This is a genomic window from Mucilaginibacter sp. P1_D10 (genome assembly GCF_056406215.1).
Map to the genome: position 1 here is coordinate 1 of NZ_JBFUAP010000004.1, position 461373 is coordinate 461373.

397 protein-coding genes, 4 tRNA genes, 1 other RNA gene, 1 pseudogene and 1 riboswitch (1 of these 404 only partly in view) are annotated in these 461373 nt (G+C 46.0%); of the genes and pseudogenes, 207 read left to right on the forward strand and 196 right to left on the reverse strand.

Features of this window, described 5'->3' with window-relative positions; genetic code table 11:
* Positions 1–370 precede the first annotated feature (370 nt).
* A complete protein-coding gene (locus tag AC1DYT_RS06750) occupies positions 371–790 on the forward strand; it encodes a VOC family protein (protein WP_477468872.1) in 420 nt (139 codons plus the stop codon).
* Positions 791–855: 65 nt separating this feature from the next.
* Here the strand turns inward: AC1DYT_RS06750 and AC1DYT_RS06755 are convergent, their stop codons facing one another.
* The 4 genes from AC1DYT_RS06755 to AC1DYT_RS06770 all read right to left on the reverse strand — a co-directional run bounded on the left by AC1DYT_RS06755 (position 856) and on the right by AC1DYT_RS06770 (position 3680).
* The gene (locus AC1DYT_RS06755; protein ID WP_477468873.1) at positions 856–1383 is read right to left on the reverse strand and encodes a 5' nucleotidase, NT5C type; all 528 of its coding nucleotides are present in this window, start codon (positions 1381–1383) and stop codon (positions 856–858) included.
* Between the two features lie 67 nt (positions 1384–1450).
* The gene (locus AC1DYT_RS06760) at positions 1451–2158 is read right to left on the reverse strand and encodes a hypothetical protein (RefSeq protein ID WP_477468874.1); all 708 of its coding nucleotides are present in this window, start codon (positions 2156–2158) and stop codon (positions 1451–1453) included.
* A gap of 32 nt (positions 2159–2190) precedes the next feature.
* On the reverse strand, positions 2191–2943 hold the full coding sequence (locus AC1DYT_RS06765) for a hypothetical protein (protein WP_477468875.1): 753 nt from the start codon (positions 2941–2943) through the stop codon (positions 2191–2193).
* A 164-nt stretch (positions 2944–3107) separates the two neighbouring features.
* A complete protein-coding gene (locus AC1DYT_RS06770) occupies positions 3108–3680 on the reverse strand; it encodes a hypothetical protein (protein WP_477468876.1) in 573 nt (190 codons plus the stop codon).
* 42 nt (positions 3681–3722) lie between these two features.
* Between AC1DYT_RS06770 and AC1DYT_RS06775 the strand changes: the two genes are divergently transcribed.
* Together AC1DYT_RS06775 and AC1DYT_RS06780 are read left to right on the forward strand one after the other, a co-directional pair.
* On the forward strand, positions 3723–4727 hold the full coding sequence (locus tag AC1DYT_RS06775; RefSeq protein WP_477468877.1) for a threonine aldolase family protein: 1005 nt from the start codon (positions 3723–3725) through the stop codon (positions 4725–4727).
* 123 nt (positions 4728–4850) lie between these two features.
* On the forward strand, positions 4851–5936 hold the full coding sequence (locus AC1DYT_RS06780; RefSeq protein WP_477468878.1) for a DNA topoisomerase IB: 1086 nt from the start codon (positions 4851–4853) through the stop codon (positions 5934–5936).
* A 366-nt stretch (positions 5937–6302) separates the two neighbouring features.
* Here AC1DYT_RS06780 and ctlX read toward each other — a convergent pair whose 3' ends face one another.
* The 4 genes from ctlX to AC1DYT_RS06800 form a co-directional block, all read right to left on the reverse strand.
* Positions 6303–7217: a citrulline utilization hydrolase CtlX gene (gene ctlX / locus AC1DYT_RS06785; RefSeq protein ID WP_477468879.1), complete on the reverse strand. Its 915-nt coding sequence runs from the start codon at positions 7215–7217 to the stop codon at positions 6303–6305.
* A gap of 115 nt (positions 7218–7332) precedes the next feature.
* A complete protein-coding gene (locus AC1DYT_RS06790; RefSeq protein ID WP_294944429.1) occupies positions 7333–7539 on the reverse strand; it encodes a helix-turn-helix domain-containing protein in 207 nt (68 codons plus the stop codon).
* The gene (locus AC1DYT_RS06795; protein WP_477468880.1) at positions 7539–8156 is read right to left on the reverse strand and encodes a DUF2975 domain-containing protein; all 618 of its coding nucleotides are present in this window, start codon (positions 8154–8156) and stop codon (positions 7539–7541) included. Before AC1DYT_RS06795 ends, AC1DYT_RS06790 begins: the two co-directional genes overlap by 1 nt.
* A 198-nt stretch (positions 8157–8354) precedes the next feature.
* Positions 8355–9800 carry an arginine deiminase family protein gene (locus AC1DYT_RS06800; protein ID WP_477468881.1) on the reverse strand — a complete coding sequence of 482 codons (1446 nt, stop codon included), beginning with the start codon at positions 9798–9800 and terminating at the stop codon, positions 8355–8357.
* Between the two features lie 341 nt (positions 9801–10141).
* On the opposite strand from AC1DYT_RS06800, the gene argS reads away from it, so the two are divergent.
* Positions 10142–11911: an arginine--tRNA ligase gene (gene argS, locus AC1DYT_RS06805; protein WP_477468882.1), complete on the forward strand. Its 1770-nt coding sequence runs from the start codon at positions 10142–10144 to the stop codon at positions 11909–11911.
* A gap of 138 nt (positions 11912–12049) precedes the next feature.
* Here the strand turns inward: argS and AC1DYT_RS06810 are convergent, their stop codons facing one another.
* Positions 12050–12343 (reverse strand): hypothetical protein, encoded by a 294-nt coding sequence (locus AC1DYT_RS06810; protein WP_477468883.1) that lies wholly within the window; start codon positions 12341–12343, stop codon positions 12050–12052.
* Between the two features lie 209 nt (positions 12344–12552).
* On the reverse strand, positions 12553–13443 hold the full coding sequence (locus AC1DYT_RS06815; protein ID WP_477468884.1) for a 3-hydroxybutyryl-CoA dehydrogenase: 891 nt from the start codon (positions 13441–13443) through the stop codon (positions 12553–12555).
* A gap of 127 nt (positions 13444–13570) precedes the next feature.
* On the opposite strand from AC1DYT_RS06815, the gene AC1DYT_RS06820 reads away from it, so the two are divergent.
* The 4 genes from AC1DYT_RS06820 (at position 13571) to AC1DYT_RS06835 (ending at position 16549) form a co-directional block, all read left to right on the forward strand.
* The gene (locus AC1DYT_RS06820; RefSeq protein ID WP_477468885.1) at positions 13571–14236 is read left to right on the forward strand and encodes a hypothetical protein; all 666 of its coding nucleotides are present in this window, start codon (positions 13571–13573) and stop codon (positions 14234–14236) included.
* 143 nt (positions 14237–14379) lie between these two features.
* Positions 14380–15057 (forward strand): hypothetical protein, encoded by a 678-nt coding sequence (locus tag AC1DYT_RS06825; RefSeq protein ID WP_477468886.1) that lies wholly within the window; start codon positions 14380–14382, stop codon positions 15055–15057.
* 17 nt (positions 15058–15074) lie between these two features.
* Positions 15075–15668, forward strand: a complete 594-nt coding sequence (locus tag AC1DYT_RS06830) for a Crp/Fnr family transcriptional regulator (protein WP_477468887.1) — start codon at positions 15075–15077, stop codon at positions 15666–15668.
* Between the two features lie 62 nt (positions 15669–15730).
* Entirely contained in the window at positions 15731–16549 is an 819-nt protein-coding gene (locus AC1DYT_RS06835) for a sterol desaturase family protein (protein WP_477468888.1), read from the forward strand.
* A gap of 57 nt (positions 16550–16606) precedes the next feature.
* Here the strand turns inward: AC1DYT_RS06835 and bioD are convergent, their stop codons facing one another.
* The 3 genes from bioD to AC1DYT_RS06850 form a co-directional block, all read right to left on the reverse strand.
* Complete coding sequence (gene bioD, locus AC1DYT_RS06840; protein WP_477468889.1) at positions 16607–17221, reverse strand: dethiobiotin synthase; 615 nt, start codon at positions 17219–17221, stop codon at positions 16607–16609.
* Positions 17211–18314 carry an aminotransferase class I/II-fold pyridoxal phosphate-dependent enzyme gene (locus AC1DYT_RS06845; RefSeq protein WP_477468890.1) on the reverse strand — a complete coding sequence of 368 codons (1104 nt, stop codon included), beginning with the start codon at positions 18312–18314 and terminating at the stop codon, positions 17211–17213. The genes bioD and AC1DYT_RS06845 overlap by 11 nt, the downstream gene beginning before the upstream one ends.
* A gap of 99 nt (positions 18315–18413) precedes the next feature.
* Positions 18414–18773: a Spy/CpxP family protein refolding chaperone gene (locus tag AC1DYT_RS06850; RefSeq protein ID WP_477468891.1), complete on the reverse strand. Its 360-nt coding sequence runs from the start codon at positions 18771–18773 to the stop codon at positions 18414–18416.
* A 300-nt stretch (positions 18774–19073) separates the two neighbouring features.
* Between AC1DYT_RS06850 and AC1DYT_RS06855 the strand changes: the two genes are divergently transcribed.
* From AC1DYT_RS06855 to AC1DYT_RS06870, 4 genes are read left to right on the forward strand one after another with little or no spacing between them, the layout of a single operon-like run.
* Positions 19074–21122, forward strand: coding sequence for a BatA domain-containing protein (locus tag AC1DYT_RS06855; RefSeq protein ID WP_477468892.1), 2049 nt, complete (start codon positions 19074–19076; stop codon positions 21120–21122).
* Positions 21123–21149: 27 nt separating this feature from the next.
* Positions 21150–22409, forward strand: coding sequence for a dihydroorotase (locus tag AC1DYT_RS06860; RefSeq protein ID WP_477468893.1), 1260 nt, complete (start codon positions 21150–21152; stop codon positions 22407–22409).
* Positions 22410–22411: 2 nt separating this feature from the next.
* Positions 22412–23083 carry a hypothetical protein gene (locus AC1DYT_RS06865; RefSeq protein WP_477468894.1) on the forward strand — a complete coding sequence of 224 codons (672 nt, stop codon included), beginning with the start codon at positions 22412–22414 and terminating at the stop codon, positions 23081–23083.
* A 22-nt stretch (positions 23084–23105) separates the two neighbouring features.
* Positions 23106–23717: a DUF4199 domain-containing protein gene (locus tag AC1DYT_RS06870; RefSeq protein WP_477468895.1), complete on the forward strand. Its 612-nt coding sequence runs from the start codon at positions 23106–23108 to the stop codon at positions 23715–23717.
* A gap of 103 nt (positions 23718–23820) precedes the next feature.
* Here the strand turns inward: AC1DYT_RS06870 and AC1DYT_RS06875 are convergent, their stop codons facing one another.
* The 12 genes from AC1DYT_RS06875 to AC1DYT_RS06930 form a co-directional block, all read right to left on the reverse strand.
* Entirely contained in the window at positions 23821–24159 is a 339-nt protein-coding gene (locus AC1DYT_RS06875) for a hypothetical protein (protein ID WP_477468896.1), read from the reverse strand.
* Between the two features lie 199 nt (positions 24160–24358).
* Positions 24359–26572, reverse strand: coding sequence for a M56 family metallopeptidase (locus AC1DYT_RS06880; protein WP_477468897.1), 2214 nt, complete (start codon positions 26570–26572; stop codon positions 24359–24361).
* An 11-nt stretch (positions 26573–26583) separates the two neighbouring features.
* Complete coding sequence (locus AC1DYT_RS06885) at positions 26584–26940, reverse strand: BlaI/MecI/CopY family transcriptional regulator (protein WP_477468898.1); 357 nt, start codon at positions 26938–26940, stop codon at positions 26584–26586.
* Positions 26941–27126: 186 nt separating this feature from the next.
* Positions 27127–27654, reverse strand: coding sequence for a DinB family protein (locus AC1DYT_RS06890; protein ID WP_477468899.1), 528 nt, complete (start codon positions 27652–27654; stop codon positions 27127–27129).
* A 237-nt stretch (positions 27655–27891) separates the two neighbouring features.
* A complete protein-coding gene (locus AC1DYT_RS06895) occupies positions 27892–29193 on the reverse strand; it encodes a DEAD/DEAH box helicase (protein WP_477468900.1) in 1302 nt (433 codons plus the stop codon).
* A 354-nt stretch (positions 29194–29547) separates the two neighbouring features.
* The gene (locus AC1DYT_RS06900; protein WP_477468901.1) at positions 29548–29964 is read right to left on the reverse strand and encodes an L-rhamnose mutarotase; all 417 of its coding nucleotides are present in this window, start codon (positions 29962–29964) and stop codon (positions 29548–29550) included.
* 7 nt (positions 29965–29971) lie between these two features.
* Positions 29972–31336 (reverse strand): alpha-L-fucosidase, encoded by a 1365-nt coding sequence (locus AC1DYT_RS06905; protein WP_477468902.1) that lies wholly within the window; start codon positions 31334–31336, stop codon positions 29972–29974.
* 35 nt (positions 31337–31371) lie between these two features.
* Positions 31372–32715, reverse strand: coding sequence for a BamA/TamA family outer membrane protein (locus AC1DYT_RS06910; RefSeq protein WP_477468903.1), 1344 nt, complete (start codon positions 32713–32715; stop codon positions 31372–31374).
* A gap of 229 nt (positions 32716–32944) precedes the next feature.
* Positions 32945–34612 carry a T9SS type B sorting domain-containing protein gene (locus AC1DYT_RS06915; protein ID WP_477468904.1) on the reverse strand — a complete coding sequence of 556 codons (1668 nt, stop codon included), beginning with the start codon at positions 34610–34612 and terminating at the stop codon, positions 32945–32947.
* A 96-nt stretch (positions 34613–34708) separates the two neighbouring features.
* Positions 34709–35374 carry a Type 1 glutamine amidotransferase-like domain-containing protein gene (locus tag AC1DYT_RS06920; protein WP_477468905.1) on the reverse strand — a complete coding sequence of 222 codons (666 nt, stop codon included), beginning with the start codon at positions 35372–35374 and terminating at the stop codon, positions 34709–34711.
* Positions 35375–35479: 105 nt separating this feature from the next.
* Positions 35480–37006 (reverse strand): ATP-binding protein, encoded by a 1527-nt coding sequence (locus AC1DYT_RS06925; protein WP_477468906.1) that lies wholly within the window; start codon positions 37004–37006, stop codon positions 35480–35482.
* A gap of 16 nt (positions 37007–37022) precedes the next feature.
* A complete protein-coding gene (locus tag AC1DYT_RS06930) occupies positions 37023–38150 on the reverse strand; it encodes an FIST signal transduction protein (protein WP_477468907.1) in 1128 nt (375 codons plus the stop codon).
* A gap of 204 nt (positions 38151–38354) precedes the next feature.
* Between AC1DYT_RS06930 and AC1DYT_RS06935 the strand changes: the two genes are divergently transcribed.
* On the forward strand, positions 38355–38891 hold the full coding sequence (locus AC1DYT_RS06935) for a glycosyl-4,4'-diaponeurosporenoate acyltransferase CrtO family protein (protein WP_477468908.1): 537 nt from the start codon (positions 38355–38357) through the stop codon (positions 38889–38891).
* A 73-nt stretch (positions 38892–38964) separates the two neighbouring features.
* On the opposite strand, the gene AC1DYT_RS06940 is transcribed toward AC1DYT_RS06935, so the two are convergent.
* On the reverse strand, positions 38965–40560 hold the full coding sequence (locus AC1DYT_RS06940) for a hypothetical protein (protein WP_477468909.1): 1596 nt from the start codon (positions 40558–40560) through the stop codon (positions 38965–38967).
* A 177-nt stretch (positions 40561–40737) separates the two neighbouring features.
* Between AC1DYT_RS06940 and AC1DYT_RS06945 the strand changes: the two genes are divergently transcribed.
* The 4 genes from AC1DYT_RS06945 (at position 40738) to AC1DYT_RS06960 (ending at position 44414) form a co-directional block, all read left to right on the forward strand.
* A complete protein-coding gene (locus AC1DYT_RS06945) occupies positions 40738–41328 on the forward strand; it encodes a Crp/Fnr family transcriptional regulator (RefSeq protein WP_477468910.1) in 591 nt (196 codons plus the stop codon).
* Between the two features lie 169 nt (positions 41329–41497).
* A complete protein-coding gene (locus AC1DYT_RS06950; RefSeq protein ID WP_477468911.1) occupies positions 41498–42076 on the forward strand; it encodes a YceI family protein in 579 nt (192 codons plus the stop codon).
* Between the two features lie 112 nt (positions 42077–42188).
* Entirely contained in the window at positions 42189–42647 is a 459-nt protein-coding gene (locus AC1DYT_RS06955; protein ID WP_477468912.1) for a nuclear transport factor 2 family protein, read from the forward strand.
* 78 nt (positions 42648–42725) lie between these two features.
* A complete protein-coding gene (locus AC1DYT_RS06960; protein ID WP_477468913.1) occupies positions 42726–44414 on the forward strand; it encodes a carboxylesterase/lipase family protein in 1689 nt (562 codons plus the stop codon).
* Positions 44415–44460: 46 nt separating this feature from the next.
* Here the strand turns inward: AC1DYT_RS06960 and AC1DYT_RS06965 are convergent, their stop codons facing one another.
* Together AC1DYT_RS06965 and AC1DYT_RS06970 are read right to left on the reverse strand one after the other, a co-directional pair.
* On the reverse strand, positions 44461–44760 hold the full coding sequence (locus tag AC1DYT_RS06965; protein ID WP_477468914.1) for a hypothetical protein: 300 nt from the start codon (positions 44758–44760) through the stop codon (positions 44461–44463).
* 155 nt (positions 44761–44915) lie between these two features.
* Positions 44916–45953: a ligand-binding sensor domain-containing protein gene (locus tag AC1DYT_RS06970; RefSeq protein ID WP_477468915.1), complete on the reverse strand. Its 1038-nt coding sequence runs from the start codon at positions 45951–45953 to the stop codon at positions 44916–44918.
* 199 nt (positions 45954–46152) lie between these two features.
* Here AC1DYT_RS06970 and AC1DYT_RS06975 point away from each other — a divergent pair, with 199 nt between their 5' ends.
* From AC1DYT_RS06975 to AC1DYT_RS07000, 6 genes are all read left to right on the forward strand, one after another.
* Positions 46153–46965: a winged helix-turn-helix domain-containing protein gene (locus tag AC1DYT_RS06975; RefSeq protein WP_477468916.1), complete on the forward strand. Its 813-nt coding sequence runs from the start codon at positions 46153–46155 to the stop codon at positions 46963–46965.
* A 232-nt stretch (positions 46966–47197) separates the two neighbouring features.
* Positions 47198–47779 (forward strand): Crp/Fnr family transcriptional regulator, encoded by a 582-nt coding sequence (locus AC1DYT_RS06980; RefSeq protein WP_477468917.1) that lies wholly within the window; start codon positions 47198–47200, stop codon positions 47777–47779.
* A 132-nt stretch (positions 47780–47911) separates the two neighbouring features.
* Positions 47912–48751: an MBL fold metallo-hydrolase gene (locus AC1DYT_RS06985; RefSeq protein ID WP_477468918.1), complete on the forward strand. Its 840-nt coding sequence runs from the start codon at positions 47912–47914 to the stop codon at positions 48749–48751.
* 68 nt (positions 48752–48819) lie between these two features.
* Positions 48820–49218 (forward strand): nuclear transport factor 2 family protein, encoded by a 399-nt coding sequence (locus AC1DYT_RS06990; protein WP_477468919.1) that lies wholly within the window; start codon positions 48820–48822, stop codon positions 49216–49218.
* 117 nt (positions 49219–49335) lie between these two features.
* On the forward strand, positions 49336–50685 hold the full coding sequence (locus tag AC1DYT_RS06995) for a PhoH family protein (protein ID WP_477468920.1): 1350 nt from the start codon (positions 49336–49338) through the stop codon (positions 50683–50685).
* 214 nt (positions 50686–50899) lie between these two features.
* A complete protein-coding gene (locus tag AC1DYT_RS07000) occupies positions 50900–51136 on the forward strand; it encodes a hypothetical protein (RefSeq protein ID WP_477468921.1) in 237 nt (78 codons plus the stop codon).
* Positions 51137–51176: 40 nt separating this feature from the next.
* On the opposite strand, the gene AC1DYT_RS07005 is transcribed toward AC1DYT_RS07000, so the two are convergent.
* From AC1DYT_RS07005 to hscA, 10 genes are all read right to left on the reverse strand, one after another.
* Positions 51177–52235, reverse strand: coding sequence for a hypothetical protein (locus AC1DYT_RS07005; RefSeq protein ID WP_477468922.1), 1059 nt, complete (start codon positions 52233–52235; stop codon positions 51177–51179).
* A gap of 139 nt (positions 52236–52374) precedes the next feature.
* Positions 52375–53070, reverse strand: coding sequence for an adenylate/guanylate cyclase domain-containing protein (locus AC1DYT_RS07010; RefSeq protein WP_477468923.1), 696 nt, complete (start codon positions 53068–53070; stop codon positions 52375–52377).
* Between the two features lie 194 nt (positions 53071–53264).
* The gene (locus tag AC1DYT_RS07015) at positions 53265–54515 is read right to left on the reverse strand and encodes a sulfate adenylyltransferase subunit 1 (RefSeq protein WP_477468924.1); all 1251 of its coding nucleotides are present in this window, start codon (positions 54513–54515) and stop codon (positions 53265–53267) included.
* Positions 54516–54717: 202 nt separating this feature from the next.
* The gene (gene cysD / locus AC1DYT_RS07020; RefSeq protein WP_477468925.1) at positions 54718–55623 is read right to left on the reverse strand and encodes a sulfate adenylyltransferase subunit CysD; all 906 of its coding nucleotides are present in this window, start codon (positions 55621–55623) and stop codon (positions 54718–54720) included.
* Positions 55620–56339, reverse strand: a complete 720-nt coding sequence (locus tag AC1DYT_RS07025) for a phosphoadenylyl-sulfate reductase (RefSeq protein ID WP_477468926.1) — start codon at positions 56337–56339, stop codon at positions 55620–55622. The genes cysD and AC1DYT_RS07025 overlap by 4 nt, the downstream gene beginning before the upstream one ends.
* Positions 56340–57851, reverse strand: coding sequence for a TSUP family transporter (locus AC1DYT_RS07030; protein WP_477468927.1), 1512 nt, complete (start codon positions 57849–57851; stop codon positions 56340–56342).
* A complete protein-coding gene (gene cobA, locus AC1DYT_RS07035) occupies positions 57829–58620 on the reverse strand; it encodes a uroporphyrinogen-III C-methyltransferase (protein WP_477468928.1) in 792 nt (263 codons plus the stop codon). The genes AC1DYT_RS07030 and cobA overlap by 23 nt, the downstream gene beginning before the upstream one ends.
* Positions 58617–60710, reverse strand: coding sequence for a nitrite reductase (locus AC1DYT_RS07040; RefSeq protein ID WP_477468929.1), 2094 nt, complete (start codon positions 60708–60710; stop codon positions 58617–58619). Before AC1DYT_RS07040 ends, cobA begins: the two co-directional genes overlap by 4 nt.
* 691 nt (positions 60711–61401) lie before the next feature.
* Entirely contained in the window at positions 61402–62403 is a 1002-nt protein-coding gene (locus AC1DYT_RS07045; protein WP_477468930.1) for a hypothetical protein, read from the reverse strand.
* A gap of 397 nt (positions 62404–62800) precedes the next feature.
* Positions 62801–64657, reverse strand: coding sequence for a Fe-S protein assembly chaperone HscA (gene hscA, locus AC1DYT_RS07050; protein ID WP_477468931.1), 1857 nt, complete (start codon positions 64655–64657; stop codon positions 62801–62803).
* Positions 64658–64932: 275 nt separating this feature from the next.
* Between hscA and AC1DYT_RS07055 the strand changes: the two genes are divergently transcribed.
* Positions 64933–67758, forward strand: a complete 2826-nt coding sequence (locus AC1DYT_RS07055) for a TolB family protein (RefSeq protein WP_477468932.1) — start codon at positions 64933–64935, stop codon at positions 67756–67758.
* A gap of 153 nt (positions 67759–67911) precedes the next feature.
* Here AC1DYT_RS07055 and AC1DYT_RS07060 read toward each other — a convergent pair whose 3' ends face one another.
* The 5 genes from AC1DYT_RS07060 to AC1DYT_RS07080 all read right to left on the reverse strand — a co-directional run bounded on the left by AC1DYT_RS07060 (position 67912) and on the right by AC1DYT_RS07080 (position 72241).
* The gene (locus AC1DYT_RS07060; RefSeq protein ID WP_477468933.1) at positions 67912–69123 is read right to left on the reverse strand and encodes a serine hydrolase domain-containing protein; all 1212 of its coding nucleotides are present in this window, start codon (positions 69121–69123) and stop codon (positions 67912–67914) included.
* A gap of 128 nt (positions 69124–69251) precedes the next feature.
* A complete protein-coding gene (locus tag AC1DYT_RS07065; RefSeq protein ID WP_477468934.1) occupies positions 69252–69701 on the reverse strand; it encodes a hypothetical protein in 450 nt (149 codons plus the stop codon).
* A 7-nt stretch (positions 69702–69708) separates the two neighbouring features.
* Positions 69709–70452, reverse strand: a complete 744-nt coding sequence (locus AC1DYT_RS07070; RefSeq protein WP_477468935.1) for a copper homeostasis protein CutC — start codon at positions 70450–70452, stop codon at positions 69709–69711.
* 114 nt (positions 70453–70566) lie between these two features.
* Complete coding sequence (locus AC1DYT_RS07075; protein ID WP_477468936.1) at positions 70567–71601, reverse strand: glycosylasparaginase; 1035 nt, start codon at positions 71599–71601, stop codon at positions 70567–70569.
* A 397-nt stretch (positions 71602–71998) separates the two neighbouring features.
* Entirely contained in the window at positions 71999–72241 is a 243-nt protein-coding gene (locus tag AC1DYT_RS07080; protein WP_477468937.1) for a putative signal transducing protein, read from the reverse strand.
* Between the two features lie 53 nt (positions 72242–72294).
* Between AC1DYT_RS07080 and AC1DYT_RS07085 the strand changes: the two genes are divergently transcribed.
* From AC1DYT_RS07085 to AC1DYT_RS07115, 7 genes are all read left to right on the forward strand, one after another.
* Entirely contained in the window at positions 72295–73236 is a 942-nt protein-coding gene (locus tag AC1DYT_RS07085) for a helix-turn-helix transcriptional regulator (RefSeq protein ID WP_477468938.1), read from the forward strand.
* A gap of 258 nt (positions 73237–73494) precedes the next feature.
* Positions 73495–73956: a GyrI-like domain-containing protein gene (locus AC1DYT_RS07090; RefSeq protein WP_477468939.1), complete on the forward strand. Its 462-nt coding sequence runs from the start codon at positions 73495–73497 to the stop codon at positions 73954–73956.
* A gap of 239 nt (positions 73957–74195) precedes the next feature.
* A complete protein-coding gene (locus AC1DYT_RS07095; RefSeq protein ID WP_477468940.1) occupies positions 74196–76514 on the forward strand; it encodes a PSD1 and planctomycete cytochrome C domain-containing protein in 2319 nt (772 codons plus the stop codon).
* Between the two features lies 1 nt (position 76515).
* Positions 76516–77973, forward strand: coding sequence for a DUF1501 domain-containing protein (locus AC1DYT_RS07100; protein ID WP_477468941.1), 1458 nt, complete (start codon positions 76516–76518; stop codon positions 77971–77973).
* Positions 77974–78142: 169 nt separating this feature from the next.
* Positions 78143–79168, forward strand: coding sequence for an NHL repeat-containing protein (locus AC1DYT_RS07105; protein ID WP_477468942.1), 1026 nt, complete (start codon positions 78143–78145; stop codon positions 79166–79168).
* 25 nt (positions 79169–79193) lie between these two features.
* A complete protein-coding gene (locus tag AC1DYT_RS07110; protein ID WP_477468943.1) occupies positions 79194–81350 on the forward strand; it encodes a c-type cytochrome domain-containing protein in 2157 nt (718 codons plus the stop codon).
* A gap of 4 nt (positions 81351–81354) precedes the next feature.
* Complete coding sequence (locus tag AC1DYT_RS07115) at positions 81355–81549, forward strand: hypothetical protein (protein WP_477468944.1); 195 nt, start codon at positions 81355–81357, stop codon at positions 81547–81549.
* A gap of 173 nt (positions 81550–81722) precedes the next feature.
* Here the strand turns inward: AC1DYT_RS07115 and AC1DYT_RS07120 are convergent, their stop codons facing one another.
* Together AC1DYT_RS07120 and AC1DYT_RS07125 are read right to left on the reverse strand one after the other, a co-directional pair.
* On the reverse strand, positions 81723–83057 hold the full coding sequence (locus tag AC1DYT_RS07120; RefSeq protein ID WP_477468945.1) for a dihydroorotase: 1335 nt from the start codon (positions 83055–83057) through the stop codon (positions 81723–81725).
* A gap of 137 nt (positions 83058–83194) precedes the next feature.
* Complete coding sequence (locus AC1DYT_RS07125) at positions 83195–83833, reverse strand: hypothetical protein (protein ID WP_477468946.1); 639 nt, start codon at positions 83831–83833, stop codon at positions 83195–83197.
* A gap of 165 nt (positions 83834–83998) precedes the next feature.
* Between AC1DYT_RS07125 and AC1DYT_RS07130 the strand changes: the two genes are divergently transcribed.
* The 8 genes from AC1DYT_RS07130 to AC1DYT_RS07165 all read left to right on the forward strand — a co-directional run bounded on the left by AC1DYT_RS07130 (position 83999) and on the right by AC1DYT_RS07165 (position 93320).
* Positions 83999–85360, forward strand: a complete 1362-nt coding sequence (locus tag AC1DYT_RS07130) for a DEAD/DEAH box helicase (protein ID WP_477468947.1) — start codon at positions 83999–84001, stop codon at positions 85358–85360.
* Positions 85326–85634, forward strand: a complete 309-nt coding sequence (locus tag AC1DYT_RS07135) for a hypothetical protein (RefSeq protein ID WP_477468948.1) — start codon at positions 85326–85328, stop codon at positions 85632–85634. Before AC1DYT_RS07130 ends, AC1DYT_RS07135 begins: the two co-directional genes overlap by 35 nt.
* Before the next feature lie 6 nt (positions 85635–85640).
* Entirely contained in the window at positions 85641–85970 is a 330-nt protein-coding gene (gene gldC, locus AC1DYT_RS07140; protein ID WP_477462102.1) for a gliding motility protein GldC, read from the forward strand.
* A gap of 9 nt (positions 85971–85979) precedes the next feature.
* A complete protein-coding gene (locus AC1DYT_RS07145) occupies positions 85980–86402 on the forward strand; it encodes a hypothetical protein (RefSeq protein ID WP_477468949.1) in 423 nt (140 codons plus the stop codon).
* 100 nt (positions 86403–86502) lie between these two features.
* Positions 86503–89943, forward strand: coding sequence for a response regulator (locus AC1DYT_RS07150; protein ID WP_477468950.1), 3441 nt, complete (start codon positions 86503–86505; stop codon positions 89941–89943).
* Position 89944: 1 nt separating this feature from the next.
* The gene (locus AC1DYT_RS07155) at positions 89945–90787 is read left to right on the forward strand and encodes a CheR family methyltransferase (RefSeq protein ID WP_477468951.1); all 843 of its coding nucleotides are present in this window, start codon (positions 89945–89947) and stop codon (positions 90785–90787) included.
* Positions 90777–91370, forward strand: a complete 594-nt coding sequence (locus AC1DYT_RS07160) for a chemotaxis protein CheB (RefSeq protein ID WP_477468952.1) — start codon at positions 90777–90779, stop codon at positions 91368–91370. Before AC1DYT_RS07155 ends, AC1DYT_RS07160 begins: the two co-directional genes overlap by 11 nt.
* A gap of 15 nt (positions 91371–91385) precedes the next feature.
* Positions 91386–93320 carry a response regulator gene (locus AC1DYT_RS07165; RefSeq protein ID WP_477468953.1) on the forward strand — a complete coding sequence of 645 codons (1935 nt, stop codon included), beginning with the start codon at positions 91386–91388 and terminating at the stop codon, positions 93318–93320.
* On the opposite strand, the gene AC1DYT_RS07170 is transcribed toward AC1DYT_RS07165, so the two are convergent.
* Positions 93304–93789 (reverse strand): methylated-DNA--[protein]-cysteine S-methyltransferase, encoded by a 486-nt coding sequence (locus tag AC1DYT_RS07170; protein WP_477468954.1) that lies wholly within the window; start codon positions 93787–93789, stop codon positions 93304–93306. The genes AC1DYT_RS07165 and AC1DYT_RS07170 overlap by 17 nt on opposite strands.
* A 4-nt stretch (positions 93790–93793) precedes the next feature.
* Positions 93794–94603 (reverse strand): SDR family NAD(P)-dependent oxidoreductase, encoded by an 810-nt coding sequence (locus tag AC1DYT_RS07175; RefSeq protein WP_477468955.1) that lies wholly within the window; start codon positions 94601–94603, stop codon positions 93794–93796.
* Positions 94604–94822: 219 nt separating this feature from the next.
* Here AC1DYT_RS07175 and AC1DYT_RS07180 point away from each other — a divergent pair, with 219 nt between their 5' ends.
* From AC1DYT_RS07180 to AC1DYT_RS07200, 5 genes are all read left to right on the forward strand, one after another.
* Entirely contained in the window at positions 94823–95800 is a 978-nt protein-coding gene (locus AC1DYT_RS07180) for a cation diffusion facilitator family transporter (RefSeq protein ID WP_477468956.1), read from the forward strand.
* Positions 95790–96239 carry an NUDIX domain-containing protein gene (locus AC1DYT_RS07185; protein ID WP_477468957.1) on the forward strand — a complete coding sequence of 150 codons (450 nt, stop codon included), beginning with the start codon at positions 95790–95792 and terminating at the stop codon, positions 96237–96239. The genes AC1DYT_RS07180 and AC1DYT_RS07185 overlap by 11 nt, the downstream gene beginning before the upstream one ends.
* On the forward strand, positions 96236–97501 hold the full coding sequence (bioA, locus tag AC1DYT_RS07190; RefSeq protein WP_477468958.1) for an adenosylmethionine--8-amino-7-oxononanoate transaminase: 1266 nt from the start codon (positions 96236–96238) through the stop codon (positions 97499–97501). Before AC1DYT_RS07185 ends, bioA begins: the two co-directional genes overlap by 4 nt.
* Before the next feature lie 3 nt (positions 97502–97504).
* A complete protein-coding gene (locus tag AC1DYT_RS07195; RefSeq protein WP_477468959.1) occupies positions 97505–98110 on the forward strand; it encodes a hypothetical protein in 606 nt (201 codons plus the stop codon).
* A gap of 113 nt (positions 98111–98223) precedes the next feature.
* Positions 98224–99213 carry a 3-keto-disaccharide hydrolase gene (locus tag AC1DYT_RS07200; protein ID WP_477468960.1) on the forward strand — a complete coding sequence of 330 codons (990 nt, stop codon included), beginning with the start codon at positions 98224–98226 and terminating at the stop codon, positions 99211–99213.
* A gap of 196 nt (positions 99214–99409) precedes the next feature.
* On the opposite strand, the gene ung is transcribed toward AC1DYT_RS07200, so the two are convergent.
* Positions 99410–100090 (reverse strand): uracil-DNA glycosylase, encoded by a 681-nt coding sequence (gene ung / locus AC1DYT_RS07205; protein ID WP_477468961.1) that lies wholly within the window; start codon positions 100088–100090, stop codon positions 99410–99412.
* Positions 100091–100161: 71 nt separating this feature from the next.
* On the opposite strand from ung, the gene AC1DYT_RS07210 reads away from it, so the two are divergent.
* A complete protein-coding gene (locus tag AC1DYT_RS07210; RefSeq protein WP_477468962.1) occupies positions 100162–100719 on the forward strand; it encodes a DUF2892 domain-containing protein in 558 nt (185 codons plus the stop codon).
* A gap of 34 nt (positions 100720–100753) precedes the next feature.
* On the opposite strand, the gene AC1DYT_RS07215 is transcribed toward AC1DYT_RS07210, so the two are convergent.
* Complete coding sequence (locus AC1DYT_RS07215) at positions 100754–100969, reverse strand: hypothetical protein (protein WP_477462087.1); 216 nt, start codon at positions 100967–100969, stop codon at positions 100754–100756.
* Between the two features lie 99 nt (positions 100970–101068).
* Between AC1DYT_RS07215 and AC1DYT_RS07220 the strand changes: the two genes are divergently transcribed.
* Positions 101069–103138 (forward strand): sialate O-acetylesterase, encoded by a 2070-nt coding sequence (locus AC1DYT_RS07220; RefSeq protein ID WP_477468963.1) that lies wholly within the window; start codon positions 101069–101071, stop codon positions 103136–103138.
* A gap of 58 nt (positions 103139–103196) precedes the next feature.
* Here the strand turns inward: AC1DYT_RS07220 and lysS are convergent, their stop codons facing one another.
* Positions 103197–104918 (reverse strand): lysine--tRNA ligase, encoded by a 1722-nt coding sequence (gene lysS, locus AC1DYT_RS07225; RefSeq protein ID WP_477468964.1) that lies wholly within the window; start codon positions 104916–104918, stop codon positions 103197–103199.
* 162 nt (positions 104919–105080) lie between these two features.
* On the opposite strand from lysS, the gene AC1DYT_RS07230 reads away from it, so the two are divergent.
* The 3 genes from AC1DYT_RS07230 to AC1DYT_RS07240 all read left to right on the forward strand — a co-directional run bounded on the left by AC1DYT_RS07230 (position 105081) and on the right by AC1DYT_RS07240 (position 107683).
* A complete protein-coding gene (locus tag AC1DYT_RS07230) occupies positions 105081–105764 on the forward strand; it encodes an HAD family hydrolase (RefSeq protein WP_477468965.1) in 684 nt (227 codons plus the stop codon).
* 1 nt (position 105765) lies between these two features.
* On the forward strand, positions 105766–106389 hold the full coding sequence (locus AC1DYT_RS07235; RefSeq protein ID WP_477468966.1) for a CatA-like O-acetyltransferase: 624 nt from the start codon (positions 105766–105768) through the stop codon (positions 106387–106389).
* A gap of 283 nt (positions 106390–106672) precedes the next feature.
* Positions 106673–107683: a Kelch repeat-containing protein gene (locus AC1DYT_RS07240; protein ID WP_477468967.1), complete on the forward strand. Its 1011-nt coding sequence runs from the start codon at positions 106673–106675 to the stop codon at positions 107681–107683.
* Between the two features lie 9 nt (positions 107684–107692).
* Here the strand turns inward: AC1DYT_RS07240 and AC1DYT_RS07245 are convergent, their stop codons facing one another.
* The 3 genes from AC1DYT_RS07245 to AC1DYT_RS07255 form a co-directional block, all read right to left on the reverse strand.
* Positions 107693–107950: a Txe/YoeB family addiction module toxin gene (locus AC1DYT_RS07245; protein WP_477468968.1), complete on the reverse strand. Its 258-nt coding sequence runs from the start codon at positions 107948–107950 to the stop codon at positions 107693–107695.
* Positions 107941–108168 (reverse strand): DUF2683 family protein, encoded by a 228-nt coding sequence (locus AC1DYT_RS07250; protein ID WP_477468969.1) that lies wholly within the window; start codon positions 108166–108168, stop codon positions 107941–107943. Before AC1DYT_RS07250 ends, AC1DYT_RS07245 begins: the two co-directional genes overlap by 10 nt.
* A 70-nt stretch (positions 108169–108238) precedes the next feature.
* The gene (locus AC1DYT_RS07255; protein ID WP_477468970.1) at positions 108239–110152 is read right to left on the reverse strand and encodes an AMP-dependent synthetase/ligase; all 1914 of its coding nucleotides are present in this window, start codon (positions 110150–110152) and stop codon (positions 108239–108241) included.
* Between the two features lie 152 nt (positions 110153–110304).
* Here AC1DYT_RS07255 and AC1DYT_RS07260 point away from each other — a divergent pair, with 152 nt between their 5' ends.
* Positions 110305–111990 carry a GH39 family glycosyl hydrolase gene (locus tag AC1DYT_RS07260; RefSeq protein WP_477468971.1) on the forward strand — a complete coding sequence of 562 codons (1686 nt, stop codon included), beginning with the start codon at positions 110305–110307 and terminating at the stop codon, positions 111988–111990.
* Positions 111991–112044: 54 nt separating this feature from the next.
* Here AC1DYT_RS07260 and AC1DYT_RS07265 read toward each other — a convergent pair whose 3' ends face one another.
* The 5 genes from AC1DYT_RS07265 to AC1DYT_RS07285 all read right to left on the reverse strand — a co-directional run bounded on the left by AC1DYT_RS07265 (position 112045) and on the right by AC1DYT_RS07285 (position 118683).
* Positions 112045–112665 carry a DUF2625 family protein gene (locus AC1DYT_RS07265; RefSeq protein WP_477468972.1) on the reverse strand — a complete coding sequence of 207 codons (621 nt, stop codon included), beginning with the start codon at positions 112663–112665 and terminating at the stop codon, positions 112045–112047.
* A gap of 206 nt (positions 112666–112871) precedes the next feature.
* On the reverse strand, positions 112872–116225 hold the full coding sequence (locus tag AC1DYT_RS07270; protein WP_477468973.1) for a S41 family peptidase: 3354 nt from the start codon (positions 116223–116225) through the stop codon (positions 112872–112874).
* Between the two features lie 308 nt (positions 116226–116533).
* Positions 116534–116860 carry a HesB/IscA family protein gene (locus AC1DYT_RS07275; protein WP_067059244.1) on the reverse strand — a complete coding sequence of 109 codons (327 nt, stop codon included), beginning with the start codon at positions 116858–116860 and terminating at the stop codon, positions 116534–116536.
* An 88-nt stretch (positions 116861–116948) separates the two neighbouring features.
* A complete protein-coding gene (iscU, locus tag AC1DYT_RS07280; RefSeq protein ID WP_128533183.1) occupies positions 116949–117362 on the reverse strand; it encodes a Fe-S cluster assembly scaffold IscU in 414 nt (137 codons plus the stop codon).
* A 109-nt stretch (positions 117363–117471) separates the two neighbouring features.
* Positions 117472–118683, reverse strand: a complete 1212-nt coding sequence (locus AC1DYT_RS07285) for an IscS subfamily cysteine desulfurase (protein WP_477468974.1) — start codon at positions 118681–118683, stop codon at positions 117472–117474.
* Positions 118684–118783: 100 nt separating this feature from the next.
* Between AC1DYT_RS07285 and mce the strand changes: the two genes are divergently transcribed.
* The 9 genes from mce (at position 118784) to AC1DYT_RS07330 (ending at position 126996) form a co-directional block, all read left to right on the forward strand.
* Entirely contained in the window at positions 118784–119218 is a 435-nt protein-coding gene (mce, locus tag AC1DYT_RS07290; protein WP_477468975.1) for a methylmalonyl-CoA epimerase, read from the forward strand.
* Between the two features lie 34 nt (positions 119219–119252).
* Complete coding sequence (locus AC1DYT_RS07295) at positions 119253–119627, forward strand: hypothetical protein (protein WP_477468976.1); 375 nt, start codon at positions 119253–119255, stop codon at positions 119625–119627.
* Between the two features lie 424 nt (positions 119628–120051).
* A complete protein-coding gene (locus tag AC1DYT_RS07300; protein ID WP_477468977.1) occupies positions 120052–121437 on the forward strand; it encodes a right-handed parallel beta-helix repeat-containing protein in 1386 nt (461 codons plus the stop codon).
* A 298-nt stretch (positions 121438–121735) separates the two neighbouring features.
* Complete coding sequence (locus tag AC1DYT_RS07305) at positions 121736–123118, forward strand: right-handed parallel beta-helix repeat-containing protein (RefSeq protein ID WP_477468978.1); 1383 nt, start codon at positions 121736–121738, stop codon at positions 123116–123118.
* A 107-nt stretch (positions 123119–123225) separates the two neighbouring features.
* A complete protein-coding gene (locus tag AC1DYT_RS07310; RefSeq protein ID WP_133236702.1) occupies positions 123226–123474 on the forward strand; it encodes a type B 50S ribosomal protein L31 in 249 nt (82 codons plus the stop codon).
* A gap of 65 nt (positions 123475–123539) precedes the next feature.
* Entirely contained in the window at positions 123540–124724 is a 1185-nt protein-coding gene (locus AC1DYT_RS07315) for a GlmU family protein (RefSeq protein WP_477468979.1), read from the forward strand.
* Positions 124725–124822: 98 nt separating this feature from the next.
* Positions 124823–125587, forward strand: a complete 765-nt coding sequence (gene tpiA / locus AC1DYT_RS07320) for a triose-phosphate isomerase (protein WP_477468980.1) — start codon at positions 124823–124825, stop codon at positions 125585–125587.
* A gap of 85 nt (positions 125588–125672) precedes the next feature.
* On the forward strand, positions 125673–126509 hold the full coding sequence (prmA, locus tag AC1DYT_RS07325) for a 50S ribosomal protein L11 methyltransferase (protein ID WP_477468981.1): 837 nt from the start codon (positions 125673–125675) through the stop codon (positions 126507–126509).
* A gap of 148 nt (positions 126510–126657) precedes the next feature.
* Positions 126658–126996, forward strand: coding sequence for a hypothetical protein (locus AC1DYT_RS07330; protein WP_477468982.1), 339 nt, complete (start codon positions 126658–126660; stop codon positions 126994–126996).
* Here AC1DYT_RS07330 and AC1DYT_RS07335 read toward each other — a convergent pair.
* Together AC1DYT_RS07335 and AC1DYT_RS07340 are read right to left on the reverse strand one after the other, a co-directional pair.
* Positions 126993–127631 carry an NAD(P)-dependent oxidoreductase gene (locus AC1DYT_RS07335; RefSeq protein WP_477468983.1) on the reverse strand — a complete coding sequence of 213 codons (639 nt, stop codon included), beginning with the start codon at positions 127629–127631 and terminating at the stop codon, positions 126993–126995. The two genes, AC1DYT_RS07330 and AC1DYT_RS07335, sit on opposite strands and share 4 nt — an antisense overlap.
* A 56-nt stretch (positions 127632–127687) precedes the next feature.
* A complete protein-coding gene (locus AC1DYT_RS07340) occupies positions 127688–128095 on the reverse strand; it encodes an Rrf2 family transcriptional regulator (protein ID WP_477468984.1) in 408 nt (135 codons plus the stop codon).
* Between the two features lie 179 nt (positions 128096–128274).
* Here AC1DYT_RS07340 and AC1DYT_RS07345 point away from each other — a divergent pair, with 179 nt between their 5' ends.
* Positions 128275–129129, forward strand: coding sequence for a universal stress protein (locus AC1DYT_RS07345; RefSeq protein WP_477468985.1), 855 nt, complete (start codon positions 128275–128277; stop codon positions 129127–129129).
* A 299-nt stretch (positions 129130–129428) separates the two neighbouring features.
* Here the strand turns inward: AC1DYT_RS07345 and AC1DYT_RS07350 are convergent, their stop codons facing one another.
* Complete coding sequence (locus tag AC1DYT_RS07350) at positions 129429–129980, reverse strand: GNAT family N-acetyltransferase (protein WP_477468986.1); 552 nt, start codon at positions 129978–129980, stop codon at positions 129429–129431.
* A gap of 9 nt (positions 129981–129989) precedes the next feature.
* Positions 129990–130226, reverse strand: coding sequence for a hypothetical protein (locus AC1DYT_RS07355; protein WP_477468987.1), 237 nt, complete (start codon positions 130224–130226; stop codon positions 129990–129992).
* A gap of 176 nt (positions 130227–130402) precedes the next feature.
* On the opposite strand from AC1DYT_RS07355, the gene AC1DYT_RS07360 reads away from it, so the two are divergent.
* The 3 genes from AC1DYT_RS07360 to AC1DYT_RS07370 all read left to right on the forward strand — a co-directional run bounded on the left by AC1DYT_RS07360 (position 130403) and on the right by AC1DYT_RS07370 (position 133122).
* Positions 130403–131770, forward strand: coding sequence for a hypothetical protein (locus AC1DYT_RS07360; RefSeq protein ID WP_477468988.1), 1368 nt, complete (start codon positions 130403–130405; stop codon positions 131768–131770).
* Positions 131771–132254: 484 nt separating this feature from the next.
* Positions 132255–132617 (forward strand): hypothetical protein, encoded by a 363-nt coding sequence (locus AC1DYT_RS07365; RefSeq protein WP_477468989.1) that lies wholly within the window; start codon positions 132255–132257, stop codon positions 132615–132617.
* Positions 132618–132780: 163 nt separating this feature from the next.
* Positions 132781–133122 carry a helix-turn-helix domain-containing protein gene (locus AC1DYT_RS07370; RefSeq protein ID WP_477461070.1) on the forward strand — a complete coding sequence of 114 codons (342 nt, stop codon included), beginning with the start codon at positions 132781–132783 and terminating at the stop codon, positions 133120–133122.
* A gap of 32 nt (positions 133123–133154) precedes the next feature.
* Here AC1DYT_RS07370 and AC1DYT_RS07375 read toward each other — a convergent pair whose 3' ends face one another.
* From AC1DYT_RS07375 to mqnC, 5 genes are all read right to left on the reverse strand, one after another.
* Positions 133155–134273, reverse strand: a complete 1119-nt coding sequence (locus AC1DYT_RS07375; protein ID WP_477468990.1) for a GNAT family N-acetyltransferase — start codon at positions 134271–134273, stop codon at positions 133155–133157.
* Positions 134274–134353: 80 nt separating this feature from the next.
* On the reverse strand, positions 134354–134542 hold the full coding sequence (locus tag AC1DYT_RS07380; RefSeq protein ID WP_477468991.1) for a hypothetical protein: 189 nt from the start codon (positions 134540–134542) through the stop codon (positions 134354–134356).
* Positions 134543–134678: 136 nt separating this feature from the next.
* On the reverse strand, positions 134679–135239 hold the full coding sequence (scpB, locus tag AC1DYT_RS07385) for an SMC-Scp complex subunit ScpB (protein ID WP_477468992.1): 561 nt from the start codon (positions 135237–135239) through the stop codon (positions 134679–134681).
* A gap of 264 nt (positions 135240–135503) precedes the next feature.
* Positions 135504–135743, reverse strand: coding sequence for a hypothetical protein (locus tag AC1DYT_RS07390; RefSeq protein WP_477468993.1), 240 nt, complete (start codon positions 135741–135743; stop codon positions 135504–135506).
* Positions 135744–135923: 180 nt separating this feature from the next.
* On the reverse strand, positions 135924–137048 hold the full coding sequence (gene mqnC / locus AC1DYT_RS07395) for a cyclic dehypoxanthinyl futalosine synthase (RefSeq protein WP_477468994.1): 1125 nt from the start codon (positions 137046–137048) through the stop codon (positions 135924–135926).
* A 265-nt stretch (positions 137049–137313) separates the two neighbouring features.
* On the opposite strand from mqnC, the gene AC1DYT_RS07400 reads away from it, so the two are divergent.
* Together AC1DYT_RS07400 and AC1DYT_RS07405 are read left to right on the forward strand one after the other, a co-directional pair.
* Positions 137314–137856 (forward strand): hypothetical protein, encoded by a 543-nt coding sequence (locus AC1DYT_RS07400; protein ID WP_477468995.1) that lies wholly within the window; start codon positions 137314–137316, stop codon positions 137854–137856.
* 67 nt (positions 137857–137923) lie between these two features.
* Positions 137924–138451, forward strand: coding sequence for a hypothetical protein (locus tag AC1DYT_RS07405; RefSeq protein WP_477468996.1), 528 nt, complete (start codon positions 137924–137926; stop codon positions 138449–138451).
* Positions 138452–138488: 37 nt separating this feature from the next.
* Here the strand turns inward: AC1DYT_RS07405 and AC1DYT_RS07410 are convergent, their stop codons facing one another.
* Positions 138489–138881 carry an energy transducer TonB gene (locus AC1DYT_RS07410; protein ID WP_477468997.1) on the reverse strand — a complete coding sequence of 131 codons (393 nt, stop codon included), beginning with the start codon at positions 138879–138881 and terminating at the stop codon, positions 138489–138491.
* 159 nt (positions 138882–139040) lie between these two features.
* On the opposite strand from AC1DYT_RS07410, the gene AC1DYT_RS07415 reads away from it, so the two are divergent.
* The gene (locus AC1DYT_RS07415; protein WP_477468998.1) at positions 139041–139697 is read left to right on the forward strand and encodes a hypothetical protein; all 657 of its coding nucleotides are present in this window, start codon (positions 139041–139043) and stop codon (positions 139695–139697) included.
* On the opposite strand, the gene AC1DYT_RS07420 is transcribed toward AC1DYT_RS07415, so the two are convergent.
* The gene (locus AC1DYT_RS07420) at positions 139694–141181 is read right to left on the reverse strand and encodes an ATP-binding cassette domain-containing protein (RefSeq protein ID WP_477468999.1); all 1488 of its coding nucleotides are present in this window, start codon (positions 141179–141181) and stop codon (positions 139694–139696) included. The genes AC1DYT_RS07415 and AC1DYT_RS07420 overlap by 4 nt on opposite strands.
* A gap of 475 nt (positions 141182–141656) precedes the next feature.
* On the opposite strand from AC1DYT_RS07420, the gene AC1DYT_RS07425 reads away from it, so the two are divergent.
* Together AC1DYT_RS07425 and AC1DYT_RS07430 are read left to right on the forward strand one after the other, a co-directional pair.
* Positions 141657–141827: a phosphatidate cytidylyltransferase gene (locus AC1DYT_RS07425; RefSeq protein ID WP_477469000.1), complete on the forward strand. Its 171-nt coding sequence runs from the start codon at positions 141657–141659 to the stop codon at positions 141825–141827.
* Positions 141828–141916: 89 nt separating this feature from the next.
* Positions 141917–142372, forward strand: a complete 456-nt coding sequence (locus AC1DYT_RS07430; protein WP_477469001.1) for a ferritin-like domain-containing protein — start codon at positions 141917–141919, stop codon at positions 142370–142372.
* Between the two features lie 100 nt (positions 142373–142472).
* On the opposite strand, the gene AC1DYT_RS07435 is transcribed toward AC1DYT_RS07430, so the two are convergent.
* Positions 142473–142709: a hypothetical protein gene (locus tag AC1DYT_RS07435; RefSeq protein ID WP_477461084.1), complete on the reverse strand. Its 237-nt coding sequence runs from the start codon at positions 142707–142709 to the stop codon at positions 142473–142475.
* A 108-nt stretch (positions 142710–142817) separates the two neighbouring features.
* Complete coding sequence (locus tag AC1DYT_RS07440) at positions 142818–143003, reverse strand: hypothetical protein (protein ID WP_477469002.1); 186 nt, start codon at positions 143001–143003, stop codon at positions 142818–142820.
* A 501-nt stretch (positions 143004–143504) separates the two neighbouring features.
* Here AC1DYT_RS07440 and AC1DYT_RS07445 point away from each other — a divergent pair.
* From AC1DYT_RS07445 to trxB, 5 genes are all read left to right on the forward strand, one after another.
* Positions 143505–144074 carry an RNA polymerase sigma factor gene (locus AC1DYT_RS07445; RefSeq protein WP_477469003.1) on the forward strand — a complete coding sequence of 190 codons (570 nt, stop codon included), beginning with the start codon at positions 143505–143507 and terminating at the stop codon, positions 144072–144074.
* 15 nt (positions 144075–144089) lie between these two features.
* Positions 144090–145193, forward strand: a complete 1104-nt coding sequence (locus tag AC1DYT_RS07450) for a S1C family serine protease (protein ID WP_477469004.1) — start codon at positions 144090–144092, stop codon at positions 145191–145193.
* A 130-nt stretch (positions 145194–145323) separates the two neighbouring features.
* Positions 145324–146499 carry a dipeptidase gene (locus AC1DYT_RS07455; RefSeq protein ID WP_477469005.1) on the forward strand — a complete coding sequence of 392 codons (1176 nt, stop codon included), beginning with the start codon at positions 145324–145326 and terminating at the stop codon, positions 146497–146499.
* 4 nt (positions 146500–146503) lie between these two features.
* The gene (locus tag AC1DYT_RS07460) at positions 146504–147394 is read left to right on the forward strand and encodes a toxin-antitoxin system YwqK family antitoxin (RefSeq protein WP_477469006.1); all 891 of its coding nucleotides are present in this window, start codon (positions 146504–146506) and stop codon (positions 147392–147394) included.
* Positions 147395–147497: 103 nt separating this feature from the next.
* The gene (gene trxB, locus AC1DYT_RS07465) at positions 147498–148454 is read left to right on the forward strand and encodes a thioredoxin-disulfide reductase (RefSeq protein ID WP_477469007.1); all 957 of its coding nucleotides are present in this window, start codon (positions 147498–147500) and stop codon (positions 148452–148454) included.
* A gap of 243 nt (positions 148455–148697) precedes the next feature.
* Here the strand turns inward: trxB and purE are convergent, their stop codons facing one another.
* The 5 genes from purE to AC1DYT_RS07490 all read right to left on the reverse strand — a co-directional run bounded on the left by purE (position 148698) and on the right by AC1DYT_RS07490 (position 152564).
* Positions 148698–149189 (reverse strand): 5-(carboxyamino)imidazole ribonucleotide mutase, encoded by a 492-nt coding sequence (purE, locus tag AC1DYT_RS07470; RefSeq protein ID WP_477469008.1) that lies wholly within the window; start codon positions 149187–149189, stop codon positions 148698–148700.
* A gap of 50 nt (positions 149190–149239) precedes the next feature.
* A complete protein-coding gene (locus AC1DYT_RS07475; protein ID WP_477469009.1) occupies positions 149240–150079 on the reverse strand; it encodes a redoxin family protein in 840 nt (279 codons plus the stop codon).
* A 141-nt stretch (positions 150080–150220) separates the two neighbouring features.
* Positions 150221–150760 (reverse strand): hypothetical protein, encoded by a 540-nt coding sequence (locus tag AC1DYT_RS07480; protein WP_477469010.1) that lies wholly within the window; start codon positions 150758–150760, stop codon positions 150221–150223.
* Between the two features lie 22 nt (positions 150761–150782).
* Positions 150783–151922 carry a 5-(carboxyamino)imidazole ribonucleotide synthase gene (locus tag AC1DYT_RS07485; RefSeq protein WP_477469011.1) on the reverse strand — a complete coding sequence of 380 codons (1140 nt, stop codon included), beginning with the start codon at positions 151920–151922 and terminating at the stop codon, positions 150783–150785.
* 150 nt (positions 151923–152072) lie between these two features.
* Entirely contained in the window at positions 152073–152564 is a 492-nt protein-coding gene (locus AC1DYT_RS07490) for a hypothetical protein (protein WP_477469012.1), read from the reverse strand.
* A 138-nt stretch (positions 152565–152702) separates the two neighbouring features.
* On the opposite strand from AC1DYT_RS07490, the gene AC1DYT_RS07495 reads away from it, so the two are divergent.
* Entirely contained in the window at positions 152703–153422 is a 720-nt protein-coding gene (locus AC1DYT_RS07495; protein ID WP_477461098.1) for an RluA family pseudouridine synthase, read from the forward strand.
* A gap of 985 nt (positions 153423–154407) precedes the next feature.
* Positions 154408–155865, forward strand: coding sequence for a tetratricopeptide repeat protein (locus AC1DYT_RS07500; protein ID WP_477469013.1), 1458 nt, complete (start codon positions 154408–154410; stop codon positions 155863–155865).
* A gap of 147 nt (positions 155866–156012) precedes the next feature.
* On the opposite strand, the gene AC1DYT_RS07505 is transcribed toward AC1DYT_RS07500, so the two are convergent.
* From AC1DYT_RS07505 to AC1DYT_RS07515, 3 genes are all read right to left on the reverse strand, one after another.
* Positions 156013–156450: an RrF2 family transcriptional regulator gene (locus AC1DYT_RS07505; RefSeq protein WP_477469014.1), complete on the reverse strand. Its 438-nt coding sequence runs from the start codon at positions 156448–156450 to the stop codon at positions 156013–156015.
* Positions 156451–156520: 70 nt separating this feature from the next.
* Entirely contained in the window at positions 156521–156799 is a 279-nt protein-coding gene (locus tag AC1DYT_RS07510; protein ID WP_477461102.1) for an Rdx family protein, read from the reverse strand.
* Positions 156800–156818: 19 nt separating this feature from the next.
* Positions 156819–157547 (reverse strand): NUDIX hydrolase, encoded by a 729-nt coding sequence (locus tag AC1DYT_RS07515; protein WP_477469015.1) that lies wholly within the window; start codon positions 157545–157547, stop codon positions 156819–156821.
* A 139-nt stretch (positions 157548–157686) separates the two neighbouring features.
* Here AC1DYT_RS07515 and AC1DYT_RS07520 point away from each other — a divergent pair, with 139 nt between their 5' ends.
* Complete coding sequence (locus tag AC1DYT_RS07520) at positions 157687–159321, forward strand: carboxylesterase/lipase family protein (RefSeq protein ID WP_477469016.1); 1635 nt, start codon at positions 157687–157689, stop codon at positions 159319–159321.
* 132 nt (positions 159322–159453) lie between these two features.
* On the opposite strand, the gene lpdA is transcribed toward AC1DYT_RS07520, so the two are convergent.
* Positions 159454–160842, reverse strand: coding sequence for a dihydrolipoyl dehydrogenase (gene lpdA / locus AC1DYT_RS07525; protein WP_477469017.1), 1389 nt, complete (start codon positions 160840–160842; stop codon positions 159454–159456).
* Between the two features lie 322 nt (positions 160843–161164).
* Here lpdA and AC1DYT_RS07530 point away from each other — a divergent pair, with 322 nt between their 5' ends.
* Both AC1DYT_RS07530 and AC1DYT_RS07535 read left to right on the forward strand, forming a co-directional pair.
* Complete coding sequence (locus AC1DYT_RS07530; RefSeq protein WP_477469018.1) at positions 161165–164494, forward strand: TonB-dependent receptor; 3330 nt, start codon at positions 161165–161167, stop codon at positions 164492–164494.
* A gap of 110 nt (positions 164495–164604) precedes the next feature.
* On the forward strand, positions 164605–165120 hold the full coding sequence (locus tag AC1DYT_RS07535) for a GNAT family N-acetyltransferase (protein ID WP_477469019.1): 516 nt from the start codon (positions 164605–164607) through the stop codon (positions 165118–165120).
* An 18-nt stretch (positions 165121–165138) separates the two neighbouring features.
* Here AC1DYT_RS07535 and AC1DYT_RS07540 read toward each other — a convergent pair whose 3' ends face one another.
* The 4 genes from AC1DYT_RS07540 to AC1DYT_RS07555 form a co-directional block, all read right to left on the reverse strand.
* Positions 165139–165828 carry a sterol desaturase family protein gene (locus AC1DYT_RS07540; protein WP_477469020.1) on the reverse strand — a complete coding sequence of 230 codons (690 nt, stop codon included), beginning with the start codon at positions 165826–165828 and terminating at the stop codon, positions 165139–165141.
* Between the two features lie 127 nt (positions 165829–165955).
* The gene (locus AC1DYT_RS07545) at positions 165956–166279 is read right to left on the reverse strand and encodes an ArsR/SmtB family transcription factor (protein ID WP_477469021.1); all 324 of its coding nucleotides are present in this window, start codon (positions 166277–166279) and stop codon (positions 165956–165958) included.
* Entirely contained in the window at positions 166260–166712 is a 453-nt protein-coding gene (locus tag AC1DYT_RS07550) for an SRPBCC family protein (protein WP_477469022.1), read from the reverse strand. The genes AC1DYT_RS07545 and AC1DYT_RS07550 overlap by 20 nt, the downstream gene beginning before the upstream one ends.
* A gap of 180 nt (positions 166713–166892) precedes the next feature.
* The gene (locus AC1DYT_RS07555) at positions 166893–168074 is read right to left on the reverse strand and encodes an AIR synthase related protein (protein WP_477469023.1); all 1182 of its coding nucleotides are present in this window, start codon (positions 168072–168074) and stop codon (positions 166893–166895) included.
* 67 nt (positions 168075–168141) lie between these two features.
* Here AC1DYT_RS07555 and AC1DYT_RS07560 point away from each other — a divergent pair, with 67 nt between their 5' ends.
* Both AC1DYT_RS07560 and AC1DYT_RS07565 read left to right on the forward strand, forming a co-directional pair.
* Positions 168142–169923: a chloride channel protein gene (locus AC1DYT_RS07560; protein ID WP_477469024.1), complete on the forward strand. Its 1782-nt coding sequence runs from the start codon at positions 168142–168144 to the stop codon at positions 169921–169923.
* Positions 169924–170019: 96 nt separating this feature from the next.
* Positions 170020–170415 (forward strand): hypothetical protein, encoded by a 396-nt coding sequence (locus AC1DYT_RS07565; protein ID WP_477469025.1) that lies wholly within the window; start codon positions 170020–170022, stop codon positions 170413–170415.
* Between the two features lie 213 nt (positions 170416–170628).
* Here the strand turns inward: AC1DYT_RS07565 and AC1DYT_RS07570 are convergent, their stop codons facing one another.
* Complete coding sequence (locus AC1DYT_RS07570) at positions 170629–172803, reverse strand: glutamine synthetase III family protein (protein WP_477469026.1); 2175 nt, start codon at positions 172801–172803, stop codon at positions 170629–170631.
* 527 nt (positions 172804–173330) lie between these two features.
* On the opposite strand from AC1DYT_RS07570, the gene AC1DYT_RS07575 reads away from it, so the two are divergent.
* The 6 genes from AC1DYT_RS07575 to gloA2 all read left to right on the forward strand — a co-directional run bounded on the left by AC1DYT_RS07575 (position 173331) and on the right by gloA2 (position 180926).
* Positions 173331–174932, forward strand: a complete 1602-nt coding sequence (locus tag AC1DYT_RS07575; RefSeq protein ID WP_477469027.1) for an ammonium transporter — start codon at positions 173331–173333, stop codon at positions 174930–174932.
* Positions 174933–175156: 224 nt separating this feature from the next.
* Positions 175157–176185 (forward strand): porin, encoded by a 1029-nt coding sequence (locus AC1DYT_RS07580; protein WP_477469028.1) that lies wholly within the window; start codon positions 175157–175159, stop codon positions 176183–176185.
* Between the two features lie 69 nt (positions 176186–176254).
* Positions 176255–176830 (forward strand): DUF4468 domain-containing protein, encoded by a 576-nt coding sequence (locus AC1DYT_RS07585; protein WP_477461118.1) that lies wholly within the window; start codon positions 176255–176257, stop codon positions 176828–176830.
* A gap of 164 nt (positions 176831–176994) precedes the next feature.
* Positions 176995–177825 carry an energy transducer TonB gene (locus tag AC1DYT_RS07590; RefSeq protein ID WP_477469029.1) on the forward strand — a complete coding sequence of 277 codons (831 nt, stop codon included), beginning with the start codon at positions 176995–176997 and terminating at the stop codon, positions 177823–177825.
* Positions 177826–178308: 483 nt separating this feature from the next.
* Positions 178309–180537: a phosphoribosylformylglycinamidine synthase subunit PurL gene (gene purL / locus AC1DYT_RS07595; protein WP_477469030.1), complete on the forward strand. Its 2229-nt coding sequence runs from the start codon at positions 178309–178311 to the stop codon at positions 180535–180537.
* Positions 180537–180926: an SMU1112c/YaeR family gloxylase I-like metalloprotein gene (gene gloA2, locus AC1DYT_RS07600; RefSeq protein WP_477469031.1), complete on the forward strand. Its 390-nt coding sequence runs from the start codon at positions 180537–180539 to the stop codon at positions 180924–180926. Before purL ends, gloA2 begins: the two co-directional genes overlap by 1 nt.
* A 291-nt stretch (positions 180927–181217) precedes the next feature.
* On the opposite strand, the gene AC1DYT_RS07605 is transcribed toward gloA2, so the two are convergent.
* From AC1DYT_RS07605 to pdxH, 5 genes are all read right to left on the reverse strand, one after another.
* A complete protein-coding gene (locus tag AC1DYT_RS07605; protein ID WP_477469032.1) occupies positions 181218–183245 on the reverse strand; it encodes a tetratricopeptide repeat protein in 2028 nt (675 codons plus the stop codon).
* A 279-nt stretch (positions 183246–183524) separates the two neighbouring features.
* Positions 183525–185111, reverse strand: coding sequence for a M20/M25/M40 family metallo-hydrolase (locus tag AC1DYT_RS07610; protein WP_477469033.1), 1587 nt, complete (start codon positions 185109–185111; stop codon positions 183525–183527).
* Between the two features lie 195 nt (positions 185112–185306).
* On the reverse strand, positions 185307–186434 hold the full coding sequence (locus AC1DYT_RS07615) for an NADH-quinone oxidoreductase subunit D (protein WP_477469245.1): 1128 nt from the start codon (positions 186432–186434) through the stop codon (positions 185307–185309).
* Between the two features lie 226 nt (positions 186435–186660).
* The gene (locus tag AC1DYT_RS07620) at positions 186661–187158 is read right to left on the reverse strand and encodes an NADH-quinone oxidoreductase subunit C (protein ID WP_477469034.1); all 498 of its coding nucleotides are present in this window, start codon (positions 187156–187158) and stop codon (positions 186661–186663) included.
* Positions 187155–187802 (reverse strand): pyridoxamine 5'-phosphate oxidase, encoded by a 648-nt coding sequence (gene pdxH, locus AC1DYT_RS07625; protein ID WP_477469035.1) that lies wholly within the window; start codon positions 187800–187802, stop codon positions 187155–187157. The genes AC1DYT_RS07620 and pdxH overlap by 4 nt, the downstream gene beginning before the upstream one ends.
* 163 nt (positions 187803–187965) lie before the next feature.
* On the opposite strand from pdxH, the gene AC1DYT_RS07630 reads away from it, so the two are divergent.
* The 3 genes from AC1DYT_RS07630 to AC1DYT_RS07640 all read left to right on the forward strand — a co-directional run bounded on the left by AC1DYT_RS07630 (position 187966) and on the right by AC1DYT_RS07640 (position 191818).
* A complete protein-coding gene (locus tag AC1DYT_RS07630; protein ID WP_477469036.1) occupies positions 187966–188475 on the forward strand; it encodes a YqgE/AlgH family protein in 510 nt (169 codons plus the stop codon).
* Between the two features lie 279 nt (positions 188476–188754).
* Positions 188755–191070: a family 20 glycosylhydrolase gene (locus tag AC1DYT_RS07635; protein WP_477469037.1), complete on the forward strand. Its 2316-nt coding sequence runs from the start codon at positions 188755–188757 to the stop codon at positions 191068–191070.
* A gap of 16 nt (positions 191071–191086) precedes the next feature.
* Complete coding sequence (locus AC1DYT_RS07640; protein WP_477469038.1) at positions 191087–191818, forward strand: hypothetical protein; 732 nt, start codon at positions 191087–191089, stop codon at positions 191816–191818.
* Positions 191819–191920: 102 nt separating this feature from the next.
* Here AC1DYT_RS07640 and AC1DYT_RS07645 read toward each other — a convergent pair whose 3' ends face one another.
* Positions 191921–193480 carry a M20/M25/M40 family metallo-hydrolase gene (locus AC1DYT_RS07645; protein WP_477469039.1) on the reverse strand — a complete coding sequence of 520 codons (1560 nt, stop codon included), beginning with the start codon at positions 193478–193480 and terminating at the stop codon, positions 191921–191923.
* Positions 193481–193794: 314 nt separating this feature from the next.
* On the opposite strand from AC1DYT_RS07645, the gene AC1DYT_RS07650 reads away from it, so the two are divergent.
* From AC1DYT_RS07650 to AC1DYT_RS07660, 3 genes are read left to right on the forward strand one after another with little or no spacing between them, the layout of a single operon-like run.
* Positions 193795–194205, forward strand: a complete 411-nt coding sequence (locus AC1DYT_RS07650; protein WP_477469040.1) for a cytochrome c maturation protein CcmE domain-containing protein — start codon at positions 193795–193797, stop codon at positions 194203–194205.
* Between the two features lie 9 nt (positions 194206–194214).
* A complete protein-coding gene (ccsA, locus tag AC1DYT_RS07655) occupies positions 194215–196701 on the forward strand; it encodes a cytochrome c biogenesis protein CcsA (protein WP_477469041.1) in 2487 nt (828 codons plus the stop codon).
* Positions 196702–196709: 8 nt separating this feature from the next.
* A complete protein-coding gene (locus AC1DYT_RS07660) occupies positions 196710–197426 on the forward strand; it encodes a phytanoyl-CoA dioxygenase family protein (RefSeq protein ID WP_477469042.1) in 717 nt (238 codons plus the stop codon).
* A gap of 5 nt (positions 197427–197431) precedes the next feature.
* On the opposite strand, the gene yidD is transcribed toward AC1DYT_RS07660, so the two are convergent.
* Together yidD and AC1DYT_RS07670 are read right to left on the reverse strand one after the other, a co-directional pair.
* The gene (gene yidD, locus AC1DYT_RS07665) at positions 197432–197689 is read right to left on the reverse strand and encodes a membrane protein insertion efficiency factor YidD (RefSeq protein ID WP_477469043.1); all 258 of its coding nucleotides are present in this window, start codon (positions 197687–197689) and stop codon (positions 197432–197434) included.
* A 1-nt stretch (position 197690) separates the two neighbouring features.
* Entirely contained in the window at positions 197691–197924 is a 234-nt protein-coding gene (locus AC1DYT_RS07670) for a hypothetical protein (RefSeq protein WP_477469044.1), read from the reverse strand.
* A gap of 361 nt (positions 197925–198285) precedes the next feature.
* On the opposite strand from AC1DYT_RS07670, the gene AC1DYT_RS07675 reads away from it, so the two are divergent.
* Together AC1DYT_RS07675 and AC1DYT_RS07680 are read left to right on the forward strand one after the other, a co-directional pair.
* Positions 198286–199704, forward strand: a complete 1419-nt coding sequence (locus tag AC1DYT_RS07675; protein WP_477469045.1) for a PAS domain S-box protein — start codon at positions 198286–198288, stop codon at positions 199702–199704.
* Positions 199705–199789: 85 nt separating this feature from the next.
* Positions 199790–201028, forward strand: a complete 1239-nt coding sequence (locus AC1DYT_RS07680; protein ID WP_477469046.1) for a cation:proton antiporter — start codon at positions 199790–199792, stop codon at positions 201026–201028.
* A 2-nt stretch (positions 201029–201030) separates the two neighbouring features.
* Here the strand turns inward: AC1DYT_RS07680 and AC1DYT_RS07685 are convergent, their stop codons facing one another.
* Positions 201031–202104: a winged helix DNA-binding domain-containing protein gene (locus AC1DYT_RS07685; RefSeq protein ID WP_477469047.1), complete on the reverse strand. Its 1074-nt coding sequence runs from the start codon at positions 202102–202104 to the stop codon at positions 201031–201033.
* Between the two features lie 421 nt (positions 202105–202525).
* Between AC1DYT_RS07685 and mutS the strand changes: the two genes are divergently transcribed.
* Entirely contained in the window at positions 202526–205102 is a 2577-nt protein-coding gene (gene mutS / locus AC1DYT_RS07690; protein ID WP_477469246.1) for a DNA mismatch repair protein MutS, read from the forward strand.
* A gap of 215 nt (positions 205103–205317) precedes the next feature.
* Complete coding sequence (locus tag AC1DYT_RS07695; protein ID WP_477469048.1) at positions 205318–205905, forward strand: C40 family peptidase; 588 nt, start codon at positions 205318–205320, stop codon at positions 205903–205905.
* Between the two features lie 9 nt (positions 205906–205914).
* Here AC1DYT_RS07695 and AC1DYT_RS07700 read toward each other — a convergent pair whose 3' ends face one another.
* The gene (locus AC1DYT_RS07700; RefSeq protein WP_477469049.1) at positions 205915–206658 is read right to left on the reverse strand and encodes a TMEM175 family protein; all 744 of its coding nucleotides are present in this window, start codon (positions 206656–206658) and stop codon (positions 205915–205917) included.
* 33 nt (positions 206659–206691) lie between these two features.
* Here AC1DYT_RS07700 and AC1DYT_RS07705 point away from each other — a divergent pair, with 33 nt between their 5' ends.
* A complete protein-coding gene (locus tag AC1DYT_RS07705; RefSeq protein WP_477469050.1) occupies positions 206692–206814 on the forward strand; it encodes a hypothetical protein in 123 nt (40 codons plus the stop codon).
* Here the strand turns inward: AC1DYT_RS07705 and AC1DYT_RS07710 are convergent, their stop codons facing one another.
* Together AC1DYT_RS07710 and AC1DYT_RS07715 are read right to left on the reverse strand one after the other, a co-directional pair.
* On the reverse strand, positions 206815–208731 hold the full coding sequence (locus AC1DYT_RS07710; RefSeq protein ID WP_477469051.1) for a DUF3857 domain-containing protein: 1917 nt from the start codon (positions 208729–208731) through the stop codon (positions 206815–206817).
* Complete coding sequence (locus tag AC1DYT_RS07715; RefSeq protein ID WP_477469052.1) at positions 208732–210702, reverse strand: DUF3857 domain-containing protein; 1971 nt, start codon at positions 210700–210702, stop codon at positions 208732–208734.
* 122 nt (positions 210703–210824) lie between these two features.
* Between AC1DYT_RS07715 and AC1DYT_RS07720 the strand changes: the two genes are divergently transcribed.
* Positions 210825–211862 (forward strand): exonuclease domain-containing protein, encoded by a 1038-nt coding sequence (locus tag AC1DYT_RS07720; protein ID WP_477469053.1) that lies wholly within the window; start codon positions 210825–210827, stop codon positions 211860–211862.
* Between the two features lie 82 nt (positions 211863–211944).
* Here AC1DYT_RS07720 and queG read toward each other — a convergent pair whose 3' ends face one another.
* A complete protein-coding gene (gene queG, locus AC1DYT_RS07725) occupies positions 211945–212856 on the reverse strand; it encodes a tRNA epoxyqueuosine(34) reductase QueG (protein WP_477469054.1) in 912 nt (303 codons plus the stop codon).
* 170 nt (positions 212857–213026) lie between these two features.
* On the opposite strand from queG, the gene AC1DYT_RS07730 reads away from it, so the two are divergent.
* Positions 213027–213260, forward strand: coding sequence for a hypothetical protein (locus AC1DYT_RS07730; RefSeq protein ID WP_477469055.1), 234 nt, complete (start codon positions 213027–213029; stop codon positions 213258–213260).
* Between the two features lie 41 nt (positions 213261–213301).
* Here AC1DYT_RS07730 and AC1DYT_RS07735 read toward each other — a convergent pair whose 3' ends face one another.
* The 8 genes from AC1DYT_RS07735 to AC1DYT_RS07770 form a co-directional block, all read right to left on the reverse strand.
* Entirely contained in the window at positions 213302–213781 is a 480-nt protein-coding gene (locus tag AC1DYT_RS07735; protein WP_477469056.1) for a nuclear transport factor 2-like protein, read from the reverse strand.
* A gap of 34 nt (positions 213782–213815) precedes the next feature.
* The gene (locus tag AC1DYT_RS07740) at positions 213816–214724 is read right to left on the reverse strand and encodes a polysaccharide deacetylase family protein (protein ID WP_477469057.1); all 909 of its coding nucleotides are present in this window, start codon (positions 214722–214724) and stop codon (positions 213816–213818) included.
* An 88-nt stretch (positions 214725–214812) separates the two neighbouring features.
* Positions 214813–215967 carry a Gfo/Idh/MocA family protein gene (locus AC1DYT_RS07745; RefSeq protein ID WP_477469058.1) on the reverse strand — a complete coding sequence of 385 codons (1155 nt, stop codon included), beginning with the start codon at positions 215965–215967 and terminating at the stop codon, positions 214813–214815.
* Positions 215968–215985: 18 nt separating this feature from the next.
* On the reverse strand, positions 215986–218268 hold the full coding sequence (locus tag AC1DYT_RS07750) for a GH92 family glycosyl hydrolase (RefSeq protein ID WP_477469059.1): 2283 nt from the start codon (positions 218266–218268) through the stop codon (positions 215986–215988).
* 86 nt (positions 218269–218354) lie between these two features.
* The gene (locus AC1DYT_RS07755) at positions 218355–219854 is read right to left on the reverse strand and encodes a RagB/SusD family nutrient uptake outer membrane protein (RefSeq protein ID WP_477469060.1); all 1500 of its coding nucleotides are present in this window, start codon (positions 219852–219854) and stop codon (positions 218355–218357) included.
* 26 nt (positions 219855–219880) lie between these two features.
* Complete coding sequence (locus AC1DYT_RS07760) at positions 219881–223225, reverse strand: TonB-dependent receptor (protein WP_477469061.1); 3345 nt, start codon at positions 223223–223225, stop codon at positions 219881–219883.
* 316 nt (positions 223226–223541) lie between these two features.
* Complete coding sequence (locus AC1DYT_RS07765) at positions 223542–224735, reverse strand: FecR family protein (RefSeq protein ID WP_477469062.1); 1194 nt, start codon at positions 224733–224735, stop codon at positions 223542–223544.
* A gap of 87 nt (positions 224736–224822) precedes the next feature.
* Entirely contained in the window at positions 224823–225419 is a 597-nt protein-coding gene (locus AC1DYT_RS07770; RefSeq protein ID WP_477469063.1) for an RNA polymerase sigma factor, read from the reverse strand.
* 488 nt (positions 225420–225907) lie between these two features.
* Here AC1DYT_RS07770 and AC1DYT_RS07775 point away from each other — a divergent pair, with 488 nt between their 5' ends.
* The 4 genes from AC1DYT_RS07775 to AC1DYT_RS07790 all read left to right on the forward strand — a co-directional run bounded on the left by AC1DYT_RS07775 (position 225908) and on the right by AC1DYT_RS07790 (position 231789).
* A complete protein-coding gene (locus AC1DYT_RS07775) occupies positions 225908–227758 on the forward strand; it encodes a CocE/NonD family hydrolase (RefSeq protein WP_477469064.1) in 1851 nt (616 codons plus the stop codon).
* Between the two features lie 252 nt (positions 227759–228010).
* On the forward strand, positions 228011–229948 hold the full coding sequence (locus AC1DYT_RS07780; RefSeq protein ID WP_477469065.1) for an LTA synthase family protein: 1938 nt from the start codon (positions 228011–228013) through the stop codon (positions 229946–229948).
* A 106-nt stretch (positions 229949–230054) separates the two neighbouring features.
* Complete coding sequence (locus AC1DYT_RS07785; protein ID WP_477469066.1) at positions 230055–230558, forward strand: cupin domain-containing protein; 504 nt, start codon at positions 230055–230057, stop codon at positions 230556–230558.
* A 445-nt stretch (positions 230559–231003) separates the two neighbouring features.
* Entirely contained in the window at positions 231004–231789 is a 786-nt protein-coding gene (locus tag AC1DYT_RS07790; RefSeq protein ID WP_477469067.1) for a hypothetical protein, read from the forward strand.
* A gap of 268 nt (positions 231790–232057) precedes the next feature.
* Here the strand turns inward: AC1DYT_RS07790 and AC1DYT_RS07795 are convergent, their stop codons facing one another.
* Positions 232058–233062, reverse strand: coding sequence for an LLM class flavin-dependent oxidoreductase (locus AC1DYT_RS07795; protein ID WP_477469068.1), 1005 nt, complete (start codon positions 233060–233062; stop codon positions 232058–232060).
* Between the two features lie 342 nt (positions 233063–233404).
* On the opposite strand from AC1DYT_RS07795, the gene AC1DYT_RS07800 reads away from it, so the two are divergent.
* A complete protein-coding gene (locus tag AC1DYT_RS07800) occupies positions 233405–234262 on the forward strand; it encodes a sigma-70 family RNA polymerase sigma factor (protein ID WP_133227321.1) in 858 nt (285 codons plus the stop codon).
* Between the two features lie 370 nt (positions 234263–234632).
* The gene (locus tag AC1DYT_RS07805; RefSeq protein ID WP_477469069.1) at positions 234633–235067 is read left to right on the forward strand and encodes a CBS domain-containing protein; all 435 of its coding nucleotides are present in this window, start codon (positions 234633–234635) and stop codon (positions 235065–235067) included.
* Between the two features lie 11 nt (positions 235068–235078).
* Here AC1DYT_RS07805 and AC1DYT_RS07810 read toward each other — a convergent pair whose 3' ends face one another.
* Complete coding sequence (locus AC1DYT_RS07810) at positions 235079–237322, reverse strand: PAS domain-containing sensor histidine kinase (RefSeq protein ID WP_477469070.1); 2244 nt, start codon at positions 237320–237322, stop codon at positions 235079–235081.
* A gap of 288 nt (positions 237323–237610) precedes the next feature.
* On the opposite strand from AC1DYT_RS07810, the gene AC1DYT_RS07815 reads away from it, so the two are divergent.
* The 6 genes from AC1DYT_RS07815 to AC1DYT_RS07840 all read left to right on the forward strand — a co-directional run bounded on the left by AC1DYT_RS07815 (position 237611) and on the right by AC1DYT_RS07840 (position 241384).
* Complete coding sequence (locus tag AC1DYT_RS07815) at positions 237611–238018, forward strand: DoxX family membrane protein (protein ID WP_477469071.1); 408 nt, start codon at positions 237611–237613, stop codon at positions 238016–238018.
* A 91-nt stretch (positions 238019–238109) separates the two neighbouring features.
* Entirely contained in the window at positions 238110–238469 is a 360-nt protein-coding gene (locus AC1DYT_RS07820) for a hypothetical protein (RefSeq protein ID WP_477469072.1), read from the forward strand.
* A gap of 187 nt (positions 238470–238656) precedes the next feature.
* Complete coding sequence (locus tag AC1DYT_RS07825) at positions 238657–239436, forward strand: hypothetical protein (RefSeq protein ID WP_477469073.1); 780 nt, start codon at positions 238657–238659, stop codon at positions 239434–239436.
* 188 nt (positions 239437–239624) lie between these two features.
* Positions 239625–239951 (forward strand): hypothetical protein, encoded by a 327-nt coding sequence (locus AC1DYT_RS07830; RefSeq protein ID WP_477469074.1) that lies wholly within the window; start codon positions 239625–239627, stop codon positions 239949–239951.
* Between the two features lie 185 nt (positions 239952–240136).
* Positions 240137–240595 carry a cold-shock protein gene (locus AC1DYT_RS07835; RefSeq protein WP_477461161.1) on the forward strand — a complete coding sequence of 153 codons (459 nt, stop codon included), beginning with the start codon at positions 240137–240139 and terminating at the stop codon, positions 240593–240595.
* A gap of 87 nt (positions 240596–240682) precedes the next feature.
* On the forward strand, positions 240683–241384 hold the full coding sequence (locus AC1DYT_RS07840) for an RNA ligase family protein (protein WP_477469075.1): 702 nt from the start codon (positions 240683–240685) through the stop codon (positions 241382–241384).
* Positions 241385–241394: 10 nt separating this feature from the next.
* Here the strand turns inward: AC1DYT_RS07840 and AC1DYT_RS07845 are convergent, their stop codons facing one another.
* Together AC1DYT_RS07845 and AC1DYT_RS07850 are read right to left on the reverse strand one after the other, a co-directional pair.
* The gene (locus tag AC1DYT_RS07845) at positions 241395–241904 is read right to left on the reverse strand and encodes a hypothetical protein (protein WP_477469076.1); all 510 of its coding nucleotides are present in this window, start codon (positions 241902–241904) and stop codon (positions 241395–241397) included.
* A 105-nt stretch (positions 241905–242009) separates the two neighbouring features.
* Positions 242010–242423: a hypothetical protein gene (locus AC1DYT_RS07850; protein ID WP_477469077.1), complete on the reverse strand. Its 414-nt coding sequence runs from the start codon at positions 242421–242423 to the stop codon at positions 242010–242012.
* A gap of 176 nt (positions 242424–242599) precedes the next feature.
* On the opposite strand from AC1DYT_RS07850, the gene AC1DYT_RS07855 reads away from it, so the two are divergent.
* Positions 242600–243376, forward strand: coding sequence for a LuxR C-terminal-related transcriptional regulator (locus AC1DYT_RS07855; RefSeq protein ID WP_477469078.1), 777 nt, complete (start codon positions 242600–242602; stop codon positions 243374–243376).
* A gap of 92 nt (positions 243377–243468) precedes the next feature.
* Positions 243469–245244 (forward strand): hypothetical protein, encoded by a 1776-nt coding sequence (locus tag AC1DYT_RS07860; protein WP_477469079.1) that lies wholly within the window; start codon positions 243469–243471, stop codon positions 245242–245244.
* Between the two features lie 357 nt (positions 245245–245601).
* Here AC1DYT_RS07860 and AC1DYT_RS07865 read toward each other — a convergent pair whose 3' ends face one another.
* The 4 genes from AC1DYT_RS07865 to AC1DYT_RS07880 form a co-directional block, all read right to left on the reverse strand.
* Complete coding sequence (locus AC1DYT_RS07865; RefSeq protein WP_477469080.1) at positions 245602–246744, reverse strand: PAS domain S-box protein; 1143 nt, start codon at positions 246742–246744, stop codon at positions 245602–245604.
* 104 nt (positions 246745–246848) lie between these two features.
* Complete coding sequence (locus AC1DYT_RS07870; protein ID WP_477469081.1) at positions 246849–247445, reverse strand: DUF6436 domain-containing protein; 597 nt, start codon at positions 247443–247445, stop codon at positions 246849–246851.
* A 584-nt stretch (positions 247446–248029) separates the two neighbouring features.
* Positions 248030–248557, reverse strand: a complete 528-nt coding sequence (locus AC1DYT_RS07875; protein WP_477469082.1) for a dihydrofolate reductase family protein — start codon at positions 248555–248557, stop codon at positions 248030–248032.
* Between the two features lie 272 nt (positions 248558–248829).
* Positions 248830–249264, reverse strand: a complete 435-nt coding sequence (locus tag AC1DYT_RS07880; protein WP_477469083.1) for a hypothetical protein — start codon at positions 249262–249264, stop codon at positions 248830–248832.
* A 249-nt stretch (positions 249265–249513) separates the two neighbouring features.
* Between AC1DYT_RS07880 and AC1DYT_RS07885 the strand changes: the two genes are divergently transcribed.
* The 3 genes from AC1DYT_RS07885 to AC1DYT_RS07895 all read left to right on the forward strand — a co-directional run bounded on the left by AC1DYT_RS07885 (position 249514) and on the right by AC1DYT_RS07895 (position 251114).
* Complete coding sequence (locus AC1DYT_RS07885; RefSeq protein WP_477469084.1) at positions 249514–249828, forward strand: hypothetical protein; 315 nt, start codon at positions 249514–249516, stop codon at positions 249826–249828.
* 109 nt (positions 249829–249937) lie between these two features.
* Positions 249938–250597, forward strand: a complete 660-nt coding sequence (locus AC1DYT_RS07890) for a hypothetical protein (RefSeq protein WP_477469085.1) — start codon at positions 249938–249940, stop codon at positions 250595–250597.
* A 28-nt stretch (positions 250598–250625) separates the two neighbouring features.
* Complete coding sequence (locus AC1DYT_RS07895; protein ID WP_477469086.1) at positions 250626–251114, forward strand: hypothetical protein; 489 nt, start codon at positions 250626–250628, stop codon at positions 251112–251114.
* A 592-nt stretch (positions 251115–251706) separates the two neighbouring features.
* Here AC1DYT_RS07895 and AC1DYT_RS07900 read toward each other — a convergent pair.
* From AC1DYT_RS07900 to AC1DYT_RS07910, 3 genes are all read right to left on the reverse strand, one after another.
* Positions 251707–253236 carry a hypothetical protein gene (locus AC1DYT_RS07900; protein WP_477469087.1) on the reverse strand — a complete coding sequence of 510 codons (1530 nt, stop codon included), beginning with the start codon at positions 253234–253236 and terminating at the stop codon, positions 251707–251709.
* Positions 253237–253457: 221 nt separating this feature from the next.
* The gene (locus AC1DYT_RS07905; RefSeq protein WP_477469088.1) at positions 253458–255227 is read right to left on the reverse strand and encodes a hypothetical protein; all 1770 of its coding nucleotides are present in this window, start codon (positions 255225–255227) and stop codon (positions 253458–253460) included.
* Positions 255228–255299: 72 nt separating this feature from the next.
* Positions 255300–255536 carry a helix-turn-helix domain-containing protein gene (locus AC1DYT_RS07910; RefSeq protein WP_477469089.1) on the reverse strand — a complete coding sequence of 79 codons (237 nt, stop codon included), beginning with the start codon at positions 255534–255536 and terminating at the stop codon, positions 255300–255302.
* A gap of 497 nt (positions 255537–256033) precedes the next feature.
* Here AC1DYT_RS07910 and AC1DYT_RS07915 point away from each other — a divergent pair, with 497 nt between their 5' ends.
* From AC1DYT_RS07915 to AC1DYT_RS07955, 9 genes are all read left to right on the forward strand, one after another.
* Positions 256034–259390, forward strand: coding sequence for a VCBS repeat-containing protein (locus AC1DYT_RS07915; RefSeq protein ID WP_477469090.1), 3357 nt, complete (start codon positions 256034–256036; stop codon positions 259388–259390).
* On the forward strand, positions 259387–260787 hold the full coding sequence (locus AC1DYT_RS07920; RefSeq protein WP_477469091.1) for a vanadium-dependent haloperoxidase: 1401 nt from the start codon (positions 259387–259389) through the stop codon (positions 260785–260787). The genes AC1DYT_RS07915 and AC1DYT_RS07920 overlap by 4 nt, the downstream gene beginning before the upstream one ends.
* 224 nt (positions 260788–261011) lie before the next feature.
* Positions 261012–265181: a hybrid sensor histidine kinase/response regulator transcription factor gene (locus AC1DYT_RS07925; RefSeq protein WP_477469092.1), complete on the forward strand. Its 4170-nt coding sequence runs from the start codon at positions 261012–261014 to the stop codon at positions 265179–265181.
* 281 nt (positions 265182–265462) lie between these two features.
* The gene (locus AC1DYT_RS07930) at positions 265463–268636 is read left to right on the forward strand and encodes a SusC/RagA family TonB-linked outer membrane protein (protein ID WP_477469093.1); all 3174 of its coding nucleotides are present in this window, start codon (positions 265463–265465) and stop codon (positions 268634–268636) included.
* A gap of 11 nt (positions 268637–268647) precedes the next feature.
* A complete protein-coding gene (locus AC1DYT_RS07935) occupies positions 268648–270351 on the forward strand; it encodes a RagB/SusD family nutrient uptake outer membrane protein (RefSeq protein ID WP_477469094.1) in 1704 nt (567 codons plus the stop codon).
* A 69-nt stretch (positions 270352–270420) separates the two neighbouring features.
* Entirely contained in the window at positions 270421–271926 is a 1506-nt protein-coding gene (locus AC1DYT_RS07940) for an RICIN domain-containing protein (protein WP_477469095.1), read from the forward strand.
* A gap of 51 nt (positions 271927–271977) precedes the next feature.
* Positions 271978–273501 carry a glycoside hydrolase gene (locus AC1DYT_RS07945; RefSeq protein WP_477469096.1) on the forward strand — a complete coding sequence of 508 codons (1524 nt, stop codon included), beginning with the start codon at positions 271978–271980 and terminating at the stop codon, positions 273499–273501.
* Positions 273502–273510: 9 nt separating this feature from the next.
* The gene (locus tag AC1DYT_RS07950) at positions 273511–275940 is read left to right on the forward strand and encodes a glycoside hydrolase family 2 TIM barrel-domain containing protein (protein ID WP_477469097.1); all 2430 of its coding nucleotides are present in this window, start codon (positions 273511–273513) and stop codon (positions 275938–275940) included.
* 37 nt (positions 275941–275977) lie between these two features.
* Positions 275978–277807: a glycoside hydrolase family 35 protein gene (locus AC1DYT_RS07955; protein ID WP_477469098.1), complete on the forward strand. Its 1830-nt coding sequence runs from the start codon at positions 275978–275980 to the stop codon at positions 277805–277807.
* A 71-nt stretch (positions 277808–277878) separates the two neighbouring features.
* Here AC1DYT_RS07955 and AC1DYT_RS07960 read toward each other — a convergent pair whose 3' ends face one another.
* The 3 genes from AC1DYT_RS07960 to AC1DYT_RS07970 form a co-directional block, all read right to left on the reverse strand.
* A complete protein-coding gene (locus AC1DYT_RS07960) occupies positions 277879–278472 on the reverse strand; it encodes a dihydrofolate reductase family protein (RefSeq protein ID WP_477469099.1) in 594 nt (197 codons plus the stop codon).
* Between the two features lie 163 nt (positions 278473–278635).
* A complete protein-coding gene (locus tag AC1DYT_RS07965; RefSeq protein WP_477469100.1) occupies positions 278636–279820 on the reverse strand; it encodes a carboxypeptidase-like regulatory domain-containing protein in 1185 nt (394 codons plus the stop codon).
* A gap of 246 nt (positions 279821–280066) precedes the next feature.
* Positions 280067–280840, reverse strand: a complete 774-nt coding sequence (locus tag AC1DYT_RS07970; RefSeq protein WP_477469101.1) for an XRE family transcriptional regulator — start codon at positions 280838–280840, stop codon at positions 280067–280069.
* A gap of 84 nt (positions 280841–280924) precedes the next feature.
* On the opposite strand from AC1DYT_RS07970, the gene AC1DYT_RS07975 reads away from it, so the two are divergent.
* Complete coding sequence (locus AC1DYT_RS07975; RefSeq protein WP_477458932.1) at positions 280925–281290, forward strand: GIY-YIG nuclease family protein; 366 nt, start codon at positions 280925–280927, stop codon at positions 281288–281290.
* Here the strand turns inward: AC1DYT_RS07975 and msrB are convergent.
* From msrB to AC1DYT_RS07995, 4 genes are all read right to left on the reverse strand, one after another.
* Positions 281280–281768, reverse strand: coding sequence for a peptide-methionine (R)-S-oxide reductase MsrB (gene msrB / locus AC1DYT_RS07980; RefSeq protein WP_477469102.1), 489 nt, complete (start codon positions 281766–281768; stop codon positions 281280–281282). The genes AC1DYT_RS07975 and msrB overlap by 11 nt on opposite strands.
* A gap of 181 nt (positions 281769–281949) precedes the next feature.
* A complete protein-coding gene (locus AC1DYT_RS07985) occupies positions 281950–284661 on the reverse strand; it encodes a DEAD/DEAH box helicase family protein (RefSeq protein WP_477469103.1) in 2712 nt (903 codons plus the stop codon).
* A gap of 142 nt (positions 284662–284803) precedes the next feature.
* Positions 284804–287971, reverse strand: a complete 3168-nt coding sequence (locus tag AC1DYT_RS07990; RefSeq protein ID WP_477469104.1) for a DPP IV N-terminal domain-containing protein — start codon at positions 287969–287971, stop codon at positions 284804–284806.
* Positions 287972–288041: 70 nt separating this feature from the next.
* Positions 288042–290252: a penicillin-binding protein 1A gene (locus tag AC1DYT_RS07995; RefSeq protein ID WP_477469105.1), complete on the reverse strand. Its 2211-nt coding sequence runs from the start codon at positions 290250–290252 to the stop codon at positions 288042–288044.
* A gap of 9 nt (positions 290253–290261) precedes the next feature.
* Here AC1DYT_RS07995 and AC1DYT_RS08000 point away from each other — a divergent pair, with 9 nt between their 5' ends.
* Complete coding sequence (locus AC1DYT_RS08000; RefSeq protein WP_477469106.1) at positions 290262–290420, forward strand: hypothetical protein; 159 nt, start codon at positions 290262–290264, stop codon at positions 290418–290420.
* Positions 290421–290505: 85 nt separating this feature from the next.
* On the opposite strand, the gene AC1DYT_RS08005 is transcribed toward AC1DYT_RS08000, so the two are convergent.
* On the reverse strand, positions 290506–291054 hold the full coding sequence (locus AC1DYT_RS08005) for a dual specificity protein phosphatase family protein (RefSeq protein ID WP_477469107.1): 549 nt from the start codon (positions 291052–291054) through the stop codon (positions 290506–290508).
* A 3-nt stretch (positions 291055–291057) separates the two neighbouring features.
* A complete protein-coding gene (locus AC1DYT_RS08010) occupies positions 291058–291945 on the reverse strand; it encodes a diacylglycerol/lipid kinase family protein (RefSeq protein ID WP_477469108.1) in 888 nt (295 codons plus the stop codon).
* 168 nt (positions 291946–292113) lie between these two features.
* Between AC1DYT_RS08010 and AC1DYT_RS08015 the strand changes: the two genes are divergently transcribed.
* From AC1DYT_RS08015 to AC1DYT_RS08030, 4 genes are read left to right on the forward strand one after another with little or no spacing between them, the layout of a single operon-like run.
* On the forward strand, positions 292114–292503 hold the full coding sequence (locus tag AC1DYT_RS08015) for a hypothetical protein (RefSeq protein ID WP_477469109.1): 390 nt from the start codon (positions 292114–292116) through the stop codon (positions 292501–292503).
* Between the two features lie 9 nt (positions 292504–292512).
* Positions 292513–293325, forward strand: a complete 813-nt coding sequence (locus tag AC1DYT_RS08020; protein ID WP_477469110.1) for a DCC1-like thiol-disulfide oxidoreductase family protein — start codon at positions 292513–292515, stop codon at positions 293323–293325.
* A gap of 7 nt (positions 293326–293332) precedes the next feature.
* Positions 293333–294259, forward strand: a complete 927-nt coding sequence (locus AC1DYT_RS08025; RefSeq protein ID WP_477469111.1) for a TIGR01777 family oxidoreductase — start codon at positions 293333–293335, stop codon at positions 294257–294259.
* A 3-nt stretch (positions 294260–294262) separates the two neighbouring features.
* On the forward strand, positions 294263–294742 hold the full coding sequence (locus AC1DYT_RS08030; protein ID WP_477469112.1) for an SRPBCC family protein: 480 nt from the start codon (positions 294263–294265) through the stop codon (positions 294740–294742).
* On the opposite strand, the gene AC1DYT_RS08035 is transcribed toward AC1DYT_RS08030, so the two are convergent.
* Positions 294717–295616, reverse strand: a complete 900-nt coding sequence (locus AC1DYT_RS08035; RefSeq protein ID WP_477469113.1) for an MOSC domain-containing protein — start codon at positions 295614–295616, stop codon at positions 294717–294719. The two genes, AC1DYT_RS08030 and AC1DYT_RS08035, sit on opposite strands and share 26 nt — an antisense overlap.
* 478 nt (positions 295617–296094) lie before the next feature.
* Between AC1DYT_RS08035 and AC1DYT_RS08040 the strand changes: the two genes are divergently transcribed.
* Positions 296095–297804 (forward strand): GMC oxidoreductase, encoded by a 1710-nt coding sequence (locus tag AC1DYT_RS08040; RefSeq protein ID WP_477469114.1) that lies wholly within the window; start codon positions 296095–296097, stop codon positions 297802–297804.
* 101 nt (positions 297805–297905) lie between these two features.
* Here the strand turns inward: AC1DYT_RS08040 and AC1DYT_RS08045 are convergent.
* From AC1DYT_RS08045 to AC1DYT_RS08075, 7 genes are all read right to left on the reverse strand, one after another.
* A tRNA-Gly gene (locus AC1DYT_RS08045) sits at positions 297906–297977 on the reverse strand.
* A 156-nt stretch (positions 297978–298133) separates the two neighbouring features.
* Entirely contained in the window at positions 298134–298790 is a 657-nt protein-coding gene (locus tag AC1DYT_RS08050; protein WP_477469115.1) for a DUF2306 domain-containing protein, read from the reverse strand.
* 74 nt (positions 298791–298864) lie between these two features.
* On the reverse strand, positions 298865–300013 hold the full coding sequence (locus AC1DYT_RS08055) for a helix-turn-helix domain-containing protein (protein WP_477469116.1): 1149 nt from the start codon (positions 300011–300013) through the stop codon (positions 298865–298867).
* Positions 300014–300186: 173 nt separating this feature from the next.
* A tRNA-Gly gene (locus AC1DYT_RS08060) sits at positions 300187–300259 on the reverse strand.
* A 52-nt stretch (positions 300260–300311) separates the two neighbouring features.
* Positions 300312–300396: transfer RNA gene (locus AC1DYT_RS08065), tRNA-Leu, on the reverse strand.
* A gap of 69 nt (positions 300397–300465) precedes the next feature.
* Positions 300466–300538 (reverse strand) — tRNA-Gly (locus tag AC1DYT_RS08070).
* A gap of 122 nt (positions 300539–300660) precedes the next feature.
* Positions 300661–301143, reverse strand: a complete 483-nt coding sequence (locus AC1DYT_RS08075) for a regulatory protein RecX (protein ID WP_477469117.1) — start codon at positions 301141–301143, stop codon at positions 300661–300663.
* A gap of 57 nt (positions 301144–301200) precedes the next feature.
* On the opposite strand from AC1DYT_RS08075, the gene AC1DYT_RS08080 reads away from it, so the two are divergent.
* Both AC1DYT_RS08080 and AC1DYT_RS08085 read left to right on the forward strand, forming a co-directional pair.
* A complete protein-coding gene (locus AC1DYT_RS08080) occupies positions 301201–303666 on the forward strand; it encodes a bifunctional UDP-N-acetylmuramoyl-tripeptide:D-alanyl-D-alanine ligase/alanine racemase (protein ID WP_477469118.1) in 2466 nt (821 codons plus the stop codon).
* A gap of 14 nt (positions 303667–303680) precedes the next feature.
* Positions 303681–304274 carry a DUF502 domain-containing protein gene (locus AC1DYT_RS08085; RefSeq protein WP_477469119.1) on the forward strand — a complete coding sequence of 198 codons (594 nt, stop codon included), beginning with the start codon at positions 303681–303683 and terminating at the stop codon, positions 304272–304274.
* Here AC1DYT_RS08085 and AC1DYT_RS08090 read toward each other — a convergent pair.
* The 4 genes from AC1DYT_RS08090 to AC1DYT_RS08105 all read right to left on the reverse strand — a co-directional run bounded on the left by AC1DYT_RS08090 (position 304258) and on the right by AC1DYT_RS08105 (position 309403).
* The gene (locus AC1DYT_RS08090; RefSeq protein ID WP_477469120.1) at positions 304258–305529 is read right to left on the reverse strand and encodes a TCR/Tet family MFS transporter; all 1272 of its coding nucleotides are present in this window, start codon (positions 305527–305529) and stop codon (positions 304258–304260) included. The genes AC1DYT_RS08085 and AC1DYT_RS08090 overlap by 17 nt on opposite strands.
* A 54-nt stretch (positions 305530–305583) precedes the next feature.
* The gene (locus AC1DYT_RS08095) at positions 305584–306846 is read right to left on the reverse strand and encodes a TCR/Tet family MFS transporter (RefSeq protein WP_477469121.1); all 1263 of its coding nucleotides are present in this window, start codon (positions 306844–306846) and stop codon (positions 305584–305586) included.
* Between the two features lie 221 nt (positions 306847–307067).
* Positions 307068–307775, reverse strand: a complete 708-nt coding sequence (locus AC1DYT_RS08100; RefSeq protein ID WP_477458913.1) for an LOG family protein — start codon at positions 307773–307775, stop codon at positions 307068–307070.
* A gap of 128 nt (positions 307776–307903) precedes the next feature.
* The gene (locus AC1DYT_RS08105) at positions 307904–309403 is read right to left on the reverse strand and encodes a sodium:solute symporter (protein WP_477469122.1); all 1500 of its coding nucleotides are present in this window, start codon (positions 309401–309403) and stop codon (positions 307904–307906) included.
* A 287-nt stretch (positions 309404–309690) separates the two neighbouring features.
* Here AC1DYT_RS08105 and AC1DYT_RS08110 point away from each other — a divergent pair, with 287 nt between their 5' ends.
* The 3 genes from AC1DYT_RS08110 (at position 309691) to AC1DYT_RS08120 (ending at position 312567) form a co-directional block, all read left to right on the forward strand.
* Complete coding sequence (locus AC1DYT_RS08110) at positions 309691–310161, forward strand: hypothetical protein (RefSeq protein WP_477469123.1); 471 nt, start codon at positions 309691–309693, stop codon at positions 310159–310161.
* A gap of 85 nt (positions 310162–310246) precedes the next feature.
* Complete coding sequence (locus AC1DYT_RS08115) at positions 310247–310675, forward strand: DUF1801 domain-containing protein (RefSeq protein ID WP_477469124.1); 429 nt, start codon at positions 310247–310249, stop codon at positions 310673–310675.
* A 98-nt stretch (positions 310676–310773) separates the two neighbouring features.
* Positions 310774–312567, forward strand: a complete 1794-nt coding sequence (locus tag AC1DYT_RS08120) for a 7TM diverse intracellular signaling domain-containing protein (protein ID WP_477469125.1) — start codon at positions 310774–310776, stop codon at positions 312565–312567.
* A gap of 52 nt (positions 312568–312619) precedes the next feature.
* Here the strand turns inward: AC1DYT_RS08120 and AC1DYT_RS08125 are convergent, their stop codons facing one another.
* The gene (locus tag AC1DYT_RS08125) at positions 312620–313096 is read right to left on the reverse strand and encodes a hypothetical protein (RefSeq protein WP_477469126.1); all 477 of its coding nucleotides are present in this window, start codon (positions 313094–313096) and stop codon (positions 312620–312622) included.
* A 248-nt stretch (positions 313097–313344) separates the two neighbouring features.
* Here AC1DYT_RS08125 and AC1DYT_RS08130 point away from each other — a divergent pair, with 248 nt between their 5' ends.
* From AC1DYT_RS08130 to AC1DYT_RS08160, 7 genes are all read left to right on the forward strand, one after another.
* Positions 313345–313776 carry an OsmC family protein gene (locus AC1DYT_RS08130; protein ID WP_477469127.1) on the forward strand — a complete coding sequence of 144 codons (432 nt, stop codon included), beginning with the start codon at positions 313345–313347 and terminating at the stop codon, positions 313774–313776.
* A gap of 18 nt (positions 313777–313794) precedes the next feature.
* Positions 313795–314976, forward strand: coding sequence for a trans-sulfuration enzyme family protein (locus tag AC1DYT_RS08135; RefSeq protein WP_477469128.1), 1182 nt, complete (start codon positions 313795–313797; stop codon positions 314974–314976).
* Positions 314977–314983: 7 nt separating this feature from the next.
* Positions 314984–315823, forward strand: a complete 840-nt coding sequence (locus AC1DYT_RS08140) for a maleylpyruvate isomerase N-terminal domain-containing protein (protein WP_477469129.1) — start codon at positions 314984–314986, stop codon at positions 315821–315823.
* A 57-nt stretch (positions 315824–315880) separates the two neighbouring features.
* Positions 315881–316978 (forward strand): toxin-antitoxin system YwqK family antitoxin, encoded by a 1098-nt coding sequence (locus tag AC1DYT_RS08145; RefSeq protein WP_477469130.1) that lies wholly within the window; start codon positions 315881–315883, stop codon positions 316976–316978.
* Positions 316979–317237: 259 nt separating this feature from the next.
* Positions 317238–318605: an OmpA family protein gene (locus tag AC1DYT_RS08150; RefSeq protein WP_477469131.1), complete on the forward strand. Its 1368-nt coding sequence runs from the start codon at positions 317238–317240 to the stop codon at positions 318603–318605.
* A gap of 189 nt (positions 318606–318794) precedes the next feature.
* Positions 318795–318974 carry a hypothetical protein gene (locus tag AC1DYT_RS08155; RefSeq protein ID WP_477469132.1) on the forward strand — a complete coding sequence of 60 codons (180 nt, stop codon included), beginning with the start codon at positions 318795–318797 and terminating at the stop codon, positions 318972–318974.
* A gap of 33 nt (positions 318975–319007) precedes the next feature.
* Complete coding sequence (locus tag AC1DYT_RS08160) at positions 319008–319547, forward strand: PRC-barrel domain-containing protein (RefSeq protein ID WP_477469133.1); 540 nt, start codon at positions 319008–319010, stop codon at positions 319545–319547.
* Positions 319548–319602: 55 nt separating this feature from the next.
* On the opposite strand, the gene AC1DYT_RS08165 is transcribed toward AC1DYT_RS08160, so the two are convergent.
* Together AC1DYT_RS08165 and AC1DYT_RS08170 are read right to left on the reverse strand one after the other, a co-directional pair.
* Complete coding sequence (locus tag AC1DYT_RS08165; protein WP_477469134.1) at positions 319603–319926, reverse strand: hypothetical protein; 324 nt, start codon at positions 319924–319926, stop codon at positions 319603–319605.
* Between the two features lie 5 nt (positions 319927–319931).
* Entirely contained in the window at positions 319932–320060 is a 129-nt protein-coding gene (locus tag AC1DYT_RS08170) for a hypothetical protein (protein ID WP_262710286.1), read from the reverse strand.
* 210 nt (positions 320061–320270) lie between these two features.
* Between AC1DYT_RS08170 and AC1DYT_RS08175 the strand changes: the two genes are divergently transcribed.
* From AC1DYT_RS08175 to AC1DYT_RS08220, 10 genes are all read left to right on the forward strand, one after another.
* Positions 320271–320465, forward strand: a complete 195-nt coding sequence (locus tag AC1DYT_RS08175; RefSeq protein WP_067193409.1) for a cold-shock protein — start codon at positions 320271–320273, stop codon at positions 320463–320465.
* A 91-nt stretch (positions 320466–320556) separates the two neighbouring features.
* A complete protein-coding gene (locus AC1DYT_RS08180) occupies positions 320557–320694 on the forward strand; it encodes a hypothetical protein (protein WP_477469135.1) in 138 nt (45 codons plus the stop codon).
* 228 nt (positions 320695–320922) lie between these two features.
* Positions 320923–322278: a magnesium transporter gene (mgtE, locus tag AC1DYT_RS08185; RefSeq protein ID WP_477469136.1), complete on the forward strand. Its 1356-nt coding sequence runs from the start codon at positions 320923–320925 to the stop codon at positions 322276–322278.
* A gap of 86 nt (positions 322279–322364) precedes the next feature.
* A complete protein-coding gene (locus AC1DYT_RS08190; RefSeq protein WP_477469137.1) occupies positions 322365–322754 on the forward strand; it encodes a GxxExxY protein in 390 nt (129 codons plus the stop codon).
* A gap of 158 nt (positions 322755–322912) precedes the next feature.
* On the forward strand, positions 322913–323929 hold the full coding sequence (gene bioB, locus AC1DYT_RS08195) for a biotin synthase BioB (RefSeq protein ID WP_477458991.1): 1017 nt from the start codon (positions 322913–322915) through the stop codon (positions 323927–323929).
* 4 nt (positions 323930–323933) lie between these two features.
* Positions 323934–324620 (forward strand): DUF6624 domain-containing protein, encoded by a 687-nt coding sequence (locus AC1DYT_RS08200; RefSeq protein WP_477469138.1) that lies wholly within the window; start codon positions 323934–323936, stop codon positions 324618–324620.
* A 60-nt stretch (positions 324621–324680) separates the two neighbouring features.
* Positions 324681–324995, forward strand: a complete 315-nt coding sequence (locus tag AC1DYT_RS08205; protein ID WP_128533661.1) for a ferritin family protein — start codon at positions 324681–324683, stop codon at positions 324993–324995.
* 127 nt (positions 324996–325122) lie between these two features.
* On the forward strand, positions 325123–325698 hold the full coding sequence (locus tag AC1DYT_RS08210; RefSeq protein ID WP_477469139.1) for a hypothetical protein: 576 nt from the start codon (positions 325123–325125) through the stop codon (positions 325696–325698).
* Complete coding sequence (locus AC1DYT_RS08215; protein WP_477469140.1) at positions 325679–326584, forward strand: SAM hydrolase/SAM-dependent halogenase family protein; 906 nt, start codon at positions 325679–325681, stop codon at positions 326582–326584. Before AC1DYT_RS08210 ends, AC1DYT_RS08215 begins: the two co-directional genes overlap by 20 nt.
* 98 nt (positions 326585–326682) lie before the next feature.
* Positions 326683–326880, forward strand: coding sequence for a hypothetical protein (locus AC1DYT_RS08220; RefSeq protein ID WP_477469141.1), 198 nt, complete (start codon positions 326683–326685; stop codon positions 326878–326880).
* Positions 326881–326909: 29 nt separating this feature from the next.
* On the opposite strand, the gene AC1DYT_RS08225 is transcribed toward AC1DYT_RS08220, so the two are convergent.
* The 3 genes from AC1DYT_RS08225 to argB all read right to left on the reverse strand — a co-directional run bounded on the left by AC1DYT_RS08225 (position 326910) and on the right by argB (position 329870).
* On the reverse strand, positions 326910–328109 hold the full coding sequence (locus AC1DYT_RS08225) for an MFS transporter (RefSeq protein WP_477469142.1): 1200 nt from the start codon (positions 328107–328109) through the stop codon (positions 326910–326912).
* Positions 328110–328261: 152 nt separating this feature from the next.
* Positions 328262–329077, reverse strand: coding sequence for a pyrroline-5-carboxylate reductase (proC, locus tag AC1DYT_RS08230; protein WP_477469143.1), 816 nt, complete (start codon positions 329075–329077; stop codon positions 328262–328264).
* 1 nt (position 329078) lies between these two features.
* A complete protein-coding gene (argB, locus tag AC1DYT_RS08235) occupies positions 329079–329870 on the reverse strand; it encodes an acetylglutamate kinase (protein ID WP_477469144.1) in 792 nt (263 codons plus the stop codon).
* Between the two features lie 419 nt (positions 329871–330289).
* On the opposite strand from argB, the gene AC1DYT_RS08240 reads away from it, so the two are divergent.
* The 4 genes from AC1DYT_RS08240 to AC1DYT_RS08255 all read left to right on the forward strand — a co-directional run bounded on the left by AC1DYT_RS08240 (position 330290) and on the right by AC1DYT_RS08255 (position 335614).
* Positions 330290–330658, forward strand: coding sequence for a BlaI/MecI/CopY family transcriptional regulator (locus AC1DYT_RS08240; protein ID WP_477469145.1), 369 nt, complete (start codon positions 330290–330292; stop codon positions 330656–330658).
* Positions 330655–332841: a M56 family metallopeptidase gene (locus AC1DYT_RS08245; RefSeq protein WP_477469146.1), complete on the forward strand. Its 2187-nt coding sequence runs from the start codon at positions 330655–330657 to the stop codon at positions 332839–332841. The genes AC1DYT_RS08240 and AC1DYT_RS08245 overlap by 4 nt, the downstream gene beginning before the upstream one ends.
* A gap of 188 nt (positions 332842–333029) precedes the next feature.
* Entirely contained in the window at positions 333030–334328 is a 1299-nt protein-coding gene (locus AC1DYT_RS08250) for an NAD(P)/FAD-dependent oxidoreductase (RefSeq protein ID WP_477469147.1), read from the forward strand.
* Between the two features lie 44 nt (positions 334329–334372).
* Positions 334373–335614 carry a cation:proton antiporter gene (locus AC1DYT_RS08255; RefSeq protein WP_477469148.1) on the forward strand — a complete coding sequence of 414 codons (1242 nt, stop codon included), beginning with the start codon at positions 334373–334375 and terminating at the stop codon, positions 335612–335614.
* Positions 335615–335789: 175 nt separating this feature from the next.
* Here AC1DYT_RS08255 and AC1DYT_RS08260 read toward each other — a convergent pair whose 3' ends face one another.
* From AC1DYT_RS08260 to ffs, 10 genes are all read right to left on the reverse strand, one after another.
* On the reverse strand, positions 335790–336401 hold the full coding sequence (locus AC1DYT_RS08260; RefSeq protein ID WP_477469149.1) for an FMN-binding negative transcriptional regulator: 612 nt from the start codon (positions 336399–336401) through the stop codon (positions 335790–335792).
* A gap of 60 nt (positions 336402–336461) precedes the next feature.
* Positions 336462–337409 carry a Rossmann-fold NAD(P)-binding domain-containing protein gene (locus tag AC1DYT_RS08265; RefSeq protein ID WP_477469150.1) on the reverse strand — a complete coding sequence of 316 codons (948 nt, stop codon included), beginning with the start codon at positions 337407–337409 and terminating at the stop codon, positions 336462–336464.
* A gap of 113 nt (positions 337410–337522) precedes the next feature.
* Positions 337523–338653 carry an aspartate aminotransferase family protein gene (locus AC1DYT_RS08270; RefSeq protein ID WP_477469151.1) on the reverse strand — a complete coding sequence of 377 codons (1131 nt, stop codon included), beginning with the start codon at positions 338651–338653 and terminating at the stop codon, positions 337523–337525.
* A 71-nt stretch (positions 338654–338724) separates the two neighbouring features.
* Positions 338725–339765 carry an N-acetyl-gamma-glutamyl-phosphate reductase gene (gene argC, locus AC1DYT_RS08275; protein WP_477469152.1) on the reverse strand — a complete coding sequence of 347 codons (1041 nt, stop codon included), beginning with the start codon at positions 339763–339765 and terminating at the stop codon, positions 338725–338727.
* Between the two features lie 45 nt (positions 339766–339810).
* On the reverse strand, positions 339811–340161 hold the full coding sequence (locus AC1DYT_RS08280) for a cupin domain-containing protein (protein WP_477469153.1): 351 nt from the start codon (positions 340159–340161) through the stop codon (positions 339811–339813).
* On the reverse strand, positions 340154–341353 hold the full coding sequence (gene argG / locus AC1DYT_RS08285) for an argininosuccinate synthase (protein ID WP_477469154.1): 1200 nt from the start codon (positions 341351–341353) through the stop codon (positions 340154–340156). The genes AC1DYT_RS08280 and argG overlap by 8 nt, the downstream gene beginning before the upstream one ends.
* Before the next feature lie 89 nt (positions 341354–341442).
* On the reverse strand, positions 341443–342096 hold the full coding sequence (locus AC1DYT_RS08290; RefSeq protein ID WP_477458974.1) for a GNAT family N-acetyltransferase: 654 nt from the start codon (positions 342094–342096) through the stop codon (positions 341443–341445).
* A gap of 444 nt (positions 342097–342540) precedes the next feature.
* Positions 342541–343497 carry a YpdA family putative bacillithiol disulfide reductase gene (locus tag AC1DYT_RS08295; RefSeq protein WP_477469155.1) on the reverse strand — a complete coding sequence of 319 codons (957 nt, stop codon included), beginning with the start codon at positions 343495–343497 and terminating at the stop codon, positions 342541–342543.
* Positions 343498–343721: 224 nt separating this feature from the next.
* Entirely contained in the window at positions 343722–344690 is a 969-nt protein-coding gene (locus AC1DYT_RS08300; RefSeq protein ID WP_477469156.1) for a hypothetical protein, read from the reverse strand.
* A 38-nt stretch (positions 344691–344728) separates the two neighbouring features.
* Positions 344729–344827: signal recognition particle sRNA small type (ffs, locus tag AC1DYT_RS08305), an RNA gene on the reverse strand.
* 353 nt (positions 344828–345180) lie between these two features.
* Between ffs and AC1DYT_RS08310 the strand changes: the two genes are divergently transcribed.
* Entirely contained in the window at positions 345181–347148 is a 1968-nt protein-coding gene (locus AC1DYT_RS08310; protein WP_477469157.1) for a glycoside hydrolase, read from the forward strand.
* Between the two features lie 110 nt (positions 347149–347258).
* On the opposite strand, the gene AC1DYT_RS08315 is transcribed toward AC1DYT_RS08310, so the two are convergent.
* The 4 genes from AC1DYT_RS08315 to AC1DYT_RS08330 all read right to left on the reverse strand — a co-directional run bounded on the left by AC1DYT_RS08315 (position 347259) and on the right by AC1DYT_RS08330 (position 349878).
* Positions 347259–348326, reverse strand: a complete 1068-nt coding sequence (locus AC1DYT_RS08315; RefSeq protein WP_477469158.1) for a serine hydrolase domain-containing protein — start codon at positions 348324–348326, stop codon at positions 347259–347261.
* Between the two features lie 116 nt (positions 348327–348442).
* Positions 348443–348853, reverse strand: coding sequence for a hypothetical protein (locus AC1DYT_RS08320; RefSeq protein ID WP_477469159.1), 411 nt, complete (start codon positions 348851–348853; stop codon positions 348443–348445).
* A gap of 17 nt (positions 348854–348870) precedes the next feature.
* Positions 348871–349614 (reverse strand): hypothetical protein, encoded by a 744-nt coding sequence (locus AC1DYT_RS08325; RefSeq protein WP_477469160.1) that lies wholly within the window; start codon positions 349612–349614, stop codon positions 348871–348873.
* 39 nt (positions 349615–349653) lie between these two features.
* Positions 349654–349878 (reverse strand): hypothetical protein, encoded by a 225-nt coding sequence (locus tag AC1DYT_RS08330; protein ID WP_477469161.1) that lies wholly within the window; start codon positions 349876–349878, stop codon positions 349654–349656.
* Positions 349879–350052: 174 nt separating this feature from the next.
* On the opposite strand from AC1DYT_RS08330, the gene AC1DYT_RS08335 reads away from it, so the two are divergent.
* Positions 350053–350418 carry a DUF4130 domain-containing protein gene (locus tag AC1DYT_RS08335; RefSeq protein WP_477469162.1) on the forward strand — a complete coding sequence of 122 codons (366 nt, stop codon included), beginning with the start codon at positions 350053–350055 and terminating at the stop codon, positions 350416–350418.
* A 1225-nt stretch (positions 350419–351643) separates the two neighbouring features.
* On the opposite strand, the gene AC1DYT_RS08340 is transcribed toward AC1DYT_RS08335, so the two are convergent.
* Positions 351644–355960 (reverse strand): hybrid sensor histidine kinase/response regulator, encoded by a 4317-nt coding sequence (locus AC1DYT_RS08340; protein ID WP_477469247.1) that lies wholly within the window; start codon positions 355958–355960, stop codon positions 351644–351646.
* Between the two features lie 217 nt (positions 355961–356177).
* Between AC1DYT_RS08340 and AC1DYT_RS08345 the strand changes: the two genes are divergently transcribed.
* A complete protein-coding gene (locus AC1DYT_RS08345) occupies positions 356178–356363 on the forward strand; it encodes a hypothetical protein (protein WP_477469163.1) in 186 nt (61 codons plus the stop codon).
* Positions 356364–356571: 208 nt separating this feature from the next.
* Here the strand turns inward: AC1DYT_RS08345 and AC1DYT_RS08350 are convergent, their stop codons facing one another.
* Together AC1DYT_RS08350 and AC1DYT_RS08355 are read right to left on the reverse strand one after the other, a co-directional pair.
* Complete coding sequence (locus AC1DYT_RS08350) at positions 356572–357012, reverse strand: SRPBCC family protein (protein ID WP_477469164.1); 441 nt, start codon at positions 357010–357012, stop codon at positions 356572–356574.
* A gap of 42 nt (positions 357013–357054) precedes the next feature.
* Complete coding sequence (locus tag AC1DYT_RS08355) at positions 357055–357735, reverse strand: DinB family protein (protein ID WP_477469165.1); 681 nt, start codon at positions 357733–357735, stop codon at positions 357055–357057.
* 142 nt (positions 357736–357877) lie between these two features.
* Between AC1DYT_RS08355 and AC1DYT_RS08360 the strand changes: the two genes are divergently transcribed.
* Entirely contained in the window at positions 357878–358861 is a 984-nt protein-coding gene (locus tag AC1DYT_RS08360; protein ID WP_477469166.1) for a GlxA family transcriptional regulator, read from the forward strand.
* 103 nt (positions 358862–358964) lie between these two features.
* Here the strand turns inward: AC1DYT_RS08360 and AC1DYT_RS08365 are convergent, their stop codons facing one another.
* The 6 genes from AC1DYT_RS08365 to rnr all read right to left on the reverse strand — a co-directional run bounded on the left by AC1DYT_RS08365 (position 358965) and on the right by rnr (position 366028).
* Positions 358965–359897 (reverse strand): NAD-dependent epimerase/dehydratase family protein, encoded by a 933-nt coding sequence (locus AC1DYT_RS08365; RefSeq protein WP_477469167.1) that lies wholly within the window; start codon positions 359895–359897, stop codon positions 358965–358967.
* 209 nt (positions 359898–360106) lie between these two features.
* Entirely contained in the window at positions 360107–361720 is a 1614-nt protein-coding gene (locus AC1DYT_RS08370; protein ID WP_477469168.1) for a M1 family metallopeptidase, read from the reverse strand.
* On the reverse strand, positions 361713–362132 hold the full coding sequence (locus AC1DYT_RS08375; protein WP_477469169.1) for an energy transducer TonB: 420 nt from the start codon (positions 362130–362132) through the stop codon (positions 361713–361715). Before AC1DYT_RS08375 ends, AC1DYT_RS08370 begins: the two co-directional genes overlap by 8 nt.
* Positions 362133–362414: 282 nt before the next feature.
* Positions 362415–362744, reverse strand: a complete 330-nt coding sequence (locus tag AC1DYT_RS08380) for an energy transducer TonB (protein ID WP_477469170.1) — start codon at positions 362742–362744, stop codon at positions 362415–362417.
* A 99-nt stretch (positions 362745–362843) separates the two neighbouring features.
* Positions 362844–363818, reverse strand: coding sequence for a polyprenyl synthetase family protein (locus tag AC1DYT_RS08385; RefSeq protein WP_477469171.1), 975 nt, complete (start codon positions 363816–363818; stop codon positions 362844–362846).
* A 68-nt stretch (positions 363819–363886) separates the two neighbouring features.
* Positions 363887–366028: a ribonuclease R gene (gene rnr, locus AC1DYT_RS08390; protein WP_477469172.1), complete on the reverse strand. Its 2142-nt coding sequence runs from the start codon at positions 366026–366028 to the stop codon at positions 363887–363889.
* Positions 366029–366333: 305 nt separating this feature from the next.
* Between rnr and AC1DYT_RS08395 the strand changes: the two genes are divergently transcribed.
* Positions 366334–367722, forward strand: a complete 1389-nt coding sequence (locus AC1DYT_RS08395; protein WP_477469173.1) for a tetratricopeptide repeat protein — start codon at positions 366334–366336, stop codon at positions 367720–367722.
* Between the two features lie 102 nt (positions 367723–367824).
* Here AC1DYT_RS08395 and AC1DYT_RS08400 read toward each other — a convergent pair whose 3' ends face one another.
* A complete protein-coding gene (locus AC1DYT_RS08400) occupies positions 367825–369282 on the reverse strand; it encodes a PAS domain-containing protein (protein ID WP_477469174.1) in 1458 nt (485 codons plus the stop codon).
* A gap of 264 nt (positions 369283–369546) precedes the next feature.
* Between AC1DYT_RS08400 and AC1DYT_RS08405 the strand changes: the two genes are divergently transcribed.
* Positions 369547–370242, forward strand: coding sequence for a DUF92 domain-containing protein (locus AC1DYT_RS08405; protein ID WP_477469175.1), 696 nt, complete (start codon positions 369547–369549; stop codon positions 370240–370242).
* On the opposite strand, the gene AC1DYT_RS08410 is transcribed toward AC1DYT_RS08405, so the two are convergent.
* From AC1DYT_RS08410 to AC1DYT_RS08425, 4 genes are all read right to left on the reverse strand, one after another.
* A complete protein-coding gene (locus tag AC1DYT_RS08410) occupies positions 370235–371491 on the reverse strand; it encodes an aspartate kinase (RefSeq protein WP_477469176.1) in 1257 nt (418 codons plus the stop codon). The genes AC1DYT_RS08405 and AC1DYT_RS08410 overlap by 8 nt on opposite strands.
* Positions 371478–372308: a DUF3298 and DUF4163 domain-containing protein gene (locus tag AC1DYT_RS08415; RefSeq protein ID WP_477469177.1), complete on the reverse strand. Its 831-nt coding sequence runs from the start codon at positions 372306–372308 to the stop codon at positions 371478–371480. The genes AC1DYT_RS08410 and AC1DYT_RS08415 overlap by 14 nt, the downstream gene beginning before the upstream one ends.
* A gap of 4 nt (positions 372309–372312) precedes the next feature.
* Positions 372313–372855, reverse strand: coding sequence for an N-acetyltransferase family protein (locus AC1DYT_RS08420; RefSeq protein WP_477469178.1), 543 nt, complete (start codon positions 372853–372855; stop codon positions 372313–372315).
* Positions 372856–372944: 89 nt separating this feature from the next.
* Positions 372945–373640 (reverse strand): YggS family pyridoxal phosphate-dependent enzyme, encoded by a 696-nt coding sequence (locus AC1DYT_RS08425; protein ID WP_477469179.1) that lies wholly within the window; start codon positions 373638–373640, stop codon positions 372945–372947.
* Between the two features lie 42 nt (positions 373641–373682).
* Between AC1DYT_RS08425 and AC1DYT_RS08430 the strand changes: the two genes are divergently transcribed.
* The 3 genes from AC1DYT_RS08430 to AC1DYT_RS08440 all read left to right on the forward strand — a co-directional run bounded on the left by AC1DYT_RS08430 (position 373683) and on the right by AC1DYT_RS08440 (position 377581).
* The gene (locus tag AC1DYT_RS08430; RefSeq protein ID WP_477469180.1) at positions 373683–374075 is read left to right on the forward strand and encodes a DUF4296 domain-containing protein; all 393 of its coding nucleotides are present in this window, start codon (positions 373683–373685) and stop codon (positions 374073–374075) included.
* Positions 374056–376419 carry an endonuclease MutS2 gene (locus AC1DYT_RS08435; protein WP_477469181.1) on the forward strand — a complete coding sequence of 788 codons (2364 nt, stop codon included), beginning with the start codon at positions 374056–374058 and terminating at the stop codon, positions 376417–376419. The genes AC1DYT_RS08430 and AC1DYT_RS08435 overlap by 20 nt, the downstream gene beginning before the upstream one ends.
* Before the next feature lie 79 nt (positions 376420–376498).
* A complete protein-coding gene (locus AC1DYT_RS08440) occupies positions 376499–377581 on the forward strand; it encodes an SGNH/GDSL hydrolase family protein (RefSeq protein ID WP_477469182.1) in 1083 nt (360 codons plus the stop codon).
* 128 nt (positions 377582–377709) lie between these two features.
* Here the strand turns inward: AC1DYT_RS08440 and prmC are convergent, their stop codons facing one another.
* Positions 377710–378588, reverse strand: coding sequence for a peptide chain release factor N(5)-glutamine methyltransferase (gene prmC, locus AC1DYT_RS08445; protein WP_477469183.1), 879 nt, complete (start codon positions 378586–378588; stop codon positions 377710–377712).
* Between the two features lie 33 nt (positions 378589–378621).
* Between prmC and ribD the strand changes: the two genes are divergently transcribed.
* Genes ribD through AC1DYT_RS08460 form a run of 3 tightly spaced genes read left to right on the forward strand, consistent with a single transcriptional unit; the run spans position 378622 to position 381161 of the window.
* The gene (gene ribD / locus AC1DYT_RS08450) at positions 378622–379677 is read left to right on the forward strand and encodes a bifunctional diaminohydroxyphosphoribosylaminopyrimidine deaminase/5-amino-6-(5-phosphoribosylamino)uracil reductase RibD (protein ID WP_477469184.1); all 1056 of its coding nucleotides are present in this window, start codon (positions 378622–378624) and stop codon (positions 379675–379677) included.
* Complete coding sequence (locus tag AC1DYT_RS08455; protein ID WP_477469185.1) at positions 379677–380546, forward strand: EamA/RhaT family transporter; 870 nt, start codon at positions 379677–379679, stop codon at positions 380544–380546. Before ribD ends, AC1DYT_RS08455 begins: the two co-directional genes overlap by 1 nt.
* Positions 380547–381161 carry an IMPACT family protein gene (locus AC1DYT_RS08460; RefSeq protein ID WP_477469186.1) on the forward strand — a complete coding sequence of 205 codons (615 nt, stop codon included), beginning with the start codon at positions 380547–380549 and terminating at the stop codon, positions 381159–381161.
* Positions 381162–381177: 16 nt separating this feature from the next.
* Here the strand turns inward: AC1DYT_RS08460 and AC1DYT_RS08465 are convergent, their stop codons facing one another.
* Both AC1DYT_RS08465 and AC1DYT_RS08470 read right to left on the reverse strand, forming a co-directional pair.
* Positions 381178–381498, reverse strand: a complete 321-nt coding sequence (locus AC1DYT_RS08465; RefSeq protein WP_477469187.1) for a hypothetical protein — start codon at positions 381496–381498, stop codon at positions 381178–381180.
* Between the two features lie 165 nt (positions 381499–381663).
* A complete protein-coding gene (locus tag AC1DYT_RS08470) occupies positions 381664–382509 on the reverse strand; it encodes a helix-turn-helix transcriptional regulator (protein ID WP_477469188.1) in 846 nt (281 codons plus the stop codon).
* Between the two features lie 127 nt (positions 382510–382636).
* On the opposite strand from AC1DYT_RS08470, the gene AC1DYT_RS08475 reads away from it, so the two are divergent.
* Positions 382637–383620 (forward strand): phytanoyl-CoA dioxygenase family protein, encoded by a 984-nt coding sequence (locus AC1DYT_RS08475; protein WP_477469189.1) that lies wholly within the window; start codon positions 382637–382639, stop codon positions 383618–383620.
* Positions 383621–383830: 210 nt separating this feature from the next.
* Here AC1DYT_RS08475 and fbp read toward each other — a convergent pair whose 3' ends face one another.
* Positions 383831–384856, reverse strand: coding sequence for a class 1 fructose-bisphosphatase (fbp, locus tag AC1DYT_RS08480; RefSeq protein WP_477469190.1), 1026 nt, complete (start codon positions 384854–384856; stop codon positions 383831–383833).
* A 511-nt stretch (positions 384857–385367) separates the two neighbouring features.
* Between fbp and AC1DYT_RS08485 the strand changes: the two genes are divergently transcribed.
* The 21 genes from AC1DYT_RS08485 (at position 385368) to AC1DYT_RS08585 (ending at position 418415) form a co-directional block, all read left to right on the forward strand.
* A complete protein-coding gene (locus AC1DYT_RS08485) occupies positions 385368–386795 on the forward strand; it encodes an alpha-L-fucosidase (RefSeq protein ID WP_477469191.1) in 1428 nt (475 codons plus the stop codon).
* A gap of 35 nt (positions 386796–386830) precedes the next feature.
* Entirely contained in the window at positions 386831–387721 is an 891-nt protein-coding gene (locus tag AC1DYT_RS08490; protein ID WP_477469192.1) for an AraC family transcriptional regulator, read from the forward strand.
* Complete coding sequence (locus AC1DYT_RS08495; protein WP_477469193.1) at positions 387714–389897, forward strand: alpha-galactosidase; 2184 nt, start codon at positions 387714–387716, stop codon at positions 389895–389897. Before AC1DYT_RS08490 ends, AC1DYT_RS08495 begins: the two co-directional genes overlap by 8 nt.
* Positions 389898–389957: 60 nt before the next feature.
* Positions 389958–390710 (forward strand): DUF4350 domain-containing protein, encoded by a 753-nt coding sequence (locus AC1DYT_RS08500; RefSeq protein ID WP_477469194.1) that lies wholly within the window; start codon positions 389958–389960, stop codon positions 390708–390710.
* A 407-nt stretch (positions 390711–391117) separates the two neighbouring features.
* The gene (locus AC1DYT_RS08505; protein ID WP_477469195.1) at positions 391118–391681 is read left to right on the forward strand and encodes an RNA polymerase sigma factor; all 564 of its coding nucleotides are present in this window, start codon (positions 391118–391120) and stop codon (positions 391679–391681) included.
* Between the two features lie 97 nt (positions 391682–391778).
* Positions 391779–392666 carry a FecR family protein gene (locus AC1DYT_RS08510; protein ID WP_477469196.1) on the forward strand — a complete coding sequence of 296 codons (888 nt, stop codon included), beginning with the start codon at positions 391779–391781 and terminating at the stop codon, positions 392664–392666.
* A gap of 166 nt (positions 392667–392832) precedes the next feature.
* Positions 392833–396198 (forward strand): SusC/RagA family TonB-linked outer membrane protein, encoded by a 3366-nt coding sequence (locus tag AC1DYT_RS08515; RefSeq protein ID WP_477469197.1) that lies wholly within the window; start codon positions 392833–392835, stop codon positions 396196–396198.
* Between the two features lie 11 nt (positions 396199–396209).
* On the forward strand, positions 396210–397919 hold the full coding sequence (locus tag AC1DYT_RS08520; RefSeq protein WP_477469198.1) for a RagB/SusD family nutrient uptake outer membrane protein: 1710 nt from the start codon (positions 396210–396212) through the stop codon (positions 397917–397919).
* A gap of 62 nt (positions 397920–397981) precedes the next feature.
* Positions 397982–399538: a rhamnogalacturonidase gene (locus tag AC1DYT_RS08525; RefSeq protein ID WP_477469199.1), complete on the forward strand. Its 1557-nt coding sequence runs from the start codon at positions 397982–397984 to the stop codon at positions 399536–399538.
* 16 nt (positions 399539–399554) lie between these two features.
* Entirely contained in the window at positions 399555–400838 is a 1284-nt protein-coding gene (locus tag AC1DYT_RS08530; RefSeq protein ID WP_477469200.1) for a PQQ-dependent sugar dehydrogenase, read from the forward strand.
* Positions 400839–400846: 8 nt separating this feature from the next.
* Entirely contained in the window at positions 400847–401281 is a 435-nt protein-coding gene (locus AC1DYT_RS08535; protein ID WP_477469201.1) for a c-type cytochrome, read from the forward strand.
* A 27-nt stretch (positions 401282–401308) separates the two neighbouring features.
* Entirely contained in the window at positions 401309–402529 is a 1221-nt protein-coding gene (locus AC1DYT_RS08540; protein WP_477469202.1) for a glycoside hydrolase family 88/105 protein, read from the forward strand.
* Between the two features lie 2 nt (positions 402530–402531).
* Positions 402532–404133 carry a glycoside hydrolase family 28 protein gene (locus tag AC1DYT_RS08545; RefSeq protein WP_477469203.1) on the forward strand — a complete coding sequence of 534 codons (1602 nt, stop codon included), beginning with the start codon at positions 402532–402534 and terminating at the stop codon, positions 404131–404133.
* Between the two features lie 26 nt (positions 404134–404159).
* A complete protein-coding gene (locus tag AC1DYT_RS08550) occupies positions 404160–406214 on the forward strand; it encodes a glucosidase family protein (RefSeq protein WP_477469204.1) in 2055 nt (684 codons plus the stop codon).
* A 28-nt stretch (positions 406215–406242) separates the two neighbouring features.
* Positions 406243–407088: an SMP-30/gluconolactonase/LRE family protein gene (locus AC1DYT_RS08555; RefSeq protein WP_477469205.1), complete on the forward strand. Its 846-nt coding sequence runs from the start codon at positions 406243–406245 to the stop codon at positions 407086–407088.
* A 1-nt stretch (position 407089) separates the two neighbouring features.
* Positions 407090–409669, forward strand: coding sequence for a glycoside hydrolase family 95 protein (locus AC1DYT_RS08560; RefSeq protein WP_477469206.1), 2580 nt, complete (start codon positions 407090–407092; stop codon positions 409667–409669).
* 1 nt (position 409670) lies between these two features.
* Positions 409671–411824: a glycoside hydrolase family 31 protein gene (locus AC1DYT_RS08565; RefSeq protein WP_477469207.1), complete on the forward strand. Its 2154-nt coding sequence runs from the start codon at positions 409671–409673 to the stop codon at positions 411822–411824.
* 112 nt (positions 411825–411936) lie between these two features.
* Positions 411937–412068: a hypothetical protein gene (locus tag AC1DYT_RS08570; RefSeq protein ID WP_477469208.1), complete on the forward strand. Its 132-nt coding sequence runs from the start codon at positions 411937–411939 to the stop codon at positions 412066–412068.
* A gap of 242 nt (positions 412069–412310) precedes the next feature.
* Positions 412311–414701 carry an ABC transporter permease gene (locus AC1DYT_RS08575; RefSeq protein WP_477469209.1) on the forward strand — a complete coding sequence of 797 codons (2391 nt, stop codon included), beginning with the start codon at positions 412311–412313 and terminating at the stop codon, positions 414699–414701.
* A gap of 169 nt (positions 414702–414870) precedes the next feature.
* Positions 414871–415890 (forward strand): DUF4097 family beta strand repeat-containing protein, encoded by a 1020-nt coding sequence (locus tag AC1DYT_RS08580; protein WP_477469210.1) that lies wholly within the window; start codon positions 414871–414873, stop codon positions 415888–415890.
* Between the two features lie 155 nt (positions 415891–416045).
* Positions 416046–418415, forward strand: coding sequence for an ABC transporter permease (locus AC1DYT_RS08585; protein ID WP_477469211.1), 2370 nt, complete (start codon positions 416046–416048; stop codon positions 418413–418415).
* 77 nt (positions 418416–418492) lie between these two features.
* On the opposite strand, the pseudogene AC1DYT_RS08590 reads toward AC1DYT_RS08585, so the two are convergent.
* Both AC1DYT_RS08590 and AC1DYT_RS08595 read right to left on the reverse strand, forming a co-directional pair.
* Positions 418493–418747 (reverse strand): annotated as a pseudogene (locus tag AC1DYT_RS08590) (type II toxin-antitoxin system RelE/ParE family toxin); the annotation flags it as partial.
* Positions 418748–418776: 29 nt separating this feature from the next.
* Positions 418777–418992 carry a hypothetical protein gene (locus AC1DYT_RS08595; protein ID WP_477469212.1) on the reverse strand — a complete coding sequence of 72 codons (216 nt, stop codon included), beginning with the start codon at positions 418990–418992 and terminating at the stop codon, positions 418777–418779.
* Between the two features lie 247 nt (positions 418993–419239).
* Between AC1DYT_RS08595 and AC1DYT_RS08600 the strand changes: the two genes are divergently transcribed.
* The 10 genes from AC1DYT_RS08600 (at position 419240) to AC1DYT_RS08645 (ending at position 438801) form a co-directional block, all read left to right on the forward strand.
* A complete protein-coding gene (locus AC1DYT_RS08600) occupies positions 419240–421657 on the forward strand; it encodes an ABC transporter permease (protein ID WP_477469213.1) in 2418 nt (805 codons plus the stop codon).
* Positions 421658–421834: 177 nt separating this feature from the next.
* Positions 421835–424258 carry an ABC transporter permease gene (locus AC1DYT_RS08605; RefSeq protein ID WP_477469214.1) on the forward strand — a complete coding sequence of 808 codons (2424 nt, stop codon included), beginning with the start codon at positions 421835–421837 and terminating at the stop codon, positions 424256–424258.
* A gap of 291 nt (positions 424259–424549) precedes the next feature.
* Entirely contained in the window at positions 424550–426919 is a 2370-nt protein-coding gene (locus AC1DYT_RS08610) for an ABC transporter permease (protein ID WP_477469215.1), read from the forward strand.
* 113 nt (positions 426920–427032) lie between these two features.
* On the forward strand, positions 427033–429507 hold the full coding sequence (locus AC1DYT_RS08615; protein ID WP_477469216.1) for an ABC transporter permease: 2475 nt from the start codon (positions 427033–427035) through the stop codon (positions 429505–429507).
* A gap of 133 nt (positions 429508–429640) precedes the next feature.
* Complete coding sequence (locus AC1DYT_RS08620) at positions 429641–432142, forward strand: ABC transporter permease (protein ID WP_477469217.1); 2502 nt, start codon at positions 429641–429643, stop codon at positions 432140–432142.
* Positions 432143–432299: 157 nt separating this feature from the next.
* Positions 432300–434705: an ABC transporter permease gene (locus AC1DYT_RS08625; RefSeq protein ID WP_477469218.1), complete on the forward strand. Its 2406-nt coding sequence runs from the start codon at positions 432300–432302 to the stop codon at positions 434703–434705.
* A 551-nt stretch (positions 434706–435256) separates the two neighbouring features.
* On the forward strand, positions 435257–436543 hold the full coding sequence (gene kynU / locus AC1DYT_RS08630; protein ID WP_477469219.1) for a kynureninase: 1287 nt from the start codon (positions 435257–435259) through the stop codon (positions 436541–436543).
* A gap of 6 nt (positions 436544–436549) precedes the next feature.
* On the forward strand, positions 436550–437404 hold the full coding sequence (locus AC1DYT_RS08635) for a bestrophin family protein (protein WP_477469220.1): 855 nt from the start codon (positions 436550–436552) through the stop codon (positions 437402–437404).
* Between the two features lie 8 nt (positions 437405–437412).
* Positions 437413–438315 (forward strand): histone deacetylase family protein, encoded by a 903-nt coding sequence (locus AC1DYT_RS08640; RefSeq protein ID WP_477469221.1) that lies wholly within the window; start codon positions 437413–437415, stop codon positions 438313–438315.
* A 105-nt stretch (positions 438316–438420) separates the two neighbouring features.
* Entirely contained in the window at positions 438421–438801 is a 381-nt protein-coding gene (locus AC1DYT_RS08645; RefSeq protein WP_477469222.1) for a GxxExxY protein, read from the forward strand.
* Between the two features lie 94 nt (positions 438802–438895).
* Here the strand turns inward: AC1DYT_RS08645 and AC1DYT_RS08650 are convergent, their stop codons facing one another.
* The 4 genes from AC1DYT_RS08650 to AC1DYT_RS08665 all read right to left on the reverse strand — a co-directional run bounded on the left by AC1DYT_RS08650 (position 438896) and on the right by AC1DYT_RS08665 (position 442039).
* Entirely contained in the window at positions 438896–440263 is a 1368-nt protein-coding gene (locus tag AC1DYT_RS08650; protein ID WP_477469223.1) for an MATE family efflux transporter, read from the reverse strand.
* Positions 440264–440469: 206 nt separating this feature from the next.
* A complete protein-coding gene (locus tag AC1DYT_RS08655; protein ID WP_477469224.1) occupies positions 440470–441093 on the reverse strand; it encodes an AlbA family DNA-binding domain-containing protein in 624 nt (207 codons plus the stop codon).
* An 11-nt stretch (positions 441094–441104) separates the two neighbouring features.
* Complete coding sequence (locus tag AC1DYT_RS08660; protein ID WP_477469225.1) at positions 441105–441557, reverse strand: GNAT family N-acetyltransferase; 453 nt, start codon at positions 441555–441557, stop codon at positions 441105–441107.
* A gap of 2 nt (positions 441558–441559) precedes the next feature.
* Positions 441560–442039 (reverse strand): PaaI family thioesterase, encoded by a 480-nt coding sequence (locus tag AC1DYT_RS08665; RefSeq protein WP_477469226.1) that lies wholly within the window; start codon positions 442037–442039, stop codon positions 441560–441562.
* Positions 442040–442212: 173 nt separating this feature from the next.
* Here AC1DYT_RS08665 and AC1DYT_RS08670 point away from each other — a divergent pair, with 173 nt between their 5' ends.
* Positions 442213–442419: a hypothetical protein gene (locus AC1DYT_RS08670; RefSeq protein WP_477469227.1), complete on the forward strand. Its 207-nt coding sequence runs from the start codon at positions 442213–442215 to the stop codon at positions 442417–442419.
* A 77-nt stretch (positions 442420–442496) separates the two neighbouring features.
* On the opposite strand, the gene AC1DYT_RS08675 is transcribed toward AC1DYT_RS08670, so the two are convergent.
* The 14 genes from AC1DYT_RS08675 to AC1DYT_RS08740 form a co-directional block, all read right to left on the reverse strand.
* A complete protein-coding gene (locus AC1DYT_RS08675) occupies positions 442497–443291 on the reverse strand; it encodes an SDR family NAD(P)-dependent oxidoreductase (RefSeq protein WP_477469228.1) in 795 nt (264 codons plus the stop codon).
* A gap of 280 nt (positions 443292–443571) precedes the next feature.
* A complete protein-coding gene (locus AC1DYT_RS08680) occupies positions 443572–444822 on the reverse strand; it encodes a tetratricopeptide repeat protein (protein ID WP_477458901.1) in 1251 nt (416 codons plus the stop codon).
* A 62-nt stretch (positions 444823–444884) separates the two neighbouring features.
* On the reverse strand, positions 444885–445997 hold the full coding sequence (locus AC1DYT_RS08685) for a tetratricopeptide repeat protein (RefSeq protein WP_477469229.1): 1113 nt from the start codon (positions 445995–445997) through the stop codon (positions 444885–444887).
* Between the two features lie 5 nt (positions 445998–446002).
* Positions 446003–448627: a DNA gyrase subunit A gene (gyrA, locus tag AC1DYT_RS08690; protein ID WP_477469230.1), complete on the reverse strand. Its 2625-nt coding sequence runs from the start codon at positions 448625–448627 to the stop codon at positions 446003–446005.
* 173 nt (positions 448628–448800) lie between these two features.
* Positions 448801–449208, reverse strand: a complete 408-nt coding sequence (locus AC1DYT_RS08695) for a hypothetical protein (RefSeq protein ID WP_477469231.1) — start codon at positions 449206–449208, stop codon at positions 448801–448803.
* 2 nt (positions 449209–449210) lie between these two features.
* Complete coding sequence (hemF, locus tag AC1DYT_RS08700; RefSeq protein ID WP_477469232.1) at positions 449211–450119, reverse strand: oxygen-dependent coproporphyrinogen oxidase; 909 nt, start codon at positions 450117–450119, stop codon at positions 449211–449213.
* Between the two features lie 131 nt (positions 450120–450250).
* A complete protein-coding gene (locus AC1DYT_RS08705) occupies positions 450251–451522 on the reverse strand; it encodes an MFS transporter (RefSeq protein WP_477469233.1) in 1272 nt (423 codons plus the stop codon).
* 123 nt (positions 451523–451645) lie between these two features.
* Entirely contained in the window at positions 451646–451843 is a 198-nt protein-coding gene (locus AC1DYT_RS08710) for a cold-shock protein (RefSeq protein ID WP_477458895.1), read from the reverse strand.
* Between the two features lie 239 nt (positions 451844–452082).
* Positions 452083–452562 carry a hypothetical protein gene (locus AC1DYT_RS08715; protein WP_477469234.1) on the reverse strand — a complete coding sequence of 160 codons (480 nt, stop codon included), beginning with the start codon at positions 452560–452562 and terminating at the stop codon, positions 452083–452085.
* Between the two features lie 291 nt (positions 452563–452853).
* Positions 452854–453663 (reverse strand): SDR family oxidoreductase, encoded by an 810-nt coding sequence (locus AC1DYT_RS08720; RefSeq protein WP_477469235.1) that lies wholly within the window; start codon positions 453661–453663, stop codon positions 452854–452856.
* Between the two features lie 152 nt (positions 453664–453815).
* The gene (locus tag AC1DYT_RS08725; RefSeq protein WP_477469236.1) at positions 453816–454559 is read right to left on the reverse strand and encodes a menaquinone biosynthetic enzyme MqnA/MqnD family protein; all 744 of its coding nucleotides are present in this window, start codon (positions 454557–454559) and stop codon (positions 453816–453818) included.
* On the reverse strand, positions 454552–455184 hold the full coding sequence (locus AC1DYT_RS08730; protein WP_477469237.1) for a histidine phosphatase family protein: 633 nt from the start codon (positions 455182–455184) through the stop codon (positions 454552–454554). Before AC1DYT_RS08730 ends, AC1DYT_RS08725 begins: the two co-directional genes overlap by 8 nt.
* An 81-nt stretch (positions 455185–455265) precedes the next feature.
* On the reverse strand, positions 455266–456459 hold the full coding sequence (mqnE, locus tag AC1DYT_RS08735; RefSeq protein ID WP_477469238.1) for an aminofutalosine synthase MqnE: 1194 nt from the start codon (positions 456457–456459) through the stop codon (positions 455266–455268).
* Between the two features lie 127 nt (positions 456460–456586).
* On the reverse strand, positions 456587–457111 hold the full coding sequence (locus AC1DYT_RS08740) for a hypothetical protein (protein WP_477469239.1): 525 nt from the start codon (positions 457109–457111) through the stop codon (positions 456587–456589).
* 100 nt (positions 457112–457211) lie between these two features.
* Between AC1DYT_RS08740 and AC1DYT_RS08745 the strand changes: the two genes are divergently transcribed.
* From AC1DYT_RS08745 to AC1DYT_RS08760, 4 genes are all read left to right on the forward strand, one after another.
* Positions 457212–458327 (forward strand): trans-sulfuration enzyme family protein, encoded by a 1116-nt coding sequence (locus AC1DYT_RS08745; RefSeq protein WP_477469240.1) that lies wholly within the window; start codon positions 457212–457214, stop codon positions 458325–458327.
* Between the two features lie 280 nt (positions 458328–458607).
* Entirely contained in the window at positions 458608–459069 is a 462-nt protein-coding gene (tnpA, locus tag AC1DYT_RS08750; protein ID WP_477469241.1) for an IS200/IS605 family transposase, read from the forward strand.
* Positions 459070–459349: 280 nt separating this feature from the next.
* Positions 459350–459460: riboswitch (SAM riboswitch) on the forward strand.
* 234 nt (positions 459461–459694) lie between these two features.
* Complete coding sequence (locus AC1DYT_RS08755) at positions 459695–461008, forward strand: O-acetylhomoserine aminocarboxypropyltransferase/cysteine synthase family protein (RefSeq protein WP_477469242.1); 1314 nt, start codon at positions 459695–459697, stop codon at positions 461006–461008.
* Positions 461009–461093: 85 nt separating this feature from the next.
* On the forward strand, positions 461094–461373 hold the 5' end (the start) of the coding sequence (locus AC1DYT_RS08760; RefSeq protein WP_477469243.1) for a homoserine O-acetyltransferase family protein. Its footprint extends 776 nt past the window's final position; 280 of the gene's 1056 nt are visible here — the first part of the coding sequence; its start codon is at positions 461094–461096; its stop codon lies beyond the right edge, outside the window.

The following is a 461373-nucleotide window of genomic DNA, read 5'->3' on the forward strand; positions in this document are numbered from 1 at the left end:
AGAAGCAAAAAAAGAAAAACGTGTTAGGATGTGGACGTGTTAGGATGTGGACAACGCTCCGCGTTCCCCACATCCTAACACGGCAAACAAACAATAATAGTTTTATCTTTATAAAATACTGTCAACCTTTCTTAGGACAAGACAAACTCGAATTTTAAGGAATTAAAAGAATTTATAGAATTTAACCCGATAACGTTCGGTTTTGCAAATATTCTGTCCATTCAAATAATTCCTTAAAACGGCGTAGCCCTCTTGAGTGCCATTTTAAATCAATTAAACACGAAAAATTCGAGTTCAGACAAATTCCGCAATTTTCGATAACCCAATCTCGTCGTCTAACCGCATCTTTATCCCATAAACTAAAAACGACATGATTACCAAACTTAACCACGTGAGCATCTTCGTGCTCGACCAGGATAGCGCCTACGATTTTTATGTAAACAAACTGGGTTTTAAGGTACATACCGATGCCAGCATGGGTCCCGGCATGCGCTGGCTCACCGTTTGCCCGCCCGATCAACCCGATCTGGAAATTACCCTGATGGCCATAAGCGAGAGCATGATGTTCAAACAAGAGGCTGCTGCCCAAATGCGCGATCTGGTGAGCAAAGGCACCTTCGGTTTCGGCGTATTCGAATGCAACGATTTGCTGGCCACCTACGAAGAACTAAAAGCCAAAGGCGTGGAATTCACCAAAGTGCCCACCAAAGAGTTTTACGGATTTGAGGCGTTGTTTAAAGATGATTCGGGGAATTGGTTTTCGTTGGGGGAGAAAGCAAAACACGATTAAGGGATTTAAAGATTTAACACGATTTTGATTTGGGCCACAACAAATCCTGCTTAATCGCTAAATCCTTAAATCGTGTTAAGTATCGCCAGCACCTCATCCCAGTTATTCACCCGTTCGTGGTGGTTATAACTCACGTTGTGGAAGGCGTGAAACATGAGGGTTTTGCCTTTGAAGTTATCGAGGTTTTTGAGGTGGTCATCAATCATGTAATCGGTGTTGATGATGCTTTTATCGCCGCAGAAGATAATATTGCGCCAGCTGATGAAGGGGAAGTTGAGCCGTAGCCATTCGTGCTTTTCGGTAAGGCTCAGCGGAAACTCCATCGCCGCCGAAACGATATACACCTCGTAGGTATCCATCAGCTTTTGAACGGCTTCAACAGCGCCTTCCATTACAGGGGCGGTTAAAAAGAAACCCGGCGTAAAGGCAAATCTGCGTGCAGCACCAGCCTCGGGGAACAGGGTATCCTCGGTTTTGCCGGCGATATCATCTTTGGTGAAAAGCACGCCGTATTCGCGATGGTACAGGTTTAGAAAATGCTGGTCAACATCGGCAATAACGCCGTCCATATCTATCGCTATCGATTTTTTCATATTAGGTGGGGTAAGATTTGTCAACTTTTTAAAAGTTGACAAATCTGGTTGATCTATTCACCACTCACTACCTGTGGCTCGCCTTTACTTTGTTAAAATAATCAACCAGTTTGTCGATGTTGCGCAGCCCGAAATGCCCTGCGCGCAGCTGCTCCACCACCTCCGGCTCGTCGCCCATCACCTCGCTCATCACGTCTACAAAATTCTCTTCGGTAAGGTGCCGCATGTTGGCCGTATTAGTGCCGTAATAATAGCTTAGCTGCGATTTATCGCCTTTGCCGCCACCACCACCACCGCCAAGATTTATGCCCAGGCCGCCACCCAGGCCACCGCCGTAACCGCCGCCGCCCGTGCTAAGGCCCACGGTTGGCGAAAATGATACTTTTTTACCCGTACCGCTACCGCTGCCCGCGCCACGCGTGGCGTATATCCTGGTTTCTTCGTTCACCAATACGCGTACGAAATCAAGCTCCTTTTTTGCCCAGGTTTCGTTGCCGGGGGCGTGGGCCACCACGAAGCTATCCTTGCCCACCACGTAGGCCTGCAGATCGCTGGTGCTTAGTTTGTAGGGGGTAGATTTATCGGCATCCTTAAACTCTATGAAGCCCTCATTCTTGATGGGGCCGGTACCGGCAGGATTGGGGATGATGAATCCATCGTACCGAACGCCTTTTACATCTATAAAATAGCCGGGCTGCCATTTTTGGGCAAAAGCACTAAGGTTTGTTAAAAGAATAACTGCCGCGAGGGAAATATATTTTTTTAAAGAATACATTGTTAATTTTCTTGTTTTCCTAAAAAGCCGGGTTATAATTTCCCCTCGGCTTTTGTTTTGTAAAAATACGCAATAAGCTGTTCAATATTGTCCAGCCCGAAAGGATTGGCTTTAATATATTCAACAAGCTTCGGCTGTGCCTGCATTACAACTCTTATCATTTCTTGGAAATTCTCGTCGGTTACGTACTGCATTTCGTTTGGGCTGTTGCCGTAGTAATACCATTTGTTGTAACTGCTGCCACGGTTTGATGGGCCCGAAGATATAACCGCCGGATATACCGGTAACGTATAATTAGCTGCGCCTTTATATAAGCCATCTTTAGTAACCGTTGGGTTTTGGGCAATCGCGCTGTTCCTGTCGGCGGAGAGCCCTCCAATAATCAACCTTTCAGCAGTAGTGGTTTTGCGGGTATGGCCACTGCCTTTGTAGGTTGCAGGCTTGCCATCGGCCACTCGCAGGGCGTAAACTTTAACCTCTTCGTTCATTACCACGCGTACAAAATCGGTTGGGTTGCTGCTCCACTTGCCTTTGGCCGGTTGTTTAGCTACCACGAAACTATCCTTGCCGGCTACATACCACTGCACATCACGGGTGGTTAAAGGCATAACCTCTCCCTTTTCTGAGTCTTTAAATTCGATGTAACCCTCGCCCGGAAATGGGCCCTTACCTCCGGGGCATGGGCGGATGATGCCGTAATATTTAACACCGCTTACATCGGTATAATAACCGGGTTGCCATATTTGGGCATATAAGCTATTACACGATACAAGAAAAATCGCCAATGTTAATTTATATATTTTATTATTGCGCATTTCTTAGAAGTTGTTAATTTAAATTTCTCTATTTCAGCTAATTCCGGTAAATAAATCAGGTCGCCCACTATATAAGGTTATTAAAGTTAGTTGCGCTTTCACTACACTGTATCACGAATAAAGAAAGCAGATAATTATTTGGCATTGTTTAATAATCCTCTTTGCTTAGCCGTATCGTAAGCCAATAAAAGCTCCCCCATGAAATCATAACTATATCGTCCATCCTTAATTGCTTCCACGAAGAATTCGTTGCCAGCCAATATTTGGGTCATTACTTCGATAAAGTTTTTCCTGCTTATCTTCTTTATATCGTTTGGATTAGAGCCGTAAAAATAGCGTGGGGCGTATCCCGAGCTATAGCCGCCAAAGCCCGACGCGGATGTAACTTCTATTAAATTTATGTATAATTTAAGAGGGGTATTTATTGTAACCATTAACACCGGATATTTGCGCAAATCAGGGTTATGTGATATTACAAAGCTATCTGCTTTAATTACAAATGCTTTTAAATCTGTTGTCTTAATCTTTACTTTCCCTGCTGTATCAGTAGTCTTAAATTGGATATTATCGCCTTCGTTCCATTTAATAATGCCGCAAACTTTGCTGCTGTCTAAAAGATAATAACAACCGGGAGTCCATTTCCCTATTTGAGCATAGACCGAAAACGACAAACTTGAAATAAACAATAAGAGTAAAATTCTTCGCATAAGATTTAGATATTTGAACCAAATATAATGGATTTTTAACTTATGATGACTGTTGATTTACGCAGCGATACCGTAACCAAACCTACCCCAGGTATGCTCGAAGCGATGTGGAGCGCCAAAGTGGGCGATGATGTATTAGGCGAGGACGAAACCGTAAACGCGCTGGAGGAAAAAGCCGCTGCCATGTTTGGGATGGAGGCAGCCATCTTTTGCCCAAGCGGCACCATGACCAACCAGATCGCCATAAAATGCTTTACCCAACCGCTTGACGAACTGATTGCCGACCAAACCGCGCATGTGTACCGTTACGAGGGTGGGGGAATCGCCTTCAACTCGGGCGTATCTACGCGTTTGCTCAACGGCTACCGCGGCATACTTACGGCGGAGATGATTGCCCCCGAGATAAACGAAGATAACATCCACTACCCGCATACCAGCCTGGTGGTGCTGGAAAATACCGTGAACAAAGGCGGGGGGAGTTGCTATACCTTGCAGCACATTAAACCTATTGCGGAGCTATGCAAGGCCAAAGGCCTTAAGCTGCACCTGGATGGCGCGCGCATATTCAATGCGTTGGCGCATACAGGCGATAAGGCGCTTGATTACGGCACTTATTTCGATGGCATATCCGTATGCCTTTCGAAAGGATTGGGTGCCCCGGTAGGCTCCGTTTTACTGGCCGATAAGGCAACCATTAAATACGCCCGCCGCATACGCAAGGTATTAGGCGGGGGCATGCGCCAGGCCGGCTTTCTGGCTGCAGCCGGCATCTACGCGCTCGACCATCATGTAGAACGTTTGAAAATAGACCATAAACACGCGCAAATCATAGCAGAGGAATTGGCCAAAAAAGATTGGGTAACTAATGTACTGCCGGTGGAAACCAACCTGGTGCTGTTTGATACGCTTGAGCCTGCCGATGTTGTTTTAGCCCGACTTGAGGCCAAAGGCATCAAAGCAAACAGCACCGATACCCACCGCATCCGCTTTGTAACTCATTTGGATGTGCACCCCGAGCAGGTGGAATATGTTGTGAAGAGTTTGTAGGAGGAAGTCCGAAAGTCCGAAAGACGGTAAGCAAGGCGCAAGAAGGCCTTTTTATTCTTTCGGACTTTCCCGACTTCCTGACTGACAAAAAAACTTATTCAATAAAGGCTTGTTCTATACCCCATGAACCGCCTCCTAAAAAAACTCGAAAAAATTGGCCGAGATCCAAAGATTGCAGCAAAAGCCGTGGGCTTACGTTATGTATCAGATTCTACGCCGGGGTACACGCGCAAAAAATCGGGTAGAGGGTGGAGCTATCACGATACCGAAGGCGGTCTGGTGCGCGATAAGGAGCTGATCAACCGCTTTGCGCGATTAGTGATACCACCTGCTTATACAAACGTTTGGATATCGCCATACGAGAACGGTCACCTGCAGTTTACAGGCACTGATGCTGCCGGCCGCAAGCAATACCGTTACCATGCGTATTGGAATAAAATACGTAATCAATCTAAATATCACCGCATGCAAATGTTTGCGGCACATTTGCCCGCCATACGCCAAAGGGTAGACCAGGACCTGGCCCGCCGCAACCTCGACCACGAGAAGGTAGTAGCTTTGGTGGTTAGGCTAATGGAACTGACCAGCATAAGGGTAGGGAACGAATCTTACAAAAAGTTATACGGCTCTTTTGGCCTTACCACTTTAATGAATAAACATGTAAAGATTGAAGGCACACGCCTCAATTTTGAGTTTAAGGGTAAAAAAGGCGTTTTCCATAAAATAGCACTGCAAAGCAGGCGGCTGGCTAATTTGGTTAAGCAATGCCGCGATATACCGGGGCGCGAGCTGTTCCAATATTACGATGAAGACGGCAACCGGTGTGCAGTTGGCTCGGGCGATGTAAATAACTATCTTAAGAACATAACAGGCGAGGATTTTACCGCTAAGGATTTCCGCACCTGGGCGGGCAGCGTGAGTGCGTTATATGCCTTTAAACAAGCCGGCGAGTTTGACAACGTTACCGAGTGCCGCAAAAAAATACTAAGCGTGCTGGATGAGGTAGCCGTAAACCTGGGCAACACGCGCACGGTTTGCAAAAAATATTATGTGCACCCCACCGTGATAAAAAGCTACGAAGAGGGTACAATCTTTAAATACATCAGCGGGCTCGACGAGAAGCAGGACGTAAAATCGGCCGAGCTGAATATCGCTGAAAAGGCATTGATAAAATTGCTGGAGAATGAAAAGCTGGCCGAAGCAAGCTAATTACTGTTGTCCTCAATACCCTTTCTTGAATGTATAAGCCTCGAATTCCCAGTTGGCATTTTTGTAAAACTTGATACCATCCGCTATCGGTTTAGGGGCTTTTTTAGGAAGACCAAGTGTAAACCCTATGCAGGCTTGTAGCCTAAAGTGTTCCACTTTGAATGTGGGACACTGTTTTTTAAATAATCGTTGATTATCAAATAGTTGCATTTTTTTGCGGAACACTTTGGAACATCCCTGAGCTTTAGGTAAAGTACGCAATAGTCTTATTATTAATAAGTTAAATAAATGCTACAAGAATAAGTGGAACACTTTTTCTGCGGAAAGTGGAACACCTTTATGTAAGTAGTCCTGATAAAGTTGCGGTTATAGTTGCTCCAAATGTACCTCGGCCATCATGCATCTTGCGCTGCCGCCTCCGTTGGTTTCTATAGTGTTGATGTTCGCGTAAACCAATTTGCCAAATACAGACAGGGTATTGCGCTGCGCATCGGTTAAGGATTGATAAGCCGTTTGCGACATCACAATCAAAGTATCCCCACCCGCGTTCATCACCTCCAGCATATTGCCTGCGAATTTGTTCATCTGCTCAAAGGTGATTTCGATAACCTGTTTCCCTGTTGATTTTAGTGATTGAATAACTGCAAGCTTTTGGTACAGATCGGTAATGCTATCCAAACAAATTACCGCGAACTTGCTGCCTACGCACATCAATACGTTGGTATGGTAAATAGCCTTGCCTTGCTGGTCGAAGGCATCAAAGGTGACGGCTTTGTAGCCGGTGTAATCGCAAAAGGCTTTCAGTACTTCGGCATCGGTGCGGGGGGAAAGGCAGGCGTAAGCGATTTTATTCTCGCGATCTAACACCATGCTGCCGGTACCTTCCAGGAATTGGTTTTTGGCTTCGAAGCGGCTCAGGTCTATGATGTGTTTGGCAGCGAAACTATCTTCCAATTGGCCGATGATATCCTCGCGTCGCTCCAGGCGGCGGTTCACAGCCTGCATAGGGTACAGGAATATATCGCCGGTATCGTGGAAACTCACCCAGTTGTTCGGGAAGATGGAATCGGGGGTGTGCGGTTCGGGTGTATCTTCAATCACGGTTACATTGACTCCGTTTTCGCTCAGTACGCTTACAAAGCCGTCGAACTCCTGTTGTGCTTTTTGCTGCACGGCTTGCTGGTCGGCCTGTTTTATTTGGAAAGCGTTACTCTCCGCAGTTTGTGCGTTGAACCCGAAATTCACAGGGCGTATCATGAGGATGTTGTTGGTGGCTTGCATAGTTTTTTGTCTGAACTCGAATTCAACGAATTTAGTGAATTGTCAGAATTGAAAAGGAGATTCTTAATTCTGTAAATTATTAAAATTCGTTGAATTCGAGTTCAGACAATATTACTTAATCCGCCTTATAATCCAATATATCTCCCGGTTTGCAGTTCAATTCTCTGCAAATGGCTTCCAGCGTATCAAAGCGTACACCTTTTACCTTGCCGGTTTTGAGGAGCGAGAGGTTGGTCATGCTGATATCCAGCCGCTCGGCGAGCTCTTTTAGCGACATTTTGTTCTTCGCCATCTCCACGTCGAGGTTTACGATGATTGCCATTATACAAACTCTCCAATCTCTTTTTTAAGTTCGAACCCGTATTTGAAAATATCGGCCAGTATGTACAGCATGGCACCTAATATTAGCCCGGTAAAGCTTTGTTCCCACACCATATTCATCAGGTTCATCTCTTTTACATTGGTTTTTAGAATTACTGCCGTGCTGATGCCCAATAATATACTGAGGACTGTAGTAAGCGAAAAACACAATGCCGTTATTTTAAGCCGGCGCACATTCTCGTAAGTAAAAGGCGCGTTTTGCCCGATAGTACCAAAAAATTTCCGCAACTGGTAAATGATGCTCATCACCAAACCTTCAAATGCGAAGAGGAAAAAATAAGCCGCTGTTACGTGACTAAAATTGTTGATCAAACGCATTCTTATGGTTGCCTGGTCGGGCGTAAGGGTGATGTTGCTAACATCGGGCGTAAGTGCCGTTAACGGGCCAGCTTTGGTTATCTGCGGGTATTTCACCGGGTTGCTAAACTCCGTATAATGATCGGTGCTAATCTTCCAGGTGAGTGCGCAAAAGGCAAATACCGCAAGTACCATATTGCCGTACCAAAATATGGTTAAAATAACTCTTACAGTTTTTAAAAGCCAGGATGTAGTTTTCATGTTTGTATTGATTTAATAATGCAAACATACAAGTAATATTCATAAAACAAAGAATATTTTATGTAAAACATAAAATATTCTTTGTTTTATTGTCTGAACTCGAATTAAACGAATTTTAAGAATTGACAGAAGCTTTTAAGGTAGGCCAAATTAATTCTGTAAATTCTTTTAATTCCATAAAATTCGAGTTCAGACAGTTCAGACAACCCCATCCCTTTGCAGCGGCATGCTCATGCAATGGAAGCCGCCGCGGGCGCGGGATAGCTCGGCGGAAGGCATCAGGATCAGTGTATCTGTCATGCTTTGTGGGTCCAGTTCGTCGTCCTCGAATTTCTGTAATAGTTCCTGCACTTTGATCACCGCAAAACCGCTTTGCTTAAAGGCTTCTACGGTTTTGTCGTTACGGTCGTAGCCTAAAACCACGCCTTCTTTAAGGGCCAGCAGGTTGCAGCTGTCGGTCCATTGTTCGCGGGCATCGTAAGGGAACACATCGTTGCCCGAGTAGATGAAGCGCGTGGGTTCTTCACTATGCAAATCTTTCTGGCTGATGTTATCCAGCAGCGCCTCCAGCGTGGCAAATGTCTTTGGTTTTTTTCCCTTGCGAAACTGTACGAGCTCGGGCTTATCTTTGTTTTTTTTGTCGGCAAACCAGCCAACTGCATCAGCATCTTCCTGTAAGGTTTCGGTGATGGTGAGCGAGCGCAGCAACACCCAAACATTGCGCTTCACCTGGGTGAAAACGGTATCGATGTGCATGTAATCCCGCTTGTGCGGTATTTTTACAATGGTGACTTTTTCTACCACATCGTTATCGAACAATAGTTTAATTGCTTCGTTGGCACCGCTAACAGATGTGCGTTCGCTCCAGCCAATCAGCAGGTGGTTGGGGGCAACCATCATTACATCGCCACCTTCCAGGGTGGTTTTGCTTTCTTGCTCCTCGCCGGGGCGAAGGAAGTGCTGCACGGTATCGGGTATCTCCAAAATGTTATTTCGATAGCCTTCGAACAAAGGGTGATTGAAGAATATATAGCGTGCCAACAGGGTTTCGCGGGCACGGGCCTTTTTAGCTGGCTTGTTCAACAGCATGTGGTTGTTGATGGCGATGCCGATATCCCTGGTAAATATCATGTTGGGTATAGGGGCGAAAATCATCTGATCGTCCGTCAGCGAGCCGGATATGAATATCTTGGCCAGCTCTACAGGTTCTATATCTATCAACTGCAGTTGCAGGCGGTAGGTACAGCCCTCTATGGCGCAAACCGCTGCCACGAGTTTTTTACGGATATCTTTTTGCTCCAGGATGTCGCTTAGCAGGGTTTGTATCTCCACCACTTTGGCAGAGTTATGGAAACCTGCGTTATCGGGCTTGAAAAAATCGCGTTTATTCTCCTGGTTATCTATATCGGCCAGTTTGCCTTTTATTTTGGCAGGGTCCAGGAAGTACATCAGCAGCTTGATGTAGTAATCGTACTCGCCGCTGCGCATGGTATCCAGGTGTACAATGTCCTCAAAAAGCCAGTCCTGCGCTTTTGAGGGCACCACTTTGCCCAGGCCGCTATCGGGGCTATGGACCAATAAAACGCGTAGGTTGCCAATTTCGGAAGTTACATCGAGCTTGAAGTCGTCGGTATTTAAAATCATAGAAGGCTGTAAGAGAAACAAAGCTATTAATTTAAGTTGATGGTTCATAGATGAGGAAATAGCGGGTAACTTTGCAGCGTGGTTATTTTACCGCAAAGGCCACAAAGAATTAGCGCGTCGGTGAGCGCAAAGGACGCAAAGGGCTTTGCAAACTGGTTAAAGAATCAAAAGAATAGATTATAAAAAAGCTTAACTTCATTGCGTTAGTTATCTTGTTCCACTTAAAATGAAAAAGCAGGACAGGCTTTGCGGTTCTTTGCGTTTTTTTTCTTTGCGTCCTTTGTGGTAAAATCGCAACCATCCCAATCAAAATCCTCCCCATTTATTGCTAATTTTGCCCGATGGATTTTATTATCGAGGCTGTTGTTAAGGCCATAAAAGAATTATACCAAACCGATATCGCTGCTAAGGATATCAATTTACAGGAAACACGTAAAGAATTTGAGGGCCAGGTAACGCTGGTTACCTTCCCATATACCAAGCTTTCGCGCAAAGGCCCAGAGCAAACCGGCGGCGAAATTGGCGAATACCTACAAAATAACGTTCCCGAAATTTCTGCCTTTAACGTTATCAAAGGCTTTTTAAATATTTCTTTTGCCGATAGCTTTTGGCTGGGTAAGCTGCATGATGAAATATTGGCTGATGATTTTGCCGTAGCCAAACCCAACGGTAAAAAGGTGATGGTGGAGTATTCCTCGCCAAATACCAATAAGCCGTTGCATTTAGGGCACATCCGCAACAACCTCTTAGGGTTCTCGGTAGCGCAGATACTGGATGCTGCGGGTTACGAGGTAATCAAAACCAACCTAGTGAACGACAGGGGTATCCACATCTGCAAAAGCATGCTGGCCTGGCGCGAGTTCGGCGAGGGCGAAACGCCCGAAAGCTCAGGACTGAAAGGTGACCACCTTGCAGGCAAATACTATGTTTGGTTCGATAAAGCCTACAAGCAACAGATACTGGAGCTGGTAGAAGAGGGCCAAACGGAAGAGGAGGCCAAAAAGAACGCCCCGCTGATAAAAGAAGCCCAACTAATGCTCCAAAAGTGGGAAGCAGGCGATGAGGCTACCATTAACCTGTGGAAAACCATGAACGGTTGGGTTTACGCAGGCTTCGCCGAAACTTATAAAACTCTTGGCGTTGAGTTTGATAAGTACTATTACGAAAGCAATACCTACTTATTAGGCAAAGATATTATCGAAGAAGGACTTGCAAAAGGTGTTTTCTTCAGGAAAGATGATGGCTCTGTTTGGATAGACCTTACTGCCGACGGTCTCGACCAGAAACTGGTGCTCCGCGCTGACGGTACATCGGTGTATATCACGCAGGACTTAGGCACCGCGCAGCTCAAATATGGCGACTACAAAATGGATGAATCCATCTACGTAGTAGGCAACGAGCAGGATTATCACTTTAAAGTGCTGTTCCTCATTCTGCAAAAGCTGGGAAAAAGCTGGGCAACAGGTTTATACCATTTAAGCTACGGGATGGTGGATCTGCCATCGGGCAAGATGAAATCGCGCGAGGGTACGGTAGTAGATGCCGACGACCTGATGGCCGATATGTTTAACACCGCCGCCGAAACCACCGAAGCCATGGGCAAGGTAGATGGCTTTAGCGAAGAGGATAAAAACAAATTGTACCGCACAATCGGTATGGGCGCGCTAAAATATTTCCTGCTGAAAGTGGACCCAAAGAAACGCCTGCTTTTCGACCCGAACGAGTCGGTAGATTTTCAGGGGCATACCGGGCCTTTTATACAATACACGCATGCCCGTATCAAATCGGTATTGAGCAAGGCGAATTACTCGCCGCAAACCAGCGCAACAGATGCTAAGGTATTGGGCGGCGTAGAACGTGACCTGATTGTACTGCTCAGCAAATTCCCCGAAACGATTGCCGAAGCCGCCGCAGGCCACAGCCCGGCACTGGTAGCCAATTACATTTACGAACTGGCCAAGCTTTACAATAAATTCTATCACGAAAGCCCCATTATGCAAGCTGAAAGCGAAAGCTTAAAGCAATTCAGGCTACAACTGTCGGCTGCCTCTGCGAAGGTCATCAGCAAGGGGATGGGATTGTTGGGAATTGATGTGCCGGAGAGGATGTAGGTAAGATAGAATCAAGAATTAAGAGACAAGAATTAAGACGGAATAAAAAATTAAGACGGAATAAAAATATGCAAAGCCCTTTGACGAAAAACAAAGGGCTTTGTCTTGTCTCTTGATTCTTGCCTCTTGATTCTTTCCTTACCTCCAGTGCCCTCTGCGCCAAACGTAGCCACGGTTGGTATGTACCCAGGCGCCTTCTACGTAAACACGGGTGGCACGCGGGCGGGCGTAGTAGCCATTGCGGTAAACGTAACGGTGGCCGCGCCAAACCCATTCGCCGGGTACCCAATAAGCATTTGCATAGGGTGCTGAAGGCCTCACGTAAACCGGTTCGGTAGGTTGGTCTGTAACATAACCCTCGCTTGCGCACGATGACAGGAACACCGAGCCTGCTAAGGCACAAATTATTCCCAATTTTGATATTGTTTTCATCTGTAGAATGTATTAAAGTAGTATAGACAGATGAAAATGGGAAAGGTTTAGCCCCCCAGCCCCAAGCGGCGAACCCCCTCCGCCCCCTGAAGGGGGAACTTCACCACTACGTCATTGAGGTACGAAGCAATCCTCGGCACAAAGGTCGGACTTGCATGGCGGCTCTGCTTGCCGAGGGTTGCCGCGCTTCGCTCGCAATGACGAGGAAGTTATTTTATAAATTTATTCGCTATCACCAGATCCTTACTCCCCGCCGTGTACTGATAAAATCCTGCGCCCGATTTTACGCCAAGCTGCCCGGCCATTACCATATTCACCAATAAAGGGCAGGGGGCATACTTAGGGTTGCCAAAGCCTTTGTGCAATACGTTGAGTATGGCCAGGCACACATCCAGCCCAATAAAATCGGCCAGTTGCAGGGGCCCCATAGGGTGTGCCATGCCCAGTTTCATTACGGTGTCAATTTCGGCAACGCCCGCTACGCCTTCGTACAAGGTGTAAATGACCTCGTTTATCATTGGCATCAAAATGCGGTTAGCCACAAAGCCGGGATAATCATTCACTTCCACCGGCGATTTGCCTAAACGGGTGGATAGCTGCATAATGGTATTAGTCACTTCATCGGTAGTGGAGTAGCCGCGTATCACCTCTACCAGTTTCATCACGGGCACCGGGTTCATAAAGTGCATGCCTATTACCTTATCGGGCCGGTTGGTTGCGGCAGCTATTTCCGTAATAGAAATAGAAGAAGTATTGGATGCTAGTATCGCCTCGGGTTTGCACAGGTCGCTGAGCTCCTTAAAAAGCTTTAGTTTAATTTCCCGGTTTTCGGTGGCGGCCTCTACAACCAAATCGGCATCGGAAGCTCCCTCGTAAGCGTCGGTATATGTCTTTATATTGGCAAGGGTCGCCGCTTTGGTATCCTCATCTATGGTTCCTTTTTTTACTTGCCTGTCCAGGTTGGCGGCAATAGTTTGCAAAGCCTTTTCCAGGGCTTCGTTGCTGATATCCACCAGCGATACCTTGAAACCATTTTGCGCAAAGGTATGGGCAATGCCGTTACCCATAGTGCCCGAGCCTATTACAGTAATATTTTTCATGTCAGGTATGCATTATGATTGCAGGGGCTATATTAAGCAATATTTCAATTTGATTGATAGTTAATAATTGCATAATTTAACCGTTTCGCATACAAGCCCTGGCACCCACCACATTCATTAAAAACCTATGAAAACGCTGAGAATCCTATCCGCTTCTTTTTGTTTACTGGCATTGGCATCAACCGTAAAAGCACAATTTAAGCTTTATACCGATTACAAACCGGTTAAGTTGATAGATTACACTAATATGGAGGGCACGCCCTATTTGTATGAGGACTGGCAAACCGGCAATGTTACCCTCACCAATGGCGTAAGCAACAAAGAGCCGATGATGCTTAAATTGAACATGGTGAACGATGTGGTTTCTTTTAAGGATAAGGAAACCGGGCAGGAGCTGGAATTTGTTGAGCCTGTGCAGGAGTTTTCGCTTAATGTAGGCACGTCTACACGGCATTTCAAAAGCGGTTTCAAAAATATCGATGGTATAGCGCCCACGGCTTTCCTGGAGGTATTGAGCGATGGCAAAGCGCAATTGCTTAAAAGGAACAACAAAATCGTATTCGAACAACAACCCATCGGCTCGGCAACGAAAGAACGCACCTTCATCGAAAAAACAAAGTACTACCTCGTTATCGATGGAAAAGCAACGGTTGTAAAAACCGATAAAAAGTCGGTGCTGGCCGCACTTGGCGATAGACATGACCAACTGGAAGAATATATCAAAACCAACAAAGTAAACTTTAAGGATGACGCACAATTAGGCAAATTGGTTGATTACTATAACTCGCTATAAGGGGTATTGCTATGCCTGTTGGCCATAATTGTGGCTGCGGGGCAGCATTATGTAATAAATCAGTTTGATTTACAGTTAATGTTGAGTAACTTAACACCTGTACAGCATTTGCATCCGGATGCTTCCGCTTAATACTATCTGAAATGAAAAACTTCAAACATTTCGCAACAGCGCTTTTCCTTTTAGCCGCTATAAATAATGCCAGTGCCCAGTTTGCGCACCAACGCGATTATAAGCCCATCCTTACGCAGGATTACACCAACATAGAGGGTTCGGCCTATTTGTATGATACCTGGCAACCCGGCGATGTTAAGCTGGTAAACGGCCAAAGCAGTAAAGAGCGCATGCAACTGAAGTACAATGTGGTAGATGATGTGGTATCGTTCAAGGATAAAGAATCGGGCGAGGAAATGGTTTTTATATTACCTGTACAGGAATTTACGCTTAGCCTCACCGACAACGACGAGCTGTTTACCCGCCATTTCAGGTCCGGGTATAAGGGTATCGAAGGTGCCACGCCCGCTAACTTCTTCGAGGTGCTTAGCAATGGTAAAATACAGCTTATCAAACGGTTCAATAAAGTAATTATGGAAAGCCAGCTCATAGGCTCAGCATCAAAAACCAGGAATTTTATTGAAAAAACAAAATACTACCTGGTAAATAATGGCAAAGCATTGCCCGTTAAAAACGACAAGAAAGCTTTCCTGGCTGCGTTTGGCGATAAACAATCGCAAATAGAAGATTATATCAAAACCAACAAGGTGAACTTTAAAAGCGATACCCAACTGGGTAAACTGGTAGATTATTACAACACCCTGTAAAGCGCCGGTAAACAACAATGCTGGATGCCGAAGAAATAAACTTTTACCTTTCCACTTTCAAAGGGCTCAACCCCAAGGATATCTACGATATATTCAAGCTGGCAAATAAACGCAAGCTGGCCGCAGGCGATATCTATATTGCTGAGGGGGCTACCCATCAAAAACTGGCTTACATACGCAAGGGGCTGATCCGTGCTTATTATTTAAAAGAAAACGGCGACGAGTTTACGCTGCTGCTGCAGTGGGAGGGCAAATTCATCGCCTCGCACGATGCCATCATCCATCAGAGGCCCTCTCGTTTCATTTACCAGGCGCTGGAGGATACCGTACTAATGGAGGTTGACTATGAAAAGGCATTACCTGTATTGAACAACAACCCCAGGCTATCATCAACCCAGGCATCTTTTTTGCGCGGTATGCTAGCCGAATCTATGGCGCGGGTAGAATCTTTCATCCTGCTATCGGCAGAAGAACGTTATCAGCAACTCGTTCGCGAGAAGCCCGACATCGTAAACCGCGTGCCCGATAAATACCTGGCCACCTTGCTGGGTATCACCCCGGTGTCCTTAAGCCGCATTCGCAAACGTATTTCGCAGCAAGGAAAGCATTAATTATCTTTTGTTAATTTTTTGCTGCGTAGCCTGCGCTAACTTTGGGTTATTGATATATAGATATGGAAAAGATATTGCAACCCATCATTACCATTTTCAGCATAACAGCTATCCGTTATTTTGTGCTGGCAGGCATACCTTTCCTGGTGTTTTATAAGCTGATAGCTAAATGGTACGCAAAAGGCAAGATTCAGGCCCGTGCGGCAAGCACCGCCGATTTTAAGCGCGAAATATTGCACTCTGTACAAACCTCCGCCGTGTTTGCGGTGATAGCCTATATTATCCTGTTTACGCCGCTGCGTAAATACACGCAACTTTACGATTCTTTTACCGATTTCCCGTTATGGTACCTACCGGTGAGCTTAGTGCTAAGCCTGGTGATACACGATACGTATTTTTACTGGATGCACCGCCTGCTTCACCATAAAAGCTTGTTTAAATACGCGCATGTAACCCACCACCAAAGCACCAATCCCTCGCCATGGGCATCTTACTCGTTCCATTTTATCGAAGCATGGACTGAGGGTGCCGTACTTTTGGTCATCGTGCTGGTGATGCCAATACATCCCGTAGTGGTAGTGTGGTTCACTATAGTGGGTTTCGTAATAAACGTTTACGGGCATCTGGGGTACGAGGTAGCGCCCAAATGGCTGCGGGGCTCGTTCCTGTTCCAGATTGTCAATACATCCGTGTATCATAACATACATCACAGTAAGTTCAGGGGCAATTATGGATTGTACTTTAGGGTGTGGGACCGCCTGATGGGCACGGAGCACCCGGATTACGTAAAAGATTACGATCGCCTGCAAGCCAGTCGCTTCGGGAAGAAACAGGCTCAAAAAGAAAAAAATGTCGAACACCCCGTATTGAATTTCGAATAATGACAACTTTTACTTCATTATTCGAAATTGGACATTCGGCGTTCGACATTCTTCTTCCTAAAAATCGAGGTACCCACCAGCCTCAGCAACGCTTAGTGGGTTGATATCGGGCAAAATAGGTATCCGGCCTAAAAGGGGTATGCCGGTGTAAGTCAGGATATACTCTTCGGATGACACATCGGCATTGCCATTAAAAATAATGCCTTTGATCGTTATTCCTCGTTGTTGCAGCATCGCTACAGATAACAGCGTATGGTTAATGCTCCCCAGATAGTTTTGCGATACCAATATCGCTTCCGCATCAAGTTGCTTTATTAAATCGATTATCAAAAAATGGTCGTTCAGCGGCACCATGAGTCCGCCTGCGCCTTCAATAACCAATAAATTATCGGTAACAGGAGCGATGATGGATTTCTCATTGATGCTAATACCATCCAGCTTTGCCGATTTATGGGGCGAGTAAGGCTGCGTAAGCCGGTAAGACTCGGGGTGGAAAACGGTTTGTTGGTTAGATACCAGGTTCTTTACCAACATGGTATCGGTGCTGTGCAAATCGCCGGACTGGATTGGTTTCCAGTAATCGGCCTTTAGTTTTTCTACCACAATGGCAGCTACCAGCGTTTTGCCAATGCCGGTGCCAATACCGGTGATGAATAGAGGTTTATCCGGCATGCGTTATCCTGTTTAGGGTTGATGTCAAAAGGGTCATTTCATCTACGGTATTGAATGCGTGCAGGCAAATACGGATGCGTTCTGCACCTGCGGCTACTGTAGGGCTTAAAATAGGGCGTACGTCCAAGCCTGCGTTTTGCAGTTCCAGGGCTGCCTGCCTCGCATTTTCGTTACTGTTTAAAACCACGCATTGGATAGCGCTGTCGCTCGCCAATAGCGGGAACCGGGTGTTGGGTATGATGTTTTCTTTGAACAAAGCGATGTTTTGATGGAGTGAGGCTATTTCGTTACCCGCATCCGCCAATAATTCGTAAGCCATTTTTACCGATGCCAACTGGTGGAACGATGCCGCCGTGGTGTAGATGAACGAACGGGAGAAATTTATCAGATATTCCCTCAGCATATTACTGCCAAGCACTATTGCTCCGTGGCAACCTAACGCCTTGCCAAAAGTTACTATGCGGGCAAAAACGCGGCGCTGCAGCCCCATTTCTGCTATCAGCCCGGCAGGGTAGAGGCCAACGGCATGCGCTTCGTCTACGATTAAATTCGCTCCGTAAAGTTCAGTTAGTTGCAATATCTCCATTATGGGAGGGGTATCGCCATCCATGGAGTAAACGCTTTCGATTACCACATAGCAATTGCCTTTGGACTGCTTTAGTTTGGCCTCCAGGCTCTCTAAATCATTATGGCGAAAGGTGTACCGATTGGCATGGCTCAACCTTGCACCGTCGATAATGGAAGCATGTATCAGTTCGTCGTGGATGATGGTATCGCCTTTCTGCGGCATTGAGGAGAACAGCCCTATGTTGGCATCATAGCCTGAATTGAACAATAGACCAGCTTCAGCCTGGTGAAATTGGGCAATATGTTGTTCCAGCTCTTCGGCATACCTTAAATTACCGGATAGCAGCCGCGAGCCCGTAGAGCCATTTAAACTATCAGGGTAGCGGGCAATTTCTTCTGCGATACGCTGTTTTAGCGTAGGCGACCGGGCAAACCCAAGGTAATCGTTGCTGCAAAAATCTATCAGATTATTCTCCGGCTTTAGTGTCCGCAAAATGCCGGAAGCCTTCCGCTCGCCTAGTCTCATCCTGATAAATTCTTCTGCCGCTTTCAAATCGTGCTTTAATTTGCGTCAAAAATAAAAAAAGCGGCTCATCGCCGCTTCCTTATTTTTCCTGTTAGGGAATTATTTCTGTGGTGGGGCACCGCCGCCGCCATTTTGCATGCGTGCACGCCTATCGTCTATTTCTTTCTGCCATGCAGCAGCCTGTTCGGCTGTCAATAAAGCTTTAACTTTATCGTTGGTGGCCTGCATTACCGGGCGCATCGCCGACCTATCGGCACCTGCATTGCGCAGGCTATCTACTTGCTTGGTTTGCGCCTCAAACAAAACGGTGATTTTGGCCACCTGGTCGTCGGTTAATTTTAACGATTCTTTCATCGCCTTAACCCTATCTGCAGCGCTCATCCTCATACCACCGCCCTGTGCACGGCTTACCGTTGCTATCCCGATAACGAAACAGCAAATCAACATGATCTTTTTCATTTTTGAATATTTAGTTTTTAATTGATGTTTTGATAAAGATACTAACCAATAGTTTAAACGAAATGCTTGTAACTTAATTGTTGCCGTTTATGAGGCATGGTGTCGAACTTGTTACAAAAAGGGGGGAGGAGGTTGGAAAGTTGAAAAGTTTGAACGTTGAAAAGTTAAAATGTTCTTCGATGCGGTGAGGAAATCTTTCTTCATCTGTATCCCGAATATTCGGGACACATCCGCATATCTATCTTGCGCTCCATCCAATTTATTTTTGCAGATTTGTAGTACATCCAATCTGTAGCATACATGCACTTTTTGTATCCGGCTTTCCTGTTTGCGCTGTCAACCCTGGCTATACCTGTAGTAGTGCACCTGTTCAATTTCAGGCGGTACAAAAAGATGTACTTCAGCAATGTGCAGTTCCTTAAAGAAGTTCAGGAGCAGCAGGCTTCGCGCCGTAATATTAAGGAGCGGCTGATATTGGCCGCTCGAATGCTGGCCCTGGCCTTTTTGGTTTTTGCTTTCGCGAGGCCATTTATCCCAGGCAAGGATGCTGCTGATGCAGGCAAACAGCAGCTGGTGAGCATTTTCGTAGATAACTCTTACTCCATGCAAACCCTCAACCGCGAAGGCAGCCTTTTGGATGAAGCCAAGCAAAAAGCCAAGCAGATAGCCTCCGCGTATTCGGTGAACGACCGCTTCCAGCTACTGAGCCAGGATTTTGAGGGCCGCCACCAACGCCTGCTCAACCGCGACGAATTTAACGATGCTGTAGATGCCCTCAGGATAAGCGCGCAAAGCCGTAGCCTGAACCAAATAATTGCCCGGCAGCAAAGCCTGCTGGATACGCAGCCCGGCGCGTTGAAGCGATTGTATATCATCTCCGATTTCCAGAAGAATATGGCGGGCAGTGCAGATAAGGCAAATAAAGATATAGCAGTAAGTCTTATTCAGCTAAAAGCCAACGAATTGCCTAATGTGGCGGTAGATTCGGTATGGTTGCTCAATGCTACGCACCGCCCAGGCGAAAGTGAGAAGCTGGTGGTAAGATTAAAGAACTATGCCGGCAAAACCGCCGAGAAGATACCCCTGAAGCTTTTGATAAACGGCGAGCAAAAATCATTGGGCAGCTTTACGGTTGCAGCCAATACTTCCCAAACCGATACCCTCACCTTTTCGGGATTACAGGCAGGTTGGCAACGCGGCGAGATACAACTACAGGACAACCCCATCACTTTCGATAATAGCTTTTATTTCAGCTTCAATGTAAACAGTAAACTGAAGGTGCTACTGGTAGACGGGGGCAAGCCAAACAAGTACCTCAACGCTGTTTTCGGCGCGGATGCTTTTTTTGCGGCAACCCGCACGCAGGATGGAAATGTAGATTATGCATCGCTTAGCACTTACCCCCTTATCGTGATGAGCGACATCGACGATGTATCTACAGGCCTGGCGCAACAATTGAAAGCCTATGTAAATAAAGGTGGCACGCTGATGGTGTTTCCGTCTATTGAAACAAGGATAGCCAGCTACCAGGCCTTTTTACAGCCGATGGGCGCAGCTTACCCCGGCAAAACGATTACCGAAGCAACAAAGGTTTCCAATTTAAACCTGCAAAGCGAGGTGTTTAAAAACATCTTTGAGTCCTTCCCGCAAAACCCGGATCTGCCGCAGGTAAAAAAGTATTACGCTTTGAGCGGAGCTACTAAATCAGCCGAAAGCCTGATGAAACTGCAAACGGGCCAGTCGCTTTGGGAAGGTTACAGTTTGGGCAAGGGCAAGCTATATCTCTCTGCCGTTGCGCTTAACGAAGATTTTAGCAATTTGCCCCTGCACGCTTTGTTCGTACCCACTGTATTCAGGATAGCTTTGCTAAGCGGGCACGACCAGCCGCTGTCATACACCCTCGGCAGCAACCAGGCCATAGAAACGGTGCAGCTGCAGGCTACCGAAAAGCAGCAGGTAAAATTGGTGAAGGGCAGCGAATCCGTTATTCCCGATGTACGGCAGCAGGAGGGGAGCACCATGCTTTACCTGCCGGGTCAGCTTAGCCAAACCGGTATATATGAGCTGAAAAAGCAGGACAGCACCGCAGCCGTACTGGCTTTTAACGATAACCGAAATGAATCTGACCTCAGGTACCTCAGCCCTGGCCAACTGGCCAATTTATTCCCGCAAAAGGGCACCGTTACCGATGGCGAAAAATTTAACGTAAACAATATCAACACTGCCGAAAATTCGGGCCTGCAATTATGGAAACTTTGTATAATTTTGGCTTTGATATTTCTGGCCGTCGAAACATTGCTCATCAGGTTCTATAAAACCGGTTCGGGCATTGTGCAGCAGGCCGGATAATCATAAAACCCACCATAAACAGCGATAATGAATTTGCTTATCAAATCTGCCACTGTTGTCCATCCCGATTCTCCGTTTCATAACCAGGTTGCCGATATTTTAATTAAAGATGGCCTCATCAACCAGATAGCTGCTTCCATCGCCACCAACGATATCGAAACGATAGATGCTACCGGCAAATACCTCGCGCCCGGCTTCTTCGACTTAAATTGCAACGTGGGCGAACTGGGCCTCGAAACCAAGGAGGACCTGCAAACAGGCACCGCCGCCGCCGCAGCGGGCGGCTTTACCGGCATAGCGTTGATGCCCAATACGCACCCACCTGTACACTCCAAAGCCGAGGTGGAGTACCTGCTTAACCGTGCTAAAGGTAACCTGGTGGATATCTATCCCCTGGGTACCATCTCCAACAAAAGGGAGGGGAAAGACCTTTCGGAAATGTACGATATGTTCAAGAGCGGCGCAAGGGCCTTTACCGATGGCAACCGCCCCGTGCAGGATGCCGGCCTGATGGAACGTGCGTTGCTATATGTGCAAGGCTTCGGCGCTAAAGTATTTTCTTATGCCGAGGATGCATTTATAGCCGGCAAGGCCAAAATGAATGAGGGCGTGGTAAGCACCATGCTGGGCATGAAAGGTCTGCCATCGCTGGCCGAAGAGCTGATGATAGCCAGGGATATTTACCTGGCCGAAGACTCGGGTACGGATATCCATTTTACCACCATATCAACAGCTCGTTCGGTAGAGCTTATCCGCGAAGCCAAGAAACGTGGCCTTAAGGTAACCTGCGATACCGCCATCCACAACATCGTACTGACGGACGAGGCCCTGATGGGTTTCGATAGCTTGTATAAAGTAAAACCACCCCTGCGCACCCAGGCCGATGTGGATGCGCTGATAGCCGGGCTTAAAGATGGCACTATAGATGCTTTGGTAACGCAGCACACCCCGCACGAGATAGAGTTTAAGGATGTGGAGTTCGAGGTGGCAGAATATGGCATCATCGGCCTGCAAACCGCCTTTTCGCTCGCGGTTAAAGCCGGTCTGCCTATTGAGCTTATCGTACAGAAACTGGCCATCAATCCGCGGAAAATATTGAACTTAGACGTGCCGACTTTTGCTGAAGGGCAACCCGCCAACCTGGTTTTGCTGGATGCCGAAGCCGAATGGGAGTATACCCGAGCCAGCAACCTTTCTAAAAGCTACAACTCGCCCTTCCTGGGGCAGAACTTAAAAGGAAAAGTTTTGTTAACCTGTAATAATCACCAAATAATTAACTCTAATTAACCATGACTGACCCGAAAGTAAGCAAAGCCCTTAGCGGCGCATTACAGGCTTTCACCGCATATGACGGCTTTGACGCTGTTGCTCTTAACGCCAAATTCGAAACGCTTTTTTCTTCCGATGATGATTTCATGAAAAAAGTTGATTCCCTCGATGAGATTTTCGATGACAACCCGAAGCTGGAAGAATTGCACGAAGTATTCTTCGATTTGCTGATGGTGAACTTTTTTAGTGAAGATGTAAAGAAGCTGGAAGACGATTACCTGGATACCCCAGAATGGGAAAAGATAGAAGAGCAAACGCTGGATAGAGGTACCGAACTACTTAACCTGCTGCTGTATCTTAACGAATGCGAAGACGAAGGGATAGACCCCGAGCTGGACGATTACCTGAAAGAGTTTTTGCTGGTAGACGAGGACGAGTTTCAGGACGAGTACCGCATTTACGAACCGGTAATTGCCAACCAGATACTGATTGAAAGCCCCGCCGCCGAAATAGCGAAGGTGGCCGGCACGCTGGACGACGACTCGGAACTGAAAGAGTTGTTTTACCCGATGATGTGCTTTTTCCAAAACACGGAGCCTGATGCATCCGAAGAGAAAAATATTGCAGATAATGCCGTTGCGCCGGCTTTTGATATGGCGGTACTGGCTATTTTAACAAGCTTTAATTCATAAAGAAAATAAACCATTAACCATCATGAGCGAAGAATTTGACAAACAACTAAAAAGCCAGAGCCTTAAAAAAGGCCTTATTTTAGGAATAATACTAGGCGTGCTTGGTATTCTTTCGTTTTATTTTATGACCACCATGGCCACATCTATGATGCTGGTAATTCTTGGGCCAATATTGCTGTCTGTAATTATCCCTATCGTTATTTCCGTCCTTTTTTGCAGCGACCTTCGCAAAACTATCGGTGGATACTGGAATTTTAAGCAAGCAGTGACCGGCATTTTTATTATGTTTTTTGCGGCGTACCTGGTAAGTTATATCATTAGCAGCGTGCTGTTTGCCAAAATTATCGAGCCTGATATGGTTGATAAAATGGAAGCAGCAATGGTAAACGTAACTACTACGATGTTAGAGAAAAGCAATGCGGACCAGGCAGCTATAGATAAGCAGATGGATACAGTGCACCAGCAGTTTCAAGATCAAAAAAATGCTACCATTGGAAAGCAGATACAATCCATAGCAATCGGCATTATCTTCGTATTTGTTTTTGCGCTGATTTTTGCCGCCATCTTTAAAAAAGAGCGCCCATTATATCTTAGCGATACCGATGGGATAGACCCAACGGTAACCGAAGTTTAACCCAAACGCTATATATAAATACAAGCAAACAGGCCCCGGTTTTGTCGGGGCCTGTTTGTTTATGATTGATTTTTTTGGGGATGTGCGTTGATTCCTGGGGCTGTTACTCCAGGCAGTCGATAGCGGTACCTACTGCTTTTAGCAGTTTGGCATCCATATCCTGGCCAAGCAGTATTAACCAGTTATTTCCCTGGCGTTGCAGCCAATGGGTACTGGTACCCTGGTTAAGGCTGCAGGGCATCACCACTTTATACATGGCTTCTTTACCTGCATAAATCACTTTCATTACCTTGGTGCGGTATGCTTTGTGCAAATAAGTGAACGATATACCGAATATCTTGGATGTGGCTACCTTGCTATTCGGGTTTTCGCTTACGCTACCTTGCGCGTTAACAACGGTTAATTGAACGTCGGCGGGGTTTTGGTATGCTGAGATAGACATATTTTGATATTTTTTATTAGATCTTGGGAATCGCAACTTGTTAATCAAAATCCCTGCCATATATTATCCCTGCATAAAAACGCATAAAAACGAAAATTCACCGCCTTATTTATGCTACACTACCGTATAAAAATAAAACAGCGGGCCGGGCAATGTTGATTTGCCCGGCCCGCTGCTAATTAACTATATAAAGTTTAAACTATTTGGCTTTTTTGGTGAAGATGTAAACTACCCCGTATTTGGCTTTGCTGCCGTATTTTTTTACGGTGTCGGCATCAGATGAGGTGCTCATCCGGTCGATATCGAAGGCCGACAGCTTTTTTAGGTCGTTTTCAGTCGCTTCTTTGCCATCGATGATGATGAGTTTATCAGATATGCGGCTGATGTTTTTATCATTGTAAAACAGGTTGCCTTGTAAGGCGCGCACCTCTACCACATCGGGGCTACCGGCAACGGCCCGGCCATATACTTTTACATTGCTAAGCTTACGGTTTACGTCTGCCGATTTATAGGTGAGCGCTCTTACCTGCACGTTATTTATGGTAGCGGCATCGCCGGTCAGCTGATTCAGCCTTACCGTGCCACCGCCTTTTAGTACGATAACCGAGTCTATCTCCCTTGGCGAAAGGCCACCATAAACGATATTATCGTTTCCATTGATTGTTACCCGTGTAAGTTTTTTGGTGGGTTTGCCTGCCCGGGCAATAACAATGGAGTCGATTTGGCGTGGCCTCAAGTCGCTGCCTACCTTCATCAGTCTTCCGTTCACGCTAATGCCCGTTACCCTTATATCGTTGAACTGTTCGGCCAGTAGCCTGCCTTTGTCAGAGTCGTTGGTGGCAATAAAGAGTATCTTGCTGTTAGGTTTAAAATTCATGCTGTCGAAATCGTTCAGCATGGTTTTGGCCACCTCGGCCGTTACGATGTTCACCGATACTATTTTGTTAGGGTCGATCTTATTAAACTCATCTATGGTAATCTTCTTCCCGTTTAACACATAGTTCAATGAATCCAACAGGCTGATATTGTTTACGGTATAAACCATCTTGAACTTTTGAATCGTATCGGTACTAAACCTGATAATGGTATCTTTTTTTTCTCCTGTTCGTATCAGTAAGCGACCTATTTGGTTATTGAGGCTATTTATTTCTGTGGTGCTTATCTTGTTTACCTTTATTTTTTTTTCTGCCAGCAGCCTTAATAGTTTATTCTTTAAAGTGATGCCTTCGGCAGAATTACGGGTTGTTGCAAACCCAACCTTACGTTTGCCATCGCCCATATTAAAATACTTTTTGGCATCTTTCCCGTCCAGCATAAAAATGCTCTCTGTATCATCGTTAAAATGTACTTTATCAAAATCCACTTTAATGCCGTTGATGTAATAAACATAAGCGGGAGAATTATTTTCAATTCTTAACCTGGTTTTGTTTTTATCTGATTCATCTATTTTAAGGCTGAGTGATTCGGGCAGTACGGAGTTCAGCTTATCTGTAATGGTATTGCTGATTACATGGTAAGCCTTTTCGCTACCTTTTTTTACCGTGGCTGCGTTAGAGAAACTGAATATCAGCAGCAATGCCACGGCGGGCATTATAAATGCGTAGCGGGTAAGGTTTACCCTCGAAGATCTTTTTGCGTTCATCATGATTATGCGTTTTTTGATGGTGGAGATATTGAAGTGGTTTACGATGCCCGGCGTGCTGGCGTTGAAGCTTACGTTCACCAGGCTGTATTGGTAGGCTTTGGTATCGATGCCTTTGTTGAGGATCTTACGGTCGGTAATAAATTCTATGTTTTCGCGCACGGCCTTTTTCATGAGCCAAACGCCCGGGTTGAACCAGTAGAAGATGCTGCTAAGTTCGGCCAGCAAAATATCCAGCGTGTGCCAACCGTTTACGTGCACCTGTTCATGCAGCAGGATGGCTTTCAGGTCGGCAGCGGAATGATTGGCCGGGTTTACATATATGCTGCGCCAGAAGGAGAAAGGGGCAGCCTCGCCACTGATGAGCCTTACATCGTGGTTCATGATGCTGGCCGCAGTGGACCGGCGGTGGAGCTTAACCAGCGAAAACAACTGCACCAGCAAGCGTATGCCCAGCAGTGCCGCGCCCGCCCAGAACGCCATGGCTGCCCATTGCCAGTAATCGGGCTGGGAGAGGGGTTTTACCAGTTTTGCTGCCGGTGCCTGCCAGTTAAGTATTACGGTTTGCACAGGCAGGGCAATATTCTCGTGCCGCTGCGCAAACGCCGTAAGGTCTATCTTAGGATAGATGCTGGCGAAGATGATGGCCGTTATTAAATAAACCCTGTTGAGCGTATAAAAAGTGAGGTGGCGTAGCACCAGGTAATAGCCGGCGCAAAACAGCAGCAGGGCCATGTTCACTTTAAATAAAAAAACAAATAAGGTTGGCATCGCTATAAGTTTTAAGGTTTTTCTATCAGTTTGATGATTTCTTTCAGGTCGCTGGCGCTTATTTTTTTGTCGTTGGCAAAAAAGGTAACCAGGTCTTTATAAGAATTTTGGAAGTAATCGCTCACGAAACCGCTCATGAAGCGTTTCTTGTACTCCTCTTCCTTTATGGCCGGCGTGTAGCGGTACGAGTTACCGAATTTTTCGCTTTTTAAAAACCCCTTGTTTTCCAGATTTTTTACGGTTGATGCCAGGGTGGTGTAAGGGGGCTTAGGCTCGTTAATCAATTCTAAAAAATCTCTTATAAAACCGGCTCCCGACTGCCAGGCCGCCTGCATGGCTTCTTCTTCCTGTTGTGATAATTTCTCCATCTTTCTACGATTATTTCGTAAATCTACGATTATTTCGTAATAAACCAAATTAATTAACAAATTTTAACAAATAACCAGGCGCAAACCAGCGACTTACGAGGATGAGACGAAATTCAAATCACCCTAAAACAAAAAATGCTGCCCCGGTTATCCCGAAGCAGCATTCTTATATCTGTTCTTTATCGTTTAGAAAAGCATTTCGTTTGGCGGGGCGATGCCTTTTAAGCGGAAGTAGATAGTGCTTTGCCCACGGTGGTGGGTTTGGTGCTCAAATGCTTTGGCCAACAGCAAACCGCGCGATGATTTCATGGTGCCGCGCATGGTAACCACTTCGGCTAGTTGTGCATCGGTCATGCCTTGTATGGTTGCTATGGCAAAATCGTAGCTATCTAAAACCGCCTTGGTGGTGGCTTCCTTAGTTTGGGCTATGGTTTTTTCCACTGATACGTCTTTGCCAAGCGGGCTATCTTTACCGCTCGCTGTGGTTAAAAAGAAGTAATTGGCATCGGCCAGGTGCAAAAATTGTTGGGCAAAGGTGCGGGTTTCCGGCGTTGCCTTAAAGGTGAAGCCGTCGGCAGGCATGGCATCCAGGTAAGCTTTGGTGTAAGCCTTGGCGCGGGTCCATTCGGCAATGGTTTGTTCGCGGGTAATTTGCGCAATGGCGACCGTACAGGTAAATACGATTACCGTAAGCAATAGTGATAATTTTTTCATGATGGTTTTAATTTAGTGGTGCTAAGATAGGCTTATTTAGATAAAATAGGCAGGGCTTTGTATTAAGCTTTGGTTATGAATACGCCAATGCCTAAATAGGATGCCGGCTAAAAAAAAGGAAAATAATTTATGGAATTGTAGCGGATACTGCATCCTACGGTTGAACTTCAAAATAGTTCAACCTAAACCATATCGCAAGATTTAATTGGAGAATGGGCCGCGTGTTGGGGCGCGGCCTTACTTCGATACCTCTATCTTAACCTTTTTCCCTTTTATCTTCTCGTTTTTTACCAAGGCCACAACCCGTTCGGCACGTACCCGTTTTACGGCAGCGTAAGAAGAGAAATCTAAAACTTCGATGAGGCCGAGGTCTTCTTTATCCAATTCGCCTTTTTTTAGCAGGAGGCCTACTATGTCTACCTTGTTTACCTTATCCTTTTTGCCGGCGGCCAGGTAAAGCGTAGCCCATGGCGAGGGCGGTGGGATGACGATTTCGCCCGATAAGTCTTCGGTTTCGGGTAAGCCTCTGAGGTAGGTAGGCTGTTCGCCGGGCGATAACAGCAGGTATGAGGTACCGGTGGCATGCATGCGCGCGGTGCGGCCGTTGCGGTGGGTAAAGGCTTCTTCGGTATGAGGCAATTGGTAATGTATCACATGCTCAATCTCGGGGATATCCAACCCGCGCGAGGCAAGGTCGGTAGTGATGAGGATGCGATGGCTGCCATTTCGGAATTTGATTAGCGCGCGTTCGCGGTCGTCCTGCTCCATGCCGCCGTGAAAGATATCGTTGGGCAGGCCGTTATCCCAAAGCGTATCGCTGATGCGTTCTACGGCCTCGCGGTGGTTACAGAACACCAGCGTGGGCTTATCGCCAATTTTGCAGATGAGCGCAAACAGGGCCTCTAACCGGTCGGCCGGTTCAGCTATTATTATTTTTTGCAGCAGGTTGGGTGCTGCTGCGGTATTGTCGAGATAGTTAAGCCTGATGGGTTTGTTGATACCGGTGAAGCGGGGTATCTCGTCCATCTGGGTAGCCGAGGTGAGGATGCGTTTCCTTACGCTGCGCAACTGGCCTATGATATAGCTCATATCCTCCTGGAAACCAAATTCCAGCGCTTTATCGAACTCGTCCAAAATAAGCGTGGTGATAGTATCGGTACTAAAACTTTCGCGGCGCAGGTGGTGGGCAATACGGCCCGGCGTGCCAACTAAAACTGCCGGCGGCTGCGAGAGGTTTTTTACCTCTGTGCGCACGGGGTGGCCGCCGTAGCAACAATTTACCTTGAAACCGCTGCCCATGCTGCGGAAAACCTGCTCTATCTGCAAGGCTAATTCGCGCGATGGTACCAGTATTAATACCTGTACGGTTGATACGCCGGCATCCAGCAAGCCCAGCAATGGCAACAAAAACCCAAGCGTTTTGCCCGATCCGGTGGGCGACAGTAATATCACGTCGCCTTTTTCGGCGGCAGCTATGGCAGCTACCTGCATGGGGTTGAGGGTATCGATTTTAAGGTTTTGGAGCGCTTGCTGTATCATATGGGTAACTGAAGGAACGGCAAAGATACGCTAAATGGGTGGGTTGTTGCCCAAGGGGCCTGGCTTTACCGTAGCGATGGGTTTCAAATCTTAATAGTCGTTTCATATCGCTCGTATATTTGACTCACCCCGGCCCGCATGCGCGGGCGTCGACCCTCTCTGCTTCGCAAAGAGGGTGAAGAAATTAGAAAAAACAAACTGAAGCTAAAACCCTCTTTGCGTAGCAGAGAGGGTGGTCGAGCGAAGCAAAGACCGGTCCGAAGGACTCTTATGGAGGGGAGTCGACTCGCGACGAAGCCATAACCGCATGCTGTCGAACACCAAAGTTTTCAAATCTATCGCCACGGTAAAAACTTAATTGGCGTGGAACACTTCTTCCATATCGCTCCATATTTTTCTTTTTGCAGCAGCATCGGGCAGGGGGATTTGCGTGGGGTCGGTTTCTTGCCACCATTTTCGGGTGATGCTATCGGCGGCCATTTTTTTCATATCTGCACCAAAGTCGTCGCCTGTGTATTCGAAATAGCTGAACAGGTAGGGCTTGCCATCAACCTGTTTAATATAGATGGAGTAGTTGCGTATGTTGCATTCTTTGATTTTTTTGAGGACAGCAGGCCAGACGTGCGCGTGCAGGTATTTGTACTGTTCAACCTTATCCGGTTTTAAGCCGGTAATACTGGCATAACGTTTAGCCGGATGGTTGCAGGGCACATGGTTATAAGCCGCTACGCAAACAATAATGATGAGCAATACAATTATAAATACCTTCACTGCCTTATTACTTTATAACCGGGATATTTTCCGCGTTTTGATTCAGTTCTAAAACCACCACATTGCTATTGTCATCAGGCAATTTTGCCGGTAGGGTGATTTGTATAGAGCCGCCCGTTTGGTTCATTTTGACCGCTTTACCGTTGAACAAATAAGCATTGTTGATAACCACGTCGGGTATAGCGGGAAGGCTTACCATACCATTAGCGGCATTGAACACATGCAGATAAATTTTATTGCCTTTCCGGGTGGCAGCAAAATTATCGTTCGGCGCAAAAGGGCCGCCTTTGGTGCCGTAGATGCTGCTGCCGTAGGTTTTCATCCAAAGGCCTATTTCCTTTAGGCGGCTTATTTGTCGGCCTTCCATCCGCCCGTCCATCATCGGCCCCACATTGAACAGCAGATTGCCATTGCCGGCCGCCGTTTTCACCAGCGTTTGTATGCATTCTTTAAGCGACTTCATCTGGTCGTTGGGTTTCCAGGCCCATTGCTGGCAAATAGTGATACAGCTTTCCCAGGGCTCGTTCATATTTAGCTGACCGATGCGTTGCTCTGGCGTAAGGTAATCTCCAACCGATTCGTTATTCAGCACCTCGCTCACTTTGCCAAGCCGGTTATTTACCAATATATTGGGGTTTAGGCTTTTGATATAGTCATAAATTTCCCGCCCGTCGGCATTCGTCCATGGTTTTTCCCAATACCCATCAAACCAAAGCAAGTAGGGGTCGTATTTGGTAATTAATTCTTTAAGCTGCCCCTTCATCCGTGCCTTAAAGGCAGGCATATTGCCCTTTGCGTTTTTGGTAGAATCGTAAGGGTTGTGGATGGGGTAGTCGGCATCGTGCCAATCAAGCACGGTGCAGTAAATGCCGAAGGTAATGCCCTGCTTTTTGCAAGCCTTGGATAGCTCGGCAACGATATCGCGCTTAAACGGCGAATGCATAACACTATAAGTAGAGAACGCAGTCGGCCACAGGCAAAAGCCATCGTGGTGCTTTGCCGTAATCACCAGGTATTTCATCCCTGCATCTTTAGCGGCTTTTACCCAGATATCGGCATTAAACAGCACGGGGTTGAATTCTTTATAAAGGCTGTCGTAATCGGCCCGCGCTACTTCTTTATTGCGGCTCCAGCCAATTTCGGTACCCCTTAATGTTACCGGCCCAAAATGGATGAACATACCGAAGCGTTTTTCCATAAACCCCGGCATGCGGGCTTTTTGCTTTTGCTGGGCAAAGCCCTGCATAGAAATGATGAACAGTAAACAGGCAACAAAATATCTTTTGGCAAGCATCATGGCAGATTTATATCCTACAAAATTGGTTGGAATAAAAATAGCGGGCTTGCTTATCGGCGCAAATGGATAATCCAAATAAGATAATGGATAATACAGCGGGGCAGGTAAATCTAAAACGCCTCGTTCAACCCTAAGAAGAACCCCCTTGCGCCGTATTTGCCCCAGGCATAATCAAGGCATAAATTGGTGCGGGTGGCTTTATTGAACAGTACGCGCAAGCCGCCGCCTGCTCCGGGCTGCCAAACTTTAAAGATTTGAGTGCCGGCTTCGTCGTTGGCGGTTTGCAGGTTAAAGAATGCCACGCCGCTTAGGAATTTGTTGCGGGTTATCGGGAACCGGTATTCGGCCTCGGAGTAATTGTACTGCGTGCCCTTAAAATACTGTGTAACATAGCCCCGCCCGCTGCGGAAGGCGCCGTCTTTAGCAGTGCCGGGCAGTTCGAGGTAAGGCACATTGCCTGTTATTAAATACGAACCCCAGTTCCACAGCGCGATAACATGCTCGGGGTGGCTGGAGGATAGGCTGAAGTACTTCCTGAAATCTGTTATGAATTGTACCGAGTTTTTAGAGCTAGCCATCCAGGTTTGGTTGATGCGGAAGCCGGCATCGGCATAAATGCCTTTGTAGGGCCGATTCTGGTTATCGCGCGTAGTGTACTGCACGTTGAACAGCAAGCCGTTTGCCCGATAATGGTCGTTATCAAAACCGTGCCTCTCGTTATAGATGCTGTAGGGCGTAGCACCTACGGACTTTGTGTCTTCTATTTTACTGCGGATATCGAACGACACCCCTGCACCCACAAATAGATTCTTCTGAACCTCTTTATAAACCTTTTCGCGCAGATTGAAATATAGCGAATGCAAGGCCCTGCCTTTACGCGCCGCGTTGGCCAGGGTTTGGTCATCCGCACTTCCATTATTGGCTTCGGCTATGCCCAGCCCAAAATCGGGCGAGACGGTTTTGGCGGCCACCAGGTTGCCCTGGAAATTCCAGGCGTTGCCGGGCGTGTAAACGTTATGGTTTACATAAAAATAAATGATGCCTTTGGTGGTGATAGAGGCGGAGGTTGCTGCTACAGAAAGTAGCGTGTTTGGGTCGTCGCCAAACTTGCGGCCGGCTACGGCTTTGATACCCAATTGCGAGCCGATACTGGGGTTGGAAGCGATATTGGGTATGATGGTTATGCCTGATGGTTTCTTGAATACAGTATCCGGCTTGCGCTTGGGATGAAAGATATCCTTAAACAAATCGGCGATATCATACTGCCTGGCCAGCTCGGCTTGCTGCTGGTTGTTTTGCTGCTTTAATTGCAACGATTTCATTTTTGCGCTCTTTACGGTATCGGCAGGGGTGGGCTGCACCTGTGCGGAAGCAGCTCCACACAAACTTAAAAATAGTACTGTTAACAGTATTGCTGCAATATTTGGGTATGTATTTATATGTTGGTTTTTCAAGTCGGAGCAATTTAAATGGCTGCTGTTAACCAGCACGCAATTTTTTAAACCTACAAAAGCTCAAAAATGTTTTGAATAGGAACGGGAAGCCCAACTCTATCTATCGCCCTTGTTATGCCAAAAGCATTTTATTGCTGCGCGTAGTTCTGGCGGCGATTCGAATTCCTGGTGCTGCATGGTTAAAGGTAGGGAAATTGTACCGGGCATGATAAAAAATACAATACCAAACCTACCTGATGAGCGTGATAAAAGAAGACTCGCTCACCTTTTTATGTTTATAATTATCATAACCCTCATACACCCAATAATAGGTACCGATACTTGCCTGCTGCCCCTTGATGCGCCCATCCCAGGTTTGCGTTTTGTTTGTAGTATGGAATATGAGCGATCCGTTGCGGTTGTATATGCTCAAGCCATTAAACAATACGTATCCGGTAGATGTTACGGCAAAATAATCGTTTATGCCGTCGCCATTAGGCGTAAAGGTATTGGGCGCGGTTATGTTAAAGGGGGCAGGCGGCTGCACAGTAACAACAACCGGCTGGATATTTACGCAGCCTTCGGTGCTTTCTGCTTTTATAAAGTACGTTCCGCTGGTTTGCACGGATGCGTAATCCGAGACTGGTATAGTGGCCGCTTCGTTTGTATAATAACCATAAGTTACAGATAGTTGCGGCGTAAAGCTTCGGGATAAATCGACGGTAGCAGGGAAGGTTACCACTGCTGGGTTGCTAACCGCCAGCCCGGGCAAGGCGAAAGTAATGGTTACAGGCAGCAGGTTGCTGCATCCGCCGGGGTTTGTTGCCCTGATATAGTAAAGGCCTGCCTCGGTAATATGATCCGGCGAGGGTAAGTATTCAAATGCATCTGTAAGGTAATCAAACTTCAGGCCCGGGCTGCTCCCGGCGGTTACGCTGGCCTTTGTAAGGTCTATAGCGGTGCCCGGGCAACCTGCTATCGTTCCTTTCGCCACAAATTTAAATTCGGCATTGATATCTTGAACGGTAGTGTATAGCGTATCGGTGCAGCCAAGGCCATTATAAGGCGTTACTGTAACGGCTAATTTAGTTTGATCTGGCGGAGGCGGTATGGTTAAGTATTGGCCGGTGCCTATGGGCGTTTTAAAATCGGCCGTTGACCAGGAGTAGCTGGCAAAGCCAGGTGGGGCTGATAAGGTAATGGCTGGTTGGTTTGCGCAATAGTTATTGCCTTCTATCGCTGCGCCTATATTTTCGTTCACATCAATATAAGCGTAGCCAAAATGCTGACCGAAAAAGCAGTGGTTTACCGTAAACTCTAACCTTATCTCTTTATTGGCCAGCCCCTTGAGATTGATGGTGGCCGACGACCAGGGTTTAACAAACACGCTATCGTTCACCAATTTGAAACCCGGCAAGTTTACCGAGGAAATGAAATCGAACGAAGGGCAGGCCAGATATTTATCATCGGTAACGTTATAAATCTTCACAGTGAAACGCGGCTGCTGGTTAGGCTCGTGCCCTGGGCTCACTAACACCACAGCGTAATTAAAGATAATGCTGCTTGAGCCGGTTGGCGGCACCTTAAGTTTGTATGACATCTGCTGCGCCCTGTTGCCATATAAGGTGTTGCCCAGTTTTACGCTGTATTTGCCGCCGTTCGGCGAAAAGATGGAAAAACCACCGTAATCATCTTTCAGCTCCGATTGGTCTTTCTTCAACATCGTAAAGCTATTCGGGTCGGCAAAGGCGTTGTAGGCGGTTATGCTGCCATCGGCCTCCAGCTTGCCTATTGCAAAATCCCAGTTATCGAAGTTGCCTTTTTCGAACCCGATATTTTCCTGCGCAGATGATAGCGACGACAAAAATATCGTAACGGCGATCAGGTAAATAATCAATACACCTTTTGTACTAAACATCTAAAGGGGGCAGGCTTATTATAATGGCAAAAACCGGACATAAAACGCCAGCGCGAATAACCGGATGTTGTAAATTTAGCCAAAAATACCTAAATCTCAGGGCGTAAATAGTTTCCAATTTCCCTCTGAGATGACTTCTACAGCATCATCAATTACTTTAATGGCGGTTTGGTCATCTATGGCGTAAGACGGCATGGGTAGGGTAGCGGCGAGTTTTTGGATATTGGCCAGGGAATTGCTCGGGAACCATTCATGATCCAGATGCGGATGGATAGCGAAATTAAGCAGGTTGAGCGATCTATCGCTTTCTGCCGGTAGCGTATGGTTGCCGTAGGTGGTTCCATAATGTGTCATGATCATGCTGCCTGCACTAAGGCCGACATAAACTATCTTCTTTAATAACGATGGCAACAAATCGGTCAGGCCGCATTGCTGCATCCAATAGCATAAGTACTGGCAATCGCCGCCGCCAACAAGCAAGGCATCGGTTTCCTGCAACATCGGTACCCAAAGCTCTTGTTTGATGCTGGGCAGGGCCGTTAGCTCCAGCACGCCCAGAGATTTCCAGCCCAACTGACAAAATGGATCGCCTAGGGTGCCGCTAATTACTTTTTGTATGATTTGGGCCCCGCCCGGTATGCCGTATATGGCCGTGGGCACAAAAAGCGCGCTGGATTCAGCAATCGGTTTGCCCAAAAGCCCGACCAATGCATTGTTGATACTTTTGTTGCTGATGCCGGCGGAGGTGAGGAGAAGTTTCATGGTTAACCCAAAGATAAACGATTAATACAACTGCTGTTAGGGGCATTTGGGACATATTATAAGCGGAATTACGACAATGGGCGTTGAAGTTCGCTTTAAAAATCCCTAAATTCCTGCTTTCGCGTACTGCGCTATTTTTCGATGAAGGTCGTCCGGATTAAAGGGCTTGCTCAGGTAATCATTCATGCCTACTACAAACGCCTGGTCCTTAATATCCAACATGGCCGAAGCGGTAAGCGCTACTATTGGCAGCTTTTTGTATTTCTCGCCGGGCAGGTTGCGTATGGCCGTGGTGGTTTGGTAGCCATCCATTTCGGGCATCTGCAAATCCATCAGCACCATATCATACTCATTGGTTTGCACAAGCGTTAACGCTATCTCGCCATTCTCGGCTACATCGCAATCTACATCCCAAAGCTTCATGAATTGTTTGGCCAGTATAACATTTATCTGGTTGTCCTCGGCTATCAGCAGCTTTACACCTTTAAGGCTTTTTGTTTCGAAACTGCTTTCCTTAACGGGTTTTGAGGTGAACTGCTTGTCGCTGTTCTTCATCTTAAGGCTGAAGTAAAAGGTAGATCCTTTGCCTACGGTACTCTCAACCTTTATTTCGCTTTCCATCAGTTCCAGTAGTTTTTTGGTAATGGTAAGCCCTAAGCCTGTACCTCCAAATTTGCGGGTGGTGTCTGAACTTGCCTGCGTGAAACTTTCAAAGATATTCTCTATTTTATCAGCCGCGATACCTATGCCTGTATCCGTTATTTCAAAGTCTATAACGGTATATTCGTCGGTGCGTTCATTCAGTGAAGCAGTGATAGTTACCTTGCCTTCTTTGGTGAATTTAACGGCATTGCTTATCAGGTTGGTTAATATCTGGCCAAGCCTTACCGGGTCGCCCTTAATAGCATTGGGTAATTCCTGGTCTATCAATAGTTTAATTTGGATATGTTTTTCCTGCGCTTTTTGCAGTAGGGCCAGGCGTATATTGCCCACCAGGTCTTTAATGCTGAAATCGGCTTCTTCAAATTCTACTCTGCCCGCTTCAATTTTGCTAAAATCCAGTATGTCGTTTATCAGCACTAATAAGTTTTCTGCCGAAAATTTCAACATGCCGAGATATTCCATCTGGTCCTCGCGGGGCTGCAATTGCAGCAACAGGTGCGTAAAACCAATAACCGCGTTCATCGGTGTGCGTATCTCATGGCTCATGGTTGATAGGAACTGGGCCTTCGTCAGCGCTGCCTTTTCGGCCACATCTTTCGAAATAATGAGCTGATTTTCCAATTCTTTAGCTTTTTCTATCTGTTTCTGCAAAAACTTGATTATCGTGATCAGGTCGTCGTCGCTATGGTGTTTTTCTGTAACAGCATCGCGCGATAAGGAGGCGATAGCCTTTTTTATCTCGGAGATAGATTTGTGTTTGATCTCATTTTCCTTAAGCAGAAAGTTGTTCACTTCCTGGTATTCGCGCTCGCTTACAGCAAAGGCATGTTCTGATAACTTTTTTGTTTTTTCGAAAGAGGCGTATGAGTTACTTACCGTTTCCAAAAAGCTCTTCATTACAGGGTCTTCCAGGTATTCGTCCGGAAGAAGTTTTTTTATCTGTTTACTTAAAACGTAGTGATATTCCATACGTGGTTCCTGTAGGCTAAAATTCTGTGAATGTGGTGATGGTCATAGTTTGGTTATGCAGTTCACATTGTACGCTATCGTTAAACGGAGATATTTCGCCATAGCTATAAAAACCGGTTATGGCGGTAGCATCGCCCAGTACTTCTTTGGCGGCTTCGAGCTCTTCGAACGTCCTTTCATGCAGGATGAGCTTGCGGCCCACGCAACTGATGAGCACGGCGAGGTCGGGTGCGCTTGCTTCTATCCCTGCAAAGTTGGCCGCTTTTGACGATGCTTCGATTATTTTATCGAAGTTGGCTTTCATCAACCTTACCTTGCTTCCTTCGGGCAGGTTACCGGCAAAAGTCATCGATTTTTGCTCTTCGTTTATACTCAAAATGGTGCGTACCACCTTTTGCCCATCTTTATGGCGTAAAGACAGGGGGAACAGCAATGCCGATCCTGGCAGTTCATCAACATAATCGCCCAGATATTCTTTATAAAGATCGAGTGCGTTTTTATTATCTATTTCGAACAATATATTTTGATTCGATTTGGTGATGGTGCGTTCCTGGCCAAACTCATCCCAACCGCCAACCGAGCCATGGCCTATGCGGATGTCCGTGCCGTAAAAACCGATAGCTATTACGTTTCCTTGCGATGGCGCTTCGTTTAAACCTGTTAGCGTCTTCTCAAAACGTGCAGCATCGCCGGCCAAACCACCGGTAACAGGTACGCGGTGCTTATTATCTTTATTGAGGCCGCTAACCAGTTCGCTGCCGTTGATAAAAGTACCGTCTGATATCACAAATACGCAGTTCAAATCCTCAGCAGCGAGTTTCTGCATTAAAAATAAGCCGGTATCAAAACTATTGACATGGTGTTTTATGTTGGTTTTGATACTTTTAATATTTGTTTTTTCAAATTCGATAGCGGTAACCACTGCGCTATCGTCGTAAACGGCATCGCCCAGTATTTCGCCGGCCGTTGATGAAAATGCGATATCCGCATGCGTATAGACTGACCGTAGATGCTTATAAATTTCGGGTTGGGTTATAACCGCAGGCGAACCGAATACCAATACCAACTGTGATTTTTCCGGCTCCAGGTCTGATGGTAGATCTACCCATCCGTTGTTTACGAAATGATGCTGTTTTGTTTTCATTACTCGGGTTTTTAATCAATGGCATTTGCTCAAGGGGGAGGGCAAATATATACGGTATAAATATATTCAAATATCACGATTGTAATATTAATATACTAAAAAGATACTTTGGTGATAAATAGCTAAGGGGCCGCATCCAAAATAAAAACCACTTATTATATTTGGGCTGTATGCGGCATCTGAGAATCGCTCCCTAATTAATAAATGAAAAAATCCTTAACCTTAACTTTAATTGCAATAGTTACGATTGCTTCCATTTATGCCTTGGTTAAATATATCAAAATGGATGGTCTTTCCTTCGCATGGTCGCTGAACTTTGTGTTGATGATATGGGTACTTGCTTTTACGGAAGCATTAAAAAGTAAGCTTACGTCTTCTTACTATAATGAAAAGGGATGGGAGCGGAGAGGGAAAATATACGAGCGTTTTGGGGTGAATTTTTTCAGGAAATTACTGGTGTGGATTGGCTGGGAGAAGCTAAATAAAAAAGCTAACCCTGTAGGGAAAAACACAGAAGCCCTGGCGAATTTGCATTATCAAACAAAAAAGAACGAACTGGGGCACCTCATTATTTTGTTTATCGTGCTGGGGTTTAATGCATTCGTTGCATTCAAATTCGGCGTTATCAAATCGTTGTGGTTACTTGTATTGAACGTGTTATTAAATCTTTACCCGATTTTATTGCAACGATACAACCGGCCGCGAATACAAAGAGCCCTGAATTTAAGTAATAGGAGATAACGGTGCCCGCATAGCATGGCCCAATCCCAAGGTTTTATGCAATAGATTATTGGCTGTTTATCTCAGGGGGTATCTACTTCGGGCTAATCGACATGCCATTTTTCTCACGGATAAGCTGAAAAAGATGATCGGGGCGTACGATTACATAATCCTCGTTAAGTGAATTAGCCACATTTTTAAAACTTGTTGGCGATACACCCTGCCAGGGCTGCGCCTGTATAATAACGAATCGTGGCGAAACCCTATCCCAACCAGCTGCTGCCCTGGCGATATGGTCTTTCATGGCCTGTTCGGTTGTGCAGTAGTTACAGGAAAGCGCCATCCCGGGCAAGGTGTTGTTATAGATGGTGAGCCCGCCTCCGGTGTTCTGGGCAGTTAAGCCAAGTAAGGATTTTGCCTGACCTGCATAAATCTTCCCAACATTAGGGTTGATACCGCCGGTAATCGTGTTCCAGATGGTGATTACCCGTAAACCAGCACGGTTATTATAGTCTTGGGTTTTAGTGACGAACTGTTTTAGCAAATTTTCATCAGTCCAGGTGTTAGGATAGGTATAACCATAGCCGGAAGGCCCGGAAATGAGATTGTCATTTTTAGTGGAAGTTTGATAAAAGTAGTTAAGTGCGCCGGGCATGGCGTCCAGCATAGCAGGCGACACGGTCCAACCCATCGCGACAGCGCCCCGGTCCGGGTTATCCCAAAGTTTACGCATCGCATGCTCTATAAATTGCAAATTGTCTCCATCGCTTAATATAAAGGCAACATAAATTTTGTTTTTGAGTGCCGGCTTTGGCGGAATTGGTTTTATATGTATGATTCGGGAGGTGCCGCTATGCACCGTTAGGTTGGTGCTCCAATCGCTTGCGATGGTTGCGATACCATATTTTGAGGCCCGCTCAATTCCCGGAGCTTCCTCAGGCCACCAGCCCATAAAGCTTGCACCGGGCGACATGGAAGACAAGAATTTGTTTAGCAGTTCACTTTCGCCAGCCACTTTTGGGTCGAGCCATATTACCGCAGCGCCTACTGCTATTGCATATTCGCGAAGAGCCGCTTTATGCACATCGGGGTTTAATCCGATTAGTAATCGGTGGTCGAAGTGTTCTTGATATATATCGTATATTGATTGATATATCCGCAGCTTACTGCTGAATTGCCCCCGCAAATCAACCAAGACGGGTAAATTAAACGGAGCGGCCGTTAATTTGGACAATAAAAGGGGCGAGGCAATTAAAGCACCTTTGCTTTTTGCAAGCACCGTAGCCAGGTTAATGGTATGTACCTGCGCGGAATCATAAACGATCAAACCCGAAATTTCACCCCGGTATTTGGTAATCAGGTCCCATTTGTCTGCAGGTTCAGTCCACTTCAAACCTAGCGACTTGAGCCAGGTATGTGGTCCTTCGGCTAAAGCATCACCTTCATAGGAGAGAATACGTGGCTTTTTGCGATTCACCAAACCCTTCAGCGAAGCAAACAGGTACATTTCTGCCGAGGAGTAAGGAGTACTATCGCGGAGCATGATCAAATCCTGTACCTGCGCAGGAGCCGGGAAAGATGGCAGCAGCTGACCAGCCGGCCATTTAACCTGGGCCATGGATGGTGTGATAAATAAACAGAAGAAAAGAAAATATGCAGCTTTGATCCTAAGCATGGTAATCAGTTTCATAGTCGGTTAAATGTGTCGGTAAAGTTCTGGTTTTCTATCCACTTGGCAAAAATGCCGCGTTCAGCATCACCGTATTTGCACAATATGTTTTCAAGTGAAATCGGTCAAAGAAAGATCTTTCTGATTATTAACTGTAAGTAATCGGCCAAATAAAGTTAAATTAGTGGTTTAAGTAATATGCTGGATACTTTCTTCGATAAACTGTCAAAATGGGTAACACTAACAGAAGCTGAAAAAGCAATTTTCAGGCAGCATGTTACTGTAAAGAAATTGAGAAAGCATCAGTACTTTTTGCAGGAGGGAGAAACTTGCAGATCAGTGGCATTTGTGAGTAAGGGCATGTTGCGTTCGTATTTGGTAGATGAAAAAAATAACGAACACATTATACAATTTGCACCGGAGGGTTGGTTTATATCTGATATTTCCAGTTTTATAAATGAAGACAAATCCGATCTGAATATTGATGCAGTAGAAGATTCTGAATTGATATTGATAAGCAAAACTGCGCACGTGTACCTGGAGACCGCTGTACCCGAATTTTTCAAATTTAACTACACCCAATATCGGGGTGCGTATATTTCGCTGCAAAAAAGGTTGATAGACATGTTCACCCTGTCGACCGATGAAAGGTACACTAAGCTGTTAGACCTATATCCGGATATTACCCAACGCGTACCACAACATATGATCGCTTCTTATCTTGGATTAACCCCCGAAACGTTAAGCCGTGTAAGAAAAAGGCTTTTTGTAAAAAAGGCTGAGGCGTGATTATCGGCCCATTGACCAAAATCAATATAATTTCTTGATTCGCATCAAGATATCGGAACCAAATCCCTTCTATTTTTACCCCGAAGCTTCTTATCGTCAAATTAAGCATTCCAATGCAGTTGACAGCCCTGAAGTTTTCATTCAACTGAATTCAAACCAATTATTAAACATGAAGAAATTATTATTATCGGGGGTTATCCTGCTGCTACAAACCTCGTTATTTGCCCAAACGGTTACCTGGAGAAATGATAAAATGCATTCCAAACTTAAGTTTACTGTTACCCATCATTTGCTTTCGGACGTAGATGGTTTGTTCAAAAATTTTAATGTTACCATAACTGCAGGCAAGCCCGATTTTAGCGATGCCGTTTTTGAGCTTTCAGCAGATGTGTCCTCCATCAACACCGAAGTTGAAATGCGTGATAATGACCTTAGAAGCGCTAACTTTTTTGATGCTGCGAAATACCCGGCTATCACTTTCAAAAGTTCATCGTTAAAGGCAGATGGAGCGAACAAGTATAAGCTTACCGGCAACCTTACCATGCATGGCGTTACAAAGCCTGTAACTATGGACCTTTGGTTCCGGGGCACAAAAGAGAACCCAAATAGCAAGCAAAACGATGCCGGTTTTAAATTACGGGGTACATTAAAGCGGTCGGACTTTAATATTGGGGCAAATACGCCTACGGTACTTGTAAGCGACGAGGTAGAGATCGCAGCTGATGGCGAGTTTGCAAAAGCACAGTAATGCATTGCATCTAAAATGTGTTTGCTTTCGTACAATGATCAACAGAACTTCTTTACACGCTAACAATAAATTACAAATGCATAAAAAATTTATTATACTTTCTATAGCCATCATGGCTTTATTTAAAAATGACATTTTTGCACAATTGCCGGTCATGCCGCTCGCAAATCAAAAAACATTATTACAAAGCAACGATCCTAAGCTTGCAGCCAATAAAAAATTGGTGTACGACTGCTGGCGTGAAATTTTGGAAGGAGGCCATCTCGAATTTGCAGATAAATATCTCGCCGAAACCTATATGCAACATAATCCAAATGTTCCAACAGGAAGAAAAGGGTTTGTTGAAGTATTTTCAAAGTTTGCAAAGCCTAAACCAATTGTGGATACCATACAAGCGCCCGTAGTTGCTATTGTTGCAGAAGGTGATATGGTTGTGATAAGCTTTGCCACAAAATTGCCCGATCCGGCAGACAGCACAAAAACATATACAACCACCTGGTTCGATATGTTCCGCATAGAAAATGGAAAGCTTGCAGAGCACTGGGATGGAGCCCAAAAAACAAAGAATTAACACTGATTTCCATCCTGATATCAGGCCAATAATGAAGCGCGGGTAACATTTCCTGAGGCGCCCACCTAACACAAAGTTATGTACATATCAAGCAGAAGAAAATTTTTAGGGCAGTTGTCAGTTATTACCACTGCAATTGCTCTCCCCAAATTCGCCAGTTCTTCAGTCCTGGCCGAAGACGATTTCGTAATCGCCGAAGCCGCTGAGGGCAAACTCAGGGGCATCAGAAAGGATGGGGTTTGTTTATTCAAGGGCATTCCTTACGCCGGAAGCCTTTCGGGCGACAGGCGATTTAAAAGGCCAGGTCCCTTGAAACCCTGGACGGGGGTACGTGACGCCTTACAACTCGGTGCTCCCTCTATCCAACCTCAATTTCAGTCTCGTGCCGTAAACGAAACTAAGCCGGCTGAAGACTGCTTGTTTTTAAACGTTTGGACACCAGCTAATGATAATAAGAAACGTCCTGTGATGTTTTACAATCACGGAGGGGGTTTTTCTAACGGCTCTGGCGGCGCCCTTGATCAGGATGGCTCAAACCTTGCCCGCTTTTTTGATGTGGTCGTAGTAGAAACAAACCACCGGTTAGGGCTAATGGCTTTTCTGTATCTGGAAGATATTGCAGGCCCGGAATATGCCGGTTCTGGTAATAATGGCCTTCTGGATATTGTCGACGGCTTAAAATGGGTGAAAAAGAATATTGCGGCATTTGGAGGCGACCCAAACAATGTGATGATATGGGGCGAATCGGGCGGCGGCGCAAAAACAAGCTGTTTATATGCTATGCCCGCAGCAGCGCCGTATTTCAATAAAGCTTCAATTGAAAGCGGGCCAGGCCTTAGGATGATGCCTAAAGAGGCGGCAATAGAAATGACAAAACTGGTATTCAAGGAACTGGGTATCGATGCAAAGGACTGGAAAAAAATACTCGATGTCCCCGTGAAAGATCTGATGGATGTTCAAAATAAAATTCCCGGCCTTATGGCTAATACCGACTACGTTAAAAAAAACGGTGCTGTAGGGTTCGTTCCAAACAATTTTGCGCCTGTGGTTGACGGAKTTGCACTGCCCCATGACCCGTTTGACCCGTTTGCGCCGAAAATTTCAAAGGACAAGCCGCTCATGACGGGGTGGAATGAAGATGAATGGGCGTTTTTTGCAATGTATTCGCGTGATACCGCTCCCCTTCAAAAGGATTTTACATTTGAAGCATTGCAAGCAAATCTCCAACCGGAGTTCGGAGCCGATGCCCAAAAAATTATTGCGACGTACAGGCAAACCCGACCGAATGCATCAGCAAGTGATATCTGGATGGCTGTAAGATCAATTAATATGATGGGGCTTGGCTCCATTGCCATCGCAGAAAGGAAAGCTGAACAGGGGGGCGCTCCCGTGTACCTATACAATTTTTGTTATAAATCCGAAGCAAAGATCCCGGGTACCGATTACCCATTGGGCACGCCGCATGCTATGGATATCACATTCAAATTCAATAACGAAGTGCCGGGTACACCGGCTGGTTTTTTAAGCGGGAACAAGCCTGAACGCTTTGTTGCATCGCATCACATGGCCGAACTTTGGACGACCTTTGCAAAGACAGGTAAGCCTGCTGCGAAGGATGTTCCGGATTGGCCAGCCTATAATTTGACAGACCGGCCTACCATGCGTATTGATGCTACATGCGAAGTGATTAACGACCGATATAAGGAAGAACTGGCGATGTGGAGATCTATTGGTAGGATAGGCTATCACTCACTTAATTCAAAGTAGCTGGCATTCCATCCGATTAGTTAACGGTTCGCCTTGATGCTATAAATCAAATGCAGCGGAAAAGAGGTCGCTTTTCTTCGGGCCACCAGCCCATAAAAGTCGCACCGGGCGACATGGAAGACAAGAATTTGTCCAGCAGTTCACTTTCGCCAGCCACTTTAGGGTCGAGCCATATTACCGCAGCGCCTACTGCTATTGCATATTCGCGAAGAGCCGCTTTATGGGCCTTCGGGTTCAAACCGATTGGCAAGCGGTGGTCGAAGTGTTCTTGATATATATCGTATATTGATTGATATATCCGCAGCTCTCTGCTGAATTGCCCCCGTAAATCAAGTAATACAGGCAAGTTATATGGAGTAGCCGTTAATTTTGACAATAATAGAGTGATGATTGAGGCCAATCTGAATTATCTAGTCCGTTTTCGATTGAACCCATTTTGTAATGGTTAACCCGGTATTAAAGTGTTTCAAACCCGCAAATTTAAATTATTGGCTATAAAAGTTACTTCTTACCGTCTTGACTGTTAAAGTCAGCAATAGTTTTTCCATTATAACGATGCACCCCATCGAAGGCGCCAAACCAAATGCTTCCTTTGTCATCTTCTAAAATCCCGAAAATCATTCCTTTATTTGCTATTTCGGTAACGGTTGGCTGTTTATCAGACAAGGACTTCCCGTCGTACCGGGAAAGTGCCCAAGCTTGGATATTCCCCGTTTCTGTACTAACCCAAGCCGGGCTACTAGTGCTTTCTGAACTGGTCCAAATATTACCTTTTTTATCCTCGATTATATGACCAACAAACTTCTGCGTAAAATTGGTAAATGTACTGCCGTCATAACGCCAAAGGCCATCAGCGCCACCAAGCCAGATATTGCCTTTTTTATCTTCGATTATAGAACGAACATTGGTAAATGGTTTACCATTATGGGTGAAAGCTACAAATGTCTTTCCATCATATACGAAGGTATTGCCTCCTGTAGCTAACCAAAACTTGCCTGTTTTGTCTTCCATGATAGAATTAGCTCCATTTATGGGCAGCCTTTCTTTCGTTGTAAACTTTCGAAATGATTTCCCATCGAAACTGCTTACTCCGCCTTCAGTACCGAACCAAATAATACCGGTTTTATCTTCATAAATACAAGTAACTCCATTACCGGCAAGCCCCTCTTTTGTTGTAAAATTTCTAAAGGATTTCCCGTCGTAGTAATAAACTCCTGAGCCAATGGAGCCGAACCACAAGTTGCCTTTACTATCTTGTAAAACGGAAAAGAAGCGTGCCGAACTTACTTTGCTTGTGATATTAGTAAAAGTTTTCCCATCGTACCGAAAAATACCATCAAATGCAGCAATCCAAATGTTGCCGTTTCTATCTTGTATGATATTACGAGTGATTCCGTTAGGTCCGGAAGAAGTGACTAAGCTTTTGTTTTCGGACTTAATACTGTCTTTTGACAAGTTTGTTTTGACTTGCCCTCTACAGAAAGTACCAAAAACAAGCATGATAATCAGTAAAGGCAAACCGTTTCTTTTATTTCTCATATGATATCAAAGTTGATCCAGCAAAATTACTTTGATATCTTTCAGGGTGAGAAATTTGGATTGTAAATAAAAATGTAAACTTTGTAAATAAATCGTAAACAGTATGTCTGATAGCCGAAACCTCCTCTCCGGGAAACGCAAGTACCTATACGGATTGCTATTACTCCTGTTTATCTCTGTGATTTGCGCGGCTTGCAGTATGACCGGTACTGATGACTTTGATGTCGCCAGGAGGGAGATTTTGCTCCGTAGGCTCGGACATGAACTCCTCTTACAGTCAGGCGATAGTACATCAAGGGTACTCCCGATAAAAAAAATCGAGGAAAATGAGTACCAGATCAGGTTTGAGAATGAACTTACTTTCCGACCGGACTCCCTGGTGCATATTACCCGGTTTTTGCTGGCCCAAAATCCGCTTGCACATGATTATGTTGTCAACGTTCTGACCTGTGGCACCGACAGTGTTACTTATGGATACGCTATATCGAAAGATCATGAAGATGATATTGTACCATGCAGGGGAAGAATACAACCCAGAGCCCGTTACATGATCAATGTTAAATTCAAACCGACAGGCATAGCTACAAAGAAAAATGGATATCTTCTGGGCAGCCTGCCATTTTTGGCATTTATTGGTTTTATTTTCTTAAAATCTGCTAAGCCGCGAGGAGCCAGGTCGGGCAGTCAAAATACCGACATTTTAACTTTGGGCTCGATGTTGTTTGATGCGAATAAACGGCAATTGACAGTAAATGGAAATATCATCGACCTGACCGGAACTGAAACACGTCTGCTTCACATATTCGTGAAATCGCCGAACGAAATCATAGAGCGGAGCCGGCTGCAAAAAGACATATGGGAGGATGAAGGTGTTATAGTTGGCCGCAGCCTGGATATGTTTATATCAAAACTCAGAAAAAAACTGGCCCCCGATCCTAATATCCACATTGTTGTTGTACGCGGCAAAGGGTACAAGCTTGAAATAAGCGATTATGAAGATATAAATGGTTAAATGTATTCGGTTTATTGGTGAGTTAACTCTTCTATTTTAAGTTTAAACTGCCCCATATATCGTTTGGATTAAAGGCGCTGTAATTGCCTCTTTTTCCGCTTGTTTTACCATTGCAACGAATTTCGCATTGTAGGGGCTTTTAGCGGTTCGCCTTGATACTATAAATCAAATACAGCGGAAAAGAGGTCGCGCTCCTTCGTCGGATTATTGGTAACTTTACAGTACCTACTACATGATAAACCTCCTTAAACAAAATATCGCTAAACATATTTCTCTTTCTGAAAAAGAAACAGAAGAATTTTGCAATTTATTTCAACCAAAATCAATTAGAAGAAAAGATTTTTTATTGAGGGCCGGCGAAGTTTGCAGATTTGAAGGTTTCGTTACCAGAGGGCTTTTTCGTGTTTATCATATCGACCAGAACGGCTTTGATCAAATACTTTATTTTGCCATTGAAAACTGGTGGATTACCGATATTGATAGTTTTACCAATGGTACGCCCTCACAACTTTTCATTGAAGCACTGGAAGACAGTGAGGTGCTTTTAATTACAAAAAGGGACAAAGAATTTGCCTATACAAACCTGCCTGAAATAGAAAAATTATTTAGGGTGATGACCCAAAAAACGCATGTGGCCCTGCAACGGAGAATGATAGATAATTTAAGTAAAACTGCCGACCAACGCTACCTTGACTTTATTGAAAAATATCCGCAGCTCTTCCAACGGCTATCCAATCTCCAGATTGCTGCATACTTAGGTATCAGCCACGAATTTTTGAGTAAGATCAGGCGAAAAATTTCCAGCCGAAAATAAGGTGGCCCCGCATTTATTGAACTTGTTCAATGTTTCGAGGGTTAAACAGTAAGCATCTTTGCTTCATCATTTAAATCAATAGATGAAACAGATTTTTTCAACGGTATTACTAACCACTTTAATTTACTCAAAATGGATGTACAGGCACAAAGTTTCAAAACAATTGAAGCAGACAACTTAAAACTTGAAATTTACAACGCATCAGAAAATGCCTTTGGTGTGGCGTCGGTCATCATATCCGGCAAAACCGATGCAGTGTTGATTGACGCGCAATTTACCCTGGCAGATGCTGAAAATGTAGCACAGGAAATTAAAAATTCGGGAAAAAAATTAACGACTATTTATGTTTCTCACGGCGATCCCGATTTTTACTTTGGCCTGGAAGTATTCAAAAAATACTTTCCTGAAGTAACCGCTTATGCTTCGCCGGCAACTGTAGAGCATATTAAGGCAACCGCTCAAAAGAAATTGGATGTTTGGGGTGGCCAACTGGGCAATAAGGTAACCTCAAATGCTATTTTACCACAGGTATTAAAAGGCAACAGCATCGAGCTGGAAGGTCAGAAAATAGAAATTGTGGGCTTAGAAGAATTCCCGTCTAAAACTTTTGTATGGGTACCTGCTATCAAAGCTGTTATAGGCGGTATCAACATCTTCGGAACCACCTTTAATTTATGGATGGCTGATGCACAAACAGCAGATGCCCGTAAACAATGGATTACAGTTTTAGAAAAAATTGAAGCGTTGCATCCGGCTATCGTAATCCCCGCCCACGCCAATAACGCAAGTCCGTTTGATATCAGTGCTGTTAAACATACCAAAACGTATATCCAATTTTACGAAGAAGCTTTGAAAACCAACAAAACCTCAGCGGCATTGGTTGCGGCTATAAAAGCAGAATATCCTGCGCTTACTTTTGAAATAGCCTTGCAGATTGGCGCGAAAGTAAACACCGGCGAAATGAAATGGTAAAATAAGCAATTTTGTTCAACCTGGCAGTGCTTATTGTGCTGCCGGGTTGTGCCGTAAAACAAAAGAAAATGACCAATTTAGAAATTGTTAGAAGCACCTACGAAGGCAAAACTTCCGAGGAAAATGGTAGAAACCTGGCTAAATACGTAGCCGATAATATCAGCTGGACAGAAGCCCATGGCTTCCCTTATGGCGGAACATACATCGGCCTGGATAACATCACCAAAAATGTTTTTAGCCGCCTGGGTAGTGAATGGATCGACTATAAATTCACACCCGAAGACTATGTGGCCGGCGATGATAAGGTAGTTGCCTACGGTACCTATACCGGGACTTATAAAATTACCGGCAAACCTTTTGAAGCCAGGGTGGCCCATGTATGGAAACTAAAAGATGGAAAAATTATAAGCTTCGAACAATTTGTAGACAGCAAGCCGGTGCTTGATGCCATTGAAGAAAAACAATAAATCGCGCTTTAGAAGCACTTAACGCGCAGCCGAAAAGTTACCTGCTTTTTTGTAAATCTTTGTGCGGACAGTGTTGCCTTGGTTTTTTATCCATCAAAATCATTAATTTAGCCATTGATGAATAAGGATACTACAGACAAGGCCGACCGGAAAAAGAAGATATTTGTGCTGGATACATCGGTTATCCTATATGACCACAACGCTTTTGAGAACTTCCAGGAACATGATGTGGCCATACCCATACAGGTGCTGGAAGAGCTGGACAACATGAAAAGCGGTAACGATACCCGCAATTTTGAGGCGCGCAGCTTTATCCGCCTGATGGACGATATATCCAAAAATCAACTCATCAACCAGTGGATGCCCTTGAACGGCAAAAGTAAGGGCAGCTTTAAGGTGATAATGGACGTGAAGAACAGCAGTGCCGATGCCGAAGAGGTTTTTGGTTCTGAAAAGATAGACCACCGCATCCTGAACGCAGCCCTTGGCGTACAGTTCGAGAACCCGGATAAAAAGGTGATACTGGTATCTAAAGACATTTGCCTGCGCCTTAAAGCCAAGGCCTTAAACCTATATGCCGAAGATTACGAAACGGGCAAAGTAAAAAACCTGGATGAGCTTTACAGCGGCAAAACCGTGCTGAACAAGGTAACCGAGAAGCTGATGGCGCGGCTGAATAAAAACGATACCATCCCGGCAGAGGACTTGGAGATAAAGGCTCAAAGCAACCAGTTTTTTGTATTGAATAGCAAAAACGCAACCGCATCGGCTTTCTATAACAAACAAAGCAACCGGATAGAAAAGGTTACCGAGCAGCCTGTACTCAATATACATCCGCGCAATTTGGAGCAGGCTTTCGCCATACACGCCCTGCTGCACCCCGATATTAAGCTGGTGACCATACAGGGCAACGCCGGCACTGGTAAAACCCTGCTGGCCCTGGCCAGCGCACTGGAACAACGCAAGCATTACCGCCAGATTTTTGTTACCCGCCCCATTGTGCCACTAAGCAATAAAGATATAGGCTTTTTGCCGGGCGACGTAAAATCGAAGATAGACCCTTACATGGCGCCTATTTGGGATAACCTGAAGTTTATTAAAGATCAGTTTGCCGACGATGAAAAAATGCAGGGCAAAATAGATGAGCTGGTGGCCAACGATAAGATATCTATCACCCCACTGGCTTTCATCCGCGGGCGCACGCTGGCCAAGATATTCTTTATTGTAGACGAGGCCCAAAACCTTACGCCTCACGAGGTGAAGACTATCATCTCCCGCGCAGGCGAGAACAGTAAATTCGTTTTCACCGGTGATATTTACCAGATAGATACTCCATACCTGGATGCCGAGAGCAACGGCTTATCGTACCTGATAGATAAAGCCAAAGGACACCCGCTATACGCGCATATAACGCTGCAAAAAGGCGAGCGCAGCGAACTGGCAAATTTGGCTACGGATTTGTTGTAAGTGCCATATAAACGCTATTGCCGTGGGCATGCAAAACAGGTTGGCCAAATTTCTTGAGCCTGTAGATAATCTTTTTTCTTAATCGTTAATAAAACGCCCTGAATGATACGTGTTTACCATATTTTGAGTTAAATTTTACATTTGATGACACAATAAGGCGGTTTGTTTGCCGTATTTATAGCACATCTACATTTTAAAAATACTGACCCCAAAAATGGATTACAAAGTTAAACTGACAGACGGCAAAGCGCAGTTGGTAAACATCACCAGCGCTTATTTCAAATCGTGGCAGGTGTGGCACGTGAGGTTTATGGACGGGCGGGTAGCCATGTTGTTTAAGCTCGGTAGCGAATGGATGCAGCGCAACGAAGATTTTCTGGAAGAAGAGGTGTTGCAGGTTATCGGCAGCACGATTGATAGGATTATTTATAAACGGAACATCGCGTTTTAACGCAGGAAGCATATTTTGACAACCGAACTGCACGCTTTTTTTAATCCCAGCCGTCGTTTGCGCTCGTTGCTTTTACAGCCGGTAGCTCTTTTAGCTTGATTATAGAGCCGTTTTGATGGTCGATAATCATCTCGTATATACCCTCGCCACTCGCGCTCGCTGCCATGGCGCCTAACAAACCGGCCATGGCGTAGCTGATTAATATACCATTGGCAGTTGGCGGCGTTTTGGCCATGCCGGTAAAAGTAAACTCGCCGTTTTGTTTGCTAAGGAGATAAAAGCCAAATTCGGTGACTATGTAAGGGGCACCCTTGTAAACAATGGCATAAGTTTTCTTCAGCTTAACGTCCTTCATCCTGCCTTTGTCATCGGGTGCGGAAACGTTACCCGTATAAACATAGTCATTGGGTATGTTAAGGCCTATCCTGTCGGGTACCTGGTTTTTAAAAGATTGGTAAGTTAAATACAAGCCATCGGCGTACACATTGGTGGTGTATAGTTTAATATTGGCTTTCTCAACGCTGTCGATATGCGCTATATCATTAGCGGTATAGGCAAGAGCATCATTTGCCGGCGCAAGTAAAAGGCTGGCGCGAATGAATGCGGTCAGCTCCAAACTGCCGCTGCGCAATGTTTTGTTGGTAACATCTATTTTTGAACGCAGATGGAGCAACGTATCAATGGAGTTGATTTTATAGAACGCATCGCCTTTCTTAGCGTACATTTGGGCCCTGAAAGCGCAATRGCCGTTTTCTCCAAGAGCTCCCGGTACCTCGGCAAAGTTGAATTGCCGCAACTGCAGCAGCAACTCTCCTTTGGCGGCGGTAGTATCCGTTAACGATGAAAGTATCCGTTTAATTTCATTCGAAAACGGTTTTTCGGAAACCACCCATCCATTCCTATTTAACGCACCGGTTTGAACGATCCCGAAATTGGAGGTGTCGGCCCGGGCATCAGCAACGTTTATTGACGTGTACAGGCTGTGGCTTACCTTAGCATCTGATAAGGTTACCTCTAAATTAACCTTGTTTTGCGCGAAAGCATTGGTGCAAAAGAGCAAAAGAAATGCAGGGAGAAGGGTTTTGTTATACATCGTCATAAGATTCAGGCAAATTTAAATGTTAAGGCCAAAATAAGCACAAATAACGCAACATTCCTTTTACAGGCAACAAAAAATCCCGGGAGGATTATCATCTCTCTCCGGGATTACTATAAGGGCCGGTTTATTCGCCGCCGCCTTAACCCGATATGGCAAGCAAGTAGCTCATGTGCAAATCGGGCTCGGCCAATGCTTTCGGCACATAGTAGGGGCTACCGGCAAGGCGTATCTGCTGCCCCTGCGCTATGCCCTGCAGTGTAACCGTTTGTAAGCCTGCAGCCGTTTCCGGCTCTTTTAAAAAGTGGTAAGCGTATTCTGAAATGAGCAAATCATTATTCAGTTCCCTTGTTTTTGCCTGTAGCCGGGCCGTAATGTTTACGGGCAGGCCCATTACTGCCAGCTGCGGCGTACCTTCCAGCGAGAATTCATCTATAAAAACACGGCCGGCGTGCAAGCCTGCACCCATTTCAAGGGGAGCGTTTTCGGTGTCGATAGCATACGAGTCGTTGAACAGGCCCACCGTGCGGAACATGGCCCTGGTTGCCAAATAGGCGTTATTTACCGCTTCGGCCAAGCCATCCTGTAAGCCAAATACTGCATACAGACTATCGCCTGCGGTTTCTATCACCTTGCCGCTAAAGCTTTTGATGATCTGGTTAAAGGCGGTGAACAAGCGCCGTACTATCTGGATAATGTGCTGCTCGGGCTGCGACACCATCAAGCCGGTAAAGTTTCTAATATCCAGGAACAATATGGCAAGCTCTTTTTCTTCATATGGTATTGCCGTAGCTATGGCCGGCAACAGTGTGGTATGGGTGAGGTAATTGTTTTTCATGAGTATGTGTGTTTGTTACCTATCAGACGACCGATAGTCCCGAACATTTCAAAAAAAACTTATTTTTTTATTTCCTGATGTTTTGATGACAAACGCCTGGTGGGTAAGATTTAAAAACAACAAACCCCGCACGAGTTGCACCTCGCGCAGGGTTTTTCTGCTCACTTTAACAGAATATAATTGGTCAATTATATTTAATCTACGGCCTGCCTTAGCATCAGCGCGCCCACGGTAACATTGGTACGGCTATCGATGATGATAGCGCCACCGTTGGCTTTGTTAAGCTGGTAAGGGTCGAAGGCAAGGGGCTCGGCGGTTTTGATAACGATGCGGCCGATATCGTTCAGCTTGAAATCTTCATCGTAATCTTTCTCGAGCGTATTGATGTTCACCTTATAAAGCACCTCGCTTATTTTGCAGCGGATGGTTTTGGTGTTGTGCTGTACCAGGTAGGTGAGCGAGGTATCCAGCGGGCGGGTGTCCATCCAGCAGAGGTCGGCCTCTATCAGGTTCGATAGCTGCGGCTGCCCTGCGCTGTTTACGATAATATCGCCACGGCTGATATCGATATTATCTGCCAGGTGCACCGTTACCGATTTGCCAGCTAAAGCTTCTTTAAGCTCCTTATCATAAAACTCTATTTTAGATATGGTGGAGCTAAAGCCGGATGGCAGCACCGTAACTTTATCATTCACTTTAAAAGAACCGCTGCTTACACGGCCGGCGTAGCCACGATAATCGTGCAGTTCGTCGGTTTGGGGGCGTACTACCCATTGTACAGGAAGGCGTGCATGTGCCGAAGCATCGTCTATCTCCAGTTCCACATTTTCCAAATGCGTAAGCAGGCTGTCGCCGGTGTACCAGCTTATTTTTGCGGATGGGTACACAATGTTATCGCCTTTTAATGCACTCACTGGGATGTAAGTAACATTTTTTAGCCCAACCTTACCGGCCAGCACTTTGTAATCGGCCACTATTTTGTTGAATACGTCTTCGCTGTAATCAACCATATCCATTTTGTTTACGGCAACCACCACCTGCTGTATCTGCAGCAACGACACCAAAAACGAGTGACGGGTAGTTTGCTCGATAACGCCTTTACGGGCATCAATCAAAATAATAGCCAGGCCAGCGTTGCTGGCACCTGTAACCATGTTGCGGGTGTATTGGATATGCCCCGGCGCATCGGCTATGATGAATTTACGCTTGTCCGTCTCGAAGTATTTGTAGGCTACATCAATGGTGATGCCCTGCTCGCGTTCGGCCTTTAGCCCGTCGGTAAGGATGGCCAGGTCGATGCTGCCGTCATCGTTTTTACGGTTAGATGCATGGAGAGCTTCCAACTGATCTACCAGTATCGCTTCGCTATCGTATAGCAGGCGGCCAATCAATGTGCTCTTGCCATCGTCTACACTGCCTGCGGTTATAAATTTTAAAATGTCCATTCTTCTATATTTCGGAATTCGGATTTAATCAATTTTCTGCGTACTACCGGCGGTGGGGACACCGCCAGTGGGGGAGATGATAAAAACCTCAACCCTAGAGGCGGTGTCCCCACCGCCTGTTGCTTTTCTTCCGTAGCGATGGGTTTCAAACCCATCGCTACTTTACCCCCAGAGGCGGTGTCCCCACCGCCGACTGTTACCCTTAAAAATATCCCCCTTTTTTGCGTTCTTCCATGGCGGCTTCGCTTACTTTATCGTCCATGCGGGCACCACGTTCGCTTATTTTGGAAGATGCTATCTCGTTGATAATATCATCTATTTCAAAGGCGTACGATTCTACAGCCGCGGTACAGGTCATGTCGCCAACGGTACGGAAGCGTACATTCTTGTTTTCTATCTTATCATCCGCATCCATATTCAAAAACGGCGATGCAGCCATTAGCTGACCGTTACGGGTAATGCAATCGCGCTGGTGCGCAAAATAAATGGTTGGCAAAGCGATATTCTCGCGGCGTATATAGTTCCATACGTCAAGTTCCGTCCAGTTGCTTATCGGGAACACGCGTACGTTTTCGCCTTTATGAATTTTGCCATTGTAGATGTTCCAAAGTTCGGGGCGCTGGCGTTTGGGGTCCCATTGGCCAAATTCATCACGCACCGAAAAGATGCGTTCTTTGGCGCGGGCTTTTTCCTCGTCGCGGCGGGCACCACCTATACAAGCATCAAACTGGTGTTTGGCGATGGTATCAAGCAGCGTAACGGTTTGCAAAGCGTTACGGCTGGCGTTTTTGCCTTTTTGCTCTATCACCTTGCCTTCGTCAATGCTATCTTGTACGTGACCTACGATGAGTTTTTCGCCAATGCGGGCAATCATATCATCGCGGTAAGTAATGGTTTCCACAAAATTGTGCCCGGTATCTATATGCACCAGCGGGAAAGGGAATTTACCCGGGCGGAAGGCCTTCAAAGCCAGGTGCACCAGGGTAATAGAATCCTTTCCACCCGAAAATAACAGCGCAGGTTTTTCGAACTGCCCGGCTACTTCGCGCAATATATATATGGCCTCTGCCTCTAACTCGTCCAGGTAATCTAACCGGTATTTGCTCATTCCTTTAAATCATTTAGTTCAACTGCATGCAGGCCGCATTCTTTTTTACTTTGGTCTTCCCACCACCAGCGCCCGGCCCTGAAATCTTCTCCGGGTTGTACGGCGCGGGTGCATGGCGCGCAGCCAATGCTCGGGAAACCTCTGTCGTGCAGTGTATTGTACGGTATATTGTATTGTTTAATGTATGCTTTTACGTCCTCTAAAGTCCAGTTGAAGATAGGGTGGTATTTGAACAGGTTGTTGCCATTATCCCATTCCACATTGCTCATGTCTTCGCGGTTGGCACTTTGGTCGGCACGGATGCCGGTTACCCACAATTTATTGCCCGCAACGGCACGATGCAGTGGCTCTATCTTACGGATGCCGCAGCATTGCTTACGGTTCTCTACCGATTCGTAGAAGCTGTTTGGCCCCTTAGCGTTCACCATAGCCTCCAAAGCGGTATGCTCGGGGTAGTAAGCGTGGATGGGTTTGCCGTAAATTTCCATAGTGCGGTTCCAAACATAGTAAGTTTCGGGGAACAAGCGGCCGGTTTCCAGCGTGAAAACTTTGATGGGGATATCGTTGGCGAATATCATATGCGTTATCACCTGGTCTTCCCAGCCGAAACTGGTAGAGAACACGATCTCGCCCGGGAACTCCGCAGCCAACGCCTGCAAGGCATCAACAGGTTGGTTACCTGCTATCAATTGCGCTATGTAAGAAGTATCTGCCACTTAAAATAATTTGAATATAAATAGCCCAACACTGCGTAAGCTTATTAAAATAACAATAATCGATACAGCAAACATAATCGCTTTTGCCGATATTTTATTCGAGATACGTGCCGCAATGGGCGATGCCAATGCACTACCAATAACAAGCCCTGCCACCGCTTCCCAATGTTTCCCATTTAGCATTAATATAAAAGTGGCCGAGCTAACCAGCGCAATAAAAAAGCGGGACAGTTTTACCGTGCCCAGCGAAAAACGCGGATGGCGGCCACCTGCAATAAGAGTTGACAAGACAATCGAGCCCCAGCCACCGCCACCGACGGCATCGATAAAACCACCTCCCAGCCCCAAAAGGCCTATGTTTTTAATTTTGGCCGATGTGCGTTTGCGGTTGATGTTGATAGCTTTTGACAGGATAACAAAGCCTAATATTAAAGTATAAAGGGATACAGCCGGTTTGGTGTAAACGGCATAATGTTCTAAAGAAGACACCAAATACGCACCAGTTGCAGCGCCAATTATGCCGGGCCACAATAATAACCGGAACAATTTCCAGTTTACGTTGCCCATGCGGTAATGCATCCAGCCGGCGATACCGTTGCTCATAATCTCGGATAGATGTACACCCATGCTTGCAGAAGCGGGAGGGACCCCCATCGACAATGAAAAAGTTGTTGAAGTTACCCCGTATGACATGCCGATAGCACCATCAATCATCGCAAAAACAAAGCCTGCACCTAAAAAGTAATAAAACTGCGGATTGATATTTTCTACGAATGATTGAAACCTTGGCTCTTTTAACCAAAGCGATGTAATAGTAATAGCCAGGAAAGCCACAAATGTACTCCACACCACCAGTTTTAACGCATTGTTGCTTGGGGGAGTTTTGCCGCCTACCAGCACAGCGGTAACACGGTTAAGTTCTTCAACCTTATGCGCAAAATCTCCGGAAAGTTTGTTCCTTATTTCGCTCATGTGCTGTAACGTAACATCCAACTCATCGGGCAATGCATCACTGAAAACTTCTTTAAGGCGTTTGGCTACCGTTGGCGATTTGCCGTTGGTAGAGATACCTATCTTGAGGTCGCCCTTTTGCACGATAGAGCCGAGGTAAAAGTCGCAAAGCTCGGGTTTATCGGCTACGTTGATAAGCAGCTTACGATCATGCGCCGACTGGCGGATGTACGCGTTTAGTTCTGCATCGTCGGTTGCAGCAATAACAAGGTCGGCGTTGTCCAGATCGGTATCTGCAAATGCTTTTTTGATGAGAGCCAGCTTTGGAGTACCGGCTGCCAGCGCCTCTATCTGCGGCAGAAAAGTTTTTGCAATAACGGTTACGGCCGCTTCCTGGCTATTGTTCAGCATGGCCGTCAGCTTTTCCAGGCCAACATTGCCGCCGCCAATAAGCACGGTATGCAGGTTATTCAGCTTTAAAAACACAGGGAACAATTGGTTACCCTCTGTTTTTTGCGGCGGAACGTCCGTTATATGATTATTCCTGGGCAACGATGTCATAAAATTCCCTGATGAGCTGAAAATTTGGATGTAAAGAAACCACTTCGCCAAAAACAATTAAGGCAGGGGAGGTAATGCCGTTATCTTCGGCTGCCTCCACAATGGTGTTCACGGTACCGACTACTACTTTTTCGTTATTGGTAGTACCGCTTTGTATTACGGCAACGGGCAACCTGTGTTTGCCTTCGGCCTTAAATATCTCTGCAATTTTGGCCAGTTTGTGTATGCCCATCAATACTACTATGGTAGCGTTGGTTTTGGCGGCGGCGTACAGGTCGGCAGATATTTGGCCATCGCTGGTGGTGCCGGTTACTACCCAAAAGCTTTCGCTAAGGCCACGGTGTGTTACAGGGATGCCTTGCAAGCCGGGTACGCCGATGGAGCTTGATATACCCGGTATAACCTGCGCAGGGATGCTGTAATCTGCTGCATGGTCCAATTCCTCGTATCCGCGACCGAATACGAATGGGTCGCCGCCTTTTAAGCGGACAACGTGGCCATAGTTCAGGGCATAATCAATCATCAGTTTATTGATGTTCTCCTGCGAGAAAGAATGATCGCCGCTCCGTTTGCCCACATACACTTTTGTAGCATGCTCCGGGGCAAACTCCAATAATTCTTCGTTCACCAGGGCATCGTACAAAACCACATCAGCGGTTTGCAGGGCTTTGATGCCTTTTATGGTAATAAGCTCGGCATCGCCGGGGCCAGCGCCCACTAAGGTAATGCGTGGCTCTTTTACAGTAGTTTTTGTTTGCGTTTGTATCATGATTGCAATACTGCCTCTCTTTTATCTTTTACCGATTGCAGGAATGTTGCCGCCTGTTGTAAATAGGCGGTAGCAAACGCCTCGGATGGTTCGTTCTTGTTTATTTGCAGCACCAGGTCGTTAAAGGTTCCTGCTAAGGTAAACTCGCCGCTGGCCACGTAGTTGTTATCAAATTCTTTGATGATGCCTGTTTGCGTGCTGCTGTTTACGCCTTTATCCAGCAATAAAGCCTTAGCCGCGCTGATCATGGTGTTGTAAGAATGATAAATAGCATCGCTCCACAAACCTTTTGCGTAGGCGCCGTTTGCCCAGCCCAGTTTTTCTTCACTTTCGAACAGTAAAGTAGCAACCAAATCGATGATTACGCCGGCACATTCGCCTACGCCAATGGCGCTTACGTAAGTTTCCTGGTGACCCCAGTCAACAAACTCATCGTCGGTTAGGGTGGTTAAATCTGCCAACGGTTTTAACAGGCGGTAAAAGTAATCCTTACCCTGCCTGTCGTAGTAAGCATGGTAGGTTTCGTTTTCTTCTGCGAATGCTTTGTAGTCGTCCAGCACGGCACGCAAAGCATGTGTTGCCCGTTTCGATGGAACTTTAATAACCCTATCGGCCGCGCGGCCTTCGCCGTTGCCTACCGTGCCACCACCCAGCATTACCTGTACAGAGGGCAGTACTTTGGCACCCGCTTTTAGCGAACTGCCGTGGAAGCCGATATGCGCCAGGCCATGCTGGCCGCAGCTGTTCATGCAGCCACTAATTTTTATCTTGATCTCACGGTTGTAAATAAAGTCCTCGTATTCGTTGTAGATGAGGTCTTCCAACACCCTGGCCATGGTCATGCTGTTGCTGATGCCCAGGTTACAGGTATCGGTGCCGGGGCAGGTAGTAACATCGGCAATACTATCGAAGCCCGGTGTGGCAAAATCAAGGGCGTTAAGGCCCTCGTACAATGCCGGTAAAGCCTCTTTGCGGATGAATTTTAATAGCAGGCCCTGGTTTTGGGTGATGCGTATCTCATCGCCAACGTAGGGGCGGATGGCATCAACCAGTTTACGGGCAACATCGGTAGGGATATCGCCAACCGGCACTTTAATATATACGCCGAAGAAACCCTCTTGCTTCTGTTCGAAAACGTTGGTAGCCAGCCATTGCTCGTAGCGGAAGGGGTTAGTAATTTCTATTTCGGGATACTCAGCAGTTTCAGGCAAAGCCGGAACAGGTACTGTATCGCGATCTATTTTGAAGGTTTTTACTTTTATGGCGATGCGTTCTTCTTTAGCCAAACGCAGAACTTCCTCCAAACCAATCTTTTGAATCAAATATTTTAAACGGGCCTTGTTGCGGTTATTACGCTCGCCATGGCGGTCGAACACGCGGATAATGGCTTCGGCGTAAGGGATAAGCTGATCTTCGGGCAGGAAATCTTCTACCGGACTGGCCAGTAAAGGCTGCGCGCCAAGGCCGCCGCCCAGCATTACTTTAAAGCCGCGTTCGCCGTTCTCGTTTACTTTCGGGATAAAGCCTAAATCGTGAATATAGGAGAAAGCTGTATCCTCATCGCTTGACGAGAAGGATATCTTAAACTTACGGCCCATTTCCTGGCAGATGGGGTTCCGTAAAAAGTAGCGGAACATTGCATCGGCATAAGGCGAAACATCAAACGGTTCCTTTGGGTCGATGCCCGAAGTAGGGGACGAGGTTACGTTACGCACAGTGTTACCGCAGGCTTCGCGCAGGGTGATATCGTCGCGCTCAAGTTCGGCCCAAAGCTGTGGGGTGCGATCGAGGCTTACGTAATGTATCTGGATATCCTGGCGGGTGGTGAGGTGCAGGTTGCCGCTGCCGTACTCGTCTGATATGTCGGCAATCTTCAATAATTGCTTAAAAGTGACTTTACCGAAAGGTAATTTGATACGCACCATTTGCACACCGGGCTGCCTTTGGCCGTAAACGCCGCGTGCTAAACGCAGGCTGCGGAACTTCTCATCGTGTATCTTACCCTCGCGGAACGCGCGTATCTTCCTTTCAAGGTCGATAATATCTTGTTCCACAATCGGATTCTCCAGTTCGGTCCTGAAGCTCTGCATATTAGTATTTAATTTAGTTTTAGTATAAAAAAGCCCCTTCGCTGTGGCTGAAGAGGCATATATTTTAATTTACATATACTTACAACCACACTTTATCGCCTTGCATACAGCAATATACGAATCTGGTTTGATATATGTAATTTTTGTTTGTCATTATTATACCCCCAAATATATACATACTATAGGGGATTAGTAGAATTTATTTGAAAAAAGTGAGGATTTGATTTTAGGATGACGGACATGGGCAAATTAGCAAGCCGATTTTTAACCACAGAGTGAGCAGAGAACGCGCAGAGAGGCACAGAGCCTTTCTTTTTATTAAATAGGACGAAGCCGAAAATTGAATAAACACGAATTGTTCGAATTGAATCGAATTTCACGAATTTTAGCTGCGGAATTGGGCCATTATTACGAATCTGTTTTGTGTTATTTGAGCGTAATTAGTGGAATTGAATAAACACGAATTGTTCGAATTGAATCGAATTTCACGAATTTTAGCTGCGGAACTGGGCCATTATTGCGAATCTGTTTTGTGTTAATTGAGCTTAATTCGTGGAATTCGTGTTCACTCAATTGAATAAACTGACTTCGAATTCCACAAATTTTGCTGCGGAATTGGGCTATTATTACGAGTCTGTTTTGTGTTAATTGAGCGTAATTCGTGGAATTCGTGTTCACTCAATTCGTATTATTATTGATACTGTATATAAAGCGGTGCGGGCTTCAGGCTAAGTACCTCTTTTGGGGTAAGCATGCGGTTTGGTGCATTCTTGATATCGTTTTTGTAAAACAGTTTAAAGCCGGTGAACTGTACCGGTTCGCCTTGCACGAAGTATTTGTAAGTGCCTTTCTTTAGTTCGGGCGGGCCCCAGCCATCCATATCCATTACGAACTGTACGTTCTCGCGCAGCTTGATATCCTTATAGTTGGTCACCATACGCTTGGTGAAACGGTGCACCACGAATATTTTAGGCGGCAGGTTGTATTTGATGCAAAGCTTGCTGAGGTAATCGCTCACGTAGTTGATGTCTGCCGCATCGAAAGTGCCGATGCGTTTGCCCGGTACGCTACCCTCTTTCATGGAAAATTCCGGGTCGATACCGAAATGCACGTTGGGCATCCTCAAATATTTCTCCAGTTTGGGTAGTTCAGTCTGTACGGTGCTGAAGCCCACCTGTATATCTAAAAACACCAATGCGTTTATAGGCTTGGCCATTTCTATAGCCTTATCTATCTGGCTAAAGGGCATGCGCAGATTGTGGAGGCCGTTGCGGCCGGCTTCGGCCTGGGCGGTTACGCATATATAATGCAAAGCGGGGACTACAGGCGTGAGCGTATCTGCAGCTTGCCAGGTTTTTACTTCGGCCATTAGCCTGCGGCGCATTTCAACGGGTTCGTACTGGCCAAGGGCACCCATATTTTTGGAGTACATATTGCCGTAATAGGCCACTATACGGTTAAAGGGAAGTATGGCGCCGGGCAGGGGGTAAGGAGCATGTTTAACCGGCCAGCGTTTGTCGCCATTGGCCATGCGGGCCATCAATGAGTCGTAACGGGCGGTATCGAGGGTGGGTTTTAAGGTGGTATCCTTAACGGTCACTTTTAAGGTAGTATCTTTAACGGTGACCTGTGCGGATGCGGAAGTTACAGAGGCTGCGAAAACGATAAGCAGCAGGCGGAAGGTGTTTTTCAAGTGTGTTTGCGTTGGATGGTATTAACGCGCAATATAGCGTTAGGTTTGCTCAGATTCAGCAATATTTTTTGAAATTCACGGTGATTTTCGTTGCAAGGATACTACCCTTGCATGGCCTTAGTTTCAGGAGTTGGGATACGTTAGTGATAGTTAAATGGGACTAAATAAAGTGTAAACCCATAGCCGGATTATGCCCTAAAGGTGTCCCACTTTCCGCGGAAAAAGTGTTCCACTTGTTCTTGTTGTTTTTATATAACTTATTAATAGTAAGGTAATTGTGTGCCTTACCTAAAGTTCGGGGGCGTTCCAAAGTGTCCCAGGAAAAACTGCAACCATTTGATAATCAGCACTAATTTAAAAATAAGTGTTCCACATTCAAAGTGGAACACCTGCTGGCTTACTCCACGCTCTTCCCCTTCATCGCAGTGCCGATGGCAATATCCATCACGCGCTCGGCAAAGGGGCGGGTGAAGTTGTTCAGTTCGTCGATCTTGGCGTGTACCAGGTCTTTATCTTCGGTTCCTAATGCTACCTGCAGGTTGGTAACATATTGTTTCGTTTGCGCTATCTCTGCTTCATCCAGCAAGCTGCCGTTCTTCTCCACGAAACGCTCCACCTGGTACACCATCTGCTCGCCTTCGGTTTTGGCTTCTATCAGCATGCGGGCTGCAACGTCATCTTTTGCGTTAGTGATGCTGTCTATCAGCATTTTCTCTACCAGTTCGTCGTTAATACCGTAGGCGGGTTTTACTTCTACTTCCTGTTTAACACCGCTGCGTAGTTCGATGGCCTGCACTTTCAATATACCGTCGGCATTCAAAATAAAGTTGATATCCACCTTAGGGAAACCTGCCGGCATGGCGGGTATGCCTTTCAGCTCGAATTCGGCCAGTTTGCGGTTCTCTTTTATCAAATCGCGCTCGCCCTGGTAAACGGCAATTTTCATGTTCACCTGCCCATCTTTGCTGGTGGTGTATTGCCTGCCCGCCTTGGTGGGTATCTTGCTATTGCGGGGGATGATGGTATCCATCAAACCGCCCATGGTTTCGATGCCAAGGGACAGCGGGGTAACATCAAGCAGTAAAATATCGCTGCGGTTGCCGGCCAAAACGTCGGCTTGTATAGCGGCACCAAGAGCGACCACCTCATCCGGGTTCACATCATCATGCACCGGGCGACCAAAAAACTCGGCGACCATTTTCTTCACCAAAGCGGTACGGGTACTGCCGCCCACCATAATTACTTCATCAATATCTTTGACGGTTAGTTTAGCATCAGTCAAAGCATTTTGGCAGGCGGTGATGGTTTGCTGCACTTTAGGTAATATCAATTCCTCGAAGGTATTGCGGTCTATAGTGCACCAAATGTCGCCTATCTTTTCATTAAAAAGGCTTTGGTGAGCGAATGCTTTCTTAGCTTCCTCGGCTTTCAAACGCAGTTGCTGGGTAAGCTCGCGGTTATCGGCAAGCTTGGCTTTATCTATATTGTTCTTTTCTATCCAGTAATCAGCAATGGCGCGGTCGAAATCGTCACCCCCTAAAAAGGTATCGCCGTTGGTAGATAATACCTCGAATATACCGTTCTGTATCTGCAATATCGAAACATCGAAAGTGCCGCCGCCTAAATCGTAAACGGCAACAGTTTTGGTTTCTTCGGGGTTAAGTCCGATGCCGTAGGCCAGGCTGGCAGCGGTTGGTTCGTTTACGATGCGTAAAACATCAAGCCCGGCCAGCTTGCCGGCATCCCTTGTTGCCTGTCGTTGCGAATCGTTAAAGTAAGCAGGCACGGTGATCACCGCACGGTTCACCGGGGTTTTCAGCGCATGTTCGGCACGAGCCTTCAGTTCTTTCAGGATAAGCCCCGATAGTTCGATAGGGGTGTAAAACTTATCGCCCACCTTTATTTTTACGAGGCTTTCGGTATCGTCGTCGATAATTTTGTAGGAGAAGAAGTTTTGATAATTCTTTACATCGGCATAAGAGCGGCCCAAAAGGCGCTTTACCGAAAATACGGTGTTCTGCGGGTCGGTTATCAGATATTCTTTGGCTTCGTTGCCTACTGTGATATCACCCGTTGGGCCAAAGTGCACTACTGATGGCACTAAGACACCTTTGCCGGTATCGTTGATTACTTTGGGGTTCTTGTCCGGGTCGATAAAGGCTACCAGCGAGTTGGTGGTACCCAGGTCAATCCCCACGATGATATCTTCTTTTTGTATAGAGCCTGTTGCCAGGTTGATAGAAACTTTAGCCATGATGTATCGGTAACAAAGGGCAAATGTACGTGGTTTTGAGGCAGGAAATGTCATTTGGATTTCGGATTTGCATACAACCGCGTCGTTGCGAGCGATAGCGTGGCAATCCTCGGCAAGCAGAGCCGCTTTGCTAATCCGACCTGCTTGCCGATGATTGCCGCGTCGCCCTACTCTCAGGGCCGCCCTTCGCTCCTCGCAAGGACGATGTGACGAGCTTTGTCAAAAAAAGCTTCTCCTAACATCGGCATCACACAATTTTTCCTACTTTCACCCCAATGATAAACCGCTTCTGCCAAACCCTTCTACTGTTGCTCATTACTGCTACTTCCGCAATGGCTCAGCAGTTCGGCGGCAACCCGCCATCTATCAAATGGAAGCAGGTAAACACCCCGGCAACAAAAGTAATCTTCCCCGAGGGGATGGATTCGGCAGCTATGCAGGTGGCTAATATCATCCAATACATTAACCCGCAGATAAAACGAAGCATAGGTTATAAGCAAAAGCAAGTAAGCATCGTTCTGCAAAACCAAACAACTATATCAAACGCATACGTTGGCTTAGCGCCTTTCCGTAGCGAGTTTTATTTGATGCCTTCGCAGAACAGCTTTGAGATCGGTAGTTTGTACTGGCCGGGGCAATTGGCCATCCACGAATTCAGGCATGTGCAGCAATACAACAATTTCAATGTGGGGCTTTCACATGCGCTGCGCGTAGTTTTCGGCGAGGGCGGGCAGGCGCTGGGTAACGACCTTTCTATCCCCAACTGGTTCTTTGAAGGCGATGCTGTTTACAACGAAACGCTGGTGAGCAAACAGGGCAGGGGCAGGTTGCCGTATTTTTATAACGGCTTCCGTGCGCTATGGGCAGCCGGAAAAGATTATAGCTGGATGAAACTGCGCAACGGATCCTACGTGGATTTCGTGCCCGACCATTACCCCCTAGGCTATATGATGGTAGCCTATGGCCGCGAAACGTACGGCAGCGATTTCTGGGGAAAGGTTACGCATGATGCAGCGGCTTTTAAAACCGGTTTTTATCCATTTCAGAATGCGATAAAAAAATACTCGGGGAAAAACTATAAGGTCTTCAGGGATAGCGCGTTTGTGCATTTCAGAAAGCAGTTTACTAACGACCAAATAATAGATGACAACCCGCGCGGACATTTTGTTGCGCATGAGGAATACCCCAGCTACATCAACGATAGCACGCTTATTTATTTAAAAACAACTTACAATCACATCCCCGAATTTGTGATACGAAGTAAGGATAAAGATCGCGCTCTTGTTGTGCAGGATATTACTACGGATAATTATTTTACTTACCACAACGGTAAAGTGGTTTATGCCGCATACCGCCCCGATCTGCGCTGGGGGTATCGCAATTACAATGAACTGGTGGTGCTGGATATCAATACAGGCAAAGAACGCCGTATTACCCGCAAAACCAAGTATTTTTCGCCGGCGTTTAGTGATGATGGTAAAACAATAGTAGCAGTAGATGTAGAGCCGACGGGGAAGAGCACCCTGCACTTATTGGACGCCGGAGACGGTAAATTGCTTACGGCTGTTCCAAATCTTGATAACCTGTTTTACACTTACCCTAAATTTTATGGCGATGATAAGATAATAACTGCTGTGCGTAACCAAAAAGGGCAGATGGCGCTGGCATCGGTTGACATAAAAACCGGAGCGGTTAAATATTTTACCCCGTTGAGTTTTGAGCCTATTGGGTTTATTGCGGTGAGTAACGACAGGGTTATTTTCAGTAAAACAAGTGGGGCATATGATAAACTGTTCGTGCTCTCGCTAAAAACCGGCAAGGTATTTTTGAAGGATACAAGCGAAGGGAATATGAGTGCGGTAATAGGCTCATACCAACCGACTGTAACTAATTCTAAGGTGGCGTGGGTAGGTTTCACTCCCTATGGTTACAATATTCTGGAGGGCACCTGGTCGGAAAATGACCTCAATGAAACGCCGTTGAGCGAGGCGGAACCCTTATCCAATATTGGCATCAGCAAATTAAGCCAGGATTCCGCCGCCAACCTCCTTACGTCCGTGCCCAATACGCCGCTTACCGTTACCAGATACAGCAAGGCGCACGGACTGTTCAATTTCCACAGTATCTTCCCTAATCTCAACGACCCAAATTACTCGCTGGAGCTGGCGGGAGAGAATGTGCTGAATACTTTCCAATCGCGCCTCTCCTTTAATTATAACCGCGATGAGGGGTATAAACGCATTGGCTACACCGGCATTTACGGTGCGCTGTTCCCATACATCTCGGCGGGTGCCAATTATACCTTCGACAGGCGGGGCTTCTACAAAGGCAATAAAATCTATTTCAATGAAACCGACCTGCATGCCGGACTGGAAGTGCCGCTCGATTTCACGGCCGGCAAAACATCCACTTTCCTGGATTTCGGCAGCGATGTGTATTACAGCCAGCGTCGTTTCCAGGAAGCGTTCCGCAGCCAGTTTGCCGACAGGCACTACACTTACCTCAATAACTACATCAGCTTCAGTAACCAAATACAGCAGGCCAAACAACAAATAAACCCTCGGCTGGCGCAAAGCATCAGCCTGAATTATAAAACCGCCATTGCGGGCCTCAGTGCCACACAATTTTTGGGCACAGGTTCACTTTATTTCCCCGGTTTCTCTGTAAACCATAGCCTGGTTATCAGCGGCGCTTATCAGCAAAAGGGAAAGGATAACAGCATCGGCTTCTCAAATGATTTCCCTTTCTCCAAAGGTTATACCGCCGAAAGTTTGGATAAGATGCAGAAGTACGGCCTGAGCTATCATTTCCCGATAGCCTACCCGGATGCGGGTTTCGGCAACCTGGCTTACCTGCTGCGCGTACGCGGCTACCTGTTTTACGACCACACCCACGCCACCGACGGCAGCTTCCTGCTCAACGGTAAACCTTTCAACGCCAATTTCCGCTCGGCCGGGGCAGCCTTGTTTTTCGATGGGAAGATATTCAACCAGGCAGCCATCTCCTTCGGCATACGGTACAGTTATTTGCTGGATGATGACTTGTTTGGTGGAAACGGCAAAAACAGGATAGAACTGGTATTGCCGGTAAGTATATTTTAGGGAGTCGCCGCATCGTCCTTGCGAGCGATAGCGTGGCAATCATCGGCAAGTAGGTGCACTAAGCAGAGCGGATTTGCTAAGCGGCTCTGCTTTCCGAGGATTGCCCACTACCAAATCTGAAGTAAGCAAGTGTGCTCCTTTCTGCACCTTAGTTTAATTGGCGTTCGCCACAGCCTCGGTCAATAGTTTGATGATGGGTTGTTTATCAGGCAAAAAAGTATTGCAAATAAATAAGCCGCCCTTGCCGGTAGTTGGGTTGAAAAAAAGGTAGGTGCTTACGCCGGGGTCGTCGCCATCTATGCCGATGGTGCCATCGCTGAACAGGTTCCAAAAAAGCCCCTTATTACGATTAGCCATATTTATTTTGCCGGGCGCATGGGCCTTGTCGAACTGCGGTTTGAAGATTTCTTTGAAAAGGCCTGCTTTTACCAATTTCGATTGCCCGTTATAACCGTTTATCATAGCTATCAGGTATTTGCTGAGGTCACTGGCTGAAGTCCTTAGCCCGCCATCGGGATAAGTAAGCAGTTGATATAGCGGTATTTTTAGCCCGCTATAGTACAAGCCGGCGTGCTGTTTTATATCGATTGTGTTGAGGAACCAGCCCGAGCTTTTCATTTTCAACGGATGGAGGATATACTTGTTAGCAAAGTCCGCATAACTCATACCCGATTTGATTTCGATAAGATAAGCAGCCAAAGCCGAGCCGATATTGCTGTAATCGTAATTCTTGCCTGCGCCATCCGGGTCGAAGTTTTGTTTGCCGTAGTACTTGCCTTTATCGCACAGGTAATTATAAAAAAAGCTCTTCATAGAGGAGTCTTTTACAGATGAGTTATACCCTAAGGACCGCAGCGCCTGCATCACCTTTGGGTTTGCCTGAAGTGTATCACTGCCGAACCTGTACGAAGCAGGGTAGATGGCCGGGTTATCCAGGATGCCCGAAGTATGCGTGGTTAATTGCCTAACCATTATTTTTTCGGACGGGTGGTTTGGGTTTGATACCTTGAAAGGAAGCAGATCATTAATGTCCGTATCCAGCGTAAAATATTTTAGTTCTACCGCCTTCATGATAGCCAAAGCAATAAAACTCTTACTTACCGACCCGATATTCTGGATGGTGTTTGCGTTGTAAGGCTGTTTCGCTTCCACATCAGCATAGCCCCATGCTCCTTTATAAATAACCTGTTTTTGATTTACCAACACAACCGCCAGCCCCGGAATGTTGTTCTTCTTTGCAACACTGTCTAACTGAAAGCTGAGCGATTCGAATTTAGATTGGGCATTGGATTGCTGAACCGTGATTAATGAAAATGTGAATGCTACCGCTGCACATACAATGGCTTTCTTTATTGGTTTAGGCATTTTTAACTTGTTAGATGTATAAGAAAAAACTGGCCGAAATTAACCATTGCTACCGCAATAATACTTTTTACAAGCTCCGGGCCGGTTATTGGTATAGGCAATTAATTAATTAATTAATAATAGTTGGGCTACAATTTCTTTGAGGTATTTTTTGCTTGTTTTAAATACTTTTGCACAGTATCAAATAACTCGCGGTTGTCGGCAAATAGCCACGAAATGCTTATATCTAAGGTTTTACCATCACCTGCCATTTTAAATGAAAGATTGGTGCTGAACCTTCTATACCTCCATGATATTTCTGTTACATCCCGCCAGTATATAACCGTGTCTGTAACGTCATATTCGAGTTTTTGGTCGTCAAGCCTAAGTGCTACTTCGTTTCTCAGGGCGGGGATGAGGCATTTCATGCAGAAATAAATTAAAAACGATATAAGAGCTATTTCTACGGCACCAATATAAAGGATGGATTCAATCTTATCAAAATCGATGGCGAACGCAAAGATTATAATAGCAAAAAACGTAAGAACTGCTCCACTCCATCCTACTAATTTGCTGTAGGTAAATTCCTCGGTTCCCATTTTTGATTTAGCTATTTGCTGCCGCGATAATGGCTTTCACCACTTCAACCCCGGTAACATCAATACCATATTCGTCTTTAAGGCCGTTGCTAAGCAGGATATGGTCGTTTTGGTATTCCATCTTACCGGGGATGCTGATGCGGGCCGAGCTGTGCACTTCGGTAACTTTGGTAAAGTGAACCAAATCGCCAACATTATTTGGGTTAACCCCGCTTCCGGCCATAATGGCTATGCGGCCCGCCGCTTTCTCTACCAGATGGTTTAACGTATTGGCGCCCTCCATGGCAGTGCTTTTGCCGCCTGAGGTGAGGATACGGTCGCAACCCAGTTCTATTATGTCTTCCAGCGACTGATAAAGATCCGCACACATATCGAAAGCCCGATGGAACGTTACGCCCAGCCCGAATTGCTTGGCCATCCGCACCAGTTCCAGGCAGCGCGGTTTATCAATGGTGCCATCGGCGTTCATGATGCCAATCACGATGCCGTCGGCTCCTGCTTCTATGCAGTTGCGCACATCAGCTTTTATTACCTCGTATTCCAGGTCGGAGTACAGGAAATCGCCGCTGCGGGGGCGTATCAGCACAAAAAGTTGGATATGTAAAAGTTTTCGGGCCAACAGCAACTGCCCGTACGATGGGGTAGTGCCGCCTTCAGCAAGGTTCTCGCAAAGCTCCACCCGCACTGCACCACCCTCCTGGGCCGCCAATGCCGATGTTACCGAATTGGAGCAAACTTCAAGTTGGATCATAGTTAATGGTTCATGGTTCATAGCTACGTTAGTAGGTAATGGCCCGTAGTTCATCGTAGCTTAGCAAAGGTAAAACTTCGGCTATGAACTATCAACTATGATCCATGAACCAAATCACTTCTTCTCGTCCGTATAAAAACTTTTGCCGGGGATGAGCAAATCTTGTTTATCGGCGTTGCATACCGCGAAAGAGAAGCCCTCCTGTATAGCATATGCGCCGTACTCGCCTTTTTTATTGATGGCCAAAAAGCCAACCTGTATTTTCTTGGCAGTCTCTGGTTTTTTACGGATGATGCGATTCACAGCCTCCTTGCAAGCATCCTCGGGCGACAGGCCCTGGCGCATCAGTTCTACCACCAGAAAGCTGCCCACGTTGCGTATTACTTCCTCGCCAACGCCGGTTGATGTCGCGCCGCCCACTTCGTTATCTACATATAAGCCTGCACCTATGATGGGGCTGTCGCCTACGCGGCCGTGCAGTTTAAAAGCCATGCCGCTGGTGGTGCAGGCCCCGCTGATGTTTCCTTTGGCATCTAAAGCCAGCATACCGATGGTATCGTGATTGTATTTGCCGCCGGGGCGGCGCGAGCCGTTTTCTATGTTTATCTGGGGTGAATACTCGGCCTTTACCAGCCATTTCTTCCATTCTTTTTCAGATTCGGGGGTGAGGAGTTTCTCGCGTTTGAAGCCTTGTTCTACCGCAAACTGACTTGCGCCATCGCCAACCAGCATTACGTGGGGAGTTTTTTCCATCACCAAACGCGCTACCGAAATAGGATGGGCGATATCCTCCATGGCGGCCACCGAACCGCAGTTGCCGAATTCGTCCATAATGCAGGCATCTAAAGTAACGTACCCGTCACGGTCGGGGTAACCGGCGCGGCCCACGGTGTGGTTTTTCATGTCGGCCTCGGGTATTTTTACGCCCGCTTCTACGGCATCAAGCGCCCGGCCGCCCGCTGCAAGGGTTTTCCAGGCTTCTTTGTTAGCCGCGATACCAAAATCCCAGGTAGAAATTACAACAGGAAAGCCACCGCCTGCGGCTTCGCTTGCCTTATTAATTGCGGGCTTTGCTAAACTGTATTGAGATATAGCTGCTAATGAAGCACTTGCGGCGGTTGCTTTAATGAATTTACGGCGATCAATCATAAGGCTAATATATAATAAACAGGTAAAAATACCTGCTTTTGTATCGGTTTTGATACAGAAGTCAGGTTTATGTCACTACCTTTTGAGGCTTGGGGTTCAAAGCCTAACCTAAAAGTCGGGAAAGCAAACCGCCAAAAGTGTTCATTAAGTGTTCACGCGGCGCAGTGTGAACACCGTGAACACTGTTAATGTGTTCCTAATCAGTTGTTTGAAAATTTCAAAATGGTGTCAAAATGGTGTCACCACCAGTGTTGTTGCTGAGTGTTATATTTGCGCAAAAAACCATTGCATCCAATATCACTTTCTGTCCATGGGGAATAAGGTTTTTAATACAATCTCTTTAAGCTTAAGCTTCTGGTCTTCAATTTTCAGTCTTTTAAACATCTGACTTTTCAACTTACTCCTCCAATTCATTATCCTCCGCCAGTATCTCGCGGGCACGTTCCAGATCGCGCTCGAATATCTTTATCTTGATGCCGCCGGTTGCCTGGTTATAAAATGGCTGGGCTGCCAGAATGTTCTCATTGGCAATAAAGCAGGAGATGCCGCTGTCTTCCAGTCGTGTTTGGATGATGTGGGCCAGCATGGGGTCGTAATAGCTCTCGAAAGTGATAATTTTATCGTTGTCGTTTGCGCTCATAATTATTAAACTCTGTTCGGCGCAAATTAGTTTAATTTTGTTTATTTTGAGGTATGAACCGCATCGACCGCATCTCCGCAATACTCATCCAACTGCAATCGCGCAGGGTGGTGAAGGCTAGTGATATTGCCGAACGGTTCGGCATCAGCCTGCGTACGGTTTACCGTGATGTGCGCTCGTTGGAAGAAGCCGGCATCCCGGTTATCGGCGAGGCCGGAGTAGGATATTCCCTGGTAGATGGTTACCGCCTGCCGCCCATTATGTTTACCCGCGAGGAAGCCACCGCTTTTCTGACGGCCGAAAAATTTGTGGAGAAGATGACCGATGCTTCAACCGCAGCGCAGCATAAATCGGCCATGTACAAGGTGCGGGCCATCCTCAAAACAGCAGAGAAAGACCTGTTGGAAAGCATGGATGCCAGCATAGAAGTACTTAAAAGCCAAACCCAACGGCGCATCAACAATAACGACCACCTACAGCCCATCCTTGGCGCTATTGCCAATAAGAAGGTGCTTTACATAGATTATATGGCCGGCTACAGCCAGGAGAAAACCAAGCGCGAGGTGGAACCGGTAGGTATATTTTACCTGAACGGTTATTGGCACCTTATTGCCTTTTGCCGTATGCGGCAGGATTACCGCGACTTTCGTGCAGACCGTATCCGTTCCCTGGCCGAAACCGAACACACCTTTGAGGGCAAGCATCCCACGCTAAAAAGCTATATCGCTCAAACAGCCTCAGAACACAGGCTGGAAACTATCGTAATGCGGGTAGACAATGAAATGGTGCGATACCTGTCTGATCAGAAATACTACAACGGCTTCGTGTCTGAAGTTCAGCTGGAGAACCAGGTGGAGATGACCTTCCTCACCATGTCGGTAGAGGGTTTCGTACGCTGGTTTATGACCTACGGCGACCAGTCCGAAATCGTGAGCCCGGATTTCGTGAAGGCCAGGATAAAGGCGATAGCAGCTGAAATAGTAGCACGGAATTGAATTTATTATGCCGTATGCGTTTTTTATGAACCTACGTTCTGGACTATCACCGCATGGGAATCGGATGCGGCAATGAAGGTTTCAGAGGCATCGGGGCGCATGAAAAAGTGATGCGCACCCCAAACTGGTGCTACGAAGCCCGAGTTTAGGAATGTACCTCCGCATGTTAAATATTTAAATAGATTATTAATATAAATGATATAATAATCTGTTAATTAGTGTAATTATAAATCAATATAACAAATAGTGATATAGCAAATGGACTTTAAAACAATAGAATTACCCATGTTTTTCGTATCTGGCATCTCCGTGCGTACTATTAATAAAGCGGGCCGTGCCGATAAAGATATTGGTAGCCTTTGGCAGCGCTTTACCCAGGAGAACCTGGCCGATAAACTGGAAGACAAGGAAGGCAGCGAACTCTATTGTGTATATACCGATTATGAATCGGATCATACCGATTACTATACCGCAATTCTCGGTTGCAAAGTGAGCTCCATCGAATACCTGCCCGAGGGATTTACAGGCAAAGCTATTGCGCCGGGCAAGTACAACGTTTACACGCCAGAAGGAAAATTCCCGGCAAACATCGCTGCCACCTGGCAGCACATTTGGGCCGCTGCGGAAGGCCGCATCTACACTGCCGATTTTGATGTTTACGATGTGGCCGGTAAAAGTTTTGAGGACATCCAGTCGAGGGTTTACGTGGCGGTAGATTAACAAAAAACGGCACCGCCTTATTTTTCGGAACCGTCGTAAGCCAAGCGCAGTATTTCCGGGTCGAATTTCTTTAGCTCATCTGGTAGCCTTTCGCCAGCCGGGTAAATTGCCATGTTATCCATTGTCTCCAAAGTAAAACTTTAATTACGTTGTTTAATGATTGATTTTTTAGGTCGAAAATGTTTTGGTTTTCGCTACATTTGATGAACGACCCCGATTGTAAAACCAACATTAAACTGATGTTTCCAAGATTGAATCACGCATGGCTTTTGATAGCCGGTTGCATTTTGTGTGCGTTGCAAGCCTGCAATTCAGCAGGACAAGTGGATGATGAGCAGGTACCCGATACAATCAGTTATAATTTTAACATCCGCCCGATACTTTCTGATAAATGTTTTAAATGCCATGGCCCAGATGCCGGGCATCGCGAAGCTGATTTGCGGCTGGATATTCCGGAGATAGCCTACGCTGCGCTTAAAGATAATCCAACTGCGCATGCATTGGTTCCCGGTGATCCTTCTTTATCTGAAGTTTACCGCCGCATAACTACTAAGGATACAGCGGAACAAATGCCGCCGGCATCTTCTAACCTGAAGAAACTGACGCCGTTTGAAACAGACCTTATAAAAGCCTGGATAAAGCAGGGCGCCAAATATGAAAAGCATTGGGCCTTTGTTGCCCCGCGCTTGCATCCTGTGCCGGAAGTTAAAAACACTGCCTGGGTAAAAAACCCGATTGATAATTTTGTGCTTCAAAAAATGGAGCAGAAAGGTTTTGAGCCCAACGCCGAAGCCGATAAAGAACGTCTGTTGAAAAGGCTGTCGCTTGATTTGACAGGATTGCCACCTACCCTGAAAATGATGGATGATTTTTTGGCCGACAAAAGCCCCGATGCTTATCAAAAAATGGTTGATCGCTTAATGGCCGCCCCGCAGTACGGAGAAAAAATGGCTTTGCATTGGCTGGACGTTTCGCGTTATGCCGATTCACATGGATACCAGGACGATAACTACCGTACCCAGTGGCCATGGCGCGATTGGGTAATACATGCCTTTAACGAGAATTTGCCTTACGATAAATTTATTACCTGGCAGTTGGCCGGCGACCAAATACCCAATGCAACTAAAGAACAGTTGCTGGCGACCGGCTTTAACCGAAACCACAAAATTACCGAAGAGGGCGGTGTAATTGACGAAGAATACCGCGTAAGCTACGTAACCGACCGCACCAACACGTTTGGCAAGGCCTTGCTTGGCGTAACCCTGGAGTGCGCCCACTGCCACGACCATAAGTACGACCCCTTTTCTCAGAAAGAATATTACCAGGTGTTCGCCTTTTTCAATAGCGTAAAAGAGGCAGGGCTGCAATCTACGGTGGGTGGCCCCGAAACCTACGCCAAGCGCCCCATGATGCAAATAAGTAACCAGGATGTAAAAGATGTGCTGAAATTCATCAACAAGCAGGATACTGATAAACTCATCGTATCCATTATGGCCGACAGCGAATACGTGCGCCCGACGTACATCCTGAAACGGGGGAATTACGATGCACATGGCGACCAGGTTGCGGCCGGCACGCCCAAATCGATACTGCCATTTACCGCGAATTATCCAAAAAACAGGCTGGGCTTATCTGAATGGCTTTTCAACAAAAACAACCCGCTTACTGCAAGAGTGTTTGTAAACCAGGTTTGGCAGGAGTTTTTCGGCAAGGGCATTGTAAAAAGCTCGGGCGATTTTGGCATGCAGGGCGATTTGCCTACGCATCCTGAGTTATTGGACTGGCTTGCTGTAGATTTTATGAATCACGGCTGGGATATGAAACGGTTGGTGAAACAAGTGGTAATGTCGGCCACGTACCGGCAATCGGCAGTGGTTAGCCCCGATAAACTTAAAGCAGACCCCGATAATATTTACCTCGCACGTGGCCCGCGTAACCGTTTACCTGCCGAGTTTGTGCGCGATTTGGTTTTAGCAAGCAGTGGGTTGCTAAACCCTAAAATAGGTGGCCCAAGCGTAAATCCCTACCAGCCACCCGGCCTTTGGGAAAATGCAACATCGGGCAGGGGGCAATTGGCCACTTATAAGCAAGTGCACGGCCCCGACTTGTACCGCAGGGGAATGTACACGCTCATTAAGCGTACGGTGCCGCCGGCTTCGCTGGCGATATTTGATGCCAGCAACCGCGATCAGTGCGAGGTGAAACGCCTGCGTACCAATACGCCGCTGCAGGCACTGGTGATGCTGAACGACCCGACAGTGCTGGAAAGTGCAAGGGTATTGGCAGCCAAATTATTGCAGGATAATAGTCAATCAAAGGATAACATCATCAAGGCATTCCGGCTCATTATGTGCCGGCATCCTCAGGATAAAGAACTGGCGATATTGACGGCGTACTACAATGAGGAATTAAAGAGCATGACCAAAGCCGATGCCGACAAATTATTGAAAGTAGGCGAGTACCCCGTACCGGCCAATGCAGACAAGGTGAAACTGGCGGCCATGATGAAAGTGGTTGACGCAATGTATAATTTGGAAGAAGCGATAACAAAAACCTGATATGGAAAAAGACTTTTTAGAAAGCAGGCTAAATATCAACCGGCGCAGGTTCCTTTCGAGGTTGAGCCTGGGTATCGGCAGCGCGGCGCTGGGTTCGTTGCTGATCCCCGATCTGTTTAGCGGAAAGGGCGACGAGGCCGAGGCGGACTTTATTGCGGGTATCCCCAACTTTGCGCCAAAGGCCAAAAGGGTGATTTACCTGTTTCAGGATGGTGCGCCATCGCAACTGGAATCTTTCGATTACAAACCCAAGCTGCGCCAGATGATGGGGCAGGAGCTGCCACCGTCCGTACGCGGTAACCAAATATTGACGGGGATGACCGCTAAGCAGGCATCATTTCCGTTGGTGGGGTCTTTTTACGATTTTAAGCAATACGGCGAATCGCGGGCGTGGATAAGCGACCTGTTTCCGCATATTGGCAAAATAGCCGACGATATCTGCATCATCCGCTCAATGAACACTGATGCCATTAATCACGACCCAGCGCTTACTTTTTTCCAAACGGGGGCACAGCAGGGTAACCGCCCAAGTATGGGCTCCTGGGTGAGTTATGGGCTCGGCAGCGAGAATAAGAACCTGCCGGCCTTTACGGTGCTGCTTTCTAAAGGCAAGGGCAATGGGCAGGGTGTTTACTCCAAATTGTGGAGCAATGGTTTTTTAGACTCCATTCACCAGGGCGTACAGTTTAGCAGCGGCGAGGACCCAATCCTTTACCTCAACGATCCCGAAGGTTTGAACCGCCACGAACGCCGTAAAATGCTGGATAATTTGGCTGCGTTGAACGATATTAACTACAAAGAATTTGGTGATCCTGAGATAAATACCAAGATACAGCAATACGAAATGGCCTACCGGATGCAAACTGCGGTGCCGGAGATAATGGATGTATCGAAAGAATCGGACGATATCGTAAAAATGTATGGTCCGGAGTGTTTGGTCCCTGGCACCTACGCGGCCAATTGTTTATTAGCAAGGAAGCTGTCTGAAAACGGCGTTCGCTTTGTGCAGCTTTACCACCAGGGGTGGGATCAGCACAATAACCTGCCACAGGAAATGGCCGGGCAGGCCAAGGATGTTGACCAGGCTTCCGCAGCGTTAGTTACAGACCTTAAACAACGCGGCCTGCTTGACGAAACCCTGGTAATATGGGGCGGCGAGTTTGGGCGAACCAATTATAGCCAGGGCAAGCTGGATGTGGCCAATTACGGTCGCGACCATCACCCGCGCTGTTTTAGCGTTTGGATGGCCGGCGGTGGCATTAAGCCGGGGATAACGTACGGCGAATCGGACGAGTTTGGGTACAATATTGTAAAAGACCCCGTACATGTGCATGATTTCCATGCAACTATCCTCAACCAGTTAGGCATCGACCATAAAAAACTAACCTTTAAAAGCCAGGGTAGAAGATACAGGTTAACCGATGTTGCGGGTAACGTGGTGAAGGGGATAATAACGTAGCAACACACTCGCCACTGCGTCATTGCGAGGCACGAAGCAATCTCTACGCAGGCAGGGCCGCTATGCAAGTCTGCTCTGCTTACCGATGGTTGCCGCGCTTCGCTCGCAATGACGCGGTGGAGCGTACATCGGTAAAAAAAATCAGTGTAATCGGTGAAAACCAAATAATATGGAAAGAAAAGAATTTATAAAGCGTTCTGCGGTGCTATCGGCGGGGCTTATCATTACTAAAAACCTGTTTGCTAAAACTGATGGGCCAATCTACGGTCACGGCAACATGCGTTACCGCTTGGATAAGGATTGGAGCAAGGCCGATTCGCAGAAGAACCCGGTGAACGATTGCCACGAAATGGTTCAAGACAGTAAGGGACGTATTTTGCTGCTCACCAATGAGACGAAAAACAATGTGCTTATCTACAATAAATCGGGCAAGCTGCTGACTACCTGGGGGCACGATTTCCCCGGAGCGCACGGATTGACTTTGTTTAACGAGAACGGTACCGAATTTTTGTTTATCACCGATACCGCAAAACACCAGGTTTATAAAACCACGCTGGATGGCAAACTATTGCTGACCATTGATGTGCCGATGGAAACCGGCGTTTACAAAAAAGCCGAAGAGTTTGTACCTACAGAAACCGCCATAGATACCAACGGCGATATTTACATTGCCGATGGCTACGGTGCACAATACATCACCCATTATGATAAGGATGGCAAGTTGAAAGGCTTTTTCGGTGGTAAGGGCGAGGGCGACGAGCACTTGGATAATGCCCACGGAATCGTTATCGACAGACGTAAGGGGGTGCCAACTTTGCTCATAACAGATCGTACGCGCAACTGCTTCAAGCGGTTTAGTATGGATGGCAAACTGCTGGAAATTACCAAACTTCCCGGTGCCTGTGTATGTCGCCCCGTTATTAAAGGCGATCATTTGTATGCCGCCGTACTTCGCTCGCCCGATTTGGGTAAAGAGAACTCCGGCTTTACCACCATCCTCGATAAAAACAATAAAGTAGTGTCTAACCTTGGCGGTACCGAACCGGTTTACATAGATGGCGTACTGCAACCCATGGCTCAAGCCGAAAAAATCTTTCTGAACCCACATGATGTATGCGTGGATAACGACGAGAACCTGTATGTGGCGCAATGGGCATCGGGAAAGGTTTACCCTTATAAATTTACACGCGTTTAAATCCTTGCAGCACCACTTTTGATATATGAAGAGCAGCCATAAAGGTTTTGCGGATGCGGCGCTTTTTGCGCTGAATGTTTTTATTTTGGTTTTACTGCTGGCAGGCAATAGCCTGGTGGTGCCCCAATGGCTGCAACCTGCGGGCAGGATGCACCCGCTTATTCTCCATTTCCCTATCGTGATATTGATGCTGGCCATGCTGCTGGAGTATTTTCGCTTTCGGCCGGAGTTTGTTGGCGAAAAATTGTACCAGTCTTTTACCAATTATTTGTTGGTGCTGGGCGCGCTGTTTGCTTCGGTAACCGTAATTATGGGGTTGTTGCTATCGCACGAACCAGGTTACGAGGGTAGCAATTTGCAATGGCATAAATGGTTTGGGGTAGGCGTGGCATTTGTGGGCTATGTTGTTTACCTCATGCGCAACCGCGAGCGGTACACCGCAACTATAGCCAAAACAGGTGCAATAGTTACCGTTTTTTGTTTGATAATGGCCGGACACTTCGGCGGTAATATTACCCATGGCGATGATTTTGTTTTTGGCCCGGTGATGGATAACAGCAAAAAACTGGTGCCGATAAACGAGGCGCTGGTTTACCGCGATGTGATAGCGCCCATTTTCGAGGCCAAATGCCAAAGCTGCCATAATGCCGATAAAATTAAGGGCGGCCTGAATCTTACCGACGAGCAATCTATACTAAAAGGCGGCAAAAAAGGCAAGTTGTTTATAGCTGGCAACCCGCAAATGAGCCTGCTGTTGCAGCGTGTCCACCTCCCCGAAACCGAAAAGAAACACATGCCGCCTATTGGCAAGCCACAACTAACCGAAGAAGAGCAATTGCTGCTTTACTTTTGGGTAAAGAACAACGCCGATTTCAAAAAGAAGGTAATCGATTTCCCTGCTACCGATTCCCTACGCATGATTGCTTCTTCGTTTTTAAAACCTGTGGAGGGCACAGAAGAAACTTACGATTTTTCTGCTGCTAACGAAGACGACATTAAAAAACTCAACAATAATTACCGCGTGGTTTACCCACTCGCTGCCGAGTCGCCGGCTTTAGCGGTGAATATTTATAATAAAAGCACTTTTAATGTAAAGGCATTAGAGGAATTAAGCCCCATCAGCAAGCAGGTGGTTTCGCTCGACCTGAATAAAATGCCCGTAAAGGATGCCGACCTGAAAGCCATCGCCAAACTGCCAAACTTGCGCCGCCTGGTGCTCAATTTTAGCGATGTAACCGGGAAGGGGTTACAAGAGCTAAGCACCCTAAAAAAACTGCACAGCCTTTCATTAGCGGGGGTGAAGCTAACTGTAGCGGATATCAAACAATTAGCGGCCATAAAAAGCCTTACCGAACTGGCTGTATGGGATACCGGCCTAAAGCCTGCCGATTTTAAATCCCTGCAGGCAAGCAACAAACAATTAAAGGTATTAACCGGCTTCAAAGATGATGGTAAGCCGGTTAAGCTTACCAACCCGCAGTTGAAAAATACTGCTGTGATATTTAGCGAAAGCTACGCGCTGCAATTGGTTAATCCTATCAAAGGGGTTGATATACGTTATACCACAGATGGCACCGCACCGGATAGTAACCGCTCCCTGCTGTATAAACCGGGTACCGTTCTCACGCAAAGTACAGTAATAAAAGCCCGTGCTTTTAAGCAGGGTTGGATTGGCAGCGATACGGTTCAGTTTAATGTTTACAAATGCCGGTACACGCCCGATAGTGTAATGTTCATCACCCGCCCCGATGATAAATATAAGGGCGACGGCGCTAAAACCATTATTGATAAAGACCTGGGCGGTACAGGTTTCGGTAATGGTAAGTGGTTAGGGTCGCAAAAGGACCTGGAGCTGATGATGTGGTTTAATAAACCTATCGAAATACATTCCTTAGAACTTAATACCATGCGCAATATTGGCTCGCAAATATTTTTAGCAGCCGGGGTAGAAGTATGGGGTGGGCCGGATAAAGATCACCTGAAATTATTAAGTACCCTAAAAACGGCAACACCGCACAAAAATGACCCTTTTGGATTAGTGCCTTTAACCTGTAAGCTCAAAACGGCGCAAATGGTATCTTGTATTAAGCTTGTTGCAAAACCCCTAAAATCGGTACCCGATTGGCACCCCGCAAAAGGCAAACCGGGTTGGGTGTTTATGGATGAGGTGTTTATTAATTAATCCAATGAAACGAATTGTTAGAAGTGTATTGGCGGTTGTGTATTTAATAACGGCTTTTTTTGAACCATCCATCTTAAATATTGGAGATGGTAAAAGGGCTTCCGTTTGGCTGGCAATTGTCAAAGCTGTGCTGATATTGCTGACTGTAGGCATATTGGTTTGGATTGCGCAGAAATGGTATCCCGCCAGCAACTCTTAATGCGCCATAGGTGCAATAGCTTTGTAGGAAAATAGAAAAGAGAATTTTTGTACCCTAGGTACAGCCCATTAATAAGCAATCATTCGGCGACAGGGTAGCACCTAGGGTGCACAAGGTCTTCCCCGGAATTTTTCTACAAACAGGTAACTCCTAATGGAGCATGATTGGTATTTCTACCTCACAAAACTCATCCTTTGCCCGTAAATATCATCTATCACCTTACCACCTTCATAAGCCAGGTTACCGCTCACAATGGTGTGCGTAACACTCGATGCAAACCGTTGCCCTTCAAATGGCGACCAGCCGCATTTATACAGGATGTTGTTCTTTTCAACACTCCAGGATTTGTTCAAATCAATTAACACCAGATCTGCCCAATAACCTTCGCGGATAAAGCCGCGCTTTTCTATTTGGAAGCATTTGGCAACATTGTGCGCCATTTTCTCTGCAATTTGTTCCAGGGTGATTTTGCCTTGTTTATGCAACTCTAGCATGGCTACTAATGCGTGCTGTACCAGCGGGCCGCCGCTTGGTGCCTGCAGGTAGGTTTGTGACTTTTCTTCTGTTGTATGCGGGGCGTGGTCGGTAGCTATTACGTCTATGCGGCCATCAAGCACAGCGGCCAGGATGCCATCGCGGTCGGCAGCCGTTTTAACGGCGGGGTTCCATTTGATCAGGTTGCCTTTTGTGTCGTAATCGGCATCGCTAAACCATAAATGGTGGATGCAAGCTTCCGCGGTTATGCGCTTGTCTTCCAGTGGTATATCATTGCGGAACAAATGTGTTTCTTTCTCGGTAGAGATATGCAATATGTGCAGGCGGGTGTTGTGTTTTTTGGCCAGCTCTACAGCCATGCTGGATGACAGGTAACATACTTCCGCGCTCCTTATTTTAGGGTGGAGTTGTATCGGAATATTTTCGCCAAGTAACTGTTTAAAATGTTCGAGGTTGCTTTTGATGGTTGCTTCGTCCTCGCAATGCGTGGCGATTAGCATAGGGGAGTTGGCGAACAAATTCTCCAGCGTGGTAGGGTTATCTACCAGCATGTTACCGGTTGACGAACCCATGAACACCTTGATGCCGCATACATTTTTGGTATCGGTACGCAGCACTTCGTCGAGATTATCGTTGCTGGCGCCCATGTAAAACGAGTAGTTAGCCGGTGAGTTTTGTGCCGCTATGGCGTATTTATCTTCCAGCAATTCGCGGGTGAGCGTATTGGGTACAGTATTGGGCATCTCCATAAAAGAGGTTATGCCGCCAGCCACCGCCGCGCGCGATTCGGTGTAGATATTGCCCTTATGCGTAAGCCCCGGCTCGCGGAAATGCACCTGATCATCTATACAGCCCGGGAAAAGGTGCAGGCCTTCGGCATTGACTATCTTATCGGCTTGTTCGTTGATGCTGCTGTCGATGCGTTCGATATAGCCGTCTTTGATGAGTACATCGGCAACAAACTGTTTACCTTCGTTTACGATGGTGGCGGCTTTTATGAGGATGGTTGGCATAGGGCAAAGATAGGCGTTGGAATTTAGAAGCAAGAAATCAAGAGGCAAGAATCAAGATAAAATAAAGCGGCATAAGCTTCAAGAAAAAGGCATTGACTTCTTTCCTGATTCTTATGTCTTGCTGTCTTGCATCTTGTTTACTTCCCTCCCCAATAATAATTCAACCCAAAGCTAAAGTTATTGTTCAAGGCCAGGTTTACCGTGCTACCATTGGTTTGGTAGTTGTAATTGTAGTTGAAATTGCCGAAACCCATGTTGATGCCCAGTTTTTGGGTGGGGAAGAAGACCACATTCGGTCCCCCGCCTACGTTTAATGAGCCGACTAAAAAGTTATTCAGCACATGGTTGCTGCTGATGCCCATCTGGGGGTAAATGCCGAATTTGTCGCTCAGCATCCAGTAATAACGCACGTTAATGGCCAGCCCGATGATATCGGTATGGTATTTACGCGTATGGCTGTAGTTATCTGCAGCGTTGGTGGCAGAGTAATAGTTATTGGTTTCGGTGCCCGAAGTACGCGCATAGCCGGGTTGTATGCCAATCGTCCAATGTTTGTTCAGGAAGAAACCAAACTCGGGGCTGACGTTTAAGTTTAAAATGCCCGTATTGAAATATTGGGTATTGCCCTGCGGAAAGCTTACATAGCTGGAATATCCGGCCTCGTCATAATTAAGGTTGAAGCTGCCGCCTATGTATTTGGCGCCCTTGCCCATTTGGGCCATAGATGTACTTGCGAAAAGTAGTATCGTAAAAGCAGTAAATAGATGTTTTTTCATGTATGGTTATATGTTGCGAAGATAATTGTTTAGATGCAATGACGGCTAAACAACCTTGTATGTTACAGGATGGTTAATGATTGCTATTAACTTAATATTCTGTCTCAAATCTCTAATCTCACATCTCAAATCTAGCAACCGCACAAAAAGCCTATCTTTGCGGCTATGGGCATACCCTTTGAAGATTTTAAATTTAACCGGCAGATATTGAATGCTATTGCCGATGCCGGTTATACCGAGGCTACGCCGATACAGGAGAAAGCAATCCCGCCGATAATGAACGGGCAGGATGTTATGGGCATTGCCCAAACGGGTACGGGCAAAACCGCTGCCTATGTACTGCCGATATTAATGAAGCTGAAATATGCACAAGGCGATAGCCCGCGTGCACTCATCGTATCGCCAACGCGCGAGTTGGCCATGCAGATAGAAGAAAATATCAAGGCCTTCGCCGCCAACACCGACTTAAGAGTTGTGGTGCTTTACGGCGGCCTCGGCCCAAAAACACAGATAGAGCAAATCAATAAAGGTGTTGATATTATAGTAGCTACACCGGGCCGCTTGCTGGATATTTACCTGGCGGGCCATATTGTTACCAAAACCTTGCAGGTGCTGGTGCTTGATGAGGCCGACAAGATGATGGATATGGGCTTTATGCCGCAGATAAACCGCATATTAGAGATAGTACCGGTTAAGCGGCAGAATCTGCTGTTCTCGGCCACCATGTCTGATAAGATACAGGAGTTATCATACAACTTCCTGGAGTTCCCCACCATAATAGAGGTAACGCCACAGGCAACCACTGCCGAAACGGTTAGCCAGCAGCTATACCATGTGCCCAACAACAAAACCAAGATAAACCTGCTGAAGGCCCTGATGGATAAAGAGGGCGACATCAAGAAGTTGATGGTGTTTTGCAAAACCCGCGTGGCGGCAGAGGATGTTTACAAATTCCTGCTGCGTAAATATGGCGAAACAGGTGTAAAGGTGCTGCATGCCAACAAAGGGCAAAACACCCGTATCAATTCCATCAACTCCTTTAAAAACGATTTGGTGAAGATATTGGTGGCTACGGATGTAGCTTCGCGAGGCATCGACGTAAGCGATGTTAGCCACGTAATAAATTACGATGTACCGGTGGTGATAGAAGATTACGTACACCGCATAGGCCGTACCGGCAGGGCGTATAACTCGGGTGTGGCCATAACTTTCGCGGTACCTTCAGAAGAGTATTACGTAAACAAAATACAGAAACTTATCAGGCAAACCATACCGGTATTCGATATCCCGGAAGGGGTGTTCATCGAAGAAACGCCTTACGAAGAACGCCAGGAGCAAGCCAAAGAGATAGACCTGCAAAAACGCAAAGAAGACCCCGATTTTAAAGGAGCCTTCCACGAGAAGAAATCGCTGGCGCAGGTTAAAAAATTTGAAGCGGCCAAAGCGAAAAAGAACCCTAATCACCCAAGCAATAAGAAACCCGATAAAAAATATGGAAGCCAAAAGCGATCTGGCAAAAAACGCTGATCAGCCACGTAAATTCAGGATAAGCCCCTTAAACTTCGCTACCGCCGGCTTTTTTATACTGGCTGGTTATATTTGGATCAACGGTGCCAAAATCACAGGCAGCCCTTACGAGCACTGGAGCGGTACCATTACCTGGATATTCGTGCTGTTTGGGGTGGTTGTGTCATTACTGGATATAATTTTCCGTAATTTCTTTGCCGAAACTAAAAAACTATGGATTGTAGAGCTAAGCTTTATAACTTTGGTGGCTATTATATTTTTAATTGTTAAATAGAACTTGATGAAGACTGCTGAAATAAAGCTGACTGTACAACTCGACGATAATAACATCCCCGAAAGGATCCTGTGGGAATCTACCGATTCGCAAAACAAAGAAGCTTTGCCTGTACAGGCGTTCATGCTGTCGTTATGGGATCAGAGCTACAAAAACACGCTGAAGATAGACCTGTGGACCAAAGATATGCCGGTTGATGAGATGAAACGCTTCTTCTACGAAACCCTGCAAACCATGGGCGATACCTTTTTGCGCGCCACCGGCGAAAAGAACATTGTAGAAGACCTGCGCGATTATTGCGCCCACTTTGCCGATAAAATGGATATCCGAAAATAAAACAACCTTATGCGCCTGCCTTCACTATTATCACTTATCGGCTTTATAGTACTTATAGCCGCTACCTATTGCCCCATGCTTAGTGCATTCGGCATGGTTACTATGAACGTGTATAAAATGAATCAGCCTTTTGGCCTGTTGTTGCTACTGGTGGGCATCATTGGTATATTGTGCACGTTTTTTAACCAAACCAAGGTTACGCGCTTTGCCGCCTATATTTCCCTATGCCTGGTAGCACTGCTGCTGGTGGCAGCCGTGTTGAAAGTGAACACCACCTTTAGTTTCATCCCTTTCAAAAGCATCAATGCATTCCTCACCAGGCAACTCAAATTCAAATGGGGCTGGTATGTTTTGTTTGCCGGGCCGGCATTAGCTGTTTTGGGTGCGTTTTTCTCAAAAAATAAACTGCAGGTGCCTCCGCAGCAGGCGTAGGTACTTCCTGCGTGTTTAACACCTTAGTTTCGTTGTAATTTATTTAGTTAACAAGCGTTTTTTTGAACATATTTGTAGCTAATTAAACCACATTTTACCAATGTTAAAGCTTTCTTTCCGTAGCCAGGTATTAGCAGGTTTTGCTACTTCCATCGTATTGGTGCTTTTTGTTGGCATACTTTCCTTTAAAAGCATTAAGCAATTAGAAGACGATACCGTATTGGTAGACCATACCCAAAAAGTAATAAAAACCACCAATAATTTACTACAGTTATTAATTGACGGCGAAACCGGCATGCGCGGTTATGGCGCAACCAACAATAAGATTTTTTTAGACCCCTACAATGTTGCGGTTCCGCGCATCAACGAAAGTTTAAGGCAGCTAAGCGCCCTTATAGCCGATAACCCTTTACAGGTAAAACGGGTAGACTCCCTTAAAGAGCTTGTTGCCCGCCAAATGGCCATTTTAAAAACTAATATCGATACACGCGATGCTAAGGGGCTTGATTACATGGTGGCCAACCAAATGTTTTTAGCCGGTAAAGGCGATATGGACAGTATCCGTAGTTTAAGGGAACGCGTAATAGAAACGGAGAATAGCCTGTTGATGAAGCGCAAGGCGGCATCAGACGATGCATCCGACAAAGCAATTAATGTTATCATTTATGGGTCATTGGCCTTCCTTGGGATTGTTATTATCATGTTCTTCTACATACAGGCAACATTTGCCAGGCAGAAAAAGATAGAGGAAGAAGTAAAAATAGCCAATATACAACTGGAGAAAGTACTCGCCGAAAACGAGGCCAAAAACTGGCTGCTTACCGGTACCGGTACCCTGAATGATAAAATGCAGGGCCAGCAAAGCGAGAAAGAACTGGCGGAAAATATATTGGCCGAAGTAAGCCATTACGCCGGCGCACTTACCGGTACGTTTTATCTGTTTAACGAGGCTGAAGAACGCCTTGATCTTTATGCATCCTACGCCTACAACGATCCGGCATCGCTCAAAAAACACATCCGCATATCCGAAGGCTGGATTGGGCAGGCCGCTAAAGACGAGCGCGTCGCCGTGGTAAAAGGCAAGCTGAACGATAAGATAGAGCTTGGTTCCTCTATCATCAGCGAGGAAATCATCGAAAGCTTTGTAGTGCCCTTCTTCTTCGATAAAAAACTGAAAGGCGTTATGGAGATCGGTTTCCGTGGTGAGCTGCTGGACCATATTAAGGATTACATCCTGATGGTGGCCAATGATATTGGTATTGCTGTAAATACTGCCCAGGCCCGTACCATTATGCACGACCTTTTTGAGGAAACGCAGCAACAAGCCGAAGAACTGGGAGCCCAACAGGAAGAAATGCGCGTTACCAACGAAGAGCTGCTGAACAAAACCGAAATGTTGCAGGCATCGGAAGAGGAACTGCGTGTGCAGCAGGAAGAGTTGCGCACCATAAATGCCGAGCTGGAAGAAAAAGCCAGCTTGCTGGAAGAGAAGAACCAGGCCATTGAGGAAGCCCGCCAAAACATAACCCAAAAAGCAAACGAGCTGGAGATTACCGGCAAATACAAATCGGAGTTTTTGGCCAACATGAGCCACGAGCTGCGCACGCCGCTGAACAGTATTTTGGTGCTTGCGCGGATTTTGAAGGATAATAAGCCGCTTAACTTATCCGAGGATCAGATTAAATATGCCAGCGTAATATTCAATGCCGGCAACGATTTGCTTACGCTTATAAACGATATCCTCGACCTCTCGAAGATAGAATCGGGCAAGTTGGATATGCAGAACGAGGACGTGCGTATCTCCGAGATACTGAGCGATGTGCAATCGTTGTTTGCAGAAATGGCGATGAACAAAAATATCACCTTCAAAACAACCTCCCTGGATGTACCTGCAACCCTGTACACCGATAAGCAAAGGGCCGAGCAGGTAATCAAAAACCTATTATCCAACGCGTTTAAGTTTACGCCGGAGGGTGGCTCTATTACGGTTACGGCAAAACCGGGCAGGTTGCCAAAAACAATCAGCTTCAGCATAAAAGACACCGGTATAGGCATACCTGCAGATAAACAGAAGGTAATCTTCGAGGCGTTCCAGCAGGCCGATGGTTCTACCAGCCGCAGGTATGGCGGCACAGGTTTGGGCCTCTCCATCAGCCGCGAACTGGCAAGCTTGCTCGGCGGCCATATCAGTCTTACCAGCGAACCCGGCGAAGGTAGCGATTTTGTGCTCACCTTACCGCTTGAAGCTCGACAGACCTTACAGCAAGAGCGGCAGGCGCCAACGATAGAATCGTTTAAACCGGCAGAGAATTTCCTGAGCACCGTACCACATAAAGCCGACCCAAACAGCGAGCCTACGGTGGTGATTGTAGAGGACGATAAGAACTTCGCTGCTATTTTGCAGGATTACGCCCGCGACCATGGCTACCGTGCCATTATGGTACATGAGGGCACGCATGCCTTCGAAACCATTAAAGAGAAGCGTCCGGATGCTGTTATACTGGATATTATGTTACCTGGCAAAGATGGCTGGCAGATATTGAAAGAGCTAAAGAACGACCCTGAAACATTGGGCATACCGGTGCACCTGATGTCGGCAGGTGAAGCGGCGGCAAACCGCGTGCGCAAGGAGGGTGCCATCAGTTTCCTTAAAAAGCCGGTGAATACCGAAACGCTTGATAAGTTGTTTGCCGATATTATGACCAACAGCGGCATGCGCTTTAAGCAGATATTGCTGGTAGAAGATCATAAGGCCCAAAGCCAGGCCCTGCGCGATCTGATGCAAAGCCAGGGCATAACGGTAGATCAGGCGTACGATGGCGAATCAGCCTTCCGCATGCTGCACGAGAATGAATACCAGTGCGTGATTCTGGACCTGAACCTGCCGGATATATCGGGCCTGGATTTGTTGGATAAGATAAAAGAAATAGACCGTTTTGCGGCCCTGCCGGTTATCATCAACACGGCTATGGAACTGGATAAATCATCGGTAAACAGGTTGATGCATTATGCCAACGCTATGGTGGTGAAAACCAGCAAGTCGAGCGACCGGCTTATTGATGAGGTGAACCTGTTCCTGAACAAAATAAGCGAATCTGCAGGCTCTGCACCGCAGGCATCTTCGCCAATATCTCCTAAGAGGCCCATCACTGCCAATAAAGACAGCCTGAAAGGCAAGAAAGTGTTGGTGGTAGATGACGACATGCGCAACATCTTCGCGCTGAGCAGCGCGCTGGAAAGCTACGACCTTAACGTGGTAATAGCCAACGACGGCGAGGAAGCCATAGCCAGGCTGGAGGAAATGGCTGATATTGACATTGTGCTGATGGATATCATGATGCCTAAAATGGATGGTTACGAGGCTACGCGCTACATACGCAAGCAAAACAAATGGGCCAAGCTGCCCGTTATTGCCCTTACCGCCAAAGCCATGAAGGACGATCGCGAAAAATGTATAGCCGCAGGCGCAAACGATTACATTACTAAACCGGTTGATATAGACAGACTTATTGCCCTGATGCAACTCTGGTTGGATAGCTAATATGATAGACGACACGACAGGTAAGGACAATAACTTAACAAATCCGCAGCTTACGGAGTTGATAGACCTTGTAAAGAAGATACATGGCTTCGATTTCGGCGATTATACCAAGGCCTCGTTAAAGCGGAGGCTGGCGCGTATAATGATGCTGAAAAAGCTGAGCTTTTACGACCTGAAGCATATATTGGTGAACGACCCCGATTTTTTTCAGGAGTTTTTGGAAGAAATAACCGTGAACGTTACCGAGATGTTCCGCGATCCGGCGTTTTATAAAGCCCTCAATAGTCAGGTGCTGCCTTATCTTTCTACCTACCAGCACGTAAAGGTATGGTGCGCGGGCTGTTCATCAGGCGAGGAAGCCTATTCGCTGGCTATCCTGCTGAAAGAGGAGGGGCTGGCCAAAAAATCTTTCATTTACGGTACCGATATCAATACCGAAGTATTGAAAGAGGCCCGCAAAGGCATATACAGCCTGCGCAAGATTAAAAGCTACGCCGAGAATTACCTGTTTACCGGGCTGCCCGGATCCATAACCGACCATTTTACCGTGATGTACGATGCCGCAGCGGTACATAGCGAACTAAAGCAGAATACGCTTTTCTCGGTGCACAACCTTATATCCGATACTGTTTTCAACGAGTTCCAGATGATAAGTTGCCGCAACGTTTTCATCTATTTCGAAGCAGAACTGCAGGAACGTATCCTGGATTTGTTTTATAAAAGCCTTTGTCCGTTAGGGTATCTTTGCTTAGGCAATAAAGAAACCATCCGCAGCGATAATTTCCGCAAGAAGTTTAAGGCCATCAATCAAAAAGAAAACATATACCAAAAAATTGGCGCTTGATAGCACATTAGTACAGCGGTTCAAAGAATCGAAGCTGCTGCTTTTAGGCGGTTCGGCGGGCTCGTTCAAATTGTTGTTTGCGCTGGTTAAAGCATTCCCGCACGATTTCAATAAAACGGTCATCATCGTAATCCACAGAAAAAAGAACTTTTATAGCGAAATAGAAAAACTGTTTGCTGAGAACAGCCGTATGCTGCTGAGAGAAATTAGCGATAAGGATCCGCTTGATGGTAATACAATATATATAGCGCCTGCGAATTACCATACATTGATAGAGAAAAAAGGCTATTTTTGTCTTGATGTTTCAGAAGCGGTGTGGTACTCAAAGCCTTCTATAGACGTAACCTTTGAGAGTGCCGCATATGCGTACGGTAAAAATTGCACAGCAGTACTTTTTTCGGGCGCAAATCAGGATGGGGCGGAAGGCTTGCTGAAACTCCGTAACAGCGGTGCTTTGACTATAGCCCAGCACCCCGAGGATGCCGAAATGGCGGAAATGCCCAACGCAGCTATCCAAATTGATGCCGCAGAATACATATTACGCACAGCAGAAATATTTAAGCTTTTACAGAACGATACTTAATACCCCCATTATTGCATGACCCCCATTAACATCCTTATCGTTGACGACAGGGAAGAAAATATTATAGCGCTCGAAGCACTGCTGCAACGGAAAGATATAAAGCTGTTTACCACTACTTCGCCAAACGAAGCCCTTAAGATTGCCTGGGAAAACCAGATAGCGATAGCCCTGGTAGATGTGCAGATGCCTGAGATGGACGGCTTTGAACTGGTGGATATGCTAAAATCGAACCCGCGCACCAAAGATATCATGGTGATTTTCGTTACTGCTATCTCAAAAGAAAGCAAGTACGCCGTAAAGGGCTTTGGCGCGGGCGCAATAGATTACCTGTACAAGCCGCTCGACCCATACATCACCTCTGCCAAAGTAGATTCGTTTGTACAGCTGGCCCGATATCAGGATCAAATAAAAGCAAAAAATGCAGAGCTGGAAGATTACGCTACCGTGGTGAGGAACAGTGCCGATATGATTTGCTCGGTTGATGCTACCACCCTGAGGGTAAAAACCATTAACCCTGCTGTAGAAAAAATTTTAGGCTACAAACCTGCTGAAGTACTGGGCCGACACATCATAGACCTGGCAATAGCAGACGACCGCGACGAGTTTAAGAAGAAACTGGGCGAAATCATCAGGGATAACCTGCAGTTCGCTACTTTTGAGTTCCAGTTTGCCACTTTCGATAAAAGTTCTATCTGGGCAGATTGCCGCGTATCGTACCGTAACCGGGTGTTGTTTATGAACATCAGCGATTGCACGCCCCAGAAGAGTTATCAACAGCAATTAATAAAATCAAAGGAAGCGGCAGAGTACGGCAAAAAGGTAAAAGAAAACTTTTTGGCCAACATGAGCCACGAACTGCGCACGCCCGTAAACGGCATCATAGGTCTGAGCAACCTTTTGCGCAAAAGCGGCGTTACCGATAAGCAAGGCAACTTGCTGGATATGCTGGAAACCTCCTCGCGTTCGCTTTTGGGTGTTATAAACGATGTGCTGGACATCTCTAAGATAGAGGCCGGCAAATTCAACATCGTGCGTGCTTCGGGCAATATCCGCAACGTTATCGAATCGGTACATGGGCTGCTGAAGTTCAGTGCCGACGAGAAGGATGTAGAGTTTGCGCTGGAGATAGATAACGACGTGCCGGACGACCTGATGATGGATTCGTTACGCATTAACCAGATTCTGATGAACCTGATAAGCAATGCCATCAAGTTTACGGATAGGGGCATGGTAAAGGTAAAAGTATCGGTACTGCAAAAGAGCCAGGGCAAAATAAAACTGAAGTTCAGCGTAGAAGATAGCGGCATAGGTATCCCTGCGGACAAACTCACGCGGATATTCGAATCTTTTGAACAGGCTGATGAGGATACAGCCAGCAAATATGGCGGCACGGGTTTGGGCCTGGCCATCGTTAAAAAACTGGTTGAGCTTAAAGGCGGTGAGCTTACCGTGAGCAGCCAACTGGGCAAAGGTAGCGTATTCAATTTTATCAATTGGTTCGATATATCGCAGGTGCCGCAGCAAAGGCTGGTGAAGGCAAAAGAACTGGAACCCTTTGCAGGCCTTAACGTTTTGGTAGCCGAGGATAATATGATAAACCAGTTTATGCTGGTAAAGATGCTAAAAGATTGGAACGTAAACGTATCAGTGGCCGATAATGGCAATACGGCCCTGGAACGCCTTAAAGAGGAAGACTTTGATTTGGTATTAATGGATACCCACATGCCCGGCCTAAACGGCTACCAGGCTGCACGTTCCATCCGTATGGATTTTGACGAGCCTAAACGCAGTGTGCATATCATATCCCTTTCGGCTGCCGCTTACGAGCATGAGCATAAGGAGGCCTTATCGTCTGGCATGAATGATGTATTGTCCAAGCCATTCGAGCCGCATGAACTGCATAGCAAAATAGTGAAATTGCTTAACAGCAAAGCTAAAAAGGCAACTTAGTTTGGCCTATGCCCATTACGCGGGCCTCATGTTCTAAAAGCCATTGCTTGCGCCATAGGCCGCCCGCGTAGCCGGTTAGGCTGCCGTTGCTGCCTATTACACGGTGGCATGGCACAACTATCCAAAGCATGTTTTTACCGTTCGATGCAGCTATAGCCCGTATTGCCAACGGATTATTCATTTGGTTAGCCAATTGCAGGTAACTCATGGTGCTGCCATATTTTACGGTAAGCAGGTTCTTCCACACTTCTTTCTGGAAATCGGTACCCGGTTGGTTTATCGGCAGATCGAACTCTTTGCGCGTGCCGGCAAAGTACTCGTCTAATTGTTTTATTGCAAGGATTATAGCAGGGGATGGCGATGGCGTTTCCACGCATTCCTCATCCCTGATGCTGATGGAAGTAATAAACTCCTCGTCAGCCCTGATACGCACGAAGCCCAAGGGCGTTTTATGGAATGCCTCGTACATACAGCTATGAATTTTCGGCTTTTAGCAGGGCTTTGTAATATACTTTGCCCATGTTTTTAGTGATGAATTTGCGCGGCATAAAACTCATGAACACGTTGCCCACCCGGTTCAGGAAGCCAGGTATATGCACATGCCTGCGTTTGATGAATGCATCAAGCCCTTCGGCAGCGGCCTGGCCAACAGGCATCAGCCAGCTTTTAAGGTCGTTGAAGTTTTTGCCTTCGGTCATTTCTGTAGCTATGCCGCCGGGGGCGTACACGGTTAGGGAGAGCGCCGGGTTCATTATTTCTACTGATAAGGCGTTGGCAAAAGCCATAATGAACGCCTTGGTTGCCGAGTACACCGCCTGGTAAGGCACCGGGAAAAACGCCGCCATGCTGGATACGATCATCACGCCGCCTTCAGTACCTGCTTTCTCGAAATGGCCGATAAGCCTGCTGGTCATGTAAACCACGCTGTTTACATTGGTTTTCATGATGTTTTCGGTTTGTTCCCAGGGCAAATCGCTGTGGCGGCCAAAGTAGGTAACGCCTGCATTAAGTATCGCCCCGTAAAGCTCATCTCCGGCAAGGCTTTGGTCTATCATACGCACTACGTCATCGTGTACGGATAAGTCGGCAACGATTACTTTTACTTGCACGCCCGCGGCGGCTTCCAGCTCGGTTTTTAACTGGTCAAGCTTGTCTTTCCGACGGGCGGCTATGATGAGGTTTGCGCGGTGCTTAATGGCTAACTGCCGGGCCATTTCCTGCCCCAGGCCCGATGACGCGCCGGTAACCAGCACCCATTTATCAGCTAATTCGAGTTTCTTCATAATGACGAACCGTAAAACTAAGGAAATATCGGGAAACAATAGTGGCCTTATCTGCGCTGATGGAATAGCTGTCCAATTGCGCATGCAGGAGGCCGCGTGTAAAGCATTTTTTGCTCAGGTCATCATTATTAAACCATATTCCCGCTCAATCGTTACCATTAAAAAAAATGACGAGGCGAAATTTTCCTTAAGTTTGCCCTCTCCAAAAAAGTACGCGTTTTGAAAGAGCACAAACAGATTATCCTACTATCGCTTATTACCGGTTTTGTACTTATGGTAATGAAGTTTGCAGCATACTTTTTAACCAACTCCAACTTCGTACTTACCGATGCTGCCGAAAGCATCGTAAACGTAGTGGCCAGCGGCTTTGCATTCTACAGCATTTACCTGGCCTCGCTGCCGCGCGATGAGAACCACCCATACGGGCATGGCAAGGTGGAGTACTTCTCTGTGTTTTTAGAGGGTGCCCTTATAGGCATAGCGGGCGTTATCATTATCCTCAAATCGGTTTATAGCCTCTTCAATCCCGAAGAGATACGCGACCTCATTCGTGGCGCAGCTATTATAGGCTTTACCGGCGGGGTGAACGGCTTGCTAGGCTACTATATGGTGCGCAAAGGGAGAACACTACCCTCTATTACTATTGAGGCCGACGGTAGGCACCTGCTTACCGATACTGTTACCAGCACCGGGTTGGTGCTTGGTTTATTACTCATTTATTTTACCAAAATATTATGGCTGGATAGCGCGTTATCCATCCTGGTAGGCTTTTATATAACTTTTACAGCGTATAAGCTCATCCGCCGCTCGGTAGCCGGGCTGATGGACGAGACGGACTTCATCGTAGTGAGCGATGTAGTGAAATTGCTGGGCGAGAAGCGCCGCTACGAATGGATAGATATACACAACCTGCGGGCGCAAAAGTATGGCAACGATTTGCATATCGACTGCCACCTTACGCTGCCCAACTACTTCGACCTGAACAAGGTGCACGAAGAGGTGAAGCAAGTGGAATGGTTGATAAACCGCGAGGCGGGCATCAAAACCGAATTATTTATACATACCGACCCGTGCCTGCCCTTTTGCTGTCACTATTGCGGGATGCCCAATTGCCCCATACGCTCGGAGGCAAAAACGGAGGAAATAGAATGGACGATGGAGAAAGTAATGCGTAACAAAAAACACTATGAACAATAAGGAGTTTTTCAACGTCCGTGTGTACGGGCTGCTTATCAACAGCAATAACGAAGTACTGCTGAGCGACGAGCAAGAGTACGGCATGCGTTTTACCAAGTTCCCGGGTGGGGGCTTAGAGTATGGCGAGGGGCTTATAGACGGCCTCAAACGCGAGTTTATGGAAGAGTGCAGCCTGGAGGTAGAGGTATTAAGCCATTTTTACACCACGGATTTTTTCGTGAAGTCGGCTTTTAACGATAGCCAGCTTATCAGCGTTTACTACATGGTGAAAGCTATTTCTGATATTACTTTCACGGCAAAAACCATCGCTTTCGATTTTGAAGGCGAGGGCGAAGTGCTGCAAGCCTTCCGCTGGGTAAGGCTTGCTGATGTGGTACCCGCCAACTTTACTTTCCCGGTTGATGACCACGTAGCTAAACTCCTGATAAAATCCTTATGAGTTTAGTTGAACGCGATCTTGCCGTTATCTGGCACCCTTACACGCAAATGAAGACCGCGCAGCCGCCCATCCCTATAGTTAGGGGCGACGGTGCCAGTTTGTATGCAGAAGACGGGAAAGAATATATCGACGCGGTATCGTCCTGGTGGGTAAATATCCATGGGCATGCGCATCCCTACATCGCAAAAAAAGTTGCAGAACAGATTCAAAAACTGGAACACGTTATTTTTGCAGGCTTTACCCATGAGGGTGCGGTACAACTTGCCGAGCGACTTCTGCAATTGCTGCCATCCAATCAAAAAAAAGCCTTTTATACCGATGATGGTTCCACCGCAGTAGAAGCCGGCATAAAAATGTGCCTGCAATATTGGCTAAACAAAGGGCAGCAACGTACGAAAATATTGGCCTTTAAGAATGCTTATCATGGTGATACCTTCGGTGCCATGTCGGTAAGCGGGCGTAGTGCTTTTACGGCCGCTTTCGATAGTCTGCTGTTCGAAGTGGAGTTTATAGATTTGCCCGATGCGGGTAATATAGAGGCATTTAAATCTCAAATCTCAAACCTCAAATCTCAAATCTCTTGCTTCATTTTCGAACCCCTGGTTCAAGGCTCTGCGGGTATGATTATGTACGAAGCGGACTACCTTAATCAGTTGATGGCGCATTGCCAAAGCGAGGGCATATTACTGATTGCCGATGAGGTGTTTACAGGCTTTGGCCGCACTGGCAAGAACTTTGCTTGCGAATATGTGCAGATACAGCCCGATATCATGTGTTTCTCCAAAGGTCTAACCGGCGGCACCATGGCGCTGGGGCTTACTACCTGCACGCAGGCAATTTATGATGCCTTCCTTTCAGAAGATCGTACGAAAACGCTGTTCCATGGGCATTCTTACACGGCAAACCCGGTTGCTTGTGCTGCTGCGCTGGCAAGTCTCGATTTGTTTGTAGAGCCTTCCACCCAACAAAATATCGATAGGATAGCTGCTAAACATGCTGTCTTTGCCGAGAGCATCAAAAACCATCGTTCGATAAAAAGTACCCGCCAAACCGGTACCATACTGGCTATGGAGTGGGAAACCGGCCATGATACTTCGTATTTCAGCGGGCTGCGCGATAAACTTTACCATTATTTTCTGGACAAGGGGATTATCCTGCGCCCGCTTGGCAACGTTATTTATATTTTACCCCCGTATTGCATTAGCGATACCCAACTCGATTATATTTACCAAAGCATCGGGCAGGCGCTCGATGAGATCTGATTTATGCAACTGAACACTATCTTAACCAAAATTATTGCCAAAAACCGCTTGCACGCCCGCTGGCTAAACACGCTATCTCTGATGGAGAACACCGGAGCGCGCAAGATATCGGCCAGCGAAGACCCGGCCACGGTTACCTACATTATATTGAAACACGCCGCCGAAGAACACCGCCATGCTTTCTACCTTAAAAAACAGATAGAAAAAACAGGGGTGGACTGCCCAACCTATGCGGGCGAATACCTGCTTGCCCCGGAATTTAGTAAGCGTTACCTCCATCAATTGGATATAGATGTTTGCCGCTACCTTAAGTATGGCCTGAGTTTATCAGGTGCCGAGCTGCGTTTTGCGGCGTACTTGTTGGTTACCTACGCAATTGAAGTTCGTGCCGATGAACTTTACCCCATTTACCAGGATGCGCTTGACCAGGCCGCTAGCAAGGTGAACGTAAAATCCATCATCCTGGAGGAAGAAGGGCACCTGGAAGAAATGATTAAACAACTACAACTTTTCTCGCCCGACTGGCAGTTGCATGCCAACAAAGCCGTAGAGATGGAAACCGTATTGTTTGCCAAATGGGTAGAGAATTTGGCGGTGGAGATAGGGTAACGATACAGTTAAGATCCAATCATTGGTTGCAAGCTAAACCGATATTGAACGTTGTGGGCTGTATTTTAAAATCCCAATTAACTTCGTAGCTTTAAAAAATATAAACCATAAATATGAAAATTTTACCGGGAACATTTTGCAGGGGCATCGCCCGCTTTATCGGCGTACAGCTTGTTTTGCTAATTATCTTAACGGCATCCTTCAGAGCATCCGCCCAGGATCATCAATTGCTTAAAGACCCGGACGTTATAGGCAGATGGGACCTGACGATGGAAAAGGACGGCAAAACCCAGCCATCCTGGCTGGAGGTGCAAAAATCGGGTACGCATACGCTTATCGGCCGTTTTACCTATGCATTCGGCAGCGCGCGGCCTATTTCAGAAGTTAAACCGCACGATGGTAAATTCAGCTTCTCCATCCCGCCACAATGGGAGCAAGGCGACCGCAACATGGATTTTGAATTTGAAGTTGCCGGCGATGTAATAAAAGGCAGCATGGTTTATACCGATGGCAAAACCTACAACTTTACCGGCGTGCGTGCGCCAAGGATGTTGCCCGCCAAGGCACCGGTTTGGGGTAAGCCAATCGTACTGTTCAACGGCAAGAACACCAAAGGCTGGCACACCGATGGCAGGCCCAACCAATGGATAGTGGAAAAAGGCGTACTACGCAGCCTGCAATCGGGCGCTAACCTGCTAACCGATAAAACCTTCGGCGATTTCAAATTGCATATCGAATTCCGCTACAAGCAGGGCAGCAACAGCGGCGTGTACCTGCGTGGCCGTTACGAAGTGCAGGTAATTGATACCAAAAGCGGCGAGCCTGAGCCAATAAACAACCAATTCAGCTCTATCTATGGCTTTTTGCCGCCAAATAAAATGATGGCCAAAAACCCGGGCGAATGGCAAAGCTACGATATTACGCTGGTTGGCCGCCTGGTTACTATAGTAGCCAACGGTACCGAAGTAATCTGCAGGGCAGAAATCCCCGGTATTACCGGAGGCGCTATCGACAGCCGGGAAGGCGAGCCAGGCCCGCTAATGATACAAGGCGACCACGGACCTATCGATTACCGCAATATCGTGATAACACCGGCTAAGTAAAAGCCTGATAGCTCAATAAACAAAACGAGCCCTGCAATTCAGTTTGCAGGGCTCGTTTTGTTTGTTAGACGTTCGTCATCGCCGCGCTTCAATGAAGCGGCGTCCTAAATTTCACGTTAGAATAGCTGCACACGTGAAGTTTGCGCATCTATTTTTCCCCATCTGTATATTTGCACATCTGAAATCTGCACATCAATTAGATTTGCCAATCAATCTCATCTTTTCCCTCTTTCCGCAAAAACTCATTCGTTTTAGAGAACGGCTTTGAGCCAAAGAACCCACCATGGCTTACTGCAAGCGGCGAGGGGTGGGTAGATTTGATGATGAGATGGTTGTTATTGGGGTTTATAAGCACGCTTTTCGATTGTGCATAAGCTCCCCAAAGGATAAATACCAATCCCGCTTTTTCGTCGGATAGTTTTTTGATGGCAGCATCGGTAAAGGTTTCCCAGCCTTTCTTTTGGTGCGAGCCTGCGGTGGCGGCCCGCACGGTTAGTGTGGCGTTTAGCAATAATACGCCTTGCTTTGCCCATTTGGTTAAATCGCCGCTTTGGGGGATACTGAAAGCGGGAATATCGGTAGCTAACTCTTTATAAATGTTTTTTAAGGAGGGCGGGGCAGGCACACCCTCGCGTACCGAAAATGATAGTCCATGCGCCTGCCCCGGCCCATGGTAAGGGTCCTGGCCTATGATAACCACTTTCACGTCATCGAGCGGGGTGGTGTTGAAGGCATTAAATATTTCGGCATTTTTAGGGTAGATAGTATGCCCCGCATCCCGCTCCTGTTTCAGGAAGCTTTTCAGTTGCAGCATGTAGGGCTTCTCCAGTTCTTCGCCCAAAATATTTTTCCACGATGGTTCTAATTCTCCGGCCATAAATCTTGATACAGATGTTTTATTATGCTTACAAATAACGATATTCGCACTTTGATTATACAATACAAATGATGTCGAATTTAGTTAGATTGATTATAGCCTGCGTTACCATGGGCGGCGGTGTTGCCCTTTGTGTTTTTGGCTTTTGGGGTTGGGGCATCCCTGTTGTTTTGATTGGCGGTTTAATATTGCTGACTTTCTTTTTCAACGAAAATATGCTGATAGCCCAGTACTACCTCCGCAAGGAGAATAGCGAGGAGTCTGAAAAATGGCTATTGAAAATTACCGATTACGAAAAACAGCTATACAAAGGCCAGCACGGTTACTACAACCTGCTTGTGGGCTTGATAGAATCGCGCAAGGCGCCGCTAAAATCTGAGAAATACTTTAAGAAAGCCCTGAGCCTGGGCATGGGCATGAGCCACAATACAGCTCTGGCCAAGTTAAGCCTGGCAGGTATATCAATGGCGAAACGCGATAAGCGCAACGCCGAGATCTATTTGAAGGAAGCTGCCAAAGACGATAAGAACAAGCTACTTGCCGATCAAATCAAAATGATGAAAGGACAAATGGCCCAAATGGATAAACAGCAGGTAGTACGCGGCGGTTTCCGCCAGCAGAAGTTCTAAAGCCGGTAAATCGATAGACGAAAGATAGCAAAAGCTATTTTTCGTCTATCGAACTGTAATACTCAGGCTCCGAAGAGTCGCTTTGTTTAGCGGATAGATAGCTGTCTATATAGTTGAATTCCTTCTGTTCGCTTGGCTTAGAAACCTCCACCATTTTCAACAGGCTACGGATAAACGACAGGTCGAAAGTGCTCCTGTTTAGTTTTATCAGGTACTCGTTTTCGGTTATTTCCAGGATAGAGTTAGTCATGGGTATTCGTATTAATATGATTTTTATAAAGTTAAAGATGTTGTTTAATGCGAAAGTCCTTTTTACTTTATGCTTTTGTTAAGAAATTGTGAATAAAGTTTGGCCGGTTTTTTACAACTGTGGAAAGCCTGCGTTGATAACCACTCCCCATTCGGCGTAAATACCTATATTTACTTTGCCAACCAGCTTAAAAAAATCTTACAGGTAATACCGCACATGAAAGCCTTACTCTTCATCATCTCTGCATGCTTTGTAACCAACGCGGGCTACGCGCAGCTTGCGCCGGCCAAATTATTCAATAACCATATGGTTTTGCAGCGTAACCAACCCATACCCGTTTGGGGCACTGCTGCTAAAAACGCAAAGGTTACTATTAGCCTTAACAGCAACTCAAAAACTGCCACTACCGATGCCGCCGGGCATTGGAAAGTTATGCTCGCGCCGATGAAGGCCGGCGGCCCGTATAAAATGCTTATATCATCGGGCAAGCAATCGCTTACTTATATTGATGTGATGTTAGGCGAGGTGTGGGTGTGTTCCGGGCAATCTAACATGGAGTTCCATTTGCGGGATGCTTACGGTTATAAAGCCGAGCGGAAATTGGCTGCCAGCGTTGCCGTGCGGCAATTCGATGTGCCACGCAAGGTAAGCCTCATGCCCTTAACCGAATTAAGCGGAGGCGAATGGCGGTTAGCCACGAATGCTACCGTTGGCGATTTTTCTGCCGTTGGTTATTTCTTCGCCAAACGCCTTGCCGAAAACCTGCATGTGACGGTAGGCCTTGTAAACAGCAGTTGGGGTGGTACCGAGGCGGAGGATTGGATAAGCAAAGATGCCATGCTGGCCTCGCCCGAATTGGGCGCGGCAGTGACGGGCTTGCCCGTAAACGATAAGCAACTGTCTGATCGCGCCGACAATAAATTAAAACGCTGGGCTTTCCGAAACGGGGAAGCCGTAAATTATAATTTGGCCGATTTAGCTGCAAAGCCCCCCGCGTTTTTCGATACCTGGCAGCAGGGTTATATGCCCAGCTCATGGGAGTGGGTGGGCAGGCTATATTCATACCGTGGGCAGGGGTTTATGCAACGCAGTATTGTTTTAGATAGTACTTATGCGGCAGAGGGTTCATCTATATCCTTAGGGAATTCCGCCGCCAATACCACGGTGTTCCTGAACGGCGTACGCTTAGATAATGGCGATAACGCCACCACCTTTAAGCTGCCCGCCGGTAATTGGATGGGTGGCTCAAACAGCCTGCTTATTTATATGGGTCCGCAAAAGGATACCTCACGGTTTGACATCGGCCTGAGCGGCCCCGCGCAGGATATGTACCTGCGCTTTGCCGATACTACGATTACGTTGGCCGACAGCAAATGGCGCGTAATGCCCGATTTGAGCAAGCCTTACCATTTTGCTTTCCTGCCCAATAACAACGCATCATCGCTTTATAACAGCATGATAAACCCCATAGTACCCTATGGCATGGCGGGCGTTATCTGGTACCAGGGCGAGGCCAATGCCGATAGGGGTTACCAATACCGCAGTGTTTTCCCGCTCCTGATCAGCAACTGGCGCGATAAGTGGAAATCAGCATTTCCGTTTTTGTTTGTGCAGTTAGCCTCATTCGGCGGCACGCAAAACAGCAACGCAGGCAGTAATTGGGCAGAACTCCGCGAAGCGCAAAACTTAACCTTAAAACTACCTAATACTGGCACGGCTATAACCATCGATGTGGGCGAAGCATTTAACATCCATCCAAAAGATAAAGCAACCGTTGGCTATCGACTGGCGGCATCTGCTTTCAACCTGGTTTACCATGTACCGGGCTTTGCCGAAAGCCCGCAGTTTGTATCTGCGGATTTTAGCAATGGGTACGCGCTTATCAATCTTAGCCATGCCGAAAACGGCCTGATGGTAAAAGATAAATATGGTTATGTAAAAGGGTTTGAATTGGCAGGTGCAGACCATAAATTCTACTACGCACAGGCGGTAATCACAGGCAAACAGGTAAAAGTTTGGTGCCCGGCAGTTCCTAACCCTGTAGCTGCCCGCTACGCCTGGACGGATGCCCCGCTGGATGCCAATCTGTTCAATACCCGGGGCATGCCGGTAAGCCCTTTCCGTACAGATGATTGGCCGGGTGTATCGGCGGGCAAGAAATTTGAATAATTGCTAAGCAACAAAGGCCCGTTAAGGGCCTTTGTTGTTTTATTATTAGAAAGCTGGTTTACGAACACCAGGCAATCACCTCTTCTTTGGTTGGCATCGGGATTTCCAGTTTCAGTTTCTTGCGCATCCCGCCAAGGTCGTTAAATAACTTGTTGGCGTTGGTTGCTTTCAGTTGCTCTACGGTGTTGATGCTCATTTTGTTAAGCACAGGCACCCATTCGGCGGGTACGCCTGCGGCAATAAAATCATCAGCGGTAGCAACCTGAGCCTTTTTCTCAGGGCGCATCTGCGGGAAGAACAAAACTTCCTGTATAGTGCTTTGGTTGGTCATCAGCATCACCAAACGGTCGATACCGATACCCAGGCCCGATGTTGGCGGCATGCCGTATTCCAGAGCACGCAGGAAATCGTCATCCATAGCCATCGCCTCATCGTCGCCGCGGCCAGCTAATATGAGTTGCTCTTCAAGTCGCTCGCGCTGGTCTATCGGATCGTTCAACTCAGAGTAAGCGTTGGCTATCTCCTTGCCGTTTACGAACAGCTCAAAACGTTCAACCAGTCCATCTTTTGTACGGTGCTTTTTGGCCAGCGGCGTCATCTCGATAGGGTAATCGGTAATATAGGTAGGCTGTATCAGGTTAGCTTCAACTTTTTCGCTGAAAATCTCATCTACCAGTTTACCCTTGCCCATGGTGGCATTGGTTTCAATGCCTAAATCGGCACATACTTTCAATAAACCAGCCTCATCCATTGCCGATACGTCGATGCCTGTGTATTTCAGGATAGAATCGTACATGCTCAGTTTCTCGTAGGGGCCCGCAAAGTTTATTTCATGCTTGCCCACCTGCACCACAGGGATGCCGTGAACGGCTTTTGCAACGGTTTCCAGGCATTCCTCTACCATGGCCATCATCCAGATGTAGTCCTTATAAGCTACATAAATTTCCATGGCCGTAAATTCCGGGTTGTGGGTGCGATCCATACCCTCATTGCGGAACATCTTGCCAAATTCATACACGCCGTCGAAACCGGCAACAATCAGCCTTTTCAGGTACAGCTCGTTGGCAATGCGTAGGAAGAGCGGCATATCCAACGTGTTGTGGTGCGTGTTGAACGGCCGGGCTGCTGCGCCGCCATGTACGGCCTGCAGTATAGGGGTTTCCACCTCCATCCAGCCCTGCGCGTTAAAGTAATTACGCATAGCGCTGATTACTTTAGAGCGGTTGATGAAAATGTTTTTATAATCGGGGTTAACGGTTAAATCTACATAACGCTGGCGGTAACGCATTTCCGGGTCGGTAAAGCCATCGTGGATGGTACCGTCTTCCTCTCGTTTTACTACGGGTAGCGGCTTTAGGGATTTGGCCAGGATGGTCAGTTCTTCGGTATGCACCGATATTTCACCGGTTTGGGTAATGAACACAAAGCCTTTTACGCCTACGTAATCGCCTATATCCAGTAACTTCTTGAATACGGTATTGTAAAGCGTCTTATCTTCGCCGGGACAAATATCATCGCGTTTGATGTACACCTGCACGCGGCCGGTGCTGTCCTGCAGTTCAAAAAAAGATGCGCTGCCCATGATGCGGCGCGTCATGATACGGCCGGCTACGGTAACCTGTTTATACTTATCCGGGGAGGCTTCAAAATTGTCATTAATATCCTGCGCCCATGCATTTACATCATAGGCTTCGGCAGGGTAAGGGTTTATGCCTATGGCACGTAACTCTTGCAACGATTTGCGGCGGAAAACTTCCTGTTCGGATAGCGCGATACTCATATCAGTACGGTGTATTTTAAGGCTGCAAAAATAGGGTTTTTATTTAGATGTGAGATGTTAGATTTGAGATAGGAGAAAGGGATTGGCTTCTCGTAAGATAATAAAGCCCCGATGTTGCATCGGTAGGCTTTTTATTTACCCGCAGTTAAATACCTTTGCCATATGGACATCAAAGTTATCGCGTTCGACGCGGATGATACCCTTTGGGTAAACGAACCCTATTTCAGGCAAACCGAAGAACGCTTTTGCGAACTATTGAGCGATTACCTTTCCCGACACGATTTGGAGCGCGAACTGCTGCGCATCGAAATCGAAAATCTTTCCTTGTACGGTTATGGCATCAAGGGCTTCATCCTATCCATGATAGAAGCCGCCATGAAGATTACCGATGATACGCTTAGCATAGAAGTGGTGAAGCAGATTATGGATCTGGGCAAGCAGATGCTGAACCAACCGATAGAACTGTTGGATGGGGTAGAAGACGTGCTGGAAGCCCTTAAAGGCAAATACCGCCTGGTAGTAGCCACCAAAGGCGACCTGCTGGACCAAGAGCGCAAACTGAAGAAATCGGGCCTGAACCCCTATTTTCACCATATCGAAATCATGAGTGAGAAGGACGATGCGAACTATCTTAAACTAATCAAGCATCTGGATATCCAGCCTTCGGAATTATTGATGGTGGGTAATTCGCTGAAGAGCGATATATTGCCGGTATTGAACGTGGGCGGCTATGGCGTGCATGTGCCGTACCATATCACCTGGGCGCACGAACAAATAGAAGAAAGTATCCATAACGAACGCTTTAAAAGCGTGGAAAGCATAAAAGATATACTGGAGCTGTTATAACATGAGGACGAAGATAGAAGTAGCCGGCTGGCTGCGCGAAGACCATTTTAAGCTTTTCAACAGCTTCGAAGAGCCGTATTTCAGTATCAATGTAGATGTTGACGTTACCGCAGCTTACGCGAAAGCAAAGGAGCTTGGGGTATCCTTTTACCTGTACTATCTGTATTTCGCCATCACAGCCATCAACAAACATGAGAGCTTCAGGTACCGGGCCATAAACGATGAGGTGTTTTTGTACGACCAAATAGATGTTACCCACGTGGTGCTTCGCCCAAACGGTACTTTCGGCTTTGGTTTCGTGCCTTACGTGCCAACTTTGCAGGAGTTTATCGCATTGGCCAAAGCAGATGCCGAGCGCATATTGGCCACCACCGGACTCGATTTAAGCGTCTCCTATGAAAATATCATCCACTTTTCGGCTATGCCGGGGATAAAGTTCACAGGCTTAACCCATGCCCGCAGTTTTTCTTTTAAGGATAGCTCCACCAAGTTATCAGTTGGCAAAGTTACCGAGGTGCATGGCAAAAAGATGATGCCTTTATCCATCACCGTACACCACGGCCTTACCGATGGCCTGCACGTTGGCCAATTTATCGATCTTTACCAGCAACTGCTTAACGCCTAATTTTACTCACCCCCGACGGCCCGCAATACGCGGGCATCGACCTCTCTGCTTCGCAAAGAGGGTTAAAGCAGAAAGAAATGGAGCTTGCCCTCTTTCCGCATGCGGAGAGAGGGCCGACGCACGATAGTGCCGTCGGGGTGAGTCAACTCACCGAGCGGACTTACCACAAAACTACTCGACGCCTAAAAGCAACAGCAATAGGCCGGATTGCGTATTTAAAGGGTAAGTATATCCATGCATTCTAAAATGTATTGATATATTTACTTTTATCCCGCCAATTATTATGCCCTTTAAAAAACTTTTCCTGTTGCTCATCGCTTTGGCTACCCTGGCTTCCTGTAAAAAGGAGAAACCATTCGTGCCTAATTATGCCAACGCGCTGCCCGGCCTGTGGAAACAGTTGGGCAATTTCGAGGGGGTGGGGAGGGTACGCTCTTACGGTTTTACCATCGGTCGTAAGGGCTATATCGTAGGTGGCAACGCAGGCTCGGGTTTTAACCTGGTGCCGCTGTACGACCTTTGGGAGTACGACCCCGATACCGACAAATGGACCCGCAAGGCCGATTACCCCGGTCAGGCTGCCGAATACCTACGGGGCTTTACCATCGGCAATAAAGCTTATATGGGTACAGGTTTCGGCCAAAAGATTTTCCGGCCCGATGACCCGGCACAGAACAAGGATTTTTGGGAGTATAATCCTGCCAACGATACCTGGACGCGCAAAGCCGACTTGCCCGCGCTTGAACGCGAAAACGTAGTAGCTTTCGAAATAAACGGTTTTGGTTACCTTGGCCTTGGTACAAACAACAATTACGATGTGAACTATAAGGACTTCTGGAAATATGACGCAATCACGGATAAGTGGACGCGCATGGCCGATTACCCCGGCAATGGCAGCTTCGGCGTTGCAGCATTCTCGGTAAACGGGAAGGGCTATGCCGGCTTAGGCGGCTCTTCGCCCGATATAGTAATGAAGGATTTTTGGGAATATGACCCCGCCACCAATAAATGGACTGCTAAAGCCGATTTTACCGGCAAGGAGCGTGTATTCAGCAGCCAGTTTGCTATCGGTACCGATGGATATGTTGGCTTAGGCACTACCGCAACCGCCTCCGCGGATGATTGGTACAAATACGATGCCCTGGCCAATAGCTGGATAAAAATCACCACCTATGGCGGAGCTGCCCGTTACGATGCCATAAGTTTCGTTATAGATGGCGTAGGCTACGCAGGCACCGGCAACCCCGGCCTGAAACAGGATATTTGGAAATACACGCCGACGAAGAAGAATTAAGGATGTATTTTAATAATGGTCTTTTAAAGAATAAACTTCGATTTTATCGTTTTTAAATGCATAAATCAACCTGTGTTCGTTGTTGATTCGTCTCGACCACATTCCAGCCCAATTGTGTTTAAGTGCTTCTGGTTTTCCAATCCCATCAAATGGGCTTTGTGCAATGGCTTGCAGTAAAATAAGAATCCTTCGTTGTATTTGTTTTTGCCCCGATTTTTTCCAGTAAGCCAAATCCTCCAAAGCTTTAGGCTGATAAACTACTTCCATAAATCTTCGAGCGCAATTGTTACGCCCTTCCCCTCTTCAGAGTCTTTTTTGCCTTGGTCTAATTTAGCAGAAAGGTAGGGGTTTGCCATTATGCGCTCCGTTTCATCCTGGAATTTTAAATCATCGTCGATTTCGTACTCTAATTTCAGTGCGTCCAGAACAGCGGTTATAGCTTTTTCCGATAGATCGTCTTCGAAGTTTACTGTCAGGGTTCTCATATCTAAATATTAAATTAATCTATAAACAAATTTATCGAATATCTTTTGGTAATGAAAGCGCAATCAGTTCCTATTCCGCCTCCGCTTCCTGCAAATACAAATCGTCTATCGCTTCGGCGTATTTCTTTTCTATCACTTTGCGCTTGGCTTTCAGGGTAGGTGTTATCTCGCCTTCTTCCATGCTGAAGGGTAAACGTTTCAGCTTGAAATTCTTTATCCGCTCGAATTTGGCCAACTCGTTAGAATATTTCTTTACGTCCTGGTTTATCCATTCTATAATTTCGGCATCTTCGATGAATAGGTCGGGTTTTTCGAAGAAGTCGTTGCCCAGTTTAAAGGTTTCCTGCAGCAGTTCGCGGCCGGGCACTAGTATGGCGGTGATGTACTCGCGTTTATCGCCAATCAAAAATACGTGCTCTATTTTTGGGCTTTTGAGGTAAGTGTTTTCTACAGGTGTAGGGTAAATGTTTTTGCCGTAGGCGTTTACCAGCATGTTCTTCAGCCTGTCGGTGATTTGTAGGTTGCCTTTGTAAAAGCGGCCTATGTCGCCCGTATGGAACCAGCCCTCTTTATCAATAACTGTCGCCGTCTCCTCGGGCTTGCGCCAGTAGCCTTTCATTACGCAATGCCCGCGCACGATAATTTCACCTTCTTCTGAAGTAAAATCGGGCTTAAAGTTGTCGTGGGTTTGTATAGTGTATATCTTTTTGGTGTCTACATTTTGTATGGCCACTTCTATGCCAGGTATAATACGGCCAACGGTGCCTATGATAATACGGGTTTCCTCGGTTACGGCCATTACAGGCGAGGTTTCAGTAAGCCCGAAGCCCTCTAAAACAGTAATACCGATATTGCCGAAAAACTCGCCGATATTCTTTGGCAAAGCTCCGCCGCCTGATACAAGTACCTTTAGGTTGCCGCCTGTTTTCTCTTTTATCTTGCTGAATACCAGCTTATCGGCCAGTTTGTGCTGCGTTGCTAAAATCAACCCCGGTTTTTTGCCGGCCTCGTGGGTTTTGCGCACCTCTTCGCCAATTTTTATGGCCCAGGTGAATATCCGGGTCTTCATGCCGCCGGCAGACAGGCCATTCTTCATGGCTTTATCATGGATGCGCTCCAGTAGTCGCGGCACGCAACACAATACGGTAGGCTTTACCTCCATCATGTTCTTGGCCAGTAGTTCCAGACTTTGGGCAAAAGCAATGGTGCAGCCTTTGTTCATAGAGATGTAATAGGTAGCCGTACGCTCGAACACGTGCGACAATGGCAGGAACGACAGGAACAGATCGCTGCTCTCTATAATGGGTATCTGCGTTAGGCTCCAGCGTACGTTTTGCGTAAGGTTGCTATGCGTAAGCATTACGCCCTTTGGAGTACCGGTTGTGCCCGAAGTATAGATGAGGCAGGAAATATCGCTGGGTAATATGGCTTCGCGGGCGGCGTTGATAGCATGCATATATTCGGCTACACATTGCAGGCCCTCTTCTATTACCCGCTGAAAGCCAACAACGCCAGCGCTGAGGTTTACTTTATCGCTGAATTTTTCAAAATCGTCGAAAGCCGGGATAATTCGGATAAGCGAGGCACAGCTATTGGCGATTTTGAGCACCTTGCGGAACAGGAAGGGGTTTCCGCAAAGGATGGTACGCGCTTCAGAATCGTTGAGGATATATTCTATCTCCGCTTCGGAAAGGGTGGGGTAGATGGAGGTGTTCACCGCGCCTATCTGCTGCAGGGCCTGGTCGTAATAAACGTAATCGGGGCCGTTCTCCATAATGAGGGCCAGCCTGTCGCCTTTTTGAACGCCTATGTTGAGGAACCAGGCCGATATCGCATCGATTTTGATGAGGGCTTCTTTATAGCTTATCTCTACCCAGGTATCCTTTACTTTGTGCATCATAAAGGTGTGGGTATCGGGATGGATGTTCGCAACAATATTACGGATAAGGCCCGGTATGGTTGATTGCTCAGCAACGATGTTCATGAAGTTTAAATCAGTGGTTTATACTAAAACAAAGCTAAATTAATTTTAAGAATAAAACCAATCTCTTGTTGGGCAAGAAAATGGCGGGTATGAAAGTATCCCTATTTAATTTTTATATCTTGTAGTCCCTTTAACCAATGCTCGCCTGGCCTATGAAACAACTTGCAACGCTGCTAATAATAACGCTTACTGTTTTTTGCGGCAAACTTTGCGCACAAAAGACACCTGCAACAATTAATGTGAACCTGGATCGCGAATTAGGCGATATGCGGCCCTTGTGGGCCTGGTTTGGCTACGATGAGCCGAATTATACTTATATGAAGGATGGACGGAAACTCCTTTCTGAAATTGCGAAGTTAAGCCCCGTGCCGGTATATGTGCGTACGCACAACCTGCTTACCACCGGCGATGGCACCCCTGCCCTTAAATGGGGATCGACCAATATATATACCGAAGACGCCGATGGTAAACCTGTTTACGACTACCGCATAGTGGACAGCATTTTTGATACCTACATTAAACGCGGTATGAAGCCCCTGGCGCAGATTGGTTTTATGCCGAAAGCCTTATCTGTAATGCCCGAACCATACCAGCATAGTTGGAAACCGGGTAAGAACTCCGGGAAAATTGAAACCGGCTGGGCCTACCCCCCTAAAGATTATAAAAAGTGGGGCGAACTGGTTTACCAGTGGGTGACCCATTGCATAGCCCGCTATGGTAAAAAGGAAGTAGAAAGCTGGTACTGGGAGGTATGGAACGAACCAAATATTGTTTACTGGAAAGGCACACCGGCCGAATTTTATAAATTATATGATTATGCTGCTGATGGCCTGAAACGTGCATTGCCTACGGCACGCATTGGAGGCCCTGACGTTACAGGCGGAGGCGAAAAGTGGCTCGACGGGTTTTTGCGGCACTGCCTGGTTGACACCAATTACGTAACCGGCCGTGTTGGTTCGCCGCTTGATTTGGTTTTGTTTCATGCAAAGGGAGCGCCAAAACTGGATAAAGACACCGTTGTGATGAGCATTAAGCGGCAGCTTAATGATATTGCCGGGCATTTTAAAGAGATCAACTCATTCGCCGCACTTAAAAACATCCCCATAGTAATTGGTGAATCTGACCCTGAAGGTTGTGCGGCATGCGGGATGGCTACCAACCCCGAGAACGCATACCGTAACGGTACTATGTATTCCAGCTATACGGCTGCTTCTTTTGCCAGGGTTTACGAATTGATGGACACTTACAAAACCAACCTGATCGGGGCGGTTAGCTGGTCATTCGAGTTTGAAAATCAGCCGTGGTTTGCAGGCTTCCGCGACCTGGCGACTAACGGCGTAGATAAGCCGGTGCTGAATGTTTTCAGGATGTTTGGTATGATGAAAGGAGCAAGGGTGCAAGTTACAGGCAATCGTATGTACGAACTTAAAACCATACTCGATTCCAGCATACGAGGCTCACAAACAGATATAGGCGCGCTGGCAGCCAAAAATAATCAGCAGGTAACCGTTATGGTTTGGAATTACGCGGATAAAGACAAGCAAAGCATTGCCGAGCCGGTTACCGTGAACATTACCGGCCTGCGTAGCAGCGCGAGAAAAGTAAAAATCATCGAGTACCGCATTGATGATGAGCACAGCAATTCTTATGCGGTATGGAAAAATATGGGGTCCCTGGCTGCGCCAACCGCAGCGCAGGTTGCGCAGTTGGAGCAGGCAGGGCAGTTAAAGACTATCGGCAAACCTATAACTTTATCGGTTACCCATGCAAGTATCAGCAAAGTAATAAACCTGCCGCGGCAGGGTGTGTCGTTATTGCGCATAAGCTATTTACCCTAGGCGAGGATGCTAATGAAGTTGAACAACGATTATTTGAAAAAATCAATTCGGATTTTAGTGCCGTAATTGCTTTAGGGCATCCATATTGAAATCGTATTGCTCTTGCACAGGCACAATTTTACGGGCAGCTTTCGTAATGTCGCGCCCTTCCTTTGTCCAAGGGAAAGGATCGAAGTTATAAACTTGTGCACCATTTAAGGTCGCCGCATCTTTTTGCCAATTTGCCCATCTGTTGCCTTCATAAAATTTATCGAGGTCGCCGTTAAGACAGAAATCAACAAAATCCGAATAGCCTTTACCGAGTGATTCCCATTTTAATGTTTCCGGCGCGAGGTAATACACCATGCCCATGTCCGTGCCTAAGGCACCGCCGTTTATGGCAAAAAAGCCGCCGATGGTGTCATCGCCAATCAACAGGTACGCGGGGCGCTGGCCGTATTCTGCAAAAGTTTTGCCCTTGTTCCATGCCGGTAAGCTTCTTGGCAGCTTTGTACTTCCCGACCCTAACAAACGTATCCAGCCATTATCTATTAAAACACCTCCGGTGAAATAAATTATGGCACCCATGATAGAATGGGTGGTTACCTGTGTTTGATATAACGCTTCGACAGCTTTAGAGCGGTTTGCCGGTAGCAGTTCTGCCTTATTTTTTGCTGCCGCGATGCTTTGTTTCACGATATCTCAACCAGAGGTATCAACCGTGAGGACTTCAATCGGGCGCATTGTTTGAGCAAAGCCGCACTGCGCGAATAATTGAAATAAAATGATTGCGGCTGCGGCTTTGAAAAGATGTTTCATTATAAGGTTATAGTATAAATATACAGATATGACCTGAAAAGCAAAAGGCCCCGATTGCCGGGGCCTTTTGCAATGACAATATTTTACTGCTGCGGATACTTAAATGATTTATCGGGATGTGCAGGCACCACCACTTTATCAACCGGGTGCTCTTTTATTTGCTGTTTAAGGTAGTTCAGCGCCGCCTCCAGTTGGGCATCTTTGCCCTGGTAGGTTGCGTAGGGCAGGTTATCTACCTCTATATCCGGTTCTACGCCGCGGCCTTCTATCAGCCATTTGCCCTCCGGGCCGAATACGCCCGTCTCAGCTGCGCTGGCAATGCCGTTATCAACCATCCGGTTGTCGCTCGATAGCCATATCTCGCCGCCCCAGGTTCGCATGCCGATTACTTTACCCAGGCCAAGCCTGCGGAAGCCCTCGGTAACGGCTTCCCCGTCGGATGCGGTCTGCTGGTCGCACAGGATAACCATGTGGCCCCTAAAGGCGTATTGCATGTTCCAGGTTGGCCCGCCGGTGCGCCCTTGCCAGTACATCCAGGCTTTGCGCAGCAGTTTCTCCAGCACCCAGCTATCTATATTGCCGCCAAAGTTCTCGCGCACATCTATAATGAGGCCCTTGCGGTTGAAGATGGGGTAAAACTGCTTCACAAAATCGTCCATATCGTCGCCGCCCATGGCTTTGAGGTGCACATAGCCGATATCGTTATTGCTGGCACTATCCACCTGCAACCTGCGCGAATATTCCCACTCGCCGTAGCGCAGGTTGTACTCGTCCCTTGCCGAAAATGGCTTCACCACCTGTTCGTAGCGTTTCTTGGCCCTATCGGTAAGCGTGAGTTTTACGGGTATGTTTACCTTGTTGGCCAGCAGTTCGCCTACGTCTGCAATATCCTTAAGCGGTACGTTGTTTATCTCGGTAATAATATCACCCTCTTTGACGCGCAACTCCGGTTTGTCCAATGGCGACGAGAAGCTGTAATCCGGGTCCGATTGATAGATATGCTCTATCTTAAACCCTGCGGCAGTTTTGCTCAGCTTGGCGCCCAGCACGCCGGTCTGCGTCCTGTCTTGTGAGGTGCGTTTATCGCCGCCATATACAAAGGTATGCAGTGCCGATAGCTCGCCCACCATCTGGCTCAGCAGGTCGTCCAGCTCGTAGCGGTCGGTTATTCGGGGTAGCAGCGTTTCGTATTGTTTTTTAACGGCTTCCCAATCTACTTTGTGCAGATCGCGGTCGTAAAAGTAATCGCGCATCATTCGCCAGGCATCGTTGAACATTTGCTGCCAATCCTGCTGCGGGTTTATGGCGAAGCTCCAGTTGTTCAGCTCTACTTTGGCCTTATCCGCATCCACTTTGCCGCCGTCAGCATCGGCCACAGCCAAATTGCGGTTGGCGTAAATAATCAGCAGCTTTTTGCCATTGGCAGATACGTTGAAGCCGTTCACGCCTGAAGCTACCTCGGTAGGTGTCGGTTTTTTGCTTTCGGTAATTTTCAGCGCGAATATCTTGCCCCCTTCTTCGTTTCCATCATCGCCCATATCTATCCAATACAGATAGCCGTTGGCAACCGCAAGGCCAGCAATGTTTGCGCTTTTCACCGGTACCTGGTAAAGCGATTTTTGCGCCCTTGCCCAATCATAAACCTTCGCAGGCTCTACTGCCGGCTTCTTTTTGTCGATTTTTTTGGTTTGGGTAACGCCTTGCTTGTCCACAGCCGTAAAAACCGAATCGGTAAGCCAGGAATCTGTTTGCAGGAAGGGAAATTTGGCGGTGGTATCCAAAGCCATTGCGTAAATATTGGTGGTTTTGGTGTAATAAGGTTCCGGCTGCCTTGGGCCCCATGGCGAGCGCGTTACCGAGTGGAAGTTGCGGTCGCTTAAAAAGTAGAGCCATTTGCCGTCTGCTGCCCATGCCGGGTTGTAGCTGCTTAGCCTGCTGGTGGTAACAGGGTTCATAGCCATAGTGCGGGTGTCGATCACATTTATCTGCGCATTCAGGTTCTCTATGTTCTGCGAGATATTAAGGAACGTGCTATTAGGCGACCACGACACCTCGTTGATGCCTGCATACGCATCCTTATACTCGAATTTTATCGCGCCGGTAGCTGTTTCAGCAATTCGCAGCACATCGTTCTTATCAGTATAGGCAATGTATTTGCCGTTTGGCGATACCGCGAATGCCGAGATGATAACCTTGCTGCCCTTGGTCAGCTGCGTAGCTTCGCCACTGCCATCGGCGTTTACTTTCCATATTTCGTACTCGCCGCCCTCGTCAGACAGTACCGCGACGCTTTTGTCATCAATAAAATGCACGTCCTTTACGCGGATGCCGCTTTTGCGGGTTATCTCTACCCAACGGTCGCTTTTTGCGGGCGATACGAAAAGCCTGCCGCGGCTAACGATGGCCACATAAGTGCCCTTAGGCGAGATATCCGAATAGCTGATGCTGTTTACCGGGCTTTTAATCCATTTAAGTTTGCGCTGCCCGAAATCTGAAATGAGGTTGATATTCAGCAACTTTTCAGTATTGCTGCCGATATCATACAGCCAGATGTCGGCTCCTTTTTGGTACACGATGCGGGAGCCATCTATCGATGGAGTTTGCAGGTCCCAGCCCTTCGAAAAGGTTTGCTGCTTTGGGTTTTTGCCATCCTTATCTATCGACCACAGGTTCATAGTGCCGTCCCTGTCCGATAGGAAATAAACCCTGCCGTTGTAGTACATGGGGTTGGTGCTGGTACCCTCGAAATCGCCCGTGAGCGATTTTGCTTCGCTCTTGCCGTCGAATTTCCATATCTGTTCTATTAGGCCACCTTTGTAGCGCTTGGTTTTGCTACCCTGGTTAGGGAAGCGGGTGAAGTACAGGATGCCGTCTTCATCGTAGGTACCTATGGAGGCTTGCCATAGCGGCAGGTTTTCTTTTTTGAGGCTGACCGGATCCAGCTTAAATAATTGCGGCAAAGGCAGCAGGGTATGGCCCGAACTACGGTAAAGTATCTTGCTGTCTTTCGTCCAGCTGGAAATGAGGAGCGAGTTGCTTAGGTCATAGGTGAGCCTGCGCGGTACGCCGCCGTCTATATCCATCAGGTAAATTTCAGATACGCCCTCGTACTGTCCCGAAAAAGCCAGCTGCTTGCCATCGGGCGAGATGGCCGGGTTTAGCTCCACGCCATCGTTGGTGGTAAGACGTGTGGAGAGCCCGGTGCCGATGTCATATTTCCAAAGGTCGCCCTCGGCAGTGAACACTACGGTGTTATTGTGCAGGGCAGGGGTACGGTAATAGCCTTTTTGCTGGCCATAGGATAATGTGGCGCATAACACTGCGCAAAATGTTAATAAGGGCTTGATAGGCATAATGTTGATATTGATGGCGTAAGATAGGAAAATGCAGGAAGCGAAGCAAACGGAGATCAGTTGAAGCCATAAAATCAGGATCATTTTTATGCTTCGAACCATAGCGATGGGTTTCCAACTCATCGCTATGGTGGAATTGCCGGAAGAGGGCTTTTTTCTCCGTCCGTCGAAACGAATACGTCTGTCTTAGCTGTACCAAAAAAAATCGTTATGCCGATTTACTTAAGTACCCCACACGGTAGGTAATCAGCATTCAAAGCGTACGGTATGATAGCTACTTTTATGATGGGGTGCTGAAAAGATTTCAGCATGACGTTTGTTATTTTATTGGGGGCTTAAACAAGAAAGGCCCCGAAAACGGAGCCTTTTCAAATATTATCTTGAGGTGGCTTTTAAACCGAGAAACTCTCCCCGCAACCGCAGGTACGGGTGGCATTTGGGTTATGGAAGTTGAAGCCTTTGCCGTTTAAACCGTCGCTGAAATCGAGCTCGGTACCGGCAAGGTACAGGAAGGATTTCATATCCAGTGCGAAACGCACGCCGCGGTCTTCGAAGAACTGGTCGCCCTTTTTCTCCTCGTTATCAAAATCGAGGTTGTAAGATAACCCCGAGCAGCCGCCACCTTGTACAGACACACGCAGGAAGTAAGAGGCATCGAGCCCACTATCCTGCATTAGGTTGTCTATTTTAGCTTTTGCTTTATCTGTTACAGTAACCATAGTAGTAGAATCAAGATTTTAAGAGTCAAGAATCAAGAAGAAAAACACAAATGGTCTTGCTTCCTGGTTCTCAATGTCTTGCATCTAATTAATGATGTGATTTTTCGAGCACTATTGGCTCCATGCCGTTTTTTACGCGGAAATCGTTGATTGCGGCTTTAATAGCATCTTCTGCTAAAACAGAGCAATGGATTTTAACCGGCGGAAGGGCAAGCTCTTCTACGATATCCATATTGTCTATCTTCATGGCATCATCTACGCTTTTGCCTTTAAGCCACTCGGTAGCCAAAGATGAAGAAGCGATAGCCGAACCACAGCCAAATGTTTTAAATTTTGCATCGGTGATGATGTTATTTTCATCAACCTGTATTTGTAGACGCATTACGTCACCGCACTCGGGGGCGCCCACTAAGCCGGTACCCACTTTGTGGCTGCTTTTATCAAGCGTACCCACGTTGCGAGGGTTAGTGTAATGGTCGATAACTTTATCTGAATAAGCCATAGCTTTAATTTTTAGCCCCCTAACCCCCTGAAGGGGGAATAGAAGTTTGTTTTATATATTAATCTCTAATCAATTCCTTTTATACTCCCCCTTCAGGGGGCTGGGGGGCTTAGTGCTCCGCCCACTCAATCGAATCCAGGTCGATGCCTTCTTTGAACATCTCCCAAAGTGGCGACATGTTGCGCAGATTAGTAACCGCTGTTTTGGTTACTTCAACTGCGTAATCAACTTCTTCTTCGGTAGTGAAACGGCCAAGGCCGAAACGGATAGAAGAGTGCGCCAAATCATCCGACAAGCCAAGGCTTTTCAGTACGTATGATGGTTCTAAAGATGCCGAAGTACAGGCAGAACCCGAAGATACCGCCAAATCTTTCATCGCCATCATCAAGCCTTCGCCTTCTACGTATTTAAACGAGATGTTGGCTACATGTGGTAAGCGGTGCTCAACGTTACCGTTTACATAGCTTTCTTCCAGCACGGTTAACGCGCTTTCCAGTTTATCGCGCAGGGCAGATAAACGGATCGCTTCGCTTTCCATTTCCTGGCCGGCAATCTCGCAAGCTTTACCTAAACCAACAATACCCGGTACATTAAGCGTGCCGGAACGCATACCACGCTCGTGACCACCACCGTCCATCTGGGCGGTAACTTTAACCCTTGGCCCTTTGCGGCGTACGTATAATGCGCCAACGCCTTTAGGTCCGTACATTTTATGTGCCGATAAAGCCAGCAGGTCTATACCATCAGCAATAACGTCTACCGGTATTTTGCCTACAGCTTGCGTAGCATCTGTCATAAACAGCGCACCGTATTTGTGGGCAATTGCTGCAATTTCTTTAACGGGTTGTATAACGCCTATCTCGTTGTTACCATACATGATAGATACCAGGATGGTTTCTTTGGTCATGGCAGCTTCTAATACTTCAAGATCTACCAGGCCGTCTTCTTTAACCGGAAGGTAAGTAACCCTGCCGCCAAGCTTTTCAACGTGCTTGCAGGCATCCAGTATCGCTTTATGCTCGGTAACCGCAGTAATGATGTGGTTGCCTTTTTCTTTGTACATTTCAAACACGCCTTTGATAGCCAGGTTGTCTGATTCGGTTGCGCCCGAAGTAAAGATGATTTCTTTTTCTGAAGCGCCTATCAACTTGGCTACCTGCTCGCGTGCGTAATCAACGCCTTCCTCTGCAACCCAGCCAAAAGGATGGTTACGGCTTGCCGCATTGCCAAACTTATGAGTGAAATAGGGCAGCATAGCTTCCAGCACCCGGGGGTCCATTGGCGTGGTAGCGTTGTTATCTAAATAAATTGGGATGTTCATGGTCAATAATTAACAATACAAATATAGGCAAACTTTTACTTTAATACTTTGCATGCCCTGTAAATTGCATTTTGGTACCAATAATTTACAATATTTGGACATGAACAAGATCGAGCACATCGGCATAGCGGTAAAAGATATGCAGGCAGCCAAAAGTATATACGAGCTGTTACTGAATACCGTTGTCTACAAAACCGAAGAAGTGCCATCAGAAGGAGTAAATACCGCATTTTTGCAAAGCGGCCCCAATAAAATAGAACTGCTGGAAGCAAGCTCCGCAGATAGCCCCATAGCTAAATTCCTGGAGAAGAAAGGCGAAGGGATACACCACATAGCCTTTGATGTGCCTGATATAGAGGCCGAGATGGCCCGCCTGAAAGCCGCAGGTTTTGTATTGCTGAACGATGTGCCAAAAAAAGGGGCTGATAATAAGCTGGTTTGTTTTGTGCATCCGAAGAGCGCGAATGGAGTTTTGGTGGAGTTGTGCCAGGAGGCCCGAGCCCCCCAGCCCCCTGAAGGGGGAGCAGAAGTTTGAAATCTTCTTTCAATGACCACAACAGATACTTATCATGAAATACCTCTTAATGTTAATTCCGATTGTGTTTGTCGCATGCTCTGCAACAAAGAATAATTATACCGCTAATTTAACCCAGTACGACGGTTATAAGGTTTATAAAATAGATTCAGTTAAAACGGTCTATTTTATTTATGCTAAAGACAAAAACAACGAGGTTTATAAAATATTATCATCCAAAGAAAATACAGCCAAAGGCGAGGTGATTCAAATAAACCACGTTTATTCGTTTATGTTAGAGACTTTTTGGACGATGAAAGAAGAACTCGTTACAGGCACTTATTTTCATGAGGTTCCGGTATCGGTCGAGGGTTCGGAGCGGAGTTTATATATCGCACATAACATTCGTGGATTGAAATTTATCCGATAAGTGCCAAAATTAATTCACCCCAAATATCAAGTCCTGCAAAACGGTACGTTTTGTGTCATCAACGAAATCACTTAATCATTTAAATCAACGGTTCAGAAAAAAGCAATAGCGATAGGAGCGGATACCGGCCATTGTGGCTAAGGCCTGCGCAGTATGAGCGTATAGCGCGGCCCGAAGGGATTGCCATAATTTAATTCATATCAAGTACAATAACCAAACACCAACAAAAAAATCTTTGCGCCTTCGCGCCTTTGCGTGAAAAAACTCACCCCATCGCAATGGCAACTAAACAGATTTTAACCGTCGCCTAAATAACAATCTTAAAAAACCAACGTATAATACGCAATCTTGTATAAACTGGATACCATCACTATAGCTATTAGCTGTAACCTGGTATTCGTTTTGCAACCTGCTGTAATAACCAATGAAGCTTAAATTTTACCTGATGCGTGCGATTACGGTTGTATTAGTGCTATCGTCATTAACGATGTGCGCTAAAAAAGTCAATAAGCCCGAAGAACAGGTAGCCGTTACGCCCGATACCACTACCCAGGTCCCCGTTAAGCCTGCAGAAACCACCGTTGATTGCGCTTATACCGTTAAACCATCGGAATGGTTTGTTGATGGCGCCGCAATACCCGCTGGTTCTACCATATGCATACCGGCCGGCACAAGAGGCGCGCTGTTGCTCAAGAACTTTAAAGGAACAACTGCCAAGCCAATCATCATCATCAACAAAGGTGGCAAGGTCACATTCTCGGTATCTACCACCGCTTCTTACGCTTTCAAAACCCAGAACTGCCAACATTTTAAGATACTGGGTAATGGCGATAAGTCCGTTACTTATGGCTTCGACGTGGTGGGCGGCAACATCGGCATGACGATGGATGACCTTAGCTCGGATTTTGAAATTGCGCATGTAGAGGTGCGCAACGCTGCATTCGCCGGGATAATGGCCAAAACCGACCCCAGTTGCGACGTAGCCACCCAACGCGGTCATTTTACCATGAGCAACGTTGCCATACACGATAATTACGTGCACAAAACGGGCGGAGAAGGCTTTTATGTAGGTAATTCTTTTTACGCAGATGGCGTTTCGTTGGCCTGCGGTACCGTTTTGCCGCACGATGTCACCAATCTGAAGCTATACAACAACCGCGCAGATTCTACGGGCTGCGAGGGCATACAGGTAGGGGCTGCCGTCTCCGGTGCCGAAATTTATAATAACACCGTTAGCAACCCCGGAATAGCGCCATTTGCCAGCGGCCAAAATAATGGCATACAAATAGGAGAGGGTACCGGTGGCAAATGCTACAATAACCTCATCAAAAATGCGCCGGGCAACGGCATCATTGTATTGGGCCTTGGCGACAATTTGGTGTACAATAATTATATCCTTAATCCCGGAGGGCACGGCATCTTTGCCGATTCGCGGTACACGCCGGGGCTGCATTTTGAGTTCATCAACAATACCATCGTATCGCCGGGGCAAAATGGTATCAGATTAAATTCGGAGATTATCCCCATGAATATCGTTATCAATAACGTTATCATCATCCGCAGCGGCGGCGTTGCCATATCGCGCAACAATAGTTTGGTTAAGCTCACCTCGCTCAATAATTACATCAATACCGATGTAACGGCATGCAAGTTCGTAAACTACAGCGCAGGCGATTTCCATCTGCAGCCTTCCTCGCCATTGATAAATGCCGGGGCGGATGCTACGGCATATGGCGTAAGCGCAGATTATTACGGTACCCCACGGCCCGCCGGCATCGCCTTTGATATAGGCGCAACCGAATATCAATAAAGCCTATTGTTAAGGTGCATCCTGGTGCCGCGAATTTAATTTTTGGAGGGTGTTGTTATTCTGCGTGTAGGGAATGCTGAATTTCCGGGTGTGTTTTAGGTACAGCTAATCCTTGTTCGTTTTACAAATTTACTGCCGGTAAAATTTAATTTCCCCTTTTGCACCCATCGGGGTGTTTTTATTAACATGCGCGAAAAAAAAGTAACCATTTAAAAAAGTGTGCCGTATAATGGCGTGTTAGAGCTATTAGTTGTGTGATAGCTATTGTTTTTTTAAGAGCCCTACCTATAACTTTCAGATGAAGATTAAAAACCACTTCGCGCGCCTGACAGTGGCCGCTGCGATCGTATCATCTTTTACGATGTGTACAAAAAATGCGATTGTTATTGAAGAAAAGCTTGCGCCGGCCTCTTCTAAAAATTCGGCAATGGCTGTTGTGCCAGAAGGTATTGTTGGCAATGGCACTTACACCGTGCAGCCTAATGAGTGGTTTGTCGACGGAACCAACATGGCTCCTGGTACAGTGATTTATGTCCCCGCCGGAACCCGCGGCGCCCTGCTACTCAAGAATTTAACGGGGACTATAACCAACCCCATTATTGTTGTTAATAAAGGAGGAAGGGTGACCTTTTCTACTGATATCACTGCATCTTACGGTTTTAAGACGCAAAATTGCCGCTATTTTAAAGTGCTCGGCAATGGCGACGCTGCTGTTAAATACGGCTTTGACGTAAACGGCGGGAATATCGGCATGACGATGGATGACCTTAGCTCCGACTTTGAGATTGCATACGTTGAGGTACGCAATAGCGGTTTTGCCGGCATAATGGCCAAAACCGATCCTACTTGCGACGTTGCAACGCAAAGAGGGAATTTTACCATGCGTAATGTTAAAATTCATCATAACTACGTGCATAAAACCGGCGGTGAGGGTATTTACATAGGCAATTCTTTTTATGCCGAGGGCATATTACTTGCCTGCGGCAGAGTTTTTCCGCATGATATAGTGAACGCCAAGGTATATAACAATCGTATAGATTCCACAGGTGCCGAAGGTATACAGGTTGGCAGCGCAACACAGTATTGCATCGTGTGCAGGAATACGATAAAGAACCCTGGGCTGTCGCCATTTGCCAGCTGGCAAAATAACGGTATCCAAATAGGAGAGGGTACCGGTGGTAAATGCTATAGCAACCTCATCAAGAACGCGCCGGGCAATGGCATTATTTTGCTGGGTTTAGGAGATAATGTTTTATTCGATAACGTTATTATCTATCCGGGTGCCAATGGTATTTTTGCGGATTCGAGGTACACGCCGGGGCCTAATTTTCAGTTTATCAACAATACCATTATTGCTCCCGGGGCCTATGGCATAAGGCTGAACTCGGAAACCATCCCAATGAACACGGTAATCAATAATGTCATCATCGATGCAGGCTCGGGTGTAGCTATCTCCAGAAGCACGGTAGCCGTTAAGCTAACATCATTCAATAATTATATCGGTACCGACGTAAATGCACTCAAATTCGTGAATTTTGCAAAGGAGGACTTTCACTTGCTGGAAACATCGCCACTAATTAATGCCGGCATTGATGCTAACTCATATGGGGTGAATATCGATTATTACGCGAAAGCCCGCCCCTTAGCGGGTGCTTTTGATATCGGCGCAACGGAGCATTAGAGCAAATACTATCTATCCACAGCTGTTAAAAACTTTTTGAAATAGGCTTTCAAGTTTTAAATTAATTCGTTACATTTGCACCTCTTTTATAAGAAGTATTAATAGCAATGAAAAAAGATCTGCATCCATCAAACTATAGGTTAGTTGTTTTCAAAGACATGTCTAACGACTACTCTTTCATAACCAAATCATGCATCGACAGCCGCGAAACCGTAAAATGGGAAGATGGCAATGAGTATCCGCTGATTAAATTAGAAATTTCCCACACTTCGCACCCGTTCTACACAGGTAAGATGAAGTTGGTTGACACTGCCGGACGTATAGACAAGTTCCGCAGCCGTTACAACAAAAAATAAGTGTTTTTTAAATAAAATATTTACAAGTTCCCCGCATAGCGGGGGACTTTTTTTATTTTTGGCCCATGGCAATCATTCTCTTCGACGATAAGGCCCGCAATACGTTGCTGCCCTTAACATTCACCCGCCCGGTTGCCGATCTGCGCATAGGTATCCTCACCATTGCCGAAAAATGGGGTAAATACCTGCATCTGGATTATTCTTTCCATACCGAAAAGTACCTGCAAGGGAAGTTTCCGATGGTTGTGGAGAGCGATAATTTGTTCATCAACGGCTCGGTATGCCCCGATGCGGAGTTGGTGGCCATTATAAGCGAATTACAGACAGGGGAGGCCATTGCGCTTGATGATATATTGCTTGCCGTACGCCTCAACATGGCCGAAGCCAAAAGCTTTTCGCCGGAGATTTACCTGCCTGCGGCGCTGAAATACGACAGGGATGTAACCCGCATCGTGTACCCCGAGCATGTTTTCAAAAAGAACGATGCCGAGCTTCGCAAAGATTTTGCCCTGCTTACCGATGGCCGTACCAGTGCCACCATCAGCAGCACCAATACCGTCATCGGCGATGCTTTTTTTGCAGAAGAAGGTGCCTCTGCCGAATGCTGCACCTTTAGCACTCTCAACGGCCCAATTTATTTATCTGCCAATTCCGAAATTTGGGAGGGTACCAATATACGTGGCCCTTTTGCTATAGGCGAGCATTCGCAGGTTAAAATGGGTACAAAGATATATGGTGCTACTACCATTGGGCCCTATTGCCGCATAGGCGGCGAAGTTAATAACGCCGTGGTTTGGGGCTACTCTAACAAAGGCCACGAGGGCTACCTGGGTAACGCCGTAATAGGCGAGTGGTGCAACCTGGGGGCCGATACCAACAACTCCAATCTCAAGAATAACTATTCGGAAGTAAAGCTTTGGGATTATGCCAGCCAAACTTACCGCGATACAGGCCTGCAGTTTTGCGGACTGATTATGGCCGACCATGCCAAAAGCGGTATCAACACCATGTTTAATACCGGCACGGTAGTGGGCGTTAATGCCAACGTTTTTGATGCGGGCTACCCCCCAAAGCACATACCCGATTTTAGCTGGGGCGGTGCAAATGGCTTTGAAGAATACGCTTACGATAAGATGATGGAAACCACGGCACGTGTATTTGCCCGCCGCGAGCACCGTATCTTTGATGAAGCGGAGCAAGCTATTTTAACGGAGGTTTTCGAGTTGACAAAACCTTACAGGGAATTTTAAAAGAGTAATTGATTAAGCAGCTTAGGCGATGTATAGCCTGCTTGCATTTAATCGGTGTGACCATAATAATCAAAACAAAATCATAATAAAATACAACAATGAGAAAGAAAATCGTAGCCGGAAACTGGAAAATGAACCTTGATTACAGCGAAGGCCTGGCCTTGTTTTCTGAAGTGGTAAACATGGTTAAGGACGAGGCAACCGGCAACCAGCAGGTGGTGGTATGCAGTCCCTACATTCATTTACACAGCCTGGCAGCTTTGGCAAACGGCTATACTAATGTAGCCATTGGCGCGCAGAACGCTCACCAGGCAGATGCAGGCGCTTACACTGGTGAAATATCTGCAAAGCAGGTAAAATCTACAGGTGCAGCGTATGTTATCCTGGGCCACTCGGAGCGCCGCCAGTACTTTGGCGAGAGCAACGAATTGCTCGCCAAAAAAACCGATTCGGCCTTAAAGAATGGCTTAGTACCCATCTTTTGCATCGGCGAAACTTTGGCCGAGCGTGAAGCTAAAACCCATTTCGATATTATCAAAAGCCAATTGGCCGAAGGCGTTTTCCATTTAGATGCCGAAGCGTTCGGTACCATCGTTTTAGCTTACGAGCCGGTTTGGGCCATAGGCACGGGCGTAACCGCAACTTCTGCCCAGGCACAAGAGATACACGCATTTATCCGCGCAGAACTTGCGGCAAAATACAGCCAGGAAGTGGCCGATGCTACTACCATATTATACGGCGGCAGCTGCAACGCAAAAAACGCTGCCGAACTGTTTGCCTGTGCAGATATCGACGGTGGCCTTATCGGCGGTGCTTCCCTGAAATCGCGCGACTTTACCGATATCGTAAAAGCGTTTAACTAATTAGATATGAGATATTAGATGTGAGATTTGAGACCGAATCCAGTCCTAATCTCACATCTCATATCTCACGTCTCAAATCTGCAAAATGGACTACTACGAACTCCTTTTTACCACCATAACTACCGAAGATTATCAGCAGGATTTGCTGATAGGCGCCCTGGGCGAAATAGGTTTCGATACTTTTGAGGAGGTAGACCTGGGCTTTAAAGCCTACATTCCGGTTGACGATTTTAACCAGGAAGTTCTTGATAATCAGCTGGCTGCTTATCGGGAAATGTTTACTTTCAGCTATGATATTACCCTCATCCCGCAGAAGAACTGGAACGAGGTTTGGGAAAGTAATTTCGAACCAATAGAAGTTAGTGGACAGGTATTCGTACGGGCTACGTTCCACCAGCCGAAACCCGAGTTTAAGTACGAAATCGTTATCGACCCAAAGATGGCTTTTGGTACCGGCCACCACCAAACCACCGCCATGATGATGCAGCTGATGCTGGAGAACGATTTCGCAGGGAAAAAGGTGCTGGATATGGGCTGCGGTACCGGTATTTTAGCCATCCTTGCGGCAAAATTGGGCGCCTCGGAAATTACTGCAATTGACTATGATATAGTGTGTTATGAAAGCACTATCGAAAATTCAGCCTTGAACAATATCGATAACATCACCGCTTTATGCGGCTCAAAAGAGGTTATCCCCAACGAACAGTACGATACCATACTGGCCAATATCAACCGTAATATCCTGCTGGATCAGATGGCGACTTATGCCCGTGCATTGAAGCCTGGCGGCGAGATATACTTCAGCGGTTTTTACGAATCGCCCGACCTGGATATCATCACCGATGAGGCCCGTAAGTACGGACTAAAGTACATCATCCACAAAAAAGATAAAGACTGGGTGGCCGCAAAATTTGTGAGTTAATAGCGTAAAATGGCCAAAATTACCTGTGAAAATTTCCCTGTTTTTATCAAAATAGACCAAAAAAAGGTCGGTTTTTTCGATTTCATCCATGGAAAATGCGTCTACTTTTTACTGCCATAGTAATCATATATAAATAGTACGCTCAAGCATGATATCTATACAACAAATAAGAATATATCAGCGATTTGGTGGCGATGCCGACGGGTTGGCCCTAATAGGTACTAAGGATGAAAAGAGGGCAATCAATGGAAATGACTGGGCTTTGATTACAGATATGGTTCAGGATATTTCCCTTGTAAATGAAGGGTTAGCATCTGCAAATTATAAAGCCAAATTGTTGAAGAAATTAAAAAGCAATTGCGGCGACGACGAAGTTATAACGCAATTGTACCAAATGGCCGAAAAGCAAATTAGGGCGCAGACAGAACCGCGCCCTCAGAAGGTTGGGATTTGGAAATCAATTCTATCGATTTTCCAAAAGCGTTAGTAGCCCAGGGTAAACCTGCTCTTCACAAACCGGTTATTTTCCAACTCATCGAAAATGGCGACGGCCAGGTCTGCTACCGAAATATCATTTTTGCCATGCTCATCGAACACCGGGTTTTCGGTACCAAGGCGGAAGGTGCCGGTGCGCTCGCCGGGGTGCAGGTTGATGGCCGGGCTCAGGAAGGTCCAATCTAATTCTTCTTCTTTACGCAGTGTGCTGAGGTAATCGCGGGCTGCGCTTGCACCAGCATAATACTCTTTCGGGAATTGCGGAGAATCTACTAATTGGTGTTCGCCAATATACAAGCTGCCTGCGCCGCCAACGGTAAGGTAACGTTTAACACCTGCTTTTTTGGTGGCGGTTTGTATGCTATCGCAACCTTTTATAAAATCGTTGTACAGGTTGGGGTTGGTCCATCCGGCGTTGAAGGTGTTGATAACGGCATCGTGGCCTGATAAAGCCGAAGCCAAGCCATCTGCATCATATACATCTGCCGAAACGGCCGTTACACCTGCTGCTTTTTCTACTTTAGCGCTATCGCGCGCTATGGCGGTTACCTCATACCCGCGAGTTAATGCCTCTGTTACCACTGCGCTGCCTACAAAGCCTGTTGCGCCTATTATTGCTACTTTCATTGTTTGTTGTTTTGTTTAATTGTAATTAAATATGTTACAGTTTTATCAAAATTTTTTTAATCGAATTTGGCCACGAATGCCTGTAAATCGGTATCGCCGAGCTTCTGCATCAGGGCTTTATCTACATCTACATATAAATCGCTGATGTTCTGGTTTATCTGTTTACCAATAGGGCAGGCGGGGTTGGGCTGGTTTTTGGCCTGGCCTAAAATAGCCTCGGGCTTTACGGCATCGTATATCTGGGCAAGGGTAATTTGTGCCGCCGGGCGTGCCAATGAATAGCCGCCGTTTTTACCGGCCTGGCTGCTTACCAGTTTATGCTTGATGAGGTTGCTGAGTTCCTTGCGTACCAATACCGGGTTCACGTTGATGCTGCCCGCCATGTATTCAGACGATAGTACATCGCCATCTGCGCTGCAAAGCAAGGTCATGATGTGTAATGCTATGGGGAACCGTCCGTTCATTCTTATATGTAATAATTTTTATTACAGTACAAATGTAAATATGTTTCCTAATAAATCAATATCTTTAGCGTAGCCAATATAAAAATGAACCGGGCCTGACAATGCAGCCTAAAGCATTATCGAATTTGTATAGTATTTAATTTAGGCCAAAATGGCCAGGAACTATTAATTATACCGATATGAAAACTTACCTTGTTCCTATTGACTTCTCCGAAGCCGCTTTCAACGCCGCTGATTTTGCCGCTCACCTAAGCAAACAAACCGATGTAGCGCACATCATTTTGATGAACGCCTACTATATTTCGTCATATGAAACCTTGCTGCCCGACCCCAATATGGTGATGCTGCGCGAAGAGGAAATTGAAGAGAACTCTGCCGACCGCCTGAAAGGCTTGAATAATTTGAAACAATACCTGCAAGGCGAAGTGCGCGACGGCGTTACCATAACTACCCGCCTAAACCGCACGCATTTGCTGCGCGCCGTGGTGGATACGGTGGCCGAGGAGCATGCCGACCTGGTAATTTTGGGCAGCATAGGGAACAGCACCGTGCGCGAAAACAACCAGGGGATTGGCAGCCATGTAATAAAAATATCTAAGGCTTGCCCGGTGCCTGTAATCGTGGTTCAGCCCGATTATCGTTACCAGCCTATAGATAAGGCGGTTGTAGCTTGCGATTTTAGGCGTGTAAAAGAAAATGTGCCGACAGAGGCATTGCATAAATTGCTGACCAAGTATCCTGTAAAGCTGCTGGTGGTTAATGTCGATCCCAAAGGCAAACACGCCTACGCCAACCCAGAACAAATGGCTGAAGAAACAGCGCTGCACGCCATGCTTAAAGAGCTAAAGCCCGAATATCATTATATCTATCATCCGGAGGTGATACGCGGCGTGCTCGATTTTGCCGCTGAGCACAATGCCCAGATGGTTATTGCGCTCCCACACACCTACAGTTTCCTGCAATCTATCCTGCACGATAGCATTTCTAAGCAACTCGCTACCAGCTCCTCGGTGCCGGTATTGTTGTTGAAGTAGGGGTAGGGTGTTAATCTGTTTATATGATCTTTGTTAAGCTTTATGCCTTTCAAATAGCATTCGATTGCTTACACGGCACGCTAAGGTAGGTTAGTAAAGCAACAGAAGCGATATTCAGTTACGACAGCCCCGCTTTCCCTCCAAGCCGCTAGTAGAAGCGGCTTTCCGTACATTCGGGTTTAGGTTGGACACGCATTGCTGATTATAGGGTTGGTTGGGGACGCGCGACGCACGCGCCAGCAAAGGGTTGCAATTTTCGAAAGTGATTTTTTTTGGTAAATCGAACTCAATGAAACCTCTTATGGCTGTTTACACGTATTCAATAATTTATTGAACCAAAAAAGTATATCTTTCTCATAAAGAGCATATCTTCTAACATCATATCTTTTATTGTTATAAAGGTGCTGGTCTTTAAAAACACCTTCGAGAGAAAACTTGCACTTCGTCATTACACTTAGCATTTTCCCGTTGTAATCATATATATCAATATACACTTTGTAAAGCTTAAACTGTTCAAAAAGCTGTTTGCACAAAATCAAAAATGCTTTAATGCCATAGGACTTATTGGCATATCGATCTTCGATAAAAACACTAACAAATGCGTATTTATCTATTTCGTTATACGAGTAAGTAAATATAGTTCCGATTGGTATCTGGTTAAGGCAAATTAAAAACTGTAAATGCCTGTCCTTTTGAAAGTCAAAGCTTAATTCTTTGTCGAATGCTTCAATTGAATGTAGCTGATTACGACTGGTACACATAGAAATAAAAGAAAGCTCGTTTCTCCATTTAAAAAGAATGGACAAATGAGCCTTCTTTATTGGATGTATTATGATAGATTCGTAATTCAAGGTGATTATTTATTTACCGCTACCTCCACCAGAACCGCAGCTACTGCAATGCGAATTGCTGCTATCATGTTTGCCAGCACGCGCATCCTCGTATCCTTTATTACGTGAATCATGCAATTTCTGATCCTCCCATGGAAATGTAAAATCCGCTAAACCACGAGTGAATTGATCCATCGCACCGGCTTTTTTTGCCTCATCAACGCCCTTGCCATATGCTTCTTCATATGGATTTTTTTCTCTAGACATAATATAAAATTTAGTTTGTCTTACTCTATAAAACAGTTTTCAGACTTACCCTGTTGCTAAATTTTTATTTGGTGTCGGAACTTAGCGTTTACCGACTTTGGATGGTAGGTCCGGAATTACCACAATGATTTTAGTATGTGTTCTTAAATAAACACATGCCAATTTAAAAGATATAAATGGCAATTTTGCAAATTATTATTTGCAAAATATTGTATATTGCATTGCAAATTATGTCAATTATGTTGCAAGGAGAAGCAAAAAATACCAAACCCAATAGATTCTCAGTTATTGTCAAACAACTTAACGATAGTGGCTTCTCTATGAAAGAAATAGCAAGTGAACTGGGTATGGATAACTCCGTGCTTACAAAACTTTGCAATGGAACTTTAAAATCTTCCAAAGGGGAAAAACTATCCGATTTGATAACTAAGCTTACTAACGATGCGAGGTTCGGGGCAATAATAAAAGGTAAAAAAATAGATGTTTCAAAATTTGATATGCTCTTTTCGTTTTACTATTGGTCTGCAGAGAATCAATTACGACCTGCTCTCTTAGGAATAGTAAATGATAGAATTTCTGAGTGCCGATTTTATTATTTACAAAAAGACCTTACTAATTTCTACGCAGAGAAAGACGCTCTTGAAGTAAAGTCTTTAGTTTATGAGAATTCAGAAACTATGGATATTGTATTAAGCAAGAAAAAGACAGGAGCTACTTTTATAAGCGCGCATCTGGGCAATAAAGAAATAAACGAAATAGAAGCGTCGTTTTGTTCCTATTGCGGCGCAATGGGTTCAACTCAAAAACCATATGCGGGAATCGGTTTATTAGAAAAAGTTGAAAAAGAAAATTTTTCTACGTGGTTGGAAGAAATCAGTTTAAAAGGAATTCCTCCACAAATCACCAACGCGTTGTACAAGCGAAGATTTGATTTAAGTGCAATTGAATCAAAAGTATATGATTCAATTGAAGCCATAAATATCACACAGAAGGAACCTTTGAAATTAGTAAATGGACAATGGCTTGGATATTATTTGCGAAGTCATATTGAAGGGCCGAATAGAAGTGGCGGCATAGTTAAAGTTCTTATGGATGTAGAAGAAAGTGGGGTGGCTAATATTTACTTTAGGCAATCTGATAATCCGAACATAAAAGATGTTACTATTTATAGTGGTTTTTTTAAGTTTCCAAATGATAATTCCGCGGCGATTACTATCGGCGAATTTCAAAGTGAAAAAAACGTTAACAGATTAGTGATGTATTTAAAACCTGATGCTCAAAAATTAAAAGGGGTGTTTACCGGTTATAGGACTATCGATTTGGGATGTTTTACATCGGCAATATTTTTTGAAAAACTCTATCTAATTAGGGATGAAAACCAGACAAAGAGAGAGTTTATTGAAAATTTGATTAATGAACACAGGCCAGCCCGTTATCACAAATCGAAATTTATTGATGACCCAAACGACATTAGAAATCAGTTAAAGAGCATTCAAGAGAAAACGTTTGAGACGGTAGAGAATTGTTTTAACGCTAACCCTTGACGAAAATACGGCGACTTCTGGCGCGAGGTAACCAGGTTTGAGCAATAGAATAGAAAGGGTTTGTCACGGCGAGGGCTCGGCACAATGGTAATGTTGCCGACGATAGTCATCCGCCGTTGTTGGTGTTGTGACTAACAAATCCGTGATTTCTGTGAATGACATAATAACCGATTGGTATTAACGGTGAAAAATACATGAGGTTTAGTTCACGAACGACATCTGTTGATGCCTCCGTTAGTTATTGGTGACAACACCAACAGGGGTATCAAGGGCTCGTACCTAATTACTCGCAAAACACAGGTTAGGTAATTTTTTTTACCTGCGTTAGCGGTAGGGATAGTAAGGGTTTGCCACGGTGCGATGGGTTTGTGTGCAGGAAACGGGGCCGGAGCGCAGCGCAGCCCTGCATAGCCCGGGCCGCAGGCACCGCCCAAAAGCGCATTTGCTCTTTTACCCTGGACACCAACAAATCGGTGAATAGCCCATGAATCGACAGGCCGGCTATCACCAAACGTTCCGATGGAACGTCATCGGATTATTGCGTTTTTCTACCAACCAGGCATCCCTATGGGATGAAGAAAGCAAATTCGTTCCATGGGAACGTCTGGTTGGTAGAATGAAAAATGCCAATTTTAACGTTCCATCGGAACGTTTGGTGATTCTAATGATGGGTTATTATTCAACAACGGCAGCATCTCACCACCACGTCCTCTGTGCCGGTATTGTTGTTAAAGTAAATTCATTGTACTATATGTTACAATTTTGCCTTGCCGATTTGAAAAAGTGCATAGAATTGCATACATTTAACAGCTTAAACGATGGTTTTACAGGTGCGGGCTATGTATAAAAATATACCGGGCTCGTTGCTTAAAGAAAGCGTGTTGCAACCCCAAATTAATTTGAACGAGTTAATAAATAATTATTATAAATAATATTAGTAATTAGTTTATTATTCAAATGTTTTGTAACTTTATTAACTATTGAGAAACCCTTATCCTAATTAACCATATATGAAGACTCTTGGAAAAAAAATCCGGTTGTTGCGCCACCAAAAAGGCTGGAGCCAGGAAGAAGTAGCTAAGCGATTAGATATTTCTATCCCCGCATTCTCTAAAATAGAAACCGGAATTACCGATATCAACCTTTCGCGTTTAGAGCAGATTGCTGCGCTGTTCGAGATGTCGGTAGTGGCTTTGCTTACTTATAACGAAACCGAGCAAGACCAGAAAATTGCATCAGAGCTGGAAAGCGTGAACAAAAAACTGATGGACCGCGAAACTGAAGTGATTGATCTTCAGAAGAAAGTAATTGAACTTTTTGAAGAATTAAGGCACAAAAAGGTTACTGCTTAAACCATATAAGGCCCGGGGCACCCGCCCCGGGCTTAAAACTTGCAACGCATCGTTAGGTGCCTTTTGCCAAATGTAGCGCCTACAGCTGCATGGATGGATAGCATTTTCTCATTAAAATCGCCCACCCAGGAGAGCTCCAGTTCATCGTACTGCTTTAAAGGCAATACATATTCTTTAAGCTTGATAAACAATGCCGACTCCAGCCCGTGGTTCTGGAACTTTTGCTTAGTACCCATTACAATGGCCCGCATGCGCGATACGCCCCGCCAGCGGCGATAAACAAAAATCAGTTTGCCTAAAAGGTCCAGTTTGCCATTCAATGGTTTTATCATTTGGTTGGCATCGGGCAATATTACAATGAATGATGCAGGCTCGTTGTTTACGTAGGCGAACCATATCAGTTTTTCGTCCATTATCGCTTTCATCTTGCCGAAGCTCTCGATAATGGTGGCTTGGTTTATCGGCACAAAGTTTTCGAAATCCTGCCAGCCATCGTTGTATATCTCTAAAAAATCGGCCGCAAACCGGTCTATTTGTGCGGCTTTCAGGTGTTCGAAGCTATACCCCGGTTTCCTGATCACCCAGTTGGCAATTTTGGTAAACCGTTCCGAAAATGGCTTATGTACATCCAGGTGGTTAGTAATCTGCTCATATTGGGTAACAAAGCCATACGCTTCAAAAAAAGCCCGGTAATAGGGCAGGTGGTAGTTCATGCCGTAGGAAGGGGGCGTAAAACCCTCTACCAGCAATCCCCAAAAGTTATCGTTCTCGCCAAAGTTGATTGGTCCGTCCATTGCCTGCATGCCTTTGGCCTGCAGCCAGGCTTTGGCGGTATCGAAGAGCAGGAAGGCGACCTGCTTATCGTCCACGCATTCAAAAAACCCCATGCCGCCGGTTGGTTGCTCTGTTTTATAAGCCTTTTTTTCATTGATGAACGCCGCAATACGGCCAATCAATGTACCGCTATCATCCCTTAATATCCAGCGCGTTGCCTGCCCATGGGTATGGAAGTTGTTTTTCGCCGGGTCGAAAACCGCCTCGATATCATTATCCAGCGGGCAAACCCAGTTACGGTCGTTTTTATAAATAAGGCGCGCTACATCCAGAAATGCTTTTTTATCAGCCTTGCTGGTAACTTCGGTTAATTTCATCGGGTATCGCAGATGGCCCTTTTACAAAAAAAGCACCCAGTGGGCCACTGGGTGCTTTGCATATGTTTTAAAAACCTGTATTAGTCGTCGTCTTCGTCGTCATAAGGGTCAAAAGAATCAAATCTGCCCAGGTCATCGTCGAGGGGCACGTTTTCATCGAAATCATCGTCGTCATCTGCTACCTTTTTGCCGGGTTTCACATCGTCATCAAAGTCATCATCCTCGTCATCGGCGGCTTTCTTAGTGACAGGTTTTTTTGGAGTTGCCATTTTAATAAATGTTTATTTGTTAAAACTTATTCGGTTAACCTAATTGTTTTTAAATGTAAAGGTTTGTGCTGTTTAATCAGCCATTAGTAACAGTAAAAATAATTAAAATCATTTTCAATAAAAATATCTTTTGAATTTATTCTGCGGCTTCGCCAATAGTGCTGCTGCTCTCCGTAAATTCCTTTAGCTGTGGTAGTTCGGTTATGCTGTTGATGCCAAAATAGTCCATGAACAGGCTGCTGGTGCTATATAAAATGGGTTTCCCAACACTTTCGGCTTTGCCGGTGATGGCAATTAACTCCTTTTCCAGCAGTTTTTGTATCGAATAATCGCAGTTTACGCCGCGTATTTGCTCTACATCTAACTTGGTAACGGGCTGTTTGTAGGCAATAATAGCAAGGGTCTCCAGGGCGGCCTGGCTCAGTTTCTTTTTAGAACGCTGCAGTTGCAGCAGACTTATAACCGGGTGGTATTGTTTTTTGGTAAGGAACTGGTAGCCGTTGTTTATTTTCACTACTTCGATGGCATACTGGCTCTCGCCATATTTAGCGCGGATAGCGTCGATGTGGCCGTTTATCTCTTCGGCATTAAAATCGTGCTCAAAGGCCGCTTGCAGGCAGTATAAAATTTCTTCCATACGGATGCCTTGTTCCGATGCGAAAATGAGGGCTTCGATGTGCTGTGCGATATCTTCCATGTAATTTTTAAGTCCGAAAGCCCGAAAGTCGGGAAGTCCGAAAGTAAGAAAAAGTTAGGAAGGGGAGAAGTCCGAAAGCCCGAAAGTCGGGAAGTCCGAAGGTAAGAAAAAGTTAGGAAGGGGAGAAGTACGAAAGATGGGAAGTCCGAAAGTCCGGAAGCGGGAGAAGTAGGGATAATATCGAATAATGAATATCGAACGCCGAATAATGAAGTCTTTTACTTCATCATTCGATATTCAGCATTCGGTGTTCGATATTCAAAACTAAACCCACTGATGTGCCTCTATTTCTTCGGCTACGAGATCTAAAATTAGCGGATCAACCAGGCCGCTGTCTTTGCAAATTTGCAGTATGTGATTGTCGTCCGGGTTGAAACCGGCAACGAACACGCCGTTTTGGAATACATCAAATTTGCAGGCATGATGCTCATAATGCGGATAATCATTTATCTCGAACTGGAAAGTTTCGTCGTCTTTGGTGATGCTGATGATGTGACTTTTCATGTAAGGGTAACAAGAGGGAGGGGGATTTTGTTTTCAGGGAGGCCATGCTACTTCTACGCGCGTCATTGCGAGGAACGAAGCAATCTCCCGATAAGCAGAGCGACCTGCATGGTTGATTGTCCTGTGTAGAGGTTGCTTCGTGCCTCGCAATGACGTGGTGGTGAGATGGCTCACTCTCGCTTAATAATCTATCACCTGTTCTTCAATCTCAACCGGTACATCGCGCCAATCGTATTTCTGGGTGCGAAGCTGTGGTTCGAAACCGGCTTCTTTGATAGAATCCTGGATGCCTTTTGCGGTGAAGCGGTGCGGTGCGCCTGCGGCGGAAACTACGTTCTCTTCTATCATGATGGAGCCGAAATCGTTGGCGCCGGCGTGCAGGCAAAGCTGTGCTACCTGCTTGCCAACCGTTAACCAACTGGCTTGTATGTTTTTGATATTTGGCAGCATGATGCGGCTTAAGGCAATCATGCGGATGTATTCGTCGCCGGTTACGTTGTTGGTGATGCCGCGTACTTTACGCAGCAGCGTACCATCATCCTGGAAAGGCCATGGGATAAAGGCCACGAACCCATGATGGCCTTCGGGCTTTTCGGATTGTACCTCGCGTATCCAAACCAAATGCTCAAAACGCTCTTCTATCGTTTCTATATGGCCGAACATCATGGTGGCCGAGCTTGGCAGGTTTAGCTGGTGGGCCGCACGCATTACATCCAGCCATTCTTTACCACCGCATTTGCCTTTAGAAATGAGGCGACGCACACGGTCGTTCAGTATCTCGGCACCTGCACCCGGCAACGAATCGAGGCCCGACTCTTTCATCGCTTTCAGTACATCGTAATGGCTCATGCCTTCCAGTTTGGCTACGTGGGCAATCTCCGGCGGGCCTAAAGAATGTAGTTTCAGCTTGGGGTAAAGCTGTTTCAGCTCGCGGAACAGGTCGGTATAAAATTTTAAACCTAAATCGGGGTGGTGGCCACCTTGCAGTAAAAGCTGGTCACCGCCATAGCGGAAGGTTTCTTCTATCTTCTTTTTGTAGGTCTCAATGTCGGTGATATAGGCGTCATCGTGGCCGGGGCGGCGGAAAAAGTTACAGAACTTGCAGTTGGCAATGCAAACGTTGGTGGTGTTTACGTTACGGTCTATCTGCCAGGTAACTTTGCCATGGGGCACCTGTATCTTGCGCAGCTCGTTAGCGGTGTACATCAAATCGGCGGTGGAGGCATTGTTGTAAAGGTAAACCCCTTCCTCCAGGCTCAAAAAATCAAAAGCTAAAGCGCGCTGCAACAGATCGGCTGTATTCATATACAAATATACGTGGTAGGAGGGAAAAGGTGAAAGCAGAAAGGTAAAAGGTGAAAGGTAAAAGGTGAAAGGTGGTATTGGGTTGACAATGCAAGATTCAATATCATTGAGTTAAGATTTTTCATCACGCAAAGCCGCTAAGGTCGCAAAGTAAAAAGCTTAAAAATCTTTGCGCCTTCGCGCCTTTGCGTGAAATTAACTTTACGGCTTTTCCTTAACTAAAGGACATGGAATGCGGATTAATTTAAAATGATTATCTTAGCGTATGACCAAAAACCTTATCATAGCCATCGCTTTAATCTTTACCGGTAATTTCGCCTTTTCACAGACTGATACAGTTGGGCGCAAACCGGATACCGTTAAGCACGACCGGCTGTACTATAAAAGCCATCAAATCAAATTCCTCTCATTATTGGCGGGCTACAACTTCAATAAATACAACTACCTGGAAATAGGCATAGCCAAAAACACTTTTGGGGCAGTTGGCCCTCATCCCGCTAGCTCAGCCTACTTTGTTTCGGTGGAGGTACGGCCTGTGCATAAATTCGTGATGGCTCCCAAAATAGGCGGTTGGTTTGCCGGCGGTTTGGGCGGCATAGCAATGGGCGTAAACCTGCTTTATTATACCAATTTCAACAGTGGCTCATTAAGGTTCAGGCCCGAGATTGGCCTTGGGATAGAGGGATTCAAGTTTGTATATGGTTATAACATAGCGCTCAGCAATTCCGCCTTCGGCGATGTAAACAAAAGTAATTTTGGCATAGTTGGCTTAATTCCCTTGAAGAAATACAAAAAACGCGTTGATTAACAGCGTATTTATATTTATATTTGGGTGACCTGGGCCTTTTACCCTACACAACATATCACAATTTCATATGATCATACGCCTTATTGCATTAATCATAAGGGGCATCGTACATATAGCTACGCCAAGCCAGCCTTCAGAATCGTATAATCCCGGCAGCCAGAGGTACGGTAAAGACTACTTCGACGAATACTATATTTACCTGTTCGAGAAAACGGCAATTGCTGATTTTCCGTTGGATATAAGCTGGTACCAGAAAGCCATAGGACGAGTAACCCTGGTAAGGAAAGGTTCTGCCACGTTCTTCGAGATATATGAAACCAACCTCATCAGCGATCATGAGCTGGTAATGAACGTGCGGTTATCGTACGCAGATTTTGTGATGACCGGCCTGGATACCCGCAAGAACACCGTAGTTACCCAAAACCAACTATTCGTACTAAAGATAAACGAAGAAATGAACCGGTTGGAGGTGCGCTCATCGCTTCATGAAGATATTACCGATAAAATGATCAAAAAGGACTTCGGCGAATACCTGTTTAAATTCCTGGAGCAGAAAAAAGCAGGAGAACGGACAGGAGGATATTCTACTGTTTAAGCGGCCTGGCGTTTAGTTTTCGAAGATAAAACAAAAGCTAACCCAAAGCCAGCCTGAACGGAAAACCGACATATCGTGTCCTTACTGCCTGCCCGTTAACTGTTCCGGGTTTCCACTTAGGTGCATTTTTCATTATCCTTATAAATTCCTGGTCTATATCTTCGTACACGCCCTTCGTAATAATCACATTACTTATGCTGCCATCTTTTTCGATAATAAAAGAAGCAGTTAATGTTCCTTGTATATCATGTATGCGAGAGTAGGGTGGGTAGTGGAAGGTTCTGTCTAAAGCCCTGGTAAACTTTGTTATGCCGCCCTTAAATTCGGGCTTTGTAGCTAATGAATCGAAAGCGTAAACGGTGGTGTCGGTTGTTTGGCAGCGGGCAGTAACAGTGCCGAACGCCAGGACGAGGAACAATAAAAATTTCATGGGTTTAAATTAAAAATAATTATAGCAATATGATTGTTTGGGTCAGGATTTTCAGGATGATTCATTGTCGTTTACAGAATTAATGGATTAGAACGTAAATCAAAATCCTACAAATCGTTTTATTCCGTTCATATATATGTAAATTTGGATAACCTAAGCATGAAACGAAAACCATTTACCAGATTTTACTTCCCCGGGCTAATTAGCCTGGTGTTTTTGCCTTTGATGTGCATAGGCTATGCGGCTTATATTGGCAAATTGGATAAATGGACAATGATGGACGTCGCCTGGAGCGATGATGCCAGCATAAAGGACTGGAATGAAAATATGAAGACGGCTAAGATAGATATCAAAACGTTCAAAAATTTTTCGCAGCTAACTTTAACAGGTAATAATAGCCACGATAGTGCTACAATTACTCGGCTTAAGATATTATGTGCGCAGCTGATTTCGTCAAATAACAAAACAGGTGGCGTTACGGTTACCCTGACAAGCAAATCAACTTATGATAACCTGGTTAATATACTTGATGCAGGCTTTGGATTTGATTATAAGATAAGTTTTATGCCCTACCGGGATAAAGTGTTTTTTTATTTGCCGCATTCGCGAAGCGGTACCGCAAGCCCAAAAGAAAATGGCCCCCCGTTTTTTATTTGCGGAAACTCTTATATGTTTAAGCCAGAACCAACGCTGGCAGATAACGCGCACCAATATCTAAGCGTTATAACGCCTTTTTGGCCAGCGTTTATCGCATTTATATTGATGATATTTTTTTCCATCCGCCGCAAACGCAACCTGCAAACTGCCCACCGCTAACTGTCCACTGTCTCTCCCTTATCCAATCGCAACACCCTATCCACGCTATCGGGTATCTCGTGCTGGTAATGGGTTACGTATATCAGCGTAACCTGGCTTATGCTGCAAATGGTATCTACCACGGTTTTAAAATGAAGCTGCTGGTGGTCATCCAATCCCTGGCAGGGTTCATCGAAAATCAAGAGGGCCGGGTTTTTGATGAGTGCCCTCGCCAACAGGCATAAACGCTGTGCGCTGGCTGGAATGTTTTTGAGCAACACTCGGGCGTACTTATCTATCTCCAAAGCCTTCATCCAGTTTAGGGCCAGAGTTGCCTTGGCCGGGCTGCTCTGGCGGAAAAGCCCCAACGTATCGTAAAAGCCCGATTCTATCACCTGCAGGCAGGAATTGTCGGTAGGGAAGTATTGATAAAGTTCGGGCGATACGAAACCTATTTTGCTTTTAATATCCCAGATGCTTTCGCCACTGCCGCGTTTCCTGTCGAACAAAACAATGTCATTTGCATAGGCCTGCGGGTTGTCGCCGTTGATGAGGCTCAGTAGGGTGCTTTTGCCCGCGCCGTTAGCGCCCAGCAGAGCCCATCTGTCGCCCGGGGCAATGTGCCAGTCGATATGGTTGAGGATAGTTTTATCGCCATAGCGGATTACCACGTCGCGCATGCGCACTATTTGGTTATAGGTAAGCGGTTGTGCATTCGTTTGAATAAGCGCGGCCAGTGCAGCGGCATCTATATTTGGCTTATCGGGTTGGGTGCTTAGGTTAGCTAAAAAATCGGCTTTGCTTAGGCTTTTGCTGATGCTGCCATCTGCCAAAACCGCAACATTATCAATTACATCGGGTATCTCATGTGCCGAGGTGGCCATCACCAGCGTAATGCCCGATGCACTAACCTCCCGCAGCAATAGGTTGAAGTATTGGCGGGTTGCCACATCAAGCCCGGTAAGCGGGTTATCCAACAGTAATAGTGTAGGGTTTTTAAGCAGGGCGGCAGCAATCATCAGGCGTTTGGTTTCGCCGTTGGATAGCTTTATTACCTGCTTATCGCGCAGATGCTGCAGGTTCAACGCCGATATGGTTTTTTCAAAATCCCAGTAAACGGGTTTGTGCGTATTGGTTTTTATGGTGCCAAGATATTGCGCAACAGTAAGTGCATCTTCCGAATCGGAGGAATTGTAGCGTTGCTGGTAGTACAGGTTGCTGGTGTTGGATAGGTTTTTGAAATGATGGCGCGCGCCGGCAAAGGCAATATAAGGGTGGTAATCTGCCGCGGGAACGTTATCGCCATCGGTAAAATAATAAGTGATCTTGCCGCTGCTAATACTTTGATTGCCGGCGATTACCTGCAGCAGTACGCTTTTACCTGAGCCGCTTTTGCCGGTTATAGCCCAATGCTCACCCTCATTTACATTGAAACTTAGATTGTTAATTACCTGTGCTGCGTTGAATTTTACGCTGACGCTGTTTAGCGATAATAGTGTATGCATATATTTTATAGCGGGCTAATTTACATTGTTTTAATTATCCCCGGCCAAAAACGCAAGCAGCTAATAAATTAAATGTACAGTTAACATTAATTAATAGTTTTTTTATTTCCCTAGAAATTATTTTTTATTAAAATTTCATCTTTTTTTCATAAATCATTTTTAATATCAATCCTAATTCTATACATTAGAGTTCCTATCTAAGAAAAACATCTTTATTTGAGCCGGGCGACCGATAAGCCTAACTAAATTTTTAACGGTGCTTTGCACCCGCTAATTTTTCTTGTGATGAATTTACTGTCAATCCTGGAAACAGTTGTACCATTGTTTGCTGCGAGTTTGTTTATTGTACTGATTGCTGTACGGTTTTTACCTGCAGAAACCGGTAACATAGAAGAAAACTAAGCTAAATACCCGCCTTGTAATTTAGGTGCGGTTCTTGTATGGGTTGGTGAATAAAAATTCATCATAACCTACCATGAAAAAAATATCTTTTTTATCATTAATCTTTGTGGCCATTTGCGCTCTCAGTAGCTGCTCGGTTATTACCGGTATTTTTAAAGCAGGGGCAGCCGTTGGTATTATAGCCGTTATCGTAGTAATCGGCATTATCCTTTGGATTATTTCTGCATTCAGGGGGAAGCAATAACAATAAGCTTTGTGTTTAACCCCAAGGTATTGTTTATTAATTTAAACAATATTTTTCTTTTTGGGTTTTATTGAAAAGGAGGAAGAGCAATGGAAAACACAAGAGCAACAGTCGAAACATTAAACGACCTGATTTTGATCAATAACGATCGCATAGCCGGTTTTGAGCATGCCATAAAAGAATTAGGCGTCGACGATGCAGAACTGAAAGCCACATTAACCGGATTGATAGGCGAGAGCCACCGGCTTAAAATGGAACTGGCTACAGAAGTAGCTGCTTCGGGCAAGGATATCGAAACGGGCACCTCTACCAGCGGAAAGCTGCACCGTACCTGGCTCGATTTGAAGGCAGCATTCAGCGGGCATAGCACGCATAGTATTTTAGAGGAATGCGAATTTGGCGAAGATGCTGTCAGTAAAGCTTATCAAACAGCCCTTGATGAGAGCCTGCCGGCTTACATCCGCGAGCTCATAAGCGCCCAGTTGTTTGTATTGAACCAGGCGCATGATAAAGTAAAAGCCTTGCGCGATAGTACAGTGTATTAAGGCTTCCTGGCGTATAGACACGCCCAATCAGTAATAGATAGCAACAAAAAAAAGCCCTTTGGAATAAACCAGAGGGCTTTTTTGCGTTGAAGCAAAATGATTACATTTTTTTAGGGCTATCAACTTTAGGGCTGTCAGCTTTAGGGCTATCAGCTTTAGGGCTATCAGCTTTAGGGCTATCAACTTTAGGGCTATCAGCTTTAGGGCTATCAGCAGCACCAGTAGTTGAAGAACCTTTGCAAGCAGCAGCAGAAACAGCGATAGCTAAAGCTAAAAACGCGATTTTGAATGAATTTTTCATGTTTGTGTTTTTTAAAGTGATTTTAATAGTTTTCATGGGTTAATACCCTTAATTGAAAAAGGTAACCCACATATTTAAAAAAAAATATGCGATTACCTCTTTTTTTGAAAAACTATTAAAACTTGTGCCCAAATAGGCTAAGGATTACATTTTTTTCGGGCTGTCAATTTTCGGGCTATCAAGCTTAGGGCTGTCGGCTTTAGGGCTGTCGGCCTTCGGGCTATCAACTTTAGGGCTGTCGGGTGTGGTTTTTTTCGAATTGCCGTCGCAGGCAGCTGCAGAAACGGCGATGGCTAAAGCTAAGAATGCGATTTTGAATGAATTTTTCATGTTGTGTTTGTTGATTATGTTTGAAATTAATTGATAACAGTTCTATATCGATAATGCATTTGTTTTAAGTATTTGAAAATCAAATACTTAAAGCGATGTTTTTTAGTTAATACCCGTTTATCAAAAAGGTAACCCGCCTTTTAATTTTTTTTTGATTTTGTCTTGCCTGTTGCGTGTATTTATCTGGGTAGCCACATTTTTGCGGGCCACGTTATTAATAAGCAATAAGGCTAAAAGGTAACCCAATTAACATTTGGGAAAATGGCCGCTGCATGGGCGGCTATTTTCTTGCGATTGCAAGGGCTTAAAAGCAAGGCTATTGGCGGGAGGGCAGCAAAATTATGCAGTTGCAGCAGGCCAGCTTTGGATTATTAACCCGATATTGCAGGTTGATTTATGGCTCCATCCGGGCCGATTATCGTGGGCGGTATCTTAATTTTCCCGCTAAGAAAAAATAGTTGATAATATTGGGTTACAATTTAGTATAAAGCGTATTAAGTAGTGAATAATCATTTTAATGTGGATATACCGGCGGATAGCGAAGTAATACTGGGTATCCTTAATAATTCCGACATCGTGTTAAAAAAGCTTTACCTGGCTTATTTTCCGATGATATTGCAGCTCGTAATCAATAATAACGGTAACGAGGACGATGCAAAGGATGTTTACCAGGAAGCGATTATAGTTCTTTATAATAAGGTTAAACGGGGCGATTTCGAACTGAGCAGCAAGCTCAAAACCTATATCTATTCTATCTGCCGCAGGCTTTGGCTTAAACGGCTTAAACAGATGAACCGCTACGGCGGCGATATAAAGGATTTTGAGGACCACCTGCCAGTAGAAGACGAAGTTGAAAAACACCAGGACAGGGATCTGCAGCTCAATAAAATGGGCGAGGCCCTTAAATTGCTTGGCGAGCCCTGCAAAACCATTATGGAAGATTTTTACATGCACAACAAATCGATGCAGGATATATGCGAACGGTTTGGCTATACAAACGCGGATAACGCGAAAACGCAGAAATACAAGTGCCTGCAAAGGCTAAAGAAATTGTTTTTTCAGCAACAATAGAAAGAGGGGCGAAGAATGAAAAATGATCAACTATTAGAGATGATCGAACGGTACCTTAACGGTGAAATGACCATTGAGGAACGTGCGGAATTTGATGCATTACGTAACAAGGATGCAGCGGTTGAAGCAAAACTGGAGGAGCACAAACACTTCACCGGTTTACTGAGGCAATATAACGACAGGCATAACATGGAGTTGAGGCTGAACGCCATCCATGATGAGATTGATGTGCATACCCTGGCGCAGGACCTGATGTCGCACCCCTCTATTGTTGTGCGCTTGTGGAGGCAACATCATTCTAAGATATCAGTAGCGGCTTCGATAGCGATATTTGCTATGCTGGTTACCTTGTTCTTTACCGGTTATTTAACCAATAAAGATCCTCGTGTTGAACAACTGAAAAGGGAAGTAGATGGCGTAAAAGACCGCCAGAAGAAATTGGAGAAAAGTGCAGTGGGTGTTGCAAAAACGGTAAAAACAGGCCCTACTATTATTGCAAAATACCGTGGAACGGGTTTTGCCCTTTCATCAAACGGCTATATCTTAACAAATTTCCACGTGGTGGATGGCGCGGACTCTGTGTATGTGCAAAACGCCGATGGTGAATCATTCCATACGAAGGTTATTTCTACCGACCCAGCTCACGATATGGCCGTACTGCAAATAAACGATCCGGCTTTTAAAAATATTGGAACTATTCCATACGGGTTCAAAAAAGGAAAGAGTGATTTAGGCGAAGATGTATACACTTTGGGTTACCCTACCGATGATGCGGTGTTTGGCCCTGGCGCATTAACTTCAGATGCAGGGTTCAAAGGCGATACCGCAGAATATATGATATCTGTACCGGTAAATCAAGGCAATAGCGGCGGCCCACTTTTTGACTCTAAAGGTAATGTTATCGGTATTATCAGCGGCAGGCAAACCCAAACACAGGGTGTTGCATTTGCTAAGAAATCGCAGTTTATTTTGAAAGCCATACAGGATATCCCTGCTGATTCTTTAAATAATAAAGCTTTAACACTGAATACAAAAAATACGTTGGCGGGTTTAAGCCGCACCCAGCAGCTTAAAAGGTTAAAAAACTATGTATTCATCGTAAAAGTGTACAATCAATAAACTCCAATAAAATCAATACAAAGGGGAGAGGCAAGCAATTGTTTCTCCTTTTTTTGTAACGTACCAGTTACAACGACCGTCGCAGTTTTTTGATTTGAAAAATCACCGCAGATTTTCCTATCTTCCAAGCATGAAAAAATTGCTGCTGCCCTTAATTTTCTTATCTGCCTTGAAACTTTCCGCCCAGGATGTCCAAAAAATCCATCAGAAAGCCATTTTGGTTGATACCCATAACGATATCATCTCCAACGAACTTATCACCGGCAATGATGCGGGCAAGCTGCAGGCTACCGGCAATTTCGATTTGGTGCGCGCCAAAACAGGGGGGCTTGATGTGCAGGTTTTCTCCATTTGGTGCGGCGACCAATATGGCAACGGTACCGCCTACGCCTATGCCAACCGCGAAATAGATTCTTTGCAGGCGCTCATCAACCGCAATCCGGATAAGATGATGCTGGTTACCAACGCAAAGGACCTGAAGAAAGCCGTAAAGAAACATAAGCTGGCCGCCATGGTTGGCGTAGAAGGCGGCCACATGATAGAAGACAGGTTAGATTATATAGACAGCCTGGTAAAACGCGGCATGTGTTACCTCACCCTCACGTGGAACAACAGCACCAGTTGGGCCACCTCTGCGCGCGATGAAACCCTGCACGGCGATACCCTGCCGCACAAGGGCCTCACCGAACTGGGCAGGCAAATCGTAAAAAAACTGAACGACGAAGGGGTAATGATAGACCTATCGCACCCCGGCGAACAAACCTTTAAGGATGTGATGGCCATCACATCCAAGCCGGTCATCGCATCGCACAGCTGCGCTTATGCCCTGAACCCTTTCCGTCGCAATCTTAAAGATTACCAGTTGAAAGCTATTGCCGATAACGGCGGCGTGGTGTTCCTTAATTTCTACAGCGGTTTTATAGATAGTACCTACGAGGGTAAGCACGCCGCATTTATGGCCAGGCATAAGCCGCAGTTCGATTCGTTGCGGGTGATTTATAAGGATTACGATTTGGCCAGCATCCGCCTGAACGAGCTCAACAAAACCGAAGCCGACCAACTGCGCCCGCCGCTAAGCATGCTCATCAAACATATCGATTATATGGTGAAGCTAATGGGGGTAGACCACGTAGGCATCGGCTCTGATTTCGACGGCGCGGAATCGTACCCGCTGGGGTTGGATAGCGTTACCGATTATCCTAAAATAACCGCCGAACTGTTCAATATTGGCTACTCTAAAAAGGATGTGGAGAAGATATTGGGTGGTAATTTTATCAGGGTGTTGAAAGCTAATAAGGGGAAATAGCGTAATGAAGCGAATACTGTTATTACTGGCTGTGTTGTTTGTTTTTTCGCCTGATGCGTTTGCTCAGTTTCAAAAACGTTTTATCAACAAATGGGGTGAGGTTACTAAAGATTCATCGAAGGCGGTGAGCTACTTTCTTTACAAAAAACTTCCGGATTCATCGTGGTATGCAGCCAAATTCGATATGAAAGATAATCTGCTATTTAAAGGCACCTATCTGGACGAAGATTTAGCTACAGCGCACGGAAAGGTAACGTTTTATGAAACATCTATCGTAAAAGTTTATGCTGCCGACAAGGGTAGCTATATGGATACGCTGCTTAAACCTATAAGTACGGGATACTATTTAAACGGGAAAAAGGAAGGGACATGGGTAGATTTTAATTTTGAGGGAAAAACAGTTTATTCAAAATCATACACAGCCGATACCCTTAACGGGCCATACTATGGGTTTTATAAAGATGGCCGCCTTGGCTCATCGGGCAATTATGTAAAGGGCCGTAAAGAAGGCGATTGGTATTTTTATTACCCCGATAGTACCATACAAACCCACGAACTGTATAAGAACGGCAACCGAGTGAGGCAAAAAGATTTTGAACGCGCCGACCAAATCATGAATGCTGCTCCACGTTATAATTACGAAAATTATCTCTTTAGGAGCTTACGAAAATCGGGCTTCCCGCAGGTAAAAGGGTTTGTGCGTATTGTTTTTACGGTAGATATCAACGGATCGCTTATAGACCCCGTAATAGAAACTGAAGACCCTTTGTTGAAAAAGACGCTTATGGATGCCATAGTCAATAGTCCTAAATGGAGGCCCGCCACGAAAAAGAATGTTCCGATTCAGGGAAAAGTAAACCTGATTTTGCATTACAGGTACACCGACGATAACTAACGGCTCGTCTAAATAACAATGGCAATATGCTGACGGTTACCTATTGCCCCGCTCTCTGATAAACCGTAAATTCGCATCATATTTCACAGAAAGAATAACAACAATGTCACAAGATATAGAACACGTTAAATGCCTTATTATTGGTTCGGGTCCTGCAGGTTATACGGCGGCTATTTACGCTTCGCGTGCAGATCTTAAGCCGGTAATGTACACCGGTATGCTGGCCGGCGGGCAACTTACCCAAACTACCGATGTAGAGAATTTCCCAGGTTACCCGGATGGTATTATGGGCCCCGAGATGATGGAAGATTTCCGCAAACAGGCCGAGCGATTGGGTACTGATATCCGTTTCGGATACGTAAGCTCGGTAGATTTCTCGTCGTTGCCACACAAAGTGGTGGTTGACGAAAGCAAAACCATCCTGGCCGATACGGTTATCGTATCTACCGGCGCATCTGCAAAATGGCTGGGCCTGGAGTCTGAACAAAAATACAGCGGCTTCGGCGTTTCGGCCTGCGCCGTTTGCGATGGCTTCTTCTTTAAAGGGCAAGATGTAGCGATAGTCGGGGCAGGGGATACCGCTGCCGAAGAAGCTACCTATTTGGCTAAATTGGCCCGCAAAGTGTACATGATTGTTCGCCGTGATGAGTTCCGCGCATCAAAAGCCATGGTTCACCGTGTGCTGAATACCCCGAATATCGAAATACTTTATAATACCGATACCATTGAGATACTGGGCGACGGGCAGAGCGTAAATGCAGTTAAAGTATGCAACAACTTAACCAACGAAACCTCTGTTTTAGATGTTACCGGTTTCTTTGTAGCCATTGGCCATAAACCCAATACCGATATCTTCCGCGATTGGTTGCACATGGATGCTACCGGCTATATCATCACCCGCCCCGGTTCTACCGAAACAAACGTTGAAGGCGTATTTTGCTGCGGCGATGCGCAAGATCATATCTACCGCCAGGCAGTAACTGCCGCCGGCACAGGCTGTATGGCCGCTATAGATGCCGAGCGTTACTTAGCCGGCAAAGAGCACGTGGTAACTGCGTAAGTACAACGGGATTTTATATAACAAGAAAGGCGCCTATTTTAAGGTGCCTTTCTTGTTATATGATTTTCCCACCGCGTCATTGCGAGGAACGAAGCAATCTCCCGATTAGCAGGGCGGACTTGCAAAGCGGATTGTGTTACGTAGAGATTATTGATATTTTAATTTTTCTTTAAGGTATCAATGAGCTCCCTTTGGTCGGTTGTCTTCGTTCCTTACAGCAATAACGATAGTGGTTAATGGTTGTTACCCTTCCATTTCCCGTGCCGATTCTTCCACCTTCCTCGCCAATTCTTCTTTAAAAGCTTTCAGATTAACAACTAGCCTTTCATCCGCAGTAGAGAGTATCTGCGCAGCCAAAATCCCTGCATTTTTAGCAGCATTGAGGGCTACGGTTGCCACAGGAATGCCGTTCGGCATCTGGAGTATGCTCAGGATAGAATCCCAGCCGTCGATAGAATTGCTCGATTTTACGGGCACGCCAATTACAGGTAAATGCGTCAACGAAGCCACCATGCCCGGCAAATGCGCAGCACCACCGGCACCGGCTATAATTACCTTAATGCCACGGTCGGCAGCAGCGCGGGCATAAGTAAACATCCTGTCAGGCGTGCGGTGGGCCGATACCACGGTTATTTCGTAATCTACACCTAGTTCTTTCAGTACATCGGCGGCATCCTGCATAATGTTCAGGTCGGATTTGCTGCCCATGATAATGGCAATTTTTGCTTGGCTCATTTCTGTAAAATTTTAGGCTTGTATGTTGCCTCCTCAAAAATGCTCAAATTTTACTTAAATGCTAAATATTTGTCAAGTTGGCGAGATATCGCATCCTTATCGCTCGGCTCTGCCGCGCTCGTTTCTGCAATTTTACCGATTTTGTCTATGATCAAATACCTCGGCATGGCTACCAATGTGTCTTTACTTCCTATGATCGATTTTTTGTAAAGGCTGGTGTATTCTTTGGAATCGAGGAAGATATGCGAACCCTCGATATCGTATTTTGTTAATTGTTGCCGCCACATAGCTTCGTGCCCGCCGCAAATGTACAGGTAGGCTATATCTTTTCTGCTCTTATACCTTTCTTTAAGCGGTTTTGTAAAGTTTCGGAACTGGTCAAGGCAGGGGCCACAGGTAGTACCCCAGAAATCAACATACACTACTTTGCCTTTAAAATTGGCGTTGTAAATATTTTGGAGGGTGGTATCGGCCGATGAACGGTTTAATAATTTTATTTTTTCATCACCAGTGAAGCTGTACCATGAGAATATTTTGACAGCCGTTGTTGCTGTTAAAAGCAGTATTATAGTACCTGATGCCTTCCAAAATTGAAACCCGCGTTGTTTTTTATGGAGCAGAAACAACCATATGCCTGCAACTAAAAGAATTATGCCAAAAAAACTTTTGATATACATCATTGCCATCAGGTTGGTATTGGCGGCTAAAATGTGGTCGAGGATCTGCGTTTTTTGTGCCTGGTTTAAATGATAACTATTATAAACCGTTTCTATCATTTCATCATGCACTTCTCTCACCCAATCGATATAATGCTTCGGGATATCGAGTACGATGAGGGGGATGAGCGACAGCAAAATTGCGCCCGCCCAAAAAAGTTTAGATTTGATCATTGGTAAGGTGTTTTGATTTTTAAATCAATATTACCTCACCGGGAGGGTTTTCGAAAGTAAAAGTGACGGAACGGCGAAATGGCGTGACGAACTATGCTTTTTGCCCCGGCATATTATGCGTTTTTTTTCTTTTGAGCTTACTTATAACTGCCGTGTAGTTGTTTTGGTTATTGTGAAAGAATTTAAAAATCGTTCACGTTCAGCATCGAGGCCAGCGATGGTATCGTCGTAAACCGTAAAGTTGTACATAAATAAATTCGAGTCGAGATAAACTGCACGCGCATAAACGGTGAATTTCCTCGGAGTAGAGGTATCAAGAAATTTAAACTCCACAGCCCGGTATTTGCCAACAATTATCTGTTTAACATATAACAGCTTCCTGCGTTCCGTAGAATCTGCTGCGCCATCTACCACGCCCGAATAAAATAAGTCCAGGTCCTGGCGCGTTTTAATCACGGACTTAGCAGTATCTATATTTATAACAAGGGCGTTGTAACTTTGAGCTGGTTTTACCAGCCGGAACGTTTTACCCACGCCAGCCACATTTTTTTCGTTAGGCTGTTCAGGGAAATCTAAAGTAGCAATATCAACCAAACTCTGTTTAACAGGTGTTTGTGCGAATAGCGTATTAGTTGACGATAATGCAACTAATAGTAAGATGAGCCTAAGCTTTTTAATCATGGGTTGGCTTAATGGGTAGATTTTACGCTATCACTTTCAGCGTTTCCTGCACGTACCTTGCCTTTTCAATTGCTTTCTCCCTGTCGTTATCTATAATGGTAACATGCCCCATCTTGCGGAAGGGTTTGGTTAAGGCTTTGCCGTAAAGGTGTACGTACACTCCGGCGCATTTCAATATCTTTTCTATGCCCTGGTAAACGGCGGGGCCTTCGTATCCGGCCTCGCCTAATACGTTTACCATAATGGCGTTGCTGAGGCATGCGGTGTCGCCCAGGGGCTGGTTGAATATGGCGCGCAGGTGCTGCTCAAACTGCGATACCACGTTGCCTTCAATGCTTTGGTGGCCGCTATTGTGCGGACGTGGCGCAAGTTCGTTAACCAGTATCTTGCCGTTTTTATCCAAAAACATCTCTACGGCCAGCAAGCCTACTATATTTAATGTTTCGGCTATTTTTTTGGCGATATTCTCTGCGTCCTGCTGCACCTCGAAGGGTAGGGTAGATGGCGATATTAAAAACTCCACCAGGTTGGCTTGCGGGTTAAACTCCATTTCTACCAGCGGGAAGGTTTTCACCTCACCATTTTCATTACGGGCTACTATTACGCCAATTTCTTTTTCAAAATCTATCATGCGTTCTACCAGGCTCGGTTCGGCAAAGGCACCGGCCAGGTAGCTTTCGTCCAGTACTTTATAAACGCCCTTGCCGTCGTAACCATCGCGCCGAAGCTTTTGGATATACGGGAACGGGATATGACTTTCTTTTAGTTGCTGGGCCGATGAAATGATCTGGAACTCGGCAGTAGGGATTCCATTCTCTTTAAAGAACTGCTTCTGCAGGCCCTTATCCTGTATCAAACGGATAATGCGCGATTGTGGGTAAACCGCCACGCCCTCTTTCTCCAACTGCTCCAGCGCATCTACGTTTACCTTCTCTATTTCTATAGTAAGCAAATCTACCTTCTTGCCGAAGTTATACACGGTTTCGTAATCGCTAAGCGAACCAACGATGAATTCGTTACAAAGCCGGCGGCAGGGGGCCTCGCGGTCGGGGTCTAACACTTTAACCGTAACATTGTAATTGATGGCCTGCTGTATCATCATGCGGCCCAGTTGGCCGCCGCCTAAGATACCTAATCGTAAATCGCCGTAGAATGCTTTCATTTTATGGCGCAAATTTAACCTAAATCTTTTGAAATGCTCATTTAGCCCACTAATAATTGCCGCGTGTACAGCTTCGGCTGGGGTGTCAGCAAAAAATGGCCTCCCATCAAACGATGGCAGGCCTTACTATATTGATAAAAGAGTTATGGCCTAAGCTTTGGCTGCCGCTTTTTTACGCGTTGCAGCAGCTGGTTTTACTGATGCTTTAGCTTTTATGGCCACTTTTGTTCTTGCAGCAGTTGCCGTTTTTTTAATTTCAGCGGTAGCATCTTTAGCTTTTGCGGCTACTGTTTTAGCTTTTTCATCTGCTTTGGCTTTAATTTCAGCCGCAGTTTCTTTAGCCTCGGCTGTTACCGCTTTTGCTTTGGCAGAGGCCTTAGCCTTCACCTCGGCGACTTCTTTTTTAGCTTTGGTGGCGTTGTCGCTCAGTTGTTTGGCTACGGCTGTTTTTGTTGCCGATGCCTTTTTGGCTACGGTTTTCTTTTTAGCAGTAACCGATTCTTTGATATCCTCGAATTTGTCTTCGGCTTTATCCTTCAGATCTTCGGCGGTATCTTTGGTGCCTTCCCAAAACTCTTCTATAGTGTCTTTTATTTTTTCGAAAAAACCCTTTTCATCGGGTTGTGTTTTTGATGTGCTCATGGCGTGTTTTATTTTAGGTAGATGGTTAATGTTGTTTTTCGGGGATAATAACAGGAAGCCGGCATATTTTGTTTTCTGCCCGTTACGGCATATGCGTATTAATTTAATAAACCGTATTTTTGCAGGCTATAATAAAATATGAAGTTCCCGAAATTTGCCGACCTGATACTTTTTGAAGACGATGACATCATCGTAGTAAACAAACCCCCGTTCATCAGCTCGCTGGATGAACGCGAGGGCGGCGAGATCAACATGCTGCGCCTGGCAAAGCAGTACAGCGACGATGCGCAGGTATGTCACCGGCTTGATAAAGAGACTTCCGGTGCGCTTATTATTGCCAAAAACCCCGAGGCATACCGCGCGGTAAGCATGCAATTTGAACGGCGCAAGGTGAAGAAAGTGTACCATGCCGTTATAGACGGCACGCACGTTTTCGAGGAACTCTTCATCGATTTGCCCATCCTCAACGTCGGTAAGGGCAACGTAACCATCAGCAGGCAAGATGGTAAACGCGCCGAAACCTGGTTCCAATCTTTAAAATACTATAAACATTATACCCTGGTAGAGTGCCGCCCGGTAACGGGCCGTATGCACCAAATACGCATCCATTTGGCATCGCAGCGTGCCGCTATTGCGGGAGACGAGATGTATAAAGGACTCCCCGTATTTTTATCAAAATTAAAACGCAAATACCAATTGGGTAAAGATCAGGAAGAACTGCCGATAATGAAGCGTTTTGCCCTGCACGCCTACGAGGTAACTTTTAAGCTGGTAAACGGCGAGGATATAACCATCCACGCGCCATACCCCAAAGATTTCGAAACGCTACTGAAGCTGTTGGATAAGTTTGATAGTTAAGCGCGAGCCATTCCGTTGTTTTTTTGCGAAATACGCCCCTGGTTTGGGACTGGTTTGCCCTGTAAGCCTTACACGAAGCAGTGTTTGGCGCCCCATGCCAATTGATGCCCTTTAGGCAGGGTTTTAGCCAATATATTTGCGTTTTTGTTTGCTTGTCAAGCAATTCAGGTGTTTTTCCGATTAACTTAAAGACAAATATGATAACGGGAAAAATCGGGTTCATCGGCTTATCATTTTAACTTCCGGGCATATTTTCTAAAGCCTAATACCTTTGCGCTTTATTAAAATAAGTGATTTTATCATCTAGTTGCGCTCAGTAACCGGCTTGTTTCGGGCTAAAAAACATCCGATGGGGAATATGGGCCGGCTTTTCTTTCGACGCAAAAGAGACTGTGCTCATTGCCGTAATAAGGACCTCAACCGTGCATCGTCATTTATATTCGTTCAGGATTTTTGTTAACGACAAAAGCCTGTGCATAAATGCACAGGCTGGTATATCTAAATCCTCTAAAAGAGGATATTATTTCGAAGGAGGAGTAGTGTCCCTTGACATAGTTGCACTTGCCGGCGGAGTAGTATCTCTTGATACTTTAAACGACGGCGGAGTAGTGTCTTTTTTCATTTTAGCGGAGATAGAACCCATAGAAGCTGGCTTAACGCTGTGTTCTTTCTGGCAAGAGTAGATGCTTACAGAAACGATAAGCAACATCAGAGGTATTAATTTTTTCATTATCGTATAAATTATATGTTATCTGGTTTATTTGTGAATCAGTCGGTAAAAACTTTTGTAAATATACACATTTATATTTAACCAAGTATTAATACGTGGTTTTTTTTAAAAGGTTTTAAAAAAACTAAAATAAATGCAAAATCTATATTTTCAATTAATTTGTTTTTATCAAACGCAAGCGTAAATTTATGGAAAATATACTACATGCTCCGAAAGCTCCTTATTGCTTTTACGCTCCCCCTCCTAATTACTTTTGTGTTAAAGGCAAATGTGCCTGTGGCTACCGTTGTGCCCTTTCATCAGCCCAGGATAAACCAGGATACGTTAGCCAATATCCTTCAGCAAAAGGATGATTTCCTCCGGCAGAAAAGGCTGGTTCTTTTTATAAAGAATTACATACAAGCATCGGAAATTAGTAAGCTGAATGCTGTTAAAGACACTTTTAATCAGGCTTTTACGAAATATTCGATGGTTGATAAGGATGCGTTCTCAACCTTCATGACCAGTTTTGCGCTTTACAAACAACATAACCTGAAGGATGCCGAGATCAACATGAACAAGGCTATCCAGATAGCCGAGAGGCGGAACGATGCGCACCTGTTATTTCAATTTTATACCTATCTCGGGTTCATCCAAACCGACCAGGGGAACTTCATAGCGGCCATCTATAGCTACCGTTTAGCAAAAAAAGAAGTAGTAAAACTGAAAGATAAGCTGAAAGATAACCGCCCGCAGGCATCGCTCAATATCAATATATCCGATCTTTATTATAAATCGGGCTTCTATACGCAGTCTTTAAACTACCTGGATAAGGCCCTGGCGCTTATTGCCAACGACGAAAAAAATATGACTTTGCTATCGAGCGTATTATATTATAATAAGTCGGAAAATTATTTCAGGATGAATAACCTCGATTCGCTGAAAACTTACCATGCCAAACTGAACGACCCGCGCAATAAGAATTATAAGATTTTTAACTACCGCCAACGCACCTCCTATTATATTACCCTGTTAAAACATGATTACCCGCTAGCCATAAAACAAATACAGGCGTTGGTAAAGAACCCCAAATACATTTATAACGAAACTGAGGATCAGCGCCTGGCAGATGCCTTTTTTATGAACGGGCAGCTCGATTCGGCCAAAAAGAAGGCGGATGAGCAACTGATTGTTGCTTCTGCTAATAACCACCCCGAAATAAAATACCACTTATATGAACTGCTTGCGCAGATAGCAGAGAAACAAGGCGATGAAAAACTGGCTGCATATAACTTTATGCTGGCCCTTAAAGAATCGCAGGAGAATAACCTGAGGCTGGCGAAAGTGGGGGATATATCGTCGCAGATAAGGATAGACGAGGCTGAGAACTCCTACACTCAGCGTACTGCAGTTTACGAAAAGGAGCGCCTTTGGTTGATATTTATGGTAGTGGTGGCTGCGCTCATCATTGTAGCCATTGCGCTTATTTACCGTAACGTGAAACAAAAAAGGCACTACGAACAGTTATTGTTCGCAACCAAAAAGGCCGAATTGGCGTTCATCAACTCGCACGAGGTACGCAAGCACCTCACTAATATACTGGGCATAATGGATATTATCCAACATAGCGATAATAACAAAGAAGAGTACAAGCAATGCGAAGAATACCTGCTAAGCTCTGCCAAGCGGCTGGATGAGGCCATCAAGAATATCTCTGAGAAGATAAATGAATAGAGTTTAGAGGCCGGAGTTTACAGGTTAGTTAATTTAGGATTAACTGAACGCCCGATTTCGGATTGGTTTTGCCAATTTTAACTTGGTTAGCAGCCCGTAGGCAGAGCGATTAAGCAATCTCCTTCCAAAATCTCTAACCTCCAATCACTAATCTCTGCTTATGAGGCCGGTTTCCCTGGCAATGATATCGGCTATACTGGTTTCTGAAAGTATCTTGAGCGAAGCATCGCGCACCTCAATAAACACATCGCGTATGCCACAAGTGTGTTCCTGGTGGCACTCATCGCAGCGGTGATAAAAATTGATGCTTGCACAAGGAACCATAGCTATCGGGCCATCGGTAATTCGCATAATACTCACCAAAAAAATGTCTTTTGGGTCTTTATTTAAGCTGTAACCGCCGCCAGCACCCTTTTTGCTGTACAAAAACCCCGCGTTGCGCAGGTCTAAAAGTATCTGTTCCAAAAATTTCTTCGGAATTTTCTCTATTTCGGCAATTTTCGATATCTGCATCGGCGGTTTGTCCATGTTTTTGCCCATGGCAACCAGTGCTTTTATAGCGTATTTCGTTTTTTTGGATAGCATTTGAAAAATTAAGCGACAAAGTTACGTAAACAAATTTTGTTAAGCTAACAGCTGAAAAATTAGTATAAAATTAGGATTTATCTGAGTGCCCCAGGTTTTTACCCGGATTAACCGCATCGCGCAGCAATTGTTTCAATTCCTTAATCTCCGGGAAACGCCCAATGGTTTTCCTGTCGAACAGTACTTCCGCATTCACATATATGGTATAACGACCGCTAATTTCACTTGGTTGCAGGGTAACACCAAAAAGGTCGTCGCTAAAGGTAGTGAGTAATTCCTGCGCCATGTATGCTGCGCGCAGCAGCCAGTTGCACTTTGGGCAGTATTCTATAATAACCGTAGGTTTCATCGGTTATAAAAGTAGCAACTTATTTATAAACAAAACGATATAAATACGGTGCTTTATGCGCGCCGCCGCTAAATTTCTTCGCCACGCGCTCCAATATGCCCAGGCCAAGCATTTTGCGCTGGAAAGCGGGGCGCAACAGCTTCTTATCCAATATGGTTTCGTATAGGCTTTGCAGCTCGCCCATGGTAAAATCGCGGGGCAGTAGGTTAAAGCCAATCAGTTTATCATCAAGCATTATCCTTAATGCTTCAAGAGCTTTATGTACGATAGCGGTATGGTCTTGTATCAATGGCGGCAGGGCATTAAGATGATACCATCCGCAGTCGTCGAATATCTTATCAGGAGTGGGGGTAACCTGGGTAAAATCCACCAACGCGAAATAGCCTACGCTGATAAAGCGCTGCAGCAGCCAATGCCTGGGGTTATGGGTACTGCCATCGGCTTCCATAAAGGATATGAAAGGGGTAGGGTCGTGCCGGGCAACATCGCCAAACACGTGGAACTGCTCCAGGTAGATGTTGCTTAAGCCTGTACGTTCTGTAGCTACGCGTTTGGCGGCATCGTTAAGGTTCTCGGTAATCTTAACGAAACCTCCGGGAAGGGCATGCAGGCCTGTAATGCTGTATTGCATTAGTAGCACCTTTAACTGGTTATCATGAAAACCGAATATCACGGCATCTATAGCCAGGTGAGGGATAAATCCTTCGCCCGTCGCGCTGCTTTCTGTAGCTATGTTAGTGCTGCTCATTATTTTGCCTGCCGCCTCAAATAAATTTGATAATGCCAATGTTACGAATTATTATTGTAACATAATGATACAATAATAAAACCTTCGCTGGAAGGTTTTGGCACAGTTCAATCCAAACCAATTATAAATCAAATATCAGATGAAAAAAATCGCATTTTTATTAATGATTCCATTTGCGTTTGCCGGGGCCGCAATGGCGCAAACGCTGGTGAAAATTAGCAACGGCCAATTGGAGGGCGTGCGCGAAAAATCGGGCGTGATAAGCTTTAAAGGCATCCCTTTCGCGCAGCCGCCCATCGGCGATTTGCGCTGGAAAGACCCGCAGCCGGTTGCCGGTTGGAAGGGCATCCGCAAATGCGATACCTTTGGCTACAACCCCATGCAGAAAAAAGTGTTCGGCGATATGGGTTTCCGCTCGCCGGGCATGAGCGAAGACTGCCTTTACCTTAACGTATGGGTGCCTGCCAAAAAAACTAAGGAGAAGATGCCCGTGCTGGTTTACTTTTATGGCGGCGGTTTTGTAGCCGGCGACGGCTCAGAAGCGCGTTACGATGGCGAGAGCATGGCCAAACGCGGCATCATATCGCTAACGGTAAACTACAGGCTCGGCGTGTTCGGCTTTTTGGCGCACCCTGAACTGAGCAAGGAATCGCCGCACCAGTCATCGGGCAATTACGCGCTGATGGACCAGAACGCGGCCCTGCGCTGGGTGCAGGCCAATATAGCTGCTTTCGGTGGCGACCCTAAACGGGTGACTATCGCAGGCGAGTCGGCAGGCTCTATTGCTGTTTCGGCGCAGATGGCCTCTCCATTATCAAAAAACCTAATAGCCGGTGCTATTGGCGAAAGCGGGGCCATGATAAAACCTACTTTGCCCGCTATTCCATTGGCAGATGCCGAAGCGAACGGCATCAAATTCGGCGACAAGGCGGGAGCTACCACTTTGGCTGCGCTGCGCGCCATACCCGCATCAGAACTGCTGGATATAGCCTCGAAACAAGGCATGCCGCCAACTTCGTCGCCAGTGGTAGATGGCTATTTCCTAACCAAAAAACCTGCCGACGTATTTGCCGCGGGCCAGCAGGCAAAAGTACCGCTACTGGTTGGCTGGAACTCCGCGGAGATACCTTTCCAGGCGGTGATGTATGGCCTACCGCCAACGCCCGAGAACTACCTGAAGCAATTGAAAATGTTTTATGGCGATAAAGCCGATGAAGTATTGAAACTATACCCCGGCGCAACCGAAGAGGAGGTAATAAAATCGGCCACGGAGCTGGCCAGCGACCGCTTTATAAGCTACAGCACCTGGAAATGGGCTGATTTGCATGCCCAAACCAGCGGCAAGCCGGTTTATCGCTACCTGTTTTCGCGCCCCCGCCCCGCCATGACTGCTAAGATGGGCAACGCCAAGCCTGGCTTGGCAGGCGGTATCATCGCAGGCGATGGCAACAAGCCGGAGCCGCCAAAAGGGCCGCAACCTTATAACGGCGCGGCACACGCTTCAGAAATAGAATACGCCATGGGCAACCTGGCCACCAACCTAACCTATGAGTGGGGGCCGGATGACTACAAGGTATCTAATATAATGGAAACCTATTTTGCCAATTTTATTAAAACTGGCAACCCCAATGGTGCTGGCGTACCAAAATGGACCGCGAATACCAAAGGCAGCGCGGTGTCGTTTATCAATATAGATGTTAAGACTATTTTAGAACGGGAAAGCCCGCAGTTTAGGGGCCGTTACGTGTTCCTCGATAAAGAATATTTGAAATAATTAGCCGACACTATCGTTTAAAGCCGCCCTTGATTCGTCGAGGGCGGCTTTTGTATTTTTATGGCGGAAGTTAGGGCCATAAAAAAAGCACCCGTTGCAGGGTGCTTTCAGTTATTATTATCGTTGGTTCGATTACAAGTGTATCACCTCGCCGTATGCGTCGGCAGCGGCTTCCATCACGGCTTCGCTCATGGTTGGGTGAGGGTGTACCGATTTGATGATCTCATGGCCGGTAGCTTCCAGCTTGCGGGCGGTAACTACTTCGGCAATCATTTCAGTAACGTTGGCACCCAGCATGTGCGCACCCAGGAACTCGCCGTATTTAGCATCGAAGATGAGTTTCACGAAACCATCTTTTGCGCCTGCAGCACTGGCTTTACCCGATGCGGAGAACGGGAACTTGCCTACTTTAATCTCATAGCCCGCTTCTTTAGCAGCTTTTTCGGTATAACCTACCGAAGCAACTTCGGGCCAGCAATAAGTACAGCCCGGTATGTTGTTGTAATTTAATGGCTCGGGGTGGTGGCCTGCAATTTTTTCTACGCAGATGATACCCTCGGCAGATGCTACGTGAGCCAATGCCTGGCCTTTAACGATATCGCCAATGGCATAAACGCCTTCAACGTTGGTTTGGTAATAATCATCAACCAATACCTTGCCTTTATCGGTTTTTACGCCGTTTTCTTCCAGCCCTATACCCTCGATGTTGGTTGAGATACCGATAGCCGATAATACTACATCAGCTTCTAAAACGATATTGCCGCTAGCGGTTTTAACGTTTACGCGGCAGCCATCGCCATTGGTATCAACAGATTCTACGGTAGACGCCGTCATGATGGCGATACCTTGTTTCTTTAATATACGGGCAAGGCCTTTTGATATTTCTTCATCCTCAAGCGGTACGATGTTATCCAGAAATTCTACTACGGTGACTTTGGTGCCTATGGCATTATAGAAATAGGCAAACTCGATGCCAATAGCGCCCGAGCCTACCACCACCATCGATTTTGGTTTCTGGGGGAGTATCATGGCCTGGCGGTAGCCAATAACTTTTTTACCATCCTGTTTAAGGTTTGGTAACTCGCGCGAACGGCCGCCTGTTGCTATAATAATATGTTTAGCGGTAAAATCTTTTGTGCTGCCGTCTGCTATTTTAACAGAAACGGTGCCTTTGCTTTTAAGCGAGCCGTAGCCTATAATAACATCGATTTTGTTTTTCTTCATCAAAAACTGAACGCCTTTGCTCATGCCATCGGCCACGCCGCGGCTGCGTTTGATAACGGCTTCAAAATCAACTTCGCCGCCGCTGGTTTTTATGCCATAATCAGCAGCATGGTTCAAATAATCAAAAACCTGTGCGCTTTTTAATAAAGCCTTGGTAGGGATACAGCCCCAGTTGAGGCATATGCCGCCTAAGGATTCTTTTTCTACTATAGCGGTTTTTAAACCCAGTTGTGATGCACGTATCGCGGCCACATAGCCACCCGGGCCCGAACCAATAACAATTAAATCGTAGTCCATATAGTTATATATCTTTTTTGATTTTGAATGCCAAAGCTAAGTAAAAAGCGGTGAAATGAAAAAAAACGGCATTTTTAGGAGTTTACCATGATAATTTAACATGGCGTGGCAAAATCGCACAACCAAGGGTTGTGTAAACGGTCTTAATAATGTAAATATTATACTAAAAATTACCCATGTTTCCATTATTAGCTGCTAAGCGCGTAAAATGTTGAAAAATATATAATTATTGTTAACACTAACTTAACATTGGCAATGAGGCAATTGCCTATCTTTGTCCTCGAATTTAATCACTTAACAGTTAAAATTAAAAAAACAGCGTATGAGGAAGCATTTACTTCTATTAATTTTCGCCCTGTTTACAACTATTGTAGGCTTTGCACAGCAAACAACAAGTAGTATATCAGGAACTGTAGTTGACGAGAAAGGTTTGCCATTGCCGGGTGTTACTATCACGGCTTTGCATACCCCAACCGGTACCAACTACGCAACAGTATCCCGTGTGGATGGCCGTTACAACTTGCCCAACTTACGTATCGGCGGGCCTTACACGGTTACATTCTCTTTCATCGGCTTTAATTCTAAGGTTGAAAATGATGTTACCTTATCATTGGGTCAGGAGTTTAGAATTGATACCAAATTGTTGCCAACCAGCACTTCGTTAAGCGAGGTTCGTGTGGTGAGCACGCAAAACAAGGTTATCAACAACTCACGTACAGGTTCACAGGAAATCATTACCCGTAACCAGATCGATCGTTTACCAACCATCAACAGGTCTATCCAGGATTACACCAAGTTAACTCCATCATCTAACGGTAACAGCTTTGGCGGCCGTAACGGTAATGGTAATAACGTTACTGTGGATGGTGCTTTATTTAACAACTCATTTGGTTTATCGGGTACACTGGGTGGCCAAACTAACTCACAGCCGATCTCGCTTGATGCGATTGAGCAGATACAGGTTGCTGTGAACCCATTTGATGTTACCCAGGGCCGTTTCGCAGGTTCTAGTGTTAACACCGTAACCAAATCCGGTACAAACGAATTTAAAGGTACCGTTTACCTTTACAAACGTACTGCCGGTTTAGTAGGCTTACACACCCTAACATCTGATGTTTTAAAACCAACTATTAACTATACCCAGCGTGGTATCAGCTTAGGTGGCCCAATCATCAAAAACAAATTGTTCTTATTCGTATCTGGCGAGCAAGAGAGGATCAGCGATCCGGCTACTGCTTACACTGCATTGCGCAGCGGCCAGGTTGCAGGTGGTACTATTTCACAGGCTACCTACGATGATCTGAACACTTTGAAAGATTTCCTGAAAACCAAGTATAACTATGATGCAGGCGCTTTCGAAAACTATCAGTTGCGTACCCGCTCTGATAAAGTTACTGCCAAGTTAGACTGGAACGTTGACAAGAACAACACCTTATCGTTAAAGTATTTCTACCTGAAATCTTTACGCGACGTACCTCCAAGCGGTTCGGGCGCACAAGGGAATAGCCGTAGCCCTGGCTTTACAGGCTTGCCTTTCTTTTCTTCTTATTACACCATCAACAACAACTTCAACATCGGTATTGCCGAGTTGAACACCCGCATCAGCAGCAAATTTGCCAACAAATTCACCGTTGGTTACCAGGCGCTGCGCGATTTCCGTTCGTCACCGGGCGGCGGTTCTTTCCCGCTTGTTGACATCCTGAACGCAGCAGGTACAGGTACTTTAACCTCATTTGGTTATGAGCCTTTCACTGCCAACAACTTGCTGAACACCAACACTAGCCAGGTTAGCGATAACTTTACCATATTCTCTGGTAAACATGAGATCAACATCGGTGCATCTGCTGAGTTCAACAGCTACAAAAACGGTTTCGCGCCAAACTATAACGGTTTATACCGTTTCAAAAGCTTAGCTGATTTCTACGAATCTGCCAACAACGGTACACCAACAGCGGTGCGTTACGCATTGCAATACTCTGCCTTGGGCGACTTCCCATTCGCTTACGTAAAAGCTTACACAATAGGTTTATACCTGCAGGATAAATGGCAGGCTACCGATAACTTTAAGTTGACTTACGGCGTACGTTTCGATTTGCCAAGCTACAATACCGAAAGCCAGTTCAATGCTAACGCTGCTGCTTTAACAGGTTTCAGGGATGGTTACAAAGTAAATACCGCACAATTTCCGAAAGCTACTTTACAATTTTCTCCACGTGTAGGTTTCAACTGGAATGTTAACGGCGAAGGCTTAACCCAGATCCGTGGTGGTGCCGGTATATTCCAGGGCCCTGTTCCTTACGTGTACATATCTAACCAGGCCAGCAACAACGGCGTACAGTTTGGTTCATATACAGTTGTGCCATTGCCAGCATCAGGTGGTATCCCTGCGAACGATCCACGTTTTATATTCAAACCGGATGTTAACGCAAACAGGCCGGCATCAGCTACTGCAAACACTGCTTATAACCTGGTTGCTACTGATAAAAATTTCAAATTCCCTTCTAACTTTAGGGTTAACTTAGCTATCGACCAAAAATTACCATTCGGTATCATTGGTACCTTAGAGGGTAGCTATTCTAAAGACCTGAACGCGGTTATCTTCCAAAACGTTGCATTGCCTACAACAGGTACAGCATTGAAGGGAAGCGACAACCGTCTCCGTTACAGCAGCACTTCCGTGTACCCAGCTGTAACAGGCGGCAACACTGCAGCTTTGCCTAACATTAGCGATGCGATCTTGCTGACTAACACTAAAAAAGGTTATGCCTTTAATATCACCGGCCAATTACAGCGTACTTTCAAAGACCTGTACTTCATGGTGGCTTATACTTACTCCGATTCCCGTTCGGTTAACGATGGTGGTTCGATCTCGCAATCAACCTGGAGAGACCGTTCAGTATCTGGCGACCCGAATGCTGATGTAACTTCTTACACCAACTTCCGCCAGCCAAGCCGCGTTATCGCTGCATTTTCTTACAAAAAAGCATACCTTGGTCACCTATCGACTTCGGTAGGTTTAACCTACGAAGCTGCTAACGCAGGTTCTACTTCATACGCATACAGCGGTGACGTAAACGGCGACGGACAAACCAGCAACGATTTGCTTTACGTACCTAAAGACGCAACAGACATTATTTTAGTTGGCGATAACGCTGCTGACTTACGTACCGGTACCAAAACATTGCTTAACCCGGGTGGTGCTGCCAACGGTGGCGTACTTTACGCACAGTTGAACAACTACATCAACCAGGATCCTTACCTGAGCAAACGCCGTGGTAAATATGCTGAGCGTAACGGTTTGGTATTGCCTTACTTCCATTTGGTTAACTTTAACTTCACTCAGGATCTTTACCAAACTACAGGTAAAATCAAAAATACCCTGCAGTTCGAGTTCAACATTATCAACTTAGGCAACTTCCTGTACCGCAACTGGGGTAACTTTAAATTTGCCAACAGGGCGCTGTTATTATCATACAAAGGTATCTATACCAATGCTAACAACACAGCTGACCCGGACAACGGAAAACCAATTTACTCGTTCCCATACTTAGATAACACCAACCAGGTACCGCTTACAAGCACTTGGGGTAACGGTGTATCACAAGCTTCACGCTGGCAAGCTCAGTTTGGTTTGAGGTATATCTTCAACTAAACAACGCTTTAGCGTAATAACAAAAAACCCTGGCCGCAAAGCCGGGGTTTTTTGTTGAATTTTTACTCGACTAACCTCTTACTAATTGGACAGGAAACATTCTGCGTTATATGCAAATTAAGATACAACACACCAACCACGAAGATATACCGTCGGTATTCCCCCTGTATGATGATGCCATAGCTTACCAAAAACAAGTGGGCAATAACCATTGGTATGGCTTTAAGGCCGAACAGATAGAAAAGGAAATCGACGAGGCGAGGCATTATAAGATATTGGCAGATGGCCATATCGTGGGCGTGTTTTGCCTCACCTTTAGCGATCCTGAAATATGGCAGGAGCTGAACGACGATACACACGCTATGTATATTCACCGCATTGCCAGCGGCCAGCAGGCGCGTGGACTAAACCTGGTTAAGCACATCATTACATGGGCGAGGGGATATGCGCTGGAAAATAATTTGACGCTTATCCGCATAGATACAGGCGCCGGGAACGATCGTCTCATCAACTATTACATAGGCTGCGGTTTTACTTTTATAAAAGACACCACCATAATTTACGAACCCGGAATGCCCCTGCATTACAAGGACGGTGCTTTTGCATTGTTAGAAATGCTCGCTTAAAATAAGCAGCTGTCTTACCTACGCTTTGTAAGTTTTAAATATCCTATCCCAAATGCTGGTGTAGAAACCGAAATTGTGGTTTATATCGGTATGGTGGTTATGGTGGAACGATGAGGTGCCGAGGTATTTGAGAAAGTAACTATCGCGTAGCTTAGCAGGCAGCGGCTCTACGCCTAAATGGCCTATAATGCCGAATACTACGTTCAGGCTAAGATATATAAGAACCGAGTAGAAATTGAAATGGTAAAGCGCAAGCGTAAATAACCATAAACTGCCGAAACTCAATGTTTCCAGTGGATGGAGCACGAACAAGTCGATAGGGATGGGGTTGCGGTAATGATGATGGAAACGATGGATTACTTTATAGAGGGCCATTTGATGGATGGCGTAATGTAGTATGTACATAGCCAGATCCATAGCCAGGAAAAGCAGCAGGAAATCGGGCAGGATATGCCAATTTACTTCGAAACCAAAAATAAGATAGCCATTTTGCCATAACCAGAAGCCCGCATAAGTTATGGCTGTATTGATAATATTAGTGCCGATGCAGGTAAGTATCTCGATACGCGAAGCCGGCCGTAGAGGTTTTTTGCCAAGTTTAAGGATAAGCCAACCGGTTGATACGCCAATAGCCGTAACCAGCAGGTTCTCTGCCAAAAAAATAAGCCATAAAACAATAGCAGCCTGCCCCTTTAAAAATTCTAACATGCTTTAACCGGGTATTTATCCCGCAAAATAGCAGTAATTATCCATAAAACGCGCTGCATGAATTAAAGCCTAAAGCCACGCAAATTAGCGCGGCTTTAGGCTTTGCCATAGTTGTTTACATGCCTTGTTAATTGGGTAACCTGTTATTTAGCAAAATTTCTAGTTTCTTGAGTTTCGATGCCCAGAATTCGTCGAAGTAGGCAATCCAGGCTTGTATTTCTTCGAACCCGTCTTTTTTAAGGGTGCAATACCTTTCGCGGCCCACGTCCTCTATACTGATAAACCCTGCTCCATGCAATATTTTGATGTGTTTTGATACAGCAGGTCGGCTCATTTCAAAGTTATCGGCCAGGTTGTTGATAGTCATGCTATCATCCATAAGCAGCATCAGCATCTTTCTCCGGCTTGGGTCGCCAATTACCTGGAATACGTCAAGCGTTGCTGTTGTCATGCTGTGCTTCGTTTAAAAGTTTGGCAATTTTATCGAATTTCTCCACCCAGCCATGGTTGAGGCCGTTGTAGAAAGCTTCGTTCTCGGGCTTATGGAAACCGCTATGCTCCAGCGTTACATCGGTGCCTTTATCCGTGGCCTGCAGTTGCCATACCACTACAGAATCGAGCGTGATTACGCCCTCGCCCGGGCCGCTGCCCCACGAGTAGGAGAGCCGCGTAAAGGGGGCCACTTCCAATACCTTGCAATGGAATATGCCATCGAAATCGAGGTTGGCGATAGGCCCCGTGCGGAACTGGAAATCGTGCCCTACTACCGGCTGGAAATTATTCTTCATAAGCCATAATGCCATTAATTCAGATTTGGTGAGGTACTCCCAAACAAGTTCGGGCGGATGCGGGAAGCTGAACTGGTGATTGATGTGTCGTTTCATAATGGGTAACTTTTAAGTTACGTAAATGTATAAGTAACTTTTGGGTTACGCAAATGTTTTTTTAAAAAAATCGTTAGTGGTTTTGTATGTCGCTCAAGTAAACAAAAAGCACCGCGTTTTAGCGATGCTTTACAATGATTGACGCTTGGTCAATTAATATTTATCTGTTATGGTTAGAGGCTATTCGTATTCAAACACGCCAAATTCCGATGTAACGGTAACCCTCTTTTTATCTGCCGCTTCTACACGGCCGATGATCTGCGCAGGCACGCCGAAGCTTTCAGATATGCTGATGATATCGCCGGCTATTTCTTCGGGTACGTAAAGCTCCATACGGTGGCCCATGTTGAACACTTTGTACATCTCCTGCCAGCTGGTGTTGCTTTCTTCCTGTATCAGCTTAAACAGCGGTGGGATAGGGAAGAGGTTGTCCTTGATGATGTGCAGACTATCGATAAAGTGCAGCACTTTGGTTTGTGCGCCGCCGCTGCAATGCACCATGCCGTTTATTTGGCTGCGGTACTTATCTAATATGGTTTTGATGATTGGGGCGTAGGTACGGGTGGCAGAAAGTACCAGTTTACCGGCGGTAACGGTTTCGCCATTGCCTATTTCAATTTGGTCGGTTAGTTTTTTACTGCCCGAGAATACCAGGTCGTAAGGTACTGCCGGGTCGAAGCTTTCGGGGAATTTATTCGCGATGGTTTTATCGAAAACATCGTGACGGGCGGAAGTAAGGCCGTTAGAGCCCATGCCGCCGTTGTATTCTTTCTCGTAAGTAGCTTGCCCGTACGATGCCAGGCCGACTATTACGTCGCCGGGTTGTATGCGGTGGTTAGATATTACATCGGCACGTTTCATGCGGCAGGTAACTGTGCTGTCTACGATGATGGTGCGCACAAGGTCGCCTACATCTGCAGTTTCGCCGCCGGTGCTGTAGATGCCGATGCCGGCATCACGTAATTCCGCCAGTATCTCTTCGGTGCCGTTGATGATGGCCGCTATCACTTCGCCGGGTATCAGGTTTTTGTTGCGCCCAATGGTTGATGAAAGCAGAATATTATCTACAGCGCCCACGCACAGCAAATCGTCCAGGTTCATGATGATGGCATCTTGCGCAATGCCGCGCCAAACAGAAATGTCACCGGTTTCTTTCCAGTAGGTGTATGCCAACGATGATTTGGTGCCCGCGCCATCGGCATGCATAATATTGCAATAGTCGGGGTCGTTAGTTAATATATCCGGTACAATTTTGCAGAATGCTTTAGGGAAAATTCCTTTATCAATATTTTTAATGGCATTATGTACATCATCTTTTGATGCAGATACGCCCCGTTGATCATATCTTTGCGGAGAAATCATGGGCAAATATACTGCTTAATACCCTTTTGCGGGCTAAAATTGTTAATTTGCCACATCTGTCTCTTCTATGTTCAAATCTTTAAGTCATAAACTCAACCGCTTGCGCCTCACGCTTAACGGGCAACGTAATTTTTTAATTTATTGCAGTGTAGCGGTAGGTTTATTTGGCGGATTAGCTGCCGTGGCCCTTAAATTCCTGGTGCATTTGATGGAAGGGCTTAGCCGCAATATATCCTCGCATTTGCCATACCATATTATATATGTGTTTTTGCCCGCGCTGGGCATACTGCTTACTGTGGCCTGGCAGCACCTCATCAACCGCGATAAGATGCAGAAAGGCATAGGCAATATACTGGTCAACATCAAAAAGAACCGCTCCGGCATCAGGTTAAACAACATCTATTCGCATTTGGTAACCAGTTCGCTCACGGTTGGCTTCGGGGGTTCCTCGGGCCTTGAGGCACCTATCGTTTGCACGGGCGCGGCCCTGGGTTCAAACCTGGGCCGGCTTTTTAAGCTGAGCCCCTACGAAAAAACGGTGCTGATAGCCGCCGGTGCTTCCGCCGGTATAGCTGCGGTATTCAATAGCCCAATTGCCGGGGTATTGTTCTCATTGGAGATTCTGATAGGAGAGATAACCATCCCCACATTCATACCCTTGCTCATTGCATCGGCCACCGGCGTAGTGGTATCTAAAATATTGTATTCGGGCCAGCTATTCCATTTGATAACCGATGGTTGGGTAATGACCGCGCTGCCGTTTTACGTGTTGCTGGGCCTGCTATGCGGATGGGTGTCTATTTACATTGCAAAAGTTGGCGGCAAATTGGAGAAAGGCATATTTATGCGCCAGAACCGTTACGTGCGCGCCATAATGGGAGGCCTCATTTTGGGGCTTATGATTATGGTATTCCCGCCGCTTTTTGCAGAAGGGTACCATTACCTGCAGGAGATGCTGAACGGCAATATAGAGGCCCTTAAGGAGGAGACTTTTTTTGGGGCTTCGCTATCGAACCCAATGCTCATGTTGCTATTCATAGCCGGGTTGGTGCTTATGAAGATAGTGGCGGCCGGCATTACTATCGGCTCGGGTGGTAACGGCGGTACATTTGCGCCTACTATGTTCACGGGGGCATTCTTAGGTTTATTGGTGGCATTCGGCATCAACCAAACAGGGCTGATACACTTAAATACGAGCAACTTTATTGCGGCGGGTATGGCTGGTGCTTTAAGCGGCGTATTGCATGCGCCGCTGACGGCGATATTTTTGATTGCCGAGATTACCGGCGGCTACGTGCTTTTTATCCCGCTGATGATCGTATCGGCTATATCCTATATTATCGCGAAGTTGTCAAATCCGCATAATATGTACTGGCACCACCTGGTACACGAAAACAATATCCATCCGGGGCAAGATTATCATATGCTCAATAACATCGTGCTTGATGCCATCATCAATAAAAAGTTTACGGCAATTAATAAGCAGATGCCACTGGCTAACCTGCACCAAATATTGGCCGATACCGATGCTAACATCTTCCCGATACTTACGGCAGAGGGCGAATTGGAAGGCGTAATTTGGATGGACGAGATACGCCGGCACCTTTTCGGCACCGATACAGAATGCGAAACGGTTGAAGATATCATGGTTACCCCGCCTGCATTAATTGAGCACACCGATGCCGTAAGCCACGTGATGGAACTATTCGACAACCTGGAAGTGTGGCAACTGCCGGTGATGAAAGAGGGGCGTTTTATTGGCTTCGTGGGCAAATCGGCCTTGTTGAGCAAATACCGCGCGATAATGATAAAACAGCAACAGGAAGCGGATTTATTTGCTCATAATTAGCAATTATTAAATACAACAGCCTATATTAGGGCATCAATGAAAATAACGTTTAGGATATATTTAGTCCTGCTGATCATATTAAGTTTAATATTGGGCATGCCAAAAACATCCATTGAGCAGGAGATGTCCCTGGCGGTGAATTTTACCAGTTCAACCGCCACTATATGGGAAAGCGTTAAGGTTTTTCTTTTGTTAGAAACACACGTATTGCTCCTGTTTCTGCTCACGATGCGCCAAAATCCAGCCTATCGCTACTTTATCGTTTACTTCCCCATGGCATATCTGCTGGCGTATTTTTCTGTTACCCTTGGCGAGTACCTGGTTGAGCCTGATAAATTCCTTACCATTATCCCATTTGTGCTTTGCTACGGGCTTTGCGTAGTGCAGTACAATTCGGTATTAAAGGCCGATCCAACCTTTGCCCTCGGCCTGCCCGAAAAACCCGAAGACGAATACAAACCACGCGATTTCGACGGCGGCGAGCCGATGTAATCAGATTTCAGATGTGCAGATTTCAGATGTGCAGATTAGTCTCGTTTGCTTGAGCTTTTCAGTCAAATAGCAGTTTCACGTTCTATAGTAACATTTGGTGTACCTAATAAATCGACTTTCACGAATTAAGAATTATCGTCCAATTTTTCTAAAGAATAGGACGAAGCTGAAAATTCGTGAAATTCGATTCAATTAGCGGAAATTCGTGTCTATTTATTTCGTGAACAGCAATTCCCTGAATTTTGGCAACGGCCATAGGGCGTCATCTACCAATTGCTCCAGCTTATCTACATGGAAGCGTATGGTTGCGAAGTAAGTTTTTACTTTTTCATCGTAATCTATAGCGCGCTGGCGTATATCTTCGATCTTATTTGCTTTTTTACGCTCGTCTATCATCTCATCCACATTTAATTTGGTGGCATTTATGTGCTCGGCTATTTTGGCGATGATATCCAGTTGCGCGCTGTAGCTGCTTTCGGGCAGCCCTATTTCTTTAAGGCCCCTTACGCTGTCTACCAGTTTGCTTTGGTAAGCAATAGCCGCCGGAATAATACTATTTATGGCCAGTTCGCCAATTACGCGGGCCTCGATCTGTAGTTTTTTATAGAAACTCTCTAACAGTATCTCGTGGCGGGCAAGTGCTTCGCGGCGGGTGAATACCCCGGTTTCGGCAAATAGTTCTGTGGCTTTGTCCGATAAGAACGCATCCAGTGCTTTGGGCGTGGTTTTAATATTAGCTAATCCGCGTTTTGCAGCTTCCTGTTCCCATTCGTCGCTGTAACCGTTGCCCTCGAAACGTATGCTGCGCGATTCTTTGATATACCTTTTAATAATGGTCATCAATGCTACATCTTTTTTCTCGCCTTTTTTGATGAGCTTATCTACATCTATTTTGAATTTTTTCAGTTGGTCGGCTACGATGAGGTTCAAGATCGTCATCGGGCTGGCCGAGTTTGCCGAGGATCCCACAGCACGCAGCTCGAACTTGTTGCCGGTAAAGGCAAAAGGGGAGGTGCGGTTACGGTCGGTATTGTCGGGCAATATTTGCGGTATTTTAGGGATGCCCTGCCAAAGCGAGTTCTCGTCTTTTATTTTCTTGCTCAGGCGCGAGGTGTCTATCTCATCCAAAACTTCGCTCAACTGGCTGCCCAGGAAAATGGATATGATTGCCGGGGGGGCTTCGTTGGCTCCAAGGCGGTGGTCGTTATTTACCGATGCGATGGATGCACGCAACAAATCGGCGTGATCGTGCACCGCTTTGATGGTGTTGACGAAAAACGTTAAAAACTGCAGGTTGTTCTTGGGTGTTTTACCGGGCGAAAGCAGGTTTTTGCCCGTGTTTGTAATCAGGCTCCAGTTATTGTGCTTACCCGAGCCATTGATACCGGCGTAGGGCTTCTCGTGCAGCAGCACTTTAAAGTTATGGCGCGCGGCAACACGGTCCATAATATCCATTAACAGTTGGTTATGATCTATAGCCAGGTTTATTTCTTCGTAAACAGGTGCGCACTCAAATTGCGATGGCGCAACCTCGTTGTGGCGGGTTTTTAGGGGGATCCCTAACTGTAGGGCCTCGGTCTCCATATCCTGCATAAAGGCATACACCCGGCCAGGTATAGAACCAAAGTAATGATCTTCCAATTGCTGGTTTTTGGCCGACATATGGCCGAATAAGGTGCGGCCGGTGAGGAACAGATCTGGCCGGGCACTAAATAGCGCGGTATCAACCAAAAAATATTCCTGCTCAATACCCAGCGAAGCGTTCACCTTCTCTATGCTTTTATCAAAGTAATGGCAAACATCAACCGCCGCCTTATCCATGGCGCTTAATGCCTTTAATAAAGGTACCTTATAATCTAATGCTTCGCCGGTGTACGATACGAATACCGTAGGGATGCACAGTGTGCGACCGATAACGAAGGCAGGAGAGGAGGGATCCCATGCGGTATAGCCACGCGCCTCGAAAGTGTTGCGCAGTCCACCGCTGGGGAAGCTGGATGCATCAGGCTCCTGTTGGGCAAGTGCATCGCCGCTGAAGCGTTCTATGGCGCTGCCGGTACTGGTCGGCTCAAAAAACGCATCGTGTTTTTCGGCAGTGCTACCGGTTAGTGGCTGAAACCAGTGAGTATAATGGGTGGCGCCTTTGCTCATGGCCCAGGCACGCATGGCCGATGCCACCTGTTCTGCCAGTTCGCGCGGTATGGTTACGCCGTTATCTATAGAATTTGCTATGCCGTTATAAGCTTCAGTAGAAAGATAGTCTTTCATTTTGTGCTTATCGAACACATTCGCGCCAAAATAGTCGGATATTTTGTTGGAGGGTGTTTTTATTTCGGGGATTTCGCGGTTAAGCGCCGTCCGTAGCGCCTGGAATCGAATATTTGGCATAAGTATTACTGATTGGTAACGCCAAAATTAGGAAATCATTTAAAATAATGAGTATAAAGCACATGTATTATCCAACAAAGAGAATTATGTTAAATTAATACTAATCCCGCTTGTAAAACCCTTAAAATGCTTTAAAAAGTACCAATTTCTTAAAATTATGCATGCATAGCATACGTTTTGAATTAATTTATGTTTAAATTTTTGTAAATTTTATAAAAAACTCAAAATAGTGGCCATTGGAAGCGATGTAATTGTAAAATTTATAAATAATGGTTGTTTATTTAGCTTTTTAAAAATAAAAACATGTTTTGTATATGTTAATAATTGAAATTATAACCACTTTTATTGAAAATATTTCATTTGTGATTTGTTTTTATTAAAATTCATTCATATTTTCATAAAAAAATTAAAATCAATACCAATTCTATAGATATTATTATTGATTAGATGTTTAATAAAATGATTCTACGCCCCCATTTGTTAAAAAGACTTTTTTTATCATATCAATCCACTTAATTAAACAACGAATGAAGAGTAATTCTACAAAAATCAGCCTGCTGGACTCGTTCCGGCAGCTGTCCAAGGAAAAATGGCAGCTCGGCGCTACTATTTTTATCGGGAAAATGACCGGGCTGTTCCTGGTTGTGATGGCCATGATGGTTTTGCCGAACTTTTTTGGAACACCTGCGCATGCGGCAGAAACGTACACCGCGCATGAAACAACTACTATGAACGCCATCAACACGATGTGGACACTGGTTGCAGCGTTCCTTGTATTTGGCATGCAGGCAGGCTTTGTTATGCTTGAGGCTGGTTTCGCTCGTAAAAGAGAAACTGTTAACGTACTAATGGAATGTATTTTTGATACCTGCCTTTGCGGCATCTTATTTTACGCTATCGGTTATGCATTCATGTTCGGCCAGGGCAACGGCTTTATTGGCTGGGGCGGTGCCGACGGTAAGAACTGGTTCTTCTTACAAAATATCCCCGATACTTACCTTGCGTATGGTGTACCGGTAATTGCTCACTGGATTTTTCAGTTTGCATTTGCTGATACCTGCTCGACCATTGTATCTGGTGCTATGATAGGCCGCACAAGCTTCCGTGGCGATATCCTTTACTCTATCGGTATTACCGGCTTTATATACCCAATAATTGGCCACTGGGCCTGGGGACCAGATGGATTCCTGGTTACCATGGGTACACCAACCGGTTTCCTGCCATTTTTAGGACAGGGATTCCGCGACTTTGCAGGGTCAACAGTAGTGCATACCATAGGTGGTGTGGCATCTATAGCCGGCGCAATAGTACTAGGGCCTCGTTTGGGCCGCATCTTTGCCCGCGATAATAAAGAAAAAGGCGGCCTACCTGCAGGCCATAACTTATTGGTAGCTGCCGTGGGTGGTTTTATCCTGTGGTTTGGCTGGTACGGTTTTAACCCCGGTTCTACTTTAAATGCAATGGATATGCAAGGTATTGGCCGTATAGCTACCAATACAACTCTTGCTGCCTGCGCGGGCGGTTTTACTGCTATGCTTGCCGCATTGTGGTGGGGCAAAACAAAAGGCAAGTTCGATTTGGCATTTACCGTAAATGGTTTCCTTGCCGGTTTGGTGGCAATTACCTGCCCTTGTTATTGGGTTAGCCCTTTAGGTTCGATTTTATTAGGAGGTGTTGCCGGTTTTATCGTAGTTGGCGGTATCTATTTAGTGGAGTGGTTCCGTATAGATGATCCGGTTGGTGCATTTTCGGTACACGGCTTAAACGGCATCTGGGGCACTTTATCTTTAGGTTTATTTGCGTCGGGCCAGTATGGCTTTACAACACCTACAGGTGCAGATAATACCGCCCCGGTTACAGGTTTGTTTTACGGCGGCGGCTTTAGTGTACTTGAGGCCCAAGCGGTAGGTAGCTTTATCATTACTGCTGCTGTATTCATAATTACCTTTGCCATGATGTTTATCATCAACAAATTACCGCACCCATGGAGACTGCGTGTTGAAGAACATGGCGAACTTGGCACAGGCGGCTTGGATGTGTTCGATCACGGTACCGAAGTTTATCCCGCCGATTTAGAAGATGTTAGCTTAAGCGACCTTATGGACAAGGGCGTGAAACAGCCTGCCTAAGGTTTGTGATGATTTGAAATATTACCCTTGTGCGGTTGGCTAAAGCAGGAATGCTGCCCGCCACACGCCAACTGCGCAAGGGTTTATATATAGCTTGGAGAAATTTAGTGAAAGGCATTTATTGAACTAGGCAAATTAGCTCAAAACGTGAAAATTACGCACAAAAGATATTTAAGAACAACAACAACAATTAACAAAAACAATTAAATTTTAATTCCTTATCCATGAAAAGAAAACTTTTACTCTTATCATTTTTTGCAGCAGCAGCAGCTACTTTTACCGCGAAGGCACAGGATGCGCCTAAAGTAGATCCGCCGTTGGTTATTTTCGGTTCGGTAGACACCTACTACAAAAACGATTTCTCTGGCTTTAAATCACAGAGCGGCAGTTCTAACATCGGTACCAGCTTCGCAAGCGACCAGAATTCGATCTCTATCGGTATGATTGACCTGGGTCTGAAGAAAAAAGTAGGTAAAGCTGCTTTCGTTGGCGAGTTGAGCTTCGGCCCGCGCGGCCAGGCACAATCAATCCCTAACGGTGCAAGCGGCGATTCTTACCACATTCAAAACTTATACGTATCATACGATTTGAGCGATAAGTTTACCGTTACAGGTGGTTACATGGCTACGTTTGTAGGTTACGAAGTTATCTCCCCGGTAGGTAACTTTAACTACTCAACTTCGTACCTGTTCACCAACGGCCCGTTCCAGAATGCAGGTTTGAAAGGTACCTACACCTTCTCAGACAAAGCTAGCTTTATGGCTGGTGTTTTCAATGATGGCTGGAACAACTATTCATCTACCAAAGATGTGTCTACTTTTGGCGCACAGTTGTTCCTGAGCCCTGCAAAAGGCTGGACAGCTTACTTCAACTTAGTTAGTGGCAAAACGTCAGGTACCGAATTTGATATCACCACTGCATACCAAATTACCGATGCATTCAAATTAGGTTTAAACGCAGCTGATTTCAACGCGCCAAATAGCCCGGGTGGTTTCCAGGGTATCGCTTTATATCCGCAGATTGCGGCAAGCTCAAGCGTAACTTTCGGCTTAAGAGGCGAATACTTCAAATGGAAAGACGGTGGCCCGAGTGTTAAAGCGTTCACTTTAACATCTAACATCAAAGCAGGCCCTTTAACTATCATTCCTGAGTTGAGGCTTGATAGCGCTAACGACGAGGTTTTTGTAAACAGCGACATGCTTGGCACAAAAAAAGCGTCTCAGTTTGTGTTAGCAGCTGTTTACGCTTTCTAATAAACACATCGTTTAAATTATTTCCGGTAAGCCATCCATATTTGTTTATGGATGGCTTATCTTTATTATATGAAAAAATTATTTCTTTGCATCGCCTGCATCCTGGCAATCAATACCGCCCGCGCACAAAAAGACCTGCTCCAGTCCGACGAAAACAACAAATACGTGTACTATCAGGTGGTAGACAAAAAAGACTTTACCGCCGATACGCTGTTTAACCGTGCCCTTGCATTCATGAAAAGCCAGGAAATAAAAGCCAGCGGCAAGGCATCTGCCGGTAGCATAACAGCCAAAGATAAAACGGTGCTTTACACCAATTCGCTGGTGAGCAAAAAGGAAGGAGGCGAGGTTACTTATACTTTTACCATCGACGTAAAAGATCAAAAATATCGCTTTAAGCTCAGCGATTTTGTATTTAAGCCTTACAAGATAAACCGCTACGGCAATATGGCTACGCAATCGGGTATAGAGTTTCCGCTGGAAAAGATCTGGACCAAATACAGCGAAAAAGATACCGATTTATACCTTGACCAGGTTGGCGCGTTTTGCAAGGCCACGGCAACCAAGCTTATCAAATACATGGATAGGGTGCCCGTTTTGCGCACAGAAGAGCCCCTGAAGAAGGTTGTTACCGATAAGTGGTAGATTTTGGCCTATATTTATCCAAATATAATTCCCAATAATTAGTGCATCGCAATATAAAATTTGTAATATTGAATATATTCAAATGATTATTTTGTAATAATTCTTTTTTGCACAACATTTTGTATTGCCATAACGTTATATAGAAAAATTTAATTCTAAACGTTATGCTAAACACAAAATTTGATTTGTACAAGAGCGAGTGGCTCGACCTTGTATTCGACGACCGCAACAAAGCCTACGGTGCTTACGACCTTAGGCACCACTATGCAGGCACACTTAATAAAGCGATGGCCATTGCCTTCGCCGTGGTTATCACCGGCGCATTGGTTTTAAACTTTGCGTTTAAAACCGAACCGGCGGAAATTATCGATAAAAAAGTTGATGTTTATATCCCAACTTTAAAAACTCCGCCAGTAAAGCCTGATGTAAAAAAGCCTGATCCTGTGAAACCGTCGGCACCTGCAAAACAGCTTCCGACCGCTGCAACAACCAAGTTCATAACGGTTGTGGTAACCGATAAGCCGGTAACAGAAGATCCACCCAAAATAAAGGAGCTTACAGGCAACGTCGGGCAAACCACAACAGCAGGCCCTGAAGGGCCGCCGCAGATACCTGACGACCCTAAAACCGGAGGTATAGGCACCGCGCCGGCTGGCAACGGCAATGAAATAGTACCCTCCGGCATCGGCCTGGAAGCGAACCCCGAACCTTATGGCGGCATGGCGGCATTCGGCAAGTTTTTGGGTAGGGCCTTGCATTTCCCGGCGCAGGCCCAGGATGCAAATGTATCGGGCAGGGTAATCATGAGCTTCGTGATAGAAAAGAATGGCGAACTATCCAATATAACCGTTGTACGTGGCGCCGGTTATGGATTCGACGAAGAAGCTATGCGTGTACTCAAGCTTGCTAAAGCCTGGAAACCTGGTATCCAGAACGGCCAGCCGGTAAGGGTGAGGTACACCATCCCGATCAATTTCCAACTGCCCGAAGAATAAATAATGAAAGTTAAAAAGGTTGGTTTTGGTTAAAAAGTTAGAAAAGTTTGAAGGGTGATTTGTGAGTGCCGTAGCGGAATTAATTCTGTTGCGGCTTTTTGTTGTTTTGCAATGGCAACAGAATTAATGTTGACGAAGGTCCGCTATTGCGTTAACCCTATTTTATTAAAAAAAACCGGAATTGCGTTAGGGATAGAAACGGAAACCCCGGAATGCAGTCCCCACCTCTATCAGTGGGGACGGAATGAGGAGTTGCAGTGGATAGCCCGGCCCGCAGGGAACGCCATAATTATTTAACAACCGAATGCAAAGTAAAAGTCATTACAAATTTAAGCTTTGTTTAAAATATTTCGTTTATTCCTCCCTAAATCCCCTGTCTCATGCCGCTTTTGCATATCTCACCTCTCAAATCTCAAATCTCATATCTAAATTCCCGCTCTTTTTCCTAATTTTGCGCATCCTTTCAACATAAACAATTAAACATTGGAGAACCAGGAATTAACAACCGTTGAAACCGCCAAAGACCTTGGTCTTTTACCCGAAGAATTTGCCAGAATAAACGAGATAATGGGCCGCGTGCCCAACTTTACCGAGCTTTCGATATTCGCCGTTATGTGGAGCGAGCATTGCTCGTACAAAAACTCCATTACCTGGCTAAAAACATTGCCTAAGGATAGCCCCCGTATGCTGGCTAAAGCAGGTGAAGAAAACGCGGGTTTAGTAGACCTCGGCGACGGCATCGGCTGTGCTTTTAAGATCGAATCTCATAACCACCCTTCGGCGCTGGAACCTTACCAGGGTGCAGCAACAGGCGTGGGCGGCATCAACCGCGATATATTTACTATGGGCGCAAGGCCAATCGCCCAGATGAACTCTTTACGCTTTGGCGACCTTAGCCTCGACAAAACCAAATGGCTGGTAAAAGGTGTAGTAAAAGGCATCAGCCATTACGGTAACGCATTCGGTATTCCTACCGTTGGCGGTGAGTTGTTCTTTGATGAATGTTATAACATCAACCCGCTGGTAAACGCATTCTCTGCAGGTATCGTAAAAGCAGGTGAAACCGTTTCGGCTACGTCTTACGGTGTTGGCAACCCGGTTTACATCGTTGGTTCTGCAACAGGCAAGGATGGTATCCATGGCGCGGCTTTCGCATCGAAAGATATCACCGAAGATTCGGTAAACGATTTGCCGGCGGTGCAGGTAGGCGACCCCTTCCAGGAAAAATTATTGCTGGAAGCTACCTTAGAAGTAATTAAAACAGGTGCCGTTATTGGTATGCAGGATATGGGTGCGGCAGGTATCATCTGCTCCAACTCGGAGATGAGCGCCAAAGGCGAGCACGGCATGATCATCCATCTGGACCGCGTACCTATGCGCCAGGAAAACATGAAACCCTACGAAATATTGCTTTCCGAATCTCAGGAGCGCATGCTTATTGTAGTAGAAAAAGGAAAAGAAGCGCTTGTAGAAGCTGTGTTCGATAAATGGGACCTGAATTGCGCTATAATAGGCGAGGTTACCGATACCCAACGACTGGAATACTTTATGAACGGCGTAAAGGTTGCCGACGTGCCTGCAGATGATTTAGTGCTTGGCGGCGGTGCACCGATATACGAACGCGAATACCGCGAACCGGCTTACTTTGCCGCAAACCAGAAATTTAAGATAGAAGATGTTGCCGAACCTGCGGATTTGGTAGACGTTGCCGAACATTTGATAGCCCACCCGAATATCGCATCGAAACGTTGGGTAACCGACCAGTACGATTCGATGATTGGCACCGCTACCATGACCACCAACCGCCCAAGTGATGCGGCAGTAGTTGCAGTTAAAGAAACCAATAAAGCTATCGTACTTACCTGCGATTGCAACTCGCGCTACGTATATGCCGACCCCCAGAAAGGTACCGCCATTGCCGTTGCCGAAGCTGCCCGTAACATTACCTGTGCAGGTGGCGAGCCGGTTGCCATTACCAATTGCTTAAACTTTGGTAACCCCTACAAACCAGAAGTTTACTGGCAATTTGTGGGTGCGATAAAAGGCATGGGCGAAGCCTGCCGCAAATTCGAAACTCCGGTAACCGGCGGTAACGTGAGCTTCTACAACCAATCGAGCGACGAGGGCCCGGTGTTCCCGACCCCAACCATAGGCATGCTAGGCGTAATGGACGACCAAAGCAACCTGATGACCCTGGACTTTAAGCAACCCGGCGATTTGATTTATTTAATTGGTGAATCTCAAAACGATATTGCTTCTTCACAATATTTGGCTTCTTACCATAAAATAACTGCTGCACCGGCACCATATTTCGATATCGATAAAGAATACGCTATGCATCAGGTGGTTAAAGAGCTCATCAAACACAAAGTGGTGCAGTCTGCGCATGATGTGGCCGATGGCGGTTTATACGTTGCACTGGTAGAATCTTGCTTACCAAACGGATTAGGTTTCGATATAGATAGCGATAACAGCGTCCGCAAAGATGCTTTCCTTTTCGGCGAGGCACAGGGTAGGGTGGTAGTGAGTATCGCACCTGACGACCAGGAACGTTTCATCGAAATGATGGCTACCAGCGAGGTGGAATTCAGCTTGCTGGGCACCGTTAACGGCATCGGCAATACCAATATAGACGAAGAACTGTTTGGTAACATCACCGATATTAAGATGGTACACAGCAACGTTTTACACGTAAGCCTTGGTGAAGCCTAATGCTTAAGCTGAATAAGATACACCATATCGCCATTATCTGTTCGGATTACGAAAAGTCCAGGCACTTCTATACAGAGGTGCTTGGCTTTAATATCGTGCTGGAAACGTATCGCGAGGCAAGGGATTCCTATAAACTTGACCTTGAAGTAGGTGGCCAATACCAGATAGAATTGTTCTCGTTCCCCAACCCGCCCGCAAGGCCATCGCGCCCCGAGGCATCGGGCTTAAGGCACCTGGCTTTTGAGGTGGATAATATCGATGAAGCTGTTTTCCATATCAACGAATACAGTGTTGTCACGGAACCCATCCGTATAGACGAAACTACAGGCAAACGCTTTACTTTCTTCCAGGATCCGGATGGCTTGCCGCTGGAGTTGTACGAGAAGTAATATCGACACAAAATTCACGAATTAAAAAATTAGAGACGCGATATTTCGCGTCTTTTTTGTTTTAGAGGCGAAGGCCATCACCACCACGTCATTGCGAGCGATAGCGTGGCAACCATCGGCAAGTAGGGCCGCAATGCAGGTCACACATGCCTGCCGAGGATTGCCACGTCGCCCCTCACACCAGTCAGCCCTTCTGCGTCTCGCAAAGAAGTAATGCTAAATAAAAAGAGGTTAGCCGGAAACCCAACTAACCTCCTCCCGATAACTATCGGGGACTTTATGCGCTAATCTCTACTTACAATACAAAGCCAATTTATCGGCAGCATCTTTAGAACCTAAACTTACAGCTTTATTTATATCGGCGCAACCGGTTGTTTTTTCGCCGCGCTGTGCCTTGATAACCCCGCGGTTTAAGTAGGCAGCGGCGTTTTTAGGGTCGAGGGTTATCACGGTATTCAAATCAGCAAGAGCGGCGGCCCAGTTTTTCAGGTTGATTCGTGCATTCGCGCGGGCCATATACACTTCGCTGCTTTTGGGTTCCAGCTTAAGAGCCGTAGCAAAATCTTTCTTCATGGCAAGGGTGTCGCCGGTAAAACTTTCGGCAATGGCACGGCCGATGTAGGCTTTTATATTGTTCTGGTTAAGCAGTAAAACGTTTATATAATCGTAAACGGCACCCAGGTATTCCTGCTTGGCCAGCTTAAGGTCGGCGCGGGCAAGGTAGGCATCGTCGTTTGTTTCGTTCAAAGAGATGCCTTTGTTGATATCGATAAGGGCTTCGTCGTATTTTTTCAATGCCACAAGGCTATTGCCACGATTAATAAAAGCATCTGATGAGGAGGGAGCCAGTTTTATAGCCATATTGTGGTCGGCCATGGCACCGTCAAGGTCGGCCAGTTTGCTTTTGGCCACGCCGCGGAAGCTATAAAAATAGATGTTCTTAGGGTTTATCACCAACGCGTCATCAAATAATTGCACGGCCTGCGTGTATCGCCCGGCGGCAATCAGGGCCTTGCCATAATCCACATATAGATCATTATTCTGCGGGGTGGAAGCGATCGCGGCCCTATAATCAGCCAGGCCGCCTTCTATATCGCCGCCTCTCATTTTTACGCGTGCGCGATGCAACAGGGCGTTCGGATTACGCGGGTCGAGCGTTAAGGATCTGCTGTATAAAGCAATCGCTGCGGGGTAATCATGCTGTGCGGCTTTGATATCGCCGCTGCCCAGGTAAGCATAAGTTGCTTTCGGCTCGAGTTTTAAAGTTGTGCTGAAATCGGCCAAGGCGCCTACCGTATCGTTCATTTCTATCTTAGCCTTAGCACGCGACATGTATCCATAGGCATTTTTGGAGTTGAGGTTGATAGAAGTATCGGCATCCGCAACCGCACCGGTAAAATTCTTCATGTTGATTTTTACATCGGCACGATTCTGGTAAGCCTCATCGTATTTTGGGTTGAGCGTGATGGCGTGGCTAAGGTCTTCGATTGCGCCGCTCCAGTCTTCCATGTTATTTTTAGAGATGGCCCGGCCAAGTAAAAGCTCGGCCTTTTTTGGGTTCTGCTCTATAGCTTTGTCGAAAAACTCTATGGCGCCTTTGTCGTCATCTGCATTGCTAGATGCTGATGCGAGGTAATGATACAATTCCGGCATCTGCGGGTTCAGGTCAATTACGTGCTTATAATCGGTAATAGCCCCTTTGTATTCCCTCAGATTGGCTTTGGCATTGGCGCGGTAAAACCAGGCTTCGGCGTTGTTTGGTTCAATCCTGATGGCGGCATCGTAATCGGCAATAGCCCCCTTATAGTCTCCCATGTTTCCTTTGGAGTTGGCGCGATAAAATATCAGATCGCCATCGCCGGGCAATAGTTTTTCGGCCATATCAAAGTCAGCCATCGCCCCTTTATTATCGCCCAGGTTGGCTTTTGCTACGGCACGGTATTTATATAATTCGCCTTTTACCGGGTTAAGGGCTATGGCCTTATCAAAATCGGCAACTGAGCCAGCATAATCCTTTAAATTACTTTTTGCATTTGCACGGTAATGCCAGGCATCTATCAGGCGCGGATCGAGGTTTAGCGCGCTGGTAAAATCGATAACGGCTCCCGCGTAATCTCCTAAATTGCTTTTGGCATTGGCGCGGTACAGGTACACCCTTGCAACACCCGGGTTCATTTGAATTGAACGATTAAAATCGGCGATGGCCTCTTTATAATCCTTCATATTTGCTTTAGTGTTGCCGCTGGTCATGTAATCGCCAGCCGATTGGGCCATGCAATAAACCGGCAACAAAAACAGTACAATTAATAATTTCTTCATTAATTTATTTTCAAACTATGCCTAAGATACGTAATAGCCAATAAATGGTTTGCTAAATGTAAGCAAATAAGGAAGCATTAGCCTAATGATTAATATTGCCCTAAGCTATGGGCAACACGGATTAATTTTAAATAAAAAGCACAGCGGGTGAGGCTGTGCTTTTTGAGGAATTTGTCTGAACTCGAATTTGTCGAATTAAACGAATTTTTAGAATTTCCTTGTTGGATTATATTCTGTCTATTCTTAAAATTCGTTTAATTCGAGTTCAGAAAATGGTTTTTATTCAAATCCTCCGTGCCTGTTTGCTTTTACCTGGGCGGGCCATTTGGTTGGTTCGCCGGTTTTGGTGTTTATGGGCAATACGATGCGGTCGCGCGAGGTTTTTGCAGGGTCTTCGCAGGCCATGTAAACCAGTATCGCCGTGAGGATAGCGTTGTTCCTTACATCGTCGAAAACGATTTTATCATACGTATCGCGGTTGGTGTGCCAGGTGTAGCTGCCATAGCTCCAGCTATTAGAGCTGAGCGAAAAGCCTGGTGCGCCTACAGCTACAAATGACGCGAAATCCGAGCCGCCGCCGCCCGGCGCGCCAGGGAAGTTGGTGGTTATCTGGTCGCGGATGCCGGCAGGTACCTTGCTAAGCCAGCGGGTAATGTAATCGTAGCTATTTAAAAAGCCCTGGCCCGCTATATTTACCACGCGGCCGGTACCATTGTCCTGATTGAATAGCGCCTGCAGGTTGGCCACTATATCCGGGTGATCTTCCACAAAGGCGCGCGAGCCGTTTAAACCTTGTTCTTCGCTGCCCCAATGGCCAACCAAAATGGTACGCTTTGGGTTAGGGTATATTTTTTTGAGGATGCGCATGGCTTCCATCATCGTTAGGGTGCCGGTACCGTTATCGGTTGCGCCCTGGCCGCCGTCCCACGAATCGAAGTGGGCGGAGAGCATTACGTATTCATCCGGTTTTTCGGTGCCTTTTATCTCGCCGATGATGTTGAAAGTTGGCACCGCGCCAAGTTCTTTAGATTCGGCCAATATCTTGATGGTTGGTTTCTCGCCGTTTTCGGTAAGGCGGTACAGCATGCCGTAATCTTCCAGCGCGATATCTACAGTAGGGACCTTTTTGGTATAAGCGCCAAATATCTTATCCACCCCAAACCCTGCCGACCAATTAGAGGTAACTATACCCGCAGCACCCGCCTTCTCCAAGGCAACAGGGAGTGTTTTATTAGTTAAGCCCGTATTGCTGATACGTTTGCGCCAGGCATCGGTTTGGGCGGTGCGGTCGGCTTTTAGCTTATCGAATGAATCTTTGGTGCCGAATTCCGTCCAGTTGTAATCGGGCCTACCGGTTGGCTGGTTCATGGATATCATCACAAATTTGCCTTTAACGGTGGGTAACCATTTCTGGAAAGCGATTGAATCGGTAAACTCGGGCAGGATGATGGTTTCGGCAGTCACGGCCTTTTTCATGCCCGGGCTCCAGGCAAGCTGCGTTCCTTCTAATGATTTTACGCGCGGTGTAACCATATCAATGTGCGATATGCCGCGTTGCCAGCCGCGCCAGTCGCCCCATTTTTCGTAACGGGCGGTGATGCCGTATTCCTTATATTTTTGCAACGCCCACTGCCCGGCTTGTTCCATCTGTGGAGTACCTACCAGGCGCGGACCGATGCCATCGAACAATTGATGCGCCAGCGTTACCAGCTGCGAATTGTCGGTGCCTTCTTTTACGATGTTGTCTACAATGGGGTCTTTAATTTGTGCCGAGGCTGTGCCGGCTGCAAAGAGCACCGGGATTGCCAGCATCATGGCGATGTTTTTTACGCGGAGGAAGCGCGATAGGGTATGGGTATTTTTCATAGTGGCTAAGATAATGATAAAGGGATTAACCTAGATTTCACATCAACACGAATTTCAAATAACACGAATTCCAAATAACACGAATTTCACGAATTTGAAAAAGCACGAATTCCACGAATTCTTGAGAAAACGAATACCAGAGCGTATGAATGAATGTGCCAGGTTTTTATCTAACCTCCGGCGTCTAACCTCTAATTACCGATCCACTTCGCCTAATACAAAATCGAGCGAGCCGATGGTGGCGATGAGGTCGGCTATCATTACGCCTTTACCCAATTCTTCAAGTACAGAAAGGTTGCAAAAACTTGGCCCGCGCGATTTTACGCGGAAAGGAATTTCCTTGCGGTCGCTATCATGGATGAAATAAAAGCCCAGTTCGCCCTTAGTACCTTCGGCGCGCATATAGTAATCCTGCGGTTTTGGCGTGAGCTTGCGGGGAAGTTTGGCCCTTGGGTCGAAATCCGGCGTGCGTTTAAGTTCTTTTTGCAGGCGGTCGAGGCATTGTTCAATTATTTTTAACGATTCATCCACCTCATCTACACGTACCTTGTACCTGTCCCAGCAATCGCCTACGGTGCCCATCTGGCCAGTACCGATAGGCACCTCGAACTCCAGTTCGGGATAGGCGGAGTAATTATCGATACGCCTTAAATCATATTTTAAGCCCGAGCCGCGCAGTACCGGACCGCTACAGCCATAGTTGATGGCCACATCTAAAGGTAACACGCCCACGTTGGCCGTGCGGCTGATGAATATTTGGTTATCGGTAAGCAGGCGGTTAAGCTCAATCATTTTGGGGCGGAAGTAGTCTACGAACTCACGGCAGCGTTCTTCAAAGCCTACCGGCAAATCGTAAAACAGGCCGCCTACCCATATATAATTATACAGCATGCGCGAGCCCGATGCCCACTCCAACATGCCCATGATATGTTCGCGATCGCGGAAGCACCACAAGAACGGTGTGAAGGCACCTATATCTATGCCGTAAGTGCCGATAGCTATCAGATGCGATGCGATGCGGTTAAGCTCGCAAACCAGCACGCGGATATATTCTATCCGTTTGGGGATATCCTTGTCAATGCCCAACATCCGTTCAACACCCATTACCCAGGCGTGGCTGTTGTTCATGCTAGCCAGGTAATCCATCCTATCGGTAAAAGGGATGGTTTGCTGATAAGTAAGCGATTCGGCATGCTTTTCGAAACAGCGGTGCAGGTAACCAATATGCGGGATAACTTCTTTTACGATCTCGCCATCAGTAATCAGTTCCAGCCGCAAAACCCCATGCGTAGACGGGTGCTGCGGCCCCATGTTCAGCACCATATCCTCCACGGCGGCATCAGCTATCTTTTTGTAATAGCGCTCGAGGGCGAGGTTGTATTTTGATGTTGATGTTTCCAAGTTTTATTTCTTGTCTTTTTTGCCAACCCGTCTTTGCGAGGAACGAAGCAATCCTCGGCATGCATAGCTGATTTGCATGGCGGCTCTGCGTGCCGGCTCTGCGTGCCGGGGATTGCCACGCTATCGCTCGCAATGACGTGGTGTTATATCAATCTATCTTTATCCCCTTATAATACTCCGCGTTTTGATAATCTTTTCGTAACGGAAAGCCTTCCCAATCATCGGGCATCAACAATCTGCGCAAGTCCGGGTGGCCTTCAAAATAGATGCCCAGCATATCGTAGGCCTCGCGTTCGTGCCAGTCGGCGGCGCGGTAAACGGAGGTAATGCTTGGGAAGGTGGGAAGCTCCTCTAAATTCCGGCCATTTTCCTTGCTTATCTTTAATACCAGCTGCAAACTATAGGGAATAGACGATAAATGATAAACCACGCCGAAACGCCCTGCTTCCGCGCCATAGTCAACACCGCTTAAGCAGCTTAGGAAATCGAAATACGTACGTGGGTTATTGCGCAATTCCAGGCAAACGTCGGCAATGCGATCGGCATCTATCAGTAATGCAGGCTGCATGCCGGTGCGCTCTTCGCCCGTAACGATGCCTTCGCCGAATTTTTCAATAAGCAATGATTTGATCTCGTCGATGGTCATGGCGCCAGGCGTACTATCTTCCAGGTTTTATTATCGGTTTTTTTGAAAACTATCCTATCGTGCAGGCGGCTGCTGCGGCCCTGCCAAAACTCTATCATGCGGGGGCGTAATACATAGCCGCCCCAAAATGCCGGTTTGGGTATGTCTTTATCGGCATATTCAGCTTCCAGTTCGGCCATTTTTTGTTCCAATGTTGCGCGGCCATCAATCTCCTGGCTTTGCGGCGATGCAATTGCACCAAGTTGACTTGCTTTAGGGCGCGAGTGGAAATATTTTTCGGAGTAGTTGCGGTCGAGTTTTTCTATAGTACCCTCTACCCGTACCTGGCGCTCCAGGTCGCCCCAGAAAAAGGTAAGCGCGCCTAAGGGGTTCTTGCTTATCTCTTTACCTTTGCGGCTAAGGTAGTTGGTGTAAAATTTAAAGCCGTCGTCACTAAAGCCTTTTAGCAGCACAATACGTGCCGAGGGGCGGCCATCGGTTGTGGCGGTAGCAAGCGTCATGGCGTTGGGCTCATGTACTTTTGCGTTGATTGCGTCGTTAAACCATTTATCAAACTGGCGCATAGGGTTGGCGTCCACATCGGTCTCGCTAAGCGAGGCCGCACTGTAGTCCTGCCTTAAGCTCTGTATATCTTGTTCGTTCATTATCGCAAACTTACAAATTAATTATACCGTACATATTGTTATAGTGGGCATTTTAAGTGATATTGAACATAATTTTACATTTGGCGTTATAACAACATAAATTAAATCCATGCTAAGTCCAACACCGGCTGCCACTGGGCGCTTGCTTTTATCAGAACCCTTTATGCCCGATCCCAACTTCAAGCGGTCGGTTATTATCCTTACCGAGTACTCGGAGGCCGGCGCGATGGGCTTTATCCTTAACCACGAAACCGAATATTTACTGGGCGATATACTGCCTGATGTATCTTACTCGGAAATACCCGTTTACACGGGTGGGCCGGTATCGCCGGATACACTGCACTATATACATCGTTGCCCCGAAAAGATAACCGATGGTATCGAGATTGCCGAGGGCATTTTCTGGGGAGGCGATTTCGAGAAAATAAAGGAACTGATAACCACCTATCAATTAAACGAAACCGAGATACGGTTTTTTACCGGTTACAGCGGCTGGACACCCGGGCAACTGGATAACGAACTGCGCGAAGATGCCTGGATTGTAGCCGATAAATACGAGGCCGACAATATTTTTGGCAGCAGCGAGGATAACCTCTGGAAGAAAACGGTCATCAGCCTTGGGCAGCGTTTTGCCCATATAGCCAACTTCCCCGAGAATCCGGCCTTGAATTAGGGTTATTGGTTCATTAGTTCACTGGTTCATTGGTGCAAAGCCTAACCACCGCGTCATTATAAGGAACGAAGCAATCTCTAAGCTAAGCCAGACCGCTTTGGATAGCCGCTTTGCAACCGCTAATGTCAAGTCGGGAGATTGCTTCGTTCCTCGCAATGACGATGGGGCTTAAACGCTTTCCCTACCACGCCACCTCTGTGAAATCAAAAAAATCGATGCAATCGGTGCCAAAAAATTACTAAATTCACCACTTTGTAATCACCCTGGTTAATTTAGTCTATGTATAAAAAGATTCCCTCACTGCTTTTTACGCTCTTAATTGCTGCCACCACTTTCGTACACGCCCAGGACGCCGACCCAAATATGGGCATCATCCCGGTGCCGGTTTCTGTTAAAAAATCTATTGGCGAGTTCATCCTCAGCCAGGAAACTAAAATACAGGCCGATACGCCCAATAACAAGGCTGTTCTGTTTTTCTCTGCCTTCCTGTCGAACAATATGGCCTACAACAAACAGGTTGGCCTGCGCAATACCAATGCCGGCTCTAATATTATCTATCTTACTTCTACAGGCACCGAAGGCTTGCCAGCCGAGGGGTACCGCCTAACCATTACGCCACAGCAAATTACCGTTGCCGGCAAGGGGGCGGGCTTGTTTTACGGCATACAAACGCTTATACAACTGATGCCGCTTGAACGCGCGGCTACCGCTAAGCTGCCTTGTGCAACTATTGAAGATTACCCGCGTTTTGGTTATCGCGGTGTGATGCTGGATGTTTGCCGCCACTTTTTTTCTGTGGAGATGGTGAAACGCTACATCGACCTGATGGCCGGTTATAAGCTGAACACCTTTCACTGGCACCTTACCGACGACCAGGGCTGGCGCATAGAGATAAAGAAATACCCCCGCCTTACCCAGGTGGCCAGCGTGCGCGCCCAAACCGTGATAGGCAACTACCGCGACCGCACCCCGCAACAATTCGATAATACGCCGCACGGCGGTTTTTATACGCAGGACCAGATTCGCGATGTCATCAAATACGCTGCCGACCGCTATATCACCATCGTACCCGAAATTGAGATGCCCGGCCATGCACAGGCTGCGCTGGCTGCTTTCCCCGAGCTAAGCTGCGACCCCAAGCTGGATTATAAGGTGGCCGAAACCTGGGGCGTGTTCAATAATATTTATTGCCCGTCCGAAAAAACGTTCCACTTTTTGGAGGATGTGCTTACCGAGGTTATCGACCTGTTTCCCAGCAAATACATCCACATCGGTGGCGACGAAGCGCCCAAAACCGTTTGGAAGAGCTCCAAATTTTGCCAGGACCTGATAAAGAAACTTAAGTTAAAAGATGAACATGGTCTGCAGAGCTATTTTATTCAACGGATGGAAAAATTTGTGAACAACAAGGGCCGCAGCATTATCGGCTGGGACGAGATATTGGAGGGCGGCCTTGCGCCGAATGCCACGGTGATGAGTTGGAGAGGCGAGGAGGGCGGTATAGCCGCAGCTCAGCAGGATCACGACGTGATTATGACCCCCGGCAGCCAGGGACTATATATAGACCACGGGCAGGGCAGGCTTAACCAGGAGCCATTAAGCATCGGCGGCAACGAACCATTATCAAAGATATACAGTTATAACCCTACACCAGCGGTTTTAACGCCCGCGCAACAGGCGCACATAAAAGGCGTACAAGCTAATCTTTGGACAGAGTACATCACTACCGATAAAAAGGTAGAGTTTATGCTGCTGCCCAGGATGCTTGCCCTATCAGAAATTGCATGGGCACCGGTTGCCAACAAAAACTTTAAAGATTTTGCTGAAACCCGCCTTCCCGGTCACCTGGCCTGGCTGGATAAAGCCGGTTACGAATTCCACGTGCCTACGGCCATTGGTGCTGCTGATACTACAATTATCGGCACACAGCTAACCGTCGACCTGAAATCGCCGGTACAGGGCGCAACAATTTATTATACCATCGACGGCTACACCCCGCGCGAAACCGAAATGGTGTTTACCAAACCCATTACGTATCAGGTGCCAATAGACCAGTACCGCGAGCTACAGACCATTGTGGTAACGCCATCGGGCAAACGCAGCCCGGTAACCCGCACAGTGGTTTACAACAAGGCTCCGCTCGCCGCCGTAGGTTTTACGGGCACCGCTACGGGTATGAAATACCAGGCATCGCAGGGCACGTATGTAAACACTACACAGATAAACCCTGCGGCGGTGATAGATACGGGCATTGCCAAAAGCTTCCAGGTTGCTAATGCAGCATTTAAAAAGGCATTCGGCAAATACGGCGTGGTTTACACCGGTTATCTAAATGTGGATGCCGATGGTACCTACGGTTTTTCCACGCAATCGTACAACGGCTCGATGCTGTATATAGATGATTTACCCGTGGTTGATAACGATGGCCGCAAAGGCAACAACGAAACAACAGGCTATGTACCCTTGCTCAAAGGCTTCCACAAAATCACTGTAAAGTATGTAGATGCCTACACCAGCAACAGCATGCTGCGCGTTTATATGACGTTGCCCGGCAAGCCAAAAGGAGAAGTTTCACCCGATATGCTTTACAATTAAATTGGGGGATAGAAAGATGAATGCAAAATATTACGTTTACGCGGCATCGGTTTGCATACTCATGGCCGCTTGTGGCAACGATCCGAAACCTGCATCGGTTGCTGTTTCAGTGTCCGATACGCCTGTGCTGACAGAACCCTTCCGGTTCCATAAAGCGATAGAGGTATCGCCGGGGCAAACTTACGATGTACTCAGCTGGGGAAGGGGCGCAAAAATGGATGGCTCGTTCATGATATTGCACTCCGATTCGGCTGGGGTAAAATATACCACCACAACAGGCGACCTGGACGGCAATATATCAGATGTGTACAACTCAGATATGGATACCGACGGCAACCCCGAAATATTGATACAGGCCAAGGACAAAGACACGGTAAATTACGCCAGGATATACGCCTTCGAGTTCAATAACAACAACGCCAATAAACTCGATTTCCCAAAGCTTACCGGCTCGCAAAAAAAGGGTTACCGCGGCAATGATAACTTTTATATAAAAGAGGGTCTGCTGATACGCGAGTTCCCCATATACAACAGCAACGATAGCCTGGCCAAACCAACCGGCGCAAAGCGGGTATTACAATACGGCCTGCGCGGCAACAGTTTTTCTGTTACTCAATTAAGCAAAGATTCTGTTTCAGTAGCGGATAAAGCAGCTACGGTAACAACTGTTAAGAAAACGACCGTAGATAAGCCCACAAAAAAGAAAAAGGCAGCACCTAAGAAGAAGAAACGACGCAGGAGGAATTAAGGAAAGGGTTAGTTCGATTTACTAACCGCCGAAAAAGGAGATATAAAGACAATGTAATTAAGCGGGAGTTTTGCGGTATGGCGCAGAACTCCCGCTTTCTTTTTACATGCCCTCAAACGCGAAGGTTTCTTTAACGATGGCTTTGCGCGGTAGCAAATCGGGCTTTATACTGGCCTGGTACACAAATGATGCTACGATGATAGCAGCCTGTTTCAGGTCGGCTATTTGCAGGTGGTCGTAGCTATCCATATTGCTGTGGTGGGTACGGGTTTCATAATCTATCGGGTCCTGTATAAACTGGAAACCCGGTATGCCCGCCCAATCGAACGAAAGGTGGTCTGTAGAGCCGGTGTTTTTAAGCGATACCGTTGTAGCGCCCAGATCTTTGAAAGGAGCCAGCCATTGTTCAAATATGGGTTTGATGGCCGTATTGCCCTGGGCGTATATCCCCCTTATTTTGCCGGTGCCGTTATCCAGGTTAAAATAGGCCGACACTTTTGGCTGCTCGGGTTTCAGCTTGCCATCGGTATCCATAAAATGGTTCTTAACGTAACCGTAACTTCCGTACAAGCCTTGCTCTTCGCCGCCCCATAAAGCAATGCGGATGGTGCGTTTCGGCTTGATGCCCAATGAATCTAACAAGCGCACGGCTTCCATCATTACTATGCAGCCCGCAGCGTTATCAGTCGCGCCGGTAGCGGCGGTCCATGAGTCCAGGTGGCCGCCCAGCATCACCAGTTGCGATTTTAGTTTGGGGTCGGTGCCGGGTATTTCGGCTACCACATTATATCCTTTGGTATCAGCGGTAGATAGAGTTGCCTTTATATTCAGAGCAAGCTCTACTGGCTGGCCGCCATCTATCAGCCGCCTTATTTTCTGCCCGTCTTCTACCGATATGCTTACTGCGGGCAGGTTTTCCGGGTCGGTAGTTCTGTAGCCGCCGTTTGCCTGCACGAATACGGTACCATTGATGTTGTTGCGGCCAGTGCTGATAACGGCTATCGCGCCAGAGCTTTTTAGCAATACATCTACCCGGGCTATCAATTTAACATAGGTGCCCAAATACATCTCTATCATCTTGCGTTCTACCATATAAGTGTCGGTGGTATGGGCAAGCGCGCTGTCGGTAAGCCTTTCTGCCGAGGGTTTGAAATTAGCCGAGGTATTTATTTTACTGCCATGTACCAATATGAATTTGCCTTTATAGTCGGCAAGGTGTTGTTTGATATAAACGGTATCCATTAATTTCTCTCCGGGCAGCAGCACTACCTGCGCCTGTTGCAAGCCATTGGTAGATGGGCTCCATGGGTTGGGGTATGCCATTATGGGTTGCATATACGGCAATTTCATACTGATGCTGAACTCCTGCAAGTCCCACTGCTTACCAAATTCGCCCCAGGGTTCCATTTTGGCGTTTACCAGGCCCCATTTCTTCATGGTTTCTACGGCCCAGGTTGCGGCGCGATGATACCCCGGCGAACTGGTAAGGCGCGGACCGGCCACATCGGTGAGGTAATGCGCAATCTGCTCAATGTGCGAGCTGTTGAGCTCGGCTTTCCTGATCTTATTAAAGGTGGCGGTATCTACCGGCTCCTGAGCGTGAGCAGCGGATACGGAGAAAAAACAGGCCGCAAGCAATAGTTTGATGCTAAGGTTCTTCATGATGGATAAGTTTGAGTTATGCCGGTGAAAATAAGAATAATAAATTGCAGATGAGCGCAGTACATGCACCGCTTGCTGCAAATATTTGCCTCAGCTACTAGCCGGATGCCCCCAGAATGCGGATTTTCATCTTGGTGCTGGAATTGATTTTAGCAAAGATGCTCTTTTCAACCTTTCCAACCCTTTTAACTCTTCCAACCATTTTAACCTCGCGCAATCAATAACAATTCTAAATAACATATATCCCTTGTAATAAACATTATTAGCTTATCGTTTTGTATTTTTGCAAACCCGTTTATCCCACAACTATAAACATGAAGAAAAGTTCCATTTTTGGCCTTGTTGTTATTGCTATTGCCATTGCGGTTATCATAAGCGTGTACTCAAACACAAGTACTTACGGCTCCTTTACCGATGCCCGCCAAACCGAAAGCGAATTGCACGTAGTAGGCAAGCTTAATAAGCAAAAGGAATTGTATTACGATGCCACCAAGGATGCCAACTACTTCTCTTTCTACATGAAGGACGATAAAGGCAGCGAGTGCAAGGTGGTATTCACTGGTACCAAGCCCGAGGACTTTGAAAAATCGGAACAGATAGTGCTTACCGGCAAGATGATCGGCAGCGAGTTTCACGCCTCCAATATCCTGATGAAATGCCCCTCAAAATACACGCAGGATAAGTTAGAAACACAGGAATTTAAGGCTAAACCAGCCAGCATATAAGCAATTTTAATGGATACAGTATTTAAAGGTGAGCACCTTTTGCCGGGCCACATCGGCCAGTTCTTTCTCGTCCTCGCTTTCGGAGCCGCGCTTTTATCGTTTATCAGCTATTTTTTCGCCACTACGGATGATAAAGACAAACCAGCCAGTAGCTGGCAAACCCTTGGCCGTATAGGCTATTACTTAAACTCCCTGTCGGTTTTAGGTATCGGGGCATGCCTTTTTTACATCATCTACAACCATTATTTCGAGTACCATTACGTTTGGGCATATACCTCTAAAACGCTGCCGGTGCAATACATCATCTCCGCCTTTTGGAACGGGCAGGAGGGGGGCTTTATGCTCTGGATATTCTGGCAGGCATTGATAGGCCTGCTATTAATATGGAAGGCCGGTACCTGGGAGCGCCCGGTGATGACTGTTGTTGCCCTCTCACAGGCCGTATTGGCTACCATGGTGCTTGGCGTAAGCTTTTTAGGTGTGCATTTGGGTAGTTCGCCGTTTTTGCTGCTGCGCGATTTCATGTCAGAAGCACCTATTTTTAAACAAGCCGATTACCTTACTTTTATTAAAGACGGGCAGGGCATGGTGCCTTCGCTGCAGAACTACTGGATGGTGATACACCCGCCAACCTTGTTTTTGGGTTTTGCGGCCATGGTTACGCCATTTGCTTATGCCGTTGCCGGCCTTTGGCAAAAAAAATATAAAGAGTGGATACAACCCGCGCTGCCACACGCGCTGTTCGCCTGCATGATATTAGGCACAGGCGTAGTAATGGGTTCCTTTTGGGCTTACGAATCATTGAATTTCGGCGGCTTTTGGGCATGGGACCCGGTAGAGAACGCTTCTATCTTCCCCTGGATTACCATGGTGGCTGCGGTGCATGTGCTTATCGTGTTTAAAAACACCGGGCATTCGTACTTTACAGCTACGTTTTTGGTGCTCATCAGCTTCGTGCTGGTATGGTATTCGTCGTTCCTTAACCGCAGCGGTATCCTCGGCGATACTTCGGTACACTCCTTTACCGATTTGGGCATGTTTTGGCAATTGGTTACAGGCATCCTTGTATTTTTGGTGATGTCGGTATGGTTGCTGGTAAGCCGCTGGAAGGCTTTGCCTATTACCCAAAAAGACGAAGAAACCTATTCGCGTGAGTTTTGGATGTTCGTTGGAGCAGTTTTTCTGGGCTTGTCCTGCTTCCATCTCATCATGGTAACCTCCATACCTGTAGGGAACGCCATATTCGGCTGGAAAATAGCACCACCTGCCGATAAGGCCCGCTTGCTGCACTATAATATCTTCCAATCGTGCTTCGCATTCGTTATAACTATACTCACGGCGGTTACACAATTCCTCAAGTATAAAAAAACAGATGTCACCCGCTTTTTCATTACCACGGCGGTTTACTTGTTTTTGGCCGCACTCATTGCCGCGCTTATTGTTTACGTAACAGGGCTGTACAAGCTCCATTTTGTATTCGTGCTGCTGATGTGGGGTTCGGTGTATTCGGTACTGGCCAATGGCAAGGTTTTGGCAGATGCCTTTAAAGGCAAATTAAAACTGGCCGGTTCGGCCGTTGCGCRCATCGGTTTCGGTATGCTGCTGATAGGGGCCTTGATTTCTGCGGGTACAAGCTCGGTAATCTCTATCAATAATACGGGCGAAAACTATTCTGCCGATTTTGCCAAAACAGAGAATCCGCGCGAAAACATCCTGGTTTACCGCAACGAGCCGCAGAAAATGGGTGATTATACCGTTACCTATCTGGGCGATTCGCTGGCCCTGCCGGATCATTTTTACAAAGTAAACTACCGCAAGGTAGATGCTAACGGCAAGGTAGATGAAGATTTCACCCTGTTCCCCAAGGTGCAGGTAAATAAAGGCGCGTTGGCATCATCGCCCGATACCCGCCACTACCTACTGCACGATCTGTACACGCACATCACCATGACCAACTCTGCCAGCACGGCCGAGGAAAAAGGCAACGGAGCAGATGGTGACCAGCCTGCCGACGATAGCAAGGATTATGATGCACCTGTTCCGCATGAAATTGCGATAGGCGACACGATACCTTTCCGCGAAGGTTATATGGTACTGCGCAAGCTGGATAAAGCCGCGAAGCTGGAAAACATCCCAATGGATAATGTGCTGGCATCGGTAGGTGCCGAGCTTGATGTGGTTACCCACGGCCAAACCTATCATGCCAAGCCGGTTTATATATTGCAGAAAGATGGCCACGTTTTCTTTTTCCCCAAGAAACTCGAAGACGCTGGTCTGAAGCTGGAATTCACCAAAATAATGCCAACACAGGATAAGGTAGAGATTACGGTTTACCAGCAGCCCGAAAGCGCCAAGAAATACATCGTAATGCGTGCCATCAAATTCCCGTATATCAATTTCTTCTGGGCGGGCAGCGTTATTATGGTAATCGGTTTCTTGTTATCGATTTTAAGGAGGAATAAGGAGTTGAAGCCGGTACCTGCGAAAGCAAAATAAAACCTGCTATGGATAGCCCTGGTGCCATGGATATTTCTGCGGATGGTTTTACCATCGTAGAGGATATTTATAGCAAGGAAGAGGTTGCGGCAATCTTGTTTGAAATCAATCAGGCGGATACCAATAAAAATACGTTCCGCAAAACAACGGAGCTATTCGCTATCCGCCAGTTCCTGAAGGAGATACCCGCTGTTGCGCCACTGATATTTACCTGTAAGTTAAAAAGCCTGATAACCAGCTTGTTTGGCAATGATTATTTCGTGGTAAAATCTATTTATTTCGATAAGCCCGAGCTGTCTAACTGGTTCGTGGCCTGGCATCAGGACCTCACTATTTCGGTAGATAACAAACTGGAAATTGCCGGCTACGGCCCATGGACGGTTAAGCAGGAGCAATTTGCCGTACAGCCGCCACAGGAAATTTTAGAAGATAACTTCACCGTCCGCATACATCTCGACGATGCCGATGAAGGCAATGGAGCATTAAAAGTGCTTGCGGGTTCTCATTTAAAAGGAATTTGCCGCCCCGACACCATCGACTGGGCCACGCAAACAGAGGTAACTTGCAACGTAAAGGCAGGCGGCATTATGATAATGCGGCCGCTATTGATGCATGCCTCGGGCCGTACCACCAACAGCAAGCCGCGTAAGGTAATTCACATAGAATTTAGCAGGGCAAAGCTACCGCATGGCCTTTCCTGGGCCGAAAAGCACCTGATATTTTAAAATCGCTAAATATTGGTTAACTCCCGCTCCATTATCGTGTCGTCATTTAAAATAACCCAGTTTTTCCCATCGTCTGAGGTGTAAAACGCGTATTTGGGCCTACAGGTTTTGTATCTGCGCGTCAATGCTTTGCAACCACAAATAAATCCGCTTTCGCGGGTTATCCTGAATACATACTTCGAACAGGATTCTTTAAAAAGGCACGGTTTCCGGTGTTTCTTAGGAATTAACCAATAAATACGAATCAGTAACAAAAGCAGCATTTTACTCCGCTTTGGTAAAAACCAATACGTTGTAAGTGGTGCTGAACCCAGGCGTTGCGCCGATGCCGAAACATCCGTTGTTGCCGGCTACGTAAGTCTGTACAGAATCCATCCGCAGATACTGCCATCCCTGGCCGCTGTGCGAATCGATAAGGGTTTGCATTTGTGTTGCTACTGTGGCCGAAGAATCTTGTTGGGTAATCCTGGCCGTAAACGGTACTACTTTAATACTCATGATATAGTGATTAGGTTTAAGTAAGCAATATACCAAATGTTTTGCAATAACAAGATATTATCTATTTATTTTCAATTAGTTATGTTTTTTATTTGTCTCGATTTTCCTAACGCCTGAAAGGCCCGAAACAGGGACTTGACGCGTTATAGTCCGTTTTTTGGGTTGCCGAAAATTACGTCACACAAATATTTGCTGCATTTTACCGCCCCGCATCTCCAAAACACAACCGGATTTACGCAGCCGGGACCTTGTTGTATGCCACCATTTTATTCCCTATTGTATTATTCAATATAATTATTGCTAATTTTATGTAATCACTGTTACGTCGCTCTCATTTAGAGTAAGTTAAGCATATATAAGCATGGAAGAAAAGGCGGAATTGCTCAATCTATTGAACCAGCTTCAAAAAAGCGAGGAAAAATATCGCCAGCTTATAGAGCAAGCTTCAGATGCGATATATATCCTTAATTATACAGGCAATTTTACCGATGTAAACCAAAGCATGTGTAGCATGACCGGCTACACGCGCGACGAATTGTTGCAGATGACTATATTGCAGCTTATCGACCCGGAGCAGCTGAAGACAGACCCGCTTAAGTACGTGTCACCCTCGGCACCCGAAACTTCCACCGTGCGCGAGCGGCGCTTTGTACACAAAAGCGGGCTGGTGTTTGATGTTGAGGTTAACGTGAAGACGTTCCCTCAGGATAGGGTGATGGTGATAGCCCGCGATATCACCATCCGCAAGGCGATGGAAGCCAACCTGGTGAACGCCGAGCTGAAGTTCCGTACCATTGCCGACCGCTCGATGGTGGGCATCTACATCGTACAGGAAGGGAAATTCGTGTACGTTAACCCACGCTTTGCCGAAGTTTTCGGCTACACGCCGGAAGAACTGATAGGCAATTATCCCACCAGGCTAATCATACACCCCAATCACCGCGACGAGGTGAACGAAAGCATACGCGCACGCCTCAGCGGCGAGGTGGAGAGCGTACACTACGAAACCGTAGGGCAGCGCAAAGACGGTAGCAATAACTGGATTGAATTTTACGGCAGCCGGGTAATGCTTAGCGGCGTGCCCTCCATCATCGGTACTATGCTGGATATTACGGAACGGAAGCGGGCCGAGGAGCAGATACTGAAAGAAAAAGAATCGTTACTGCGGTCTGAGGCCAACCTGCAAACCATTATCAACAACACCGATACTGCCTACGCCCTGCTGGATGCCCAGTTGAACATAGTAGAATACAACAATATGGCGCTGCAATACGCGGAAAAGGAATTTAATTACGACCCAGCCCTGGGCACTAACCTTATTACCCAGATACCTGCGGATCGCAAACCAAAATTCAGGGAATATGTTACCCGGGTATTGAGTGGCTCGCCGGTAAGTTACGAGGTAAGTTATGCAGGTGGCCCCGGCAATCAGCCCATATGGTACCACGTGCGTATGTTCCCCATTGCAGGTCGCGAGCAGCAGATACTGGGGCTGGTGTTTGCAGCCACCGATATATCAGACCGTAAACGGGCCGAGTACCACCTGCAGCAGGCTTATCGCAACATTCAATATCACGTGGAAAGCATAAAAGACATGGCCTGGAAACAATCGCATCTCATCCGTAGTCCGCTGGCCAACCTAAAAGCACTGGTAGATATACTGCGTGCCGACCCTACTGACCAGAATGCCCTTGACTATCTCTCCAGCGAACTGGAAAGGCTCGACACTGTAATCATAGAAATGAGCAACGATGCTACCGGACGTACAGTTTATAATTAATGGTGGGCATTGCCGACGGTTTTTCCCTGTGTTTTACCCCGCTAAGATGGCATTTACGTTAAAAAATGGGTAAATTGCCCATGATATGAGCACACAGGAAATACTCACCATTACCATTGTACTTACGGCCCTGTTTGCCTACATCAACCACAGGTTTATCAAATGGCCGCCTACCATAGGCATTATGGTGCTTTCGCTGCTGTGTTCCATGCTGTTGGCGGCTTTTGGCAACACCAACTCTCTTTTGACCGCAAAAGCCGTTCAATTAGCCTCCTCGGTAGATTTTCAGGATGTGCTGATGAATTTTATGCTCAGTTTCCTGCTATTTGCGGGTGCTATCCATATAGATGCCGCAAGGCTAAAAAAGGAACGCTGGCCTATTATTTTGCTGGCCACCTGTGGTACCCTAATTTCTACATTTCTGGTAGGGGGGATGGTGTATGGTCTTTTCCCATTGTTTTCTATCAACATACCCTTTATTTACTGCCTGCTGTTCGGCGCGCTGATTTCGCCTACCGACCCTATTGCCGTGCTGGCCATCCTGAAAGAAGCCAAAATACCGGCATCGCTCGAGCTGAAAATTTCAGGCGAGTCGCTTTTTAACGATGGGGTGGCGGTGGTGATATTCATCAGCATAGCCGAGGTGGCCAAATCGGGCGATTTTTCGTTCGTATCTGTTGGCGTATTGTTTTTGCAGGAGGCCGTTGGCGGTTTGCTTTTCGGCGCGCTGTTGGGGTACATTGGTTACTGGGCGCTTAAACCGATAGACGATTACAAGGTAGAAGTGCTGATAACCCTGGCTATTGTTGCAGGCGGCTATTTTTTAGCAGGATACCTGCACATCTCCGGGCCGCTGGCCATGGTAGTTGCGGGCATCATCACGGGCAACAAGATAAAGCGCGAGGGGATGTCTGACGTAAGCCGCGACTACCTGGATAAATTTTGGGAACTAATAGATGAGATATTGAACGCCGTATTGTTTTTGCTGATAGGGCTGGAGATGCTGGTGATAAAGGTAAACCCGATACTGCTGATTATTGGCGGCATTGTGATCGTAATAGTGCTGCTGGCGCGATGGGTATCGGTAGCTATACCGGTTTCGTTAATGCGATTCCGCATCAAATTTGAGGATAATGCGGTGGCCATACTTACCTGGGGCGGTTTACGCGGGGGGCTTTCTGTGGCCATGGCTTTATCACTCGGAAACAACATGCACCGCGATGAGTTTGTGCTGATTACCTATATCGTAGTGGTGTTTTCTATCTTTATACAGGGGCTAACGATTGGCAAGGTGGCAAAGCGGCTGCAAAGCAAACCGCTTTAGTATTACACTATCGTAATCTGCTCTAAACCCAAAAACCTACCATAAGCTTTAGCCGCTTTTTCCACCGCTTTCAAATTCTGCTGACTTAATGCTTTGAATGGTGTAAGTTCTACTTCCAGCACATCCTTTTTAATCACTCGTTTCCAAAGCCCTTCAATTTTACCGTTGATGAGGATGGTATGGTTAAAGATGGTTCCGCGCGGGTCGACTTTACCGATGTGTTTGGCATCGATGGTAGCGCCGCGGTCTTTGTAGCTCACAATATATTCATCGTAATTGGGTAATAGCTGAATCATGTTTGTTTTAACAACAGCCGTTTCGCGCTCCATAAACCAGTAAGTATTGCCATCAACCGCATGACTGCTTAGTTTTGATTTAATGGCTTCCAACCCCGCTTTGGCATCGGTGTTGGTTAAGCCGCTCCACCAGGCAAAATCGGCTACGGTTGCCGGCCCGTGTGAGGTAAAATAGCGTAAGGCTAGCATGGCGATGGCCTCATCTTTATCCAACGGTTTAGTTTTGGGTACACGTTCGTCGAATAAGGCATAGGTAAATTGCTTCCCTTCGCGGCCGCCGCTACAAACCAGTTGTTCCAGTTCCAGGTGCTCCATAATGTGTACAAAACGTTGTTCGTTGGTGGCTATGCTATGCTGATTAAAAAAAGCAGCAATTTCATCCCGTGCCAGTTGCTGTTTGCCGTTCAGTGCTTTTACGATCAGCTTTTCACATTTGGCCAATATTTGCGCATCCAGTTGTAACTGGCGGTGATACGATGCCGCTGTTGCCTGAATGCGTTTAGCAGTAAGCTGCAGCATCCATCTTACATCTTCGGGATGTACAAAATGCCAGGTGGGCCTCAATACATGGGTGCGAATAATATTGCCGTCGGCTAAGGCCTTGTCTATCAAGCCATCAGTTGCGTTCTTCAATCGCAGGCCCAATGCCCATTTAGCACCGGCGTAATCCTGCGATTGCACGGCGCCCATATGCCTTACGATGTCGGCCGGGCTTGTAAACTCAGGGTTCAGCAAATGCTGATTTTGCAGGCGAAGCCGGGTGATGCTAAAATTACTCATGGCTATTAGTGATACACTAATATAGTTAAGGTTAGCATAATATATTTGTTTGGAGGAATTTATCCCCTAAGTTTTTTTTCTCCGTTTAAAGGAACAAAATTCCACTTGCGTTTCAGCGGTCATTGCCGTCGGTCTCAACCGCCGGGACACAGACAGGCAATTTCGCTGGCTAAAGCCGATTTTCATAACCAGGAACCCGTCGGTTGAAACCGGTGGGAATGAAGTTTCAATACTCCATTCAATCTCCCATATACGATAAACTACTTACAACTCATCATTCCCACTCACTACTCCCACCCACGTAACTAACATTGCTGCAACTTTTCCACAATGGCCTTAATGCAAAGGCAATGGATTAAATTAGCAGATTATTAAAAGCAGCGACTTGGCCAAGACTACCGAAACCAAAGAAACCCCCTTAATGCAGCAGTATAACGCCATAAAGGCTAAGTACCCCGGTGCTTTGCTGCTGTTCCGCGTGGGCGATTTTTACGAAACCTTCGGCGAGGACGCCATTAAAGCCGCCGGTATTTTGGGCATCACGCTCACCCGCCGCGGCAATGGCGCGGCGACTTTTATAGAGCTGGCCGGTTTCCCGCACCACTCGCTGGATACCTACCTGCCCAAGCTGGTGCGTGCCGGGCAGCGCGTTGCCATTTGCGACCAGCTGGAAGATCCCAAGACTACCAAGACCATTGTAAAACGCGGCGTTACCGAACTGGTTACGCCCGGCGTTGCCACCAGCGATAATATCCTGCAACAAAAGCGTAATAACTACCTGGCGTCGCTGTATTTCGAGAAGAACAGTGTAGGCATCGCGCTTATCGATATCTCTACCGGTGAGTTCCTGACGGCGCAGGGCAACAGCGGCTACATAGATAAGCTGCTGCAAAGCTACGCTCCAAGCGAGGTGATATTCCCCAAAAGCCGCCACCACGATTTCAAGGATAACTACGGTGATCGCTTTTATACCTACATGCTGGACGAATGGCCCTACAGCGGGGATTACGCACACGAAACCCTGCTAAAACATTTCGGCGTAAAATCGCTGAAAGGTTTTGGTATCGATAAACTGAACCTGGGCATCATAGCCGCCGGCGTGGCGCTGCACTACCTCAACGAAACCGAACACCGCAACCTGCAGCACATCAGCTCCATAGGCAGGATAGAGGAAGACCGGTACTTATGGCTCGACAGGTTCAGCATACGCAACCTGGAGTTGGTAGGTTCTGCTAACGAGAATGCGCTTACGTTGGTAGATGTGCTTGATCATACCTGCTCGCCCATGGGTGCACGCCTGCTGCGCCGCTGGATAGTGATGCCGCTTAAGGAGATAAAGCCCATAAACGACCGCCTGGGCGTGGTAGAATATTTTATAGCGCAGCAAGAGCTGCGCGAAACGCTGCAGCAATACATCCGCCAGATAGGTGATCTGGAGCGCCTGATAAGCAAGATCGGCCTGCAAAAGGCCAATCCGCGCGAGGTAAGCCAGCTGAAAAGAGCGCTGCTGGCGATAGCCGACATCAAAAAGATAGCAGAAACGGCCGACAGTGCCCCGTTGCGCGCCATTGGCGAACAACTGAACCCTTGCGTCACCATCTGCGAGAAGATAGCTCACGAACTGCACCCCGAGCCACCGGTAATGATCGTAAAGGGATCCGTAATAAACGACGGCATCAATGAGGAATTGGACCGCTTGCGCAAAATTGCGTTCGGCGGTAAGGGCTACCTGCTGGAGATACAGAAACGTGAGGCCGAAGCCACGGGCATACCATCGCTAAAGGTATCGTTCAATAATGTGTTCGGTTACTACCTGGAGGTTACCCACAGTCACCGTGAAAAGGTACCCACCGAATGGATACGCAAGCAAACGCTGGTAAATGCCGAACGCTACATAACGCCCGAACTTAAGGAATACGAAGAGCAGATATTAGGTGCCGAGGAAAAAATATTGGCTTTGGAGACACGCCTGTATAACGATTTGCTGTATGCGCTCGCCGAATACATCAAACCCATACAACTCAACGCGCAGCTGATTGCCCGGCTGGATGTGCTGCTGAACTTCGCTGATATATCGATCAAGAACTATTATGTGAAGCCCAATGTTACCGATAGCCGCGTGCTGGATATTAAAGGCGGCCGCCACCCCGTGATAGAAAAGAACCTGCCCCTAGGCGAGGAATACATTACCAATGATGTGTACCTGGATTCGGATTCGCAACAGATCATCATCATTACCGGGCCAAACATGGCGGGTAAATCGGCCTTGTTGAGGCAGACTGGTCTCATCGTGCTGATGGCACAGATGGGTTGTTTTGTGCCGGCCAAAGCAGCGGCCATAGGTTTGGTAGATAAGATATTTACGAGGGTGGGGGCGTCAGACAACCTCTCCTCCGGCGAATCTACCTTTATGGTGGAGATGAACGAAACCGCCAGCATCCTCAATAACCTGAGCGACCGAAGCCTGATTTTATTGGACGAGATTGGCCGCGGCACTTCTACTTATGATGGCATATCCATCGCCTGGTCAATAGCAGAATACCTGCATAATCAAACCACAGCACGCGCCAAAACGCTTTTCGCCACACATTACCACGAATTGAACGAGCTGAGCAACAGCTTCAACCGTATCAAGAATTTCAATGTTTCGGTAAAGGAGGTTGGGCAGCAAATCATCTTCCTGCGCAAACTGGTACCGGGCGGCAGCGAGCATAGTTTCGGTATACATGTAGCCAAGCTGGCCGGCATGCCGCAGAAAGTACTGATCCGCGCCAACGAGATATTGAAGAAACTGGAGAACGAACGCACCGGCGGCGAGCACATTAAAGAAAGCATTCGCAAGGTGCAGAAGCAGGCCGTGCAGATGCAGATGTTCTCGATAGACGACCCTGTGCTGGTAAAGATCCGCGATACCCTCAACAACCTCGACGTAAACACCCTAACCCCCGTAGAAGCCCTGATGAAACTGGACGAGATACAGCGGGTGATAAAGGGATGATAGATGTGCAGATTTTAACCTATCGTCTTTGCGAGCGAAGCGCGGCAATCATCGGTTTAAAGAGCAGCTTTGCAAATCCGCCCTGCATGCCGGGGATTGCCGCGCCGCCCTTTTGCGCTTCCCTTCCCTCGGCGGCTCGCAATGACGAATGTGTGGTGTTAATAAGTTTATAACATCTTCTGTAACGTTTTTGCCTTAAACGATATCTTTATCGCATGCTTTTAAAACGCTATACCAATTTAGCCTTTATTTTTGCCGCCGCTATACTATTGACTGCTTGCCACTCGCGTAAACTGACTGTACGGAACAACAACGGCCCGGGGCGCCACGGCCCTTACGTAATGGTAAAACCGGATAAGGAAATTGCCGATAAATACGCCACCATGATGGGCGTGAAGCGCAATGATGTCCAAAACGGAAGGCTATATAGTTTTATCGAAGAGTGGATGGGCACCCCTTACCGTTTTGGCGGGTTGGATAAGGACGGTATAGATTGCTCGGGCCTGGTGTACCTGTTGCAGCAACAGGTTTATGATATGCCTGTGCCACGCACCTGTGCCCTGCAGGTAAATAACATCAAACGCAAGTACGAGGAGGAGCTAAAAGAAGGCGATCTGGTGTTCTTCGATTTCGACGGGAAGCAGTTTAGCCATGTGGGCGTTTACCTGCAAAACGGTTATATCGTACATGCCAGCACCCGTCGCGGGGTGGTGGTGGTGCGCCTGCACGATAACGGTATCTACCAGTATTTCTCCCGCGCAGGCTCGGTATTGGATCCTTTACTTACCATGCCTGGCAACTAAGCAAACCGCTTAATTACTTTCCGGAGAAGGGGCGACAGCCACAGGTTTCTTTTTCCGCGAAGCGAAGAGCCTTTTTATCATGGGCTTGTCGTTGGTATCTCCCGGGTAATATTTCTTGCGGAACCGGGCCATAGCCAGGGCCCAAATGACAAATCCAACGCTGATAAACTGTGTGTCTACTTCGTAATAAACACAAAATGACACGAAAATACACAGCAAGGGCAAGGTAACGAAGTTAGTCCGTTGTGCTTTCCATTCCAAATTGGTTTCAATTTGGTGCGGTTTTATACAAAGGGTTGCAGCATGTTTAATAAGGTAGCGGGTTAACAGGGTTTGGCCCATCACGCTGAATGCTATTACATTAAAGTAAATAAAAATACCTATGGCGTTGCCCGGCCCGAGCGTTTCTGTCATTACCGATACACCGAAGGGGAAGAGCGATATGAAGAAGAGGAACACCAGGTTCCAGATGATGAGCCCTTTGCTGTAATCTTTTAAATAACTGAATATCTTGAGGTGCTTCAGCCAAAACATCCCCACAAAAAAGAACGCAGTAACGTAGCCGAACAGCCTTGGCATCAATTCAAATAAAGCATGTTTTATTTCCTTCCTTTCGGCGTGCCGAAGCCCCTCGGGCAGTTTTATCTCTAACACCATTATGGTGATGATGATCGCAAAAACTGCGTCGCTGAACAGGATTATCCGTTCCAACTGGAACTCTTTCTTTATTTCTTCTTCTTCCTTTATATCCATGGCTATAGAAAAATTGTATATTTTTGTGGTATTATGCAAAAACCAAAACAGGATTACTCTTTCTGGACTAAATATAAGCGTTTTGCAGGTACCGAGATTATGCTCTACGTCATCATGATCGTAGGCATCATTCTGGGTATCATCATTTTCCGCTAATCAGCTTTTCACCAGGCTTATGTTGTAATTATCAGTATCGGCTACTTTTTGGTAAAACTCTACCAGCTCCGCGTACAAATATTTGCTATACGTACCTTCTTTTAGCTGGATGCGCCGCGTATAAACCAATTCGCCAGCCTTGATGGTGGTCGTCATGGTAAAGCGACCGAATGGCTTATCGATGGTAACATTATCCGGTTTAAACTCGGGTTTATAGCCTACAGGCAATTTATAGGTAATCTCGTCCTCGTCGGTATAACCCCGGTTGATGTATAGTGGGGTAACACGGTTGCGTACGTCCCTTGGCGCGCGGCCGGTGCGGTTAAGCGGGTTGAGCGAGAAATAAAGCTTGCCGTTATCTGCAGTAGCGAAATCGCGGGCGTTTATCTTCAAATCCTCGGTGATTGATGGCAGGATCGCCTTATCCTGTTTAAAGTTATAGTTTATTATATCGAGGTTGTTGATGGCCGGATAAAATTTCGGGAACATTTTCAACTGCTCTACAGGTGCTTCATCAAGCATGTCTTCGCGGTTATCGTATTGGGTCCCTTTAAAAATGGTGGTAACGCTGCCTGTAAGCATACCTTTATCATCAATAGTAAAGATCGCTTTGCGCGTTTGTAAGTTTATTGGCGATGCGTAGCTGGTGGTATGCATCAACTTGCCGCCCTGCGGGGTACAGGCCAACACGTTGCGGTCGTCGGTAAAATCGCTCAGGAAACCGAATGGTATCTTTTGGCTGGTGCATTCTAAAAACGTGGTATCGTTTTTTAGCGGCAGGCATAAAATGATATGGTTGCCCTGGCCCATGCTGGGGAAATCGGGCATCAGGCTTACTTTCTCGCTACCAGCTTCCACTACGCAATACCACGAATCTATCCCCACCGCACTAAGCAGGGCCTGTGTATAATTCACCAGGGCTTTGCAATCGCCGTAGCTTGTACGGTCTACATCAGCCGCCAAAAAAGGCTGATAACCGCCAATGCCCACCTGCACACTGATGTACCGGGTTTTCGATTGCATGTACTCATATATTTTTTTTGCCTTTAGCTTTGGGTCGGTAATGTTGGCGGTAAGTTGCTTTACGAATTCTACGGTAGGGGTAGGCAGGGCCTTGCGGCTGGCCAGTAATTTATCGTAAGTCCATTGCCCTAGTTCTTTCCAGTTGCTAAAGCTGCCGCTAATACCTTCGTATTTAAAATCCTGCGGGGCAATTTTTACCATACTAAGGTATTCCTCTTCGTTGGGGCTATAGGGCTCGTATCGGAATGCCTTGATGCCGCTCACCTGCCAGGTGTAGGTTTTGAGCCCTTCTTTAGTGCTGCCGATGGCCACTTTTGCCGGCATATTTATCTCTTTATACCTTATTTTGAACGATGGGCTGCAAGCAAAAGTGAAGGTGCTTTTTTCCACAGCCATGCCCGATGAGGAATTGGGCCGCCAATCATCAAAATTGAGGGATTGTTTTGAGCGTTGCTCGTACTCGTACTCTATGGTGTAGGGATATGAACCAATAGATGGTATGAAATGCTTCAGCCGGGAATCATCGAACAGCGAGTAGCTCGCCGTGGCGCTTTGGTCGGCAAAATCTTTTTCACTGAATTTGCTTATCTGCTTGCCGAATTCGTTGTAAGTAAAGCCCTTTACGCTGCGGATAGGATTGCTTTTATTATACCATAACACGATTCGGGCAATATCGTCGCCGTTTTTGTTGAGTACGGTTATGGCTTTTTTTATATGGTAAATGGTATTGTCATCGTCCTTTACCTCAATATTCACTTCTTCGTTGCGCACTACGGCACTGGCATAGGGCAGCAGGTTTTTTGGGATAAGGCTTACATCATAATTTTGCTGCGACTGAGCCTGCGAAGCTATAGCCAGCATCAGCATAAAAAACACCGAACAGATTAGTTTCATTTACTTCTTTTTAAACACGATTTCGCCTTTTTCGGTGGCCACAATTTTGTTAAATAATTCCTTTAAGTAGGGGTATTCTTCCGGCTCGTATATCGTTTTGGTCAATTGAAAAACGTTAGAAAACGTAAAGTTGTTCCCCTCGCCGGCAAAATTGGTGATGAATTTGCCACCCTTGTTGGGTAAGCTGATGGCGATACCCTGCGGCGCGCTATCAATAACATAATCTGCCGGCAGGTGCATATTGAGAGTGAAACGGTCGTCTGACGACATGCCCAAATCTACGGGATAGTTGCGGTCCTCCAACTTAAAAGGGTTAGCGGTTATTCTATCGAAAAAGAATGGGTTGAAGGCAAGTTTGTTGTGGTTTAAATTATCGAAGGCATCAATCTCTACCTCATATTTTTCGGTGATGGGCATATCCAAACTATCTACATTGCTGATCGCCGATGTAAGGATTTTTGTTTTTACCAGCTTGTCGTCTAAATTCTCCACGTATTCGTCCAATGTGTTGAATTTTTTTATCGCCTTCCTTCTATCGTAGGCCTCGTAGCCAAAATAGTAGGTGGTGATAGTGCCTTTTAATTTGCCGTTGCTTTGTAGGGTAAGGTCGTAAGAGCTGGTTTGGGCTTTGCGTTGGCTAGGGGTAAGGTCTATCCAGTAGCTGGGTTTATCCAGGCTCATTACGCGGCCCTGGTCGTTGAGGCATTTAAGTGGCAGCATATCAAAGGATAACAGCGGGTCTGATGCATCAAGCATATAGCTTTTATCAGCAATATTCACCTTTGCCACCACGTAGTTGAAATCATCCTCTACCGGGTAAAGTTTATTTACTACGCCATTGGCACGGGTGCTTAGCAACACCGCTTCGGCATTAAGGCCAGCCGCGCCAAGCGCGGTTACCAAAGTTAGGTTGATATCGCCCACAGTGCCGGCATGGCTATCAAGTGCCTTGCGTATGCCTTCGCTGCCGAACGAATAGATATTGTTCCACTTGATTGTTTTCTGGATGTAGGCAAAAACGGCTTTGGCTTTTTCCAGTTCATCTTTTTTGCCTGAAATTATGGGTAGTATATAAGGTTTTAGCTGGTCTTTCTTTTTTAGCTGTGAGCCAAAGTAATCCGCATGTTTCAGGTTGAAGTCAACGTCTTTCCATTCTTTTGTGTACTTGGTTTTTACGCCGGTATCGAAATTCGTCCATTCGGAAAGCTCGAAATAAATTGCCGACATGAAATTCTTCGGCGCTGTCATGTTATCCTCTTCTATGAATGCCGGGATATCCGCCATCTGGAACGTCATATGCGAGCAATCGGCCTTAGCACCGTGGCGGGTAAAACATTCTTTTTCTATGTCCGCCGTATTTTTGGTGAGTTTATAAGGTCCCCTCAAAGAGATGTTGAAATTCCAGAATCCCGGGATATGCACCTCATACAAGGAATTTATTTTGGGTATATCGTCCTGGAATTTCCATGTCGGTATAACCCATTGGGTGCTGGTAAACTCGTATTTATATTCAATTATGCTGCCCGCTTTAAGGTTGGGCATGGTAAACTTCAGCGTTTTCCAGTATTTGTTTTCGGTTGTAGTAAAGGCCGCTTTGTTACCCAGTTCAGTAGTTTGTACATTGCCGTTTTCGTCGGTATAGGTGGTGATGCCTTTAAGGTCGTTCACTTGTTCATCGCCATACTTTAATATCCGCAGCGGTATTTCTACCGTGCCTTTATCAAAGCCTTTGGTGTTGATTATCTTTATCTTAACGTGGTAGTTGTAAATAACTTTGAGCACCTCGTCGCTTGCGATGGTAATTTGCGCATTGCCGTATTCGTTTAAAACAACGGCCCGGGCGGCGGTGTCTTTAGCGTATTTTTTCATGCTAAGGTCCTGGGCACTAACATCGCCATAGGTAAAATCCTGGCTGCGGGCGAGGGTGCTTGTTAGGATGAACGTGAATAGTAGGAGTAAGATTTTTCTCATGCAGGTTTAAGTTAATTTCGGAGGCTTGAAAATAAGCAATTATCGGGTTAATTTAATCATAAAAATAAACTACCGAAAATTTTAAGGTTTTTGCCACCTTTGCAGTCCCGACCCGAACAACCATGAAATTAAATTTAAAACGGCCCCTTGCCTTTTTCGACCTGGAAACCACCGGTACAAATATCGGCACCGACCGTATAGTAGAAATATCCGTAATAAAACTTAACCCCGACGGCAGCGAAGAGGTTGCTACCTGGCGCGTACATCCGGGTATCCCTATTCCGCTGGAATCATCTATCGTACACGGTATTTATGATGAGCACATCAAAGATGAAAAGCGTTTTCATGAATTGGGTGTGGACATAGCCGCTTTTATAGGCGATAGCGACCTCGCAGGCTATAACAGCAATAAATTCGACATCCCGATGCTAATGGAGGAATTCCTGCGCGCCGGTATCCTGTTCGATTTAGAGAACCGCTACTTTGTAGATGTACAGAATATTTTCCACCAGATGGAACAGCGCACCCTGCGGGCAGCTTATAAATTTTATTGCGATAAAGACATTATAAACGCCCACAGTGCCGAGGCAGATACCCGCGCAACGATGGAAGTTTTGCTTGCCCAGGTAGAGCGTTATGTAGATACCGAATACGAAGACAAAAAAGGCGTGCGCAGCAAGCCGGTAACCGGCGATGTAGAGGAGTTGCACAAATTTACCAACCTTAGCCGTCCGGTTGATTTTGCCGGCCGGATGGTTTACAACGAGGAAGGCGAAGAACTGATAAACTTTGGCAAGCACAAAGGCAAAAGGGTAGAAGACGTGCTGAACGTGGAACCAAGCTACTACTCCTGGATGATGCAGGGCGATTTCCCTTTATACACCAAGCGTAAACTGGAAGGTATATACAAACGCTGGAGCGCTAAAAAAGCAGCCGAGAAACTGGCCGCAAGGCCGGCACAACAAAACGTGCCACAAGCCGTTGACACCAAACAGGCCGCGCCTAAGCCAACCTTCAGTAACAACGCACCTAAAACAACGCCACAAATCAACAGGCCACACTTTAATAACAACCAGCCAGCTAAAAAGAAAGACGAGCCGTCTAAGCCTATTGACGATGATATGCTGAAGTTGCTGGCCAATAAATTTGGGAAGAGTTAGCCCCCCACCCCCCTGAAGGGGGAGCTTTAGTAAAAAATAAGCCCGTCTATTCATTTAGATGGGCTTTTATTTTGCTCCCCTTTCAGGGGGCCGGGGGGCTCAAAAACGATATATTCCTTTTCAGCCCCTCGAATTTGGTGCGTTTTACAGCGGAATTCTTGAATACTTTCTGGAACACATCCTGCGTAATATCTTCCCAATCATCCTGCTTCATGCCAAGTAATTCGGGGTGCGGGGTAAAGGCCGGTTCGGTGTGGATTACCGAGAAACGGTTCCATGGGCAAACATCCTGGCAAATATCGCAGCCGAACATCCAGTTATCCATTTTGCCTTTAAACTCCGCGGGTATTTCGTCCTTCAATTCGATGGTGAGGTAAGAGATGCAGCGGCTGCCATCAACCACGTAAGGGCCAACAATGGCATCGGTGGGGCAGGCATCTATACATCGGGTGCAGGTGCCGCAATGGTCGGCAGTGGGTTCCACGTCATATTCCAGGTCGATATCTACGATGAGTTCCGCCAGGAAAAAGAAAGAACCAGCCTGCTTATTCAACAAATTGGCGTTTTTGCCTACCCAGCCTAAGCCGGCTTTTTTGGCCCAGGCTTTATCCAAAACAGGTGCCGAATCTACAAACGCCCGGCCGCCAACTTCGCCAATTTCGCGGTTGATAAAGGCTAACAATTGCTTTAGCTTATCTTTTATAACAAAATGATAATCAGCGCCATAAGCGTACTTACATATTTTAGGAGATGACGCGTCAGTTTGCTGTTCGTCGGTGTAATAATTCAGAGCTACCGAGATTACCGATTTTGCGCCGTCTACCAGCAGGCGCGGGTCCAGCCGTTTATCGAAATGGTTTTCCATGTAGCGCATCTCGCCATGCATGCCTTTGTTTAGCCATGTTTCCAGGCGTGGGGCCTCCTCCTCTAAAAACTCCGCTTTGGCAATGCCGCAAAACATGAAGCCCAGGTTTTTAGCCTCGGTTTTAATCATTTGCGAATAAGATGAACGGTTTTGCAGCATTGCGGCAAAGATACGGAGGAAAGTCGGAAAAGTAGGGGAAGTCAGTAAAGCCTCGATTTCCGATCTTTTGGACTCCCCCCAAAACTTGGTACGGTTTTTTCTATCTATAGGTTAATAACATCAACCTTAAATTTAAAAATATGGAAACGACAATAGAAAAATTCGACCGCGCCAACAATCAGGGCAAGAACCACGATATTAAAGGCAATGTGGCCAACGTGGATAACGAAACGTTAAGGCAAGACGGCGCAGACGCCGACAAAGCTAAAGAAATACTTACCGTTACACCGGATAACGATAACGAAGAACTGGAAAACCCGCAGCCCCAGAATTCATCGAACAAAGGGCAGGGGCCGGCTGGCGAAAACCTGTAAAAACAACAAAGCCTCTTCTGGCACGGAAGAGGCTTTGTTGTTTAGTTGCCGTTATGGTAGGCCATCTTGTTTACATAGGTGGCCTCGCTGCTTATCTGGTTCTTATCGTCTATGCGGAAAATGCTGGCCTTGCGCACATCATAACGTACATTGCCGTTGTCTTTATCCTTTAAGCCGATTACATCGTATTCAACCACCACTGTACTATCGGTATTGATAGTTTTATCAACCAGGTATTTAGCATCCGGCGATACATAAAACTCCAGGTGGAATATTTCATCGGCACCGGTAGGGCCGTTTGCCGTACCCTTCCAATCGCTACTGGTGATATTAGCTTTAGGCCCGTACTGGCTTACCAGGCTTTTCAGGTCGTGATCGTTAAGATACCTGAAGTGTTCTTGTATCAGTAACGCTGATTGTGCTTTCCTGTCTACGACAGGTTTTTCGGGTTGCTGGTTGCACGCAGCCAAAACGGCGACAGCGCACACTGCGAGTAAAGCGTAACGGGATGTGATATGCATGGCTAAAGATAAAAGCTTTTAACTAAAGCCGCTATTAAAAGCTATTCTTTATAGCGTTGCCCAACGTTTTGGTGCTCCAGTAGCCGCTATCCAATATGCGTCTTACGGTAAGCAAAGGGTACTCCGGGTCGCGTTTATCAGCCAGCTGAAAAGCCATCTTAAAGCCTCTTTGCTGTATTTCGGGCAACACAGGCTTTTTCCATATACCGAATGGGTAAGCAAAGTAGATGATTTTTTTGCCGGTTATTTCTTCCAGTTTCTTGGTCGGCTTATCTATCTGGGTAACCCAATCGTCAACCGGGCGGTAGGTTATTTTGCCGTTTTTGCCTTTTATCTGGAAAACACCGTTATGGGTGTATTTATCCACGCGGTGATGATCCCAGGTGTGGCTGGCAATTACGTTACCGGCATCTGATAATTGTTTAACCATATCGGCTGTCATATAACGCGGGCGACCTATAGATACCGTCATCACAAAATAAACAGCTTTGAAGCCATACTTTTTCAGCTCAGGCGCAGCGATGGTAAACTGGTCAAGGTCGGTATCATCGAACGTGAGCATGATAGGTTTTTTGGGCAATGCTGCGCCGGTTGTAAGATAGTTGTACAATTGGTCGGGCAGAATGGTGTGATAACCGCTATCGGCCAGCATCTTGATATGCTCCTTAAAAGCCGCAATTTGTACGATGTAATCTTTCGCGCCTTTGCTGTCGGTAGCTTTCCAATCGCGTATTTGGTGATAGCACAGGATAGGCACCTGCTTGCGTGCCAACACGGCCGCATTATCAACTGGCCCTGTTGCCAATTTAACAGAAGCGGGTACCGCAGTAGTTTGCGCTGTACCCACGGTATCAGCGTCTTTGTCGGTTGAAGATGGCTTAGACTGGCAGGAAACCATGCCTAAAATACAGAGCGGCAGCAGGACAGAAAGTTGTTTGAACATAGCGCAGATGGTTGTTTATTTTTACAGGCCGCTAAAATAATACAATTCTAAAGGATATATTATTAACTGTTAATAAATATCACAGAATTTAAAGCACGATGCGCTTGCCCTCGGCAATGGAGCGTTTGGCGGCATCTAATATCTGCATCACAACCATGTTATACTTTAGCGAGGAGCGGTCGTTGATGCCCAATAGCCTGTTTTTAAGCACTAATTGCAGGTAGGTTACCGGGTTATCCAAGGGCGGCTCCAGCGTGTTGGTGATAGCTGCGTTGCTGCTATTATCGTTTATGCGGGTGAGCGTATTGCTCCGGTCGAACGCGTGCATATAGCCCTTATCCCCAAAAACTTCAAGATCTTTGATAGAGAAGGGCCAGTTCCATGATGCTTCTATGAGGCCGGTAGCCGTAGGGTATTCTATCACGATGTTTACGTCGTCTTCCACCTTGGGGTAAACGCTCAGCTTAAAATGGCGGGCAACGGCGGTTACGGCAACGGGGCGTTGGCCATCCATCAGCCAGGTCATCAGGTCGGCGCCATAGCAGCCAAAATCTATCAGGGCGCCGCCGCCGTTCAGGTCGGGGTCGGTAAGCCAGCTCAGGAATTCATTGCTGCATCCAATTTCCTTTGGCCCCTGGTGACCATCGTGCACCACCATTTTGCGTATCTGGCCAAGGCTATCCTTCGATGCCATATTGTACACATGCTGGTAAGAAGGGTACCAGGTGGTTTCGTAATTGGTGAGCAGTTTAATGTAGTATTTCAGCGCCAAAAACTCCATCCGTTTGGCCTGTGCAAGGGTAGCAGCCAATGGTTTTTCTACCATGACGCTGATACCCAGCGGCGCGCATATCTCCACGATATCTATATGCTTAGCCACCGGGTTGTAACCCAAAACGGCTTCGGGCTTGGTAGCCAGCACCATCTTCTTTAGGTCGTCGTAAAAGATAGAATCGGGCAGGTGGTATTTTTCCTGGTATTTGGCGCGCAACTGCTTATCGGCTTCGGCTATACCTACTATAATTACCTTGCCTTGTTGGTAGTCGCTCAGGATGCCGTTGACATGGTCGTGCGCCATACCGGCAATGGCCAGCCTGGTAGTGCTTAGCAATACCGGGGCAACCTGCGGCGTAGTTACAGTCGGCTCTACAGGTTTTACTTTTGCAGTATCCTGCGCAAATGAAATTGATTTAAATGCACCCGCAAGGATGGCCAGGCAAATTAAAAATCGCGTTAATTTCATAGGACAAACTTAGCTGTTTTATTTTTCGGTTGATAACGAATACGGTGCCGCTGCTGTTTTGGTACCCCTTGTTTTATTTGGCGTTGCCGACATGTTGAAGTTAAGCACAGCGCCTTTCAGCAAATCGGCATGATTTAGCCAGTTAAGGTCGTATGCCTTGCCGTTTACGCTGAGCGATTGCACATAGGTATTTGCCGCGCTGTTGTTCGGCGCATTTATTACCACGGTTTTGCCGTTGTCCAGCGTAAGCGTAAGTTTTTTGAACAATGGCGTGCCTATTACGTACTGGCCGCTGCCCGGGCAAACCGGGTAAAAGCCCATTGCCGAGAATACATACCAGGCCGATGTTTGGCCGTTATCCTCATCGCCGCAGTAGCCGTCCGGCGTGGCTTTGTAAAGTTTGTTCATCACATCACGTACGTGTACCTGGGTTTTCCAGGGTTGGCCGGCGTAGTTGTAAAGGTAGGTCATGTGCTGTATGGGTTGGTTGCCGTGGGCGTACTGGCCCATGCCGGCAATTTGCATCTCGCGTATCTCGTGGATCACTTCGCCGTAATAGCTATCATCGAAAACCGGCGGGAGGGACCATACCGAATCGAGCTTGGCCACGAATTTCTGTTTGCCGCCCATCAGATCAATAAGGCCCTGTATATCGTGGAAAACGCTCCAGGTGTAGTGCCAGCTGTTACCCTCGGTAAAAGCATCACCCCATTTGAAGGGACTGAAGGGGCTCTGGAATTTACCATCTCTGTTTTTGCCGCGCATGAAACCTGTTGACGGGTCGAACAGGTTTTTATAGTTCATGCTGCGTTTTTTGTACAGGTCTATTTCTGATGCAGGGCGGTTTAAAGCTTTGCCCAACTTGTATATGGTAAAATCGTCATAAGCATACTCAAGCGTACGCGCCGCGTTCTCGTTTATCTTCACATCATAAGGTACATAACCCAGGGTGTTGTAGTAATCTACGCCGTCGCGGCCGGTAGCTGCGGGGCCATCGTTGTTTGCGCCATGTATCAATGCCTGGTAAAGGGTGTTGATGTCATACCCGCGGAGGCCTTTAAGGTAAGCATCTGCCACTACCGATGCCGAGTTGTTGCCAACCATTACGTCTGAATAGCCGGGGCTGCTCCACTCGGGCAGCCAGCCGCCTTCTTTATAATCGTTTACCAAACCAGCCTGCATTTCTTTATTGATGGCCGGGTACACCAAATTCAGGAAGGGGTAAAGGGCGCGGAACGTATCCCAGAAACCAGTACCTGCAAATTTATAGCCCGGCTTAACGGTGCCATCCTGTGCGCTCCAGTGTATGGGTTGGTTTTTGGCATCCAGTTCATACATTTTGTTGGGGAAGAAGAGCATGCGGTACAGGCAAGAGTAAAAGGTACGTGTTTGGTCTACCGTACCGCCTTCTACCGCTAAACGGCTAAGGGTTTTGTTCCAGGTGGCTTTTGCTTTGGCGCAGGTTGCATCAAAGCTTTCTTTGCCAATTTCGCGTTGCAGGCTTATTTCTGCTTGTTCTAAGCTGATGAACGATGATGCTACGCGCAGATGCACTTTTTCGCCTTTAGCAGTTTTAAAACCTATAACGGCGCTTACATGCTTGGCGCTAAGCTCGGTCCCCTCGGTAAGCGTGCTATCGCTAAACAACTGCGCCATGCCGATTGGTTTATCTACATAAATAACAAAGTAATTCTTGAAGTTTTTTAACGGCCCACGGGCGTATTTGGTAGAGTAGCCTGTGATTTTACCGGCACCCCGGTCAACCTTAATATATGAGCCTTTATCGAAAGCATCTATTACGATGTACGAGCTATCGCTTTTTGGGTAGGTAAACCTGAATTGTGCACCGCGCTCGGTAGCGGTGATTTCGGTAGTTACGTCATGGTCGGCCAGGTAAACGCTGTAATAGTACGGCTTGGCTATTTCTGTTTTGTGCGAAAACCAACTTTGGCGGCCATTTTGCGTAACTTTTAGTTTGCCCGTGATGGGCATAATGGCAAACTGCCCGTAATCGTTCATCCATGGCGATGGTTGGTGCGTTTGCTTAAAGCCGTTTATTTTATATGCATCGTAGGTGTATTGCCATCCGTCGCCCATTTTGCCGGTTTGGGGTGTCCAAAAGTTCATGCCCCAAGGCAAAGCTATGGCAGGGTAGGTGTTGCCGTTGCTCAGGTCGTATTTAGATTGGGTACCCATCAATGGGTTTATCCATTCAACCGGGTCGGTTATTTTTGGTGCCTGCTGGGCGAAAGTGCTGGTTGCTAATAGTATCGAACTTAATACAAGGAAGCTTTTTTTCATATGTGAGATAATAATAGGTAAAAGTAAGCCGGCTGTAAATATAAAAGACTGGCGGGGTATTGCCAGTCTTTTATATTGTAAAATTATTACCACCCCGGGTTTTGCGTGAGTTTTGTGTTGGTATTTATTTCCCGTTGTGGAATGGCCCACAAGTAGTACTGGCTCTTCATGGTTACGCCTTGTTCGTTCGGCGTAGAAGTGGCTTCACCGAAGATGTTATTCTTTACATCGTAGATCTTATGCGTGCGCTGTATATCAAAGTAAGCCTTGTCTTCGTAAGCCAGTTCGTGATAACGCTCGCGCCAAACTTCTTCCCTAAAAGTTTCCTTAGATAATGCGCCTATGGGAGCAAGTTGAGCGCGCGCCCGTATTTTATTCAGCTGCGCAATAGCCGTTGCATTTGGGCCGCCTTCGGCTTCGTTACTTGCTTCAGCATATATCAGCATTGCTTCGGGCAGGCGCAGCAAAGTGTAGTTCTCGTCGCTTTTACCATTACCCAGGGCGCTCTCCACATGGAAGTATTTATAAAGCGCGTGTTCGCCAAATTGGATAATGGTTCCGGGGTCTTTATCCTTGGGATAACTGGAGAAATAAAACTGCCTTTCCTGAGTACGAAGATCGCCGGCGGGGTAGCTGGCAACAAATTCGTTTGTAGGTATCATAGCACCCAGGTGGTCGCCGTAGGCACCAACCTGCAGATTGAACGGCAGCGTTAGCTGCGGGATAGCATTTTCGCGCACACCCACCAGGTAATTGATCTGGAAGATAAGTTCGCCGGTGTTTTTATGCGCGTTATCGTGCAGGTAGTCGTACTTATCAAACAGGGTATACTGGTTTAACACAGGTAAAACTTCCCGTGCGGCCAGGGCGTAGTTTTCTGGTTTATTTAAAGGGAAGCCCGCCATGGTTAAATATACGCTGCCAAGCAGTGTGCGCACAGCACCAAGCGATGTGCGACCTGTTTCGTCTTTTTCTGCCATGCCCGAAGCCTTTGCCGCTTGCAGGTCGGTTACAATCTGCGCGTATACATCGGCAATAGGGGTACGGGTGGGGTACAGGTTCTCGCTGTTTATGGCAACCGGCTCGGTAATTAAAGGCACATCGCCATAAAGCCTCACCAGGTGATAATAAAAGAACGCCCTTAAAAAGTACGCCTCGCCCAGCAGGCGTTTTTTTGCTGCATCATCCATACTGATCTTGGGGATGTTCGCAATAGCGATGTTAGCATTAGAAATAGCGTTGTAGCTATTAGCCCAAACCGTTTGAAAACCCGGATTAACCGAACTGGTGGTCTGGGTTATAACCGCCCTGTTGTTTACGCTTTGGCCCAACGAAGTGGCGTGGCCGGCAAAAAGTTCGATAGTGATAAAGGGGCTTTCGCCGTACGCATCACCATTTAAGAACATGTAAAGAGATGTGTATATACCGTTTACAAAGGTTTGTGCCTGCGATGCTGTTGTAAAGTAATTGTCCTTTACAAAATTCCCTTTATTTTCCTCGTCGAGGTATTTTCTGCAGCTGCCAAAGGGCATAGCAAGGATCAGTAATAGCAAACCGACCCTGTATTTTTTTAAGTTAAACTTCATAATAGCGTATATTAATTGTTGTTTAATTAGAAACTTGCGTTAACACCAAGCAGGAAGGTTCTTGGTTTTGGATAATCATAAAACTGGATACCCTGGGTAAAGTTGCTGTTGCCGTTGTAGGTGGAAACTTCCGGGTCATAACCGGTGTATTTGGTTATCAGGAACAGGTTTTGCCCTTGCGCGTAAACCCTCAGCCTGCTCATTTTTAATTTCTTCAAAATATTATCGGAGAAATTATACCCCAGTGTTACCGCTCTGCCACGTATGAACGAACCGTTCTCTACCTTAGTAGAATAGATTTCCGTTTGGTACCTCACGTAAGCCGGTCTGTTTTCGGCAATGCTGGTGTTTTGGTTCTCAGGCGTCCAGGCGTTTAGTACGGTGGCGTAACTATTTGCCTGGCCGGTACGGTCCTGGCCCGAGTGGCGGGTTAGGTTCATTACCTGGTTGCCGTAGTTAAACTGAAGCTCTACGCCCAGGTCGATGTTTTTATAGCGTAAGGTATTGCTAAAAGTACCGTAACCATCCGGTGTTGATTTTCCCAATACCTCGCGGTCGTCGGCGCTAATCTTGCCGTCGCCATTCAGATCCTTTATTTTCAGATCGCCCGGCAACAGGTTGTATTTAGCCGCTTCTGCAGCTTCGCTGGTTCCCCAGGTACCCAATACGGTGTAGCCATAAAAACTACCCGGGGCAAGACCTACGCGCATCAGGTTAAAATCCGAAAGGAATCCCGGCGAAAGGTAGATGTCGTCGTTATTGGTACCCAATGAAATGATCTTACTTTTCAGCAGCGAGATATTGAAGGAAGAGGTCCAGCTGAAATTATCTGTTTTGATATTTTGTGTGCTGATGGTAAACTCTAAACCTTTGTTTTGCAGCTTACCTATATTTTTATAAACGCTGCCGAAACCGCTGGTTTGTGGTAATGGTGCGTTCAACAGCAATGCCTGGGTTTTCTTTAAGTAGGCATCTGCTTCCAAAGTAACTCGGTTATTAAATAAACCAAGGGATACACCAAAATCTATCTCGGAGTTTTTCTCCCATGAAAGATCCTCGTTACCAATAGTGGTTTGGCGCGTGCCGATAGTTTGGGCACCGCCGAAAACGTAATTGGTTGTTTCTATCCTGGCCTGCGATTGGTATTCGCCAATTTCGGAGTTACCCGTTAAGCCGTAGCTTAAACGGAACTTTAGATCGGAAATGGTTTTGTTGTCTTTCAGGAAAGCTTCCTGCGATGCACGCCATGCCAGCGCTGCCGAAGGGAAGAAACCGTATTTTACGTTTTTACCAAAGCGAGATGAACCATCCTCGCGGCCGGTAACGGTTAACAGGTATTTCTCTTTGTAATTGTAATTCACCCGGCCAAAGAAAGATTGCATTTGCCATGCATCGTAATTAGAGTTGGGGATACCCGGTACGCTGCCTGCGCCAAGGTTGTAGTAGCCATAAAAATTATCAGACAAGATACTGGTGGATGCACCAAAGCCCGTTTGTTTGAAATTTTGACGTTCGAAACCGGCCACAACGTTTATCCTGTGGATGTTGTTAAACGTTTTATCGTAGGTGAAGTGGTTTTCCCATTGCCAAAAAGTGTTGTTACGCTCGCTGATGGATGCCGAACTGTACTTTTGATCGGGCGTGGCACCGCCAACCAAGCCTGTTTGCGAGTTAGGGTAGTAATTTGCCGATGTAGTTACACCCAATGTACTACGGAACTGCAGACCCGGGAACAAGTTGAAGTTTAAATAACCGTTACCGCTAAACACGCGGATCCTGGTTAATTGATTAATTTCGTTTAACTGTGCAACCGGGTTGTCGCCGCCTTCCATGTTAGGGTAATCGGTACGTTTGCCGTAGCTGCCGTCGGGGTATTTTATAGGAATGATAGGGATCATCTCGATAAGCATACGCGGGATATTGTTACCACCGGTTCCGTTATCCTGGGCGCGGCCGTCCTGCGCGTTGTAGTTTAGGGTAGCGCCAACCTTTAACCACGATTTTATTTGATTGTCGAAAGTTAAGCGGGCGTTGTAGCGTTTTAAGTAGCTATTGATGATGATACCCTGGTCGTCTGCATAGTTTAAAAACAGACCATAGTTAAGCTTTTCTGTAGAGCCGGTGAACGCAAGGTTGTGATTTTGACTTACAGCGGTGCGGGTGGTCTCGTCCTGCCAGTCTACATCGTACAGCGGCTGCAGGTTCGAGTCGAACAGCTTACCGATGAGTGCGGTACGTATAACCTTTGGGTCGTCATCTGCATATTTACCTGCCGCCCAGCCAACCGGATCATATTTTTTAATGTTGGCGTACGATTGGTCTTCCACAGCTAAAAATTGCTGTGCATTTAACACCGGAATTTTACGGGCCATTTTGCTTACGCTTACATAGCTGTCGTAGCTTATTCCGCTTGATGGTCCGCCTTTGTTGCCGCGTTTGGTAGTCACCAAAATTACACCGTTTGCACCGCGTGTACCGTAAATAGCGGTTGATGATGCGTCTTTTAATACATCTATCGATTCTATATCATTAGGGTTGATGGAATTTCCACCTTCCGTCCAAACCACACCATCCACTACATACAATGGGTCGGTATTGGTGTTGATAGAGCTGTACCCACGGATGCGGATCTTGGTGGCACCACCCGGTGCGCCAGAATTGGTTGACACGTTTACACCTGCAATTTTACCGGCGAGTTCCTGCTCCAGGTTGGTTTGTGGCCTGTCCTGTAACTGGCGACCGCTTACACTTCCTACCGAACCGGTAAGGTCTACGCGTTTTTGTGTGCCATAACCCACTACCACCACTTCGTTAAGGGCCTTTGGCTGCTCTACCAGTACCACATCAATAGTTGTACGGTTATTAATGGCAATTTCCTGCTGGTTGTAGCCTATGAAGCTGAACACCAGCGTACCGGTACCATCTGGCACGGTAAGTTTGTACGTGCCGTTTACATCGGTAACGGTGCCGGTTGTGGTGCCTTTTAGTTTTACGTTTACGCCGGGGAGCGGGCCTTTGGCATCGGTGACTGTTCCTGTAACGTCAATAGCTTTAAATTCCAACGGGGCGTAGTCTGCATCCTTCTTTTTTACCACAATGGTTTCCTGGAAAATTTTGTAAGTAAGCGGCTGCCCTTCAAAGGCTTTATCCAATGCTTCGGTAATGGTAACATTCGTTACATCAATATTGATGGCACTTGCTTTTGATACATCCTGCTTATCGTACATAAAATGATAGCCGGTTTGTTTTTCTATCTGGCGCAGTATCTTTTCAACCGAAGTGTTCCTTTGTTTTAAAGAAACTACCTGACTAAACGTTTTAGCACTGACAGTAGTGAAGGCTGCAATTATTAAAATAGCAGTGAGTTTCATAACCAAAATAATTTTGGAAAGTTTAGGCCACGCCACGGGCAAGGCCTTAGAATTAAAATTCATAAGTTTGTAGAGTTTGGGTTAAACATTAAGTTTCAATTCGTCTGATTGCGATGGTTGGGGAACCCAGATACATAGCCGGAGAAGTGTTTCGACCCACTTCCCGGTTTTTTTATGATCTACTGATGCGCTTTTTGTAAAAGCACAACCGGGTTCGCCCTGGCGGTTAACTTGGTTTTCGTTGTAGGTCTTCTGTCATGGTGTGTTTTTTAAGGTGGATATTGGTAAATATATATTGAGCTATTTTTTTGGCTATCTATAAAACGATGATGTTCTTTCCCTCAATTTTCAACTCAAGGCCGGTATATTCCAGCATCTTTAACAATTCGGATGCTTTTACATTGCGCGATATGCGTCCATTAAATTCGCGGTGCGGTATTTTGCCTTTGTAAACCACATCAACATCGTACCAGCGCGATGCCTGGCGCAGTATCATATCCACCCCCGCATCCCTAAACTGGAAGATGCCGTTCTTCCAGGCCGTTTCGTCATCTACATCAACATCGTCAACTACGCGGCTTTGGCCGTTGGTTTTTATTTGCGCCTGTTGCCCGGGTTTCAACCTTGCCGAAAAATTGCCGCTGGTAATATTTACCGCGCCCTCCAACAAAGTGGCTTTCAATACGCTTTCGTCATCATAGGCCATTACGTTGAAATGGGTACCTAAAACCTCAATTTCAGCGTGGTTGGTTTTTACTTTAAAAGGCATTGCAGGGTTTTTAGCCACTTCGAAATACGCCTCGCCAGTAATATTCACTTCGCGGGTTTTACCCGTAAAAAACGTAGGGAACCGCAATGACGATGCGGCGTTTAACCAAACCTTCGTTCCATCAGGCAGTATAACCTGATATTGTCCGCCGCGTGGAGTTACAATGGTGTTGATAGATGGGGTAGGGTTATTAACGGCCATAGCGGCTGCGTTGTATAGCAGCTGGCCGTCGGCCGTTTTTTTAACTACGGTAGCGCCTTCTTTGGCCAGGGTGCCGTTTTGGGCATTATCTAAAATGATAGCCTTGCCGTTCGCAAGGGTAAGTATGGCTTTATTGCCGCCAGGCAAGGCATCACGTGGCGGGTGTTTAACTACTACGGCCTGTGTTTGCTCTGCTTTTTTTGGGTGTATATAACGTTGAATGCAAAAACTCACGAAGAGCAACATTACTGCGGCAGCCGCAATCTTGCTCCATAAAACCACCGTTCCCCCTGATTTTTTTGGCTTATCGGCACGGCCTGAAGTGATAATGCTTTTTAGGATAGCGTCAGACTTATTGGCATCAAACAATGGTTCACCCGAGTTTAATCCATCCCAGGCCTGGCGGATAAGCTGAGAAAGCTCCTCGTCGCGGTCGCCGGCATCTATTATAGCAAACAGTTCATCACGCTCCTGCGTGGTGGTTGTTTTATTATAATAACGATAAAAAAGGTATTGCAACCTCAACCTGGATGTTTCCATTAAATGTTTTTCAATAACTGGTAGTGTAAAAGCAAGGGTGCTTTGCTTACATGACACCAAAGACTTGTAAAAAGGGGGTATAGACTACTAACTTTTTTTGAAAATAATTGCTGCAAGTATTATCACAGCCGACATATCCATATTAGACTGTACAAAATTGGTGATGGACTGGGTGGATGACTGTAAATATTTTTTTACAGTCTCGCGAGAAAGTCCCATCTGGCTGGCTATCTCGTCGTATTTTAATTTTTTGTGGCGGCTAAGCAGGTAAACCTTTTGCTGCTGGGGCGGCAGATGATCAATAGCCTGATCAAGCAGGGTGTAATAAACCTCGAGGACCGAATGGTCATCTTCCTGCACCAATGCCAAGGCATTTTCTTCGATGTGTTTTTGATGGAGGCGTTCTTTGGCAAGTTTGCGCAAGCTGTTAAGCGCGTGGTTTTTAGAAATAACAAATAAATACGCGCCGAAATTTTGTACAGCGGCGAGGTTTTCGCGGTTGAGCCATATTTTCAGGAAAACATCCTGTACTACTTCCTCTGCAAGCTCGGCAGAGCCGGTAAGCCGGTAAATATGCGCGCCCAGGTGTTGGTGATGGGTATAGAACAATTCGCTAAAGGCGTGTTCGTCTCCACCGGCAACTCTCTGGAGTAACTCGTTTTCGCAAGGTAGTACGTCTAACATAGGCTGTTATTGGTAGCGGCAAATAATAAAAAAAATACTATAAACGCAACCCTAATAATGTTTTAATGTTAAAAAAGTATCACATTGTGTAAATTGAACACAATTTAATTTCTTGAGTGATAAATATTTAATCTTTAATAAAATTTATAAAAAATGAACTTTCGTTAAAACAACGATGAATTGCCGCCAGGTTTTATCTGCCCTCGTTTATCTGGTCTGCTTGTCGGGCAATGGTGCTAACAGAAAATAACGACAGCAATAAAAGGAACGAGCTTTTTTTCATATGATGTAATGGTGGATATATCAGCCGGTAAATATAAAATACTGCGGCATATTGCAGGCCTTTTATATCAATTTTGATACGCAATGGTGAAATTGAGACGATGCTGCGACAATTATGCCCAAAGCCGCTACCGGATTTTACGATTTCCTACCCCGGAAAGCGCTTAATGATTATCTGCTTTTCGCCAAATTCAATACCTTTAGGCATGAAAAAACTTGCCTTGCTTTTCATCACTATGTTTCCGCTTATAGCCGCTGCGCAAAACCCCGATTCGGCCTGGTTTGTGAATAATTACGTCAAAAAGGAAGTGGCCATCCCCATGCGCGATGGCGTAAAGCTTTTTACATCTATATATATCCCTAAAGATGAAACCGAAAAGCACCCGATATTGCTAACCCGCACGCCATATTCGGTAGCGCCTTACGGGACCGCATACCGCTCTTATTGGCGCAGCTATATGATGCGTTATTGCAAAGAGGGCTATATCATCGTAAATCAGGATGTGCGCGGCAAATACATGAGCGAGGGTAAATTCGAAGTGGTGCGCCCCTTCAACCCCAATAAAAAAACAAAGCAGGACATAGATGAGGCGAGCGATAGCTACGATACCATCGACTGGTTGGTGAAGAACATCGCTAACAATAACGGCAAAGTAGGCGCGATAGGCATCTCGTTCCCGGGTTTTTATGCTACTATGGTGGCTTTGAGCGGCCACCCGGCTTTAAAAGTTGTTAGTCCGCAGGCACCGGTTACGGATCGCTTCTTCGGCGACGACGACCACCACAACGGCGTAATGATGCTGATGGATGCCTTCGATTTCCAAGTGGTGTATGGCTTTACTGCGCCAAGCCGCAAGCCATCGATAAACGGTGCGCGGGGTACCTTGCAATTCGGCAGCCAGGATAATTACGACCATTACCTGAAAATGGGGGCGATGCCCAACTTTACCAAACTAAGCGGGGATACCATGAAATTCTGGAGCGATATGATGGACCACCCCAACCTGGATACCTGGTGGAAAGCCCGCGATGCACGCGCCGGAATAAAGAATGTAAAACCCGCCATGTTGGTTACGGGTGGCCTTTTTGATGCGGAAGATGCTTATGGGGCATGGCATACGTACCAGGCTTTGGTGAAACAGAGCCCGGCAACCAACAGTAAACTTGTTATCGGCCCATGGTACCACGGGCAATGGGCCAGCAAGGACGGCTCGCGGTTGGGCAATGTAAGGTTTGACGGTAATACGGCTGTTTTTTATCAAAATATGGAAGTGCCCTACTTCAATTACTATTTAAAAGGCATAGGTGCCGATGTACTTAGCAAAGCCACCATTTTTTTCTCGGGCGAAAACAAATGGCGTACATTTAAGCAGTGGCCGCTGGCCGATGCCAAACCAACGCCGGTTTACCTGGAGCAGAACGGTGCCTTATCGTTTACGCAGCTACAAACCTTTGCGCCATCGTTCGATACTTATGTCAGCGACCCCGCCAAGCCTGTTCCTTATACCGAGAAAGTGCATGCCTTCCGCACCCGTGAGTATATGGATGATGACCAGCGCTTTGCTTCGCGCCGCCCGGATGTGTTGACCTATGATGGTGGGGTACTAACCGAGGACCTTACCGTGGCCGGCCCGGTAGTGGCCGATTTATTGGTTGCCTTAAGCAGCACCGATGCTGATTTTGTGGTGAAGATAATAGATGTATTTCCGGATGATACCCCTATAGACCCCATCACCAAATACCCGATGGGCGGCTACCAGATGCTGGTGCGCGCCGAGATTATGCGCGGCAAGTTCCGCAATAGTTTCGAGCGGCCCGAGCCATTTGTGCCCGGCCAAACCACTCAGGTGAAATTTACCCTGCCCGATGTGGCCCACACCTTTAAGAAAGGGCACAAGCTGATGATACAGATACAAAGCACATGGTTCCCGCTTACCGACAGGAACCCGCAGCAATTCGTACCGAACATCAATAAAGCTAGTGATGCCGATTTTGTGAAGGAAACTATTAAGATTTACCATAACCAATCGAAGATTATATTGCCGATAATAAAATAAGAGTATTGCTTTAAGGTATGGTAGAGATTTTTAACACAGAGGCCGCAAAGTGAGAAACACAAAGGCCGCGGAGATTTATTTGATTTGACTCAAGAAAACTCAGTGACCTCTGCGAAAAATCTCTGTTTCCTCTGTGTTTAGATAACCAGAATAGGGTAGATGTAAACAATGATTTAACGCTGACTTAACAATTATTTGCTTTTCGCTACATTCGCCTTTTCACAAAAAAGAGGTGTAAGTAAGCGATATTAAATGGGCAATAAATTGAGGTTAGCGGAGTATAAGGTGCTGTTGTACCGCCTGGCATTGGGTTACCTGTTCTACTTTATTGCCCGGGTATTGTTTTTCGCGTTCAATACGAACCTTATCGCCATAGATGATACCGCAACGCTGCTTAAGCTGTGTTATTACGGCATCGCGTTCGATACGGCCGCGCTGCTGTACATCAACATTTTGTTCATATTGGCCAGTGTGCTGCCCTTTACCATCAACACGCGGCCCGGCTATCAAAAAGGACTCACTATAATATACTTCACAACCAATTTACTGGCCTACGCCACCAACTTCATCGATATTATTTATTACCGCTTTAGCCAGGTGCGCTCTACAAGGGCCACGTTGGATATCGTATCTCAGGAAAGCAATAAGGAGGCGCTTACCGCCCATTTTGCCTTTGCGTATTGGTATATACTGGTAATCTTCCTAATTGCCTCGTTTTTGTGGGTATGGCTATATCAGCGCGTGAAGGTGAAACCCATCAAAACTAAGCCCGGCTGGGCATACTTTGTTTCATCGATAGGGGTGTTGCTGGTAACCGTGGCTCTGATTATCGGCGGCATACGCGGCGATTTTAAACATAGCACCCGGCCCATCAATATGGTGGATGCCTACAAACATGTTACCGTACCCAACCAGGGCGATGTGGTGCTCAATACGCCTTTCGCTATTATCCGCACCTTTAGCAGCAACAATTTCAAGCTGCAGCATTTTACTGATGAAAGTTACATCAGGGCCAACATCCAACCCATCAAGCAATACAACGGCCACCCGGCAAGCAAACCCAATGTGGTCATTATTATATTAGAGAGCATGGCCCGCGAGTATTGGGGCAGCATGAACCGCAATGCCAATATCCCCGGCTTTAAATCGTACACGCCCTTCCTCGATTCATTGAGCGATAGCAGCCTGATATTTATCAACGCCTATGCCAACGGGCGGCAATCTATCCACGGCATGTCTTCGGTTTTGGCGGGGATACCTTCGTTCCAAACAGCGTTTACTTCGTCGCCCTATGCCAAGCAAAAGATAGCGTCCATCGTGTCCGTGTGCGATAGTTTGGGTTATCAAACCTCCTTTTTCCATGGCGCGGCAAATGGTTCTATGGGTTTCCAGGGCTTCGGCAGCATCCTCGGGTTCAAAAACTATTATGGCCGTACCGAATATAATAACGATAAGGATTTCGACGGCATCTGGGGTATATGGGACGAGCAATTCTTCCGTTTTATGGCCAACACCCTCGGCACACAGCAGCAACCCTTTATGGCCACGCTGTTCACGCTTTCCTCGCACGACCCTTACCAATTGCCCGAAAAGTACAAAAAACGCTTCATCGGTGGCCCGCTGCCCATCCACAAAACGGTGCAGTATTCAGATAATGCGCTGCGGCAATTCTTCAACTACGCCAAAACCCAGCCCTGGTACGCCAATACCATTTTCGTGATAACAGCCGATCACACCAGCCAAACGCATTACCCCGAATACAGCAAGGAGCTCAACCGCTTTGCCGTGCCGATACTTTTCTACAGCGCTAATCCGGCCTATAGTTTAAAAGGCGTCCGTACGGATCTGGCCTCGCAGATGGATATCTACCCATCCCTTGCCGATTTGATAGGCTATAATAAGCCTTTCCGGTCATGGGGCCGCAGCCTCATTAGCAATATGCCCGGCGAAACCCCGCGTGTAATCAATTCCACAGGCAATATTTACCAGTTTATGCAGGGCAACTATACCTACCTGTTTGATGGTAAAAACATTACCGGCATATTCGCCGCCGCAGACAAAGGTCTTGAGCACAACCTGATGGACGGCAAGCCAAACCCCGAAATGGAAAAGGGTATGATGGATTGCAAAGCCTTTGTACAGGATTACGCCGATAGGGTAGTTAACCATAAGCTGAACGAGGCGAAGTAAGGAACAATCCTGGATACCACTTGCACCGATGGCGCAAATGCCCATAAGCATACTTGTTTTTTGAAACATAAACTCTTTTGTTCGGTTTCTTAGAGATATTAGCAATATGGAAAACCAAAAACAAGCACCAAAAGTATTAGCGGCCAACGAAGGTGAAACCCTCTCGGTTATGGGCGGGAACTACCGCATACTGGTTTCGGGCAAGGAAACGGGCGGGGCATTCGCCACCATCGAAATGCTGGTGCCGCCCGGCGGTGGCCCCGGTCCGCATGCACATGCCGATTTCGAGGAATCGTTCTATATCGTGGAGGGCGAGGTGCTGGTAAAATCTGAGGTATCCACTTTTACGGCGACCAAAGGAGCCTTTATCAATATCCCTAAAGGAGGAGTCGTACACGGTTTCAAGAACAAAAGCGATAAAATGGCTCATTTGCTTTGTACCGTGGTACCAGCGGGACTGGAGGAGATGTTCTTGGAGATAGGGCAGCCCGTAAAAGCCGGAGAATTTTTGCCACCGCCTGTAATGAGCGACCCCGAAACAGCTAGAAAAATGGTCGCTATTGCCGAAAAATATGGCCAAAAGGTTTACCCGCCCGATTATTTGGGGTAAGGCATAATTGTGCTCAAAATATTGCGGTAAGTCCGCGTAGCGAGTCGACCCACCTCACCACAGCTGTGGTGACTACGCTCAATCACGCTCTCTGCGGATTAATAGCCCGTCACTAGGCAGAATCACCAAACGTTCCTATGGAACGTTAACAAACCGACGTTTTTATTTCTACCAACCAGACGTTCCTAACGGAACGAAATTGCGTTCCGCATCCCATAGGGATGCTTGGTTGGTAGAAAATAGCAAAAATCCGACCACGTTCCATAGGAATGTTTGGTTAATCGCTTGATTTTTAGTTAATGATACATTAACCTTTGTAAATCAGCAAGATTAAAGAACGATAGTGCCCGCAGTATGTGGCTTCACATACACTCCCCCTATACAAGCCTAACCTTAAGTAAACACACAGCTAACACGCCGCACCTATCTTGGCCCTAAAAAACAAATGAAGGCTATAAAAGGCGTATTGCTGTTATCATTATTAAATGCGGGCATTGCCTGCGCGCAGGACTTAAAATTACCGGCACGAGAGCCGGAAGTATTGAAAGCCAAATACACGTTCGATTATTGGGGCAAGCTGGGGCTTTCGGGCATTGTAAGGAGCCGTACAGATAAGAACGTTTTCTGGATGCAGAACGACTCGGGCGACCAGCCACGCGTTTTCGCTATCGATAGCCTGGGCAAATTCTACCAATCGGCACGGTACCGCAACTATGAGGGCATTACCATTGCCGGCGCAACCAACGTAGACTGGGAAGATATCGCCGTAGACGACAAAGGAAACCTCATTATTGCAGATGCCGGCAACAACTATAACGATCGCCGCGACCTGGTGCTTTACGTAGTGCCCGAGCCATCGCCTATTGCCAGCAACACTACTTTTTTGAAGAAACTCTTCTTTAAATACCCCGACCAGAAAGTTTACAACGCCAAAACCGATTTCAACTACGATTGCGAGGCTGTATTTTTTGCCGATGGCAAGTTCCACATGCTCTCTAAAGACCGCATGGATACTTTTACCCGCCTTTATCGAATGGACGTAGAGAAAACCGACGAAGTAAACACGCTTACGCTACTTGATAAATTCAACATTGGCGGCAAGGTAACCGCTGCCGATTGCACCGAAGACGGCAACCGCCTGGTGGTAATTACGTACCGCTCTATCTGGATATTCGAGCGCACCGGCCCGGGCTCAAGCTGGTTCATGGCAATATTTACTGGTTGCCGGTAAAGGCCCCGCAAATAGAATCTGTTTGCTTTAAGGATGATAAAACCCTGTGGTTATTAGACGAAGAAACCGCTGCGCTTTACGAAGTACCGGTTAACAAATTGATGAAAGTTCGTTAATTTTTTTACCGCAAAGTACGCAAAGTAAAAAACGCAAAGAGCGCAAAGATTTTTTAACAGTCTCTTTAAATAGGTTAAACCAAATCAAATCTCTGCGCTCTTTGCGTTCACAACGCTGCAAATCCTCTGTGTTCTTTGCGGTGAAAAAAGACTTAACTCTTCATCGCCTCAGCAAATATCTCGTAAGAGCGCAGCCTGGCCTGGTGGTCGAAGATATGAGAGGTTACCATCACCTCGTCAACCTGGGTTTCGGCTATAAAGGCCTGCAGTTTACTTTTAACCGTTTCCGGCCCGCCAAAGATGGCGTACGTAAGCATTTGCTCTACGGCTTCCTGCTCAAAATAATTCCATACGCCTTCCATGGTATCTATGGGTGGGGGCAGCAGGTCGCGTTTGCCGGTTACAACGCCTTTGATGAATTGCTGTACCGAGGTAGCCAACCGGTTAGCTTCCGTATCGGTATCGGCGGCTACTACGTTTATGCAGCTCAATACATAGGGTTTATCTAAAAACTCCGAAGGTTTAAAGTTTTGGCGGTATAGCGCTATGGCTTCCAGAAAATAGGTGGGGGCGAAGTGGCTGGCGAACGCATAGGGGAGGCCCTTTGCTGCGGCCAAACGTGCGCTATCCAAACTGGAACCTAATATCCAAATGGGTATATCAAGCCCTTCGCCCGGCACGGCGCGTACTTTGGCCTGTTGATTATCGGCCGAGAAATATTGCTGCAGTCGTTCCACATCCCGGGGGAAGTTGAACGCCGCGTTCATGTTTTCGCCGCGGATTGCCATGGCGGTAACCTGGTCGGTGCCCGGCGCACGGCCAAGGCCCAGGTCTATACGGCCGGGGTATAAGGATGCCAGGGTACCGAATTGCTCTGCCACCACCAATGGCGCATGGTTGGGCAGCATTACCCCGCCAGATCCTACGCGGATGGTTTTAGTGCCGCCCGCAATGTAGCCGATGAGTATAGTTGGGGCCGAACTGCCCACGTTGATCATGTTATGGTGCTCGGCAAACCAATAGCGGGTGTAACCCAATTGCTCGGCATGGCGCGCCAGTTCGAGGCTATTAGGGAAGGTATCTGCGGGCGTTTTTCCCTGTACTACGGTGGCCAGATCAAGCACCGAATAGGGTATGTTGTTAAGAATAGATGTCATAATGTGAAACAATATGGCCAAAACTAAGGTATAAGGGTTGTTGTGTTTGTCAACAAATCATAAATGACTTTGTGCATACATTTTGAATTGTCCCGAATATGAAAATATAAGTGTTTGTTTTACACTGTGACTACATTTCTTTATGTATCTTTGCTGATTGATTTGGAGCAACGAAATACAAACACTTCTTAACTTGGGTTTATACACTAAACTTTACCAAAATTTTGCTCTTTTCGTGCATAAGCAATACTTATCTCCGGATCGTACCAATTTTTATCACGCTTTTTATTTTTAGTACCCCCGCCGGTTTACGAACCGGCCTAAACGGAACATTTTTTTTATATGAGACAGCTTAAGATATCACAATCGATTACCAACCGCGAATCACAATCACTGGATAAATACCTTACCGAGATTGGCAAGGTAGACCTTATTTCGGCACAGGAAGAGGTTATACTGGCGCAGAAGATACGCGAGGGCGATCAGGCGGCCCTTGAGCGATTGACAAAAACCAACCTGCGCTTCGTGGTATCGGTTGCAAAGCAATACCAAAACCAGGGCCTTACACTGGGCGACCTTATTAACGAGGGTAACCTGGGCCTGATAAAAGCTGCAAAGCGTTTCGACGAAACCAAGGGCTTCAAATTTATTTCATACGCCGTTTGGTGGATACGCCAGTCGATATTGTCGGCCGTTGCTGAGCAAAGCCGTATTGTGCGCTTGCCGCTTAACCAGATAGGCTCATTGAGCAAGATAAACCGCTCTGCATCAAAACTGGAGCAGGAATTGGAGCGCCAGCCTACACCGGAAGAACTGGCCGACGACCTGGAGACTACTACTGAGAAGATATCCGACTCGTTATCCAACTCGGCCCGCCAGGTATCTATGGATGCTCCGTTCATCACCGGCGAAGAAAATACTTTGCTGGATGTATTGCAAAGCGGCGACGCAGCGACTGACAGCGAACTGATGGCCGATTCGTTGAGCCAGGAGATAAAACGCTCGCTGAACATTTTAGCCGAGCGCGACAGGCAGGTTATCGTGTTGTTCTTCGGTTTGAACAATAACGCGCCGCACTCCCTGGAAGAAATAGGCGAGAAGTACAATCTTACCCGCGAACGCGTTCGCCAGATAAAAGATAAAGCCCTGATGCGCTTAAGGCAAAATTCAAAGGCTAACCTTTTGCAATCGTACTTGTAAGCATTAATTGCCTGATATTTGAACGCCCCGGTTTTAAACAAGCCGGGGCGTTTTGTTTTATATAGTTAAACGTCATTTTGTTTCAAGATCCCATCATATAAGTAGCTAATTGCTTACCCGCTTTCCACAATGGTGGCGTGCCATGCGGGGTCATCCTGAGCTTGTCGAAGGGCGCACGTAAAGGCCTGTCCGCAATGGCTCGACAAGCTCACCATGACCCATCGCGCAAACTTTGAATGGAGAATTGGGTCAGTATCCTGAGTTCTATTGCCCACCCCACCTTTATTATTTTATTTTAATAGGCTTAACCTTTTGTTTTTAACATACTTATTCGTAATTTCATAAACCCAATTATAAACCTGTATTTTTTATGAAAAGCGTAAAACACATCCTGGCCCGCAAGGGGAGTGCGGTTATTGCCGTGCCTACCGATACCACTGTATTGAATGTGCTTAAACTAATGGCCGAAAGGAATATCGGCTCGGTAGTGGTTACTGATAACGGCCAATATATAGGCCTGGTTACCGAACGCGATTACGCCCGTAAAATAATACTGATGGGCAAGCATTCCGACGAAACTACCGCCGGCGATATCATCAGCACTAATTTGCCGCGCATCACCCCAAAATCGTCTGTAGAGAGCTGCATGATCATCATGAGCGAGAACAACATTCGTTATCTGCCCGTTTTCGATGAGGAGGAGGATCTTTGTGGCATCATCTCCATCAACGATGTGGTGTACGAAACAATCCACTCGCAAAAGGAAACCATAGAGCAGTTGCACAGCTACATACAGTCTACCTAAAAAAAGCTGCCTTAACCGGTCATCAGCTGCTGCTGGGGTAAATTGATGATGAATTCCGTGCCTTTATTAAGCACGCTGGTAATGGCTATGGTACCGCCAAGGCTTTCTACCTGTGTCTTCACCATAAACAGGCCAATGCCCTTGCCCTCTACGCTGGTATCAAACCTTTTGTAAAGGCCGAATATCTCTTCGCTGTATTTGGAGGTATCTATGCCGCGGCCATTATCGCGGTAGATGATGGTGATTTTGTCGTTGGTTGTCTTGGCCGAAATCGCAATCTCCGGCTCGAGCACCGGATTGCGGTATTTGATACTGTTTAAGATAAGGTTGTAAAGGATGCTGTGGATAAAGCTCTTGAGCGATACGATCTCTGCGGTTTCGAAATCGGCGCGGATAGATACCTGTTCTTTTTCGATCAGGTGCCCGATGCTCAGTTTAATATCTTCCACCAGGCCAGGAAGCTTGATGCGTTCGATATGCTCGTTAGGCGTTTGGCTCATCTGCAGAACGCGGTTAAGATCAAGGATGATATCGTCGAGCTTATCTGCCGATCTGCTGATACTATCTACTATTTCGGCTATCTCGCTATTTTCCGTGCCCGAGCCCGATAACAGCGACGATAGCCCGATGATATTGGCTACGGGCGCGCGGAGGTTGTGCGATATGATGTACGTAAATTGTTCCAGCGTTTTATTGCGCTGCAGCAGGTCGGCCGTAATTTTTTCACGTTCAATCTCCAGCCTTTTCTTGTCGGTAACATCTTTTACGGTGTAGATGTAGCCAAAATCTTCGTATTGCTGGTCTTTGATGCCCGCCCAGGTAATATCGAACCATTTTGCCTGCCCATTAATGAGGCGACTCTCCTGGTGGTGCAGCACGCCGCCGTTGCGGGTGTTCTCTAATATCTCCAGCACAAAGGCATGATTCTCTGTGGGGATGCAATCCAACACCGCGCTACCTTCGGCAATTTCAAAGCCCGTTGTCACTTCAGACAGCTGTTGCGCCAGCGTATTGAAAGATACGATGTTGCCCTGCCCATCAATCAGCATACAGGCGGCATCTGTATTGTTGAAGATAGTGCGCAGGCTCGCTTCAGATTTGCGTATGGCGGCCTCATCCAGCTTTTGTTTGGTAATATCGCGCGAAAAGCAGGATAGGCCTATAACTTCCCCGCTCTCCCTGATGGGATTGATAGAATAGCTGAGGTACACCTTCTCGGGCCCAAAGGTGTATTCGTTAACGAATTGCTGCGTTTCTCCATCCAGCGCACGCTGGTATATGCTTTTCCATTTCCGGCCCACCTCCGCATCAAAACCGCTAATCATGTCCAGCGTACTCACTCCTGTAAAAATATCGAAGCCGTAAACATGCTTGATCGTGTTTTTGAAGAGTTGATTGTAAGTAATTATCTTCAGGTTGCGATCCAAAGAGTACACCAGATCGCTGGTGTTCTCTATAACAGCCGATAGGTTGGCCTCTGAATGCTTCAATGCGTTCTCGTGCGCCTTGCGGCCGGTTATATCGGTGAGCATGGCCAGCGAACCCGTGTAATTGCCACCGGCATCAAAAAGGCCGTTAGTGGCTACGATGCATTGTACGTGCGCACCGCTTTTAGTAACGAAGGTGCTTTCGTGCGTTTCTGTTTTGCCCAGCCTGCGTTGCTCCGCCCGGGCAATAATATCGTTGGGGTTATAGCCGTGCTTAAAATCGGAGTTGCGCCTGCCAATCATCTCTTCGGCGGAGTAGCCAAGCATATCACAGGTTTTTTTGTTCACGAAAACAGTAACCAGGTCCTGATCTAATATCCAGATACCTTCCTGCGCGGTTTCTACTATCTGGCGGTAGCTTTGCTCGGTAAGCTGTGGTTTTTTTGGGATGGTGGCGTCATTGGTGGCAGATAGTACGGCAGCAGGTAGCTTGTGTATATCCTGTTTTGGGATATAATCGCATGCGCCCTGTTTTACCAGGTTTACTATCTGCTGTGCATCGGTGCCTGCATAAGCCAGCACCATAAATGGGATGGCTGCGCTATATTGCTTTAACGCCGTTAATGCATCCGCAGCGCTCAATGCCGGCGAGGCATCGCTGGCTATAACCAGGTTGGGGGCGAAGCGGGATAATGCCTCCATGTAGCCGGGGCCGTTATCAACTACCTTTAGCTTAGCATCAATACCTGCTGCTATCAGCGTATCGGCCACCAATATGGCGGTGCCGGCGTTATGCTCCAGGTACAGTATTTTGATGGTTGCGCTCACTAATGGTATCCTTGAAAAAAATGTAGGCGGTACGGCAAAGCTTATTTACAATACTAAGTAAAATACAGCATAACGGAAACATTTTTGCTTTGGTTGCGACAATATGGGCATTTTACCAAATGATTGCCGTAACTACCTGAAAAAGAGTTGAAAATATTTGCATTTGTAAGAATAATTAATTGTAACTTCAATTACCAATTACAAACATCTTAAAAAAGGAGGCATCATATGAATATGGTCCAAAAAGTTGAACATTGGGGTGATCTTCATCATCCGAAATGGCTGGACATGGTACGGATTTTACTGGGGCTGATTATTTTTAGCAAGGGAGTGGTATTCATCAGCAGCACGGGCGTGCAGCAGGATTGGATCTTCCAGAACAAAACCTTCGATGGCTCGGGCCTGATGGCGGTGGTACTTATCCATATCGTTGCTTTTGCGCATGTGATAGGCGGCCTGCTCATCCTCACCGGCCTGCTTACGCGCATGGTAGCCGTGATGCAGATGCCCATACTATTAGGCGCTATATTTTTCGTGAATATTACCAAAGGGTTATCTTTCCTCAATACGGAATTATGGCTTTCAATAGTGGTTTTTTTGCTGCTGGTATTGTTTTGGGTGGTAGGATCGGGCAAGTTCTCGGCAGATGCCTGGATTGCCGAAACCAACGACCATCAGCACAGGCACAGGCATTAAGATTAGTTTTCATGTTTGCGAAACCCGGGTGCCGTACTGGCATCCGGGTTTTATTTTTTAATTTGCGTGACCATAGCCCAGCCTTTAAGCCATGAAACTATACACGCCCCTGTTGCTTTTATTATTTCTTTCTGTTGCGTGCAGGCAACCATCCGTGCCAGTAAAAACTAAAAGCCAGGTAACTGCTACCGCCCCGGCTATGCCCAAAGCCGCCGTTATCATTAAAATGCGCCAACCGCAAAATGCCTCTAAATGGTTCGATTCTCTCTCCGTAGTGTATAACAAAACCACCAGGAATGAATTGGTACGTAGTGCCGTAGCCGATAAGACGCTTAATGAAGAATGGCTCTTCGACCAGGAGATAAAGACTGATACCGCCAGCTATTACCGTTACCAGGTAGGGCACGATTTAACTGACGCCGAGGGCAAAAGGTTCATTACCGATGCCTGAATTTACGTAGATACCGTAAAAAGGCGATTTTATGAACAGGATGCGGATGAGAAACTGCTGGAGTGGAAGCCATAGATGCATTAACAGTATGTTAAAAATCAACCTGATAGCCCTAAATCCTTGCACGTTTTAGCACTAAACCGTATATTTAAGGCAGATTAAAAAGTATAACTAAACCCTTATCATCATGAAAAAACAATTATTTGCCGGCATCATCGCGCTAAGCACAATTGTGCTGGTTTACACGTCCTGCAAAAAAACATCAACGGACCCATCTACCAAAACCCTGGATGCTAAAACAGTAACCCAGGAGGTTGCAATTAACCTTGCGCAAACCTTTTACGGTGGCTTGGGCGGTTTCGATTTTAGCGACGGCCTGCATCCGCAGATAAACGCTGTGAGGCCTGGTTTCAAAAAAATCGTAATCAACACGGTAAACCCCGAGTGCGGGCTTAAACTGGATACCACGCTTAGTTACAGTGTCAGCATAGATACTGCGCAGCTTAGCATATCCGGCCGTTTTAAATTCGCTACCACCTGCATCAACAACAATGTAAGCGGCCTTACTTTTTACGATAGCCTGCTGGTATCAATGATAACGCCATCCTTAAGCGCTAAATACCGCATAGGGCAAAACCTGGTTATTACCAGCCTCAGCCCAAGCAACCCTGATTCGGAGATATCTTTCGGCGGCACCATGAATATGCAGACCGATTTGGAGTTTAAAACCGGCGCTAAACCTAAAGCGAGCACGGCTTTTTACTATAAGCTTACGTCGCTCATCATCGACCCAACCGACGGCGGCCAGATAAAAGGCGGCAGCGCGGTATTCAAAACCACCGGCAGCACCCCCAAGGGCAAGTGGGATTACACAGGCACTATCCTGTTCATGGGCAATAATAAAGTAAAAATCACCATCAACGGCGCAACTTACACGGTTGATATCGAAACCGGGCAAATCGTTTAAACCGCAGCTTTATAATATAACAGAGCCTTTCCTGCTAAAACAGGAAGGGCTTTTTGCTTTCAACAATAATCCGCTGCTGGTGTCGCCCCAACCAGAAAAAAATAAAGGAGTATTGCAAAAATAATTTGCAATACCTATATTTATCATGCCTGCCCGCACATTGCGTGCGGCCAAAAACCTTTATCACAATGGAACAAACAGAAACAACCCAACAAGCAATCAACCAAATGTATGAGTATGCCGCAAACCTGTTTATAGGCGGCAAAAATGCCTACGAAGTAAAAGAAGCATTAATGGAGCGCGGACTTAACGAGGATTCGGCCACGGCCATAACGGATGGCCTTGAACAGGAAATAGCCAAAGCCAAAAAAGACAAAGCCCAAAAAGACATGCTGTACGGCGCGCTATGGTGCGTAGGCGGCATCGCGCTTACCGTGGCCAATGTGGGCTTTATATTTTGGGGCGCGATAGTTTTCGGCGCAATTCAGTTTTTTAGGGGGCTGGCGAGTTTGTAGGGGAGATTATTAATTAGATTGGCGCCGACTTGCCCTTGCTTTGCATACTCGTAATGCGCGGCGGGAGGCGTAATATAAACCGGGCAAATCAGTCGCAAAGTAGCTAATATGAACTGAACGTATCGATTAAGTAAAAAAATACAGACGTTGCAATCATTATTATAAAATCGTAGTATCTTTGTAGTATGGGTAGATCAACTGAAACATTCAGTAAAAAAGAACGAGAGAAAAAAAAATCGATCAAGTTAAAAGACAAAAAAGAAAAGGCCGAAGAGCGCAAAGCGAACGGATCTAAGGGCAAATCGTTGGACGATATGATGGCCTACATCGATGAGGATGGCAATATCACCTCAACGCCGCCGGATCCTAACAAACGCCGCAAGATAGTTGCTGAGGATATACAAATCAGCATTCCTAAGCAAGCCGAACTAACCGAAGCGGATAAAATACGTACCGGATCGGTAACCATGTTTAATAGCTCAAAAGGTTTTGGCTTCATCAGAGACCACGTAACGCAGGAAAGCATTTTTGTGCACGTAAACGGCCTGACCGAAGAAGTAAAAGAAAACGATAAAGTAACCTTCGAAACCGAACAGGGACAAAAAGGGCTTAACGCGGTAAACGTAAAGAAAGCACCTAAATAGGTGGCGCGATTACGCCTGCCTGAGCAACAAAACAACTCAATGTTTTGATTGATAGGCCACTAAACCGGGCGGTATGATATTGACAATATGAAACCGCTCGGAATAAAAAGTTACGGCTCAATACCACACCTTTCCACTTCTAAATTAGGCCCGGGCGATTACCACTGCCATGCCGGGCAGGAAAGGATATGCATCATAAAAACGCGCGACAAAAACGATCTCATCATCGTTCAGGAAAAGCTGGACGGCGGTAACGTGGGCATAGCAAAGCTGGATGGAAAAATACTTGCTCTAACCCGGGCCGGATACCTGGCCGATACTTCTCCTTATGAAACACACCGTTTTTTTAACGAATGGGTACAGGCAAACGCCGTCAGGTTTGCCCGCTTGCTTAACGAGGGCGAGCGAGTTTGCGGCGAGTGGTTGATGCATGCCGTTGGCACACGTTATAATTTACCGCACGAACCTTTCGTGGCTTTCGATATCATGACGGGCGCCACGCGGGAAAGCTATTTCACGGTAATAGAAAGGCTTAATCAAGTTGGGTTGACTTATCCAAACACCATACACATAGGCAGTGCAATTTCGGTAGAAGATGCCATGGCCCGCTTAGGAAACGGCAAACATGGGGCGATAGACAAGGTTGAGGGCGTGATTTATCGTGTGGAGCGAAACGGCAAAGTAGATTTCCTGACGAAACACGTACGCCACGATAAAGAGAACGGGATATATTTCCCCGAACAAAATAATGGAGTGTTGATTACGAATGGGTATCTTCCCGGAAACTGAATTTCGCCTGTTAAAACCAGCTTTTGAGTTTACCTGTCATCTTATCCTCTTCCGGTAGCACAGTTTTGCCGGATATCAACTCTTCAATTCCCGCAGCAATCTCGTCAGCTACAGCTTGGTGTCGCATTAAAATAATAATCCAGTTACCGCCACACAGCCATAGAAACGCCGCTATACCTACCCACCAGGGGCCGCCACTTACCAATGCAAAAACACCCATCGCTGTAGACATTATCGATGTGCCGATAAATAGCTTAAGCATATTAATCTGATAGTCGAGAAGCCAGCTGGCGTCCTTATAAATTAAATTGAAGGTGCCGTTATCTACACTACCAAATAGTGAGCCCCTCCAACTGGATGTTGAGCCTCTATAATTCACAGCCATGGTTCCTATAGTAACGTTGTCTGCTTTGTCTTGCGAGAGGCTTTCCGCTATATATCGTAATATCCGCTCCTTGTTATCGGGTGTTATCATGAAATTTAAACGCCTGTTAAAGTGAACAGAAAAAGGGAAAATCATTATCAAAAAGTTTATAATAACAGATAATTATACCAGGTTTGTTTAACAGCGTAAAATTGCAAAGGCTCACAAGCCACATAAAGAAACGTCTATCGCTTTCAGCCATTAATACTTGCTTAAACTACCCTCTCCCTGCACGGCCCATGCTTCATTATCGCCACTGTCTTTTTCGTTGACCACCTGCCGCGACCATACCAGGCTTAAATTGCTGCCGGAGACGTAAGAAAGCATAAAGGTTTGGGTTTCTGTCCAAACGCCGCCGGAGCTCATCCACGAAAATTCAAAGTTATTCTTGTGCGCAAATTTGCGTGTAATAGCGGGGCTTGTTGCCCGCCATTCCGATGCATCAGCATTCCAGAAATATTGCGTCACCTCATCGTCGCTGATTTTGATCCTTATCTTGAGCGTAGAGCCGCTTTTGGTGATAACGCTGCCGCGCCAGTCGCCGTCGAACTTGCTTTGTGCATAAACGCCATAGGATATGAACAGGAAAATAATAAGTGCGTAGAGTTTTTTCATTGCTTTAAGGGTTGAGGGCTAACGTTGAATCTAATTTAACCAAATATCAAAAAAATACGATTGGTGCCGGGAATATTTTTTTGGAAATAAGCACGCCTGGGAGAGCGCAATGCGGCATAGGGGGTGTATTATTTGCGAAAATATAATATATTTAAATCCATAAATAGCCTTATCCGATGTCGAACCAACAATCACAAATTTATCTTAGCGCAAAAAGAATATGGAGTACAGTGGTCAAGGAAGACCCGACACATCCGTACGAACTGAAGTTAGAACTCGAGCTTCATAAGCGATTACTAAACCTCTTTCAGCCAGGGCATTACTACTATTATGTATTTAATATTTTTCAAGCTGAGTTTGATATGGTTAGCCCGGGCATTACCAATGTATTGGGCTACATGCCCGAAGAAATGAGCATTCCTTTTTTTCTGGAAATATTGCACCCCGACGATAAGCCTTACTTTTTGCAGTTTGAACAGCGCATTACAGAATTTTTTATCGACCTGCCGTTTGATAAGATACAAAATTACAAGATGCAGTACGATTTTAGGATGCGTACCCGCGACGGGCGGTATATAAGGCTATTGCACCAGGCTGTGCAGGTAGATTATGATGAAACCAACTACTACCGTACGCTGAGCGTGGATACCGATATTACGCACCTAAAACCAGAGGGCACGCCAAACTTTTCTATTATAGGGTTGGATGGAGAACCATCCTACTATAACATCGCCGAAGCTAATGCGCTCACAAAATCGTTTGATTTGTTTACGCGTAGGGAACGTGCCGTTTTAAAGATGATTGTAGAGAACAAAAGCAGCAAGGAAATAGCCGATGAGTTATTTGTAAGCAGGCATACCGTAAACGCCCACCGGAAGAATATACTGCGGAAAGCCAATGCAAAAACAGCGGTAGAACTGGTGAGCAAAGCTATACACGAAGGCTGGTTATAAGGCGCATAAAAATAGCTATCTGTAGCTATTTTTTTTGTGCCGTAAGCACCTGAAGTTTGTAGGAGCCCCATCACAATTAAAACCTCCTCGCAATGAAAAAAATTTACTTTTTATTTATTATCCTATTAGTTACAACCTATTCTTTCGGGCAAAAAAGGGGCGATGGCAAAACAAACTGGAGTGGCTCAAGCCAGGCAGAGTGTTTTACCAATTTAAGCTTTTCCTACAAATCTCAAGGATACGAACCGTCGGTAAGTGCTTATGCGTATAACTGGCGAATTGAAAACCGGTCGTCTAAAAGAGTATCGTTCACCATAAAGCCTTATATTATTTCTGCTACGGGCTACAAAGAACTGATGCTTGACGGGCTTTTTACACTCGACCCGGGAGAAACTTACACACACACTACGGGGTACAACAAAGTATTGCCTCAAGGCAGTTCGGCGGAGTTTTATATCTACGCTTACAGTGAGGGAAAAAACGGCCCGTCTTATGAGTGTAGAGGCGGCCAGAAAGTTTGTGTAAATTGCGATGGTAACGCTTCTACGCAGAGTAATTCACAAACCAATAGTTCAAATTCTGGCGTAAACGGTAATTCGCTACCCGGCGGTAACAGCATCGATGCGCAAATAAGTGCACAATTCCAAAAGAAGGATGATTTGTGTGCACAACTATCAGAAACTACCACCAGATCTTCTATCTGCACCAAAACCCCGGCAGATTATATGACCGGCCTAACCGGTACCGATAGCCAGATAAACAACCGGAAATACACCATTCTGGCTGATATAAAAGCAGATATTTATCAACTGGAATCACTGGTTCGCGAGGCTTCTGCTCAACAAACAGCAGCCAATACCAAACAGCGGGAAGACCAGGACAAACAGAAAAGATTTGATAACTTCATTACTCAGGGCGATAACTCTTTAAGTAGCAAAAACTACGATGCTGCACTGAGTTATTATTCGCAGGCGCAGAATATAGCCCCAAACGACGGGCAAAAAAGCATAGCCAAACAAAAATATGATCAGGCAGCCGAGGCCAAACGCACCGCTGCAAGGGCAACCCGCGTAGCAGATGTACAGCGAAAAGATAACACCGAAGATGCAACCTATGCAGCGGCTGCGGGTTCGGCAGTAGCAGCTATGTCGATGCTAAATGATGGGTACACGCACAAGGGTTTTTCTACCAAGTTTCAGGTGGGTGTGGGTTATGACCAAACGCCTATGATAACCAACCAAAACAATGGCAATGCGGCTTTGGGCTCTTATGCCGATAAGGGATCTTATCCAACTGTTGAGATTGGGTTAAAATTTGAAATTTTAAACAATGCACCTGTTAACTTTAATTTGAGGGGGATATTTACGGCAGGGCTACACGCATTCGAACCCGGTGTTACCGGGGTGCATACCGTAACCGGCGGAGAGGGCGGCATACAATTCTGGTACAAAACAGATACCAAATTCAAGCTGTTTGCAGATTTTGGCTGGTATGAGAGGATAGGCGAAAGAAAGCGGGACCAGGATGCAGTAAACAACGGCACATCAGCCACAGATGACGTTAGGGAAGGCAAATACAGATATACCGTAATGCGCCTGGGCTTTGGGCCGATGCTGCATTTTAGAAGAAACGGCAAAGAAACCTGGATAAAACCGGGGGTGTATTTTGATAAGCTCTCCTTCGCCAAAGCAGATAAGCCTACAAAGGTGTTTTCGCTAACAACCAATATAGCAAGCGCGCTCATAATTGAGGCAACATACAGCCAAAACTACCCGGTAGCCGGCACTATCAATTATCCTACAACGTTTAGCGCGGCTAAACAAAATTATTTCTCAATCAGATTGATCAGGCAAGGGAATCTTTTTTAAGTAATAGATACTGGTAGATTGCTTGATGTGTAAATAACAGCATTGCCCGGGCGGCTATGCAACGTTGGGGGTGTACTCGTGGCTTATTGCGGTTTCATTAGTCACGAGTACGCCAACCAACTTTTTATTACTGTGTTTTTAAAACTCGTAGCTTCTTTTTTTAGATCGGGGACTTTTTGAAGTTGTCATCAGCAACCTGCAATTTGTTTTAAGCAGAGGCAGTTGAAATAAGTGTACCTGGGCATGATAAATAAGGTACAAATGCACAATTCTTTATTGAGGATGATATCGTTAACGAGGTTGCCTGCTGAAAAGGTGAATATATAACCGGTGAAGGGGAGGGCAAGAGGATGGGGATTAACTGTTTATTTCTACCATGCCTATTTTATCGGTAATGGTACCTATCACCTGGTCCAGTTCGTGGGTTGATACTAAAAGATAATCAAGCATTTTCTCCCTTTCCTTTTTATTTTCACTGGCATCCCTGATAAGCGGTGCCAGCCCCATGATCCTGGCGAGGGGCGCCCTGATGACATGAGACTGTATCCAGGAAATTTCCTTCAATTTTTCGTTCTGGTCTTCAATAGCTTTGATATACACCAGTCTTTCGGTGATATCGTTCGCAATAATCACTTTTGCGGGCTTTCCTTTATATTCAATAAAATTAGCCAGTACATCTACCTGAATGATATGCCCGTCCTTTTTTTTGTGCCTTAAAATTCCCACTGCATTCGTTTTCCCTGTCAGCCGGTCATTTTCCAATGATTTTTCCATTTCCGCAATGTCTTCGGCAAGGTTAATATCCCTAAGCGTCATGCCCAGGAACTCTTTCCTGCTGTAGCCGTAATACTGGGTCGTTGCCTCATTTACATCCAGGAATTGTAAGGAATCCAGGTCGAACACGAGCATGGGCATAGGGCTTAAATGAAACAATTCACTATACTTTTTTTCGGAAGCCGCGCGTTCCTGTGCAAGCTGGGCTTCCTTTTGCAGTTCGCCCATTTGTATCGTCTGGAGTAAATAGATATTGTTAAATTTTTTTAGCTGATAGGCCCACAAGCCGCAGATGAAGAATATGACGGCTGCCAGCAGGATATGGATAATGAACGTTTGAAGAGCGAAATAATCCAACTGGGTAAAATAAATTTCCTTTAATCCGGTATTTTGCAAATAGCCGAAGACGGCATGATGGACGAGTACCACCACCGTGACAGGTATCTGCAACTTCCATTTCTGATACGTGATGAGCAGGACGCTGCCTATAAAAGCAAAAAAATGCATCTCGAAGAGGCCGTGCATCTGGTAAATGTACTGGGCCATAAAAATACCAAGCACCACGCTAAGCACATACTGGTAGAGGTCCGACTCTGGCAGTAACAATTTGGTGGAGTAATAAGCCAGTAAGCAAAGCCCTCCAATACCAAAGGCAATTAGCCAGGTTTCGTAAAATACAGCTAATACCAGTCCGATAATAAAGTAACCGGTCAGGAAATAATTCATCAAACGGTCAGACCTCTCCCGAACATCGGAAATCAGTGTCCGGTTTAGGTTATCCGGTAAAGTAGTCGGTAGGGGCATGTGTATAATCTTAAATGGGATAAAACTTAATTTTCGCAACCCGGCAAACTACAGCCATAAGATTGCAGCGCCAGCGGACTAAAAACCAGACCGGCCTGAGCCCTTAACAAGCCGTTTAGGGCGATCTTCGCATAACTGGTTTTTTCGTCTGTGCAGTAACGGCTACTGTTATAGTTGCCGCGATAATATAAATGATGTGTCTTATCCAGGATAACGGCTTGTGGAGTAGAATAAACGCCGCAGGTTGTGGCAATAGCCTGGTCGAACAAAATGGGAATATTCAGGTCAAATTTATCCTGTACTTCATCGGCAGTAAATTTTTTTGTGCTCATCACCACCACCATGAAATTTACATCGTGCCCGTGTTGGCGAACCAGGGATTTGAATTGAGGTATGTTAAACCGGGAGCAGGGGCAGTCGGGATTAAAAAAATGCAGAAACACGGGTTTGCGCTTATCCTGCTTCAGCGAGGCATTGAACACGATCAATTTGCCGGGCTTAGCGGGCCGGTAACCTATGGGCACCGGGGTGGGTAACTGGTATTTCCAGTCGTTGTACCAGAACAATGCTCCCGCTGCACAAAGCAGCAGCGACAGCCAGATTATGACTATGCTTTTTCTCATTTATTTTAATCAGGGGTAGTTCTTACTGGAATTTTCCGGCAAAAACTACCCCAACATAATCATTTTTTTTGTTTTTATCAAAACCTTACATGGAATAATTGTATTTAAGACGGTTTTTAACTTTACCTTAAATGGCATTTGCCATTGACTTAATTAATGAGAAATTAGGCTACCTAATGTGCAGATAATGGGCCTTCATTGGTCTTATGGCCAACGAACCACGATGCTTGTAGATGAGGCGTTCCGTTCACGCAGGGTCTCCCGGCAGAGGACGCTGCGGTTTTAGCATCGTAATAAATTTATATACATGAAAAGCCGCGAAACGTCTATACCTTGTGGACCAAACGGCCATCCGAAAGGCTATTCATCGAAGTTGATTACATCCGTGTGCCGCATGGTCCTCTATCGAGAGACCCGGCGGGGACGTAATGTTTGTAATAGGCGCGAACAGGTGTGGCGGGTATCCCGTAATTAAGTGCATCCGTTAACACCAACAACGGTGGAGAATAATGCCGATGATATGACTGCCTGCCCAAATTGCGGCAATGCTATGTTAGCGGTTCGTTGTTATTTTCAGGCATTTATTATCGACTTGAATAATGCAATAACACTGTTCCGCAAGGAAATGATTTACATTCTTTCAATGTTAATTGCAAATTGCTATTGATGAAATTCAAAATTGGTTCTTCGCTATTACTGGCAAGCGGATTTACAAGTAAATAGTATTCGTCTACTAATTTGTGTCCGATTAAAGATGATACGAATTTATTACCGCCATAAACAATGATGTCTTCCCCTTTATTTTCTTTCAATTGTTTTATTTCTTCTGCAATATCGCCACTTATGATAGTAACATTATCCCACTGATTGCCCTTAAGTGTATTTGAAAAAATGTCCTTGTGAATATCATTAATTGGCTTTCCCATTCTACTATTAATATCATTGGGATCAGGATTCCCGGCTACATCCTTCCAATACGGAATAAAACCTTCAGCGGTGATTCGTCCGAGTAAGATACTGTCCACATTTTTAAGGTTGTCAATGCAAAAGCTTATCATATCATCATCCCAACTTATTCCCTCAAAATTCATTTGAACTTTTAATTTTCTCATGGCGGTTTAATTTTAATTGTTTATAACGGTACAAAGGACTAGAATATAATTAAAAGCGGTGTGAACCAAAAGCGACAAAATAGGAGGGTGGTTACGACCGGGATATTTTATACTTCCCGCCTTCGTTGGTCTTGTGACCAACGAACCACGATGCTTGTGGTGATGCATTAACCGATAAGCCGCAATGCTTGTAAATATGCACTAACCATGTGGTGGGTATCCCGTAAAGTAAGTGCATCCAGTGGGGACACTTACGGCGACGAGCGTTTATATCACGCAATATTGATCACATGCCTTTGGTACACCGCCCACCAGTCGTCGATTTTAGCGGCATCTTCAATAACTTCAGGATATTCACCAAATAATATATCGGTTGAAATAGCCAAATCGGATTTATATTTAACAAACTCTATTTGATCGTTACGCAGATCGTTGGCTTTTATTAAATAGGTTTCGTTTACTTCACTTAATCTGATTAGTTCAGATAGCCTACTCCAGTGCTGCGTAAAGGAATCTGTTTTAATGATATTTTGTAACTCATCGTAACCTTGCAAGTATTTTATGTCTACACATAAATATATCTTTTGATCGTTTTCTGTATTTTTTGACAAAATACAGCAGTAGTATATTCTATCATCGCTGTCAAAACAGAATGCTTTTAATATATTATCGTACCAGTCAATCGTTATTTCTTTGGTGAATTTCATACTTGTGTTTTGGTGGGTAAATAGGTTTAATAAATTATTGAACCAAGGGCGAGTTAACTCGACCGCTAAGAATGCAGCGTAGGGAAGTAGCCGGGCGTACTCACGATTTTATTATTCCTCGTACATGCTAAAGTAGAGGATAGTTCGATCTCTTGCAAACAATTAGACCGGAGTTCGCATATTCGCACTAATTAAGGCCTGTTTGCTAAACTTGTTGCTAATATTATTTCTTTCTTGATTGAAAAATAAATGACATTACTTACCGTAAAAAAGGCAAGATTATTAATTTTAATATTACTTGTCCTTTGTATCTTTTATGGTACATACACCCAGTACGAACGAGCCAGGGCTTTAGGTTCCTATGATATCATAACTGCTCGTGTCACAGGTCGTGGCCCAACGAGGCAAGGAGTATTTATATATCTTAAATACAGATACCACGATAAAGAAATAGAAAATTACATTTCTATTTCTAAAGATACTTTGAAAGTAGGTGATGAAGTTATCATTCGAGTGTCTAAAATTAGTCCGTCAGAATATATTGAGCTTGTTGGTCGGAAATGATTTACTTTGGCGCGATTATGCAGTGCGGGGAAGGAGGTTACCCGCCCAGATGGCATTTGTTTACGGCATCTGCCATTCATTTAATTGATGAGACATTAAGCACGCTGTTATGCAGATAATCTTTACCACAAGACATTTTTATCCTGATGAGTTGCAGTTGCTGACGACGATGAGCAATCAAAAGGAAAAGCAACAGGGCAGCAGAATAAAATTCTATCACTTTGTAATGGCTGCATTTTTGGGAGCAGGCTCTGCTTATTTGGCTTCTATCCCTCCGGATAGCTTTTGGACTTTCCTGTTCGGCACAATCGCTGTCTTCTCTTTTGGATTTATTGTTTTTGTACCTTACGAATTATATAAACTGAAAAAAAGTAGCCCGCTTTTTTTGCAACAAATAGACACCTACATTGACAAAGGGACGGTTGACGCCTGCGTTGTTAATGCCACCAGCATCGCTGTCGCAAGGGAATACGAAGATGAGGGAGACCTGTTTATAATAGAATACGATACAAATAAAGTACTCTATTTATGGGATAACGACTACAATTTGCGAAAGACGTTTCCTTGCCTGCAATTTGAGATATATGAGGAGAGTTTCTCTAAACTCTTCGGCAGACAGGTATATCCCTTAAGCGAACGTATAAGTCCATTGGTAATTCACAAAACAGCCAAATGGAATTACATGAAAAAAAATGGTGTTCCCGGGCATTTGGAAACCGAAAACAAAAACCTGGATGAGTTAATTGCGGCGTTTAACAATTGTACTTAGTATATTGCCTTTGCAGCTTAGATACCATATGAAAGTAACCCTTGTTTTTGTGCTAATCTTTTTTTCGTTTGCGGGTTACGCGCAGGTTACGTCGGGTTTAAAATTCGATAGTATCGAAACCAACTTCAAATACGCGGCAACCACCCGTAACCTGGACTACTACGCCGAAAATGGTAAAGCTGATGTACATAATAATTTAGCCTCAGCGTATCAAATTGGCGTTTTTGATAAGATACCTGATGCCGAACTTAAAACGTTAGCAGCTAAATTGGTGCATGATTATGAACGGGATGGATTTAAGTTTTTAGATAAATCTGTAACGGAGACGGAGATAAGCGGTTACAAGGCTTTCGTAATAGAATCCAAAATCAAGAACAAAAGTCGCATTGGTATAACTTACCAGGCCATGTTAATAGGGGAGAAGGCGTACGTTTTTTTCAGAGGCGTTGCATATAAGGACCTGGATAAATATCTAACAAAATATAAAAACACTGTGGCGTCTGTTGAAGTTCCCTGAAGGGGCTTGATGTTTCTACCTGAAATTACTGCCGGATATATTAACCGCTACAAAACGACTCCCGGCTGTATCTCTCCTCATCGTCATTGCGAGGAACGAAGCAATCCCCCGGCAGGACTGGTCGGCGATTTGCGGGGCGCTACCTTGCATACGGGCCACAAGTGAGGACACTTGCGGCAGCGGGGGACTATATACCTGTTAGACCATGCTATGCTATAATGGTGGAAATTCTTTTTTTCTTTTTTTTAACTTGATAAATGCAAACACTAACAGGATAAATCCGACCGCCTGTATAATATCCTTATAGATGTTTTGATACTGTGGAAACCAATTAGGTATTACTAAAAGAACTAAGCCTACTCCAAAGTTTGATTTATTGTGAATTTTCATTTGAGTATTAAAATCAAATTATTTCTTTCCGTCTTCGTTGTCCTTGTGACCAACGATCCACGATGCTTGTAGATGGTGTGTTAACCGATAAGCCGCAATGCTTGTAATGCGCACTAATGGGTGTGTGGGCTAAGCACTCAATTTGCCCTATCAGCTCTCCTGCCGCGAAATAATGCGCACTGCTGGGAAGACTACTAGTTTTTTAATAGTCTTTAGACAGTGATTTTTTAGCGAAATCAAAACAACGGTAACTAACCGGCAGTTTGTAAATATTTCGGAGCAGTTTCAGGTATGCGACAACCCGGTCATCAGGTTTCGTATCCCCAATAATAATTAATTTTTTTGCCTTGTGCGAAGATGGGAAATGCGCGTACTCGAGTATTTGTCCTAAGGCTTTACGGATACACATTTTGGGATCGTCGGTCTTGATTTCGAAATAGTGCCAGTCTCCGTTTGATTTAACAGCACTTAAATCGACCCTGCCTTTTTCAAAGTAAACATTTTTATATTCTTTACTTGCCTTTAGTGTTGCATGAATTTCGTTTTGCATTTCATTATGATAGGGAGAATATTCACCATCATATGCCATTTTTCGTTTGACCTTGCGTGTGGATTTGGCGTTGCCCTCATTTTCATCTGGTTCTTCTAGCGTAACCTCGTCAAAAATCAATGGCCCTTTTTGTGATAGCAGATTAAAACGATTATTCGTAATATTCGGATCATTAATACTGATTCGCAACAGTTCGTCCGGTTGCACAACATTCGCAAACTTGAATTTTACGTTAAAAAATATTTCTGTAGGTGTACTTTTAAATTGTTCTGCATCTGCTCCTACGAAAGCAACATCGTCCACCATATTTTTGAGCCACCCTTTTTTGACATATTCTCCGTAAGCCCATAATCCTTCTTCGACACTGATAGGTTCGGCATTAATAATTGTGCCAACATAGTATTGCGCATTCCCGGTCGCTGTATAAAGCGAAATATTAAGTTGCTTCCCGACATGGCGGTCTGTTTCTAAGTTCAGTGCCTGAATAAAGGAATAATGGCAGCCGTTTAAAGGCTTTGAGCGGTCAAATAACCATTCCTCGTGGCCGTAACCCGAACCAGCTTCGAAGTTCCCTTGGGTTGTAGATTTTCCGTCATAACCAGATGGGAATTTCCAGCCATTAGAGTTCCAAACCAACTTAGTAACTTTGTTTTTGATGCCGTAACTAATTTGAGCTTTTCGGCGGTCAATGACTTTTTGATTGTATTTCACAAAATAATCCTGATTCAGCGATTTGAAATCAGTTGGTTTTCGCATTGCGAGTAATCGATCCACAATCGGTTTGAACTCATATATCATATAATTGATATGAACAATTGGATCGATTCCGGGTAAATCTTTGAACCATTTGTTTTTGTTAGCACTTTTAGTTAAACCGGGTACTAACGAGGCCAGCTCGGTCAAAAAAGGCACTATATTCGGATTCCCTTGAGCGGATAATTCAATATAACCTTCTTTTTTCCAGTTGATGCAGAAGCCGACTATATGAACTCGTTCTTTCCAATCGACGCCATCCCAAAAGCTCAAGTTTAAATAGCCCTGATTACCCAAAAACCAATAACCTTGATCCAAACGGCCATCGTTGTTGATTTTGCGAGGGGCAAATACAAAAGTTGGATCATTTTTCCTTAGTGAGATAAAATAATCGAGGATCTTTTCAGATTGTCTTAAAATGAAGTTCATGTAATAAGGTTTTGTCGCTTAAGTTACTTAAATCCTTCCATAAATCAGGTTGTGGTAATAGGTTTCGACACTCTGAATTAACCAATCCACGATCCTGTAGATGATGCGTTAATCCGATATTCCGCAATGCTTGTAAATACGCGCAAATAGGTGTGGCGACTAACCGCTCATTTTAGTGCATCCGTGTGTTATTGGTGACAACAACAACAACAACGGCGAAATCAATATGGCCATAATGCTGACCCTATTTCTTCCAGAACTGGGGTCTTCAAAAATGGGCTCGGTTCAATTAAGCTGACATTGCCTTCAACATGAGGATGAATAACGCTTTTAAGTATTTTCATAGTCTCTTTTCCAATACGATAACGGTCCGGTGCTTGATTGTAAATAGAAATGAATTCATGTTTTTCGGATAGATACTCTCTGTACTTTTCTCCATATTTATGTTTCATCATTTTTTCAACAGAAAGTTCTTTAGTTTTAAGCGTTGAATCTGTTATCCATTCACTTATATGCTCTATGCTTAAGTTAGGATACAGATAATTTATATGTGCCGCATTGAGAAAATAAGACTCGATGTCTGTGCCTTGCGTTATAAATGGATTGGCGCCTAATGCCATTATTTTATCTTTTACCTTATCTATTTCATTTATCGCCAAGTAATCACTATCTCGATGGATTATAAAAATTATATCCGACTTGATTTTTCTTATAGTTCCCAAAGTAAGCGGCAACAAATCTAATTTAGTGCAATTATCATAAGACATTATAGTAATTCCTTCGGTATCGAAGCCGTTAGCCATCAAGAGAACCTGTAACATGTCGGTATGCTTGTCTTCTGACAGTACCACGCATTTCGACGATACCAGACTCTTTAAATTATTTATAGCTGTAAGCTTTGTGATATATTCATCTAACAAAAGCTGTTGCATGTCCAGGGTGAAAGCGTCCATTTGAGGCGGTTTGAAGTTTTTAATGGGTGGAAGTAAATTAAAGCCGCCGCTCAAATGGATTTTCACGTTTTCAGTTCCGTCTCTGCCCAAGATAACAACCTTGATTTCTGCAGCCCCGCTTATGCGCAACGCCATATATGTAAGATAATCGTCGCTTAGTACAAAATATCCATCCCGCCAGTATACAACCACCCCCTGATTTTTGAAGTCGCGAAGTAAACGCCTTGCTTCATTGATTTCATAAAAAGGAATCATAAAGCAAGCATCAAAGCTGTATGGCGTGATTAGTTCGGGTTTAACAAATGCGATGTGGCATTGAATTTCTTCACGGTAAAGTTGTTGTATCAACGTAATATATTTAGGGTCTTCGGGGCCAAGTGTTCGAAATTTCAACTGCCCCTTTTTGTCTTTTTCAACCCCTTTTTTCATACTTACAAAATAATCTAAGTAAAAATTTGAAACATAGTTCATCACCTGCATTGCAATTCGCAAAGTGAAATCACTAGCCCAATCTGTGTCATCTTTCCCAGAGGTTAAAGGTTTACCCTCTACGCTAAAATAACTAAATGCTGGCTCGGGAAACCGCTGACTCGTCCTTATTTCGCATAACGTTACGCCTCCAATAAATTCACCCTCGACCAGCGTAGCTATTTCGTAGAAGTGCCCTTCTAGTCCTGCTAATTGGTGGCATTTGATATAAACGCCTATCGGCTGGTTTTCTAGATAACCATTTACTTCATAAAACATCGGCTGGCTTATTGGATTCTCATCCAACTCCTTAAAAACTTGGTTGATATTAAATTCCTTATCAAGGTCAGAATAGTCCAGAACGGCATATCTTGCATTTGTTAATATGTAGTTAGACAGGTCTAGCACAATAGGATTATCTTTATACCGCTTTTCAAAATAGCTGATTAGTTTGCCGGGTGTTGGTATAACGTTTTCCGCACCGCTTACAGTTTTGAAAATGCTCAGTTTGAGGCGGCCCAACAGCGCTGCTTTAAAATTATGAAGTAATGCAGGATTAATTTTATTCATCGTGATGAAAGCTAGTCGCGTAACTTTTTATCCAAATATAACTAATCCGGTCAACGGTGGACGAAATCCTACTCATCTCATAATCCCCTCCCTCTTCATCTCCCTAAACACATTAGTTTGCGGGCATCCTAATTCCGATGCTATCTGCCTTATGCTTCGCCCCTGGGCGTGCAGTTGTATAATTTGCTCGCCGATAGTTTGGCGCTGCATGGCTGTTGGGCTGAGCAGGTGAGGGGCTTCACTGCGCTGGCCGTCAAACGCAAAGTGGAGGGAGCTGCCTTCTTTAACAATTCGGCAAAACTTAACCATGCCTGCGCTAAATGCCGGCCCGCCGCTGCGCTGCTTTACCTGTTTAAGGTAACGTGGGCGCTGCTCATGAAAATTTAATTATAATGCAAGTTAGCCAAATACAGGCTGGCAAATGGTGGCGCTATTTTGTCAGTTAGCTGGTTTTTAGCGATACACACCGCAGGTGTCCCACCCTGAAAAAAGCAATTTTTATTAATTTACATAATTAGCTTAATATGAATAATTTACATGGATTACCTAAACAACAGGGATGTCCCAAAGTGTTTCACTTATTTTGCTTAAATTGCTGATAATCAATTGCAATTAAAAAATAAGTGTTTCGCACGCGGAAGTGGAACACCCCCGGGCCAAAAAATCAGGGCCTTGTCCATTTTCTCATTTATCCCCCCGTATTGTAACGAAATACCCCCTATGCTATCTGCTTTAAAAAAAGTAATTTGGCTGCTTAAACCAATTGTTAAACGCCTCCGTGGCGTTGCCGTTTTTCCTGATTTTATATGAAGCCAAAGCCTTCGCTATTTCCTGTGCTGCCCTTAGGGTTCAGCTACATTGCGCCACTGGCATTCCTGCTTGGTTTGGCGGCTTGCAACAACGGTACCGATAGTGCGCAGGAATCGCGACCGCCCCTTTTTCATGCGCTGGATACTGCGCAAACGCATATAAGCTTCGTAAACCAACTTACCGAGGGCCTCAACACCAATGTGCTGGTGTACGAGTATTTTTATAATGGTGGGGGCGCCGCCGTGGGCGATTTCAATGGCGATGGCCTGCAGGATTTGTACTTCACCGGCAACATGGTTGATAATAAACTTTACCTTAACAAAGGCCATATGGTTTTTGCGGATGTTACCCAACAAGCAGGTGCCGCAGGTCGCCCCGGGCCATGGAAAACCAGCGCCACCGTTGCCGATGTAAACGGCGATGGCAGGCCCGACCTGTACCTCTGCTATTCGGGCAAGCTACGGCCCGAGAAGCGCATAAACCAATTGCTCATCAACCAGGGGAACGATGCAGCGGGCATCCCGGTGTTCAAGGATTCTACCGCTGAATATGGCCTCGATTTCGCATCATACAGCACCCAGGGCTACTTTTTCGATTACGACCGCGATGGCGACCTGGACCTGCTGCTGGTAAACCACAGTCCCGAACGGCTCAACAATATGGATGTATTTGCCTTGAAGGAATTAGTAAAAACCAAGGACGCCGAGCGCGGCACCCGCCTGCTGCGTAACGACGATGGCAAATTCAAAGATGTTACCGGGAACGCGGGTATAGAAAATGGCACCATCTCCTACGGCCTGGCAGCGGGTATTGCCGATGTAAACGGCGACGGCTGGCCCGATATTTACCTGGATAACGACTACAGCATTCCCGATAAGTTGTACATAAACAATGGCAACGGCACCTTTACCAATAAACTGAGCCAAATGCTGGGGCACACTTCGTTCTTCTCAATGGGGAACGACGTTGCCGATATCAACAACGACGGCAGCGCCGATATTTTCACGCTGGATATGCTTCCCGAGGATAACCGCCGCCAAAAGCTGCTGATGGGCACCGATAATTACGAGTTCTTCAACATGAATGTAAAGGCCGGGTTTTACTACCAGTACATGCGCAATATGTTGCACATCAACAACGGCAACGGCACTTTTAGCGAAGTAGGGCAGTTTTCCGGTATCTCTAATACCGACTGGAGCTGGTCGCCTTTGTTTGCCGATTATGATAACGACGGCTTTAAGGACTTGTTCGTAACCAACGGTTTCACGCGTGATTATACCAATATGGATTTCCTGAAGTACATGGGCGATAACTTGAAAGACAGGTCGGTAATGCGGGAGGACCTGCTTAACCTGGTGAAAGAAATGCCCTCTTCGCACGTGAAAAACTACTTGTTCAAAAATAAGGATGGCTTATCGTTTACCGATGTATCTGCCGATTGGGGCATAACAGAAGCATCAAACAGCAACGGCAGCGTATATGTAGATCTGGATAACGATGGCGACCTTGACCTGGTTACCAATAACGTTAACGAACCGGCTTCGATATTGGAAAACAGTGCCGCCGCCGATGCCAATAACCATTACCTGGACATCAAACTAAAAGGTGCGGGCAAAAACACCGATGGTATTGGCGCGCTTGTTACGCTATACGCCGGTGGTAAACTGCAAACCTTGCAGCAGATGCCTGCCCGTGGGTATCAATCCTCGGTTACGCCGGTGCTGCATTTTGGCTTAGGTAAAATAAAAATCGTCGATTCTGTAAGGGTAACTTGGCAATCAGGCAAAACGCAGGTGATTGCCGGGCAGGCGGTTAACAAGCGGATAACCTTGTCCGAACAGGAGGGGAGCAACAGCACCGGACCTACATCTGCCGCAAGCACGCTGTTTGTTAAGGCTGCATCTCCAATCAGCTACAGCCAGCCCATTAGCCAAACAAACGATTTTAAGCGCCAACCTCTTTTGGTTAATCCCATTTCCTTTTCGGGGCCGCATATGGCAATGGCTGATGTAGATAAGGATGGCCTGCAGGATATCTTCATTGGTGGCGGCAAAGGGCAGGCATCTATACTGTACATACAAAAACGGGATGGTAGTTTCGTAAAAAAAGAGCAAGCCGCATTTGCGCAAAGCGGCCTGAAAACGGAGGTAATCCCTGCGTTTTTTGATGCCAATGGCGATGGCTACCCCGATATCTATTGCGCGTCGGGCGGTTACGATGATTTACAAGCCGAGGACAAAACCCTAAGCGATGAGCTATACCTGAATGATAAGAAAGGCAACTTCGTAAAGGCCGATAATGCCATACCGGCCCTTTATACCAGCAAGAGTTGCGTTAAGGCTGCGGATTTTAATGGCGACGGCGCACCTGACCTTTTTATAGGCGGTCGTATTATTCCCGGTCGCTATCCCGAAACGCCAAAGAGCTACCTGCTTTTAAATGATGGCAAGGGCCATTTTACCGATGCCACCCAACAATACTTGCCGCTGCTTAGCAAGCTCGGCATGGTTACCGATGCTGCCTGGGTAGATATGAATGGCGATAAACGCCCCGACCTGGTTGTAGTGGGCGAATGGATGCCGGTAACCATCTTCATCAACGCGAACGGAAAATTTGTAGACAAGACGGCGGATTACCTCCCCAAACAATACAGCGGCTGGTGGAACTGTATTACCGTGGGCGATTTTAATAAAGACGGGCACCCCGATTTGATATTAGGCAACCAGGGCACCAATTCGCAATGCAAGGCGAGCGATAAAGAACCAGCTGAGCTGTTTTTCAAGGATTTTGACAAAAACGGCGCTATCGACCCCATCCTCTGCTTTTACATCCAACATCAATCGTACCCGTACCTTACCCGCGACGAGTTGTTGGATCAGATAAGTATCATGCGCGGCAAGTTTACCGATTATAAAAGCTACGCCGATGCTACCCTGCAGGATGTTTTTACTGCAGAGCAACTGCAAGGAGCGGGGCACCTATCCGCTAATACCTTAGCCACAACTTATCTGCTAAGCGATAAAACAGGCAAACTGCATTCACAAACTTTACCCGCCGAAGTTCAGTTTTCGCCCGTGTTTACCATAACGCCTTTTGATTACGACCATGACGGTATTACGGATTTGCTGCTTTGTGGCAACATGAACAAAGCCCGGCTCCGCTTTGGTAAGTACGATGCAAATTATGGCCTGTTGCTAAAGGGGCAGGCAAACGGTAACTTTATAACAGTAAAACAAGCACAATCGGGTTTCAACATCACCGGCGATGTACGCAGCGTGATGCAGGTAGGGGACAAACTGCTTTTCGCTATAAACCAATCCACTATGCAGGCCTATAAATCAACGGGTAAATGAAAAAGTATTGCTTTATTTTAACAAGCATCCTGCTGATGTGCCTGGGGATGAACTGCTCGCCGAAACGTACAGGCAGGCCCGTGTTACACGCGGCTGATATCACTAAAGTGATAAAAACGATGAGCGCGCAAATGGTACACGATGTAACCAACCCACCTTTGGCTGCACGTTTTTTCGCTTATTCGTGCATGTCGGGCTACGAGGTACTATCCCAAAATGACGTTTCGATTATGAAACTTTCCACGGCACTAAATGGCTATCCGCAGGTAAAAAAGCCTTTGGTCACCAATTACGACGCCCAACTTGCTGCCTTGTTTGCCATCACCAAAACGGCTGCTAAAATGCAGCCATCGGGCGCGGCTATAAAAGCATTCGAGCAACGGCTTATCGATTCGTGCCTGCAAATAGGTTTTGCGCAGGATAAGATAGACAGTTCGTTAAAGTACGCGCAACAGGTTAGCGCGCAAATTATTGGGTATGCAGTTAAAGACAACTACAACCGCATCAGCAACTTTAAACGCTATGTGCCAAAAGATACCGCCGGTGCATGGTACCCAACTCCGCCTGCCTACATGGGTGCGGTGGAGCCTTACTTTGCTACCGTAAGGCCTTTTACGCTGCAGGCTTGCAACCAGTTTAATCCGGCCCCGCCCGTGCCTTTCTCTACAGACAAGAAGTCGGGATTTTACAAGTTGATGCTGGAGTGCCAACGGTACGATGCAGACTCCTTATCTGCCGGGCAGCGCGCCATAGCCGGTTTTTGGGATTGCAACCCCTTTGCGGTGCAGGATAATGGCCACATGCTCATCGGCCTAAAGAAAATTTCGCCGGGCGCGCATTGGATGCTGATAACCGGCATAGCCTGCAAACAGGCAAACCTTGGGTTCGATAAAGCGATGGCCATACACGCCATGGTTGCCATAGGGTTGATGGATAGCTTTATAAGCTGCTGGTACCAAAAATACCAAACCAACCGCATCCGGCCGGAAACGGCCATCCATCAGTATTTAAACCCACGGTGGAAATCTTTCCTGCAAACGCCGCCTTTTCCGGAATATCTTAGCGGGCACTCCTGTATTTCGTCCACCTCCGCTGTTATCCTTGAGTCTTACTTCGGCCCAAATTTTACTTATACCGATGATGTGGAACTTGCTTTTGGTATAAAACCACGTAAGTTCGGTTCATTTTCGCAAGCGGCTGCCGAGGCCGGATATTCGCGGTTACTGGGCGGCATCCACTTTGAAGATGGCATTGCCAATGGTAAATTGCAGGGCGAGGAAATAGGCCAATGGGTGCTGCACAAGTTCAAACACAGCGTAAAGAGTAGATTAAATAGGGGGGATGCCCTTGGTGGCTCTGGCTTCATCAAAACGCAGGGCAAAATACTTTACCGTTAGGTGTTGTTTAAATAATTAAATTGTATTTTGCCATTTTAATAAAACCCGGTAGAACGATGTTCTTGTCGGAGAGGTCGGCTGCGTCGCAAAACAAAAGCAGGCGCGCCGACGTTTAAGTAAACCAATTATCAGCCCGATACATCTGCCTCGGGTACGTTATATAAATTATCGGATTCAGCATGGTAGAATTTTTACGAAAGAGTTGGGGTAAGCAATTTTTCACTATGCTTTTCCTTTCCGGCATTTTATCGTTCATGGTTTTAGGCTTACGGGCGCAATCGCCGGTAAATAATAAGGTTTTGAAATATTCCCTGAAGGATGGCCTTTCTTTCGAAATCGCGAACAGCATCACGCAGGATGCCAGGGGGTTTATTTGGATTGCTACCAGCGATGGGCTCAACCGCTTCGATGGCAGCTCTTTCAAGGTGTTCAAATCGAAACAACGCAATTCGCTTGGGCTTTTGAGTAACTATGTAGAAAAGGTGTACACCGATAAAGCCGGCTTTATATGGGTTGGCTCGCGCGATGGCCTGAGCCGCTTGGATCCCCGTACAGAAAGCTTTATCCATTATAAAGTAAACGCGGGGCGTACGGCCAAAGAAGACGTAAATAACATCGTGCCCGCCCGGGGCGATAACCTTTGGGTATCCACCTATGGCATAGGCTTTTCGTATTTCGACGCGAAAAAATCCAGGTTTATAAACTACAGGCAAAATACGTTCCCACAATTGGGCGATGACCGGGTTATCAGCCTCTCCGAAGATTCGCAGGGTTTGTTATGGGTAGGCACCCAGGAGGCGGGCTTAAACGTATTCGAGCAAAAAAACGGTGTTATTGGTAAACGGCTTAGTCTTGGTGTCGATGCGCCCTTGGGCCGTATCAATGATATTTTTGAGGACCATTTCCATAACGTATGGATAGCCACGGTTAGCGGCATGTTTTACTACAACCGCAGCCTGCACAAATTTTACCATTTAACAAGTGCGCAAGCTGGTATCAGAAATAAACGCTACCTGTCGTTAAACGAGGGCAGCGACAAAAAGCTACTTGTTGGCCTGCAGGATGGCGGGCTATACAAGCTGGATCTGGGCACATCCGCCAATTATGATGTCGACTCGTTTTCGCTGGAACCGGTAACCGGCGAGGATGGCTTTAATATTACCCAACGATCGATACAAACGCTGTTTATCGATCGCGACAAAAATACCTGGGTGGGTACTTATGGCAACGGGATATACATGCTTGGCAATAGAACCGAAAAGTTTACACGCGTACAGCGTAAGCATGCCGATGCGCAAGGAGAAAGTATGGTGCGGTTTTACGGTATGAGCCAGGATAATGCCGGCATGCTTTGGCTGGGTACCGATGGCGACGGCCTGTTGAAAACCAGCCCCGACGGCACGCTGATAAAACAATACAAGGCAGATGGTCGGCCAGGCAGCTTAACCGATAATGCCATCCTGAGCGGCTTTACCGATAGCGATAATAATTCGTGGTTTGGTACTTATGCAAAGGGCCTGTTCCTGTATAACAGGGCAACCGACAAATTTACCAATTTTGCGCATACCCCGGGCTTGGCAAACAGCCTTGGCGGCAACGATGTGCGTGTTATTTTCCAGGATTCGCGTAAGCGGCTTTGGATAGGGTCAAACGGCGGAGGATTAAGCCTTTACAACCCCAAAAGCCGTACGTTCACCAATTATACACCGACTAATAGCGCCATAAGCTCAAACGATATACGGGCTATTGCCGAAGATACCAAGGGCAACCTATGGATAGGCACATTTGGCGGAGGGCTGGATTACTTCGATGTTAATAGAAATAAATTCGTAAAGCCGCTGAACACTGTCGACGAAAAGCGAAGCCTGCCAAGCGCCGTAGTATTCTCGCTATTACAGGATAAGCAACAAAAGCTTTGGATAGGCACAGAAGGGGATGGCCTGCTGGTTTATGATTTGCGGAACAAAACTTTAAAGGTTTTCGACGAAAGCACCGGGTTGGCCAATAATACTATCTACGCTATTAAGCAGGCGGCCAACGGCATCTTATGGTTAAGTACCAACAAGGGCCTATCAAGCATTGACCCACTTAGCGGCAGAATAGCGAATTACGACCAGTCCGATGGCGTGCAGGCGGGCCAGTTCAACGTAGGTTCGGCTATGTATAACGATAAGCGCAAAGCTATGTACTTCGGCGGTACGCAGGGACTCAACATCTTTTATCCCTCGCAGGTGCATAAAAGCAATTACCGGCCCGGCGTAGTGATAACCGGCCTGCAAATTTTTGATAAACAGGTTGATGTTGACGGCCACGATAAAAACGGCGCCGTATTGCCCAATGTTTTGAACGAAACAGAAGAACTGGTGTTACAGCCGGATCAGCCTGTATTTTCTATACAGTACACGGCCCTTAACTACGCCTATCCGCAAAAAGGCAACTTTGCCTATAAAATGGATGGGTTGGACAAGGCATGGAACTACGTAGGCACTCAGCGCTCGGCAACTTACCGTTACCTTTCGCCCGGTACATATGTATTCAGGGTGAAAGCATCTAACCAGGATGGGGTTTGGTTCAACAATTATGCTACGCTGCAAATACGAGTACTGCCGCCATGGTATAAAACCTGGTGGGCCTACCTTTGCTACGTGCTTGCAGCAGGCTTGCTCATCAATTACTACCGCCTGTACCGCATAAACCAATCCCAGCTTAAATACGAAATAAAAATAGCGCAGCTATCAGCCGAAAAAGATAAAGAACTGAACGAGCGCAAGCTTTCGTTCTTTACCAATATTTCACACGAGTTCCGCACGCCGTTAACGCTCATCATCAACCCGGTGAAGGATATGCTCTTCGGCAAAATAGAGCATGGGAACGATGCGGGCAACCTGCATATCATTTACCGCAACGCGCGCCGCTTGCTTAGCCTGGTAGATCAATTGTTGCTGTTCCGAAAAGCCGAGAGCGATACCGATAAGCTAAAGGTGGTTAAACTAAACGTAGTTACGCTTTGCCGTGAGGTGTTCCTCTGCTTTAACCACCAGGCGCGTACCCGCTTTATCCAATTCGATTTCGTATGCGAAGTCGAAACCATCGAGATTTATGCCGATAGGGAAAAACTGGAGATTGCGCTATTCAACCTCATTTCGAACGCACTGAAGTTTACGCCCGAGCATGGTTTCGTAAGCTGCGCCATAATCGATAGCGGCGACAAAGTTGATATCGCCATAACCGATAGCGGCTGCGGCATAGCCGAAGGCACAGGCGACGATTTGTTCGGCAAGTTTTACCAATTGCAGAATGCGGGCATCACGGCAGGCGGTTTTGGTATCGGGCTTTATTTGGTGAAGGCTTTTATTGAAAACCATAAAGGCAGCATCACTTACCAAAGCGAAGCGGGTAAGGGCACAGTGTTCAATGTTTCGTTGCTAAAGGGCAAAGAACATTTGGGACAGCAATTTATTTTTGAAGACGTGCAGGAAACTTCGGCCTTTTTAGATGAACTGATTGACAGCGACGAAGGCATGCTGATGGCAGAGGCTGAGATAGCCACGCCGCATATGAAATCTGAAGCTTTAAGCTCCGACACCAAGACCATGTTGCTTATTGATGATAACCAGCAGATACGTACCTACCTTAAACAGATATTTGCAGGGAAATTCGAAGTATTTGAAGCCGATAACGGCACCGACGGGCTCGAACTGGTATATCACCTGGTACCCGATATCGTAATAAGCGATGTGATGATGCAGGGCCTGAGCGGGATAGAGCTCTGCAGCCGGATAAAAGAAGACCCAGTTTTAAACCATATCCCCGTAATATTGCTTACGGCCAGTTCGTCGCCCGAAATAAAATTGAAGGGCATAGAAGGCGGTGCCGACGATTACATTAGCAAACCTTTCGAAAAAGAAATGCTGGTGGCCCGCGTAAACGGCATCCTTAAAAGTCGCAATAACCTGCAAAAGTACTTTTACAACGAAATAACGCTCAATAACACCAACGACCTCAAGATATCGCAGGAGTACAAAGAGTTCCTGGAGAAATGCCTACAGATAGTAGAGAAGCATTTAACAGATCCCGACTTCAGCATTAAAACCCTTGCAGCAGAAACGGGCATGAGCCACTCAAACCTGTACAAGCGCATTAAATCTATCTCGGGGCAATCGGCAAATAGTTTCATCCGCTTCATCCGCCTGCGCAAGGCCGCCGAGATTTTGCTTACTACAGATAGCACCGTGTACGAAACCGCGTACAAGGTAGGGCTTAACGATCTGAAGTATTTCAGGGAGCAGTTTTTCAAGCTTTTCGGCATAAACCCTTCAGATTATATCAAGAAGTACCGCAAGCCGTTCCACAATAACTACAACATCAATCGCGATGTATTGAAAGAAAACTAAAATATTATTTTACCCCCTGCCCAAAAAGCCTCAAAAACCCAAAATTTGAGGCTTTTTTATTAAATCCCCCCTATCTAAATCAGAATTTACCCCTCACAGTTTTTAATGATTTAACCTGAATTTAGACCTACCAATAACCAAGGTGTAAACCGATTTCCTGTAACAGGCATCAATATGATAGGCAAAAATTAAACGGAAGCGATTGTTTCCGGTGCTGCCCTTCTTCGATTAGATGTGTGCTACTGGCCGGAGGTGAAACCAATTAAAAACCAATAACCCATATGAAACTAAATTTACATGTAAAAGATTCTCCGCACGGGAAAAAATTACCGCGGCTTTTCTTATTGGCAACCAGTATGGCTATTGCCTGTGCGGGCAGCATTGCCATGCCTTCGCGGGCGCATGCCGGTATCAACAGTGTAGCCCGGCAGGACGTGAAAATTACCGGCGTAGTAACCGATGAAAAAGGCGAGACCCTGCCCGGCGTAACGGTATCGTTAAAAGGTAGCCAAACCGCGGTAGTTACCGATGTTAACGGGAAGTTTACCTTGAACATCCCTGATGCCAGCGGCACTTTGGTGTTTACCTACATCGGCTATGTAAAGCAGGAGGTAGCCATCAACGGCCAAACTACTTTTAATATTAAACTGGAGGCCGATTCCAAATCGCTCAACGAGGTGGTAGTAGTAGGTTACGGTACCCAAAAGAAAGCAACCTTAACAGGGTCTATTTCGCAGGTTAAGGGTGCCGACCTGGTTAAAAGCCCGCAACCCAATCTTTCCAACTCTTTCGCCGGCCGTTTTTCTGGTGTAATTGTAAACAACCGCAGTGGCGAGCCAGGGTACGATGGTTCCGGTATTACCATCAGGGGTTTGGCTACAACCGGCAGCAATAACGTATTGGTTGTTGTAGATGGTATCCCAGGCCAGATAGGCGGTTTGGAGCGCCTTGACCCGAATGATATCGAGAGTGTATCTGTACTAAAGGACGCATCGGCAGCCATTTACGGTAACCGTGCAGCTAACGGCGTTATACTGGTTACCACAAAAAAGGGCAAAACCGGTAAACCAACCATCAACTATTCGTTTAACCAGGGCTTTAGTTCGCCAACCCGTTTGCCTAAAATGGCCGACGCAGCACTTTACGCGCAGCTTATGAATGAGGTTGCCCTTGATGCAAACAGCGGCGGCGGTCCTAACCAAACTTTTTCAGAAGCCCAGATCCAAAAATTCAGGGATGGATCCGACCCGATCAATTTCCCTAATACCGATTGGTTGAAAACCACCTTAAAATCGCAGGCTTTGCAAAATCAGCATAGCTTATCAATATCCGGTGGCAGCGATGATGTAAAATACTTTGTTTCGTTGGGTACGCTGTATCAGGACGGTATTTACAAAAATGGCGCTACCAAATACAATCAGTATAATTTCCGTTCTAACATTGATGCAAACGTTACAAGTAAATTAAAGGTAGGTTTGTCTTTATCTGGCCGCGAAGAGCAGCGTAAATTCCCAATGGTGGGTGCCGGCGGTATCTTCAGGTCTATTTATCGCTCAAAACCAACCGTTGCTGCGTTCTATCCAAATGGCTTCCCAACACGGGGTATCGAAGATAACAACCCTGCGGTACAGGTAACCGATATCGGCGGAACAGCACAAAACCCCTCACAAACCTTAAATGCGATTTTAAGGGGCAGCTATCTTTTACCCTTAAAGGGGCTGTCGCTCGATGGTTTCTTCTCTGTTGATAAATCCTTCAACTTTAACAAAAACTACAATACACCTTATAACCTGTATACTTACAACCAGGCTGCAGATACCTACACACCTACTGTGGTGGGAGGTAATAACAAAAAAGCAACATTGTTCGAATCTCAGAACAACCAGTCGCTGATCACTTCAAACATTAAATTAAACTACGCACGCCGCTTTGGTGCGCACGATATTAACGCGTTTGTTGGTTACGAGCAAAGCAAAAATCATCTCGATTATTTCGACGCTACACGTTTTAACTATTTATCATCGCAATTGCCGGAACTTTCGCAAGGCGGCAGCGCAGCAACAGATTACCTGAATTCGGGCTACAGTTCAAACTATACCCGCCGCAGTGTTATCAGCAGAATAGCTTATAGCTACGATGAAAAGTATTTGTTTGAAGGTCAGTTAAGGGCAGACGGAAGCTCGATATTCCCCGCAGGAAAACAATGGGGTTACTTTCCATCCGCTTCTGTTGCTTACCGTATATCAAAAGAAAGCTGGTTTAAAGATAACGTGAAATTTATCGACGACTTGAAGCTGCGTGCATCCTACGGTTCGTTGGGTAATGATGCCGTAAACGGTTTTCAATACTTTAACAACTACGTAATTGTTGGTAATGGCTTTGTGGCTTACGATGCCAATGCTAAAGAAGTCGTTATCCAGCCAAATATCAACCTGGTGAAACTGGCCAACCCCAATATTACCTGGGAAGTTGCCCGTAAGCTGGATATTGGTATCAATGCAACATTCCTTAGGAACTTTACACTCGAGGCTATTTACTTTCAGCAAAAACGCTCAGGTATTTTGGCTACCCGTAATGCATCTCTACCGGGCACATCGGGTATTGTGAACCCTTATGGAAGCGATCCGCTTGTGCCGTCTGAAAATATTGGTAAAGTAAACAGCACAGGTTTTGAAGCTACATTGGGCTATAACAATAGCGGCCGCGATTTTAGCTGGGGTATCTCTGGTAACATAACTTATGCAAAAAGCAAAATCATATTTATCGACGAAGCATCAGGCGCGTTAGACTACCAAAGAGAAACAGGCCATCCGTTATACACCTACCTGTTATATAACAGTATTGGCATCTTCCGCACACAGGCAGAGCTGGATGCTTATCCACATGTGCCTGGCGCAAAAGTTGGCGATTTGAAGTACGAAGATTTTAACAAGGATGGTAAAATAACTGCGGACGACCGCGAACGCACCAAATACGGTAACACCCCCTTGTTGACATATGGGTTTACCGCAAACGCGGCTTATAAAAACTTCGATCTGTCGATGGTATTTGCAGGCCAATCTAAAGTTAGTCAGTACGTATTACCAGAAACAGGTACCATAGGCAACTTCTACAGCAGTTGGGCCAATAACAGGTTTAGTGCAAGCAACCCCGATGGTACCTATCCGCGCGTAACAGAACGTGCATCAAGCGCCATAAGCGGCGGCCAGTACAACAATACCTTTTGGCTTAATGATGCATCTTTCCTGAGGTTGAAGAACGTACAATTGGGTTACAACTTTGGCCCAACAGTATTATCTAAAATTAAATTAGCAGGCTTGCGCGTTTATGCCAGCGCATTTAACCTTTTCACGATAACAAAAGTTAAGGATTATGACCCAGAGGGTACAAGCGGCAGCGGCCAGTTTTATCCGCAGCAACGCATAATCAACATAGGCGCAAACGTGAAATTTTAATTTAAACAGTCATGAGAAAAAATTATAAAAAAACATTTTACCTTTTTGCAGTAACGGCGTTAGCAATAGCCGGCTGTAAAAAAGATTTCCTGGCCGTACAGCCAACAGACAGGATTGCTACCTCGGCCGTAGAAGCAGATACCGCCGTTTTTGAAGCTTATGTGACCAACCGGTATTTGGGCACGAAATTACAAAATAAAGAAGGGGAAGGTACCGTGCCGGGTTTTGGAAGAGGCTTTGAATATAGTATGTGGAGCTCACTGTCTGATGAATCTATCTATAACAACGATGACGATACCTGGTTGGTACAGCGCGGCCAGTTGGCCCCCGAAAATTTGGGTGGCGCGGGTGTACTGTGGGCACGCAGTTACCGTGGTATCCGCGAGTGTAATTATGCATTAAGCGTGTTGTCTAAAATAACCATGAGTGCTGGCCACAAAGCCCGTATAGAGGGCGAACTGAAATTTATCAGGGCCTTTAGGTACCAGGACGTTATCCGTAACTACGGTGGCGCGGTACTAATAGGCGATAAGGTTTATGAATTAACGGATAACCTGCAGGACCCTGCATTATTTAAGCGTGCAACTATTAAGGAGAGCATTGCTTATGCCATAGCTCAATTGGATGACGCTGCAGCAAAACTGCCGCTAAATAACGATCAGTCGTGGCAACTGGGCCGCGCTACCAAGGGTGCTGCGCTTGCGTTAAAATCCCGCCTGGCGCTTTACGCTGCCAGCCCCCTATATGATGGCGCAGGCACCTGGGCTGATGCTGCAACTGCTGCACAAGCGGTAATTAGCCTTAACAAATATGGTATTTATACCGGCGGGTATAACAAAATGTTTTTGGAAAACGAAACAAACGAGGTGATTTTTGAACGCCTTTACACCAAAAATGACAATCACGTACACCTGGAGATTGCCAACGGACCAAATGGTTATGGTGGATGGGCGGGTAACACGCCACTGCAAAACCTAGTGGATGATTATGAGATGGATAACGGGAAACCAATAACAGACCCAACCTCGGGATACGACCCAACTCATCCTTACGACCACCGCGACCCAAGGTTTGATGCCACCGTATTACACAATGGCTCGGCGTACAGGGGGCGCAATATTGAAGCATTTATACCGGGCGGGCAGGATAGTAAAGACGGTCCAAGCAATTGGAATACTACTAAAACAGGATATTACTTGCGCAAATACATGGACGATGCGTACCCGCTTGAAAACCCATGGGGCAACGCCGGCTTTCATCCTTGGATCTATTTCCGCTACGGCGAGATCTTGCTGAACTTTGCAGAGGCTGCTAACGAGGCTTACGGGCCTGATGCGGTTCCGTCCGGATCAACCTTAAGCGCACGTACCGCTATTAATATGATCCGTTCTCGCCCGGGAGTTAATATGCCTGCATTGGCCGCCGGCCTTTCGCAATCGCAAATGCGCGATGCAATACGTTACGAGCGCCGTGTGGAACTGGCATTTGAAGAGCACCGTTTTTACGACGTGCGCCGCTGGAAGATTGCTGATGTTACCGAGAATAAGCCTGCTGGCGGTGTTATTATTACCAAAGCTTCGGACGGAAGCTTTGTGTACACGCCAAAGGTTGCTTTGGATGGCCGTTCATTTGCTACCAAGCACTACTGGTTGCCAATACCAAGAACCGAGATCCAGGCATCGGGCGGGCAATTACAGCAAAACGCAGGTTACTAATAAAAATAAGCAGAGGGGAGTATTACTTGCTCCCTTCTGCTTTAATAATGCATCAACCCCGGCTTACCTATGAAGAGATTATTTGGTTTAGTGTTAATAGCTGGTGTTTTAATAACCGGTTGTAAGAAAGATAAAGGTCCAGTAGCCGATAACCACGACAAAACAGATGTAGTAGATTTACCCCCTGTTCCGGTTACGGCGGATGCGCCTCCGGCCGGTCCCCTCAAAGGGGTAAACTGGGCGGCAGACGGCGATAATTTTAGCGATGGTATTTTGGTTTTAAGTGCCTTGTCATCATCAGATAGTTACGCTACCGTATCTGCAACGGCTGATGCCGTGTTAACAGGTATCAAAGCCAACACGGGCGCAAACACGTTGCGCTTACCGGTGAATTATTCAACCGTGTCGCAAGCCTGGTGGGGCTCCTATATCGGCGTTATTGATAAGGCTATTAGCAAAAATATGAATGTAATATTGGCTTGCTGGGAATCCAAATCGCAAGCCGATGGGAAAGTAGATAATATGACGGAGTTTTGGTTGATGTGGAAAGCGGTGGTTGCCAGATACGGCAGTAACCCCCACGTTTACTTTGAGATATTTAACGAACCTCACGGATATTCGTTAACCGACTGGACAGCCATTTGCGCGCAATGGTTAAGCAATTACCCAACAGTGCCGCAAGGGCATATTTTAATAAGCGGCACCTCTTACTCGCAGGATATTAAGGGAGTTGGGGCCGATAGCCGCTTTACCGGTTGCCTGCTATCTATACATGATTATAACTTTTTTAGTGATGGCACCAATACTACCGCAGCCCAATGGGAAAACCGTTTTAAAAGCAATATAGGTGATTATGCCAGCCGCGCTGTGCTTACCGAGTTTGGCGTACCCATGACGGGTGGCAAAAACTACACCGGTGCCATTGGCGGCGACCCCGAAATTGCCTACCTGCAGGGACTTACCAATGTGGCGCGTAGCTACGGCATGGGTAGTGTTTATTGGCCGGGCGTCCGTACCGGCGATAGTTATGCCATGCAGCAATTAAGTGGAAGCGGCGCAGGCATCACCGTTACAAATACCAATTTATCTGGCTTAAGCCGCCTTACCTATGCGTGGGGCGTGGGCGCAGGTGGTACCGATGTGTTTTACACGGGTGCTTTCTACCGCTTGCTAAACCAAAATAGCGGACAGGCGCTTGATGTTAACAGTTCGTCAACAGCTGATGGCGCCAGCATTATTCAATGGCCGCAAAATGGAGGTAACAACCAGCAATGGATAATTACCGACAATGGTGGTGGCTATTATAAGATCACCAACCGTAACAGCAGCAAGGCCCTTGATGTAGATATGAGTTCAACTACTGCAGGTGCAGGGATTGTTCAATGGCCGTGGAACGGCGGCAACAACCAGCAATGGCAACTAACCGCAGCCAGCCCGGGTATTTATAAAGTAATGAATAGAAACAGCGGGTTTGCGCTTGATGTTAACGGCGCATCTACCACTAACGGTGCCGGTATTATACAATGGAATGCAAATGCGGGCACGAACCAGCAGTGGCAAATTATACAACAGTAACTTACAAAAGCGGGCTATGCCGGCAGGCCTGCCCGCTTTGTTTTTTAAATAATGATCAGAACATCAACTATTAGATTTGCCCTTTTAACGGCAACCTGCCTGGCGCTTGGCCGGCTGGTTGCCCATGGGCAGTCTGGTGAAGTAACTATACATATCGATGCTGCCAAAACCTACCAAACCATCAGCAACTTTGCGGCATCAGATGCCTGGGCCTGCCAGTTTGTGGGCAATTGGCCCGATGCCAAACGCAACAAGATAGCCGATTTACTCTTTAGCCGTAATACTTATCCCGATGGCTCGCCCATGGGGATTGGTTTATCGCAATGGCGGTTTAATATTGGTGCAGGCAGCACGCAGCAGGGCAATGCAAGCGGCATTGGCGATGAATGGCGGCGCGCCGAATCGTTCCTCAATACGGATGGCACCTATAATTGGCAAAACCAGGCAGGTCAGGTATGGTTTTTAAAGGCAGCGAAACAGCGCGGCGTGAAACAATTTTTGGGATTTAGTAATAGTCCGCCGGTACAGTTTACGGCAAATGGCAAAAGCTTCGCAACCAACGGCAAGGTGAACATAACGCCTGATAAATACGATGCCTTTGCAGCTTACCTGGCCAGTACGGTAAACGGTTTGCAAAAAGTAGCCGGGATAAAATTCGATTACATCAGCCCTGTTAACGAGCCCCAATGGGATTGGAGCGATGGCGGGCAGGAGGGATGCCCCTACAATAATGCCGAAATAGCCGGGCTGGTACGCGCTATTGATAAAACCTTCCAAAAAGATAAAATAAGCGCTAAAATATTGATTGGCGAAGCCGGGAGCATCAACTACCTTTTTACCAAAGGCGATAAGCACGGCAAAGGCAACCAGGTTAACGATTTTTTCAAACCCTGCACGCCTACTTATATCGGCGATTTGCCTACGCTGAGCCGTACTATAGCTACGCACAGCTATTTCACTACATCGCCAATGGCAGCTTCTGTAAAAGCCCGCAAAGCGCTGGCCGATACCGTGGCCGCAATAAATGGCTTGCAGTTATGGCAATCGGAATACTGCATTTTGGGCGATAACGCCGGCGAAATAGACGGCCGCCACCGCGATTTGGGCATCGACGCGGCGCTGTACCTGGCATCAGTAATACATACCGACTTAACCGTAGCCAACGCATCAGCATGGCAATGGTGGACCGCCATATCGCCTTACGACTATAAAGACGGCCTCATCTACATCGATAAAAACAAAACCGACGGTAATTTCTACGCCAGTAAAATGCTTTGGGCTATGGGCAATTACAGTCGCTTTATTACACAGGATGCGGTGCGGATAGCCGCAACGCCCAGCAGCGGCCCGCTGCTGGTTTCGGCATTTAAAAATGGGAGGGAGCTTACGCTCGTAATCGTCAATACAACTAAAGAGCCGGTCACGACAGGCTTTGACGCAGCTTCGGCAAAATTGAGTTTGGAGACCTCTTACCTTACCGCTCAGGATTCGGAGCTTAAATCCGGGGTTATTACCGGGAATAATACTATAATTCCGGCGCGGTCCATCGTTACGCTTACGGGCACCATTGATTAGCTATCTGTTATGAAAAAGATTTACGTGTTATTTTCGGCCTTTATCTTCATATGGTTGCCCGCACAGCTTAAAGCGCAGACACCCGGCACGCCGGCCTTATTCAACTCCGGTTGGGCCTTTCATAAAGGCGATATTAATAAAGGTATGGATGGCCTCAAGCTCGAAACCGACTGGAAAAACGTAAGCCTGCCGCACGATTGGAGCATAGAAGGCCCTTTTAGCGATGCCTGGGCCAGTGCTACCGGTTACCTGCCCGGTGGTATCGGCTGGTATAAAAAAAGCTTTGCAGGCAACGCCGGTTGGCGCGGCAAACAGGTCTACATATACTTCGATGGCGTTTATAAAAACAGCGAGGTTTGGATAAACGGCCATTTGCTGGGCAAACGGCCAAATGGGTTCATCCCTTTCCAGTACGAGCTTAGCAAATACCTGAACCTTTCGGGCCAAAACCAAATAGTGGTAAAGGCAGATCACAGCCAGTTTGCCGATTCGCGCTGGTACACAGGTTCGGGCATTTACCGCAACGTTTACCTTGTGGTGAAAAATAGGGTACACGTAGGCCTGTGGGATGTAGCCTTTTCCACGCCGGAAGTCACTATTGCCAAAGCCACGATAAACCTAAAACTGGACGTGACCAACAGCGGAAGCGACAATACGCCTATTACGGTGCGAATAAACCTGTTTGATGGCAAGGGCAAAGTGGCCGCAACGCTGCAAAAACAACTCATTGCAAAAGCGGGTAAACAGCAAATAAGCTTCGATAAGCAGCTAACCACTCCACGTTTGTGGGGTAGCGAAAAGCCAGAATTATACAAATTGCAGGTCACGTTACTTAGCAAAGGCTTAAAGATAGACGAGGTGACGCAAAACGTAGGCATCCGCAGCATCCGTTTCGATAAGGATAAAGGATTTTTCCTGAATGGCAAGAGTACCAAGCTAAAAGGCGTATGCATCCACGATGATGCGGGCGCTTTGGGCGTTGCCGTGCCGCCAGAGGTTTGGGTGCGGAGGCTTAATATCCTGAAAGATGCCGGCGTAAATTCGTTGCGGTTAAGCCATAACCCCCATGCCGATTACCTGTATGACTTGTGCGATAAAATGGGCTTTCTGGTTATAGACGAAGCTTTCGACGAGTGGGCAATAGGCAAAAACAAATGGGTGGCCGGCTGGAATGTAGGCACCCCCTCTAAAGACGGTTATCACGAGTATTTTAAAGAATGGGCCGACAGGGATGTAAGCGATATGGTGCAACGTGCGCGCAACCACCCATCCATCATTATGTGGAGCATCGGCAACGAAATTGATTACCCTAACGACCCTTATAGCCACGAAGTGCTCAACAGCGGGCGCAACCCGCAAATTTACGGCAAGGGGTACCTGCCCGATCATCCGGCAGCCAGCGGCCTTACGCCATTGGCCAGGCAGTTGGCAAAAGCGGTGAAGACGGTTGATACCACCCGCCCCGTTACCGCTGCGCTTGCAGGGGTAGTAATGTCTAACGAGGTTGGCTACCCCGAAGAGCTGGACGTAGTAGGCTATAATTACCAGGAATACCGCTACGCCGACGACCATAAGAAATACCCCAACCGCATCATCTATGGCAGCGAGAACGGTATGGCGCAACAGGCCTGGGCGGCGGTTGATAGCAACGAATACATCTCGGCCCAATACCTGTGGACGGGTATAGATTACCTCGGCGAGGCCGGCAAATGGCCCCAACGTAGTAATGGCGCAGGGTTGATTGACCTGGCAGGCTTTAAAAAACCCGAATACTTTTACCGCCAAAGCCTGTGGGCCGATAAACCGATGGCTTATATAGGCACGCGTGCCATAACCAGTATCGAAGATAAAGGCATTTGGAGCCATCGAACCGCCGAACCGATTTGGAACTGGCAGCCCGGAAGCAAAACAAAAGTTGACTGCTTTACCAATTGCCAGGAGGTAGAATTGTTTCTGAACGGGCAATCCCTCGGCAGGCAATCCCGCGCTGCGGCGAAAGGCCAGGTGCCATATTGGGAGGTAGCCTACCAACCCGGCGAACTGCGGGTTAAAGGGTACAACAACGGTGTTGAGGTATGCAGCAATGCTATCAGCACTGCCGGAGACGCCTATCAACTTAAAGCAGTGGCCGATAAAATATCTTTTAAAAGCAAGGCAGGTGGTTTATGCCAGGTTGAAGTTTACGTGACAGATAAAGACGGCAACCCCGTGTTTACTGCCGAAGATGATATCAGCGTAACGGTTACAGGCCCGGCAAAGCTGTTGGGGCTGGAAAGCGGCAGCAATAGCAGCCACGAAAGTTATCAGGCAAACCAACGGAAGACACTACATGGCCGCTTGCTGGCTTACATACAAACATCCGGTGGGCCGGGTACCGTGCTGATTCAGTTCAGTTCGGGCAGTTTAAAATCTTCTACCATCAGGCTCGATGTAAAATAAGCCGTCTTCATAAAAATATAACACCGTATTGCACTATATGAAACTTCTAAAACTACTATTGTTCGTCCTCGTTTTATTCACGTCGTACTGCCTTAGGGCGCAAACGGCTAAACATACGTTTACCCTAAGCGATAACGTATTCCTGTTAGATGGCAAGCCTTTCCAGATAATTTCGGGAGAGATGCACTACACCCGCGTACCGCGCGAAGCCTGGCGTGCCCGTATGAAAATGGCCAAAACCATGGGCCTCAATACCATCGGTACCTACGTTTTCTGGAACGCGCACGAGCCGCAGAAAGGCCAGTACGATTTTAGAGGCAACCATGATATTGCCGAGTTTGTGAAGATTGCAAAGGAGGAGGGCCTTTGGGTGATACTGCGCCCCAGCCCATACGTTTGCGCCGAATGGGAGTTTGGCGGCTACCCGTACTGGCTGGAGAAGGAGCAGGGCCTGCAGGTGCGCAGTAAAGAGCCTAAATACCTGGCCGCTTACCACAAGTATATTATGCAGGTAGGCAAGCAGCTAGCGCCCTTACAGATAAACCACGGCGGCAATATTTTGATGGTGCAGATAGAGAACGAATATGGCTCTTACGGGGCGGATAAAGATTACCTTGCCCTGAACCAAAAAATGTTCCTTGATGCTGGGTTTGACGGGCAACTGTACACCTGCGACCCAGAGGCTGCCATAAAAGATGGCCATTTACCAGGCCTGTTGCCCGCCATAAACGGTGTAGACGATGTGGCGAAGGTAAAACGCCTGATTAATGAGAACTACGGTGGCAAGGGCCCGTATTTTATAGCCGAGTGGTACCCTGCCTGGTTCGATTGGTGGGGTACTAAGCACCATACGGTACCGGCAGAGCATTATCTGGCCAAGCTCGATTCGGTACTGTCGGCCGGGGTTTCCATCAATATGTATATGTTTCATGGCGGCACCACGCGCGGTTTCATGAACGGAGCTAATTATAACGATAAAGACCCTTACGAACCACAGATAAGCAGCTACGATTACGATGCGCCGCTTGATGAAGCAGGCAACGCTACCGACAAATACCTAAAATTCAGGGCGGTTATTCAAAAACACCTCGCACCCGGGGAAACATTACCTGAGGTACCGGCGGCTAAGCCATCCGCAGATTTGCCCGCTATCCATTTTACGCAAACCTATGGCTTATTCGGCAACCTGCCGGCAGCAAAACTGCATGCAAACCCGCAAACATTTGAGGACCTTAGCCAGGCATACGGTTTCGTGTTATATCGCACCACTGTAACCGGAGGTAAAACAGGTACGTTGAAAATTGACGGTCTGCGCGATTATGGCATCATTTACCTAAACGGCAAACGCGTGGGCGTACTGGATAGGCGCCTGAAACAGGATAGCCTGGAGCTTACCCTGCCTAAAGGGAAAGTACGGTTGGATATACTGGTAGAAAATCTTGGCCGAATAAACTTTGGCCCGTATTTATTAAAGAATAAAAAGGGCATCACCGGGGGCGTTTTGTTCAACGGCAAAGCAGTGAAAAATTGGTATAGCTACGGCCTTCCGTTGGATAAACTGAACTTAAAGGGCAAAGGTCTGCAAACCAACCTAGGTAAGCCGGTGATAAAAAAGGCGATATTCAACATTAAAAAACCGGCAGATACCTACCTCGATTTAAGCAAATGGGGCAAGGGTACGGTGTGGCTAAACGGGCATAACCTTGGTCGTTATTGGAACATAGGCCCGCAGCAAACCATTTACGCCCCGGCCGAATGGTTTAAAACAGGGCAGAATGAAATTGAGGTACTGGAATTATTAAAAACCGATCAGAACGATTTGCCCGGCATCAAAAAACCAATATTGGATAGCTTAGGACAGTGGTAGTTATAGCGTTGAAATAGAAACGGCTTTCCTTTTGTAGGAAGGCCGTTTTTATTAAATCGTGTTCCATGATTTTAAGGTTCGATGGTGCCCGTCTTTACTTCGCCAGCCCGTTTGTAGTTGGCAAATATTACCCCGCTCGGCGTAATGGCGCTTTCAAACAAAGTAAACGTCGTCGGTGTGCTCTCGGCACTAAACAGGCTCTTGCCTTTACCAAGGATAATGGGGTAAGTTTTAAGCCAAAGCTCGTCTACCAGGTCATGCTTCAGCAAGGCCCTCACCAGTTCGCCGCTGCCCCAAACTTTAATATCGCCGCCCTCAGAATTTTTAAGTTTTTCAATATCAGCCAGGCTGGTTAGAAATTCTGTATTCTGCCAGCCTGATTCGGTGAGCGTATTCGATAGTACGTATTTTTTAGCCTCGTTGATGCCCGGCCAGTATTGGGCATGTTGCGGCCAATAGCCCGCAAAAATATCGAATGTTTTGCGGCCCAACAATATATCTGTAGGTGCCATCTGTTTCTGCATCAGCTTGCCCGAATCCTCGTCGGAATAAGGCGCAGACCAGCCTCCGTAGTTGAAATCTGAAGAAGGGTCTTCCTCGGGGCCGCCCGGTGCCTGCATTACGCCGTCTAATGTGATGAATGATAAAACGATTATTTTTCTCATAAGATTTTGCCTCCGTTTGCTTAGTTGAAATTTTTGTTTTTGTATAACACAAATTTGCACCATAAGTTGCTACTCCTGCGGGTGCATAAAAGACAAATCAGGGGTAAAATGCGACGGGGAATTGGTTTAAGTGAACGGCCATGGAATGAACTAATGAACCAAATCAGTCGCCGGGTTCGTAATCTACGGGGAGCATGTTAGAAAGTTTGGCTTTGCTCCAGGTGCCTTCGTACAGCGGGCTTTCGGCAATTACGATACCGTTCATATCAAAGATGGCGTAATGGCGGTTGGTTGGCGTAATAACGCTGGTTTCGAAATTTTCCATATCCAGCGGGCGGTAAATATCCCTGAATAATTCTTCTTCGTGTTTTTTGGTATAAACCACATAAAGGTATGCCGGAAAGGTAATGGCGAAAATGCCTTCCTGCGGGGTCGTACGCACTACATCCACGGCTGTCAAAGGTGGTTTCAAGAGGTTTTCTTTGGCCCATTTGGGTACGTTCTGTTGATCAAACCAGTACAATGCCGAATCGCGGTTGATACCGTTGAACTGTTTTAATTTCTTTTGGATGTAAGCTTCCTGGTAGCGGTTAGGGTTGAGGATGCGGGTGTAATTATAGATAATAAAGCCTTCCCCGGCCAGTTTGTTCTTGTAAAGTGAGCGATAAAAATGCTGCGCCGAGCCATAATACGATTCCTCGCGCTTTGCTCTCCATTTCTTTTTCTGCGAGTCGCTTCCGGGCAGTTCTTCAAATAACGCCTTACCCGAGTAGGAGATAGTATGCGTAATATTATCGCTACTGAAGTTGTTGAGCAAAAATTTGGTTCGGTAACCGAGGGCATAGTTCTCTACCACCAAAAACTCGTCGGACGACGCTTCCAGCGTTTGGGTTTTGCGCACGTAATTTAAATCGAGGATATGCGGGTTAATTACTTTGCATTGTTTAGAATTTTCGGAGATGCCGATGAAATCCTTTTTAAACATCTCGTAGTTCTTTTTCCAGTCGGCACTGCTGGTAATGGTAACGGCGCGCATCATCATTACCTTGGGGGTAAGTTCAATAGCAAGGTCGACTGGTTTGCTGCCTACCAACACCTGTTTAGAAAACTCTTCATAGCCTATCACAGTAACCACCAAATTATATTGTCCCGGTTTTATGCCACGAAGCGTAAAACTCCCGTCATCGAGCGATGCGGTGCCATAGCTGGCATTGCTTAAGAAAACGCTGGCCCTTGCAACCGGGTTTTTGCTGCCTGCGCCGGTTATTTTACCCGTTATAACCCCATTTTGCGCAGCCGCAATTAAGGGGAACCATAAATAAACTACTATAAACCACCAACGGCGCATGTGCTTTTAAACTTTTTAGAGGATGCGAATAAAGATATAATTTATGAAGCAGAGATGAAAAAACGCGATGGTAATTAAAAAGATACAAGTTGGGGAGGGGTGGAGAGGTTAGAAGGGTTGAAGAAGTTAAAAAAGTTGGAAAGGTTAAAATTTTTTAAAGTCTTTCGATCGAAGCTGCCATCATAAAAAAGGGCTGCTACAGCTTTCAGCCATGGCAACCCCTCCAAGTTTTCTAACCTTTCATAACTAATTCCCGCCTTTCAGCCCGGCTATAGAGCGCTGCATCTGGGCCATCATGGTGGTGAGGCTCTCCATGGTAGGCTCGGGAGTTGGCATGGGCAAGTGGGTAGATATATAGGCTTTGGCTTTCCATATCTCTAAAACATCTTCGCCCGCGATATCGTAAGGTTCGTACACCGGGTTATCAGATATTAGTTTCAGTTTTTTGTTTTCTTTGAATTTGTTGCCTGCACGTTTATATACTACGCCCTCGCTTTTTGATACGACAACGTAGGTTTCTCCGGCTTTCACGTCGGCCCAGTTCTCCTGGTATTCACCTATAATAATGGTGCCCGATTGCAGCGGCAGCATCGAATCGCCTTTTATCTCGAAACCGCGATACGTACCCTGCTTAAACATGGGCAGGTAAAGCTTTGGCAGCGCGGCTACGTATTCGGTATCGGCATAGCCATTCAAGTAACCTGCGCTGGCCTTAACAGGCACCAGCTCAATATTTTCGTTATCCTCTTTATCTACCGAAATACTTAGGATGCGCAGGTTGGCCGGGTTGCCTTTTGGCTTTGGAGCCCACTTCTCATCGATGGTTTCGTTGATAAAATCATCAATAGATACATCAAAAAACAATGCTAATGATTTTAGTAGCTCGTATTTGGGTTCTGCGCGCTCTTCTTCGTAAGCACCTACTAATGAGCGTTTTATTCCTACCTGGTCGGCAAATTGTTGCTGGGTTAACCCCTTCTTTTTGCGGAGGAACTTAATATTTTGTGAAATATTTGCCATAAAATTTGGAATTGCTAAATTTATTAGTAATTTTATGCTCATAAAGTTAGTAATAATTATTTAACCGGCAAATTTTTTTATCAAATGAAGAGGTTCGTTTATATCATCACCGACAGGAACAGGAAAAATTTACATGTAGGCATGTGCGCAGACCTGCTGAAAACGCTGAAATTTTACGGCGAAATGCCTACGCTTTTTTTCGATAGCGCACAGCAGCTTAACCGTTTGGTTTACTTTGAGGAGATAAATACCGAAGAGCAGGCCATGGAGCGCTTTAAGCAGGTAAGCACTTTCACCCGCCCTCAAAAGGAACGGATGATACGCCCGGTAAACCCTGATTGGGTTGACCTTACTATAGGCCTTAATTACGAAAGCGGCATAAAAACAAGGCCATCCGCTTTTGGCGGACGGCCCTCTATACAGCCTGCGCGCAGAGCTGTTACTTTTTAACGAATTTTAATGCGCCCGAGTTCATGCAGAAGCGTTTGCCGCCGCGATCGGCGGGGCCATCGTCAAACACATGACCCAGGTGCAGGCCGGTACTGCGCTCTATGACTTCGTCGCGCGTAACGCCGTAACTGTTATCGGTCACGATTTCTATTTTGCCCGCGTCTACCGCTTTTACGAAACTTGGCCAGCCGGTACCGCTATCGAACTTATCGGCCGAGCTGAATAATATGTCGCCGGTGGCCGCGCTTACGTAAACCCCTTTTTCGTGGTTATCGTAATATGCGTTCTTAAAGGGTGGCTCGGTGCCGCTCTCCACCATAATATTGTACTGGTTCGGCGTCAGTATTTTCTTCCACTCCGCAGGAGTTTTGCTTTTGGGGCGCGCTGCGCTTTGTTTTTTGGTTTGCCCGTTGATGTTTTGGCAGCCTATGGCGCCGAATACGCTGATAACGAGTATTACTAAAATTAATTTTTTCATCTGATTTTCTTTCTTTGGTAATGGTCGTAAGCTATTTTAAATATGCTTTGACAGATAAATCTACGAAATATAGTGCCAATGCGTTTGTCATCTATTGGTCGTAATAATGGGGGCATCCTTACAAGATTATTTCGTTGTTTTGGCTTTTATTAGGATAGAAAGTGTTATTTCTGCGTGTAGTTTATTTCCAGATACTTATCCGTTGATTTTTCCCAATGAATTCCGACGACAGGGATTGGAGCCTTGATTTAACCAGCATCTTTCTCCCCGCAATTGTACGGGTATAAATTAATTCGCAAGGGCCAACCATTTTTTCCCATTGCTGCGCAAAGTAACTAGCCGTATCTTTGTTGCGCGCAAGGTATTCGGGTACCGTATGGAAGTCTTTTTGCTTTATAAAACGTGCCAGCAAACTTTTCCTTACTATAAGATATTTCGGGTTGTCTATTGGCGCAATTATCTCCTGCAGCATGTTGATAAATGCAGAGCTTTCGTATGTGGATCCGCCTTGCAGATGACAGTCGACACCGCCTAAATTATCCAGCGATGAATGGACATTAAGATTAAGTATGTCCGTTTTCATCATCCCAACTTTAATCATGGTATTCATCAGTGCTTCACCAATTTTTTGCAAGTCTTTGGCAATATCGCGGTATTTTACATATAGCTTAAAAGTTTTATATGCCTTGCGGCCAAATATCAATAAGCCCGCAAAACAAATAAACGCCAAAAGGAGATATAGCTGGTTTAAACTTCTTACACTCCTCAATGCTCTTGGCAATGATTGTGCAACTCCAAGTAGATACTCCATTAAGCCAAAACCAAGAGCCGCAGATAAGTGCGCTATCGTTTTGTTCAGGTATAGTGTAATAACTGCTTTATAGCCACGGCTATCTACAAATGGGATTTTAATTTCATCTACCAGGTTTGCTCCTTTTTCGAGCGCGTTTTGCCATTTGTGTTTCAGGCCTTCACGGTCGGCAGCAGCAAGCATCGTTTTCCTGTTTGATTCATCCATTATAACGTACGATGTCGCCGTGGACAAATGAAGCCGATCGATGCCGTTTTCAATAGTTGAATTATCAGAAACACCTACAAAGCATTTAAACCGATTTTCCAGCATCTCAAAATCAGCGCCTCCAGACGGAGAAGTTGTGTCCAGGCAGCATAAATGCCAAATATTGCCGGTTTTATCGGCGTTGTCATTTTGGCTCCTGATGGCCCTTCCGCGCATTTGATTAGATAAAACGAACGAGCCCACAACGCTTGCAAGGATAAGGCTGTTGATTGATGGCGCATCCCATCCTTCGCCAAGTAGAGATTTTGTCCCCACCAGCACATTGATTTCGCCTTGCTCGAATAGTTGGGTTATGATATTTACGATATCATTTTTTATCTGCTCGCATCGCTCTATCAAGATGTAGTCATCATCGGCAGGTAAACAACGGCATTCGATGTTTCTGATACCTAAAGCATGCGTTTTTGCCAAAAAAGCCGCGTATGCATCCTTCGGAATGATAACTACAGAACCGGTTAATACCCCAATTTTCAGATTTTTCTTTTTGCTGCGCCTTAATTTCTCAAAAATAGGGATGATACCGATTTTGTTTAAGTCGAACGAATTATTGGAGCTGTTTGCATAAAATTCATTCCTTATGAAATCGGTTAAAACAACCAACCGCAGATACGAACGCAACTTATCATATTCGAACGCTACAATGCGTTCTATACTATTTAATTTGCTTAGGCTTGAGGTTAAAGAGTTGACGATTTTTTTATTTTTCGAAAACGTTATCTGGCGGTTTTCCAACGCTCCGCACCGCCTAAGGTTAGCCTCCAGTTTTAACTTATGGTCTTTATATAATTTAAAATCTTCTTTTTCTTTATACAAATAAAAATCCAATAGAATCTCGGCCCATTTATGATCAAAAGCAGGTACCCGGGGATTTTTATCGCCTGTTATTTCGACAAAACTTTGCGGGATTATTTTTCCGCAGGCGTTCAGGAATATCAAGGATGCAGAATAAAAGGACAAATTGGTGTAAATCCATTCCAGGTTTTCAGTTGGATTTGCCCATGCCCGGTGCGATTCTATAGCTTCGATTAGCGTTACATCGGTTTTAAGGTTATTGAAAGCACTTTCGATGTTTTTACGAAACGAGGCTATGTTATCCATCTCGGTATCGGTTGGCTGAGAAAGGTAAACATAATCCTGGTGAGGGCATAGGTCGCCTTCTATTACTAACTCCGGCACTGATATTTCTACCTTTATAGGGCCATTCAATTCCATATATCGTTGCCATTCATTGGCAGATACATCGTAAGGAGGCGTTGCTGTTAACCCGATAATAATGGGGTTCAGGCGCTGTTTTATTTTAATTAAAGTTTGCCACCATTCATTTTTTAAATGGTGGGCCTCATCAACCACTATAGTGCCCACTTGCCGGGCTTTTAACAAGAGGACAATATTTTCTAAATTTTGATTTTGTGCTGGTCGGGTATGCTCCTCAGTGCTTAATTCTTCGCTATCATCTTCGACTTCGGCCTTCATATTATTGCAGGCAGCGTGCAAACCCTGGTAAGTAACTATGGTTAAAAAAGCAGGCTTACGTATGTCGCGTGAAATCCACTCCGGGGGGGTATCGGTTTGGAGGAATGAATTGCAAATTTTTTGTATCCATTGGTTGCGTATAGCTATGGTAGGAGCAAGGATAAGCGTTGGTCGGTTTACCATGATAGCCGCCTGAAGGCCTAATATTGTTTTACCCGAACCGGGTGGGGCAATTACATGTAAATGGCCATCTAGTAGATAGTTATCTAAATTATCCAGCACTCGCTGCTGATATGTACGCCAGGAATGTTTAAACTGAATTTCGATCGGGAATTTATCCAATAGGTGTTTGCTTTTACAGGCGTAATCTACAAAAAACTGCATAAAAAAAGCCGAAGCAGCAAACGCTTTGGCTCTCTATTATTTCTTTGAAAAATGTGATTCAAATCTCACATTTTATATCTCAGATTTCAAATCTAAACTATTACCATCCCGGTGTAAAGTTGAAGCCAAACACAGGTTTCTTCACGTCCTTGCGGTTGAAGGGGAAAGCGTAGTAAGGTTCCAATATAAAGGCACCGAACACATTTACCCTTAGCGATACACCTGCGCTAAATGCCGGCACGCGGCTTACGGTTACATAGTTTGTAGTTTGATTGGTGTTAGGGTCGGTAACGGGTGTTGTTGACAGGATATCAGGCTCGGTTTGGAACAGTGTAATCTTATCGCCTTTGTTCCAGGCCAAACCTGCGTCGAAGAAAAAGTTAAGATCCGAAAAAAGAAGTTTCGAGGGTATCAAAGCCAATTTTTCGGGGCCGGTAAAGGGAAGGCGTATCTCAAAATTAGCTACCGCAATACGGCTGCCATTCAGCTGGTTGCTGTTCCAAAGGCTTGTAGTGCCGCCAACAGTGGAGTTATCGCTGTAAAGGTCGTAACCGCGTACCAGCCACGGGTAGCTAACGGATAGCGGGTAAAAAGCGTTGGCATCGTCGCCAAAGCGGCCCGTGCCATAAAACCTTGCGGCAAAAGTAACCGGCTGCACACGCACGTATTTGCGCAAATCGATATTTGGCGAATAATATTTGTAAGTGCCGAAGTTGTAATCAATTCCCAACTTAAAACGGTAGCCCCCAAGCGGAGCGGCTATACCGAAGTAAGAGTCGTCGCCGGTGAGCGATGTGCCAACGGTGTAGGTGCTGAAAGGGCGGTAATCGTAGCCGGTTTCGGCAAGGTATTGTTCGCGGGATATTTTGTGCTTTTTAAAGTCGATTGCGTTGTAAACGTTGCCCAATGTATCGATAGGGTAGTAAGTGCTGTAGCGGTCTATCCTGAAGCTGCTGCGTGCTGCGCTTGCGCCAATTTCGTATCGCAGTTGTTTGGATATAGGGTACTGCAAAAAGCCCTGTATCGCATCCTGGAAGATACGGATGATATCGGTATGCTGATCTAGCACGTTAAGCGGCTGTCCCTGGTAATCTATAGTAGTTGCTGTAAGGCCATAATTACCGAACTGGTAAGGTATGTGAGATAAGCCGAAACCCCAGTTCCAGCGGCCCTCCTGGTTAATGTAGATGCCCTGCGCGCCAAAATCGTAGACCTCGCCGTTCACCGAAGCGCTGGCGTAGATTTGGTTGCGGCCCAAAATATCACTAAAAACGCCTACGATACCGCTGGATAAGCCGGTGCCGTAAGTGCCAATCTGCGCGCCTACACCGTTGCTGGCCAATGCATCAAGCTTAAATTTGGGCTTATATGCTACGCTGTGGATAGAATCGGCAGATAATTTGGGGTAGGCCAGGTAGTTATTTAAGTTGGAGTTGATCAAATCAACACCCACGGCGCGGGTGGGTGGGAGCATGGCCACATCGAAATTAGTAGTGCCGGCATCAACAACCAGCGGTTTAAACTCCGAAGCCTTGGCATTATACACCGTGTATTTTTGCGCGCGGTAATAAGAGTACACGATATCATCACTGGCGGAGATGCTTAGCGCAGGCGAATATTCGGTAATCCCGCATATGCCGGTGAACAGATCCGTCATTTGTTCAACCTTACCGCTGGCGAGCGTGTAGCGGTACAAGTTACGGAAACCGTCGCGGTTGCTCAGGAAGTAAATCTGGGTACCGTCGGCAGAGTATAGCGGGTTAAGGTTATTGGCGTGGTTGAAGATTTTGATATCGGTAACCTTGCCGGTTGCGATATCCAATTCGGCCAGGTTGAAGGTGATTTCCTGCGATAACCCCTGGTCGTAAGTGCTGCGATCGCTGGAGAAGATAATCTTCTTGCCATCTCGCGAGAAGCTGGGCTGATAATCTGAGTACTTATCGTTGGTAAGCTGAGTAACTTTTTTGGTATCGAAGTTATACATGTAAATATCACCCTGGCCTTCAGACAGTGCCTGGAAAGCCACATTCTTACCATCGGGCGACCATGTTAAGTTGCTGAACTGCTCGGCCTTGCCCATCGAAATATCGTTCAACACCTTTCCATCCGGCACGGCAACTACCAGCATGCGGTTTCGCCCCTTACTGAATACGCTGAAAGCGAATTTCTTGCTATCGGGCGACCAAGCGCCCGCCGATTCGATAAAGTTGAACTCATCCACATGTGAATTGGCCGTTTTGCTTGTCAACCGCTTAACGACTCGGCCCGTATGGGCATCGGCAAGGTAAAGGTCTATGCTGAAAAGGTTTTTTGAAGACAGGAATGCTATGTATTGCCCATCGGGACTAACGGATGGTGCCACAGTCATGTCGCCGCCGTTTTTATCATCGATAACTTTTAAGCCAACCGGTTTTTGCACGGTATCTTTTAAAAACGGCTTATATGTAGTTTCTATAGAGTTTTTCCACAGGCGAGAGAGGGTTTTGTCATCATACCCAAATGTGCGCCTGATGCCGTATTGCAGGCCAAAACGCGCCGTATTCTTAAAGAAAGGCACGATGATGGTATCGCCATAGGTAGAACCCAGGAACGACCAAAATGCCTCGCCATAGCGGTATGGGAAGTATTTGTTGCCGGTGGTAAGTTCTTCTACCGTTGGGATATCATGGTTAAGGTAAGCATCGCGCATCCACATGGCGGTGTAAGCATCTTTTTTACCCAGCGAAAGGTACTCGGCCATACCCTCCACCATCCAGAGTGGTATATTGCCTATGTTCTCGAAGTTGGACGAATCGCGCCCCAGCAGCATATGATACTGAAAGGCATGCACCAATTCGTGCCCCAAAACGTGACGGGTGGTTTGGTTGGTTTCCATCACCGGCATAACCACCCGGTTTTTTAGGCCCTCGGTAATACCACCCGTACCTACGCTTATCTCGCCATCGATGGCGGTAGTCTGCTGGAAATCGGGGTGGTTAGCGTATAATATGATGGGGTTGGGCTTGCTGAAGGTATCGCGGAAAACCTGCTGGTGCAGCGTGTACCAAAGCTCAGCTTCCTGTGCAAAACGCTTCATCATACTATCGTTTTTGATGTAATAGTATATCTCGAAATGGGGGGTTTTATATACCTTAAAGTCGAGTTTTTTATAGCGCACTTTGTTTTGCCCAAAATACTGCGCTTTTGCCTGTTGGCTAAACAATAATGCCAGCGACAGGCAAAACAGTACGAGCGGAAATTTTACGTAGGAAGCGTAACGTTTATTCATAAGGCTGTATTAAGAATATGGCGTAATTTAATTAAAAGCACGCTTATAGCCAAACGCTCAAATAGGCAATTTATTTAGGCGTTGGCGGATTATTTTCGGGGTTTTCTTCTTTAACAGGAGGCGTTATTACACCCGATGTATCCATCGGCATCTCCATTAAGCTATCTACTGCCGTAGTATCAGATTCTCTTATCCTTGGCGAAGGGCAGTTATATTCCTTGGTTATCTTTACCCATGGCTTAGGGAAAGGCCCGTAGGTATAGCCCGAATTCGGGTCGGCGTACACCTTTTCCATAAACTCGCCAAAGATGGGGAGCGCCGTGTGCGAGCCTTCGCCGGTTTCTGAGGTGGTGAAATGCACGCTTCTATCGTCGGCACCTACCCAAATACCGGTTACCAAATCCTTGGTGATACCCATATACCAACCGTCGACATAGTCGCTGCTGGTGCCTGTTTTGCCGCCTATTTGGTTGTCTTTTTTCCATAGGCCGGGGTATTCCCAAAGCGCCTGGGAGGTGCCGCCCGGTTCTTCCATACCGCCGCGGAACATATAAAGCATCAACCACGCTGTTTCCTCGCTTAGCACCTGCTCGGTTTTAAGCGTAAACTCCTGTATAATGTCGCCTTTTTGGTCGGTTATTTTTGTTACCAGCAAGGGGTCTACTTTTTGGCCTTTATTAAGAAAGGTGCTGTATGCACGTACCATCTCGAATACAGAGACATCATTAGAGCCTAGTGATACCGATGGCACCGCTTTCAGTGGGCTTTCGATACCTATCTTGTGTGCATAATCAACGATTTTATCCCAACCTACGTGCTCGGTAACCTGCGCCGTAATGGAGTTTACCGATTTACCCATGGCCCAGCGTAACGACATTTCGCGGCCCGAGAAGTTGAAATCGGCATTGTTGGGTTCCCAAACATCGTCTTTACCGTTATCCTTGAATTTGATGCTTACGCGTTTATCGGTAAACTTATCGCAGGGGGTGAAGCCGTTATCTAAGGCCGTAACATAGGCAAATGGCTTGAAGGTAGAACCTGCCTGGCGTTTGGACTGGTTTACGTGATCGTAATTGAAGTATTTATGATCGATACCGCCCACCCAAACTTTTATCTTGCCGGTAGATGGCTCCATGGTCATCATCCCGGTGTTCAGGATTTTTGTGTAGTATTTAATAGAATCCACGCTGCTGAAGGTGGTATCCTGATCGCCTTTCCAGGTGAATACACTCATGCGCTTCTTCTTTTCGAAGTAGGCGTTTATCTGCGTGGTATCGCCGTTATATTTTTTTGTAAGCAATTTATAAATGGGCAGCCTTTGCTCGGCCTTCAGCAGGAAGTCTTTTATCTCAACGCCTTTACTATCGCGCCAGGGATTTTTATCGCCCCATAAATTGTTGAAGCGTTTCTGCAGCATCTTCATTTTATCGTTCACGGCTTCTTCGGCGTATTGCTGCAAGCGGCTATCAATAGTGGTGTATATCTTCAGTCCGTCTTCGTAAAGGTCGTAGTTGTTTTCTTTACACCACTTATCCAGCCATTTTTCTACCGCGTGGCGTATGTACGAGTCGCCCTGGCCGGTTTTGTCTACATAATGCCCGTCTAGCCCGATAGGGAACTGCGTGTACTTGTCGTAGTCGGCTTTACTTAAGTAGTTGTATTTCACCATCTGGCCGAGCACTACATTGCGGCGTTCAATAGCACGCTGCGGATAAACGCGCGGGTTATAGGTAGAGGTAGCCTTAAGCATGCCTATCAAGGTAGCTGCCTCGGTAGGGGTAACCTGGCCGGGCATCTTGTTGAAATATTTTAGGGTAGCCGTTTTTATACCAAAAGAGTTATTGCCGAAAGGCACCGTATTCAAATACATGGTAAGTATCTGTTGCTTGGTGTAAAGGTGCTCTATTTTATAAGCGGTGAGCCACTCTTTGCACTTAAAAACTATCGTGCGCAGCACAGGTATGTATTTTACCAGGCCCTGCGAGCCGCGTTTGCGGGTGCTGAACTGGTTTTTGGCCAGCTGCTGGGTAATTGTGCTCGCACCACGCCTGTCGCCCTTCGCAGTAGATACCAGGCCGCTTACGAAGCCTATGAAATCTACGCCGCCGTGCTTGTAAAAACGTGTATCTTCGGTAGCTACCAGCGCGTTGATCAGGTAGGGAGAAATGACCTTATACTCTACAGGCGAACGGTCTTGTTTGTAAAAGCGGCCGATGAGCTTGCCATCTGCCGTGTACACTTCAGATGGAAGCCAAACGACAGGGGTTTTGATTTCACTCATATTAGGCGAATGCCCAAACAGCCACAAGAAATTCAATTCTATGGCGCAGAAAAAGAGGATAACAAAGTAAACAAAGATGGCAAGGTATCTCAGGTATCGGTTTCTTATACTTCTGAACATGGGGTAAAGATGGAAATTTATGCAACTATTACCATAGCCGCAGCATAAAAAATTAAAAACGCAATTTTATTAACTAAATTTTAAACTAGGTGCTACTGATAGAAATTATTTCCTGAAAAATTATACTGCCGTCTTAAATCGTACTGTTTTTAGGGCTTGGGTGGCAAATGATCTCTAATTGTTTTAATTGCGCTATCTGCCCGGCGCGAGGGTCTATGAAGGGTCGCACGCTCTTTACGAGGTTAAAAGCGTGCTGAAAAGTTGCTCCGGCTTTAATAAGGTAAGCTATGGCCATGGTAGGCCCGCGGCCAAGGCCCTGGCGGCAATGCACATATACGGTGCCTCCGCTGTTGATCTCATTCTCAATAAAAGTTGCGCCTTTTAATAAAATATCCATAGTAGGGGGGGTATTGTCCACCGTTGGCAAATGCAGGTATTTGATATGCGCATATTTTGCTTGGGAATAAACCCTATGTTCGCGCATGTTTACGATAGCGGTTACGCCAAGCGCTTTCAGTTTTTTTAAGCCGATGAGATTGTACTGGCTGCCCAGGTAAAGGTGGGCCGTTATCTGGCTCTTTTTAATATTTGGTAAACCGTAAATGTAACGGTGCAAAATATCCAGCATCTTTTGAATGAAGATGTATATTACCAGCCACCAGCTTTTTATTTTATGGTACATATATTAAGATTTTATCGCTGCAACTAACACGTTTAAGGCCAGCGGTATTATTTTAATATGGATGTTGGTGGCCTGCTGCCCGCTATCATCGCATATATAATGGGTGCTTTCATCCATCGCTATCACAACCTCTTTGCAACGCCAGTGTTTCAACACTTCAGATTCTTTGTGGAAGAGAGTGCTCCCCGCGACTTGCAATACCGAGAGTGGGTCGGTATCGTGCATCAATATTACATCCAGGAAACCATCGCTTATACTAATGCCAGGGAAAAGCGCTATGTGGCCAATGCCAATGCTCCCGGCATTGGTAACGGTTAGCAGCACGCCGGTTTCGATGAACGTTTCGCCGTCTATGACTAATTTGTAGGTTTGCGGCTTAGCCACCGCCGCTGTTTTTAAAGCGGAAATGCCGTAAGCTACCTGCCCAAGTTTCTCTTTCAACAGGTTATCTACCTCCAGTATCATATCGGCCATAACCCCCATATTTACTCTCAGCACAAAAGGGCAACCGTTGGCTATGCCCATATCTATTTGCATCATCTGCGTTTCTCCACCGATGATGAGCGCTAAAGCATCCCGCGAGTGCTGCGGGATGTTCAATTCTTTGGATAATATATTGGCTGTACCCCCAGGGATAATAGCCATTGGTGTATTGCTACCGCAAAGGGCCCTGGCTATCTGGCTTATGCTGCCATCGCCGCCGTAAATTACCACCAAATCAGTTTGGCCAATTAAACCTGATGCTATGCTATAACAATCATGCTGTTTAACGGCAACAGTTACCGCCCAGTTGATGGTGGTTTTACAAAGGGCATGCTGTATATAACTCAGAATAGCTTCCGTTTTACCCGATGCAGGGTTGATAATAAAATGAATGTTTTGGAACAGCATAGTTATCAGGATTGCTCAAATATCATTCCGCATACTGCAGGGCTGCAATCTTAGTAATGATTGTGTAGATATTTATAAAATAAACTTTCAATATATTTTGAAAGTTCGATACAATTGTTTTACATTTGTTCCATGCAATAAGCACAACAATTTAAAACAATAGAAATCATGAATTACTTTATTTTAACCTACGCCGTTTACCTCATCGTCAGCATTTTATTGACTATTTGGGTAGCCAGAGTTTTATTCAACAACGGGCGCATTTTTTTGGTGGATATTTTTCATGGCAATACACCGCTGGCCGATAGCGTGAACAAGCTATTGGTAGTAGGCTTCTACCTGGTGAATATCGGCTACATGTGCCTGGTGCTAAAAGAGACCGACACCATCAAAAACACGCAGGCAGTTATAGAGGTGCTGAGTTATAAGATCGGCACCATTATCCTCATACTCGGTGCCATGCACTTCTTCAACGTAATCGTATTCTTTAAACTCCGCAGCAAAGCCCAGCACGCAAAAGCCGAAAGAGATACTTTGGTATTCGTTCAACCTCAATAATACTTTGCCATGAAAACCCTGCAAAACCACCAGATACTTTACGATGCCGATTGCCCCATGTGCAAGGCATACACCAAAGCCTTTACGCATACGGGCATGCTGGATGACAGGGGTAGGGCCAGCTACCAGGATATGCCCGAAGCTGCTTGTCCGCTGGTTGACAGGCAACGCGCCGTAAACGAAATCGCTTTGGTCGATACCCAAACAGGCGAAGTAAGCTACGGCGTAGAAAGCCTGTTTAAAGTTATCGGTAATAGCTTCCCGCTGTTTAAGCCGCTGTTTGGGTTTGCGCCTTTCGTGTGGCTGATGAAGAAAGCGTATGCGTTTATATCCTACAATCGGAGGGTAATTATTCCTGCGGAGCATGATGTAAAGGGCATACAGCCAAGTTTTCGGTTGGGTTACCGCCTTATCTACCTTGCCTTTACCTGGCTGGCTGTGGGCAGCATATTGACGGTTTACGCACATCATTTAACACCGCTTGTTCCTGTTGGCCATCCGCTGCGCGAGTACTTTATCTGTGGCGGGCAGGTACTGTTTCAGGGCATCGTTGTCAGCTTTTACGCCCCGGCAAAACGTTGGGAGTATTTGGGGAATATGATGACGATTTCTTTAGCGGGCGCATTGCTGCTGTTGCCGATGCTGCTGCTTGCTAAATTTATAACCCTTACACCTTTAATATGTACGCTTTGCTTTATGGCTGTAGCGGGGCTGATGTTCTTAGAGCACATCCGCCGTACCAAACTGATGCATCTCGGCTGGTTGCTTACTATCAGCTGGGTAGTGTACAGGGTGTTGTTGTTGGCCGTAATCTTAAACTGAATTTATCATGAAATACCATAAAATAGTGCTCGCCGGTGGTAATGGTTACCTCGGGGGCGTATTAGCCAGATATTATAAAGAGCTGGCGGAAGAGATTATCCTGCTGAGCCGCAAAGCTGTGCCCGCCGATGGCAATATCAAAACCCTGGTTTGGGATGGCATTACCGAAGGTGCATGGGTCGATGCTCTCAATGGTGCCGATATGCTGATAAACCTTTGCGGCAAAAACGTAAACTGCCGTTATACCGAAAAGAATAAAAAGGAAATAATCCGCTCACGCGTGGTGCCGACTGCCTTGCTTGGCAGGGTAATCAATAAACTACCCGAACCGCCAAAACTTTGGATAAACCTGGCATCTGCCACCATCTACCGCCATGCCGAAGACCATGCGCAGGACGAAGCCACCGGCGAGATTGGTTACGGCTTTTCTATTGATGTTTGTAACCAATGGGAGCAAAGCTTTTTTGATGCTGATACACCTAAAACACGCAAAGTATGCCTTCGCCATGGTATTGCCCTCGGGCGAAGCGACAGCGTTTTCCCGCGATTGTTAAATCTGGTGAGGTTTGGCCTGGGCGGCAAACAAGGCGACGGCGAACAATACATTGCCTGGATACACGAACATGATACCGCCCGCATAACCGACTTCCTGATGGAACATACCGAAATAGATGGCATCATCAATGCTGCCGCGCCGGAAGCTGCGAAGAATAAGGACCTGATGCGCATCATCCGTAAAGCCTATGGCATGCCCATTGGCTTGCCTGCACCCCAATGGCTTTTAGAGATAGGGATGTGGCTCATCGGCAGCGAAACAGAGTTGGTGCTAAAAAGCCGCTGGGTAGCTCCTAAACGTCTGTTGGATGCCGGTTTCGTATTTCAATTTGCTAAGGCGGAGCACGCCGTACACGATATTTTAAGCTTGAGGATGTAAGTAATGGCTATTATTAAATTAACCACCAAGATAAAAGCGCCCGTTGCGGCATGTTTCGATTTATCACGCAGTATAGATTTGCACGTCAACTCTATGCAGCACACCAAAGAGAAAGCCGTCGCCGGCAAAACCTCGGGCCTTATCGGCTTAAATGATTGGGTAACCTGGCAGGCGAAGCATTTCGGCCTGAAACTGAACATGACCATCCGCATCAGCGAATTCGCCGCCAACGACTACTTTATAGACGAAATCGTAAAAGGCCCGTTCAAAGTATTGCGCCACCTGCATCAGTTTAAACAGGCCGGTAGCTACACCATCATGACGGATGAGTTTATTTTTAAATCGCCACTTGGAATTTTGGGGAGGCTGGTGGATAAGTTGATTATGGAAAGATATATGACCCGCCTGCTGCAAAAGCGCAACCGGGTAATAAAGCAGGCCGCGGAACGGCAGGTGCCTAGGCCTGTTCCGGCTTCCTTATAAAAAACCTTTCCTCATCGTGCAGTTCCAGAACGTTTAGTTCATCGCCCACGTTTAATATGCCGATACCGCTGTGTACCAAATTTTGCCCGAAATATATCTTATTATTCTTTAGCCGGTATTTGGCCAGCGTCTTTAGCGGCTCTTTACCTTTAGTAGCATTATCCTGATCTACCGTGGTCATTACGCAACGGGCGCAGAGTTTTACACCATACATATTTATCCGGTTTATCACGATGTGCTTCATGGTATCCTCACTATAGGGCTCGCCGCCTGTGAAAACGATATTCGGACGGAAACGGTCGATCGGCAGGGCGGCGGGCATACGACTGTTCAAATCATCCAGCGAAGCCTGGCCGATGACGAGCATAGGGTACCCGTCAGAAAAAGACGTAACCATTCCCTCGTTGGTGTATCTCGGGTCGGTTGGGCGCAGGCTACTGTCCGGCATATAAACCAGCCTTGCAGACATCCCCAGTTTGGCGGTAAACCATGCATCTATTTCGGCGCTTACCAATTGAGCGGTACAGGTATCGTCCCAAATGGTTACCTCCACCAATTCTTCGGTTTGTGGGATGAAGGGAATGTTGATGGACGTGCCGTCGGGCGTATAACTTACCCGTAATCTACCTGCCTCCAACGAAGTCTTTAGTAAAGCCATCTGTATATTCTCGCGTTGGGAGAGGAAGCGATTCTTCTCGTCAATCAGCATCCAGCGGCGATCGCGCTGCAGGCCACGGTCGGTAAGGTGCGCACTGTCCAGCGGAATGCCGCCTAAAGATTTGACGGGGTAGATGAAAAGTGCGCTTACCTGTAGCATGCCGCAAAAATAAAACTTTGGTTGTGGAAAGTGCTTGCCATAGGGTAATTTTAACACGATTAAAGGATTTTGAGGTTATTCTGGATTCTTTCTGAACTTTGATTTTCCTGAAATAAAGCAGGGGTATCCTTAAATCCCGTGAATCATGGTTCAGAAAAATGCGATAGGGATAGGAGCGGAAACCCCGGAATGTAGTGCTGCTTCTATCAGCAGCACGTAATGAGGAGTTGGAGTGGATAACCCGGGCCGAAGGCATCGCCATAAGAATTTGTCTGAATCAGGATTTTGTCTGAATCACAATTTCAAGAATTAAAGAATCTTCAGAAAATTAAAACAATGCATTTCCCTTTGCATCTCCCACTAACCACTAACCACTAACCACTAACCACTAACCACTAACCACTAACCACTAACCACTAACCACTAACCACTAACCTCCAACCCTACAATCGTTTGCAATTTCAATTATTAATCTATAAACTTGTTTTCCCAATATATAGCCGCCGGCATTTTTACCGGCCAAAACCTAAAAAACATGTTATTAGACGCACCGAACTTAAATCTTAAGGCCAATGCCGGCAATACTTATGATGCAATTGTGATTGGCTCGGGTATTAGCGGTGGCTGGGCCGCTAAAGAACTTACCGAACGTGGCCTAAAAACCATTATGCTGGAGCGCGGGCGCAACTTCGAACATATAAAAGACTATAAAACTGCGAATAACAATCCCTGGGATTTTGAGCATCGGGGTAATGTAACGCAGGCACAACGCAACCGCCGGCCCGTGATTTCGCGTAACTGGGGTGCCCAGGAAGCTGTGATGGATTACTGGGTTGATGAGCAGGAAGCACCCTTTACCGAAATAAAACCCTTTAACTGGTGGCGAAGTTACCAGTTGGGAGGGCGGTCTATACTTTGGGGCAGGCAAAGCTACCGCTGGAGCGATTTCGACTTCGAAGCCAACGCTAAAGATGGTTGGGCTATCGACTGGCCCATTCGCTACAAGGATATAGCCCCCTGGTACACCCATGCCGAAAAATTTGCAGGCATCAGTGGCTCTATGGAGGGCCTGCCGCAATTGCCCGATGGCCACTTTCTGCCGCCCATGGATATGAACTGGATAGAAAAAGACGTTGCCGCCAGCATCAAAAAGAAATTCGGCCGGGATATGATTATTGGCAGGGTGGCAAACTTAACGGCTGCTATCCCCGGGCGCAATAAATGTGAATTCCGTAACCGATGCTGGGAGGGATGCCCCTTTGGCGGGTATTTTAGCACGCAATCATCTACCTTGCCGGCGGCACTGGCTACGGGTAACCTAACCGTGCGCCCGCAAAGTATAGTAACCCAAATATTGTACGATAAAGACAGCAAACGCGCCAAAGGCGTGGAAATTTTGGATGTCGAAACCAACAAAACGTACCAGTTTTTTGCCAAAGTTGTTTTTGTGAATGCTTCGGCTTTGAATAGCGCCTGGGTGTTGATGAATTCGGCTACCGATATATGGCCCGATGGCCTGGGCAGCAGCAGCGGCGAACTGGGCCATAATATCATGGATCACCACTACAACCTGGGCGCAAGCGGCATTATGGAGGGCTACGAGGATAAATATTACTATGGCCGCCGCGCCAACGGTATCTACTTAAGCCGTTTTGCCAACCTGTTTGGCGACAAACGCGATTACCTGCGTGGCTTCGGCTACCAGGGTGGGGCAAGCAGGCAGGGTTGGAGTCGCGAAATTGCAGAATTGAACATAGGCGCCCAGTATAAAGACGCACTATCGGAACCAGGGCAATGGCAAATGGGCCTGGCCGGGTTTGGTGAACTGCTGCCTTACCACGAGAACAAAATAACCCTGGATAAAGAAAACAAAGACAAATGGGGCCTACCAACCCTGGCCATGGATGCCGAGATAAAAGAGAACGAGAAGAAAATGCGCGTGGACATCGTAAACGAGGCCAAGGTCATGCTGGAAATGGCAGGGGTGAAGAACATAGAAACGCATGACCACGGGCACAACGTTGGCGACGGCATACACGAGATGGGAACTGCCCGCATGGGCCACGACCCGAAAACATCGGTACTCAACAAAAACAACCAGGTTTGGGATGCGATGAACGTATTTGTAACCGATGGTGCCTGCATGACTTCCGCCGCTTGCCAAAACCCATCGCTAACCTATATGGCCTTAACTGCCCGCGCAGCAAACTTTGCCGCAGATGAGTTGAAGAAAGGGAATATTTAGTGGTTGGAGATTAAGGATTGAAAGCTTTTGATCTCTGAAGAAGCGGAGTTTGGGTGGTGCCCAAACAAAAAAATCCCTCCGGGTTAGGGGAGGGATTTCAGAGCGAAAGACGAGATTCGAACTCGCGACCCCGACCTTGGCAAGGTCGTGCTCTACCAACTGAGCTAATTCGCATTGGTATTCATTTTAACAAAAAACCCGATACGGGCTTGTATCAGGCTTTTGTACTCCAAGCGATGCAAATATCCGAACGGTTTTTGGAATACATAAAGAATTTAGAGGTGATCGCATAAAATGAGGTAGGTGACGGGAAGATTATCCAATCGTTTTTAAATTAATGTTAACATATTTTTTTTGTTGGGAACAGCTATCATAAAACAGATTGCGGCTAATGTTCCTAAAATGGATGGGATAAACTGGCTATAAGGTTGATACTGCGGGAAAACCGTTCCCGAAAAAGCAGATAACAAGCCGGTAAAAGCACTCACCATTTTTAAAATATGTTCATATATCCATAGGTTTCCATATATTTTGGCTGGTATAAAGTACCTGCCAAGATCGTACACGATCATCAAAAATAACCAGCCCACCGTACTGTAAATAATTACGGGCGACCATATCATCCCTATAGATTTAAAATAATAAAGGAAGTATGATACAGATATTAATGCTAGCAGGCATACGATTATGTCAATAAACATAAGGCTATTTGACTTTGCTTTGATTATCCGATAGCCGGAAAATGCCTGGTAACCACTCAATACCGTTATCACCAGCAGAAAAGTATTTCTTCCGAATACAAACACCCCAATTAATCCGGTTATAATAACAACACCCATCAGGATCAGAAATAATCGCCCTGTTAACCTGTGTAACTTTTTCCCTTTGCTTGTAATAATCGCCATTAAACCGACAACTAATGCTGACGAACCTGCTGCGATGTGTACCGCGATATTAATTTTGTGAATAACTGAAAGACTTTCCATTGCTTATTTTTTTAACAAAAGAAAGTCTAATACAGATGGCAATCGTCCGGAAAGGTAGGGAAAGACTCGTAAATTCAGGAACTAACCGCGTTTCTGTATTGCAAAGGTGTTTGGCCCGTAGTTTCCTTAAAAATTTTATTGAAAGAAGACTTTGAGCGAAAGCCCGAATCGTAAGCAATTCCCAATATCGAATAAGCGGCCAATGCAGGGTCTTTAAATTTATCTTTAACGGCCTCTACCCGATAGCCGTTTATAAAATTAAAAAAATTGGAACCAGACTTTTGATTAATAACTTGCGAAAGCTGGTTTGACGTGATCCCCAATTTACCTGCAAGCATAGCAAGGCTCAGGTCATCTTTCAAAAAGGGTTTCTCTTTACTCATATGAAGTTTTAAACGCATAAAAATTTGCGCTGCCTTTTCATCGCTCAGCCCCGAATTTTTATAGTTTACTACTATGATGTCTTCATTAATATCTTCCTGCAGTGATACATCGCTGTTAAATACTGCATCCTGGTGCAGACCACAGAACCCGATAAAAAAAACATAAATTGTAAGAACGGCCCCAACAACTGCAAAAAGATTAGGGTAACCAACAAGCCCGTAACTAACCCCATATTTGATAAATAGAAATAACCCTATAAAAAGAATAAGCAGCGAAACAACGATCCATTTTAACCAGTTCAGGTTTATTTTTTCTGTATAGGAATAATTGTCCGGCAGTCTTTTTTGATGCCTTAAAAGTACAAGAAAGCTTAAAACAGTGTAGTATCCAGGAATAATTGCCAGTAGAGCGGTTAAGAAATAGCTGATGCCCGAATTTAATGTATTGCTGAAATGCGGGACCCCGTCTTTCAAATACAGGTCACCAGCTTTAGCGTAATAAAGGAAAAAAGCTATGCAGGTAAAAATCACGAATGGCAACAAATGGATCAATATGTTTTTCCATTTAAAACCTGCTCCAATAGATAAGGAACGAATATAGAAATAAAGTACCGGGGAATTAGCTAAAGGCAGGGAGAAACCTAACAATTGTAAACAGCCCGGAAAAATTGGGGTTGTAGATAGGTTATCGTAATAAAAGCCTAATTGTAGTGAAATAGTCCCCATCCATACCATTAATATCCAGTCGCTATCCGAATTTTTAGGCTTATTCTTTAGCAAAAGGATGAAAAATAAGCTATTAATAGCACCGGTTAATATTAACGATCTAAGCAGATTCATTTCAAAAATCCAAATTAGTTAAAATAGCTTATAATCCCTGGTCAAACTTTATAGAATGGGTATAAAAAACTATTCATTTTAGGTCCTGCGTGCCTACCAGTTCCGCCATTTGAGCGGTGCTACTCGGATTTTCCCTCAAACAAAAAATCCCTCCGGGATGGGAGGGATTTCAGAGCGAAAGACGAGATTCGAACTCGCGACCCCGACCTTGGCAAGGTCGTGCTCTACCAACTGAGCTACTTTCGCGTCGGTATTCATTTTAACAAAAAACCCGATACGGGCATGTATCAGGCTTTTGTACTCAGAGCGGGAATCGAACCCGCACTCCGTTTACGGGAACAGGATTTTAAGTCCTGCGTGTCTACCAGTTCCACCATCTGAGCAGGCGTATTTGCCGGTTTTATCCGGACTAACCTCCTAACAATAAATCCCTTCGGGCGGGAAGGGATTTGAGCGAAAGACGAGATTCGAACTCGCGACCCCGACCTTGGCAAGGTCGTGCTCTACCAACTGAGCTACTTTCGCATTGGTATTTCCCCTTAAACTAAGCTTTGATTTTTCGTCGCTGCCTATCTCGTTTGCGGGAGTGCAAATATAGACAGAATTGCACGTTCTGCAAGGAAAAATTCAACTTTTTTAAAAGTTTTTCATAACTCGCTGTTTTTCAAAACCTCTGCCGCAAGCTCGGTTTCAAAACCACGGCTAAAGGCATACTGTTGCAATTTATAAAGCTTTTTTTGCGCGTTTGGCTCGACAACGGTGCCTGCTTTCTTTTCCAGCAGGCGGGTAAGCGTGTCCATATAATCATTAAGGTTGATGCCTTGCAACGCATTTTTGATAAGTACCGGCGATACGTTTTTTTGTTTGAGCCCCTGTTTTATCTTAATGCGGCCCCAACCTTTTTGGTTGAATTTGCCTCGCGTATAAGCATGCGCAAAACGCTCCTCGTTCAGGTAATTCTCTTCTATCAACCGGCTGATGATGTTTTCTACAGCAGTGATATAAAGTCCCCATTCGTACAGTTTATCGCGTACTTCTTGTTGTGAGCGTTCCTGGTAGGCGCAGTAATGCTCGGCCTTTTTTAGTCCTAGGGTTTCGTCTGTTATCTTTGCTTTTTTTGGGGCATCCATCAAAACCAAAATTCGTTAAAATTCTTCTATTCATAGAAATATAAGCAAATTCGTATCATGCAAAATAGTTATCCTATCAGCCAGGTTAAGGCAATCATCGGGGCAGCAGGCGAAATAATTGAGGATAACGACATCAGCGTTTTGCTTACCGATAGCCGACGCATTACCAACCCGTCGTCATCGTTGTTTTTTGCCTTAAGCGACAGGCGCAACGGCCACGAATTCATTGCCGATGCTTATACGGCAGGCGTGCGCAATTTTGTGGTGCAGCAGCAAATGGATGTAATGATGCCCGATGCTAACTTCCTGCTGGTAGCCAACGCCCTTATAGCTTTGCAAACGCTGGCGGCGCATCATCGTAATGAGTTCGATTTACCGGTAATAGGCATTACGGGCAGCAATGGCAAAACCATAGTAAAGGAATGGCTGTACCAGTTGCTCTGCCCCGAAAAGAATATCGTGCGAAACCCAAAGAGCTATAATTCGCAAATAGGCGTGCCGCTCTCTGTATGGCAGATAAGCGAGGCGCACACCCTTGGCATCTTCGAGGCGGGCATATCTACCACCGGCGAAATGGAGCGGCTCGAAGCGATAATAAAGCCCACTGTTGGGGTATTGACGCACATGGGGACCGCACATGATGAAGGCTTTGCCTCGCCTGCCGAAAAGCTGAAGGAAAAGCTTAAACTCTTCAAAGCTTGTGGCTTATTGATATACAACTACGAAATATTGCTCGACCACCAAAGCGAGCTGGAAGTGCCCGAACGTTTCACCTGGAGTCGGAAATTCAAACAGGCTGATTTATACGTTTTCAGCGAGACCGCCATATCCGGCAAATATTATTTGCGGGCTACCTATATGGGAAAGGAGATCGAATGCCTGATCCCCTTTAGGGACGAGGCTTCCATCGAAAACGCGATCACCTGCTGGGGCACTATGCTGGCCATGGGCTACAGCCCCGCCGATGCCGACGACCGTATAGAACGCCTTAATGCCGTTAGTATGCGGCTGGAATTGAAGCAGGGCCTGAACGATTGCTCCATCATCGACGATTCGTATAACTCGGATATCCAGTCGCTGGAGATTGCCCTTAACTTTTTGGGGCAGCAAAACCAGCATTATAAAAAAACGGTCATCCTGTCTGATATCTACCAATCGGGCCTACAAAAAGACGAACTGTACAAGCAGGTGGCCCAGCTGATAAAAGATAAAAGGATAGAGCGCTTCATCGGCGTAGGGGCTGACTTAACAGCTTACAAAAAGTACTTCAACTTGTATGAAGCGCATTTTTATGCCGATACTGTCGCCTTGCTGCAGGATTTAGGCAGCCTCCATTTCCGCGAGGAAACCATCCTGATAAAAGGCTCGCGCAGCTTCGAGTTCGAGCGGATAAGCCGTGCTTTGGGCCAAAAGGCGCACGAAACCGTACTGGAGATAAACCTGAACACGCTGTTAGGCAACCTGAACTATTACAAGGCCAAGCTAAAGCCCGGCGTAAAGGTGATGGCCATGGTAAAAGCATTTTCGTACGGTAGCGGCACGTTCGAAGTGGCCAATATGCTGCAATACAACAAGGTAGATTACCTTGCCGTGGCCTATACCGACGAGGGGATAGCCCTGCGCGAGGGCGGCATATCGCTACCCGTAGTGGTGCTTAACCCGGGGCCGTTGGCCTATGATAAACTCACCGCCTACAAGCTGGAACCCGAGATATACAGTTTTACCCTGCTGGATGAATTCGTGAAGTACGCGCAGGAAAACGAAATCGTAAACTATCCCATCCATATTAAAATTGATACGGGCATGCACCGCCTGGGTTTCGAGGATTACGAGATAGAAACCCTTTGCGATTTGCTGGAGGTGAATAAATACGTAAAGGTGAAATCTATATTCTCGCACCTGGCTGCGAGCGATAACGAACAACACGACCTGTTTACACTGAAACAGATAGGCGCTTTCGAGAAAGCCTTTAAACAGATAGAGGAAGCGATAGGCTACACCGCTCTCAAGCACATCAGCAATACATCGGGCATTACCCGCTGGCCAACCGCGCAGTATGATATGGTGCGCCTGGGTATAGGCCTATATGGCGTTGACGCCGCTGTACCTGCCGACGATGCCGGCTTAAGGCCGGTAGCCACACTCAAAACCACGGTATCGCAGGTGAAAAAGGTGCCTGCTAACGACACTATTGGCTACAACCGCAACGGCAGCCTAAAAAAGGACGGTACCATAGCTACCGTGCGCATCGGCTATGCCGACGGCTACCTGCGGGCGTTCGGCAATGGGGTAGGGCGCATGCTGGTTAACGGCGTGCTGGTGCCCACTGTGGGCAATGTATCTATGGATATGTGCATGCTCGATATCAGCGAGGTTGCCGGCGACGTGCGCGAGGGCGACGAAGTAATCGTTTTCGACGCGCAGCAGCGCATAGAACAGCTTGCCAGCCAAATAGGCACCATCCCCTACGAAATTTTAACAAATATTTCACAACGCGTAAAACGGGTGTACTTTTACGAATAGCGTATATTTGTGGCATGAAAAGGTTATTCGGTGCCCTGTTGAACTATTTCGTGAAAGGTTTATTGATCGTTGTGCCTTTGGGCGCTGCGTTTTTCCTGGTTTTTTGGGCGGTATCTAAAGTAGATAACTTACTAAACCTCAGCGCGGAGCTTTGGGTAGATAAGGCAGGCAAACCCATTTATATCCCAGGGTTGGGCATCCTGAACGTACTGGTCATTATCCTGGTGGCCGGTATCCTGGTTACCAACGTCATAACCGACCCGATAAAGAACTGGTTCCGCCGATGGCTGAACCGCCTGCCCATATTCAAATTCCTGTATTCCTCAATCAAGGATCTTACCGAGGCTTTCGTAGGGGAGGAGAAAAAGTTCAACGAGCCTGTTTTGGTGGAAGTGAACGAGTTCGGCCTTAAGAAGATTGGTTTTTTGGTGCAAAAGGATATGGCTACTATAGGTTTGCCGGGCGAGGTTGCCGTTTATTTCCCCTGGTCGTACTCCTTTGCGGGACAGGTTATTATCATCTCTGCCGAAAAGGTGAAGCCTATCGATAAGAGCGCTGGCGACATCATGAAATTCGTTATCTCCGGCGGCGTTAGTGGGTTGGATTAGCGGCGTTCTGCGCCAATAACTTCGGGTCTTTCTTCTTGAAACTCCTGATGGTTAATATAATGGCCAATCCCATCATTATAGCACCCAATAAGAACGGCGCTCCCGGAAAATAGACCTTTGATTCGTTGGTGGTGAAACGATGGAAAATGCTGGTCATCATCAAAGGACCTATAATGGTAGTCAGACTAACTAAACTAGTTAACGCTCCTTGCAATTCCCCTTGTTCTTTTGGCGAAACATGTTCGGATATAAAGCCTTGCATGGCCGTACCGCCAATGCCACCTATGCAATAGGGTATCATGAATGCGTACATCAGCCAGGGAGTATTGTTAAAAGATATGAGTATCAATCCGATACCATAGCAGGTAATTCCGGCCAGTATGTTTTTTCTTAATCCGAACTTTGGTATGGTCCATCTTACCAGCCCGCCCTGTACGCCAACAATAAGCAAGCCCAAGAAAATCCCGAGCGCGCCGATGCTGGTTTCCGTCCATTTAAATTTTTCTACTACATAAAATGGAAGTACGCTTTCTACTGCCTTTTGCCCGATGTAGACAATGGTATAGGCCGTTATCAAAGTACTTACAGCCATTGAATGATTCTTTAAACTTAATAGGGAACCAATAGGATTAGCGCGTTTGATATGGAACCTGCGGCGATTTCTGAGGTCGAGCGATTCGGGCAATACAAAGAAACCATATACAGCATTGATAAAAGCAAGCCCGGCTGCAACAAAAAATGGCAGCCTGATGAATATACCGCCTAAAAAGCCGCCGAGCCCTATCCCTAAAATAAAGCCGAGGCCGGTAGCCGCGCCTATCAACCCAAAATTGGCTGCACGTTTATGGCCGGTACTTACATCAGAGATGTAGGCTGTTGCCGTAGTTGTGCTTGCGCCCGCTACCCCGGCTATAAAACGCCCAATGAACAGCCAGAATATGGATGGTGCAAAGCCCATGAAAAGATAATCGATACCGAAGCCGAAGAGACTGATTAATAATACCGGGCGACGGCCGTAATGGTCGCTTAGGTTGCCAAGGATAGGCGCGCACACAAACTGCATGGTGGCATAAGTGAACGTTAGCCACCCGCTGTATTGGCTGGCCATGCTCACGCCTACATGACCTAATTTTTCCAGCAGGGTAGGGAGTATGGGGATAATGATACCCAACCCCATAGTATCAATGAGCACCGTAACAAATATGAACCCCAATGCGCCGCGTCCTTTGTTCGGTTTTTCCTGTATATCTGCCATGTGTGTATTGCTTAAAACAGATAAATTGCGAAAAGTTTTATCGGCATATGATAATTAATGGGCTGCAACGTCAATAGGTGCGGCATTTTTGCTTTCGCGTGCTCTTCTAAAGCTTAAAACAGCCAACATAGTGCTTAAAAACATGAGCACACCGCCCGCAAAGAATGCCGCCCCCGGGAAGTGGATAGGTGCATTTTTGCTTGTGAAAAATGAGAATAAATTAGTCATCATAAGCGGGCCTACTATGGAGGTTACGCTCATCAGGCTGGTTAAGCCTCCTTGTAATTCGCCCTGTTCGTTAGGCGGTATTTGTCCGCTGATGAGACCCTGCAATGCAGGGCCGGCAATACCGCCGAGGCAGTAAATCGCCAAAATGGCAAACATCATCCAGCTTTGGCCGGCGAAGGCAAAAAGGAATAAACCCAACGTGTACAAGAACAAACCGTAAATAATACTTTTCTTTTGTCCCAGTTTAGGAATGGTTACCCGGATAAGCAGGCCCTGAACCAAACCGGACAATACGCCAACCAAACCAAGCGACAAACCCACAATCGATTCCGTCCAATGGAAACGTTGCATGGTGAAAAATGTCCAGGTGCTTTGTACGGCATGCGCAGCAACATAAATCAATATTAGCGAAGCAATAAGGCCGCTTACCGCAGGGTACTTTTTTAGTTGCATTAGCGAGCCTACCGGGTTGGCCCTGCGCCATTCAAACGGGCGGCGATGTGCTTTATCTAAAGACTCGGGAAGGACAAAATAACCGTAAGCTGCGTTGATCAGTGCCAGCGCACCAGCGGTTAGAAAAGGTAGTTTGGTGCTGTATTGCCCTAATAAACCGCCTAATACCGGACCTATGATAAAACCAAGGCCAAAAGCTGCGCCGATGATGCCAAAATTTTGTGCGCGCTTTTCGGGCGGGCTTACGTCGGCAATATACGCCGATGCTGTGGTAAAACTAGCGCCGGTGATACCCGCTATAATGCGGCCTACAAACAGCCACCAAATAGTGGGGGCAAATGCCAGGAAAGCGTAATCTGCAGCAAAACCAAGCAGCGAGCCTAAGAGTATCGGCCTTCGGCCATACTTATCGCTTAGGTTACCCAACACAGGTGCAAATAAGAATTGCATCACCGAATAGGCAAACAACAGCCATCCACTCCATCGCGCAGCAGCGCTTAAATCGCCATGGATGAGGTGTTCGATCAGTTTGGGGAATACAGGGATAATGATACCAAAGCCTGTGATATCGATAAGCAGGGTGACGAAAATAAAGCCTAAGGCTGCAGGTCTCTTGGTTTGGGCTGAAGCGTCCATACCGTAAAGATGTGAAATTAACACGAATTGCACGAATTAATTCGAATTTCACAAATTGAGGACGAACTAATTAACACCGATTTTACCACAAAGAACACAAAGAATTGCATATTGGTTTGCGCAAAGGGCACAAAGCTATGCGCACTTAATTTAAAAAATCTTTGTGCTCTTTGTGTTTTTTACTTTGTGCCCTTTGTGGTTAAATAGCCACGAAACCAATTTTAAAAGTTCGGTTTCAACACATACTTGTCGTAGAACCTGAAGATATGTTCTGCTGCTTCCTCAGCGGTATCCACTACGCGGTACAGGTTTAGGTCGTCTTTGCTGATGTTGTGCTCTTCTTCCAACATGCGTTCTTCCACCCATTTGAACAGGCCGCCCCAATAGTCCTTACCCACGAAAACGATAGGGAAGCGGGCTATCTTGCCGGTTTGTATCAGCGTAATGGCCTCGAAGGATTCGTCCATAGTGCCGAAGCCGCCGGGCAGGATGATAAAGCCCTGCGAGTATTTCATGAACATTACCTTGCGGATAAAGAAGTAATCGAACTCCAGTATCTTATCCCTGTCGATGTAACGGTTGTGGAACTGCTCGAAGGGTAGCTCGATATTCAAGCCCACCGATTTACCGCCCGCTTCATAAGCGCCTTTGTTGGCCGCCTCCATAATACCAGGGCCGCCGCCGGATATTACACCGTAGCCACGCTCGGTAAGCAGACGGGCGGTATCTTCGGCCAGTTTGTAGAACTTGTTTTCGTTTTTAGTACGTGCCGAACCGAAGATGGATACGCATGGGCCTATCTTGGCCAGTTTCTCAAAGCCGTCTACGAATTCGGCCATTATCTTGAATATCTGCCAGGAATCGGTAACCTTTATTTCCTGCCAGTTCTTGTTCTCGAATGCTTGTCTTATTTTATCCTCACTTGTCATAACTATATTTTAATACGGAAAGCAGCATTTATTAACAATCAAACCTGCCCTCCAAAAATTTTGGAAAGTTCGAAAGTTAGCAAATGGTTTTGATAGTACAATACATAGGCGCATTAGTTTTGATTGACCTATACTTCGGCAAGCTTAGCCGATGGCGATACCGTTTTCCTGCTCGAACTCAGCCACAACCCCAGGAAGGTAATCAGTCCGTTCACGATGATGAGCTCGTTATCGAAAACGTAACCACCCAGGAGTTCTTTGCTTTCGGTACTCAAAAAGAAGCATATCGCCGGGGATATCAAACAAATAAAAGGCACCAGCTTATCTTTCACCTGCCGGCTGCTTACGAATAAGCCGAACGAGTACAGGCCAAGCAAAGGCCCGTAGGTGTAGGATGCCACCTTGAAAATCGCTCCAACCACAGCATCGTTGTTGATGGCGTTGAAGATGATAATGGTCAAAAACATCAGGCCCGAGAAGGCGATGTGCACCCAATGGCGAGCGGCTATGTTCTTCTTGCTGTTCACATCGGCCTTTTTGTTGAAATCCAGAAAATCTACGCAAAAGGAAGTGGTCAATGCCGTTAGGGCCGAATCTGTTGTGGCGAAAGTTGCTGCCGTAAGGCCCAGCATAAACACCATTCCGGGTACAACCCCCAGGTATTTAAGGGCGATGGTAGGGTAGAGGTAGTCGGTTTTTTCTACGGTGATGCCGTAGCGCTGCGCGTAGATATACAGCAATGCACCAACGCTCAGGAAGAAGATATTGATGACCACGAATACAGCTGTAAAGCTGAACATGTTCTTTTGCGCCTCTTTGATGTTCTTGAGGCTTAGGTTCTTCTGCATTAGGTCCTGATCCAGCCCCGTCATGCCGATGGTGATAAATACGCCACCCAGGAATTGCTTGGTAAGATGGAATTTGCTGCCCACGAAATCGGTAAGGAAGAAGATTTTGGAGTAACTACTGTTTTTGATGGCTTCGGCAGCTTCGAACAGGTCATAGTTGAGGCTGCGGCAGATAAAGAATATCGACAGGAAAACCGACGATACCAGGAAAAAGGTTTGCAGGCTATCGGTGATGATGATGGTCTTTAAACCTCCTTTAAAGGTATAGCTCCAGATGAGCAGTAGGGATATGAGTACCGTAACCGCAAACGGAATATTGTAATGATCGAAGATGAATTTCTGCAGCACGATAACCACCAGGTACAGCCGGAACGACGAGCCGATGGTACGGCTAAGCAGGAAAATCCCAGCCGCAGTTTTATAGCTCCAGGTGCCCAGGGCATGCTCTATATAACTGTAAATAGAGGTTAGCTTCATGCGGTAATACAGGGGAAGCAGCACGGTAGCGATGATGATGAAGCCCACTGCATTTCCCAGCACGAACTGGAAATAGGCGAACTGGTCTCCACTTACTGCGCCTACCTTGCCGGGTACCGAGATAAAAGTAACGCCGCTAAGGGCGGTACCGATCATACCGAAGGCTACCAGGTACCATTTGGAGTTGCGGTTAGCTACAAAAAAGGCATCGTTGCTGGAAGCGTTTTTTGAGGTAAGGTGCGATATCACCAGCAACACTAAAAAGTAACCTATGATAAATGTGAGCAATATTGCAGGAGCCATGGCTTTTTCTGTTTTTTCCGAATGTAGGTGTTTTAAGGTATACTAAGCAAATTATTGATTTGGATTTGGTGCCTGGTCGCACAAACATCGAGACAGTGTTTCGCAGGTGTTTCACTTCCGGCCAAAAAGTCTTTCACACTCGCGAAGCGAAACACGGTGCATGAACCGATGCCTACACGAGGCGGTCACAATAATTTAATACCCTCCCCCCCCCAAAAAAAAAAAATAATAATAAAATGGCCTGTTGCGAAGGGGGCAGCGTTTACGTATATAAAAAAAACACCGTCATGAAACCAGCCATCGCTATCCGTTATTGCCTGCTGTTGGCCGTGCTCATACTGGTTATCAGTTCCTGTAAGAAATCCGGTAGTACGCCAACCAACCTTATAGGTACCTGGAACGAACCCCCAAACCCGGCAGGTTATGGCCGCAGTGTATCCTTTGGGGCCGACGGGAGCTTCAACGCTATATTTGTCGCCTATCCCCGTCCCGATGGTGCCGGGGGAGTATCGGTACGCTCTACCACAACTTTCAAGGGTACTTTTACCGTGAAGCGCGACAGCTTGCTTACCCATATCAGCACCATGTCGGTACAAGAGGATGCCGGTACCCCGGTGGTTACCCCATCAACCCAAAAACTTTTCGAATACGCCACGTATAAGTTAAATAACAACCAACTCACCATCAATTACACCACGTACCCGGCAGATGCGCCGGTGCCTACCCACGTTAATTACACAAAGGCGGCTTCTAATTAACACTTTATTACGTTTTGCTGGTTTGGCAATTTGGCCCGCTTATGTCTTTGATTAAGAGCTGCTAATAAATATATTAGCCTTTAATATGAAAGCCGCCAAATCAAAAACCGAAGTATTGGCTGATACGCCCGGCGTGGATGCCCTGGTGCAAGGGCTTGACCACCCGCTTAAAGATGTTTTGCAGTCGCTTCGCCAGGTGATACTGGCTGCCGATAGCCAGATAGGCGAACATGTGAAATGGAACGCGCCAAGCTTTCTTTACATAGGGGAGATGCCCCCCTTTAACCCTAAGGAATACAAACGGTATATCATCGTATCCAACTTTTTCAGAAAAGACTGCATCCGTCTGGTGTTTCCAAGCGGGGCAAAAGTTAACGACACCAGCGGCTTTTTGGAGGGCGATTATGACGATGGCCGCCGCCTTGCACATTTCTATAGCCTCGAAGATGTGGTGGCCAAAGAGGGTACATTGCAGCAAATCATCAGAACCTGGCTGTCCCTATTGGAAAAGTAAATCGGATTTATCGCATCTTTGGTATTGATTATTTTTTTATCAAAAAACCAAAATACCCGGCGCCATACGCACAGACTAATTCAGGATCGCAATTAACGATGAAGATATACTTTCTATACGGTACATATGCTGCGCGAAAATGCGCTTCCCTCTTATCGGCTATGCTGTTGTTTTTTCTTTCTGCCGGCTTTGCACAAAACCGCGATACGCTCAACAATGTATCGCCCTATATTATCAACCAATACACCGTACTGCCCGATGCGAATTATAGCATAGATAAGGTAGCAACTGATGTCGGCCTGCAATTTAAGCAAGACTCGCTACGGGCGCCGGTGGCCAATTACTACTGGGTTAAGCTAAGTATATTCAATCCATATCCCAATAACGAAATGTACAGGTTGTCGCTTGCTAACAGGGGCCTTAACTTTACGTTTTACCAATATAATCCCGCAAGCAAAAAATGGGAGGGGAGCGCAGTCGGTTTAAACGCAAAGGACAAACGGCGACGGCTGGGTGCCATAGCCTGCTTGCTGCAAAAACACGCAGAAAACATCTTCTACATCAAGATAGCACTTACCGATGAAAAACCATTTGGTTATGTAGCGAAGCCCGAAATTAAACTGGAAAAAGAAGTAGCCTTCGCCGCCGATGAGCTTTTTATCAAACTATGTTACCTGGCCTGTTGCATAGTTATTATCAGTTTTGCGGGGTATAACCTGTATGTTTACTTCCAGCTGCATGATAAAACATACTTGTATTATGTAATTGTGCAATTTGGTGCGCTGATATTCTTTACAGCCGACAAGTTTTTTTTCAATGTGTTGCTACCTATCCGCGTTTACAACGTAAACGTTACGTCCGATCAAAAACTGTACTTTTTCGATGTGAATAATTTTCTCTTGCATGTTGCGGTAATCGTTATTTTTTGCGGGTTTATACAGTTTACGCGCGCTTACCTGCGCACCAAAAAAACTATGCCATTGTACGATAAGGTGCTTCGGGGGCTTTCATATACGTACTTTTTTCTCGAAGCCATCCCCATATCAATCACTATTTCGGGCATCTATTTCATTGATATAGTCCCTGCCGCTAACGTTTTTATTATCATCATCGCGGTTGCCTGCCTTGTAACGGGCATCGTAGCTTATCGAAAAAAGGTGCCTGCGGCAAGTCATTTTTTAGCGGCCCATTTCTTGCCGGTTTTGTTCGTAGCGGGCTCTTCGGCGTTTATACTGATGTATGGGAGGGGGAGCACGCTGTTGCCCGAGATTGCCATTCTATCGCAGATACTTACTTTTGCCGTGGCCCTGGTTGCCCGCGTAAAGCTCATTAATGAGGATTTGAAAGCGAAAGCCATACAGGCTATACAATTAGAGGCCGATGTTACCGTGGCCGAGTACAAACGTTTGCTTGCCGAGGGCGAAAACAAAAACATTACGCTTACAATGGAGCTTGAACGCGAAAAAAATGAGCAGCTGCAGCAACGCCTGGAGGCCAACCAGCGCGAGTTGGTGGGCAATAGCCTGTACATACATCAAAAAAATAAAGTACTTGCAGATCTGACTACCCAAATGCAGGATATGCAAGCCATGAACCCCAGCGTAAGTAACGAAGCGATAAAGAACATACACGCATCGTTAAAGGGTGCTCAGCATGTAGACGATGGATGGGATAAGTTTAAGATACACTTTGAGCAAGTGCGCCCCAGTTTTTTTGATAACCTGCAAACCGCGTATCCAACGCTCACCAGGCACGAACAAAGGCTGTACGCATACTATCATATTAACCTGTCTACCAAAGAGATAGCCGCGTTGCTTAATATTACCCCGGCAAGCGTGAGGCAGGCTAAAGCCCGGCTCAATAAAAAGATGAATTTGGTGAGTGGTGAGTAAAGAGCCGAAGCAATTTCATTAAGCCAGGGAGTTAACCAAATTTTAATGTCGACTAATTATACGCTGTTATTGCCTTGTCCGAAACAATCTGTATATCATACACCCTGCGCAAAGGGTTATACGGCACAGCATCATTCACCATTACATAAATACTTCCCAAATCTTTTACGGTGTAGGCCTGTACATCGGCAGTGCTGGTAGTTTTGTTGAGGTAGTCGGCTATGGAGTTGTATATAAGGTTGTACTGCTGCAGTTCGTTGGTTTCTATTTCAATAAATAATCGCCTGCCATCTACACGCAGGTTTATGTTATTATAAGTGCCGCCGGGGATAGCCAGCGTGTATTTGCGAGTGTTTTTCTTGAGGTTCTTCTCTGCAAGCGTGTAACCCTTGGAGGTAAAAAAGGTATCGGCCCTGTTGATATTGTTATGTAGCAGGTAGCTGAGGTCATCGTACGATACCAGGTTGCTTTGGGCGGAGCAAGTAAAACAAAAAAACAAGGCTACTGCCGATATGATAGATCTCTTCATGATATATTGAGTGAACACGAATTTCACTAATTAAAAGCACAGTTTATCACTTACCACAGGATTATTACCAAGAGGTTTGTTTTCAAATATTCCGCTGTTGTTAGTGAGAATTCTTCTTAATTCGTGTGGTTCGTGTTCGCTCAACTCGTGTCAATTTAAATTCAACTTTTCGGTAAATCGTGAAATTTATCCTTTTGGTGAAATTCGTGTCCATATCATTATTACCTTAGCAAAATTATTTTAATACCATGCCTACTATAAAATTAGCCCGCATAAGCGGCGAATACGGTTTTGAGGCCCATGACGAATATGGCCACACCGTGCGGATGGACAGCAGCCCCGAAAGCGGCGGCGAAAACTTTGGCGTACGCCCCATGCAAATGTTGCTGATGGGGCTGGGCGGATGCTCGGCCATTGATGTAATTGCCATCCTGCGCAAGCAGCGCCAGAATGTTGTAGACTATGAGATGATTATCAGCGGCGAACGCGAAGCCGGCAAAGAGCCATCACTTTGGCAAACCATCAATTTGGAATTTCATTTATACGGCGAAGTTGACGAGGAAAAGGCCTATAAAGCCGTAGAACTATCGCTTGGCAAATACTGTTCGGTTGCAGCCACGCTTTATAAGGCCGAAGCCGATATCAAATGGCAGGTGTTTGTACATCCTGCTAAATCATAATATACTACTGCAAATAAAATGTCACAAGAATTAGACCCGATAACCAAGGCTATACGCATACGCGCCCCAAAAACATTACAGAACGAGCATTCATCGCCGCTATATTTAACCAGCAGTTTTACTTTCAGCGAGGCTGAAACTATGCGCGCCGCTTTTGCCGATGAGAACGACGAAAATATTTACAGCCGTTTCAGCAACCCAACAGTTGATGAATTTGTGGCCAAGATGTGCGCTCTCGAAGGCTGCGATGATGGTTTTGCCACTTCCACGGGCATGAGTGCCATCTTCAGTACCTTTATGGGGTTGCTGCAAAGCGGCGACCACCTGCTGTGCTGCAGCTCGGTTTTCGGCAGTACGTTTACCATCGTAAACAAATACCTGCCAAGGTACGGCATCACCTGCACGCTTATCCCGGCAAACGATAAAGAAGCCTGGGAAGCGGCCGTACAGCCAAACACCAAAATGCTCTACCTGGAAACGCCTACTAATCCGCAGCTGGAGGTGATAGATTTGGAGTGGGCGGGGCAGTTCAGCAAAAAGCATAACATCATATTTAATGTAGATAACTGCTTTGCCACGCCATTACTGCAACGCCCGGTTGATTTTGGTGCGGATATCATCGTACACTCCGCCACCAAATGGATAGACGGACAGGGTAGGGTGCTGGGCGGCGTAATAGTTGGCCGTAAGGACCTTATTAAAGAAATTTATATGTTTTGCCGCAATACAGGCCCGGCCATGTCGCCTTTTAACGCCTGGGTATTGAGCAAAAGTTTGGAGACATTGGACGTACGGATGGAACGCCACTGCGCTAATGCCCTCAAAATTGCCGAAACATTGCAAAGCAACCCTAACGTAAGCTGGGTAAAATACCCTTTTTTAAAAGGGCACCCGCAGTATGATATCGCCAAAAAGCAAATGAAAGCAGGCGGCGGCGTATTATGCTTCGAAATAAAGGGTGGTGTTGTTGCAGGCCGCAAATTTTTAGATGCGTTGGAACTGCTCTCGGTAACGGCCAACCTGGGCGATAGCCGCAGCATTGCATCGCACCCGGCAAGTACTACACATAGTAAACTAACTGATGCAGAACGCGCTTCGGTGGGCATCACGCCTGGCCTGATACGCATCTCGGCAGGTTTAGAAAAAGCCGAAGATGTAATAAACGATATTGTGCAGGCTTTAGAAAAAAGCATGGCATAAATTAGCTATGGAGCAAGCAATTCCCATACAAACCCTGCATCTTTTCCCGGTGTTGGATAAGTTGTTGCTGGAATTGCTTGCCTCCTTATCTCCGGAAGAATGGCATATGCCTACCGTTGCCAAATTATGGGATGTAAAAGATATTGCCGCGCACTTGCTTGATGGTAACATACGCGCCATTTCCGCGCTTCACGGCTATCAGAGCAATGAACCTCCTCCACAAATAAACAATTACCAGGATTTGGTTGCTTACTTAAACGACTTGAATGCCGTGTGGGTTAAGGCCATGAAAAGAGTTAGCCCTGCCTACCTGATGGCCCAACTGGAAAGTACCGGTGAACAATATATCCAATACCTGCACACGCTACCACCCTTTGCGCCGGCCATGTATTCGGTCGCCTGGGCGGGGGAGGACACCTCGCTCAACTGGTTCCACATTGCAAGGGAATACACCGAAAAATGGCACCACCAGCAGCAGATACGCGACGCAGTGGGTAGGCCCGGTTTGATGTCTAAAGAACTTTTCTATCCAGCGATAGATACTTTTATGTACGCCTTGCCGCATACCTACCGTAACACCCTTGCCGACGAAGGAACCATGGTGAAGGTTACGGTTACCAGCAATGCCGGCGGCGAATGGTACCTGAGACAGACGGCGGATAAATGGACCTTAATGCAATTGCCACCTGTTTACAAAGCCGATGCCTCGGTTATAATAAACCCCGATACCGCCTGGAAACTGTTCACCAAAGCCATAACTCCCGATGCCGCCCGTGCGGCCGCAGTTGTTGAGGGTGATAACCCGCTTGTGGCACCTATATTTGGGATGCTTGCGGTGATGGCGTAAAATTTTTGTCTGCTTGCCGGATATTTTTCTTACCTTTTCTGCACCAAACCCAACACAATGAGGTCCTTTTTTCTATTCGCTCTCTTCTTTTTTATTGTCGGCCCAGTTGCAGCGCAAAGCGATGTTAAACGGAACATCATCTACCACAACCTTGGCAAAGACAGTGTAGCCTTAAGCCTTACCGATAATTACTATTTAACCGAAGATACCTGCGCGGCAATTGTACGGTACGCGCATTTTAATTTCCATACAAAAACGTTCACGGGCAAATTCCGGGATGTGGTTAAAGGTGCTGCCAACGTTGTTTTAGCAGAGGGTAGTTATAATAGTTCGGGCAAAAAAGAAGGGGCCTTTACTGTTTACTATCCAAATGGGAGCCTTTATGCCAAAGGCAATTACAAGAACAATTCTTTCGACGGCAAATGGCAGCTTTTTTACGAGGACGGTAAGCCCCAATTGGTATTTGAAGATAGCCGCGACGGTTATAAGATTTGGGACGCATGGCTGCCGGATGGCACACATACTGTTGAAAACGGCAAAGGTGAATTTACAGTAGACGGAAAGGCAAGCTTTTGGAAAGGTGCTATACTGAATGGCCGACCCGACGGGAACTGGAAACTATATGACACGCAAAGCGACAGGATTTTTGCCACCGAATATTTCGAGCACGGCAAATTCCAGGATGGCACCAGCGATTATTCACGCTACTCAGGTAAAACCCTGATTACTCTGGTGTACACTTATTTCACATTCAAGAATGCCGAAAACATGGTGCCATCGTTCCAGGTATGCCCGGAAGCTCTTGGCGATGATGCGTCCGGCCAGCACATGGCGGCCAACGCCCATTTCGCCCACGGGTCCGATACTTTTATGGAAGACCTCCAGCGCGCAGTTTCTACTTATTTCAACAGCATTACCTACCTGCGCGATAATAGCAGGAACTTTAAGATAGAGGGCGAGATATCCCCCGAAGGGAAGTTCAGCAACATGCACAGCGGCGCAGAAATGGGCCGTGGCATACTCTACCAATTGAAGCTTTTGCCCGCCCTAACACCGGCCACCATTGATGGGAAACCAGTTGCCCAGAAATTCGTAATGTCATTTATTTTCAAAGATGGATTTTATTCCTTCAATTACAATTTGCTGCCTCTTTAAGTAAAAAACCCGAAACTGTATAGCTTTTAATGCATAAACGCCGCCATTTTTAATTTATACGACTATAATTTTCGTTTTCGTGTATTAAAAATACGGCTCTTAGTAACCTGCTATCCGATAGCGCATTAGCTAAGGGGTTTAGCATGGCTATGTATTTAAAGCTTTAGCCTAGCCGCGCTATTTTTTTGTTGGCACTAATGTTGGATGTGCCGGTGCAAGCCTGTTGTATATTATAGCAGGCGATACCAAATCATTCAACATGAAAACAAATCTAAAAAAAGCAACAATGCTGCTTACCGGCCTAATGGTTGGTAGCAAACTGTTTGCCCAATCTCCCGATTCAATCTCAACAAAAAATTACGTACAACCCTTCTCGGGCGGCGACGCTTTCCGTACCTGGTCTATCGGCATCCATGGCGGCGTTTTAACGCCATTTACCATTTTTGGTACTAACGGCAAACAAGATTTTACAACCCCACAGGCCGAATTTGGCTACGGTGGTTATATCAAAAAACAAATATTGCCTTCGTTTGGCCTTCAGGCCGATTTCCTGGCCGGTAAAGTAAAGGGCAAAGATGCCCAACCAAATGGCGCAGGCTTGAGCAGCTTCCAAACAAAAGTGCAATGGTCGGCCGCTTTAAGCGGTAACCTCACCCTGGCCAACATTAACTGGCGCCATAAAAAAGGCGCAATACAGCCATATGCAACCTTTGGTGGTGGTGTTATCAACTACAAACCGGTATTGACTACAGCTGCCGGTGTTTCTACCAACTTCAAAGCGAACGACGAAAGCATCCGCGAGATATTTATCCCGGTTGGTTTAGGTTTAAAATTCAACCTCGGCAGCGGCGTAAACCTGGATATGGGTTACTCTGTAAACTTTGTGGCCAGCGACAACTTCGATGGCTATAATTTTGGCGGCGGCAGTGATAAATTCTCGTACGGGCACATCGGTTTAGAATTTGCCTTGGGCAAAAGCTCAAAACCGCAAATGGCTACCCATAACCCGGTAAACAGTATGCGTACCGAATATTTGTTGCAAGACAAACAAACCAGGGACCAATTGCAAATGCAGATAGATGCAGAAAAAGCTGCTAACGCTAAATTACGCAGCGATTTGGATGCAACTAACGCCAACCTGGCCAAATTTACGGTCGATAGCGATGGCGACGGTGTTGCCGATTTCTACGACAAATGCCCTAACACGCCGGCTGGTCAGAAAGTAGATGGCGCAGGCTGTCCGTTGGCTAAGCCGGAAGTTAAGGTTTACGTAACCGAAGAAGACAAACGCGTGGTGAAAGATGCTATCAATAACCTGGAATTTGATTTGGGTAAAGCTACCATCCGCCCTAAATCGTTCCCGAGCCTGGATAGGGTTGCCAAATTGTTAACTGATAAGAATTTCAGTTTAAAACTAGCCGGCCACACAGATAATACAGGTTCTGATGCTTTGAACTTAAGGTTGTCTAAAGACCGTGCAGAAGCTATCAAAGCTTACCTGGTAAGTCAGGGTGCCAATGCATCGCGTATAGAAGCTACAGGTTACGGCGAAAGCCAGCCTATTGCTACCAACAAAACCCCCGCGGGCCGCCAGGCAAACCGTAGGGTGGAGTTTACGCTCTACTAAGAATAAGACGTTAAGAATCAGGAATCAAGATTCAAGACAATTAAAAACACAGCAGCCCCGGCCATTTGGTTGGGGCTGCTGTGTTTTCAGGCTTGTGGAACAACGCTAACCCTTCCTGTCAAAATTCAAAATTTTAAAACCAAATCCATTGCGGATGCTTTTAGTAATAAGCGATTTAAATATTTCATTATGGCGCAACTGGATGTGCAACGCAAAAAAAAGAGCCCTACCTGGATATGGATTATCCTATTCATTGTCTTAGTGGGTGTGATATTGATGCTTTACGGCGGCTATAATAAGAGCTATCAGCCAGCAGAACTAAAAACCACGCCGGCAGATACCACGGTGAAAGATTCACCGGCGCATTGATTACCTTGTTTTACCTATAAACAATACCACAGCATGGCTTCAGCAGATAAAACATACGATCACAGTAAATTGGAAGAACTTAGCGAAAGCTGCTATGAAATAGTCGACGGGCAACCCGATATACAAGGCTGGGACGTAAGGGATTCCGCAGGCAATAAGATAGGTGAGGTAGACGAGCTCTTGTTCGACCCGCAGGCGCGCAAGGTGCGCTACATCATCCTGCATATGGAAAACAACGATATAGGCCTGGAAGATGGCCGCGTGTTCCTGCCCATCAGCCTTGCCATTTTTCAACAGGATAAAGATAACGTGGTGATGCCTGGCATTACCAAAGCCCAACTGCTGGCTCTTCCACTATACGAAAAGGGGAGAGCGATAACAGAAGAGGTAGATCAGCAGTTGAATAATGTGTTTGCGGCGCATGATGCCAACGCTGCATCCTCCGGCGACATGTACGACAAGGGGCAAACCAACGAAACCAAATTTTACGGAAAACAGCAGCAACAGCAGCTGGGCGCGGTTACAACGGTAAGCCAAAGCTATTTGGACGAACCGGAGAAAGATAAGCCTTAAGTCGAAAGTCTGAAGTAATATATATGACTTCAGACTTTCGGCTTAGGACTTATAACTAGGTGCGTGGCCTTTTCAAATTGTAGGCAACCAGGTAATTTAAATTATCGGTAACTACGGTGCGTTTGTCAAGCGATTGCTCGTCGCGGCTGAAGCTTTGGTTAAGGCGCGATTTTATCAGGTGGAACACTTCCAATACCGCTTCGGGTAGCATTTTTGTAGCTATGGTAGGGTAGTAGGTTTTTTGCAGACGGGTTTTCTCTGCATCGCCCACCAGGCTAAACTCCCAAACATCATCGGCCTTAAAGCCATGCTCTCTTGCGGTGTTCATTAGGTCGTACAGGTAAAGGCGGGTTTGGTTTTCTATTGTCTTTTCGTCCATGCTGATTATTTTTTCTTAGAGGTAAGGTCGGCAGATGAAGTGGTTTTGCCCGACTGGTATGAGGATACTTTTTTGTTTACGTTAACGCTTTTTTCTTTCTTGACTTCCTTAACCTGTTTCTTGTCTTTACTCATGATGTTTGGTATGATAGATTAACTGAAATAAATAGCCGCCTCGCTATAAGCGCAGCAGATGTTTTAGGGATGTATTGTGGTAATGGTTTAAATATACCTTTATTTATTGAAAATGAGGGTGTTTTTAAATTAAATTGAAGTAAAAGTTTAAATAAAAAGTTAATGCCATATATTATGGCTACCTTGCACACTTATTAAAACAATATTATAATGTCAAAAGAAGGAACTGTAAAGTTTTTCAACGTAACGAAAGGCTTTGGCTTCATATCACAAACTGATAACAGGAGCGACGTTTTTGTACACTCAACTGGGTTGATCGATACTATCCGTGAAAACGATAGTGTTACGTTCGACGTAGAAGAAGGCAAAAAAGGCCTAACAGCGGTAAATGTAAAAGTAGTTTAACAAAATCACTATAAAATTTAATCGTAAGCATCTGCTGTTATGGCAGATGCTTTTTTATTTAAAATAATTCCCAAACTTACCCAAATACCCGATGGCAAAATCGCAGGCAACTTTCATGAAAAAACAACTGGAAAAAAACCGCCGGATTAAAAAGGAAGACAAGGCACAGCGCAAGCAGGAACGCAAAGATAATCCCGGCAGCAGCGACCTCGACAGCATGATGGCCTAAGTAAACGAATTCGGCGAAATTACCGCTACGCCCCCCGAAAAATAGGCTCTGCGCCCGCAAGGCTTAAGTCTTAAACACAAGCACCCCATAATTCTTAATAGCCAATATCGGCTGCATCTGGCGGCGCTATAATTGCCGGCAAGCTAACCGCTACACCCGGTTAAAAAACGCTTCCTAATTCAATAATCATAGCCGCTCTTTGCCCAAAATTCCCTAATTTGCATGCATATGCAATCTTTCGAAATCGATAAATCCGACCTGCTGCGCTTTAAAACGGCGCTTGAAGGTGATGATGCTGGTTTAGAGGCGGTTCTGGACGAGTACCACGCCTCCGAGATTGCTATCCTGTTCGAAAAATTGCCGCAGGAGGCCAAGGAGCGCATCATCAATTTGCTGCCCGCCGATATTGCATCGGAAGTGCTCTCGGAGATGACGGAGGAATCGCACCCGGAGGATTTGTTGCTGAATATGCATCCCGACAAACGGTCGGACATTGTAGAGGAGCTGGATTATGACGACGCAACAGACATTATTTCGCAGCTGGAAGAACACGAGCAGCACGAAATTCTGCAGGATATAGACCAGGAAGACGCTACCAACATACGCGCGCTTTTAAAATACGACGAAGATACCGCCGGCGGCATCATGAACTCCGAGATTATCAAGGTGAACATCAACCTCGATAAAAAAGACGCATTGGACGAGATTATCCGCCAGTCGGAAGAGATGGAGGAGTTTTATACGATATACGTAGTTGATGATCATGATATATTACAAGGCATACTCTCTATAAAATCTATCATTAAAGCCCGGCATGATGCCAGCGTGAGCGATTTGGTGGTGAAAGACTTTGTGTACGTAAAAGCCGACCTTGACCAGGAAGACGTAGCGGGACTTATCTCCCAATATAACCTGACGACTATCCCTGTAGTAGACGATAACATGAAGCTGCTGGGCCGGGTTACGGTTGATGACATCATCGATGTAATGGAACAGGAAAGCACCGAGGATATATTGAAGATTGCCGGTGTATCTGAAGACGAAGAACTAAGTGGTAACTGGAAAGAGGCCGTAAAAAGCCGCCTGCCCTGGCTGGTGATAAACCTGGGTACGGCTTATCTTGCAGCATCCATTATCAGGCGTTTCGGTACTACGGTAGCGCAGTTACCGCAGATCGCTGCTTATATGACTATTATTGCAGGCATGGGCGGCAACGCGGCAACACAATCGCTGGCGGTAACGGTACGCAGGATATCGCTGAGCGACCTGAGCGATGCCCAGGCCTATAACACCGTATTAAAGGAGTTTTTAGTAGGCTTACTTAACGGTGCTGCAAACGGCCTCATTGTTTTCGCTATAGCCATGTTTTACGACGCCGACCCCAAGCTGGGCCTGGTTTTGTTTCTGGCCATGACGGGTAATTTGGTAATAGCCGGGCTTACGGGCGCCACCATTCCATTGGTATTAAAAAGGGTAGGGATAGACCCGGCGGTGGCCTCCTCTATCATCATCACAACCTTTACCGATTGCGCAGGCTTTTTGCTGCCGCTGTGGCTGGCAAGCCACTTTTTACTGCAGCGTTAAAAGAGAACAGCGTATTATGATGGATTTAGCAAGAAGTTGTTTCTCGCAAAGGCGCGAAGGCGCAAAAGAAGGAAAAATGGAATGATTTGGCCGGAAATATGGACGAAAATGAGCTTTCTAAGATAATTGTACATGCAGCTTTCGAAATACACAAGCAGTTGGGGCCGGGCTTATTGGAATCAGTTTACGAAGAAATATTGTATTTCGAATTGGTAAGTAAAGGATTAACAGTTGAACGCCAGAAAGGGATAACTGTATTGTGGAAAGAGCTTAAAATGGACATAGGATTTAGAGCGGATTTGATAGTTGAAAATAAGGTAATTGTTGAATTGAAATCCGTGAGTAATTTATCTCCGGTGCATTCCAAGCAGGTTTTAACCTATTTGCGACTATCTGGCTGCAAACTCGGGCTTTTAATAAACTTTAATGAGTTGTTGATTAAAGACGGAATAAGCAGGATTGTAAATAACCTTTGAAAATCTTAATTCTTTGCGTCTTAGCGCCTTTGCGAGAGATAAAACGCCCAGGAAGCAATCAATTTAACTATTTGCGTCTTAGCACCTTTGCGAGAAATAAAATTTAACGAGTAAGAATAGTAAATAAACTTTAATATTTGCATCAAATACCGATAACGATGACTGAAGTAAGACATAACTGGACACAGGAAGAAATAGCCGAAATATATCACTCCCCATTGCTCGACCTGGTTTACAGGGCGGCCAGCATCCACCGCGAAAATAAGGACTATGCAGAAGTGCAGATAAGTTCCCTCATCTCCATTAAAACAGGCGGTTGCCCCGAGGATTGCGCGTATTGTCCGCAAGCTGCGCGTTACAATACCGGGGTTGATGTGCATGCCATAATGCCTAAGGAAGAAGTTTTGGCTGCTGCGCAGAAAGCTAAGAACGGTGGGGCAAGCCGCCTTTGCATGGGTGCCGCCTGGCGCGAGGTACGCGATAACCGCGATTTCGATAAGGTGCTGGACATGGTAAAAGCCGTAAACTCGCTGGATATGGAAGTTTGCTGTACGCTGGGCATGCTTACCGAATCGCAGGCGCAAAGGCTTGCAGATGCCGGGCTTTACGCATATAATCACAATCTGGATACATCCGAAGATGACTATAAACGCATCATCACCACCCGCACTTACGACGACCGCCTGCAAACCTTAGAGCACGTGCGTAAGGCCAAAATATCCGTTTGCAGCGGTGGAATCATTGGCCTGGGCGAAACCGAAGCCGATAGGATATCTATGCTGAAAACATTATCCAATATGCCGAAGCACCCGGAGTCTGTGCCGATTAATGCCCTGGTACCTGTACAAGGTACACCGCTGGCCAATCAGCCCCGCGTTTCTGTTTGGGATATGGTGAGGATGATTGCCACCGCCCGCATCGTGATGCCTAAAACCGTGGTAAGGCTATCGGCAGGGCGTACGGAGATGAGCACACTGGAGCAAGCTTTCTGTTTTATGGCAGGTGCTAACTCCATCTTCGCAGGCGAGAAATTGCTGACCACGCCAAACCCATCCTTCGATGAAGATATGGCGATGTTTGAACTGTTGGGCTTAACACCACGCAAAGCCTTCAAAAACGGCAGGCCGAATGTTTCTAAGGAGATAAGGGAAATGAGTATTAACGAGGTGATATAGAGGTATGAAGCAGTTGGTTTTAGGTTTATTGCTATGCTGTTTGGCAGTTGTTGGGAAAGCCCAGGGGAAGATCAACAGGGTGCTTAAGCACGAATTAGACAGCATTTATAAATTCGACCAAAAATATCGCGAACTCGCCTCCATAAAACTGGACAGCAACCAGGTTGATTCGATATCAAAGTTATACCATCTTAGTAAAACGAACCTTGGCTCCGGGTTGATGACGCTGCAGTCTAAGGTGGATTCTACTAATCTGAAACGAGTAGTGGAAATTATAGCGCAGTACGGCTACCCGGGTAAATCCATTGTAGATACGCCAACCAACGAGGCTGTGTTTTATGTTTTACAACACTCCTCTGTTATTGATAAATATTTGCCGCTGGTAGAAAAAGCCGCTAATGAAAAAGAACTGCCATTTTACCTGTACGCGATGATGAAAGACCGATCGTTAATGTACAACAAACAGGAACAGATTTGGGGTTCGCAAGCTCGGGGGCAATCTATTATGAACAAGGTAACACGCGTAAACGAGTTTAAATTTTTCATCTGGCCTATTGCCGACGCTGCAAACGTTAATAAACGGCGTAAGGAGGCAGGCTTTAAACAAACCGTTGAGGATAATGCAAAGCGGCTGGGTATAACCTACAAGGTTTATACTTTAAAACAAGCCCTTAATAACGAAATAGAATAAGCTTATTTACACAAAAACAAATTGCCATAATATCCCTTTTATATCCTAAAAAGGAATATTATGGCATTTGACCAATACCACGAACCACCCGAAGAACTTTCGGACAAGACCCGCACTTTTGCCCGCATGATCGTCTCTCTTGGCGAAGAAGCCGAGGCAATAAACTGGTACGAGCAACGCATCTCGGTAGAAAAAGACAAGCAAGCCAAAGCCATTATGCAGAATGCCCAGCACGAAGAGTTCAAGCACTTCGGCATGGACCTGGAATTCCTGCTGCGCCAGAAACCCGTTTGGCGCAAAACCCTGCAGGCCATTTTATTTAAAGAAGGCGATATTGTAGAACTTGGCGAAGAAGGCGAGGAAGCATCGGAGTAAAATCGCTATATTCAGCCTTAAAATAATGGAGCGTTTAAAGCTGCTGTTATTTGTTGATAAGCTTCCTGATGCAAATTAAACGTATTCTCGCAGTGCTTTTGTAATAGCAGTTAACTATTACCTGCTAATGTTTTTTATAGGCATATTTCTTATCCTTTTAACGGTTTTTTTTGGTCCTCTAAACCCTTTATTGTTGCTGGCTGCTGTTATTTTGCCTCTCGTACTTTGTATTGTTTATCAATTTCAACGTAACCGGTGGCAGTTGTTCACCATCGGCGAAATTATTATTGCGACAGATAGCAAAACAGATATCCTCGCTCAAACTAAAAAGTTTCAAATAAGCCGTGTGCCAATTTTTGTGTTATTGACGCTGATATTAATTATAAATGGAAATTTGCTCGACGGTTTAGGAGAAGGGCAGGAGTATCACTTTTCCTCCGTGGTGCTGTTCAGTATATTTTTTGTACCGATGTATTATGGCAGTAAGAATTTCTTTATCAACCCCGAAATACCTCCTATAGCACTTCAATCAGCAGGCCTTTTATTTATAGGGTTTGCCTTCCGAAAAGGCACCTATCTTACTGTAAGCACATTTACACTTTATTGGTGCCTTGCGGTAATTTGGCTGATTATAGGTCTGATTTATAAATGGAAAGCTGTTAAACCTACTGAAACCGACTCACATGAGAAAAGCATTATTTAGCGGGCTTTTCGCCGCATTTCTGTTATTGCCGTTTAGCCGCGCGTCAGCCCCAAATAACATCGTCGTACTCCAAACCGATTTTGGCTTAAAAGATGGTGCTGTTTCGGCAATGAAAGGCGTTGCTATGAGCGTATCGCCGGGATTGAAAATCTTCGACCTCACGCATGAGATACCCAATTACAATATCTGGGAGGCATCGTACCGCCTGTTCCAAACCATCAATTACTGGCCCAAGGGCACGGTGTTTGTTTCGGTGGTGGATCCCGGCGTGGGTACTTCGCGCAAATCCGTAGTGATGAAAACGAAGACCGGGCAATACATCGTTACGCCGGATAATGGCACGCTCACCCACGTAGCTGAAGCGTTTGGCGTGGCCGAGATCCGCGAGATAGACGAAGCTGTTAACCGGCGGAAAGAATCGGGGAAATCGTACACCTTCCACGGTCGCGATGTGTATGTTTATACGGCTGCGCGCCTGGCGGCCGGTGTTATTACTTATCAGCAGGTAGGTAAAGCACTTCCGAATGAAGTTGTTAAGATACCTTACCAGCATGCTACCTACACCAACGGCGTATTAAAAGGCACTATCGATGTGCTCGACGTTCAATATGGCAACATTTGGACGGATATTAATGACGACCTGGTTGCCAAACTCCACCTCAAGTATGGCGACGTGCTGCATTTCAAAATATTTAGTAAAGGCACGCCCGTTTACGAAGGCGATGCGCCTTACAGCAAAACCTTTGGCGATGTGCCGGAGGGCAAGCCGCTGGCTTACCTCAATAGCCTGCTGCAATTATCCTTCGCCCTCAATATGGGCAGCTTTGCCGATACCTACAAAATAGGCAGCGGCAGCGATTGGAGCTTGGAGGTAGTGAGACGTTAAAAGGTTGTAAGGTTTGAAAGTTGAAAGGTTACAAAGTTGAAATGTTAAGAGGCCAACTTTTCAACCTTAAAACTTTGTAACTTTACAGCTCAAAACAAATGAAACGGATTAAAATCAACACCACCTTTGAAGAAGACGAAGAAGAACGCAGGCAGTTCTTTGCCGGGCTATCTTATTCGGAGAGGTTGCGGTATCATTTTGAGTTGAGGAAAATGTTTAACTTTCAAAAAACGAAGCCATCCGGTAGTCGCACTTTCACTATACATACCTCCACTAAGTTAAAAGAGGCCGTTTAGATGAATTGAAAAGAAACCTTAATAAAATCCTAACCCAGCACCTCCACCTCAATAGCTTCCGTTTTTTTAACCGGCTCCCTCCGCAGGTACATATAAGCCAATGCAATTACGGTTAATGCGGCGGTGGCGTAGATAATATACGGCACTTGCGTAATTACGTCCTGGTAATACCAGCCGGCCACTAAGGCACCTAACCCGATGCCCGCTTCTAAAGAGATATACATAGTGGCCATTGCTTTGCCACGATGGTTGGGGTGGCTCATGTCAATTGTCCAGGCGTTGAGGGCGGGGGAGAGAACGCCCTGCGCTATTCCATAGAACACTGCGCCCAGCATCAGGCCCGCAACGGTTTGCGCATAGGCCACAATTACCAGCGCAAATACCAGCAATATCAGCCCTGTTTTGATAACCAGCAGCCTGCCGTATTTATCAGATACCTTGCCCGCAACAAATCGAATTATAAGCGAGGCGATGGTAAATACCATGAAAAACAAGCCCTTGTTGGCTATGCCGAGGTGATGACTCCAGTCGGGGATGAGGGTGAGGATGGCGCCATAGGATAGGTAGGATAACAGCGTTACAATACCCGCCGGCAAAACCTCAACCGCGATAATATCCTTACGGGCTATTTTGAACATGCCCAGGTTAAAGCGTTCACGGTCTTTGAGGGTTTCGCGCATGTTCATCAATATCACAATCGACATCAGCGCGAAGAAAGAGGACGTATAAAAAAGCGTATTGAGCGAGTGCGACATGCGGATAGCGCTGCCAATTGCCGGGCCAACGGCCATACCGGTACTAAACAACAGGCCGTGAATGCCCAGTGCTTCGCCCCAGCGTTCGCGGGGCACGATATCTGCCACGTAGGCCGCAGTAGCCGTAGGCTTAAAGCCGGTTGAAAAACCGTGCAGCAGCCTCAGGAACAAAAGACCCGATACCGAGCTTAAAACAGGATATAAAAAACCGCATATAAAGCAAACGATGGAGCCAACAGCCATTACCGGCACCCGGCCAAGCTTATCGGTAAGCCTTCCACTGAACGGGCGGGAAATGCCCGCGGTAAGGGTAAATAATGCCACGATAAGCCCTTTGTGCTCGCCGCCGCCCATACTGCTGAGATAAGCAGGCAACTCGGGTATCAGCATATTGTAACTCGCCGAAAACAACAGCGAGCTGAAGCAAACCATCGCAAAATGGATATTATAGATAGGATTTGCGGGTTTGGTCATTAGCAATTGTAAAATATAAGGACCGCAATTTAAAATTTATGCTTTAAAAAGCGCACAGTAAAAGGAATTTGGATTGAAGAGTAAGGAAGCAAGAATCAAGAAAAAATGATGCGAAGTCTTGTCTCCTGACTCTTGATTTCTTGCATCTCTTTTTACTCGCTCTTATAAAGCACCCCTGCCTTTTCCGCAGATGTTTTGATGCCTTTTATCATAGCGGAACTGAAGCCGTTGTGCTCCATTTCGTTAAGGCCGGCTATGGTGCAGCCCTTGGGCGATGTTACCTTGTCTATTTCCTGTTCGGGGTGCGAGGCTAGCTGCAGCAGCAAATCCGCGGCGCCTTTGGCGGTTTGGGCAGCCATCTTCAGGGCATCGTGCGCGTGGAAACCTATCTCGGTGCCGCCCTGGGACGCCGCGCGGATAGAACGTAGGAAGAAGGCGATGCCGCAGGCACAAAGCGCGGTGGCGCTGGTCATCAGTTCCTCGTTTATTTGGATGGTAACGCCAACTGTATCGAACAACGATTTCACCAGGCTAACGTTGGCATCAGATGCGGTATCGGTGGCAATGCAGGTCATGCTGTGGCCTATGGCAATGGCAGTATTAGGCATGGCGCGTATCACCTGTACATCCAATGCAAGCTGCTTGCGTATGTCCGCGCAACTTACGCCGGATACCACCGAGATAAGCAGGTGCTTAGTTTCGTCGACGGCAGGCTTTACCTCATCCAGCAATTTGTTCAATTGTTGGGGCAAAATAGCCAGTACTACTATGTCGCCTTGCTTTACGGCTTCGGCGTTGTTGGCCGTTACATTGTAGCCCTCGGCGGCCAGGCTTGCAAGGGCAGCCGTATTGCGGCGGGTAAGGGTAATTTGTTGCGGGGTAAATATTCCTGCTTTTACCAATCCTTTAGCTAAAGCTAAACCAATGTTTCCGCTGCCTAATATGGCAATATGTTGTTGTGTGCTCATGTTATTTACTTAAACGCGTACCAAAGCCTTGTTTGTTTTTTAGTTGTCCCAAATCGTCGGAGTGGCCTATGATAACGGCCTTAACGCCCATAGATATCGCACTAAAAGCATTGTCAAGTTTGGGCAGCATGCCGCTATGTATTATTTTTTCGTCTTTTAGTTTTTCGTAGCGTGCGGGGTCTATCTCCCTTATCAGCGAGTCATCGTCGTTAACATCCATTAAAACGCCTTTTTTCTCAAAGCTGTATATCAGCGTGGTTTCGTATAGTGCCGATAATGCGACCGCCAGTGCTGAGGCAATGGTATCGGCATTGGTGTTCAGCATCTGGCCCTCGCCATCGTGTGTTAAAGCGCAAAAAACGGGGGTGAAGCCGCCATCAAGCAGTTTGCCAATGTTGGCCGGGTTGATAGAGCCCTCGAACAAATCGCCGACGAAACCGTAATCTATCGTTTTCACCGGGCGTTTTTTGGCGCGGATGAAACCACCGTCGGCACCGGTAAGGCCGATGGCGTTGGTGCCGTAGCGTTGCAGTTGGGCCACGATGTTCTTATTGATCAGCCCGGCGTAAACCATAGTAACGATGCGCAGGGTATCTATATCGGTAATGCGGCGGCCATCCACCATCTGGGCCTGTATGCCCATGCTTTCGCCTATCTGGGTAGCCACCTTGCCGCCACCATGTATCAGTATTTTGTAGCCTTCCAGCGCGGTAAAATCCTTCAGGAAACGGTGCAGGTTTTCCGAATTATCGATAACGTTTCCGCCTATTTTAATGATGTGCAGGGCTTGCATGCTATAATATATAAGTCCGATGGCAATTATAGGGAATTTTTGGGGGATGTGTCAGGATTAATTAACCGCAAAGGGCGCAAAGATTTGCAGGCTGATGAGCGCAAAGAACACCAAGCTTTGCAAATTTTAATTATTGGCACGCAAAGGCGCTAAGGCGCAAAGTTTTAAATAATGGTTATTTTAATATTGCCGCGATTGAAATTCGATTAAGCAGGTATAATTTCACTTATTTCTCTTAGCGCCTATGTGATAAAAAATTTCCACTTGCAAGGCTTTGTGTTCTTTGCGTTTTTCCTTTGAGTCCTTTGTGGTTAAATTAATCAGCTTATTATCAATAAATTATAAATTAAAACTGTAAAATCAATTATATAACGTAAAATATAGTTGTAAAACTGAAAACTAAGTTATATATTTGATTTATGGAAGAGTTAACCCGTACCGAAGAACGCGTAATGCAGATTTTATGGAAGCTGAAAACGGCGTTCGTAAAAGATATCATAGATGCCTTGCCCGATGACCCGAAGCCGCCTTACAATACGATATCATCAGTTGTGCGCCTGCTGGAGAAGAAAGGTTACGTAGCCTACAAGGCCTACGGGAAAACCTATGAGTATTTTCCGGCTATCAGCAAGGCCGATTACCGCAAGGAGTCGTTCAAGAAAATGTTCACGGGCTATTTCGATAATTCAGTGGAAAGTCTCTTATCCTTCATGGTGAAAGAGGAGAAACTAAGCGACGGAGATATCAAAAAAATACAGGAAATGATCGAAAAAAACACCAAAAAATGAAAGCATTCATCTACCTGCTGCAGGTATCGGCTTGTACCGGTATCTTCTATTCGTTCTACTTCCTTTTTTTAAGGAGGCTGACCTTCTTTACGCTTAATCGCTGGTACCTGCTGGCTACTTTGCTGCTCAGCCTGGTTATCCCCTTATTAACTTTTACCGTAGATACGGTTGCGCCATCGCCGGTAATGGAACCGGTTATCTACGTGCAGGATATGCAACGGATAACGCAGCCAGGTATGCAAATGACATCGGCGGGCGAAACATCTCCGCCACCCTTCGATTGGATGGCCGCGCTTAAAATGGGTTATATGGTAGTGGCAGGCTTATCCATAGCACACCTCATTTTTACACTTGCTGTATTCCTGTTACAACGTAACAAAAAGGAGTTAATGCATATAGGTAAGGTGAGGGTGCTGAGGGGTGGCAAAAAGTTAGGTAACAGTTCCTTCCTGAATGTGATTTTCGTTAACGACGAGGAACTATTGCCCGATGAACTCCGGCAAATTATCGCTCACGAATTGCTCCATGTAAAACTCCTGCACTCCGCCGATAGGATTTTGGCACGCGTGGTGCAGGTCGCGCTCTGGTTTAACCCCTTTGTGTACCTGTACATCCGCTCGATAGAAGAGAACCACGAGTTTGAGGTGGATCGTATAGCCGCCGGCGACGACGAAAAGGGCATTTATGCGCAGTTACTATTCAAACTCGCTGTTTCGGGCCAGAGTTACCTGTTCCACGGATTTAGTAAAGTGCCGCTTAAAAAGCGCATCACCATGTTATTTAACAAACCAACCTCAAATATGAAAAAGATAATTTACCTGCTTATTTTGCCTGTTGTGCTTATAAGCTGCCTGGCTTTTGCCAACCTGCGTTCTGATAGAAAATTCAGCATCATCAACGACCTGAGCACACTAGGTGCAAAGCCTCTGGTGTTGATAGATGGCAAAGAGTACGATTCAGATATTATTTACAAAATAAGCGGCCACTGTGTGGCAACAACCAGTACTTTTCAGGCCCCGGTTACCAAGGAAGAGTATAAAAAATATGCCGGTAAAATGGATGACGGACTGGTTGTTTTTACCACCAACAACGGCAATATAACCTATCAGACCCCTATAGAAAAAGAAAACCTCGCCAAAAAAGCTGCCGTACCGCAAAGCCGGTTTTTTACCAGGCTCCAATTAAGGCGCGAAGATGGCACCTTATATGAGGAGGGTATTGTAAAACTGCCAAATAAAGGTACTATTTCCAGCGAGTTTATGGTTGGTGAGAAGGTTGTTTTCCTTATTGGAGGAAAGGCGTACCCCGAAACCCAGGTTAATCAGGTAGCGGCGATGTTACGGAAGCACCCTACCGGCTCCTATAGTGCAGGCCCGGTAAAAAGTGACCCGCATCTTATTAATGCTGATTACAGCGCCTATAGCACCTATTATTATTTTTGGATGGATACAACGCAATACCGCCAGAAAGTTTACCGTAATGGTAAACGCGAATTACCAAACCGTAAGGCTTTCGAGGATTATAAAAATTCTGCGCAGGGAAAACATGACATGGCTGCGTCAAGAAGGGTATCGGGCAAAACGCTTACTTTTAAAGTAACAGGCACGGTAGATACCACTTACCAAAACATGTTTGTCGGCCACCTTAAAGGTTATAAGATAATGCAGGGTGACGATGAGTACGTGTTGCAAACAGGAGGGAAGTACAAGGCCTTAGAGGGCTTGCTACAGCCGGGGGATGAAGTAGTGATAAAAGCAGCTATGTGCCTCTATGGTAATAATTCACCATTGACTATTGCGCCGGAAACCGTTACCAAAGGCGGCAAAGTCATTTTTCAGGCCGAAGAGGAGGAGCAACCGAAATACGCGTTCTTGTATGAAGCCAATAAAGTGCGGTTTACCGACGGTAAAATAACCGACATACAAAAATACCCCAACGGAAACTGGAAAAGCGCTGTTGTGCAGGTAGCCAGCGGTTATCGGATAAAATTCAACCTTAAACCATCGGCACCAGCCGTAAAAAACATTGCCGCCGGCGACCGCGTGTGGCTCCGTTTTGTACATGAAGCAAAAACCGGCGCTATGGAGTACACCGTTAACGATTGGGTATCTCTAAGCAATAAGGTAAGCGATTACGGCATCAAAAACCCGGATTACTTTTATAAGTTTTACGAGAAGATATAAAGTTTGCACTTGTTGAGGCAAAATATCGCCAGCCGGAAAGTTGAGTCTTTTCGGCTTTTTTTTGTGTGTTTGCGAAGGGTATGCCGCCATAAAAAAATTGCCATAAAAAAACACATTTTCCTATTATCCTGTTTAGCTAAGCAAATTCCGGCGGTATAATTGTTAATTTGCTGCCCTTATACATAGCTATGGATAATAACAAAAAAGCAAAGCCCCGGGTGCTCATTATAGGCGGCGGTTTCGCCGGCATACAGTTGGCCAAGAATTTAAAACACGCCCCGGTTGAGGTTTTGTTGCTCGATAAACATAATTACCACACCTTCCAACCATTGCTTTACCAGGTGGCTACGGGTGCCCTTGAGGGCGATTCTATCGGCTTCCCCATCCGCAGGATATTCGGCAGGCAAAAGAATTTTACCTTCCACCTGGCCGAAGTGCAAAAGATTGATGCCGCAGCAAAAGTAGTAACCGCCAATATTGGCGATATCCACTACGATTACCTGGTGATAGCCACCGGCGCCAATACCAACTATTTCGGCAATAAGGAACTGGAGCATTATACGCTACCCATGAAAAATATTGCCGAAGCCTTGAACGTGCGCAGCCTCATTATCCAGAACCTGGAAAAAGCGCTGGTTACTTTCGACGCTGCCGAACGCGAAGCCCTGCTTACCTTCGTGGTAGTGGGCGGAGGGCCGACGGGAGTGGAACTGTCCGGCGCCATAGCCGAGCTGCGCAAGTACGTGCTTTGTAAAGATTACCCCGGCCTTTGCCAGGAGGACATGAAAGTGTACCTGGTAGAGGGTAAGGACAGAGTGCTTGGTGCAATGTCGGAACAGGCATCTGTAAAAGCAAAAAAATTCCTGACGGATATGGGCATCTCCATTTACAACGGCGTGCACGTAGAAAGCTACAACGGCGATATACTGAAGATAGATAATGGAGTAGACATTAAAACCCGCAACGTATTCTGGGCTGCAGGCGTGCGCGGAGAGATGCCCGAAGGCCTGTTGCCGGAAGCTATTGCCAAAGGCGGCCGCATACAAGCCGATGAGATAAACAGGGTGAAAGGTTATGATAATGTTTTCGCCATAGGCGATGTATCTTCGGTAGTTAGTGAGGCCAACCCAAACGGTTTCCCCGGCGTAGCGCAGGTTGCGCTGCAGCAAGGTAAACAGCTGGCTAAGAATCTGGTATGTATTATTAATAACCAACCCACTACGCCCTTTAAATACAACGATTTGGGTACCATGGCCACCGTTGGCCGCAATAAAGCCGTTGCCGATTTGAAGCACCTGCATTTCCAGGGGTTTTTTGCCTGGATACTATGGATGTTCGTGCACCTGCTTTCATTGGCGGGGTTTAGCAATAAATCTATCGTGTTTTTCAACTGGGCAGTGAACTACTTTACCCGCAACAGCGATAACCGGCTGGTAATACATGCATACGATACTAAAACTATGGCTACAGACCCTGTGGCCAGGTAAAACTATTAAGCGGGGCTTTGGTTATAAAGTCTTTACCGTAATATATGCACCTGTTCCTCGTTATTGCGCTGCTGGTAATGGTAAGTGCGCTGTACTCTTATATCAATGCCCGGTTCTTGAAACTACCGGGCACCATAGGCATTATGGCCCTGGCTATCATCGGTTCTATATTGACCATTGCCATAGATAACCTTAACCCGGGCGTGGCGCGCTATCTTACCGTACTTGCCAAAAACATCAATTTTTCTACCACGGTGCTTAATATTATGCTGGGCTTCCTGCTGTTTGCCAGCGCATTTAAAGTAAACGTGCGCAAGTTGAAGCGCGAAATGCGGCCGGTGCTGATATTAAGCACGTTGGGGGTAATCCTATCTACGGCCATCTTCGGCACGTTACTTTATTATGTAGCCCGTTTTATAGATGTGAAGATACCCTATGTGTACTGCCTGCTTTTCGGCGCATTGGTGTCGCCAACCGATCCGGTGGCGGTAGGGGCTATTATACGCGGCTCCAGGTTGCCATCGAGCCTGGAAACTATCATTTCCGGCGAATCGCTATTCAACGACGGCATCGGGCTTGTATTATTCATTACACTGCTGGAGATTACCCGTACCGGAGCAGAGAACATCGACTTTGCTAAGGCGGTGCTCCTTTTTGTGCAGGAAGTGTTCGGAGGCATTGCGCTTGGGGCGGTAACGGGCTGGCTGGCTTACCGACTGATGCTTTCCATCAATGATTTCCAAACCATAGTGCTGGTTTCTTTAGGGTTGGTGATGCTCAATTCCGTTGTAGCCGAATGGCTGCATCTCTCCATACCATTATCGGTGGTTACTGCCGGCCTGCTGGCGGGAGGGCGTTCTATCAACGCCGATAACAAAGAGCATTCGCATGAGGCATTGGAAAAATTCTGGGGGCTGATAGACGAGATGCTGAATACGATGTTGATTGTGATGATAGGCCTGCAGATGGTGAATTTGCCCTATATCAAGAATTATTACCTCACTGGCGCAATCGGTATAGTGGTGATATTGATAGCGCGCTGGCTTAGCATCGCACTTCCGTTAACCTTTCTAAGGCGTTCATTAAATGTGAGTTATAGTAACGTGAATATCCTGACCTGGGCAGGGGTGAGGGGCGGGATAACCATCGCATTAGCGCTGGCCCTACCGGCATCGCCATACCGGCATTTTATCCTTTCGGGGAGTTATTTTATCGTGATATTCTCCATCATTGTGCAAGGTTTGACGCTGAATAGGGTGATTAATGCGTCGTATAAGGCGAAGTAGTAGTGGCAGTAGCAGTAGCAGTAGCAGTATGCTGTGGCAGAACATTCCTCACCACGGCGTCATTGCGAGGTACGAAGCAATCTCCCGGCGAGCAGAGCCGCTCTGCAAATCCGCTTGTCCAACGTAGAGATTGCTTCGTACCTCGCAATGACGCGTGGGAATAAGCGATTAAAAACTACCTCTTCTCCTTCGCCATATATGTTGCGATTTCTATCTCATTTTTGTCGGCAGAACCACTAAATGATTTGATAATATTCTCCCGTTCGATATCCGTGCGGTTTTGGCTCAACTTCTTTTTGCCTTGCAGATCATCCACTACAATTTCGAAAGCGGTGATGCCATTCATCATCTTAAGCTTATAATCATCAGGGAGTTGGGCCCATTGCTTCAAGTAATTTGCCTCATAGAAACCAATCATTTTTTCAAGCAAATTGGCCACTTCGGCTTTGTCGTCTATTAAACTTGCTTTGCCGTAGGCGTGAATGGCAAGGTAGTTCCAGGTAGGTACGTTTGTTGCTTTTTCGTAATTAGTCGGGGATATATAAGCATGCGGTTCGGTAAAGATAACCAAAGAGGTTTCATTAAAAACTGCTGCAGATTGCGGGTTTGCTTTGGCAAAATGGGAGATAAGCACAAGTGCATCGCCCCGTTGCTCCACGATGAAAGGCAGGTGGGTGGCCTCGGGCACGCCATCTATATTCGTTACGATAGTTGCAAAGCTATACTTCTGCATGAAGCTGATAGTTTCCTGATTATCTGTTAATTGGAAATGCTTTGGCGTGTACATAGCGGGATAGAATCAAGACATTAAGAATCAAGAAGCAAGACAGGAGGAAGGCAGCTTTTGCTACAACGCTTCCAGCATCTGCTTCAATACAGCTTGTGCCGCCCAAACACGGTTACCCGCCTCATGGATTACAACGGACCTGTCGCTATCCAATATCTCAGACGAAAGTTCCAGATCGCGCCTTACGGGCAGGCAATGCATTACTTTGGCGTTTGGCGCATCCTTCAGCTTATCCAGGGTAAGCATCCAGTCCTCGTTGCCGGGTAGTATCTTTCCATAAGGCTCGTAGGCCGACCAGTTTTTTACGTAGATAAAATCAGCATCCTTTATAGCTTCATCCTGGTTGTGGGTGATGGTAGCGCCATTGGTGAATTCTTCAGAAAGCTCGTATCCGGCCGGCTGAGCGATGGTGAAATCTACATCGCCCTTGCACATCCATTCGGCAAAAGAGTTCGGTACAGCTTGCGGCAGGGGCTTTATATGCGGCGCCCAGGTCAATACCACCTTAGGGCGTGCGTTTGTTTTCAGTTCTTCAATCGTAACCAAATCGGCAAGGCTTTGCAAAGGGTGGCGGGTTGCCGACTCTAAGCTTACAATCGGCACTTTACAAAACTCAACGAACTTGTTGAATATCAACTCGCTATAATCTTCTTCGCGGTTCTTCAGGCCAGGGAAAGAGCGTACGCCAATGATATCTGAATATTCGCCCATAACCGCAGCGGCTTCGCGGATGTGTTCTACAGTGGTGCCGTTCATGATAACGCCATCCTGCAGTTCAAGTGCCCAGCCTTCTTTATCAATATTGAGCACGATAACGTTCATGCCCAAATTTTGCCCGGCCTTTTGGGTACTGATGCGGGTACGCAGGCTTGGGTTTAAAAAAACGAGGCAAAGCGTCTTGTTTTCACCCAAATGCTTGTTGACAAAGGGGGTTTGTTTCAGTTGCAATGCTTCGGCAACAAGCGCCTGTACATCGGTAACATCATTAACAGAAGTAAATAGTTTCATTTTTGCCTCGTTTTAGCCTCACTAGCCTTTTAGCCTCACCCTAAATCCCTCTCCAAAGGAGAGGGACTTCAAGAGCAGTTTTTAAAAGACCCGCGAGGGGTTATAGTTAGTATTTAAGAATTCTTCAATGTCGTATCAAATGCTTCCAGGAACCTATCCGCATAAGCTTTTGTTAAATTAAGTGCCGGTAAAAGCCTCACTACGTTTGGTTTAGCTTCACCGGTAAATATCTGGTGTTTAAATAGCAGGTCCTTTTTAACGTTGGAAAGCTCGGCAGGCAGGTCGATGCCTATCATCAATCCGCGACCACGAACTTCTTTCACCTTGTCGAATTTCTGTAGCTCTTCTATCAAGTATCCGCCTACTTCGGTGGCGTTCTGCATCAGGTTATCCTGTTCTATGATTTCTAATACGGATAATGCAGCGGTGCAAGCCAGGTGGTTGCCGCCGAAAGTTGTACCCAGTTCACCGTACCATGGTTTTATTTTTGGCGATATGCTGATGGCGCCCACAGGGAAGCCGTTACCCATGCCTTTGGCCATCGAGTAGATGTCTGCATCGATACCCGCAAAATCATGCGAGTAGAATTTGCCAGTACGGCCGTAACCGCATTGTACGCTATCCGCTATAAAAACGGCGTTATGCTCATCGCAAAGCGTGCGGATCTTCTGCAGGAAGGGCAGCGGCGCAACCTGTATGCCGCCCACGCCCTGTATGCCTTCGATAATTACCGAAGAAATCTCGTTGGCAGCAAACGCCTGCTCCAATACAGCTTCATCAGCCCATGGCAGGAAGATCACATTATCGGTTTCGTTTACCGGTGCTACAATCTTTGGGTTATCAGTAACCGCAACTGCTAATGAGGTACGGCCGTGGAATGCACCTGTAAAGGCGATTACTTTCTTTTTGCCGTTATAGAAAGAAGCGAGTTTTAAAGCATTCTCGTTTGCTTCGGCACCCGAGTTGCAAAGGAAAAGCTGGTAATCTTCTTTCCCCGAAACCTGGCCCAGCTTTTCGGCCAGTTGTTTCTGTAAAGGGATTTCGATAGAGTTGGAATAAAAGCCAATCTGGTGCAGTTGGTCTTCCAAACACTTTACATAATGGGGATGGGTGTGCCCGATAGAGATAACAGCATGGCCACCATACAGGTCGAGGTACTCGGTGCCTTTGTCGTCATAAACGAGGCTGCCGGTGCCTTTTACAATATTGATTGGGTTGATAGGGTATACGTCGAATAAATTCATTTTTTTAAAGATAATTAAAGAAAAACACAGAAAAACCTCCGAAAATTAACGGTACTACTACGGCGACGGGCTTAAAAACCAATCGCCTTAAGTCGTAATCCTGCGCGCTCATCCAGGCCAAACATCAGGTTCATATTCTGAACCGCCTGCCCGGAGGCACCTTTAAGTAAATTATCCATAATACTGATAATGAATATTTTATTGTCATGTTTCTTGACCTGAACAAAGCATTTATTGGTGTTAATGATCTGTTTCAGGTCGATATCCTTACTGGTTACATGGGTGAAAGCATGCCCGGCGTAATACTCTTTATATAATTGCAACGCCTCTGCTTCAGAGAGGTCGCTTTCGGTGTAAATGGAAGCGATTATACCCCGGGTGAAGTCGCCACGGTAAGGAACGAAGTTCACGGCTTGCCCAAAATCCGGCTGTAATTGTTTTAATGATTGCCCGATCTCGTTTAAGTGCTGGTGGCTAAAAGCCTTATATACAGACAGATTATCATTACGCCAAGTAAAGTGTGTGGTAGGCGATAAGCTTTGCCCCGCACCGGTAGAACCGGTTGTAGCGGTAACATGCACCTCATGCGTAAGTAAGCCTTTTGATGCCAGTGGCAATAAGCCCAACTGCAAACACGTAGCAAAACAACCCGGATTAGCAATGTTAGCTGCCGATTTGATAGCCTCGCGGTTCAGTTCAGGTAGGCCGTAGACAAAGTTCTTACTTTTTAATTTTGAGTTTTGATTTAGCCGGAAGTCCTGGCTTAGGTCAATTACTTTGATGCTATCCGGGATTTCGTTAGCCTCTAAAAACTTCTTTGCATCGCCGTGGCCGACACAAAGAAAAAGTACATCAACAGCGTTGGAAAGCTCTGAAGCAAACTGCAGGTCGGTGTCGCCAAACAGGTCGGTATGCACATCGTAAACATGTTTGCCGGCGCTGCTGGTGCTGTGCACAAACACAATATCCACGTTGGGGTGGTTGATGAGGATCCGCAGCATTTCGCCGCCGGTATACCCCGCACCGCCAACAATGCCTGTGCGAATAGCCCCCCGGCCCCCTGAAGGGGGAGCAGGAGTTTCGGTATTTTCTTTTATATTTTGATCACTCATGTTATTCAGTTTTAGTTCCCCCTTCAGGGGGTTAGGGGGCCTGGACTATAGGTTAACCCTGTCATTTTTTGTAGATGGTGTGGAGTACAAAATAAATTCCAGGTCGCTGCTTTCTTTATTGGCTATAAAGTGCTTTTGCCCGGGTTTAATTTCGATGCCCTGTTCGGGTTTTAAAACGCATACTTCCCCGTCGATAGAGAATGTTGCCCGCCCTTTCAGTATAAAAAAGAACTGAGAGGCCACGTCGTGGAAATGCAGTTGCTCGGCTGTATCCGGCGGCATCAGTTCCTGTTTGATGGATAGTGCGTCGGTATCAACATAATTCCAGCCGTAACAATCATCGCCCCAGCGGTAGTGGCTTAAACATTCGCTCCGCGAGAAAACGGGATTACTCATTGGTGCCGTTCACTTTATGGTATATCATTACCTGATTACCGAATATTTTAGAGAACCCTTTTACGTCTTCGCCGCTCCAGGCGTTGTTCATTTCGCCGTAGCTGCCGAATTTGTTCGACATCAAATCATGATCCGACTCGATACCCACCACCTGGAAACGGTACGGGTTCAACTGTACGAATACTTTACCGCTAACCTGTTTTTGCGTATCGGTCAGGAAAGCTTCGATGTTGCGCATGATTGGGTCATGAAACTGCCCTTCATGCAGCCAGTTACCGTAGAACATGGAAAGTTGGTCTTTCCAGGAAAGTTGCCATTTGGTTAGCACGTGTTTTTCCAGTGTATGGTGCGCTTTAATGATCACCATTGGCGCAGCGGCTTCAAAACCGACCCGCCCTTTAATACCGATAATGGTATCGCCAACGTGGATGTCCCTGCCAACGCCGTAAGGCTGCGCGATTGCCTGCAGGGCCTGGATTGCTTTAGTAGGATGGTCGTATTTTTGATCGTCGATAGCAACCAGTTCTCCGTTTTCAAAAGTAATGGTGATGTCGCGGGTGCCGGTTTCAGTAACCTGGGTAGGCCAGGCTTCTTCTGGCAAGCCAAGGTTTGAAGTAAGGGTTTCTTTACCACCTACCGATGTACCCCAGATACCTTTGTTGATAGAGTACTTAGCTTTTTCGAAGTTCATCTCCACGCCGTGTTTTTTGAGGTACTCAATTTCCGCTTCGCGACTTAGTTTTAAATCGCGGATAGGGGTGATGATTTGTACATCAGGCACCAGGATATTGAAGATCATATCAAAACGCACCTGGTCGTTACCGGCACCGGTGCTGCCGTGGGCAACGTATTCGGCACCGATTTCTTTGGCGTAGTTGGCAATGGCAGTGGCCTGGCTCACCCGTTCGGCACTAACCGAAAGTGGGTAAGTGTTGTTCTTCAATACGTTGCCGTATATTAAAAAGCGCACGCAAGTGTTGTAGAAATTCTCAGTCTCATCAACCACTTGGTGGCTGGTCACGCCCATTTGGTAAGCACGCTCTTCAACGCCTTTTAATTCTTCATCGCTGAAACCACCCGTGTTTACAATTACCGAGTGCACCTCGTAACCCAGGTCGCGCGTTAAATAAATGCAGCAGAAAGAGGTATCTAAACCGCCGCTGTATGCTAAAACTACTTTTTTCTTTGCCATTTTTTTGTTGTAGAGGAGACGCAAAATATTGCGTCTCTACGTTTTGTATTTTATTGTAGGAGACGCAATATTTTACGTCTCAGGATATTTTAATTGAAAGCAACGATGTGTTCCAAACGTTTCTTTATTGCCGCTTCAATACGTTCCAGCAGTGTTGCCTTATGCGTAATTTTTTTCATCTTTTCCTCGTACTGTTTTTGCACTTCGGCCGGGTCGAACAGCATGGCGGTGCACATGCAGTTTTTGCGGCCCTTGGCTGTCAGTATGTCGAAGTTTACGCAGCTGGTGCAGCCTTTCCAGAAATTCTCGTCCTGCGTAAGTTCCGAATAGGTTACCGGCTCATAGCCCAATTCCGAGTTTATCTTCATTACGGCGAGGCCGGTAGTTAAGCCGAATATCTTGGAATCGGGATATTTCTGGCGCGAGAGCTGGAATATCTTATGCTTGATGGCTTTGGCCAAACCCGCTTTGCGATAAATTGGGTTTACGATAAGCCCCGAGTTGGCCACGAAATCGCCGTGGCTCCAGGTTTCAATATAGCAGAAACCGGCCCAGGTACCGTCTTTATGCAGGGCTATTACCGCCTTGCCTTCCAGCATCTTATTGGCAACATATTCGGGCGAGCGCTGGGCAATACCTGTGCCACGCGCTTTTGCCGATTCTGCCATCTCATCGCATATCAAAGGCGCAAAGTCGGCGTGTTGTGCCGAGGCTACCTGTATGTCAAAATCTTGTATGGTCATTATAATAGAAAGATTACCGTTAAATTATTGGCTTTTGAGCCGTAAATAATTAGAGGGGTTAGGGTTGAAGAAGTTTAAACGCTTCTTTGGGCTGGGTGAGGGGCTATAGCCCAATTCACACACGGGGGATGAAAACCCGTCGTCGGCTGGGGGAGAAGAATAAAACAAATGAAACCAAAACAGCAGCTACAGGCGCAAATATTGCCCTGTTAACCGTTGTATTTAAGTTTTTTTGATTCATTTCGATAAAAGTTTTATTCCTTTTAAAATTTGTGCAAAGTATTGCATAATAATTTACTTATGCAAGGGAAAAATGTTGGAAAGTTGTAATGTTACAAAGTTGTAAGGTTTTAGTGCCTACAATGAGGTTGATTCCCGGCGAGCTCAATCGTTCTTAACCTTTTAACTTTCCAACTTTAAAACCTTTCAACAATCACCAACATTTCAACGTTTCCCCACAATATCGGCGATAATCATCTCCGCGTGTATGCGCGAGTTTTCTATGAACCACAGGTGCGTATCAAGCCCGCCGCATACTACACCCGCCAGGTACATGCCGGGCAGGTTGGTTTCCATGGTATCGGCGTTGTATTGAGGAATGAATTTATCTTTGGTAAGGTTGATGCCCAGTTGGGCAAGGAAGTCGAAATTGGGTTTATAGCCCGTCATGGCCATTACGAAATCGTTTGGGATGGTAATGAGGCCATCGGGGGTTTGTATGTCCACTTCGGTTTCGCGGACGGCCGCCAGGCTGGAATTGAAGTGCGCCGTTATGCTGCCTTCTTTGATACGGTTGATGATATCGGGCCGTACCCAGTATTTTACCCGGCTGCTTACTTCATCGCCACGGATGATGAGGGTAACATGCGCACCCTTTCGATAGGTTTCTAAAGCTACATCTATAGCCGAGTTGCTGCTGCCCACTACCACTACGTTTTGCATGGCGTAATAGTGTGGGTCTTTGTAGTAGTGTTTTACTTTGGGCAGATTTTCGCCGGGGATATCGAGGTTAACGGCAATATCGTAAAATCCGGTACTTAGGATAACCTTTTTTGCCTGGTAAGTACGCTTGTTGCTGGTGATGGCATAGCTTTCGGCACCGCCTGTTATATCTGTAATTTCTTCGAAGAGGTTTATCGGTAACTTATCATCCAGTGCCACGCGGCGGTAATACTCCAGGGCCTCGTTGCGGTTGGGTTGCTTGTTCACGCTGATGAAGGGTACGCCGCCAATCTCCAGCCGCTCGCTGGTAGAGAAGAACGTCATGGTAGCGGGGTAGTTGTAAAGCGAGTTTACCAGGCAGCCTTTTTCTACGATGGTGAAGCTAAGCCCCGCCTTTTGCGCTGCCAGTCCGCAAGCCAGGCCGATAGGGCCTGCACCTATGATGAGTATATCGAGCATAGGGCGAAGATAGGCGTTAAGCCGCGTAGGGAAGAAAGGAATATCGAATAATGAATTTTGAATGATGAATGTCGAAGTGAATGATTGGTGAGTCGATACTTATTTGCAAATGGCGATTAACCCGCACCAGGGATTGGAAGGGGAAGCCATCGTGTGAGGGGGAAGCGCGGGGGCAAGGATGGCCGAAGCATAGCCCTGTAAAGCCCGGCCCGCAGGGGGTGCCATTATTGTTTTTTTAACGGGAAATTATAGAAGACGATTTTACCATCGCTAAAGTCTATGAAGCCGGTGCTTTTATCGTTTTCATATGTAATGAAGGGATGAGGATGCCGGTTACTCCAAAATTCTGTAAATGAATCAAAATGTTCACTTTTTATTTCCCGTATGAGTATTAGGGAATTGTTTTCAATAGTATAAATCCCTAATTGAACAAATTCTCCCGTAACCGGCGTAGTTTTTACCAAGACAAAATACGCTTTAGCCTCCTTTATAAATTTGCCAACGCATAATTGAGAGTATGATTCAAAGATGGTCACTTTTCCCAAATCAAATATTTTTCCGTCTCTGCCTTGCCAATAGCCCTTTTTAAAGTCATTTGGGTTGTAGGGCGGCAATTTTGTCGGGTCAGCAATTTTTAAGACATGCACGGAACCTTCGCCGTGCCCAAGAGTTGAGGTGACAAAATACGCTGTGTTTGACTTATGGACATCAAATGCACATGTACACCACGTTTGATAAAGCTTGCTGGTTGTTTTACTTTTGAAAAATATAGTTCCACCAAACTCCCCCTGGCAAATGCTGGAAACGATATAATCGTTGTCTTCAAATATTTTGTTGCCAGGGTATTCTGTGGCTACTTTTCTCAGGTATTCCCATTTGCCATTTTTTAGCGAATAATATTTGTATTCGCTTTCTGCTTGTATCCTGTCTTCACTAACATAAATAGCACGCAATTCGTCATCGTCGAAATCGACAAAATAAGTGGAATCTAAGGCGTTGGTATTTTTATTGAACCTATAAAGGCCATTGCCGTATGTAAGCAAATAGTAATAGCCTTCAAAAAAAGTAACAGCGCGCAGTTCGCCTTTAAATTCAAACATTGATGGCGCAGTTTTAACCATAGCCAGCCGATGGCTGCAACCACCCAATAAAACGCAAAAAAGAAGAGCGATGATTGAAAGAGCTTTGTTCATGGTTTGGGATACACAAAGCTAAAAATAAGAAAATAAAAAAAGGGTAAGCTACTTTTATCGCGCCGCTCAACTCTCTACCCTTGCTGTGTTCCCACCCTGGGGGAGTTCAAGAGGAGCTGGCCGTAAAAGACTTACCCCGGCGCAAAGATAGAAAAACCATGCGGTTAGCATTAATAAATTGTTAAAAAAGGCTTCACATACGCTTTAGGGGTTGATTGACAGTAAATTATTTATTGGTGCAGGCTGTATCGGCACCTAACTATTTGCTTTGATGCTTCGATATTACTGCCCGACGGTACGAACGGTTCTAATGATAAAAATTTCATGACGAGATTTGTTTATTTCCAAATATAACGAGAAACCTGCAAGCTGGATAATATCATCCTCCGGGAATCCTGCTGCATGTTTCCTACACGTTTATGTTAAAATATCATTGCCTGCTATCGCGACCGTTAATGTATTTTAGGCTTTTCTTAAAACCGTCCCGTTGATGAACCATCGCCACGCTTTCCGCCCTGTATACCAGGCACTTACACTGCTCGTTTTATTGCTTTGCCTGTTTACGGCCAACCGCGCAGCCGCCCAAGCCGAGGTGCAGCCATGGGGCAACATTACCGGTATCCGCAGCCACGGCCAGCTTTACGCTTTCGAAAGTCGTTTACTAGTAATAAGCGCCAACGGTAATAAAATGGCTGCCACAGCTAAGGAAAAGCAGTCGCCGAAATACAACCGCCGCGACGAGAGCCAAATCGTATCCACCCGCATCGATAGTTTGTTCTTCGGGCAAACGGTTACGGAGGACGGCACCGGTAAAATAAAAGTGGCTTTACAAGTTATTGCCAAAAAAGACACCTCGCTTAAAGGCGTGTTCTTTTGCCTTACGCTGCCGGCAGCCGAATATGGCGCGAGCAAGGTAGTATTATCCGGCATAAAAGAAGATTCAGTTACGAGCGACGCGCCCGCCCTGGCCAACAGTTTCGTAAATAAGCGGGTCAAATCCGTAGCGTTTGTGGCGGTAACGCGTAAGCTTAAGCTAAGCTTTGATACGCCCGAGCGTATCGTAGTGCGTAAAGATTCGCTCGGAAATCTGCAGTTGTACCTGCCGCTGGCATTAGACGTAGTGCACCGCGGCGATATTATCGAAAAAACATTCAGCATAAAAATAGGGGGTGATATAGATGACATGCCCATTGACCTTACGGTAAATACTGCGCAACCCGGGCGTGAATTTGCCGGGCTTGGTGGCAACTTCCGCCTGCAAAATCCTAAAACCGACCCGCAGGTTATTGATTACAGCCTCCAGAACCTGCGCGTGGCCTGGGGTAGGGTAGAGATGCCCTGGCGTTTTTGGCAACCCGATAAGGATACCGACCCGATTGCTGCGGCTAACGATGGCAAGTTAAACCCCTTCGTGTTAAAATCTATGCAGATGGGGCATCGGTTGGATAGCCTGGGCGTGCCGGTAATATTATCGGCATGGTCGGCGCCCAACTGGGCCATTGTTGGGCCGCCAAAGTTCCGGCCTGGTCCCGACGGTGTATGGGGCAATCCGCTCGACCATAACCGCGATGAGGCTATCTATAAGTCTATCACCGATTATATCCTATACGTAAAGGCTAAATATGGCTTCGAGTACAAGCTTTTCTCGTTCAACGAGTCGGATCTGGGTATCAACATACGCCTCACCGGCGAGGAGCACCGCGATTTTATCAAAGGCCTGGGCGCTTATATGGCTTCTAAAGGCCTGCAAACCAAGCTGCTGCTGGGCGATAATTCCGATGCGAATACGTATAATTTTATTTACCCTGCCATAGCCGACCCGGCCACCCAGCCGTATATCGGTGCCATATCTTTCCACTCCTGGCGCGGCTGGGACAAGGAGACCTTAGATAAATGGGCCGATGCCGCCACCAAAACCAACCTGCCGCTTATAGTCGGCGAGGGCAGCATAGATGCCGCCGCGTGGAGCTACCCCGACATATTTCAGGAGCAAACCTACGCGCTGGAAGAAATTAACCTGTACGTGCGCCTGCTGGCGATTTGCCAGCCCGCATCGATACTGCAATGGCAATTAACGGCCGACTACTCGCCGTTGATAGGCGGCGGCATCTTTGGCAATAACGAGCCGCTGCACCCCGGTCAACGTTTCTGGAATTTGAAACAGCTGGCTAATACACCCGCCGGCCTGCGGGCCATGCCTATCAGCGTAAGCCGGCCGGGGATATCCGCTGCTGCCCTGGGCGATAACGGCAAGGGCGTTTACGCGGTTCAACTGGTAAACAACGGAAGCACACGCGCCGTAAACCTTACAGGCCTGCCACTGAAGGTGACCAAACTGCGCTATTACGTCACCAACCGCAAAACCAACCTGAAAGAGGAGCACGCTGTGGAACTGAAAGATGGCGCGTTTAAATTCAAGTTGCCTGCGGTAAGTTACGTGAGTTTGATAAGTGAGTAAGGGCGGATGTGCAGATTATAGATGTGGCAATTCTGGCGGGCTGATGCCGGTGTCATAACCCGTTTCATTCTTTAATCATCTGCACATCTGAAATTTGCACATCCGCACATCTACTTCATCGCTTCCTGCAATAAGCCTACCAACTCTTTATACCTTTCGCCGCGGCCATCGTTCTTGATGTAATAGCATAGCAAAAAGGCTGTATAATGCCCCTTATTATCCACCACTGGGAAACTGCCGAAAAGGCCCGGACTGCTTACTACGTTTGGCCCCATTATCCATTCGCCATAGCCATAACCCATGCTTCCTGCTTCGGCGGGCGAGTAACCTATCTTTACGTCGGTTGTTACACGGTTTATCTGCATCTCGGCAATGCTCGCTTCGCTCAGGATGCGCTTGCCTTTATAAAGGCCCTTGTTCAGTATCATCACCAAAAAGTTGGTGTAGTCGTTGGCGCTGCTGTTGGCACCACCTGCGGGCAAGGCAACCTTGCTGGTGCCGAAATCGCTGTTCTTCATTTCCAGCGGACGGGCAATTCGCTCGGCAAAAAGTGTGTGGAAATCCTTCCCGCTTATTTTCTCGATAATGGCGCCGGCAATCTGCAAACCTGCATTGCTGTAATGGAACACTGTGCCGGGCTTCCCCTCCATGGGCAGGGCGGCAATATCGGCAATGACATCGTCCATCGTTTCAACGCTGCGCATCTCCTGCAGGCTTTCTTTCAACGAAGGCGTTTTAATACCAGTCATATGCGACAGGCACTGGCTTACGGTAATATTGCCCTTGCCATGCTGCGAAAGCACCGGCAGGTACTTACCCACAGTATCGGTAAGTTTTAGTTTGCCCTCGTCCACAAAGGTCATTACCAGGGCGGCACTGAGCCATTTGCTGCAGCTGGCTATCGGTATTTTGGTATCGGCGTTATAATCATCCAGGTTAGCGGTTTTGTTTTGCTTGCGGGCCATAAATTTGTTCACCATTTTTTGCCTGCGCGATAAACCGTTTACGGCCTTATCATAAACCACCTTGCCATCTTTATAAACAACCAGTACGCTGCGGCCACCCATGGCGGGGGTATTATCATTCAGCCAGGCCTCTACCTTATCAAAATTTTGCTGTGCATTTGCCTTGCCTGCCAGCAGGAGTAGGAAAAATGCGAAAATGAAGTATTTTTTCATGGTGGTTTTTTTGTTTGAACCGTATGTTACAGCCCCGCCTGTAACCTTTCTAATGGGGCGGACTTAATTTTTTTTACAACGTCCTCAGCGAAAAAGGCCAGGGCGAGGCTAAATACTCAATCATCCATAAGGGCTTTTTTTACAGCTGCCATTTTATCTTTCACTATTTTTTGGTACGCATCGTACTGGCTGGTCGTTAAAATGGTTTTCAGTTTGGCATCTTTCTCTTTCATGATAGAGCGGGCTTTCATCCCCTTGCTTAACCGGCTATCGTCTGAAGTGAAAAGCGGCTGCATTTTTTTGGCGTACTCCAGGTTAAGCTTGCTCACCTGCTGGTATTGCACATCGGTAAGCTTCAGATCCTTTTTCATCATATTGTTCTGCCAGTCGGCCCGCTGCTGCGGTGTGGATTTTTTGATGGCGGCTGCATCCATTTGCTGGGCCTTTACCGGAGCTGATGAAAGTATAGCCAAAAACAGCAGGATAAGTGCCACCCCGTATCCTACCTTTACTGTTGTGTTTTTCATAGGCGCAATTTAATATTTTACCAGCTAACCGCGTAAGTAGCACCGCTGGCGAACACGATATTGGCTTTTTTGCCGCCCAGGAAAGTAATTGTGGCGCTGTAGCTAAAGGTTTCGCCGGTAGATGCTGTGCCGGTTACCTTAACCGTGCCGGTACCCGATGTTATTTGTTGGTTGTCCTTGCTAACCTTTACATCGGTAGTAATGATGTTTACCGTGCTGCTAAAGCTACGGTTGTTGCGCACTTTTGATTGCTGCGTACCGTTGCGTGTATAGGTTTGGTTTACCACGTATTCGCTGCTGCTAAGCTCAAGCCCGGTAACGGTAAAGGCGCCGGTAGAGTTATCGTCAGACGACATCCTGGGGCCAGAGTAGGTGCTGCTGCCGGTAAAAGTAAAATCGAGTTTTGAGGGGATGCTGCCCACGCTGCAGGTAAGCAAGCGGTGCCAGCTAAGGTTGTAGCTATAGGCGCGCGCTGCGGTGCTGCCCGATCCGGTAATGGTGCTATCTTTTGCTACGCCGCATTTGGCACTGCCGCTGTTGGTTACCGTTATGGTGGCGGCGGCGGTGGTTTGCAAGGCAAGGCCGCCACTGGCGGGGTCTACTGCTTGTACCATTACTTCGGCTGCTTCCTCTTCTGTAACGGCGTTGCCGGCGGCGCTGTCTTTTTTGCAGGAGGATAAAGCCATGGCGAAGGCAAGCGCAGTTATAGTGAATAGTTTGGCAATGCTGCCTCCGTATAGGGTAATTTGACTTGTTTTCATGATGCTTATGTTGTGTTTTTGGGGTTTAATGATACGGTATTAATGAACCACGATAACTGCGCGCCTGCGGACCGGCCGCACTACCACAGGTCTTACTAAAGGCCTCGCTACTACTATTGGCCTTGCCACAATTACCGGCCTTGCCGCAACAGGGCGTGTAACCACTACAACGCGGTGGCGCGGATGCCTTACCACAACCCTGGTCTGCGCCTGTGCTGTTATGGCCGAGATGACTACCGCTAAGCTTAAAAGGATCTTTTTCATATTGGATGTTTTTTGTTTGTTGATGCTAATTTGAGCCGAATTACCCATCATGGTTTAATCAAAACCGGCGAAGCTGAAAAATTGGGCGGCGAAGTGATTGCAGGTTTGCAAGGCGTGTAAATAAACTGCGGAAATCAGGCTGAGACACTGAATTGAAAGACTTTTAATACGCTTATGGTAATTGCCTGTATTCTTAAAACGTTTAAAATTTTCTATTATCTCAATCAAAATTACCGCCTTAGCGTAAACCAGAAACTGCCAACCGAAGTGAGCCTTGATCAGAAATGGATAAACGACGATATCAAACGGAAGTACGGCTTGTTTTACGACCTGCACGATACGCTATTTATCGAATTGGATTTTGCCGAGGCCAACAAGCCGGGCAACGTAATCGCCGCTTTCAGCCAGGAGGAGGGTATTTACCAGCAACTGTGGAAGTGCTATTTCAACAGCGTAAACATCATTTCGCGCAAAAATACGCGCCTCCATGTGCGCCATATTCCCAAGAGATATTGGAAGCATTTAACCGAAAAAATTTAAGTTTTTCCGTTTTTACGCGTTTTTAGGAGGGTAATTATTGAGCAGGAATGTGGATTTTGCTATTTGGATGTGGATAACGCCAGAAGTACTGAATGTGAGCCAACTAGGTAATCAATTCATTATCAACTTTTCATAAATGTTGATAACCTTTCATTTTGTGTTAATAACGTGTTAATAAGAAAAATAAAAAAATATTGAAAAACACTTGACAGATATACCTAAAACTTCCGATATTGTAAATATCAAGAACGACGTACTTTGACAGCCTTAAAGGATTACAGAAACTAAATCGGGCGAACCTTCGGGGGAGCTAAAGATTAGGGAAGTGCCTGGGTCACATGAAGAAGAAAGAAGCGAAAGCAACACTGCTTCGGAAGTGATTAAAAAGGGGTATTACGGGTTTTGTTACACTTTACGGAGAACGGCAAACGAGGTAATGGTCCCGAAGCAATCAGCGTTAGCAAACAATGGTAAATCTTGGTTCTCTGAGGATAAAGATACATCAGCGTTGTACGGATAACGACAGCGTCGACTTCCCCTCGGGAGGATGGCGAGTTCAAAGGTCCGCAAGTATGCCCTAACCGGAATTCCGCAAGGAACGATGGATAGATCAGCGCTACAGGCGGCATTGAAGGAGAGGCCTCCGCAAGGAGACTGACAAAGTCTGCATCAGGTGCCAACATTTGAGTCGTCAGCATTCGCAGGAATAATGATACATCAGCGTTAGCAATTAACAAAGAGGAGAGCGGGCCGGTTAAAACTACACAAAACTTGATGCTCACGGGCGGCTATGGCCAAACGGGGGTTAGGAAACGGAAGTCGATTCGCAAGAGGAGGCTTCCGTTTTCCTGTTTTAAGGGATTTTTTCAAGATCTCGTAAAAAAAACGGATCAAGCAGAAAAGTTGGGGGAAATGGGAAAAAATAGTTGCTTTGCGTTTTATTAACTACTATTTCACCCGACAGCTTTGCCGAACGCTCACGAAACCCTTGTCCGCCTGATCCTGCCTGAAGGCATTTTAGAATATTTCGAACTCACTGACGTATCCCATTCCGAAAACGGGCAGTTTAATATTTACCTGGAAGAGAAAAGCCTGCCGCCTTTACCAATTGGTCTGCAACTTTTTTTGCCATGTTAATTTTGATTATCTCCGTATAGCTTAACCAAATTACAGGGCAAGGGCTTTTATTTTATCCCCTATTGCAGATAAATATTTCACAACCCAATCAGGCTTTTTGTTTATAAGTAGCCGAAACATTTTTTAACATATCGATGATCTCCTTCAGCTTCATGGGTTTGGCTATATAGTTATCCATGCCGGCCTGCTGGCATATTTCTTTATCTTCTGACATCGCATTAGCCGTCATGGCAATAATATAGGGTTGCGGCCTGCTGCTTTTTCTGATGTTGGCAGTTGTTTCCAGGCCATCCATCTCGGGCATTTGTATGTCCATTAGCACCACATCAAAATCATTTTCCTCCAGCTCATTCAAAGCTTCAACTCCGTTTTGAACCATCCCTGGCTCATAGCCCAGCTTATTTAAAATGCGCTGTATCAATTTTTGATTTACAGGATTATCTTCGGCAACCAGTATCTTAAGCGGGTTTTGCACTGCAAAATCAACCGAAAGTATTTGTTTGCTTTTATCTTCAAACAGCGGGTTGTTATTGTTCAAATTTAAAGCCGCTTGCAGGCTATTAAATAAGTACTGTTGCTTAACAGGCTTTGTTAAAATGGCCGCAAATAATCCCGGAAACTTCTTCCTGCTCTCATCGCCTATCGAACTGAGCATAATAACAGGTATTAGCGGGTTAATGCTTTTTACCGCTTTGGTTAAGCCCACACCGTCCATCTCAGGCATCTCCATATCGGTAATAACCAGATGTGTGCTGCTGTCTGTTAACAATTGATTAAGGGCATTTTTGGCCGAAGTAGTTGCTGTAGCCTTCATCCCCCAGTTTTCAAGCTGGCTTTTCAAAATTTTAAGGTTTGTTTTATTATCATCTACAATTAATACCTCTATTCCTTCAAAACCGACGGTGGTATAAATATCATCACGGGGAGCTTTGGCATTGCTTACACCGGCATTAATAGTAAAATTAAAAACCGAACCTTCTAAAGGCAGGCTTTGAACCCATATTTCTCCGCCCATAAACTCAACGAATTTTTTACTGATTACCAAACCAAGCCCGGTACCTCCATATTTTCGTGTGGTTGAAGAATCTACCTGGCTAAATGGCTTAAATAAATTTGACAACTTATTTTGCGGAACACCAATACCGGTATCTTTCACACTAAAACCTATTAGTATATTACCGTCATGAGCTTTGGATGCCGCAAATACTCTTATAAATATTTCGCCTTTCTCGGTAAATTTTATGGCATTACCTACCAGGTTTATCAATACCTGTTTAAGCCTAAGCTCGTCGCCCACAATGCATGCTGGTACGTCTGTATCAATTTCATAAATTAAATCAATATGTTTTTCGGCAATTTTGGTCGAGAACACATCCATCACATTTTCTATGCTTTTTCGAAGCACAAAATCCTCGTGTTCAATTTCAATTTTCCCCGATTCTATTTTAGAAAAATCGAGAATATCGTTGATCACGCTCAGTAAGCTTTCGCCGCAATTGATAATCGTATCGGTATACTCGCGCTGCTCGCTGTCAAGGTTAGTTTCGGCCAGTAATGATCCCATTCCGATAACACCATTCATTGGTGTGCGTATCTCGTGGCTCATGGTGGCCAAAAAAGTACTTTTGGCCATGTTGGCTTTTTCGGCTTCCTCGCGGGCCAAATATTCCTGGTGTTTTTGTTCGGTAAGCTGCTGGTTAACCACTTTCAGATCATCAGCCTGCTCAAGCAGTTTATCTGATTTTGTAGTTAATTCGGTATTCAATGAATGTAATTCTTCTGATTGTGCCTGCAGTTCCTCGGCCTGTGCCTGTAGCGCTAATGATTGCGTCTGCAGTTCTTCGGCTTTATTGGCAATATCGGCAGTGCGTTCTTTTACCTGCTTTTCAAGTTCTATCTTTTGCTTGTTGATACTGTTGATACGGTGCCGGTAATAGGAATAAATGCCGGCAATAAAGGTTAGCCCGGCTAAAATCCGGAACCAAAGCGTTTGCCAGTACGGAGGTGTAATTGTGATTTGAACCGACGCATACTTTGGGTTCCAAAAACCATCGTTATTTGATGCTTTTACCCTAAATGTATAAGTACGCGGATCAAGATTGGTGTAAGTAGCTCTTTTTGTGGCATCGGCAGTTGTCCAGCTCGTATCAAATCCTTCCAACTTGTACGCATAGCTGTTATTTTCGGGTATTACATAATTAAGGGCGTTAAATTCAAAAGTAAGCGACGTTTGCCTGTAGTTTAAATGTAGCTGCCTGGTTAAAGAAATATCGATTTTTAATATCGAATCCTTTTGGCCCGGAACGACGGTTTTATTGAAAATTTGAAGCCCGGTTATAAAAACGGGCGGAAGAAAGGTGTTGATTTTGATATTTTTAGGATAAAAAGTGGTGAGCCCTTTGGTGCCGCCAAAAAACATTTCGCCATCTTTTGCCCTTAAAAACGAATTGGATTCAAATTCAATCCCTTGCAGCCCGTCATTAATATTAAATTTTTTGTAGGTATGTTTATCAGGATTGAACATCGACAGGCCATCATTAGCCGATACCCATAGATTGCCAAACTCATCTTCGGTTATACCTTTAATCATATCGTCAAATTCTCCCGCCTTCTTACTGTAGCGCGCAAACGATTTTTTTGCCGCATCAAAAAGATACAAGCCTGATTGCCCTATCCACAGGCGTCCTTTATGGTCGGTAAATATTACCCTGATATCGGGTTTCTTGGCAAATTCATTAAAATAGTGCGAGAAGCGCCTGGTTTTTAAATTATAGCAGTTTAAACCGCCGTCGTCGCCGCCAAACCAAACGTTGCCCGCTTTATCTTCGTTAATTATAAATACGTTGTTACCCAAAAAACTGGTAATCCCATCCGGGTCTTTAGTAACGCGCCTAAATTGATTGGTTTTAGCATCGAGCAGGTTAAGGCCGCCCGCGAAAGTACCCACCCATATGTTTCCTTTGCTATCCTGAAAGGTTTTAAACACCATATCCGAACTGATTGTTGTTTTATCATTCGGATTGTTTTTAAAACGGGTAAATTTTTTGCTTCCCGGACGGAGCAGGTTTAGCCCACCGGCCCATGTACTTATCCATAAATTCCTATCCCTGTCTTCGGTAATATCAAGCACCGCATCAGACCCAATACTGGCCGGGTTGGCCTCGTTGTACCTAAAGTGTTTAAAGGTCGCTTTTTTTCGGTTAAAAAGATTTAGCCCGCCCCCATCGGTACCAATCCAGATATTGCCCTTACTGTCTTCGCAAAACGATTTAACATCACTGAAACTTAAACTATTGGCATCTTTTTCCTGCCGGTAAACATTAAACCTGTTGGCCGCAGGTGTATAAAGGCAGATGCCTCCGCGGCCTGTGCCCACCCATAAGTTGCCCTGGTTATCTTCAAATAAGCCCGATGCCGAAAGTTGGGCCAAGCTGGTTGGATCATAAAATTTATGTTTATAATGATAAAAACTATCGTCTTCCGGATTATAAAGGTTAAGCCCCCCGTTTATAGTTCCTATCCAAACATGGCCCTCGTGGTCAATAAGCAAACCCTCAATCGTTATCTCGTCGCTCGATAGGCTACCTTCTGATCCCTGGATATGTTTATATTGTTTAAAAGAATTGTATTGCGGGTCAAAAACCAGTACCCCGGCGTTTTTGGTAGAAAGCCAAAGTTTGTTATCATGGGCTTGCTGTATACCTTCTATCTGGTTGGCTATGTTGCCAAATTTATTTTTAAACAGGCTGAATTTTTTTGTTTGGCGGTTATACAAATTTAAACCCGAGTCGGTGGCTATCCAAAGCCTATTCTGCCTGTCTTCAAAAATGTAATTAACAGCTCCCGCGCTAATGCTGCTGCTATTTTTTTTGTGGTGTATAAAATGTGTGAATTGTTTTGTTTGACGGTTAAACATGTCAAGATAACCATCTTGAAAAGCAACCCACAGGGTATGCTGGCTATCTTCAAAAATACAGGCTACCAGCCCCCCGCTAACGCTATTACTATTTTTACCATCGTGATTATAACGTGTAAATGAATTACTATATGGATTAAAACTATTTAGCCCGTTTAATGTGCCTATCCATAAAACTTTGTTGCTGTCTTCATAAATATACCGGATCACGTTATCACTCAAACTATGTTTATCGCCTGGTATGGTGCGGTAAATTTTCATTTGCTGCCCGTCGTACTGGTTTAAACCATCCTGCGTACCAAACCACATAAAGCCCCGGCTATCCTGCCTGATTGCAAATACATAACTGTTTGACAGGCCCTGCTCTATGCTGATTTGCTTGAATTTTATTTCGGGCGCTTGTGTTTTACCAATTGAGGGGTATAAAAGGTACGCAAGCGCAGCAAACCCGCGAACCAAATATGTAAACCATCTGCTCGGTTTAATCATCACTCTATAAAGGTTTTTGTTGGGTTTAGCTATCTATTGCTTTTTATACGATTGCTTTTAAGTAAAGTTGGCATTAAGTAACCTTACATATAATAAAAATTTGACGCACAAGATATATAAGCAAATTAAAATCAGTTCATACTATTGTATTTAATAATAATTTCATGACGCGCATAGTCGTTATAGCTTACAAACCAAGCCCGGCAAAGCCGCGGCATTGAAAGACCTTACCAAAACTCACGTGCTGCGCTTAAAAGCCGAAGGACTGGTTACCAGCCGTGAAGCCGTAATTATAGAAGCCGCCAATAGCACCGTTATAGAAGTTTTTGAGTCGCTATCGGCAGAGTTGAATTTACAGCTAATAAAGAGCGGTGCGGCATTCGTGGTGACTAGCGTCTGGTAAATGTGTAACTAAAAGATAATCAAATGAATAGGGAGGGGGTTACAATCTCTACCTCCCCGCCAAGCTTGATAACAAACAACATCAAAGGCCTGTAAATTGTATGATTTACAGGCCTTTTTGCTTTTAGACTTGAGCGCAAAAAATTAATTGGTTAAGCGCTTACCGAGAAAAACTGGATCAAGCAGAATTTCCTTCGACCCATTAATAATCAACCACCTAACACGTCCGGATTCCCCTTGCCGGTAGTTATTAAGTTGTGCAAGCTTTGCAGATAGTAATTCCAACCGCCACTGCAACCTTCGTAACAAGCCAACGCGGGCACCAGGCCTATATGGGTAAACCGCAGGATTGTCTCCCCGTCTTTTTCATCGATATCAAATACCACTGTGGTGCCGGTCCATTCGGTTTTATCGTCTACAAAATTGATGCTGCTATCCGTAGTTAGCCATACAACCTTCTTAGCGGGGATAACTTCCGTTAGGCGGTGCCGACTATAGTGCACTTCTTTATGGCGGTAATTGAATTCATCGCCCAACTGTTTCGAATCGCCTTCAAGGCTTTCAGACCACCAGCCGCGTACATTGGTTACTGCATCGAACACCTGCTGCGGTGTTTGGGTAACGGTGAATGAAATTGTAAAATCTGTCATGATTTTTATCTAGTTTGCCAGGTTAACAAGAAAAGTGTACAATTAATTCTTCGGGAAATCCATGCTGTTTTTTACCTCGTCCATTTGTTGGGTATGCCTGTTGCTATGCGCTGCGATAAGCAAAATAAACTGGTAGCTATCGTAGGTGCCAAGAGGTAATACTGCTACATGGTTGCGCAGATCCTGCTGTGTGTTTTTAACAAAGGCAATTAGTTTTTCACGATTCTCTTTAAAAGCTTTCAGTGCTTCGGCTACCGTTTTATAAGGTGAGTTTGCCGGCTCCAGCGCTGCGAAGGTTTTCGATTTATGCGAGCGGTCTTCCACGGCTGTTACCAATTGCGCATCGGTGAATTTTATTCCATCCCTTTTGTCGGGATTTGCAGGTTGTTTCAATACGGCATCCGCCATCTCCCAAAGTTCTTTTTCGGCTGCGGCGATATGTTTAACGCAATCTTCTACGCTCCATTTATCGGCAGCGGGCTTGTATTGCATTTGTGCTTCGGACAATCCTTTTATGGAGCTGAAAACGCCTGCTTCTGTTTGTGTTAATAGTGTGATGGCATATTCCCTTTCCTGGGGTGTGAGCTGGTCTACTTCGGTTGTAATGTATGCCGTTGTCATCATTGTCGGTTTTTGTTGGTTTGTTTTTTTTGGCTGATATTCGTTTTTGCCGGCACTAAGGCCAAGCAATGCCATTGAAAGGCAAAGGGTTGTATTTCTCATTGTTTTGCAGATATGTTTAATATTACCGGTCGATATAACAAATATACTATCCAAACGGGAATGAAACTGGGTGTTATTTAGACAACATGACGGGTTGATTTAGACATATGCAAACCATTATCTTTACGGTAAAGCAATCGTTATGAAACACCTTACTATCATTGTGCCTAATGGCGAGAATAACCTCAGCAGTATTGTGGGGGCCTATAAGATTTTTACCCGCGCCAATGCTTATCGCAAAGAACTTGGTAAAAAGGAAGTATTTCAGATAGAACTGGCCGGCATCTCCAACGAGGTGGACTTTTACGGCGGCTTATTTACCGCCAGGCCGCACAAGCATATATCGGCAATCGGCAAAACCGATCTGATTATTATCCCTTCCCTCAATCATAACTACCAGCAAGCCATAACAGCTAACGGTGAATTGATTGAATGGCTTGGCAAGCAATACCGCAACGGCAGCTGTGTAGCCAGCATCTGTACCGGGGCCTACCTGCTGGCGACCGCGGGTTTGTTAGATGGCAAAAGCTGCTCTACGCACTGGTCGGCTGCCAACCAATTGAAACAGCTTTATCCAAAAATCAACCTGCAAACCGACCAACTCATTACCGATGAGGAGGGTATTTATACCAACGGAGGTGCTTATTCTTTCCTTAACCTTATCCTTTACCTGGTGGAAAAATACTATGACCGCGAGACGGCCATTTTTTGCTCAAAGGTGTTCCAGATTGAGATGGACAGGCATAGCCAATCGGCCTTTATTATTTTTAAAGGGCAGCGCACGCATACCGATGAGCTAGTGAAAAAGGCTCAGGCGTATATAGAGAGCAATCCGGAGGAAAAGATATCTGTGGAAGAACTGGCTGCAAGCTTTTCCGTTGGCCGGCGCAACTTCGATCGCAGATTTATAAAGGCAACCGGCAATACGCCCTTAGAGTACGCGCAGCGGGTTAAAGTAGAGGCAGCAAAAAAAGCCTTCGAAACCAGCCGCAAAGGGGTTAACGAAGTAATGTACGAGGTAGGCTATGCCGATTTGAAAGCTTTTAGAGAGGTGTTCCGGAAAATTACCGGACTTTCGCCTTTAGAATACCGGAGCCGCTACAACAAGGATTTGGCAATGGGGTAGCTGTAAAATAAACAGCTACCCCAAATTTCTCTTTTACTTGCCCTTTTTAGGTTTTCCTCTTAAATGCCGATCTAAAATGCCACTATATTTTAGTGAGCAATTTTCAACAATTATTCAAGGTTTCTTTCGCCGCAATAAACGTAATCCCTAAATCCGTTTTAGCTAAGGTATTATCATAAACAATTACCGCCTCAGCCACTGGGGGCTGTTGGTTAAGCATGAGGCTGATATCTGATACCCTATAGGTTTCGCCGGATAGCAAATAGTTTTTGCCATGCAGGCCTTTTATAGTGGCAGCCTTGAATATGCCTTCGGCTACGTCGCGAACATCCACCAGGGCAAAGGGCACATCGGCGGTGAACAGGAACTCTACGAAGGAGTTTGGTTTTATTTGGTTTTTGAACAGGAATTGCAGGCCCATGGAGGTAGAATCTTCGCGGCCCGATAAGGCCTTGCCCGTAACAAATACCGGCGAAACGCTAACAATTTCGAAGGGCAAATCGGGGTTATCGGCTGTGAACTTCCTTACGGCCTGATCGGCCAGGAATTTTGCTTGTGCGTATGGGTGATCGGCTTCGCCGTAATATGGGGTGTCATTTTCAGAGAATATATGGTCGGCCGGGTAGGTGGCAGGGTTCAACGGGTACGAGGTATTCCATGCGGCTACCGATGCTATGAACACCACCTTTTTTATGCCGGGCGCAGCCTTTATTACTTCTAAAAAGTTTTGCGTCCCCTTTACGGTTGGCTCGAATAATTGGGTCTGTGGATCCTGCACATCCAAAATAAAGGGCGTACCACCATGTACGATGATGCTGCAACCCGATGCAAAATCTTTGATGCTGTCGGCCTGCATCAGGTCAAGCGCGACGATTTCGAGGTTTTCCGCACCATCGAACGCTTTTAGGTGTTCGTATTTGCTGTGGTTGCCGATATCGGTAGACGATACCTTTACCTTGTAGCCCTGCTCTAAAAAAAGTTTGGTTACGTAGCTGCCGATAAAGCCGGAGCCACCGATGATGCCTGCTGTTTGCATGATGATTTAATGTATTAAGGTTAAAATTGGTATGGTAAAGCTAACATTATTATTACCATAGTTTACCAATGCAGATTAATATTAAAAAACCTAAAACAAAATCAGCAAGATGAAATCCTTTTAAAATTCCATACCATAATCAGATAGCGGCCGCCCTGAAAAAAGCGAAGGGCCCGTTTAGGGCCCTGCTGAGAAGCTATTTTTACCTTTTATTCATATATCACCCGCTTAAAATACCAGCCATCCGCATCTATAACCGGCATGGTTTTGCTGGCTATAGTGATGCCCTTGCTATCAATTACCAAACGCTGCGTGCCGGCATCGGTAGCAATATCTACAGGCAGCGGCATGCTGATGTTGTTGAGCTTTACCAGGTATTTGTTATCGCCCCGCGCGGGTGTAACGCTTATCTCCAGTTTATCGGTAGTGCGCAGGAACATATCGAACAACGGTTTAAGGCTTTTGCCATAGGCGGCGCTGAAGTATTGCTCCACATCGTCGGTATTGTTGAGGTTGCTGTAGGTGTGCTTAGGGTCGGTAGCGAAACCTTTGAGGGTAGGGAAGAAGAGACTATCGCCCATTACGTAGTTGATGGTGTGCATAAAGAAAGCGCCCTTGCTGTAGATGTCGCCGTTGTAGGCCGATTCCTCGTCGATATCTTTACCCAATACTATTGGCTGTTTGTTTTGGATGCCCTTTACCGATTTTTGGAACAGCTTGATATAAGCCGGCTTCCCCGCAAACTCCAGGGTGAACAGTGCGTCGGCGTAGCTGCCTATGCCTTCGTGTATCCAGTAGTCGGCCCAATCGATAGCGGTGATTTTGTTACCCCACCACTCGTGCCCAAACTCGTGGTGCAGCAGCCAATCGTAATCCTGCGTGCCTACGCGTACGTACCTGAATTTATTGCCATAGGCCACCATGCTTTGATGCTCCATGCCCAGGTGCGGCGTTTCTACCAGGCCCACTTTCTCTTTAGCCCAGGGGTATTCGCCAAAGTATTTTTCTTTTTCGTGGATGGTTACCTCGAACATATCCATCAGCTTATCGGCTTTATCGGCATGTTCTTTCAGTACGTAGAATTGGATGGGTACGATATTGCCGGCCACGCTTTTGTAGCTGCGTTGCACCAGCTTATAATCACCTACGTTGAACAGGATGCTGTAATTGTTGATGGTGTAATTGGTTTTCCAGTGGAAGGTGGCTTTTTCGCCCTTCTTTTTGGTGCTTACCAATAACCCCGGACCGGCCACTACCAAATCTTTCGGCACGGTGATAATCAAATCCACGCCTTCGTTCGGTTCATCTGATGGGTGGTCTTTACAAGGGAAGTACACCTTGCCGCCCGTGCCCTCGGCGGTAATAGCCAGCCAGTTGTGGCCGGTAGAATCTTTTGTAAAGGTAAATCCGTCGTCCCATGGCGGGCGCACGGCAATGTGCGGCTTGCCGCCATACACCACTTTAACGCTGGCTTTGCCTGCTGCCAATTCTTTCACCGTATTGATGGTGATCATGTTGTTTTTGTAGGTAAAAGGTTCTTTCTTGCCATTTACCAAAATCGAACTGACGTTAAGCGAATCCAGCAAATCAAACTGCAGTACGTGCGTTGGCTTTGCGGTGATGATATCGATAGATGCGTAGCCATCAATCGTTTTCTGCTCGAAATTTACATCCAGCGCAATGGTGTAATGCCGAACATCCATATTGGCCTGCTCGGGTTTTAGTTTTCCGCCGGATGTTGTTTTGTTTTGGGCAGAGGCTGTAAGGCCAATTGTGCTAATTGCCAGGGCAACAGCGAACGTTTTTAAAAATATTCTAGTCATTATCAAAATTGAATGAAACAGGAAGTGAATATTGAACCCTGACTGGCCGACCGCCCTGTATACCGGGCTTCCAGGCTGGTAGCATCGCTATCAGTCGTAAAGCTTCGGCATCCGTTTCGGCTGACAGGCTTTTAACAACTTCTATATCAGTTAAGCTGCCGTCTCTCTCCACAACAAAACTTACAATTACCTTCCCCCGCACATTATCATCCAACGCTTTTGCAGGGTATTTTAAATTCCTGGCCAGGAAACGCATTAGTTTTTCCGGCCCCCCTTTAAATTCGGGTAGGACATCTACAGGTTTAAATACCTGGGCGGTGTCTTTTACGCTTTTTACTGTATCAACCGTTTGAGCTTTCGCAGCAAACATTGCCGCGCAGAAAAGTAAGGTGAGGTATAATTTTATTTTCATTTTTATATTATCTTAATTGAGCGTTATTTTAAGCTAAAAACAATTGGTAATGTCATTCGATAGCTGGCCGGTGCGCTACGTTTTGCCAAAAGTTTTAAGCAGTGGCAGCAATAGCCATCGCCACCAAAAAGGCATATAGGTTTCTTTTCATTTAATGCTGAATAGGTTAGGCAAGTTAAGCATTACAGGGTTTCAAAATCAAGGCGTATCATAAATAATACACCTGCCGATAAATTATTCACCCGGCAGGCCGGAAGGTTCGGCATAAGCTTTTACCACTTTTTAGGACTGTCTAAAGCCAATGGGTATTGAAAATTGTACGCGTACGGGTTTGCCGTTTTGCGTACCGGGCGTCCAGGGCGGCGATATGCCCATCACCCGCAATGCTTCCTGGTTTATTTCGGGCGATACGCTTCTTAATATCGTTAAGCCCGAGAGCGTTCCATCTTTCTCTACCACAAAAGTAAGGATTACCGTACGTTCGGTATGGTCTTGAAGAGCTTGTTTGGGATATTTAATGTTCTTATTTAAGAATTTGGTAAAAGCCGAAACGCCTCCCTTGAATTCGGGAATTGTTTCAACGCGTTGAAACACCGGGTTGGTATCCAACATGACTTTGCTCGTAGTTTGGGCACTTGTGGTTGCACAATAGACGCTCGTCATTAAGATAACGATGCATATACGCAAAAATATTTTCATACCCTAAATATACTAATATTCCCTTACCAGCAAGCCATCCGCAAAATCGCGGAGGTATTGTTTGCTGTCTTCGGGCAGGTTGATTTGCTCCAGGGCTTTGAAGGCTTTTTCGGCATAGGCCTGCATTTCCTCTTCGGCATACTGGCGAACGTTTACCTTGTTGTAAATTTCGGTAACGGCAGCCACTTTTTCTGCAGCGTCGAAGGTGATGAAGGTTATCCAGCGCTGTAGTTCTTCGGCATCGAAGCCTTGCACCAGTTCCAATGCTTTTATCAGCAGGTAAGTTTTTTTGTTGGAGATGATATCGCCGCCAACCTGTTTGCCAAATTTTAATGGGTCGCCGTACACGTCTAAAATATCGTCCTGTAGCTGAAAGGCAATACCCAGGTTTACGCCGAAATCGGATAGTAAGTCCGCATCCTTATCATCTGACTCGCCGATGAGCGCGCCTATCTTTAAGGCACCACCCAGCACAACGGCCGTTTTAAGGCGTATCATGTTGATGTATTCTGCAATGCTGATATTATTGCTCGTCTCGAAGGTCATGTCCAGCTGTTGGCCTTCGCAAACGCCTACAGCGGTTTCGTTAAAGATATCCAATACGCGGCGCAGGATGTTATCGCGCACCTGCATCATCAGCTTATAGCCTTCTATCAGCATTACGTCGCCGCTCAGGATAGCTACGTTCTGGTTCCATTTTTCGTGCACTGTGGCGCGGCCACGGCGTATGGGGGCATTATCCATAATATCGTCATGCATCAACGTGAAGTTATGGAACACCTCTATGGCCATGGCAGGGGGAAGGGCCGCTTCCACATCGCCACCGAATAAATCGCAGGCCATAAGTAAAAGGGCAGGGCGCATGCGTTTGCCGCCGATAGATAAAATATAGCTTATCGGCTCGTACAGTTCGGCCGGGTAAGCCGGGTATTTTAGTTTTTCTACGGAGGTTGCAATAAGGGATTGCAGGTCTTCGAGTTTTCTCATTTCGGGTTTATTGGCGATTGGATTTATAGATACCTATTCAACTAATCGCTAATTCACTAAATCAATAATTAATTGGTTACTAAGCTAAAATCTATTTGTTTCTTGGTAAGATCTACATTTTTCACCCTGATGTTCACCTCATCGCCAAGCTGGTAAACTTTCTTTTTGCGCTGGCCGATGATGGCATAGTTCTTCTCGTCCAGGGTGTAAAAATCGTCACTGATATCACGCAGGCGTATCATGCCTTCGCATTTGTTCTCGATGATCTCTACATACATACCCCATTCGGTAACGCCCGAAATAATGCCGGTAAATATGTTGCCCACCTGGTCTTTCAGGTATTCAGCCTGTTTGTATTTAACCGAAGAGCGTTCTGCATCAGCAGCTTTCTTCTCCATCAGCGAGCTGTGCTTGCACAGTTCCTCATAATGGTCGCCATTTACGCTTTGGCCGCCATTAAGGTAATGAAATAGCAGCCTATGCACCATCACATCGGGGTAACGGCGGATAGGCGAGGTAAAGTGTGTGTAATGATCGAACGCCAAACCGTAATGGCTGGATGTTTTGGTGGTATAAATAGCCTTCGCCATGGAGCGGATTGCCAGATGGGTAAGCACGTTCTGCTCTTTTTTGCCTTCCACATCCTCCATTAAATAGTTGAGCGATTTGGCAATCTCCTTATCAGATTTGGTGTTGATTTTATACCCGAACCTTGCCGCAAACTGCGCAAAGTTGGCCAGCGCATCGGGCTTGGGCGAATCGTGCGCGCGGTAAACAAAGGTATATTTATGCTTGCCTTTGCCCATTTTGCTCACGTGTTCGGCCACTTTTTTATTGGCCAACAGCATGAAGTCTTCTATCAACTTATGCGCATCCTTGCGTTCTTTAACGTAAACGCCGGTGGGTTTACCCGTTTCATCCAGCTTGAATTTCACTTCAGTAGTCTCGAAGCTGATGGCACCTGCTTTGAACTTGCGTTCGCGCAACTTATAGGCCAGGGCGTTCAGCGTTTCTATTTCTTCGGGGTAATCGCCGGTTTTGGTTTCGATAACTTCCTGCACCTCTTCGTAAGTAAAACGCCTATCGCTGTGGATAACGGTTTTACCGAACCATTGCTCGATGATATTGGCGTCTTCGTCCATTTCAAACACCGCAGCAAAGCAAAGTTTATCTTCTTTTGGGCGAAGTGAGCAAAGTCCGTTAGACAGCCTTTCGGGCAGCATAGGTATCACCCTGTCAACCAAATAAACAGAGGTACCGCGTTCATAAGCTTCCTTGTCTAAAGCCGAATCGGGGATGATGTAGTGCGATACATCGGCAATGTGTACACCGATTTCGTAGTTGCCATTATCCAGCTTTTTATAGGAGATGGCATCATCAAAATCCTTAGCATCGAAAGGGTCGATGGTAAAAGTAAGCGTATTGCGAAAGTCCTTGCGTTTGGCGATTTCTTCTGCAGAAATCTCGGCTGGTATCTCTTCAGCATCCTTCTCCACTTCGGCAGGGAAAGAGAGCGGGAAGCCATACTCAGCCAAAATGGCGTTCATTTCGGTATCGTTCTCGCCCTGGTTGCCCAAAACATGCTTGATGCGGCCTATCGGGTTTTTGGCTCCTGCCGGCCAGTCGGTAATCTCTGCAACGGCTTTGATGCCGTTCTTGGCACCGTTAAGGTCGGGGATTGGGATGAAGATGTCGTGCATCATCTTCCTGTCGTCGGGCACAAAGAAGGCAAAGCGCTCGGATAGTTTTACCACGCCGGTAAACTCCATCTTGTTGCGTTGCAATATCTCTATTACTTCGCCCTCCTGGCGCTTGCCCTTGCTTATGGCGTACACGTAAACCTTTACGCGGTCTCCGTTAAGTGCGTTGCGCAGTTTGCGCGGTGCCACGAAGATATCAGTTTCTGCGGGGTCGTCGGTAACGATGAATGCTGAGCCATCGTTAGTGAGATCCACCTTGCCCTCTACAAAGGTCTTGAGTTCCAGCAACTGGAACTTGCCTGGTGAGATTTCTTTTAAAACGCCTTTGAAGGCTTCATCTTTTAATACATCAAATATCACCTCGCGGGCGTCAGGATCGCGCACGTTGAGTTTGGCCGAAACCTGTTTATGGTTGAGCGGCGTATTGCCATTTTGTTCGAATATATCCAGCACCATTTGCGTAAGCACCTGGTTGATGGATGAATTGCCTTTTTTCTTCTTTTTAGACATAGGTAGTAGCTAACGCTGCTAAGATACGGAAAGTACCGTTAGGGAGGATTAATTTGGCGAACTAGACACGATTTTACCACAACGTGCGCAAAGGATTTCCAAATTGATGAACACAAAGGGCACCAAGATTTGCAAACCATTTATTTTTTTTGGTTGGGTATCTAAATGACAGATGGCCATGCTCCGTGGCCTCTGTGTTTTTTGCCTTCGCTCCTGTGTTAAAATAACCATAACGAAGTTTAATTATTTATTAATGATTTTTCCTAGATTTAGATGCATCCAAATATTATGCTTGCTAATACCCTATGACCGCTGTCACACAACGTTTATTCACGATCATTTGTGCCTTAGTGTTCCTGTCTTCATGTGGGCAAATACCGGCGGATAAACCCTTTACAGCATTAAGTTCCAAAGAAATACTGCAACTGATAGATAAAGGCAAAAGCCTGCAGAATGCCCATGCCGACTCGCTTCCGCCTATTGCAGATAAGTTATTCGCCGCTTCGCAAAAAACAGGTAATAAAACCGCGCTGGTGTACAGCGAATTGTTCAGGTCGCATTATTTCTGGATGTCGTCTAAGCACGAGGAATCTATGCACATGGCGGTAAAGTGCCTCGGCGATATCGAGCGGTATAAAATCAACGAAGTTTACCCCTTGCTGTATAGCCTGATCAGCAACCTGCATAAAGAGAACACCAATTACAAAATGGCATTCGAGGCTCAGCAAAAAGCGTTGAAATGGGCAATCGCCAATAAAGATACAGCCATGATCATCGGTTCGCTTAGCCAGAAAGCCATGCTTATCCACGCTATCAGAAAAGTTACTGCCGATCCCGCGCCCGATACTTCTATCAATGTACAAATGCGCGCTTTGAAAATTGCGGAGCAAAGCGATAGATACGAACGCCAGCGGATACCCTTGTACGACAACGTTGGGCAGTATTACCTGGATAATAAAGATTACGATAAAGCCATATTTTATGCCGGGAAGGGCGCAGCCCTGGCAGAAAAGCTAAATCAACTACGGAGTTTGACCTATGGTTACGCCTGGATGGGGCAGGCCTACTTTTTTAAGGGCGAAGAGGAAAAAGGCCTTGGTTACATCAAAAAAGCCATCGAGATAGCTAAAGAAATAAAAGAGCCCTACCGCGAGATGGAACTGTACGAGCATTTGGAAGCCTGCTATTATTCCAAAGGCGATTACAAAACCTCACTTGGGTTAATGTTGCGCGCGCAGCGCATGCGTCAGCAGCTTAAAGTGAAGGAGAACGAAGTGAAGCTGAGCGAACTGCAAATTAAATACGAAACCGCCAAAAAAGATAAGGAACTTGCCGAGATGGACCAGCGCCAAACACGCAGTAACCGGCAGTTGATCGTTACGGTAGCTGGTTGCATGCTGTTCATCGTGTTCAGTATCATTTTGTTTTTGCAGTATCGTATTATTCGTAAGGATAACCAGTTGCGCATCATCAGCAGTTTGCGGAAGGATAAGGCTCTGGAGAATATCGCCTTTATCCAATCGCACGAGCTGCGCAAGCCGTTGGCATCTATACTTGGATTGATTACCGTGATAAAACTAATGGAACATCAGGTAGACCCCGAAGCCCTGGATAAGTTAGAAGAAGCCGGCGAGGAATTGGATACCGCTATACGCTCCATTATCGTGAACGTGGAGGAGGAAGCGAAGGGATAGTTGGTTACGCCCGCCGTGCCAGGTTGTTTTAATGGGCGGTACTTGCCCGTCAATTATTTCATTATAACCATTTTACCGGTAGCCAGGCTATAAACGCTTGCATTAAATTTTAAGGGGAGAAGCCACCTCATCGGTTTTGGTGGATATATGCTTGATGACACCATCAAGCTCCTGAGCCGATATTTCGATATCTGCAAGTACCCCGTTCTTGTCTATCTCGGCGGCATCATAATTTTTGAATACTTCAATCAAACCCATTATCCTGGCCAGCGGCGCGCGTATTACGTGCGATTGCATCCACGCAATATCCTGCAAATGCTTGTTTTGCAGTTCTATAGCCTGTATGTAGTTTTGCCTTTCTGTGATATCTGTGGCCACCACCAAGTGGGTATTTTCCCCACTGAACTGTATAAAGTTGCTTTGCAGGAAAACCTTTATTTTTTCGCCGTTCTTTTTTGATTGCGTAGATATGCCACTATACATTTGGCTTGTGCTATTTACGGTTTGCTCAAAATCGTGCAGGCAATCAATAGGCCACATACGGGTAACATCCATTGTTAAAAATTCATCCAACGTATAGCCATAATGTTTTATTGCAGCAGAGTTTACGTTCAAAAACTTGCGGGAATCGAGGTTAAAAACCCACATAGGCAAAGGGCTGAGATGAAAAAGGTCGCTGTATCGTTTTTCTGAAATGGCCAGGGTTTTCAAATGTTCTTCAAGCTCTTTGTGCATTTGGGTCAATTGCGCCTCGGCAATTTTGGTTTCGGTAATATCAAGGCAGGCTCCTATCATTTTTACCGGGTTATTTTGTTCGTCCGTTTGCACTTTCCCCCACGATTTCAGATAACGCAGCTCTCCGTTTGGCCTTACGATGCGTTCTTCAAATACCACGTCTTGTTTGGTTTGCAATACGCTGCTTATCGTGTTATAAACGTAGGCCCTGTCATCTGGATGAAGCAGTTCCTGATAACCTTCGAAAGTTGCCTTGAACGATGTTTTATCCAGCCCATAAATTGCGTATAGGGTTTCGCTCCAGCTTACTTTGTTTTTAACTACGTCCCATTGCCAATTGCCAAAATTGGCAAGTTCCTGCCCTTGTTGCATCAGCAGCGATGTTTCCCGCAGGCTTTGTTCGGCGCGGGCCTCTTTTTCTTTTATAAGGACGGTTTCGGTAACATCGGTTATGGTATGTATAATATGGGTAACCCCATCCTCATCGTTCAGCAGCAGCTCGTTTTCCGATTGAAAATACCGCTCTTCAAATCCACTTTTATCCTTAATCTTTATATTGTAACAATGCGGTGCAGTGCTCCACTTCTGTTTGTTTTGCAAGGCCTCGCAAAATGCTTGAATTTCGGCATCGCTAACACTGTTTGAGTGCTCTTTTACAAAATCGAAGAAACCCTTTCCAATTACATCTTCTCTTTCTACATTGCGCGCAACCAGATAGGCCAGGTTAACTTCAACTATGGTAAAAACCGGTGCATCCGGCAGTAAAACGATGCCTGGCGATGGGAACTGCTGAAATATTTTGATGAATGTTGAGTTGCCCAGCATATTTATAAAAATCTTTGGTACACCAATTAATAAGCGTGAAGAATAATAAATTAGATTTATATAGCGAATTAAGCCGGGGGATTTAATTCATTGAATAAATATAGGTATTTCTACGTGGTTTTACTAAAACAAAATCCTATTATAAAAGCATAATCATGAAAGGGCCATGATTTTTTTACCCCGTTTTTTGTTGCTGCTTATATGTATTGCATGCAAACATGATGCCCTGTTGCTTTAAAACCTAAAATTGGCTTAATTAGCTACATGCTTGTTGCCAACATTTCCTTTTGTTTAATACTGCCTGTTATACTCGTCCTGGTTTATAAGTTGCGTAAACTTACGCTTGCAGGTACGCTCGCCGGCGGATTGGTTGCGATTAGCATTTTTATTGGTGCAGGAGTAAAGGGGATAGCTTTGCTGGCAACTTTTTTTGTTTTGGCAACGCTGGCCACCGCATGGAAAAAGGCCGCAAAAGGAGAAACGCATACTCAGATACGTAATGCGGCGCAAGTATTGGCTAACGGTGGAGTAGCTGCGGTTGTTGGCTTGCTTATGTTCCTGTTGCCTGCATCCGGTTACCCGTTTGCAGTTTTGTTGGCGGCAGCCTTATCGTCGGCTACGGCAGATACGCTCTCGTCGGAGCTGGGCGTGGTTTATGGGCGGCGGCATTACAACATCATCAGTCTTAAGCCCGATGAAAGGGGTAGGGATGGGGTAATTAGCCTGGAGGGCACGGTGATTGGCCTGGCGGGTTCAACTGCAATCGCAATTGTTTACCTGCTTTTCGCAGGCTGGGGCAATTGTTTTTGGGTAATTATTGCAGCAGGCACTGCAGGCAACCTTTTCGATTCCCTCTTAGGCGCCACGCTAGAGCGCGGGGGCTATCTTAAGAACGATGCCGTTAATTTCCTCAATACGCTTTTTGCGGCCCTTGTTGCCTGGGTATTGTTGCTTATTTAATAACTACCTGCGCGGTATTTCGGTTGGTTTGTTTCATCAAAACGGTTTTGCCTGCTGTTAATTCGGCCAGGGCTTCGTCGGTATAATGGCGCAGGGTTATCAGCGTTAACTCGTCGTTGTACTTCACCTTAAATTGCTGCTTTAGTGCTACCAGCAGTTTTTCGAAACGGCCGGGCACAAGATCTATGCAGGCCGTAAAGCTCAATGCAGAGGTTTGCATCACATTCACCTTTACATGGTTTGCCGCAAACAGGCCGAATATCTCGCTGAGGTGGCTTTCCGAAATAAAGGAGTAATCCTTAGCCGAAACCGATAACAGCACCTGCTTTTGTTTTACGATGATAACCGGTTTGGCAAAGCTGTTGGTCACATTGTCTTTAATAACAGTGCCGGGCGCACCGGGGTCCGTGAAAGGTTTTACCAATAGGGGGATGCCTGCGTTTTGCAGCGGCTTGATGGTTTTTGGATGGATGACGCTTGCACCATAATAAGTCATTTCTATGGCCTCCTGGTAGCTCAGCTCATCGAATTTGACGGTATCGGCAAAATGCTTCGGGTCGGCATTCAGTATGCCGGGTACGTCTTTCCAGGTAGTAACGGATTCGGCAGCTAAGCAAGATGCGATGATGGATGCCGTATAATCAGAACCTTCGCGCCCAAGCGTAGTGGTGAAATTCTCCGATGTGCCGCCCAGAAAACCCTGCGTAACTACAACGCTTTTCTCCAGCATTGCGGGGAGATCCTTCTGGATACTTGCACGGGTTTTATCCCAATCAACCACGCCCTCGCGGTAAGTATTATCGGTATGGATGTAGCCACGCACATCCAGCCATTTGCTGGCAATGCCCTGTTGGTTGAACCAGGCGTTTACGATGCGGGTTGATACCAGTTCGCCGATGGAGACGATTTGGTCGTAAATGAAATCGTAATCATCGTGCGGTTCGTCTTCAATCATCCAGTCAATCTCCACGAAGGTATTGGCTACTTCGTCGAACACCGGGTGCCCCGTCTCGAACAATTCCGACAGGATATGGAAGTGATAAGCCTTTATTTCTTCGAATATCTCATGCACGTCGCCCTCGCCATTTACATAGGCATTGGTAAGCTTTTCCAACGCGTTGGTGGTTTTGCCCATGGCCGATACCACCACCAGCAATTTGTTGCCCGCATAGCGGCTTACTACCTTACCCAAGTTGATCACGCCCGGCGCATCTTTAACAGAAGCGCCTCCGAATTTAAATACCAGCATCTTTTTTTATGTATTGTGCCACCACCGAATGTGGTTTTATAAGTGTTTTTATCTGTGCCCAAGGGATGTCCAGCTCGGTTTGCCCTGCGGCGTAGGATTTTATTTCGTACTCGTTGTATAAGAACCGGATGCCCGTTGGTGTAAACAGGTAGTTTTGGTTGAGGGCGAATTTGTAATCCTCAAAAAAATAGTCCAGTTCAAGTGAGGAGGTATCTTTGAGCTTTTCGTTCTTGCGGAAGATACGTTCGGCCACCTTGCTTAATTGCGCGTATGCGCCGGGCAGCAGGATCTCCTTCAGATAAACGGATTTTTTTGTCTTTGGATTCCAATTAATAAAGGCATCAAAAGCTGAGCCGTGCGCCCCGCCTGAAAAGATATAGCCGCCATATCTAATTGCAATAAGGCAACTGTCCTGATTTACTACCCGGGCATATTCCTGAAGATCAAAGGAAATATTCTTTCGCTCATCTTCTTTTTTAAATTGCTCATAGCTCTTAAAATAGGTGCTTACCATAGCCTGAAGCGACGAATCTGCTTTTTCGTCGCCGTTTACCCACAGGTTTAGCAATCTATTCCTAATAGTGTCGTTTAACGCATCCTGGCCTTTAAAAACCGGATAGCTTATCTCTGCCATAGTGCAAGTACTGTTGGGCCCGGCATTGCAATCTTTCGCACGTTCACGAATAGTTTTCATTTCGTACAAAACCGTATCAGTAAAAATATCAGGTTCAACCTTTGGGGTCGGTTTACCAAACTCGCAAGAGGCTAAAAATATCAGCACAACACCTATCAGCAATACCCCCCTCGTCCCTTTCATCAGCTTAAATTTTATTGACCTGTTCTTTTGTCAAAGCAGCATTCAGCCAGCCGGCCTCAATGCTTGCCTCGTATTTTTTATAGAATTGGATGGCGGGCTCGTTCCAATCAAGCACCTGCCAAACCATGCCGCTGAAACCCAATTCGCGGGTTTCCTGTATCAGCCTGTCGAACAATAATTTACCCAGTCCCTTGCCGCGATAGCTTTCGGTAATCACCAAATCCTCAAGATAAAGGCGCTGCCCTTTCCAGGTAGAGTAGCGTATGTAGTAAAGCGCAAAGCCCACGATGATGCCCTCATCTTCTACCACGAATGCTTTCCAAACCGGGTTGGGCCCAAAGCCTGCATCTTCCAGCTCGGCCAGGGTTGCGGTCACGGCATCCGGTTCTTTTTCGAATATCGCCAGCTCGATAATTAGTTCTAATATTCTTGCGCAATCGGCCTTAACGGCTACTCGAAGGCTAGCCCCCCCCGCCCGCTGAAGGGGGAGCTTTTGTAGCCCCCCAGCCCCCTGAAGGGGGAGCTTTTGATTTTCTTGTTCTTCCATATATGTGCTTCAATCGAAGCTATTCTGTAAATTTCTAAAATTCGTTTAATTCGAGTTCAGATAAATAGTCCTGTTTAATCCTTCAATCCCTAAATCGTGTCATTCTTCCAGTGCTTCACCACTCGTGTCCCAAAAATAGTACTCCCCAACCTCACCATATTGCTGCCTTGCTCTATCGCCAGCTTGTAATCTGCCGACATGCCCATAGATAGCGTGTCAAAAGAGGCCTCCTTGCGGAAGAAACTGGCCTTTACACCATCGAAAAATGTCTTCAGCTCGTAGTATTCGTCCTTTATCTGCTTTTCGTTATCGGTATTGGTGGCAATGCCCATCAGGCCGCGTATGCGAATGTTTTTCAATGCCGCGTAATCCTCGCTGCGCAAAAGCTCAATGGCTTCATCAAAACCCAGGCCGTATTTGGTGTCCTCGTCCGCAATGTATATCTGCAAAAGGCAATCGATAGTGCGCTTATTCTTTTCGGCATGCTTGTTTATTTCCTGCAGCAGCTTCAAGCTGTCTACAGATTGTATCATACTGATGAAAGGCGCTATGTACTTTACCTTATTGGTTTGCAGGTGGCCTATCAGGTGCCATTCTATGTCTTTTGGCAGGCTTTCTTGTTTTTCTACCAGTTCCTGCACCATATTTTCGCCAAATAAGCGTTGTCCTGCATCATAGGCCTCCATAAGTTCTGCCGCGGGTTTGGTTTTAGAAACAGCCAGCAAAGTAACCTTTGTACCCTCGGTTTCCTTTTTTAGGCTTTTGATATTATCTGCAATGCTCATTTATCCGTAAATTTGTTTTTGATAACGCCGCTAAATTACAGAATGCATAAATATATCATCTTGTTTTTTTCAGTATTGGTGCTTTTTGCCGCCTGCACCGGGGATAATGCCCCCGAAGGGACTATTGCGGAGGAGCCCATGATAAGCTTACTTACCGATGTACACCTTACCGATGGCAGTTTGTACAGCGTAAGCCAAACACCCGATAGCCTGTATAAATATGGCTCGGCGCGGTATAAAGCTTTGTTTAAAAGGCATCACACTACCGATAAGCAATTTAAGGCGAGCCTGAAGTATTACACTACCCAGCCCGTAAAAATGCTGGAGATGTACGACCGTGTAAGCGCCAATATACAGGCAAAAATAGATTCGTTAAATAAAAAAGGCCGGCCGAATACCGCGCCGAGAAACAAAAATGGTATACCCGTTAAATAGTGCCGATAAACTCGGCTTTACCGAGATAAAGGAACTGATAAAGGCGCATTGCCTTAGCGTAATGGGCCAGCAAATGGTGGATAAGATACAGGTAATGAGCAATTACGACCTGATATCGAAATTCCTGAACCAGGCGCATGAATTCAAGAATATCCTTCAGAACGACGATGCGCTGCCCATCAACCATTTTTACGATATAAAATCGCTGGCCAATAAGGCGAAGATAGAAGGTGCTTTCCTGTCGGAAGAGGAGTTCTTCCAGGTGCAGACATCGCTCACTACCGTGTTTGCCGTGATCGCCTATTTCAACGAGCGCAAAGACGTGTACCCAAATCTCGAGGCATTGTTTGAGCATCTGCCCATAGAAAAGGCCATCCTGAAAAAGATAGATATGGTGATAGACCCCAAGGGAAAAATCCGCCATAATGCTTCGCGCGAGTTGATGGAAATTACCGGCGGCATTGCCAAAGCCGAGCAGGAAGCCCGTAAGAAGATAGACCAGATATTCAAAGCTGCAAGTGCCAGCAACTGGACCGCCGATGGCTCGCTCACCGTGCGCGATGGCCGCCTTTGCATCCCCTTACTGGCCGAGAACAAACGCAAGCTTAAAGGATTCATCCACGATGAATCTGCTTCAGGGCAAACAGTTTATATGGAACCCGAGGAAGTTTTCTCGCTCAATAACCGTATCCGCGATCTGGAATTCGACCGCCGCCGCGAGATAATCAAGATACTTACCGGCTTAACCAACGAACTGCGGCCATATGTGCCGCTGCTATTATCGTACCATGGGTTGCTCACCAAACTTGATTTCGTGCGCGCCAAGGCCCTTTTTGCCATTGATATAGAAGCCGAAATGCCCAAGGTGGTAAACGAGGGCAGGTTTACTTTTTACAACGCACGCCACCCTTTGCTGTACCTCAACTTTAAAAAAGAGAACAAAACCGTGGTGCCGCTAAACGTGTCGATAGACGAGGGTACGCGCATCATCGTGGTTTCGGGGCCAAATGCGGGCGGTAAATCCGTTTGTATGAAAACCGTTGGCTTGCTGCAAATGATGGTGCAGGCTGGCTTGCTGATACCCGCCAGCGCCGATAGTGTGGCGGGCGTGTTCAAACAACTGTTCGTGGATATAGGCGACGACCAATCCATCGAGAGCGATTTAAGTACCTACAGTGCGCACCTATCAAAAATGAAATATTTTGTGGAAGGTGCAAACGGTAAAACATTGATACTGATAGATGAGTTTGGTACCGGTACCGATCCTCAGTTCGGCGGACCCATTGCCGAAGCTGTGTTGGAGGCACTGAATCATAAAAAAGTACGCGGTATGGTAACCACGCACTATTCAAACCTGAAGATATTTGCCAGCCATACGGAGGGGATAGAGAATGCATCAATGCTGTTCGATAACGCCAAGATGCAGCCGCTGTACATGCTGGAGGTGGGCAAGCCCGGCAGTTCCTACGCCTTTGAAATTGCCCAAAAGATAGGCCTGCCGCAAAACGTACTGAACCTGGCCCGCAATAAAATAAGCGCAGGTCAAAAAAAGGTAGATAGCTTATTGGTAGACCTGGAACGCGAGAAGAAAGAGATATTCGATACCAGGCAACAGCTTGACAGGCAACAACGGCACGTAAACCTTTTGCTGAAAGAGAACGAAGAGCTGAAGAGCTTTTTAGATGAAAACCGCAAGGCATTGATGAAGGAGGCCAAGCAGGAAGCGAAAAACATCATCCTGAACGCCAATAAACTGGTAGAAAATACTATTGCTGAAATAAAAAGCAGCAACGCCGATAAAGAAGTAACCAAGACCCTGCGCGATACCCTCACTGCCGAAGTAAAAAAGAATACGGTGAAGGCAGAAGCACCCAAAGCGGCCGCCGCAACCGATGAGGAAATTAAGGTAGGCGACTGGGTGAAACTTACCGACGGCGACACCACCGGGCAGGTAATGGAGCTGATAAAGGACAACGTGGTACTGGCGATGGGCGAATTGCGCACCGTGGTGAAACGAAAACGCGTCGAAAAAGTGGCTAAATCTACTGTGCCCAAAGAAATAAGGCGCAGCAATATCGGCCACACCAGCGATATCGCAAATTTTAGTCCGGAGATAGACGTACGCGGCATGCGCACCGAAGATGCACTATTCGCGATAGAGAAACTGTTCGACAGGGCGTTGATGATGGGTTTCGGTACATTGAAAATACTGCACGGTAAGGGCGACGGCATCCTGCGGAAGATGATAAGGCAGTATTTAAAAAAATACGAGCAGGTGGATAGGATGGAAGATGAACATGCCGACAGGGGTGGGCAGGGGATAACTTATGTTTATTTCAAATAATAGACGTAACACGATTTAGGGATTAAAGGATTGACAGGATTAACTCCTTCACCCGGATTGATAAGAATTAATGATTTTTATGAGAAGATTAAGAGCTTTCGTTTTTTTTATTTTACTAAGCACCTGTTTTTCGGTTAGTTGTACAGCGCAAACTGTGATTGCCTATAACGACCCGAATATCCATTATATGGGGCGAATCGGCATGAAAAGCGATGCCGCCGAGTTAACCTGGACAGCTTCATCAGCCATTATTAATTTTGATGGCACAGGCGCTAATGCGACTTTGCAGGATGATACCGGCTATGATTTTGTTACCATTGTTGTAGACGATAAGGTGGTTAACATCATTCAGGTAAAAAACTACAAAAAGGAATATGTACTGGCAAGTGGTTTAAACAAAGGTCCGCATAAACTGGAGCTTTTTAAGCGCACCGAATATGAAATGGGCCGGCTATTGTTTTACAAATTCACATTAGCAGGCGGTGCTAAGGTTTTGCCGCCACCGGTTTACAAACACAGGATTGAATTCTATGGCAACTCTATCACCTGCGGCTACGCGATAGAAGATTTGGAAGGTAAGGACAGAGGAAGTTATGAATTTGAAAATGGCTATAAAAGCTATGCTAACCTCACGGCCCGTCATTTTAATGCGGATTATTATTGTATCGCAAAAAGCGGTATCGGGGTTACCGTAAGTTGGTTCCCTTACGTGATGCCGGAAGTTTACGACAGGGTTTACGCGCTTGATTCTACCAAAATTTGGGATTTTACTAAATATACGCCAGAGGTGGTTGTGGTAAACCTATTCCAAAACGATTCGTGGATAGTTACGCACCCTGATAACCAACAATTTATCGCCCGGTTTGGCAATGCGGCTCCAACACCCGAGTTTATTATCAACGCCTATCAAAACTTCATAGGCAAAATCAGGCTCAAATACCCCACTGCGAAAATAGTATGTGCTTTAGGCGCCATGGATGCCACCAAGGACGGCTCGCCCTGGCCAGGATATATCAAAGAAGCGGTAAACCGAATGCACGATAAAGGCATTTATACCAACTTCTTCCCGTACAAAGGCACAGGTGGCCATCCTAACGAAGCCGAGCAAAAAGCAATGGCGGCTAACCTGATTAAGTTTATCGAAAAGAAGTTTAAATGGTAACCCGTAGAGACGCAATATTTTGCGTCTCCATACCGACATAATTTAAGACGCCATATTTTGCGTCTCTGAATTTCCCTGGAGGATTTGTATAATCAACTTGCATGCGGGAGACGCAAAATATTGCGTCTCTACGGCTGTAAAACCGCTTTTATCATCCTGTCCCTACCGCTCAAATCTTTCCGCAACTCTATGTTCGTAAAGCCTTTATCAACCAATAGCTCAACGGTTTCTTTACCAAAGGCTTCGTTTATCTCGAAGAAAAGCAATCCGCCCGGTACAAGATTTTGCACAGCGAAACCGGCAATGGCATCATAAAACAGCAGGGGCCTATCCTCCGGCACAAACAACGCTGTATGCGGCTCGAAATCGGTTACGTTGGCATGCATCAGCGTTTTATCCTTTAAAGTAACGTAAGGGGGGTTGCTGATGATGATTTCGAAATTCGGATGTTCGATTTCGGAATTCAGGATATCATCCTGAATAAAATTCACTTGAACTTCGTTTATTACTGCATTTTGTTTAGCCGTTTGCAAGGCTTCGGCAGAAATATCCACCGCTGTCACCTCGGCATGCGACAAATTCTTTTTAAGGCTGATAGCGATGCATCCACTGCCCGTGCCAATATCCAACATGCGTAAGGGTTCTCCGTTACTGCCCACTGCCCACTGCCCACTGCTAACTGTCGCCAGTGCCCATTCCACCAATTCCTCTGTCTCTGGTCGGGGTATCAGCACTGCGGGGTTCACCAAAAAAGTCTGTCGGTAAAACTCTGTGCTGCCTAAAATATACTGCACCGGCTTGCCGGTTCTCATTTCATCAAGGATACCGCCCAGCTTTTCCAGGGCCTCTGGCGGTGCATTATCCTCCGGAAACGCTTTTATTTTGGCACGCGATAAATCGCTTATCTCGCTCAGTACCATCAGGGTTATAGCCTCCGTTTCCTGTACGCCGTATAGCTCATCCAATGCCTGGTGGAAATTGAAGAATACATCCCTGATAGTTTTCATGCAACAAAGTAACATAAAAGCTACTTTTGTACCATGCCGCAACACCAAATATATATGCATCGCTGCCTGGAACTTGCCGCTTTAGGCGCAGGCCGGGTTAGCCCCAACCCCATGGTGGGTGCGGTAATTGTGTACGAGGATAAGATAATAGGCGAGGGGTATCACCACCGTTACGGTGAGGCTCATGCCGAAGTGAACGCCGTTAACATGGTAATAAGCAACGATGCTAATTATGCGGACTTGCTGCAAAACGCCACCATCTACGTATCGCTGGAACCCTGCGCGCATTATGGCAAAACGCCTCCCTGTGCCGATTTGATTATCAAGCACCGTATCCCAAGGGTTGTGGTGGGTTGCCGCGACCCTTTCCAGCAGGTAGATGGCAAGGGGATAGAAAAACTGCTTGCAGCAGGTATTGAGGTTACCGCAGGCGTGCTGGAAGGAGAATGCCGATGGCTTAACCGTCGCTTTTTTACACGTGTGCAAATGCATCGGCCGTATATCATCCTGAAATGGGCGCAAACTGCCAATGGCTTTTTTGCACCTGCCGATGGCAGTCAGCACTGGATAACCGGCCCTGAAGCCCGCAAACTGGTACACCAATGGCGCGCTGAGGAAGATGCTATTTTAGTTGGTAAGAACACGGTGCTGGCCGATAACCCGCAATTAAACACCCGTTATGCCGAAGGCAAGTCTCCGAAACGTGTGATTGTAGACCGCAGGCTGGAATTGTCATCGGATTTAAACATTTTTGACCAGACAGTGGAAACCCTGATTTTTAACGAAATAAAAACCGATATTGATGGGAAAATAAAATGCATCGCCCTGGAAGATTTCGACCGCTATGTACCGCAGTATATGATGTATCAATTGTACCTGCAGGATATCCAGTCGGTAATTATAGAGGGCGGTGCGCACACCCTAAATTCGTTCATAAAAGACGGGTTGTGGGATGAAGCCCGTATTTTTACAGGGCCGGATGCTTTAACCAATGGCATATCGGCACCAAAAATAAGTGGCACCAACGGCGGGCAATACCCCGTAGGGGCCGACCACTTGCAAGTTTATTATAATCAGCCTAAAAGCTAATGTTATACGTTTTTCTCAGCGTTTGTTGCAGCGTAATTGTGTCGGTTTTGCTAAAACTGGCCAGGCGCTACAGTGTTGATATTTCGCAGGCCATCACCTGGAACTACCCGGTGGCTATTTTGCTTACCTGGTTCTTCTTCCGGCCGCAGGTAAACCTCGAGGTATTCAAAGCCGGGCCTATTCCTGTTTATGCTGCGCTTGGTATTTTGCTGCCCGTTATATTCATGGTGATGGCGTCATCCGTACGTGTGGCGGGTATAGTACGTACCGATGTTGCGCAACGCCTATCGCTATTGATTCCGCTCGTTGCCGCGTTCTGGTTATTCAATGAGGTACTTACCCCGCTGAAGATAGTGGGGGTAATTATTGGTTTTGCTGCTATATTATGCTCCATACCATGGCAAAAGCAAACGGCCAATCGCAGGGTAATGAGCAATGCCTGGTTTTATTTACTCGTCGTTTTCCTGGGCTTCGGGGCAATAGATATTTTATTTAAGCAGGTTGCTGCTTTCAAGGCTGTGCCCTATACAACTTCGCTTTTCCTGATATTTATCCTGGCATTTATCATAGCGTTCATCGGCCTTATTTTCCGGATGCTTACTAAGGGCGCCCGCATTTCCTGGCCGCATGTAATGTTCGGTTGGATAATAGGGGTAGCCAACTTCGGCAATATCTTATTTTACATTAAAGCGCACCAGCAACTGTCGGCAAGCCCGTCCTCGGTATTTTCTGCCATGAACATCGGCGTAATAACCGCCGGGGCAATTGTGGGGCTGATGTTGTTTAAAGAACGCCTGAGCATCCTCAATAAAATCGGCATCGGGTTGGCCATCGCCGCCATTATCGTAATCACCCTCTCGCAAAACTAAATGCTTTTCGACGATACTTACAAAACCATTGCCGCTCCATCCGAAGGCATCTTTCGCGACCGTTGCAGCAAATTCCTCGGTTACGCTTTTCCGGTTAATTCGGATGCTGATATAAAGCCCCTCATCGCCAAACTAAAGGCCGAGCACCCAAAGGCCAACCATCACTGCTGGGCCATCAGGCTGGGCATAGACAGGTCGGTTTTCCGCATGAATGACGATGGCGAGCCCTCCGGCACAGCAGGCAGGCCTATCCTCAACACCTTGCTATCTAAAAATATAACAAATGTGTTAGTGGTAGTGGTGCGCTATTTTGGCGGTACGCTTTTGGGCGTGCCGGGGTTGATCAATGCCTACAAACTGGCTACCGAGGCCGCCCTGGAGCAAGCACAGATTATCGAAAAGACGATGAACGATGTTTATGTTGTGAGTTTTGAGTATGCCTTGATGAATGATGTGATGCGCATCATCAAAGAAGAGCAATTGCAGGTGCTGGAGCAAACGTCTGAATTAAATTGCAGTATCAAATTTTCGGTGCGCAAAACTCAGGTAGAGCAGGTAATGGGCAAGCTGAATACACACAAAGGCCTTAGGGTGCAATGGGTTGGCGCCCAATGATTTTGGCAAAGGCCGTTTAGTGTACGAGGATGGCTTTTGCCCCGAGCGCATCTGTTGTAAACAGGCGATGAAAGAAATTCTTTAATTGCTCTAGCAACGACGGCTGTTGCATCGGCGCTGTTGCTATAACCTCTTCTTGTTTTGGCCCCTCAGATGGGTGCTCCATCTCGTGCATTTCTTCCAGTATGCTTTCGCGGATAGCGGGGTCGCGGTTAACAATCTCGTCAAGCTCGGTTAAATCATTAAAGTTGGCGGTGCCGTTTCGTTGTTTCTTGATAAGGATATCGAAGCGTTCCTGCAAAAAAGTACGCCTGATAAGGGGCCGGTTATTTTTCATATTGCACCAATTATACCCATCAGCTACAAACTAAATGCCATGCTTGTAATACGCTGATTGTTAGTTTATTGCTGTGGTTTAGAGTTTACCATCGTTCATAAACGATACAGCCGTGTGTACGGTTTCGTAACGGAAGCCGTTGCGGAATGTTAAATGCTTTTCCTTCTAAATCAACCTGTTCTTCTTAAACTCCGACGGGTTTTGACCAACCAGCTTATTAAACAATTTGTTGAAGTACGACAGGCTCTCGAAGCCTACCGCATAGCAGGTTTCGGTGATGTTCTTGTCCTGAATCAGCAAGTTTTTGGCAATATCTATACGGTACTGGTTCACAAAATCGGTAAAGGTGATGTTGGTTTGGCGTTTAAAATACCGGCAAAAGGCTGCAGTAGTAAGGTTCACCTTGCCGGCCACCACATTCACATCGGGCTTGCGGTTGTAATTGGCATCTATATACTCATAAATAGCACCCATGCGTATCTTATCTTTCAGGAAAAACTGCAGGCTGATGTCGCCGACGTTCAGGATAGTAAACTCGTTCGATTGGGCAAGGATGTGGAACACCTTCATCAGTTCTATCAATTGCTCAAAAGAATTCAGGCCCGCTAATGCTTTCAGCTTTTCGGTAGCGATGGCTTTTGTTTCGCCATGGAACGCTACGCCATAGGTTGCTTTTTTGAATAATTGTTTGATAATGGCCAACTCCGGCGATGTGCCAATGGCGTTGCCCAGGAAACCTTCGCGAAGCTGGATAACAATCTGATGGTAATCGCTGCGCAGGCGGTAATCAAAGTTGAGATGGGGGAGGTTGCTGCCGATGAATACCAGGTCGCTTTGCGTATAGCTGCTGATGTGCGAGCCTACATGGCGTATGCCGGCATCAGCCTCTACATATACCAGTTCGAATTCGGGATGATAATGCCACAAAAAGGTGTTGCGCAAGCGTGGCGAAAACAGCTTGAAGGATTTGCCGGGTTCGAAATCTATCCGTTCTAATTGTATCTCATTCATACAATATTGGCTCAATTGATTGCCTAAATCTAATAATAATGTCAATACAGAGCAAATATTGGTCATTACGTAGAACGTGCCTGCATATTGTTGACCCTACCTTTGGATTATCAAACCAAACAAAACCATGTTAGCAGAACAACAAACTATGGCCAATACCATGATGGCCCCCGGCCCAAAAAACGCACACAAGGAAATTCCCGGTAACCCATCAACCGCAAAATCCAGCCAGATGAGGTTGAACGACCGCAGTAATGGCAAACCCCTGCAGGTATTGAGCGAGGACGACTGGAAGTTTTGGGTGGAGAACGGCTACGTAGTGATAAAAAACGCCGTACCGCGCGAGCAAGCCGAAAAACTGGCCGCCTACCTGTGGGAATATGAAGGAAAGGATGCCAATGATATTGAAACCTGGTACAAAAGGCCAAACGCCCAAATGCAGATGAAAGAGCTGAACAATACCGGCATGGTAGAAATTTACAACCATCAGCTGATGTGGGATAACCGCCAAACACCGCGTGTACACCAGGCATTTGCCGATATATGGGGAACCGAAAAACTTTGGGCCACTATAGACAGGGCTAACCTCAACTTCCCGCTGCGCCCTGGGTTTGAGTACAAAGGCTTCATTCACTGGGATTACGACCCCGAAACCAAACCTCAAAACGTGCAGGGCGTATTGGCACTTGCCGACCAAACGGACGAAACGATGGGCGGGTTCCAATGCATCCCCGAACTATATCGTACCTACGATACCTGGAAGCTGACACAACCCGAAGACCGCGACCATTACAAACCCGATACCACAGGTTTCGAGTTGGTAAAAGTTAAGCTGGAGGCAGGCGACCTGCTGATATTCAATAGCGTGCAGCCGCATGGCATACGCGCCAACACCAGCGGTAACAAAGTGCGCATAGCGCAGTACATTGCCATGATGCCCGCACAGGAAGATAACCAGGAACTGGTAGACTGGCGCATAAACAGCTGGCAAAGTCGCGAAGCCATGCAGGGCTACGCCTTCCCCGGTGACCCTATGGAACGCGAAAAGCAAAACCCGGTAGCCGAACTGAGCGGTCTGGGCAAGAAGCTTTTGGGTTTAGAGAAGTGGTAACGATTTAGTGTTGAGATGCTGATATGCTGCCGATGGGGTTTGCATATCCGCGTTTTTGATAGCGTAACGGCCGTTTTTGAGCAAAAAAAAAGACCGCAAAATAGGTGTTAAATCTGATTTGCGGTTTAAGGTGACCTTCCGACCGCAGTTTTCGAACTTTTTTATAGAAGATTTGAAGAAATTGGCTTCATTGGATAGAAATTTCCCCCTCTAAGACTTTTTAAAGGTCTGAGGCGAAAAAGAAAGCAGAAATTCTTCTGCTTTCTTAACCATAGCTGTAGAGCCAATAAAAACTGCTGATCGTTGGTGAAGTTCTTCTACATCAAGATCCAGTATTCTGTTATAACCATTAGAGGCCCTGCCGCCAGCCTGTTCAACAATAAATGCCATAGGGTTACATTCATACACCAATCGCAGTTTACCTTTGTTTGCGCCCGAAGTAGGAGGGTAAATAAAAATACCTCCTTTAATCAGGGTCCGGTGTAAATCAGCTACCATTGATCCTGTATATCTTGAAGTGTAAGGCCTGTTGGTTTGTTTATCTTCTACCTGGCAGTATTTAATATACTTTTTTACCCCATCAGGGAAATAATTATAATTCCCTTCATTTATAGAGTAAATATTGCCTGAATTTGGAATCTGCAGATCTGGGTGAGATAAACAAAACTCACCAATGGATGGATCAAGTGTAAAACCATTTACCCCGTTTCCTGTGGTGTAAACGAGCATTGTGGATGATCCATAAATAATGTAGCCGGAAGCAACCTGTTCTGTTCCTTTTTGAAGGGCATCGTTGAGTGTAGCAGGTCCGGTTAACGATTTGCGCCGGTATATTGAAAAAATTGTCCCAATTCCTACATTGACATCAATATTAGAAGACCCATCTAAAGGGTCAAGTGCGACTATATATTTTGCATCCTTTGATATTTCAGAATCAATATAAATGTATTCATCATTTTCTTCTGAAATAACTATGCAGCACTCGCCTCCGCACTGCAGAGCTGCGATAAATTGCTCATTGGCATAGAGGTCTAATTTCTTTTGATTTTCACCCTGCACGTTGACAGAACCGGCTTCTCCCAAAATATCAATAAGACCTGCTTTGTTAATTGCCCTATTAACAATTTTTGCCGCTATCCCTAAATCCCGTAACAATCGCGACAACTCTCCCTTAGCAAATGGAAAATCTTTTTGCCTTTCAATTATAAACTGACCTAATGTTTTAACAATGCTCATGTTGGTTTTTGTGTAAAATTTTTATGCCTGATACATTTAAATATACTCCATGCAAAATAATACAGATAGAAAATCATTAAGATTATTTACTACAACGATATCGCTATTCCTAAAAACGGAACTATCTATCCAACTCTTTCATTTTCGATTTGGTGATGTTTGCTGATAGATTTTTTTGAATCCGGTTAACATATACTTTTTTATTTGGCAACAACATATTTGTATCCAGTTTCAAAAGCATGAAGCGGTTAACGCACTGGTTAGCAATGATATAAAAAATTCAGAAGAATCAGTTATTCGTATCCGCATAAACAATGGGGGAGTAACCATGTAACTAAAGTCTGGCAGTTACTACAACGTTTGCGTAGTTTATTATAAATCATTATAGTACCAAACATCATAGCATTTGTATTGTAAAACAGGAGCGGTATAATACAACGCTCATTAACCAATTAGCATAATTGCAGGTTATTATCAACACGGTGGTAACCTTCGCCAATAATAAACCAATATGAAAAAACCTTTTATAGCTTGTTTGCTATTGCTATTACTTACGCATACTGTTTTTGCTCAAAAGGAGCTTACCCGCGACGAACGTATGAAATGGTGGCGCGAAGCCCGTTTCGGAATGTTTATTCACTGGGGCGATTATGCCGGCTTGGGAGGCGTGTACAAGGGGCACGAAGTAGGGCGTGGCGGTGAGTGGATCATGAACAGGGGGAAAATTCCGGTAGCCGAATACCAACAGTTTGCTCAACAGTTTAATCCTGTAAAATATGATCCGTATGCCTGGGTAAAGCTGGCTAAAGAGGCAGGCATGAAATACATTGTGATAACTGCAAAGCATCATGATGGTTTTGCCATGTTTAAATCAAACGCCAGTAAATGGAATATTGCCGATGCTACGCCTTATGGTAAAGATGTTTTAAAACCATTAGCCGCTGCGTGCCGCAAATATGGTATTAAGCTGGGCTTTTATTATTCACAGGCCCAGGATTGGAATAATCCCGGTGGCGCTGCGGCACGTAAAATAAGCAGCGAAGGATGGGCAAACCCCGATTCGGCCAGGATTGATGCCTATACCAAAGAAAATAGTGGCCATTGGGACCCTGCACAAACATCAAGCACCATGGCTCAATATATTGATAAAGTAGCCGTGCCGCAGGTAAAAGAGCTGCTTACCAATTATGGCGATGTTGCTGTAATTTGGTGGGATACACCAACGGCAATGACGGATGAGTTTGCGCTAAAACTTCAGGATGTGTTAAAGCTACAGCCCAATATCATTACTAACGACCGGCTTAAACGTCCCAATTTTCCCGGCGACTATAAAACACCCGAACAAAAGATCCCCAACCTTAGTGAGCTTGACGGAAAAGATTGGGAAACCTGCATGACCATGAACGGCACCTGGGGCTATAAAAGTTACGACCATAAGTGGAAAACTCCCGAAACTTTAATTCACAACTTAATTGATATAGCCTCAAAAGGCGGTAATTACCTGTTAAATGTTGGCCCCACTGCCGAAGGTGAGTTCCCGCAGGAAAGCATAACTACCTTGAAAAAGATAGGCGAATGGATGAAGGTAAACGGCGAAGCTATATATGCTACCAAGGCAAGTCCGTTACAGCCGCTAAGCTGGGGGCGCTGCACGCTTAAGCCCGATGGTAAAAATACCATTCTGTATTTTTCTGTATTTAATTGGCCAACTGATGGTAAACTGGTAATTCCCGGGTTAAAAAATGAAGTTGTGAGTGCTAAAATACTTGCCGGCGGCAGCAGTTTAAAAACCGTTGTTAATGCCGATGGCATAAGTATAAATGTGCCCGATAATGCAAGCGATAGCATTGCTACTGTAATTAAGGTAGAGGTTAAAGGAGTTGTTGATGCACAGGCTGCTAATCCGGCCGACAAAATGAAAACAGGTGCATTGGATTAATAAGCTAAACTATTGTTAATGGTAAATTAAGTTACATGAAACCACAATTGCTAAAAGTATCATCTGGCCCCGCACAGTCCTTCAATGTACGGCGGGATTTAGTTCCTTCTGTCAATAATAAATGGCACTATCACCCGGAAGTTGAGTTGATCCACTTTGAAAAAGGTAGCGGAACTCAATTTATAGGCGATAGCATACGGCGGTTTAACACCGGTGATATTGTAATGGTGGGATCATACCTACCGCATTACTGGAGGTTTGATGATGTTTATTTTTCGCGGGATAATAAAGCCGAGGTTGATATCAGGGTTGCCCATTTTTGCGAGAATTTTTGGGGAAATGATTTTTTACAGCTGCCCGAGAACAAGAATATAAAAACAGTGCTTGAAAAAGCCAGGCGCGGTATACAAATTACCAGTAAAGTAAAAAAACAAATCGCCCAGATTATGGAAAGGCTGCTTGCTGCCGAAGGCGCGAAACGGATTTTATTATTGATGGAGGTGTTAAATACCATTGCTGAAAGCGACCACACTGATTGTTTATCATCAATTGGGTTCAGTCCGAATGTGGAGGAATCACGTAATGATGGCATTAATGTTATTTATGAGTACTCGCTGGCAAATTTCAAAAACAAAATACTAATAGATGAACTGGCCGAACTGGCCGGAATTAGTCCGAACTCGTTTTGCAGGTATTTTAAAGCCCGTACGCAAAAAACATATTCTAAATTTTTACTGGAAATTAAGGTTGGCCATGCCTGTAAATTACTTATAGAAAACAGGCTGCCATTAAAGCAACTATGTTACGAAAGCGGCTTTAATAATTTTGCAAATTTTCATAAATACTTTAAACAGATTACCGGCAAAAGCCCTTTAAATTACCAAAGGGAGTTTATCCCTGTAAAATCAAAAGTTTCATATGAATAAATTAGTACTATGTATTTACCTGGCTTTTTTTTGCGGCGGGGCTGTTTTAAACGCACAAACCAATAAACAAATAATAGTTGCAACAAGAAATGTGAATTTGGTATTTGCCGTGGGGGCCAATAACAGGATATACCAGGCATACCTGGGGAAACGGTTTTTAAATCAGCAGGATAATGGCTTAATCCCCAATGGAAAGCATGAGGCTTATATTGCCGGGGGGATGGAAGACCTTTTGCAACCCGCCATCCGCATAATTCATAGCGACGGTAACCCATCGCTCGAACTAAGCTATGTAAGCCACACTACAAAAAATGTTGATGAAAACATTTTAGAAACCGACATAATGTTGCAGGATCCCAAGTATCCGGTGCAGGTAATATTGCATTACCAGGCTTTTAATAAGGAGGATATCATAAAATCATGGACAGAAATTAAAAATGACGAAAAAGGTGAAATAACTTTAGAGAATTACGCCTCATCTATGCTGCATTTTGAGGCCAAAGATTATTGGCTTACACAGTTTCACGGCGATTGGGCCTCTGAAATGAAGATGCAGGAAAGCAAGCTTACCAGTGGCGTAAAAGAGATAGACAGTAAATTGGGCACCCGTGCCAATATGTACCAAACCCCGGTATTTTTCCTCGCACTAAATAAACCGGCAGATGAAACAACCGGGGAGCTAATTGCAGGCACATTAGCCTGGACAGGCAATTTTCAATTCCATTTTGAAATAGATGAACGCAACGCGTTAAGAGTAATATCGGGCATTAACCCCTATGCATCAGCCTATAAATTGAAAAAAGGCGAAACCTTTGCAACTCCGGCATTTATTTTTACTTATTCAACTACAGGAAAGGGACAGGCCAGCCGGAATTTACATCAATGGGCGCGTAATTATGGTGTACTGGACGGCGATAAACCACGCCTCACCTTATTAAATAACTGGGAAGCAACACATGTTAATTTTGATGAAAAAGAACTGGTGGGCTTATTTGATGATGCTACAAAACTGGGTGTCGATCTGTTTTTGCTTGATGATGGATGGTTTGGAAACAAATACCCCCGTGATAACGACAAAGCGGGATTGGGAGATTGGCAGGAGAACAAATTAAAATTACCAAACGGGATAGGCTATTTGGTTAAACAAGCAGAGGCTAAAGGATTAAAATTTGGCATCTGGCTTGAGCCGGAAATGGTAAATCCTAAAAGTGAATTGTATGAGCAGCATCCGGATTGGATTTTAAAATTACCTAACCGGGATGAAAATTATCAGCGCAACCAGTTAGTGCTGGATCTTACAAATCCTAAAGTAGCCGACTACGTATATCATACAGTGGTTGATATGCTAACTAAGAATCCCGGCCTGGCTTATATTAAATGGGATTGTAACCGGAGTATGAGTAATAACTGGTCGCCATATTTAAAGGATAGGCAGTCGGCTTTGTTTGTTGACTATACTTTAAGTCTTTATAAAATTTTAGATCGTATCAGGTTAAAATATCCGCATTTGCCAATTATGTTGTGTTCGGGAGGAGGGGGCCGTACCGACTACGGGGCTTTAAAATACTTCACCGAGTTTTGGCCTAGTGATGATACCGACCCTTTGGAGCGCGTGTATATACAATGGGGGTATAGTAATTTTTTTCCGGCCTCAACTATCTCAAGCCACGTTACCTCCTGGGGAAAACAATCTATCAAATTCCGCACAGATGTTGCTATGATGGGTAAGCTGGGTTATGATATTAAAGTAAGTAAAATGACAGATGATGAATTGCAGTTTAGCAAACAGGCTGTTAAAAACTATAGCCGGCTAAACAATATAATCTGGTTTGGCGATCTGTATCGCATAATTTCTCCCTACGATGAAAACCGTATGGTGGCTATCTATGTAAATACAGAAAAGTCGAAGGCTGTTTTGTTTAATTACAACCTTAACACAAGGTATAAAGAAGTACTTAACAGGGTGCGATTACAGGGGCTGGACAATAAAAAATTATATAAGGTGGAAGAAACAAACCTTATGCCGGGTGCCAAATCAAACCTTGCAGAAAATGGCCACGTTTTTAGCGGTGATTACTTGATGACTATGGGGCTTAATTTAACCCCTGGGAAGTTAATACCCTTAACCAGCATGGTAATAGAAATAAATGCAGAGAATTCAATAAGAGAAAATTAATATAAACTACTGATGCAATTTAAACAATACTCCATAATAGCGTTACTTGCAGGATTAATTATGCCAACAGCAAGGGCTCAAACTAAAACCGTTACCCTTGATTATTTTTTTAATAATGAATATCGTAAAAATGCATCGGGCACAATGGAGCGGTTTCATTATACCTGGGAGGATACCAAAAGTTCGGGGTATTCTATATGGGGTGATATTTTTAAACAAAATGGTGCAAGCCTGAAAAGCCTTACAGACGAGCCTACTGCAGAAAGTTTAAAGGGCACAGATATTTATGTTATTGTTGATCCTGATACCAGGAAGGAAACAGCCGATCCCAATTATATCGAGTCCCGGCATATTGACGCCATAACCTCTTGGGTTAAAAAAGGCGGTGTGCTGGTAATGCTTGCCAATGACAGTGCTAATGCCGAACTACCTCACTTAAATAGGCTGGCCGAAAAATTTGGCATCCATTTTAATGATGATTTATATAAGCATGTTATTGACAAACAATTTGAAATGGGCGCAATATCAGTGCCTCCGGGCAATCCTATATTTAAAACGGCCCGCAAAGTTTATTTAAAGGATATTGCAACACTTAAGCTATCATTAAATGCAAAACCGGTACTTACAGATAGTAATAAAGTGGTTGTGGCCACAGCCCGTTATGGCAAGGGGATAGTGTTTGCAGTTGGCGATCCCTGGATATACAATGAATACACCAACGGAAGGCTTACACCATCAATGGGCTTTGAAAATGATAAGGCGGCAGATGATATCACCAAATGGCTATTATCTCAAATACCCAAAAAGAAATGATTTATTGCATTAAAGCCCATTATGTGGCAAGCCAAAATATAAAACGCACTAAATAAATGTATTACAAACTATGTTTGACGTAAAATTTAAGTGGATTTTATCCGGGATATTTTGTGCTGACTTTATTTTTATATACTTTTAAAGGATGACAGGATGATGATTGCTAAAAATATAAGTTAGTTTAACGCTGTTTTAATAATTTATATTAAAAATAAAATTGAGCCGTTTCAACCGCTTTTAAATTTGGTTTAGTGTAACCAACCTGTACCAAAATAGATGAATAAATTGCTAATTAAGTTGCATAAACAAGCCATAATTATAATTTAATTGCGATACCAATTATAAAAACCAATTATTGATAATACAAACTTGCCCCAAAGCGTGCTGTATTATTTGATTTACGAAAAATGCTGTCTGAAGTAGAATTAATAACATTAATTAAGCAGGGGAATATCCGGGCCTTTGACGAGTTTTATAAAAGAAACTGGCGTGGCCTATACCAGGCCGCTTATCGTTCAACAGGTTCGTCTGATGACGCCAAGGATCTTGTTCAAACGGTTTTTATCAGTTTATGGAATTGCCGGTTCACGCTTTGCCCCGATCAATATAACTCATCGTACCTGCTGAGGGCTTTAAAGAATAATATCATCAATTTTTACAAAAAGGACGCCATCAGGAAAAGGGGAGTAGATGTGTTATCGCAGCTAAGCAGCGGTAACGAGTTTACTAACGAAGATGATTTAATTGCCAAAGAACTCTCCAATACAATTGAAGGCCGCATTAAGGAACTTCCCGGTAAAATGCAGCAGGTGTTTGTGTTATCGCGCCAGCAAAATTTATCTATCAGCGAGATATCCGAAATGCTCAATATAGCCCCTCGCACCGTAAAAAACCAGATTTCAAACGCCCTGAAAATATTACGCACAGGATTGGACGTGTTCCTGCTGATAACTTTTCTTTTTATAAAATAAATCTGGTACCAAAACCAGTTGCGCTTGTATTATAAGTGCCAATGCATAAACTGCCTTGTAAGCAGGATATTTTAAAACCAAATACACTTTTACAATAATGATAAAATGGCTAAAGCCTGGTTATAAGCCTATTGCCGGTGAAGCCCATCTGCAGGATGAGGTGGCGATGAAGGCTATAGAAAAGCAAATGTTAAATGCCATTCATAAAGAAATTTATGGGAAATGGTATTTTATCAAAACTACGTCGGGCAAATACGCTGTCGCGGCTTCGTTTGTGCTTTTATGTTGCTCTATAGCATTGGGCCTTAAACTATCCTTTAAAAATAAAATCAATTTTGTTACGGTAGCCACCGCAAATGGGCATATCAACATTATTGCCCTGCCCGATGGATCAAAGGTGTGGTTAAATTCGGGCTCATCTATCAGGTATCCGGATCGGTTTGATAAAACCCGCGAGATACAGCTCATTAACGGCGAAGCTTTTTTTGATATAAAGCACGACGATCATTCGCCTTTTATAGTTAACTACGGCAAGTTACACGCCCGGGTTTTGGGCACCGCCTTTAATATAAAATACTTTAAAAAAGTTAGCGACGTAAGGGTAACCGTAACAAGGGGGCGCGTTGAAGTTGGCAAAGGCCGCGAAAGTTTTGGCGTACTTGCGCATGACAACGAAGTATCCTACGATCAGTTGAGCAACCGGCACACCATCCGCAAGGTTGATTCACGAAAGATAGCCGCCTGGACAACAAACGAGATTAATTTATACGACGTTTCTTTTGCCGAATTGATGCTCAGGCTCGAAAATATCTATAACGTTCATATCACCTATGATCATGATAGATTGAACACGTTGCCAACAACCATTCATTTTTCAAATAGCGATAATTTACAGCAGGTGCTTGAAATTATTAAAATTATACATCGCGTTAGCTATACAGTAAAGGGAAAGGAGGTGATATTAGAAAAAATACCTAATAAATAGCAATCAAAAAATGCCAATGTCAGTGAGCAAAGCTCAGCAGACATCGGCACAGTAGTTAATGTAAGTTATTGGCAGGTTCCAAGCTAAACCAATGATTTACATAGTTTTTTAAGACAAAAACTTTGTAAAGATGATAAAAAAATTGACTAAATTTTTTACTTTTTTCATGAAAGTATCCCTAACTGTAGTAGTATGCTCCCTGGTTTTTTGCCAGTTATTGCTTGCTAAAACAGCAAACAGCCAGATTTCGGCCACGCTTGTCAAAATTTCTTTTGGTAAGGAAAGCCTGCAGAGCTCCATCAGTAAACTCGAAAAACAAACAGGCATCAAATTTTCCTACAACCCCGAAGACTTAAAGGGTTATTCGGTTAAACCAAAGAAATTTAAAGAGGAAAAACTGAGCGTTATCCTTAATTACCTGTTTGCTAAAACCCAGCTCACGTCTAAAGAAATTAACGATGGGATAGTGATTTTCGACAAAACAGCAACACCAAAAACCAGTTTGTTTACCGACACATCTCCCGGAGCAGAAATAAAAACCGAATCGGCCGATATTACCGTAACGGGCACCGTATCAGATATAAACGGCACCCTGCCGGGTGTGTCTGTGGTGATTGAGGGCAGTACCAAGGGTGTTGTCACCAATGCCAACGGTGGCTATTCGCTTAAAGCGGCTCCGGATGCTACGCTGGTATTTTCTTCCATCGGTTATAAAACACAAAAAATCAGTATCAACAACCAAACCGTTATCAATGTAACCATGGTAAGCGACCTTAGATCGCTGAGCGATGTTATTGTGGTTGGTTACGGTGTTCAAAAAAAATCGGATATAACAGGTTCCATAGTTTCTGTTAACGAGCAGATGCTTCGCGATATTCCAGCGGCAAATATAGGCCAGGCGTTACAAGGGCAGGCTGCTGGTGTTGATATTCAAAAAAGCGGCGGTAACAGCCATCCGGGCGCTACACCTTCAATTTTAATCAGGGGTACCAGGTCAATCAATGCCTCAAATTCACCATTGATCGTTGTTGACGGCCTTCCATTTAACGGAAGCCTTAATGACATAAACCCGGATGATATCACTTCTTTAGAAGTATTAAAGGATGCCTCTTCAACAGCCATTTATGGTTCAAGAGGTGCTAATGGCGTTTTGTTGGTTTCTACCCGTCGCGGTAAAAAAGGAGGTACATCAATAACCTACAGTGGTTATGCCGGCTTTAACAAGCCAATGGGCAATTATAATGTAATGAACGGCCCCCAATTTGAAGACCTGAAAAAATGGGGCCTTATAAACGGAAACCCTGGTAAATATTCGGGAATAGACGATCCTGCTTTTTTAACCGATGGTTCGTTTGCCCCGCAGGAAGTAGCTTCTATTAAAAGCGGGCGCAGTACCGATTGGCAAAACCTTATTTATAAAACAGGTTTTGTTACCGATCATCAGTTAGGTGTTTCGGGTGGGAATGATTTAACCCAATATGCTTTATCGGCTGGGTATTATAACGAAACCGGTATTTATTTTGGCCAGTCGTTTGTACGGTATTCAATGAAGCTAAGCATCGATCAGCAATTGGGCAAAAATGTTAAAATCGGCTTAAGCAGCTTAAATACCTTAAGCTATACCAATGGCGAAAACGCTAACCCACTCGGCCAGGCGCTTAGGGCAAGTCCGCTTTCTACCCCATATGATGATGTTACAGGCAATTTAGTAGGCTTTACAGCCGGCAGCGCCAACCAGGTATGGAACCCCCTTGCCAACTTTGTTCCCGGCGCGGTGGCTGAAACCCGCAAACGGTTCGGCACATTTACCACTGCTTATGCCGAGATTAACCTGGCTCCGGGCTTAAAATACCGGTTTAACGGGGGCGCCGAAATCCGTCCGGATATATATGGAAATTACTACGCCAGCGCGACTACCAACAACCTGGGCGGCGCATCTACAGCAAATAACCAAAGTACTTACAATTATAACTACACACTTGAAAATATTTTAACTTACGACAGAACAATTGCTCAAAAGCACCATATCAATTTTACAGGTCTTTACAGCTTGCAGGAAAGCCAGTCGCAGTCTAACTCATTCAGCTATAACAATATCCTGTCAGATGGTGTTCAGTATTTTAACCCGCAATATGGGGCCAACCTGAGCGGATCGGGCTCGTATTCAAAATGGGATATTATATCCTATATGGCAAGGGTAAATTACGGCTTTGCCAACAAATACCTGCTTACCTTAACCATGCGTTCAGATGGTTCATCGCGCCTGGCACCCGGTAACAAATATCATGTGTTCCCATCGGCCGCTGTCGCCTGGAATGTTACGCAGGAGCCTATGTTTAAGGATTCGCGTGTACTATCAAATCTTAAATTGCGGGTAAGCTACGGTACGGTTGGTAATACGGCAATTAACCCTTACCAAACTTTGGGCGCGTTAACATCTGTTAACTATAACTTTGGCTCTACAAACCTCACTGGTGCCTATCCAACAAACGTTCCCAACCCCAACCTTACCTGGGAGTACACATCTACATTGAACGCCGGTGTTGATTTTGGATTTCTCGATGGGCGGATAACGGGTGCCGTTGATGCTTATCGTCAGTCTACCAGGTCGTTACTGCTTCCATTGGCCTTGCCGCCAACATCCGGCATTCCCAACAGTATTTTAACCAACGTTGGCCAAACCCAAAACAAGGGTATCGAAATAAGCGTAAGCAGCGTTAATATACGGGGCAACGGCCGCAACACTTTTAGCTGGACCACCAGTGCCAACATTACCTTCAACCGCGGAGCGGTAACCAAATTAGCAAGCGGTGTTACCCAAGATATCGCGAATAACCTTTTTGTCGGGCAGTCTATCAATGCCATATTCGATTATAGAAAGGTTGGAGTATGGCAAAATACGGCCGCCGACACCGCCCTGGCTAAAAACCTGGGGCTTACCACTACGGGTACCGGTTCTGTTATAGGTACCATAAGGGTAGAAGATGTAAACAAGGATGGAAAGATCAATGCAAGCGACAGGATAGTACTTGGATCAGATCAGCCAAAATACACCGGTGGGTTTACTAATCGTATTGCCTACAAGGGTTTTGATTTTACCATAGTCGGAGTTTACAGGGTAGGCGGTTTAATAACCTCCCGGTTATTTCAAAGCGGCGGTTTTGTTAATACCTTCCAGGGCAATTATAATAATTTGAATGAAGATTACTGGACACCAACCAATCATCAAAATTATTATCCGAAGCCAAACTCCGCATCAACCAATACACCTTACTCATCGTTACTGAGTTATTTTGATGGTACTTTCCTTAAAATAAGGAGCGCTACCCTGGGTTATTATATGCCCGAATCAATAACAAAACGTATTAAGGCAAAGTCATTAAGAATATATGCAACGGCGCAAAACCCATTTATACTTTTTTCGCCGTATCGCAATACCTTTCACGGTCTTGATCCCGAAACAGCCGGAAGCTTAGCTATTGATACTCCGCCAACCAAGTCATTTACATTCGGTATTAACATGACGCTTTAAATTAAAATAAGATGAAAAGGATATCTATATATTTAAACACCTGTTTATTTTTAGGTCTGATGGTTACCTCGTGTAAAAAAACACTGGTAGAAGCTCCTAAATCAACACTTACTCCCGCTTTTTTTACAACAACCCAGGGTTTTCAGTCGGGCCTTACGGCAGCATACGCCGGCTTCAGGACCATTTGGGGGCCTGATACCTATTTAGAACTCACGGTACCCGGTACTGATGAATTTATTGCCGGTAACGATGGTAATAACGGCCTGGTTAAATACAACAGCAACTTTAACACCGCTGATGGTATAGTAGCCGGCGTTTGGAAAAACTGCTACACCTATATCAATACCTGTAACGGGCTGATTGAAAATGCCCCGGCCAACCTCGACGCCGCTACAAAAGCGAGTTTACTTGGCGAGGCTAAATTTTTGCGGGCAAATTATTACTTTATATTAGTTCAGTTTTGGGGCGATGTTACCTTAAACAAAAGCTTTCAGGCAACCCCGACAACATCTGCTGACCGCGCCCCGATGGCCGATGTGTATAACTTCATTATCCAGGATCTTAAAGACGCCATAGCTGCTTTGCCCGCAGGGCCGTTAACCAATGGCGTACAACCAGGCAGGGCCACTAAAGCCGCAGCTGAGCATATGCTTGCAAAGGTTTACTTAACAAGGGCAGGCTCATCGGCCAAACAAGCTGATGATTATAAAAATGCCTATACCAACGCTATTGATTTAATTACCAATGTTGCTCCGGGAGCGGGCATAAAGTTGCAACAGGATTTTGGAAAGGTATTTGCCGAAGGCAATGAAAGCAACAGTGAAATATTGTGGACGGTGCAACACACCACTACACTAGCCTACAACGGTTCGCCTTTGCAAAACAACAGCGGCCCCGATAACCTTTTGTGCCATTTGTTTGTGCCCAAATATGAGGTACAGCCGGGTATGCAGCGCAGCACTCTTTATGGCCGCCCTTACATACGGGTGGTACCTACTCATTGGCTAACCGATACCGTGTTTAAAGAACGGGTAAATGATCAGCGGTATAATAAAACATTTCAAACCATGTGGTTGTGTAACAACGCTGCATCTATACCAAACTGGCCCAATCCTTTACCTGCCGGGGCACCGGCGGGTGCGCAGCCCGGTGCTCCTAAATATGCCGTAGGCGATACCGCCATATGGATGCCGGGTTATGCCATGACTGCCAGCCAAATTGCAGGGTACCGTTACCAGGTTCTTCCGCCAAATAAATATAGTATTGCTTTATCACCGGCCATGATCAAGTATTTTGATACCAAACGGCCCGATCAAAATTCGCCATCCAGCAGGCCCATCATCATATACCGGCTGGCCGAAACCTATTTAATTGCTGCCGAAGCATTATATATGGATGGCCGTGCAGCCGATGCCGTGCCATATATAAATGCGGTGCGCGAAAGAGCTGCTTATCCATCGGGCAATGCTGCCGCAATGGATATCACTGCCGATAAAGTTACCCTGGATTTTATTTTAGACGAGCGGTCGAGGGAGCTATGTGGTGAACTGGTACGCTGGCTTGACCTGGCCCGCACCGGTAAACTATTGGAAAGAGTAAAGCTGCACAATACCGATAGCAAAAATAATATTAAACCATTTCACGTGCTGCGCCCAATTCCGCAAGCACAAATTGATGCTACAATTACCGGTACTCCGTACCCTCAAAACCCTGGCTGGTAAACCAGGGTTTTGAGAATAATTTAAGTGTCAACCTATAAAACATTAAGTAACAATAAAACCTTATGAAAAAATACAACCCAATACCGGGTATCCTGATTATTTTTCTTTTGTTTTTTTATTGCCTTGGGGCCCGGGCTGATGTTAAGTCATCTCCGGAAACATCACCTTATAACGTAAAACTTTATGGCGTAAAAGGAGATGGCAAAACCATTGATACAAAAGCGATTAATAAAGTAATAGATGCGGCGGCGGCGGCTGGCGGGGGTACTGTTTACTTTCCGGCGGGCAATTATTTATGCGGTTCCATTCATCTCAAAAGTAATATCTCTTTGTATATAGACCAGGGAGCTACAATAATTGCAGCTCCAATTGCTGATGATTCGGGTTATGATTTACCCGAAGACAAGATCGACAACAAATACCAGGATTTTGGGCACAGGCATTGGCATAATAGTTTGATATGGGGCGAAAACCTGCACGATATTTCCATATTAGGTCCGGGTACCCTTTGGGGAAAAGACCTGGTACGGAGTAATAAAGGAGAAGATGACAAGCGCCCGAACAAAACCATCAGTCTTTATTTATGCCGAAATGTGATCATTAAAGACATATCTATACTGCATGGTGGCTGGTTTGGCATCCTGGCTACCGGGATAGATAACTTTACTATTGATAATGTGAAGATGGATACCAACCGCGACGGGATGGATATTGACTGCTGCCGTAATGTGCGTATTTCCAATTGCAGTATTAATTCGCCCTATGATGATGGTATATGTTTGAAAAGCACCTTTGGGCTTGGCTTTGCCCGCGCTACAGAAAACGTTACCATCACCAACTGCCAGGTAAGCGGTTATGATGAAGGTTCGTTTTTAGACGGCACTTTTAAACGGAACGAAAAAAAATACTCCGATGGCAATCCTACAGGCCGTATAAAAATGGGCACCGAATCAAATGGTGGATTTAAGAATATCACCATTTCAAATTGTGTATTTGATTATTGCCGTGGTTTGGCTCTTGAAACTGTTGATGGCGCGCTTTTAGAAGATGTTACCATTACCAATATCACCATGCGCGATATTGTAAACGCCCCCATTTTTGTTCGGCTTGGGGCACGTATGCGCGCGCCCGAAGGTACACCTGTAGGCGCACTCAGAAGAGTTATCATCAGCAATGTGGTATGTTATAATGCAGATAATAAGCATGGCGCAATCATAAGCGGAATCCCCGGCCATGATATTGAAGACCTGCGGTTAAGTAACATCAGGATCTATTACAAAGGTGGTGGTACTAAAGAACAATCAACACGCGAAGTGCCTGGTTTAGAAAAAGAGTATCCCGAACCATATCGTTTTGGTACAATGCCGTCCTACGGTTTCTTTATCCGCAATGTAAAAGATCTTAAAATGAACGACGTAGAGGTGAGCTATATGGATGAAGATTTTCGCCCGGCATTCATACTTGATCACGTGACAGGTGCCGATTTTCAGCATATTAAAGTGCAGAAAGCGGCCAATACACCGGCATTTGTTTTAAATGAAGTAAAAGATTTTAACATATATAACAGTTTGCCGGTTGCAAACACCAGGATGGTGGATGTGAATAAGAAGGAACTTTAATAAAATAGATAATTGCATGAAAAGTAAACTATCCAGGTCATTAATAATACTTACAGCGCTTGCCGCAAGCGTGATACTTTATGCCCTAACACCGGCAGCCGATGTAGTGCCCGACGCCGATAATGCTGGTTTAAAATTGCCTGCCGGCTTTGGCGCCTTAAAAGTTGCCGAGACCGGTGCCAAAGCCAGGCATTTGGTGGTTACGCCTCAGGGCGATATTTATGTAAAGCTGGCAAAAGTTACCAAAGAAGGTAAAGGTATTTTAGTATTTCATGAAGCTGCAAATGGCAAGGCCGAACTTAAAACCAGCTTTGGCACTTACGGTGGTACCGAGGTTTATTTAAAAAACGGATACCTGTATGCTTCATCCAACACCGAGGTGTTTAGGTACAAGGTGAATGATAAAAATGAAGTGATCAATCCGGATCAGCCCGAAAAAATAATTACCGGTTTAAAGGCGGGCCGCCAGCATGAAACCAAATCGTTTGTATTGGATAACGATGGGAATATTTATGTAAACATAGGTGCCTGGTTTAATTCGTGCCAGGAAAAAGACCGGGGCTTGCATTCACCCGGAATACCGGGTTGCCCGATATTGGATTCGATGGGAGGAGTATGGCAGTTTAAAGCTGACAAATTAAACCAAAGCTATGGCGATGGTGTACGATATGCAACCGGGCTGAGGAATATGGTAGGTATGGACTGGAACCAGCAGGATAACCAGCTTTTTGTAATGCAGCATGGCCGGGATAACCTTAACAGTTCATGGCCCGAGCTGTACACAACCAAACAATCGGCCGAGTTGCCTGCCGAATGTTTGTACGCGCTTAAGAAAGGAGATAACGCCGGCTGGCCTTATATGTATTATGACCAGATCCAGCATAAAAAGATGCTGGCCCCTGAGTATGGCGGTGATGGAAAGAAAGAAGCCGACGCTAAATTTCTTGATCCGGCTGCTGCCTATCCCGGTCATTTGGCACCCAATGGTTTGTTGTTTTATACAGGCAGCCAATTCCCTGCAAAATACAAGAATGGGGCCTTTATAGCCTTTCATGGGTCCTGGAACCGGGCACCCGAACCACAGGCCGGGTACTTCGTGGTTTTTCAACCATTTAAGAACGGGAAACCTGATGGCGACTGGGAAGTATTTGCAGATGGCTTTTCGGGTTCGCCGGAAAAAACGGCAGCCGGGCGTGCCGATCATCGCCCCTGCGGGCTCGCCCAGGGAGCTGATGGTTCTTTGTATGTTACCGATGACTCAAAAGGTACCATTTACCGTATTATCTACACTAAAAAGTAACAGCCGAAATGAAAAAATATTTAATGGTTATCATCTTCATTTTTAACTGCTTCCAGTTAATGGCTCAGGTTAAAACTCAGGCAAAAAACCACACTAAACACCGGCAAAGCTTAGTAATAGATGGCAAAAGCATATATGTAAAATATTGTTTAACCTGCCACCAGGCAGATGGGGGTGGGGTACCCAATATGAATCCCCCATTAATAAAAACATCTTATGTGTTGGGCGATAAAACACGCCTGATTAAGGTTGTGCTTAACGGGTTTTCGGAAAACGTTGATATTGATGGTGAATCATACTCCAACGTGATGCCGGCACATGATTTTTTGAAAGACCAGGAAATTGCAGCCGTGCTAACCTATGTCAGAAAAAACTTTACCAATAAAGCGGGGCCCATAAATACGGCACAGGTAAAAGCAGTAAGAGCCGCTAATAAAAAATAAATCGTTATTTAAAACAGATACCTCATTATGAAATCATTCTTATACATATTACTAATGGTTTGCCCGGCGATAGCATTTGGGCAGGGTGCCAATACGGAAGAAGTTGTTCGCCGGGTTGCCGACAATATAATTCAAAACACTTCATTTAAATTTATCAATGCCAATACCAAAGAAAAATACGATTCGACCAAAGGTTTGGCATCGTCAGCGGATATTAAAGCGGATAGCAAATACAATAAGTGGGCCTATGTAAACGGTGTTTTAGCCATTGGCATGGTGCAAACTGCCGATGTGCTTAAGGATAAAAAATACTCGGAATATTCGCAGCACAACTTTGCATTCATTTTTGATAACCTTAATTATTTTGAAACTCTTTACAAAGCTAAAACAGTACCGCGGGTAGAATATGGTTCGGTATTCAATATCACCAACCTTGATGCTTGCGGGGCAATGTCTGCCGGTTTGTTTGATGTAAATGCCCTGGCGCAAAGAAAAGATTACCAGGCCTATTTAGAAAGGTCTGCAGCTTATATTTTAACCAAGCAGATGCGCCTGGCTGATGGTACGTTTGCACGGCCCCAACCTCGTTTCGGCACGCTTTGGGCCGATGACATGTTTATGAGCATCCCGTTTTTAGCCCGGATGGGCAAGCTTACCGGCGATACTAAATATTTTGATGATGCTATAAAACAGGTTGAGAATTTCAACAAATATCTTTATGATCCTGCTACAGGCCTTTTCTTTCATAATTATTATTCTGACGATCAAACCAATGGCGTAGGTCATTGGGGGCGCAGCAATGGCTGGATAGCCATGGCACAGGTTGAACTGTTGAATAATTTACCGGCAAACCATCCCAAACGCCCCGAACTGATCAAACTGCTGTTAAGGCAAATTGTGGGTTACTCCCGTTACCAGGATCAAACCGGTTTATGGCACCAGTTATTGGATAAACCCGATTCATACCTGGAAACTTCAGTTACAGCTATGTACACTTATGCTGTAGCCCGTGCAGTAAACCAGGGCTGGATCAATGAAAAATATTTAGCCATAGCCCGCGAAGGATGGGATGGGTTAAAAACCAAAATTACGGCCGCCGGAGAATTGCAGGATGTTTGTATTGGTACCAACATGGATACCGACATTAAATTTTACTACACCAGGCCAACCGAGCTAAACGATACACATGGTTTAGGAGCCTTATTATTGGCCGGAACCGAAATGCTTAAAGCAGAAAGGAAAAAATAACCATGTACAAGCTAATCAGGCTATTGTTGGGCATTATCCTTACGGTAGCATGTAAATTAAGTTTGTTTGCGGCTAATGTAGATATCTCTGCTTACGGTGCTGTAGGCGATGGTACAACATTAAATACCGCGGCTATTCAAAAAGCAATTGACGCTTGTTATAAAACCGGCGGTGGTAAAGTTATTATTCCTTCGGGAGTGTTTTTAACAGGCACAATCGCACTGAATGATAATATTACGCTGCAGCTAAACAAAGGCGCTGTTTTATTAGGCAGCACCGATGTTAACGATTATAAAAACCTTGATCCCTTTGTGGATGGGCTTGGTATAAGTGTTGGCTGGGCGCTTGTTGTTGCGGTTGATAAAAAAAATATAGGCATAGCGGGCGAGGGTAGCATTGATGGCCAGGGATCAAAACTGAAAGCGCAGCAAATATTAACCGATACACGCGCCGAATCGCAGCGCTGGGGCAGGCGCCCGTTTTTATTGCGTATTGTACGCTGCCAGGCTGTAACAATAAATGGTGTTACCTTAAATTATGCCGCAGCCTGGACATCTCATTACTTTCAATGCAAACAGGTAAGTATAAAAAATGTAAAAATTGTAAGCAGGGGCGTAGCGCATAATGATGGTATGGATATAGATGGCTGCCAGGATGTTACTATTAAAGATTGTGATGTGGTAAGCGGCGACGACGCTTTGTGTTTTAAAACAACATCAAGTAAAATGGCCTGTAAGAATATTGTTGTTTCGGGATTGCGGTTAAAAAGCGGCCAGGGGGCTATCAAGATAGGAACCGAATCCATGGCGGCATTTGAGAACATCAACATATCACAATGTTATATTTACGATACAGCCAACGGGGGTATTAAGCTGCTTTCGGTTGATGGTGCAAATATCAGGAACGTTCAAATTAGTGATATTACCATGGTTGAGGTAAAAACGCCTATACTCATTCGTTTGGGTGCCAGGTTAAGTGTATTCCGTAAAGATCAGGATAGCCAGCAATCTATAGGCACTATTGAAAACGTAACCATCAAAAATATAAAAGCAAAAGCGGCCGATAACGCACAGCTAATGCCGCCATCGGGTATCCTGATAACGGGTATCCCCGGGCATGATATTAAAAACCTGGTATTGGAAAACATAGAGATAAACCTTGCAGGTGGCGGAAGTAATGAAAATGCCAGGCAGGTTGTGCCCGAGGCCATTGATAAATATCCGGAAATAAAAACATTTGGTCCGCTGGTACCGGCCTACGGTGTTTGGGCCAGGCATGTGGATGGACTAAAGATTAGCAATATTAAATTTACCCTAAGCCATAATGATCTTCGGCCAGCCATTATCTGTGAAGATGGGAAAAATATAGAGCTTAATTCCTGTATAATTCCAGAAACAACCGGCGCCCGGGCCGTAATAAGGTTAGAGAATGTTGCCGGGGCGCGAATAGATAATACTACTGTAACCGGATCTGCGGATGCATTTGTGCGTGTTGAAGGCAATGCAAGCCGTGATGTACATATCCTGGAAAATAAAATCCCCGGCATACAAAAAAAGGTTGAGCTATCTGCCGATCTGAAAGCCGGAACAGCTGTTTTGCATTAGAATAACACATTGATGATCAATATCAAATGAAGGCAAATATTTGCAAAGTATTTTTAGGCTTAGTTTTTTTACTGCCCTGCAGGCTTTATGCCCAGCAGAGTGCTTTACCTAAGCAAACCGACCGATGGGCCATCCAACCCGATGGAAGTATCAAATGGTCTATTAACGGCAGGTTACCGCATACAGATCATATCGAAATGTCGGGAGAAAAAGTATCTGTCTGGGTTCAGTATGGGTTAGACAGCGCTGGCAGATCGTCTGTTTTGCGAACGGTGGTGTTCCCAACATTCAGAATGCTGCCCGATGGTACCCGTACCCACATTGATTATACTTTTCAGGATAGCGGACTGCCCCGGTTTTACATTAATAACCGACAGTTAAAAACTGATTTGGCCAGTGGGAAAAAATCGGGCGATCTTTCGTACAATATCAAAAGCATCAGCCATAAAGGCATTATGCGGATTGAGGCGACAACAAGCAACCCGGCGCTAGTAAAAATTGAACGGAGTATTTTCCCCTCGGTGGATAAACCTATGGTTATTGAAAAGTTTGTGTTCACTAATATTACCGATAAGCCGGTCACCATTTCCATGGAATACTTGCGGCATGAGGTCAGGACGGATAGTCTTAAAAGTAAAGTAAGACCCCATTCCATCATCATGGCATCTGCAAATAATGGCAGCCGTATAGTGCAACCTGGTGAGCATACAACTTTCGCGGTTTATTATCTGGCAACAGATTTTCCCGGTCAACCCATTACGGTTAATGCAGATGCAGAAGAAAAAGCCCGTGAAAAACGTGTAAATACAATTTTGTCGCCGCTGCAATTGAAAACACCCGATACGTTATTGAATACTGCGTTCTCCTTTGCCAAGATCAGGGGAACAGAGAGTATTTACAAAACCAAAGCAGGCTACCTGCATGGGCCGGGCGGGCTGGCTTATTACGCCGCCATCTGGGCAAATGACCAGGCCGAATATATTAGTCCCTTTTTTGCGTTTTCCGGAGATAGTATCGGTAACCTATCGGCAATGACTTGTTACCGCCTATTTGCCAGGTATATGAACCCGGAGTACAAACCTATACCCAGCTCCATAGTTGCCGAAGGCGACGCCGTATGGAAAGGTGCCGGTGACCGTGGCGATCAGGCTATGATTGCCTATGGCGCTTCGCGGTATGCATTAACTTATGGTCGCCCCGATTCTGCAAAAGTATTGTGGCCACTCATTACCTGGTGCCTGGAATATAGTCACAGGAAGCTAAACGACCAGGGTGTGGTTACTTCAGATCATGATGAGCTGGAAGGCCGCTTCCCATCGGGTAAAGCCAACCTGTCAACCAACAGCCTTTATTACGACGCGTTGATATCGGCGGCTTATCTTGGTGAACAATTACATCAGCCAAAAGAACAAACAGATGCATATTTAAAACAGGCCGCAGCGCTTAAAAGTAATATCGAAAAATACTTCGGAGCAACCATAGAAGGCTTTAAAACCTACAAATACTACGAAACCAATGACGTACTGCGTGCCTGGATCTGCCTGCCCCTCACCATGGGTATTTTAGACAGGAGCGAAGGAACCATCAATGCCCTTTTTTCGCCCCGCTTATGGACGGCTGACGGATTAGCTACTGAGGCCGGCAAAGAAACTTTTTGGGACCGCTCCACCCTATATGCGCTTCGTGGCGTGCTACAGGCCGGTAAAACAGAAAAAGCAGTGGATTACCTGCGCTATTATTCACGCAGGCGATTATTGGGAGAGCACGTGCCTTACCCTGTAGAAGCCTATCCCGAGGGTAACCAAAGGCATCTATCGGCCGAGAGCGGACTTTACTGCAGAATATTCACCGAAGGCTTATTTGGTATGCGGCCAACCGGCTTTAACAGCTTCAATTGCACGCCGCGGCTGCCAAATGGCTGGAATGAAATGGCGCTAAATAATATCCATTCCTTCGGGCACGTGTTCAACCTTAAAATATCGAGGCTGAATAAGGAGAAGTTAAATATTACCATAACAGAGGGTGCCAAAACCACCAGGTACAAAGTAAATGATGGGAGTACACAAGCGGTAATTTTATAGGTATCAATAACCAACAACTAATATAACTATGATGAGCAAACTTTTTAAATACATCCTGTCTGTTTTAATGGTGGTTACTGCTTATGACAGTAATGCCCAAACACATCAACTGGAAAAGCTTTGGGAAACGGATACGGTTATAAGAGTTCCCGAATCAGTTTTGCCGGATTTTAAAAAAGGTATATTATATGTATCAGAGATAGATGGAAACCCTAACGCAGTTGATGGTAAAGGAGGTGTAGCGAAGCTTACTGTTGATGGAAAGATCATTAACCTTGATTTTACAACCGGTTTAAACGCACCAAAAGGGCTGGGAAGGTTTGGTAATGAGCTGTACGCCGCAGATTTGTCTGAGATTGTAGTTATTGATATCAATACGGGTAAGGTTAAAAACAAGATTGCTATTGATAGTGCCAAAGCCTTAAATGACATTACTGTTAATGATAAAGGCGTTGTTTATGTATCTGATAGTAAAACAAAAAAAATACACCGTATTGAAAATGGCCATACAACTACGTTTTTAACAAACGTAAGCGGTGTAAACGGGCTCAAAGCTATCGGTACAGATCTTTATATACTTGGCGGGCAAAAATTTATGAAAGCAGATAGCCAGGGTAATTTAACACAAATAACCATGCTAAGCTGCGGAGGTGATGGCCTTGAACCTGTTGGTAATGGCGATTTCCTGGTTACCTGCTGGTCGGGCCATATATTTTATGTAAGTGCCGATGGTAAAATAGAAACCCTGCTTGATACACAGGAGCAAAAGATAAATACTGCCGACCTGGCTTATGATGCCGTGAAACACATTTTGTATGTGCCCACCTTTTGGGCTAAAAAGGTAATGGCCTTTAAGTTAACAACAGCTAAATAATATGAGGCTTTGTAAAATACGTCTTCTTGTAAAATATTTAGTTGTTGCATGTTTGGTAGGCGCTGAATTTGCAAGCGCACAAACAAATAACAACGACGCATATTTAAAACTTTGGTACACCAAACCGGCCGTTGCCTGGGAAGAGGCCTTGCCCCTGGGAAATGCTACCACCGGCGCTATGGTGTTTGGCGGTGTTAACCACGAGCATTACCAGCTTAACGACCATAACCTCTGGTCGGGCTACCCCGAAGCCGGCAACAATCCACAGGCATCAGCGCATTTGCCCGAAGTACGAAAGGCCGTGTTTGATAACGATTTTGATAAAGCGGCAGAGATATGGAAAAAGTATTTACAAGGGCCATACACGGCGAGGTATCTGCCCTTAGGCGATCTGCTGCTTAACTTTAACCTGAAAGACAGTGTACATTACTACCGCGACCTGAACTTAAATAACGCGGTTTCGACAGTGAGGTTTGAGGCTGGTGGTGTGCATTATCAACGGGAAACATTTATAAGCTACCCGGATAAGGTAATGATAGTGCGTATTACGGCAGATAAAAAAGGTGCTATTAATTTCACAGCTAATTTGCAAAGCAAGCTTCGCTTTAGTGTTATGAATGACGGCAATAATACGCTGATATTAAAGGGTAAAGCCCCAAGTTATGTGGCTAACCGGGACTATGAACCACGGCAGGTAATTTATGATGAACCCAAAGGGGAGGGTATGAGTTTCCAGATTAACCTCAAAGTGAAAAATGATGGCGGGCGGGTGATAGCCGATAACAATGCATTACAGGTTACGGGCGCTAACCAGGTTATACTTTATTTAACCGAGGCAACCAGCTTTAACGGTTTTAATAAGTCGCCGGGGTTGCAGGGTAAAAACCCGGCCATTGAGGCCAATGCCGGCTTGCTTGCCGCATTGCAAAAAACATACGAGCAACTCAGGCAAAGGCACATCGCAGATTATCAGCGCCTGTTTAAACGGGTGAGTTTTAATTTGGGTACAGATGCCGGTATGGTAAAACAACCTACAGATGAACGGCTCAGGAGTTTTAGTGTGGCTAATCCCGATAAGCAATTACAAACACTGTATTACCAGTTTGGCCGTTATTTACTGATTGCCAGCTCAAGGCCGGGCAGTGCGCCTGCCAACCTGCAGGGTATCTGGAACGACCAGGTGATACCGCCCTGGGGCAGTAATTATACCACCAACATCAATACCGAAATGAATTACTGGCTGGCCGAGAACACCAATCTTTCGGAGTGCCACCAACCTTTATTTGATTTTCTGAAAGAGCTTGCCGTGAACGGCGCAATTACAGCCAAAGTAAATTATAACATTAATGAAGGCTGGGTACAACATCATAACAGCGATATCTGGGCTAAAACATCAACCGTTGGTAATTTTGACCATGACCCCAGAAGCGCGGTACGATGGACAGCCTGGCCAATGGGAGGTGCCTGGATGAGTCTTCATTTATATGATCATTACCTTTTTACCGGCAATAAGCTTTTTTTGAGCAAAACCGCATACCCTATTATTAAAGGCTCTGCACAGTTTATGCTGCACTGGCTGGTAACCGATCCTAAAACAGGCTACCTGGTAACAAATCCTTCTACCTCGCCCGAAAATACCATTAAAATCAGTGGTAAGGAATACCAGGTAAGTATGGCTTCTACTATGGATATGTCCATCATCCGCGAGTTGTTTCAGGATTGTATAAGCAGCGCGGAGATATTGGGTACCGATAAAGTGTTTGCAGCCCGGGTAAAAGCTGCATATGATAAACTTTATCCATTTCATATAGGTAAACACGGCCAGATACAGGAGTGGTTCCAGGATTGGGATGACACCGCAGATACCCATAGGCATATATCACATTTGTTTAGTTTATTTCCGGGCAGGCAGATCTCTGTGTTTAATACGCCCCGGTTAGCTGCTGCTGCAAAACAATCTATGATCTATAGGGGCGACGTGAGCACAGGCTGGTCGATGGCCTGGAAGGTGAACTGGTGGTCGCGGATGCACGATGGCAATCATGCCTATAAAATATTAGGCGCAGCATTTAACTATATGGACCCCGTGCAAAAAAAGGGACAAATGAGTGGCGGCGGAACCTACCCCAATTTGTTTGATGCTCACCCGCCCTTCCAGATCGACGGAAATTTTGGAGGAACGGCTGGTATGACCGAAATGTTATTACAAAGCCAGGATGGTGAAATAGAATTGTTACCGGCCCTGCCCGATGCCTGGGCCGATGGCAGCATTAAAGGCATCAAGGCCCGCGGAAACTTTGAGGTAGCCATCGACTGGAAAAAAGGAAAATTGAGTAGAGCGCTGATCAAATCGAACATTGGAGGCAATTGCCGCCTACGAACCCCGATACCTGTAAAAGTGGTTGAGGTAAGCAGTAAAGCGGCTACAGGTATCAACAAAAATAGTTTAGTTACGCCACCGGTAACACCGGTTTACCTGAGGGCAGATGATGCCAAACTACCGGATCTATCCTTTAATAAAGGTTATATAATTGACTTTGCTACAGAAAAAGGTAAAACCTATACCACTATACCTAACTAACATGATAATAAATTTAAAAGGCTTTTTGCTGGTTTGTTTGTTTTGGAGTTTCACCGGAACGCTCTACGCGCAATCTATCACCTGGACGGAAGTAGAACCCGGAATATGGAAAGGCATTATAGGTAAGCCCGAAGAATTTGACCTGCTGAAAGTCGCAGGGGTACAACCCTATCATGCCGGTTTAGCGCAAATGCCAAAGGCCGCCTTCCCCTTGCCACAGCAGGAAATTACAGGCAGTGTACAGGGCGGTAAAACTTACCTGCGCTTTCCATTGGAAAAAAAAGAGCAGTTGTTTGGTTTCGGTTTAAATTTCCAGACTGTATTTCAGCGCGGTAAAGTGCTTACGCTGCATGTTGACAATTATGCCGGCAAGGATAATGGGCGCACCCATGCGCCCACGCCCTTTTATGTGTCATCCAACGGATATGGTGTGTTTATCAACTCGGCCAGGTACATCAATGTATATGCAGGTACAGCAGTAAGGCGAGACAGTAAAGTAGCTCCCGATGTAAAAGACAGGAATCTTGATAAAACATGGAGCTCGCATCCATATTCAGATGGTGTGGAAATGTTGGTGCCTGCCTCCGGCGTAGAGATCTATGTATTTGCTGGTCCCACTATGCTGGATGCCGTAAGGCGCTATAATTTATTAAATGGCGGTGGTTGTTTGCCACCGCGCTGGGGCCTGGGATTTACCCAGCGCATGCAGCGTTTAACCGACGCGGAGGGTGTAGCTGCTGAAGCGAAGGCATTTGAGGAAAAAGGTTATCCATTGGATTTTATCGGGCTTGAACCAGGCTGGCAAAGTAAATCATACCCCTGTACTTTTGAGTGGGATGCAAGCCGGTTCCCTGATCCTAAAAGTTTTATACAGGATATGCTGAAAAAGAATATCAGGCTCAATTTATGGACCAATCCTTATGTATCTCCCGAGGCGCCGGTTTATAAAAGTATTTTACCTTACAGTGGTTCGCATACGGTTTGGAACGGCATAATACCCGATATAAGTATGCCCGAAGCACGCAAGATATTTTTTGGCGAACTGGAAAAAGGCAAAATAGATATTGGCATCAGCGGCTATAAAATGGATGAAGTTGATGGCGGGGACAATTATTTATGGCCCGATGTTGCAACCCTCCCCTCGGGCCACGATGCAGAGCAAATGCGCCAGACGTATGGCTTAATGATGCAGCGCTACACCAGCGAAATTTACCATGAACGTAATCAACGCACATTTGGCCTGGTTCGCGCTTCAAATGGTGGTGGCTCTTCATTTCCTTATGTTATCTATAACGATTATTACGATCACCGCGATTTTATAACAGCATTGGTAAACAGTGGTTTTGCAGGTGTGTTATGGACGCCCGAAGTACGTTCTTCCAAAACCGGCGAGGAATGGTTACGCAGGTTTCAGTCGAACGTTTTTTCGCCTATGGCTATGATCAATGCCTGGGCCAGCGGTACCAAGCCATGGTCATTTCCGGAGGTTGCCGAACAGGTAAAAACAATGGCCAACCTGCGCATGCAGATGATGCCTTACTGGTATAGCGAATTTGCCAAATATCACTTTGAAGGCATCCCGCCTTTCAGGGCCATGTACCTGGAAGATGGCTTTGTTGGAGGAGACGCCAAAAATGAAAACAAAAAAGTAAACCTGGAGGAAAACCCATATGAAGAGGCAATTACCAAAGAAGTTAAAGACCAGTATATGGCCGGCGAATATTTGCTGGTAGCACCAATATTTGCCGGGCAAACCAGCAGAAAAGTGATTTTGCCAAAGGGTAAATGGTACGATTTTTATACCGGGAAGTATGCAGGTGACGGAGAAGTCATCAACGTTACACCGGGTCTGGATAAAATACCGGTTTATGTAAAGGACGGCGGCATTATACCCATGATGCCGGTAATGCTGCACGCGCCTAAAGCAGGGCAGAAGGTTGACCTGGAGGTGAGGTATTATGGCAGCAAACCGGGTACTTATTCTTTATATGATGATGACGGAGAAACGTATGACTATGAAAAGGGCAATTATACCTTCCGGAAGATTGTGGTGAGTAAAGTAAACGGGAAATTAAAAGGTACAATTACCCCGGCATTAAAGGGGAAACCAGATAATGTTGGGAACGTGATTTTCAAAGCAATGACAGAATTATAGCTTTTTGATAAAAAACATTGTAGTTCTTCTTTAGGAATGACAACTACAACGTTATCGGGCAGGGGGTAATATACCGCAGGGTGTTTTACAGCCCGATGAGGATATTTTAAAAATGAACATAGCCGGTTTGAAAACCGTCATAGACCTCAACACCTGCGGAACCATTATCCCTACTCAGGTTTTTGGTGAAGCGATAGCACAAACCGGTAGGGGCCGCATTGTGAATATCTCGTCGATATTTTGAAGTTAGAACAGATGCAAATGCCAATCTTCTTTCTTACCCTTGATTCTAACTGTCTTGTTTCTTATTTCTTGTCTCTTGATTCTAATAATCTTGATTCTATCTCCCCACTTGTATCATAACCGAACACTTCATTGTAACACATGCGTACAGAGTATAATTGCAATGATATTGTAACGTACTTATAAACAGTGTTTTGTATGTTTGGTATATCTTTTACTATAGCTATACCAAACTACCACATCATGCTTAGGAATTACTTTACCATTGCCTGGAGGAACCTGAAGAAGCACAAAGCTTTTTCGTTCATCAATATTTTTGGCCTTGCTGTTGGCATAGCGGCCTTTTGGCTGATTGCCCTATACGTAACCGATGAGTTGAGTTACGACCGCTACAACACCAAAGCCGACCGCATCTTCCGCGTTACGCAGCATGCTACCTGGAGTGGCGGCAAGTTCGATTTTGCCGTAACATCAGCTCCTTATGCACCTGCTTTGAAATCAGATTTTGCACAGGTAGAGCAAGCCATCAGGATAGATCCCGAAGGCGGCGGTAAGATTACCGTTGGCGAAAAAACCGTGAACGAGGGCAGCATGATGTTCACCGATAATGCTTTCTTTAAGGTATTCAGTTACCAATTTATACAGGGCGATGCCGAAACCGTGTTGAGCAAGCCGCAAAGCATCGTACTTACCGAAACTTTGGCCAAAACCCTCTTCGGCGATGCGGAATCGGCCATGAATAACACCGTTAATATCGAAGGTCAACCAGCCTACGTTACAGGTGTTATCGCCGATGTACCCGTTAACTCGCACTTTACCTTTAAGGCCCTGCGTGCCATGCCCGAAGGCTTCACCAGTGCCTGGGACGATTCGAGCGTGTACACCTACGTGCTTTTGAAAGACGCTGAAGGCAAAAACGCGATAGAAGCGGCAAGCGGTACTTTCTTCACCAAATACTTAAAGAAGGGCATGGGCAAAATGAAGTTTAACCTCGAACTGCAGCCGCTTACTTCCATACACCTGCACTCTAATTTGGGTTACGAACTGGGCAGCAACGGCAATATCGTTTACATTTACGTGTTTACCATTGCTGCATTGCTTATATTAATCATTGCAGTTATCAACTACGTAAATCTGGCTACCGCGCGTTCATCTATCCGCATCAAAGAGATTGGCGTGCGCAAGGTAATCGGGTCAGACAGGGGGCAGCTCATCACCATGTTCTTTGCCGAATCTATCCTGCTTACCTTTATCGCCACCCTTATCGCCGCGGCCATCATCCAGTTCGCGTTGCCTTATTTCAATCAACTATCGGGCAAAACCTTGTTGCTGATGCAGTTCGGCACAGTGCAAACGGTTGCCATATTCGCCGGCTTCTCTTTATTCACCGGTGTTTTAAGCGGCATTTACCCCGCCATGTTCCTGTCGGGCTTCGGCACCATCAACGCCATGAAAGGTCAGTTGGGCAACCAAATGGCAACCATCTTCTTCCGTAAATCGCTGGTGGTGTTCCAGTTCGTCATAACCATCGTAATGATAGTTGGTTCCTGCATTATTTATCAGCAACTAAGCTACGCCATGAATAAGGACCTGGGCTTTAACAAGGCCCAAACGCTTACCTTCCATATCCACAGCAAACAGGTAAGGGCAAAGGTAGATGCGTTGAGGCAGCAGCTGATGCAGAACCCCAATATCGAGGATGTAGCTACAGCCGGTAACCCTATTGGCAACAATAACCTCAACAGCGGCGGTTTCACTACCGAACCCGACGGAAAATCCGCGTCCGAATCTTTCATTGTACAAAAACTTGTTATCGACGAGGGCTTTATCCCCGCCATGCAAATCAAAATGGATAAAGGCCGTAATTTTTCAAAGGACATAACCAACGACGTTAACGAAAGCATCATCGTTAACCAAACGCTGGTGAATAGGTTAGGGTGGAAAACACCCATAGGCAAACGCGTAAAATTAGGCGAAGACGACCAGCACAAACCCATCATGCGCACGATAGTGGGGGTGGTGAAAGATTTCAACACTTACTCGCTCCAACATAAAATATTGCCGTTGGTGATGGGCCTACCGCAGGATGCGAACGATAAGGACAACCTTTATGTGCGCGTTGGCAAAAACGATATAAAAGCTTCATTAGCTTATATCACCAAAGTTTACGCCGATTTCGATATCGAAGAAAAACCCGAGTTCCACTTCCTCGATCAAAACTTTGCTGCGCAATACCAAACCGAGCAAAAGCAGGGCAGCATACTACTGATATTTACGGTGCTGGCCGTCAGCATAGCCTGCCTGGGCTTGTTTGGCCTGGTAACCTTTACCGCCGAGCAGCGCATCAAAGAAATCGGCATACGCAAAGTGTTGGGCGCCAGCGTCAGCAGCATCGTTAGCCTGCTAAGCACCGATCTGATGAAGCTGGTAATAGTAGCTACCATAATAGCCTGCCCCATAGCGTATTTTGCCATGAGCCGCTGGCTGCAGGATTTTGAATACAAAATAACCATTAACTGGTGGGTATTTGCGCTGGCAGGCGGCGGCGCATGTCTCGTAGCACTGGCAACCATCAGCATACAATCAATAAAAGCAGCTATAACCAACCCGATAAAAAGTTTGAAGAGCGAGTAGGGCGGAGGCAGAGGCAAGAATCAAGACGACAAGAAACAAGAGAAAAGATAATAGGAAGCAAGAAAGCACTGCAAATTTCTAAGTCTTGACTCTTGATTCTTAAAATCTTTTGTCTAATCCCGTGCAACTAATCAATTTCAATAACCATCTATTATACAAACTAAACATCATGAAAAAATATCTCATCCTTTTACTGCTGGCTTCACCAGCCTACCTGGCATCGGCACAGGACTACAAAACGCCTTATCTCACTAAATCACTGGCGGCCGATAACGTGAAAAACGTGTTCGTTAACACCAGCGGCGGCAGCATTTCTGTAAAAGGCGGCGAAGAGCCCCGTATAGAAGTGTATATCGTAGACAACAATAACCGGAATCTGAGCAAAGACGAAATCAAGAAACGCCTTGATGAAGATTACACGCTCGATATCAGCGTGCACGATGGCGAATTGCATGCCACGGCCAAACAGAAGCACAACATCAGCAACTGGCGCAAAAGCCTGAGCATTGGTTTTAGGGTTTATGTAAACAAAGCTACATCAACCAACCTCAATACAAGTGGTGGCAGCATCAGTATAGCTAACCTAACCGGCAATCAAGAGTTCGAAACCAGTGGCGGCAGCCTTAGCATCACCGGCGTTGCGGGTGTGATAAAAGGCGAAACCAGCGGCGGTAGCATCAGCGTGGCCAACTCCAGCAAAGATATCGACCTGCAAACCAGCGGTGGCAGCATCACTGCAAGTAACTGCCAGGGCCACCTTAAACTGGAAACCAGCGGTGGCAGCGTAAAACTACAGGACCTAAAAGGCTACGTAAAAGCCGAAACCAGCGGCGGCAGCGTAAGTGGCAACAATATAGATGGCGAACTGATTGCAGGCACATCGGGCGGCAGCGTTAACCTGGTTAACATAGCCGGCAGCGTAAACGCTACAACCAGCGCAGGCAGCATACACGTGCAGATGACCCGTGTTGATAAATACGTAAAAATAGACGGCGACTCGGGTCATGTAGACCTTCAATTACCCGGCAAGCAAGGTTTTAACCTGGATGTACACGGCGACCGCGTAAGCCTGGCCAGCACAGGTACATTCGAAGGCCAGAAAGATAAAGAGCACGTTGTAGGCAAAGTAAACGGCGGCGGTTCGCCCGTTGAAGTGCGCGGCGACGGCAATGTTACCGTAAGCTACTAGTAGTTTATTGTTCATAGATGATAGTTCATGGTTCATAGGAAGAATGTTACTCCTATGAATTATGAACTTTAACTATTTGCAGCTACCATGAACCATGAACTAACATCTATGAACTACCATGAACCATAATCCATGAACTATCAACCAAAGATTATATGTTTAAAAATTACCTCAAAATTGCGTGGAGAAGCATTGTTAAGCACAAAGGCTTTTCGTTTTTAAATGCCGGCGGGCTGGCACTGGGCATAGCAAGCTGTTTGCTGCTGGTGCTTTATGTGGTTTACCACCTCAATTACGATAAGCAATTCAAGAATATAGAGAACATATACCTGGTGGAGAATAATCAACCCGGCGACGGCAAAACGTACACATTCGCCGCAACGCCCGGCCAGGCAGCGGCAGCTATAAAAGCTGAAATACCAGAGGTGCAGCGCTCTGTGCGGGTTATCAGTTACACCGCCGAGGGCTTGCTAAGCTATAAGGATAACAACTTTAAAAAGAAGGGCCTTTTTGCCGATAACGGTTTCTTCGATATTTTTTCCTACAAATTCATTGAGGGCAGCCCGGCAAGGGCGCTGGCAACACCCAATTCCATCGTGATTACACAATCACTTGCGATTACGCTGTTCGGCAAAGAAGACCCGATGAACAAAATAGTTAAGCGCAATAACCAGTTGCCTTTAACGGTTACCGGCGTTATAGAAGATGTACCCTCCAATGCTACCTTCCAGTTCGAATTCGTGATGCCCTGGGCGATGTTCGAAGATGCTAACCCCTGGGCCAAAACCTCCGGATGGGGCAGTAATTACGCACGCACGGTGGTGCAGCTGAAAAGCCCGGAAGGCCTGGCTCACGCAAATACCATCATGAAAGGGATGGTGGGCCGCCATAACGACGGCAATAAGAACGTACTGTTTTTATACCCCTTTGCCAAGCTGCATCTGTACTCAAAATTCGAGGACGGCAAAAACGTGGGAGGGATGATAAGCCAGATACACCTGTTCATCACGCTGGCAATCTGCATATTGCTCATCGCTTGCGTAAACTTCATGAACCTTTCTACCGCACGGTCAGAAGAGCGGGCGAAGGAAGTGGGCATCCGCAAAGCTATCGGCTCTGGCAGGGGCTCGCTTATCAGCCAGTTTATTACCGAATCGGTTATCCTGTCGATGCTATCCACTGTGGCTGCGGTAATTATCGTTATCCTCAGCCTGCCTTATTTCAACGATTTGCTGGGGATAAAATTAGTCCTCCCATACAAAGAAGGCTACGCCTGGCTGTTCATCATAGGCACCGGCGCGCTAAGCGGACTTATAGCAGGCAGTTACCCGGCCTTTTACCTATCCTCTTTCGAACCCATCAGGGTGCTCAAGGGCATGTTTAAAGGTGGTACATCGGCATTGCCGTTGCGTAAGATACTGGTGGTTTTGCAGTTTTCTTTAGCCGTATTTCTGATAACGGCCACCATCGTAATCTACAGGCAAATCAAGTATGTGCAGAGCAACTCGGTAGGCTTCGAGAAAAATAACATGGTGGAGATACCCATAGAAGGCGACCTGCAAAAGAACGCACAGGTTTTCATCAATGATTTAAAAAGCAGCGGCGCAGCAACCAACGCTACTATGTTTTCGCAAAGCATTACCGAATCGGGCAACAATACCTGGGGCATCAGATGGCCCGGCAAACGCGACGACCAGCAGATACTGTTCGATGTGTTTCAGGCCGGCGATGATTTTACCAAAACCGCAGGCGTTAAGCTCTTGCAGGGCCGCGAATTTTCTGAAGGCAATGCAGCTGATACCGCCGGTACTACCGTGATGATAAACGAAAGCGCCGCCAAACTAATCAATGCGAAAAACCCGGTAGGCGCGCAAATAAAATATGGCGACAGGCCCCTGACTGTAGTGGGGGTGTATAAAGATTTTGTTTGGGGCTCGCCATATGAGAAAACCCGGCCCATGATTACCCAATATGCGGGTAAATACGGTGTAGTGATAGATTTGCGGTTGAACCCCGCCCGCAGCATTACCGCTAATATCGATGCCATTACCAAATCGCTGAAGGCGGTGAACCCCTTCTTCCCGCCAACCATCAAATTCGTGGATAGCGATTTCGAGCTGAAATTCCAGAACGAAAAGCTGATGGCCACCCTGGCCAACCTTTTTGGCGGGCTTGCCATTGTTATTTCCTGCCTCGGCCTGTTCGGCCTTGCGGCTTATGCAGCCGAGCAAAGGGTAAAAGAAATAGGCGTGCGCAAGGTGCTGGGCGCTACGGTTCTCAATCTCACCACATTGCTTTCTAAAGACTTTTTGATACTGGTAGCCATAGCTATAGCCGTTGCAACACCGGTATCTATATGGGGGATGGGCAAGTGGCTACAGAATTACGAAACCCGCATTACCTTAAGCTGGTGGATGTTTGTTGCAGCTGCGCTGATAACCGTTATCATTGCCCTTGCAACCGTAAGCTACCAGGCGATAAAAGCGGCTTTAGCTAATCCCGTGAAGAGTTTAAGGAGTGAATAGGGATTAAAACAATAAATTTTGAAACCTGAGTTGATATTGTTTGACTCAGGTTTTTTTTCTTGCTATAGCACGGATTCTTAATATTTTAAGGGGGATTTTTTTGTGTGACGCAAACGAGCTATGCGAATTTTATCTTTTAAGATGCGGTACGAAATACGGTAATTGTATTTTTCAAAAGCCCCCCAACTCCCGTCATTATTTCTCTTAAATTTATCCAGCGCATATTTTTCAGGATGTTTAGGCAACTCAAGAGTTAAATCAACCAAAGTATTTAATACCAGTGTCGCATTTTGTGGCGAATCAAGAGAAATATAATCATAAGCTTTTATTAATTCAACTTCTGCACCTTAACTCCAAATTACTACCATTTACTTATTTTTGCCTTTAAGTCAGCGGCTGTTATAAACTCTCCACGTTCTATTTCAGCATCTCCACGTTCCAGGTCTTCATTGTATTCTTCAATAGTCTGGCGTTTTTCTTGTGTATCGAACCCAATATGCATTAACTTCAAAGAGTTAATGAGCCATTCTTTTTTGGTGGCATCCTTTATCTTGTCAAGATCTATCACAATTTCCATATCGTCCTATTTTATTACGAATTTACTTATAATCAACTAAACAAACAAAGAAGTAGAATTACTAACTATTCACCACACTCTATTTTACTATTCACCCAAAAAACTGTATCGTTTCCGAACAACTACTGTTACACAGGCGAACACTACACTATTGTAAAAGTCTTTATAGTGAATTGATAATCAGTTATTTATTTATTTGGTATCCTTTTTAGGATTTAGGCCTTAGATTTTAGAATTTATCCGCCTTATGATAAAGAATTATTTGACCATCGCCTGGAGAAGCCTTACCAAGAACAAGGTTTTCTCTTTCATCAATATATTCGGCCTGGCTGTTGGCCTGGCTTGCTGCATGCTCATCAGCGCCTATATTTACCAGGAAGTTACCTACGATACTTACCCCGCCAAAGCAAAAAGTATCTACCGCGTAGGCCTTCATTTAACCGAGAATGGCGGTGTTACCGATTTTGCGCTGGTAGACGAAGCCGTGGGGCAGGGCATCAAAAACAACGTGGCCGGCGTGCAGGCTTCTACCCGTATCAGAAGCAGGGGCTCGGTCTACGTAAAGTATGACGAAAAGCTTTTTAAGGAAGAGCACTTCAGCATTGCCGATTCCAATTTCCTGGCGATGTTTTCGCTGCCGCTGATACAGGGCGATGGCCACAATGCATTGACAGAGCCCAATAGCGTGGTTATCACCATCCAAACTGCCAAAAAATACTTTGGCAGCGAGCAAGCCATCGGCAAAACGCTCACTATGCAGGGCGAACGCGATTTAAAGGTGACCGGCGTTATAGATGCTATCCCCGCCAATTCGCATTTTCATTTCGATGCCTTTATCAGCAAGTCCACTTATCCCGCAAAACACGAAACCTGGAGCAATATCAGCTCATACACCTACCTCTTGCTGAACGATGGTGCCGACCCTAAAAAAATAGAAGCGCAGTTGCCCGCTTTAACCTTAAAATACGCCGCGCCCGAAATTCAGCATGATATGGGCATAAGCCTCGCCGAAGCGCAAAAATCGGTGAACACATTTCGCTTCTTTTTGATGCCGCTTACCGATATTCACTTGCATTCGGCTACCAAATTCGAGATAGAGCCAAACGGCGATATCCAGTACGTGTACATTTTCAGTGCGCTGGCGGCCTTCATATTACTGCTGGCCTGCATCAATTTCATGAACCTTTCAACCGCCAATTCGGTAAAGCGTGCCAAAGAGGTAGGTATCCGTAAAGTGATGGGTTCATTAAAAAGCTCACTTATATCGCAATTTCTTACCGAGTCGGTGGTTATTACTGCTCTGGCAATGGCCATAGGCCTGGTGCTGGTGTACTTCGCCCTGCCATATTTCAATAACCTGGCGGGCAAGCAATTCCAGATTGATTTGTTCCTCAGCAAAACATCTATCGCGGCAGAGGTATTGCTGGTACTGTTCGTAGGCGTGTTGGCGGGTATCTATCCGGCATTCTTCCTTTCATCATTCAAGGTATTGAGTGTGTTAAAAGGCAATACTTCTGCAGGGCCGGCTAAGCGCAATTTCTTGCGCAGCGGCTTAGTAGTGTTCCAGTTCTTCATCTCCACCTCGTTAATCATCGCTACTATGGTGGTGTACCGTCAACTGGGCTATATGCAGAACATTAAGCTCGGTTACGATAAAGAGCAGGTTTTGGTGATAAACGACGCTTACTCGCTTGGCAACAACATAGATGCCTTTAAGCAGCAACTCCTGCGCGACCCGCGGGTTACCCACGCCACCGTAACCGGCAGCGTGCCCGGTAGCAGCAATATGGATGGCACCCAGATATACGCGAAGGAATTTACCGATAAGCAAGAACATAAAGAGATACACACCAACATTTTCCATGTAGAAGATAGTTATCTCACTACCCTTGGTATAAAAATGGCTTTGGGCCGTAACTTCTCGTCAACAGAACCGGCAGATTCATCGGCAGTGGTGGTTAACGAGGCATTGGTACGCGATTTAGGCTGGGCCAATACCGACCCGATAGGCAAAACCATCGTACGATCTGGCCAGCGCGAGTTTAAGGTAGTAGGCGTGGTGAAAGATTTCCACTACAAATCGGCTAAGGAAAAAATCGGGCCGTTGATGTTTATCCCCGGTCGAAGCAATATGCTGATGGCGGTAAAAGTGCACTCGGCAGATGTTTCGGGCGTTTTAACGGATATTAAGAAACAATGGGGCGAGTTCCGTGCAACCGCGCCTTTCAGTTACTCCTTTTTAGATGAGCAATACGCCGCGCTATACAGTTCAGAGCAGCGCACGGGCCAGATATTCACCGCTTTTGCTCTTATTGCAGTTTTGATAGCCAGCCTTGGCTTGTTCGGCCTGGCAGCGTTCAGCATACGGCAAAGGGTAAAAGAAATCGGCATCCGCAAGGTCTTAGGCGCGTCATCGGGCACTATAACAGGCATGCTATCGGCAGAGTTTTTAAAGCTGGTGGGTATTGCCGTAGTGCTATCGGTACCGGTAACCTGGTACGCCATGCACAAATGGCTACAGGATTTTGCTTACCGCATTGATATATCGTGGTGGGTGTTTGCGCTGGCCGGCCTCATAGCCATACTTGTAGCCTTTGTAACGGTAAGTTTCCAGTCGGTAAAAGCCGCTTTGGCCAACCCGGTAAAAAGTTTAAAAAACGAGTAACCTGGGTTGTAAAAATGTAGTCATAAATAAAAGCCATTTATATCAATCGATAGGATAGGGGTAAATGGTTTGATGGTTGTAATGCTCATAAGATATAGATTCAAGACAACAAGAATCAAGAACAAAGAATCTGTGTAATCGGTGAATCAATTTTAAAATCGGTGAAATCAAAAAAATATGTTTAAAAACTACGTTAAAACGGCTTTCAGGAGCTTGATGAAAAATAAGGGCTTCACGGCCATCAACATATTGGGGCTTGCCCTGGGGCTTTGCGTGTGCATGCTTATTGTGTTTTATGTTATAGACGAATTGGGTTATGATACCTACAGTACTAAAGCCGAGCGGATATATCGTGTAAATAACGATATCAAATTCGGCGGGAAAACCAGCCAGTACGCGGTATCGCCGGCGCCGCTTGCGCAAACCGTAAAGAGCGATTTCCCCGAAGTGGAGCAAACTGTGCGCTTTAGGGGCCGTGGCGGGTTCAAGGTTAGAAAAGACGGGCAGAACATCCAGGAAGAGCGCATGATTTACGTGGACTCCACCGTATTTGATGTATTCACCCTGCCCATGATACAAGGCAACCCCAAAACAGCACTCACCGAATCTAAAAGCGTGGTAATAAACGAAACCACAGCGATGAAATATTTCAATAGCACAAACGTAGTGGGCAAAATGCTTACCTTTAATGATAGCATTTTGTACAAAGTTACCGGTGTTATCAAGGATATCCCTAAGCAATCGCATTTCAATTACGATTTCTTGCTGGCGATGAGCGGGCTGGACGAAAGCAAGGAAAACGCCTGGCTCAGCAATAATTTCAATACATATATCGTAATGAAACAGGGAGCCGATGCGCAGGCGCTTCAAGCTAAATTCCCTCCGTTTGTGGAAAAATACGTTGGCGGGCAATTACAAGCCGCCACCCACATGAGTTTTAGCGACTTTGAAAAGGATGGCAGCTACTTTAAACTTAGTTTGGTTGCGCTAAGGGATATCCATCTCCGCTCCAACGCGCAAGTTGAACTGGGCGCTAATGGCAATATCCAGTACGTGTATATTTTTTCGGCAGCGGCTATTTTTATATTGCTCATAGCATGCGTAAACTTCATGAACCTTTCTACCGCCCGCTCATCCAATCGCGCCCGCGAAGTTGGCGTACGTAAGGTGTTGGGTTCTGCGCGTAGTTCGCTTATTGCGCAATTCCTGTCAGAATCGATTTTGGTTACCTTTGCTGCCACTATTATAGCCCTTGCAGGGGCATGGCTGCTTTTGCCCGTATTCAACCAAATGGCCGATAAGCAACTGGCATTTACAAGCGCCACGTTTGTTTGGCTGTTACCCGCATTACTTGTTATCGTAGTGGTGATTGGCTGCCTGGCGGGCTCTTACCCAGCTTTCTTTTTATCGGCATTCCAACCGATAGACGTGTTAAAAGGTAAATTATCTTCCGGCTTTAAGGGCGGCATGCTGCGCAGCTTTTTGGTGGTGTTCCAGTTTGCCATTTCTATTTTGCTCATTATAGGCACGCTGGTAATTTACCACCAGCTTAAGTTTATCCAAAGTAAAGACCTTGGCTACGATCGCGAGCAGGTGCTCATCGTAAACAATACAGAAGTTTTAGATAAGCAGGCCAAAGTATTCAAACAGGAGATACAACGCCTGCCGGGTGTAAAAAACGCAACCTTAACGGGCTATATACCAACCGGCGGCTGGCGTAACAACACATCGATGTTCCAGAGCCCCACATTAGATACTAAGCATGCGGTATCTACCGGTGTTTGGGATGTTGATGAAGATTATATAAGCACCATGGGCATGAAGATAAAATACGGCCGCGATTTTTCTGCAGAGATGAAGACCGATTCATCGGCCGTGATACTTAATGAAGCAGCCGTTAAGATACTAGGCTACAAAGATGCCCTGAATAACGAGCTTTATATGCCCGTGGATAACATGGCGAAGAAACTAAAAAAACTGCATGTAATAGGCGTGGTAAAAGATTTCAACTTCAGTTCGTTGCGCGAAAACATATCGCCGCTTGCGTTTTTATACGGTCAAAACTCGGGTGCTTTAAGCGTGCGTTTAAACCCCGCCAACGCTACCGCTGTATTGGCACAAATAAAAGCAAAGTGGCAGTCTATATCACCAAATCAGCAATTTGGGTACTCTTTTATGGATGAAGATTTCGAAAACAGCTACCGTACCGAGCAACGCATCGGTAGCATATTCATCGCCTTTACCTCCATGGCTATCATCATCGCCTGTCTAGGCTTGTTTGGCCTGGCAGCGTATGCCGCCGAGCAGCGCACCAAGGAGATAGGCATCCGCAAGGTGCTGGGCGCCAGCGTAGGCATTATAGTGGGTATGTTATCAAAAGATTTTATAAAATTGGTATTGATTGCTATCCTTATCGCTACGCCGCTAGCCTGGTACTTTATGCAGCTGTGGCTTAACGGCTTTGCCTACCAGGATGGCGTAAAATGGTGGATCCTTGCAGCAGCAGCAGCGGGTGCCATTGCCATAGCATTTATAACCATCAGTTTCCAATCGATAAAAGCCGCACTGGCTAACCCGGTTACTAGCTTGAAGAATGAATAATTAGAGATTGGAGGTTAAAGATTAGAGGTTAGTTCTTGGTTGAACTAACCTTTTGTGTTTTAATGAGATCTTAAAACCTAACCTTTAATCTCCGTCCTCCGATCTCTAATCAGCAACTGTATCATAACCGTACAATAGCTGTTACGCATACGTACAGTGCATGGTTTGATTGTATTGTATAAATATCTGATAATAAGATATTTAATAGTTTGGTATTGGTTTTAAAGTAAACTTCTGGATTTAAGGCTTAAATTTTAGAATTTAGGCTTTAGATTTTAGAATTTATACCTTATGATTAACAATTACCTAAAAATTGCTTTTCGCAATCTGTTTAAAAATAAGCTGTATAGCTTTATCAATATCGGTGGTTTAGGCCTGGGTATGGCCGTAAGCTTTATGCTGCTGCTATATGTTTACAATGAATTTACGTTCGATAAATTTTACCCGAACGATGACCGCATCTACTCGGTTTTGCGCAACCAGCCTGCCGATGGCGAGATACAAACCAGCGGTTCTATATCATCGCCCGTTGCGGGCGCGATGCTGGCCGATTTACCCGAAATAGAACAAGCCGCCCGCACCAACTGGCACGACGATCACCTTTTTAAGTACGGGGAAAAATCGATCAATATACCAATGCTATCTGCAGATCCATCTATCCTGGATATCTTCAGCTATGAATTTGTGCGTGGGAATAAAAACACCGCATTTAAAGAACTTTCATCAATTGTGTTAACCGAAAAAGGCGCAAAAACCATTTTCGGGAACGAAGACCCGATGGGTAAGACGGTGAAAATAGATAATTCTCGCACCGTAACTGTTACCGGTGTTATCAAGGATCTACCGCCTAATTCTTCGCGGAAATTCCAGGCACTTGGTTCCTGGGCAATGCTGGAGGCTGATTTGCCCTGGATGAAAACCGGCACCAACTGGGGAAATTTTTCGTTGCGCACCTATGTGCTGGTAAAAAAAGGTGCTAACATGCAGCGGCTTAATGCAAAGTTGGCCGGCCTTATACGCAAACACAACCCCGAGGACAAAGAAAACAAGCTGATACTTTCCCGTTTTTCTGACGGGCACCTGTACGGCGAATTCAAAAACGGGGTAAGCGTTGGCGGGCAAATTGCCTACGTAAGGCTGTTCCTGGTGTTGGCCATAGGCATATTGCTTATCGCCTGCATCAATTTCATGAACCTGTCTACCGCCCGGTCGGAGAACCGGGCCCGCGAAGTTGGGGTGCGCAAGGTAGTAGGGGCAAGCCGCCTCTCGCTCGTTTGGCAGTTCATGGGCGAATCGCTGTTGATGTCCTTCATCTCCTTTGTGGTAGCGCTGCTGATTATGCACGTATCCATCGATTTCTTCAACGGAATGACGCATAAGAACCTTTCTATCCCTTACAACCTCAATTACTTCTGGATTGCAGGGCTCGGTGTAACGCTCATAACCGGCATTATTGCGGGCAGTTATCCGGCTTTGTTCCTGTCATCCTTCAGGCCGGTAAAGGTGCTCAAGGGCATCAATAATGCCGGCAAGGCCACACTTAGGCCACGGCAGGTGCTGGTTACCCTGCAGTTCGTGTTCGCCACGGGACTAATCTTATCTACCATACTTATCTACAAACAGCTCAACTATATCAAAAACCTACCTACAGGTTATAACAAGGATGGCCTGGTAGAGCTTTCGCTTGTGGGCAAAATATACGACCAGTTCGAGAGCTTCCGCAACGATGCTATTGCATCGGGCGCGGTTACCGAGGCATCCAGCACATCGAATACTATTACTCATGATGGCGGCTCATCCTGGGGCATCACATGGCCGGGTCAACTGCCGGGCGAGGAGAAACTTCCCATCAGCCAGATGGTTACTACGTATCATTTTACCAAAACGTTCGATTTAAAGGTATTGCAGGGACGCGATTTTGATATCGGCCGCCCTTCAGATACTACAGCCATTATGCTGAACGAATCGGCAGTGAAACTGATGCGCCTTAAAGAACCTGTAGGCACTATCGTCTTTTGGCAAGGAGCCAATCGCACAGTAGTAGGCGTGGTGAAAGATTTTATCTGGGGGAGGGCGTCCGAGCCTATCAAACCGGCCATTATCGGCTTTATGAAGGGTTGGGCAGGCACCGCTAGCCTAAGGCTCAATAAAAACATGTCGGTATCAGCAGCGTTAGCCAAACTGGAAACGGTTTACAAAAAATACAACGCCGAATACCCCTTCGATTACAAATTCGTTGATGAGCTGTACGACGAGAAATTCAGCAACGAGCAATTACTTGGCAAGCTTACCAACTCGTTTACGGTGCTGGCTATCGTAATATCCTGCCTTGGCCTGTTCGGGCTGGCATCTTTCTCTGCCGAGCAGCGCCGCAAAGAAATCGGCATCCGCAAGGTATTAGGCGCATCGGTCCGCAACCTGTGGTTTAATTTGTCAAAAGAATTCATCGTGTTGGTTACTATCGGCTTTGTGGCTGGCGCGGCCTTCAGCATGTATTTTATGGGGCAATGGCTGCAAAGCTATACCTACCGCACCGGTATGAGCATATGGGTTTTTGCGGCAACCATCTTCATCAGCCTTGCGGTGACATTAATAACCGTAAGCTGGCAAGCCATAAAGGCAGCGGTAACCAATCCGGTGAGGAATCTGAGGAGCGAATAACTGGTCATTGGGTCATTAGCCATTGAGTCATTGAAATAGTATGATTTACCTGGCTTAACAAATTTGGAATGACCCAATGACGCGAAGCAAAATGACACAATGACTAAAAAATTATGATAAAAAACTATTTCAAAATCGCATTAAGAGGGTTCCGCAGGCATAAGCTGTTTACCTTCATCAACATCGTTGGCTTGTCGATAGGTATCAGTGCAGCTCTGGTAATATACCTCATCGTGCATTTTGATTTTACCTTCGATAAGTTCCATAAGGACAGCGACCGGATATGCCGCGTTACCACCGATTATTCCTTTGCGGGAGAGGTTGGCCATAATGGCGGGGTAACCATGGCCCTTGCACCGGCCCTCGATGCTGAAGCCACCGGTATTGAGCAGGTAGCTCCGTTTTATATTTATCAGGAGGTGAACGTACAGGTGCCAAACGGCTCCAACTCAGACGGGAAATTCAAGAAACAGGGTGGTGTTATATTTGCCGATGAGCATTATTTCGATCTTTTCGATCATACATGGGTGGCGGGTAATAAAAAAAATGCCCTCAGAGAGCCTAATACGGTTGTGCTTACAACAAAACAAGCCAAAATATACTTCCCTAAGCTGGAGTATGCCGACATGCTGGGCAAGCAAGTTATTTACGACGATTCGCTGAAAACAACCGTTACGGGCATCATAGAACCGTTTACGCAGAACACCGATTTTAAAGCACACGATTACATTTCCTTTATCACCGGCACCACCGACCACTTCATAAAAGGCAATTTCGAAACGGCAGAATGGGGGAACACCAACTCGGCATCGCAGCTGTTTATCAAACTTTTGCCTACAGCATCGCCCGCAAAAATAGAAAAACAGCTGAACGCCATGCTGGCCAAGCATAACCCGCCCAAACCCGAAGATAAAGGCAACACGCAAGGTCTGCACTTGCAACCCATCAGCGATATCCACTTCGATCAGTTGTACGGAGGTTTAGACGGCGTACGCACCGCCAGCAAAACAACTTTATATGGCCTACTAGTTATCGCCGCCTTCCTGCTGATATTAGGTTGCATCAACTTTATAAACCTTACCACAGCACAGGCCTCGCAACGCGCCAAAGAGATAGGCATACGCAAAACCATGGGCAGCAGGCGCGGCCAGCTGATTATGCAGTTTTTAAGCGAAACATTTTTGATAACGATGTTCGCCGTCATCATCTCTGTTGCTATAGCACCGGTTATACTGAAACTCTTTGCAGATTTCATCCCCGAAGGGATAACCGTAAATGTACTAGCCCAACCAAATCTGGTGGTATTTTTAATATTGCTGACCTTATTGGTGAGCGGCCTGTCGGGTTTTTACCCGGCTCTGGTGTTATCGGGCTATAAACCGGTTACGGTGCTCAAGAACCAGTCGGCAACCAATAGCAGTAAATCGCGCAATGCCTGGCTGCGCAAATCATTAACGGTTACGCAGTTTGTTATAGCCCAGTTCTTTATTATGGCTACCCTATTGGTAAGCAAGCAGATATACTACGCTTTGCATAAAGACCTTGGCTTTAAAAAGGACGCTATCGTAAACATCAGCACGCCATTCAAACAAATAAATACCGATAAGCAGCAGGTGTTTATGAATAAGATCCGCGCAGTTTCGCAGATAGAATTGATGAGCATAGGAGGGGCGCCGCCATCATCGGGCAATACAAACTCTACCACAGTTACTTATAAGGATGGCAAAAAAGAAGTAAAAACCGACCTGCAACAGAAGTTTGCCGATGAGAACTACCTGAATGTTTATCGGATAAAATTGCTGGCGGGTCGTAACCTGCGCCCTGCGGACACAACGGGTGCGGGGAATATTGTCATTAATGATACTTATGCTAAAGTTTTAGGGTTCCGTAACCCTAATGACGCTATTGGCAAACAACTGAATTATAACGATAAGCAGAAAACAATTGTGGGCGTAACTGCAGATTTTTATCAGAAATCGCTTCATTCACCTATAAAACCACTTGCTATCCTGCAGCCCGGGAACAGAAAGTGGAATAACCGCACTTTCCATATTGCGCTTAAACCACAAACTGCGGGCGGTACCGAATGGAAAACCGCAATAGCGAGTTTCGAGAAAATATGGAAGGAAGTTTACCCCGAGGACGATTTTGAATACTCATTTTATGACGAGGATATTGCCAAATTTTATACCGCCGAGCAGCACACCTCGCAATTGCTCACCTGGGCAACCGGGCTATCCATTTTCATCAGTTGCCTGGGCTTGCTGGGGCTAGCCATTTATACCACCAGCCAGCGCACCAAAGAGATTGGCGTACGCAAAGTATTAGGCGCATCGGTAGCGCAGATTGTTACGCTGCTATCAACCGAGCTGATATGGCTCATTGTACTGGCATTTGTGCTGGTAACGCCATTGGCCTGGTACGCCATGCAGAAATGGATGGAGGATTTTGCCGACCGTACCGCCATTAGTTGGTGGATATTTGCCCTTAGCGGCGGCGGCATGCTGGTAGCGGCGTTGTTTACGTTGAGCTTCCAAACCGTAAAAGCGGCTATAGCAAACCCCGTTAGGAGTTTGAGGAGCGAATAAACTCGGATATGCAGATGTGCAAATTTCAGATGTGCAGATGATGGAAGGCTTAAATTAATCAGAAATAAATCGGTGTAATCTGAGCCAATCGGTGGAATCGCCAAAAAAACGTTAAAAACAAAAAACATAAACTATGCTTAGTGCCAACCTAAAATTAGCTTTCAGAAATCTTTTCAGAAACCGCTTGTACACCACTATAAATTTGATAGGCCTAGGCGTTGCAAGCGCATTTTGTATTTTGATTTTTTTGTATGTAAAAAACGAACGCTCATTTGATAATTTTCACAACGACGAAAATCGGTTATTTAGGGTAGAGGTATCTGACAATGATACGGCAGGGTTGGGCGGTAACAAGAATTTCTTTTCGTTTTTAATGCGCGATGCCGAGCAAATAAAACAGCTGGCAACTCCGCCCGTGTTGGCCGTAGATCTTAAAAAGAACTTCCCGGAAATTGAGCACGCTGTGCGCCTGTACGGCATAGGCGACCAGGTGATACACATAGGTAACCAAAACTTTAAAGAGAAAAGCGACCATCTTACTTATGCAGATGCCGATTTTTTTGAGGTGTTTAACTTCCCCTTGCTGCATGGCAACCCTCAAAGCGTTTTGCAGGGGCATAATAAAGTTGTGATCAGCCAAAAACTGGCCGAAAAATATTTTGGTAAGGATGATGCAGTTGGCCAGGTATTCGCCTTGCCCAATATGGATAGTACTTTATATACAGTTGCCGGTGTGGCCAAAAACTTCCCTGCAAATTCCAGCTTCCAGTTTGACATGGTTATCCCGCTGGAATCTGAACCGGAATACAAACAACGGCTTACAGAAGGGTTAAACTCATCAAGCATGCGGCTTGTTGTTAAATTGAAAGAGAATGTTGATGCTGACAAGTTCAAATCAAAATTAATTGCGTTTTCTAAGCAATACTACAGTGCCTTCAATAAATCTATACAAGCGCTTGATCCTAAAAGTCCGCTCGTGACTACAAGCTTACTTTTGAGGCCTTTTAACCAGGCACACTACAATCAGAGCCCCGGATGGGGGCACTATACAAATCTGAAGAACGTGTACCAGCTAAGTACGCTTGCTGTAATTATATTGCTGATAGCATGCTTAAATTATGTGTTATTGACGCTCACCAGCGCCCTTTCGCGCTCGCAGGATATCGGCATACGCAAAACAATTGGGGCTAACCGGAAGCAAATCATCCTAAAATACTACATCGAAACGCAACTGCTCGCTTTTATCGCAGCGTTGGTCGGCTTGTTAATAGCAGTTACGGCGCTACCCTTCTTTGGGCGGCTTACTGGTACCGACTTGTCAATCTCTTTTTTCTCTTTTGGCGATATCGGAATTATGCTATTCGTTTTCGCTCTTGTTTTGGGTCTGTTGGCGGGTATTTACCCGGCGTTGGCTATGTCGGGTTTAAAACCATTAAATATTATGCGCGGGTTTTCTGCCTATCGCATTAACCCGGTACTGTCTAAAAGCCTGGTCATACTACAATTTACCATTTGCATCATATTGGTTATCTCTGCCATGGCCGTTAATAAGCAAATGCGGTTTATAAACGAAACCAGTATGGGCTTTGATAAAGACCAGGTGCTGCTTTTACAAAACCCTTACGGCTGGAAGGATAAACAAAAAGCAGATGCCTTAAAAGGGCGAATTTACCACTTTGCCGAAACCGAAGCCGAAATTGAGGCGGCTACAGGCACATCGTTCGCTTTTGGGGCACACAACAGGAGTAACTTTTTTATTAATGGCGAAAAAACGATGGTGCAGCAACTTAATGCGGATTACAGCTATCTTGATTTTAACAAAATCCCCATTGTAGCCGGCAGAAATTTCTCCAGAGATATCACTACAGACAGTAGTAAATATATTGTTCCGGATCCGCAAAAAACACATCAGGGTTCCTCGGCACGTCATACCATTATCGTGAACGAAATGCTTTATAAAATGCTCGGCAAGCCCCCTTTAAACCAGATTAACGAGACGATGGGCGGCATAATAATAGGGGTTAGCAAAGATTACCATACCGATGACCTTACCAAAAAAATCGAACCTGCATATCATACCGTTAACGCCGGCCCTATTTATTTGTATTGGCTTAAGATAAAGGCGGGGCAAAGTATCCCTAAAACGATGGATAAGATAAAGGCAACATGGGATGAGGCTACCGGCAACCTGCCGTTTACTTATACATTTTTAGATGACGACGTGGCAAAAAGCTACGAAGCCTACCTTAACTGGATGTTCACCATTACAGCTTCTTGTGTAATTGCAATCATCATCGCCTGCCTGGGGCTGTTCGGGCTATCGGGCTTAAGTACCATCAACCGCACAAAGGAGATCGGGATCCGTAAGGTTTTGGGCGCATCGGTGGCCAACCTGTTTTTGTTGCTTAACAGGGGCACCTTTATACTGGCGCTGTGCTCGTTTGCTGTTGCCGCGCCCGTTGCTTATTACCTGGTGCACCAATGGCTTGATAATTTTGCTTACCGCATAAAACCCGATTGGCTGCTATTTGCATCGGCAGCCCTTATAGCAATACTCACGGCCGTTATCGCAGTAAGTTACCATACCGTGAAGGCTGCAATTGCTAACCCGGTGAAGAGTTTGAGGTCAGAATAAGCCCCACCCAACCCTCCCCGGAAGGGAGGACTTAAAAGTCTCCCCTTCCGGGGGAGATTTAGAGGGGGCTGTTAACGAATGTTAAATGCTTAGGTTTTTGTGTGTATTGTGTTGATATTGTGCGGTAACAGTCGGCTTTTAGCCAAGCTGCAATCACATGATCAAAAACTACTTTAAACTGGCTCTGCGTGCTTTGGCGCGGCATAAGTTATACGCGGCAATCAATATTTTCGGTCTCTCGCTGGGCATTGGCTGTAGCATTATCCTGTTCCAGTTCATTAGCTATCACTTAAGTTTCGATACTTACCATCACGATGCTAAACAAATATACCGGGCGGTAACAGAACTAAGGGTTGGCGATGGCAGCGTGGTGTACGAATCGGGTAATTCGATAGCGTTGGCTACCAACGCTAAAGCTAAGATACCCCAGGTAAAAGATGTTGCGGTGATGAACCGGCTACGGAAGGTTACGATAGCCATTCCGCAAGCAGATGGCGGTAACAAGCTCTTTGCAGAGAACGATATTGCGTCACTTACCGATCCGCATTTTTTTAACCTTTTCGATTACCAATGGGAGCAGGGCAATAAAAGCACGGCACTTAACGAACCCAATACGGTTGTATTAAGCCATAACATTGCCCAAAAATATTTCGGCAGCCAGGATGTTGTAGGCAAATCCTTGCGCCTGGATAGCAAGAACACTTTCCAAATTACCGGCGTAGTGGCCGACCATCCCGCTAATACAGATATCAAGACGGATATCTTCCTGTCGCTGGCTTCCCTAAAAAACATCCATCCCGATGACGCGAAGGAGTGGCTCAACAACTGGGGGTATATCGATTCGCGCAACAGCATATTTCTATTGCTGGCTGATGGCGCATCTGCCCAAACGGTAGAACGCGATATCAAAAATATGAGTAAGCCCGATATGGGCGATACGCAATCGGCCTTTACGTTTTTGCTGCAGTCACTGAGCGAGGTGCATTTTGATGGCCGATATACGGGCGTGATCCAGCGGTCGTTCTTGGTTACACTGGGCATTGTAGGGTTGATGCTGCTGGTGATTGCGTGCGTAAACTTTATCAATATGGCTACGGCACAAAGCTTTAAACGCGCCAAAGAAATTGGCACCCGCAAAGTGCTGGGCAGCACGCCAGGGGCCATATTTATCCAGTTTATAACAGAGACGGCAGCAATCGTTCTTGTTGCCGCATTACTAGCTGTTGTTTGGACCTGGCTGTTTTTGCCTGTATTGAACACGTGGCTACAAACCCAATTGAGTATTAATTTTCTTCGCGATGGGCAATTGACGCTTTTCGTAGGCCTCTTATTGGTGATAGTAATACTCGCAGCGGGTTCATATCCTGCAATGATATTGAGCCGCTTTAAGCCGGTGAATGCTTTGAAGAACCAGGTTAACGATAGTGCACAATCCTCAAGCTTCGGCCGCAAAGGGCTCATCGTGTTCCAGAACGTGGTGGCGCAGGTGCTTATCATCGGTACTATATTGATAACCATGCAGGTAAAGTTCCTTAAATCTGCAGATTTGGGTTTCAACAAGGAAGCCGTAATTGTAATGCCCGTCCCCGACGCTGCAAAAAGCAAAACCGACTACCTGCGCAACCAATTGATGGCACAGCCCAATATAAAAAGCATAACCTATTGCGACAGGCCCGCTGCCTCGATACAGAACAACGGCGGCTCGGTAAAATACGATAACCGCAACTGGGAAAATTTCACCGGCTACACCATCGTAGGCGATGCAGATTTTGTTAAAACTTTTGGTGTTAAGTTAATCGCCGGCCGAAACATTATGGAAGCCGATACCGCAAGCGAGTATATCGTAAACGAAACGATGGTACAAAAGCTTGGCCTGAAAAGTCCGGATGCTGTACTCGGGCATAAATTCGTTGCAGGCGGCCTCACCGGCAACCCCGGCATTATAGTCGGTGTGATGAAGGATTTTCACAACAAATCGTTTTACAGCGAAATTCAGCCCGAATCCATTTGTGCCATACGTAAAGAATACCGTTTTGCGGCGGTAAAGATAGGGTCGCAAAACGTATCGGCTACTATCGAATGCATCAAGCGAAACTGGCAGCAGGCGTACCCGGAAAATGTTTTTGAGTACCGTTTCCAGGATGAGCAGATAAACGATTTCTATCAGAAGGAAGAATTGATCAATAAACTCATCCGCTCCAGCGCGCTGATTGCCATCTTCATCAGCTGCCTTGGCTTGCTGGGCCTTATATCGCTATTAACGATGCAACGCACCAAAGAAATCGGCATCCGCAAGGTGTTAGGCGCATCAGTAGCTAATATTACTTCGTTGCTTACGGTTGATTTTTTAAAGCTAATAGTTATCGCTGTAGTTATAGCATCGCCCATCGCCTGGTTTGCCATGAGCCAATACCTGCAAAACTTTGCTTACCGTATAGATATTAAATGGTGGGTATTCGTGATATCAGCTGCTTCGGCTTTGCTTATTACATTTATTACCGTTGGCTATCAATCGATAAAGGCGGCGTTGGCCAACCCTGTAAAGGCTTTGGGGAGTGAGTAGGGATAGTTGATGATTCATTAGTCGGGGACTTCGTAACCAACACGCAGTATAAACTTTGGGCCAGCGATGCCAATGCCTGGCCGCCCATGTCCGACGGTTTGCAACATAACCTCAACCACGTAAATTAATTATTAGCGGGGTTGCGATGATACTTTTTAGGTTGTTTTTGTAATTCCAAGTAAACCAATAACCGGATTTTTACCCTATACACCCACTGTGTCGTTTCGGTTTGCGAGTGTGACACACTCAAAATGCTTTTTTATTGATAATCAAATAGTTAGAAAAACAAGCGAAACAGTACAATTTGTTTAGATAAACAATACAATATTCTTATTATTAAAATATTATGGTAAATTATCAAAAAATAAATGAAACCCTTTGCAGTACAAAGTGGAACACTAAAGTGACTGATTTCGGTTGTAATCTGCATGCTTGCAAGGCTGCGGTCACCAGCGGATCCTTCCGCGTTTTTCCGTGAAAACTCTACTTTAATCCGAATATTTCAATTTAATTCGTGTGATTCCTGTCCATCTTTTTACTATAATTGGCTGATGATTTACCAAAACACAGTGGCACACGCGGCGCAAATGGATGAGCAAGATGGGCTGAAGCAGTTTCGCCAACAGTTCCTCATTCCCAAACATCATGGAAGCGATGCGGTGTACCTATGCGGCAATTCATTGGGTTTGCAGCCACGGACGGCTAAGCATTATATCCAAACCCAGCTTGATGCCTGGGAAGATAATGCCGTGGAAGGCTGGTTTATGGGCAACGCCCCCTGGCTAAGCTATCATAAGCAACTCATCCCCACGCTCGCTGGTATTTTAGGCGCCAACCCGGTGGAGGTTACGGTAATGAACTCGCTTACAGTAAACCTTCATTTATTGCTGGTAAGTTTCTATAAACCAAGCAATAAGCGGTATAAAATATTAATGGAGGCGGGGGCATTCCCCTCAGACCAGTACGCTATTGAGAGCCAGGTAAGGTTCCATGGCTTTGCGCAGGCAGATGCGGTAATAGAAGTTGCGCCGCGCGAGGGAGAGCTCACTTTGCGTACCGAAGATATCCTCCAACAAATAAAAGATAACGCCGATGAACTGGCTTTGGTGATGTTCAGCGGCATAAATTACTATACGGGCCAGTTCTTCGATATCGAAGCAATCACCAAAGCCGCACATCAAGCAGGGGCATACGCCGGCTTCGATCTGGCGCATGCTGCGGGCAACGTGCCGCTGCAATTGCATCAATGGGGTGCAGATTTTGCCTGCTGGTGCTCGTACAAGTACATGAACTCGGGGCCGGGCGGTATCAGTGGTGCTTTCGTGCACCAAAAGCATCATACCGATACCACGCTTAACCGCTTTGCCGGCTGGTGGGGCTACCGGCAGGATAAACGCTTCCTGATGGCCCCCGGCTTTCAGCCCGAAGTGGGTGCAGAGGGCTGGAACGTAAGTACAGCGCCTATTATGCTGATGGCTTTACACAAGGCCTCGCTGGATATATTTGAGCAAGCAGGTGGGCTGCAAATGCTCCGCGCGAAGAGCGAACTGCTTACCGGCTACCTCGAATTCTTAATAAATGATCTCAATCAACGGGTAGGTTATGATGCTTACAGTATTATCACCCCTAAAAATAAAAATGAACGCGGCTGCCAGCTTTCGGTAGTATGTACCAACCGCGCCAGGGCCACGTTCAATTACCTGGCGGATAGGGGCGTGATAGGAGATTGGCGCGAGCCCGACGTAATACGCCTAAGCCCTGTGCCGCTTTACAACACCTTTGCCGATGTACACAAGGCTGCAGAATGCCTTTTTGAAGCCCTTACAGCTATTAAATAATACCAGATGATATATTATAATCCAAAGCAATGGTTCTCGCTGATATTCCGTTTCAGCAGGGCCGATACGCTACGCGAGCTTTTCCCACTGATGGTGTGCGTAAGTTTGTATGCCGGTGCGGTAACTTTTTTGCTGATAGATTTCTGGCACCTGCCCGAAACCAGCATCCTGCACAAGGTTATCTACATCCATCAAACCATCGGCTTTGTGTTTTCGTTGCTGCTGGCCTTCCGCATTAACTCCGCTTACGACCGCTGGTGGGAGGGCCGCAAAATATGGGGCWGCATGGTAAACAACAGCCGCAACCTGGCCATTAAGCTGAGGCACCTGGTTAACGAGCAGGACTTTGCCTTCTTCAGGTTCGCTATACCGTTCTACTCCCGCAGCCTGCGCGACCACCTGCGCGATATTTACCAGGCCGAGGAGCAGAGCCATATCCGCATCGACCCCAGCAAACATGTACCCAACCAGGTAGCATCGGCCATCATTGCCGAAGTTTACCGGCTTAACAAAGCCGGGCAGATAAACCCGGAGCAATTAATGAGCATAACTGCCGAAATAACCTCATTTACAGATAATTGTGGAGCCTGTGAACGCATCAGGAAAACGCCCATACCGTTCTCCTATAGCGTGTTTATCAAAAAATTCATCTTCACCTATATCATGACGCTGCCCTTTGCCTGGGCGTTCGATCTTAAGTACTTCATCATGCCTATCATCGGGTTTATCCTCTTCGTATTCGCCAGTATCGAGCTTATTGCCGAGGAAATAGAAGACCCATTTGGTTTCGATGCCAACGATTTGCCAATAGATAGTATTTGCGAAAACATTGATAAACACGTAGGCGAGATATTTGCCTAACCGCTCATATGCTCAGGATAGCTTACAGTCCCTTATACGCGCATCCGTTGCCGCTGGGGCACAGGTTCCCGATGCTGAAATATGAGCTGATACCCGAACAGCTTTTACATGAGGGCCTGATAGGCGGGGAGAGCCTCTTCACGCCCGCTATTTTGGATGAGCCAACCGTATTAATTACCCACGATAAGGCGTATTGGGAACAACTTCGCGATTTAACCCTTCCGCCTAGAGAACAACGCCGCATCGGCTTCCCGTTAACCACTCAATTAGTTGAACGCGAGCTACGGATAGCACAGGGCACTATCGACGGATGCCATTACGCCTTTGAGCATGGCATAGCCTTTAACGTAGCAGGGGGTACGCACCACGCCGGCAGCAATTGGGGTGAAGGGTTTTGCCTGCTGAACGACCAGGCCATCGCTGCTAATTATTTATTATCCAATAACTTATGCAAATCCATCTTAATCATCGATTTAGATGTACACCAGGGCAACGGCACCGCGCAAATATTTGAGCATGAGCCGCGTGTATTTACATTTTCGATGCATGGCGACAAGAACTTTCCCTTCAGAAAAGAACATTCGGACCTGGATATGCCGCTTGATGATGGCATTGGCGATGCAGCGTATCTTTCAATACTAAAAAACACCCTACCAGACTTAATAGAGCAGCAGCGACCTGATTTTATCTTTTACCTGTCAGGCGTAGATGTTTTAGCATCTGATAAGTTGGGCAAGCTGTCTTTAACCAAAGAAGGCTGTAAAGCGCGCGACCGCATTGTATTATCGCTATGCAAAACCCTTGAAATCCCGGTGCAGGTAAGCATGGGCGGCGGCTACTCGCCTGATATAAAAGATATCGTAGATGCACATTGCAATACGTTTAGGGTGGCGGATGAATTGTATTGTTGAGGTTACGAGTTCTATTTTTACCACAAAGGGCACAAAGATTTTCACAAAGGGCGCAAAGATTTGCGTGATTGATATTAAGATAAAAACTAAATATATTCGAACTATATGAACGAGAATGAGTTGTCTAACAGAGTTTTAGGTATCGCTTTAGAAGTACACAGCGTATTAGGTCCGGGATTGTTAGAGAGCGCATATAAGGAATGTTTATATTATAAATTGTTCAAAGCTGGTTTTTACGTTGAAAAAGAAAAACCGATGCCGGTTATATTCGAAGAGGTAAAGTTGGATTGTGGGTACAGGATAGATTTGCTTGTAGAAAATAAACTTGTTTTGGAATTGAAAAGCGTTGAAGCAATTAATGATATCCACCTGGCCCAAACTTTAACTTATTTGAAACTTGGCAGCTATAAGTTGGGACTTTTAATGAATTTTAATACAGTAAGACTTAAAGACGGGATAAGAAGAGTAATAAACGGTATTATCTAACTGGCAAATTTAGTAAGCGTACAATACCTTGGTGTACTTTGTGAAAATCTTTGTGGTCTTTGTGGTTAAAATTGCCACGATGAGTCGCGCCTGCCTAATTTATTACTACCTTCAATTTATTCCTTTTACTTATCCGCTGAAAACGCAGGAACAGCATCACTGAGGCCGACATTAAACCGCAGACCAGCCCATACCAAACGCCGGTAACGCCAAGGCCAAGATGTATGCCCAACAGGTAGCCGATTGGCAAGCCGATAATCCAGTACGATACAAATGTGATTACCGTAGGGATATTTACATCGCCGATGCCGCGTAACACGCCAAGGCCAACCACCTGCGTGCCATCAAACAGCTGGAAGAATGCCGCAACGATAAGTAACTGTTCTGCAATGGCTATAACGCTGTTATCTGTAGTATAAATATACGGTAAAACATGGTTGAACAGCGTAAATATAATGGCTGTGCAACTCATGAAAACGATAACGATGTGGTAATTAGATATAGCCGAAAGCCGCAGGTTATGATGATCGCCGGAGCCGAAATAATTGCCCGACCGGATGGCCGCTGCCGAGGAAATGCCGCTGGCCATCATGTAAGTAATTGCCGCCAAACTGATAGCTACCTGGTGCGCTGCCTGCGGTATGGGGCCTATCATGCCGATTAATATCGCTGCAGCGCCGAAAGCGCTCACCTCAAAGGTGTATTGCAATGCTACCGGCGCGCCGATTTTTAGTATTTGCAGCCCGCGTATGCGGTCGACGTTTCGGATAGCAAAATCCTGCAGGTATTTGCGGAAGATAGGGGAGCGCAGTACGTAAAAGGCCATTACAATCGCCATAACCGAGCGATCGATAAGCGTGCTAAGCCCAACGCCACGTATGCCCATAGGAGGGATGCCAAACAAACCTTTTACAAAGGTAATGCCAAGGCAAATGTTGAGCACGTTGCCCCAAATGGAAACCATCATGGCCTGTTTAGTGAAACCAAGCCCTTCGGCAAATTGCTTAAAGGTGCTGAAAATCATGAGGGGGATAAGCGAGAGGCTCAGCAAGAACAGGAAAGGCTTGGCTTGTGCCACCACCGAAGGAGATTGGTGCAGCTTATCAATAAAAGCCACAACGCCGAAATAAATCGCGCAAAATAAAATCACGGCGGCAATTACATTTAACAACAAACTATTGGATAGCAGCTTGCTGCATTCTTTATAATTGCCACGGCCATTGTTTTGCGCAATGAGCGGGGTTACGCCATAGCTAATGCCGATACCTATTACCAGCGGTACCAAAAACAGGCTACTCACCAACGATACAGCCGCAAGGGCTGTAGTGCCCGCAAAATGCCCTACGATAACAGAATCAGATACCTGCACCAGCGTATGGCCGAGTTGCGATATAACAACCGGGATAGCCAGTCTGAGGCTATCCTTATAGTAGTGCTTGTATTTGAGGTAGGTGGCTTTCATTACTAATGGGCTGCAAAAGTAATGAGTTTAATGATGCGGAACGATAGTTGCGGAAAGAAGTTGGCATAGGGTAATATACCCCAACCGTCATGCCGAATTTATTTCGGCACCCCACACGGCGGGCGGTCATCGTGCAGGGTACGTTAGCATAGTGGCAACTTTTATGATGGGGTTCTGAAAAAATTTCAGAATGACGACTGCGAAACTCAACTCGCCGTATAAAACTCTTCCTTTTCGGTAGTATGCACGCGGATAACGCCGGTGAGTACCAGGTTTACCAGTATGCGTTGGGCTCGGCGGCGGCCGATGTTGAGCAGTTCGCAAAATTGCTTGATGTTGATGCGTTCGGTTTTATCCAGGTGCTCCAGCAGGGCTTTCTCTTTGGAGGTATATTCTAAAAGCACGCCTTTATCGCTGGCCGATTGCTTTAGCACATCAACTACTATTTTGCTCGCCAGCACGCTTTTATCTTTCACGCGGATGTACACCCACCATTTGCCATCTTCGGCAAGGGAGTAATGTGGCTTATCTTTGCTTTCAGGGATATCTACCACCAGTACCAGCTTATCGTCCCAGTAAATCTCTTCAAATATAGGCTCGAGGGCCGGTCGGCTGTAAAAATGAGCCGCCTTGGTTATCATATAACGTTCCTCATCTTCGGCTTTAACACCTTTTATGGTGCCATCGTCCAGCACGCCGATGAGCAATCGGCCGCCTACGTTATTAGCGAACGATACCATGGTTTTGGCGATTTTTTCGCAGCTGGTGATGGTTTTTTTAAAATCGAGTGATACGCCTTCCCCCTCAAAAATCTGTCGTTTTAAATTCATGTCCCGGTATGTTAATCCGCTTTGTAAGGCGTATGTATCTGCATCCAATTTTCGGGGTTGGTTATCCGCGTGAAACCAAACTGGCTGTAAAGGCCCTGCGCATCGGCCGTGGCCAGGCTCCATCTACGCAGGCCCTGCAATTCGGGATGCGCCAGCAAGGTCTGTACCATCCATTTAGATAAACCTATGCCGCGGTGCGCCTCCAGCACATAAACGTCGCACAGGTAAGCAAACGTGGCCCTATCGGTTACCACACGCGCAAGGCCAACCTGCGTGCCGTTATGGTACAAACCAAAACACATCGAGTTTTCCAGCGCAATCTTAAGTTTTTCCACGGGCATTCCCTTTGCCCAGTACGATGTGTTAAGATAGCCATATATCGCCTCAAAATCAAGTTTTTCCTTGTCTGTGGAGATTTCATATCCCTTTTGCAGGAAAGCGGCATCGTTCATAAAAACAGGCATAACTATATCAGGGTTTTAGACAGGTCAAGGTCGCGTATGTAAACTTCGTTCATTAGCGTGGCGCAAACCTCGCCGGCTTTGTTAAATATCTCCACAAGGAAAACCTTTTCGAATTTCCCCGTTACGATCAACGTTTCATAAGCTTCGGCAATATCTGCTTCGCTTAATTTTATCTCGAAAAACAAGCTGGTAAGGCCCGGTTTCAGGAAATCAATTTTAGATGATTTAGACCAGATTGCCAAACGTTTTTTGCCATCCTTATTCAATATTTGATGGAACAACACAGGGTAAAACGGATCGGCAGCGGCGAATATCGTTCCGCCGAAGATAGAGCCGTTGTAGTTTCTATTGAGCAGGCTTTTGGCAATTTTTACCCTTACGCCGGTGAAGCCCTTGTCGATACCAACAACCCATATCCGCTGAAAAAGGAGGGGAGGGTAGAAGCGCATTACCCATTTCAAGGTATTTTCTGATACTAACATCTGCGTTAAATATCAGAAAAATATCGTGCAATAGGATAGGCGCGTACCAAGAATTTTATTGCTTATAATTTTAAGTTTATTTCCTTTTGAGAAATTTTATAAAACAATTAATACATTGACGAGTTATAACATGCAAGAAACATTTAGTTGAACACACAAAAATGATATCTAGTATGAAAAAGAAAATCTTAAGTTTCGCGTTAGTCGCGACGATGATAGGCGCAATTGCAACGGGCTGCGGTTCTGCCAAAGAAGCCAGTGGCTCGGACACCTCGGGCACCAAATCAGATACATCTGCTACCATGAGCACACCGAAAAAGGATACCACGATGAAAAGCGACACCGGCAAATCTGACACCACCAAACGTACTCCGCAGTAGGCTTAGTGGTTAAACATAAAATAAAGAATGCCCAACAGGATTTGCCGGGCATTCTTTATTTTATTTGAATTATGTTCTTAGAACGCCGTTTTGATTACGCCACCGTCGGCGCGTAAAGTTGCCCCATTGGTTGCTGCAGATAGAGGGCTGGCTATATAAGCTACCATATTAGCAATTTCTTCGGTTGTGATAAAGCGCTTAAGCAGCGATGTGCCGCGCATATTGGCGAAGAATTCTTTCTCCATCTCGGCATCGGTAAAACCTTGCTCGCGGGCCACAGCTTTAATAAATTCGCTTGCGCCCTCAGATGCAGTTGGGCCGGGCAATACCGTATTTACGGTTACGCCTGTGTTCACGGTAAGTTCGGCCAGGCCACGTGCTACCGAAATCTGGGCCGTTTTGGTCATGCCGTAGTGTATCATTTCTGCAGGTATCTGCACGCCCGATTCGCTGGATATAAAGATAATGCGGCCCCAATTTTTAGCCAGCATTTTATCGAAGTAAGCCCTGGATAAACGCACGCCGCTCAGTACGTTCACCTCGAAGAATTTGAACCATTCTTCGTCCGGGATATCCTTAAATCCTTTCGGATCGAAGATACCAACGTTATTGACCAGGATATCTACTTCGGGCAATTGGCTTATCAGGTTGTCAACCTGCTTTACGTCGGCAAAATCTGCCGCAATGCCCGTGATGTTGGTGTTGCCGGTTTCTGCGATTAATTTCTCTATCGTTGCCTTAACGCGGTCGTCGCTACGGCCGTTTACAATTACCTGTGCGCCTTCGGCTGCAAATAATTTTGCTATGGCGTAACCAATGCCTGCCGTAGAACCCGTCACCAGGGCAATCTTGTCGTTTAATTTCAAATCCATAGTGGTGATGTTTTATTGAAGCAAGTGTAGAAAATTACCCAGATAAAATCCTTAAAATCATTACAATATGGTGCTTTACTGACATAATTCGTACTGCCGCAGTATCTGCCTGATTTTTAGGTATAATGCCGCATAACTTACTAACAATTGGTTTCCATAAATTATTCCAATAATTAATATTATGTTAATTAGAAGATTTTTTAGGCCTGTCAATAACAATTCCCTGTAACGCAAAAAGCCACCCCTTTCGAGATGGCTTTCTATATGAGTTGATAATGGATTACTCTTTAATGGCATCCATTATTTTAGAGTACTTATCTACGTTAGGTTGATCTTTTTTGCCACGGTAGTAAGTTATCAGGTTTGCTAAAGCATCCCGTGACTTTGGCCTCAAGTCCACTGCCTTTTGCAGGAAAGGTTTAGCAGCATCGAACTGCGTGCTTGCTTTTGCCATTAACACATCGTATTGTTTTTGTGCGGCTGCTGTTCCAGGCAGGTTATTTGCAGTGTTGAATGAATCGATAGCCGGTGTCAATAAAATGTACCCCAGGTTAAGGTTAGCTTCAAAATAGTTCGGATCTATCTCCAGGGCTTTTTTGTACATATCGGCAGCCTTGCCGTAATCTTCGGTTGCTTTTGCTTTTAAGGCATTTTTTCCTGCTACATCTTTGGTGCCTTTTACTTTACCGGACGCAAGGTCGCCGGATTGTGAATAAACCAGACCCGCGTAGTAATACAAATCTTTGTTTTTAGGGTCGTTGGTGATAGCAGAATTAATCTTATCCAACACTTGCTGAGATTTGCCGCTTTGCAGGGCTATCTCTATCTCCTTTTTGCGCAAAGTAGAGCTATTTGGATATTTAACAAGCCCTTCTGAAATAGCTTTCAAAGCACCTGTGGTATCTTTGCTAACCAGGTACATGCCCGATAACTCATCGTATATACGCTCGCCGTTAGAATATTTGGTGGTAACCAGTTTGCTGTAATTAGCAATAGCGGCCGGGTAATTTTTTGAGTTGTACGCGGCAAGGCCGGTGTAATAAATGGCGGTAGTATCTTCGGGTAATATGCTGCGATAGTAATCAAAGGCCTTGTAAGCTACGTCATATTGCGCAGCCTGGTACGCATTAACCCCTGCTGTTAGCTGGTATTGGGCCAATGCAAGGTTGCCTTCGCTTATAATTTTAGAATATTCATTCTTCGTATCAAGTTCCTTGGCTTTCTTCAGGGCCTCCTCGGCGGTGCCGAACAATGTTGTGGCTGTAGCCGGAGTTTTTTCCTGGATGGCCAGGTTGGCGTAGATGGCGCCTTTCAATGCATAAGCTTGAGGCCAGGTTGCTGTTTTAGGGTTGGCGATGGCTTTGTCTATAGACGCCTGCGCGTTGGCAAGAGCAGTTGTTGCAAGCGTGCCCTGTTTGATAAGCTGGAACTTCTCAAATTCGCTTTGTGCGTTGTTCACGTCGCCTTTTTGGGCAAACGCAGTTACCGAAATAAGGCCCAATAGGCCCGCTATCAAAAATTTAATTTTCATTTTAAATAGTTTTTGTATTTAAGTTGATGGATAGCGGCCACGAAATGCGCCACAACCCAAGTTTAGTTGGTTACTTGCTTTAATTGGTTAGTTACCCTCCCCAACTGGGTGTCGTTGCCCGTTTTTTTGTAGGCCAATTGCAAAAGGGTTAAACAGTTCTTATCTCGTGGTGCCATTTCGTTAGCTTTTTCGAGCCATAATATAGCACTGGTGATATTCTTATCGTCGGTGTTATTTCCTTTCGTGCTTTTTTTGAAGTAAAGCAAGCCGAGGTTAAACACTGGCTCATAAGCCGTACCGTTCAATTCTATGGCCCTAAGATATAAAGATTCTGCCTTATCGTACAGATTTAATTGATCGTAGCAATTTGCCGCCACGAATGCGATATCGGCACTAGTGGGGTTATTGTCTATCAAAGCGCCCAACAATGGTTCTAACGATTTATAGTCTTTTTTGTTGTTGTAGATGTTGGCCTCGTCCTGCAGCAGCTGCTTATCTGCCGGCTGTTGCCTGCGGCCTTTCTTCAACACCTGCAGAGCCTTAGCCGTATCCCCCATCGATTTATAGATAGATGATGCAATGGCAATATATTCTATGCGGCTACTATCGGCATTGATAAGGTTGCTGTAGTTTTTAGCGGCTTCTGCCAGGTTGCCCTGCTTGCTGTTTGCGTAAGCAATGTAGGTATTTACCGGCCTGAATGCCGGCGCATATGCCTTGGCTTTCTGGAAAGCTGCGGATGCCTTTACAAAGTCGTTATTGTTGCCGGCCTGGAAACCGCGGCGTATATAGGCATCGGCCAGGCAGCGCCTGGCGTAATCAAGCTCGGGCACGAATTTGAACGCTTTCTGTTTTGCCGATAATTTATCGAACAAAGCTGAAGTCTGATCCAGGAATGGCTCGGGCTGGTTAAGCTTGTTGAGCGAATCGGTATTCAAAATGCTCGCGTTTACGATGAGGCGGTACATGTTCTTTTCCAGATCGCTGGAATCTGAGCGGGTTACAACGAGGCTATCTGCCGATTTTTTGGCTCTCGCCAAATAAGCCAGATCGTTTTTTTGCTTGTAAAAAGCAAGGTTGTTTACCACTGCCTTTAATGCTTCTGATTGCCCAAAAGCTAAAGATGTGGTAAACAACCCTAAAACCAGTAATATAAGCTTACGGTTATGCTGCATAAGTATTATTCTGTTTTGTCGTCTGCTTCAGGCTCCTCTCCTGCTGCGTCGGTATTGTCAGTTGGTTCAGTACTTGTTGTTTCGGCAGCCGGTGCATCAGTTGACGGAACTGCATCGGCACCAGCCTCAGCAACAATTGCCGAATTATCCAGCTCCTCGTCCTCATCATGATCTACTTTTGCTACCGAAGCAATCTCATCGTTGCCTTTCAGCGTAATAAGCTTCACCCCTTGCGTTGCGCGCCCCATGGTACGCAGTTCGCCAATAGCAATGCGGATAATTACGCCCGATTTATTGATGATCATCAGATCTTCTTTATCAGTAACACCTTTTATGGCAACAAGTTTTCCGGTTTTTTCGGTAATGTTAAGCGTTTTTACACCCTTACCGCCACGATTGGTAACACGGTAGTCGTCGATATCGGTACGTTTGCCGTAGCCTCTTTCTGATACCACCAATACGGTAGTTTCTTTATCGTCGATAGCTATCATGCCTACCACTTCGTCGTTATCGCTGTCTAAGCTTATACCGCGTACACCTGTTGCGGTACGGCCCATTGGCCTAACGGTAGATTCGTTGAAGCGTATGGCACGGCCCGATTGTAGCGCCATAACAATTTCGCTGCTGCCGGTGGTCAAAGTTGCCTCTAATAACGAATCGCCTTCGTTGATGTTGATGGCGTTGATGCCATTTGCACGCGGACGAGAGTATGCCTCTAAAGATGTTTTTTTGATAACACCCTTTTTGGTACACATAATAATGAAGTTGTTCTCCAGGTAATCTTTATCCTTGAGTGTTTTAAGCTTGATGTAAGCCTTGATGTTCTCTTCCTTAGGGATATTGATGATATTTTGGATGGCCCGGCCCTTAGAGGTGCGCGTACCTTCGGGTATTTCGAACACGCGTAACCAGAAACACTGCCCGCTCTCGGTAAAGAACAACATGTAGTTGTGGTTAGATGCAATGAACAGGTGCTCGATAAAGTCGGCATCGCGGCTGTTACTGCCTATGCTGCCTTTGCCGCCCCTGCCCTGCCTGCGGTACTCGGTAAGTGAAGTACGTTTGATATAGCCTTCGCGCGAGATGGTGATAACCACATCCTCATCTTCGATGAAGTCTTCGGTTTGCATTTCTGCAGACGAGTGTACCATTTCGGTCTTGCGCTCGTCGCCGTATTTGGCTTTAATATCTAAAAGCTCGTCTTTGATGATCTGCATGCGCAAACCTTCATCGGCCAGGATAGATTTCAGGTAGTCGATGGTCTTCATCAAAGCATCGTACTCATCCTTAATCTTATCACGCTCAAGGCCCGTTAAGCGCCTTAAGGTCATATCCAAAATGGCACGAGCCTGTATATCGCTCAGGGCGAAGTTGGCCATTAAGCCTTCGCGGGCTTCATCCGGGGTGGATGATGCGCGTATCAGGCGGATAACTTCCTCAATATGATCGAGCGCTATCAGTAAGCCTTCTAAAATGTGCGCACGTTTTTCGGCTTCGGCCAGTTCGTACTTGGTGCGGCGGATAACTACCTCGTGCCTGTGCTCCACAAAATGATGGATCAGGTCCTTCAGGTTAAGCATCATCGGCCTGCCGTGTACCAAGGCGATATTGTTTACGCTGAACGAAGTTTGCAGCGCGGTATATTTGTAAAGGTTGTTGAGCACGATGGCTGCGTTGGCATCGCGTTTTATCTCGTACACCACACGTATGCCTTCGCGGTTACTTTCGTCGCGGATGGCGGTGATGCCTTCTATTTTCTTTTCGTTTACCAATTCGGCGGTGCGCTCAATCATCAGAGCTTTGTTTACCTGGTAAGGCACTTCGCTAACGATGATGCGTTCGCGTTCGCCATTATAGGTTTCAATCTCGGCACGTGCGCGAATTACCACACGGCCACGGCCTGTTTCCAGTGCCTGGCGCGGGCCTTCGAAACCGTATATAATACCGCCTGTAGGGAAATCGGGGCCTTTAACATAGGTCATCAGTTCCGATATTTCAATGCTGCGGTTATCTATCAACGCTATGGTAGCATCAACAATCTCGGAGAGGTTGTGCGGGGCCATGTTGGTGGCCATACCCACCGCAATACCGCTTGCGCCATTCACCAAAAGGTTGGGGAATTTTGCTGGTAGTACAGTCGGCTCGTGCAGGGAGTCGTCGAAATTGAGTTGGAAATCGATGGTATCTTTGTTGATATCAGCCAGCATCTCTTCGGCAATCTTCTCCAGGCGTGCCTCGGTATAACGCATCGCCGCAGGCTGGTCGCCATCTATAGAGCCGTAGTTGCCTTGCCCTTCTACAAATGGGTAGCGCAGGCTCCAATCCTGTGCCATACGCACCATGGCATCGTACACAGATGTATCGCCATGCGGGTGGTATTTACCCAGCACCTCGCCTACTATACGGGCCGATTTTTTGTAGGGCTTGTTATTGTACAAACCCAGATCAAGCATGCCATACAATACGCGCCTGTGAACCGGTTTTAAACCGTCGCGTACGTCGGGCAGGGCCCTTGATACGATTACCGACATTGAATAATCAATGTAGGCAGATCGCATTTCTTCATCAATATTTATCGAAATTATTCTGTCTTCTTGGTGCGGATTATCGTTTTCTGTCTCTTCAGCCATTTGTTTTTCTTAGTGGAAAATATAATCAGTTTTTGCGTGTAAAATTGGTTTTTTTATACGACCTGCGAAGTTAAGAATTTATATGGCAACAGGGCAATTTTTTACTAACATTCCGCTCCTTTTTCAACGTTTTGGGGCTGAAAAAGAGGTCAAAAATATGTTACAAATTAGGTTTAGGGGTTTAGCTTTTTCCAATATTCCCGCACGGTTGTGCCGTTGGGTAATTTACCGGTAAACGTGAGCGTATCGTGGTTGATACTGTACACATATGGCACCGTGATATTGAGGGTTTTAGAGGGCTCTCGGCTATAGGTTTGCGTTTCAAAACAGGTGCTATCATTGGGTAAAGCGTATTTGCCCTGCTCGTAAACGATGGTATCTTGCCCTGGTTCAATAAAGGTGGCCTCGTACTCTGCATCGTTATAGCGGCGTTGGAGTTTGTAGTCTTTTGAGGCTGCTTCGGCTTTGTTGTTGTAGATGCCGCCGGCGTATTCGTAGGTGCCCTCCAACGTAGCAAACGGACTAAAAGATAAAAGGACAAGGGATAAAAGAACGGTTGGCAATAAAATTCTCTTTAGCATACTTAAACCCAATTTATTCCCTTCTTAAGTAAAGATAATGTCCTTTCTTCTTCGCTGCCGGGTTCGGCATGGTAATCATATACCCATTTTGCGGTTGGCGGCAGGCTCATCAGTATCGATTCGATACGGCCGTACGTTTCCAGCCCGAAGCGGGTCCCTGCATCGTACACCAGGTTGAATTCGGTATAACGGCTGCGGCGCTGGTATTGCCATTGCTGCTGCTCGGGCGTAAACTCTTTATAACGGTTGCGGTTCACCAGCTCAGTATAGGTGGGGATAAACGAGCGGCCCAGTACTTTAGAGAACTCGAATATCATCTCCCAGTTCATCTCTTCGTTGGCCGTAAGCCTATCGTAAAAGATACCGCCTATGCCGCGGGTTTCCTCGCGGTGTTTGATGAAAAAGTAATCATCGGCCCAGGTTTTAAAGCGGTGGTAAAACTCATCACTGAAGTGGTCGCACACATTTTTTATCTGCTGGTGGAAGAAACGCGCGTCTTCGTCTACCACATAATGCGGGGTAAGGTCGATGCCGCCGCCAAACCAGTGTACAGGCGTTTCGCCCGTATCGGTAGGCATTTCGAAGTAACGGATATTCATGTGGATGATGGGCACCAGCGGATGGTTTGGGTGTATCACAATGGATACGCCCGTAGCGAAGAAATCTTCCTGCTCTACATTCAGCGCCTTTTTCATGGTATGGGGCAGCTTGCCATGCACGGCAGAGAAATTAACCCCGCCCTTTTCAAAGATATTGCCATTCTGAATTACCCGGGTACGGCCTCCCCCGCCGCCGTCGCGTTCCCAAACCTCTTCCTCGAATTTGGCGAGCCCGTCGGTAGCTTCGAGGGCCGCACAAATCTCGTCCTGTATCTCGCGGTAACCAGCAGCTATTTGTTCTTTACTAATCATTAAGTTTTAATTAGTGATTTAGTGAATTATTGATTTATTGAATCACCTTCGGCAAAATTAAACAAAGTATTGATTTGGATAAATGCAGTTATTCACAACACACCCATTACATCGGCAGTCAGCTAATTGTTTCAACTAATTCCGGATTCTTCTTCTACGTAATCGAGGTCTTTCCCGAAACTTTCTTTTAACCGGCTTAACGAAAACAATGCCAGTGCGGTAACAATAAACATCATTACATAACCACTTTTCAAAATACTGGAATCCTTGCCGCCGTGCACTGTAAAATATTTTACAAATGCCTCGAAAAGGATAGTGATAGGAATAAGCGCCCCCCTTACAAAATTGGGTACTGTAGTGGTAACCGTAGCGCGGATGTTAGTGCCAAACTGCTCTGAAGCAATAGTAACAAATGTTGCCCAATAACCTACCGAGAAACCCATGAACAAGCATAGCCAGATAAACTGCTGCTCGGTAATGCCGTATGCATTTAAATATAAAATTACGCTGATAAGCGACAGCACCTGGAACACAAACATGGTTAATTTGCGCGATTTGGTTAACTGGGCAAACAGCCCGGCAAAAAGATCGCCGATAGAGATACCAATGTACGACCACATAATACCATTACCGGCTAACAGCGGCTTGGGGGCACCAAGCTCCCGGCCAAACTCGGGCGATTGGGTTATTAATATCCCCACCACAAACCATAGCGGCATACCTATCAGGATACAATGGAGGTACTTAAAAAAGCGCTGTTTATTGGTGAAGAGCATTAATATATTGCCCTTTGTTACCTTGCTTTCGGCTACATTTTTAAACATGCCAGATTCAAATGTACCTATCCGGAGCAGCAGCAATAAAATGCCAAGCCCACCGCCAATAAAGTACGCATTTCGCCAACCGAATTTGGTTGCTACAAGATTTGCTACCACCGCGCCGAAAAGACCAACCACTGCCACCATCATGGTGCCATAACCCCGGTTTTCTTTGCTTAATGTTTCGCTTACAAGCGTAATGCCTGCACCAAGTTCGCCCGCAAGGCCAATTCCTGCTATTAAACGGATCACAGCGTAGGTGTTTACATCATGAACCAGCCCGTTTGCAAAATTCGCCACCGAGTATAAAAGGATAGAACCGAACAAAACCTTTATACGGCCAAGCTTATCCCCTAGTATCCCCCACAGAACGCCGCCCAATAGCAGCCCGCCCATTTGCATGTTAATTACGTATTCGCCCTGTAAACGCAGGTCTGTAGCAGCAACGCCAATATCTGTAAGGCTTGCTTTGCGCACAATGCCAAATACCAGCAAATCGTAAATATCTACGAAGTAGCCCAATGAGGCCACAATAACCAGGAAGATGGCGTTTTTGGTAAGTTTTGCGGGGGCGGCGGTAGTCATTATTAATTAAAGGTTTTAAATTGGTTGGCTAATGTAGATAAAGCCGACAATGTTGCCTAATTTTTCGAACAAAAAAACCCCCGCTTTTTTCGCGGAGGTTGATATATCTTCTCAGGGTTTTGCTTACACTTTCTTTACGTTTACGGCTTGTAGGCCTTTACGACCGTCTTCAACATCATATTCAACGTTGTCGTTGTCCTTTATGGCGTTAACGCCGCCTTGTACATCCTTAAAATGTACGAAAAGGTCCTTCCCCTCCTCGGTGACAATAAAGCCGTAGCCTTTCTGGGTGTTAAACCATTTTACTTTTCCAGTTTTCATAATAATAGTATAATCGAATTAAAATTTGGTTAGCGATCAGTAAGTAATTCAACTGGTTATAAAAAAAGCTTAATAATCAATTATAGAATGTACAACTATCTTTTCAAATATATAAAATTATTAATAACCAAATAAAATTATTTATGCAAGTTAAAAAAACGTAAAAGTTTGGTTAAAACAACAATAGCCACCCAAATTGGGCGGCTATTGTTACATAGGCAATGTAGGTGCCTGGTAAATTATTTGATGGTTTTGAAGAAGTAAACGCCGGCAGCAGGAGTTACGCGTACCAATACTTCTTTGTCGTCTTTCGAAAGATCTACGAAGTAAACGGTGCTATCGAAGCTGTTGTCGTCGCCGGTTTCTAATTGGATCACTTCTTTAGCGAAGTAACCTTCGTATTTAGCAGCAATTTCTTTCCTTGCTTTTTCAGGCAATGCTTTAAACTGAACGTTCTGGGTTACGCCGATCAACTCGCCGCGCAGGTTGTAGAAAGCTGACATTTTAACGTCATCTAAAGTAAAGGTTACTTTCTGGAAGGTAGTGCTTACTTTCCAGCTTACGTTCTCAGCACGAGCGTAATCGCTGTTGAATTTTGAGATGGCGGCGTAAGTTACGTTTTCGGTACCGTCATCGGTTTTGATTGCGCTGGTAGCAGCATATATGTTGGTAGTGAACAAGCTGGCAGCGATGGCAAGGGTTACAAATATCTTTTTCATAGCTTTTAAATTTTATATTTTTTTAATTATTATATTTCTTATTTACATAACAAAAGTACGCATGTATTGAATATATTCCAAATTAATGTCAATTATTGTGACAATTTGATAATATATACATCAAAAATATGAAAATTTAAAAAACAAAGCCGATACTTAGTGTATAATTGACATTATCTCAATAAAAACGCTATATACTTATTGTATAAAGTACACTAAGTAGTTTTTGGGGCAAATAATACATGTGTTTGTGACATTTATTTGACAAAAACCGTGTTTTTAGGCTAAAAATCAACCATTGTCGGCAAAACCCGGGTACAGGGCCATGCCGCCGTCGACGAAAACGGTGGTGCCCGTGATGTAATCTGCATCGTCTGATGCCAGCCAGGCGGCCAGTTTTCCTACATCGGCGGGCTGCCCTATCCTATTATAAGGTATAAGTTCCAAAAGTTTTTGTAAAGACTCGGGCGTTTCCCAGGCGGTCTTATTTATTGGGGTTTGGATAGCTCCCGGGGCAATGCCTGCCACCCTTATTTTATGCGGCGCCAATTCCTGCGCTATGCTTTTCATGAACATACTGATGCCGCCCTTGCTGGCCGCATAGTTTACATGCCCCGCCCATGGGATAACTTCGTGCACGCTGCTCATGCAGATGATCTTACCTGCCGCCAGGCTGCGCTTTTCCACCACTCCCCTTTTGATGAACTCCTTAGCAGCCTCGCGCGAGCAAAGGAACTGGCCTGTAAGGTTTATGTTGATAACGGTGTTCCATTGCTCCAAAGTCATATCCACAAACTTCGCGTCCTTTTGCAGGCCGGCGTTGTTCACCAATATATCTACGGTGCCGTACTTTTTAATGGCTGCGGCAAACATGGCTTTTACTTCGTCTTCCTTGCTTACATCGCATTGATAGGCAAATGCTTTGCCACCCGCGTCTTTAATAATGTTAACCACCTCATCGGCAGCAACCTGGTTATGTGCATAGTTGATAAGCACTTTCGCGCCTGCTTCGGCCAATGCAATAGCTACTGCTTTGCCTATGCCGCTATCAGAACCGGTTACTATTGCGGACTGGCCCTTAAGTTTTTGTGGTGTTTTCATGGTGATATATTACACAGAACACTGATAATAGTTTGGCGTTATAATTTTAGGCACGCAAAGGCGCAAAGACGCAAAGTTTTTTTAAGGACAACAAGCTATTAAATTACTTATTTTCTTTGCGTCTCTGCGCCTTTGCGCGAAAATATTATAGACTACAACGCTTTTATGTAATCCAAAAACAGATAAAGCGCTTTCTTCTTATCTTCCGTCAGGTCGAAATCCAGACGGTGCATCAGGTAATCTTCCAGGTCGAAATCGGCACGGTGGGGTAATTCTTTGAGCAATTCCATACGATGCGCAAGGCCGTGGCGCAGGGCGTTATTGAAATCGCGGATGAAATCTTCGGAGATGGGTTTGTTGGCTATCCAGGCAGCGAATACGAAAGGCAAGCCGGTGAATTTTTGCCATTCGGCCGATAAATCGTACAAAAAAGCGTATTTATCGGTTTTACCGAATGTGCGGTCGCCGATTTGTACGAATGCAGTTTGGCTGTCGACAGATGTGCCGTAATCCGGTGCATCTTTCACCAACTCGGGCCCTACCTGCCAAAAGTTTTTGAGCAGCACGCGGGCAAGGTTGTTAGAGCTGCGCGATTGCGGGTCGAGCTGCACAGTCTTCACGTCTTTAATATCGCAATTGCTGAAGATGAACACTGAGTTTACCGCGCCAACAGCACCTATGCAATAGGCAGAAATGATTTCCCATTGTGGCAGGCTAAGCGTAGCGGCCACAGGTATCAGCCCGATATCGGCTTTATCGTCTATCAGTTTCTGGGCACAGTCGGAAGGTATATCCAGGCTTAAATCGATATCGTTGATAATGGCGGAGTGTTGTAATCCGTATAAAAAGGGCTTGGTGTTAGTATAACTAACGGCGGATATCCTGATCTTATTCACTTAAACGTTCTGTAGTTTTTAGATGCGCAGCGTTATTGAAATCTACAATCTCGAATTTGCTGCCATCATAAGTCAATTTATAAAGCACCAGGTTTTGGTGCGGGAAGGTATCCATCTCGGTAAGTGGTCTATCGGTAAGAATACATAAAAGCAGCCGCATGGCCCTGCCGTGCATACATATGAGCACGGTTTTCTCTTCGGGGTGGCTCATGATTACATCCATAGCCTCCAGCTGGCGCACTTTTACCTCGTTCGGGCTTTCGCCACCTTCGAATTTGACATCAAGGTTGCCGGCCACCCAATTGCGCATTACCTCCAAAAAATCGGCCCTTAATTCGGGAGAAGCCGCCTGCCCTTCGTGGATGCCCCAGGCCAACTCGTCTAACCCCGGAAGTTTTTCAAAGGGGATGCCCTGATCAATAAACGGCTGGATGCTTTGCTGTGTGCGTTTTAACGCGGATACGTAGACCTTATCGAAAGCAACGTGCCCGTAAGCGGCAAAAAACTGGCGGGCCTGCAGGCGACCCTCGTCATTAAGGTCGGTATCTTTACCGCGCCCTTGTATTATGCCTTGCTTATTCAGGTCGGTTTGCCCGTGGCGTACGATGTATAGGGTTTTATTCATTTACTATAGTCATTGGGTCATTGAGCCATTGGTTGTTAAGCCACTCAAATAATGACTCAATGACCCAGTGACTCAATGACCTTAGTTAATCACCGGCAGTTTGTAATACTTCGGTTTTTCGGTTTCCTCGAACTGATAATCATTATAATCCGTCACTACGTTATATAATGTATCTCGTTCTATAGGGTAGCGGCCGCCGTTCTTTATTAGCTCTACCAGTTGTTTGGTGCTCATTGCGGGGTGCTGTTCTTCGGCGCCAGCCATGCTGTATATCTTGGTAGTATCGTCCAGCGTGCCGTCGATATCATCTACCCCAAAATTGAGCGACAGCTGCGCCGTGGTGCGGCTTATCATGGCCCAGTAAGCCTTTATGTGGTCGAAGTTATCCAGGTAGATGCGCGCGATGGCGTAATTGCGCAAATCTTCCACTACGGTACTTTCGGGTACGTGGCTCATCTGGTTATCCTGGTTACGGAATTTCAGCGGGATGAAGGTTTGGAAGCCGCCGGTACGGTCCTGCAATTCGCGTAGGCGTTCCATGTGATCTACCCGGTGCCAATATTTTTCTATATGGCCGTAAAGCATGGTAGCGTTGGATCGCATGCCTATTTTGTGCCATTCTTCGTGTATGGCCAGCCACTGGTCGCCGGTACACTTATCTTTGGCTATCAGGTCGCGCACCTCGGGGTGGAAAATTTCCGCGCCACCGCCGGGGATAGACTCCAGCCCTGCATCCTTCATCAGCTGCATGCCGGTGGCGTAATCTATCTTAGCTTTCTTAAAGATGTAGTGGTATTCTACCGGCGTAAGCGCCTTCACATGCAAATCAGGGCGATGTTGTTTTATGCGCGTGAAAAGCTCGCTATAAAAAGCAACATCGTACTGCGGCAGTACCCCGCCTACAATATGCACCTCGGTAACGGGCTGGCCGTCGTATTTGAATACGATATCCATCATCTCGTCCATCGTGTACTCCCAGCCTTCGCTACGCTGTTTCAGCAAGCGCGAATAAGAGCAGAATTTGCAATCGTAAACACAAAGGTTGGTGGGTTCGATATGGAAATTACGGTTGAAATAGGTTTTGTCGCCGTGTTTCTGCTCGCGTATATAATTAGCCAGTATGCCCAGGTAGCCAAGTTCGGCTTTCTCGTAAAGCAGCAGGCCTTCATCGAAAGTGATGCGCTGCTTGTCAAGTACTTTTTGGGCTACGGCCTTAAGTTCGGGTGAAAGCTGCGGGTTATTTAGCAGTATCCTGAAATTCTCTGATACCTCCATTATTAGAAAAATAGTTTAAGCAAAGGTAGCAAAATACAGCAATTTTGTAAAGGCAGCATTTAGTTACGCATGTTTAAACATCTAAAATGACGGTGGGTTTACAAGGGCATTGCGTAGCACCCCTCCATTATCTTATTTCCTTTACGTACACTTTGATATCCTTTACATGTATGCCGGTGAGGCAATCGTCCTGGCAGCCATTTGGTACATACCCTGCCAAAGAAATGAGGCCATTATTGTTAGCCTGGAAAATAATTTCATTTTCAGCCTTATTCACCTTCAGCCATTCGTTTTTTGCTTTGGCGTACACCTGGTCCAGCGTTAGCCCTTCGAAGCCATCGGTATGGGTATTGAGCGTGCTGCCGCTTTCTGCCCACTTTTTCAGCGTGTCTACCACATTAGGCACCACCGTAGGGCGAATAAGGAAAAAATCCCGGGCTACAAGCTTGCCATTCTGTATGGTGATTTTAGATTCGGCGTAGGTACCTGTCCACGAGCCGTAATACGTTACGTAACTATAAGAATTGCCTGATGATTTTTTGAACGATAGCCATGTGGAATAGCTATCCTGGTATTCGGGGGCTACGGTTTCTTTTTTGCAGGCAGATAAGCCCAGTGTTATGATTAAAAGGATAAAGGATAGGTGTCTCATTAGCTTCATTTTAACAACATTACGCAGTCGATTTTAATTACGCTACAGCAAATACCGAAAATTTCCTTTTATTTTGAGCCAATACATACACCTCTTCGCCATGAAAATAGAAACCATAGCCATACATGCAGGCAACCATACCGATGAGTCCTCAAAAGCCGTTGTGCAGCCCATCGTAATGGCTACCACCTTCGAGCGCGCCGAAGACGGCAGTTTCCCCGGCGGACATATTTACAGCCGTGCATCTAACCCTAACCGTGCCTCGTTAGAGAACGTATTGGCTCAATTAGAAGGCGGCGAAGATGCGGCTGCCTTTTCATCGGGCAATGCGGCGGGCATGTCGGTTTTTCAATCCCTGCAGCCGGGCAGCCATATCATTGCGCCCGACGATATGTATCATGGGCTACGTAACCAGTTGAAGCAATTGTTTGCCGGCGTTTTGGAATTCGATTTTATCGACGTGAACGATAGCGAAGTGCTAAAGACGCATATCAAAGCCAATACCAAACTTATCTGGCTGGAGACCCCTTCCAACCCGCTTTTGAAGGTAACGGATATTAAAGCAGTAGTGACTATAGCCGCAGCGCATGATATAAAAGTAGTTTGCGACAATACCTTCGCTACGCCGCTTTGCCAGCAGCCGTTGGCTTTGGGTGCCGATATGGTAATGCACTCCACTACCAAATACTTTGGTGGTCATAGCGATTTGATGGGCGGCGCGCTTGTCACCTCTAAGAAAGACGACTGGTGGGAAAAGATACGCGCCGTACAAACCATGGGCGGCGCAGTGCCCTCCCCTATGGATTGCTACTACCTCACACGCAGCATCAAAACACTGCCTTACCGCGTTCGCGGGCATGTGAAGAATGCGCAGCTACTGGCCGACTTCCTGGATAATCACGACAAAGTAGCGCAGGTGTTATACCCCGGTTTGCAATCGCACCCGCAATATTCGATTGCCAAAGAGCAGATGACCGGCTTCGGTGCTGTGCTCTCCTTTTTGCTGAAAGATGGCGAAGCGGAGGCCAGGCGCGTAATCAACGCCCTGAAATTGTTCACCCGGGCCACCAGCCTCGGCGGCGTGGAAAGCCTGATAGAGCACCGCGCCTCGGTAGAAGGGCCGGATACCAAAACACCCTTTAACTTATTGCGCGTATCAGTTGGGCTGGAGCATATAGATGATTTGATTGCGGATATGGAGCAGGCGTTGGGGTAAGGGAACTAACCCTTGCAGGGATAGCTTGCGAGCACCAAGCCCTCCTACGGAGTGCAAAATTAACTGGGCCGTTTTTCTACCAACCAATTGTCCCGATGGGACAATGAAGGAATATGCGCCTGCTTGATTCAGAAATGTGATTTTATGATATCAGATTAATACATTTCTAAACAACTAAAAGTTTCTCGCATCCCATCGGGATGCCTGGTTGGTAGAAAAAATAAGTAAATTGGCTCGTTCCATAGGAACGAATGGTGGTTCGCAAATATGATTGACCGACATGGCTAACAGTTATACCCAGCTTCATATCCAATTTGTATTTGCCGTAAAATACCGTGGTGCCCTTATTGATAGCGCATGGAAAGTGCGGCTGCATCAATACATTACCGGCATCTTCCAGCAAAACGAACACAAAATGCTGCAAATAAACAGCATGCCCGATCATATTCATATTTTTATAGGCATGAGGCCGCATCAATCGATATCCTCGTTAGTGCAGAATGTGAAAACGGAAAGCACTAAGTGGATAAAGGCACAGGAATTCTGTCAGCAACCGTTTGCATGGCAAGAAGGATATGGTGCGTTTTCGTATGGAAAAAGCCAAATTGATCAGGTTGTTAGGTATATTAAAAACCAGGAAAAACACCATCATAAGAAAACCTTTTTAGAAGAATATCGCGAATTCCTAACGGCGTTTGAAATAGACTGGGATGAGAAATACATCTTCAAAGAATTGGAATAGTCGCGAACACCAGGCGTTCCTATGGAACGCTTAAGAGATTCTTTCAATATTTCTACCAACCAGTTGTCCCGATGGGACAAAGCCAGACACAATAACATTACGGATGTTGATTAATATGTCGTCTTCGCGCTTTTGGGTAAAAAAAACGCTTATTACAAGGTGCTATCCTACCACTCACAATAAAATTAAAATATTATTTGGATATTAAAACGGCATTGCCCTATATTTGCCCACGTTAATCGGTAGAGATACCTTAATCAATTCCCCTCAAAAGGATTTTGGTTTATAAAGAAGCGGCGAGAGATCAGGCTCGAAAACCCGCTGGCAACCCTCCAAATTGGAGAAGGTGCCAATTCCTGTCCCGGAAAAAGAATACCGGGGGATATAAATTTTTAATCATGAAAAGTACAATTTACGTAGCTCAGCAAAACAACCAGCAATCCCAATCGGGACTATCTTCTGCATACAACCAAATTATTGGCTGTATTTGCATGTGTTGCTGCTGCTAATCCCGTAACACGTTCCCCCTTTTTATTTTCCGGAAGCACGCGTGATACCCTAAAGGATATGCTTATCCTATCGTAATTAAATATTTTTCATACAAAACCCTTTAAATCTACAGATTATGTCAAACTTGAAATTCGAAACCTTACAACTGCATGCAGGCCAGGAGGCCGACCCTACCACAGGCGCGCGCGCCGTTCCTTTGTACCAAACTACCTCATACGTTTTCAATAGTGCCGAACATGGTGCCAACCTGTTTGCGCTGAAGGAATTCGGCAATATATATACCCGCCTCATGAACCCTACTACCGATGTGTTCGAAAAACGCATCGCGGCTTTAGAGGGCGGCGTAGCGGCTTTGGCAACAGGTTCCGGCCAGGCGGCGCAATTCCTGGCGTTGAATAATATACTGCAGGTTGGCGATAACTTCGTTACCTCGCCATACTTGTATGGCGGCACTTACAATCAGTTTAAAGTTGCCTTTAAGCGTTTGGGGATAGACGCGCGTTTTGCTGCCGATGACACCGCCGAAAGCATAGAGCCGCTTATCGACGATAAAACCAAAGCAATCTACGTGGAAACCATAGGAAATCCCGGCTTTAACATCCCCGATTTCGAAAAATTGGCAGCACTGGCCAACAAACACGATCTGCCGCTAATAGTAGATAATACATTCGCTGCAGGCGGTTACCTTTTCCGCCCATTGCAACACGGTGCGCACGTGGTGGTAGAATCTACCACCAAATGGATAAACGGCCACGGTACCAGCATTGGCGGCGCTATTATAGATGGCGGTAACTATAACTGGGGCAATGGCAAATACCCGCAATTTACTGAGCCATCAGAAGGGTACCATGGTTTGGTTTTTGCCGATGTATTTGGCATCAACGGGCCCTTCGGTAATATTCAGTTCATTATCCGCGCCCGTGTGGAAGGGCTGCGCGATTTCGGTCCATCGCAATCGCCATTTAATTCGTGGTTGAATATACAGGGACTGGAAACCCTTTCCCTGCGCGTACAACGCCACGTAGACAACGCACTGGAACTGGCCAAATGGTTGGAGCAACATCCACAGGTAGCCAAGGTAAATTACCCGGGCCTGGAGTCGTCTCCGCAGCATACCCTTGCCAAAAAATACCTCAAAAATGGCTTCGGCGCGGTGCTTTCCTTCGAGTTGAAAGGCGATAAGGAGTTGGCTTCCGCAGTTATAGACAACCTCAAACTGGTAAGCCATCTGGCTAACGTGGGCGATGCCAAAACCCTGATCATACAGCCATCAGCAACTACGCACCAGCAGTTGAGCGATGCCGAGCAGCTTTCTGCAGGCGTTACCCCTGCCCTGCTGCGCGTTGCCGTTGGCATTGAACATATTGATGATATTAAAGCCGATTTTGAACAAGCATTTGCTAAAGTAGCAGAGCTGGAACTGGCTTAAGTTTTTTCTTTTTTAGTTTTTTTAAGTGGTGTTGCCGGGGAGCGGTTGTATAACAACTGCTCCCGAAGCAACAAAAAGTATAGAGATGAGTTTAGAAAGTTTTACCTACACCGGTGTATTCGAGCTGGAAAGCGGCAGTAAAATAAAGGACCTGCAAATAGGCTACAATACCTATGGCACCCTCAATAAAAACCGCGATAACGTAGTTTGGGTATGCCACGCACTTACCGCAAATTCTGATGTTTTTGATTGGTGGAAAGGCCTCTTCGGCGAGCATGATTACTTTAACCCCGATGAGCATTTTGTTATCTGCGCCAATATCATCGGCTCGCCTTACGGAACCTCAAATCCGCTGAGCATCAACC

Coding starts and splice junctions, on each gene's coding strand:
- AC1DYT_RS07680 (WP_477469046.1), top strand. CDS start 199,790: ATGAGCACACAGGAAATACTCACCATTACCATTGTACTTACGGCCCTG.
- AC1DYT_RS08475 (WP_477469189.1), top strand. CDS start 382,637: ATGTTAGCAGAACAACAAACTATGGCCAATACCATGATGGCCCCCGGC.
- AC1DYT_RS08055 (WP_477469116.1), bottom strand. CDS start 300,013: ATGAATCTGCTTAGATCGTTAATATTAACCGGTGCTATTAATAGCTTA.
- AC1DYT_RS08325 (WP_477469160.1), bottom strand. CDS start 349,614: ATGAAAACAAGTCAAATTACCCTATACGGAGGCAGCATTGCCAAACTA.
- AC1DYT_RS07555 (WP_477469023.1), bottom strand. CDS start 168,074: ATGATTTCTCCGCAAAGATATGATCAACGGGGCGTATCTGCATCAAAA.
- AC1DYT_RS07865 (WP_477469080.1), bottom strand. CDS start 246,744: ATGAATTATTTCCTGACCGGTTACTTTATTATCGGACTGGTATTAGCT.
- AC1DYT_RS08170 (WP_262710286.1), bottom strand. CDS start 320,060: ATGAGTAAAGACAAGAAACAGGTTAAGGAAGTCAAGAAAGAAAAAAGC.
- AC1DYT_RS08335 (WP_477469162.1), top strand. CDS start 350,053: ATGGTAATTGCCTGTATTCTTAAAACGTTTAAAATTTTCTATTATCTC.
- AC1DYT_RS08215 (WP_477469140.1), top strand. CDS start 325,679: ATGAGAAAAGCATTATTTAGCGGGCTTTTCGCCGCATTTCTGTTATTG.
- AC1DYT_RS06775 (WP_477468877.1), top strand. CDS start 3,723: ATGATGACTGTTGATTTACGCAGCGATACCGTAACCAAACCTACCCCA.
- AC1DYT_RS08040 (WP_477469114.1), top strand. CDS start 296,095: ATGTTATTAGACGCACCGAACTTAAATCTTAAGGCCAATGCCGGCAAT.
- AC1DYT_RS07030 (WP_477468927.1), bottom strand. CDS start 57,851: ATGACATCGTTGCCCAGGAATAATCATATAACGGACGTTCCGCCGCAA.
- AC1DYT_RS06940 (WP_477468909.1), bottom strand. CDS start 40,560: ATGAAACTGATTACCATGCTTAGGATCAAAGCTGCATATTTTCTTTTC.
- AC1DYT_RS08585 (WP_477469211.1), top strand. CDS start 416,046: ATGTTTAAAAATTACCTCAAAATTGCGTGGAGAAGCATTGTTAAGCAC.
- AC1DYT_RS07475 (WP_477469009.1), bottom strand. CDS start 150,079: ATGATCAAATCTAAACTTTTTTGGGCGGGCGCAATTTTGCTGTCGCTC.
- AC1DYT_RS08105 (WP_477469122.1), bottom strand. CDS start 309,403: ATGGCTCCTGCAATATTGCTCACATTTATCATAGGTTACTTTTTAGTG.
- AC1DYT_RS06800 (WP_477468881.1), bottom strand. CDS start 9,800: ATGATTTTAAATACCGACGACTTCAAGCTCGATGTAACTTCCGAAATT.
- AC1DYT_RS08685 (WP_477469229.1), bottom strand. CDS start 445,997: ATGCAGCATAACCGTAAGCTTATATTACTGGTTTTAGGGTTGTTTACC.
- AC1DYT_RS07950 (WP_477469097.1), top strand. CDS start 273,511: ATGAAAAAGATTTACGTGTTATTTTCGGCCTTTATCTTCATATGGTTG.
- kynU (WP_477469219.1), top strand. CDS start 435,257: ATGATTTACCAAAACACAGTGGCACACGCGGCGCAAATGGATGAGCAA.
- AC1DYT_RS07850 (WP_477469077.1), bottom strand. CDS start 242,423: ATGAAAAAACTCTACGCACTTATTATTTTCCTGTTCATATCCTATGGC.
- AC1DYT_RS08490 (WP_477469192.1), top strand. CDS start 386,831: ATGAAACCACAATTGCTAAAAGTATCATCTGGCCCCGCACAGTCCTTC.
- AC1DYT_RS08535 (WP_477469201.1), top strand. CDS start 400,847: ATGAAAAAATATTTAATGGTTATCATCTTCATTTTTAACTGCTTCCAG.
- cobA (WP_477468928.1), bottom strand. CDS start 58,620: ATGATACAAACGCAAACAAAAACTACTGTAAAAGAGCCACGCATTACC.
- AC1DYT_RS08460 (WP_477469186.1), top strand. CDS start 380,547: ATGCTTTTCGACGATACTTACAAAACCATTGCCGCTCCATCCGAAGGC.
- AC1DYT_RS06865 (WP_477468894.1), top strand. CDS start 22,412: ATGACTGACCCGAAAGTAAGCAAAGCCCTTAGCGGCGCATTACAGGCT.
- AC1DYT_RS06980 (WP_477468917.1), top strand. CDS start 47,198: ATGATAAACCTCCTTAAACAAAATATCGCTAAACATATTTCTCTTTCT.
- AC1DYT_RS08295 (WP_477469155.1), bottom strand. CDS start 343,497: ATGCTCGATATACTCATCATAGGTGCAGGCCCTATCGGCCTGGCTTGC.
- AC1DYT_RS07505 (WP_477469014.1), bottom strand. CDS start 156,450: ATGCTATCCAAAAAAACGAAATACGCTATAAAAGCACTGGTTGCCATG.
- AC1DYT_RS07485 (WP_477469011.1), bottom strand. CDS start 151,922: ATGAAAGCATTCTACGGCGATTTACGATTAGGTATCTTAGGCGGCGGC.
- mce (WP_477468975.1), top strand. CDS start 118,784: ATGAACAAGATCGAGCACATCGGCATAGCGGTAAAAGATATGCAGGCA.
- AC1DYT_RS08665 (WP_477469226.1), bottom strand. CDS start 442,039: ATGTTAGTATCAGAAAATACCTTGAAATGGGTAATGCGCTTCTACCCT.
- yidD (WP_477469043.1), bottom strand. CDS start 197,689: ATGCTGCTTTTGTTACTGATTCGTATTTATTGGTTAATTCCTAAGAAA.
- AC1DYT_RS06830 (WP_477468887.1), top strand. CDS start 15,075: ATGCTGGATGCCGAAGAAATAAACTTTTACCTTTCCACTTTCAAAGGG.
- AC1DYT_RS08245 (WP_477469146.1), top strand. CDS start 330,655: ATGAAAGCATTCATCTACCTGCTGCAGGTATCGGCTTGTACCGGTATC.
- AC1DYT_RS07740 (WP_477469057.1), bottom strand. CDS start 214,724: ATGTTCAAACAACTTTCTGTCCTGCTGCCGCTCTGTATTTTAGGCATG.
- AC1DYT_RS07400 (WP_477468995.1), top strand. CDS start 137,314: ATGACCAAAAACCTTATCATAGCCATCGCTTTAATCTTTACCGGTAAT.
- bioD (WP_477468889.1), bottom strand. CDS start 17,221: ATGCCGGATAAACCTCTATTCATCACCGGTATTGGCACCGGCATTGGC.
- AC1DYT_RS08355 (WP_477469165.1), bottom strand. CDS start 357,735: ATGAGAAATACAACCCTTTGCCTTTCAATGGCATTGCTTGGCCTTAGT.
- AC1DYT_RS08730 (WP_477469237.1), bottom strand. CDS start 455,184: ATGAATAAAACCCTATACATCGTACGCCACGGGCAAACCGACCTGAAT.
- tpiA (WP_477468980.1), top strand. CDS start 124,823: ATGAGAAAGAAAATCGTAGCCGGAAACTGGAAAATGAACCTTGATTAC.
- AC1DYT_RS07585 (WP_477461118.1), top strand. CDS start 176,255: ATGAAAAAATTATTTCTTTGCATCGCCTGCATCCTGGCAATCAATACC.
- argG (WP_477469154.1), bottom strand. CDS start 341,353: ATGGCAAAGAAAAAAGTAGTTTTAGCATACAGCGGCGGTTTAGATACC.
- AC1DYT_RS08290 (WP_477458974.1), bottom strand. CDS start 342,096: ATGACCATACAAGATTTTGACATACAGGTAGCCTCGGCACAACACGCC.
- AC1DYT_RS08300 (WP_477469156.1), bottom strand. CDS start 344,690: ATGAACAAAGCTCTTTCAATCATCGCTCTTCTTTTTTGCGTTTTATTG.
- AC1DYT_RS06880 (WP_477468897.1), bottom strand. CDS start 26,572: ATGCCAACCTTATTTGTTTTTTTATTTAAAGTGAACATGGCCCTGCTG.
- AC1DYT_RS07090 (WP_477468939.1), top strand. CDS start 73,495: ATGGACTTTAAAACAATAGAATTACCCATGTTTTTCGTATCTGGCATC.
- AC1DYT_RS08160 (WP_477469133.1), top strand. CDS start 319,008: ATGGCTTCAGCAGATAAAACATACGATCACAGTAAATTGGAAGAACTT.
- lysS (WP_477468964.1), bottom strand. CDS start 104,918: ATGAGTATCGCGCTATCCGAACAGGAAGTTTTCCGCCGCAAATCGTTG.
- AC1DYT_RS07255 (WP_477468970.1), bottom strand. CDS start 110,152: ATGAACATCGTTGCTGAGCAATCAACCATACCGGGCCTTATCCGTAAT.
- AC1DYT_RS07705 (WP_477469050.1), top strand. CDS start 206,692: ATGCAAAAACCAAAACAGGATTACTCTTTCTGGACTAAATATAAGCGT.
- AC1DYT_RS07165 (WP_477468953.1), top strand. CDS start 91,386: ATGACCCCCATTAACATCCTTATCGTTGACGACAGGGAAGAAAATATT.
- AC1DYT_RS07275 (WP_067059244.1), bottom strand. CDS start 116,860: ATGGTTACTGTAACAGATAAAGCAAAAGCTAAAATAGACAACCTAATG.
- AC1DYT_RS06790 (WP_294944429.1), bottom strand. CDS start 7,539: ATGGCAATCATCGTAAACCTCGACGTGGAGATGGCGAAGAACAAAATG.
- AC1DYT_RS07440 (WP_477469002.1), bottom strand. CDS start 143,003: ATGAAAAATTCATTCAAAATCGCATTCTTAGCTTTAGCCATCGCCGTT.
- AC1DYT_RS07105 (WP_477468942.1), top strand. CDS start 78,143: ATGGAAAGAAAAGAATTTATAAAGCGTTCTGCGGTGCTATCGGCGGGG.
- AC1DYT_RS06950 (WP_477468911.1), top strand. CDS start 41,498: ATGAAGAAATTATTATTATCGGGGGTTATCCTGCTGCTACAAACCTCG.
- proC (WP_477469143.1), bottom strand. CDS start 329,077: ATGAGCACACAACAACATATTGCCATATTAGGCAGCGGAAACATTGGT.
- AC1DYT_RS08010 (WP_477469108.1), bottom strand. CDS start 291,945: ATGCTGTTCCAAAACATTCATTTTATTATCAACCCTGCATCGGGTAAA.
- AC1DYT_RS07760 (WP_477469061.1), bottom strand. CDS start 223,225: ATGAAACTCACTGCTATTTTAATAATTGCAGCCTTCACTACTGTCAGT.
- AC1DYT_RS07900 (WP_477469087.1), bottom strand. CDS start 253,236: ATGAACTTCATTTTAAGACAATCTGAAAAGATCCTCGATTATTTTATC.
- AC1DYT_RS07235 (WP_477468966.1), top strand. CDS start 105,766: ATGAGGACGAAGATAGAAGTAGCCGGCTGGCTGCGCGAAGACCATTTT.
- AC1DYT_RS06795 (WP_477468880.1), bottom strand. CDS start 8,156: ATGAAAACTACATCCTGGCTTTTAAAAACTGTAAGAGTTATTTTAACC.
- AC1DYT_RS08570 (WP_477469208.1), top strand. CDS start 411,937: ATGAACATAGCCGGTTTGAAAACCGTCATAGACCTCAACACCTGCGGA.
- AC1DYT_RS08745 (WP_477469240.1), top strand. CDS start 457,212: ATGAAAATAGAAACCATAGCCATACATGCAGGCAACCATACCGATGAG.
- AC1DYT_RS07495 (WP_477461098.1), top strand. CDS start 152,703: ATGAAGTTCCCGAAATTTGCCGACCTGATACTTTTTGAAGACGATGAC.
- AC1DYT_RS07955 (WP_477469098.1), top strand. CDS start 275,978: ATGAAACTTCTAAAACTACTATTGTTCGTCCTCGTTTTATTCACGTCG.
- AC1DYT_RS07630 (WP_477469036.1), top strand. CDS start 187,966: ATGCCCGATCCCAACTTCAAGCGGTCGGTTATTATCCTTACCGAGTAC.
- AC1DYT_RS08385 (WP_477469171.1), bottom strand. CDS start 363,818: ATGAGAAAACTCGAAGACCTGCAATCCCTTATTGCAACCTCCGTAGAA.
- hscA (WP_477468931.1), bottom strand. CDS start 64,657: ATGGCTAAAGTTTCTATCAACCTGGCAACAGGCTCTATACAAAAAGAA.
- AC1DYT_RS06750 (WP_477468872.1), top strand. CDS start 371: ATGATTACCAAACTTAACCACGTGAGCATCTTCGTGCTCGACCAGGAT.
- lpdA (WP_477469017.1), bottom strand. CDS start 160,842: ATGGACTACGATTTAATTGTTATTGGTTCGGGCCCGGGTGGCTATGTG.
- AC1DYT_RS06860 (WP_477468893.1), top strand. CDS start 21,150: ATGAATTTGCTTATCAAATCTGCCACTGTTGTCCATCCCGATTCTCCG.
- AC1DYT_RS08255 (WP_477469148.1), top strand. CDS start 334,373: ATGCACCTGTTCCTCGTTATTGCGCTGCTGGTAATGGTAAGTGCGCTG.
- AC1DYT_RS08005 (WP_477469107.1), bottom strand. CDS start 291,054: ATGTACCATAAAATAAAAAGCTGGTGGCTGGTAATATACATCTTCATT.
- AC1DYT_RS07995 (WP_477469105.1), bottom strand. CDS start 290,252: ATGAGTGAAATCAAAACCCCTGTCGTTTGGCTTCCATCTGAAGTGTAC.
- AC1DYT_RS07340 (WP_477468984.1), bottom strand. CDS start 128,095: ATGAACGGACGGTTCCCCATAGCATTACACATCATGACCTTGCTTTGC.
- AC1DYT_RS07845 (WP_477469076.1), bottom strand. CDS start 241,904: ATGATTTTCCCTTTTTCTGTTCACTTTAACAGGCGTTTAAATTTCATG.
- AC1DYT_RS08715 (WP_477469234.1), bottom strand. CDS start 452,562: ATGAAAAAGATATTTGTAACCCTTGCCATCGCTGCCAGCTTGTTCACT.
- AC1DYT_RS07375 (WP_477468990.1), bottom strand. CDS start 134,273: ATGAAATTAACCGAAGTTACCAGCAAGGCTGATAAAAAAGCATTTCTG.
- AC1DYT_RS08575 (WP_477469209.1), top strand. CDS start 412,311: ATGCTTAGGAATTACTTTACCATTGCCTGGAGGAACCTGAAGAAGCAC.
- AC1DYT_RS07175 (WP_477468955.1), bottom strand. CDS start 94,603: ATGAAGAAACTCGAATTAGCTGATAAATGGGTGCTGGTTACCGGCGCG.
- AC1DYT_RS07575 (WP_477469027.1), top strand. CDS start 173,331: ATGAAGAGTAATTCTACAAAAATCAGCCTGCTGGACTCGTTCCGGCAG.
- AC1DYT_RS07155 (WP_477468951.1), top strand. CDS start 89,945: ATGATAGACGACACGACAGGTAAGGACAATAACTTAACAAATCCGCAG.
- AC1DYT_RS07355 (WP_477468987.1), bottom strand. CDS start 130,226: ATGTCTAGAGAAAAAAATCCATATGAAGAAGCATATGGCAAGGGCGTT.
- AC1DYT_RS07065 (WP_477468934.1), bottom strand. CDS start 69,701: ATGGGAACCGAGGAATTTACCTACAGCAAATTAGTAGGATGGAGTGGA.
- AC1DYT_RS08435 (WP_477469181.1), top strand. CDS start 374,056: ATGGTATACCCGTTAAATAGTGCCGATAAACTCGGCTTTACCGAGATA.
- AC1DYT_RS08075 (WP_477469117.1), bottom strand. CDS start 301,143: ATGGATGCCCCAAAAAAAGCAAAGATAACAGACGAAACCCTAGGACTA.
- iscU (WP_128533183.1), bottom strand. CDS start 117,362: ATGGCTTATTCAGATAAAGTTATCGACCATTACACTAACCCTCGCAAC.
- AC1DYT_RS07605 (WP_477469032.1), bottom strand. CDS start 183,245: ATGAAGAAATTATTAATTGTACTGTTTTTGTTGCCGGTTTATTGCATG.
- prmA (WP_477468981.1), top strand. CDS start 125,673: ATGGACTACTACGAACTCCTTTTTACCACCATAACTACCGAAGATTAT.
- AC1DYT_RS07815 (WP_477469071.1), top strand. CDS start 237,611: ATGGTACGGATTTTACTGGGGCTGATTATTTTTAGCAAGGGAGTGGTA.
- AC1DYT_RS08265 (WP_477469150.1), bottom strand. CDS start 337,409: ATGAAACTATTTACTTCTGTTAATGATGTTACCGATGTACAGGCGCTT.
- AC1DYT_RS07735 (WP_477469056.1), bottom strand. CDS start 213,781: ATGCATATCACATCCCGTTACGCTTTACTCGCAGTGTGCGCTGTCGCC.
- AC1DYT_RS08280 (WP_477469153.1), bottom strand. CDS start 340,161: ATGAGTAATCCCGTTTTCTCGCGGAGCGAATGTTTAAGCCACTACCGC.
- mgtE (WP_477469136.1), top strand. CDS start 320,923: ATGCAATCTTTCGAAATCGATAAATCCGACCTGCTGCGCTTTAAAACG.
- argB (WP_477469144.1), bottom strand. CDS start 329,870: ATGCAAGCCCTGCACATCATTAAAATAGGCGGAAACGTTATCGATAAT.
- AC1DYT_RS08140 (WP_477469129.1), top strand. CDS start 314,984: ATGGAGCAAGCAATTCCCATACAAACCCTGCATCTTTTCCCGGTGTTG.
- AC1DYT_RS08695 (WP_477469231.1), bottom strand. CDS start 449,208: ATGCTAAAGAGAATTTTATTGCCAACCGTTCTTTTATCCCTTGTCCTT.
- AC1DYT_RS07940 (WP_477469095.1), top strand. CDS start 270,421: ATGAAGAGATTATTTGGTTTAGTGTTAATAGCTGGTGTTTTAATAACC.
- AC1DYT_RS07070 (WP_477468935.1), bottom strand. CDS start 70,452: ATGATCCAACTTGAAGTTTGCTCCAATTCGGTAACATCGGCATTGGCG.
- AC1DYT_RS08580 (WP_477469210.1), top strand. CDS start 414,871: ATGAAAAAATATCTCATCCTTTTACTGCTGGCTTCACCAGCCTACCTG.
- AC1DYT_RS08660 (WP_477469225.1), bottom strand. CDS start 441,557: ATGCCTGTTTTTATGAACGATGCCGCTTTCCTGCAAAAGGGATATGAA.
- AC1DYT_RS08095 (WP_477469121.1), bottom strand. CDS start 306,846: ATGGACGCTTCAGCCCAAACCAAGAGACCTGCAGCCTTAGGCTTTATT.
- AC1DYT_RS06995 (WP_477468920.1), top strand. CDS start 49,336: ATGAATAAGGATACTACAGACAAGGCCGACCGGAAAAAGAAGATATTT.
- hemF (WP_477469232.1), bottom strand. CDS start 450,119: ATGATTAGTAAAGAACAAATAGCTGCTGGTTACCGCGAGATACAGGAC.
- AC1DYT_RS07285 (WP_477468974.1), bottom strand. CDS start 118,683: ATGAACATCCCAATTTATTTAGATAACAACGCTACCACGCCAATGGAC.
- AC1DYT_RS07510 (WP_477461102.1), bottom strand. CDS start 156,799: ATGAAACCTACGGTTATTATAGAATACTGCCCAAAGTGCAACTGGCTG.
- AC1DYT_RS08670 (WP_477469227.1), top strand. CDS start 442,213: ATGAAAAAGAAAATCTTAAGTTTCGCGTTAGTCGCGACGATGATAGGC.
- AC1DYT_RS08525 (WP_477469199.1), top strand. CDS start 397,982: ATGAAAAAATACAACCCAATACCGGGTATCCTGATTATTTTTCTTTTG.
- AC1DYT_RS08620 (WP_477469217.1), top strand. CDS start 429,641: ATGCTTAGTGCCAACCTAAAATTAGCTTTCAGAAATCTTTTCAGAAAC.
- AC1DYT_RS08330 (WP_477469161.1), bottom strand. CDS start 349,878: ATGAAAAAGATCCTTTTAAGCTTAGCGGTAGTCATCTCGGCCATAACA.
- AC1DYT_RS07435 (WP_477461084.1), bottom strand. CDS start 142,709: ATGAAAACTATTAAAATCACTTTAAAAAACACAAACATGAAAAATTCA.
- AC1DYT_RS06945 (WP_477468910.1), top strand. CDS start 40,738: ATGCTGGATACTTTCTTCGATAAACTGTCAAAATGGGTAACACTAACA.
- AC1DYT_RS08310 (WP_477469157.1), top strand. CDS start 345,181: ATGAACCATCGCCACGCTTTCCGCCCTGTATACCAGGCACTTACACTG.
- AC1DYT_RS08175 (WP_067193409.1), top strand. CDS start 320,271: ATGTCAAAAGAAGGAACTGTAAAGTTTTTCAACGTAACGAAAGGCTTT.
- AC1DYT_RS07880 (WP_477469083.1), bottom strand. CDS start 249,264: ATGAAATTCACCAAAGAAATAACGATTGACTGGTACGATAATATATTA.
- AC1DYT_RS07520 (WP_477469016.1), top strand. CDS start 157,687: ATGAAAAAAATCGCATTTTTATTAATGATTCCATTTGCGTTTGCCGGG.
- AC1DYT_RS07675 (WP_477469045.1), top strand. CDS start 198,286: ATGGAAGAAAAGGCGGAATTGCTCAATCTATTGAACCAGCTTCAAAAA.
- AC1DYT_RS07145 (WP_477468949.1), top strand. CDS start 85,980: ATGCGCCTGCCTTCACTATTATCACTTATCGGCTTTATAGTACTTATA.
- AC1DYT_RS07430 (WP_477469001.1), top strand. CDS start 141,917: ATGGAAAACACAAGAGCAACAGTCGAAACATTAAACGACCTGATTTTG.
- AC1DYT_RS08595 (WP_477469212.1), bottom strand. CDS start 418,992: ATGGAAATTGTGATAGATCTTGACAAGATAAAGGATGCCACCAAAAAA.
- AC1DYT_RS08050 (WP_477469115.1), bottom strand. CDS start 298,790: ATGGAAAGTCTTTCAGTTATTCACAAAATTAATATCGCGGTACACATC.
- AC1DYT_RS08370 (WP_477469168.1), bottom strand. CDS start 361,720: ATGACTAGAATATTTTTAAAAACGTTCGCTGTTGCCCTGGCAATTAGC.
- AC1DYT_RS07785 (WP_477469066.1), top strand. CDS start 230,055: ATGGAAAACCAAAAACAAGCACCAAAAGTATTAGCGGCCAACGAAGGT.
- AC1DYT_RS07870 (WP_477469081.1), bottom strand. CDS start 247,445: ATGAGAAAAAGCATAGTCATAATCTGGCTGTCGCTGCTGCTTTGTGCA.
- ctlX (WP_477468879.1), bottom strand. CDS start 7,217: ATGCAAGCCACCAACAACATCCTCATGATACGCCCTGTGAATTTCGGG.
- AC1DYT_RS07460 (WP_477469006.1), top strand. CDS start 146,504: ATGAAGCGAATACTGTTATTACTGGCTGTGTTGTTTGTTTTTTCGCCT.
- AC1DYT_RS07800 (WP_133227321.1), top strand. CDS start 233,405: ATGAGACAGCTTAAGATATCACAATCGATTACCAACCGCGAATCACAA.
- AC1DYT_RS08225 (WP_477469142.1), bottom strand. CDS start 328,109: ATGACCAAACCCGCAAATCCTATCTATAATATCCATTTTGCGATGGTT.
- AC1DYT_RS06825 (WP_477468886.1), top strand. CDS start 14,380: ATGAAAAACTTCAAACATTTCGCAACAGCGCTTTTCCTTTTAGCCGCT.
- AC1DYT_RS06875 (WP_477468896.1), bottom strand. CDS start 24,159: ATGTCTATCTCAGCATACCAAAACCCCGCCGACGTTCAATTAACCGTT.
- AC1DYT_RS07920 (WP_477469091.1), top strand. CDS start 259,387: ATGAAAAAGTATTGCTTTATTTTAACAAGCATCCTGCTGATGTGCCTG.
- AC1DYT_RS08740 (WP_477469239.1), bottom strand. CDS start 457,111: ATGAGACACCTATCCTTTATCCTTTTAATCATAACACTGGGCTTATCT.
- AC1DYT_RS06890 (WP_477468899.1), bottom strand. CDS start 27,654: ATGAAAAAATTATCACTATTGCTTACGGTAATCGTATTTACCTGTACG.
- AC1DYT_RS08395 (WP_477469173.1), top strand. CDS start 366,334: ATGACCGCTGTCACACAACGTTTATTCACGATCATTTGTGCCTTAGTG.
- AC1DYT_RS07310 (WP_133236702.1), top strand. CDS start 123,226: ATGAAAAAAGATCTGCATCCATCAAACTATAGGTTAGTTGTTTTCAAA.
- AC1DYT_RS07410 (WP_477468997.1), bottom strand. CDS start 138,881: ATGAAATTTTTATTGTTCCTCGTCCTGGCGTTCGGCACTGTTACTGCC.
- AC1DYT_RS07670 (WP_477469044.1), bottom strand. CDS start 197,924: ATGAGTATTAAAGTAGTACCGTTTACGGCCAGGATTACCCAACAAGAT.
- AC1DYT_RS08485 (WP_477469191.1), top strand. CDS start 385,368: ATGAAAAAACCTTTTATAGCTTGTTTGCTATTGCTATTACTTACGCAT.
- AC1DYT_RS08610 (WP_477469215.1), top strand. CDS start 424,550: ATGATTAACAATTACCTAAAAATTGCTTTTCGCAATCTGTTTAAAAAT.
- AC1DYT_RS08085 (WP_477469119.1), top strand. CDS start 303,681: ATGAAAAGGTTATTCGGTGCCCTGTTGAACTATTTCGTGAAAGGTTTA.
- AC1DYT_RS07060 (WP_477468933.1), bottom strand. CDS start 69,123: ATGCCTAAACCAATAAAGAAAGCCATTGTATGTGCAGCGGTAGCATTC.
- scpB (WP_477468992.1), bottom strand. CDS start 135,239: ATGGAAGATATCGCACAGCACATCGAAGCCCTCATTTTCGCATCGGAA.
- AC1DYT_RS06925 (WP_477468906.1), bottom strand. CDS start 37,006: ATGGAATATCACTACGTTTTAAGTAAACAGATAAAAAAACTTCTTCCG.
- AC1DYT_RS07135 (WP_477468948.1), top strand. CDS start 85,326: ATGGAAGCCAAAAGCGATCTGGCAAAAAACGCTGATCAGCCACGTAAA.
- AC1DYT_RS07910 (WP_477469089.1), bottom strand. CDS start 255,536: ATGGTTAAGTTTTGCCGAATTGTTAAAGAAGGCAGCTCCCTCCACTTT.
- AC1DYT_RS07360 (WP_477468988.1), top strand. CDS start 130,403: ATGGCAATTTTGCAAATTATTATTTGCAAAATATTGTATATTGCATTG.
- AC1DYT_RS07040 (WP_477468929.1), bottom strand. CDS start 60,710: ATGCAGAGCTTCAGGACCGAACTGGAGAATCCGATTGTGGAACAAGAT.
- AC1DYT_RS07185 (WP_477468957.1), top strand. CDS start 95,790: ATGAACAATAAGGAGTTTTTCAACGTCCGTGTGTACGGGCTGCTTATC.
- AC1DYT_RS07345 (WP_477468985.1), top strand. CDS start 128,275: ATGAAAACTTACCTTGTTCCTATTGACTTCTCCGAAGCCGCTTTCAAC.
- tnpA (WP_477469241.1), top strand. CDS start 458,608: ATGGCTAACAGTTATACCCAGCTTCATATCCAATTTGTATTTGCCGTA.
- AC1DYT_RS08515 (WP_477469197.1), top strand. CDS start 392,833: ATGAAAGTATCCCTAACTGTAGTAGTATGCTCCCTGGTTTTTTGCCAG.
- gldC (WP_477462102.1), top strand. CDS start 85,641: ATGAAGACTGCTGAAATAAAGCTGACTGTACAACTCGACGATAATAAC.
- AC1DYT_RS08510 (WP_477469196.1), top strand. CDS start 391,779: ATGATAAAATGGCTAAAGCCTGGTTATAAGCCTATTGCCGGTGAAGCC.
- AC1DYT_RS07450 (WP_477469004.1), top strand. CDS start 144,090: ATGAAAAATGATCAACTATTAGAGATGATCGAACGGTACCTTAACGGT.
- AC1DYT_RS06815 (WP_477468884.1), bottom strand. CDS start 13,443: ATGAAAAATATTACTGTAATAGGCTCGGGCACTATGGGTAACGGCATT.
- AC1DYT_RS08260 (WP_477469149.1), bottom strand. CDS start 336,401: ATGTACACGCCAAAGCATTTCCAATTAACAGATAATCAGGAAACTATC.
- AC1DYT_RS07765 (WP_477469062.1), bottom strand. CDS start 224,735: ATGGAAACATCCAGGTTGAGGTTGCAATACCTTTTTTATCGTTATTAT.
- bioA (WP_477468958.1), top strand. CDS start 96,236: ATGAGTTTAGTTGAACGCGATCTTGCCGTTATCTGGCACCCTTACACG.
- AC1DYT_RS06755 (WP_477468873.1), bottom strand. CDS start 1,383: ATGAAAAAATCGATAGCGATAGATATGGACGGCGTTATTGCCGATGTT.
- pdxH (WP_477469035.1), bottom strand. CDS start 187,802: ATGAACGAACAAGATATACAGAGCTTAAGGCAGGACTACAGTGCGGCC.
- fbp (WP_477469190.1), bottom strand. CDS start 384,856: ATGAGCATTGTTAAAACATTAGGTCAGTTTATAATTGAAAGGCAAAAA.
- AC1DYT_RS07420 (WP_477468999.1), bottom strand. CDS start 141,181: ATGCATACACTATTATCGCTAAACAGCGTCAGCGTAAAATTCAACGCA.
- AC1DYT_RS07795 (WP_477469068.1), bottom strand. CDS start 233,062: ATGACATCTATTCTTAACAACATACCCTATTCGGTGCTTGATCTGGCC.
- AC1DYT_RS08165 (WP_477469134.1), bottom strand. CDS start 319,926: ATGGACGAAAAGACAATAGAAAACCAAACCCGCCTTTACCTGTACGAC.
- AC1DYT_RS07170 (WP_477468954.1), bottom strand. CDS start 93,789: ATGTACGAGGCATTCCATAAAACGCCCTTGGGCTTCGTGCGTATCAGG.
- AC1DYT_RS07130 (WP_477468947.1), top strand. CDS start 83,999: ATGGGCATACCCTTTGAAGATTTTAAATTTAACCGGCAGATATTGAAT.
- AC1DYT_RS08080 (WP_477469118.1), top strand. CDS start 301,201: ATGCAAAATAGTTATCCTATCAGCCAGGTTAAGGCAATCATCGGGGCA.
- AC1DYT_RS07945 (WP_477469096.1), top strand. CDS start 271,978: ATGATCAGAACATCAACTATTAGATTTGCCCTTTTAACGGCAACCTGC.
- AC1DYT_RS07840 (WP_477469075.1), top strand. CDS start 240,683: ATGAAACCGCTCGGAATAAAAAGTTACGGCTCAATACCACACCTTTCC.
- AC1DYT_RS07075 (WP_477468936.1), bottom strand. CDS start 71,601: ATGATTGATCGCCGTAAATTCATTAAAGCAACCGCCGCAAGTGCTTCA.
- AC1DYT_RS07245 (WP_477468968.1), bottom strand. CDS start 107,950: ATGGAAGTAGTTTATCAGCCTAAAGCTTTGGAGGATTTGGCTTACTGG.
- AC1DYT_RS07010 (WP_477468923.1), bottom strand. CDS start 53,070: ATGAAAAACAATTACCTCACCCATACCACACTGTTGCCGGCCATAGCT.
- AC1DYT_RS08180 (WP_477469135.1), top strand. CDS start 320,557: ATGGCAAAATCGCAGGCAACTTTCATGAAAAAACAACTGGAAAAAAAC.
- argS (WP_477468882.1), top strand. CDS start 10,142: ATGGATTTTATTATCGAGGCTGTTGTTAAGGCCATAAAAGAATTATAC.
- AC1DYT_RS08565 (WP_477469207.1), top strand. CDS start 409,671: ATGATAATAAATTTAAAAGGCTTTTTGCTGGTTTGTTTGTTTTGGAGT.
- AC1DYT_RS08340 (WP_477469247.1), bottom strand. CDS start 355,960: ATGATTAAACCGAGCAGATGGTTTACATATTTGGTTCGCGGGTTTGCT.
- AC1DYT_RS07335 (WP_477468983.1), bottom strand. CDS start 127,631: ATGAAAGTAGCAATAATAGGCGCAACAGGCTTTGTAGGCAGCGCAGTG.
- AC1DYT_RS07640 (WP_477469038.1), top strand. CDS start 191,087: ATGAATGCAAAATATTACGTTTACGCGGCATCGGTTTGCATACTCATG.
- AC1DYT_RS06760 (WP_477468874.1), bottom strand. CDS start 2,158: ATGTATTCTTTAAAAAAATATATTTCCCTCGCGGCAGTTATTCTTTTA.
- AC1DYT_RS08600 (WP_477469213.1), top strand. CDS start 419,240: ATGATAAAGAATTATTTGACCATCGCCTGGAGAAGCCTTACCAAGAAC.
- AC1DYT_RS08640 (WP_477469221.1), top strand. CDS start 437,413: ATGCTCAGGATAGCTTACAGTCCCTTATACGCGCATCCGTTGCCGCTG.
- gyrA (WP_477469230.1), bottom strand. CDS start 448,627: ATGGCTGAAGAGACAGAAAACGATAATCCGCACCAAGAAGACAGAATA.
- AC1DYT_RS08455 (WP_477469185.1), top strand. CDS start 379,677: ATGTTATACGTTTTTCTCAGCGTTTGTTGCAGCGTAATTGTGTCGGTT.
- AC1DYT_RS06810 (WP_477468883.1), bottom strand. CDS start 12,343: ATGAAAACAATATCAAAATTGGGAATAATTTGTGCCTTAGCAGGCTCG.
- AC1DYT_RS08365 (WP_477469167.1), bottom strand. CDS start 359,897: ATGCAAACAGCAGGCATCATCGGTGGCTCCGGCTTTATCGGCAGCTAC.
- AC1DYT_RS06920 (WP_477468905.1), bottom strand. CDS start 35,374: ATGAAACTTCTCCTCACCTCCGCCGGCATCAGCAACAAAAGTATCAAC.
- AC1DYT_RS07080 (WP_477468937.1), bottom strand. CDS start 72,241: ATGAGCGCAAACGACAACGATAAAATTATCACTTTCGAGAGCTATTAC.
- AC1DYT_RS08545 (WP_477469203.1), top strand. CDS start 402,532: ATGTACAAGCTAATCAGGCTATTGTTGGGCATTATCCTTACGGTAGCA.
- AC1DYT_RS07700 (WP_477469049.1), bottom strand. CDS start 206,658: ATGGATATAAAGGAAGAAGAAGAAATAAAGAAAGAGTTCCAGTTGGAA.
- AC1DYT_RS08675 (WP_477469228.1), bottom strand. CDS start 443,291: ATGGATTTGAAATTAAACGACAAGATTGCCCTGGTGACGGGTTCTACG.
- AC1DYT_RS07455 (WP_477469005.1), top strand. CDS start 145,324: ATGAAAAAATTGCTGCTGCCCTTAATTTTCTTATCTGCCTTGAAACTT.
- AC1DYT_RS07780 (WP_477469065.1), top strand. CDS start 228,011: ATGGGCAATAAATTGAGGTTAGCGGAGTATAAGGTGCTGTTGTACCGC.
- AC1DYT_RS07695 (WP_477469048.1), top strand. CDS start 205,318: ATGCTTTTAAAACGCTATACCAATTTAGCCTTTATTTTTGCCGCCGCT.
- AC1DYT_RS07970 (WP_477469101.1), bottom strand. CDS start 280,840: ATGGCAAATATTTCACAAAATATTAAGTTCCTCCGCAAAAAGAAGGGG.
- AC1DYT_RS06990 (WP_477468919.1), top strand. CDS start 48,820: ATGACCAATTTAGAAATTGTTAGAAGCACCTACGAAGGCAAAACTTCC.
- AC1DYT_RS07540 (WP_477469020.1), bottom strand. CDS start 165,828: ATGTTAGAATTTTTAAAGGGGCAGGCTGCTATTGTTTTATGGCTTATT.
- AC1DYT_RS07925 (WP_477469092.1), top strand. CDS start 261,012: ATGCTTTTCCTTTCCGGCATTTTATCGTTCATGGTTTTAGGCTTACGG.
- AC1DYT_RS07390 (WP_477468993.1), bottom strand. CDS start 135,743: ATGAAAAGTCACATCATCAGCATCACCAAAGACGACGAAACTTTCCAG.
- AC1DYT_RS07875 (WP_477469082.1), bottom strand. CDS start 248,557: ATGAGAAAATTAAAAGTTCAAATGAATTTTGAGGGAATAAGTTGGGAT.
- AC1DYT_RS07250 (WP_477468969.1), bottom strand. CDS start 108,168: ATGAGAACCCTGACAGTAAACTTCGAAGACGATCTATCGGAAAAAGCT.
- AC1DYT_RS06770 (WP_477468876.1), bottom strand. CDS start 3,680: ATGCGAAGAATTTTACTCTTATTGTTTATTTCAAGTTTGTCGTTTTCG.
- AC1DYT_RS07775 (WP_477469064.1), top strand. CDS start 225,908: ATGAAAAAACTTGCCTTGCTTTTCATCACTATGTTTCCGCTTATAGCC.
- AC1DYT_RS07930 (WP_477469093.1), top strand. CDS start 265,463: ATGAAACTAAATTTACATGTAAAAGATTCTCCGCACGGGAAAAAATTA.
- AC1DYT_RS08015 (WP_477469109.1), top strand. CDS start 292,114: ATGAATTACTTTATTTTAACCTACGCCGTTTACCTCATCGTCAGCATT.
- AC1DYT_RS08375 (WP_477469169.1), bottom strand. CDS start 362,132: ATGAAAATAAAATTATACCTCACCTTACTTTTCTGCGCGGCAATGTTT.
- AC1DYT_RS07635 (WP_477469037.1), top strand. CDS start 188,755: ATGTATAAAAAGATTCCCTCACTGCTTTTTACGCTCTTAATTGCTGCC.
- AC1DYT_RS08030 (WP_477469112.1), top strand. CDS start 294,263: ATGGCTATTATTAAATTAACCACCAAGATAAAAGCGCCCGTTGCGGCA.
- AC1DYT_RS06985 (WP_477468918.1), top strand. CDS start 47,912: ATGGATGTACAGGCACAAAGTTTCAAAACAATTGAAGCAGACAACTTA.
- mutS (WP_477469246.1), top strand. CDS start 202,526: ATGCAGCAGTATAACGCCATAAAGGCTAAGTACCCCGGTGCTTTGCTG.
- AC1DYT_RS07590 (WP_477469029.1), top strand. CDS start 176,995: ATGCTAAACACAAAATTTGATTTGTACAAGAGCGAGTGGCTCGACCTT.
- AC1DYT_RS08645 (WP_477469222.1), top strand. CDS start 438,421: ATGAACGAGAATGAGTTGTCTAACAGAGTTTTAGGTATCGCTTTAGAA.
- AC1DYT_RS07550 (WP_477469022.1), bottom strand. CDS start 166,712: ATGAAACGACACATCAATCACCAGTTCAGCTTCCCGCATCCGCCCGAA.
- AC1DYT_RS08710 (WP_477458895.1), bottom strand. CDS start 451,843: ATGAAAACTGGAAAAGTAAAATGGTTTAACACCCAGAAAGGCTACGGC.
- AC1DYT_RS07745 (WP_477469058.1), bottom strand. CDS start 215,967: ATGAAATTAACGCGATTTTTAATTTGCCTGGCCATCCTTGCGGGTGCA.
- AC1DYT_RS08655 (WP_477469224.1), bottom strand. CDS start 441,093: ATGAATTTAAAACGACAGATTTTTGAGGGGGAAGGCGTATCACTCGAT.
- AC1DYT_RS07905 (WP_477469088.1), bottom strand. CDS start 255,227: ATGAATAAAATTAATCCTGCATTACTTCATAATTTTAAAGCAGCGCTG.
- AC1DYT_RS07685 (WP_477469047.1), bottom strand. CDS start 202,104: ATGAGTAATTTTAGCATCACCCGGCTTCGCCTGCAAAATCAGCATTTG.
- AC1DYT_RS07490 (WP_477469012.1), bottom strand. CDS start 152,564: ATGAGCACATCAAAAACACAACCCGATGAAAAGGGTTTTTTCGAAAAA.
- AC1DYT_RS07615 (WP_477469245.1), bottom strand. CDS start 186,434: ATGGTGCTGAACATGGGGCCGCAGCACCCGTCTACGCATGGGGTTTTG.
- AC1DYT_RS07000 (WP_477468921.1), top strand. CDS start 50,900: ATGGATTACAAAGTTAAACTGACAGACGGCAAAGCGCAGTTGGTAAAC.
- bioB (WP_477458991.1), top strand. CDS start 322,913: ATGACTGAAGTAAGACATAACTGGACACAGGAAGAAATAGCCGAAATA.
- AC1DYT_RS08530 (WP_477469200.1), top strand. CDS start 399,555: ATGAAAAGTAAACTATCCAGGTCATTAATAATACTTACAGCGCTTGCC.
- AC1DYT_RS08400 (WP_477469174.1), bottom strand. CDS start 369,282: ATGCTGGGCAACTCAACATTCATCAAAATATTTCAGCAGTTCCCATCG.
- prmC (WP_477469183.1), bottom strand. CDS start 378,588: ATGAAAACTATCAGGGATGTATTCTTCAATTTCCACCAGGCATTGGAT.
- AC1DYT_RS07150 (WP_477468950.1), top strand. CDS start 86,503: ATGTTAAAGCTTTCTTTCCGTAGCCAGGTATTAGCAGGTTTTGCTACT.
- AC1DYT_RS07095 (WP_477468940.1), top strand. CDS start 74,196: ATGTTTCCAAGATTGAATCACGCATGGCTTTTGATAGCCGGTTGCATT.
- AC1DYT_RS07790 (WP_477469067.1), top strand. CDS start 231,004: ATGAAGGCTATAAAAGGCGTATTGCTGTTATCATTATTAAATGCGGGC.
- AC1DYT_RS06850 (WP_477468891.1), bottom strand. CDS start 18,773: ATGAAAAAGATCATGTTGATTTGCTGTTTCGTTATCGGGATAGCAACG.
- AC1DYT_RS07965 (WP_477469100.1), bottom strand. CDS start 279,820: ATGCGCCGTTGGTGGTTTATAGTAGTTTATTTATGGTTCCCCTTAATT.
- AC1DYT_RS08090 (WP_477469120.1), bottom strand. CDS start 305,529: ATGGCAGATATACAGGAAAAACCGAACAAAGGACGCGGCGCATTGGGG.
- AC1DYT_RS07330 (WP_477468982.1), top strand. CDS start 126,658: ATGATATCTATACAACAAATAAGAATATATCAGCGATTTGGTGGCGAT.
- AC1DYT_RS08615 (WP_477469216.1), top strand. CDS start 427,033: ATGATAAAAAACTATTTCAAAATCGCATTAAGAGGGTTCCGCAGGCAT.
- AC1DYT_RS08625 (WP_477469218.1), top strand. CDS start 432,300: ATGATCAAAAACTACTTTAAACTGGCTCTGCGTGCTTTGGCGCGGCAT.
- AC1DYT_RS08155 (WP_477469132.1), top strand. CDS start 318,795: ATGGCGCAACTGGATGTGCAACGCAAAAAAAAGAGCCCTACCTGGATA.
- AC1DYT_RS08410 (WP_477469176.1), bottom strand. CDS start 371,491: ATGCTGGTATTTAAATTCGGAGGCGCTTCTGTTAAAGATGCGCCGGGC.
- mqnC (WP_477468994.1), bottom strand. CDS start 137,048: ATGAATACAGCCGATCTGTTGCAGCGCGCTTTAGCTTTTGATTTTTTG.
- AC1DYT_RS07370 (WP_477461070.1), top strand. CDS start 132,781: ATGAAGACTCTTGGAAAAAAAATCCGGTTGTTGCGCCACCAAAAAGGC.
- AC1DYT_RS08415 (WP_477469177.1), bottom strand. CDS start 372,308: ATGAAAGGGACGAGGGGGGTATTGCTGATAGGTGTTGTGCTGATATTT.
- AC1DYT_RS07730 (WP_477469055.1), top strand. CDS start 213,027: ATGGAAACGACAATAGAAAAATTCGACCGCGCCAACAATCAGGGCAAG.
- AC1DYT_RS07120 (WP_477468945.1), bottom strand. CDS start 83,057: ATGCCAACCATCCTCATAAAAGCCGCCACCATCGTAAACGAAGGTAAA.
- AC1DYT_RS08100 (WP_477458913.1), bottom strand. CDS start 307,775: ATGACAAGTGAGGATAAAATAAGACAAGCATTCGAGAACAAGAACTGG.
- AC1DYT_RS07560 (WP_477469024.1), top strand. CDS start 168,142: ATGTTCAAATCTTTAAGTCATAAACTCAACCGCTTGCGCCTCACGCTT.
- AC1DYT_RS07425 (WP_477469000.1), top strand. CDS start 141,657: ATGAAAAAAATATCTTTTTTATCATTAATCTTTGTGGCCATTTGCGCT.
- purE (WP_477469008.1), bottom strand. CDS start 149,189: ATGAGCCAAGCAAAAATTGCCATTATCATGGGCAGCAAATCCGACCTG.
- AC1DYT_RS08110 (WP_477469123.1), top strand. CDS start 309,691: ATGAAACCAGCCATCGCTATCCGTTATTGCCTGCTGTTGGCCGTGCTC.
- AC1DYT_RS07645 (WP_477469039.1), bottom strand. CDS start 193,480: ATGAAGAACCTTAGCATCAAACTATTGCTTGCGGCCTGTTTTTTCTCC.
- AC1DYT_RS07125 (WP_477468946.1), bottom strand. CDS start 83,833: ATGAAAAAACATCTATTTACTGCTTTTACGATACTACTTTTCGCAAGT.
- AC1DYT_RS06955 (WP_477468912.1), top strand. CDS start 42,189: ATGGCTTTATTTAAAAATGACATTTTTGCACAATTGCCGGTCATGCCG.
- AC1DYT_RS08240 (WP_477469145.1), top strand. CDS start 330,290: ATGGAAGAGTTAACCCGTACCGAAGAACGCGTAATGCAGATTTTATGG.
- AC1DYT_RS07240 (WP_477468967.1), top strand. CDS start 106,673: ATGCCCTTTAAAAAACTTTTCCTGTTGCTCATCGCTTTGGCTACCCTG.
- AC1DYT_RS07530 (WP_477469018.1), top strand. CDS start 161,165: ATGAGGAAGCATTTACTTCTATTAATTTTCGCCCTGTTTACAACTATT.
- AC1DYT_RS08540 (WP_477469202.1), top strand. CDS start 401,309: ATGAAATCATTCTTATACATATTACTAATGGTTTGCCCGGCGATAGCA.
- AC1DYT_RS07750 (WP_477469059.1), bottom strand. CDS start 218,268: ATGAAAAAAAGCTTCCTTGTATTAAGTTCGATACTATTAGCAACCAGC.
- AC1DYT_RS08205 (WP_128533661.1), top strand. CDS start 324,681: ATGGCATTTGACCAATACCACGAACCACCCGAAGAACTTTCGGACAAG.
- AC1DYT_RS08210 (WP_477469139.1), top strand. CDS start 325,123: ATGTTTTTTATAGGCATATTTCTTATCCTTTTAACGGTTTTTTTTGGT.
- AC1DYT_RS07755 (WP_477469060.1), bottom strand. CDS start 219,854: ATGAAGTTTAACTTAAAAAAATACAGGGTCGGTTTGCTATTACTGATC.
- AC1DYT_RS07270 (WP_477468973.1), bottom strand. CDS start 116,225: ATGATCCTGATTTTATGGCTTCAACTGATCTCCGTTTGCTTCGCTTCC.
- AC1DYT_RS06870 (WP_477468895.1), top strand. CDS start 23,106: ATGAGCGAAGAATTTGACAAACAACTAAAAAGCCAGAGCCTTAAAAAA.
- AC1DYT_RS08605 (WP_477469214.1), top strand. CDS start 421,835: ATGTTTAAAAACTACGTTAAAACGGCTTTCAGGAGCTTGATGAAAAAT.
- AC1DYT_RS07580 (WP_477469028.1), top strand. CDS start 175,157: ATGAAAAGAAAACTTTTACTCTTATCATTTTTTGCAGCAGCAGCAGCT.
- AC1DYT_RS08200 (WP_477469138.1), top strand. CDS start 323,934: ATGAAGCAGTTGGTTTTAGGTTTATTGCTATGCTGTTTGGCAGTTGTT.
- AC1DYT_RS08470 (WP_477469188.1), bottom strand. CDS start 382,509: ATGAATGAGATACAATTAGAACGGATAGATTTCGAACCCGGCAAATCC.
- AC1DYT_RS08405 (WP_477469175.1), top strand. CDS start 369,547: ATGCTTGTTGCCAACATTTCCTTTTGTTTAATACTGCCTGTTATACTC.
- AC1DYT_RS07380 (WP_477468991.1), bottom strand. CDS start 134,542: ATGGCAACTCCAAAAAAACCTGTCACTAAGAAAGCCGCCGATGACGAG.
- AC1DYT_RS07300 (WP_477468977.1), top strand. CDS start 120,052: ATGAAGCTTAAATTTTACCTGATGCGTGCGATTACGGTTGTATTAGTG.
- AC1DYT_RS06970 (WP_477468915.1), bottom strand. CDS start 45,953: ATGAGAAATAAAAGAAACGGTTTGCCTTTACTGATTATCATGCTTGTT.
- AC1DYT_RS07720 (WP_477469053.1), top strand. CDS start 210,825: ATGAAATTAAATTTAAAACGGCCCCTTGCCTTTTTCGACCTGGAAACC.
- AC1DYT_RS07210 (WP_477468962.1), top strand. CDS start 100,162: ATGTCGAATTTAGTTAGATTGATTATAGCCTGCGTTACCATGGGCGGC.
- AC1DYT_RS08020 (WP_477469110.1), top strand. CDS start 292,513: ATGAAAACCCTGCAAAACCACCAGATACTTTACGATGCCGATTGCCCC.
- AC1DYT_RS07415 (WP_477468998.1), top strand. CDS start 139,041: ATGAAACGAAAACCATTTACCAGATTTTACTTCCCCGGGCTAATTAGC.
- AC1DYT_RS07260 (WP_477468971.1), top strand. CDS start 110,305: ATGAAACAACTTGCAACGCTGCTAATAATAACGCTTACTGTTTTTTGC.
- AC1DYT_RS08500 (WP_477469194.1), top strand. CDS start 389,958: ATGCCAACAGCAAGGGCTCAAACTAAAACCGTTACCCTTGATTATTTT.
- AC1DYT_RS07835 (WP_477461161.1), top strand. CDS start 240,137: ATGGGTAGATCAACTGAAACATTCAGTAAAAAAGAACGAGAGAAAAAA.
- queG (WP_477469054.1), bottom strand. CDS start 212,856: ATGATTAAAACCGAGGCTAAAAACCTGGGCTTCATGTTTTGCGGCATT.
- AC1DYT_RS07830 (WP_477469074.1), top strand. CDS start 239,625: ATGGAACAAACAGAAACAACCCAACAAGCAATCAACCAAATGTATGAG.
- AC1DYT_RS08425 (WP_477469179.1), bottom strand. CDS start 373,640: ATGAGCATTGCAGATAATATCAAAAGCCTAAAAAAGGAAACCGAGGGT.
- AC1DYT_RS07915 (WP_477469090.1), top strand. CDS start 256,034: ATGAAGCCAAAGCCTTCGCTATTTCCTGTGCTGCCCTTAGGGTTCAGC.
- AC1DYT_RS06820 (WP_477468885.1), top strand. CDS start 13,571: ATGAAAACGCTGAGAATCCTATCCGCTTCTTTTTGTTTACTGGCATTG.
- AC1DYT_RS08315 (WP_477469158.1), bottom strand. CDS start 348,326: ATGAAAAAATACTTCATTTTCGCATTTTTCCTACTCCTGCTGGCAGGC.
- AC1DYT_RS08150 (WP_477469131.1), top strand. CDS start 317,238: ATGAAAACAAATCTAAAAAAAGCAACAATGCTGCTTACCGGCCTAATG.
- AC1DYT_RS07100 (WP_477468941.1), top strand. CDS start 76,516: ATGGAAAAAGACTTTTTAGAAAGCAGGCTAAATATCAACCGGCGCAGG.
- AC1DYT_RS07620 (WP_477469034.1), bottom strand. CDS start 187,158: ATGACCATCGACGAGATCAAATCATTGCTTATTGAAAAATTCGGCGAA.
- AC1DYT_RS08000 (WP_477469106.1), top strand. CDS start 290,262: ATGCCCAAACAGCCACAAGAAATTCAATTCTATGGCGCAGAAAAAGAG.
- AC1DYT_RS08380 (WP_477469170.1), bottom strand. CDS start 362,744: ATGTTGGATACCAACCCGGTGTTTCAACGCGTTGAAACAATTCCCGAA.
- AC1DYT_RS07825 (WP_477469073.1), top strand. CDS start 238,657: ATGAAAAAACAATTATTTGCCGGCATCATCGCGCTAAGCACAATTGTG.
- AC1DYT_RS08270 (WP_477469151.1), bottom strand. CDS start 338,653: ATGAATTTATTCGACGTATACCCTATCAACCCAATCAATATTGTAAAA.
- AC1DYT_RS06845 (WP_477468890.1), bottom strand. CDS start 18,314: ATGAGACTAGGCGAGCGGAAGGCTTCCGGCATTTTGCGGACACTAAAG.
- argC (WP_477469152.1), bottom strand. CDS start 339,765: ATGAGTGATCAAAATATAAAAGAAAATACCGAAACTCCTGCTCCCCCT.
- AC1DYT_RS07935 (WP_477469094.1), top strand. CDS start 268,648: ATGAGAAAAAATTATAAAAAAACATTTTACCTTTTTGCAGTAACGGCG.
- AC1DYT_RS06855 (WP_477468892.1), top strand. CDS start 19,074: ATGCACTTTTTGTATCCGGCTTTCCTGTTTGCGCTGTCAACCCTGGCT.
- AC1DYT_RS07515 (WP_477469015.1), bottom strand. CDS start 157,547: ATGAGCAGCACTAACATAGCTACAGAAAGCAGCGCGACGGGCGAAGGA.
- AC1DYT_RS07480 (WP_477469010.1), bottom strand. CDS start 150,760: ATGATTAAAAAGCTTAGGCTCATCTTACTATTAGTTGCATTATCGTCA.
- mqnE (WP_477469238.1), bottom strand. CDS start 456,459: ATGGAGGTATCAGAGAATTTCAGGATACTGCTAAATAACCCGCAGCTT.
- AC1DYT_RS07115 (WP_477468944.1), top strand. CDS start 81,355: ATGAAACGAATTGTTAGAAGTGTATTGGCGGTTGTGTATTTAATAACG.
- AC1DYT_RS06895 (WP_477468900.1), bottom strand. CDS start 29,193: ATGATACAGCAAGCGCTCCAAAACCTTAAAATCGATACCCTCAACCCC.
- AC1DYT_RS07200 (WP_477468960.1), top strand. CDS start 98,224: ATGAAAATTTTACCGGGAACATTTTGCAGGGGCATCGCCCGCTTTATC.
- AC1DYT_RS07960 (WP_477469099.1), bottom strand. CDS start 278,472: ATGAGAAAAATAATCGTTTTATCATTCATCACATTAGACGGCGTAATG.
- AC1DYT_RS08720 (WP_477469235.1), bottom strand. CDS start 453,663: ATGAAAACACCACAAAAACTTAAGGGCCAGTCCGCAATAGTAACCGGT.
- AC1DYT_RS08360 (WP_477469166.1), top strand. CDS start 357,878: ATGAAACACCTTACTATCATTGTGCCTAATGGCGAGAATAACCTCAGC.
- AC1DYT_RS08755 (WP_477469242.1), top strand. CDS start 459,695: ATGTCAAACTTGAAATTCGAAACCTTACAACTGCATGCAGGCCAGGAG.
- AC1DYT_RS06780 (WP_477468878.1), top strand. CDS start 4,851: ATGAACCGCCTCCTAAAAAAACTCGAAAAAATTGGCCGAGATCCAAAG.
- AC1DYT_RS07895 (WP_477469086.1), top strand. CDS start 250,626: ATGAAAGTAACCCTTGTTTTTGTGCTAATCTTTTTTTCGTTTGCGGGT.
- AC1DYT_RS07770 (WP_477469063.1), bottom strand. CDS start 225,419: ATGTTAGACGTACTACCTTGCGAAAACGAGTTACTCCAGAGAGTTGCC.
- AC1DYT_RS07535 (WP_477469019.1), top strand. CDS start 164,605: ATGCAAATTAAGATACAACACACCAACCACGAAGATATACCGTCGGTA.
- AC1DYT_RS08220 (WP_477469141.1), top strand. CDS start 326,683: ATGAAACGGATTAAAATCAACACCACCTTTGAAGAAGACGAAGAAGAA.
- AC1DYT_RS08495 (WP_477469193.1), top strand. CDS start 387,714: ATGAATAAATTAGTACTATGTATTTACCTGGCTTTTTTTTGCGGCGGG.
- AC1DYT_RS07195 (WP_477468959.1), top strand. CDS start 97,505: ATGCAACTGAACACTATCTTAACCAAAATTATTGCCAAAAACCGCTTG.
- AC1DYT_RS07110 (WP_477468943.1), top strand. CDS start 79,194: ATGAAGAGCAGCCATAAAGGTTTTGCGGATGCGGCGCTTTTTGCGCTG.
- AC1DYT_RS07405 (WP_477468996.1), top strand. CDS start 137,924: ATGATCATACGCCTTATTGCATTAATCATAAGGGGCATCGTACATATA.
- AC1DYT_RS07660 (WP_477469042.1), top strand. CDS start 196,710: ATGGATAGCCCTGGTGCCATGGATATTTCTGCGGATGGTTTTACCATC.
- AC1DYT_RS07055 (WP_477468932.1), top strand. CDS start 64,933: ATGATAAACCGCTTCTGCCAAACCCTTCTACTGTTGCTCATTACTGCT.
- AC1DYT_RS06930 (WP_477468907.1), bottom strand. CDS start 38,150: ATGAAAACAAAACAGCATCATTTCGTAAACAACGGATGGGTAGATCTA.
- AC1DYT_RS07860 (WP_477469079.1), top strand. CDS start 243,469: ATGAAAAAAATTTACTTTTTATTTATTATCCTATTAGTTACAACCTAT.
- AC1DYT_RS08115 (WP_477469124.1), top strand. CDS start 310,247: ATGAAAGCCGCCAAATCAAAAACCGAAGTATTGGCTGATACGCCCGGC.
- AC1DYT_RS06935 (WP_477468908.1), top strand. CDS start 38,355: ATGAAAAAATCCTTAACCTTAACTTTAATTGCAATAGTTACGATTGCT.
- AC1DYT_RS08505 (WP_477469195.1), top strand. CDS start 391,118: ATGCTGTCTGAAGTAGAATTAATAACATTAATTAAGCAGGGGAATATC.
- AC1DYT_RS07215 (WP_477462087.1), bottom strand. CDS start 100,969: ATGACTAACTCTATCCTGGAAATAACCGAAAACGAGTACCTGATAAAA.
- AC1DYT_RS08550 (WP_477469204.1), top strand. CDS start 404,160: ATGAAGGCAAATATTTGCAAAGTATTTTTAGGCTTAGTTTTTTTACTG.
- AC1DYT_RS07305 (WP_477468978.1), top strand. CDS start 121,736: ATGAAGATTAAAAACCACTTCGCGCGCCTGACAGTGGCCGCTGCGATC.
- AC1DYT_RS07650 (WP_477469040.1), top strand. CDS start 193,795: ATGAAGAAAAGTTCCATTTTTGGCCTTGTTGTTATTGCTATTGCCATT.
- AC1DYT_RS07885 (WP_477469084.1), top strand. CDS start 249,514: ATGACATTACTTACCGTAAAAAAGGCAAGATTATTAATTTTAATATTA.
- AC1DYT_RS08705 (WP_477469233.1), bottom strand. CDS start 451,522: ATGACTACCGCCGCCCCCGCAAAACTTACCAAAAACGCCATCTTCCTG.
- AC1DYT_RS07230 (WP_477468965.1), top strand. CDS start 105,081: ATGGACATCAAAGTTATCGCGTTCGACGCGGATGATACCCTTTGGGTA.
- AC1DYT_RS06835 (WP_477468888.1), top strand. CDS start 15,731: ATGGAAAAGATATTGCAACCCATCATTACCATTTTCAGCATAACAGCT.
- trxB (WP_477469007.1), top strand. CDS start 147,498: ATGTCACAAGATATAGAACACGTTAAATGCCTTATTATTGGTTCGGGT.
- AC1DYT_RS08465 (WP_477469187.1), bottom strand. CDS start 381,498: ATGAAAAATAACCGGCCCCTTATCAGGCGTACTTTTTTGCAGGAACGC.
- AC1DYT_RS08430 (WP_477469180.1), top strand. CDS start 373,683: ATGCATAAATATATCATCTTGTTTTTTTCAGTATTGGTGCTTTTTGCC.
- gloA2 (WP_477469031.1), top strand. CDS start 180,537: ATGCTTAAGCTGAATAAGATACACCATATCGCCATTATCTGTTCGGAT.
- AC1DYT_RS07015 (WP_477468924.1), bottom strand. CDS start 54,515: ATGGACATTTTAAAATTTATAACCGCAGGCAGTGTAGACGATGGCAAG.
- rnr (WP_477469172.1), bottom strand. CDS start 366,028: ATGTCTAAAAAGAAGAAAAAAGGCAATTCATCCATCAACCAGGTGCTT.
- AC1DYT_RS07990 (WP_477469104.1), bottom strand. CDS start 287,971: ATGAATAAACGTTACGCTTCCTACGTAAAATTTCCGCTCGTACTGTTT.
- AC1DYT_RS07890 (WP_477469085.1), top strand. CDS start 249,938: ATGCAGATAATCTTTACCACAAGACATTTTTATCCTGATGAGTTGCAG.
- AC1DYT_RS07855 (WP_477469078.1), top strand. CDS start 242,600: ATGTCGAACCAACAATCACAAATTTATCTTAGCGCAAAAAGAATATGG.
- msrB (WP_477469102.1), bottom strand. CDS start 281,768: ATGAAAAAATTAATTTTAGTAATACTCGTTATCAGCGTATTCGGCGCC.
- AC1DYT_RS08440 (WP_477469182.1), top strand. CDS start 376,499: ATGAGAAGATTAAGAGCTTTCGTTTTTTTTATTTTACTAAGCACCTGT.
- AC1DYT_RS06975 (WP_477468916.1), top strand. CDS start 46,153: ATGACCGGTACTGATGACTTTGATGTCGCCAGGAGGGAGATTTTGCTC.
- AC1DYT_RS08025 (WP_477469111.1), top strand. CDS start 293,333: ATGAAATACCATAAAATAGTGCTCGCCGGTGGTAATGGTTACCTCGGG.
- AC1DYT_RS07820 (WP_477469072.1), top strand. CDS start 238,110: ATGAAACTATACACGCCCCTGTTGCTTTTATTATTTCTTTCTGTTGCG.
- AC1DYT_RS07085 (WP_477468938.1), top strand. CDS start 72,295: ATGAACCGCATCGACCGCATCTCCGCAATACTCATCCAACTGCAATCG.
- AC1DYT_RS08680 (WP_477458901.1), bottom strand. CDS start 444,822: ATGAAAATTAAATTTTTGATAGCGGGCCTATTGGGCCTTATTTCGGTA.
- AC1DYT_RS07715 (WP_477469052.1), bottom strand. CDS start 210,702: ATGAGAAAAATCTTACTCCTACTATTCACGTTCATCCTAACAAGCACC.
- AC1DYT_RS07545 (WP_477469021.1), bottom strand. CDS start 166,279: ATGACAACAGCAACGCTTGACGTATTCCAGGTAATTGGCGACCCAAGC.
- AC1DYT_RS08350 (WP_477469164.1), bottom strand. CDS start 357,012: ATGACAGATTTTACAATTTCATTCACCGTTACCCAAACACCGCAGCAG.
- AC1DYT_RS08125 (WP_477469126.1), bottom strand. CDS start 313,096: ATGAAGAGATCTATCATATCGGCAGTAGCCTTGTTTTTTTGTTTTACT.
- AC1DYT_RS08130 (WP_477469127.1), top strand. CDS start 313,345: ATGCCTACTATAAAATTAGCCCGCATAAGCGGCGAATACGGTTTTGAG.
- AC1DYT_RS07570 (WP_477469026.1), bottom strand. CDS start 172,803: ATGCCAAATATTCGATTCCAGGCGCTACGGACGGCGCTTAACCGCGAA.
- AC1DYT_RS06915 (WP_477468904.1), bottom strand. CDS start 34,612: ATGTTTAGTACAAAAGGTGTATTGATTATTTACCTGATCGCCGTTACG.
- AC1DYT_RS07565 (WP_477469025.1), top strand. CDS start 170,020: ATGCCAAAAACATCCATTGAGCAGGAGATGTCCCTGGCGGTGAATTTT.
- AC1DYT_RS07710 (WP_477469051.1), bottom strand. CDS start 208,731: ATGAAACTAATCTGTTCGGTGTTTTTTATGCTGATGCTGGCTATAGCT.
- AC1DYT_RS08320 (WP_477469159.1), bottom strand. CDS start 348,853: ATGAAAAACACAACAGTAAAGGTAGGATACGGGGTGGCACTTATCCTG.
- ribD (WP_477469184.1), top strand. CDS start 378,622: ATGCCGCAACACCAAATATATATGCATCGCTGCCTGGAACTTGCCGCT.
- AC1DYT_RS08250 (WP_477469147.1), top strand. CDS start 333,030: ATGGATAATAACAAAAAAGCAAAGCCCCGGGTGCTCATTATAGGCGGC.
- ung (WP_477468961.1), bottom strand. CDS start 100,090: ATGGCCGGAGAATTAGAACCATCGTGGAAAAATATTTTGGGCGAAGAA.
- AC1DYT_RS06885 (WP_477468898.1), bottom strand. CDS start 26,940: ATGGAGAAATTATCACAACAGGAAGAAGAAGCCATGCAGGCGGCCTGG.
- AC1DYT_RS08420 (WP_477469178.1), bottom strand. CDS start 372,855: ATGGAAGAACAAGAAAATCAAAAGCTCCCCCTTCAGGGGGCTGGGGGG.
- AC1DYT_RS07975 (WP_477458932.1), top strand. CDS start 280,925: ATGAAGAGGTTCGTTTATATCATCACCGACAGGAACAGGAAAAATTTA.
- AC1DYT_RS08120 (WP_477469125.1), top strand. CDS start 310,774: ATGAAGATATACTTTCTATACGGTACATATGCTGCGCGAAAATGCGCT.
- AC1DYT_RS08650 (WP_477469223.1), bottom strand. CDS start 440,263: ATGAAAGCCACCTACCTCAAATACAAGCACTACTATAAGGATAGCCTC.
- AC1DYT_RS07805 (WP_477469069.1), top strand. CDS start 234,633: ATGAAAAGCGTAAAACACATCCTGGCCCGCAAGGGGAGTGCGGTTATT.
- AC1DYT_RS08560 (WP_477469206.1), top strand. CDS start 407,090: ATGAGGCTTTGTAAAATACGTCTTCTTGTAAAATATTTAGTTGTTGCA.
- AC1DYT_RS08145 (WP_477469130.1), top strand. CDS start 315,881: ATGAGGTCCTTTTTTCTATTCGCTCTCTTCTTTTTTATTGTCGGCCCA.
- AC1DYT_RS07295 (WP_477468976.1), top strand. CDS start 119,253: ATGAAATACCTCTTAATGTTAATTCCGATTGTGTTTGTCGCATGCTCT.
- AC1DYT_RS07610 (WP_477469033.1), bottom strand. CDS start 185,111: ATGAAAAATACCCATACCCTATCGCGCTTCCTCCGCGTAAAAAACATC.
- cysD (WP_477468925.1), bottom strand. CDS start 55,623: ATGAGCAAATACCGGTTAGATTACCTGGACGAGTTAGAGGCAGAGGCC.
- AC1DYT_RS07315 (WP_477468979.1), top strand. CDS start 123,540: ATGGCAATCATTCTCTTCGACGATAAGGCCCGCAATACGTTGCTGCCC.
- AC1DYT_RS08520 (WP_477469198.1), top strand. CDS start 396,210: ATGAAAAGGATATCTATATATTTAAACACCTGTTTATTTTTAGGTCTG.
- AC1DYT_RS08135 (WP_477469128.1), top strand. CDS start 313,795: ATGTCACAAGAATTAGACCCGATAACCAAGGCTATACGCATACGCGCC.
- AC1DYT_RS07365 (WP_477468989.1), top strand. CDS start 132,255: ATGAATCGACAGGCCGGCTATCACCAAACGTTCCGATGGAACGTCATC.
- AC1DYT_RS08555 (WP_477469205.1), top strand. CDS start 406,243: ATGATGAGCAAACTTTTTAAATACATCCTGTCTGTTTTAATGGTGGTT.